Origin of the sequence: Streptomyces buecherae, from assembly GCF_014295035.1 — a bacterium.
Lineage (GTDB): Bacteria > Actinomycetota > Actinomycetes > Streptomycetales > Streptomycetaceae > Streptomyces > Streptomyces youssoufiensis.
On sequence record NZ_CP060404.1, the window covers coordinates 7,465,132 to 7,926,504 of the forward strand.

Here is a 461,373-nt window from a genome sequence, read left to right on the forward strand (position 1 = left end):
GTACCGCAGTCGTGCGGGGATGGCCCGGGTGCCGGGCGCGGAGGCGATCAGCCGGGCCCGGATGGCTTGGTCTATGACGATGGACAACGCCTGCTCCCTTGCTCTTGGTGCGGGTCCTTGTCTCTTCGACCCCTAAGAGGGGCCGTGCATTACGCGCGTGCACTCGATCCGTGCGTGAGGTACGTCACCACGGGGGCGGCTGCGGTGATCGAAGTCGGGCTTGCGAAAATCCTGGCAAGCCCGCGAGTCCCCGCGATACCACGCGCCACACCCCGAGGTGTCCCCCCACATGACCGAAGCCTCCGCTGCCCCGGATACGGACGCCTACGCGCGGCTGTACGAACGCGAGCACCCCCGCCTCGTCGCCTACGCGCGCACGCTGACCGGCAACCCCTGGGTCGCCGAGGACTTGGTGGCCGAGGCGCACTTCCGCGTCTGGCGCCGGCTGCGCACCGGGCACCAGATCGACAACGTGTCCGCGTACCTGACGACGACGGTGCGCCACCTGTCCTCCGACACCGCCGGCCGCGGCGCCCGCGAGGTGCCGCGCGACCCCGCCGTGGCCGAGGCGGACGACCTGGCCAGGTACGGCGAGCAGGGGAGCGGCCAGGACCCGGCGCAGCGGGTCGCGTACGTCGATCTGCTGGCCCGGGTCATGGGCCAGTTGCCGGAGCGCTGGGTGAAGGCGCTGTGGCTGGCCGAGGCCGAGGACCAGCCGCTGGAGTCCGTCGGCCGCCAGATAGGCGCGAACACCGGCGCCACCGCGGTGCTGCTGCACCGGGCCCGCGAGGGCATGCGACAGGCGTTCCTGCGCGAGCAGCCCGGCGCCCCGGCCAACCCGGCCTGCGCCGGGCACTGGGAGCGGATGCCCGCCCACATCCGGGGCACCGACTCACCCCGGCAGGCGGAGAGCATCGCCCTGCACGTGGAGGACTGCGCGGACTGCCGGGACCGGCTCGCGGTGCTGGCCCAGGCCAACACCCGACTGCCGGCGCTCGTCGGCCCCGCGCTGCTGGTGCTGCTCGCGGGCGGTGGGGCCAAGTTCCTGGCCCCGCTGCTCGGCGCCGGCGCCGCGGGCGCCGGAACGGCCGCCACGGCGGGCGGCAAGGGCTCGGCCGGTGGCGCGCTGCGCTCGGTGCGCCACCTGCTGCGCGGCCAGGTCGGCCAGGCGGGCCCGGTGGGTGTCGCGGTGGCCGGCGCCGGCGTGGTGGCCATCGCCGCGGTCGCGGTCGCGGCCGGCCAGGTCTTCGGCGGTAGCGAGTCCGCCGCGCGACGGGCCCAGGCCCCCGTCGCGGCGTCCTCGGGCGCGCCCGAGCGGGCGCCGGCCGACCCGTCGTCGAACGCCGGCGCCACCCCGCGTGGCGAGCCCGGGGCCACCACGGCGCCCGGCGCCCCCCGACCGACCTCGGCCACCCCCGCGTCGCCGACCTTCTCGGCGCCTCCCACCCTCGCGGCACCCCCGCCCGCGCTCGCGGCCCCGACGCGGCCCGACCGCGCGGTGCCGCCCAGGGACGCCGACCCCACGCCGCCGCCCAGCTCCGCCCCCGGCACCCCGCCCCAGCCGACCTCGGCCCCCACCACCTCGGCGCCCACCACCGCGCCCCCGACGCCGAAGCCCACCCCGACCACCACGCCCCCCACCCCAACGGGCAGGCCAACGCCCACGGACAAGCCCACCCCGACGGGCAAGCCCACGCCCACGGGCAAGCCCACCCCGACGGGCAAGCCGACGCCCACGGGCAAGCCGACGCCCACGGGCAAGCCCACGCCCACGGACAGGCCCACCCCCACGGGGAAACCCACGCCTACGGACAGGCCGACCCCCACCGGCCGGCCCACGCCCACGGACCGGCCCACCCCCACGGGCAAGCCCACGCCCAGGGGGAAGCCCACCCCCAAGGCGACGCTCCCCACGTCCACGGGTCCCACGCCCAGCCCCACCGGCGGCGGCCGGGTCTGCGAGGAACCGTTCCCCGGCTGGACGATCTGCTGGTACCGCTGAGCAGTCGGCCCGCCGCCCCAGGCCCGGCCCTGACGGCTCGTGCCCGCCCGTCACCGCCGCGTGTTCGCGGCGTGCTGACCGTGGACGCCGCCGCGCCCATGGGCTAGCTTCCAGCGCCATGAGGGTCATGGGGACAATGCGACGGATGATGACGGCGGGGCTGTGCGGGGTGGCGCTGGCGGCCGTGCTGACGGCGCCGGCGCAGGCCGGTGCGGCGGGTACGGGCGACCGGACGGATGGGGCCGCGGCGGAGCCGGCCGGGGCCGCGCGGAGCGGTTCGCCGTACGCCACGGGAGCGGGGCTGACCTGGCGGGCCAGCGACAGCGGCAGCGACGCCAGGTTCCGCGGGCTGGCCGCCGTCGACCGGCGCACCGCCTGGGTGGCCGGTACGAAGGGCACCGTGCTGCGCACCGTGGACGGCGGCCGGAGCTGGCGCGACGTGTCGCCACCCGGCGCGGGCGCGCTGGAGTTCCGGGACGTGGAGGCGTTCGACTCGCGGCACGCGGTGGTGCTCGCCATCGGCGAGGGCGAGGCGTCGCGGGTCTTTCGCACCGCCGACGGCGGCGCGACCTGGACGGAGAGCTTCCGCAACACCGACCCGGCGGCCTTCTACGACTGCATGACCTTCTTCGACGCCCGGCACGGCATCGCGCTCAGCGACCCGGTGGACGGCAAGTACCGCATCCTGTCCACCGGCGACGGCGGCCGGAGCTGGCGGGTGCTGCCCTCGGCGGGGATGCCGGCCGCCCAGCCGGGCGAGGCCGCGTTCGCCGCCAGCGGCCAGTGCCTGGTCAGCTCGGGCAGCCGGGACGCCTGGATCGCCACCGGCGGGGCCGCCACCGCGCGCGTGCTGCACTCCGCCGACCGGGGCCTGACCTGGACGGTCACCCAGGCGCCCATCCCGGCCGGCGACCCGGCCCGCGGCGTCTTCGGCCTCGCGTTCCGCGACGCCCGGCACGGCCTGGCCGTGGGCGGCGACTACCGCGCCGGCGAGCCGTCGCCGCGTACCGCCGCGGTCACCGGCGACGGCGGCGCGACCTGGACGCACGCCCGGCGCCAGCCGCCCGGCTACCGCTCCGGCGTCGCCTGGCTGCCGCACAGCCGCTCCGCCGCGCTCGCCGTCGGCCCCACCGGCAGCGAACTCACCCTCGACGGCGGCCGGCGCTGGCACACCTTCGACACCGGCTCGTACGACACGGTCGACTGCACCCCGGACCTGAGCTGCTGGGCCGCCGGCGAGCAGGGCCGCGTCGGCCACCTCGCGCTCTCCGGCCGCTGACCGCGCCGCCGGGCGCACGGGTGACGGATGGGGCCGGGCCGGGGCGAGAGCGTTCCGCCCCGGCCCGGCCGGCGTCCGGCGGGGCCGGGCGGGCTCAGGCCGGCAGCTCCTGCCGGTACGCGGCCAGCTCGGGTGACGTCTTGGTCGCCAGGAACTCCGTGATCCGGTACGCGCACACCTCCGCCGTGACGAACGGGTCGCTCGCCACCACCTCCTCGATGGCGGCCCGGTCCGCCCCTACCGCGAGGATCACGCCGCCGTCGCGCGGCTCCTTGCGCCCGGAGGCGATGAAGGTTCCCGACGCGTAGTGCGTGTTCAACCAGTCGACGTGGTCACTGAGCAGGGCGTCGACGCGCTCCAGGGGAGCCGTGTAGGACAACTCGAGTACGAACATGATCACCAGGCTACGCCGTACGTCCGACGCCGAGCCCACCGTCGCCGCGCGGGGCAACCGTTCGACCCCGGGTAGCGTGATCACCGGTATGAGCTCTTCCAGCGAACCCACGGGACAGCCGGCCTGGGCGGCCGTGCCCGCCGACTGGCCGCGCACCGAGGCCGAGGCCACCGCCGTCCAGGAGCGGCTGCGCGGCGGCGTCGACGCGTCGGGCGCGGCCACCTTGCCGGGCGCCCCCGGCCTGGTGGTGGGCGTGGACGTGGCGTACGACGACGAACGCGACCTGGTCGCGGCGGCGGCCGTCGCGCTCGACGCGCGCGGCCTGGCCCGCGTCGCGGAGGCGACCGCCGTCGGCCGGGTCTCCTTCCCCTACGTGCCGGGCCTCCTCGCCTTCCGGGAGATCCCCACCGTGCTGGCCGCCCTCGACCGCCTCGGCCGCACGCCCGACCTGGTGGTGTGCGACGGCTACGGGCTGGCCCATCCGCGCCGGTTCGGGCTGGCCAGCCACCTCGGGGTGATCACCGGGCTGCCGACCATCGGCGTCGCCAAGAGCCCCTTCGTCTTCCGCCACGACCCGCCGGGCCCGCGGCGCGGCGACGCCTCGCCGCTGTGGGACGGGACCCAGGAGGTGGGCCGGGCGCTGCGCACCCAACCGGGCGTCAAGCCGGTCTTCGTCTCCGTCGGCCACCGGATGACGCTCGACGCCGCCTGCGCCCACGCCCTGCACCTGAGCCCCCGCTACCGACTGCCGGAGACCACCCGCGCGGCCGACGCCGCCTGCCGCCGGGCGCTGGCCGCCCTCGCCCGCGAGCACGGCTAGCCGCCGCCGGCCGCGGGCGGCGCCCGGCGGCGTTGTCGGTATGTTGGTGACATGGCAGAGCATGACTACCAGTTGATGAACCGGTCCCGCTGGCAGCGCCGGCTGGACCCGATCGTGGCCACCGTGCTCATGATCGGCATCGTGTACGGCGCGTTCTGGCTGTTCTGGCAGCTGTGCACGTCGTACGGCGGTGTGATCGCCAACCTCTTCGACTGACCCCGGACCGCCGGACCGGCCCCGCCGAGGCAGCCCCGCCGCGCTGGGTTCGCGGTGGGGCCGGCTCGGCGGCTTCGCTCATCCCGCGCGGCGGGTCTCCGCGAGGAAGCAGCCGTACTCCACGGCCCTGATGTGCACGGCCGCGACCCGTGGATCGCGGTACCACTCCGCCAGGGCCTCGGCGGGGGAGCCGCCGTGCTCCGGGCTCCCCTGGATCAGCAGCCGCCCGCCGAGGATGCGGCCTTCCGCCGAGTAGGCGCGCAGCACCCGCCGCTCGCCCACGATGCCCCGCGGGTAGCCGTCCGGGGTGGCGTCCCGCCCGCCGCCGGACCAGCCGGCGCACGGCTCGGGGTGGATGAAGACCGGGCCGACCTCGTCGTACGCGCCCGGCGTGGCGCCCGTCTCGGCGGCCCAGCGGCGCAGCGGCGCGTACGAGACCAGCATCAGCCGCTCGCCGGGGGTGCTGCGGCCCAGGCAGCAGCGCAGCGGGTTGCCGCCATCCTCGTCGACGACCACGCGCGGGGCCCGGCCGGCGTCGTCGCGCACCCGCAGTTCGCGCAGCACCTCGGGGGCGATGGGGCGGATCTCGTAGCGCGGCGCGGAGTCCTGGTCGGGGGCGGGGGTCTGGGTGTCCGTGTAGGTGCTCATGCGGCCATGGTGGAGCGCCCGGGGCGCCGCTTCTGGCGGGTATCGGACGTCGCGTTCGGGCCCGTACGGGGATAGGCGCCGGGCCCGCCCCCGCTCGGTGACCCGCTCAGTGCTCCGACACGACCCGGAAGCCGATACCCGCGCGGACCAGCCGGGCCGTGAGCCGCTCGCCCATCGCGGTGGCCGGCGTGACCTGGCCCGCGGTCTCGGGAAGGTCGTCGAGCGCCAGGCACAGCGCCGACTCGGCCAGCATCTTGGCCGTCTCACCGTAGCCCGGGTCGCCGCCGCGGACCTCGGTGACCACCCGGCGCCCGCCACCCTGCCCCACCAGGCGCAGCGCGAACCAGCTCCGCTCCCGCCGCTCCGGGTTCGGCCCGTCGCCCGGGCCGCGCCGGCCCGTGAGCCAGGAGCGCACCGGCGGCACCTGCGCCAGCGCGGCCAGCGCGCCGAACCCGGCCACACCCGCCGCGGCCACCGGCAGCCGGCGCACGGCCGCGAAGTGGCGGTAGCGGAACGCCGGTCCGTAGGCCGTGGACGCGGCGGCCGAGCGGGCGACGACCTGCGCGTCGATCGTCGGCAGCGGAACGCCCCAGGCCCGCACCGCGCGGCTGTGGTGCACGGGGCCGAGCGGGGCGCGCACGGTCCGCCCGGCCGGGCGGGGCTCCGCGCGCCGCCGCTCCCGCGCCGCGCGGACCATCGCCAGCGGCCGGGAGGCGGCCGTCAGCGCCGAGTCCAGCGTTCCGCCGGAGAAGGTGGCGTTGGTGCGCAGGTAGCCGTCGACGCGTAGCGGCACGTCCCGTGGCAGCAGGCCCACGGTGTACAGCGCGCCCAGGTCGGCCGGGAGGGAGTCGAAGCCGCACGTGTGCACGAGCCGGGCGCCGGTGGCGCGGGCCCGCTCGTGGTGGCGCACGTACGTCCGGTCGACGAACTCGGGCTCGCCGGTCAGGTCGACGTAGTCGGTGCCGGCCTCGGCGCACGCGGCGACCAGCGGCTCGCCGTAGCGCAGGTAGGGGCCGACGGTGGTGGCGACCACACGGGTGTTTTCGGCCAGCGCCCGGACCGCGTCGCGGTCGGCGACGTCGACGGTCAGCAGCGGCAGCGCCGCGTGCGCCGGGTCGGTGGCGGCCAGCTCGGCGCGCAGCGCCTCAAGCCGGCCCCGGCTGCGCCCGGCCAGCGCCCAGCGCAGCCCGGGCGGGGCGTGCTCGGCCAGGTAGTGGGCGGTCAGCGCGCCCACGAAGCCGGTGGCGCCGACGAGCACCACGTCGTACGCGCGCTGCGGGTCGAGTCCCTCGCGTGGCATCGCTTCCCCTCGCGGCCCGCGGGCCGGGCCCCGAGCGTGGTGCGTGGCTGCGCTGTGCGTGATCCACAGCCTGGAGGCCGCCACGCTAGGCAGCTATTGACCAGCAGTCAACAAGGGGGCGTCCGGACGTGGGAGAGGTTGACAGGTGTCCGGCGCTCCGTCACATTCACCCCACACATCGGACGTCCAACGTCCGTATTGTCATCTTTACTGCTATGGCTTGGCTCCCTCCCACCCCTGGCTGACGCCTCGTAGAAAGCTGATCCCGATGCGCCCTCCGGTTCCCCTCACCGGCGTCATCCCGCCGATGTGCACCCCGCTCACCCCCACCGGCGACGTGGACACCCGGTCGCTGGCCGCGCTCACCCGACGGCTCCTGGACGCCGGCGTGCACGGGCTGTTCGCCCTCGGCTCCACCGGCGAGGTCGCCTACCTCACCGACGCCCAGCGCCGCACCGCCCTGGAGACGGTGGTGGAGGCCGCCGCCGGACGGGTCCCCGTGCTCGCCGGCGTCATCGACACGACCACCGCGCGGATGCGCGACCACGCCGCCGGGGCCGCCGCCAGCGGCGCCGACGCCCTCGTGGCCACCGCCCCCTTCTACACCCGCACCCACCCCGCCGAGATCGCCGACCACTTCCGGCGGCTGCGCGCCGGCACGGAGCTGCCGCTGTTCGCGTACGACATCCCCGCCGCGGTGCACACCAAGCTCACCGCCGCCATCGTGCTGCCGCTGGCCGCCGACGGCACCCTCGCCGGGCTCAAGGACAGCAGCGGCCAGGTGGAGGAGGCGCGCCGGCTGCTCGTCGCGGCCCGCGACCGCGGCCTGGGCGAGCGGTTTTCCGTGCTGACCGGCTCCGAGATGGCCGTGGACGGCGCCCTGCTGGCCGGCGTGCACGGCGTCGTGCCGGGCCTCGGCAACGTGGACCCCCACGGCTACCTGCGGCTCTACGGGCACGCCCGCGCCGGCCGGTGGGCCGAGGCCGCGGCCGAGCAGGACCGGCTCGCCGCGCTGTTCGCCCTCACCGAGACCGGCGATCCGGCGCGGATGGGCGGCAGCTCGTCGGCGCTCGGCGGCTTCAAGGCCGCGCTGCACCTGCTCGGCGTCATCGACTGCCCCGCCACCGCGGCGCCGCAGGTCCCGCTGGAGGCCGCGGCCGTGGACCGGGTGCGCAAGTTCCTCGACGACGCGGGCCTGACCGCATGAGCGCCACCGGGCGCGAGGCGGGCACGCGCTGGTACCGCGAGGTGTCCCCGGGGCAGTGGAAGGCCATGTTCGCCGCCTGGCTCGGCTACCTCCTCGACGGCTTCGACTTCGTCCTGATCACCCTCGTGCTGACCGAGATCGCCGACGAGTTCGACCTCAGCGGCGTCGAGGCCGCCAGCCTGGTCTCCGCCGCCTTCATCACCCGCTGGCTCGGCGGCGCGCTGCTCGGCGCCTTCGGCGACCGCTACGGGCGCAAGGCCGCCATGATCGTCAGCATCCTGCTCTACTCCTTCGGCACCTTCGCCTGCGGCTTCGCCTGGGGGTACACCAGCCTCTTCGTCGCCCGGCTGCTGATCGGCGTGGGCATGGCGGGGGAGTACAGCGCGAGCGCCACCTACGTCCTGGAGAGCTGGCCGCCACGGCTGCGCAACCGCGCCTCCGGCTTCCTGATCTCCGGCTACGCCGGCGGCACCATCCTCGCCTCCAAGCTCTACGAGTGGGTGGTGCCGAACTGGGGCTGGCGCTGGATGTTCTGGATCGGCGTGCTGCCGGTCCTGGTCGCCCTGTGGGTACGCCGCGCGCTGCCGGAGGCCGAGGACTGGAGCGCGGAGGTCGCCGCCGGTGGCCGGCGCCCGAACCCGTTCGCGCCGCTGTTCGCCGGGCGCCGCAGGACCTGGCTGAACACGCTGCTGACCGTGGTCGCCAGCGCCGCGCTGTTCTGCGTGTTCACCCCGCTCGGCAAGGGCCTGGTGTGGCCGCTGGCGATCCTGGCCGCCGGCTGCCTGATCGCCTTCGCGGTCCAGGTGGGCGGCCGCCGGCAGTGGGTCCTGTACGTGTCCCTCATGGTCACCGTCTTCTGCGCCTTCCTCTACAGCTGGCCGATCCAGGCGCTGCTGCCCACCTACCTGAAGACGGAGATGGGCTACGCGCCGGGCCAGGTGGGCGACGTGATGTTCTACGCCGGGTTCGGCACCATGTGCGGCTGCTGGCTCGCGGGCTTCGTCGGCGACTGGGTGGGCACCCGGCGCGCGTACGCCTGGACCCTGATCGCCTCGCTGGGCTTCGTCTTCCCCGTCTTCGCCGTCGACGAGAGCCTGGTCGCGCTCGGCGTGCTGCTGTTCGGGCTGCTCGCCCTCAGCCAGGGCATCTCCGGCATCCTGCCCAAGTACATCGCCAGCCACTTCCCGACCGGCAACCGGGCCGCCTCGCTCGGCTTCGTCTACAACGTCGGCGCGCTCGGCGGCGCGGTGGCCCCGGTACTCGGCGCCCACCTGGCCGAGGGGATGCCGCTGGGGCGGGCGCTGGCCGTGTTGACGTTCGGGCTGACCCTGGTCGTCATCGTGCTCGTCGGCTGTGACGTCCCGCGCCGGCTGGCCCGGATCACCGACCCCGAAGGGCTGGACGACCACCTGGTGCCGGCCGCCGCCCCGGCGCGGAGCCCGGCCCCGCCCCGGGCGGACGACGTGCGCGGGACGGCGCCCGCCGACTGAGCAGGAGCCGGTCCCGCCGACTGAGCCGGGGCCGGCCTCCGCGCGTCAGCCCCGCTCCCACCGTGCGAGCACCTCGCGGCACGCCCCGAGGTGCTCGTCCGACACGAGCAGGACGAGGTTGCCGGCGTGGTCGCTGTACTGGGTGGCGACGTTCACGCCCGCGTCGCCCAACCGGCGGGCGAGGGTGCCGAGCTGGCCGGGCGTCTCCTGGTCGAGACGGGTCATGACGACGTCGCGGACGACGGCGGGGCCCAGGCCCGCGGCGGCGACGGCCGCCAGCGCGGCGGCCCGTCGTCGACCAGGTAGTGGGCGACGGCCCGCCCCGCACGCGCGAACACGCCACCGCCCTCCAGGCTCACCCCGGCCGCGCCCAGCGCCTGGCCCAGGTCGGCCAGCGCGCCGGGCCGGTCCGGCAGGCACACCTCGAGGTCCCGCGGCCCGGCGGTCACGGGGTCACCACGGTGGTGGCCACCTCGACCGGCACCGACAGGCTGTTGGCGACGTAACAGGAGCGGTGCGCCCGCTCGGCGATCTCCCGGACCCGGGCCGGGTCCGTCCCGGCGGCGACCGTGACGGTGACCCGCAGCCGGATCGCGGCCAGCCGGGCCGGCTCGGCGGTCAGGTCGAGGTGGCTGCTGGCCTCGTCGTCGTACCCGAGCACGGTCACCCCGGCGCGGGCGGCGGCGCCGAGGAAGGACAGCATCTGACAGGAGGAGGCGGCCATGACCACCAGCTGTTCGGGATTGAGCCGGTCGGGGTCGCCGCGGAAGGCCGGGTCCGCGCTCAGGTCGACCCGCGCGGCGGCGGGCGGGGCGACGGCGGTGTGGTCGCGCGAGTAGCCGCGGACCCCGTCCGCGGTGGAGCCGTCCCAGTGCAGGTGGGTGCGGTAGGTGTGGGTGTCCATGCGCGGACCGTAGGCGCCCGACGCTTCGGCGCCGACCGAAGCGTCGACGTCGTATCGTCACCCCCATGAGCCGGGACCGGGACTTCACCAGCGTGGGCAGGGCGCTCGCCGCGCCCGCGCGCTCGGCCTTCCTCAACCTGCTCATGGACGGCACCAGCCGGCCGGCCGGCGAGCTGGCCCGGGCGGCCGGGGTGAGCGCGTCGACCGCGTCCGAGCACCTGGCGGCGCTGGTCGACGCCGGCCTGGTGACCTGTGAGGCGCGCGGTCGCCGCCGCTACTACGCGCTCGCCGGCCCACGGGTGGCCACCGCACTCGAAGCGCTCGGCGCCCTGGCCGACCCCGTGCCCGTCTCCGGGTACCGCCGCAGCCGCGAGATGCGCACCCTGGCCGCGGCGCGGCTGTGCTACGACCACCTCGCCGGACGGCTCGGCGTCGCCCTGACCGACGCCTGGACGCACCGGGGATGGCTGACCGACCGCGAGTCGCTGACCCTCGCCGACGCCGGCGCCACGGGCCTGCGCGCGCTCGGCGTGGACGTGGACGGCGCGCTCCGCGCCCGCCGCCCCACCACCCGGGCCTGCCCGGACTGGACGGAACGCCGAACCCACCTGGCCGGCGCCCTGGGCGCCGCGGTCGGCACGCGCTTCCTCGCCGCCGGCTGGGTCGTACGGCACCCCTCCGGCCGCGGGCTGAACACCACGGACAGTGGCCGGGAGCTGCTGCGCGAGACCTGGGGCATCGAGCTGACCGACCGGAGCCCGGCGGCCTAGCGACCGGTGCGACGGGCGTGAGCGGGGAGCATGCCTCCGGTTCAGCCCAGGACGCCGAGACGGAAAGCCGGGGGAGGCCGATGACGAGCGGCACGCCGTCCTCCGGGCCGGGCCCCGGCGGCGCGCCGGGGCCGCCGGCCGCGCCGGGCCCCCGAGCTCAGCAGTCCGCGCCGCGTCCGAACCTGGCGGCACGTCGGGCCCCTGACGCCACGGCAGCCGCCGCTGTCGACCCCACCACCGGCCCCGCTCCGCGCGGGCGCCGCCGGCCGGTTCCGGGCGAGGAGCCGGACGCCGGGAGTGGCCGCCGACGCCCGCCGTGCTCAACGGGCTTGGAGAGCAGGGAGCTTACGCGACGGTAAGTCGGGCCCCGACCGGCGCGAGCCCGTCGCTCGAAGGGCTTGTGGAAACTGGAACGTGTTCTTAGCATCGGCGGTGTTACAGCAAAATTGTCATAACGACGTGGGGGTCGGATGACGGCAACACCACACGGTCCGCTCACCGGGGTGCGGGTCGTGGAACTGGCAGGCATCGGCCCCGGTCCGTACGCGGCGATGGTGCTCGCCGACCTCGGCGCCGACGTGGTGCGCGTCGACCGCCCGACCGGCGCCGGCCTCGGCATCGACCCGGCCCACGACATCACCAACCGCAACAAGCGCTCGGTGACCGTCGACCTGAAGTCCGAGCGGGGCCCGGGGACCGTGCTCGACCTCGTCGAGCGCGCCGACATCCTCATCGAGGGGCTGCGCCCCGGCGTCGCCGAGCGGCTCGGCGTCGGCCCCGACGCCTGCCTGGCCCGCAACCCGGCGCTGGTCTACGGCCGGATGACCGGCTGGGGCCAGGACGGGCCGCTGGCCCAGCGGGCCGGGCACGACATCGGCTACATCGCCATCACGGGCGTCCTCGGCATGATCGGCGCGCCGGACCAGCCGCCGGCCATCCCCGCCAACCTCGTCGGGGACTACGCGGGCGGCTCGCTCTACCTGGTCATCGGCGTCCTCGCGGCCCTCCAGCACGCCCGCACCCCGGGCGGCGCGGGCCAGGTCGTGGACGCCGCGATCGTGGACGGCACGGTCCACCTGTCCTCGATGATCCACGGCATGCTGGCGGCCGGCGCGTGGCAGGACCGCAGGGGCGCCAACCTGCTCGACGGCGGCTGCCCGTTCTACGGCGTCTACGAGACCGCGGACGGCGGTCACATGGCGGTCGGCGCCCTGGAGCCGCGGTTCTACGCCGAGTTCACCGCCCTGCTCGGCATCGCCGACCAGGCCCCCGAACAGGGCGACATGGCCCGCTGGGGCGAGTTGCGCGAACTGGTGGCGGCCCGCTTCAAGACCCGTACCCGCGAGGAGTGGACCGAGGTCTTCGCGGCGTCGGACGCCTGCACCGCGCCCGTGCTCTCGCTGCGCGAGGCGCCCACCCACCCGCACCTGGCCGCCCGCGGCACCTTCACCGAGCACGCCGGCATCGTCCAGCCCGCGCCCGCGCCGCGCTTCTCGGCGACCCCCGGCAGCGTGCGCAGACCCCCGGCCCTGCCGGGCGCGCACACCGCCGAGGTCGCCGACGACTGGGGCCTGCCACAGCTCGCCGACCCACCCGCCACCGGCCCGTGACCCCGGGACCCGCGCCGCCGCCCGCGCCCCGGCCCGAGCCCCGCACCGGGTGGCCACACCACCCGCACCCGCAGCCCACGCACCCGCAGCCCACGCACCCGCAGCCCCCGCCCCAGCGACTCCCGCCCGTACGGCAGCACCCGAGGAGAGACACGTGAAGCGCCAGATCTTCGCCGCGGAACACGAGGCGTTCCGCGAGACCGTACGGACCTTCCTGGCCAAGGAGGTGCTGCCGCACTACGAGCGGTGGGAGGAGAACGGCATCGTGGACCGGGACGCCTGGCTCGCGGCCGGTCGGCAGGGGCTGCTCGGCTTCGCGGTGCCCGAGGAGTTCGGGGGCGGCGGCAACGAGGACTTCCGCTACAGCGCCGTGCTCGCCGAGGAGTTCACCCGCGCCGCGGCCCCCGGGCTCGCGCTCGGCCTGCACAACGACATCATCGGCCCGTACCTCACCTCGCTCGGCACCGACGAGCAGAAGCGCCGCTGGCTGCCCGGCTTCTGCAGCGGCGAGATCATCACCGCCATCGCCATGACCGAGCCCGGCGCCGGCTCCGACCTGCAGGGCATTCGCACCAACGCCGAGGACCGGGGCGACCACTGGGTCCTGAACGGCTCCAAGACGTTCATCTCCAACGGCATCCTGGCCGACCTGGTCATCGTCGTCGCCAAGACCACCCCCGAGGGCGGGGCGCACGGGCTGAGCCTGCTGGTGGTCGAGCGCGGCATGGCCGGCTTCGAGCGGGGCCGTAATCTCGCCAAGATCGGCCAGAAGTCCCAGGACACCGCCGAACTGTTCTTCAACGACGTGGTCGTGCCGAAGGAGAACCTGCTCGGCGAGTTGAACGGCGCCTTCGTCCACCTCATGACCAACCTCGCCCAGGAGCGGCTGAACATCGCCATCGCCTCCATCGCCGGGGCCGAGCACGTCCTGGAGATGACGACGGCCTACGTCAAGGAGCGGGAGGCGTTCGGCCGACCGCTCGCGCGGCTCCAGCACGTGCGCTTCGAGATCGCCGAGATGGCCACCGAGTGCGCCGTCACCCGCAGCTTCGTGGACCGCTGCATCGTGGACCACGACGCGGGGGAGCTTGACGCCACGCACGCCTCGATGGCCAAGTGGTGGGCGAGCGAGCTCCAGAAGCGGGTCACCGACCGCTGCCTCCAGCTCCACGGCGGCTACGGCTACATGGCCGAATACCCCATCGCCCGGGCGTTCACCGACGGCCGCATCCAGACGATCTACGGCGGCACCACCGAGATCATGAAGGAGATCATCGGCCGGTCCCTGCTCTCCTGAACCACCCGCCCCCGGGCGCGCGCGGACGCGCCGAATCCGGTGGCAGACCCCGTACCGCTCCCCGAAAGGCTTCCGACGTGAGCACCGAAGCGTACGTGTACGACGCGATCCGCACCCCGCGCGGGCGCGGGAAGGCCGCCGGCTCCCTGCACGGCACCAAGCCCATCGACCTGGTGGTCGGCCTCATCCACGAACTCCGCCACCGGCTGCCCGACCTGGACCCGGCGGCCATCGACGACATCGTCCTCGGCGTCGTCGCCCCCCTCGGCGACCAGGGCTCGGACATCGCCAAGGTGGCGGCGCTCGCCGCCGGCCTGCCCGACACCGTCGCCGGCGTGCAGGAGAACCGCTTCTGTGCCTCCGGCCTCGAAGCGGTCAACATGGCGGCGGCCAAGGTCCGCTCCGGCTGGGAGGACCTGGTCCTGGCCGGCGGCGTCGAGTCCATGTCCCGGGTGCCGATGGGCTCCGACGGCGGCGCCTGGTTCGGCGACCCGATGACCAACCTGGAGACCGGCTTCGTCCCGCAGGGCATCAGCGCCGACCTCATCGCCACCGTCGAGGGGTTCAGCCGCCACGACGTGGACTCCTACGCCGCGCTCTCCCAGGAGCGGGCCGCCGAGGCGTGGAAGGACGGCCGCTTCGAGCGCTCGGTGATCCCCGTCCGCGACCGCAACGGCCTGGTCGTCCTCGACCACGACGAGCACATGCGGCCCGGCACCACACCCGAGTCGCTCGCCGGACTCAAGCCCTCCTTCGCCACCATCGGCGAGATGGGCGGCTTCGACGCGGTGGCGCTGCAGAAGTACCACTGGGTCGAGGCGATCGACCACGTCCACCACGCCGGCAACTCCTCCGGCATCGTGGACGGCTCGGCGCTGGTGGCCATCGGCAGCCGCGAGGTGGGCGAGCGGTACGGGCTGACGCCGCGCGCCCGCATCGTCTCCGCCGCCGTCTCCGGCTCCGACCCGACCATCATGCTCACCGGGCCCGCCCCCGCCTCCCGCAAGGCGCTGGCCAAGGCCGGGTTGACCATCGACGACATCGACCTGGTCGAGATCAACGAGGCGTTCGCCGCGGTCGTGCTGCGCTACGTCAAGGACATGGGCCTCAGCCTCGACAAGGTCAACGTCAACGGCGGCGCCATCGCCATGGGCCACCCGCTCGGCGCCACCGGCGCCATCCTGCTCGGCACCGTCATCGACGAACTGGAACGGCGCGACCAGCGGTACGGCCTGATCACGCTGTGCGTGGGCGGCGGCATGGGCATCGCCACCGTCGTCGAGCGCGTCTGACCGCCCGCCGCCAACCCTCACACGGAGACAGACAGATGAGCACCGAGCCCACCACCATCCGCTGGGAGCAGGACGACACGGGCGTGGTCACCCTCGTCCTGGACGACCCGGACCAGTCGGCCAACACCATGAACGCCGCCTTCAAGGCGTCGCTGGCCGCCGTCGCCGACCGCCTGGAGGCCGAGCGGGACTCCGTCCGCGGCATCATCGTCACCTCGGCCAAGAAGACCTTCTTCGCCGGCGGCGACCTGCGCGACCTGATCGCCGTCACCCCCGAGCACGCGCGGCAGGTCTTCGACGCCAGCCGCGAACTCAAGCGCGACCTGCGCCGCATCGAGACCCTCGGCAAGCCGATCGTCGCGGCCATCAACGGCGCCGCGCTCGGCGGCGGTTACGAGATCGCCCTGGCCTGCCACCACCGCGTCGCCCTGGAGGCGTCCGGCGGCAAGATCGGACTGCCCGAGGTCACCCTCGGCCTGCTGCCCGGCGGCGGTGGCGTGGTCCGCACCGTACGCCTGCTCGGCATCACCGACGCGCTGCTCAAGGTGTTGCTCCAGGGCACCCAGTACAGCCCGGTCCGGGCCCTGGAGGCCGGCCTGATCCACGAGCTGGCCGCCGACCGGGACGAGTTGATCGCCAAGGCGCGCGCGTTCATCGACGCCCACCCCGAGTCGCGCCAGCCCTGGGACACCGACGGCTACAAGATCCCCGGCGGCACCCCGGCCCACCCGAAGTTCGCGGCCAACCTGCCGGCGTACCCGGCCAACCTGCGCAAGCAGTTGAACGGCGCCCACTACCCGGCCCCGCGCAACATCATGGCCGCCGCGGTCGAGGGCTCCCAGGTGGACTTCGAGACCGCGCAGACCATCGAGGCCCGGTACTTCACCGAGCTGGTCACCGGCCAGATCGCCAAGAACATGACGCAGGCGTTCTTCTTCGACCTCCAGGCGGTCAACTCCGGCGCCAACCGGCCATCGGGCGTCGAGCCGCACACCGTACGCAAGGTCGCGGTGCTCGGCGCCGGCATGATGGGCGCCGGCATCGCGTACTCCTGCGCCAAGGCCGGCATCGAGGTCGTGCTCAAGGACGTCAGCCAGGAGGCGGCCGACAAGGGCAAGGGCTACTCCGAGAAGCTGTGCGCCAAGGCCGTCTCGCGCGGCCGTACGACCCAGGACAAGGCGGACGCGCTGCTCGCCCGCATCACCCCGACCGCCGACCCGCGGGACCTGGTCGGCTGCGACGCGGTGATCGAGGCCGTCTTCGAGGACACCGCGCTCAAGCACAAGGTCTTCCAGGAGATCCAGGGCATCGTGGAGCCGGACGCGCTGCTGTGCTCCAACACCTCCACGCTGCCCATCACCCTGCTCGCCGAGGGCGTGGAGCGCCCGGTCGACTTCGTCGGCCTGCACTTCTTCTCGCCGGTGGACAAGATGCCGCTGGTGGAGATCATCAAGGGCGGTAAGACCGGCGAGGCCGCGCTGGCCCGCGCGTTCGACCTGGTCCGGCAGATCCAGAAGACCCCGATCGTGGTCAACGACTCGCGCGGCTTCTTCACCTCGCGCGTCATCGGCCACTTCATCAACGAGGGCGTCTCGATGCTCGCCGAGGGCGTCCCGGCGGCCACCATCGAGCAGGCCGCGGGCCAGGCCGGCTACCCGGCCAAGGTGCTCTCGCTCATGGACGAGCTGACCCTGACGCTGCCGCGCAGGATCCGCGAGGAGACCAAGCGGGCCGTCGAGGAGGCGGGCGGCGTGTGGGAGACGCACCCCGCGGAGGCGGTCATCGACCGCATGGTGCTGGAGTTCGAGCGCCCGGGCCGCAGCGGCGGCGCCGGCTTCTACGACTACGTGGACGGCAAGCGGGCCGGGCTGTGGCCCGGACTGCGCGAGCACTTCGGCCCCGCCGGCGACGCCCCCGAGGTGCCCTTCGAGGACCTGAAGGAGCGCATGCTGTTCGCCGAGGCGCTGGACACCGTGCGCTGCGTCGAGGAGGGCGTGCTCACCTCGGTCGCCGACGCCAACATCGGCTCCATCTTCGGCATCGGCTTCCCGGCCTGGACCGGCGGCGTCCTCCAGTACATCAACGGTTACGCGGGCGGCCTGCCCGGCTTCGTCGCCCGTGCCCGCGAACTCCAGGCGGCCTACGGCGACCGCTTCGCCCCGCCGGCCCTGCTGGTGGAGAAGGCCGAGCGGGGGGAGCGGTTCGCCGACGCGTAGCACCCGGCCGGCGCGGGCTTCGGGGAGCGACGGCCCGGCGCTGTCCGGCGGTGGGTCCGCCGGGGAGCGCCGGGCGGCGCCCGGCCCGGCCCTCGTCGGGTTCGGCCGTGCGCGGCCGGCGACGAGGCGTACCGCCACCGGGTCGCCGGGCCGGGGCGTTGGCGTCGGCCCGCTCAGCGGAGCCCGCGCCTGACGCGTTCGGCCTGGATCAGCTCCTCCATCAGGCTCTCCGGGTCCACCGTGTACGCGGTGTCGTCGAGGGCGTCGTAGTCCTGGGTGCCGAGCGGGAGGCCGAGTGCGGCGAGTTCGGCGGCCAGCCGTGCGAAGGCCACGCGCTCGTCCGGCTCGTCCTGGTAGCTCGCCTGCTCGGCGGCGGCCCCCTCGGCCAGGGTGCTGCCGGCCAGGCCCCAGAAGGTGAACTCGGTGTCCAGCGCTATGAGGTGCCAGGGCCGGTCCGCGGGTTCGTCGGGGTGCAGCCAGTAGCCGACCCACCCCTTGCCGCCCCTGGCCACGAGCTTGACGTGCCTGGCCATCTCCGCGGCTCCGGCGTTGACGGCCCGCAGCTCCGGGTCCGCGCGCTCCGCCTCGCTCAGGTAGCTGGTGTCCAGCAGCGGGTGGACCTCGCCCGGCTCGAAGAAGTCGAGGTCGAGCAGGCGGGCGAGATCGGTTCGGCCCTCCCACTGCGCGACCAGCAGCACGCGCAGGTCCGCGGGCAGGGGACGGCCGTCCAGTCGCTCGCGGGAGAACCCGGCGAGCCGTTCGTCGTGCATGCGCCCTCTCAGAGGTCGAAGCGTCATCCTCGTCGGCAACGTAACAGCGGGCACTGACAACGAGCCCGGCACGACGACGACCGCCACCCGCTTCCTCGGACCGCCGTGGCTAGCCGGCCCTCTCCCGGTCGGGCACGCCTTCGTCGCCGCTGGCCCGGGTGTCGGCCCCGCCCGCGCCGCCGGCGGTGTCGGCTTCCCCGGGGCCCTGGGGTTCCTCGGCCGTCGCCGCCCCACCGTCCTCCGCCGGGGCCCCCTGCGTCCCGTACGCCGCCCGCAACTCCTCCCGCAGGGAGCGTTGGAACGCCGTCACCAGGGCCTGGACCACCATGGGCTGCATGTGCGCCGACAGCGACTTCATCGCGGACACCTGGGCCGGGTCCGACTCGCGTTCGCGGTAGGGGCCCCACACCTCGTCCCGGAAGAGGCGGCTCAGCTCGCGGGCCGAGGCGCGGGCGTGGTCGAGGACCACCGTGCGGGCCGCGCGCAGGGTCTCCAGCGGGATGGGCACGTCGAGCAGCCGCACCCCCAGGTGCAGGATGGCCGGGTCCACGCGGAAGACGTCGGGGTCGGCGGTGCGCTCCAGCACGTCCATGGCGGCCAGCCGGTCGAGGTCGCCCTCGGTCAGGGGCCGTCCGGCCCGCCGCTCCAGCAGGTCGCGGCCGGCCTCCTCGGCCACGTCCGGGGTCCAGGAGGCGACCAGGGCGCGGTGTATCGCCAGGTCGTGCGCGCTGATGTCGGTGGGCAACTGCTGGAGGTAGCGCTCGATGGCCGCCAGCGTCATGCCGTGGTGCTGCAACTCCTCGATCAGGGCCAGCCGCGACAGGTGCTCGGGCCCGTACCGGCCGACCCGGCGCGGGCCGATGTGCGGCGGAGGCAGCAGGCCACGGGTGCCGTAGAAGCGCACCGTGCGCACCGTGACCCCGGCCCGGGCCGCCAACTCGTCCACGGTCAGCCCGAGCCGCGCGGAGCCGCCGGCACCGGTCGGCTCCGGCGCGCGGGCGGGGGCCTGGTCGGCGGGGGGCGCGCCGTTGGCGCCGGGCGCCGGGCGCGCCGCGGGTCCGGCCGCTGCGCGGCGCCCCTCGGGCTCGCTGGCGTCCGCGGTCAGGGCCTCGCTCATCGGCTGCGCCTCGCTCTCTGGGCCACTCGGGTGCCGTGAGGTGGCCGGTTCCTGGCCTTGCGCGCACGCGGCACGGGGTACATCTGAGTTCAACAGTATTGCTGTCGCACCGCTCCTGTGAAACCTTCCCCGCGCGCAGTCCGTCCGGCACCCACTCCATCAGGAGGCGGCCTTGACCCTGACCTCGCGACTCTCCGATCCGCCCGGCGACCCGACGCTGCCCGCCCTGATGCGGCGCAACGCGGAGGAGTTCGGCGACCTGCCCGCCCTGTCCTGGCGCGCTCCGGACGGCGGTTGGGCCTCGATGAACTGGGCCGAGACCCGCCGGCGGGTCGGGGAGTTGGCGGCGGGCCTGGCCGGGCTCGGCGTACGGCGCGGCGAGCGGGTGCTGATGATGATGGCCAACCGGCCCGAGCACTGGCTGAGCGACATGGCCCTGGTGCACCTGGGCGCGGTGCCGATCTCGGTGTACGGCACGGCGTCGCCCGAGCAGATCGCGCACATCGCCCGGCACAGCGGCGCCCGGCGTGCGATCGTGGACGGCGAACGGGAACTCGCCCGCTGGGGCCCGCTGTTGGACCGGCGTACGGGACTCCTTGAGCGCCTGGTCGTCGTGGACCCGCCCCCGGCGGCCGACGCCGCGCCGGTCGCCGCGGCCCCCCAGGCCACTCCGGACGCGCCCGCCACCCCCGTCACCGCGGAGGCCCCTGTCACCGCGCAGGACCCCGTCGCCGCGTACGGCCGCGTCACCGCGTACGCCGACGTGCTGGCCGACGGCGCGCGCCGCTTCGATCCCGACGCCTTCGAGGCGTGTTGGCGGCGGGGGAGCCCGGGCGATCCGGCGACCGTCGTCTACACCTCGGGCACCAGCGGCGAGCCCAAGGGCGTCGTGGCCACCCAGCGGCAGGTGGTGGTCAGCGGCGCGTCCCTGGACCGCAAGCTCGGCGTGGACCCGCACGGGGCGCACATCTGCTACCTGCCCTTCGCGCACATCGCCGAGCGCATGTTGGGCCTGTACATGCCGCTGCTGCGGGTCTCGCACGTGTACTTCTGCGCGGACCCGGGCGAGGTGGCCCAGGCCGTGCGCGAGGTGCGGCCCGAGGAGTTCTTCGGGGTGCCGCGCGTGTGGGAGAAGCTGACCGTGGCGGCGCGCGGCGCGCTCGCCCGGCTGCCCGCGGAGCGCCAGGCGGCGGTCCGGGCGGCGGGCGAGACCGCGCGCGCCTGGGTGGCCGCCCGCGAGCACGGCGAGGAGCCCACGGGCGCGCTGGCCGACGCGTACGCCCGGGCCAGGCGGGAGGTGCTCGATCCGCTGCTCGCGGTGATGGGCTTCGACCGGCTGACGTGGGCGATCAGCGCGGCGGCCCCGATGCCGCAGGACGTGGTGCGGTTCTGGACCGGGCTCGGGGTCGTCATCCTCGACGTCTGGGGCATGTCGGAGGCCACCGGCGTGTGCACGCTCAACCACCACGGCGGGTTCCGGCTCGGCTCGGTCGGCAGCCCGATCGACCGCGTGGAGGTGCGGATCGCGGCCGACGGCGAGATCGAGGTGCGCGGCGAGGTCGTGTGCGGCTACCTCCAGGAGGACGGCTCGGTGGCGCGACTGGGCGACGCGGACGGCTGGTTCGCCACCGGCGACGTGGGCCGCCTCGACGCGGACGGCTACCTGTACGTCACCGACCGGAAGAAGGAGTTGATCATCACCTCCACGGGCAAGAACGTCTCGCCCGCGCTGGTGGAGAACACGCTCAAGGCGCACCCGCTGATCGGCCAGGCCCTGGTGCACGGCGACCGCCGCTCGTACCTGGTGGCCCTCCTGGTGCTCGACCCGGACGCCACCGCGGCCTGGGCCGCCGACCAGGGCATCGCGGCCGGGGCCGGCCCGCTGACACACCACCCGGCCGTGCGCGCCGAGGTCGAGCGCGCGGTCGCCGCGGCCAACAGCCGGCTCAACCGCACCGAGCAGGTCAAGCGTTACCGCCTGCTCGACCGCGAGTGGGGACCGGAGACCGGCGAGCTGACCCCCTCGCTCAAGCTCCGCCGGCACGTGATCCACGCCACGTATGCGCAGGTCATCGAGGAGATGTACGAGATGTGAGATGACCCACGGTATGACGTGAGCACGGCGCTCGGGATGTGAGACTGCCGCGGGCCGATCGATCAGCGGCCTGGAACAGAACATTCCGATGCGAAGGCGAGAGACGTAGCTCGTGGGCAATGAAGCCGTTCAGGACGGGACCCCACCGCCGCCCAGCGGGGCGCTACAGGACGCGGGTGACGCGGGGTACAGCAAGGACCTCAAGGCGCGCCACATCCAGATGATCGCGATCGGCGGCGCCATCGGCACCGGCCTCTTCCTCGGGGCGGGTGGACGCCTGGAGTCCGCCGGGCCCGCGCTGGCCATCGCGTACGCGGTGTGCGGACTCTTCGCGTTCTTCGTCGTGCGTGCCCTGGGCGAGATGGTCGTCTACCGACCGTCCTCCGGTTCCTTCGTCTCCTACGCCCGGGAGTTCCTGGGCGAGAAGGGCGCTTACGCCGTCGGCTGGATGTACGTGGTGAACTGGTCCACAACCGGCATCGCGGACATCACGGCCATCGCGCTGTACACGCACTACTGGAGCATGTTCAGCGACATCCCACAGTGGATCATGGCGTTGATCGCGCTGGCCGTGGTGCTCTCCATCAACCTCGTCTCGGTCAAGATCTTCGGTGAGCTGGAGTTCTGGTTCGCGATCATCAAGGTCGCGGCGCTGGTCCTGTTCATGGCCATCGGCATCTTCCTGCTCGTCACCCAGCACGAGGTGGGCGGCGAGACCCCCGGGTTCAGCCTCATCAGCGACAACGGGGGCATCTTCCCGACCGGGTTGCTGCCGGTCGTCGTGGTCCTGCAGGGCGTGGTGTTCGCGTACTCCGCCGTCGAGATGGTCGGCGTCACGGCGGGCGAGACCGCCGAGCCGGAGAAGGTCGTGCCGCGCGCGGTGAACTCCATCATGTGGCGGGTCGGGGTCTTCTACGTCGGCTCGGTCGTGCTGTTGACGCTGCTGCTGCCCTGGGACGGCTACAGCGCGGGCGAGAGCCCGTTCGTCACCGTCCTGTCCAAGATCGGCGTGCCGGCGGCCGGCCACGTGATGAACCTGGTGGTGCTCACGGCCGCCATGTCCAGCCTCAACTCCGGCCTCTACTCCACCGGCCGCATCCTGCGCTCGATGGCCAAGGCCGGCTCCGCGCCCCAGTTCACCGGCCGGATGAACCGCAACCAGGTGCCCTACGGCGGCATCATGCTCACCTCGGCGGTGTGCGTGGTCGGCGTGGGCCTGAACTACGTCGTGCCCGACAAGGCGTTCGAGATCGTGATCAACATAGCCGCGCTCGGCATCATCTCCGCCTGGGCCTCGATCATGCTCTGTCACATCGTCTTCGTCCGCCGCGCCGAGGCCGGCCAGCTCACCCGCCCCTCCTTCCAACTGCCCTTCTCGCCCTTCACCGAGATCGTCACCATCGCCTTCCTGGCCGGCGTCATCGTGCTGATGTGGTACGACGGCGGCGTCGGGCGGGACACCATCATGCTGGCCCCGATCATCGTCGCCGCGCTGATCGCCGGCTGGTTCGTGGTCCGCGGCCGGGTCCGGGAGGCCAGCGCCGAGCGGGAGGGGCTGCCGGGGGAGCGAACGGAGTAGCCGGCCGCCGGCGGTCCCGGCCTTGGCCCTCGGTCTTGCTCCCGGCCCCGGTCCCGCCCCTGGTCTGTGGTCTCTGGTTTCGATCCTGGCCCCGGTCCCGCTCTCGGGGCCGGGGCCAGGGCCTTTGGGGCGGCCGGGGGAGTGGGCCGGGGCCGGTGCCGTGTGCGGTCGGGCGGCCGGGCGTGAGGCGCTCCGGCGGACTCCGCCGACCCCGCCCGACCACGCCCGCGTTGCCCCACAGCCGCCCGCCATTCGCCCGCGCGCCACCCGCGACATCGTCAAGCTCCTTGTGCCACACCGCTTTTCCCGCTTTCTTATGGGGACGTGCGCGCGGATCACCGCGCGCGGGCAGGGCGCTGGGCGAGGGCGACGGGGGTGGCATGGTGCGGGAGTGGGCGGGGGGCCGGCCGCCGCCCGGGACCGGTCCCTGTGCGGTCCTGTGACACTGCGCGGGCGTCACGACATCTGGTCCGAGGGAGTCGCCCGCCATGAACGCACGTCCGCCGTCCGCCATGCCCGCGACCGTCAGGGGCTGCCTGGCGATGATCTGGATCCAGGCGCTGGCCAGCGCGTACATCGGGTGGTCGGTGTGCGCGGAGATCGACACGCGCCACGACCACGGGCAGGAGGTGGAGTCCGAGGGGGTGCTGCGGTTCGTGGCCTACCTCGGCTACGGGATGGCCGCGGCACTGCTGGTGGCCAGCGTGTTCTTCTTCCGGCGCGCGCTGGTGGCCAGCAAGGTGGTGTACGGGTACGAGGTCCTGGTCCTGTGCTTCGGTGGGTTGGGCATCGCGCTGGCGGTGGCCACCTCCACCTTCCACCCGCTGCAACTCGTGGGGTTCGCCCTGCCCGGCGCGGTGTGCTGGGCGCTGAGCAGCGACAGCGCCGACCAGTGGTTCGCGCAGCCGTCCACGCGGGACAGGCGGCGGGCCGCCGCCGAGCGGCACCTCGGCACGCCGCGAACCCCTGAGTGACCATCCCGAAAGGGGTGTCGCGCGACGGGGCCGGGGGGCGCCGTGCGGCCGGGCGGCGCCCGGCGCGCCGGCGCGACGGAGGGGGCCTCGTCGCGCCGGCGCGCTCATGACCGGGCGCCCGGCCGCGGCGGCAGCCGCCGGGAGGCCGCCGCGCGCGGAGCGTCCGGGTCAGGGACGGTGTCAGCGGTGGTCGTGCTCGTGCTCGTGGCCCCGGTCATGGCCGTGCCCGCCGTGGTCGTGCACGGAGTTGGTGGCCTGGATCTGCTTCCAGGACTTGGGCTGCTTGAGGCCGGAGGGCGCGACCGACGAGGCCGACGACGGCTTCGCCGCGCGGGCGATGCCCGCCTCGTGCGCGATGGGCGCGGCCGGCTTGCTGTCGGTGTAGAGCCAGGTGTCGAAGAGCTGCGCCAGCGGCTTGCCCGAGGACTTCTCGGCGAAGTGGACGAAGTCCTTCACCGAGGCGGTGCCGTACTTGTTGACGGTCGGCCAGTCCTTGAGGATGGCGAAGAACGCGTCGTCGCCGATCTCGTTGCGCAGCGCCTGCAGGGCGATGGCGCCCCGGTCGTAGACGGCGCCGTGGAACTGGTTCTCCGGGCCCGGGTCGCCCGGCTTGACCTTCCAGAACGGGTCGTCGGCCGGGTGCTGGTCGTACGCGTACTGGGCCAGCTCCTGCGCGGTGCCCTCGCCCTCCTTCTCGGACCACAGCCACTGGCTGTAGCGCGCGAAGCCCTCGTTGACCCAGATGTCCTTCCAGTCCTTGAGGGAGACGCTGTCGCCGTACCACTGGTGCGCCAGCTCGTGGACGACGACCGAGACGTTGCTGCCCCGGTCGAACGCCTTCTTGCCGTAGAACGGGCGGGTCTGGGTCTCCAGCGCGTAACTGGCCGGCACGTTGGGCACGTAGCCGCCGACCGAGTTGAACGGGTAGGGACCGAACACGGTCTCCAGCCACTCGGTGATCTCGGTGCTGCGCTCGATGCTGGCGCGGGCCGCGCCGTCGTTGGCGCCGAGGTCCTTGCTGAACGCGTTGATGACCGGCAGGCCGGAGGCGGTGGTGTCCTTGGTGATGTCGAACTTGCCGATGGCGAGCGTGGCCAGGTAGGTGGCCTGCGGCTTGTCCGAGCGCCAGTTGTAGCGGGTCCAGCCGAGCTTCGAGGACTCCGAGAGCAGCACGCCGTTGGAGATGGCCTGGGTGCCGTCCGGGACCGAGATGGAGACGTCGTACGTCGCCTTGTCGGTGGGGTGGTCGTTGCCCGGGAACCACCACGCGGAGCCCTCGGGCTCCTGCGCGATGACGCCGCCGTCGGGCGTACGGGCCCAGGCGGTGAAGCCGTCGATCGCCAGCTCGGAGGGCTTGCCGGCGTACCGCACGACGACGGAGGTCTGCTGACCCCTGGCCAGCGGCGTGGCCGGGGTGACCACCAGCTCGTGCTTGCCCGAGGTGGTGAAGGCGGCCTTCTTGCCGCCCACGCGCACCTCGCTGACGGGCAGTCCGAAGTCCAGGTTGAAGCGCGACAGGTCCTGCTTGGCGGTGGTGACCAGCGTCGCCGTGCCCTCCAGGAGGTCGGTCTTCGGCTGGTACTTCAGGCGCAGGTCGTAGTGCGAGACGTCGTAACCGCCGTTGCCGCTCTCCGGGTAGTAGCTGTCGCCGACGCCCGGGGCACCCGGAGTGGGCTGCGCGGCCGATGCCGGGATCGCCAGCAGCAGGCAGGCGGCAGCCGCGCTCGGGGCGAGGAATCTATAGCGCACGAGTCCTCCAACTCGATCAGGCAGAAACGATCCGTCCTGGTCAGGACGAGCGATCGATGGGTCGGCTTGACCATATGGTTTTCTGATCCCGGAGGACATGTCCATGGCGCTCACTGTCACGCGATCGACATGCGCCATACGGAGGACACACCTGTCACACGTTGGCGGAACACTCCCGTCACACCGGCCGGAGCCGGCCCGTCGCCCTCTTCTGTCCGCCCGGCCACTCGCGCTACCGTCCGCCCGTGCGAAAACGAGCGCGGGGCACCCGCATCCAGTGGACGACGCTCATATTGGCGGTCGTGACCGCCCTGATGGCCTCCCTCGCGGTCCCGGCCGCCGCACACGGCGGCCGGGGCCGGGACGGCACGGTCCGTGACGGGCTGAGCCGGCCGGTCTACTCCTACGCCGACGCGATACGCGAGTCCGTGTGGGTGGACACCGGTCTCGACCTGGACCGTGACGGCAGACCCGACCGGGTGGCGGCCGACATCGTGCGCCCGAGCGAACCCGCCCGCAGGGGCGGCAAGGTGCCCGTCGTCATGGACGCGAGCCCCTACTACTCCTGCTGCGGGCGCGGCAACGAGCCGCAGAAGAAGACCTACGACAGCGCGGGCAGGCCCGTGCAGTTCCCGCTGCACTACGACAACTACTTCGTGCCGCGCGGCTACGCGGCCGTCCTGGTGGACCTCGCCGGCACCAACCGCTCCGACGGCTGCGTCGACGTCGGCGGCCGGTCCGACATCATCTCGGCCAAGGCCGTCGTGCAGTGGCTGAACGGCCAGGGCACCGCGTACACCACCCGTACCGGCAACACCAGGGCCACCGCGAGTTGGAGCACCGGGGCCACCGGCATGATCGGCAAGAGCTACGACGGCACGGTCGCCAACGGCGTCGCCGCCACCGGCGTGCCGGGCCTGAAGACCATCGTGCCGATCGGCGCCATCTCCTCCTGGTACGACTACTACTTCGCCAAGGGCGCCCCGTACCACAGCGGTGGCCCCGACGGCCTGGCCCGCGGCATCGAGAGCCCGGAGGCCGCGGCCCGCTGCGGCGCCGTCAAGAACGAGCTGGTCCGCGGCGCCCCGCGCACCGGTGACTGGACGCCGATGTGGGCCGAGCGCGACTACGTGCCCGACGCGGGCAAGGTCAAGGCCAGCGTCTTCGCCGTGCACGGCGGGCAGGACCTCAACGTCCGCATGAACCACCTCGGTCAGTGGTGGGACAAGCTCGCCGCGGCCGGTGTCGAGCGCAAGATCTGGCTGACCCAGGCCGGCCACGTGGACCCGTTCGACATCCGCCGCGCGCAGTGGGTGGACGTCGTGCACCGCTGGTTCGACCACTACCTGTTGGGCGTCGACAACGGCGTCGAGCGCGAGCCGATGGCCGACATCGAGCGCGAGGTGGACCGGTGGACGACGGACGCGACCTGGCCCGCGCCCGGCACCCAGGCGACCACGCTGCGCCCGCGCAACGGCACCACCCCCGGCGTGGGCACCCTCGGCACCGAGCCCGCGGCGGCGGGCAGCACCGAGACGTTCACCGACGACCCGCGCCAGAGCGAGGCCGACTGGGCCGCGCGCGCCGACCAGGCGACCGCCGCCAAGGTCGCGTTCACCACCCGGCCGCTCGCCAGGGACCTGCGCGTCTCCGGCTCGGCGAAGGTCCGGGTCACCGCGACGCCCAGCACCCGCACCGCGCACCTGTCGGCCATCCTGGTGGACCTGGGCCCGGACACCATCCGCAACTACACCGGCTCCGGCGAGGGCATCTCCAACCTCACCACCCGTAGTTGCTGGGGCGAGAGCCGGCCGGGCGACAGCGCCTGCTTCCTGGACACCAGGGCCGACACCCGCGCCGTGGACTACACCATCTTCAGCCGGGGGTGGGCGGACCTCGGCAACTACGCCGACGACCACGTGGGCCGGCCGCTCACCCCGGGCCGGGCGCACACCATCACCCTCGACCTGGCCGCCAGCGACCACGTGGTCAAGGCCGGGCACCGGCTCGCGCTGATCGTGGCCGGCACCGACCGCGGCCTGATCAGCGCCCCGAACAGCCAGCCGCGCCTCACCCTCGACCTGACCCGCACCAGCGCCGAGATTCCGCTGGTCGGCGGCGCGCCGGCGCTCGTGCAACGCCCGGCGCACGAGCCGGCGCCCGGCGCGAGCGCCCCGCTCACCTCGGTTCCCGAGCCCGGCCCCATCGACCGGCGGCCGGCGGGCCCCGCCATCCGGTCGATCGGCTGGTAACGGGCCCTTACCCGGCGTAACCCCAGGCCGCCGGTGGCGAGTCGACCCGCCACCGGCGGCCTGGGCCATCGAAAATCGGCAGGAGTGCGTTCGCCGGTTGGGGGTAGCGGGCAGAGGAATCACTTGTTAGTTGCTCCATGAAAGAAGGTCGACGCGTGGCGGAGAACACTCACGAGAAGGGCGGCGGAGGCGACCCGGCAGTGCCGGCCAGCATGCCCGGCAGCCCTCACCAGACGACGCCGCCACGGACCGACCGCGTGGTCTTCGGCGTGACGGCCGCCCTCACGCTCGCGTTCGTGACCTGGGGCGCGATCGCCACCGACGGGCTCAAGGACGTCTCGTCCGACCTCCTCACCGACCTGATCCACCACGGTGGTTGGGCGTTCATGCTCGCCGCGTCCGGTTTCGTGGTCTTCGCGCTGTGGCTGGCGATGAGCCGCTACGGCAAGATCACGCTCGGTAAGGAGGGCGAGGAGCCCGAGTTCCGCACGGTCTCCTGGGTCGCGATGATGTTCAGCGCCGGCATGGGCATCGGCCTGATGTTCTACGGCGTCAGCGAGCCGATGTCGCACTTCATCGACGCGCCGCCGGGCACCGACCCCAAGAACGACGCCGAGGGCATGCAGACCTCGATGGCCACCACCCTCTTCCACTGGACGCTGCACCCGTGGGCCATCTACGCGGTGGTGGGCCTGGCCATCGCGTACAGCACCTTCCGGCGCGGGCGGCGGCAGACCATAAGCGCCGTGTTCACGCCACTGATCGGCAAGCACCACGCCAACGGCACGGCCGGCCGGATCATCGACATCCTGGCCATCTTCGCCACGCTCTTCGGCTCCGCCGCCTCGCTGGGCCTGGGCGCGGTGCAGATCGGCAGCGGCATGGAGAAGCTGGGCTGGAAGAGCAGCGTGGGCACGGGGCTGCTCGTCACCATCATCGCGGTGCTCACCGTCGCGTTCATCGCCTCGGCGGTCTCCGGCATCGCCAAGGGCATCCAGTGGCTGTCGAACATCAACATGGTGCTGGCGCTGTCGCTGGCCGTCTTCGTCTTCGTGGCCGGCCCCACCATCGTCATCCTCGACATGCTGCCCACCTCCATGGGCGCCTACCTGGGTGACCTGCCGCAGTTGGTCGGCCGCACCGAGGCCACCGGCGGCCAGTCCGTCGCCGACTGGCTGGGCTCCTGGACGGTCTTCTACTGGGCGTGGTGGATCTCCTGGACGCCGTTCGTCGGCATGTTCATCGCCCGCATCAGCCGGGGGCGCACCATCCGGCAGTTCGTCGGCGGCGTGATCCTGGTGCCCAGCACCGTGTCGCTGCTCTGGTTCGCCGTCTTCGGCAGCTCCGCGATGAAGCTCCAGGCCGCCGACAAGCTGGGCGCCGACTCCTCGCCCGAGGGCCGGCTGTTCGAGGTGCTTGAGCAGTACCCGATCGCGACCGTCACCAGCATCCTGGTGATGATCCTGGTCGGCATCTTCTTCGTCTCCGGCGCCGACGCCGCCTCCATCGTGATGGGCACGCTCTCGCAGAAGGGCTCCTTCGAACCCACCCGACTCGTCGTCATCTTCTGGGGCGTGGTGACCGGCGCCGTGGCGGCCATCATGCTGATGGTCGGCGAGGGCGACTCGGACGTACTGACCGGCCTGCAGAACCTCACCATCCTGGTGGCCGCGCCCTTCGTGCTGGTCATGGTCGGCATGTGCGTGGCGCTCCTGCGCGACCTGCGGCGCGACCCGCTGATCGTGCGGGGCGAGAAGGGTGAGGAGGCCGTGGAGATGGCCGTCATCGCCGGACACGAGCGGTACGCGGGCGACTTCGAGCTCCAGATCGTGCCCGGGTCCGGAGCCACGGCCGTGGAGGAAGAGGACATCACGCCCGTGGGCAAGGCGTAACACCCGCCGGCCGGTCGGCCGCCCCGCCCGCCCGTACGGGCACGCACGACCGAGGGGCCTCGCGCGGTGCGCGAGGCCCCTCGCCTGCTGTCCTCGCCTGTTGTTCGCCTTGCCTGTCGTCCGCGCGGCCGATCAGCCGCTCAGCGCGCGCACCGGGCCGCGGCTCGTGGCGGCGGCTCGCGCCGCGCTCGGCAGCGGGCGCCGGGAGGCCGTACGCCGCCGTGCCGGCGGGCCATCGGAGGTGACCGACCGGAAGGCCACCGCGAGCGCCTCGCGCCAGTGTCGGGGCGGCGTCAACCCGGCCTCCTCCCACCGGTCGTGGCCCAGCACGCTCCACGCCGGGCGCGGCGCCACCGTGCCCAGGCTGGCCCCGTCCACCGGAAGCACTCGGTCCGGATCGGCACCGCTGAGCCGGAACACCTCCCGGGCCAGGTCGTACCAGGTGGTGCGGCCCCCACAGGTGGCGTGGAAGATGCCCGCCGCCTGGGACGCGGGCAACCGGCCGAGCGCGAGCAGCCGGCCGGCGACGTCCCGGGTCCAGGTGGGCTGCCCGTGCTGGTCGTGCGCGACGGCCAGGGTGGCATCGCCCGTCGCGGCCCGGGCGGCCATGGAGCGGATGAAGTTGGGGCCGTACGCCCCGTACAGCCACGCCGTGCGCACCACGGTGCCGGTGCGCGGCAGCTCCTCCAGCACGGCGCGCTCGCCGGCCAGCCGGGTGCGCCCGTAGGCGGTGCGCGGGGCGGGGCGCGAGGTCTCGTCGTACGGGTTGGTGGCCCGGCCGGGGAAGACGGCGTCGGACGAGACGTGCAGCAGCCGGGCGCCGCTCGCGGCGCAGGCCCGGGCCAGGCCGCGCACCGCGTCGCCGTTGACCCGCAACGCCTCGGCCTCGCGCGTCTCGGCGGCGTCCGCGTCGGTCCACGCCGCGCAGTTGACGACGATCGCGGGCCTGGTGCGCCGCACGGCCCTGGCCACCGCGTCGGTGTCGGTCAGGTCCAGGTCGGCGTGGGTGAGCGGGAGGGCGGGGACGGACGCTGCGGCAAGCCGGGCGCGCAGCTCGCGACCGAGCATGCCGCCGGCTCCGGTGATCAACCAGCCGTTCATCGGACTGCCTCCAGGTGTGCGCGCGTCTCCCGCCGCCGCCACGAGCGGTGGGAGCGGTGCCCGTCGATGGTCGCGGCGAGCCCGTCGGCGCGGGAGTGCCGGGGCGCGAGGCCGAGTTCGGTGCGGATCTCCGTCTCGTCCAGCGCGTAGCGCGGTCCGGAGGCCCGGAGGCCGGCGGCGTCCTTCGACCGGTCCGAGCCGGCGTCGAGCAGGTCCGCCCGGCCGGACGCGGGGCTGCGGGAGTCGAGAACGGTGGCGGCCGACGCGTCGCCACGGCCTCGCGGGCCGAGCGGTGAGCGGACGAAGGGGAAGCCGGCGAAGAGGGAGCCGACGGCGCCGGCTTCCTGGGTGACGAGGATGCTCATGGGAGTTCCGGGGGTCGGGGGCGTGGGGACGGGGTGGAGGGGCGACGGGGCGGCGCGCGGAGGTGGAGGGGCGGGCCGTGCGCGGATCGCCTGTCGGTGGTGCGGCGTTGGCGGGCCCGTGGCTCCTGGGGCTCAGGGGTGGTGGCTGGTCCCGCTCACCGCGAGGTCGGGCGGCGGGGGCAGTGGCGCGCGGCAGGGTGGGACGTGGGCGCGAGGCCGGTAGAGGGGCCCGGTGGCGCCGAGTTGGGGTGTACGACCTGAGGGTGTTGTTGAGCGGTGAGGCACGTGGTTAGCTTAGGCTTACCTAAGTAGGTGCTCGCCCTGTTGGGTGTGTGACCTCACCCACAACCGTCCTTCTATGTGCCCCTCTCGCGTACGACGTGCCGTTCGCCCCGCGCCACCGCCGGGGCGAGGGCAGGTGATGAGGGGCGCGGAAACGCAGGTTGCCGATGTGTGTCCGGTTCGTCGGTCGCTCCCACCGTGGTTCGCCGCTCCCAACGGCCGCGCCGTTTCGGGCCTGTCGCGTCGTGCGCGAACCGACGGCCGGCGGCGGGAGCGGCCGATGAGCGCGCGCCCGACCCCGATGACGGCGACCCCCAGGGGCGTGCTCGCCGCCCGCCGCGCCACCCACCGCTCCGCAACGGGCGCCCCGCCGCCGCACGCTGACACCCCCTCGCACGCCTTCGCCGTCGGCCCGCGCTCCGCGCCGCCGCCCCGTACGGACAGTCGGCGCCTGCTCGCGCTCGCCGCGCGCCTGGCCGCCGCCGTCGACGCGACGGCGCGGGAGGCGGCGGTGGCGAGGTTCTGGGCCGAGGTGGAGGCGGTGGGCGCCCCGCTGGTCGAGCCCGTCGACCGCGACCCCCACCACCGGAACGTCACCTTCGTATGGCGCGACGCCGACGCCCGCGCGGTGCTGCTGTGCGCCGACTGGTCGCCCGGCCCGGCCGGGGCGACCGGGCGGATGCGCCGCCTGCCGGGCACCGACGTCTGGTACCTGTCCCGCCACCTGCGCGCCGACCACCGCGGCACCTACCGCATCGCCCGGTACGGCGCCACGGACCCCGATCCCGGGCCCGCCGGGCTGGCCGCGCGCGCCGTACCCGACCCGCTCAACCTCCGCCCCATACCCGGGCGTCGGTACGCGCGGCCCGGCTCGGTCGTCGAGCTGCCGCACGCCCCCGCCCCGCCCTGGGCCGACGCCCCGGACGACGTACCCTCCGGCAGCTTGCGGCGGCACCGGCTCGGCAGCCGCGCCCTCGCCGTCGAGCGCGACGTGTGGGTGTACGAGCCGCCGGGGCCGCTGCCCGAGGAGACCGACGTGGTGGTGCTGCTCGACGGCGACATGTGGTTCGGCCAACTCGGCTTCGGGTCCGTGCTCGACCGACTCATCGCCGTCGGCCTGCTGCCTCCGCTGGTCGTACTCGCGCCACACTCCCGGGACCGAGCGGACGAGGCCAGCCGGCCCCGGGAGTGCGGCGGCCAGGACGCCCACGTCACCTTCCTGGCAACGGAGTTGCTGCCGTGGGCCGCCGCCCGCTGGCCGATCACCTACGACCCGGCCCGCACCGTCGTCGCCGGCCAGGGGCTCGGCGGTGTGAGCGCGCTGTACGCCGGCTACGCCGCGCCCATGCGGTTCGGCAACGTGCTGGCCCAGTCCGCCGCGCTGCCCTGGCACCCGGCGGGCGAGCCCGAGGCGGACGCGGACCCGGTGCCCTGGATCACGCGCCGGTACGCCGACGGCGCCCCACGCGAGCTGCGACTCCACCTCGACGTCGGGCTGTACGAGGGGCGGCTGCTGGAACTCACCCGTGGCCTACGGGCGGCGCTGCGAGCCCGGGACTACCCGGTGACGGGCACCGAGTTCAGCGGCGGCCACGACTACGCCTGCTGGCGGGGCGCCCTCGCCGACGGGCTGATCACCCTGCTCGGCGCCCGCCCCCGCTGACCCATCGGGCCCGCGCCGCCGCGACCGGCGGGCGCCCGCGCCTCGGGCGCCGCGCCTCGACGGCGCGGCCCGGCCCGCCCCGTGCGGCGGGCCCCGCCGGCCCCGCGCCGGCCCCACGATCGTGCTCCCCGCGAGCCCGGCGGTCCCAAGGCCCTGCCGTCGGACTCGCGGGGGGCACCCCCGCACCCGCGTCGGCGGACACGGGGCGCCCGGCCCGGCGCCCCGGCGCGCGGCTACGCCGTCGCCAGCGCCGCCGCCTCGCGGGCGCAGCCCCAGGCCACGGTGACGCCCGCGCCGCCGTGCCCGTAGTTGTGCACGCACCGCGCGCCGCCGGGCAACTCCTCCACCGCGAGTCGCACGCGCGGGCGCGCGGGCCGCAGCCCCACCCGGTGGTCGACCACGCGCGCCCCGGCCAACTCCGGCCGGGCCCGGGTGCAGCGCGCCACGATCGCCTCGGCCGTCGCGGGGTCGGGCCGCAGCTCCCAGGCGTGCGCCCGGGCCGTGCCCCCGAGCACCACCCCGTACGGCTGCGGCAGCACGTACAGCGTCTCCGCCGCCACCGGGTCGGCCGCCACCAGCCACTCGTCGAGCCCCGGGTTCTCCACCACCACGACCTGCCCCTGCACCGGGTGCACCTCGGGGTCGGGCACCAACTCCCGGGCGCCGAGCCCCGAGCAGTTCACCACCACCGGCGCCCGTCGCCCCGCCTCCGTGAGCGAGGCCAGCGCCCGGCGCTCCACCGTGCCGCCGGCCGCGACCAGCCGCCGCTCCAGGTACCGCAGGTGGGTGGGCATGTCGATCAGCGGCACGCGGGCCCGCAGGCCGGTGGCGTACCCCGCCGGCAACTCGGCCGGCGCGGCCGGGCGCAGCCCCGGTACCTCGTCCGCCCACGCCCCGAGGCCGGCACGGCCCAGGCCGGCGTGGGTGCCGTCGGCGAACCGCACACCCGTCTCGCCCGGGTCGGCGGCCAGGGCGGTCAGCTCGGCCAGGGAGGCCACCGACCAGCGGCCCGCGGCCTCCGCCGGCTCGATGCGGTACGGCCACCACAGCCCGCCCGCCACCGCCGACGTCGTCTCAGCCGCCGGGTCCCGACTCCACACGGACACCCCGAACCCACCCTCCGCCAACGTAACGGCGCAGGTCAGGCCGATGACCCCGGAGCCCACCACGATCACGTCGCGCACCATGCTCACCATGCGCGGACGCTATCCGCTCGCCGCGCCCCACGCGAGCCCCCACCCGTGACTCGGCTCCCCGCGCGGCCGGCCCGTCGCGCGGCGTGGCGGCGTGGCGGATATCGGCGAGCGTCCCGCCGCACCCCGCCGTTAGGATCTCCGCCTGATGACTGCCACCCTCGTTGCCAAGAACCTCGCTGCCGGGCACGGCGACCGCACCCTGTTCTCCGGGCTCGACCTCGTCGTGGGCCCCGGCGACACCATCGGCCTGGTCGGCGCCAACGGAGCGGGGAAGTCCACCCTGCTGCGCCTCCTCGCGGGGCTGGCCGAGCCCGCGGAGGGAAGCGTCACGCTCAGCCCGCCGCACGGCACCATCGGCTACCTGCCGCAGGAGCACGAGCGGCGGCGTACCGGCGGCTCCGATCCGGCCACCGGCGCCGAGACCGTACGCGACTTCCTCGCCCGCCGCACCGGGGTCGCCGCCGCGCAGGCCGCGCTGGACGCCGCCACCGAGGCGCTGGCGGCCGAGCGCCCGGGCGCCGACGACGCGTACGCCACCGCGTGGGAGCGCTGGCTCGCGCTCGGCTGCGCCGACCTGGACGAGCGGGCCGAGAGCGTCACCGCCGGGCTCGGCCTCGCGGTCGGCCTCGACCGGCCGATGACCGCACTCTCCGGCGGCCAGGCGGCCCGCGCCGGACTCGCCTCGTTGCTGCTCAGCCGGTACGACGTGTTCCTGCTCGACGAGCCCACCAACGACCTGGACCTCGACGGCCTGGGCCGCCTGGAGGACTTCGTCCGCGGGCTGCGCGCCGGCACCGTCCTGGTCAGTCACGACCGCGAGTTCCTGGCCCGCACGGTCGACAAGGTCCTCGAACTCGACGTCGTCCAGCAGCGGTTCACCCTCTTCGGCGGCGGCTACACCGCCTACCTGGAGGAGCGCGAGACCGCGCGCCGGCACGCCAGGGAGCGGTACGAGCAGTACGCGCAGACCCGCGCCGGCCTGGAGGAGCGGGCCCGCACGCAGCGCGCCTGGATGGACAAGGGCGTGCGCAACGCGCGCCGCAAGGCCACCGACGGCGACAAGCTGCTGCGCAACGCGCGCATCGAGAGCACCGAGAAGCAGGCGGCCAAGGCCCGGCAGACCGAACGACTCCTTGAGCGGCTCGACGAGGTGGAGGAGCCGCGCAAGGAGTGGGAGCTGCGCATGGAGATCGCCGCCGCGCCCCGCTCGGGCTCGGTGGTGGCCACCCTGCGCGGGGCCCGCGTGCGGCGCGGAGGCTTCACCTTCGGCCCGGTGGACCTCCAGATCGACTGGGCGGACCGGGTGGCCATCGTCGGGGCCAACGGCTCCGGCAAGAGCACCCTGCTCGCCACCCTCCTCGGCCGGCTGCCGCTGGACGAGGGACACGCCTCCCTGGGCTCCGGCGTGATCGTCGGCGAGGTGGACCAGGCCCGCGCCCAACTCTTCGACGACGGTCCCGACCCGGCCGACGCCCATGACCGACCGGACCAGACCGCCGGCGCGGACCGGACCGCCGGTACGGGGCAGGCCGCAGCCGTGGGGCATGCCGAGGCCGTGGGCGACGGGGCGCGGCCGGGGCGCTCGCGCGCCGCGGACACCCGTACCGGATCGCTCCTGGACACCTTCGGCGCCGTCGCCACCGAACTGGAGCCGGCCGAGGTGCGCACGCTGCTGGCCAAGTTCGGGCTCAAGGCCGACCACGTGCTGCGCCCGGCGCACACCCTCTCGCCGGGCGAGCGCACCCGCGCCGCCCTGGCCCTGCTCCAGGCCAGGGGCGTGAACCTGCTCGTGCTCGACGAGCCGACCAACCATCTGGACCTGCCCGCCATCGAGCAACTGGAGTCGGCGCTCGCCTCCTACAACGGCACCCTGCTGCTGGTCACCCACGACCGCCGGATGCTGGACGCCGTGCACACCACGCGCCGCGTCGAGGTGGCCGACGGGCAGGTCAGCGAGGTCTGACGGCGGGCCGCGCCATAGCCCGGGCCGAAGCGTCAGCCCCGGGCCCGGGTGTCGCTCCGGGCCGGGGCGGCGACGCGGCCCGGGCACCCGGCTCGGCGCGCCCGGATCGGCGGCAGGGGGCTCATTCCGGCCAGGGTGAGTTCTCGATGACGGTGACGAAGTCGCCGCGCTGGAAGCCGGGCACGAAGTGCGCGAGCACGTCGGCCTTCACGTTGCCGAACGTGGTCTCCGGCTTGGGCGCGATGCCCTCGGTGAACGCCGCCAGGATGCGCCGCTTGAAGTCCGGGCGCGGGTGCAGCGCGGTGATCTCGGCACGGTCGTCCGTGCTGACGCGCTCGTAGTCGAGGCCCAGCACGTCGTACTCCACCCCCGCGGTGACCAGCGCGACCTCGGGTTCCATGAACTCCGGCACGCCGGGCGTGGTGTGCAGGGCGATGGCCGTCCACACCCGGCGTACGGCGTCCTCGGGCACCGCGCGGGAGCGCAGGAACCTCGCGGCTTCCTCCGCCCCGTCCACCTCGAAGCGCCGCCCGCTGGTACGGAACTCCTCGTTCAGGCCCAGGTCGTGGAACATGGCGCCGACGTAGAGCAGCTCGGGGTCGCACTCCAGGCCCCGTTCGCGGCCCAACAGGCTGCCGAACAGGAACACCCGGCGGGAGTGGTGGTAGATCAGGTCGGAGGTCACCGTGCGCACCAGGTCGGTGGCCTCCCTGGCGAGCGCGCTGTCGGGCACGGCGATCCCCGCGACGTGCGATGCGTCGGGCATGGCTGGTCTCCTCGTCCTCGGTTCTGTGGTCATCCCGCCGACCGGTCGCCGGCTCGGTCCTCAACCCTGCCCGGCACGGACGCCCGTCGCAGGCGGCCGGTCGGTCAGCCCCGGGCCACGGCCCGGCGCCGACCGGCGGCCCGCGTCGCCTGGCGGCCGGCGAACGGCCAGCGGCGGCGGGCGGAACGCGCCGGCACCAGTGAACCAGCGCGCCCCGCCCGCGTCACCGCACGACCCCGCCCCCGCGCGCCCGCGCCACCCGGGCGTACGACGGCCGGCGCCCCCGCCTACGGCGCCTCGGCCGCCGCAGACGCCGCAGACGCCTCGGACGTGTCGGGCTCCTCGGGTGTGTCGGACGCCTCCAGCAGGTCGTACACCTCGTCGGCCGCCGTCTCGCGCAGCGCGGTGTCCACGAACAGCCAGCGCGTGACGCCGATCGACTGGAGGAAGGCCAGGTCGTGGCTGGCGATCAGCAGGGCGCCCTGGAAGGAGTCAAGGGCGCCGCTCAGATGGCGCACGCTGGCCAGGTCGAGGTTGTTGGTCGGCTCGTCCAGCATCAGCAACTGCGGGGCCGGCGCGGCGAGCATCGTCGCGGCCAGCGCGGCCCGGAAGCGCTCCCCGCCGGACAGGGTCCCGGCCGGCTGCGCGGCACGCGCGCCCCTGAACAGGAACCGCGCGAGCTGCGAGCGGATCTCCTGGTCGCTGACGCCCAGGGCCATCCGGGCCACGTTCTGCGCGATGCTCAACTCCTCGTCCAGCACGTCGAGCCGCTGGGGCAGGAAGCGCAGCGGCACGTGCGCCGTGGCCTCGCCCGACAGCGCCGGCAGCGTCCCGGCGATGGTACGGAGCAGGGTCGTCTTGCCGGCGCCGTTGCGCCCGACGAGCGCGATCCGCTCGGGTCCGTGCACGTGCAGGTCACCCTCGCGCAGCCGGCCGTACCGGGGCCGCAGCGCGCGCAGGCTCAGGACCGTGCGGCCGGCCGGCACGGCGGTGTGCGGCAGGCTGACCCGGATCTCGGCGTCGTTACGGAGCGCGTCCGCCGCCTCCTCGCGCCGCTCGCGCGCCTCGCTGAGCCGCTCCTCGTGCACGCCCCGGAGCTTGTCCGCCGACTCCTGCGCGGAGCGCTTGCGCTCTCCCGCGACGATCCGGGGCGCGCGCCGCTGGGCGTCCATCTTCTTGCTGTGCCGCTCGCGGCGGGCCACCTTGATCTGCGTCTCCTCCAACTCGCGCTTCTGCTTGCGCACCTGCGCCTCGGCCGCCCGCAGGGTGCGCTCGGCGGCCTCCTGCTGGGTGGCGAGCGCCTGCTCGTACTGGGCCCAGTTGCCCCCGTACCAGGTCACCGACCCGGAGCGCAGCTCGGCGATGCGGTCCACGCGCGCCAACAGGTCGCGGTCGTGGCTGACGATCACCAGCACACCGGAGCGCCAGGAGTCGACCGCGTCGTAGAGCCGGCGCCGGGCGAACAGGTCCAGGTTGTTGGTCGGCTCGTCGAGGAGCAGGATGTCGGGGCGCTCGATGAGCAGCGCGGCCAACCGGAGCAGCACGGTCTCCCCGCCGGACAACTGGCCCACCGTACGGTCGAGTTCGATGTCGCCGAGGCCGAGCGGGCCCAGCGTCGCCTGGGTCCGCTCCTCGATGTCCCAGTCGTCGCCGATCGTGTCGAAGTGCTCCTCGCGCGCGTCACCCGACTCGATGGCGCGCAGCGCGGCGCGCCGCTCGGCGATGCCCAGCGCCTGGTCGACGCGCAGCTCCGTGTCGAGGGTGATGTTCTGCGGCAGGTAGGCGAGGCTGCCACGCAGGGCCACCGAGCCGCTGGCCGGGCTCAGTTGGCCGGCCAGCAGCCGCAGCAGCGTGGACTTGCCGGTGCCGTTGCCGCCGACCAGCCCGGTGCGGCCCCGGCCGACGGTGAAGGAGAGCCCGTCGAAGACCGGCGTCCCGTCCGGCCACCGGAACGTCAGGGCCGAGCAGGTCACGGCGGCGGGGGAGGAGTGGGAGGAAGCGGAGGAAGCGGGGTAAGGAGAATGAGCCATGGTGATCTCGCAGTCACAAGTGCAGGAACGGGGGCTTCGTATGCGAGCACCACGCGGCGACCGGGCCGGAACCGGAAGGGGGGAGCGCGGCCGTCCGACGGGTCGGGACGGCTCGGGCACCGAGGTCGCATCCGCGCGGACCACGGGCGGCGAGAGAGCCAGCTCAACGTGGTAGGCGTACGGCCGGGGCCGTACCGCGCGATGGTCGCGAACCTCAGATGCGCAACGTCCACCTCAATCGGAGACAACAGGACTCGACCACTGTACCTCGCGGCGGCACACGCCGCCCCGGGCGACCGTGCGGGCCGTCGACTCGTCGCACGACGCGACCAACGAACCGGCTAGGGCCCCGCAGGACCGGAAGGCGCTGGCGACGCACCGCCGCCACCTGCGAAGGGCCCCGGTGGGCGACCCGGAGCTGGCCGACCAGCTCGCCGGGCTCATGGCGCGCGCCACACGCGCGAGCGTCCGACGCGCGGGCGGTGACCGTCGGTGGCTGCCACGCGGGGATCGCGGCCACCGGTGACGGGGTGACCACCACCGTGCTCCGATGACCGCCCCGCCAGGTCCGTGGGAGGGCTCGCCAGACCAGCCGCGGCCCGCCGCTGAACCCGCCCCGCCACCCGGCGAGAGCCGTTTGCCGATTCGGCAAAGCCGCTCGCGGTGCCGTCGCCGGGGCCTTGATGATCGAACCCGTGCGCACGGCAGCGGCTCAACGCGTCGCGGCCCCGCACCGTGCCCGGCGGCGTCGCGCCGTCGTGCCGGTGCGCGCACCCCGCGGCAGCGGGTTCACGTTCCACCCTCTTCGCACCGGAGGCCCCCATGGTCCAGTCCCACCCGTCGCGGCCGGTCACGCATCGGCTCGTACCTTCGCCCGCCGGCCGCACCCACGTCGCGGAGTGCGGCAGCGGACCGCTGGTGCTGCTGGTCCACGGGTTCCCCGAGTCCTGGTACTCCTGGCGCCACCAACTGCCCGCCCTCGCCGCCGCCGGCTACCGCGCCGTGGCCGTCGACGTACGCGGCTACGGCCGTTCCAGCAAGCCGTCGACCGTCGAGGAGTACCGCATGGTGGAACTCGTCGCCGACGCCGCCGCCGTCGTGGAGGGGTTGGGCGAGCGGACCGCGGTGATCGTGGGGCACGACTGGGGCGCGAACATCGCGGCCTACGCGGCGCTGCTGCGCCCCGACGTCTTCACCGCCGTCGGCATGCTCAGCGTGCCCTACGCGCCACGCGGCCCGGTCAAGCCCACCGACGCGTTCGCGGGGATTGGCGGCGACGAGGAGTTCTACGTCAGCTACTTCCAGCGCCCCGGCCGGGCCGAGGCCGAGATCGAGCCCGACGTATGGGGCTGGCTCGCCGGGTTCTACGCGGCGCTCTCGGCCGACACCATGCCCCCGGCCGACGCCCCCAGCCCGTACTTCGTCCCGCGGGGAGGGCGGATGCGGGACCGCTTCCCCGGCGACCGCGCGCCCGCCTGGCTGAGCAGCGCGGACCTGGACACGTACGCCGGCGAGTTCGAGCGCACCGGGCTGACCGGGGCGCTCTCCCGCTACCGTGCCATCGACCGCGACTGGGCCGACCTCGCCGACTGGGAGGGCGCCCCGATCACCCAGTCCGCCCTGTTCATCGGCGGCACGCGCGACGCCTCCACCACCTGGATGGCCGACGCCATCGCGGCGTTCGACCGCACGCTGCCCGCCCTGACCGCCTGCCACCTCATCGACGGCTGCGGCCACTGGGTCCAGCAGGAGCGCCCCGACGAGGTCACCCGCATGCTGCTCGACTGGCTGGGCGCGCTGCCCCCGGTGGACTGAGGCGACGGCGGGCGCGGCGGACGTCCGGCCGGCGGGCCTGCCGCTGGGCATCCGCCGCCCGACCCTCCGGGCGCGTTCGCGGGAGCGCGAGGGCGCCCGCGAACGCGCCACCGCTCAGCCGCGCCCCGGGTCCACCAGGCCCGCGCGGCGCAGCGCGTCGGCCATGGCGCCGCTGGCCGGCGCGGCGTCACGACGGGCCCCGGCGCGCTGGCCGCCACCGGAGCGGGCCCCCTGGCCGCCGCCCGTGCGGGTGCCCTGGCCCCCGCCGCCGCCCGAGCCGCGCTGCCGCTGCTGCGGGGCGCCCCGACGGGCGCCGCGCTCGGCCCGCTCGCCGTCGCGCTCACCGCCCCGGGCGGGCTCGTCGTCGAGCCGCAGCGTCAGCGAGATCCGCTTGCGCGGAACGTCCACGTCGAGCACCTTGACCCGCACGATGTCGCCCGACTTGACCACGTCATGCGGGTCCTTCACGAACGTCTTCGACATCGCCGAGACGTGCACCAGGCCGTCCTGGTGCACGCCGACGTCCACGAACGCGCCGAACGCGGCCACGTTGGTCACCACGCCCTCGAGCAACATCCCCGGCGTCAGGTCGCCGATCTTCTCGACGCCCTCCTTGAAGGTGGCCGTCTTGAACGCGGGCCGTGGGTCACGCCCCGGCTTCTCCAACTCCCTGAGGATGTCGGTCACCGTCGGCAGTCCGAAGGAGTCGTTCACGAACTCCGCCGGGTCCAGTCGGTGCAGCACCGCCGTGTTGCCGATGAGCGAGCCCACGTCGCCGCCGGCCGAGGCCACCATGCGGCGCACCACCGGATACGCCTCGGGGTGCACGCTGGAGCCGTCCAGCGGATCGTCCCCGCCACGGATGCGCAGGAAGCCCGCGCACTGCTCGTACGCCTTCGGGCCGAGCCTGGCCACGTCCTTGAGCGCCTTGCGGTTGCGGAACGGGCCGTTGGAGTCGCGGTGCGCCACGATGTTCTCGGCGAGCGAGGTGCTGATCCCGGAGACCCTGCCGAGCAGCGGGGCCGAGGCCGTGTTGACGTCCACGCCCACGCCGTTCACACAGTCCTCCACCACCGCGTCCAGCGAGCGGGAGAGCTTCACCTCGGACAGGTCGTGCTGGTACTGGCCGACGCCGATCGACTTGGGGTCGATCTTGACCAGTTCGGCGAGCGGGTCCTGGAGCCGGCGCGCGATGGACACCGCGCCGCGCAGCGACACGTCCATGCCAGGCAACTCCTGGGAGGCGAACGCCGAGGCCGAGTACACCGAAGCGCCGGCCTCGGAGACCATCACCTTGGTGAGCCGCAGCTCCGGGTGGCTGTCGCACAGCTCGCCCGCCAGCTTGTCGGTCTCGCGCGACGCCGTGCCGTTGCCGATGGCGATCAGCTCGACTTGGTGCTCCTTGGCGAGGCGGGCCAGCGTGGCGAGCGCGGCGTCCCACTTCTGCTGCGGCACGTGCGGGTAGATGGTCTCGGTGGCGGCCACCTTGCCCGTGGCGTCCACGACGGCCACCTTCACGCCCGTACGGAAGCCGGGGTCGAGGCCCATGGTCGCCCGCGTGCCCGCGGGGGCGGCCAGCAGCAGGTCGCGCAGGTTGGCCGCGAACACCCGCACCGCCTCGTCCTCCGCCGCCTGCCGCAGCCGCAGCCGCAGGTCGATGCCGAGGTGCACCAGCACCCGCGTGCGCCAGGCCCAGCGCACCGTGTCGGCCAGCCAGCCGTCGGCGGGCCGGCCGCGCTGGGCGATACCGAAGCGGCGCGCGATGATCTGCTCGTACGAACTGGGGCCCGGCTCCTCGGACGGCTCCTCCGGCTCCAGGGTGAGGTCGAGGACCTCCTCCTTCTCGCCGCGGAACATGGCCAGCACCCGGTGCGAGGGCAGCTCCGTGAACGGCTCGGCGAAGTCGAAGTAGTCGGCGAACTTCGCGCCCGCCTCCTCCTTGCCCTCGCGCACCTTCGCCGCCACCCGGCCGCGCTGCCACATGCGCTCACGCAACTCGCCGATCAGGTCCGCGTCCTCGCCGAACCGCTCGGTGAGGATGGCCCGCGCGCCGTCGAGGGCGGCAGCCGCGTCGGCGACGCCCCGGTCGGCGGCCACGAACGCCTCGGCGGCGACGCGCGGCTCCACCGACGGGTCGGCGAGCAGCCCGTCGGCCAGCGGTTCGAGCCCGGCCTCCCGGGCGATCTGCGCCTTGGTGCGCCGCTTGGGCTTGAACGGGAGATAGACGTCCTCAAGCCGCGCCTTGGAGTCGGCGGCCAGGATGCGCGCCTCCACCTCCGCGTCGAGCTTGCCCTGCGAGCGGACCGACTCCAGGATCGCCGCCCGCCGCTCCTCGAGCTCCCGCAGATAGCGCAACCGTTCCTCAAGGGCGCGCAACTGCGCGTCGTCGAGCATCTCGGTCGCTTCCTTGCGGTAGCGCGCGATGAACGGCACGGTCGAACCGCCGTCCAGCAGCTCGACGGCGGCCTTCACCTGCCGCTCCCGCACCCCAAGCTCTTCGGCGATCCGGCCTTCGATGGACGTCGTCACTTCACGCTCCGCTTTCGTCTCTGCACCGCGACCTGCATTGTGGCAGGTGGGTACGACAACGCGGCGACGGCGGACCGCTCGGCCGCCGGACGAGAGGCGGGCCGCACCCGCCGCGCGCCCGCCCCGACGCCACACCCGCCGACCCCACGGGCCGCCGCACCCCGGGCGCGGCGCGCCCCGAGCCCCGCGCCCCCGCGCTCCACACCCGCCAAGCCCCCGACCCGCCCGCGCCCGCCTATCACCCCACACCCAGCCGCATCGCCCCCCGCACCCAGCGCACCGCAGCCGCCCGGCGCGAGGGCCGGGCGGCTGCGGTCAGGCGCGTGGAGTGCGGTACTTCGCGGGCGGGGTCAGGTCGTCACCCACCGACGTGTGCTCACACCCCGCGTCGGCGTGGGCCACCACGCGACGCTCCGCCGAAGAGCCGAGCGAGCACGCGGAAGGGGAGCGTCACCACGGTGGCGATGGCGCCACCGATGGTACGCAGGACATCTGCGATGGCACGGAACACGGAATCCTCCTTGTCTGCGCCCACGATGCGCCCGCCGGGACGCCCCGTGGCTCGTGACCCCGAGTAACCCCAACCGCGGTCGGTAAACCGAATCCAGCCCGTACTCCGGCGCGCCGTACCGACTTTCGGCTCAGCCCTTGCCCAGGAAGTCGGCCGGGAACGCGCCCGCGGCCATGGCCGTCGAGGCGAAGGCCGTGGCCAGCTCCGTCAGCCGCGCCACGCCGGCCGCGCCCAGGTGCTCGTACGGCGCCCGGTCCAGCCGGTCGGTCTCGACCTCAAGCTCCTTGCGCAGCGCGGTCCCCGCCGGCGTCAACTCGCCGTCGGCCGCCAGCAACCCACGCCCGCGCAGCCGCTCCTGGGCCGCCACCCACTCCTCCTCGGACCAGCCGCGCATCGTACGGGCCCACGTGGGCGCCACGCCGAACCCGCTGGCGGTGTGCGAGACCACGGCCTCCAGGCCGTCGAGTTCCGCGGCGACGAGCACGGCCAGGTGGCCGTCGCCGCGGTGCTCGCGCAGCAGCGTCGCGGCGTGCCAGAACGCCAGGTGTGGCGCGTCGGGAAGGGCCAGGTCGGCGTGGGCCGCGTACAGCGGGCGGGCGGCCCGGCCGCACGCCTCGGTGGCGCGCAGCGCGAGTTCGGCGGCCTCGGCCATCTCCGGCGAGGCGATCACCTCAGCGCCCAGGAGCCGGCGCAGCGTGCCGTCGGCGGCGGCGAAGCGGGCCTCGATGACCGCCTCGGGCGTCGTCACGTCCCAGACGGCGGGGACGTGCTGGGCGACCCAGTCGTACTTGAAGTTGTAGAAGGTCGCGGTCACCGTGCCGGCGCCCACCCGGCCCAGCGGGGCGGACCGGGCGGCGAAGTACGCGGCGCGCTCCTTGACGCCTATCCGCCCGAGCTCGTCGGTGAACTCGGGGGCGAAGTACGTACAGGAGTGGAGGGGGTTGAGCACCTGGTGGCAGTGGCGGCCGGCGCGCTCGGGGAGTGAGGTCATGCCCGGCACGTTACCCGCAGGTAGCCGGTCGCGGGAGAGCCACGGGGCACGTCCTCAGCCCCCCGTCGCCCGCTCGCCCCGGCCCTGCCGTCGGGCGGCCGGCTCCGGCGGGTGGCCTCGACGGGGCCCCCGGCGGGTGGCCTCGCCGTCCCGCGCCCGGCCGGTGGGTCAACTGGCGGGCAGTGTCCAACTGAAGCGCGGCGCCCGGTGCTCCAGGAAGGCGGTGACGCCCTCGACGGTGTCATCGCTGGTCCGGGCCTGCTCGGTCCAGTAGGCGGTGCGCTCGGGGTCGACGGGGCCCGCGACGAACTCCTTGGCGGCGGCCTGGGTGAGCTGCGACCGGGAGGCCAGCACGCGGGCGAAGCGGGCGACCTCGTGGTCGAAGTCCTCCGGTGCGAACACCTCGTCCACCAGACCGCGCAGATGGGCCCGCTGGGCGTTGATCAACTCGGCCGAGAACAGCAACTGCTTGGCCGTGGCCGGCCCGACCAGGCTCACCAGGCGGGCCGTGGAGGAGGCGGGGTAGACGATGCCGAGCTTGGCCGGCGTGATGCCGAAGGCGCTGTCGTCGGTGGCGAAGCGCAGGTCACAGGCGGTGGCGAGCTGACAGCCGCCGCCCACGCAGTAGCCGCGCACCGCGGCGAGGGTGGGCTTGGGGAACGTCGCCAACGCCTCCTCGGCCGAGACCGCGAGGCCCTGGGCCTCCTCGCCCCGCTCGATCAGGGAGCCGATGTCCGCGCCCGCGCAGAACGTGTCCCCGTCGCCGGTCAACACCAGGGCCCGTACGTGCGGGTCCACCGTGAGCTTGTCGAGGAGTGGGGGTAGTTCGCGCCACATGTCGTAGGTCATCGCGTTGCGCTTGGCGGGATTGTGGATCATGACGGTCGCGATGCCGTCGGTGACCGAATACAGCAGGCAAGGCTCCATGCGCGGATCGTATCCGGGTGGCCGGAAGGCTACGGCGAAGATCGCATCGTCGGCTGAGTGGAAGAGATCACTTCCCCTGTCCGCGAGCCCGGGGCAAAGTCCCCAACGGCGCCTAGAGGGGGCAATTTGCCTGGTCGCGGCGGCGGAGGCGACGCGCGCGGCGGCGCACCGCGCAGGGGCCGCGCGGCGCCCCGGGCGCGGAGCGCCGTGACCGGCGGGCGCCAAGACCACCCGGATGAGTGGGGCCGGCGCCACCGGGTGACGGTGGCCTCCGCGGCGTTCGAGAGGAGCCCGCCCGGGCCGCACCACGCCCCCGTGGGGCTCATGGGGGCCGGCGCGGCGGGCCGGCCACGCCTCTACGGGGGTGTGGTTTCCGCCAGTGCGCGTGCGCCGGTGTGACGGGCAGCCGGGCGGCCGGGCAGCCGGCCGGCCGGGCGACGGTGGTGCGCGCCGTGCCGCGATCCCTCGCGCGCGCCCCGCGCCGTGCGAACCTCACCGAGGCGCGCGGGCGGCGGCCCGGCGCGCGGGGCGCCGCCGAGGCCACGGGACCCGCCCCCGGCGCCGCCGCGTCCGAACCGGCCAGCGGGCCGTCGCGGTCGCGCTGGCGACGCGGCGGTCGGGCCCCGGAAGGTGATCAACGTGTCTCGCAGGGAGCGGACAAGATGTGTCGCATGAGTGCGCGAGGGGCCCTCAACCGGTCAAAAGGTATCGATAGGCGCTGACTTGTGTTCAGTTGGCCGGTATGGCCCCGCGCATTCCCAACACTCGTCCCCAGTGTCGAGCTGCGGCGATGGGTGGGTATCGGACATGGAGATCCTCGGGAGCGTCCCGCCTGACCCAGGGCAGGCCCCGCCCCGGAGAGCCATCGCGTACGAGGGGGTCTGGCGCTTCACGGCCAAGACCGAGGAGGCGGCCGTGCCCCAGGCGCGGCACGCGGTGCGCGACCTCCTCAGGAACCAGCGCGTCCCCGTCGGTGACGACGTCCTGCAGTCCCTGCTGCTGATCGTCTCCGAGCTGGTCACCAACGCCGTCAAGCACGCGGCGCTGCTCTCACCCGAGATCGCCGTGGAGGTCTCCATCGGCCGCGCGTGGGTGCGCGTCGCGGTCGAGGACAACCACCCCTACCGACCGAAGGCCCTGGTCGCGGACCAGGGCCAGACCGGCGGTCGGGGGCTGCTGCTGGTGAAGGCGGTCGCCGACGAGGTCGGCGGCAGCTACGACGTCGAGCACACCGCCAGCGGCGGCAAGGTCGTGTGGGCCGCGCTGCCGCTCTCCTCTACCAGCCCGCCGCGGCGCCCGTGATCTCCCGGATCGTGGGCCGCGCGGTGTCCAGCACGTCCATGAACCACGCCGAGAACGTCCGCTCCGCGCGCAGCTTGTCCAACTCGTCGGGCGTGACGAACGCCGTGTCGGCGATCTCCTCCGGGTCGGGCCGCAGGTCGGTCCCGATCAGCCCCGCGAACAGGTGGTTGTACTCCTGCTCGACCAGGCCCGACGCGGGGTCCGGGTGGTTGTAGCGCACCCGGCCGGCCTCGCGCAGCAGCAGCGGGGCCGCGCCCAACTCCTCGCCGGTCCGCCGGGCGGCGGCCACGAAGGGGGGTTCGTCCGGGTACGGGTGGCCGCAGCAGGTGTTCGACCAGACGCCGGGGGAGTGGTACTTGCTCAGCGCGCGCTGCTGGAGCAGCAGCCGGCCGCGGTCGTCGAAGAGGAACACGGAGAAGGCGCGGTGCAGTTGGCCCGGCGCCTGGTGGGCGGAGAGCTTCTCCGCGGTCCCGATCGTGTTGCCGTCCTCATCGACCAGTTCGAGCATGATCGGTTGCGCAGCGGAGGCGGGCACGGATGCCGCCGCGCTGTCGGTGGAGCGGCCGTTGGCTGGTGTGGTCGGCATGTCCATCCTCGTCGTCGGGCTTCGACCACCCAGTTTGCCGTATGACAGGGGCACACGTCAGTGGCACAACTTGGCCTCGTGCGCGGCATGTCCGCTCGGCTCCAACTGGAACGTGCAGTGCTCCACGTCGAAGTGCTCGCCCAGGCAGCCCTGCAACTCGTGCAGCAACTTCTCATGGCCCACCGAATCCAGCACATCGTGACGTACGACGACATGTGCCGACAGGACGGGCATCCCCGAGGTGATCGTCCACACATGGAGGTCGTGCAGATCCTCCACGTCGGGCAGCGCCAGGATGTGCGCGCGCACCTCGGCCATGTCCACGTCCTTGGGGGCGGCCTCGAGCAGCACGTTCAGCGTCTCCTGGAACAGCTTCCAGGTGCGCGGCACGATCATCACCGCGATGACCAGCGAGGCGATGGGGTCGGCGGCCTGCCAGCCGGTCGCCATGATCACCCCGGCCGAGACCAGCACCGCCACCGAGCCCAGCGCGTCGGCGAGCACCTCGAGGAAGGCGCCGCGCACGTTGAGGCTGTCGCGCTGGCCGCGTAGCAGCAGGGACAGCGAGATCATGTTCGCGACCAGGCCGATCGCGCCGAACACCAGGGTCAGTCCGCCCTCGGTGGCGGCCGGCGTGCGGAACCTGCTGATCGCCTCGTACAGGATGTAGCCGCCGACGCCGAGCAGCAGCAGACAGTTGGCGAGCGCGGCCAGGATCTCGGCGCGCGCGTAGCCGAAGGTGCGGCGCGGGCTCGGCGGTCGGTTGGCGAAGTGGATCGCGAGCAGCGCCATGGCCAGGCCCACCGCGTCCGTGGCCATGTGCCCGGCGTCCGCGAGCAGCGCCAGCGAGCCGGCCATCAGGCCGCCCAGGATCTCCAGCACCATCACCGAGAGGGTGATGCCGAGCGCGATGCGCAGCCGCCCCCGGTAGGCGGCGGCAGCGGTGCCCGTCGCCCCGGCCGGCGGGCTCCCGTGGGAGTGCCCGTGCTGATGCCCAGCGCCCATGAAGTGCCTCCACATCGGACTCGCTCCGGCCGCCGCGGACCGGCGCCGATCTCAGTGAACGGTGCGACGGGGGGTGATTGCAACGCGGCGCTGAATACCGTTGTCATGTGCTGTGACCTGCACAGATGCGATGTGGTGAGGGCGGCGACGCGCGGCATGCGCGGCCGGCGGCGCGCCGGGCGGTCCGGCGCGGGTCGTGCCACCCGCCCAGCCGCTGGTCACCGGCGGCGCGCGGGCGCGGCCGGTGCGCTCGTCGCGCTCCGACGAGCGGTGCCACTCCGCTGTCGTCCGGCGCGCCGCGGCGCCGTGGGTGCGCCGGCGCGTCCACGGCACCGTGAGCGGTGTCTCAGCCGGTCTGACCCCGGTGGTGCTGCCAGCCCCGCCAGGCGGAGGTGACCATCTCGCGCACGTCGTGCCGGGCGGACCAGCCGAGCTCCTTGGCGATCAGCTCCGCCGAGGCCACCACCCGCGCCGGGTCGCCCGGCCGCCGGGGCGCCACCTCGGCGACCGGGCCGCCGTGCCCCGTGACCTCCGCCACCAGCTCGGCCATCTCGCGCACGGAGACGCCGTGGCCGGTGCCGACGTTCACGGTCAGGTCGCCCGGCGCGGGCCGGTCGGCCAGCCAGCGGGCGGCGGCCAGGTGCGCGTCGGCGAGGTCGGAGACGTGGATGTAGTCCCGTACGCAGGTGCCGTCCGGGGTCGGGTAGTCGTCGCCGAAGACCAGCGGGGTCCGGCCCGTGGTGACCCGGTCGAAGAACATCGGGACGATGTTGGACACCCCGGTGTCGGCGAGTTCGGGGCGGGCCGCGCCGGCCACGTTGAAGTACCGCAGGCAGGCCGTGGCGATGCCGTGCGTGCGGCCGGCGGCCCGTACCAGCCACTCGCCGGCCAGCTTGGTCTCGCCGTACGGGTTCATCGGCTGGCACGGGGTGTCCTCGGTGACCAGGTCCACATCGGGCATGCCGTAGACGGCGGCGGACGAGGAGAAGACGAGGGCGCGTACGCCGGCGGCGGCCACCGCGTCCAGCAGCATGGCCAGGCCGTGCACGTTCTCCTCGTAGTAGCGGATGGGCTGCTCGACGGACTCCGCCACCTGCTTGCGCGCCGCCAGGTGCACCACACCGGCCACCTCGTGCTCGGCCAGCACCCGGCCAAGCAGCTCCCGGTCCAGGACCGAGCCGCGGACCACGGGCACGTCCGCCGGCAGCCGGTCGGACCGGCCGGCCGTCAGGTCGTCGAGCACCACCACGCGCTCGCCCGCCGCGCGCATGGCCGCGACGACGTGCGCCCCGATGTATCCGGCACCGCCGGTGATCAGCCACATCATGTCCGCACCCTACCGACCGGAAATCGGCGGCCGGAGCGAACGGGCGTTTGGCGCGGGTAGCGGCCATCGACCATGATGATCGCGCAGACCAAGCCGTCGTTCACTCGATCCTTGAGTGAATGCGCGGTGAACGGTCGCCTTCGGTGATCCGATAGCCTCTGCCGACGCCCTGTCCGCCGCAGCCGGGTCGGAGCAGGTCACGACCGCTGCCCGGACACCGCGTGAACCGGCCATGAACCGGCGCGGCCATGCCAGTTGCCAAGGAGTGAGTTCGTCTGTCGACCGCCATTGTGACCGGTCCTCCGGTCGTCGGCCCGTCCGTCGTGGACGACCTGCGGACCCTCGGCTTCGACGTCCGCCAGGCGGCCGACGCCGCCGAGGTCGCCCGCGAACTGGCCGCCATCCCGGCGCACCAGCGCGTCGCGCTGGTCGACGCCCGCTTCGCCGGCCACCTGCACGCGCTGCGCCTGGCGCTGACCGACCCGCGCTTTCCGGCCGCCGCCGTGACCGGCGCGCTGACCGCCCAGCCGGAGGCCCGCGCCGCACTCGTGCGCGCCGCGCACGCCCGCGCCATACCCACGCGCACCGCGCCGACCGACGCGCCCCCCGCGCGGCACCCCGCCGACGCCGCCCCGACCCAGGCCGACGGCTCCGCCGCGAGCGGCCCCGACGCGGCGACCGCGGCCAACCTGCCCGACCTCATCGCCGCCGACCTGGCCGCGGCCGACGTGCCCGTGCACCGGCCCGAGCTCGGCGTCCTGGTCGCCGCCGTGCCCGCCGACGAGACGGCGCGCACCCGCGCCAGGGCGGCCGTCGCCGCCGTCGACGACGAGAAGGTGCGGCTGCGCGGCGCGGTCAAGGCCCGCGACGGCTTCGTCACCACCTTCCTCGTCAGCCCCTACTCGCGCTACATCGCCCGCTGGTGCGCCCGCCGCGGCCTGACCCCGAACCAGGTCACCACCGCGTCGCTGCTCACCGCGCTCATCGCCGCCGGTTGCGCCGCCACCGGCACCCGGCCCGGCTTCGTCGCCGCGGGCGTGCTGCTGATCGCCTCCTTCGTCCTGGACTGCACCGACGGCCAGCTCGCCCGCTACTCGCTCCAGTACTCCACGCTCGGCGCGTGGCTGGACGCCACCTTCGACCGGGCCAAGGAGTACGCGTACTACGCCGGCCTGGCCATCGGCGCCGCGCGCGGCGGCGGCAGCGACGACGTGTGGACGCTGGCGCTGGCCGCCATGGTCCTCCAGACCTGCCGACACGTCGTGGACTTCTCCTTCAACGAGGCCAACCACGACGCGACCGGCAACAACAGCCCCACCGCCGCCCTCTCCGACCGGCTCAACACCGTCGGCTGGACGGTGTGGGCCCGACGCATGGTCGTGCTGCCGATCGGCGAGCGCTGGGCCATGATCGCCGTCCTGACCGCGCTCACCACGCCCCGTATCACCTTCTACGCGCTGCTCGTCGGCTGCGCCCTGGCCGCCTGCTACACCACGGCAGGCCGGGTGCTGCGCTCGCTGAGCCGGACGGCCGTGCGCACCGACCGGGCCGCCGCCGCGCTCGCCCAGCTCGCCGATTCGGGCCCGCTGGCCGAGGCGGTCGGCCGCGGCCCCTGGCGCCGCGCGGCGCTGCTCCCGTTCGCCGCCCCGCTGCTCGCGGCCGTGGGCACAGCGGTGCTCGTCGGCTCGCTGTGGGTGGGGGAGCCGGGCACCTGGTGGCCGGTGCTCGGCGGCGCGGTGTACGCGCTCTGCGCCGGCCTGGCCGTGGCGCAGCCGCTCAAGGGCGCCCTTGACTGGCTGGTCCCGCCGCTGTTCCGGGCGGCGGAGTATGTGACGATCCTCGTGCTCGCCGCTCGCTCCGAGGTGAACGGAGCGTTGCCCGCTGCTTTCGGACTGGTGTCCGCTGTCGCCTACCATCACTACGACACGGTGTACCGCATCCGCGGCGGTACCGGCGCGCCGCCCGCCTGGCTGGTGCGGATGACGGGTGGGCACGAGGGACGCGTCCTGGTGGTCACGGTCATCGCGGCCCTGCTGCACGGCACTGGCTTCACCATCGCGCTGACGGCACTCGCAGTCGCCCTGGCGCTGGCGGTGCTCATCGAGAGCATCCGCTTCTGGGTCTCCTCCGGAGCACCCGCTGTACACGACGAATCAGGAGAACCCGCATGATCGGCCTCGTGCTGGCGGCAGGCGCCGGGCGGCGTCTGCGCCCCTACACCGACACCCTGCCCAAGGCCCTGGTGCCCGTGGACCCGGCGGGGGAGGGCACCACGACCGTGCTCGACCTCACGCTGGGCAACTTCGCCGAGGTGGGTCTCACCGACGTCGCCATCGTCGTGGGCTACCGCAAGGAAGCGGTGTACGAGCGCAAGGAGGCGCTGGAGCGCAAGTACGGCGTCCGCCTCACCCTCATCGACAACGACAAGGCCGAGGAGTGGAACAACGCCTACTCCCTGTGGTGCGCCCGTGAGGTGCTGAAGCAGGGCGCCATCCTCGCCAACGGCGACACGGTGCACCCGGTCTCCGTCGAGAAGTCGCTGCTCGCCGCGCGCGGCAAGGGCCAGAAGATCATTCTCGCGCTCGACACGGTCAAGCAGTTGGCCGACGAGGAGATGAAGGTCGTCACCGACCCGGCCAAGGGCGTCCAGAAGATCACCAAGCTGATGGACCCGGCCACGGCCAGCGGTGAGTACATCGGCGTCACGCTCATCGAGCCGGAGGCGGCCGAGGAACTGGCCGACGCGCTGAAGACCACCTTCGAGCGCGACCCCGACCTCTACTACGAGGACGGCTACCAGGAGCTGGTGAACCGCGGCTTCACCATCGACACCGCCCCCATCGGCGACGTCAAGTGGGTCGAGATCGACAACCACGACGACCTCGCCAAGGGACGTGAGATCGCGTGCCAGTACTGACCCGGCTCATCCCCTCGCCGGTCGTCGTCGACATCAGGTCGGGCGCCCTGGAGGACCTGGCCGGGCTCCTGGTCGACCAGCGGATCTCCGCCTCGGGCAAGCTCGCCATCGCCATCAGCGGCGGCTCCGGCGCGGCGCTGCGCGAGCGGTTCGCGCCGGCGCTGCCCGGCGCCTCCTGGTACGAGGTCGGCGGGGGCACGCTCGACGACGCGATCAAGCTCGCCGACGCCATGAAGTCGGGGCGCTACGACGCGGTCGTCGGCATGGGCGGCGGCAAGATCATCGACTGCGCGAAGTTCGCCGCGGCGCGGATCGGCCTGCCCCTGGTCGCCGTCGCCACGAACCTCTCGCACGACGGCCTGTGCTCGCCGGTCGCCACGCTCGACAACGACGCGGGGCGCGGCTCGTACGGCGTGCCCAACCCGATCGCCATCGTCATCGACCTGGACGTGATCCGGGAGGCCCCGATCCGCTTCGTCCGCTCGGGCGTCGGCGACGTGATCTCCAACATCTCCGCGGTCGCGGACTGGGAGCTGTCGCACCGCGAGACCGGCGAGCAGATCGACGGCCTGGCCGCGGCCATGGCCCGGCAGGCGGGCGAGGCGGTGCTGCGGCACCCCGGCGGCTGCGGCGACGACGAGTTCCTGACGGTGCTGGCCGAGGGCCTGGTGCTGACCGGGATCTCGATGTCGGTGGCCGGCGACAGCCGCCCCGCGTCGGGCGCCTGTCACGAGATCAACCACGCGTTCGACCTGCTCTACCCCAAGCGCGCCGCCTCGCATGGCGAGCAGTGCGGCCTCGGCGCCGCCTTCGCCATGTACCTGCGGGGCGCGCACGAGATGTCGGCCGTGATGGTCGACGTCCTCAAGCGGCACGGACTGCCCGTGCTGCCCAGCGAGATCGGCTTCACCACCGACGAGTTCGTCACGGCAGTGGAGTACGCGCCGCAGACCCGCCCAGGGCGCTACACGATCTTGGAGCACCTGGGGCTCTCCACCGACGAGATCAGGGACGCATACGCCGACTATGCCAAAACCGTCAGTAGCTGAACTCCGTCCGGTCGTCCACCCCGAGGGTGTCAAGGACCGGCGCAGCGGTGAGCACTGGGCCGGACGCCTGTACATGCGAGAGATCTCGCTGCGGTGCGACCCGTACCTGGTGAACACCAGGATCACGCCCAACCAGCTCACCTACCTGATGGTGGTGGCCGGCATCCTGGCCGGCGCGGCGCTGCTGGTGCCGGGGCTGACCGGGGCACTGCTCGGTGCCGTGCTCATCCAGCTCTACCTGCTGCTCGACTGCGTGGACGGCGAGGTCGCCCGCTGGCGGGGACAGACCTCGATCACCGGGGTCTACCTGGACCGGGTCGGCCACTACCTCTGCGAGGCGGCGCTGCTGGTCGGCTTCGGCGTCCGGGCGGCCGACGTCTTCCACCAGGAGGGCGACTCGACCAACTGGATGTGGGCCTTCCTCGGCACGCTGGCCGCCCTCGGCGCGATCCTGATCAAGGCCGAGACCGACCTGGTCGACGTGGCCCGGGCGCGCAGCGGACTGCCCGCGGTCAAGGACGAGGCCGCCACGCCGCGCTCCTCGGGGATCGCGCTGGCCCGCAAGGCCGCCGCCGCGCTGAAGTTCCACCGGCTGGTCGGCGGCGTCGAGGCGTCGCTGGTCATCCTGCTGGTCGCGCTCCTGGACCTGACGCGGGGCGACCTGTTCTTCACGCGCCTCGGGGTCGCGGTGCTCGCGGCCATCGCCATCGTGCAGACCCTGCTGCACCTGGTGTCCATCCTCGCCTCCAGCAGGCTCAAGTGAGCGCCGGTTCCGGGCTCTCCGTCGGCGCGGTCGTCCTGACCATGGGCAACCGCCCCGACGAGCTGCGGGCCCTGCTCGACTCGGTCGCCCGGCAGCACGGCGACCCGGTCCAGGTGGTCGTGGTGGGCAACGGTTCGCCGCTGCCACCGCTGCCGGCCGGCGTGCGCACCGTGGAGCTGCCGGAGAACGTCGGCATCCCCGCCGGCCGCAACGTGGGCATCGAGGCGTTCGGGCCCGGCGGCCGGGACGTGGACGTCCTGCTCTTCCTCGACGACGACGGGCTGCTGGCCGGCGACGACACGGCCGAGCTGTGCCGTACGGCCTTCGCCGCCGACCCCGCGCTCGGCATCATCAGCTTCCGCATCGCCGACCCGGACACCGGCGTGACCCAGCGCCGCCACGTGCCCCGGCTGCGCGCCTCCGACCCGATGCGCTCCTCGCGGGTGACCACCTTCCTCGGTGGCGCCAACGCGGTGCGCACCCGCGTCTTCGCCGAGGTCGGGGGGTTGCCCGACGAGTTCTTCTACGCGCACGAGGAGACCGACCTCGCCTGGCGGGCGCTGGACGCGGGTTGGATGATCGATTACCGGTCAGACCTGGTGCTCTTCCATCCGACGACCGCCCCGAGCCGGCACGCGGTCTACCACCGGATGGTGGCCCGGAACCGGGTGTGGCTGGCCCGCCGGAACCTGCCGCTCCCGCTGGTGCCCGCTTATCTGGCGGTATGGATGCTGCTCACGTTGGCCAGGAGGCCGTCGGGGCCGGCGTTGCGCGCGTGGTTCGGCGGTTTCAAGGAAGGCTGGACGACGCCGTGCGGTCCGCGACGGCCGATGAAGTGGCGTACGGTATGGCGCCTGACCCGGCTGGGCCGACCTCCTGTGATCTGAGAAGCTCTGGTCTGAGAGCATCGGGCGCGATCCTGGGCACGGCCCCGGCAGCGCACCTTGAGGATGAAAGTGTCAACTGTGAGCGAGACTACGCACGACAGTGTGGTCGCCATGACTTCCCCACCATCCCCCGACGACGGGCTCACCCCCGCCGAGCTCGCCCAGAAGTACGGGCTGTCGGTCAGCGGTGCCCGGGTGGGGCTTGGCGAGTATGTCAGGGAGTTGTGGGGGAGGCGCCACTTCATCTTGGCCTTCTCCCAGGCCAAGCTCACCGCGCAGTACAGCCAGGCGAAGCTCGGTCAGCTCTGGCAGGTGGCGACTCCGCTGCTGAACGCGCTGGTGTACTTCCTCATCTTCGGCCTGATCATGGGCGGCCGCGGCAACATGGACAACCACGACTACATCCCGTTCCTGGTCACGGGCGTCTTCGTGTTCACCTTCACCCAGACGTCGGCGCTCGCCGGTGTCCGGGCGATCTCGGGCAACCTCGGGCTGGTGCGGGCGCTGCACTTCCCCCGGGCCGCGCTGCCCATCTCCTTCTCGCTCCAGCAGCTCCAGCAGCTCCTGTTCTCGATGATCGTCCTGGCCATGGTGCTGGTCGGGTTCGGGCACTACCCCAGCCCGTCCTGGGTGCTGATCGTCCCGGTGCTGGCCCTGCAGTTCGTCTTCAACACCGGGCTCGCCATGGTCATGGCCCGGCTCGGCAGCAAGACCCCCGACCTGGCGCAGTTGCTGCCGTTCATCACCCGGACCTGGCTGTACGCCTCCGGCGTGATGTACAGCATCCCGGACATGCTCGCGAAGAAGGACGTCCCCGAGTGGCTGGACGACCTGCTGCTGTCCAACCCGGCGTCGGTCTACATCGACCTGATGCGCTACGCCCTCATGGACGACTACTCCGCCTCCAACCTGCCGCCGCACGTGTGGCTGCTGGCCCTCGGCTGGGCCCTGCTGGTCGGCATCGGTGGATTCCTGTTTTTCTGGAAGGCAGAGGAGCAGTACGGCCGTGGCTGAGCGAACCCCCGAGCAGACCCCCAAGGACCCGCGTCCCACCGTCATCGCGGACGACGTGCACATCGTCTACCGCGTCAACGGCGGCGCCCGTGGCAAGGGCAGCGCCACCGCCGCGCTCAGCCGCATACTCCGCCGCACCGCCTCGCCCGGCATGCGCGAGGTGCACGCCGTGCGCGGCGTCACCTTCGTCGCCCGCCGGGGCGAGTCGATCGGCCTGATCGGCTCGAACGGCTCGGGAAAGTCCACGCTCCTCAAGGCCGTGGCGGGCCTGCTGCCCACCGAGCGCGGCCACGTCTACACCGACGGCCAGCCCTCCCTGCTCGGCGTGAACGCGGCCATGATGAACGACCTCACCGGCGAGCGGAACGTCATTCTCGGCGGTCTGGCGATGGGTATGACGCGCGAGCAGGTCCGTGAGCGGTACGACGAGATCGTGGACTTCTCCGGCATCAACGAGAAGGGCGATTTCGTCACGCTGCCGATGCGCACCTACTCCTCCGGCATGGCGGCCCGACTGCGCTTCTCCATCGCCGCCGCCAAGGACCACGACGTGCTGATGATCGACGAGGCGCTGGCGACCGGCGACCGCACGTTCCAGAAGCGCTCCGAGGCCCGCATCCGCGAACTACGCAAGGACGCCGGCACGGTCTTCCTGGTCAGCCACAACAACCGGTCGATCCGCGACACCTGCGACCGCGTCCTGTGGCTGGAGAAGGGCGAGCTGCTCATGGACGGTCCGACCGACGAGGTCATCAAGGCGTACGAGAAGGAGACGGGCCGGTAGCCCCGCCGTCCCCGCACACCGCCCGCCCCGCGTCCACACGCCGGGCGGGCGTTTTCTTGTGGTGTTTCCCGGGTCCGCCGAGGTCGCCACCCGTACAATTCATTGCCGCTTTATGAATTGGCCTGTACCACATTTCGCGAAACCGGTGTCGAGTATTCAGCGAGCCGAAGTGGAGGGCGCGCGGCGAGGCGCGTGCGCTATCACTTTTCGTACGCTGTGTTGTGTGTGCGATCGTGTGCCCGTAGGGTGCTGCCGCGCTGATCCTCGCGATCTTTCCCGGATTTCCGGGGCGAGCATTTTCGGTGCGATGTGTTCCATAGTGCGGCCGGGTGGGAGCGGTCGGGGCGGTGAATTGGGGGCCGTCGACCCGCGCGTGGCGCGCGGGGTGGCGCCGCGCGGCGGGCTTTGCGTGACCGGCCGGTTGCCGTGGGTGCTGACGAGTTCGGACGTGGGGCGTGCTCGCACGCGTGTGGATCGCACGCGAAAACGCCGGGCATAGGGAGGGCGTGTGTCGCAAGAGGTAGTACCTGTCGCACCATATTCGCGTCGTGAACGACTGCGGATCGCGACCATTCAGGAGATCAAGGATGTGGCGCGGGAGTTTCTCGTGCAGGACGGTCCGGGCAATGTAACGATCCGCGCCATTGCCCGCGAAATGGGCATGACGGCGCCCGCCGTGTATCGCTACTTCACCAGTCGGGACGAGCTGATCCAGGCGATACGTCGCGACATCTTCGGCGAGATGGGGGGCCATCTGCGCGCGGTGATCGAGGCCATTCCGGAGCGCGAGCCCGCCGTCGAACTGCTGGCGTCCGGGCGCGCGCTGCGCCGCTGGGCCATCGAGCACCCGCACGAGTTCGGCCTCATCCTCGGCCCGTGGGGGCCTAGCGAGGGCAGGCAGGCGGGCCAGGCCGAGCGCGAGGCGAGCTGGGCGTTCGGGTCGCTGTTCGCCGGCCTGATATCGGAGTTGTGGCGCACCCGCGGCTTCCCCGCCCCCGACCCGGACTCCCTCGACCCCGAACTGGTGGCACAGCTCACGGCGCTGCGTCAGGAGTACCAGGTCGAGCTGCCGGTGGAGGCCCTGGCCATCATGGTCCGCTGCTGGGTGCGGCTGTACGGCGTGATCTCGATGGACGCGCTGGGCCACCTGGCGTTCGCCCTCCCCAACGGCGACGCCTTCTTCGAGCGCGAACTCCAGGACCTGGCCGCCGTCCTGGGCATCGAGGAGTTCTACGCGGCCGACCAGCCGGTGGCCCGCTGACCCCGCCGTGCGCGCCGGCCCGTCGCGTCGGGCCGGCCAGCGGCCGGGAGGCCGCGCCGCGCCGCTCCACCCGCGCCCGACAGGGCCCGGCCGTCGCGGGACCCCCGAGCTGACGGGGCACCGCTCGGCTCCGCGTACGCTGTACTGATGACCATCCGGACTATGGCGGACACGTGTCCGGCCCCCCGTTCGGGGGTCCGGAGCCCATCCCCCGCGACCTGGGGCGCGGCGTGTCCGCGTCGTGCCGTGACTGACATGCGGTGTAGAACGGGGGATGTGACGGCATTGGCCACGCGGCCCCTACCCAGTGCCCCCGCAGGCCCCGGCGCCCCTGCCCCCTGTGGTGGCGCTGTACGCGCCCGTACGCCTGGCTGTCTCCGGTGACCCTGGAAGACGAGCGCAGCCGGTCCCACCCCACCCCGCGAGCCTGGCCGGAGCAGCAGGCGCGCGCGGTGCTCGACAAGGCAGCGCACGAGAACTTTCCCGTCGCCCCCTTCTTCCTCCCGCGCGCCTGGCGCGACGACCTCATGGCCGTGTACGGGTACGCCCGACTCGTCGACGACATCGGCGACGGCGACCTCGCGCCGGGCGGTGGGGACGCCGTGCTGCTCGGCCTCGACCGGTCCCAGGCCCACGACACCACCGCGCTGCTCGACGCGTTCGAGGCCGACCTGCGCCGGGTCTTCGACGACCGGGCGGAGCCGCCCCGACACCCGTTGCTGCGCGCGCTGCGCCCCACCGTGCGCCGGTGCGGACTCGGCCCGGGCCCCTTCCTCGGCCTCATCGAGGCCAACCGGCAGGACCAGCGGGTGCGTCGGTACGCCAGCTACCAGGAACTGCTCGACTACTGCGAGCTGTCCGCCAACCCGGTGGGCCGTCTGGTCCTGGCCATCACCGGGACGGCGACGCCCGAGCGCGTGCGGCGCTCGGACGCGATCTGCACCGCGTTGCAGATCATCGAGCACCTTCAGGACGTCGTCGAGGACCTCGGCCGGGACCGGATCTACCTGCCCGCCGAGGACATGCGGCGCTTCGGCGTGACGGAGGCGGACCTGCGGGCCCGGACGGCCAGCGCACCGGTGCGCGCGCTGATCGCGTTCGAGGCCCGTCGCGCCCATGACCTGCTGAACGAGGGCTCTCCGCTGGTGAGCAGCGTCCACGGCCGGCTCAGGCTGCTGCTCGCCGGCTTCGTGGGCGGCGGGCGGGCCGCCCTGAAAGCGGTCGTGCGCGCCGACCACGACGTGTTCCCCGCACCCCCCAAGCCCACCAAGCTCAGCCAACTGCGCGAGGTCGCGGCGACACTGCGAGGAGAGGGGTGACCCAGGAAGTGGAAGGACCTTCGCCTACCCCCGCACCGGTGACGGCGGCGTACCGCTACTGCGAGGCCGTGACCGGCCAGCAGGCCCGTAACTTCGCGTACGGCATCCGACTGCTGCCCCCGGACAAGCGGCGGGCGATGTCCGCGCTGTACGCCTTCTCGCGCCGGGTGGACGACATCGGCGACGGCGCCCTGAGCGCGTCGGCCAAGGCAGACCGGCTGGAGAGCACCCGCGAACTGCTGCGCCGGATCGCGGACGGCGCGGTGGAGCAGGACGACACCGACCCGGTGGCCGTCGCCCTCACCGACGCCGCGCGCCGCTTCCCGATCCCGCTCGGCGGACTCGACGAGCTGATCGACGGCGTGCTGATGGACGTCCGCGGCGAGAGCTACGAGACGTGGGACGAGCTGCGGGTCTACTGCCGGTGCGTGGCCGGTGCCATCGGCCGCCTCTCGCTCGGCGTCTTCGGCACGGTGCCCGGGGCCCCCGGCGCCGAGCGCGCCGCCGAGTACGCCGACACGCTGGGGCTGGCCCTCCAACTCACCAACATCCTGCGGGACGTTCGGGAGGACGCGGCCAACGGGCGCACCTACCTGCCGTCCGACGACCTGGCCAAGTTCGGCTGCTCGGCGGGGTTCCGCGGCGCCACGCCGCCGGCCGGCGCCGACTTCACGGGCCTGGTGCACTTCGAGGCCCGGCGCGCGCGGGCGCTGTTCGCCGAGGGCTACCGGCTCCTGCCGCTGCTCGACCGGCGCAGCGGCGCGTGCGTGGCCGCCATGGCCGGCATCTACCGCAGACTCCTTGAGCGCATCGCCAGGGACCCCGCGGCCGTGTTGCACGGCCGCGTCTCGCTGCCCGGGAGGGAGAAGGCGTACGTCGCCGTGCGCGGCCTGGCCGGTGTCGACGCGCGCACCGTGAACCGGCGGGTCGGCGGGGGGCGCAGGTGATGGTCCCCGCGCCCGTGCCGCACGCCGGTCGGCCCCCGCGCACGCTGGGAGATCAGTACGTTCGCGCGACCCGGCGTGAGAGCCCCGCCGGCCGGGCAACCCTACGGGGCGTCGCGGCGTCCCCCGTCGCAGCCGGGGAACGGTCGCGGCGCCGGCCGCCCGCGGCCTGGAGCGGCGAGAACCGGCCGCCAGCGGCCCGAGCGGTCGCGAGGCGGAACCCGTACACAGCCGAGCAGCAGCAGCCGAGCACAGCCGAGAAAGGGGCGCACGATGGCAGCGAGCACGCACCCTGAGCACCCGACCCGCGCGGGCCGGACCGCCATCGTCGTCGGGGGAGGGCTCGCGGGCATCACCTCCGCCCTCGCCCTGGCCGACGCCGGGCTGCGGGTGACCCTGCTCGAAGGCCGGCCCCGGCTGGGCGGCGCCGCGTTCTCCTTCCGCCGCCCCTCGCCCGCCGGCGAACTCACCATCGACAACGGCCAACACGTCTACCTGCGGTGCTGCACCGCCTACGGCTGGTTCCTGGACCGCGTCGGCGCCCGCCACCTGGCCCCGCTGCAGGACCGGCTCGACGTGCCCGTGCTCGACGTCGGCCGCGCCGAGCCGCGGCTCGGGCGGCTGCGCCGCACCGCGCTCCCGGTGCCGCTGCACCTGGCCGCCACCCTGGCCACCTACCCGCACCTGTCACCCCTGGAGCGGGCGGCCGTCGGCCGGGCCGCGCTCGCCCTGAAGTCACTGGACCCGCACGACCCGGCCCTGGACGGCATCAACTTCGGGGACTGGCTGCGCAGCAAGGGCCAGTCCGCGCGCGCCATCCAGGCGGTGTGGGATGTCGTCGCCGTGGCGACCCTCAACGCCCGCTCCGCGCAGTGCTCCCTCGGCCTGGCCACCATGGTCTTCAAGACCGGGCTGCTCACCAAGCCCGGCCACGCCGACATCGGCATCCCCCGGGTGCCGCTCGGCGAGCTGCACGACACCAGGGCCCGCGCCACGCTGGAGGCGGCGGGCGTGCGCGTCGAGTTGCGCAGCCGAGTCACCGGCATCGGTCGCGAGGCGGACGGCGGTTGGGGCGTCGAGGTGGAGACCGCGCCGCACGCGGGCACCCGGCTCACCGCCGACACGGTCGTCCTGGCCCTGCCCCAGCAGGAGGCGCACGGACTGCTGCCGGCCGGAGCGCTGGACGACCCCGGCCGGCTGCTGAAGATCGGCACCGCGCCCATCCTGAACCTGCACGTCGTCTACGACCGCACGGTGCTGCGCCGCCCCTTCTTCGTGGCCATCGGCACCCCCGTGCAGTGGGTCTTCGACCGCACCGACACCTCGGGCCTGACCGAGGGCCAGTACCTGGCGGTCTCCCAGTCCGCCGCCCACGACGACATCGACCAGCCCGTGGCCCGGCTGCGCGAGCGCTACCTGCCCGAGTTGGCCCGCCTGCTGCCCGCCGCCCGCGGCGCGACCGTGCGGGACTTCTTCGTCACCCGGGAGCGCACGGCGACCTTCGCTCCCGCGCCGGGCGTCGGCCGACTGCGCCCGCCCGCCACCACGAACGCGCCCGGCCTGTACCTGGCCGGCGCGTGGACCGCCACCGGCTGGCCAGCGACCATGGAGAGCGCGGTGCGCAGCGGGCTGACCGCGGCCGGCGCGGCGCTCTCCGAGCTCGGCCGCCCGCACCGCAGCCCGCTGCGGGAGGCGGTATGAGCACTGTGACCGGAAACAGAGGAGAGACCGTGACTCCGGCCATCCCCGTCGAGACCGCGAACGTCAGCGCCATGCTGGCCCGCGGGCGCACCCTGGTGACGCCCGTGCTGCGCGAGGTCGTCGACAGGCTCGCCCCGCCCATGAACTCCGTCGCCGCCTACCACTTCGGTTGGATCGACGCCGACGGCAACCCCTCGGCCGCCGACGGTGGCAAGGCGGTGCGCCCCGCGCTCGCCCTGCTCTCCGCCGAGGCCGCGGGCGCGGCCCCCGAGGTCGGCCTGCCCGGCGCGGTCGCGGTCGAGCTCGTGCACAACTTCTCGCTGCTGCACGACGACCTGATGGACGGCGACGAGCAGCGCCGCCACCGCGACACCGTGTGGAAGGTGCACGGCCCCGACCAGGCCGTCCTGGTGGGCGACGCGCTGTTCGCGCTGGCCAACGAGGTCCTGCTGGAGCTGGGCACGGTGGACGCCGGCCGCGCGACCAGGCGGCTGACCATCGCCACCCGCCGCCTCATCGACGGGCAGGCCCAGGACATCTCGTACGAGCAGCGCGGGCGGGTCAACGTCCAGGAGTGCCTGGACATGGAGGGCAACAAGACCGGGGCTCTGCTGGCCTGTTCGGTCTCCATCGGCGCGGTGCTCGGTGGCGCCGACGACCGGATGGCCGACACGTTGGAGACGTACGGCTACCACCTCGGGCTCGCCTTCCAGGCCGTCGACGACCTGCTCGGCATCTGGGGCGACCCGGTGGCCACCGGCAAGCGGCCCTGGAGCGACCTGCGTCAGCGCAAGAAGTCCCTGCCCGTCGTCGCCGCGCTGGCCGCCGGCGGGCCCGCCTCCGAGCGGCTGGCCCGCATTCTGGCGGCCGACGCGAGTCATGACGGGAAAACGGATGACATCGCTGACTTCGATGAGGAAGAGTTCGCTAGCCGAGCGGCGTTGATCGAGGAGGCTGGCGGTCGCGAGTGGACCTCCCAGGAAGCTCGTCGGCAGCACGCCACCGCCGTCGCGGCGCTGCACGAGGTGGACATGCCCGCTGCGGTACGAGCGCAACTGGTGGCGCTCGCCGACTTCGTCGTCGTACGAGAGGGATGACCTGCCCATGAGACACGGGGGCTGGCAGGAGTATCCGGCCAGGCTCAGCCACCACACCTAGCTCGCGGTCGCCGGAGGGCGCCGGCCACGGCGCCCTCCGACGCAACCCCAGCACGGCAGTGAACGGACTGTGAAAGGGGAAGCCATGACAGCGACAGTCGTCGAAACAACCACCGTTTTAACGGCGGCCCGGCAGGCGACGGCCCGGGCCGTCGACCACCTGCTGGCCCGCCAGGACAAGGAGGGATGGTGGAAAGGTGACCTGGAGACCAACGTCACCATGGACGCCGAAGACCTCCTGCTCCGTCAGTTCCTCGCCATCCAGGACCCCGGCACCACCGCGGCGGCGGCCCGCCACATCCGCTCCCAGCAGCGCCCGGACGGCACCTGGGCCACCTTCCACGGCGGCCCGCCCGACCTCTCCGCGACCATCGAGGCGTACGTGGCGCTGCGCCTGGCGGGCGACGAGCCGGACGCGCCCTACCTGGCCGCGGCCGCCGCGTGGGTGCGCGAGGCGGGCGGCATCGCCGCGAGCCGCGTCTTCACCCGCATCTGGCTCGCCCTCTTCGGCTGGTGGAGCTGGGACGACCTGCCCGAGCTGCCGCCCGAGCTGATCTACCTGCCCAAGTGGGCGCCGCTCAACATCTACGACTTCGGCTGCTGGGCGCGGCAGACCATCGTGCCGCTGACCATCGTCTCGGCCAAGCGCCCGGTGCGCCCCGCGCCGTTCGCGCTGGACGAGCTGCACACCGACCCGCGCCGGCCCAACCCGCCGCGCCCGCTGGCCCCCGCCACCACCTGGGACGGCGCCTTCCAGCGCCTCGACCGGGCGCTGCACAGCTACCGCAAGGTCGCCGTCCGCCCGCTGCGTCGGGCCGCCATCCGCTCCTGCGCGCGCTGGATCATCGAACGGCAGGAGAACGACGGCTGCTGGGGCGGCATCCAGCCACCGGCCGTCTACTCGGTGATCGCCCTGCACCTCCTCGGCTACGACCTGGAGCACCCGGTGCTCCGGGCCGGCCTCGCCTCCCTCGACCGGTTCGCCGTCTGGCGCGAGGACGAGAACGGGGAGCGGGTCCGGATGGTCGAGGCGTGTCAGTCGCCGGTGTGGGACACCTGCCTGGCCACCATCGCGCTGGCGGACGCGGGCCTGCCGGACGACCACCCGGCCCTGGTGCGCGCCGCGGACTGGATGCTTGACGAGCAGGTGTACAAGCCGGGCGACTGGTCGGTGCGCCGGCCCGAACTGCGCCCCGGCGGCTGGGCGTTCGAGTTCCACAACGACAACTACCCCGACATCGACGACACCGCCGAGGTGGTGCTCGCGCTGCGCCGGGTCAGCCACCCGGACCCGCAGCGCGTCGAGCGGGCCATCCAGCGCGGCGCCGAGTGGAACCTGGGCATGCAGTCGAGCAACGGGGCCTGGGGCGCCTTCGACGCGGACAACGTGAGCCCGTTCCCCAACAAGCTGCCGTTCTGCGACTTCGGTGAGGTCATCGACCCGCCGTCGGCCGACGTCACCGCGCACGTGGTGGAGATGCTGGTGGCGCTCGGCGAGCGGGGCGACCCGCGCACCCAGCGCGGCATCGACTGGCTGCTGGCCGAACAGGAGCCGAACGGCGCCTGGTTCGGCCGCTGGGGCACCAACTACCTCTACGGCACCGGCTCCGTGGTGCCCGCCCTCGTGCTCGCCGGCATCCCCACCACGCACGCGAGCATCCGGCGGGCCGTGAGCTGGTTGGAGAGCGTGCAGAACGAGGACGGCGGCTGGGGCGAGGACCAGCGCTCGTACCGGGAGCGCGCGTGGGTGGGCCGAGGCGAGTCCACCGCCTCGCAGACCGCGTGGGCGCTGCTGGCGCTGCTCGCGGCCGGCGAGCGGGAGAGCGAGTGCGTGCGGCGCGGGATCGCCTGGCTGGCGGAGACCCAGCGCCCGGACGGCAGTTGGGACGAGCCGTACTTCACCGGCACCGGCTTCCCGTGGGACTTCTCCATCAACTACCACCTGTACCGGGTGGTCTTCCCGATCACCGCGCTCGGCCGCTACATCCACGCGCAGCCGTTCGGGGCGGAACGGCAGGGGACCTGATGGCGGACGCCTCCGCCGCGGACCCGGGCGCGGCCTCGCCGCTCCTGGTGGTCTGCGCGCTCGGCATCGAGCGGCTCGCGCTGCGCGGCGGCGACCGCGGCGCCGCCGCGGGCCCCGTGGTGCTGCTGCGCACCGGGATGGGCCCGCGGGCGGCCGAGCGCTCGATGGAGCGCATCCTGGCCACGGCGGCCGGGCCGGGGCCAGGGTGGTCGGGAGCGGGTGATGCCGAGCCCCCGGGGCGTGCGCCGGGTCCGGGCTCGGCGGCCGGTCACCGGCCGGTACGGGGCCCGGGCCCGGCGGCCGTCATCGCCACCGGCTTCTGCGCCGGGCTCGCCCCGGGGATGCACCCCGGCGACCTCGTCGTCGCCGACCAGACCCGCGACCACGCGGGCAGCACCGAGTGCACCGGCACCGAGGTGCTCGCCAGCGCCCTGGCCGAACTCTGCCGGCGCTCCGGACGCGGCCCCGCGCCCGCCGTGCACACGGGCCCGGTGGCCGGCTCCGACCACGTGGTGCGCGGCGCCGAGCGCGCCCGGCTGCGGGCGACCGGGGCCGTCGCCGTGGACATGGAGTCCGCGGCGACCCTGCGTACCGCCGTGCGGGCGGGCCCGCGTCCGGTTGCGGCCGTTCGGGTGGTCGTGGACGCTCCAGAGCATGAGCTGGTCCGCATCGGCACCCTGCGCGGTGGAATATCCGCCTTCCGGGTGCTCCGCTCGATCCTTCCTGCTTTCTGCCAATGGCACCGTTCGTTACCGCTCTCCAGGAGGTGAGCTAGATGGCCATGCCGCTTCGTCAGACCATCCGGGTCGGGACGTATCTCTTTGAACAGAAAGTGATCCGGCGGCGGGAGAAGTTCCCGCTGATCGTGGAGTTGGAACCGCTGTACGCGTGCAACCTCTCCTGCGAGGGGTGCGGCAAGATCCAGCACCCGGCCGGGGTGCTCAAGCAGCGGATGCCGGTGGCGCAGGCGGTCGGCGCGGTGCTGGAGTCCGGCGCCCCGATGGTCTCCCTCGCCGGCGGCGAGCCGCTCATGCACCCGCAGATCGACGAGATCGTCCGCCAGTTGGTCAAGCGCAAGAAGTACGTCTTCCTCTGCACGAACGCGGTGTTGCTCCGCAAGAAGCTGCACAAGTTCACCCCCTCGCCCTACTTCGCCTTCACCGTGCACATCGACGGCCTGCGCGAGCGGCACGACGAGTCGGTCGCCAAGGAGGGGGTGTTCGACGAGGCGGTGGAGGCGATCAAGGAGGCCAAGCGGCGCGGCTTCCGGGTCACCACCAACTCGACCTTCTTCAACACCGACACCCCGCAGAACATCATCGAGGTGCTCAACTACCTCAACGACGACCTCGAGGTGGACGAGATGATGATCTCGCCCGCCTACGCCTACGAGAAGGCGCCGGACCAGGAGCACTTCCTGGGCGTCGGCCAGACCAGGGAACTGTTCCGCAAGGCGTTCGCCGGCGGCAACCGCCGCCGCTGGCGGCTCAACCACAGCCCGCTCTTCCTGGACTTCCTGGAGGGCAAGACCGACTTCCCGTGCACGGCCTGGGGCATCCCCAACTACTCGCTGTTCGGCTGGCAGCGCCCGTGCTACCTGATGAGCGACGGGTACGTGACCACGTACCAGAAGCTGATCGAGGAGACCGACTGGGACAAGTACGGCCGCGGCAAGGACCCGCGCTGCGACAACTGCATGGCGCACTGCGGGTACGAGCCCACGGCGGTGCTCGCCACCATGGGCTCCCTCAAGGAGTCGCTGCGCGCGGCCAGGGAAACGGTGTCGGCCAACAAGTGAGGCCGCCGGCGCGGGCGCCGGGCACCCACCCCGAGCGGGGGCCGGCGCCCGTCCCCGGGGGGGGGCCGGCCCCCCGGCCCGCACCGGCCGGCGGGGCAGGACGAGCGACGCACACACGAAGGGGCAGGGGCATGACGGTGGCCGAATCGACGGGCTTCGACCTCGGCAGACTCCTCACGGAGCGCGGGGCCGAACGCTACGAACTGCACGCCCGGTACCTGAACCACCAGCTGCCGCGCATGCTGCACACCATCGGCTTCGACAAGGTCTACGAGCGGGCCGAGGGCGCGTACTTCTGGGACGCCGACGGCCAGGACTACCTGGACATGCTCGCCGGCTTCGGGGTGATGGGCCTCGGCCGCCACCACCCCGTGGTCCGCAAGGCGCTGCACGACGTCCTGGACGCGGGCCTGGCCGACCTCACCCGCTTCGACTGCCAGCCGCTGCCCGGACTCCTCGCCGAGCGGCTGTTGGCGCACGCGCCGCACCTGGACCGGGTGTTCTTCGGCAACAGCGGCACCGAGGCGGTCGAGACGGCGCTCAAGTTCGCCCGGTACGCCACCCGCAAGCCCCGGGTGCTGTACTGCCCGCACGCCTTCCACGGGCTGACCACCGGCGCGCTCTCGGTCAACGGCGAGGACGGCTTCCGCGACGGCTTCGCGCCGCTGCTGCCCGACACGGCGGTGCCGCTCGGCGATCTGGCCGCCCTGGAGCGGGAGTTGCGGCGGGGCGACGTGGCCGCTCTGGTGGTCGAGCCGATCCAGGGCAAGGGCGTGCTCGCGGCCCCGCCCGGCTACCTGCGCTCCGCCCAGGACCTGCTGCACCGGCACAAGGCGCTGCTCATCGCCGACGAGGTGCAGACCGGCATCGGGCGCACCGGGGACTTCTTCGGCTACCAGCACGAGGACGGCGTCGAGCCCGACCTGGTGTGCGTGGCCAAGGCGCTGTCCGGCGGTTACGTGCCGGTGGGGGCGACCCTCGGCAAGGACTGGATCTTCAAGCGGGTCTACTCCTCGATGGACCGGGTGCTGGTGCACTCCGCGAGCTTCGGTTCCAACGCCCAGGCCATGGCGGCCGGCCTGGCGACCCTCGCGGTCATGGAGCAGGAGGACGTGGTGGCCCGCGCCCGGCGCACCGGAGACCTGCTCCGCGAACGGCTCGCCGCGCTCGTGCCGCGCTACGAACTGCTGCACGAGGTGCGCGGCCGGGGGTTGATGATCGGCATCGAGTTCGGCCGGCCCACCTCGCTGAAGCTGCGCAGCCGTTGGACGATGCTTCAGGCCGCGCGGAAGGGGCTGTTCGCGCAGTTGGTGGTGGCGCCGCTGCTGCACCGGCACCGCATCCTGACCCAGGTCTCCGGCGACCACCTGGAAGTGATCAAGCTGATCCCACCGTTGATCATCGGCGAGCCGGAGGTGGACCGCTTCGTGGCGGCGTTCACGGACGTCATGGACGACGCGCACGACGGAGGCGGCCTGCTGTGGGAGTTCGGCAAGACCCTCGTGAAACAAGCCGTCGCCAGTCGGTGAGCGCGGGTGGCCGTGCCGGGCGCGCGCCCCGGCACGGGCCCCGCGCGCGCCGGCGGTCAGTCGGTCAGCAGCCGCTCGCGCAGCCGCCCACGCAGCGCGGGGGTGAGGCCGAGTCCCTCGGTGAGATAGCGCTCGGTGTCGCCCCAGGTCGTCTCGATCGCCTCGAACGCCGCCGCCAGATAGCTGGCCCGCGCGTCGAAGAGGGGGCCGATGAGTTCGAGCACCTCCGGCGACATGGCCTCGGCGGAGTCGCTGTGCCGCCGCACCTTGTAGCGGCGGTGCGCCGCCGCCGACGCCAGGTAGTCGGCCTCGATCGCCTCGGGGGTGACGCCGACGGCGAGCAGGGTGATGGCGATCGACAGGCCCGCGCGGTCCTTGCCGGCCGCGCAGTGCATGAGCGCCGGCACGCTGTCATCGGCCAGCGCGGCCAGCACGCGGGCGTGTTCGGCGGTGCGCGTGGTGACCATCGTGCGGTACGAGGCGGTCATCCGGCCGGCGGCCTGGCCGTCGGAGAGTTCGGCCCGGAGCTGCTCGATGTCGCCGTGGAAGACCATGGACCAGAACTCGGCGCCCTCGGCCGGGTCGGTGAGCGGGATGTTGACGTTGCGGACGCCGGGGAGCGCGACGTCGGGTCCCTCGACCCTGATGTCGGCGGCGTTGCGGAAGTCGAAGATGGTGTGCAGGCCCAGCGTGGCCAGGAACGCCGCGTCCTCCTCGGTCGCGTGGGCGAGGTGACCACTGCGGAAGAGCACACCCGACCGCACCCGCCGGCCGTCGATCGTCGGCAGGCCGCCCACGTCCCGGAAGTTCCTGACCCCCGACAGGCGCGGTTCCGTCTCGTCCGGGGTGTGGGGGGAGGCGTGCGGGATCTGCTGTGTCACGGCTGCTCCTCGGTGCGGGTGTGCCTGCTGTGGTCAACGAGAGGCTGGGGGCCGACCCTACGGTACGGGCCCGGCACCCCATCATTTCGGCCGCGCCCGCACCTTGTCATCGCCGGCGCAGATGCTTATTCCGGCTTTATGTGAGAGATCCAGTGGGATAGATCACCCCACGTCAACCCATGGTTACGGTGGCGTAGGTCACTTCACACGGAGGAGGATGTGCGGACGTGGCAGCCGATTCGAAGACCAATACCAGTGACGCGTTCGAGTCGTACGCGGCCGTCGGAGACAGCTTCACCGAAGGTGTCGGCGACCCGGGGCCCGACGGGGCCTTCATAGGCTGGGCCGACCGGCTCGCCGTGCTGCTGTCGGACCAACGCGCCGAGCACGACTTCCGCTACGCCAACCTCGCCGTGCGCGGCCGACTCCTCGACCAGATCGTCGAGGAGCAGGTGCCGCGCGTCCTTGAGCTGGGGCCCGAACTCGTGTCGTTCTGCGCGGGCGGCAACGACATCCTGCGACCGGGCAGCGACCCGGACGACGTCGCCAGCCGGTACGAGGCGGCGGTGGCCAAGCTCGCGTCGTCCGTGGGCACCGTGCTGGTGTGCACCGGCTTCGACACGCGCGACGTGCCGGTGCTGCGGCATCTACGCGGGAAGATCGCGACGTACACGGCGCACGTGCGCGCCATCGCCGACCGCTACGACTGCCCGGTGCTCGACCTGTGGTCGCTGCGCTCCGTGCAGGACCGGCGCGCCTGGAGCGCTGACCGCCTGCACCTGTCGCCCGACGGTCACACCCGGGTCGCCCTGCGCGCCGCGCAGGTCCTCGGCCTCGAGGTGTGCGCCGACCCCGACCAGCCCTGGCCGCCGCTGGCCCAGCGCCCCGCCGCGGCCGTGCGCCGGGACAACATCCACTGGGCGCGCGAGCACCTGGTCCCCTGGATCGGCCGCCGGCTGCGTGGCGAGTCCTCCGGCGACCACGTCGAGCCCAAGCGGCCCGACCTGCTGCCGCTCTAGTCCGCGACCGGCGCTCCGGGGCAGCGCGGGGCGCCGTCCGGGCGCGGGCTCGCGCTGTCGTTGGCGCCGGGCGTGGGCCCTGTCGGGCGGGCTCCGGCGCCGTTGCGCCGCAGTCCCGCGTCGTGCGGGAGCGGGCCCGTCAGGCCCGGAAGGGGCAGGCCCGTCAGGCGGGACCAGACAGGGGCAGGCCCGTCAGGCCCACATCGGGGAGGAACCGGCGGGCCGGTCCGGGAGGCCCGCGGACTGCGCCGGCAGACCGGCGGTCGGCAGATAGGCCCAGACGGCCCGGCCCTGGCCGCCCTCGCGCGGGCGCACGCCCCAGGAGTCGGACAGCGCCTCCACGAGCATCAGCCCGCGTCCGCCCTCCTGCTCCCAGCCGCTCTCGCGGGGGCACAGCGTGGCGTGCTCGCGCCCCTGGTCCGCCACCTCGACCCGGAGTCGGTCGGCGAAGACGCGTAGTTCGCAGCGGACCCGGTCGCTGTTGGTGTGCCGCACCGCGTTGGTGAACAGCTCCGATACGACGAGTTGGGCGTCGTCCCGCAGTTCGTCGCAGGCACCCCACTCGGCCAGCCGGGCCAGAACCCGCTTGCGTGCCTCAGCGACGGAGGTGCTGAGCGCCGGCAGATGGAACGCGTCCTGAAGGCGTTGGGCGACCGCGCCGCCCGGGCGTCCTAACCAGAGACCGTCGTATGAAGTGGCCACGCCGCAACTATGCGGCCCGTCAGTGACGAATGGCAAGCTTCAATCTGTAAATTGCAGAATCGTAAGAGCAGTCTGTTCGGTGAGCTGAGCACATGACAGACTGCTTACCTGTGACGGCGCTTGGAAGGGGAACGGCAGTGGCAGACGCACGGTCGGGAGGCGGTGCCCCGACCGTCTTGCGCGTGGTGCTCGGCAGGCGCCTGCAGGACCTGCGGGAGAAGGCCGGGCTCAGCTACGAGCAGGCCGGTCGTGCGCTCGACGTCACCCACGCCACGATCCGCCGGATGGAGAAGGCCGAGGTCGGCCTGAAGATCCCGTACGTCGAGAAGCTGCTGACCACCTACGGCGTGAGCGACCAGGAAGAGGTCGAAGGCTTCCTCGCGCTGGCCCGCGAGGCCAACCAGCCCGGTTGGTGGCACCGGTTCCGCGACGTGCTGCCGGACTGGTTCAGCGCCTTCGTCAGCCTGGAGGTCGAGGCCAACCTCATCCGCGCCTACGAGCCGCACTACATCCCCGGCCTGCTGCAGACCGAGGACTACACGCGCGCCGTGCTGCGCGCCGGCATGCCCCACGCCTCCGAGGCGGACATCGACCGCGGTGTCGCGTTGCGCAAGGAGCGCCAGGCGCTGCTCACCCGCGAGAACCCGCCGCTGCTGTGGGCCGTGCTCGACGAGACGGTGCTGCGGCGGCCGATCGGCGGACCCGGCGTGATGCGCGACCAACTCGCGCGCCTCATCGAGGCCACCGCCATGCCCAACGTCCGGCTCCAGGTCATGCCGTTCGACGCCGGGCCACACCCGGCCATGTACGGCCCCTTCCACATCTTCCGGTTCCCGATCCCGGAACTTCCCGACATCGCGTACTCGGAGAGCCTCGTCGGCGCCGTCTACTTCGACCAGCGCGATGACGTGTCGATGTTCCTGGAGGCCCTGGACCGGATGTGCGCGCAAGCCGCGCCAGCACAGACCACCGAGTCGATCCTCGGTGGCATTCGCAAGGAGATCTGAACCATGGATCGCATCTACAACGGCATGCCCGCCACCGACCTCGGCACCGAAGGCTGGCACAAGCCCTGGAGCGGGGGCAACGGGGGGAGTTGCGTGGAGGCCATGCGCCTCGGCGACGGCCGGATCGCGCTGCGCCAGTCCACCGATCCCGACGGCCCCGCCCTGATCTACACCCACCACGAGATCGCGCGGTTCATCCAGGGCGCGAAGGCCGGTGACGCCGACTTCCTCCTCGCCTGACCGCACCGCCTCGCCGGCCGCCAGCGCCGGCGAGGCGGTGCACGGGCGAGCGACCGCGGCGACACCACAGGCATCGGCACCGAGCGGAGCACGGCATGGTTGAGCAGGGCCCCTCGATCCCCGGGATCGACACCAGCAGGCCACACCCGGCCCGCATGTACGACTACTACCTCGGTGGAAAAGACAACTACGAGATCGACCGCGAGGCGGCCGAGCGTGTCATAGCCATGGCCCCCGAGGCCCGCCCCAGCGCCCGCGCCAACCGACAGTTCCTGCTCCGCGCCGTGCAGCACGTGGTGCGACAGGGCGTGCGGCAGATCATCGACATCGGCACCGGCATCCCCACCTCGCCCAACACGCACGAGGTGGCCCGGCAGATCGCCCCCGACGTCCGCGTGGCCTACGTCGACAACGACCCGATCGTGGCCACCCACGCCGAGGCCCGGCTGACCAACACGCCGGGCGTCGGCTTCCTGTTGGCCGACGCCCGGCAGCCGCGCCACATCCTGGGCCACCCCACCGTCCGCAAGCTGATCGACTTCGATCAGCCGGTGGCCGTACTGCTCCTCGCCGTCCTGCACTTCGTCAAGGACGAGGAGGACCCGGCCGGCATCGTCGCCGCGCTGCGGGACGCGCTGCCCGCCGGAAGCTACCTCGTCCTCAGCCACGGCACGGGCGACTTCCACCGCGCGGGCGGCGACGCCAGCGAGGTCTACCGGGCCGCCACCGCCTCCCTCCACCTGCGCGACCGGCCGGCCGTCGAGGCCCTGTTCGCGGGGCTCGACCTGCTGGAGCCCGGGGTCGTGCAGGCGTCGCGATGGCAACCGGAGGACCCCGCCGCCGCGGCGGAGGACAGCCGGGTCGCCTTCTACGGGGGCGTGGGCGTCAAGCGGTGAGCCTGGTCGGGCCGAGCGGCACCGGCACCGCGCCCGGCGCCGGTGTCCGCGCCGGTATCCGCTCCAACACGCCGCCGGCGAACACGTCGTACAGCGGCAGCGTCTCCAGGTGCACGTAGCCGATGTGGCAGTCGCACACCGCCCGCGTGCACGGGCGCGGGTGCAGGGCCGCCCGGTAGGACCCGTCGTAGAGGTTGCCCAACGCGTCGCGGACGAAGTGGCAGCGGCGTACCGTGCCGTCGCCGTCCACCGAGATGACCGAGGAGCCCGTCCGACAGGGCAGGCCGGCGCTCTCGTGCGGGTGCCGGCTGTAGCCGAACAGCGGGTCGATCGCGGTCCACTGCTCGGCCTCCGCGTCGGTGTACGCGCGCCCCTCGGCCGCGTTCACCCACAGGTAGACGTGCGCGGGCAGCGCGGCCCGCAGTCGGTGCGCCGCCGCCAGGTGCTCGGGCAGCCCCACGATGCCGACGCTGAACCGCACCCCGCGCTCGACCAACTCGCCGCACTTGGCCACGAACCGCTCGTACGGCGTCTGCCCCGGGTGGTAGGTGCACCACAGCGCCAGCGCGTCCAGGTCCGCCGCGCCCAGCCAGTCGGTGCGGCAGCTCAGATTGGTCTGGATCGCCACCCGGCGCACGTGCGACAGGTGGCTCAGCTCGGTGAGCGCGCGCCGGTACCAGGAGCGGACCAGCCCCTCGCCCCACGGCGTGAACAGCAGCGACAACCGGTCATCGGTGTGTTCGGCGACCCAGTCGGTGAAGCGCTCCAAGGCCGCCCGGTCGGCGCGCAACTGCTCGCGGGAGTCGCGGCGCTTGGCGAACGGGCAGTACGGACAGTCGTAGTCGCAGGAGGCCAGCGGCCCCCGGTAGAGCACGGTCAGCTCCGTGCCCGCGCCCTCGCACGGCCCGGGTCCGGCGCCGGTCGCCGACTCCTCTCGCATGTGCGCGCTCCTCACTTGGGCTCGTAGGCGGCCATGGCTTTCCGCACGGCGGGCGAGAACAGCAGCGGCCCGAGCGCGTCGGAGTGCGCCAACCCCTCGGCGGACAGCCGCAACACCTCGGGCCCGGCGCTCTCGTCGAGCCAGCCGCGCTCGGCGCACCGGGCCAACTCGTCCGCGAAGTCCGCGACAGGATCGGTGCCGAACCGCTGCCGGTACTCGGCCACCACCATCCCCGCGGCCTGGAGCACCGACTGCAACACGTGCCGGCGCCGGCGCTCGTCCTCGTCCATCCAACGGCCGTGCGTCGCCCGCGCGAACGCGTCGGCGGGCCGCGCCACGTAGTCGTCGACGATGGTCCGAATCTCGCGCATGTCCACGGCGTAGTCGAAGGAGTAGTGCAGCCGCGAGGTGTACGAGCGGGCGCCACATCCCAGGCCCACCATGCCGTCGCGCTGGCAGGCGTACTCGTCGTCGCCGACGACCGGCGCACCGCGACGCCGGAACATCCGCATCGACGTCTGCTCGTAACCGCTGGCCAGCAGCGTGTCGCGGCCGTGCCGGTAGAGCCGCAGCCGCTGCTCGTCCCAGGCCGGGTCCGCCCCGGTGCCGCCCCGGCCGAGGCCGGTCAGCGGCCGGACGTAGAGCGGGTACAGGTACAGCTCCTCGGGCCGCCAGGCGAGCGCCGCATCGAGGGAGCGCTGCCAGGACTGCTCGGTCTGGCCCGTGATGCCGTAGATCAGGTCGATGTTGAGCACGGGTATGCCGGCGTCGCGTACCCGGCCGAGGGCCGCCTCCACGTCCGCGCGGCGCTGCGGCCGGACGGCGGCCCGGGCCTCGGCCTCGACGAAGGTCTGCACGCCGAGGCTCAGCCGGGTGGTCCCGCGCTCGGCGAGCACCGCGAGCCGGTCCGCGGTCACCGTCGCCGGCGACGCCTCGACCGACAGCGGAACGGCCCGCAGGTCGGCGCCCATCCGCCGCTCGGCGATGTCGCACAGCCGGCTGAGTTCGGCGGCGGTCAGGAACGTCGGCGTGCCGCCGCCGAACGCGGCGTTCGCGAACCGTGGCGCGTCACCTCCCTCGTCCAGCGCCTCGCGCACGGCGCGCGCCTGCCGCTCCAGGGCGTCGAGGTAGGCGCCGGTGAGACCGTCGGGCGCGCCGATGCGGGTGAACAGGTTGCAGAAGCCGCAGCGGACCTCGCAGAACGGTATGTGCGCGTACAGCGACAACGCCCCGCGGTCCTCGCCCGCCCACAGCTCGCGCAGCGCGGGGCGGGGGTCCAACTTCTCGTACGCGGTCTTGTGCGGGTAGCCGTAGACGTACGACCGGTACGGCGAGCCGGTCGGGTCGGCGTCGTTGCCGGGCGTGCTGAGCGGGATGGTGACGGTCATGGGCCCTCAAGGAAGAAGTGGGTGTACGGCACGGTCCAGACGACGTCGTGGGCGAGCCGGTGGCCGGTGTAGCCGCCGTCGCCGTACGCCGTGCCGTGGTCGGAGCAGATGATGGCGAAGCAGCGGCGGCGGCTGCTCGCGGCGGCCAGCAGGCGGCCGATGTGCCGGTCGACGTACTCCAGCGCGGCGGCGTGCGTCTCCCACGAGTCGCCCGCCTCGCGCGTGGCGCCCGGCAGGTGGAACCAGTTGGGTTGGTGCAACGCGGAGACGTTGACGAAGAGGAACAGCGGCTGCTCGGCGGGGGTGCGGGCCACGACCTGCTCGGCGCGGGCCACCTGCGCCTCGAACGACGTGGGCGAGGCCACGGAGAACTCGGGCTCCCAGTGGCTCTCCCGGAAGAGGCCGGGCAGCACCGAGCCGAGCGCGCCGCCCTTGTTGAAGAAGCCCACGCCGCCGACGCAGGCCGTGTGGTATCCGGCCGCGGCCAGGCCCGACACCAGGTCGGGGGCGTCGAAGACGTACGTGCCGCTCGCGGTGGTCTCGCTGCCCGCGAAGCGCGCCGCGAACAGCCGTGGGTGCGGCCCCGGGGTGGCCGGCGTGGGCAGGAAGCCCGCGAACATCGCCTGGTGGGAGGCGTAGGTGAAGCTGCCGGGGGCGTGTCGGCGCTCCCAGCGACCGCCGGGCAGATGGCGCGCCAGGTGCGGCAGCCGGCCACGGGCCAGCAGGTCGACGGCCACGTCGTAGCGCAGCGTGTCCAGGGTGACCAGGAGGATGTCGTGGCTGCCCACGACGGCGTTCATGTCCGGCTCGACGAGGTGCGGCGCCTCGTCGCGCGGCTCGGGCGGTCCCCAACTCGGGCCCGGACAGCCGGGGTTCGCGCGCTCCGGTGCGGCCGAGGCCGCGCGGAGGTTCTGACCTGCGGGGTCAGCGGGTGGCATGGTGGTGGTGCTCCTTCGTCGTGACGGCGGCGATCTGCGCCCCGTAGGTGTCAAGCCCCTCGGCGCCGCTGCCGGGCAGACCGGTCAGCCGGGGCAACAGGTCGCCGAAGGCGTTGACCTCGCCGACGGCGAAGCGCCGCCAGCCCGTGCCGGGCAGCACGTCGACGCCGACGCACAGGGTGCCCGGGAAGCAGGCGGCGGCGCGCTCGGCCAGGCCCAGCACCTCGCCCCAAGCCACGCCGGCGGCCTCGGTCGCGGCGCGGGCGGCGGCCAACTCGCCGCGCGCCCCGCCCAGGTGCAGATTGGTCATCGGGGACCGGCTGGTACGCACCACGGCGTGCGTGGCCCGCCCGCCGACCACCACGATCCGCAGGTCGGCGGCGCGCCCGCGCTGCGACGCCTTCGGCAGCCAGCGCTCGACGTGCAGCCCGTCCGGCGCGAGCGCGTCCACCAGCGCGGCGACCTCCGCCTCGGTGGTGTAGCGGCGCACGCGCAGCGAGTTGAACAGCCGCCCGTCGGGGGAGCGCTCCACCGAGGTCCTGGCGGACACCCGACCGGACCCGGCCCACTCGACGGCCAGCACGCCGGAGGCCGACGAGCCGTGCGCGAGCTTGACGAAGGCGCGCCGCAACCCGCCCGTCCCCGCGAGCAGCGCGCGCACGTCGTCCCAGCCGCGCACGGGCGCGCAGGACCCCGCGGACTCGACCGCGCCGGCCCCGCCGGCCGAGGTCGACCGCACCCGCGGGGGAGTCGCCGGCGCGCGTGAGGTCGGCGACGGCGGCACCGGCACGCCGGCCGCCCGCAGCACACCATGGCAGCGCCGCTTGTCGAACAGCACGGACAACTCGCCCGGATCGTCAAGGAGTCGAGCCCCCGCCGCCCGCGCCGCGTCGGCCACCTCCACCGTGGCCGAGGTGAACCGCGCGTACCAGCGGGCCGTGCCCTCCACCCGGGTCGGATCGTCGACGCCGCGCAGCGCGCCCTCTACGGCCACGTCCTCACCCGGCGAGTCGATCCGCACGGTCTCACCCGGCGCGAAGACGGCCCCCGCGCGCAGCACCCGGGACCAGTCCACCACGCGCGGGGCGTCGAGCCCTGCGGCGCGGGCCGCGGCGGTGAACAGCGCAACCCGCCGACCGTCCCGCACTCCGACGACCGCGAAGCGCGGACCCCGTTCATCCGGCGCGTACGACGCGACGATGGCGGCTCACCTCCCCTTTCTCCGGCCCGTACCCGGGCTGTGCTGTTCCGGGCCCGGCGGACCTCGCGGGTCCACCGGGCCGCGCGGGCTCGCGGCGCGGCGAGCCCGTGCCCCCGCGCGTGACGCGCCCCTCGCGCGTCACGCGCCTGCCGTACGTGACGCGCCGGCCGGCCGACGCCCGGGACGCGGCGGCGCCTGACGGCGGGTGGGCGCGTACGTCACTCGGCGACCGCCGTGTAGCGGTGGATCTCGTCGCCGTCCTCCCACGAGTCGCCGGTCTCCGAGAGGTCGACCTCGACCCCGGCCGGCTCCCAGGCCGCGCGCAGCCGGTTGGCCACGTCCTCGGTGACGAAGTTGTGGTGCAGGTCGATCCACTTGAGGTGGGTGAGCGGCTGCCCGTCGAGCAGTGCCAGGGCGCCCGCGTCGCTGAGCACGCCCAACGAGAGGTCGAGCGAGGCGAGCTGGGCCACCACGGGCGCGGCGGCCACGGCCGTGGCGATCTCGTCCTGGATCTCGCTGTTCCGCAGCCCGAGGTGGCGCAGGCGCGGGAAGCGGCCACCGTCGAGCAGCGGCGCCAGGTCGGCGACCGTGGCGTCGCCGCCGTACTCCTCCACGCCCCACCACATCTCCAGGTACTCCAGGGCCGGCAGGTCGCTGGCGACCACGCCGCGCACCACCTCACCGGGCAGCCCGCCGGCCTCGAAGGTCAGCGTGCGCAACGCCTCGTGCCTGACCGCGGGGAACCGCAGCCCCGTGCCGCCGCGCACGCCCAGCTCACGCAGTCGCGGATAGGCGGCCAACACGGGCGTCACGTCGCCCTGCTCGATCCAGGAGATCTCCGCCTCCTCGGCCTCCAGGTCCCCAATGAACAGGGCCTCCAGGGAGGTCAGCCGGTCCTTCGCGGCCACCAGCAGCTCGACCACGTGGTCGGAGCTGTTGTCGTACGGCTCGCCCCACTGGCCGATGATCAGCGCACGCACCTTGGCGACGTCCACGGTCGACAGGAACCGCTCGAAGACCTCGGTGAACTCCTCCGTCTCGTCGCTGTACGGCGACGCGGCGATCGACCAGGCGACGACCTCCGCGGCCGGCAGCTCCGTCGACTCGCCCTTGGACGGGAAGACGAAGGTCGGCAGGCCGTGCAGTTCTTGCAGGTGCTCAACGGTCATGGGGTGGATCTCCTGGGTTCGGTACGGCTCGCGCGACGTGCGAGGGACGTTGCGAAGAGTTCTACCAAGCGGCACTGACAGTCGGGCCAGCGGGCGGCCAGCGGCAGGTGACGGCCGGCAGATGGCGGGCGTCGACCCCGTGGCGCCGCCTCCGTGGCGTCGGGCACGCGGCCGGTGGGCCGGGCCGTGGGTGGCGGGTGCGGTCGACTGTCAGACCCCCCACCTAACGTCGTGAGCGTCGCCGGAACACCTCGGCCAACTGCCCGACGGAGGAAGCACATGTACCGACAGGGAGACGTCCTGATCGTGCCGGTGGCCCGCGAGGCCCTGCCACCGAGCGTGGCCGCCCTACCCCCACGGCCACGGGACGGGCGTGGCCGGCTGGTCCTGGCCCTCGGCGAGGTCACCGGGCACGCGCACGCGGTCGTCGGACCGGGCTCGCTGGTCCGCGAGCCGGGGTTGGGCGGCGCCGGCTACCTCCACCTCCCGGAAGGCGGCCGGGTGGTGCACGAGGAGCACGCGCCGATACCGCTGCCGAAGGGCTGGTACCGCGTGGTGCGCCAGCGGGAGTACGCCCCGGGCGCGGTGCGCGTCGTCGCGGACTGAGCCGCCGACGCGGCCGTGGCCCGCGCGGCACCGCCCGCCGCGGGCCTGGCATCGCCACACACACCGAACGACAGAGGGGGAGCGGGAGATGACGAACACCGTCGGGGAACAGCAGCGCGTTGGGGAGCGGCAGGCCGGGGGAGGGGAACTGGCCGTGGACGAGCAGCGGACGCCGGCGCCGTCCGGGAACGCGGGCGGGACGGACTGGCGCGCGGTCGCCGCGGCCACCGCTGGCGCGGACCGCGCGGGCGCCGAGGCGGGCGTGCGACTGGCCTACCGGCAGGCCGGCCTGGCCGAGCCCGAGCGGGTGGTGTGGGCCGACTCGCCCCTGGTGGGCGCCGCGGCCGTGCTGTTGCTGACGGGGCAGCGCGCGACGCTGCCGGGCGTCGTCGCGGCGCGCGCCGCGCGGGCGCTGCGCGCGGCGGGTGTCGACCCGGACGCGCCCCGGCCGGGCCGTTCGGTGCGGGAGGCGGTGCGCAGCGGGCCATGGGAGGCCGAGCGGCGGCGCGTGCTCACCGAACTCGGCCCGCAGGGGTGGGCCGCGCGGTGGGCGCTGGCCTCGGCGCCCCTGTGGGAACTGACACGGGGCCTGACCGACCGCGTCCGCGCCGGCATCACCACCGGCCTCGCCGGCCCCGATCAGGGGCGCGCCGCCGGCGTCGTGATTGGCGGAAACATCGACGCGCCAGCGCCCGGACCCGACGAGCAACAGATCGGACAGCGGGACGGGCAGCGGAGCGAGCCACAGGGCGAACAGCGGGGCGCGGCCCAGGAGACGGCGGTGCGGCTGGCCCTCGCGTCGGCCGTGTTGGGTCAGCACGACGCGGCCTGGCTGGCCGCCTTCGACGGGGCCGAAGCGCTGGCCGGGGTGAGCGCGGTGGCCCGCGCGGCCGGCTGGTGGTGGCCGTACGAGACCGTGGCGGTTATCAGCGAACGCCCCCGCGAACTGCACCGGGACGAGGCGGGCCGGCTCGACCGAGGCGACGGCCCGGCCCTCGCCTACCCCGACGGCTTCGCCCTGTACGCCTGGCGGGGCATGCCGGTGCCGGCCGACTTCCTGGAGGGCCTCGGCGCGCTGGACGCCCGGCGCATCCGCACCGAGGAGAACGCCGAACTGCGCCGCGTGATGCTGGAGCACTACGGGTACGACCGCTATCTCAGCGAGTCCGGCGCCCAGCCGGTGCACCGGGACGAGACGGGGGTGCTGTGGCGCATCGAGTTGGAGGGCGACGAGCCGGTGGTGATGGTCGAGGTGGTCAACTCCACACCGGAGCCCGACGGTTCGTCCCGCACGTACTGGCTGCGGGTGCCGCCGCGCACGCGCACCGCACGCGAGGGCGTGGCCTGGACGTTCGGACTCAGCGCCGAGGCGTACGAGCCGCGGCGGCAGACCTGAGCCGACGCGACGGCCCCGCCCCCGGGGACTGGTCGCTCGCGCGGCGTCGCATAGGTTGAGGACAACCGCCCCGCGCGCCACCACCGGCTTCGCCCACGCCCCTTCCTAGGAGGTGCCTTGACCGGCCCCCACGCTCGACGCAAGCCCATCGCCGCGCTGCGGCCGGCGGCCTTCGGGGCCGACCCGACGGGAGAGCGGTTGGCCCGCATGCGGCGGTCACCGCAGTTCGCCGCCGGTCAGTTCCGCAACCCGTTGCCGACCCGCACCCTGCTTCCCGGCTCCACCGGTCGGCTGCTGCTCACCCAGCTCAGCAAGGTCGACCGGGCCCGCAGGGCACCGCGTGGCCACGTGCCGGTGCACCGCCCGATCGCGGCCGACTGGGCCGCGGAGCCGGCCTCGGGGTTGCGCCTCACCTGGATGGGACACTCCAGCGTGCTGGCCGAGATCGACGGGCAGCGGGTGCTCTTCGACCCGGTGTGGGGCCAGCGGTGCTCCCCCTTCCCCTTCGCCGGGCCGCGGCGCCTGCACCCGGTGCCGCTGCCGCTGGCGGAGCTGCCACCGGTGGACGTCGTGGTCATCTCCCACGACCACTACGACCACCTCGACATGCCGACGATCCGCGGCCTGGCCCGCACCGACACGGCCTTCGTCGTGCCGCTGGGCGTCGGGGCCGACCTGGAGCACTGGGGGGTGCCGGCCACCCGGATCACCGAGCTGGACTGGCACGAGTCCGGCAAGGTCGCCCACCTCACGCTGACCGCGACGCCGGCCCGCCACTTCTGCGGGCGCGGACTGCGCGGCGGACAGCACACGCTGTGGGCCTCCTGGGTCGTGGCCGGCCCGCGCCACCGGGTCTTCCACAGCGGGGACACCGGGTACTTCGCGGAGTTCACGGACATCGGCCGGCAGTACGGGCCGTTCGACGCGACGATGATCCAGATCGGCGCGTACAGCGAGTTCTGGCCCGAGATCCACATGACGCCCGCCGAGGGGGTGCGTACGCACCTCGACCTCCAGGGCGGGGCCAGCGGCGTGCTCCTCCCCATCCACTGGGCCACCTTCAACCTGGCCCCGCACCCGTGGGCCGAGCCGGCCGAGTGGACCAGGGACGCGGCAGCGGACGCCGGCGTCCCGGTGGCGTTCCCCCGCCCCGGCGAGCCCTTCGAGCCCGCGGGGGAGGTGCCGGTGGCTCCCTGGTGGCGGGTGGCGTGCGAGCCCGTCGACCGCCCGTGGCGCCGCCCCGACGCCGTGGGCCCGCAGCCGCCGACCCGCGCGGACGGTGAGCCGGGCGACGAGCGATGACGCCGGAGGCGGAACCCGAGCGGCGGCTCGCGCACGCGCCGGCCCGCCGCCAGTCGACCTCCGCGCGTGACCGCCGGGGTGCGGCGGGTCGGTCTCCGGGTGATCCCCGCTGTCCGGGGGCCACGCGTGGCCCCCGCACAGCACACGCTCGGTCGATCGAACCAGCCTGCCCGTGCCCGGGGCCACCCGCTCTCACCTGCGGTGCCGGATGGCGGGCCTCCTTCCTGGTCTGGTCCCGGTCGCCCGTGACAGGGGCTCGCCCGTGGGCTGCGCGGTTGCGCCGGCGGATGGACGCCACCTCTTGAGAGCTGGCAGGTATATCGAAGACTGATGTACGGTAGCGGGGTATCAACTGCCCGATAGGAGCGGTCACTTGAGGTTGTACGTCGAAGGCTCCAACTCTCCGTAATCAGGCGCTAAGTGCCTGTTTCCGCCGAGATCCGTGGGTGATGTCCGGGGGGACGTCTGCCCGGATTCAGCGGAATATGTGAGAGCTGCATGGAGGTGCCTGGATGGCAACCAACTCGACTCAGGACGTGTGCGACCACCGCACTCTGGAGGTCTGCCTGCTCCTGTCGACCTCGATGGTCGTCGGCCTTGTGTCTGGTCTCGTGCTCGCCCTGCTCGGGATAGCACCCGGCGTTGCTGTTGCTGGGGGTGCCGGAGCTTTGGCGGGAGCCTTTGGCCTCGGCATGAGTGCGCTCACCTACATCAAGAGGCAGGGCAACTAGCTGTACCCGCGGGGCGGCCACGGCCGCCCCGCTCAGTGCTGTGAGCTATGCCTTGGCGATAGCGGCCTTCGACTTCACGGCGAACACGACGACCTGTGCCGGAACGCCTTGGTCTCGACGTCGGGCCTGAGCGGCGAGACGGCCTTGGCCGCGACCAGGATCATGCCCATGCCCATGCCTGAGGCATCCGTGCGCGTCCGTGTGCCCATCGCGGACGGGCTGCCCGGTCAGAGCCGTCGCGACAGTGCCAGCCATCCCATCCCCTGACCTCGGGAAGCGGACGTGCACGGACAGTCGTCCGCCCGCGGATCGATCACCCGACTGGCCGAGTCGGTCGGTCGGACGCGTGATCCCAGATGGGCATGTCGGAGATGTGCGTGTGGCGGGTGAACGGGGAAGACGGCCAGGCGGGAAACGCCGACAGGAGCGTTGACGGGAGTGTGAAGGAGGAGGCGTGATGCGGCGCGACCCGGCGTGGTGGGCCTGTCGGCCCTCGGTGCGCGGTTGGCCCGCCTACCGCCAGGCAGGTGGCAGAGCGGGCATTTCGGTGTCGGAGGTGGCCGGGGGCGGGACAGGCAGGACGTGCCCGACGTGAAGGAGCCCGTAGCCGAACTGACCAAACGCAGCCGCCACCCCACCGTCGTGCAGGCGATACGGTCCACGGCGGCGGCGACCATCTCGTATGCCGTGGCCCTCCAGCTCAGCAGCGAGCCGGTGCCGCTGACGGCGCCGCTGACCGCCCTGCTCGTCGTGCAGGTCACCCTGTACGCCACGTTGACCACCGGCATTCGGCGGGTCAACGCGGTGGTGTCCGGGGTGCTCATCGCCATCGCGTTCAGCTCGCTCGTCGGGCTGTCCTGGTGGAGCCTCGGCCTGATCATCCTGGCTTCGCTGGCCGCGGGGCACCTGGTCAAGGTGCGTGAGTTCACCGCCGAGGTGGCGATCAGCGCCATGCTCGTCCTCGGGGTGACCCGGGTGGCCAACACAGCCTGGGACCGGGTGCTGGAGACGCTGATCGGGGCCATCGTCGGGCTGCTGTTCAACTTCCTCTTCGCGCCACCGGTCTGGGTGCGGACCGCCAGCGAGCACATCGAGGACCTGGCCTGCCGGCTGCGCGAGCTGTTGCTGCACATCAGCGGCGGGCTCGGCGAGCACACCCCCGTCGACCGGGCCGCGGCCCGCCTGCACGAGGCCCGTCGGCTGGACAACGACGTCACTCGGGTGGATGCCGCGCTGCGGCAGGCGGAGGACAGCCTGCGCCTCAACCCGCGGGTCAAGGAGGGCCTGTTGCACCGGGTGGTGCTGCGTACGGGCCTGGACACGTTGGAGATCTGCACCGTGGTGGTGCGCGTGCTCACCCGTACGCTCACCGACCTGGCCAAGCACCGCAGGGGCGAGCCACTGTTCGAACCCGAGGTGGCCGACGCGCTGGCGGAACTGATCGAGCACGTCGCCGACGCCGTCGAGAGCTTCGCCGTCCTGGTCACCACGCAGGTCAGCGCCGACGCGCAGCAGGCCGAGACACGGCTGACGGAGGTGTTGGACGCGGCGGCGGACAGCCGGGAACGGGCCGCGCGCCTGCTCGGCGAGGCCGTCCAAGCCGACCCCCGCCAGTGGCACCTGCGCGGCGCGCTGCTCTCGGAGATCGACCGGATGCTGGACGAGATGGACATGGAGCACCGCACCACGCGGCTCATGGAGGAACTCGACCGCAACGCCCGCGAGGACCGCGGGCGCTTTCCCCGGCTGCGCAAGCTCGTCAGGTTGTGACGCCGCGCGGCCGGCCGCCGGGTTGCTGGACCGCTGGGCTGTGGGGGGCGTTCGGCCGCTCGCGCGGGCCGGCCGTGCGCGAGCGCCGTCGGGCGCCGGTTGTTCGGCGCGCCGTCAGCCGTCAGCCGTCGGCCGGGGCGTCGGCGCTCGTCCTACGCGACCCAGTGCGGGCGTCGCGACGCGGGATGGGCGGGGAGGCCGTCGGCGAGGGCGGCGGCCATCCGGTGTACCGCCTCGCGCAGCGTGTCCGCCGGCATGGTGAAGGGGATGCGCAGCCGCTGTTCGAAGATGCCGGGGTCGGCGGCGAAGACGGCGCCGCTCTCGATGCGTACGCCGTGGTCCAGCGCCCGGTCGGCCAGTGCCGAGGCGATCGGCTCGGCCAGGTCGACCCAGAGCGAGAGCCCGCCGGGCGGCAGCCGCCAGGTCCACCCCGGAAGATGCTCGGCCAGGGCCGTGGTGAGCGCCGCGCGCTGCTCGCGCATCCGCTCCAGCCGGGGCGGCAGCAACTCGCCGGCCCGTGCCAGCAGGGCGACGGCCAGGAGTTGGTCCAGCACCGATCCGCCCATGTCGGCGGCGACGCGCTGTCCCGCCAACTCGGTGACCAGGCGCGCGGGCGCGCGCAGCCAGCCGATCCGCAGCCCGCCCCAGTGGGTCTTGCTCATCGAGCCGATGGTGACGACCTGTCCGGTGCCGCCCGGCGCGGCGTGTGAGGCGAACGGCGGCGGGGCCGGGACGTCGAGTGCGAGGTCGGTCAGGGTCTCGTCGATGACCAACCACGAGCCGGAGCGCCCGGCGGCGCGCAGCACCCGGCCGCGGTCGGCCTCGGGCATGAGGAGGCCGGTGGGGTTGTGGAAGTCGGGGATGAGGTAGGCCAGTTGGGGCACCACCTGGCGCAGGGTCGACTCGATGATCTCGATGTCCCAGCCGGCGTCGGTGACCGGAACCGACACGGTGCGCAGCCGCGCGCGGCGCATGGCCTCCAGGGCGTTGGGATAGGACGGGTTCTCGACCACGACCCGGTCGCCAGGACCGCACAGCAGGCCCAGGACGAGGGTGAGCGCGTGTTGGGCCCCCGAGGTCACCAGGATCTGCTCGGGCACGGTCGGCAGGCCGCGCGCGGTGAACCGCTCGGCGACGGCGGCGCGCAGCTCCGGTAGGCCGTACGGGTGGTAGCCGGGCGTGTGGACGTGCTCGACCAGGTGCGGGGTGATCTCGGCGAGGGCGTCGAGCAACGCCTGCTCGGGCAGTCCGGAGGCCGCCCTGGCCAGGTCGATCGCGGTGTCCTGGGCCCCGAGCAGCCGGCCCACGCCGGTGGGGGCGTGCCCGTCGGGCAGGGATGTCCAGGTGCCCGAGCCCTGGCGGCTGCGCGCGTAGCCGCTCTCGCGCAGCAGGTCGTACACGGCGGTGACGGTGGTGCGGCTGGTGCGCAGCGCGGTGGCCAACTCCCGCTCGGCGGGCAGCTTCACGTGCAGGGCGATCCGCCCGTCCAGGATCAGCGCGCTGATGGCCTGGGCCAGGTGGCGGTAGGCGGGCCGGGTCCCCGCGGGGTCGGGCAGCATCGCGGCGAGTTGACGGCTCCCCACGCGCCGCTCCGTACGGCCCGATCGACCTCCGGATGTGAACCCGCGCGCGTCAGCCATACCACCCTCCCGATATTGGCCCTGTTTTCCAGGCCAATCACTCTACAGAGTGGCCCACCGGCGGCCCTTGGTGGTCCACGGCCTACGGCCCACGGTCCACGACCCAGGTCACGGCCACGGCTACGGCCCGGGCAGGCCCCCGGTGGCTCGCGCGGGCGAGGTGGCGTGATGGCATACGGAACGGCGGAGGCGACGAGGCATGCAGCAGGACACGACGGGGCCCTCCGCGTACGAGCCCCGACCTGGCCGGCCCACACCCGCGCCCGCGTCCGCGCGTGAACCCGCGCCCACACCCGAACCCGCGCCCGGATCGGCACCCGCGCCCGGGCCAGGCACCGCGCCCGTGCGACCGGCCCGCTCCTGTGAGTCCCACGCCAGCGGTGGCCCGCCGCTGACCTACGTCCGGCTCGGTGAGCGCCCGCTGCGGCGGCTGCCGCAACTGTTCGCCGGGCTCGCGCTGTACGGCCTCAGCCTGGCGGTCATGGTGCGGGCCGCGCTCGGCATCAACCCGTGGAGCGTGCTGTACGAGGGGTTGGAGCGGCACACCTCGCTGAGCTTCGGCACCCTCAGCGGCCTCGTGGGGGCGCTCGTGCTGCTGCTGTGGATTCCCCTGCGGCAGCGGCCGACGTTCGGCACCGTGGCCAACATCGTCGTCCTGGCGTTCTCCGCCGACCTCGGCCTGTGGCTGCTGCCCGCGGACCTGGGGCTGCCCGGCCGGATCGCCCTCCTCGTCGGCGGCATCCCGCTGAACGGGCTGGCCGTCGCGGTCTACGTCGGCGCGCGCTGCGGGCCCGGACCACGGGACGGGTTGATGACCGGCGCGTCCGCCCTGACCGGGCGCTCCCTTCGGCTCGTCCGCACCCTGATCGAACTCACCGTGCTGGCGGTGGGCTGGCTGCTGGGCGGCGGCGTGGGGGTGGGCACCGTGGTCTACGCGCTCACGGTCGGCACGGTCACCCAGTTCTGCCTGCCGCTGTGCGCCTACCGCACCCCGGCCGAGCGCACGACGGCCCCGACCGGCTGAGGGGGCGCGGTGGTCGGCGCCGTGCCGTACGTCCGCGTCGTCGGCGCGGGTCAGCGCCGTGCGCGGGCGTGCTCGGCGGCCCGGGCCCGCGCCCCTGGCCGCCCGCGTACGCGCCCCGGCGGCGGCCGGCCTGACTGCGCCGTCCGCCGCCGGGGCCGCGTTGCCCCGCGCTACGACGCGGCGGCCGGGACCTCGGTCGCCGGGCTCGCGCCGGGGCCGCCGGCCGAGAAGGTGAGGGAGAAGGTCGCCGGGCCCGCGTCGAGGCGGTGCGCGGGCAGGACGCCCGGGCCGCAGGACTGGGTGCCGATGCCGTGTTGCCGGTGGTCGAGGTTGAGCCAGATCCGGTCGCCGGGCACCAGGTCGGGGGTGTGCGTCGCGGCGTCCAGTTGCTCGCTCGTCCAGCGGCGCGCGGTGAACCAGAACGGTGGTTCCCCGTCCACCCGCAGCCACCCGCCGTCCGCCCCGCGCAGCCGGGCCCAGCGCACGTCCGCGCGCGCCCCGTTCTCCTGCGGACGCACGTACGGGGTCTGCATCTGGTCCACCGACATGGCGTACCGGCCGAGGCGCGAGGCCGCCGCGGTGTCCGGGTACGCCTCGCCCGGGCCGCCGCCGTACCACTCGGCCTCGCCCAGGTCGGCGCTCACCCCGAGCCGTACCCCGAGTCGGGGGAGCGGGAAGTCCCAGTCGCCCTCGGGGATCACACTGACCGTCAGGCGTAGCCGGGACGCGGTGGCGGACCAGTGGTAGACGACGGACAGCGCGCGGTCGGTGGCGGCGGGCGAGACCCTGGCCTCGACCGTCAGCGCCCCGTCCTCGGCGCGCACCCGCGTGGTGCGGTGCCGCATGCGGTGCAGCCCGGCGCGCCGCCACACGGTGCCGTAGCGGACGTCGGGTTGCCAGGGGGCGCCCTCGTCGTTGTCGGTCGGCGCCCGCCAGACGTCGAGCCGCGGGCCCGCCACCGGCCTGCCGCCCAGCGAGCGCAGCGCGCCGGTGCTCGCGTCGAAGGTGCCGGGGCCGAGGAGGATGGTCCGCCCGTCGTCGGCGGTCCGGGGCGCGACGCGCGCGGCGGCGCTCGCCGGCGCGGCGTCGTCGGCCTCGGCCGAGACGGGCGTCGCCGCCCCGCTCGCCGGCGCGGCCAGCGGGTCGCTCGCGGCGGCGTCCGGCTCCGCGAGCCACTGGCCCCAGGCCACCTCGTGGCCGGCCGACGCCCAGGGCGTGTCGGTGGCCAGTTCGGCGCGTACCGTCCACACCGCCTCGCCCACCGGCCGCGCCCTGTCCTCGACGAGCGGCAGCTTCACGTCCGCCGACTCGCCGGGGGCCAGTGGCGGGACGGCCAGCTCGCCCCGCGCCACGGCCTCGCCGGCCACCTCGTACGACCAGCGGAAGGTCAGGTGCGCCAGGTCCACGAAGTCGTGCAGGTTGCTCACGCGTACGCCGGAGACCGGGCCCGTCGCCGTGCCGTCGGCGTCGTGCGGGCCGCCGACGGGCGCGATGCGGACGGGCTCGATCACCTTCTTGTACTCGACGAGGCCGGGCGACGGGGTGCGGTCGGGGAAGAGGAGGCCGTCGCAGACGAAGTTGCCGTCGTGCAACTCCTCGCCGAAGTCCCCGCCGTACGCGAAGTACGGCGTGCCGTCGGCGGTTCGGCGGGCGATGCCGTGGTCGATCCACTCCCAGACGAAGCCGCCCTGGCAGCGCTCGTACCGTTCGAACAGCCGCTGGTACTCGCTGAGCCCGCCGGGCCCGTTGCCCATGGCGTGCGCGTACTCGCACAGGATGAACGGCAGCGAGCGGCGGCGCGCGTCGAGCGCGGGGTCCGGCAGCGGTGGCTCGGCGCGGCGGCCGATGGCCTCGACCTCCGCGTGCGGGGCGTACATCCGCGAGTACACGTCCACGTCGGCGCAGGTCGGGTCGCCCTCGTAGTGCAGCGGGCGGTCCGGGTCGCGGTCGCGGATCGCGGCGGCCATCGCGGACAGGCCGGCGCCGGTGCCGCACTCGTTGCCCAGCGACCACATGATGACCGCCGGGTGGTTCTTGTCCCGCTCGACGGTGCGGGCCGCGCGGTCGAGCAGCGCGGGCGTCCACCGGTCGTCGGCCACGGGGTTGCGCCGCCAGCCGACGGCGTGGAAGCCGTGCGTCTCCAGGTCGCACTCGTCGATGACCCACAGGCCCAGTTCGTCGCACAGGTCGAGGAAGGCGGGGTGTGGCGGGTAGTGGCTGGTGCGCACGGCGTTGATGTTGTGCCGCTTCATCAGGAGCACGTCGCGCCGCATCGTCTCCAGGTCGAGGGTGCGGCCGGTCTCCGGGTGGAACTCGTGCCGGTTCACGCCCCGGAACAGCACCCGTTGCCCGTTGACCCGCAACAGCCCGTCCTCGACGGCCACGGTGCGGAAGCCGATGCGCAGCGGCACCCGCTCGCCCTCGGTGACCAGTTCGCCCGCGTACAGCCGCGGCGCCTCGGCCGTCCACGGCTCGACGGGAAGGCTCGCGCTCTCACCAGTGGCCAGGTCCAGGCCGAGTTCCGGCACCGTCACCCGGCCGGCGGGCTCGCTGTCCACGCGCAGCGTCCCGCGCCCGTCGCGGTGGTCGTAGCCGGCGTGTACGAAGTAGTCGGCGACGGCGCCGGCGGGTCGGTGTACCAGCGTCACCTCGCGGAAGATGCCGGGCAGCCACCACTGGTCCTGGTCCTCCAGGTAGCTGCCGGCCGACCACTGGTGGACCCGCACGGCCAGCACGTTGCCCCGCTCGCGCAGCGCGTGCTCGGCGCCCTCGTCCGGGGCGCGGAGTGGGCCCACGGCGAACTCGTGCGGCAGCCGGCTGCTCTGGAAGGTGCCCAGCTCCCGGCCGTTGAGCCAGACGCGGGCGAAGGACTCCACGCCCTCGAAGCGCAGTACGGCCTCGCCCGTGGTGGGCCAGTCAGCCGGCAGGTCGAAGACGAGTCGGTGGTCCCCGGTGGGGTTGTGCTCGGCGGGCACGCGTGGCGGGTCCACCGGGAAGGGGTAGCCGGTGTTGGTGTAGATCGGCGGGGTGGTGGGGTGGGTCTTCGGGCCGGCGTGCAACCCCCAGTGCGCGGGCACGGGCACCTCGTCCCAGGCGGTGGCGTCGAACTCCGGCCGGGCGAAGTCGGTGCTCGCGGTGGTCGCGCCGGGCGACAGGCGGAAGCGCCAGGTGCCGCTGAGGTCCAGCCGCCGGGCGTCGGACGCGGGGGAGTGGGACCGGGGCGGCAGGGTGCCACTGCCAGGCGAGACGTCCTCGTAGTAGGGGTGGGGAGTCGCTGCGGAGTGACTCATCCTTGCTCCTCACGGGCTGCCGGGCTCGGTCCTGGCTCCCTACCACCCTGTGGTTGCGACCAGGTGGCGAGCCAGTGGACTGTCGGTGCGGTGCGGTGCGGTGCGGTGCGGTGCGGCGGCGGGTGGGCCGGAGCGGGTGAGCCCGGGGCGCCCCGGACCCACCCACACCTCGGGTCAGCCCTCGCCCTCGCAGCAGGAGTCCCGCCGCAACAGCCGCCCCACCTCCAGCCAGCTTGCCTCACGGGCACCGGCAGCCCCGGCAGCCCCGTCGGCGTGCCGGTGGTCGGGCGTGTCGGCGTGCCGGTGGCCCGGCGCGGGGCCCGCCGGCAGCGTGTCGCCCGCCGGGAACGCCTCGACCAACGCGCGCGTCTCGTAGCGCACCCCGCCCCGCAGCACGGAGACCACCCGCACCAGCGAGTCGAAGTCCGTGAACGGGTCGCCGTCCACCACGGCCAGGTCCGCGAGCTTGCCCGGCTCCAGCGTGCCCAACTCGCGCTCGGCGCCGAACACCCTGGCCGAGACCGAGGTGGCCGTGCGCAGCGCCTGCGCCGGCGTCAGCCCGCCCCGGTGCAGCGCGCGCAGCCCCATGTGCAGCCCGAGCCCCACGGGCACCAGCGGCGCGTCCGTGCCGAGCGCGACGAGACCGCCGTCGGCGAGGACCCGCCGGTACACGTCGATCTCCGTGCCCAACGCCGCGAGCTGCGCCTCCGTCGGCGGCTGCGCCGCGAGCTGGCGCACCAACGCGGTGTCCCACGGCGGCATCAACCGGGTCACCCGCTCGTCGTCCGCCACCGACGGGTCGGCGCCCACCAGCGGCGACGAGGTGAACGGCGTGGCGACCAGGTGGAAGTCGCCGCCGGCCGTGTAGATCTCGCGCAGGTCCTGGTACGCGCGCCCGGTGGCGGACGTGGCGTGGCCGTACTCAAGGCGCTGGGTGGCCTGGAGATGGGTCGTCAGGTCCTGCCCGAGCTGCACGCCGGGCGTGCACAGGTGGCTGCCGGAGCGCACCCCGAGCCGCTCGTGCGCGAAGCGGGCGGCCTCTTCCATGATCCAGCCCGGCGCCCTGACGTACGTCTTGACGAAGTCCCAGTCCAGGGCCTCGGCCCGGGCCAGCGAGCGGCGCAGCCCGGCCCGCGTGCGGTGCGCGCGCCCCATGCTGTACGCCACCCGGCCGCCGTCCAGCAGCTCTCCCGTGGTCAGCAGGCGCGGCCCGGCCAGGGCACCGGCCGCGATCGCCTCGCGGATGCGGAGCTGCTCGTAGGCGAAGCCACCGAAGGAGACGGCCGTGGTGATGCCGTACGCGAGCTGGGAGGCGGGCTGCCGTCCGCCGTAGGTCACCTGCCAGGGGTGGGTGTGCGCGTCCCACAGGCCCGGGATGACGGTGTGCGCGGAGGCGTCCACGCGGCGGGTGGCGGCCCGGCCCGCGCGGTGCGGCTCGATGCCGGCGATCCGCCCGCCGCGCACCAGCAGGTCCACGTCCTCGCGCACCGCCTCGCCGGTGCCGTCCCACACCTGCCCCGCGTGCACCACCAGGTCCTCGGGCCGCCGACGCCGGTAGTCGAGCGCGACGCGGACCGTACGGGGCGTGCCGCCCTTGGCCGAGACCAGGCGCAGCCTGCCCGACGAGAGGTAGAGCAGCGTGCGCGAGTCCCCGGACCAGGAGGGGTGGTCCGCGTTCTCCTCGGTGAGCTGGCGCGGCGCGCCGTCGGGCGTGCCGTCCGGGCGCACCGGCAGCAGCCACAGCGCGGACTCGGTGACGACGGCCATGTGGCGGCCGTCGGGCGACCAGACCGGGCCCGAGTCGTAGCGGTCGGAGATCGACACGTGCGGGGCGACGGCGTGCAGCCTGGCCTGGCCGCTGTCGGCGTCGACCACGCGGATGAGGTTGTACCCCTCGCGGAAGCGCTGGTTGAGCCGGTTGCGGTCGCACAGCGCCAGCCACCGCCCGTCCGGCGACCAGCTCGGCCGCCCGGGCAGGCCGCCCGCGCCGAGCGGCGCCGCCAGCACCCGCTCCGTGCCGGCCGCCAGGTCCCGCACGACGAGGTTGCCCGACATGTCGATGCTGGCCAGCCGCTTGCCGTCGGGCGAGAGCGCCGGCTGCACCCGGCCGCCGGAGGCCAGCACCGTCTCCGTCCCCGAGCGCAGGTCGCGGCGGCGCACCGCGAACAGGCCGTCCCGGTCGTCGGCGTAGACCAGCGCGCTGCCGTCCCGCGTCCAGGTCGGGGCCAGCAGGTAGCGGGTGGGGTCGGTGCGCACGACGCGGCGCGGGGGCCGGCCGCCGCCGATGTCGGCCACCCACAGCGAGTCGAGCGCGGCGAAGGCCACCCGCCGGCCGTCCGGCGACAGCGCGGGCAGATGCACTCCGCGCACCGGGCGCACGCCGGCGCCGTCGAAGTCGTAGCGCTTGACCCGGTAGCGGGGCCGCCGCACCGGCAGGGTGGCGGAGAACGCGATAACCTCGGCGCCCGTGAGCGCCGCGGAGCCGCCCGGCGCACCCGCGGCGTCCTCCCGCGCGCCGGCCCGCTCCGGCCGTACGAGCTGGAACTGGCCATCCACCGTGAGCAACAACTCATCGCGCGAGACCCAGCGCGGCGGCACCGGCAGCACGTCGCCGCCGACCTTCACCGGGGCGCCGTCCACGACCAGCGTGCAGGAGGAGGCGGGCGCCGGGGTGGTGCGCAGGTAGGCGAGCCTGCCGTCGGGTGCCAGGGCGGGCGTCATGAGCTGCCCCGGGTTGGTGTCGGCGTGCTCGACGGTGACCGGGCCGGCGCCGTCGGCGGGCACGGAGGCGATGGTGCGGGCGTCGAGCGCGGCGTTCACCAGTCTGCCGCGCACGAAGAACACCCGCGCGCCGTCCGGCGACCACACCGGGTCGAAGTCCTCCCAGGCGCCGTCCTGGTGCGGACCGTCCTGGCCGGGCAGGCCGGTGAGTTGGGTGAGCCGGCGGCTGCGCACGTCGAGCACCCACACCCGGTACGGACTGCCCTGGACGGGGTCGCCCCCGCGCTCGGAGGCGAACGCGATCCGCGTGCCGTCCGGGGACCACGCCGGGCCGCGGTCGTCCCACGGCCCGTCGGTGAGCTGCCGCAGCCCGGTGCCGTCCGGGCGCAGCGTCCACAGGTGGAACCCGCCGCCCCGGTAGGCGCAGACGACCAGCGTCTTGCCGTCGGGCGCGTACACCGGGCGGGTGGGTTCGAGGTCGGGCGTGGTCAGCGCGGTGGCCTCGCCGCCCGCGCGCGGGATGGACCACAGGATGTTCTGCACCTCGGCGACGAGCCGGTCGCCGGCCGGGGCCAGCGTCGCCGCTCCGTTGGTGGCGGCCGTGAACGACAGGGTGGCCCGGTGCGGCGCCGCGACGGCCGGCTCGGGGACGAGCCCCACGGCCCCGCCCGCGAGGGCGGCGGTGCCGGCCGCGGCCTGCAGGAAGGTGCGCCGCGACAGCGGGGAGCGGGTGGGTGGGTCGACCGGCATCGCGTCGGTGGCTTCGAGGCCGGCGGCGGTTTCGCTGGAGGCGTCGGCGGCGGGCGCCGATGGGGGCGTGGCGTCGGGGGCGCCGGTGGGGTCGTGCGGAGCGGCGGGTGGGGCGGTGGTGTCCAACGATCCTCCTGAAACGCGAGGGTGGCGCGGGGTGGGAGCGGAGAACAAAGCGCCTGATCGTGACACGGACGAGGGTCGGAAGGTCAACACCGCATCGCCGACTCGTATTTCCCCGGTCGTCACCACGGCGAGCCCGACGCTCGGTCACATCCCCGCTGTACGGGGGCCGTTGGCCTCATTCGACGCGATCACCCGTCACCCGCGAGCCGTCACGCGCCCGTCACGAGGCCGTCACGCGGGCGGGCGCGACCCGAGCACGCCTCGGGCTGCCTCGCCTGAGCCACCCACCACGCCCCGCCCACCCGTCGCCCGCCCCGCCCCGATCCGCCCCGCCCCGGCTCACGCGCCGAGGAAGTCCGCGATGCGGGCGCGCAGTCCGGCCGGGTGCAGGCCCTGGCCCGCCAGGTGCTCCTCGATGGTGCCGTACCGGCGCAACTCGCGGCGGGCCACGCCGAGCCCGAGCACCCGGTGCGGGAGGTCGACGAGGGCCTCGCCGGCGGCGGCCGAGGACGTACCCGCCAGATAGGGCTCGACCAGGACCACGTCGGCCGCGTCGGTGGCACCGGCGGCCGACCGCAGCGTCGCGGTGTCCAGGGGCCGCACCGTCGTCGCGTACAGCACCGTCACGTCCAGGCCGTCGACGGCGGCGAGCACGTTGTCCATCATCGGCCCGACGGCCACCACGACCCCACGCCGCCCCTGGCGCACGGTGTGCAGGCCGACGCCGTCCACGGGGCGCGGCGCCGCGTTGGACTGCTCGGAAAGGCGCAGGTATACCCGGTCGTCACCGGCGGCTGCCGCGTGTCGCAGCAGGGCCTCCGCCTCGTCCGGGTGGCCCGGCACGTGGATCGTCCAGCCGTCCAGCGTGTCGAGCAGGGCCACGTCGCCCGGCGCCATGTGGGTGAAGCCGCCGGCGGGCCAGTCGTACGAGCCGCCGGCGCTGACCAGCACGCCGCCCGTCCCCTGGTGCCCGAAGTCCAGCTTCACCTGCTCGAAGGGGCGCTCCACGAGGAAGCTGGCGAAGGTGTGCACGATCGGGCGCATGCCGGTCAGGGCGAGCCCGCCGCCGGTGCTGACGAGCAACTGCTCGCGGATGCCCACGTTGATCACCCGATCCGGATGGGCCCGGGCGGCGTCGGCGAACCGGTCCGCGCTGATGTCGGCCAGGACGACCGCGAGGCGGGGGTCCTTGTCCAGGAGCCTGGAGGTGATGGCGGTGAAGCGCTCGCGCATGGTGTCCATGGGTGGGTCTCTCCAAACGGTGGGTGGGTGGTGACGGGGCGGCGTGGCGGGGCGCGTCGGGGCCACGGCGTGCGGGGCCCGGGCGCGCGGGGTCCGGGCGCGGGGTGGGGCGGGTTACCTGGGGGGCGGGCTACTTGGGCTCGACGCGGGCGACCACCGCGTGCGGCCGGTCCGGATGCGGCTGCGTGTAGGCCGCGTACAGCGCCTCGTGGTCCCGGCCGTCCACGGTCGTCGCGGACCAGCCCGCGGCCTCGAAGCGGGAGGCGATACCGCCCGGCCAGCCGTGCGTGGCCGAGGCGTTGTCGATGACCAGGGTGTGCAGCCGTGCCAGACCGGCGGCGCCCGCGTACGCGATGGCCTCGTGGTTGCTGCCCTCGTCCAGTTCGGCGTCCCCGATCAGGACCCAGACGGCGGAATCGGCCAGCCCCTGCGCCCGCAGCCCGAGCGCCGCCCCCACGGCGAGCGGCAGCCCGTGCCCGAGTGACCCGCTGCCGATCTCGACGCCGGGGACGAGCATGCGGTCCGGGTGGTGGCCGAGCGGCGAGTCGTACGCCCCGAAGGTCGGCAGCGTCGAGACGGGCAGGAAACCCTTGGCGGCGAGGACCGCGTAGTACGCCATCGGGCCGTGCCCCTTGGAGAGCAGGAACCGGTCGCGGCCGGGGGAGTCGACCTCGCTCGGCGAGACGCGCAGCACGCGGTCGTAGAGCACCCACAGCGCGTCCAGCGTGGAGGTGGCCGCGGCGTCGTGCTTCTCGTCGCCGGTCATCAGGCTCATCAGCCCGGGCAGCGCGGCGTAGCCGGAGGGGGTGGTCGGCGGGGTTCCGAGCGTCGTGGTGTTCATGGCAGGTAGCCTGCAACTTCAAGTCGACTTGAAGTCAAGTCGCCCTCAGACGGCCGTGGCGCGCCCCGTGTCGTCGATCGTGAGGGGCCCGCGCGGGCCGCCGTGCCCGTCCGGGGCGTCCTCCGCGACCACCGCGCGCAGGGCCGCCGCGACGGCCGCGACGGCCGGGTGCCGGCCGGCGCCGCTACGGAAGGCGATCCTGGTCCGGCGGCTCATCGCCATCGGCGCCAGCGTCACCTGCGGCGGCGGGTGCACCAGGCCGAGCTGCGGTACGAGCGCCACTCCCTGGCCCGCCGCGACCAGGGCGAGCACCGTGGCGAACTCGTCCACCTGGTGCCGCACCCGGGGCGCGAAGCCGGCCGCCTGACAGGCCCGGATCGTCATGGCGTGACACAGCGTCCCCGGCGTGGCCGTGATCCACGTCGCGTCCCGCCAGCGCGCGAGCCCGGGCCCACCGTCGCCCTCGCACGCCGGCGCGCCCCCGGGTCCCGTAGCGCCGGCGCACGCGCCAGTCGGCCCCCGCGCCCCGACCGGGGTCGCGGCGGGCGCGTCGGGCGGGGTGAGCGAGGCCAGGTACATCGCCTCGGCGCACAGCGGCTCCGTGGCGAGGCCCGGCTCCGCCAGAGAGGGGACGAAGTCGTAGTCGTGTACCAGCGCCACGTCTAGTTCGCCGGCCCGCAGCGCGTCCGCCACCGCCGCCGGGTCCACCTCGGAGAGCATCGGCTCAAGCCGAGGGTGCCGGTCGGCCAGCGCGACCAGCGCGGCCGGCAGGATGGCCCGGGCCGCGGTGGGGAAGGTACCGATCCGCAGCGGCCCGGCCAGCCCCTGCCGGGCGTCGACCAATTCGGCGGCGGCCAGCTCCAACCGCTCCAACACCGCCTCCGCGTGCGGCACCAGGCGCTGGCCGGCGGGGGTGAGCGTCACCCGACGCCCGGTGCGCTCCAGCAGCGGCACCCCCGCCTCGCGTTCCAGGGCGCTGAGTTGCTGGGAGACGGCGGAGGGGGTGAAGGCCAGGGCCTCGGCGACGGCGGCGATGGTCCCGCGCAGGGCGAGTTCGCGCAGCAGGCGCAGACGGCGGACGTCCAGCATCAGCCCAGCTTACGCTCGATGCCAGAAAAGCGAACTGGACCTGCATCTTCCGGCTGCGGCAGGCTCAGCCGCATGACGCCGCACCTGCCCTTGCACGGGCTCTACACGCCACTGATCACGCCCTTCGACGCCGACGGAACCATCGCCGTCGACGCGCTCGAAGGGCTCGCCCACGCCGTCCTCGACGGCGGCGCGACCGGCATCGTCGCGCTCGGCACGACGGGGGAGCCCGCCACGCTGGACGCGGCGGAGCGGCGCACCGTCATCGACGTGTGTGCCCGCGTCTGCGCCCGGCGCTCCGCCCCGCTCGTGGTGGGCGCGGGGTCCCACGACACCCGGGGCAGCGCAGCGGAGTTGGCCGCGCTCGCCGCCTGGCCCGAGATCACCGCGGCCCTCGTCCCGGTGCCCTACTTCTCGCGACCCTCGGACGCGGGCGTGCTCGCGCACTTCACGGAGCTGGCGGCAGCCAGCCCCGTTCCGCTGGTCATCTACCACATCCCGTACCGCACCGGTCAGCCGCTCACCGCCGCGACGCTGCGCGCGCTGGTCCGGCTGCCGGGCGTCGCCGGCGTCAAGTACGCGACGGGCGGCGTGGACGCCGAGGCCCTCGCGCTGCTCGAAGACCTCCCCGAGGGGCGCGCGGTACTGGCGGGCGACGACCTGTTCGTGGCCCCGCTGATGGCCGTCGGCGCCACGGGCGGCATCCTCGCGACGGCCCAACTGGCCCCGGAGCGGTTCGCCGAACTCGTCGCCGCCTGGCGCACCGGGCGGGTGGAGCGGGCCCGCGCGCTGGGGCACGCGCTGGCCGGCCTCGCCGCCGCCGTGTTCACCGAGCCCAACCCCACCGTGGTCAAGGGCGTGTTGGCCGCCCAGGGCCGCATCCCCACGCCCGACGTCCGTCTTCCGCTGCTGCCCGCGGGGCCGGGCGCCGTCCGGGCGGCGATGCGCCGGCTCGCGGAGGTGGCGGCCCTGGACGCGCCCTGCCCCGACGCGCCGGCCGACCCCGTCCCGACCGCTCCGGCCGCCGCGCCGGCCCCGGCACCCCTGGCCGGAACGGCGGCACCGGACGTGGCCGCGCCGCGGGGCGCGGCGGGCGTGGCCGGGAAGGAGAGGGTGCGGGTGTGAGGGCCTGCGGGGGTGCGGGCGGTCGGGTGCGGCAGGCGGCATAGGCGCGTTGCCGTGGCCGACCTGTCGGCCGCCGGCCGGACGGCCGCCCCGGCCGCCTCCCGTCCGGTGCGCGACCGCCCCGCGCGACCCGAGCGAGACGCGCCGGCGTACGAGCCCGCCGGGGTGTGGAGCCCGCCGGTGCACGGGCGCGCAGGGGGCGCGGCGCGCCGGAGCGCCGACCGCTGGCGCGCAACGACCGGCCACGACGGCCGCCTCGTGCCCCAACCACCGCGCTGAACTGGCGGTTTGGGAAGGAAAACAGGCACGAGCGGCGACGCGGCGCGGGCTGCGGGTGGGCGAACTCCAGCCAACAGGAAACTTTCCTAACGTTTCTATTGTCTGGACCATGACACGCGGATAGCGTGCGCCACGCCACATCCCCTCCACGTGATTGGAGCGTGCCGTGCACCCCCACCTCGCACCGCGCCGCCGCCTCGCACTCGGGTTCGCCGTGGCGCTCACCGCCGCCGGAGTCATGACGGCCACCGCGCAGGCAACACCCCAGGAGTCGGCAGAGCAGCAGCCCGCCAGAGGGGCGGACAAGGCCGCGGTCAGCGGCCTCAACGGGCCTTACCTCTACCTCGGTTGGGGCAATCCGCCGAACGCGACGGAGTTCCTCAAGGCCACCGGGAACACCCAGCTCACCATGGCCTTCATCCTCGCCAAGGGCGGCTGCGAGCCCGCCTGGGACGGCCAGCGCCCGCTGGCCGGCGGGCGGGACGCGCAGACCATCAAGGCCGTGCAGGCGGCGGGCGGTTCCATCACCCCGTCCATCGGCGGCTGGAGCGGCAACAAGCTCGGCGAGGCATGCAAGTCCGCCGCCGACCTCGCCGGCGCCTACCAGAAGGTGATCGACGCGTACAAGCTCGACTCGATCGACATCGACATCGAGTCCACCGAGGTCGAGAGCGAGCCGGTACGGAAGCGGGTCATCGACGCGCTGAAGATCCTCAAGGACAGGAACCGGGGCCTGAAGGTCTACGTCACCTTCGGCACCGCCCCGAGCGGCCCCATTGCGCCAGGCAAGGACCTGGTGCGCAAGGGCGCCAAGGCCGGCCTGGACGTGGACGGTTGGACCGTCATGCCGTTCGACTTCGGTGACGGCACGACCGACATGGTGGCCGCCACCAAGTCGGCCGTGGACGGCCTGAAGAACATCGTGAAGGCCGAGTATGGGCTGAGCGACGACGCCGCGTACCGCAAGGTCGGCTTCTCCTCGATGAACGGCAAGACCGACGTGCGGGGCGAGGTCGTCACCCCGGCCGGCTTCCAGGAGATGGTCAACTACGCCAAGCAGCACCACCTGGCGCGGGTCAGCTTCTGGGCCGTGAACCGGGACCGGCCGTGCGCGGGCGGCGGCGACGGCGGTTCGTGCAGCGGGATCGACCAGAAGCAGTGGGAGTTCTCCAAGATCCTCGCCGGTTACCAGGGCTGATCCGAGCCCGTCCGCGAGCCGCCCGGGCCCCGCGCCCGGTGGCACGCGGGCGCATGGGCCCGGGTCGCACCAGGGGCGTGGCCCGGGCCCTCACCGCGAGCGCGCGACGTCGGGCGCGCTCCCGGGCGCGGCCGACGCGTGCGGCACCACGACGATCTGCACCGCGTCCTCGTAGAGCACGCGCCCCGGATTGGTCGAGCTGAGCCGCACCCACTGGACGCCGTGCGCCGTCAGGATCTCCAGATAGCCGTCAACCCGCTCGATGAGGTGCCGGGCCGAGCTCTTGAACCAGGCCACGGCCGTCGGATGCCGCTCGCGGTCGTACACCGACGGGTCGACGTGGGAGGGGTTGATGTACGCGGCGTCGTACCAGGCGTTCGAGGTCCGCCGAAAGCGCTCCTGCTCGGCGGTCAGCCTGCCCTCCCGCGCCAGCCCGTTGACGAGCACGAAGATGCCGGGGTAGGCGCCGCGCTCGTTGCGGGTCGTGCCCTGGAACCGTACGTACCGACCGTCCCACACCGCCCTGCTCCCCCCGTGGCCGTCGCCGCAACCGCCCTGGCTGCCGGTGGCCGCCTCGGATGATGCCACCCCGCCGCCCGGACCCGCCACGTCCGGAACGGCCCCACCCCGATCCCGTCACGCGCCGGGTGGCGTCGACGGCGGCGTGCCACACCGAGTCGCCGCCGCTGCCCGAAGGTGCAACCAGGGCTGCCCGGCTCCGCCGGGAGCTGGCCTGGACGCGAGGCCGGGCCGGCGCCCAGGCTGGAGGGCGACAGAACGCCGGGTGGGGGACGCCCCAAGGGAGCCGACGATGCGCCGACACGAGCACGACCACGAGCAGCACGAACACCACGAGCACCACGAGACCGGCGCGCGCGACGCGGCGGCCGAGGCCCACGAGCGGGCCCGTACCCCGCACGTCCTGCGGGCCGCCGTCGCCGGCCGTACCGACGTCCTCGGCCGCGCCGGCATGGCGACCCTGCAACGCGCCGTCGGCAACAGCGCCGCGCGCACCCTCGTCCAGCGCGGGGCAGCCGGGGAGACCGAGGCGACCGAAGAGCCCGTGGAGCAGCCGCGTTCGTCGGTGCACGACGTGGTGTCCTCGGGCGGCGGGCAGGCCCTGGACCCCGAGACGCGCACCGACATGGAGACCCGGCTCGGCGCCGACTTCTCCGACGTGCGGGTGCACACCGACGCCGCGGCGCACGACTCGGCGAAGGAGGTCGGCGCCCACGCGTACACCGTCGGCAACAACGTCGTCTTCCAGCGCGACGCCTACGACACGTCCTCCCGGCAGGGCCGCACGATGCTCGCCCACGAGCTGACGCACGTCGTCCAGCAGCGCTCCGGCCCCGTCGACGGCGCCGAGGCGCCCGGCGGTATCCGGGTGAGCGACCCGGGGGACCGCTTCGAGCAGGAGGCCGCCAGCACCGCCGAGCGGGTCATGGCGGAGCCGCCGGCGCCCACACCCCAGCCGACCGAGTCCGCCGCCCCGCAGCCGGCCGCGGCCCCCGCGGCCGTCCAGCTCTCGGCCGCGCCCGCCGTGCAGCGCGCCGCCGAGGAGGGCGAGGACGAGGAACCGGCGGACGTACAGGGCGCGTTCGTGCAACGGGCGGAGAGGAAGCCGGAGGAAGAGGAGGAGGAGACCCCGCCCGAGTAGGCCCCCGACGAGAGCCCTCATCTCCGACCCCCGGCCCTCGCCCCCCCTCGGCCTCTGAACCCTCCGTACGGTCAGTCCCGAAGCGGCGGGTAGTCGATGTAGCCCCGGTCGCCGCCCTGGTAGTACGTCTCGACGTCGGCCTCGCGCAGCGGCGCCCCGCGCCGGAACCGCTCCACCAGGTCCGGGTTGCCGATAAAGGCCCGGCCGTAGCCGATGAGGTCCATGCCCTGGGCGAGCCAGTGCTCGCCCCGTTCCCGGTCGGCCTGCGGGCCCACGATGCCGGCGGACGGGTTCATGATGTACGTGTGCGGCCACGCCTTCCGCAGCGCGGCGGTGAGTTCCGCGTCGGCGGAGTTCAGGGTGTGCACGTAGCTGACGCCGAGCCGGGCGAGTTCCCGGTACAGCGCCGTGTACAACTCGGCCACCTCGCTCTCCTCGACGTCCCAGATCGTGCCCGCGGGGGAGAGCCGGATGCCGACCCGGTCCGCGCCGATGGCGTCCACGACCGCCTCGGCCACCTCGACGGCGAACCGGACGCGACCGGTGACCGAGCCCCCGTACGCGTCCGTGCGCTGGTTGACGTTCGAGGACAGGAACTGCTGGATCAGATAGCCGTTGGCGCCGTGCAGTTCGATGCCGTCGAAGCCGGCGTCCACCGCGCGCCGCGCCGCGTCGGCGAACGCCGCGACCTCGCCCGCCACCTCACTGGTCGCCAGGGCGCGCGGGACGGGCGCGGGCAGCCTCCCCCGAGGCCCGGTGAACAGCTCGGCCTCCAGCCGCACGGCGGACGGCGCCACCGGGTGGAACCCCGCGACCGCCTCGTGCCCCACCCGCCCGGCGTGCATGAGCTGGGCGAAGATCCGTCCGCCGGCCGCGTGCACGGCATCGGTCACCGGCCGCCAGGCGGCGACCTGTTCGTCGCTGTGCAGCCCCGGCGTGTACGGGTTCGACTGCCCCTGGAGGCTCGGCTGCACGCCCTCGCTGACGATCAGCCCGGCACTGGCGCGCTGGGCGTAGTACGTCACCGTGGACGGCGTCGGCAGCCCGTCGACGGTCGCCCGCGCCCGGGACATCGGGGCCATCACGATGCGGTTGGGCAGCGTGCGTCCGCCGAGCTGATAGGTGTCGAACAAGCTGGTCATGAGGGTCTCCGCGCTGGTCGATGATGCGTGGTCCGGTCGTGGGTTACGCTAAAACCTGACACTGACGTCAGAGGCAACTCTTGTGAGCAGGACCACAGGCCAGGGCCCCAGGGAGGCGCGGACCCGATGCGTATCGGCGAGCTGGCACGGCGGACCGGCGTGAGCGTGCGATCGCTGCGCTACTACGAGGAGCAGCACCTGCTGCCGGCGGTGCGCTCGGCCAGCGGGCAGCGGCAGTACCCGGAATCCGCGGTCGGCCGCGTCGAGTTGATCCAGCAGCTCTACGCCGCCGGCCTGTCCAGCAAGACGATCCTGGGCATCATGCCGTGCATGGTCACGGGCGAGGTGACGCCCTTGCTGCTCGACCGCCTCACGGACGAACGGGACCGCATCGACCAGCAGATCGCCGGCCTGACGAGCACTCGCGACCGACTGGACACCATCATCTCCGCCTCAAGTGACCTCATGAGCCGGGGCGAGCGCTGCACCACCCACCGCCTCCTGCCCGGCGAACACCTGCACGACCTGTGCGCGCCCGTGGAGGCCGCCAAGTAGGGGGTTACGTAAGGGAGTTGCGATCAAGTCGCAGGCGGGAGGGCCGCACGCCTCCTCGGCTCGGCCGACCCGCGCGCCATCGTTCCACCCACCCCCCGCTCCTCGCCCCTCAGTCCTCGGCCGGCGCGTCGGCGACGAGGGAGCCGCCCAGGAACAGCGATTCCGAACACTGCGTCGGCCGGGGCGCCTTGACCGGCTTGCCCACCTCGCGGCAGCTCACGGAGATGCTGATCCGGCTCTTGGCGGGCACCTGGATCGGCGTGACGAAGTGGTAGTCCGAGTCGCGGAAGTTCTCCAGCGCCAGGTTGAGGATCTGCCCGTCCTGGCTGTAGACGGTCAGCGTCCCGGCGTCGCCCTGTGGGTTCTGCACCACGATGTCGGTGAGCGCGAACGTCTTGCCGTCCGGCACCGTGTAGGCGTCCCGCGTGGTGGAGGAGCCGCCCACCGCGTCGCGCACCTGCACGCGGGCGCTCTTCGGCGCGGCCGGGCCGCCCGGTTCGCCGGGCTTGCCGCTCCCGTTTCCACCGCCGTTGCCCGCCGTGCTGCCCTGACTGCCGCCACCGTTCCGGCCGCCGTTCTGTCCCCCGCCGCCGGTGTTGCCGGCGGTGTTCCCGCCGTTGGCGCCGCCGCCGTTCGCCTCGCCCCCGTTGGCCCCGCCGCCGGTCGCGCCGGCCGTGTCGCCGCCCTGGCCCGGGGGCCTGCCGCCCTGCTCGCCGTTCTTGTCCTCGTCGATCGCCGACTCGATTGCCTCCGGCGTGATGGCCTCCCGGGCCGCTGACCGCACGGTGGGTCGCAGCAGCGAGTACCAGAGCCCGGCCAACACGCCCACCAGCAACACCGCGACGATCAGCGCGCGGGGTAACCAGTGCGGCAGGATGGCCTGCTGCTCGTACGAGCCGTCCACCACCACCGGCGCGTGCGGCGCGGGAGCATCGACGCCCTCCGCGCCCCGCGCCGCGGCCACGACCTGGAACGGGTGGGTGACCGGGGCGCCGCGCCACAGCCGGTTCGTCGGGCGCACCGCGATCTGTGCGAACTTCGCCTGGCCGGGCGGGATGGTCAGCTCGGCCGGCTCGAAGGTCACCTTGGCCCGCTCCGTACCCTCCTGGATGGCCAGGCCCAGCGTCAGCGGCGTGTTGCCCAGGTTGTCGACGGCCAGCTTGTGCCGCCCGCGCCAGGGGCTGTGCGAGGAACGCGGCACGAGCTCGGCGGTGACGTCGGTGAACGGCAGGATCGTGATGGTCCGTTCGGGCACCTGGGTGTGCGCGGTGTCATTGGTCGGAATCACCCGCAGACCGAGCGGCATCGGGCCGGCGGAGATCCGCGAACTCCGCGGCGGGCGCAGCAGCAACGTGGCGGTGCCCGATGCGCCGGGGTAGAGAGACAGCGCCGCTGGTTCTACTGTGACCCAGGCGGCACAAGGCCCGACCACCTCGAATCGGAACTCCTCAACGGTGGTTCCCGAGTTGAGTACCTGTACGGGGAGATCGGCCTCGCCGCCGGGCTGAACGGAGACGGGCGAGTCGTCCAAGCTGGCCGAAACACTCATGCCCGGACGGTACGGCGTGCTGCACAGGACAGGAGTGGCCGAGCAGGAACACTTTCGGGCAGAACCAGGTTCGCTCTGAGCCATCGGTTCCTTCCCGGGTGAGGAACAGCGCGGGTAAGGGAAAGAACGCCACATCTGGGGGTGGCACAGCGACGCACCTGAGGGGTGGCACAGGTTCCGTTCGTGTCAGGTCCATGGCAGATATGGGGGCGGGAAAGCATATGCATCCGACGAGCGCGGAGCGCATCCTGGTGGACCTTCGAGCACAAGACCCGGTATCCCAGGCGGGCGTGGCCAGCCAACTCCGTACCAGACCAGAGGTGCGGATCGTCGACCCGGCGGGCACCGAGGACGCGCAGGTGGTCCTCGTGGTGGTGGACCTCATCGACGACGAGGTGCTGAGCCTGCTGCGGCAACTCCAACGCACCGGCACGGCCCGCGGTGTGCTGGTCACCACGCACATCGACGAACAGCAGTTGGTCAGCGCCGCCGAGTGCGGCTTCGTGGGCGTCATCCGGCGCACCGAGGCGACGCCCGAGCGTCTGGTGCAGGTCATCGCGGCGGTGGCCAAGGGCGAGGGACACGTGCCGGCCGACCTGCTCGGCACCCTGCTCGCCCAGGTCGGCCGCCTCCAGGGGGAGGTGCTCGGCCCGCGCGGGCTCAACTTCACCGGGCTCTCCGTACGCGAGATCGAGGTCCTGCGGCTGGTCGCCGAGGGGTACGACACCGCCGACATCGCGCTCAAGCTCGCCTACTCCGAGCGCACCATCAAGAACGTCCTGCACGCGGTCATGACCCGGCTCAACCTGCGCAACCGTTCGCACGCGGTGGCGTACGCGCTCCGCCAGGGCCTGATCTGACGGGCCCCCGCCGGGGCGCGCGCCCGTAGCCCACACCCCCGCACGCCCGCGCCGGCGCACCTCGCGGGCGTGCGGGGTGGGTGGCACGCAACCAGCAACCCTGTTCGCTGTGGCTGTCACCCTTCGGTGCCACCTGTGTTGCTGGGATGGCCGTGCTGGCTGTTGTGTTTGTACTGGCTGTGATGGCTGTGTCAACTGTGGTGGCTGTGCTGGGTAGGTGTGTTGGGTGGCTGTTGTGGGTGTGGCTGTGACTGTGACTGGGGTTGTGGCTGTGCTCATGGCTGTGGGGTGTGTCTGGCTGTGCGGGTGACGGTGGCTGGGACCGTGGTGAACGGTGCGGTGCGGTGGCGGTGGCTCGGTGGTGCCGCGTGGGTGGGGTTCTGCCCGTGGCGTGGCCCGCCGCGCTGCCCCTTCGGGCAGGCGCCGTACCCGAAGGGCTGGCTCGGGCCCCGCTGCCCGGGGTGGGCGCGCGGGTGAGGCTGGAGCCCGGCGCGCAGGCTGCGCAGGCCAGAGCGCGGGCAAGGCTGGCTGAGCGATCCGATGCGGCATGGGCGTCACGGACCGAGTGGGGGGTTCTGTGCGGGGGCGTGAGCGCTTTCCAACGCGGACCGGAACCGACACCGCGGGCCGCGCCCGCTGGTGGCCGGCTCGGTGGCGGCCGGGCAGTTGGCGGCTGAGTGGGTGGCGACCCGCGGCGCGCTGCGCCCACCGATCACGGGCCGACGGCGAACCGGCCGAGCGCTCCGACGCGTTCCGCGTCGCCGCCCTGACCCTCGCCCTGCTGCTCGCCGTGACCGTCGTCCCGGGCGTCGCCGTCGATCGCCGATCACCCGTCCAGGAGGGCATCACGCCGGCCGTCGTGGAGCGCTCTCTCGATCCGGGGGAGTCGACCGAGGTGGTCAAGGAGGTCCGGACGCCCGTCGTGCCGCCCCGGCCGGACGTGGTGCTGCTCGTAGACGCCACGCTCAGCATGGAAGACACCCTCATCGACCTGCGCGACGACCTCGAAAAGATCACGACCGGGGTACGCGCGTCACAGCCCGACTCGCAGTTCGCGGTGGCCAGGTACGGCGACCAGACAGACGGGGATCGGGTCTTCGAGGTCAAGCAGGGCCTCACGCACGACCTGAAGGCCGTGACCACGGCGGTCAACGCCCTCAAGGCCGACCTGGGCCAGGGCAGCCCCGGCCCGGCCGAGGACTGGATCAACGCGCTGTGGCAGATCGCCAACGGAGCCGACGGCAAGACGCGGTTCCGGGAGGACGCGAGCCCGGTCGTGGTCCTGGTCGGCGACGCGTCAAGCCACGACCCCAGCAAGGGACACACGCTGGCCGACGCGACCAACGCCCTGGTCGGCGCGGGCGTACGGGTGATCGCGGTCGACGTGGAGACGTACCTCGGCGACGGGCTGAACGGCAACGGCGACAACGGTAACGGCCCCGGCCAGAACGGCGAGCCGACCCACGAACCGAACCAGGCCACGAAGGTCACCCAGGCCACGAACGGAACCCTCTTCCAGGGCATCGACGCGGGCCAGGTGGCCGAGAAGATCACCGAGGGCCTGACCAACCTGCCCACCACCGTCAGCCATCAGCCCGTCAACTGCGACCCCGCGCTCCAGGTACGCCTGGAGCCCGCGTCCCAGCAGGTCACGAGCGGCGAGGTGGCCACCTTCCGGGAGACCATCGAACTCGCCGAGGACGCCCCGCAGGGTGCGGCCGTGGAGTGCGGCGTCCAGTTCCTGCTGGACGGCAAGGTGCCGGACCCGGGCAGCACGGTGCACGCGCACCTCTTCGACGACGCGTCGCAGGAGCTCGGCGACGGCGACCCGGGCACGGGCCGTACGGGCGGCCGTGGCGAGCGCGACACCGCCACGACCGTCACCGGCGGCACCATCGCCGGCACGCACGGCGGCCAGCACGGCACGCAGACAGGCGGCATACCCGGCGGGGTACTCGGCGGCACCACCGCGACGTCATGGGGCGGGCATCACGGCGGCCATGAGGGTGGCCAACAGGGGGGTCAGCAGGGAGGCCCTGGCGGTGACCCGGGTGGGCCCGGTGGCCCGGGTGGGCCCGGTGGTGACCCAGGCGGTCCCGGCGGACCTGGTGGCGATCCGGGTGGTCCCGGCGGTGACCCGGGCGGTCCTGGGGGCGATCCAGGTGGTCCCGGTGGGCCTGGTGGTGACCCGGGTGGTCCCGGTGGGCCCGGGGGAGATCCGGGTGGTCCCGGCGGTCCTGGGGGCGACCCAGGCGGTCCCGGCGGTCCTGGCGGTGACCCGGGTGGGCCGGGTGGTCCCGGTGGCCCCGGTGGCGACCCGGGTGGTCCCGGTGGGCCTGGCGGTGACCCGGGCGGTCCCGGCGGCGATCCTGGTGGCCCGGGCGGCCCTGGTGGCGACCCAGGTGGTCCCGGCGGCCCTGGTGGTGACCCAGGTGGCCCTGGTGGTGACCCGGGTGGGCCCGGCGGCGACCCAGGCGGCCCCGGCGGCGACGATGACGACCCGCCCCCCACCCCCAACTACCGGCAGCGCATCACCATCCTTGTCAACGACGTCACGGCGCCGGTGATCGTGGTGGACGACCGTACGGTGGACGCCACCGACGACCGCGGCGCGCGGATCACCTTCCCGGCCACCGCCGTGGACGAGGTGGACGGCCCGCTGCCCGTCACCTGTGACCCGCGGTCCGGTGCGCTGTTCCCCGTCGGCCGGACCACGGTGACCTGCACCGCGACCGACTCGGCGGCCAACGAGGGCACCGACACGGCCACCTTCACCGTGCTGCCCGCACCCGAGCCGCCCGACCCACCGGACCCGCCGGACCGACCCGACCCGCCGGACCCGTCCGACCCACCGCGTCCGCCCGACCCGCCCCGGCCGCCCAGTGCCGACGTGGCGGTCAGCGCGACCCTCGCGCCCGCCCGGGCCTACCCCGGCCAGCGGATCTCGGCCGGCTTCGTGATCACCAACGCCGGCCCCGACACCGCGCGCGACGTCGTCCTCGACACCACCTGGCCGCGCACCAAGGACGCGAACCGGCGCACCCTGGCGCCCCCGACGGCCTGCACCCGCCGCGCGCCCTGCTCCGTCGCACCCGGCGGGCGGCTCGTGGTGACCCAGAGGGCCGAGTACCGCGCGGCGGTCAGCGGCGACGTACGGGCGTCCGTACGCGGCTCGCTCGCCGACCCCGACCAGCGCGACAACACGGCCACGGCCCGCCTCCGCGTCCTCCAGCCGAAGCTGACCGTCACCCCGAAGGTCGGCACGCCCGGCGAGGTGGCGCTGGTGCGCGGCACGGACTTCCCGCCCGGCGCCGTCGTCTCGCTGTCCTGGAAGCCGGGCATCACGCCCGCGCGCTCGTCCGTACGCGTCAGCCCGGACGGCACCTTCACCGTGCAGATGCTCGTACTCCGCAAGGACCGCCTCGGCCCGCGCGAGCTGCGCGCCGACGTACGCGGGCTCGATCGGCTGACGAAACCGTTCCTGGTGGTCCAACGCAACCTGCAACCACCGGACTTCGCGGGCCGCAGTTGACGCGGCCAAAGCCGCCGAGCGCGGTCGGCCCGGCGGCCGACGTAGGGGAACGAGGCTGGGAACGACGGAGGCGGAGGGAGACGGGCCGGTGATCCACGAGGTCGACGAGGTGCTGCGGGCGCTGTTCCGTACGGACGTCCTGGAGGGCGCCCAGATCGCCGTCGTCTTCGACGCGCCCACCCGCGAGTGGGCGGCCAAGGTCAACGCCCCCACGATCAACCTGTACCTGTACGACATCAGGGAGGACATGCGGCTGCGGGAGCGCGGGCTGCACAACGAGTACGACGCGCGCGGCGTGGTCGTGGCCCGCCGCCGCCCGCCGCGCTTCTTCAAGCTCTCGTACCTGATCACCGCCTGGACCAAGCGCCCCGAGGACGAACACCGGCTGCTCTCCTCGCTCCTGGCCTGCCTGCTACGCCACGAGTCCCTGCCGAGCGAACGGCTGACCGGAGCGCTCGCCGACATCGGTGTCGCCGTCCCGATGACGGTCGCCCTGCCGCCACCCGAGGACCGGTCGTTCGCCGACGTGTGGAGCGCCCTCGGCGGCGAGCTGAAACCCTCGCTCGACCTGGTCGTCAGCGTCCCCGTCACCGAGTCCCCGGTCTACCCGGTGGGCCCGCCCGTCACGGACGAGGGGCTGCGGCTCGGCTTCACGGACCACGACCCGCAGGACCCGTCGGCCGGCTCCCCGGCGCGCGAACGCATCCCGGGCGGCGCCGAGTTGCCGATCTACGGCCGCCAGCCGGGCCGCCCAGAGCCGGCCGCGCAGGAACCCGACACGGGCGCGGGTACGGGGCGCGGCGCCGGGCGCCGCCGTCAGGCCGGGATCGGCCGCCGGATCTCGGAAGAACGGCGCGGATGAGCGAGGAGACCACGCACCCTCCCCACGACCTGAGCCTGCGCCACCTGCTGGCCCGGGCCGCCCTCGTCGAGGAGCGCGTACGCCGCGCCGTGGACGCCCGCCAGGCCACCGACCCGAACCCGGACGACGCGTTCCGCGGCCTCTACCTGGACGACCAGACCGTACGCCGCCTCCTGGACGAGGGCCGCACGACCGCCGGGCCCGACGCGACGGACGCGGACCAATTCGCGGCGGCGGAGGCATGGGCGGACCAGGCGGACGCCCTCCGGGCGGGACCGGGGGAGCGGGAGGAGTCGGGCCGCCTCCAGAAGAGGGTGGATGTCACCACGGGCCCCACCCGCCTCCGCGCCCTTACCCGCGAGTTCGGCCTCACCTCACTCGACGTGGAGATCCTCCTCATCGCGCTCGTACCCGATCTGGACGACCGCTTCGAGCAGTTCTACGCCTATCTGAACGACGACGTGACCCGCCAACGCCCCTCGGCCGGCCTCGCGCTCGGCCTGTGCGGCGTGTCGGCGGCCGACGCGCAGGCACGGGGCCGACTGCACCCCGCCGCACCACTCCGCGCCGGCGGACTGCTGCTCGTCGACGAGCCCGAACGCCCCTTCCTAGCCCGTGCGTTGCGCGTCCCCGACCGCGTGACGGCGCACCTGCTGGGCCACGACACCCCCGACCCCCGGGTGGCCGACGTCCTCGCGCCGTGGCACGGCGACCCGGGTACGAGCTGGCGGCGGACGCCCGGCACGGGCGACCCGGCACCGTTGGCGCGGGCCATCGCCAACGGCGTCGGCCTGACCTACGTACGCGAGGAACAGGGCGGCGCCGGCACGGCCCTCGCCGCGGCGGCGCTCACCCACGCGGGCCGGTCGGTCATCGGCGTGGACCTGGAGCGCTTGGCCGCCGACCCGCACCCGACGGACGCCGTACGCACCCTCGTCCGCGAGGCCCGCCTCACCGGCGCCGGCCTGGTCGGCGCCCCCATCGACCCGCTGACCAGGGAGAAGCCGGAGGTGATCCGCCTCGTCGCGGAGGCGGACCTCCCCGTGATCCTGGTCGGCCGCGCCCCCTGGGACGCCACCTGGTCCGCCCGCCCACCCCTGCTGCTGCCCGCCCCCCGCGTGGGCCCCGAGGCCCGCGCGGCCCTGTGGCAACAGGCCCACCCAGCGCCGCTGGCCGCCGACCTGGACCTCACCCGCGTCCTGTCCCCCTTCCTCCTTACCCCGGCCCAGGTGGCACAGGCGGCCCGCAGCGCGGCGCAGGTGGCCACCCTCAACGGCGGCGAGGTCCAGGCCGAGGACGTACGCGCCGGCGCCCGCGCCCAGAACGCCGCCGGCCTCGACCGCCTGGCCCGCCGCATCGAACCCGCCGTCACCTGGGACGACCTGGTCCTCCCCGCCGACCCCCTGGCCCAACTCCGCGAACTCACCGCCCGCGCCCGCCACCGCGACCGCGTCCTGGGCGAGTGGGGCATGCGCCCCGGCGGCGGCCGTGGCCGCGGCGTAGCGGCCCTGTTCGCGGGCGACTCGGGTACGGGCAAGACGATGTCCGCCGAGGTCATCGCGGCGGACCTGGGCCTCGACCTCTACACGGTCGACCTGGCCACGGTCATCGACAAATACGTCGGCGAGACCGAGAAGAACCTGGAAAAAATCTTTTCCGAGGCCGCCGGCATCAACGGCGTCCTCCTCTTCGACGAGGCCGACGCGATCTTCGGCAAGCGCTCGGAGGTCAAGGACGCCCACGACCGCTACGCCAACGTCGAGAGCGCCTACCTCCTCCAACGCATGGAGTCCTTCGACGGCCTGGCCATCCTGTCCACCAACCTCCGGGCCAACCTGGACGACGCGTTCACGCGCCGCCTGGACCTGGTGGTCGACTTCCCCATGCCGGACGCGGAGCAGCGGCGGGTGCTGTGGGAACGGTGCCTCGGGCCGCTGTTGCCGCGGGCGGAGGGCCTGGACCTGGACTTCTGCGCGGAGTCCTTCGAGCTGGCGGGCGGCAACATCCGCTCGGTCGCGGTGACCGCGGCGTACCTGGCGGCGGAGTCCGACGGGCCGGTGCGCATGGCGGACCTGATCCACGCAGTGCAGCGCGAGTACCAGAAGCTGGGTCGGCTGACATTGGCTTCGGAGTTCGGGGAGTATGTGGGGTTGTTGGTGTGAGGAGTGGCTTGAGAGTGCTGGGTTAGACCTTGGTGATGTTGACGGTTGGGCCGGGCGGTGTACGGCTCAGGCTTGTGTATACGCGTCGCCGAACATCTTGGCTTCGGCTGCTCGAATCTCCTCGGCGGTCAGCGGCCCGTGCAGGTCTTCGTTGGCCGCGATGAGCTCGCGCAGGCCGTGGCGCTCGCTCTGGCGCTGTGTGCCCGCTGGGGAGGTCTGGCGCACTCCGATGAGGGATCGTGCAGCCTCCCTGGTCCTCTCGTGAGTGAACACGGGCGCGGTGGGCCGCTCATCGGGGGCGCCGGGGAAAATGGCCATGCCTCAGTCTGACAGCTCATCGTCCGTTTCTGGGCAAAGAAAAAAGGTTATATCGGCGTCCTCTGGGACGTCTACCTCTAGACCTGTCTCCCGTAGCACTCTCGCAATCAAGTCGCCATCGCCTGACCATTGAATAGGCAGGTCGTCGACGAGGTCGCCCTCCCCGTCAAAGCAGTCATCGTGGGCCTGAGAGACCCAGAAAACTGCCTTAGGAGTCTCATTGCTCTGTTGGTGAATATCTTCCCATCCACTTGTGCTCGTGAGCGAGAAGTTCGGCTCCGCTATGTATCCCAGGTCCTCTAGTCGCCGAAATGAACGAGAGATTCTGCATAAATCTGAACTGTCATTCCTGCCGGCTAGACATACAGCCTCCCCGTCTTCCTCTTCTAAGGATAGGCGAACGACTAAGCTCTCGCGGGCGAAGGCCGTTTGGATTTTTGATGCTAGGCCCTGATGCCAACGGAAAGCTAGGTCGAGTTGCAACCGCCCGTCTGAAGAGAATGAACCTTCGACCTCATCGGGGAGCAGGATGGCGGGCGCTTTCAGCTGCGATGGTTCTTGTGGAAACTTCCAGCCAGCGCTGCGTAGGCGATTCAGCGCATTGTCGAACCTTTGCCTATCCGTCATTGGGGGCATCAGCTCCACACATCCTCTTCAGTCTCGAATTCGGGACCCGGTTTCTTAGCTACGTACTCGTACCGTTCACCCTCGTAGGTGGCTTGAGCGGCTTTGTTTGCATCTCCCGCGATGAGTTGCAAGTTCGACTTGTCCGGCGTTGTCTCGAATCTTTCCTTGTCCTTCGAGTTGTAGCCAGAGGCATGCCAGTGCGCAGCTAGAGGTGTGATGTGGTCTACGTTCCAGAGCGAGGACTTGCGCATATTGGATCCAGAGATGTCTCCCTTTCTTTTGAATTCCCGCCATATCGCAACCGGAACTTTGGCGTTATCTTTGTCGGCGCCAAATTTGGTGAGTGCTCTCAGGTCGTCTGCTGTTGTCCGCTTCTTCTCACGCAACATGCTCGCCGGTTCGCGGGCTTCACGGGCGCTTTTATAGGGGGCGATAGTAGTCTCGATCAACTCCACGATTTCTGGAAGATCGCGGGCGATTATCGCGATCTTTGCTCGCTTGAACTGATTGCCTGCGGTGCCGCCCTCGTATAACATTTCACGATGTTTCTTGAAGCCTTCGGGCAGCTTTTCTATTTCTGACTCATCTACTACCTCAGGTTTTCCAGCGTCAATCCACTGGTCTACTATCTTCTTTACTCTGTTCGCTGCTGACGGGCTTGCGCCGCTGCGGGCAAGTTCCCGTTGCTTCCAGGCTAGGAAGGATTCCTGCATCCTGGCCTTTGAGGCCAAGGACGTTTGCAGGCGGGCGACCATGTCTCCCGGGGGAACTCCCCTCACCTTCCGCGGTTTCGGATACTCCTTGAGCTTCTCTTGTGCTCGGACGACCTTCTTATTAAAATCTTCCTCCTCGCTTGCCAGCGTGACCTTGAGTGCACCCGAAGGCGTCCCCTTCGCTTTCACGGTGTGCATGTGACCGAAGGTTTCGAACTGGCGGCTTTCGTTGATAGCGGCAATTATTTCGTGTATTCGCTTCTCGTTTGCCTTCGTGTTTTTGTGTCGAGCTTCTCCCTTTGTGGGGTCGGCCTTTCGTTTCTCTGTGCCCCGTGTGGGGCGCTGTCTCTTCAACCGCCCCCAAATCGCCTTCCCCTTCCGCGCAATGACCCCCACCAACTTGTCGAGTGCCCGCTTCACCGGCCGCCCCGCAGCCCGCAGTACGCTCTTCACCTTGTTGGCCAGCCCGCCAACCCCCACCAACGCGGCCAGGAACCCAATCAGCAGCGGAATGCTCGCCGCCAGCGCGGCCTCAACCATCTTCGGAACCCCGGCGCTACCCCCACCCGCGATAGCGATCACCGCGTCCAGGACCGCATTGACGAACTCGACAATCTGCGCGCCCTGATTAACGATGAACGTAATAATGTCGATGATGCCCTTGACGGCCCGCACGAACGCCGAAGCCGGCGTCAGCAGCGAAACGATCCACGAAATGCCCGCGATAATGACCGTCGGCACCAGATAAGCCTTCAGGTCATCCAGGATCTTGGTCTTCAGGTCACCCGTATCGGCCTGGATCTCATCCATCGCCCCCGCGGGGCCCTCGCGCGACAGCGCGCCCGCCACCGGCACGGACTGTTCGACCTTCTCCATCGCCGGCTCAGGCACACCCTTGCCGACGATGCGGGCGCGGAGGTTGTCCCAGGTGAGGCCGAGCATGGAGCCGACGAGCTGGATGATGCCCTTCATGTCGAACTTGGCCGGGATCTCGATGCCCTCCTTGGTGGCGGTGCCAAGGAGCCAGGCGACCAGGCCCTTCTTCAGGTGGTCGAGGATGTTGGAGGTGAAGAGGTTGAGGCCGGCGCCCACGGCCTTGACGAGGTTGCCCAGGAAGCCGATCGGGTCCTTGATGATCTTGCCGATGGCGGAGGCGGCCTTGGCGAGGATGCCCATCAGGAGGTTTTTCAGCTCCATGATGGTTTTGATCGCCCCGACGATCGCGTCCTTGGCCTTGGCGATCAGGCCCTTGTTCGCGTCCTGGAGCTTCTTGATCTCGTCGTCGACCTTGTTCAGGGCCTCTGTGTACTTCTGCGCCAGGGTCTGGACCAGCTCGTCCGACTTGTCATTGACCTTGGTCTCCAGGTCCTCGAACTTGCCCTCGAAGTCCTTCGCCGCCTCCTGGCCGTACTTCTTCAAATCCTCCGGTAGCTTGTCGACCTCGGCCTTCAACTCCGAACGGCCTTGCTTGATACGGGCCTTGGCCTTGCCGAGTTCGGTGCCGATCGTGTCGGCGATGGAGGAGATGACGCCCTGCATCGTGGAGACGTAGAGCTTGCGCGACTCCTTGAAGATGTTCAGGCCCTCCTCCGGAAGGCCCTTGAACTTGTCCTTGACCCAGCGGAGCTTGCCGCGGAAGCCCGAGTAGCGCTTGTCCTTGTACTTCTTCATGCGGCGCTTGTGGTCTTCGGTGAAGGCGTCCTTCGCCGCCTTCTCACCCTTGGTGAACTGGTCGTCCACCTTCTTGTCCAAGCCCTCAAGCGTGGACTCGACGTCCTTCTTCGTCGCGTCGAAGACCTTCTGCAGCTTGGCGGTGACCTCTTCGCGCTTCTTCTCGTCCTTCGACTTCGTCTCGCCCTTGCCGCCGTCGACCTTCTGGCCCGCCTCGCTCCGCGTCGCGGTCAGTGAGGCCATCGCGCTCGCGCCGGCCGCCGCGGCGCCCGCCTTCGCGTCCGCCAGCTCCGCGTCCTCGGCCTGCCGGCCCTGCGGCCCGGCTTTCTTCGCGTGCTCCTCGGCCTTCTTCTTCTCGCTCAGCGCCTCGTCGAACTGCGGCTCGTTGCCCTTGGCCAACTGCTCCTCGGTGACCTCGGCATCGGCCATCGCCTTGTCGTTCTGCCTCGGCCCGTCGGAGAAGTCCGTGACCTCGGGTGGCTGCTTGTCCGGCACCGCGTCGTCCGCGCTGGGGGCGCCCGGGTTCCCCGGTGGCTTGTCCGCCGTCATCGGGGTGACCTTCTTGGTCTTGGCCTTCGAGGTGTCGGGGGCGGCCTTGGTGGTGGTCTCGATGTCCTTGGCGGAGGTCTTCTTGCCGTCGGTGACCTTGCCGTCCACCTGTTCCCTGACCTGGTCGGCCTTGCCGGAGTCGGCGAACTTGTCGGCCTCGTTGAGGTTCTTCGGCGCCTGGTCGGCGATCGCCTTGTTCACCGCGTCGATGAACGCCTGCTTGTTGAACTCGCCCGGCTTGGCCGCGTTCATCTTCTCGGCCTGCGCCGCCTTGCCCTGGGCTTCCTTGTCGTCGGGCGGAGCCACCGCCGCGTCCTGTGCGGACCTCGACTCCGTCGTCGCGGGCTGGTGCTGCTTGATCGTTTGCTTTTTCGTGCCGACGTCCGCCTTCACGCGCCGGAACCCCGGCGCCTGCGCCGGGGACGGCTTCACCGGCGCCGCGTACCGCTGCGCGACCAGCCGCGAGACCGCCGCGTTCCCCGCCGCGCGTTGCAGCCGTTGCAGGCCACGCCGGTCCAGGCCGGGGCCGCCGGAGACCGGGGCGGGTGGCGTACGGACGGCGCGTGACACCCCGGGCGACTCACCGACCGTGGGCGTCAGCTCCGTGTCCGCGCCCGTATGCTGCCCCGCGGCGGGCGCATCCGCGTGCGGGCGCTGCCGGGCGGGGGACGGCGCGTCGGGTGTGCTCTTCACGGCAACACCCGGCTACCGACCGGGGGTTGTGCTCGCCGTGCGTCGCCCCCGGTGTTCCCAACTCCCAGCGCGCGCAGTGGACATGGGCGCCAGGATGCGCCCGGGCGGCGGTCCACGGCACAAGAAAGCGGGGAACGATCCGGTGCACCCCGCGATGACCGCTCAGCGATCTGCCCGCTGCCCGTTGGGGCAACCCGGAAGGCACGCCGGGTAGCCCGAAGTCCTTTTCCGTTGATCCTTTACATGACGAGAATCGCTGTCGTTTCCCCCGGCCAAGGAGAGTGGTATGCCGTCGTCGTACCTGTCCCCGGGCGTCTACGTCGAAGAGGTGGAGTCTGGGTCACGGCCCATCGAGGGAGTGGGGACCTCGGTTGCCGCCTTCGTGGGGTTCGCGCAGAAAGGCCCCTTCAACGAGCCGACGCTGGTGACGAACTGGACCCAGTTCGTCACGGTCTTCGGCGACTTCGTCGAGGGGACGTACCTGGCCACCTCGGTCTACGGGTACTTCGCCAACGGCGGAGGCGTCTGCTACGTCATTCGGATTGGCGGCCCGCGCGCCGAGCGGGAAGCGGACGGGGCGGGTGGTACGACCCACGAGGAGATCGACATCGCGCCGCACGCGCAGCTCGGCCCGTACGTCGTGCGGACGCTGCCCGGCGTGACCGGCGAGATCACCGTCGAGGTCGCGGACTCGGAGGCCGAGGACCCGCCGCAGGACGTGTTCAAGCTGATCGTCCGGCACGACGGGCAGGTCGCCGAGACGTACCCCGTGGTGACCACCAAGCGCAGCAAGGAGAACGTCGCGACGCAGGTCAAGGCGCGCTCCCAACTGATCGCCCTGGAGGAGCCCGGCAAGGGTGCCGCGCCGCCGCGGCCCGAGCCGCAGTCGGTCCGGCTGGCCGTGCCGCCGGGCGGGGCCGCGGGCGTGGCGCCGCAGGCGGTGTCGGCCGAGACGTACGTGGGTGACCCGGACCAGCGGACCGGCTTCGGCGGCCTGGAGGCCGTCGAGGACGTCACGATGGTCGCCGCGCCCGACCTGATGAGCGCCTACCAGCGGCGCGTGCTCGACCTGGAGACGGTGATCGCGGTCCAGCAGGGGCTGATCGCGCACTGCGAGGGGATGGGCGACCGGATCGCCATCCTCGACCCGCCGCCCGGCCTCAGCCCGCAGCAGGTCAGGACCTGGCGCACGGAGACGACGGGCTTCGACTCGAAGTACGCCACGCTGTACTACCCGTGGCTCAAGGTGTTCGACCCGGCCGTGGGACGCAACGCCTTCGTGCCGCCCAGCGGCCACGTCGCGGGCATCTGGGCCCGGAACGACGTCTCGCGCGGCGTGCACAAGGCACCCGCCAACGAGGTGGTGCGCGGCGCGGTGGCGCTCCAGACGCAGATCACCAAGGGCGAGCACGACCTGCTCAACCCGATCGGGCTCAACTGCATCCGGGCCTTCCCCGGGCGGGGCATCCGGGTGTGGGGCGCGCGGACCCTGGCCAGCGATCCCGCCTGGCGCTACCTCAACGTACGCCGACTCTTCAACTACCTGGAGGAGTCGATCCTGGCGGGCACCCAGTGGGTGGTCTTCGAGCCCAACGACGACGCGCTGTGGGCCCGTGTGCGGCGGACGATCTCGGCCTTCCTGGTCAACGAGTGGCGCAAGGGCGCGCTCTTCGGGCTCACCCCGGAGGAGGCGTTCTACGTCAAGTGCGACCGGGAGACCAACCCACCGGAGAGCATCGACGCCGGCCAGGTCATCTGCGAGGTCGGGGTGGCGCCGGTCAAGCCGGCGGAGTTCGTGGTGTTCCGACTCGCCCAACTCTCCGGCGGCTCCGGCGCGGTCGACGAGTGACGAACCGGCCCGCGCCCGCGACCGACTGACTCAAGGAGGCTGTTATGCCGCTGCCCGATCTCGACAGCTCCGTCGGGCATTCCTTCGGCCTGGAATTCGACAGCGTGCTGATCCGGCAGATCACCGAGGTCAGCGGCCTGAAGATGGAACAGGACGTCATCGAGCTGAAGCAGAACACCGCCGACGGCAAGTACGCGATAAAGAAGCTCCCGGGCCGCCCCAAGGCCGGTGAGGTCACCGTGACCCGCGGCCTGACCGAGGACAACAGCTTCGAGCGGTGGATCACCGACTCGCGCTTCGGCCGCATGAACAACGCCCGCCGCAACGGCTCCATCATCGTCTACGACTACGAGGGCATCCCGATCAAGCGGTACAAGCTGATCAACGCGTGGCCCAAGACGCTGGAGATCAGCGCGCTCAAGGCCGGCGACACCTCCGTACTCACCGAGAAGCTGGCCATCACCTTCGAGAGCATTGAAGTCGAGTGATGCGCAGGCGCACCATCGCGATCCCCGCCCCACCCGCGGACGCCTCCGCGCCGGCCGCGCGGCGCGACGAGGGGGCCGGCGGGCAGCCCGAGAAGCTGCGGACCGAGTTCGCCTTCGAGCTGCCGCGCGGGTACGTCGACGAGTCGGGCACCGTGCACAGGTCGGGGGTGATGCGGCTGGCGACCGCGCGGGACGAACTGGTTCCGCTGCGGGACGACCGGGTCCGCGACAACAGCGCCTACCTGTCGGTGGTGCTGATCTCCCGGGTGCTGGTCAGGCTGGGCACGATCGAGGACATCCACCCGGGCGTCGTGGAGGACCTGTTCGCCTCCGACCTGGCGTTCCTCCAGGACTTCTACCGCAGGATCAACTCCGAGGGACACACCCGCGCCTCGGTGACGTGCCCGTCGTGCCGGGACACCTTCGCCGTGGACCTGGCCGGCGGTGGTCGCCTGGGGGAATCGTGACGTACGCGACCGACCGGATACACGAGGAGGTCGCGTACCTCGCCTACCACTTCCACTGGTCGCTCGACCAGATCCTCGACCTGGAACACGCCGACCGGCTCCGCTACGTCCACCAGATCGCCCGGCTGAACGGGCAGTGAAACGCGCCGTACGAGGGGGAGGGACGACCGCCTGATGGGATTGCTGTCCCGGCTGTCTCGACTGACCGGCCTGGGCCGCGCCGCCTCGGCCGGGAGCGCGTCGCCCGAGCCCCCGGCTGCCCCGACCTCCGGCGCCACTCCGGGCGCCGGCGCCGCCGGGCGCGGGTCCGGCGGTCAGGCGTGGCGCGACCTGCCGCCGCTGCAACGGACCGTGGGCGCCGCGCCCCTGGTCGCCGACCCGGAACCGTTCCACGCCTCGCTCGGCACCTGGCAGGACGCCTCGTTGAGCACCCCGCTCGGCCACCTCGTCAGCCCCGACGCGCCCGCCGGACTCGGCCACGACCTCGCCACCACGACCGGGCCTGGGACCACGGAGCCCGACCTCCCGGACACCTCGACCACCCCGGACACCTCGACCACCCCGGCCACCTCGGCCTCCTCGGGCGCGGGCCACGACACCGCCTCCGTACGCCACTTCGCGCCCGACCCGACGGGCCACGCCCTCCCGACCGGCCCGACCGAGTCGCGGGCGGCGGTCCAGCGCGCGGTGGCCCAGCCGACCCAGCCGCTGACCTCCGCGCGCCCGCTGGAGACCGCGCTGCTGCGGGAGGTGCCGAGCCTGCCACGGGCCACGCCACGGCCCGCCACGGAACCCAGCGGCTCACCGCCCGCCTCCGGCGGCGCGCCGCCCTTCGCCGTGCAACGCTCAGCGACCCCGGGGCCGCCGGGCGCCGGCACCCCGTCCGTGGGCACGCGCGGCACCGGCCTGGGCGCGCCGCTGTCCGGCCTGCCACCCACCGCCCAGCGCACCCCCGTGGCGAGCACCAGCGGCCAGCCCCCGGTGCCTGACCTGGCTGGCGCCGTGCCCACCGCCGGCGCCGACACCCCGCCGCCTTCGGACACGGCGACCCCAACGCCCGTCGACCCGCCGCCCGCCCCCGACGAGCCCGCGCTCACTGACGCACCCGGGCCCCCTCCGACCCCCGCCCCCGAGCCGCCGAGCCGGCCGCTGCTCGGCGCCGACCCGCTGGTCTCCCGCGTGGCGGAGCACGACCAGCCGGCCGCGCCGGCGGTCGCCGCGCCGGCCGACATGCCGCTGGGGGAGACCCGGCCGGGGCAGTCGAGTACGCAGGCGCCCCCGTACGCCACGGGTCCGACGGAGCGGAGCGCCGGCCCCGGACGAGGGGCCGAGGTGGTGCAGCGGGCGGCGGTCCCGGTGCGGCCGGCGGCGGCCGATGGCAGCCCGCTGCCCGCACCCACCGGGCCGGCGTCGGCACCCGAGGTCGTGGCGCCGTTGGTGGCCCAGCGCGCGGTGCAGCGGTTCTCCGGTCCGGTACGGGAGGCCGTACGCGGGCCGCTGTCCGAGCCGTCGGAGGCCGCCGTTCCGGTGCGGTGGGACGGTCCCGAGACGGAGCCGGCCGCGTCAGCCACGACGCACGAGTCGGCCGCGCCGGGTACGGGGGGCGACTCCTCAGCGTCGAGCTCCGGCGGAGCGCGCGGGCCGGCCGTCGAGGTGCAGCGGTGGGCCGGGCCACGATCCGGCGGACCGAGCACGCCCGGCGGCGAGCGGGGCCCGACCCGTGCCGGCCCGAACGCGCCGTCGCCGGCCCTGCAACGCGCCACGGAGCCGCACCGGTTGACGTCCCAACGCGGCGGTGACGTACGGCAGTCGGGCCCATCCGGGCCGCTGCCCGACGCCGGTGCGGTGGCCGTCGCGGCCGGTGTGGCGCAACGCATGGCCGATGGTTCGGTGGTCTTCCGGCAGCCGGCGGCCACGCCGCCCACCGCCGGGCCGCCGTCCGTGCAGCGGGACGTCGAGACAGCCGAGCCGCCGCCCCCGGACCCGCCGGCCGACCCCGGGCCGGAGCCCGAGCCGGGGCCCGGCCCCGTACCGGACGCCGAGCCGTCGGGTGGTGACGAGCCGCCGGACGGGGACGGGGAGGCCGCGCCGGGGGGTGGGCAGTCGGCCTCCGACGGTCGGGGGCGGGGGGCGCCGGCCGTCACCGACGAGCTGGTGCGGGCCCTGTTCGCGCCGCTCAGCCGGCTGCTCAAGGCCGAACTGCGGCTCGAACGCGAACGCGCCGGCTTCCTGATCGAGACGCGACACCGATGAGCGGACCCCGACGCCAGGCACCGATGACCAGACACCGATGACCACGCACCGATGACCAGGGCCCCCGACGAGCGGGCGGCGATGAGCAGGCAGGGAAGGGAGGTACGGCGTGAGCGTGACCGATGACCCGGCGGTGACCGTGTGCTTCGTCGTCACCATCGACGGCATCGAGCTGGGCTCCTTCAACACGTGCGAGGGCCTGGGGTGCGAGGTGGTGCTCGAACAGCGCGAGGAGGGCGGCAACAACGGTCACCTGTGGCAGCTCCCCACCCGGCTCAAGTACTCCAACGTCAAGCTGTCGCGGCCACTGACCCGGGAGACGGAGAAGGTGGCCAGGTGGTTCGCGAGCATGACGGGTGGGTTCAAGCGCAAGACCGCCCACATCGAGGCCCGTACCGGCGACGGGCAGAAGGTCGCCCAGTGGGGCCTGCTTGAGGTGGTGCCGGTGCGCTGGACGGGGCCCTCGTTCAACCCCGAGTCGCCCAAGGTGGCCATCGAGACCATCGAGATCGCCCACCACGGTTACGTCATGGAGGGCTGAGCGGTGTCCGGGGTGGACGGCGTGCCGCGCGGGGTCGGCGTGCGCGAGCGGAGGGGGCGGAGGGGTACGACATGAGCGGCTCCGTGGCGTTCAGCGCGGCGGGCACCGGGGGTGGGCCCGGGGGCGGCGGGGCGCGGCCCAAGCTGGAACACGCGTACCTGGAGATGCGCACCCCGCCGCCGGGCGGCAGTCTCACGCCGGGTGGGCCGGCCGGGCGCATCGACTTCCAGTTCAACCCGAAGGAGCTGACGCTCACCAAGGCGGCGGCCTGGAAGCGCAGCCCGGCCAAGGGCGCGAAGAGCGCGGGGCCGCCCGAGTACCAGGGGCCCAAGCCCAGCAAGCTGACCGTGGAGATGTTCTTCGACGCCAGCGACACCCAGGACACCAGCGTGGTGACCTCGGTGGAGAAGCTGCTCGCCTGCTGCGTGCCGACCAGCGAGACCCGGCAGCAACAGCGCTCGTCGCCGCCGTGGGTGGTCTTCCACTGGGGCGGTCTGACCGGCTTCCCCGGTTACCTCAGTCAGGTCCAGGTGAAGTACACCCTGTTCACCACCTCCGGGGTGCCGATCCGGGCCGTGTGCCAGGTGACGATGGAGGAGATCAGCGGCGAGACACCGGGGCAGAACCCGACGTCCGGCGCGCTGCACGCGCGCCGGGTGCACCAGGTGCGCACCGGTGACACCCTGCCCGACCTGGCGTGGCGCGAGTACGGCGACCCGACGGCCTGGCGGGTGATCGCCGAGGCGAACGGCATCGACGACCCGATGCGGCTGGCCAACGGCCGGGAGTTGCTGCTGCCCGCGCCGGACGAGCTGACCCGGCTGCGCGCGCCCAGCGCCGCGGCCCCGGCGCTGCCCGGCCGCGGGTCGACGGCCCGAGACCTGGCCGCCCACGGGCAACAGGGCCGCCTCGCGCCCTCCGCCCGCGCCGGGGAGCTGGAGCGTGGGTCGGCCCCGGTGGTGGCGCCGAACCCGTTGCCCAGCGCCCCGTCGGCGCGGGGGCGTCGATGGTGAGCCAGAGCGTCGCGAAGACGCTGGTGGTGGAGGTGGCGGGCCGGCCGCTGCCCGCGGCGTGGGCCAACACGCTGGTCGAGGCGTACGTGGACGACAGCCGTACCCTGCCCGACCTGTTCCTGCTGCGCTTCCGCGACCCGAGCCGCGTCTTCCTGGAGCAGGCCGGCATCGAGATCGGGGCGCCGGTGCGGTTGCTGGCCCAGGCCGGCGAGGGGGCCTCGGGCCCCCTGCTGAGCGGGCACGTCACCGCGCTTGAGGTGGACATCGACGACACCGGCACGTTCACGGTGGTGCGCGGCCTGGACGAGTCGCACCGGCTGCTGCGGGGCCGCCGGGTGGCCAGCTACCAGAACATGACGCTCGCCGACGTCGTCTCCCGCGTCGCCCAGCGCGCCGGCCTGCGCCCCGGCACGGTGGACGTGGCCGGGCCCGTACTGGAACACGTGGCCCAACCCAACGTCACGGACTGGGAGTTCATCCGCGCGCTGGCCGAGGGCGCGGGGGCGCAGGCGTGGGTGATGGACGGCCAACTGCACGTCACCAAGCCGACCGAGGCCGGCGGCGCCCCCGACACCGCGGCCCGCGCGGACAGTAACCCGCTGGTCCTGGAGATGGGTGACAACCTGCTGCGCTGCCGGGCCGCGGTCTCGGCGGCCGAACAGGTGTCGGCCGTTGAGGTGCGCGGCTGGGACGTGCGGGCCAAGCAACCCCTGGTCGGCCGGGCCGACGCCGGCACGGCGACCACCCTGGAACTCGGGCTCACGGCGGCGGACGCGGCCAAGCCGTTCGGCGAGGCCACCTACGTCGCCACCGACGCCGTCTACGGCAGCCAGGCCGAGGTGGACCAGGCGGCCAAGGCGCTGGCCCAGCGGATCGCCGGCTCGTTCGCCGAGCTGGAGGCCGTGATCCGGGGCAACCCCGCGGTGCGGGCCGGCGGCGCGGTCACCCTGACCGGCGTCGGCAAGCCCTTCGAGGGCCGCTACACCGTCACCTCGTCCCGACACGTCTTCGACGCCGTACGCGGCTACGAGACCTGGCTGACGGTCTCCGGGCAGCAGGAGCGCTCGCTGTACGGGCTGACCGGCGGCGCGGGCGGCGGCGGTGGCCAGGCGAGTGGCGCGCACCGGGCCGGGCTCGTCAACGCGACGGTGACCGACACCAAGGACCCGGAGGGCCTGGGCCGGGTCAAGGTGCGCTTCCCGTGGCTGTCGGACGAGTACGCGAGCGACTGGGCGCGCACGGCGCAGGCCAGCGGCATCGGCGGGGGAGAGGCGTTCATCCCCGAGGTGGGTGACGAGGTGCTGGTCGGCTTCGAACAGGCCCGGATGGACCGGCCGTACGTGCTGGCCGCGCTCTACAACGGGCAGGACAAGCCCGGCGGGGGCGGTGGCCCGGGAGCCGCCGGGGCCGGCGGTGCGGGTGGCGAGGGCGGGGCCGTGGACCCGACCAGCGGGGCGGTCACCAGGCGGGCGTTCGGCTCCAGGGGCGGCAACAAGCTGGAACTCCTCGACACGGCGAACGGCCCGCAGGGCCTGCGCCTGGTCACCGGCGACGGGAAGCTCAGCATCAACCTCGACCGGAAGGGCACCACCATCGTGCTGCACAGCGACGGGACCGTGGAGATCGAGGCCACCCAGCAGGTGTCCATCAAGGCGGGCAGCGGCGTCTCGCTGGACGCCGGCAAGGGGACGCTCGAACTCGCCGGCGACGCGGTGCGGCTCACCGCCCGCAGCGGGGTCCAGGTCAACGGCGGCGACGGCGAGGTCAAGCTCGCCACCGGCGGCTCCGTCGAGGTGCGGGGCAGCCAGGTCGCGGTGCACGGCACCAACCGCACCGAGGTGAAGGGCGGCTCGACCGTGGCCATCAATTCCCCGCTGGTACGCATCAATTGACCAGACCACTACGAAAGGCAGGGGGAGAGCGCGCATGCCAGCAGCCGCCCGCGTGGGCGACCCGACCGGCCACCCCGGGGTGGTGGGCGGACCTGGCGTGCCGACGGTGCTGATCGGCGGGCGTCCGGCGGCCACCGTCGGCACCCCGCACACGTGTACGTCGCCCGCCGTGCACCCACCGTCCCCGCTGCGCCCGCCCGGCAGCGCCAGCGTGTTCATCGGGGGGCAACCGGCCGCCCGGGTGGGCGACGCGGCCGGGTGCGGCTCGCCGATCGTCGCCGGGTGCCCCACCGTCCTGATCGGAGGCTGACCATGGTCCAGCAGTTCATCGGCGCCGGCTGGGCCTTCCCGCCCCGCACCGACGCCACCGGCAGCATCGCCCTGGTCCGCGGTGGGCAGGAGATCGCGGAGTCCATCCGGCTCATCCTGTCCACGTCGCCGGGCGAGCGCCCGATGCGCCCCGAGTTCGGCTGCGCGCTCGGCGACTACGTCTTCGCTCCGGCCGACGCGGGCACCGCCGGCCAACTCGCCTACGAGGTGCGGTTGGCCCTGGAACGCTGGGAGCCGCGCATCGACGTGGCCGACGTGGCGGTGCGCTTCGACGAGGCGGACGAGGGCGTGCTCTACATCGACATCAGCTACGCGATACGGGGCGCCAACGACCCGCGCAACCTGGTCTTCCCGTTCTACGTCATCCCCCGGCACGAGGAGGGCACATGACGCTCCCCAGCCCCAACCTGGACGACCGGCACTTCCAGGGGCTGGTGGACGAGGCCAAGCGACTGGTGCAGCAGCGCTGCCCGGAATGGACCGACCACAACGTCTCGGACCCCGGTGTCACCCTCATCGAGGCGTTCGCCAGCATGGTCGACCAGCTCGTCTACCGGTTGAACCGGGTGCCGGACAAGAACTACCTGGCCTTCCTCGACCTGATCGGCGTCCGCCTCTACCCACCCACCGCGGCCCGCACCGACGTCACCTTCTGGCTCTCGGCCCCGCAGCCGGAGCCGGTGCGGGTCCCCGCCGGCACCGAGGTCGCCACCGTGCGCACCGAGGCCGAGGAGGCGGTGGTCTTCACCACCAGCGCCGACCTGTCCGTCGTGCCGTGTTCGCTGGCCCACCTGGCGACCTGGCCGCTGGACGGGGACGCCACCGACGGCACCGAGGAGTTGGCGCTCGGCCGCGACGTCCACTGCTTCGGCACCACCCCGCGCCCCGGGGACTGCCTGTACGTCGGCCTGTCCAACCCGGCGCCGGCCTGCGTCGTCGTGCTGCGCCTGGACTGCGAGGTCGAGGGCGTGGGCGTGGACCCCCGCCGTCCGCCGCTGCTGTGGGAGGCGTGGGACGGCTCCGCCTGGGTCGCCTGCGAGGTGGACAAGGACGACACGGGTGGCTTCAACAAGGCCGGCGAGGTCATCATCCACCTGCCCGCCCAGCACGCCGCGTCGGTGGTGGCCCGGCACACCGCCGGCTGGATACGGTGCCGGCTGCTCAAGGCCGCGCCCGACCAACCCACCTACGTGGCCTCGCCCACGGTGCGCGAGATCACCGCGTTCACCATCGGCGGCACCGTGGAGGCCAGCCACGCCGAAACCGTCACCGACGAGGTCATCGGCGTCTGCGAGGGGGTGCCGGGGCAGAGCTTCCAGGTGGCCAGGCCGCCGGTGGTGCCGAGCGAGGAGCCGTTCGTGGTCGAGGTCGCCGAGGGCGCGGGCTGGGTGGAGTGGACCCGCGTCGACAACTTCGCCCACTCCACCGCGTACGAACGACACATCACCCTGGACCCGAACTCCGGACAGGTGGACTTCGGCCCGGCGGTACGCGAACGCGACGGGTCGCTGCGGCTGTTCGGGGCCGTCCCACCCAAGGGCAGCACCGTGCGGGTGCGCCGCTACCGCACCGGCGGCGGGCGGCGCGGCAACGTCTCCCGGCACGCGCTGCGCATCCTGCGCAGCTCGATGCCGTACGTGGCGCGGGTCGACAACCGGCGCCCGGCGCTCGGCGGCGTGGACGGCGAGAGCGTGGACGACGCGCGCGTGCGCGGACCGCTGACGCTGGCCACCCTGCACCGGGCCGTCGTGCCGCACGACTACGAGCAACTGGCCCGCGAGGCCGCGCCCGACGTGGCCCGGGTGCACTGCGTGCCGGTGGGCGAACTGGCCGACGACGGGGCGGACACCGCCGAGGACCGGGCGCGGCGGGCCGCGGACGCGGGCGGGGTGCGGCTGCTCGTCGTGCCGGCCGGGCGCGGCGACGAACAGGGCCGGATCAGGTTCGAGGACCTGACCCCCTCGACCGAGACGCTCTCGATGATCGGCACGCATCTCGACGAGCGCCGCCCGCTGGGCACCCGGCTGCACGTCGAGCCGCCCTACTACCAGGGCGTGACCGTCGTCGCCAGGGTGCAGGCGCAGCGCGGCGCGGCGGCCGACCGGCTGCGTGAGGCCGGGCTCGCCGCGCTGTACGGCTACTTCAACCCGCTCTCGGGCGGCCCCGACGGCGACGGCTGGCCCTTCGGGCGGCCCGTCCACGCCGGCGAGGTGTACGCGGTGTTGCAGCGGCTGCCCGGCGTCGAACTGGTCGAGGACGTGCTGCTGTTCCCGGCCGACCCGGTCACCGGGGACCGCGCCGAGCCCGCCAACAAGATCCTCCTCGATCAGCACGCGTTGGTGTTCAGCTTCGAGCACCAGTTGCGGGTCCGTGAGGTGTGAGATGCGTGCCGTGATCCCGGGGCTTCCCACCCCCCACCCGCTGGCCGACCAGCTCCCGGCCGTCTACCTGGACCAGGACTTCCTCGTACGCTTCCTCGGCGCGCTGGACGAGGTGCTCGCCCCCGTGCTGCTGACCCTCGACAACCTGCCCGCCTACCTGCATCCGCGCACCGCCCCCGATGACTTCGTGGCCTGGATGGCGAGTTGGGTCGCCACCCGCACGGACGAGGAGCGGCCGGTCAACCAGCGCCGGGCGGTGGTGGCCAGCGCGGTCGTACGCCACCGCGAGCGCGGCACCCGCGCGGGGCTGGCGGCGGCGATCCGGGTGGAGACCGGCGTCGAGCCCGAGATCACCGAGAGCGGGGCCACCACCTGGGCGGACGAGCACGGTGGCGCGCTGCCCGGCTCGGCGCCGCCCTGGGTGCGGGTGCGGCTGCGGGTGGCCGACCCGGAGCGCTTCGACCGAGCCCGCCTGGAGCGGCTGGTGGCCGCCGAGGTCCCCGCGCACGTCGGGTACCGCCTGGAGATCCTGGCCGCCGAGGCGACCGGCGAGGACCCGGGGGGCCCGGCATGACCTGCCCCGACTGCGGACACCGCAACGCGCCCGGCGCCCAGTTCTGCGCCTCCTGCCGGGCCTTCCTGGACTGGGAAGACGCGGCGGACCAGGCCGACCGCGCGGGCCGCGGCGCCGCCGGCGCACCCCCGAACGCGAGCGGCGCGACCGGCCGACCACCCGCCGGGCGCGCCCCGAACCCTGCCCCGAACCCCGCCCCCAGCCCGCCGCCCGCCGAACCACGCCCGAACACACCCACTCCCGAGGCCGCCGCCCCCACCGCCGACCCGCCCCAGACCACCGCCCCCGAGCCCACCCCCGCCGCCACCGGCCGCGCGCCCGAGCCCCCGGCGCCACCCCCCACTCCACCGCCGTCCCGCGCGCCCGATCGGAGCGCGCCGCCCCCGCGCCCGCTCCAGTCACCGGCTGTGCCACCGCCGGGGCCACGGCCGGGCCCAGGGCCAAGTTCCCGGCCCGCTGCCCGGCCGGCTTCGGGGCCGGCGCCCCAACCCGGGCCGGACGGGGTGGCCCTGCGGCGCCCCGGCGACCGGCGCGACGACGCGCACGACCCCGGGCCCGACCACCGGGTGGCGCCGGCACCGGCCGACCCCGCGCCCGCGCCCGGCCCCACCACCCGTACCGGCAGCCGTCCGTGCCCGCGCTGCCGGGCGGACAACCCGCACGAGCGGCGGCTCTGCCAGCGCTGCGGTGCGCAGCTCGGCGACCCGGCCCGGGCCCCGGGCCAGAACCGACCGCCGTGGTGGCGGCGGCTGTTCGGGCGCGACCGGGACCGGGTCCTGGAGGCCGGCAGCCGACCCCGGCACCGCACGTGGCCCAGGCCACGGCTCGCGCTGCCGCTGACGCTGCTGATCCTCCTGGCAGCCGCGTACTTCGCCCGCTCCCAGCTCTCGGACGCGCTCACCTTCACACAGGACCAGACCGGCAAGCCGGAGGCGCTGCGACCCGCCGACGCGCGGGCCTCCAGCGAGGCGGGCGGGCACCGCGCGGGCGCCGCCTTCGACGGCTTCACCAACCGCTACTGGTCCCCCGCCGACACCGGCCCCGCGACCGGCCAGTACCTGGAGGCCACGTTCGAGGAGCCCGTACGGCTGCGGAAGTTGCTGGTCATCTCGGGGCGGTCGGCCAACCAGGACGAGTTCCTGACCCAGGCCCGCCCCGCCGAGCTGACCGTCACGCTCTTCACCGCCGACGGCGAGCGTTCCACGAAGGCGGTCAACCTCAAGGACCAGCCCGGCCAACAGACCTTCGACGTGCGCGGCTCCGACGTCGTACGCGTGCGGCTGATCGTCGACGCGGCCTACGGCGAGAGCGCCAAGCGCCGCGTCGCCGTCGCGGAGGTGGAGTTCTTCGGCCGCCGGTGAGTCGGCGTCTTAGCCTGGTGCCGTCGCCCGGTGCCACCGCCGGCGCGCTGGCCGGTGCGCCGGGCGTACGCGGGGGAGGGGCGGACGCCGCGCCCGAGGTGGTGCGGTCGGTGGCTCGGGCGCCTCAGGTGGCGCGGTGGGACCCGGTGCGCGCGCCCCGGTCGGCGGTGTCGGTGTCGGTGTCGGTGTCGATCTCGGCTCGGGTCGCGGGGGGCCGCGGGGGCTGCTGCGACTGGCTCGGGTAGCGCAGCGCCGCCTCGTGTTCCTGGGCCATCCGGCGCAGGGTGGCCAGGACCGGCTCCAACAGGACGGTCATGACCAGCGCGCGTTCGGCGACGTCGATACGGTCCTCGATGCCGGCCAGGTGGTCGAGGTCCACCCGGGCGGTGGCCGCGGCGAGTTCGGCGTACGGCAGCAACTCGTCCGTCCCGACGTCCGCGCCCACCCTGCGCAGCGCCCGCAGCCCGGCGGCCAGCGCGGCGCGCCCCGGCGACTCCTCGCCGACCGACCAGCCCATCCGGTCGACCAACGCCGCGGCCTCGGCCGCGCAGTCGTCGTCCTCGCCCGGGGCGTCCGCGCTGCCCGTGCCGGCGCTCGCGCCGGTGTCGGCGACCGGGGCGCCCAGCGCGTAGTGGGTGACGCCGAGCGTGTGGTAGAGGTCGAGCGGCTCGCTGATCGCGCGCAGCACCTCGCGGCTGGCCGTGACCGAGAGGCCACCGAAGCTGATCAGCGCGCGGACCAGCCGGAGCCGCCGCAGGTGGTCCGCGTCGTAGTCCGCCTGGTTGCTGGCCGTCGCGTGCCCGGCCGGCAGCAGCCCCTCACGCAGGTAGTACTTGATCGTGGGGATGGCCACCCCACTGCGGCGGCTCAGCTCGGACATCTTCACGTCGTTCTCCTCGGATCCCGTCCCGGTCGACTGGCATGAGCGGGCCCGGCGGCGGCACCGTCCGAAGCGGATAGTTCCGCTGCCCAGTATGCGCGGGCACCCCGCCCCGTACGCAGGGAGGGGCGTCCCGCCTACTCCGCCCGGGATCGCTGTCGGCACCCCGGGCCGCCCCCGCGTGGTCGGCCCGCCGCCGCGCGACGAGGTGGGACGGCTCCCGTCGGCCGCCTGCCCGCCGACTGGCAGGCGGCGCGGTCGAGCGCCGCCGCACCGCCGAGACCACGCGGCCGATGGGAGGCGGAGCTCACGCCACCGGGACCAGCGTGAGGTAGGCGATGCCCAGCACCCCGCGGTAGCCCCGCAGCCAACGTGAGCGCTGCTGGTCCACGCGGGCGCGGGTCTCCTCGGCGGCGGGGTGCGTGGGATGGTGCGCCAGCCACTCCTCCACGTCGGCCCGGTAGCCGGACTCGAACTCCTCCCACTCGTCGACGCCGGCAGACTCCACCCACTCCGGGCGGAACCCGGCCGCCACCGCCAGGTCGACCAACCCGGCGAGGCTGGGGTGCTCGTCGGGGCTGGCGTCCGGCCACATGGCGGCGAGTTCGGCGGGCGTGGGGGTGCGCTCCCAGAAACCCTCGCCGAGCACGACCCGGCCGCCGGGGTTGACCAGCCCGCGCAGCGCCTCCAGCGCGGCGGCCGTGTGCCCGGGCGGTTGGGTGTCGCTCAGGGCGTGGCTGGCGCCGAAGCAGAGCACGAGGTCGGCGGGGCCGCGGGTGGTGGCGACGCCGGACTCGGCGTGGAAGGTGACCCGTTCGTCCAACCCGCGCTCGGCGGCGAGCGCGCGGCCCCGGGCGATGTCCTCTTCGTTCAGGTCGACGCCGACGCCCGTGGCGCCGGGTGTCGCCGCGAGCGTGCGGAGCAGGAACTCCCCCCAGCCGCAGCCGATGTCGAGGATGGTGCGGGGTTCGGCCCCGGCGAGTCGGTCGATCATGCGTGCGGCCCGCTCCTCCGAGAACGGGCCGTGGAAGGTGAGGCGGGTCAGACGCGGGGGTGCCGTGCCGGCATTGCTGTCCATGTGTCGGAAACTACGTGCTGGTTGGCGGCGGGCACAGCGATTTTCGCGGCCGTGCACGAGCGAGCCAGGAGGCTTTCGGGGGGATCGGATGACAGCAAGGAGAAGCGGCACCCGGAGGGGGAAAACTTTCGGCCATCCTGTGGGGCTCATGAGGGCGCGTGGGACCGCCCTCGCCGCCCACCGCCGCCTCCACGGGCCGCACGCCGCCGATCCCGGCGCGCCCCCCGATACCGGGCGCGCGGGGGCCCGGCCCGCTCCCTCCACCGAGCCCGAGCGCCCGCGCCCGCGCGGGGGCCGCTCGCGCCGCTCGACCTCCGCCGCCCCGCCCGCACACCCTCCCGACAGCCGCCAGCCCCCGGCTCGTACGCCGCTCCGCGCCCCTCGCCGGCGCCCCCGTACGGCGGTTGGGCGTGCTCTCGCCGGGCCTCGCCATGCCGGACGTCTGCCGCGGCGAACAGGCCGGAACCAGCCAGATGACCGGCCCATCCACCCCCGCGCACCCCGGTGGCGGCGCTTTCTACCCGCCGGTCCCGCGCCGGCCGGGCACGCCGCGCGGGTGGCCCGGCCGCGCCGTGCGACGCGGCCCACCACGGGGGCGTCTCGGGTGCTGGCGCGCCGCGCTCACCGGGCCCGCCGTGGTCACGGGGGCGGCGGCGGCCCCCAGTGGGCGCCGGCCCGGCGGCGCGGGCGATCTTCGGGGCAGGCGGCGCAAGCGCTGTCAAAGAACGTCAACCACGGCGCCGCTGTGCAAAGCTCGCCGTTCTGCCGCACGTTTCGGAGTTGGCCGGTAAGTGTCGGTGTAGTCGCACGTGACAGCGGCAATAGTGTGAAGACCGGTGTCGCCCTGCCCCTGGCGACTACCGTCCCCCACCGCACGTATGCCGCGTGTCGAGGAGTCAGAATCTCGGCACGCACCGACGGTTCACCGTCTGACCGAGGACGCACCGACAGCGATGAGGGCATCTCATGCGCCAGTGGCATTCCGAGTTCCAAGCGAGATGCTGGTACGACGACGCGAACACCGTCGTCGAGCTTCACGGAGAGATAGACATCGTGGCAGCCGAGGCACTCGCGCCCCGGCTGCGCCGGCTGATCGCCGCGGCGGGTGGTGAGGTGATCGTCGACCTGCGGCCGGTGAGCTTCATCGACTGCAGCGGGCTCGGCCTGCTGTGCTCGCTGCACGAGCGGCTGATGGCGCGCGGGCGCCGCCTGCGCGTCCTGGCCACCCGCCCGGTCACCCTCAAGATGCTGCGGCTGACCGGCCTGCACCACGCCTTCGTGGTGCACGGCTCGCTGCGCGAGGCCCGTAGCGCGACCGGCCTGCCGCTGAGTTCCCCTCCACCGGCCGGCCACGGGCCCGGCGGTGCGGGCCGAGCGGCGCTCGGCGCGGCCATCGCCAGCGTCATCCCCTCGTACCACCGGACCAGACCCCGGCCCGACGCACCGGCGGCGCCCTCACCCCACGATGGGTGACGCCCACTGGCGTGGGCGCCGATGATGGGGTCTGCTGGAGCGGAACTCCCGGACGAAGAGGGCTGCGGTGGACATCAGGAAACGCCGGGCGGCAGCGTGGTGGGCCGCACTGACCACCGTGTTCACGCTGGCCGCCGTCGGGTGTGAGGACAGCTCGGGACCCGAGGACGGCACGTCGCCCTTCACCGGCCTCGCGGCACGCGAGGCCCCCGTGCTCGCCGTGAAGATCGACAACGTCGGCCCGGCCCGGCCCCAGAGCGGCCTCGGCTCGGCCGACATCGTCTACGTCGAGCGCGTGGAGGCCGGCCTCTCCCGCCTGATGGCCGTCTACTCCTCCCACCTGCCACCCACCGTCGGCCCGGTGCGCAGCGCCCGGGAGACCGACCTGGAACTACTGCGCCAGTTCGGCGAGCCGGCCTTCGCCTACTCGGGCGCGCAGTCCAAGCTGCTGCCGCTGGTGAAGGACGCCCCGTTGCACCCGGTGCCGCCCGAGCGGGTCGGCGACGGCTACACGCGCAGCGAGAGCCGCGCCGCCCCGCACAACCTCTACCTGCGGCCCGAGCGCGCGCTGTCCGCCGCGCCCGACGCCGACGACGCGGCGGACATCGGCTTCCGCTTCGGCGCCGCGCCCGCCGGTGGTCGCGGCACCCCCTCGTACACCGTCCGCTACCCGGCGGCGGCGATCTCCTTCGCCTGGGCGGGCGAGCGCGAGCGCTACCGGGTCTCGATGGACGGCACGTCGGTGCCGGTGGCCGACGCGAAGGGGCGCGGGCCGGCGACCGTCGTCGTGCAGGGCGTCACCATCCGCGACTCGCGCTTCCACGACCGCTCCGGCAGCGCGTCGCCGTTCACCGACACCACCGGCTCCGGGCCGGCCCTTGTGTTGCGCGACGGCAAGGCGCACCAGGCCCGCTGGGAGCGGCCGGCCGCCACCCGCGGCACGGAGTTCACCACGCCCGACGGCGAGCGCCTCGCCTTCGCCCGTGGCCCGGTGTGGGTGGCCTACGTCCCCCGGGAGGCCGTGCCGACCGGGGCCGCGGGGAACTCCCGCTAGCGGCGCACCCGCCCCGCACCCCGGGGCCCGCGCCCGGGCACGTCACCGGAGCAGGTCGATCAGCTCGGCGCCACGGTCGGCGAGCCGCAGCCGCACCGTGCGGCCCTGGCGCACCCGCTGGACGAGCCCGGCGCGCTCCAGTTGCGCGCAGTGGTACGTCACGGTCGCCGGGGAGCAGCCGAGGTGGTGGGCGATCTCGGTCATGGTGGCACCACGGCTGCCGTGCCGCAGGATCGTCGCCCGCTGCTCGCCCAGCACCAGCACCAGCGCGTCCGCCGGGTGCGACGCGTCCGCGCCCTCGAGGGCCCGGGCCAGCCCCGCGGGCGGGTAGCCGACGCGGACGCTGCCCGCGCCCACGGTGCAGCCCGCCAGTGCCCTGGTGCCCGAGGAGAGCGGCGCGAGCACCAGCAGGTTGCCGTCCGGCCCCTGCCGGGGGTGGGTGACCGAACCGCCGTGCAGCCGCCGGGCCTCAGTGAAGTGCAGCGTGGAGCCGTCGAACCGGGAGCCCGGGCCGAGGTCGGCCAGGACGAGCGGGAGCTGGTGGGTGACCAGGGCGGTGCCGATGCGCTCGACCTCCCGGGCCCGAACGGCGGCCGTGCGCCGCCACAGCGGCTCGTACGCCCGCCAGATGGCCTCCTGGACGCTGGCCGACGCGGCGGCGAAGACCCGGGGGTGTTGGAACAGCCGGTGCCACACGGCGGTCGGCTGGCCGGTGAAGTGCTCGGCCACCTGGTGCTGGACGGCGTCCGACGACAGGTCCCGGATGCGTTCGAGCTGGGCCTCCACGCCGCCTTCGGCGAACGGGTCCATCGCCGAGGTGAGGAAGCAGGGGATGGGGGAGTGGGACGCGGCGAACAGCGACCGCAGCAGCCGCGCGGCGCCGGGCGGCAGCGCGGCCCGGATCATCTGGCGGACGCGCGGCGGCACGCCCTGCGGCGGGCCGCCGAGCACGTCCGAGAAGAGGGAGCGCACCGTGAGGCCCGGGTGTGTGGAGACCCGTACGTTGATCTGGCGTAACTCACCCAGTGCGAGCTGAGCCGGCGAGGACACGGCGGCACCACCGTTCATGACGCCCCATCATCAACTGTGTGAGGCCCGGTACTTGACCGCACCAGGATGACCAACGCCGTCGGGCGGGGCGAGGACATCGCGCCGTGTCGGCGGCAAGGATTCGGCCAACCTTTCGAATGCCTCCACCGGCCGCGCGGGCGGGCGGGCCGCCGACGCCACCGCGCGGGCGGGGGGTGCGGCTATCCGCCGAAGTACGCCTGGGCCGCGCGTACTCCCTCGGCCAGCGCGTCGACCTCCTCCAGCGTGTTGTAGACGTAGAACGTCGCCCGGGTGGTGGCCGGGACGCCGTAGCGGCGGACGATGGGGCGCGCGCAGTGGTGACCGACGCGCACGGCGATGCCGCGTTCGTCTAACACCTGCCCGACGTCGTGCGGGTGCAGGTCCGCGACCGTGAACGAGACGGCCGAGCCGCGCTCGGTCATCTCCCGCGGGCCGATGATGCGCACGCCGGGAATCTCGCTCAGCCGCTCGATCGCCCGGGCGGTCAGCGCGTCCTCGTGCGCCGCCACCTCGTCCATGCCCAGTGCCCGCAGGTAGTCCACGGCCGCGGCGAGCCCCACCGCCTGCGCCGCCATCGGCACGCCCGCCTCGAAGCGCTGGGGCGGCGGCAGGAACGTGGCGTGGTCCATCTCCACGATCTCGATCATCGAGCCGCCGGTGAGGAGCGGCGGCAGCGCGGCGAGGAGTTCGGCGCGGCCCCACAGCACGCCCACGCCGCTGGGGCCCAGCATCTTGTGCCCGGAGAAGGCCAGGAAGTCGGCGCCGAGCGCGGTCACGTCCACCGGCCGGTGCGGCACCGACTGGGCGGCGTCGACCACGACGTACGCGCCTACCGCGTGCGCCCGCTCGGCGATGGCACGCACGGGGTTGATGGTGCCCAGCACGTTGGACTGGTGGCTGAGGGCCACCACCCTGGTGTCCGCGTCGACCAGCCGGTCCAGGTCGTCGAGGTCGAGCCGGCCGTCGTCGGTCAGCCGGAACCAGTCGAGCCGGGCACCGGTCCTGGCCGCGAGCTGCTGCCAGGGCACGAGGTTGGCGTGGTGCTCCATCTCCGTGACCACGATCCTGTCGCCCGGCCCGATGGGGCCCCGGCCGTCCCTGCCGCGCGTGGCCTGGCCCAGGCCGTAGGCGACGAGGTTGATCCCCTCGGTGGCGTTCTTGGTGAACACGACCTCGTCCCGGGCCGCGCCGACGAAGTCCGCCACGGTCTGCCGGGCCGCCTCGTACGCCTCCGTCGCCTCCTCGGCGAGTTGGTGCGCGCCCCGGTGCACGGCCGCGTTGCGGTTCAGGTAGAAGTCGCGCTCGGCGTCCAGGACCTGGAGTGGTTTGTGCGTGGTGGCACCCGAGTCGAGATAGACCAGTCGCGCGCCGCTCTCCATCGTCCGTCGCAGGATCGGAAAGTCGCCGCGGAGCTTGTCGACGTCGATGGCCACGGGGGCACCTCCAGGATTCTCACGCCTTTTGATGATGTTCAGCGTGAGGGACGCTAGACCTCCTCACGGAGAAGCGCAACCGTTACCATGAGGCCGTGGACCATGACGCGCCGTACTACCTCCATCAGCTCCCGGTGCCGGGCGAGGAGCGCTTCGCCTCGCTCGCCCTGGTGAACACGCGCTTCACGGTCAGCCACGGCCCCGTCGACCTGCTGGAGGACACCGACGCAGCGCACCTGTGGCTGGTCCGGCACGAGATGCTGCCGGACCCGGTCGCCCTCACCGGCCGCCAGCTCGGGCGGCTCCGCGCGCTCCGCGAGGCGCTGCGCGAACTCTTCGCGGCCCGCGCGAGTGGCGCCGCGCCCGGGCCGGCCAGCCTGGAGACGCTGAACGCGGCGCTCGCCGCCGCCCCGCCCACCCCCCGGCTGACGTGGACCGCCGACGGCCCGCGCCGCGCGGACGAACCGGACTCGGGCAATCCGGCCGGCGCCGCGCTCTCGCTCCTCGCCGACGACGGCACCGAGCTGCTGACGGGCCCGGACGCGGCCCAACTCGCCGAGTGCGGCGCGCGCGGCTGCGCCCGCTGGTTCCTGCGCTCGCACGCCGCCCGCCGCTGGTGCACCACGAAGTGCGGAAACAGAGTGCGGGCCGCGCGACATTACGCGGCCCGCAAGGGGTAGTGGCGACGAACCCGGTTCGGCGAATGCCACGGCGAAGCCGCGGAACGGCAAACCCGAAGTGGCCTCTCAGGCGGGCCGCTGGCCCATCAACTCGGCGAATCCCGCGGGGTTGGTGTCAAATCCGCGAATGGTCTCCCGCAGTTCCCATTCTCCCGCCTCGTCCCGGGTGAACTCGGCGATGGTGGCCGCCGTCGCCGCCGCCACGGTGGAGAAGTCGTACTCCACGAGCTTGGTGTACCGCTCCTGTATCTGGACGGCGGTGCTCGGCACGTCCCCGAACGCCTTGTGTCCGCCCCCCTGTTGGATCACCACACCCACCACCACCCGCCCGTACGTCTCGGCGAGCCGGTCGAGCTCCAGGGTCATGACCTCGTCCATACCGAAGCCCTGCCCCGTCTGGCTGTCCCGGTTCAGGATGATGGTGCCGTCCGGGGAACGGCTGCCGAAGTGGACGAGATAGACGGGTTTCCCGTACGGCGCATCGGTGGAATAGGTCGCGGCGATGATATCGAGATCATTGACCGGCTCGCCCGCGGGACTCGGGTCCCACTTGAGGGCCACCTCTACTTTCTTCAGCCCTTTGTTGAGACTGCTCACGGAATTCCCTTTCACGGAGCTGAGTTGACACAAGAACGCACTCGCTGCCAAGGGTATCGCCAGCGCCCGGAGTTGACGGGGCGTGGACCGGGCCGGAGAGGGCGCCCGACCGCGCGCCCGACCGGGGCGCGGTCGGCCACACCGTACGACGCGGGGCCCGGGACGGCTCCCTGTCGAGGCGGGGCTCCGTCGGGGTGGGCCCGGCGCGCGGTGGCCGGAACGCGCGCGGGCGGGCGCCTGCGCGGTGGCGGCGTGCGCCGGGGTGTTACAGACTCGTCAGCCATGTCGATGGCGCAGCCGACCGGCCCCCTGTGCACGCGCGACTCCCTGGCCACGGAGTTGCGGGACCTGGGCGTGCGGCCCGGCGAGACCCTGCTCGCGCACTCCTCGCTCAGCTCGCTGGGCTGGGTCTGCGGCGGCGCCCCGGTCGTCGTCGCGGCCCTGCTCGACGTCCTGGGGCCCGCGGGCACGCTGGTGGTACCCACCCACACCAGCGACAACTCGGACCCCGCGGGTTGGAGTCAACCACCGGTGCCGGCCCAGTGGTGGCCGACCATCCGCGCAGCGCTGCCGGCCTACGACCCGGCCACCTCGCGCAGCTACCGGGTGGGAGCGATACCGGAGGCCGCTCGCACCTGGCCGGGCGCCGCGCGCAGCGCCCACCCGCAGACCTCGTTCGCCGCCGTCGGAGCGCGCGCCCACGCGATCGTGGACGACCACGCGCTCGACTGCCGGCTCGGCGAGCGCAGCCCGCTGGCCCGCCTGGAGGAGGCCGCGGCGCGGGTGTTGCTGCTGGGCGTGGGGTACGACTCGTGCACCGCCTTCCACCTGGCCGAGTACCGCGTCCCGGGGCAGCAGGTGGACAACTCCTTCGCCGTGACGACCCCGACGGGCCGCCGCTGGAGCACCGTACGGGACAGGTCGATCAGTGACGACCGCTTCGACGAGTTGGGCGCCGCCTTCGAGAAGGAGCGCCCGGTGCTGTGCGGCCCGGTCGGCGGGGCGGAGGCACGCCTGTTCCCGGTGGCCGACGCCGTCGCGTACGCCGCGGGCTGGCTGGCCGAGCACCGGCCGCGCGCCGCGCCCTGACCGGCGCCGGACGCACCGCCGCGCCGGCGGGTGTGCGCACCGGCGCGGCGGCCCACCTCGGTACGAGGCGGTGGGGAGTGGTCCCTGGCGTGCGTTCCTGCGGCGTCACGCCGTCTCCATTGTGCGCCTGTCTGGCTCATATCGATACACGTCGGTGAATATCGGTCGAGACGCCGTTGCGAGCCGCCCGTCGCCCGCCTGCCCCCCCACCACCGGGCAGGTGGCGTTTGCGCGGGCGTCGAGGTGAAACCCGGGGAGCGAGTCACCCCTGCCGGGCGGGCCGGTCCGGCAGCACCCCGACCGACGAGGAGCCCGTCATGACGACGACGGTCAAGGACATGCTGCACACCTACCCCGCCGACCTCGGCGGCGTGGACCCCGCGGCCCTGGAACGCTGCATCGAGGAGTGCGCCGCCTGTGCCCAGGCGTGTACGGCCTGTGCCGACGCGTGCCTGGCCGAGGGCGCCGTCGGCGACCTGACCCGGTGCATTCGCACCGACATGGACTGCGCCGACATCTGCGCGGCCACCGCCTCGGTGCTCTCCCGCCACACCGGCTACGACGTCCACGTCACCCGCGCCCAGCTCGAAGCCTGCGCCACCGTCTGCGCCGCCTGCGCCGAGGAGTGCGAACGGCACGCCGACGCGCACGAGCATTGCCGCGTCTGTGCCCAGGCGTGCCGCCGCTGCGCGGACGCCTGCCGCGCACTGCTGCGCACGCTGGCGTGACCGCCCCCCTCGCCCCACCGGTCCCGGGCCCGGCGCGGACACTGCCGGCGGGGCTCAGGTGGGGCCAGGGGGGCGGTGGGCGGTGTCAGGCGGGGGCGGTGAAGCTCTCCAGGAGGCGCGGCGGGGCCGCCTGCTTCCAGGAGTCGACGACGATGTCGCGCAACTCGTCCTCGTCGTCGAGGGCCGCGATGCGTACCCGTACCCAGTGGGAGCTGGCCTCGTGCGGCGGGACCCAGAACTTGGCCGGCTCCGCCGCGATCAGCTCCTGGCGCTCGACCATGGGGCAACGCACCGCGAACGACGTCTCGTCGTCGGGAATGGTGACGAACATCTTCCCGGCAACCCGGAACGTGGGCATGCCCCAGGCGATCTTCTCCACTGTCTCCGGCAGGGAGAGCGCAGTGCGACGCACATCCTCGGAATCGGTCATGGCCCATACGGTAATCGCGCCGGTCAGCGGGTGCCCACGCGACCCACACCGCCCCACGCGGCCCACACCGCCCCGCCCGAGCCGCGCCGCCCCGTTCGCCCGGGCCCGGCCCCTACCCCACCGGGCCCGGGACCCGTCCCCGCGCGGGCCCGTTAGAAAGGGGACGTGCTCTCCCGCACACACCTCGGCCGCCGCGGGGCGGGTGACTACGCCCGTGGAGGGGGAAGTTCGTCGGCGGCCGAGGTGGCGAGATCGGTCGCCATGGTGCACAGCTCGTTCACCGGCTGCGGCCCCGTGACCACGAGGTGCACCTGTTCCGTCGCCCGGCGGCCGTTGTGGTCGGTGTACGGACGGTGCACCACCCGGACGCGGCAGGTGTCCGACCCGTCGGCCTCCGGCTCGACGATGGCCTCGCGCCCACCGAGTTGGGTGTTGCGGCTGGTCGACGACGGTGAGGTCAGCCCGCGATCGAACCTCAGGTCGGCGACGATCTTGCTGGTGGTGCTGCGCCAACTGCACTCCCAGTTGCCGTACCCGACGTCCGGGTCGCCCGCGTCGATGCCCGGCACCACGGACAGCGCCTCGGCGTCGAGCAGGGTGCACGCGTCCTGCCGCGACAGCGAGTCGGCCGCCGGCTGGGTCGTGCGGCGCGGCGGGCCGCCCCTGTCGAGTCGCTGCGCCGCGTACGTGGCCGCCGTCTCGGCCATCTCGCACAGCGGCGCCGGCCCGTCGCCGATCTGGTGGGCGGTGACGTAGACGCTGTACCGGGCCCCGCCGCTCGGCAGCAGTCTGCGGGTGCACTCGTCGCTCTCGGCGGGCAACTCGGTCACGCCGACCCCACCCACCCTGCGGGCGGCCGGCGCGGCGTCGGACGGAGGGTCGTTGCTGAGGTCGACCTTGATGTCGACCTCGCTGTCCTCGCCGTCCGTCACGAGCACGTCGCAGCGGTCGAAGTTGCCGTAGGCCGGATCAAGGTGGGCCTCGCCGAAGCGGCTGAGCTTCTCGGTGCTGACCAGCCCGCAGGGGTCGACGCCACGGGCCGCGGGCGCGGGACGCGGTGCCGGCGGGGCGGTCTGGCTCGACGCGCCCCTGGCCGTGTTCCGCTCGCCGTCCTTGTCGCCGTCGCCATCGCCGGAGGGCAGGCGCAGCAGGACGACGGTGGCCAGCACGGCGACGGCCACCGCCACCGAACCCACCACCCACGGCCGGCGCCCCGTCAGCCTCCGCTGCCCCTTCCCCGCCTGCCGCTCGTCGGCGTCCGGCGCCGGTGGCTGGTCGGCCCCCGCCGCGATCCGCCGCAGGCGCCGGCACGCCTCGGCCGCCGTGGGCCGGTCGTGCGGCTGTGCCGACAGCATCGCGTCCAAAGTCTCGCGCAGCGGCCCCACATCGCCGCTCGGCCTCGCCAGACCGGCCCGGGCCCGAAGCCGCGACACCACCCCGTCGCCCGCCGCGCCACCGTCGCCCGCCGCGCTGTCCTCGCCGTCGACGTACGTCTCGTCGTCGGGCCGTACGGGCGCGGCGTCGGTGGCCGAGCGCCGCGCGGGGCCGTCGCCGTCGCTGCCCGGGGGGTGCTCGGCCGAGGGGTGGCCGAGGACCAGTTCGTAGAGGGTGGCGCCGAGCGAGAAGACGTCCGACGCGGGGACCGGCATGCCCCGCACTACCTCCGGCGCGGCGTAGTCCGGGGTGTACGCGATGCCGCGGTTGGGCGTGCGGGTCGCGAAGCCGGGCAGTCGGTAGGCCGCGTCGAGGTCGGTGAGCTTGGCCGTCCCGTCGTCACCGAGCACGATGTTGCCGGGCTTGACGTCGCAGTGGACGACGCCCTCCGCGTGCAACACCTGCAGGGCGCCGGCGATCTGGGCCCCGATCGACGCGGCCTCGCGCGGGCTGGTCGGGGGCCGGCCGGCCAGGCTGCCGCCCGACGCGTACTCCATGACCAGCCAGAACTCGGCCGCCGGCGGCTCGCCGATCTTGACGGCGTCGTAGAGGGTCACCACGTTCGCGTGCCGGCGGAACTTGGCCAACGCCCGCGCCTCGTCCTGGAGTCGGGCGAAGCCACGGGCGCTGTTGTCGTCGACCCGGGCCCGCTTGAGCGCCACGTCCTGGCCCAACACGGTGTCGTGGGCGAGCCAGACCTCGGATCTGCCCCCGGCGATCGGCCCTTCCCTGAGTAGGTACCGGTCACCGACGAGATCGCCCTTGCGCACTGTGCTTCCCCTCAAGTCGAAGCCGGCCACGGCCGGTTGTGCGCACCGAAGGTACTGCGTACGGGCCCGGGGTCAAGGCGTGTGCCGAGCGCGCGGGGAGTGCGGAAACGGTCCTGCTCGCGGGGTGGGTGGGCGGCGGTTCCGAGGGTGGGGGCGTTACGTACCCGTTGACCCCGGGCGTCCGGTTGCCCGGCGCCGCCGGGCGGGTCCGGGGCGGCCCGCTCGTCCGGTGCTGGCCGCCGGGACGGGTGGCGGGTGAGACGAGGCACGGGGGCGCACACGGGGGGCGCGCTCGGGCGCGCGGGCTGGCCGGCTCACGCGGACCGGGGCGCGGGGGAGGGCGGCACGGGGGCGAGCCGGAAGGTGTCGCCGGCGGAACGGACCAGGCCCCCGGTGGGCGCGGGGAAGTGCGTGCCGAGCAGCAGGGTGTCGGTGTCCGCGAGCGCGGCGAGCAACCGCCGCCGGGTGGCCCGGGCCTGTCGCGGGTCGGCGTCCACGCAGCTCGTGATCGCGGGGTCGAGAAGCTGTACGGGGTGGTGCACGCAGTCGCCGGTGATCAGCGCGGTCCCGGTGCCGCTGCGCAGCTCCACGGCGAGGTGGCCCGGGGTGTGCCCCGGGGTGGGCAGCAGGCGTACGCCGGGGGCGACGGTGGTGCCGTGGGCGGTGACGTCGACCAGGTCGAGCAGCCCGGCGTCCGCGACGGGGTACACCGAGTCCCGGAACATCTGCCGCCTGGCGTCCTCCAGCTCCACCCCGGCCCAGTGGTCCCACTCGGCGCGGGCGGTCAGGTAGCGGGCGTGGGGGAAGGTGGGGTGCCACGCGCCGTCCCGCTCGCGGGTGTTCCAGCCGACGTGGTCGGTGTGCAGGTGGGTGAGGATGACGAGATCGACGTCGGCGGGCGCGAAGCCGGCCGCCGTCAGGCGGGCGAGGTAGTCGCTGTCGAGGTGGTCCCAGGCGGGGTTGGCGCGCGTCTTGCCGTTGCCGATGCCGGTGTCCACCACGATCCGCAGGCCGTCCACCACGACGGCGAAGCTGTGACTGGCCAGCCGCAGCACGCCGGCCTCGTCGGCGAAGTCGGGCCGGAGCCAGGGCGCCTGGTCCACCACCTGGGCGGTGGCCGACGGCAGCAGCCAGGGGCCGGTCGCGGGCGGCAGCGTCACCTCGTCGACGCGGTGAACGCGCAGATCGCCGACGGTCCAGGCGGGCGGGGTGGCAAGCGGGCGGGGCGAGTTGGGCATCGGGTGAGTCCTTCTCGGGTGGGTTCGGTGGGTGGCGGGTGCGCCGCGCGGTCCGTACGGGGGTGGCGTCGGGCGGCCGGGCGGTACGGGCCCTCGGGCGGTGGTGTGGGCCGGCCCGCGGCGGGGGTCGGACGGTGACGGAGGAGCGATAAAAGCGAACCGTTTGCATTAGCGGACGCTAGTCCCTAGGCTCCAGCTAACGCAAATTTTCTGCTTTAAATGGGGAGCGCAGGCGCCCCACGGCCGTCACGCACCGGCCGCCACCCCGACGAAGGGCACCCATGAGCACTCCGGACCTGACCGCGCGGGAGGCCGCCCACTGGGCGCGCCGCGCGGGCCTCCCGCTGGACGGCGAGCGGCACGCCGTCGTCGCCACCACCGCGCAACACATCCACGCCGTCGTCAGCACGCTGCGCGAACTGGACTTCGGCGAGACCCACCCCGCCGCCGTCTACTCCGCCCTGCCGGAGGTCCCCGATGCGACCCTTTGAGCTGACCCTCACCGAGGCGAGCGCCGCCCTGCGGCGCCGCGAGCTGTCCGCGGCCGAGCTGACCCGCTCCGTGCTGGAGCGGATCGAGGCCGTCGACGCGCGCGTCGGGGCGTACGTCACCGTCACCGACGAGGCGGCGCGCGCGGCGGCCGAACGCGCCGACGCCGAGCGGGCGGCCGGCCGCGACCGCGGCCCGCTGCACGGCGTCCCCGGCGGCCTCAAGGACCTCATCGACGTCGCCGGACTGCCGACGACGGCCAGTTCCCAGGCGCGCTCCGGGCACGTGGCGCACTCCGACAGCGCCGTCGCGGCCCGGCTCCGCGAGGCTGGCGCGGTGCTCGTGGGCAAGACGCACACGCACGAGTTCGCCTACGGCCTGACGACCCCCCAGTCGCGCAACGCCGTCGACCAGGACCGGGTCGCCGGCGGGTCGAGCGGCGGCTCGGCGGTCGCGGTCGCCGCCGGGGCGGCCACCTTCGCCCTCGGCACCGACACCGGCGGATCGATCCGGGTGCCCGCGGCGCTCAACGGCCTCGTCGGGCTCAAGCCGACCTACGGGCTGCTGCCGCGCTCCGGCGTCACCTCCCTGTCCTGGTCCCTGGACCACGTCGGCCCCATCACCCGCACCGTGCGCGACGCGGCCCTGCTGTTCGCGGCGCTGGCCGGGCCCGACGCCGGCGACCCGGCCAGCCTGTCCGCCGGGTCCGCCGGCGACGTGCTGCGCGGCGCGGACGAGGACGGGCTGCGCGGCCTGCGCGTCGGCGTCCCGAGCACGTACTACTTCGAACGGGTCGACCCCGAGGTCGAGGCCGCGGTGCGCGCGGCCATCGCGCGGCTGGGTGACCTCGGCGCCGAACTCGTCGAGGTCACCACCCCGATGGACCGCTACATCCACGCCATCCACTGGGGCCTGATGGTCCCGGAGGCGACCGCGTACCACGAGCAGACGCTGCGCAGCACCCCGCAGTCGTACGGCCCGGACGTGCGGGTGCTCCTGGAGGCGGGGGAGTTGGTCTCGGCCGGCGACTACCTGCGCGCCCAACGCGCCCGCACCCTGCTGCGCCGGGCCTGGGCGGAGGTGTACGAGCAGGTGGACGTGGTGGCCGCGCCGACCGTGCCGATGACCGCGGTCCCGGTGGACCAGCACACCGTGCACTGGCCCGACGGCACGGTCGAGAGCGTCTCCGACGCCTACGTGCGACTGAGCGCCCCGGCCAACATCACCGGCATGCCGTCGCTGACGCTGCCGGTCGGCCGGGACGCGGCGGGCCTGCCCATCGGCATGCAGCTCATGGCCGCCCCGCTCGCCGACGCCACCGTGCTGCGCGCCGGCCGCGCCTACGAGGCGGCCCACGGCGTACGCGCGACCCCCGGCGCGTTGGTGTCCTGACCCGCACGCCCCGCCACCGCCCCGTGGGCGCGGACCCGCGCGCCCACGGGGCTGGCCCGCGCTGGCTCCCCACCGCGGTGCGCCGGGGTGCGCCGGGCGCGCGACGCATGGCCGGCGGCCGGCTAGACGCAACGATGTGGCATTAAGGTGGAGACATGAGCCCCAAGCCCATGGCACGGCCCGGTGGGCGCAGCGCCCGCGTTCAGGCGTCGGTGCACGCCGCCGTGCACGCGTTGGAAGCCGAACGGGGACGGGCCGCGCTCAGCGTCCCGGCGATCGCGGCCCGCGCGGGCGTCACCCCGTCCACCATCTACCGGCGCTGGGGCGACCTGCAGGAACTCCTGTCGGACGTGGCGGTGGAGCGGCTGCGCCCCGAGGAGCCCCCGCTCGACCTCGGCGACGTGCGCGCCGACCTGACGGCCTGGGCCCGGCAGTTCCTTGAGGAGATGGCCTCGCCCACGGGCCGGGCGTACATCAGGGACGCGCTGCTCGGCGACCCGGACGGCGGCAACGCGGGGCAGTGCTCGACCTACGCCGCCGCGCAGATCGAGGTCATCCTCGGGCGCGCGCGGGAGCGCGGCGAGGCCGTGCCCGACTGCGAGGCCGTCCTCGACAGCCTGGTCGCCCCGATGATGTACCGCATCCTGTTCCGGCCGGGTCGGCTGACCGACGCGTACGCCGACCACCTCGTGCACGCCGCGCTCAGCCGGCCCGAACGGCTCGTCTAGCCCCGCCCCCGGGGCGCGCCTCCTCGCGGGCCGTCCCGTGAGGGCCTACGTCGCCGGGTCGAGCTTGCGGCGGAGGGTGGCGGCGAAGTCCTCGGCCGCCAGCAGCCTGGCCCGCAGCGTCTCGCAGCGCGCGTCGGCCACCTCGCGGTACGCGTCGAGCCGCTCGCGCAGGCGCTCCCGCTCCTCGCCGGTGGGCCCGTCGTCGGTGACGGCCAGCCGGTCGGTGATCTCCAGCAGGTCCCGCATCTCCTCCAGGGAGAAGTCCAGCGGCTTCATCCGACGGATCACCATCAGGCGCTCGACGTCGACCTCGGTGTAGAGCCGGAAGCCACCCTTGCTGCGGGCGGACGGTGTGACCAGGCCGACCTCTTCGTAGTGCCGGATGGTGCGCAGCGACAAACCGGTCCGCTCGGCGACCTCGCCGATCTGCATCCGCCGTTCCGTCATCGCAGCGTCGTCTCCTTGGGTGCTCTCCGTCGCCCACCAGGCGGGAAGTAGCCCAGCATACGGATCAGCCGTGCCGCGCCGGCCCGCCGTGGGACCCTGGGCGGACCGCCGGCACACGTACTCTGCCCTCACGTTAAGGTAGGGTTCGAGCGCTGCCGAGCGGGGCGTCGCCCTTCGTCGGCGACGGCCTCACCGCCCCAGCTCGCTCCCTCAGGTGGCACTCTGGAACGTCCGGGTGACGCTGCCCGAACTGCGGCCGACGAAGCCCGCGCCGCGTGCCCCGCGTACGGCCCGCGACGACGCCCCGGCGCCACCCGCCGAGGCCCTTCCGCTGTCCCACTCGCTCCGTCCGCTCCGTCCGCTGGGCCGGGGCCGCACACGACGCGCACGCCCCCGCCGCCCGGGCGCGGGCGCCCGAACAGAAACGGTCGCATGTCCTCACCGCTGCCCCCCGCCGCCGCGCTGCGTGCCCGCTTGCCCAGGGGCGTCGGCCGGCCGGACTGGCTCGCCTCGCCCAAGGTCTTCCGTACCGAGGTGCTGGCCGGCCTGGTGGTGGCCCTGGCGCTGATCCCCGAGGCCATCTCGTTCTCGATCATCGCCGGCGTCGATCCCAGCGTCGGCCTCTTCGCGTCCTTCACGATGGCCGTGGTGATCTCCTTCGTCGGTGGGCGCAAGGCCATGATCTCCGCGGCCACCGGTGCGATCGCCCTGGTCATAGCCCCGCTCAACCGCGAGCACGGCTTCGGCTACCTGGTCGCCACCGTCATTCTCGGCGGGATCTTCCAGGTCGTGCTGGGCGCCCTGGGAGTAGCGAGGCTGATGCGCTTCGTCCCACGGAGCGTGATGGTGGGCTTCGTGAACGCCCTGGCCATCCTGGTCTTCATGGCGCAGGTACCGGAGATGCACGACGTGCCCTGGCCGGTCTACCCGTTGATCGCCGCGGGGCTGGCGTTGATGGTGTTCTTCCCGAGGGTCACCAAGGTGGTCCCGGCGCCGCTGGTGGCCATCGTCACCCTGACCGTGATCACCGTGGCCGCCGGCATCGCGGTGCCCACCGTCGGCGACAAGGGCGAGTTGCCCTCCTCGCTGCCGGTGCCGGGCCTGCCGGACGTGCCCTTCACGCTGGACACGCTGACCACCGTCGCCCCCTACGCCTTCGCCTTCGCGCTGGTGGGCCTCATGGAGTCGCTGATGACGGCCAAGCTCGTGGACGACATCACCGACACCCACTCCGGCAAGACCCGTGAATCCGTCGGGCAGGGCATCGCCAACATCGTCACCGGCTTCTTCGGCGGCATGGGTGGCTGCGCCATGATCGGCCAGACCATGATCAACGTGAGGAACTCGGGGGCCAGGACGCGGCTGTCGACCTTTCTGGCCGGGGCCTTCCTGATGGTGCTGTGCATCGTCTTCGGGCCGGTGGTCTCCGACATCCCGATGGCGGTGCTGGTGGCCGTCATGGTGCTGGTCGCCGTGGGCACCTTCGACTGGCACTCGGTCCACCCCGCGACGCTGCGGCGGATGCCGGTGGGGGAGACGCTGGTGATGGTCGTCACCGTGGGCTGTGTGGTGGCCTCCCACAATTTGGCCGTCGGCGTCATCGTCGGCACGCTCACCGCCATGGTGATCTTCGCCCGGCGGGTGGCGCACCTGGCACAGGTCTCCGGCGTCCTCGACCCGGACGGCGAACAGGTCGTCTACGCCGTCACCGGGGAACTGTTCTTCGCCTCGTCCAACGACCTGGTCTCCCAGTTCGACTACGCCAACGACCCCGACGACGTGGTCATCGACCTCTCCGACGCGCACGTCTGGGACGCCTCGTCGGTGGCCGCGCTCGACGCCATCGAGCACAAGTACCGCCAGCGCGGCAAGAAGGTCACCATCGTCGGCCTCAACCAACCCAGCGCCGCCATCCACGACAAGCTCGCCGGCCAACTCACCGGGGGGCACTGAGCCGACCACCGCACCCCGGGCCCACGGGCGCCCGGCTCACGCCCGACCGTCCGTGGGCCCGGGGGAGCGGAGGACCACCCGGCAGCCGAGGGTCAGCCGGAGGCGGAGGGTTGGAAGTCCATCCGGTAGAAGACCGCCAGGTTCCGCATGCCGGTGAAGACCTTGGAGACCTTGGCCGTCATGCGAAAGCCCGTCGGCAGCCGGTCGTTGTCGAGGTCGAAGGCGCTCATCGAGGACACGCAGCGCAGCCGGGAGTCGATGGCCTCCAACTCCTCGCAACTGTCGAAGCCCCAGTGCACGGTGGCCTTCGCGGCCTGCACCGCCTTGTTGAGCTTCTGCAGCTTCGTGCCGCGCCTGCTGAGGCCGTCGAAGACGAACTGACCGCTCGGGAAGTGGTCGAGGACGCGTCGTACCAGGTCCTTGCCCTCGTCCTCCCTGAGGTACATGAACAGGCCCTCGGCCACCACGAGCACCGGCAGGTCGCCCTTGATCTCGGCGAGCCACATCGGGTCGGTCACCGACGCGCCGATGGCCGTGTAGCCCTCGCGGTCCGGGAAGAGTTGCCCGCGCAACTCGATGACCTCGGGGTAGTCCACGTCGAACCACCGCACCCCCGGGCCCGGGTCGATGCGGTACACCCGGGTATCGAGACCACAACCCAGGTGCAGGACGACGCACTCGGGGTGGGCCGCCAGGAACTCACGCGCCCAGTCGTCCAGGCACCGGGCCCGCAGGGCGATCGCGGTGTCGTCGCCGCGCCGCAGGCCCACGGTGGAGAAGTCCATGTCGATCTGTTGGACGGCGTCGTACGCCATGGTGTCGTGCAGGATGGAATCGGGGGACTGGGAGTCCAGCGCCCTGCCGTAGAGGGTGGGAAGCAACGTGGCCTTCTCACCCGCGAGATTCACTTTCGTCATGTATCTGACGCTACGCCCGATAGGCTGATCCTCGCGTACTTCACGCCGACCGTACCCGTGCGAGTGAGGCCCGGTCGTGGTGCTGACCGGGTCCCGGGTCGGCGGCGCGGGCCGCCCCGCCGGGTGGGCGGGGCGGCGGGCGTCAGCGGAGGAACGTCGGGCGCGGGGGCCGGGGCGCGGTGCTCGGCCCGCGCCACGGTGCGGCGTCCCGGGTGGGCGTGGCGAAGTCGGCGCTGGTGAGCGCGGCACCGGCGACCGGAATGGTGATCTTGCTGGCGGGCAGGTCCACCGTCGCCCGCGCGCCGGTGGCCGTCTCGAAGTACAGGTACTCGGCGGGCGTTCCGGCGAGCACGAGCCCGATCCGGTGGCCGGGCTTGAGGACGTAGTCGTTCGGCAGGGTCTGCCAGCGGATCTGGTAGCCCTGGCCCGGCGTCAGCGGCTGCGGGTCGCTCGCCGAGGCGTGGTTCTGCGCGTCCAGCGAGCCGCGGGCGATGACGTGCACCGGGTGCTTGGCGGTCACGTTGACGGCCTTCTTGTAGCAGGCGTCATCGACCGTGGTGCTCTCGCCGTGGCAACTCTCCTCGTCGATGAGTTGGACGCCGTCGTGCAGGTTGTTCTGCGGCTCGTTGCGCAGCACGTCGACGCGCTCGTCGGTGCCGTAGTCGACCAGCAGCGCGGTGAGGTTACTGGTGGGCTTGTCCAGCGCCAGCCTGATGTCCACGGACGGCGTGCCGGAGATCCGGGCCTGGCCGGTCAGCGGCTGGCTGACGTAGGCGAGCCGGCCGGGCTTGGCGGTCGTCGGGTCGGTGATCAGATCGGCCTCGCTGGCCTTGACGTCGGTGAACGACTGGGAGCCGGTGCGCGCGGGACGCAGCCCGAGCGAGCCGTCCGCGCCCGGGTGGAGCGAGACCGACGAGGTCCGCGCCGGCCAGTCGGACTGTGTCGTCCAGGTGGTGGGCCCGGTCTGGAGGTCGACCCGCGGCTCGTTCATGATCCCGTTCTGGATGCCGTACAGCCAGTGGTCGAACCACCGGTGCAGGGTGTCCACCCACACGTCCCGGCGGCCGGGGAAGTCGAAGCCGTCGGTGTGCCCGTACTGCCCGAGCCACAGCTTGCGCGGCACGCCCTGCTGCTTCAACCCCTCCCACCAGTGGGTGAACTGGTTGGGCCGCACGTTCTGGTCGTTGAGGGTGTGCACCACCAGCACGCTCGCCTTGACCCTGCCCACCTCGGGCGCCGGCTGGGCGACGTGGTTGCGCTCGTGCCAGTACGCGTTGTAGTTGCCGGTCGCGTCGTCCTCGCCGGCCCTCAGGTCGTCCCGTACGGCCTGGCACTTCGCGTCCGGGTCGGTGTCCAGCTCGGTGGACAGGTAGTGGCTGAACCCCTCCCAGTGCTTGGCGCCGCGCGAGCGGGTGATGTCGTACCAGGAGCTGACCGCCGAGATCGGCACGATCGTCTCCAACCCGTCGACGCCGGTGCCGGCCACGGCGTTGGCCAGCATGCCGTCGAAGGACTTGCCCACCATCCCGGCCTTGCCCGTCGACCAGTGGGCCCGCGCCTCGCTGCCGTCGGCGCGAAAGGCCCGGGCCCGGCCGTTCAGCCAGTCCACGGCCGCCTTGCTCGCCGCGACGTCACTGTCGCCCCCCACCGTGAGGCAACCGTCGGACTTCGCCGTGCCCGTCGTGTCCACCTGCACGACGGCGTAACCACGCGGCACGAAGTAGTTGTCGTAGTGCATCGGGAACGTGGTGGGTCGGCCTCGCTCGTCCCACGCCTTCTTCTCCGACTCGAAGCCGCGGCCGACCGTGTCGTTGTACGGACTCGACTCGATGATCGCGGGCACCCTGAGGCCCTGGTCGGTCTCCCTGGGACGAGTGACGTCCACGCCCGCGCGGTCCAGCTTGCCGTCGCGGTCGCTGTCGACGTCGAGCTGGACCATGAGGTGCTCGCGGACCGCGTCCCGGTACGAGAACGCCGCCTGCGTCCGCCCGTCCGCCACCGTGATCGTGGGCCGTTCGGGTGTGTCGGCGTCGGCGAGGGCCGAGCCGACGGCGAGGGTGGCCAGGGACGTCGTCGCCGCAATCGCGGTGATCGCGCCCCGGCGCCATCGTGAGCTGAACACGCGGACCTCCTTGCTGCGGCAGTACGTGCGCGCGTGGGAGAGGGATCATCCAGTCTGGGTAGGTGATCCTCCCGCCGCATCCTGGCGTCCGGCTAAAACCCCAGGTGCCGCCGAGCCACCGCGCACGGGGCCGGGCCGCGCGGACGGGGCGCGGGTCAGGGCGTACGAAGCCGAAGCCGACGGGGTCGGCGAAGCCGAGGGGGTCGACGGGGCCGGCCGGGCTGACCAGTCCGACCGGGCATGGGACGGACCAGGGTGGGACGGCCGCCCCACCCTTCGCCCACTCTTCGGGCCCTACCCGCCGTCCGTGTCCTACCCACCCTCCGGGCCCTGCCCGCCGTCCGTGCCCTGCCCGGCCGCCGGGGCGAACTCCCGCAGCGCCGCCTCCACGATGGCCTCCAGACGCGCGTGGTGCGCCCCTCGCCAGTACACCCGGCGGCAGGAGACGCACTGGGCGAAGACGTCGTAGGTGCGGCGCGTGCCGTGTTCGATGTGCTCTCCGACCGACTCCTTGTCCGCCTCGGCCAGCAGCCCGTTGCACGCGCTGCACCGGGTCCACGGCGCGAGGTGGGGCGCGAACCGGCCCAGCACGTCCCGCAGTTGCTCGTCGGGCCGGTCGCTGTACACGTACGCGCCGGCCCACAGCTCGCGCCGCCGCAACAGGCCCCGGTCGCGCGAGAGCAGCACCCGGCGCTCGCTCGCCGACCGGGTGGCCAGCGCCGCGTCGCCGATGTCCTCGTTCTCGTACGCGGTGTCGATGCCCAGCAGCCGCATCCGGCGCGCGAGGGTGCCCAGGTGGACGTCGAGGAGGAAGCGCAGCGGCGCTCCCGGCACCCGCTGGGGCCGACGCACGGGGCGCACCTCCACCGTGCGGCCGTCGGTCGGCACGTGCGCGGTGGCCACCGGGTCCCCGTCGACCAGCAACTCGCCGACCTCGGTGAGCGGGACGCCGAGGGATTCCACGACGTGCCCGAGCGAGGAGGTCCCGTCGGTGGCGAGGGGGAAGGACGCACCCCTGCGGTCCGGGGTGACGAAGCGGTGGAGTGCGGGGTCGAGCTTGACCTGGAGGTGAGGAGGCGCGTTCACGGGCGCCAGCATGCCACCGCGCCCGGCGCGTTGGCGCGCGCATTCCTTCCGTCCCCTCGCTCCCTTCCTCCCGTTCCTTCGTCCCACCTGGGCGCGAGCCCCGTCGCGGCCCAGCCGGAGAACCGTGCGAGGACGGCGAAGGGTTGGGGAGCGAGGGTGGGTCTTTGGGCGGTTTACTTGAATGATCGGTCAAGTTCCCCTAGGGTGAGCGCATGAGCAGGGTGAAGGAGTTCGACCCGGACGCCGCGCTGCGGGCGGCCATGGAGCTGTTCTGGCGCAAGGGGTACGAGGCCACCTCGATGCAGGACCTGGTGGACCACCTCGGGCTCGGTCGCGGCAGCATCTACGGCACCTTCGGCAGCAAGCGCGAGCTGTACCTCAAGGCCGTGGACCGCTACGGCGAGGACACCAGGGAGGCGTTCGTCAGCCGCCTCTCCGGGCCGGGCTCCGGGCTCGACGCGGTGCGCGGCCTGGTCCGCTTCTACGTGGAGGGCGCGCTGGCGGACGAGGACCACAAGGGCTGCCTGATGACCAACACCGCGGTCGAACTGCCCGCGGACGAGGGGGCGCGCCGGCGGGTGGCCACCGGCCTGGAATCCCTGGAGACGGCCATCATGGGGGCGCTCGTCCGGGCCCGTGCCGAGGGCGAGTTGGCGCCGGACAAGGACCCCGCGTCGCTGGCCAGGTTCCTGGTCACGCTGCTCCAAGGGGTCCGCGTCGTGGGCAAGACCCCGGTGCGCGAGCGCTTCCTGAAGGACACCGTGGAGCGGGCGCTGGCCGTCCTGGACTGAGCCGCCGCCACGGGGCCCGCCACCCCCCGTCCCCCGCTCCCCCCCACCTCCGGCCCGGGGGCGCGCCCCGCGTCGCGCCGTACCGCGCCGTCCGGCGCTGCGGCGCCCTCGCGCGGCCGTCGTCGCCTGTCTGACCGAACCCCATGCGCCGGGGATGGTCCGAGCCTGTCTCGCGCCAGGCGCGCCCCTGCCCGCTTATTTGACTGCTCATTCAAGAAAACCGGAAGCCTTCACGCCCGATGCTCGACACGGCGAGAAGGCGCGACCGGCCAGAAGACAGAAGACGAGAAGAAGAGCGAGAAGGAGACACACCCCATGACCGACCACCGCCCCGTCCCCACCGACGCCGAGTTGGCCGCCTCGCTCGCCGGCGACTTCACCAGCGCGTACGCCACCGTCAACGGCGTCCGACTGCACCACGTCACCGGCGGCAGCGGCGCCCCGCTGATCCTGCTGGGTGGCTGGCCGCAGACCTGGTGGCAGTTCCGCAAGGTGCTGCCCGAGCTGGCCCGCACCTTCCAGGTGACCGCCGTGGACCTGCGCGGCATGGGTGGCTCGGACAAGCCGGCGGACGGCTACGACAAGCGCACCATGGCGCGGGACATCCACGAGCTGATCCGACACCTGGGCCACGACTCCGCGTTCGTCGCCGGACACGACATCGGCGCGTCGCTCGGCTACCACCTCGCCGCCAACCACCCGGCGTCCGTGCGCCGCCTGGCCACCATCGACCTGGGCGTACCCGACGACTCCTGGCTACGGATCGGCATGCTGCCCGGCTCGGACGAACAGGCAGCGGCCATCGCCGAGGGGCGCGGCGGCTACCCCTGGTGGTTCGCGTTCAACCAGGTACGCGGCCTCCCCGAGGAGCTGCTCGCCGGCCGCTTCCGCCCGCTGATCGACTGGCTGTACGGGCACATGCTGCTGGACCAGGCGTCCGTCGAGGAGGACGCGCGGCGGATCTACGCCCACGCCTACGACACGCGCGAGGCCATCCGGGCGGGCAACGGCTGGTACCAGACGATGCGCCAGGACATCGCCGACCTGGCCACCCACGCCCCCGTGACGCTCCCCATCCTGACGCTGGCCGGCGAGACCAGCTACGCCGCGCTGCGCGAACAGATGGGCCCCGACAAGGGCACCGACATCCGTGTGGTGGAGGTGGCGGGCAGCGGCCACTACGTACCGGAGGAACAGCCGGAGGCCGTGGTGCGGGAGCTGCTCGCCTTCTTCGGGGAGGACGCCGCGCCGACCGGGGGCGCGCGCTAGGCACGCCCGCCGGCTACGGCCCCGCCGACGCACGGGGCCCGCCGGCCATCCGGCGCCCCGCACGGAGCGCTTCCCTGTCCTCCCCGTCACCGCCCGGCGGTCGCTCGGGGCAGGGAAGCGGGCTCAAGGAGCACGCTTCCCTGCCCCGTTCAGGGCTCCTCGCACGACTTCGGGTCCAGATCCGGGGGGCTCGGTGGGCCCTGCGGGGCGAGCAGGGCGGCGAGGTTCTTCTCGTACATGGACTCCCAGCCCTTCCTGTCCGCCAGGATCTTCCGCACCGCCGAGCACACCTCGCGCTTGAGGACCGGCTGCCCGGGGAGCATCGCCACGCCGTACGCCTCCGTACCCTCGATGGTCTCCAGCCGCCGGACCTTGCCGTGGTTCTTGCTCTCGTAGCCCGCGAGAATGACGTCGTCCGATGCCACGGCGTAGACCTGCGAGTCCTCGTCCAACAGTTTCTCCAGGCAGCGTTGGTAGCTGGCGGGCGGGGACTTCATCATGGTGAAGCCGAGCTTGGGCAGTTCCTTCCAGTACGTCGACTTCTGCGGCGTGCACACCTCCACGCCGAGCTCTTTCAGGTCGTTGGGGCCCTGGATGTCGGGGTACTTGCGCGACTTCTCGTGCACCAGGAAGCCGCGGCCCGCCTTGTAGTACGGCCCGACGAAGTCGATGTCGCCGTCCTTCCGCATGGTGTACGAGGCGACGACGAGGTCCACCGTCTTCTTCGCCAGCTCGCTGCTCCGGTTCTCGGTGGTCACCGGGACGAACTTCACGTCCGCCTTGTCCGTGTACCCCAGGTGCTCGGCGACCTTGTAGGCCATGTCGATGTCATAGCCCTTGTACGTGTCCTTCGTGCCGGGTACCCGCTCGCTCAGGCCCGGCTGGTCGTCCTTCACGCCGATCCGCAGGATGGGATGCGCCTTCCGCCATGTCGGCGTCCCGGGGCCGCCGCCCTGACGGTCCGGGCCGGCGGTACCGCTGCCCTCGGCCTTCTCGCCGAAGCCGAAGCCGTCCGTCGCGAACCAGCCGGCGGTGATCAGCAGTGCGGCGCACGTGACAGCCGCCACCACCACCTTTCCCCTCTTACGGAGGCCGCTTCGCGGACGCTCCCCCGCGAGGGCGGGGTCGGGGGAGGCTGGTTCGGGCGAAGCCGGGGCCGGGGCAGCGGCGGGAGTGGCGACCCTCGGCGCGGGGCCCGGTTCGGGCGCGGGCGCTGGTGAGGGTGTCTCGGTCTTGGCCGGGCCCGCGTGCGACGGACCGCCCAGCACCTCGCGCAGCATGACGTCGGCCGTGGCCGCGTCCAGGCGCTCGTCGGGGTCGCTGCGCAGCAGCCCCTGGATCACCGGGGCGAGCGGGCCGGCGTAGCGGGGGACCGGGTTCGGCGTGCGCAGGATGCTCTCCTGGACCTCCCAGACCTCGCTGCCGCCGAACGGGAGGCGGCCCTCGACCATCTCGTACAGCGTGACGCCGAGCGCCCACAGGTCGGACGCGGGCGTGGGGCCGCGGGAGCCGGGTGCGAAGAGTTCGGGTGCCAGGTACGGGGGTGTGCCGATGATGCTGCCGGGTCGGGTGAGGGAGGCGGCGCCCACGAACGTGGCGATGCCGAAGTCCACCAGGATGACCAGCCCGTCGTCCCGGACCAGCACGTTGCCCGGCTTCACGTCGCGGTGGACGACCGACGCCGCGTGCACCGCCCGCAGGCCGCGCAGGATCTGGTGGCCGATGTCCGCCGCCCTGGGCACGGCGAGCACCTGCTGGCTGCGGAGCAGGTCCGCCAGCGACCCGGCGTCGAGCAGCTTCATCACGATCCAGACCTGGTTGTCGGTCTCGACCTGGTCGTGGACCGTCACCACGTTCGGGTGCTCGATCTTGGCGATCGCCTCCGCCTCCCGGCGCGCCCGCTGCATCGCCGCGTCCTGGGTGCCGGCGGTCATCGCGTTCCGGTCGAGCAGGCCCTTCACGGCGACGTACCGGCGCAGCCGTCGGTCATGGGCCTTCCAGACCTCGCCCATGCCGCCGCTGCCGATCGGCTCCAGCAGTTCGTACCGGCCCTCGATCACCACGTGCGGACGGCCGGGCGCGGGGGAGTCCTTGTGCGTCGGCGTCCGGGGCCATCTCTGTGCCGCTTCGGAGTCCGCCCGCGCCGGTGTGCTGCCCGCCCAGGGGTCGTGGGGCCCTCCGCCGGCCCCGGCCCTGTCTTCGTCTCGCATGTGCCCCCCTCGCAACCTGAACCAGGCCACAGTAAACGCTCAGTCAAAAGTACGCGGAGAGAGGCGAGATGAGGCGATACGAGGGCTGAATACCGTGCCCTGAGTGGGGGGACGGAGGTGCTGCCGGTGGTGGAACAAGATAGCGCCGAGACCCGGAAACGTCAGCGGGTCACGCGGGCGAGTGTTCGCGGTGGGGGAGGCGAACCCGTCGGTGGCCGCGGCGTCAGGAGGAGGCCCGCTCGACGACTCGGCGCCGACGTGGGTGTGTGCCCGACGCGATGCCTTCGGGGGCGATGCGTGGGCTCGGCCTCTCCGAGAGGCAGGCCGTCGTCGCCGCCCGCTGCCCGGCGGAGTCCGCCAACCGCCTTCGCCCCTCCCCGGCCGGACCTGTCGGCTTCGGTGACACGAGGCATACGAGGTATACGAGGTATACGAGGTATACGGAGCAGGTGGGGCACGCGAGACCGCGTGGCGGGGGCGGGGCGGGCGGCGTGGGGGCGGGCGCGGGATTTCTCGTGGAGTGAGGCAACCCGGACGGGGCATGGAGCGTGTTCCTCAGGGGAAGGCGTGCGAGACACCCCGCCGACGTGCCGGTTTTCTGTGGCACGGGGCACATGTGGGACCGACTGGTTGGGTGCGCCGACGCCACGAGAGCGTCCGACAAGATCACTTGAAAACGGACCGTTCGGGCTTATCGGGCTCTGTGGTGCAGCTCACGGGTGTCGCTGGTTGATCTGTCACGCCGCGTGTCCATGCGATGTCGGCCGCCTGGCCGGACCCCGCCCCCGTCGGGGGTGTGGCCGCTGTGGGTGTCCGGAGGATGTCGCCCCGGGAGACGGATCACGTACGCAGTGTTATCTCGCATTGCGAGCTAATGCCTTAATTGATCTTTATCGGGCGGTTCATGGCTTGTCGCCGGCGAAATGAATGTGTTTTGTTGGCGCTCCCGCTGAAACGAAGGCGGGTATCCGACGCCGGGATGCCGAATCTTGCCGCTGGCCGAGGAGAAACTTCAAAGACATGACGGCAAGAGCGGGGGAACCAGGTAAGTGCCGTACCGCGCCGAGCGCGGTCGGCTTGGGGTGAAGACGTGTCGTGGCGCCAGGCGCCGCACAGGGCACGTCCGGGCAACTCCAGCCCGAATCCGACAGCTCACCTCGCAGGCATAGGAGAGGGATACCCCTATGTCTCATCGCACGCGTCACCGCCGCATCAGCCCGCGTCGCCTCGGTATTTCCGTCGCGCTGACCGCTGGCGGCGCCAGCCTCGCCATTCCCTTCCTCGGTGCCACCCAGGCCAACGCCGCCTCGGTGGACGTGTGGGAGAAGGTCGCCCAGTGCGAGGCGACCGGCAACTGGAGCATCAACACCGGTAACGGCTTCTACGGCGGCCTGCAGTTCACCGACAGCACCTGGCGTGCCTTCGGCGGCGCGCAGTACGCCCCGCGCGCCGACCTGGCCACCAAGGACCAGCAGATCGCCGTGGCCGAGAAGGTCCTCAAGGTCCAGGGCCCCGGCGCCTGGCCCGTGTGCTCCGTCAAGGCGGGCCTGACCGCCGGCGGCCCGGCCCCGCAGGTCTCCCCCGACGGTGCCCGCGAGCAGGCGAACACCACCCGCGACGCCCGCACCGCGCCGCAGGCTGCCCCCAAGGCCGCCCCGAAGGCCGCCGCCCCCAAGGTCGCGCCGAAGGCCGCCCCGAAGGCCGAGAGCAAGCCCGCTCCGCGCACCCAGAACTCGACCGCTGGTAAGGCGTACACCGTGCGCTCCGGCGACACGCTGTTCAAGATCTCCCAGGCGCACGACGTCAACGGTGGCTGGCGCGCGGTCTACGACCGCAACCAGGACGTCATCGGGGACAACCCGAACCTGATCTTCCCGAACCAGCACCTGACCCTGCCCGGTGCCGGCTCCGCCGCCAAGGCCCCGCAGCAGAAGGCGGCCCCGCAGGCCGCCCCGAAGGCCGCGCAGCCGCAGGCGCCGAAGCAGCAGACCGCCCCCAAGGCCGCGCAGCCGCAGGCCGCCCAGGCCGCGCCGAAGCCGCAGGCCGAGGCCCCCTCGGCGACCGGCTTCACCGCTCCGGTGGCCAACAGCACCATGGGCACCCCCTACCACCAGTCCGGTGGTAGCTGGTCCAGCGGCTACCACACCGGCGTGGACTTCCCGGTCGCCACCGGCACCTCCGTGAAGTCGATCGGCGCCGGCCAGGTCGTCTCGGCCGGCTGGGCGGGCTCGTACGGCAACCAGGTCGTCATCCGCCACGCGGACGGCCACTACAGCCAGTACGCCCACCTGTCGCAGCTCTCCGTCTCGGCCGGCCAGTCGGTCACCGGCGGTCAGCAGATCGGCCTGTCCGGCAGCACCGGCAACAGCAGCGGCCCGCACCTGCACTTCGAGGTGCGCACCGGTGCCGGCTACGGCTCGGACGTCGACCCGGTCAGCTACCTGCGCGGCAAGGGCGTCAGCCTCTGACCAGCGGCTCGACCGTTGAGCGGGCGCCCCTGACCGATCGCTGATCGAGGGCTCCCCGTACCACCGCACCACCCGATGTGCCCCCGCGCCGACCCGGCGCGGGGGCACATCGGCGTTCCGCGAGGGCAGAATCGCCTTCCGAGGGGGCATTCGGTGGCCGGCCACCCGGGTGCTACGAGGCGGGTGCTGGGTAGAGTTCCCGCTCATGGGGTTGTGGAACGGGGAGGAACCCGCGAAACAGGGTGGCACCGAGCCCGAGCGCACCGCCGACGGTCCCGTGCGGAGCGTCGGCGGCCCGGCGCGCGGCGTCGGCGAGCGCGAGACACTGGCAGCCCGCGACGCCTCGGCGGCCGAGGCCGACCCACCCACCGACACCGGCGGCACCCCGCCGCGCCACGCGCCGGCCCCCCGCCCCGCCGCCGACCCCCCGCCACCCACCGACCCGCACCCGGCCGGCGACCCCGCCCCGCCGGGCGCCCCCCGGCTCCCCGACGGCCGACAGCCGTCCGACGCGCCCACGGCGGCCGACGGCCCGAGCCTGCCACGGGACGACGCGCGGCAGGCTCAGCCACAGGCACACGAACAGCCACAGGCACAGTCACCCGCACAGTCACAGCCACAGGTGACGGCAGAGTCACAGCCACGGGCGGAGTGGCGGTCCTCCGCGTGGCAGCCGCCGAGCGCCGTCGAGCAGGAGCTGTACGACGCGAAGACCCGCGGTGACTGGGCCCGCTACGTCACCGCGCTGGCCCACACCCCGCTCTTCGTCGCGGACTCGCGGGAGCGCGTGGACACCCACCCCGACACCGTGGTCTTCACGCCCTACCGCGACCCGCGCACCCGCACCGACTGCCTCGCCGTGTACACCGAGGGCATGCTGCCGGCGCCGGCCGAGGACCCGGTCTTCCACTCCGGCTCGCTGGGTTGGTACGCGCGGGTGTGGGGGCCCAAGGACCCGCCGTGGCTCGCGGTCAACCCGGGCAGCCCGTGCGAGGCGTACTTCCCCACCACCCCGAGCCACCGCGCGGTCTGGCAGCAGCACGCGGACCGCGCCGCCGCCACCGACGCCCCACCACATCCCCAGCTCCGCGCCCTGATCGTCGGCGGACCGCTGCGCGGCCCGGTGGCCCACGGCCTGGCCTGCGGGGCGCTGCTCAGCGTCAACAACGCCGAACTGTGGAACGCCATGGCCTACCACGGCGGCGGCTACACCGCCGAGCGGGACCGGCTGAGCGAGTGGTGGGGCATCACCTCCCGCGCCGACTGGCAGCGCACCCTGGAACTCCTGCTGCGCGCCGAGATGACCAGCCCGGTATGGGAGTTCACGCTCGGCATCCGCCGCTCGCTGGCGCTCGACTTCGCCGGCGCCGTCGACGTGGACCACTGGCGACAGGTGGCGGAGCGGGCGCTGTGGCACAACGCCGCCGAGGCGGCCGAACCGCGCATCACCCCGGACGGCGTCACGGTGGCACAGCCGCGCAGCGACGCCGAGGTGCGTTCCCAGGTCGCCGGCGTGCGCCGGCTGATCGGCCGCATCACCCGCTACGAGGCCAGGTTCCGCGCGGACGGGCTGCTCGCCGACGGCAGGTTCGTCCGCTCGGTGGAGGCGTGGGACTACGGGCGCGCCTCCTGCATGGCCCGCTGGGGACTCGGCGCCCGCTACTGCACGCTGTCGGAGGCCGAACAGGCGGTGCTGCGCGCGGGCCGGCTCAGCCAGGCCAACTACCGCTCCTGGGCGGACTTCTCCGCCGCCTACATCCTCGGGCGCTGTCTGCACTTCGACGAGGAGGAGTTCGGGGACTGGTACGAGGAGATGGTCGCCGCCCACCGGCTGCTGATGTCCGACCCGGGCAGCCCCTGGCGGAACCTGCCCTGGAAGTAGCGGGTCGCCGACGGGACGGGATGGGGCCAGGTCGGGGAGAAACGGCCGCCCCGTCAGCGTCCCGTCAGGAACGGACCTGGATAGAGCCCGCGTACACGGCCCGGGAGCCCTTCTTGAGACGGGCCACGATGACGATGCGGCGGCCCTCGGGGAAGGCGAAGTCACACACCCGTGAGCGGCCCCGGCCGTTGACCGCACAGGTCCTGACGGCCTTGGGCCGCCTGGTGTCGTAGAGGCGCACACCGAACGCGTAACCGTCGGCACGGGTGTCCGTCACCCTGACGCGCTCGCCCGTCGCGTACCAGGTGACCCTGCCACCCCGCAGCCCCGCCGCCTCGGCCGGTGTGGTGCCCAGGGTGCCCGCGGCGAAGCCGGCCGTGAGGAGCGCGACCACCGACGTGCGGAGCGTGCGCGTGCTCATCCGACCCCCTCGCTTTCCTGAGTGCTGCTGCCCACGGGGCCATCGCGCCCCAGGTCGCGGATAGTAGCAAGGCGGCCGGAGCGCGCCGGCACCGCACGGGCGCGGTGGCTTTCTTAGCGGAACGTTAGATCTCGTCGCCGCGCCTTGTGAGGCGACCGCGCACCACCCGATGCTCTGGGCACCTCGCACCACCCCGACCAGGAGCTTCGTGGAGCCGCCATGTCATCGTCCGCCGCCATCCCGACGCCCCCCACCGGCTCACCCTCCCCACCCCCGCACGCCACACCACCTGCCGAGGGCGCGGCGGACGGCCCCCACCCGCCGCCCGCGACCCACGCACCGCCCGCGACTCACGCGACCCGCGCGGCCGAGCCAACCAACCCGGCCGACACAGCCAACCCAGCCGACCGAGCCAACCCAGTCAGTCCGGTCAGTCCGGTCAGTCCGGTCAAGCTGGCCACGACGGCCAAGCCGGTCGACGCGGCCGAGGAGCGTCGGCAGCGTCGCTTCGCGTTGATCGGTGGGTCGCTGGGCAACCTCGTCGAGTGGTACGACTGGTTCATCTACGCCAGCTTCGCCATCTACTTCGCCGACTCCTTCTTCCCCGGTGACAACCCGACGACCAAGCTGATGAACACGGCGGGCATCTTCGCGGTCGGCTTCCTGATGCGCCCGGTGGGCGGTTGGGTGCTGGGGCGGGCCGCCGACCGGCACGGCCGCAAGAGCGCGCTCACGCTCACCGTCACCATGATGTCGGTGGCCGCGCTGCTGATCGCCATCGCGCCGACCTACGACCAGGCGGGCTACGGCGGCGCCCTCGTGCTGCTGCTCGCGCGGCTGTTGCAGGGCATGAGCATCGGCGGCGAGTACGCGGCCAGCGCGACCTACCTCACGGAGGCGTCCGCACGGCACCGCCGCGGGCTCGGCTCGTCCTTCCAGTACGTGTCGATGACCTGTGGCCAACTCCTCGGTCTCGGCATTCTCATCACCGTGCAACACACCCTGACCGAGGACCAGTTGGAGAGTTGGGGGTGGCGGATTCCGTTCCTGCTCGGCACGGTGTTCGCGGTGGTGGTCTACTGGCTGCGGCGGCGGCTCACCGAGACCCAGGCGTTCCAGGAGAAGTCGGTGGACGGCCTGGACGACGGCGCGGGAACGCTGAGGGTGCTGTGGCAGCACCGCCGCCAGGCCGGTCTCGTGATGGCCCTGACGCTGGGCGGCACGGTGGCCTACTACACGTACACCACCTATCTGACCAAGTACCTGATCGGCAGCGCCGGGATGCCGAAGAACACCGCCACCCTGGTCAGCTTCACCGCGCTCGCGGTCTTCGCGGTGCTCCAGCCGTTCGCCGGCGCGCTGTCCGACCGGATCGGCCGCCGGCCCCTGCTGATCACCTTCGCCGTCGGCTGCACGGTCGGGACGTACCCGATCATGACGGCCCTCGGCTCCGCCTCCTCGTACTGGCCCGCGCTCGGCCTCTCGCTGATCGCCCTGGTGGTCGTCACCGGCTACACGTCGATCAACGCGGCCGTGAAGGCGGAACTCTTCCCCACCCGGGTGCGCGCGCTCGGAGTGGCCCTGCCGTACGCGATCGCCAACGCGCTGTTCGGCGGCACCGCGGAGTACGTGGCGCTGTGGTTCAAAAACAGCGGGCACGAGTCGATGTTCTTCTGGTACGTCTCCGGCTGCGCGTTCGTCTCGTTGGTGACCTACCTGCTGATGCCGGACACCAGGAACGTCGCCCTCAGCCGCGCCGAGGAAGCGGCCGACGACCCCGCCCCGACCGAGACCTCCCCTCCGGCCGGCGCTCTCGCACCGGGTGGCGCCCCGACCACGGCTGCTCCGACCGCCGAGGCGGGGACCACCGAGGCCGCGACCACTGAGTCCGAGGCGAAGGCCAAGGCCGAGGTCGGCGGGCTCAGGTCGGCCGGCGCACCATGAACACGTCCACCGGGTCCTCGCTCTCGACCGTGAACCCGTGCCGCTCGTACAGGCGGCAGGCCGGGCTGCCGCGCAGCACGTTCAGCCGGACCAGGGTGCCGTCGCGGTCGCACCGTGCCAGCAGCTCGGCCAACACGGCCGAACCGATGCCGCCGCCCTGGCGTTCCGGGGCGAGGTAGAAGTGTTCGAGCCAGCGGACGCCGGCGGCCGGTCGCAGGGCCACGCAGCCGGCGAACGCCCCACCAACCTCGATCACCCAGGTGTGCGCCGGGTCGAACCCGTCGCGCAGCCGCTGCCGCACCCGTCGCGGGTCGTACCGCCCGAGTCGCTCCAGGTCCGCCCGCAGGACCACGGCACGCAGCGCGGCCACCGCCTCGACGTCCGCCGCCGCAGCCGGCCGCAAGCTCCAGTCCGCCATGATCGTCAAACTACTGTGCCGGCTCCCTCGGCACGCGCGCGGCTCCCGGCTCGCGTTGACCGGCCGCCGGCCCGCGGCCCGCGGGCGACAGTCAGCGTGCGGCGCGGCCCGGCCCGGCACGGGGCCGGTCGGCCCGGCCGTCGCATCCGGCGCCGGGCCGTGGTAATCCGTAGCCGTCGTCCCCGGTCACCAGGAGAGTCCTCATGCACACCCTTTTCGTCGAGGACAACGACCGCATGGCGCACGCCCTCGGCACGGCGCTGGCCGTGCGCGGGCACACCGTGCGCCGGGTCAGCCGTGCCCAGGACGCCCTGCGGCACGCCGGGGAGGCCGAGTTCGTCCTCCTCGACCTCGGCCTCCCGGACCTGGACGGGCTTGAGCTGCTGCGCCGGCTGCGTCCCCTGTGCGCCGCGCCGTTGATCGTGGTCACCGCGCGCTGCGAGGAGCACGACATCGTGGGCGGGCTGCGGGCCGGCGCCGACGACTACGTGGTCAAGCCGTTCCGGATGGCCGAGCTGATGGCCCGGATCGACTCCGTACGCCGCCGCACCAGCCTCGCCCCCGGCGCTCCCGGCGCTCCCGGCACTGCGCCGTCCGCGCCGGGGGAGTCGGCGGCCGGCCGGCCGGGGCCGGTGCGCGCCGGGGACACCGTGATCGACCTCGCGGCCCGCACCGTGACCGTGGCCGGCGCGCCGGTCCGGCTCACCCGGCGCGAGTTCGACGTGCTCGCCTACCTCGCGGCCCGGCCGGGCGAGGCCCACTCGCGCGCGGAGATCCTCTACCGCCTCTGGGGCGACGCGCTCCGGGCCGCGTCCCGCTCCCTCGACGTGCACGTCGCGGGCATCCGCACCAAGACCGGCCGGCCCCACCTGGTGCGCACCGTGCACCGGTTCGGCTACCAGCTCGGCCCCGGGACGGGCGGCGAACCGGCCGCCGGCGACGCGCAGGAGCCGCCCGCGGCGCTGGGGCCGGCGCACCGGTGAGGCGCAGGCTGCTGGCCGTGCTCATGGCGCTGATGGGGGCCGCGACCGTACTGCTGTCCGTACCGCTGGCCGACGCGTACGCGCGCGGGCGCACCGAACACCTGCTGCTCCAGCGGCGCGCCGACGCGGTGCGGTTCGCCGACCTCGCGGATCGCGGGCTCACCGAGGCCGACCAGTCGGAGCTGGCCGCCGAGATCCACCGCTACGCCCAGTTGTACGGCGCCGGCGTGCTCATCACCGACACCAACGGCCGCGCCGTACTGCGCGCCGGACCGCCCTCCTGGTGGTCCGGGCCACGGGTGGCCGAGGCCAAGGACCGGGCGCTGGCCGGGCGTTCCACGGAGCGGCTGCCGACCGTGCGCCCCTGGGGCCCGGACATGGTGGTGCTGGCCGAGCCGGTCGGGCGGGACGAGCGGGTCAGCGGGGCCGCGGTCCTTGCCGTGCCCACCGACGCGGCCCGCCGTGACGTGACGACGCGCTGGTCGCTGATCGCGGCCGGCGCGCTCGTCGCCTTCGCCGCCGCGGCCCTGGCCGCCGGCGGGATCACCCGCTGGCTGATGCGCCCCGTACGCGACCTGGACCGGGCCGTCGGCGGCCTCGCGGCCGGCAGCCTGCACACCCGCGCCGTCTCCGACTCGGGACCGCCGGAACTGCGCCGGCTCAGGCGGCACTTCAACGCCATGGCTGAGGGCATGTCCGAGTCGATACGCCGCCAGCGCGACTTCGTCGCCGACGCCTCCCACCAACTGCGCAACCCGCTGGCCACGCTGGTGCTGCAACTGGAGAACGTGGAACCCCACCTGGCACCGGCCGGCCGCGACGAGCACACCCGCGCGCTGGACGAGGCCGAGCGGCTGGAGGAACTCCTCGACGGACTGCTGGCGCTGGCCCGCGTGGAGTCCGGCACCGCGGAGCGCACCCTCCAGGACGCCTCGGCGGCGGCCCGGGAGCGCGCTGTGGCCTGGGCGCCGGTCTACCGGGAGCTGGGCGTGGGGCTGGCCGCCGACATCGCGGACGGGCTGCGGGTGCGCGCGCTGCCGGGCGCGGTGGGCCGCGTGCTCGACGCGCTGCTCGACAACGCCGCCAAGTTCGTGCCGCCCGGCGGCCGGGTGCGGATCGACGCCGTCGCCCGCGACGGCCAGGTCACGGTGCGCGTGAGGGACGACGGGCCCGGCGTGCCGGACGACCAGCACGCCGCCCTGGTACGGCGCTTCGCGCGCGGCGCCGCGCACCAGAACCTGCCGGGCAGCGGCCTCGGCCTGGCCATCGCCGACGAACTGGCCCGCGCCAGCGGCGGCACCCTCACCATCGCGCCCGCGACGCCGCACGGCCTCGCGGTGGAACTGCGACTGCCCGCCGCCGCGACGCCGTAGCCCGTACGACCCGTCACCGGACCGCGACCCCGCTCGCCCGCCCACCCGGTCGCGCGGCGGCGTGCCCAGGCCAGGCCGCCGAGCCGCGAGCCACGGGCCGCGTCAGCCGTACACCGACCGGTAGTAGTCGACGGCCCCCGGGTGGAGGGGCACGGCGCCGGTGGCGATGGCGAACCGGGGTTCGAGGCGGGCGCCGGCGGTCACCTCGCGCAGCAACTCGCGCCAGCGCCCGAAGACGACCCGCAGCAACGCCCGCACGACCCGCGCGGGCACGTCGCCGCGCGCCGCCAGGTAGTTGCTGACCCCGACCGTACGCACCGGTGCGCGCAGCCCGTACGCGCCGGAGGGCAAGGTCACCGGCGCGTACACGGCCCCGTACGTGGTGCGCAGCTCCCGCCCCAGGGCGTCCAGCGGCAACAACCGCAGCGGCATCGCCCGCGCGAGCGCCTCCAGCGTCGGGGTGGGGACGCCTCCGGACCACATCAGGGCGTGTACGTCGCCGGCGCGCAGGGCCCGCGCCGACTCGCCGAGCCCGAGGCGTGCCTCGCGTACGGCGCGGTCGCCGGCCAGCCCCGCCGCGTACAACAGCCGCTCGGCGACCGTCCGCAGCCCCGAGCCGGTGGCCCCGGTGGCCACCCGGCGCCCCGCCAGGTCGTCGACGGAGCGCACCGAGCCGTGCGCGGGGACCGCCAAGTGCGTGTAGTTGACGTACACCCGGGCCAGCGCGGTCAGCGGCACCGGCCTGGCGAAGGGCGCTCTGCCGCGCGCCGCGTCCTGCGCCGCGTCCGCCATGGTCAACGCCAACTCCACCTCGCCGGCCGCGAGTTTGCGCAGGTTGTCCACGCTCGCCGCGGTCGCCACCGGCACCACCTCCAGCCGCTGTCCGCTCGCCGCGACGGCCGCCGCCAGGGCCCGCCCGAAGGCGTTGTACGGGCCGCCCTCGGGCCCCGTCGCCAGCCGCAGCCGCCGCACCGGCCCCGGCTCGGACGGGCGCCCGGCCAGCGCCCACGCGGCCAGCGCCGCCGCCCCACCCGCCCCGCCACGCACTAACCGACGCCGACCCGCGCCCGAACGCGACGGCCCCGTGCGGCCCTCGGCCCCGGAGGGGTTTCCGAGGACCGGCTTCGGCCCGCCCGCCGCCGACGGGTCGACGCAGGCGTCGAGGCGGGCGGGGAGGTCCGGGTGGCGGTCGGCGCCGCGAGCGTCCGGGTTGGTCACGCCCCGCAGCGTAACGAGGGGGGCGTCGGCGACGCCGCGCGGAGCGGACCCCGGCGACAGGCGGCGCCCGAAGCGGCGTGCTCGTACGCCGTGCCGGTGCGCGTCCGGCGCGGGGTGACCAACGGGAGCACGAGCGGCAGCGGGGCGCCTTCGCCGGTCGCCGCTTGTCCCGGGGCCGTCCGGTCCGGCGTCGGCGTGGGCTGTCGCAGGTGGCGGTAGTCGCTGCCGTGAGTGTCGATGCCGCCGACTGCTACCTTCCGGAGCCATGACCGACAGCGTGTACGTGGGGAACGCGGGCAGGGACGCCGCACTGGACCGGGGATGGCTGCTGGGCCATTTCAAGGACGCCTCCGATCCTCGGCACAGCGAGGACGTGGAGATCAAGTGGGGCGTCCACCCACGGGGCGATGAACGGGCTCGGTGGGTGACCGGTGAGGAGCGCACCACCCTGCAGGTCCTCATCAGCGGGCGCTTCCGAGTAGAGCTGCCCGGACGCAGTGTTCTGCTGGCCGAACAAGGTGACTACGTCGTGTGGGGCCGGGGCGTCGACCACTCGTGGTACGCGGAGGAGGAGTCCGTGCTCCTGACGGTCCGCTGGCCCTCTGTCCCCGGCTACCAGGTTCCCTGAGGGCGTTTCCGTGGTCGGCTGGCGCGACGGGGGCCTTGGCGGGTGGCTCGAGTCGGGGTCACTGGTGGGGCGTCGGGTCACCGTGTGGCGTTACGACAGGCGAGGGCGCCCGCCGACGTGGCCGCGCACGCGCTGCTGACCCGCAGCGCGGGGACTCGTCCGTAGGCACTCACCCGGGGATGACGGTTCAGGCATAGCGGCTGAGGAGGGCTTCGACGTATGCCTCCAGCCGGTGCGTCAGGACCGTGGCCGTCAGGTCGACGCGGCCCAGCTCACGCCAGGGAACAGCGACCTTCTCGGCGTCCGGGGCGAAAGCCAGCGCGTCCAGCAGCCGCCAGTAGAGGTGTGCGGTGCCGTCTTCGGTCAGGGTTCCTCCCGCGGCGACGTAGCGATCGGCGAAGCGCATGCCCGAGGGGACCCCGTGCAGCAGGGCGAGAGCCGTCGAGCAGTGGGCCACGTCCAGGTCGGCCGGCCCCCAGGAGGTCTCCACCCAGTCGACGACCCCACTGATCCGAGGATCGTCGGTGGTGCCCGTGAAGAGGACGTTGCCGGGGTGGAAGTCCCGGTGCAGGAAGCACCCCTGGTAGTGCGGTGGCTCGCGGCGGATGACGTCAACGGCCCGCCGCCACAGCTCGGGCCGCGCGGTGGCCGTGGGCGCGGTCACCCGCTCGGGAGAGGCCCAGGGTTGGTAGGCGCGGGGCCGTTGTCGCGCGGTCACCGGCAGTTGGTGGATGCGCACCAGTTGCCGAGCCAGCAACTCGGCGCGGTCGTCGGCACCCTGGTCGGCCAGGCGCACGGTTCCGGGCAGGTGGGACATCAACAAGGAGGGGTGGTCGCAGTACCGCGCCGTCGCGTCCACCGCCACGAGCGTGGCCACGGGCACGTCCGTGTCGCCGAGCAGGCGCAGGATCGTCGCCTCACGGGTCAACAGGCCCTCCGCGTGCCGGACGAAGAAGGGCTTGACGAAGGACCGCAGGACGAGCGAGCGCCGACCGTCCGGACCGTGGAGATCCAGGCGGCGCATCTCCGAGGTCCAGCCGCCGCGCAGCCGCTCGACCTCCTCGACGCGCTCCGCCGCGCACAGCTCCTTCTCCACCCAGGAACGGGTGGCACTCCAGCCCTGACTGTCGAGACCCACGCCGATGCCCTCGGCCCCCTCACCCATGGATGGGCACACTATCCGGCCCCCGCGCGGGCGCGTCCCGCGCGGCGATGGGCCCCTCCTCGCGTACGACCGGCCAGGGGCACTGTCCCAACTGCCCCAACTGCCCCACTCAACCGCTGCCCCACGTCGCGTGCGAGGCCCTCAGCCCCCGCCCCCCGGGCGCGGGGCCACCGCTACCCGCCAGCCCCGGTAGTGGGCGTCCGGCACCCGGTGGCGGGGCCACGCGCGGGCCCACGGCGGCGGGCGGCGGTCGCCCCGCAGGACGAAGGCGTCGGGCACCCCGCCGCCGGACTCACGGCCGTCGGGGGTGTCACGCTGCGAACGGCAACCCGCGGCGTGGGCGATGGGCACGACCGCGTGGGTTCCGCCCACCAGGCACGGTGGGCGCACGCCCTGCTCGCGCAGGACGACGGCGATGTGCTGCCAGTCGGCGCGCGCCCGCTCCTGCACGCGGACGTGGCGGCGCACCATGTCCCACTGCACGGTGCCGTGCGCGACGCACACGCCCACCAGCGCCACGATCACGACGGTGGCCCGGACGCGCCGGCGCGCGGTGTCACGCGCGGCGAGGCGTGCGCCCGCAGCCCCGGCCCGCCCGGCGCTGTCCGTGTCGTTCGTAGCGTCCGTGCCGTCCGTGCTGTCCGTGCCGGTCGACGGCCAGGCGCGGCGGACCGCGGCGATGCCGCCCAGCGCTGCCGGGATGGCCAGCAAGGCGTAGGCGGGGAGCAGGAAGCGCGGTGCGGCGTACGGGAGGAACGCGAGGTAGGTGGCCGCCGTCGCCGTCGCGACCAGGACCGCCAGCCAGGCGGCGCCGGCCCGGCCGGCGCGGTGGGCCGCGTACAGCCCGAGGGCGACCAGCGGCGGCAGCACCACCCACCAGCCGACCGCCGGCCAGTCCACCGCGTCGCCCGTGCACGGCCGGCACAGCAGCGGGCCGTCCAGCGTCGTGACGTACTCCGGCAGCGAGAACGTGGGGCGCATGCCGCCCTGGATGTCGCTGGCCTCGCGCAACCGTTGGCGGACGCCACCGAAACGGGTGTGGGCCTCGACGGCCCACGGCACCAGGCCCGCCGCGAGTCCGGCGGCCACGGCCGCCGCCGGCGCGAGCTTGCGCCAGGCCGGTACGGCCAGGGGCGCGAGGAACAGCGGGGCGGCGAGCCAGACGGCGTCGCTCGGTCGCATCAGCGCGGCGACGCACAGCGCGAGGGCCAGCCCGACCAGCGGGCCGCGCGCCGGGCGCGCGGACGCGGGGCTGGGCACGCTCGCCGAGGTGGCGCGCGGAGCGACGGCGAGCAGGAAGCAGCCGACCGCGCCGACCGCCGCCATCGCCAGGTAGTGGTTGGGCATCGCGGCGCCCGCGTAGAACAGGGCGATCCACAGGCTGCCGTACCCCGCCGCCGCGACGGCCGGGACCAGCGCGCTGCCGAGCACCCGCGTCCACGGGCGAAAGCCCAGATAGAGGGCGAGCGTCGCGGTGGCCGTGAGGTAGCAGCGGAGCACGACGACCGAGTCGGTCACCGAGGCGACCGGGGCGACCAGCAGGGGCACCCCGCGCGAGCGGGGCGCGCTGAACGGGGTGGCCGGGTCGTACGGGGCGTAGCGGCTGAGGTAGACGAGCTCGTCCCAGCCGGGTGCGAGCGACAGGGGGAGCGCCGCGAGCGTGGTGACGGCGACGGCCAGGCAGGCCCCGATCAGTAACCCGTCGGGGCGAACGCCGTGTTTCTCGAACATGAACCGCAGCATGCAGGGCGGTGATGTGGAGGGCAAAGCCGGGGGGTGGGCGGCGGCGCTTCGGTCCGCCGCCCACGCGCGCGGGCCCGCGCCGGGCCGGCTCTGTACGGGGCAGGCGGGCTGCCCCAGCTCCGCCAGTCAGGTGTCGACCGCCCTCGCGGTGGCCTCCGCGTGCTCCTCGATCAGCGTGAAGTGATCTCCGGGCGCGCTCACTTCCAATAACGGAAGATCACCCTGGTCGCGAGACGGGCGCCGCTGTCAACGCGCAAGACAGCCGCCGCGCAGTGGAGGTGACCACAAGGATCGCCCAACGCCTGTGCAGTGCATGGGGGTTGGGTGTGACCGGCACCCCCTCACGTCGGGGGAGCGAGCGCCCGGTCGGCCCTCGCGCCTCCCGTGCACGCCGCGTGCGCCCTACGGCTTCCGGGCCGGCCCGCCGCGGGCCAACGTCCGCCACAGCGCCGGCTCCTCGAAGTCCAGTGCCCACAGGGCCGTGCGGGTCACGCCGTGTCGGTGCAGCACCGGGAGGTGGGCGGCGATGCCACGGGCGTCCTGGTACCACACCTCGCGCCGCCGCCCGTCCTCGACGTACCGGAAGTGCGGCGTCCGCGAGTCGGCGTCCCGCTCCAGGGCGGCCCCCACCCGGCGCCGCAGGACCTGCGCCTCCCGGGTGGTGCGGTGTGTGGCGCGGGCTCGGTCGCCGGTGCGGTAGTCCCAGCCGTACGCCGGGACGCCCATCTCGATCTTGGCCGCGGGGACGTGCGCGGTGGCGTAGCGCAGGATCGCGTCGTACCAGCGCGGCGAACTCAACGGTCCTGGCGGGCCGAGGGCGTTGTGCAGGTTGTAACCCATGATGCGCAACCCGTCCACGGCGCGCCCGAGCCGCGCGTAGTCGTAGACCGGCGCCGTGTCGCGCGCCCGGGTGCGCGGGTAGACGGCCACGGTGCACCGCTGGCCGCGCGCGTGCAGCCGCGCGCACACCTCGCGGACCAGGGCGGTGAATCCCCCGCGCACCCGGCGCAACACGCCGGCGTCGGCGGAGTGGTTCATCCGCTCGTAGTCCAGGTCGAGGCCGTCGTAGGGCCGGCTGGCGGCGAGCCGCAGCAGCGCCGCCACGTGGGCCGCGCGCCGCGCGGGGTCGGTGAGCATCGCGGCCATGGCGGCGGCGTCCGGGGCCTCGGTCACGGTCGGCACGACCTTGACGCCGGCCCGGCGCAGGCCGTCGATGACGCGCCGGTCGCCCGCGCCCGGGTGCGCGGTGAACCGCCGGTCGGACGTCGCCTCGTACCAGAACGGGCTGACCGTGTGCAGTTGGTCGGCGTGGGCGAGCGCGTCCCGGTAGGCGCCCTCCTGCTGCCAGTACGGCAGCCAGGCCGACACGGTTCGCCCGGCCGCCGCCGGCGCGGCGGCGGGGCTCGGGGGTGCGGGCGCGGCCGGCGCGGTGACGGGCGCCGACAGCGCGAGCGCGGCGAGGAGCGGGAGGGCGGCCAGCGCGCGGAGGACGGTCACCCGCCCAGTCTCGGCCGGCCCGCGCGGCCCCGCACCCGTGGTGGGCCGAGCGGGCGGCGCGGGCCACGGCGGCGCGGGGTGACGGGGCGTCCGGCGGGGGAGCGCACCCCGGCGGCGCCGGGCGGCACGCGGCCCACGGGAGCGGCGACGGGCCCGCGCGGCGTACCGCGCGGGCCCGCGACCAGCGCGCGCCGTCAGGCGTTCCGGTGCATCAGGCGCTCCGGGGCGTCACCTCGGCCATCTGGCCCCAGCCGTCCATGTCGGGGATCTCGGTCGAGACGATCTGCGGCGTGGTGGCCACCGCGTACGACATGGCGTCCATGCCCGCGGCGAAGTGCGCGGACTCCACGTGCTGGCGGCCGGCCTCGCCGTCGCGGAACGCCTCCACCAGTACGTACTCGTGGGGGTTGGACACGCTGCGGGACCACTCGAAGAACAGGTTGCCCGGCTCGTTCCGGGTGGCCTCGGTGAAGTCGTGGACGACGTCCATCCAGTCGTCGGCCCGCTCCGGGCGGACGGTGAATTTCACGGTGATGAAGATCATGCGGCTTCCTCGGGGTGGGGGTGGGAGGCAGCGGTCGGAGCCCGTCGAGCGCCGCTGACGCTGCCCGGTGGCGCGCCTGGTCCGGGGCGCCCGACCTAGCACCCTAACCCCCTCCCACCAGGCATGTCGCACGCCCCGGCGGCATCCGGCCCGGCTCGCGGGCCGGGCCGCCGCGCCAGGTGGACCCGACCCCGGCCGGCCCGCCCGCCGCCTTCCGCACGCCGGCCGGCGGGTCGCGGCGCCGCAACGCGGGCAACACGCCCCTTGTGCAGACGACGACGCCAGCCCCCACTCACCGGGCGCCCCGCCGCGCCGGCCCGCCGCCGGCCCGGGCACGACCGCCCCGCACGCCCCCGGCCACCGACCCGCCCCATGCACCCGGCGGGACACCCCAGCCACCAACCCGAGGAAGGGAGGCCCGGATGGTGCCGCAGGCCGAACCAGACGCCCCGCACGTGCTGCGCGTGGCGGGCATCCGCAAGACGTTCCCCGGCGTGGTCGCGCTCGACGGCGTCGACTTCGACCTCCGCGCCGGCGAGGTCCACGTGCTGCTCGGCGAGAACGGAGCGGGCAAGAGCACGCTGATCAAGATCCTGTCCGGCGCGCACCGCCCCGACGCCGGGCGGATCGTGCTGGACGGCACGCCGGTGCGGCTCAGCGGACCGAGGGACGCGGAGCGCCTCGGCATCGCCACCATCTACCAGGAACTGGCCCAGGTGCCCGAACTGAGCGTGGCCGAGAACCTCTTCCTCGGCCGCCCACCGCGCCGCCTCGGCCTCGTCGACCGCCGGCGCATGGTGGCGGACGCCGCCCGGCTCCTGGACCGCGCCGGGGTGCCCGTCGACTCCCGGGCCCGGATACGCGACCTGGGCATCGCCCACCGCCAGTTGGTGGAGATCGCGCGGGCGCTCGGACGCGACGCCCGCGTCCTGATCATGGACGAGCCCACCGCCGCGCTCACCGGGGCCGAGGTCGACCGGCTCTTCCACCGGGTGCGCGCGCTGCGCGCGAACGGCGTCGCCGTCGTCTTCATCACCCACCACCTGGAGGAGATCGCCGCCATCGGCGACCGCGTCACCGTGCTGCGCGACGGACGCAGCGTCGCCCAGGTCCCGGCCCAGACCGACCGGGACACCCTGGTCCGCCTGATGGTGGGGCGCGCCATCGAACAGCAGTACCCGCGCGCGAGCAGCGCCCCCGACCGGCCCGGCCGGCCGCTGCTCAGCGTCGCCGGCCTCACCCGGGCCGGCAGCTTCCACGACGTGAGCTTCGAGGTGCGGGCCGGGGAGGTGGTGGCGCTGGCCGGGCTCGTCGGCGCGGGGCGCACCGAGGTCGTACGGGCCGTCTTCGGCGCCGACCCGTACGACGCGGGCAGCGTCGCGGTGCTCGGCCGGCGCCTGCCACCGCGCGACGTCGGCGCCGCGCTGCGCGCCGGCATCGGCCTGGTGCCCGAGGACCGCAAGGGGCAGGGGCTGCTGCTCGACGCCTCGGTGGCGGACAACCTGGGCCTGGTCACGCTGCGCGGTGCCACCCGCGCCGGCCTCGTGGACCGGGCGGCCCAGCGCGCTGCGGCGACCCGCGTCGCCGACCGGCTCGCGATCCGCACGGTCGGGCTCGACCACCCCGTGCACACGCTCTCCGGCGGCAACCAGCAGAAGGTCGTCATCGGCAAGTGGCTGCTCGCCGAGAGCGGGGTGCTCATCCTGGACGAGCCGACCCGCGGCATCGACGTGGCCGCCAAGGTCGAGATCTACCGCCTCGTCAACGAACTCACCGCGGCGGGCCGGGCCGTCCTCATGGTCTCCAGCGACCTGCCCGAGGTGCTGGGCATGAGCGACCGGGTGCTGGTCATGGCCCAGGGCCGGATAGCCGGCGAACTCGACGCGCGGGAGGCGACCCAGGACGCCGTCATGGCCCTGGCCGTGGGCGCCACCACCGCGCACAGCCCCACCGACCCGGCGGACCCAGCTATTCCGTCCGACCCAGCCGACCGGGCTCATCCAGCCGATACCGAGCGGGCCAACCCGGCCGAGCCCGCCAGGCCCGGCAAGGCAACCAGGACCAGCGAGGCAACCAAAGCCACCAGGACCAAAGCCACCAGGACCAAGGCCACCGACAAGACCAACAAGACCGACAAGAAGGGGGACTCCGATGGCCGCTGACACGGGGTACGAGGCCGACGCGGCGGGGGCGCGCGCCGGGGCTGAGCGCGCGGTCCGCCTGCTGCTCGACAACGGCGCGCTGACGGCCCTGGTCGTGCTGGTCGCCGCGCTGTCGCTGCTGTCCGGCGACTTCCTCACCGCCGAGAACCTGCGCAACGTGGGCGTCCAGGCGGCCGTCACGGCCGTCCTCGCCTTCGGCGTCACCTTCGTCATCGTCACCGCCGGCATCGACCTGTCGGTCGGCTCGGTGGCCGCGCTCTCGGCGATCGTGCTGGCCTGGGCCGCGACCACGCACGGGTTGCCCGTGTGGCTGGCCGTGCCGCTCGCCCTCGCCACCGGCGTCGGCTGCGGGCTGGTCAGCGGGGCGCTGATCGCCTTCGGCAAGCTGCCGCCGTTCATCGCCACGCTCGCGATGCTCTCCATCGCCCGCGGTCTGTCGCTGGTCGTCTCGCAGGGTAGCCCCGTCGAACTGCCCGACCCGCTCAGCACGCTCGGCGACACCCTCGGAGGCTGGCTGCCGGTGCCCGTACTCGTCATGCTCGTCGCGGGCCTGCTCACCGCCGGCGTGCTCGGCCGCGCGTACACCGGGCGGGCCATGTACGCCATCGGCGGCAACGAGGAGGCGGCCCACCTCTCGGGTGTCCGGGTGCGGCGTCACAAGATCGTCGCGTACGTCCTGAGCGGCGCCCTCGCCGCCGTCGCCGGCGTGCTGCTGGCCGCGCGGCTCTCGTCGGCCCAGCCGCAGGCCGGCGACGGGTACGAACTCGACGCGATCGCCGCCGTCGTCATCGGCGGCGCCAGCCTCGCCGGCGGCGTCGGCAGGGCGTCCGGCACCCTGATCGGCGCGCTGATCCTCGCCGTGCTCCGCAACGGGCTCAACCTCCTTGAGGTCTCCACGTTCTGGCAGCACGTCGTCATCGGCGCGGTCATCGCGCTGGCCGTCCTCCTCGACACCGCGCGCCGGCGTGCCGGGGCCCGCCCCGCCGCGCCCGGTGCCACGGGCGGCGGCCAGGGGCCGCGCCACCGCTGGCTGACCGGCGCGCCGCTCCGGCTCGGGGTGGCCGCCGTGGTGGTCGCGGCCGTGGTCGTCGGCGCCGCGCTGCGCGACCCCGACCCGGGCGGCGGCACCAGGGTCGGCCTCTCGCTCTCCACCCTCAACAACCCGTTCTTCGTCCAGCTCAAGGCGGGCGCGCGGGAGGAGGCCGAGGCCGCCGGGGTGCGGCTCCAGGTCACCGACGCGCAGAACGACGCCTCCCAACAGGCCAACCACGTCCAGAACTTCCTCAGCAAGCAGATGGACGCGATCGTCGTCAACCCGGTGGACTCGCAGGCCGCGGGCCCCGCGGTCAAGGGGGCCGTGGCGCGCGGCGTCCCCGTGGTGGCCGCCGACCGGGGTGTGACCGGGGCGCCCACCCTGACCCTCGTCGCCTCCGACAACGTGGGCGGCGGCCGGCTCGCCGCGCGCGAGCTGGCCCGCCGACTCGGCGGCCGGGGCACCGTCGTCGTCCTCCAGGGCACCCCGGGCACCTCCGCCGCCCGCGAGCGCGGCAAGGGCTTCACCGACGGCATCGCCGCCTACCCCGGCATCAAGGTCGTCGGCCGGCAGTCCGCCGACTTCGACCGCGCCAAGGGGCTGGACGTGACCACCAACCTGCTCCAGTCACACCCCGGCGTCGACGGCGTCTTCGCGGAGAACGACGAGATGGCGCTCGGCGCCGTCAAGGCCCTGGGCGCCAGGGCCGGCACGTCCGTCGAGGTCGTGGGCTTCGACGGCACGCCCGAGGCGCTGCGGGCGGTGCGCGGCGGCACGCTGGCCGCCACCGTCGCCCAGCAACCGCGCGAACTGGGTCGCCTCGCGGTACGCAACGCCATCCGGCTCGCCCGGGGCGAGAGCCCACGTCGTACGGTCAAGGTGCCGGTGAAGGTGGTCGCCGCGCGCCCGCGCTGAACCGGGCGCGGCGGCCTCCGGTGAACCCAGCGACGAGGCCCGCGAGGGCGGACAAGGACGTGACGTGCTGACGGAAGGCCATGACCTGGTGGTCGTCGGGTCGGCCAACGCCGACCTGGTGATCGGCGTACGGCGACGACCCGCGGCGGGGGAGACCGTGCTCGGTTCCGACCTGGCGACCTATCCGGGCGGCAAGGGAGGCAACCAGGCCGTGGCCGCCGCCCGCCTGGGCGCGCGCACCGCGCTGCTCGCGCGGGTCGGCGACGACGCGCACGGCCGCCTGCTGCTCGACACCCAGCGCGCGGCAGGCGTGGACACGCGCCCGGTGCTGGTGGGCGGCGCCCCCACCGGCGTCGCGCTGATCACCGTGGACCCCTCGGGCGACAACAGCATCGTCGTCTCGCCCGGCGCCAACGCCCGCCTGACGCCGGCCGACATCGAGGCGGCGGCGCCCCTGCTGGCCGCGGCCCGGGTGGTCTCGCTCCAGTTGGAGATCCCGCTGGAGACGGTCGCGGCGGCGGTACGGGCCGTCGGCCCGGACACCCGGGTGGTGCTCAACCCGTCGCCGCCCGCGCCGCTGCCGTCCGACGTGCTGGCCGCCTGCGACCCGCTGGTGGTCAACGAGCACGAGGCGCGCTCGCTGCTCGACGGGGACCCGGCGGGGGCGGGAGACGACCCGGCGGCCTGGGCGACGGCCCTCCTGGGGCGCGGCTCGCGCTCCGTGGTCATCACGCTGGGCCCGGCCGGCGCCCTCGCCGTCGACCGGCGAGGCCGGACCAGGGTGCCCGGCGTCCCGGTCGAGGCGGTGGACACCACGGGCGCGGGCGACGCCTTCACCGGCGCTCTGGCCTGGCGCCTCGGCACGGGCGACGACCTGGCGACGGCGGTGCGGTACGCCGTGCGGGTGGGCGCGGCGGCCGTCACCAGGCCGGGCGCCCAGCGGTCCTACCCCACCGCGGCCGAGGTCGCCGCACTGCCCGACTAGCCTCGGCCCGCCCGCGCCCGGCCCCACTCGCGGCCCGCCCCGCCCGTGGCCCGGCCCGCTCCGTGCGGGGCGCGCGTGGGGCGGTGCGAAGCCACTGCCAGGCGGCTGTCCGTGCCTCGGTGCCCACGCCCCGTGTCCCGGTGTCCGAGCCGGCCGTCATGGCGCGGGGCACCGACACGCGGTGACGACCGGTCGACGGCCCCGGCGCGTGCGCGGCTTCCGCGAGGAGGCCGGCCCCACCACTGCCGGGGCCGTACTCAGGAGCGGTACGTGACGGCAGCGCGGGCGGACTCGTCGACGCGCAGGGCGAAGACGTCGGGGCGGGCGTAGTGGCCGGTGGCGTCGAAGTCGAAGCGGGCCCGCGCGAGGTCGTCCAGGTCCAGCGTGGCCGTCAGGATGCCCTCGCCGTCGCGCAGCGGCCCCGCCAGCACCTCGCCGAGCGGGGAGACGATGACGGAGCCGCCGTTGATCAGGACCGTGTCCGGCGCGTCACCCTGCACCGGGCGGAGGTCGGCCGGCAGGGCGTCGCGGCGCAGGTACGGGTTGGCGCTCAGCACGAAGCAGCGTCCCTCCACGGCGACGTGCCGCATCGTGGCCTGCCAGGCGTCGCGGTCATCGACGGTCGGCGCGCACCACAGGTCCACCCCCTTCGCGTACATCGCGGTACGGAACAACGGCATGTAGTTCTCCCAGCAGATGGCCGCGCCCAGGCGTCCGGCGCCGGTGTCGATGACGGGGAGGGTGGAGCCGTCGCCCTGGCCCCACAGACAGCGCTCGGCGGCGGTCGGCATCAGCTTGCGGTGCAGGCCGAGATAGCCGTCGGGACCGAAGAAGAGCGCGACGCAGTAGAGCGTGCCCCCCTGCCGCTCGATCGCGCCGACCACGGCGTGGCAGGCGAGTTCACGGGTGACGGCGGCCAGCGTCGCCACCTCGGGGCCCGGGACCTCGATGGCCGCGGCGTGGTAGCGGCGGAAGAGGTCGCGCCCCTCCGGGGTGCGACTGCCGACCGGGACGCCGAAGTCCAGACCCTTGGGATAGCCCCCGACGAACGCCTCGGGGAAGACGACGACCTCCGCGCCCCGCCGGCTGACGGCCTCGCGCAGGAGTTCGTCGGCCCGGGCCAGCGCGGCGGGGGTGTCGAAGAGGGGGGCCGCCGCCTGGACGACGGCGGCGGTCACGGTGCGAGCAGGTGTCATGCCGCGACGGTAGGAACCGCTCGCCCATCCGGCAACACCGCGCCGCCGCCCCGGCGTCGTACGCCCCGCCAAGCCCCGACCACCATGCGCCCGCCCCGCCGCGCACCCCTCACCGACCCCGGCGACCCCCCCCGTCCGAGACCGCGCCGGGGCTCCACGCCCTAGGCTCGGGGGGCGTGACCCCTCCCAGCACGCTGGCCACCGCCCAGCGCTCACTCGGTGACCCGGACATCCGCTATCCGCTGTGGCCCGCGCTGACCCGCGGCTGCCCCCGGACCAGTACCGACACGCTCTCCTATCCGGTCGACGTCGACTACGCGTACGAGCGCGTGGACACCGCCCTGTTCGAGCCGGGGTACGCCGCGCGGCACGGCATCCCGCGGGGCGCGGGCATCGAGCGGTGGGCGCCCCTGCTGCCGCCGCTGGACGCGCCGAGCCTCGGCGAAGGCGGCACCCCGCTCATCGAGGTCGCACCCGGCGTCCACGTCAAGGACGAGGCGCGCAACCCCACCTGGAGCCACAAGGACCGGCTCAACCGCTGCACGACCAGCGCGGCGGTGCGGGCCGGCGCCCCGGGCGTCGTGGTCGCCTCGTCCGGCAACCACGGCGCGGCGGCAGCGGCCTACGCGGCCCGGGCCGGGCTGCGCTGCGTGGTCTTCACCTCCACGGACACGCCCCCGGCCGTGGACGCGTTCCTGCACGCGTACGGGGCGGTGGTGCTGCCGGTGCCCATCGACCACCGGTGGCCGCTGGTCCGCGAGGTCGTCGAGCACTGCGGGCTGCACCCGGTCAGCAACCTGACGGCCACCCACACCGGACACGGCTACGGCGCCGAGGGCTACAAGACCATCGCGTACGAGATCCACGCCGAACTCGGGGCCCCCGCCGCCGTCTTCGTGCCCACGGGCTACGGCGAACTGCTCTACGGCGTCTGGAAGGGCTTCGCCGAACTCCAGCGCCTGGGCGTCACCGACTCCGTCCCCCGGATCTTCGCCTGCGAGCCGGCCGCCGGCGGCCCGCTGGCCGCGGCGGTGCGCGCCGGGGTGCCCGCGACCACGGTGGAGGTGGGTGACACCGACGCGTATGGCATCGACTGCTCCGTCGGCGGCTACCGAGGCGTCGTCGCGCTGCGCGCGAGCGAGGGCCGGCCACTGCTGCTGACCGACGACGAGATGCGGGCGGCGCAAGGCGAGTTGGCCGCCGCGGGGCTGTGGGTCGAGCTGTCGGCGGCGGCCGGCCTGGCGGGGTTGCGGCAGGTGGGTGACGTCGAGGGGCCGGTGGTGTGCGTCTCCACCTCAAGCGGCTTCAAGGACGTCTCCGTCGGCACGCGGACCAGCGAGCCGGTCGACCCGGCCTGGGACGAGGTCCGCCGCCGACTGCGCGCCGCCGGCATCGACGCCTGAGCCGGGCGCCGCCCGGCCCGGGAGCGCCCGCCCGCCCGCGCACCAGCGCGGACGGACGGGCGCCGACGCGCGGGGTTCAGCAGTTCTTGTAGTCGTAGCGGGTGGAGTTGTACGAGCAGGTGTCCACGCGGCTGCCGGAGGACTTCCGCAGCGTCGCCGTGTCCCGGTCGTTGTTCCACACGTACGCCCGACGGTTCTGGTACTTCGTGGACGCGCTGTCCTTGCCGCGCCCGGTGCGGACCGTCACCGTCTTGCCGGCGCCCAGCGTGAAGGTGCCGAAGGTGTACTTGTGCCGCGAGGCGTCGGTGAGCGTCCAGCCCCGGAGGTTCACGCCACGGCTGGTCGAGTTCTTGATCTGCACGTACTCGGCGTTCAGGCTCCTGGTGGACCGGTCGTCCTTGCCGGGGCTGTCGTAGTAGATCTTGTGCAGGTGCACGGAGCCCGCCGCGTGGGCCTGCGCGGGCAGCAGCGGAACCAGCACGGCCCCGGCGACGGCGGCGGCGCAGGCGGCGGTGCGTATGGAGAGCGTTGACATCAGGACATCCTTCAATCACGGCCGGGCACCCCCCTAGGTCCCCGGTGTGGAGATCACACTAAAGGCAGTTTCGGGAGAACCGGGCCATATCCGGGAAGTGCGCTGCGGGCCGCCATCTCCTGATAAAGCGAAGGATGCGGCCGACACCCCGCCCGCCACCCGTCACGGCGTGCCGCGCCCGTTCGTGCGGACACCCGCGCTCGGTTCGTGATCGGCCCTCTCCAGCCCCCCTTCGAACCGGCGGGCCGGAGCGCCGCCCGCGCCAGCGGCGGCGAAACGCGGCGACCCGCCCGTGGCGTACTCCCGTGGCGGCCCGCGCCACGGGATGCTGCCGTGGCATGAGGAGACCCGCGCACCGCCCCCGCACCCCTCGCCCGCACCGCGCCGACCCCACGTGCCGCACGCGCGCACACCGCCCCCACGCGCACCGCCCACACCCCGCGCGCCGGCTGGGAGCCGCGGCCCTCGTCGCCGGGCTGCTGGCCACGCTGAGTTGGAGTTCTCCGGTCGGCGCCGACCCCGCCGCGCCCCCGGGCCTGCCCGAGGCCATCGACGCCATCCTCGCCGACCCGCGCCTGGACGGGGCGACGGCCGGCGTGGTGGTCGCCGACGCGGACAGCGGCGCCGTCCGCTACGCCCACCGGCCCGAGGAACGCCTGCTGCCGGCGTCGAACGCCAAGCTGACGACGTCGGCCGCCGCGCTGGAACTCCTGGGCCCGGACCACCGCTTCCGCACCGAGGTGCTGGCGCACGGGCCCCGGCGCGGCGCCGTGTTCGCGGGCGACCTGTACCTGCGCGGCACGGGCGATCCCACCCTGCTCGCCGCTGACTACCGGGCCCTGGCCGCGCGCGTCGCGCGCGCCGGCATCACCCGCGTCACCGGCCATCTGGTCGCCGACGACACCCGCTTCGACCGGGCCCGGATCGGCCGTGGCTGGGCCGCCGACGACGAGTCCGCGTACTACGCGGCCCCGATCTCCGCGCTCACCGTGGCCCCCGACACCGACTACGACGCGGGCAGCGTCATCACGCACACCACACCGGGCGCCCGCGAGGGCGACCGGCCGCGCGTGCGCACCGTCCCGCACAGCCGCTACCCGCGCGTGGTCAACCTGGCCAGCACCGTGGCGGCCGGCCAGCCACGGACGCTGGCCGTCGAGCGCGCGCACGGCGGCGACACCCTCACCGTCAGCGGCGCCATCCCGCTCGACGGGCGACCCGGCAAGGAGTGGGTGAGCGTCTGGGATCCCACCGTGCACGCCGCCACGGTCTTCGCCGAGGCCCTGGCGGCCGAGGGCGTACGCGTCGACGGCGCCACCCGCGCCGGCCGGCCGACCCCCGCCGACGCCGAGCCCGTCGCCACGCACCACTCCATGCCGCTGTCGAAGCTGCTGCGGCCGTTCCTGAAACTGTCCAACAACACGCACGCCGAGGTGCTCACCAAGGCCATCGGCTACGAGCGCGCCGGCAGCGGGAGTTGGGGCGCCGGGCTCGCGGCCATCGAGGGTTATCTCCGCGCGGAGGGGTTGGAGACCACGCGGCTGCGCCAGGTCGACGGCTCGGGCCTGTCGCGGATGAACGCCCTCACCGCCGGCCAGCTCGCCCGATTGCTGACCGCGGTGCGGGACGCCCGGTGGTACCCGCTGTGGCGGGCCGCGCTCCCGGTGGCCTGCGACCCGGACCGGCTCACCGGCGGCACCCTGCGCTCGCGCATGTGCGATACCCCGGCGGCCCGCAACGCCCGCGCCAAGACGGGCTCGCTCACCGGCGCCTCCGCCCTCACCGGCTACGTCACCGACCGCGCGGGCCGCGAACTGGCGTACAGCGTCGTGCTCAACCACCACCTGGCCCCGTCCGTGAAGGACATCGAGGACGCGATCGTGGTCACCCTGGCCGCGTCGGACGACCGCGAGACCACCCGCGCGCCGCGCGGGGCCCCCGCCACCGACCGGGCCCGAGACCAGTCCGGCGCCCTCGAATGCGCCTGGCGCAAGCCCCTGACCTGCTAGCGACCGGCGACCCCGGGGACGGGTGCGGCCCACCCCCCGCGTCGGAGGGTGGGCCTTCCCGTGGCCCGGGGAGCACCGGCCACGCGGGGCCGATGGGCCGCCCCGCGCGGCGGGTCGGGTGTTACAGGCCGGCCTTGAACAGCAGCCGGTTCGGGGTACCGGTGACGTTGCCGGTGATCACGTCGGGCGTGGCGTTGCTGGTCACCCAACTGTTGATCGTGGCGGACGAGGCGTCACCGTTGTTGGCCTTGTACAGCGCGGCGACGCCCGCCGCGTGCGGCGAGGCCATCGAGGTGCCGTTCATCGGGGTGCTGCCGCCGCCCATGCGGGCCGAGGTGATGGACACGCCGGGCGCGTACGTCTCCACGCAGCGGCCGTAGTTGCTGAAGGACGCCTTGCGGTCGGAGCTGTCCGACGCGGCGACGGTCAGCACGCTCGACGCGCTGGCGGGGGAGTAGTTGCACGCGTCCCGGTTGTCGTTGCCGGCGGCCACCGACAGGTGCACGCCCGAGTTGGCGAGGTTGGCGGCGGCCGTGTTCACCGCGGCCGAGTAGCCGCCGCCCAGCGAGGCGTTGGCGACCGCGGGCTTGGCGGCGTTGGCACGCACCCAGTCGAACCCGGCGATGATGCCGGCGAAGGAGCCGCTGCCGTCACAGCCGAGCACCTTCACGCCGCGCAGCGCCACGCCCTTGGCGACGCCGTACGTGGTGCCACCCACCGTGCCGCCGACGTGCGTGCCGTGGCCGTGACAGTCCTCACCGCTGCCGCCGACCGAGTTGTACACGTTCTGGGCCCGGCCACCGAAGTCCGCGTGCCGGCTGTCGAGGCCGGTGTCGATGATGTACGCGGTGACGCCGGCGCCGTCACGGTTCCAGGTGTACGTGCTGTCCAGCGGGCGGTTGCGCTGGTCGATGCGGTCCAGACCCCAGGTGGCGCCGTTCTGCGTGCCGCTCACGGTGGCCTTCTGGTTCTCCTCGATGGCCTGCACGGCCGGGTTGGCGCGCAACGCGCTCAACTGGCCGGCGGTGAGCTTGGCCGCGAAGCCGTTGAAGACCTTCGAGTAGACGTACTGGGTGTTCAACCCCTTCGCTCTGGTGAGGCTCTTGGCCGTCACCCCGGACTTGAGGGTGACGATGTAGCTGCCCTGCACGGCCTGGCCGGGGGCCGCCTTCTGCACCGCGACCATCGGGGCGGACGGCTCGCTCGGGGCGGCGTTCGCCGCGCCCGTGGCCGCCGGGAGTACGACCAGGGGAGTGGCGAGGAGCACCGCAGCAAGACGGGAACGCTTCATCGGGGAAAACCTTTCGTCTGCCGCCGGCGGCCCGTACAGGCACCGGCGGTGAGTCTGGCCGCGTCTTCGGGCCGCCGGTGGGCGGCAGCGCGCGGGCAGCCCGAGCACGCGCCGGGCCAGCGGCGCGGGCGGAGCGGTGGGCGCGGGAAGACGCGGAGGGGCGGGGAGACCCCATCGACGGGGCGGGGTACCTCGTCGATCCGTCCACGCCCGGTGCGGTGGGGGGTGCGCGGACGGCAGCGGTGCGTGGACTTCGCGACGTCCACGTACCGGACGGTGCTGCGACGACGGTAGATGCCGTGGGCCGCGGGCGACCATGGTCTGTGCTGGCCGCAACCGGCGTGGCCGCTGCCGGCCAGCGCGGACGCGCGCCGTCCGCGAGCACGCCGCCTCACCCTGGTCCGGCGCCCCGGTACGACCTATTGTCAGGCGCATGTCCATCGACTCTCGTACGCCGCGTGCCGTGGACCGCCCGACCTGCGCCTGCCCCCACCCGGACGGCGCCGACCGCCCGACCGCGGCCGAGGCCAGGAACGCCTACGGAACGCTCGTCCGGCAGGCCATGGGCACGCCCCCGGGGGACGCCGCCGGCGCTGGCCCGCTGCCGGACGGGGTGGCGCGCTGGCTGATCGAGCGCCGACTGCTCAGCGAGGACCGGGCCGCGGTCCGCTCCGTGGAGCGCGCGCTGCGCGAACTCGTCGCCGCCCAGCAGCAGCGGCTGCGCTCGGCCGCGTCCTCGCTGGAGGCCGGCATGCGGGCCATCGACGACGTGGTGGGCCTGCTCCCGTCCACCCGGGTGGCCGGGGTGCACACCGCGGAGGTCGAGTTCTTCCGGGACCGGGAACTCTTCCGCAAGCGGCTGCACGAGTTCGACGCGTTGGGCCGCGAAGAAGTGATCGTCATGCGGATGTCGCTGCCGGACGCCAAGGTCCTCGACGCCAGCCTCGTCAACGACCTGCACATGCTCGACCAGGGCGTGCGCTGGCGGATGGTGGTCTCCCCGGCGGCGACCCGCGCCCCGTACGCCCGCCGCTACCTCGACACCCTGGTCGCCCGGGGCGCCCGGCTTCGGGTGGCGACGGCGGTGCCCGCCCACTTCGCCTCCTTCGACCACGCGGTGACCGTGCTCTCGCTCGGCGCCGCGCCGCGCTTCGAGGACGGCGACGCCATCGTGCACAGCCCACTGCTGGCGCTCTGTTTCCAACAGGTCTTCGAGTACGGCTGGGCCGCGGGCCGCCCCTACGCCACCGACCAGGCGGGTGACCGCTCCGACGAGGAGTTCACCGCGCAGGAGCGGGAGATCGTGAACCTGATGGCGCTGGGCGCCAAGGACGAGAGCATCGCCCGGCGCCTCGGCTGCTCGGACCGCACCCTCAGACGCCTGATGACCCACCTCATGCAGAAGCTGGGCGCCGCCAGCCGGTTCGAGGCCGGAGCGCGCGCCGCCCGCCTGGGCCTGCTCACCCACGACGGCTGACCCCCGACGCCTCCCCGGGGCCCGGCCGCACCGGGCCCCGGCCCCATCACCCGCCCGTCGCCGCCCACCGCGCGCGCCACCCACTTTCCGCGCCGCGCCGCGCCCTCGCCCCCGTGCGCCGCCGCGCCCTCGCGCCCTCGCGTCCCCGCACCCATCCGCCCCCGTGGCGCGCCCACCACGCGCCCCCGCGCGGCCCTGCCGTACGCCGGCTCACCCACCGGCCCATACCGGCCCATCCACCGGCCCATCCGCCGGGGCGCCCGCGCGGCGTACGGAAGGCGTCGTACGAGCCGATCCGGAAGCGGCCGTCCCACCCGCCGGGCGGCCCCTATTCCAACGGGTTGCCCAATGCCAAGTGAACTCAGGTTTGAGGAACAATTAACTCCCGGCGCATTTGTTTGGTGCGGCTTTTTTGTTCGAGCGAGTGGGCAACCCTCCCCGTATTTCGCTCGTCAAACCCGCTGACGAACTCGAACGCGCTGGTCCGAGAGGGGAACGAATTGGCATCGGCCCGTGGTTCCGCACGCTCGCGCAGCGTCGTCCCTGCCGATCTGTGACCGGAGTCACGGAAACGCGCCGGCCCGGCCGGACAGGGAAATAGCAGCGCGCAATTCCCGCGCTCAGTCACTGCCCTTTCACATCCCCGAAAGAAAAAATGCCTTCTCTCACCATGCCCAGAGCGGATGCCATTCCGCGTCAAGACGAGGCGAAGTCCGAGTCGTCTTTTCGGGGCGTCCGTGCACGGGCCGCGGGTCTCGCGGCACTGCTCACCATGATTTCCCTGGTTTTCGGTGACGCCCTGGCCCGCAGCTTTCCCTTCGGGTCACGCACGCGGAACGTCAATGACCTGGGAAATCAGTTCGTGCCGTACCACGCGCACCTGTGGGACATGCTGCACGGTGAGGCCGACGGCGACGTGCTCGTCAACTGGCAGTCCGGGTACGGCTCCAGCTTCCTGCCGGATCTGGGCACCTATCTGACGAGCCCCTTCGCGGTGCTCGTCGGACTCTTCCCACGGGACGAGATCGACCTGGCCGTCTACGTCATCTCCGTGCTCAAGATCGCCACGGCCGGCGCCGTCATGGCCTGGCTGCTGCGCACGGTGCGCACCGGCCCCTGGTGGGTCGCCGGAGCGCTCGGCGCCTCGTACGCGCTGTGCGGCTGGACGCTGGCCACCGCGGTGTACAACCCCATGTGGCTGGACGGTCTGATCGCCCTGCCCCTGCTGTGCCTGGTCGGCGAGTGGGCGCTGGCCCGCCGGCGGACGATCACGGGCGCGCTGCTCGTCGCCGTCGCGTGGATGGCCAACTTCTACACGGCGTACATGGCCACCATCGGGGCCGCGCTGTTCGTCATCGCCCGGCTGGTCATCGACCGCCCCGCGCACGTCGTCACCGCCGTGGCCGGGCCCCCGCGCGGGAGCACACGGACTACGGCGAACGCGGAGCGCGAAACCGCCGCCGAGCACCCGGCGACCGAGCCCGCCACCGCCGCGGACGACGCCGGCCCGGACGGCGTCGGCTCAGACCGTGGAACCCCGGCCGCCGGTCTCGCGGGCTCGCCGGCCTCCGCCCCGCGCCCCTCGGTCCTGCGACTCCTCGGCGAGCTGTGGCGGCCCCTGGTCACCCTGCTGCTCGGGGTCGGTCTGGCCGCGCCGCTGGTCAGCGTCATCTACGCCGGCACCGGCGAGGCGTACCCGGGCCGCGACACCGAGTTCGTCGCCGAGCCGTGGCAGGACGTGTTCGCCCGGCTGCTGCCCGGCGGCTACGGCTACAACTCGCCCTCGCTCTACGTCGACACCGTCGCCCTGCTCCTCGCCCTCACGCTGCCGTTCAACACCGCCGTGCCGCGCCGCGTGCGGTACGGCTGGTCCGCGCTGGTCGTCACCGTGCTGCTGTCCTTCCAGTGGAAGCCCACCCACCTGGCCTGGCACGCCTTCACCACCCCCAACGGCAGCCAGTTCCGGCAGACGTTCGTGCTGTGCGCCCTGCTCGTGATCGCGGCCTGGCTCTCGCTCGCCCACGCCAGGCCCACCTGGCGGGCCCTGCTCGGCGGCGGCGGCGTCCTCGCGGCCCTCACGCTCACCGCGCGCGACAGCCAACTCCTGTACGCGTGGTCCGTCCCGATCATGCTGGCCGGCGCGGCCACGCTCGCCCTCGCCCTCGCGCTCTGGCGGTTCGCGGACGCCCGCCGGCGCCCCGTGCTCGTGGTGCTCGCCGCCGTGCTCCTGGTGGGCATGCAGGTCGGGCAGTCCGCCGCGACGCTGGCCGTCAGCGACCGCAAGCGGCTGGCCCACATGGACGACTACGCGCCCTGGGGCGAGCGCCAGCGCGAGCAGCGCGCGGCCATCCAGGCCGTGGACGGCTGGCCCGCCTACCGCACCGAACCCGGCCGCCAACAGACCGTCGGCAACGACCCGATGATGGTCGGCGGCCAGGGCGCGCAGTACTACAGCAGCCTCACCTCCGACGTGCTCAGCCGCACCATGACGGCGCTCGGCGGCGGCTGGACCTCGGGCGGCCGGTCGGTGCAGAGCCTGGACAACCCGGTCACCGACGTCATCTTCTCCGTCGGCGCCCGGCTGTACTCCCCGCCGGACCCGCACCAGCGGTGGAACCCGCGCCACCCCGGGCCGGTGGTCACCGTGCGCCAGAAGGTCCCCCCGCTGGTGACCGTGCGCCCGCCCGGGCCGAGGCCCGCGTACGGCAGCTCGGCCTACCGCAACCAGGAACTGCTCCTCGGCGCCCGCGTGTACGACGTCCCCAGCTACACGCTGCACCTGACCGACCGCCCGCAACTGCCCCGCACGCGCGACGGCGGCTACCGGGTACCGGCCCGGCACCGCGCGGCCGACCCGACGGCACAGGTCAAGGCCGTCTGCCGGCCCGGCAGCTCCGTCTTCCTGTGGGCGCCGCGCTACTGGGGCAAGGCCGACCTGCGCGACGGGCGCGGCCCGCAGGCCGACTTCCGGGGCGACTACCCGCCCAAGCGGAGCGCGGCCATGCAGGAACTCGGCCGCACCCCGGCCAACGGCCAGGTGCGCATCACGCTTACCGCCCTGCGCGGCGGCTCCGTGCCCAAGGGCGCGATCGGCTGCCTGGACCGAGGCAAGCTCAAGGCCGCCGCCGACCGGCTGACCGGCCGCGGGGCCACCGACGTCAGCGTCGACGGCGCCACCGTGCGCGCCACCGTGCCCGCCGGCAGCCGCGGCACCGCCGTGGTCGCCATGCCCAACATCAAGGGCTGGGAGTGCGCGGCCGGCGGCTCCGCCCGCCCCGCCACCTCCTACCTCGGCCTCGTCTCGGTGCCGCTCGACGGCAAGGCCACCACCGTGAGTTGCACCTTCCAGCCGCCCGGCCTGCGCGGCGGGGCCGCCGCCGCCGGCCTGGCGCTGCTCGGGCTCGTCTCGATCGGCGCCTGGCGCGCCTGGCGGGCGCGGCAGACCGGCCGTGCGCCGGCCGGCCGCCCCGCGACCAGCGCGGCCAGCCATGACTGACCGGCCCGCTCCCACCCTTCCGCGCTCCGCTCACACCCCGAGCGGACCCGACCACCGTGAACCCGTACGGGGAGAATCATGCTGATCTCGATAGTCGTCCCGTGTTTCAACGAGGAAGCCGTGATCGACCGCTTCCACGAACACCTCGTCGTTGAACTCCTCACCATTCAGCACGAGTTCGAGTTCGTTTACGTGGACGACGGGAGCAAGGACGACACGCTCTCCATGCTCAAGCGGCTCGCCGGGACCGACGCGCGGGTGCGCTACGTCTCGTTCAGCCGGAACTTCGGCAAGGAGGCGGCGATGTTCGCCGGCCTGCGCCACGCGTCCGGCGACGCGGTCATCATCATGGACGCCGACCTCCAGCACCCGCCCGAGCTGGTGGGGCGCATGGTCGAGCTGCGGGAGGCCGGCCACGACCAGGTGATCGCCAAGCGCACCCGGGACGGCGACCGCGTCACCCGCACCTGGATGGCCCGCGGCTACTACCGGCTGGTGAACCGACTGGTCGACGTGGAACTCGTGGACGGGGTCGGCGACTTCCGACTGCTCTCCCGGCGCGCGGTGAACGCCGTTCTCCAGCTCACCGAGTACAACCGCTTTTCCAAGGGCCTGTTCGCCTGGGTGGGTTTCCCCAGCGTCACCTTCGAATACCGTAACGCGGTACGGGAGGAGGGCAGGAGCAAATGGACGTTCAGCCAATTGCTCAACTACGGTGCCGATGGTGTGATCTCGTTCAACAACAAGCCGCTGCGTGCCGCGGTGTATCTGGGGTTGTTGTTGCTCTCCGTCGCTGTGCTCTACGCGGCGTGGATTGTCGGCGGGGTATTGGTGGACGGGGTGGACACGCCGGGCTATGCCACGCTGCTCGTGGTCATGACCGCGCTGGCCGGCATGCAGATGGTCATGGTGGGCGTGATCGGCGAATACATCGGGCGGATCTACTACGAGGTCAAGCGCCGCCCGCACTACCTCGTCCAGAGCACGAACGTGGACCAGACGGCAGACATCAAGGACCTGGTGCGGTGATCGCCGGACAATTCCTGCGGTTCGGCCTGGTGGGAGTCGTCAACACCGGCACGTACTACCTCAGCTACCTCGTCCTGCTGCGGTGGATGCCCTATCTGGCGGCGCACGTCGTGGCGTTCGCGCTGAGCACCGTCGGCTCGTACTTCCTGAACGTGTACATCACCTACCGCACGCGCCCGGCCTGGCGCACCTTCCTGCTCTTCCCCCTGACCACCGTCGCCAACTTCACCATCACCACGGGCGGCGTCTACGTACTGGTCGACCTCGCGGGAATGAACGACAAGGCGTCACCGCTGATCGCCGCGGCAGCCGCCGTGCCGATCACCTTCCTCGTCTCCCGGACGATCATGCTCGGCCCGACGATCAACGGCACCCCGGAGCCGGGGAAGGAGGAGCCGCCCTCCCTGCTGCGCCGGTGAGCGTGGTGCCGGGCGGGAGGCGGCCGAGGCCGCGCGGGCGACCCCGCACGGCCCGGCCCACGCCACCTCACCGGTCGCCGGGCCGCGCGGTCTTCCGGAGGGCGGGCGCGGCGCGCTGGGCAGGCGTCGCCGTGCTCGGCTCGGTCGGTCAGGCGTAGACGCTCTCCACGAACTGTGCGAGTTGGTCGTCGCTCAGGTGATGGGCCAGATCGGCTTCGCTGATGATGCCGACGAGGCGCTTGTTCTCGTCGATGACCGGCAGGCGGCGGATCTGGTTGCTCTCCATCTCTCTGAGTACCTGGTCCACGTCGGCGTCGGCGCTGACCCAGCGCGGTGTGCCCTTGCACAGGTCTCCCGCGGTGACCCGCGCCGGATCGTGCCCCGCGGCGACACAGCCGATCACGATGTCACGGTCGGTGACGATGCCGCACATCCGCTCGTTCGGGTCGGTGGGATCGCTGACCGGTAGGGCGCCCACGTCGAGCTCCCGCATGAGCTGGGCGACCCGGTCCAGGGTCTCGGTTGCCGGTACCCACTGGGCCCCGGGGTGCATGATGTCCGCGGCGGTGGTCATGGGCGCTCCTCTTGTCGGCTTCGGTGGTTCCAGTCTCCGAGCGTGACCGCCACCCGCTGCCCGGGGTACGCCATCCGAGTGACGCCGAGGCCCGCGCGGAGGCGGACCTGTGCCGGTAGGGCACGCATCGCGCGAATCCCCGTCACGCACGCGATGCGGCGACAGGAGGAGGTCATCACCATGACCGGTACTCAGGCGGCGACGGACACGAGGACGACCCCGGCCCTGCCGTCGGTCACCGACCCCCTAAGCCTCCCACTGGCACCCGGACTTCCTTCTGACCGATCAACGTCGGCCAGATCGCCGTCCACGACGGAGCCTTCGGGACGCCCGGCGCGCCGGCCAATGCCCGGGTCGGAGCCCGGTGCGTGCGAGTGCTGCGGCGCCTCGCGGCTGGCGGGGACAGGGTCGCCGCCATGTAGGCCGGGCGCGCTGGCCCGCCGACTCCCCGCGCTGCCGGGGCAGTGCTGGGTGTGTCAGGCGGACCCGCGCGCCCGGCCACTGGACGGCCCGCGGTGGGAGGCGACGCGTCCGGACCCCTGCGGGCCCGTCCCAGTCCCGGGGCGCGACCGAGCGCCTCGCCCACCTCACGCGCGAGTTGGTTGCGGCATGGCCACACATAGTGGACCGCCGCCTCGATTCAGGTCCGCCGGCGCAACCACATGGGGGTGAGGGCGGAGATCAGGACGGCCGCGATGCCGATCTGGAAGAAGTGGCGAATCCAGTCGATGCCACCGGTGTCACGCACGCCGAAAGCGGAGGCGAGTCCGTTGCCGGCGAGGCCGCCGATGATGCCCAGAATGATCGTGAGCCACAAGGGAATGGGCTGGCGGCCAGGTATGACGAGCTTCGCCAGCAGACCGATGATGAGCCCCGCGATGATGGCCCAGAGAAACGACACGGTAATTCCTTTCGCCCACTTCATCCTGATGTAAAGGCTGTCACCCTGCGCGTGCCCGCGCCGGAGACTTGTAAGCCTCCGCTTCCCGGACGCGTGGGGGACGGGCCTGCCACGTTCCAGTGCCTTCTCCGCGCCGGGTTCGGCTGCTCCCCGCGGTGAGCGTGTGCGGTTCGGTAGCGCGATCGGGGCTGTCGGCGCGCGTCGGGAGGTCGTTGGCCGGCCGCGCGGCCGTGACATCGGTGCGCGGTGGGCCTTGGCGGTGGGCTGCCGAGCGCGGGCCTGCTCCCGCTCGCGCCCGCGAGACCACGCACCATGGGGGAGGCCGGTCGGGAAGGTCGCGCCCGAGCGGTTCCGTCCGGTTGCCGCGACCCGACCAGGTGTCACTCGGCCCTCTCGCCCGAGTCCCCGGCTGAGGCACGCCAACGGCGTCGCCATGCTCCGGGCGCGACGCTCTCGTGCCGGCGGAACGCTCGACTGAAGGCGGCGTCGGTGTCGTAGCCGATCGCGAGGGCGATTTGTTGCAGGCTCGATTCGGTGTCACGCAGCAGTGCTTTCGCCCGGTGCATGCGCCAGTAGGTGAGGTAGTTGATGGGCGAGTCACCTGTCTTCTGCCTGAACGCCACGGCGAACGCCGCCCGCGACATCCCGGCTCGGCGCGCGAGTTCCTCAACCGTCCACGGGTGTGCGAGATCGGTGTGAAGGTCGCGCAGTGCCGGCGCGAGCCGTGGGTCGCTGAGAGCGGACAGCCACCCGTGTGAGCTCTCGGTGGATGAGACGTGGGTACGAAGCGCGTACACGAAGAGAGCGTCGGCCAGGCGGCTCGTGATGAACCCGGACCCGAAACCGGAAGACGTTCGCTCCAGTTCCAGCAGCCTGAAGGTGGAACGCAACGCGTCGCCGATCGAGTCGTCGAGATCGAGCCGCAGCACGGGAGGCAGCACTCTCAACAGCGGCTCGGCGGCACCGGTGTCGAAGGCCAACCGCGCCGAGACGATCTCGGTCACCGGCCCCTCCGTACCGTGGCGCACACGAGAACCAGGTTGAGACGCCAGGAGGCTCTCGCAACTGACCAGGGACCGCCCCGGTTCGTCCGCGAGGGCGAACTCGGCGCCGGCCCGTACCAGGAAGCAGTTGCCAGGGGCGAGCAGTTCCGGTTCAGCCTGCGAGCCGGGTTGCCACCAGCAGCGCCCGCTCCTGATCATCATCACGTAGGTCGTATGGGGCGACCTGAAGGAGATACCCCAGGCTCCGCGGGCTTCTACGCTGACGTACCGCGAGTCCTCGACAGACCTTGCCGCCAGGACGTCATCGATGGGGTCCATCGCGTCACCGTAGACGATCGGTCATAAAAGCCAGACGTTCAGCGTCCTCGCGTCTTGAGTAGTCGTCGTAGCGTCAACAGTGCAGGGGGAGCACGCCGGCGCCAGGGACACGGTCCGAAGCAATCGGCGACGTACACCCCGGCCGAGCACATCCGTCTTCCCCCATCGCGGTATCCGACCCCGTGAATCGCTGGAGTTCGCATGTCTGAGTCCGTCACCCCGCCTCCTTCAGTCGTCGTCGCCTTCCACTCCGGCTACGGCCACACCACGGTCCTCGCCGAGGCGGTCCGGCGCGGAGCGGCGGACGCCGGCGCCGAGGTGGCCCTCGTTCCGGTGGACACCATCACCGACGCACAGTGGCAGCAGTTGGACGACGCCGACGCGATCGTCTTCGGCTCGCCCACCTACATGGGCAGCGCGTCCGCCGCGTTCCACGCCTTCGCCGAGGCCACCAGCCGTCGCTTCGCGGAAGGCCGCTGGGCCGACAAGCTCGCGGCCGGCTTCACCAACTCCGCGTCCAAGGCCGGTGACAAGTCCAGCACCCTCGCCTTCTTCGCCACCTTCGCCGCCCAGCACCGCATGCTGTGGGTCAGCCTCGGCCTCGCCGCCGGCTGGAACTCCACCACCGCCTCCGAGAACGACCTCAACCGCCTCGGCTTCTGGGGCGGCGCCGGGGCCCAGACCCCGCTCGACGGTGGCGCCGACACTGTCCACGCCGCCGACATCGGCACCGCCGAGTACCTCGGTGCCCGTATCGCCCGCCAGGCCGCCCTGGTGGCGGCCGGACGCCACGCCGCCCCTCCGCAGCAGCGGGCCAACGTGTGAGTTCCATGTGAGGACCATGCTCCGAAGGCGACCGGCGACACGATGGGCGCAGGTCACCGGGCCAGCGGTGCCATGCGGCGTTCATGTTCTCCCATGCGCTCCCATGCCCGCGGGTGACGCTGGTGCGGTGCTCGTGGTCGTCGCGGGCACCTCTGCCACCGCTGGCCTGTGGAGACTCGATGATCGAAGTACGTGGACTGACCAAGCGCTACGGTGACGTCCTCGCCGTGGACGACCTGACCTTCGGCGTCCGCGCGGGAGAGGTCACCGGCTTCCTGGGACCCAATGGCGCGGGCAAGTCGACGACCCTCCGGATGGTTCTGGGCCTGGACGCCGCCAGTTCAGGCACCGCGACCGTGCGGGGTCGGCCGTACAGCGCCCAGCCCGCCCCGCTCAAGGCGGTCGGGGCACTGTTGGACCCCGGCGCGGTGCTGCCCAGCCGCACCGCCTTCCATCACCTGCTGGCCCTCGCGGCCGGCAACGGGATCCCGCGCGGTCGCGTGAGCCAGGTACTGGCCGAGGTGGGACTGGAGAAGGTCGCGCGGCGCAGGGCCGGGACGTTCTCCCTCGGGATGCGCCAGCGCCTGGGGATCGCCGCCGCGCTGCTGGGCGATCCGCCGGTCCTGGTCTTCGACGAGCCCCTCAACGGTCTCGACCCCGAGGGCATCGTGTGGATCCGCTCGCTCATGCGCGGGATGGCCGCCGAGGGACGTGTGGTGCTGATGTCCAGTCATCTGATGAGTGAGATGGAACTGACCGCGGACCATCTCATCGTCGTCGGGCGCGGCAAGCTCATCGCGGACACCACGATGAAGGACTTCATCGAAGCGCACTCCGAGCGTGAGGTCCTGGTGCGTACCCCGCAGGCCGAGACGCTCCGGCCGCTGCTGGCCGGCGCCGCCGGCGTGCGGGCCGAGGGCAACGACACGCTCGTGGTCACCGGCCTGGAAGCCGCCGCGATAGGAGCCCTGGCCGCAGCGGTCGAGGTGGAGTTGCACGAGTTGTCCCCGCGTCAGGTGTCCCTGGAGAGGGCGTTCATGGACCTGACCCGCGACGCGGTGGAGTACCAGGCCGAGAAGGAGACGAACCGATGAGCCACCCTCGCACGCACCCCGAGCCCGCACCGGTTCCGGCGAAGCCGCCCTCTCGTACGCGCCGCGGGCGGTCCGCATCGGACAGCGCGGGGTCGGGCCGGGCGACCTTCTGGCACAGCCTGCACGCCGAGTGGGTCAAGATCCGCACGATGCGGTCAACGCTGTGGGTGATCCTGGGCGCGCTGGCCTTCGCCGTGGGCCTGGCCGCGCTGAACGGTTCGTCAGCAGGCGACGAGTACGCGGACCTGTCGCCCGCCGACCAGGCCGCGTTCGATCCGCTGGAGACCAGCCTGATGGGTTACCTGGTGGCGCAGATCGCGTTCGGCTTGTTGGGCGGCCTCGTGATGACCTCCGAATACGGGGCGCGCACGATCGTGCCCACCCTCACCTCCGTGCCACAGAGGGCCCGGGTCCTGGGATCGAAGGCCCTGGTGCTGGTGGCAGTGGCACTGCCGGTCGGGATCGTGGTGTCGCTCGGTGGGTTTCTCGTCGGACAGGCTTCGCTGTCCGGGGCGGGCGCTCCACACCTGGCGCTGTCGGATGGCGTGGCACTGCGCGGCGTCTTCGGAGGTGGCGTGTATCTGGCATTGGCCGCCCTCTTCGGACTGGCTCTGGGCGCGGTGATCCGCTCCACGACCGCTACGGTGACGACGCTGTTCGGCGCGATGCTCATCGTCCAGGCATTCGCGCCCGCGCTGCCCGGCGCGCTCGGGGACTGGGTCTCGAAGTTCTGGCCGCCCATCGCCGGTGGACAGATCATCACCGCTGTCCGGGACCCGGACGTACTGGGCCCCTGGGCCGGGCTCGGCGTCATGGCCGGGTGCGTGGCCGCACTCCTCGCGGTGGCGTTCGTCGTGTTCCGCAAGCGCGATGCCTGACACGGCGGGGACACTGGGCGTGCAGTAGACCACCGGTCGGGGACAGATGCCATGACAACGAGACAACGCCTGCTCCTCGTGGAGGACGAGCCCACCCTGCGCGAGCTGCTGTCGGCCAGCCTGCAACTGGCCGGCTTCCACGTGGACTCGGCCGAGAACGGCGCACAGGCGCTGGAAGCGGTGCGCGAGCACGCGGTGGACCTGATCGTGCTGGACGTGATGCTGCCCGACATCGACGGCTTCGAGGTCGCCCGCCGCCTGCGGGCGCGCCCGGACGTGCGGACAGGACACACACCGATCCTCTTCCTCACCGCACGGGACGCGGCCGAGGACCGGATCAGCGGGCTACGGGTGGGCGGGGACGACTACGTCACCAAGCCGTTCAACCTGGAGGAGCTGGTCCTGCGCATCCAGGCCGTGCTGCGCCGCACCAGCGGCCACCAACCCGAGAGCCGCCTCGCGGTGGGCGACCTGGAACTGGACGTCGACAGCCATCAGGTGACCCGGGGCGGCGTGCCGGTCGCTCTGTCTCCGACCGAGTTCGATCTGCTGCGCGTGCTGATGGAGAACGCCGGGCAGGTCCTGTCCCGGGAACAACTGCTGGACCAGGTCTGGCACTACGACTTCGGCGGCGACGACTCCATCGTGGCCTCCTACGTGAGCTACCTCCGCCGGAAGATCGACACCGGAGAGACCAAGCTGATCCACACCGTGCGCGGCACTGGCTACGTCCTGCGCAGGCCCAGGCGATGACCACGACGTCCACGCGCTGCGGCGCCGCGCGTCTGTCGCTGCGGACCCGTCTGGTGATCATCTGCCTGCTGCTGGTGGTGGCCGCCCTGCTCGCCAGCAACGCCCTGCTGATCACGCTTCTCCAGCGGCAGCTCGTGGACCAGCTTGACGAGCGGTTGCGTACGGCCGCCACAGCGGCAGCGCGGCTCCCCGACCTCGGCGAGGATTCCGACGTCACCGCGCCGCCGGTGCGCGATGCGGTGGAGCGTCAGCTGATCGGTGACGTCTACGTGGCCCGTCTGAACGCCGACGGTCGTGTGTCGCGGAGCCTGCGCCCCGCGGTGGGCGACGTACCCGAGCTGCCGCGTCTGGACACAGCGGCGGTCGCGACCCGTGGCGGTGCCCCTTTTGAGGCGTCGGGCGGCGGCAGCGACTGGCGGGTGATCGCCCAGCCGGTGCGCTCCTCGCCGGGACAGGATACGGACAGGGGCACGCCTTCCACGGGCAGCATCGTCGTGGCCGGCTCACTGGACGAAGTGAACGGCACGATCCGTGGCCTGGGACTGCGGATGCTGGTGATCGATTCCCTGGTCCTCGTCCTGCTGGGCGTCATCGGCTGGTTCGCCGTGCGGGCCGGGCTGCGTCCCCTGCGGCGCGTCGAGACGACCGCGGCGGCCATCGCCGGCGGTGACCTCTCCCGGCGGGTCCCCGACCTGGCCTCCACCCGTACGGAACTGGGGCGCCTGGCCGCCGCCCTCAACGGCATGCTCGACCGGATCGAAGCCGGTGACGCGGCACGGGCGGCCACCAACGACCGGATGCGCGCCTTCATCGCGGACGCCAGCCACGAACTGCGTACGCCCCTGTTCGGGATCAAGGGCTTCACCGAGCTGTACCGCATGGGAGGCATGCGCGAGCGGGCGGACGTCGACACCGCGATGAACCGCATCGAGCGCGAATCAGCCCGCCTGGCGCACATCGTCGAGGACCTCCTGCTGCTGGCGCGCCTGGACGAGGACCCCACCGCGCGCACCCAGTTGCCGCTGAAGCCGACCCCCATGGACCTGCGCACCCTGGCGGCTGACGCCCTGCACGACCTGAGAGCCCTCGCCTCCGACCGGGCGGTCACCCTGACCGGGCCCGGCGGCGGCCCTCCCGGAGCCGCCCCCGTGCTGGGCGACGAGGCGAGGCTACGCCAGGTCATGTCCAACCTGATCGGGAACGCCATCGCCCACACCCCGGCCGGCAGCCCGGTCCGGATCGGTGTGGGCACACACGACACACTGGCGATCCTCGAACTGAGCGACCAGGGGCCCGGTCTGACAGCCGAACAGGCCGCCCGCGTCTTCGACCGCTTCTACCGCGCCGACACCGCCCGAGGCCGCACGCGGACCGGCGGCGCCGGCCTGGGCCTGTCCATCGCCCGCTCCCTGGTCGCCGCCCATCACGGCCGGATGGAAGTCCACACCTCTCCCGGTCAGGGCGCCACGTTCCGCATCCTGCTCCCCGTACACACCGATCCAGTCGGCGACTGAACAGATCCGCAGATCGCGCCCCGACTCCCGGCGCGTCAGCGCGGAGCCAGGGACCTTGGTCGTTTCCGCCCCAGGAGGCGGGTGCCGTCCGCACCCGGCAGCGGCGCCGGAGTCCTCAGGAGTGCTGCGGGTCGCCGGCGCCGTGGCCGTAGCGGGCGAGCATCGTCGTGACCGCCTCGTCGACGGCGTGGCAGACGTCGGCAGGTGCGGGGTTCCAGTCGGCGAGCAGCATCCGTGGCCACAGGACGTAGTTGGCGATCATGCCGAGGAACTGGTGGGTGGCGCTCTCCGCGTCGGGCACCACCGCGGTGCCCGCGGCGTGCTCGGCTTCCAGATAGCGCTGGACGGAGATGAAGTAGGGCAGCTTGCCCAGCTCGAACTGAGCCCGTCCCAGTTCCGGGAAGCGCGGCAGTTCGGAGATGACGATGCGGAAGAGGGCCGCCATCGTGGGCCGGCCGATCAGGTCGGCGTACTGGCGGCCGATCGCGATCAGGCCGGCGCGCAGGTCACCGGGGTGTGTCGTGGGCGTCGCCGGATCCGGCCCACCCTTCCAGTACTCGGTGACGATGGCCTCGAAGAGCGCCGCCTTGGTGGGGAACTGCTTGAACAGCGTGGACTTCGAGACGGCCGCTTCCTGCGCGATCTTCGCCAGCGAGGTCCCGTCATAGCCCCGCTCCAGGAACAGCCTCGTGGCCGCCGCGGTGATCGCCTCGCGCTTGCGCTGAGCGAGACGTTGATGGTGCGCGGAGAGTGCTGCGGTCATGGGCCCAGTATGACCCATCCCGAGGCGAGTCACTTGACTCGCCATCGTGCGGATGGTTACGTGGACAGGGCTGCGAGTCGAGTGACTCGCCTCGGTCGGCGGGAGCACTGCCAGCCGGCGTCATTCCGTTTCCGGAGGGGAAGCACTCATGGGGTCAGGCAAGATCGCACTGATAACCGGCGGTAATCGCGGGCTGGGCCGAGCCACGGCCCAGGCGCTGGCCCGGCACGGGCTGCGCGTCATCGTCACGTACCGCGGCGACGCGCAGGCAGCCGAGGAGGTGGTCGAGAGCGTTCGGGAAGCGGGCGCCACGGTTGCCGCGCTGCGGCTGGACATCAGCGACGTGGCCTCCTTTCCGGCCTTCGTCTCCCACCTGACCGCACAGTTGGAGCGCTGGGACGCGACCCGGCTGGACGTCCTGGTCAACAACGCCGGGATCGGGCTGTTCGGACCGCTGGAAGCGGTCACGGTCGACGACTACGACGCGGTGATGGACACCAACGTGCGCGGCACGTTCTTCCTCACCCAGGCGCTCGCGCCTGTGCTGGCCGACGAGGGACGGATCATCAACGTCTCCTCCTCCCTCAGCCGCCACACCAGTGCCGGCACCTCGGTGTACTCGGCCTCCAAGGCGGCGGTCGAGGTCCTCAGCCGGACACTGGCCGTGGAGCTGGGGCCGCGCAGGATCCGCGTCAACGCCATCGCGCCGGGGCCGACCGCCACCGACTTCAACGGCGGCGCCATGCGGGACGACGCGCGGCTGCGCGAGAACCTGGGCGCGCAGACCGCGCTCGGCCGCGTCGGCGAACCACGGGAGATCGGCGACGCCATCGCCGCTCTCGCCTCCGAGGACCTGCGATGGGTCACCGCTCAGCGCCTCGAAGTGTCCGGCGGCGCCCTGCTGTAGCGCCCCTACCGACACCCTGTACTCCGCCCCTCGCCTGGCAGAACGGGGTGCTGCGTCAGTGGACCGTGCGGGTGGGGTGGCGGGCAGTGCGGAAGGCGACTCGTCCCCAACTGGTCCCCGGGAATGAGGAAGGGCCGGTTTCGGATGATTCCGAAACCGGCCCTTGACCTGCGACTCTCACGAGTCGGGACGACAGGATTTGAACCTGCGACCCCTTGACCCCCAGTCAAGTGCGCTACCAAGCTGCGCCACGTCCCGATGCTCTCTCGTCTGGGGCTGGGCCCCGGCCGAGCGCGTACGAGAACAATACCGCACCGCACCGGGTGGTCGTGCCCCCGTTCCCGCCCGTTGATCTTCCCGTGGGGCGACTCCGACGGGCCCCCGGGCGGCACTCAGGGCGGGCTGAGTAGGGGTACTCATGTGCGCGGGTCACCGCGCGGCGACGCTACGTGCATGACGACACCTTCCATCCAGCGGCCCACGACCACCGCGTTCTTCGTGCAGGCCGCGCTCTCGTTCGCCCTGTCGCTCGGCGCCGTCGCCTTCGGGATCACCAAGCTGTCCGTCGGGGCGTGGGAGCGCGGGTTCCTCGGGCTCGGTCTGGTCTTCGTGGTCACTTCGACGTTCACGCTGGCCAAGTGCATTCGGGACCGCCAGGAGGTCGAGGAGGTGACCAACCGGGTCGACAAGGCACGGATCGACAAGCTCCTCATCGAGCAGGACGTCTTCAAGCCCGGCCAGGTGTGAGGGCCCGAGCACGTTCCGTACAGGGCGTGTGACGCGGCCCACGGCGCGGCGGCCAGGGTACGGACCAGCCGCCCGCCGCCCCGGAGACGGGGCGCGTCGGCCGGCCGACCTCGGCGGCTACAGGTCGGCCCGGGCGTCGCCCGGGGCCCGCGACGCCGTCGCGCCCTCCGGCTGCGTGGGCTCGTCGCCGAGCAGGTACCGGGCGCCGGCGCCCTGATCGGCCGCGGCGTCGTGCGGGTTGTAGAGGGAGCACTTGCGCAGGGACAGGCAGCCGCAGCCGATGCACCCCAACAGGCGCAGCTTGAGCCGCTCCAGGTCAGCGATCTGCGCGTCGATGCGCCGACTCCAGACCCGCGCCACCGCGTTCCACTGGGTGGCGCTGGGGGCGCGGCCCTCGGGCAGCCGGGCCAGCGCGGCGCCCGCTTCGTCCAGCGAGAGGCCAACCTGCTGGGCGGCGCGGATGAAGGCGACGCGGCGGAGCGTGGCGCGGGCGAAGCGGCGCTGGCCGCCGGCGGTGCGCTCGGAGTGGATCAGCCCGAGCTCCTCGTAGTAACGCAGCGCGGAGGTGGCCAGCCCGCTGCGGGCCGCGAGTTCGCCGATCGTCAGTCGGTCGTGCTTCGACGTCATGGCGTGCGAGCGTAGTCGCCGTCTGCCACTGGCAGCAGTGCCCTCCGCTACGCCAACAGTCCCGCCCCCGCCGGCCGCCGGGGCGGCGGCCCCGACCCCGACTGCATCGACGGCGACGATGCTGTACGCTCTTGACCTGCAACGACGACGGCAATGCGAGGGCGCGGCCGACGTGGGACGCATCGGGACGTGGCGCAGCTTGGTAGCGCACTTGACTGGGGGTCAAGGGGTCGCAGGTTCAAATCCTGTCGTCCCGACTCGTGAGAGTCGCAGATAAGGGCTGGTTTTGGAGAGATCCGAAACCGGCCCTTGATCTTTCCGGGGGCCAGTTAGAGACCAGCGTCCTTGACCAGGGTCGGCGAGCCCTGATGATCGGGCTTGGCGGCGGGCGTGGTGTGCGGAGCGCGCTGCCCCCGGGGGTCGGAGCCGGGCCGGGGCCGGTGTCGGCTCGCTCGTGGAGCTTCTTGGTTCTCACCCTCGCACGGCCAGCGCCCGCACCTCGAAGGTGCGCCCATCGGCCAGCCAGAGATCCTGCGGGCCTGGCAGCATCTCGCTGAACGTGACGACGGGGCGGTCCGCGCCGTTCGGGGCGTGTCGCAGGAGGCCCGCGAACGCGCCGACGGACAGCGGGTTGCGGAAGTCGAGCAGGGTGGGCTTCGGCTCCCATGGCAGGCGTACGAAGACCAGCTCAGGCATGCCGTGCTCGAACCGGAACGCCCGTGCGGCCAGGAACTGTTCGGCGTCCCGCAGTCCGCCGATGGCGGGGGCGGGCGCCCGCCAGGTGGCCCGCTGCGCCACGGTGCGCCCGACGACGACCCGGGGCCGCAGCGGCCCCAGGCCGAACGGCACGCTCTGCACAGCGGGAAAGGAGAGCGCGGCCAGCGGGTCGAAGGTGTCGGTGGCGGGGCGGACGGCGGGCAGCAGCCACAGTGGCCCGTGCGAGTCCCAGAGTGCGACGCTGTCCCCCTCGTCACCCTCATCCGATTCGCTCGGTTTTCTCCGTACGGTGAGCTGCGAAGCGGGCAGGGCCGCGTGGTCCGGCAGATGGGGGCGCAGCTGCACCGCGACGGCGGGCTGTCGGTACTGGAAGATCTTGGTGTCGCGGCCGGTGACCAGCCAGGCCGCCCTGCGCCCGGTGCGCTGGAGCGCGCCGAACAGCCAGCCGTCCCGCCGCGTGTGGGCCCCGGGGTCCCGCAGGCGCGCGAAGTGGTCCGTCGGGAAGACGGACAGCAGATGCCCGGCGTGCGCCTCGCCGAGGACCCAGCGCTGGTCGCCCCGGAAGGCGGCTGCCGCGTCAGGGGCGGCGAGCAGGAGGTCGACGGAGGTGAAGACCGGTCCTGTCACGGCATCCGCGAGCGGCATTAACTGCCGTGGATCCAGGCGTACTTCACCGGTGGACTCACCGACGAGCGCGGCCATCCTCGTCTCGGTCGGGGTCGGGGCCGACACGGGAGGCAGGGCCGCGGCGGCGCGGAGGAAGGCGGGTAGCGGAACCTCGGGCCTGCCGGGCCATTCCCGGTCGTACAGCGCGGCGGCGGCCCGCTGGTGCTGCCGGTGCCGCTGGCAGGCGACCGCGGCCCAGTAGGTGAGGACAGGGGCGAGGTCGTCGGGCAGTTCCGCGGCGGCCGGGCCGCCGACGGTCAGGGAGAGACGGTTCTCGCGCTCCTCGAACAGCACGCTGCGGTCGGCGTACATCCGACCGCCGCCCTGCCGGGGAGCCCCGCCGGTCAGCGCGGCGACGCGGTTCTCCGCCCGGCCGAGCGCCGCGCGCCGGGCGTCGCTGCCCGAGGCCGCCCCGAACGCCCGCATGTCCGCGCGCAGGTCGCCCAGCCGTGCCAGCCACTCCTGGGCCGCGGGCCGTGGCCCAAGGTTCCGCAGCCAGGTCTCGAGCGAGGCGAGCGGGTCGGCGGTCCACAGGTCGAGCGGCACCTGGCGGACGAGCGCCCCGATCCTGAGGAGCCGGTCCGGCGACGGGTCCGGGACGGGCGGGGGCGGGGCGTCCGCGCCGGGGCGGAGAGCCGACCAGTAAGCCGCCTCGCTCGGGCTCACCCGCGTCGAGCGCCCGCTCGGCAGATGCGTCAGCCGCCCCTCCGCCAGCGTGAACATCGGCGACCTGCGCAGCACCAGGTGGTGGGCGAACTCCGGCTCCGCCGACATCAGTTCGGCCAGCTCCCGGACCGTGCGGGGGCTGCTGAACACCACCGGGGGCCCGTGCCCGGGCGTGCCGTCGACGCGCAGCGGCACCGGCGCGTCCGGGCAGAAGGTGGCGGCACCGATCGGCCCGAAGTAGCTGTTGGTCTCGTTCTTGGCGACCAGGCGCTGCAGATACAGCAGGAACCGGTGCTCCAGGCCGCGGACGCGGCTGGTGCGCGTCGGGGGCAGCGGGGCGTGCGCGAAGCGGTGGAGCGCCTCACCGAAGGACGGGCTGAGCAGGCTGACGGCCTCCAACAGCGGCTCTTCGCGGGCGAGTTCGTGCAGCCGCCGCCGTAGCGCCGGGACGTCTTCGGTCCAGCTCCCGGCCAGGCCGGACACGGCTTCCCGTACCGCCTCAAGCCGTCCGTTCCACTCCCGCAGCGCGTCTCGTACGCAGACCGGTGCCGCATCCGGTGCCGCCACCGGGCGGTTCTTGCCCACCGCCGTACGGCACTTGCTGAGCACGCGGCGCGTCGCGGGGTCACCGGCCGCGGCGACGGCGGCGGGGAACGCGACGGTCAGCAGCTCGGCCCGGTGCTGACGGGCCGCCGCCCAGCGCGCGTCCAGCTCGGCCTGCGCGGCGAGCAGCGGGGGAGGGGGCAGCCGCTCCCACCAGGAGAAGGGGAAACCCGCCATCCGCAGCGCCGCGTGGGGGTGCACCGACCAGCCGCCCGTCGTGTCCGTCACCCGACGCTCCCCTCGGAGAGGAGCACGGCGGGGGCGGCCAGGCCGCGGAAGACCGCCGAGTGGTGCAGCGTCGGGCCGCACGCCGCCACCGTACGGAGCCAGCCGAAGAGCCCCACCTCCAGCGTGACCGGGCCGACGGGACGGTCGCGCTCGCCGGCGCGCACGTGCCAGCCGAACAGCTCCAGCCGGATCTTCCGGCCGCCGTTGGTCCGCACGGCGGGGCGGCACACGGCGACCGCTTCGAACCCGGTACCGAGGAGGGCGCGCAGCTCGTCCACGCCGTCGGAGCCACCGCTCGCACCGGCCCCGCCACCGCCCCCCGGCAGCAGCGCGAAGCCGCGGACGGCGGGCCCTATGGGGCCGTCCGGCTGGCTGCGCACCGCACAGCCGTTGGGCGGGCACCCGAAGGCGGCGGCCGTCGCCCGCGAGTGCAGGAACCCGCGCAGGACGCCGGACTCCAGAAGGACGTTGCGCGCCGTGGGCACGCCTTCGTCGTCGACGAGGGAGCCGTACGGCCCGTCCAGGCGCCCGTCGTCCACCACCGTGACGGCCGGGGCGGCGATCCGGCGGCCGACCCGCCCCCGCAGGGCCCGCATGCCGCCCAGCACGTTGGTGCCGTTGACCATGCTGGCGAGGAGGTTGACCAGGTGCAGGGCGACGGCCGGGCGCAACAGGACCGGCATCGTGCCCCGTGGCCCCGGCCCGGCGTCCCGCACCGCGAGCAGTCCGAGGCGCTCCTCGCGCGGGACCAGCGGGTCGGGCAGCCGGTCCCCCCAGGTGACGGCGCCCTCCAGGTGCTGTCCTCCGGCGCCGCCGACCCAGTGCCGCAGCCGCCGGTGCGTGTGGTCCCACCGAGTGAGTCCGCCCGCGTCCAGGACGGTGACCTCGCTGGACGTCTCGGCGTACTCGGCGTCGACGACCTCGGGGCAGGGCTGCCCGGTGGCGGGGTCGAGGAGGCACGCGGACACCCGCCCCGCCGCGTCCGTCGGCGGTGGGTGCGGTAGCGGCGGCGCGGCGCCGTCGGAGAGTTCGGTGGACCAGTGGGAGCCGGTCCGCACCGACACCACGACGGTGCGGTGGGTGCCGCCGCGCCGGGAGACCGCCCCGTCGTAGCCGGTGCGGTACGCGGAGGTGACGGAGTCCGTGACGCGGACGCGTACCTCGTCCGCGTCGTGTGCGGACCGATGCGCGGTGATCCGCCGGGCGAGCCGGTCGGCGGGCAGGATGTCGGTCATGCGCCGGTGACCCCCAGGGCACGGATGCGGAGGGTGGGCTGCCCGACCGAGACCTTGAGCGGGAACTGCCCCTGCTTGTTGCAGTGGTAGCCGTACGCCAGAAAGTCCAGGTCGTCGCAGACGACGTCGACCTGCCGCAGGACGTCCGTGCCGGAGCCGTGCAGGGTCGCCGACCGTACGGGAGCGGTGATGCGGCCGTTCTCGACCAGGAAGCTCTCGGTGACGTCGGCGGTGAACTCGCCGCCGCTCATGTCGGTCTCACCGGTCACGACGGACCGCACGTACAGCCCGCGGCGGATGCCCGCGAGCGCCTCCTCCGGCGGGGCCTGGCCCGCCGCGAGATACGTACAGCTCATCCGGGACAGCGCGGGGTGGGCGTGATCGAGGCGTCGGCCGTTGCCGGTCGCGGGGTGGCCGGTACGCCGGGACACCTCGGCGTCGGCGAGATAACTCGCGAGCACGCCCCGGTCGATGAGGGTGGTCGGCCCGGCGGTCCGGCCCTCGTCGTCGACCCGGTACAGCGGCGCCCAGCTCGGCATGCCGGGGTCGTCGACGACGGTCACCAGGGGTGAGGCCACGCGTCGGCCGAGCAGGTCCTGGTAGGCGCCCCTGGGCGCGCACGCCACGTCGGCCTCCAGGCCGTGCCCGCACACCTCGTGTAGCAGCGCGGCGGGTCCGGCGGGCCCGAGGACCACCGGCAGTTCGCCCTCGGGCGGGTCGACCGCGTCGGTCCGCGCCAGGGCGCCGCGTACCACCTCGTCGGCGGCGGCCAGGTGCCGGTCGCCCTTGAGCAGCAGTTCCAGGGACGCGGCGGAGACGATGCGCAGGCTGCGCGCGGTCGCCGGGGCACCGGCGATCCGCGCCCCGACGCGCAGCTCCAGATACAGCCGGTCGTCGGTGGCCAGGGTCCCGTCGGCGCGCAGAACGGCGATACGGGTACGGGTGGCGTCGGCGTTGATCAGCGGAAGGAGCCCCGGGGGGCCGCCGCTGAGCATGCGGTCGGCGAGCTGTCCGGCGAGGCGGGGCAGCGCCGTCGCTACCTCGGCGGGCAGTTCGTCCCCGGCGTCCAGCGCTTCCCGCCCGGCGGCCTCGGGGGCGGTGGCCGCGCCGGACCCCTGGGCGGCCTCGGCGAGGCGGCGCAGTGCGGCGGCCGAGCAGGCGCCGGTGAACGTGTGGCGGCGCGCGCCGGGGCCGACGGTCTCCAGGGCGGAGCCCGTGGTGCTGTGCCGGGTCGAGGTGACGGCGTCACCGCGCAGGGCGGTCTGCTGCATGGCGCCGCGGCGCAGCAACGCGAGGGTGTCTGGGCCCAGTTGTCGCAGCACCGGAGCCAGTGCGGCGTGTTCGCCGTCGCGGAACAGCTCGGCGGGGCTCACTCCGCGTCCCCTCGTCCGGATTCTCCCAGGTGCCCCGACGGTCCCGGTGATCCCGGTCGTGCCGGGCCGTTCGTCCGGTCGAGCACCATCGTCGTGCGCAGTTCGGCGCAGTGCCTGCCCCGCTCTCCGCGCAACCACAGCCCGTCCGGCCCCGGCAGCAGCTCCGTGAGGACCACGTGGTCCCGCGCCGCCCGGGCCGAGAGGTGGCGGCCCAGGTCGAGCAGCGCGGGCGCCCGCAGGTCGAGGAGTACGGGCTTGCGCTCGCCCGGCACCTTGAGGAAGCCACGGCGCGGCAGCCCGTGGGCGACGGCCGCCGCGCGGGCGGTACGAAGAAGCCGCAGTTCGTCGACCGCCCCGCCCTGCCGCGGGAACAGCTCGGCGCGGTCCACCTCCCAGCGGGCCCGCGCCAGGACGACGTCGCCAAGCACCACACGCGGTGTGCGAGGGGACCGCCCGAAGCGGACGGGACGGACCCGGGGCGGGGCGAGGACGTTGTGCACGTCGGAGTCCAACTCGCCGTGGTGGAGCAGGAAGTGCGGTACGCCGGGCGCGGTGCACACCAGCCTGTCGCCGCGCAGCACGACCCCCACGTCGGCCAGCGGCAGGCGCGGCCGGTCGCCGTGCGGCGGCGTACTGCCGAGGTCGACCACCGGTCCGGGGAAGTCGAACGGCACGATCTTCGCCCGGCGGGAGCCGAGCACGACCGCCATCGTGGTGTCCGCGCAGGCGCGGCGCAGGAGTTCGGCGCCCGCCTCCTGGACCTGCTGCCGCCGGGGGTGGAACTGCAGCGCCCACCCCCAGATCAGCAGGGTGTCGTGGCATTCGGCGAGCACCAGGTCGCCGTCGCCCGCGAGGACGTCGGCGAGGCTCTCGGCACGGAACATCACGTCAGGCGAGGCGATCAGCGGGTCGGTGCCGAGGTCCACCGGGGGGAGGTCGGCCGGGTCGACGCGCAGGGGGCGGCCGGGATCGGTGCGTGCCGCCCGCTCCACGAGTTCCGCCAGGTGCAGGCCCGCGGACGTGAGCGGCCCGTCGTACGGTGCTGCCGGCTCCATCGCGTCTGTCGCGTCTGTCGCGGGCGTACGCAGCAGGGTGAGCAGCGGGACCGTCGCGCCCGAGGCGAGTTCGGGGTGGCGCTCCAGGAACTGCCGGGTGAGCCGGGCATGGTGGGCCACGGCCTCGGCGGCGAGCAGGTCGAGCGCGGGTGCGAGCCGCTCGCGCAGCCGGTCCCGCAGCGCGCGCCCGAGCGCCAGCGGGCTGACACTGCCCAGCGCCTCCTCGTGCACCACCAGGCGGTCCGCGTACCACTCGCCGCCGCCACGGCGCACCGCACCGCCCCCCTGGCGGGCGATCTCCCGCTCCAGCTCGGCGAGCAGCTCCCGTCGCCGCTCAAGGTCTGCCGTGCCGAAGGCCGCCAACAGGCCCTGAATACGGTCCAGCAGGCGGAGCCAGTCCGCCCCGGAGGGGAACGACGCGACCTCCGCGCGCAGCCACCCGAGCGCGTCGGTGACGGCCACCGGCGGGCGGCAGTCGAGGAGGAGCAGGCCGCGGTCCGCCGCGTGCCGCGCCGTCGCGAGGACCGTGTCGGGGGAGGCGCCGAGGGACCGGGCCAGTTCCGTCACCGTGTGCCGGCCGTCGGCGGCGCGCAGCAGTGCCAGGGTGGCGGGCGGCAGGCTCGCCCGCTTGCCCGCGACGGTGAGCGGCTCCGCGCGGGAGACGAGGCCGCTGGTGCGCGGGCGCAGGTGCGGCCGGACGGCGGGGTCGGCCGCGACCGCGTCGGCGAGGACCACCACCGCCCAGTACGCGAGCGAGGCCGAACGCAGCGCCGGGGCCGAGACGAGGGGCTCGGCCCCGGTCGGCTCCTGGCCGAACTCGGCGTAGTTGACGGGGCCGAAGAACGACGTGGTCTCGTTCTTGGCGGACAGCCGCTGCAGGTACGCGGCGAACTGGCGGCGCAGTCTGCGGGCGGGTCCCCGCGAGGGGCGTGCCGCCAGTGCGGACAGTTCGCCGATGCCACGGTCGTGCATCGAGGGGCTGGACAGCCACACGGCCTCGCGCACGGCGGGGTCCGTGACGGCGTCGACGAGCGCCCGGTGGCTCTCCCCGGTCTCCTCGTCCGCGCACCACTCGGCGGTGTGCCGCGCGTCCCGCACGGCCGCGAGGCGCTTCGCGTACTCCCGGAGGGCCGAGCGCACCGGCTGGCTTTCGACGGCGGTGAACAGCTCATCGGGCGCGTCGTCGTGGTGGTTCAGCGCCTTGCGCAGCTTGCGGGAGAGGCGCGGCTCCACCGCCGACGGGTCGGCCCGTACGGCGGTGACCACCCCGGTGACCGCGTCCGCGAGGTCCGACTCGGCCCGGTCGAGGTCGGCGAGGGCGGCGTCGGTGCGCGGCCAGTCGAGGGCTTCGACGAGCTGCCAGGGGAAGCCCGTGCTGCGGAGGATCGCGTGGTCGTGGAGCAGCCATCGACCGCTCATGAAGCGGTCCTCGCCGGGTCGAAGTGCACCAGTTCCCCGGGCTGTTCACCGGCGACCAGCGCGGCCACCAGCTCGCCGGTGTGGCTTCCGGTGAGGATGCCCTGGCCGCCGTGGCCCGTGGCGACGACGACGCGGGGGTGGCCGGGCAGTCCGCCGATCAGTGGACGGCCGTCCTCGGTCGTGGCGCGGAAGCCGTACCAGGTGTCGACCACCCGGGCCGTGCGGAGCGCGGGCCAGTTCCGGGCGACGTGGGCGAGCAGCATCAGGGTGCCTTCGACCGTGGGTCCCGGCGTGAAACCGGTGTCCTCCTCCGTGGCCCCGACCAGCACGGTGCGTCCGTCGGGTGCCGGGGCGAGGTAGAGCGGGCCGGAGACGATGTGGCGGGGCCGCTGGTCCGCCGACTCGGGGGCGAGGCGGAGCATTTGGCCCCTGACGGGTCGTACGGGAAGCGCGGGCAGGCCGGGCAGCGCACCGGACCAGGCGCCCGCCGCCAGGACCAGGGTGTCGGCGCGGACCGGACCGTCGGGCAGCTCGGCGGTCACGCCCCGGTCGTCGGAGCGCAGGCTGAGGAGCGGGCAGTCGGTGCGCACGGTGACACCGGCCCGGCGTGCCTCGGCGACGAGGGCCTCCACGTAGGCGGGGGCGTCGACGACGGTGGCGCCGGGATCGACGTAGGCGCCGTGCGCGGCCTTCCGCATCGTGGGCTCCAGAGCGGCGACCTCGTCCGGGGAGACCCAGGAGCCGAGGAATCCGGGGTGCTCGGCCGCGAGCGCGGCGAGGCGGTCCGCGGCCGCCTGGTCGGCGACGGGCCGCAGCACTCCGCAGGCCCCCGACAGCGGGCGTTCCGGCGTCGCGAGCCGGTGGAGGTCCTTGGCCAGGGTCTGCTGACCGCGGAGTGCGAACGCGAGCATGGGCGGGTCCTGGAGGAGCCGCACGGAGGGTACGCCCACCCCGGCGGCGGCGCGGGAACCGGCTCCCGGTGCCTGGTCACGGTCGATCAGCAGGACGCGGGCGCCCGCGTGGGCCAGTTCGCGCGCCGTGGAGGTGCCGACCACACCGGCGCCCACGACGATCACGTCCGGCTGCCGGGCAGCGCTCTTGTCAGACATGGTGCTCCACATCGGGGACGGCCGAGTCAGGGACAGTCGGATCAGAGGCGGGCGAAGAGGGTTCCCAGCCGACGGTCAACCGCCATTCGCAGCTGACGAGTCGTCCCGCGGGGCGCAGCCACCACTGCCCGGGCTCGGGCAGCATCTCGGTCAGGTCGACGGTCGGGGACTTGCGCAGGTAGTGCGAGAGGTGCAGCAGGCTGGTGGGGCAGTGCAGGTCGGCGAAGACGGGTTTGCGGGCGGCCGGGGACTTCGCGAACACCCGCCGGGGCAGGCCCAGTCGGTCCCTCATCCCGGCCGCCGCCCGCACGAGCGGCGCCGGGTCGCGGACCGCCGCCAACTCGCGCGTCCGGTCGGCGTCGAGACGCCACCGGCGACGCCAGGCCACCACGTCGCCGACCAGGACGCGGGGCGCGTACGCGGCGTCGCGCAGCGGCAGCGGGGCGATTACGGGCGGCGGCCCGAACAGCCAGTTGGCGGGGGCGCGCGGATGTCTGGCGCGCAGTCGTACGGGAGTGCCGTCCGGGGCGGCGAGGCGCAGGACACCGCCGCTCTCGTGGACGGTGAGCTGCGCCGCGTCCCACACGCGGGAGTGCGGCTGGGCGAGGGCGGCGCGGAACCGCACCGCGGGCCCCGGCAGTTCCCGCTCGAAGGCCTTGCCCTGGGTGCGGCGGCAGACGAGGGAGGCGATCTCGGGGCCCGCCCCGGTCGACGAGGTCGACGAGGTTCCCGAGGTCACCACGGCCACCGAGGTCTCCGTGGCCGACGGTTCGGGGTCGAGCACGGAGAGCTGGGACCACACCTGGGCGCCGTGGTGGACCTCGCCGATGACGAGGGGGTTGTCCGCCATGGACGTACGGGCGGGATCGGCGCACAGGAAGATGTCGGGGGAGACGACGAGGCCGGGCGGCGGCTCGGTCAACAGGGGCGCGAGCGCGGCCGGGTCGAGGTGGGCGGTGCCGTCGGTGGTGTGGGAGTCGATCAGCGCGTCGAGCCGGTCGAGCCAGGCGGTGGGGCCGGGGGCGGCCTGGGCGTCGGCGATCGGCAGCGCGGCGTCCAGCTCCGCCACGAGCCGCAGGTAGCTCACCGGGCCGCCGCGGGCCAGCTCGGCGTGGAGCGCTAACGCCCTTTCATGAACGGCGCGTTGGACGACGGTGCTGTAGGAGGCGCACAGCAGCAGCGCGGGGGAGAGCCTGCGGATGAGGGTCTCGGTCTCCCCGGCCGGCACGGCGCACTCGGTCACCCCACCCCGGTAGTCCTCGGTGACGAGCAGCCGATCGGCGAAGTGGTCCCCGGCCCCACGCCGGGCGGGCTCACCGGTGGCCTGGGTGAAGGCGGTTTCCAGGGCGTCGAGGTGGGGGACGTGGCCGGGCTCGGCCTCGCCCCCTCCGGTCGACTCCGTCGCCCCGTGGACCAGCGCGGCCACCGTGTCGCGCCACGGCTCGGCCACGGTGGCGCCCGAGCGCACGAGGTCGTTCAGTTGGTCGAGGAGCCAGGCGCCCGGGTCGTCCAGTGCGGTGGGGACCAGCGGGTGGCAGGTGAGCAGGCCGCGGGTGAGTAACTCCTCCACCAGCGAGGGGTCGTGGCTCCAGGACCGAAGCTCCGCACAGCTGTACCGTCCCGACGCGGCGCGGCGCAGCACAGCCGCGCGGTCCGCGCCGAGGCGCACGCGGCGGTCGGTGGCGGCGATCAGGAGGTCTCCGTCGGGGGTCAGTGCGCAGCCGTCGCGCAGCCGCACCGGAAGGTGCTCCGCGAGGGCGGGCTCCCGGGCGACGCGGTCGGCGAGCGCCTGGACCGCCCAGTGGGCGAGCCGGACGCTGCGGGCCTGTACCGGCTGATGGGCGTAGCGAAGCCGCGTTGTCGCCGCTTCGCCGCTTTCGCCGTTGTCGGCCTTCGCGGCCTTCGCGCCGGTGTCGCCCGTGTCGAAGGCGCCGTAATCGACGGGGCCGAAGAAGCTGACCGTCTCGTTCTTGGTGGCGAAGCGCTGCGCGTACGCGTACACCGTCCGTTCGGCCTGCCGGGTGGCCGAGCGGCGCCCCTGAGGGTCGGCCCGCATGGTGCGGGCCATGATGGCCGCGGCTCCCGGGTTGGACACCGTGAGCGCGGCGGCGAAGCGGGGGTCGGCGAGGAGCGCGCGGAGCGCGTCGCGGCCGTGTTGCGCGGCGCGACGGACCGCGTCGTCCAACTCCTGTTCGGTGCTGTCGAGCAGAGTGAGGCAGGCGTGCCAGTCGCGGACCCAGGCGGCGTCGAAGCGCCCGGCGACGGCCTCGGGGACCGGGCGCAGGGACGTGACCTCCCGCCGCGCCCTGTACACGGCCTTGAACAAGGGGCGGTCGGCCGGCGCGGCGCCTTCCGGTCGATGCTCGAGCCGGTCCACGGCGGCGTCGAACCGCTCCGGCCACTGCCTCAGCAACTGGGCCGCCCGCGCGCGTGGTTTCGCTACGCGATCCAGGGCCTCAACGACCTCGGCCGCACCGCATTCCGTCAGCTCAATCGGGAATCCAGCGCTCCGAATAAGAAAACGGAAGACGGGGCGCCACTTTCCTGTAATCCCGGGCGTAATGATCTCGGGCATTGCCCTCCCTCGGGAGCCACGAGGTCGGCATGGAACCACTTCATGATCGGAAAGATTTCATTTGGGGGCCTTGCGTGTCAATAGTGACGGCCCCTACAGTTTCTTCGGATACGCCTTGCTCGTCTTCTTCGAGTGCGCCCCGACTGGTCTGAGCGGTTCCGTTTAGCGTCGGGGCGTCGGGGCGGAAATCGATAAAACACCGGATGCAACGAGGGGATCGTCATGTCCGACAGCGAGAAGGTCCTGGACGCGAGCACCGTCGAAGGAGTCGAGGGGGCGGGCGAAACAGACAATACCGAAGAATTACCCCCTGCGGTGGCCGCCGAGCCCGCTGAAGCGGCACAGCACGACGACGATCTCGACGACGATCTCGACGACATGGAATTCGTGCTCGACGAGATCGAGAACCGCATCGCACCGCTGGCTTGAGAACATTTCCCCTATGCTGCGAAGGCAGAACGGCGTGAGAACACCGCCGACGCTTCTGTTGATGGGCGCACCGCCAGCATCCTTATACGAAGGTGAAGTGGCGGAAATCGATATCGGCCCCGGCCTCCCTGCCGGGTTGGACGGTATGCGTCACATCCTGCTGAAACTGACCGCCTCGGACGCGAACCGCGCGGCTGCGATCCGGAAAGCCGCCGAACAGCGCGCCGCTGAATGGAACATTCTCTTCCCCGGAGAGTTTCCCGACGCCGCCCCGCTTCCCGTCATCGCCGCGACCTGTTCCGAGCGGCGCCTGCACGCCGAAAGCGAGCAGATATTCCGGGTCATCACGGCGGTCGGACAGGCGGTGACAGCCGCCGCCCAGGCCGAGCCGCTCACGCTGGTGCTCCGCCGGACCGCGGCCCTCGACCTGCCGACCCTGCGGGCCGTCCCGCACCTGGTGGAGAGAGCCGCGCTCTGCGGAGCACCGCTGCGCCTCGTCCTCGCCGAACTCGACCCCGACGGGCCCGACGCGAACGCCGACGGGGCCGAACTGAGCGCCGCCGGTCCCGCCGGCGGGCCTGACGCGGCCCTCGACGGCTTCGGCGACGCCGCGCAGGAACGCTCCGCGATCCGCCGCCTCTACCTCACCGCACTCATCGACCGCCTCGGCGCCCCGGTGGAACCCGGTGAGCCCGCCCCGGCAGCCAGCACACCGGCCGCACCAGCGGTCCGGCCACCGAGCCGCGAACGCGAAGCCCTCGACGCCCTGCGGGCCGCCGCCTCACCCGAGGCCGCCGTCGCGGCGGCCATCGCCCTGATGCGCGCCGCGTTCTTCACCACCCACCACGACATCGGCGTCCTCGCCGCCCACCGGCTCCTCGCCGAGGCCGACCGGCACCCCGTGCTGAACACCCGCGCCGTCCAACTCCTGCTGGAGGAGTGGGACCTCGGCGACGACCCCGGGTCCGTCGGCGTCGACGCGAGCGCCGTCACCAGCGCCGACGCCCTGCGCAGCCTCGCCCACCGCTATCTGGGCATGGTGCACGTCTTCGTACTCGACTACCGCACCGGCGCCACACACCTGCGCCGCGCCGCCGGCCTCGGCCCGGCCGTCGTGCGCGCCCGGGCCCAGCTGCTGCTCGCGCTGCTGCTCATCAAGCGCGTGCGGCGGGTCCAGGAAGGCTTCGCCGCGGCCGACGCCGGGCTCACCGCCCTGGCGGGCGACACCACCCCGGCCGCCGTAGTGGAAGCGGCCTGGCTGCACAACGTCAAGGCGCTCGGCCACGTCCAACTCCGCGACGGGAGCGCGGCGATGACCGAGGAGAGGATCGCGGTCCGCCTGATCGGGAAGCTGACCAGCACCGACGCCACCCACCTCAAGGTCAACCTCATCTCCAACATCAGCGTCCTCAAGGAGTACGCGCGCCAGCCCGAGGCCGCCGTGCGGGCGTGGCGCCGCTTCTCCCGGCGCAGCACCGAATGGGGCGACACCTTCTTCAAGCACCATGCCTACCGCGAGGCGGGACTCCTGGTCGCCGCCGGAGACGTCGAGCAGGCGCGGCCCCTCCTCGCCGAATCCCGCCGACTCGCCGAACTCGCCCACGACGACTTCTACGGCGCCCACATGGCCCTGGAGCGCGGCACGTTGCTGCTCACGGCCGAACCCGACCACGCCGCACGGGCCTTCGCCGATGCCGAGGACCATGCCATCGCGCTCGGTGACCCCTACCTGCGCGCGCTCGCGGTCGTGGGCAGCGCGGCGGCGGCCGGGGAGATCGGCGACGCGCCCCGCCAGGAAGCGGCGGCCCTCCTGGAAGCCTCCACGTCCTACCCCGAGCAGAGCGCCCGGCTCGCCGCGGCGCTGGCCGAGGGCACCGACGACGAACTCCGCGCCTTCCTGCCCGCTCCCAGAACCAAACTCAACCGGCCCTTCGCCACCGTGCGGCTGGCCTTCCCGGAGCGGGCATGAGCTGGAAGCTCAGCGACACCTTCCTGCTGCGGCGGGCCGGTTTCCCCTTCGACCTGCTCGACGGGTTCGCCGCCACCGACCTCGCCCGCCTCGCCCTGCGCTGGGCCGACGTTACGGAGGAGGCCGAGCGGCGGCGCCGGACACTGCTCGGTGAGCTGTTCCCCGCCGCCGTGGAACGGGCCCGCAAGCGGGAGGACCGAGCGGCGCTGCGCGGCCTGTCCGCGCTGCGCCGCTCGGTCGGCCGCCGCCGGGTGCGCCCCGTACCGCCGGGCCTCGAGGACGACGAGCTGACCCAGGCCCACCGCGCCTGGGCGGAACAGGCCGACCAAGCCGCTGAGCTTGCCGCGGAGGCGCGACGCGCCGTGGCGCCCGCCTGGGAGAGCGCCGCCCGCGGCCTGCGCGAGCTCGCCGAGCGCGAGGACATCTCCGACGCCCTCCTCCAACTCTCGCCCGACTTCCACGAAGCCACTACGCGCCACCTCGCCGACGACCGGCGCGCCGACGCGGCGTCCCGGGCGCACGACCGGCGCCTCTGGTCCTACCTGCAGCGCCTCGCCGCCAAGAACGAAACCACCAGCGCCTTCGGTCCGGTGACCTTCGGCTCCTTCGGCGCGGTCGACGCACCGGAGGCGGGCGCGGAACTCCCCGACGGCGTACGCGAACGCGTCACCTTCGTCTCGTTCTGGGCCGCCGTGGCCATCGGCCGCGCCGCGACCCGCAGCGTCGCCGTGCGCGACCTCGTCCCGGCGCGCCGCCTGCCCGCCGTCCACCTCACCGGCGACCTGGCGACCCTGCCGGGCCGCCCGCCCGTCCCGCTCTCCGAGACCGAGCTGAGCGTGCTGCACGCCTGCGACGGCACCCGCGACGCCCAGGGCATCGCCGACGCCACCCGGCTCGACACCGCCGCCACCCGCACGGCCCTCGCCGCCCTGGAGCGCTCCGCGCTCATCCAGCGACGCTGCGAACCGTGCTCCACCAGCCTCGACCCGCTGCACGACGTACTCGACCAACTCCCCGACACCCCCGGACTGCACGCGTTCACCGCCGCGGCGAAGGAGTTCGCCGATCTCGTCGCCGCCTTCGCCACCAGCCCGCCCGACGCGCGCCGCGCCGCGCTCCGCCGCGCCGAGCAGGCATTCGAAGCCCTCACCGGCACCCCGGCCCGGCGCAACGCGGGCGGCACCTACGCCGACCGGCTCGTCCTCTTCGAGGACTGCCACGGAGACGGCCAGCCCCTCACCCTTCCGGAGCGCCTGCGGCAGCGCATCCAGCACGAACTGCGCCCCGTGCTCGACTTCGGCCTCACCGTCGGACAGCGGGTGCGCACCGCCCACCGAGAGCTGGCCGCCGAACTCCTCGCCGAAACCGGCGAGGTGCCCTTCCTCGAGTTCGCCGCGCGGCTCACCCGCGCCGTCGAAGAGGGCCGCCTACGCCCGGCGCTCGCCCCGGTGGAACGGCTCCACGACGCCTACCGGGCCCTGGTCACCGACGTGAGCGACGGCCGCACCGCCCGCCTCGACCCCGACCGGCTGACCGCGCTCGGGCGGCCGGACGACACACCCGCCTTCGTCAGCCCGGACCTGCTGCTCACCGGCGCCCGGCACGGCGAAGGTCCCCTCGTACTCGGCGAGATCCACCCGTACGTCTTCGGCTGGGGCCTCCAGGGCGGCTTCGCCCCCGACCCGGAGGCGCTGCGACAGGAACTGGCCGGGCTCCTGCCCGCCTGGGGCGGCCCCGACCGGCTCGCCACCGTGCTGCACCGCAGGCGCCACAAGGGCCTGATCACCAACCGCTTCCCGGGCACGTTCATCGAAGTCACCGGCACCGCGCGCAGCGCACCCCGCCGCGTTCCCATCAACGCCCTGCGGGCCACCCTGCGCGACGGCGAACCCACGCTGCTCGGCCCGGACGGCCCGCTGGAGCTGTACGTCGGCGAAGCGGACCACCCGCACCTGCGCGTCTTCGCCCCCGCCCAGGTCGAAGTGGTCCGGCTCGCCCTCGGCGAACGCACCCCGCGGATCGTCGTCGGCGATGTCGTGGTGCAGCGCGCGGCCTGGCGGCCCGGCGACACCCACCGCGACGCCCTCGTGGCGGCCAGCACCGACCAACTGGCTCTGGCCGTCGCCTCGTTGCGCCGCGCCCTCGACCTGCCCAGACACCTCTTCTCCCTCGGCACGGGCGAGATCAAGCCCCTCTACCTGGACCTCGACTGCGTCCACAGCCAGTACGCGCTGCGACAGCAAGCCGAACACGGGCCCCTGTCCCTGGTGGAGATGCTCCCCGCGCCCGACCAGCTCTGGCTGCGCCGCTCCACCGGCGCCTTCACCAGCGAGCTGCGCCTGTCCATGTCCCGGGTGCCGGGAGGCCGCACATGATCACGGTCGTGCCCCCGTACGGAGACCCCAGCCTCCGCCTCGCCCACCGCCCCGAGGACGGTGAACTCATCGACGTGACCGCCCAGTTCGTGGCCGAGCTGGTGGCGGCGGCAGTGGCCGGAAAGCCCTTCGGCGGCGCCGAACCCGCCGACCGGGGCGCCGCGCTGCTGCGGACGGCGGGGGCCGCCGCACTGGGCGACAGCCACGCCGACACCGTGCACCGGCTGCGCGGCCTCGGCCCCGTCCTCACCAGCCTCGCCGCCCCGGCACACGGCGTACACCTGCGCCTCGACGACCTCGAGCTGGCCGAAGGAACCACCCAGAGCAGCGCCGACGTGCTCCGCGCCGCCGCCGCGCCCGCCCCCTACCAGGCCGCCCTGGCCCGTGCCGCCGACCACGCCCGCACCCATCGCGAGGTCACCGTCGTCATCGAGCGCGACCAACAACTGCCCGCCGCGCTGTGGCTCCTCGGCGAACTGCGCGCGGCACCACCCCGCACCGTGCGGGTGACCGGCCGCTACGCCACCGCCTGCTGGCCCGTCCTGCGCACCCTGCCGCCCTGCGCGGACGCGACGCTCGCCCCCACCCCCCGCGGACTGCCCTGGCTCGTCGTCGACCCCTTCCGGCCCGATGCTCCGCCCGCCCTGCGCTGGCGGGAACGGGCCGCCGACCCACGGCCGCACGGCTCCTGGGCGGGCCGGGTCGCCCTGCGCCACGTCCTCGCGGGGGACGCCGCGGGCGCCCGCACGGCCGTCCTCGGACTGTGCGCCAGCGGCGAACGCGTCCTCGGCCGCGGCGGCTCCACCGCCACCTGGCCGGAGCTGGCCAGGGCCGTGGAGGCACTGCGCACCCAGGGCACCCGCGTTCTCGCCGAAGTGTGGATCGGCGCCCCGGGCTGCGCACCCGACGAAGCCGCGCGGGGCCTGCGGGCCGTGGCGGACACCGTGGACCGCGTCGCCGGACTCCGCGTCTTCGACTGGCCGGTCGGCTGGACCACGCCCCACTGGGGCCCGCACCCGGTGACGTACGAGAGGACCGGCCTCGACCTGGCCCGCCACCACACCCTGCGCGGACAGCCGCCGCCCGACGAACTCACCGCACTCGTCACCGCCCTGGCCGGACCGCTGGCACGCGCCGGAGAGCTGGTCCCCGGCAGGGTCGCGGCCGCCTACCTCGCCACCCCGCCCGCCCGTACCGGCCCGGACCTCGGACTCGACCCCGACGTGGTGCTCGGCGCCCACAGCACCCGGACCGGCAAGGGCATCGCCGTCAACCTGCGCACCGGCGCCTGCACCAGGATCGGCAGCGAGATGACCGAACTCCTCACCCGGCCCCCCGAGCGGCGAGCGGACGCCGTCCGCGCCGTCCTCGCGGCGCTGCCCGGGCCGCAGCTGTCCGCGCTGCGCGACGGCGACGTCCTGGTGGGGGCCGCGTGACCGGGGCGTGGCGCATGTCGCCGGTCTTCGTGCTGCGCCACGCGGGGATGCCCTGGGAGTGGCTGGCCGACATCGCCTTCCCCGCCGAACTGGTGCGGCTCGCCGACCGCGCGGAGGACGACGGCGCCGACGCCACCGCCCGCTTCGACGACGCGTACGCGGCCGAACGCGCCCGCCTGCGCGGCGAGTTGCACCGACGGGCCCGCCACGAGGAGTTCCGCGCCGCCGTGTTCCTCTCCAACCCGGGCATGTACGAGGGCATGCTGCGCGGATACCTGGACCGGGACGAGATACCGGACAACGCGCGCTTCCGGCGCGTCGAGCGACAGATCTACCTCTACCTCCAGCGGTTCTGCGGCAAGAACGAGACCACCAGTACCTTCGGACCGATGGGATACGGCGAACGGGACGACGGCGAGGGCCTGCGCATCGAGCGTCGCGCGCAGCGCCGCAAGGTCCTGCCCGCGCGCTGGGCCCTGGAGGAGCTGGCCCGCGCCCTGGCACGGGACCCCGCACTGCGCCGGCACATCCCGGTGCGCCGCCCCCTCCTGACCGCGTCGGCGGACTCGGGCCGGGCGCCGCGCACGTCACGAGAGCGGGCCCTGTGGGACGCGCTGGCCGACGGCCCGCTGTCGCTCGCCGCGCTCGCCGACCGCCTCGGCACCTCCGTCGCCGAGACCGGACGGCAACTGCGCCCGCTGCTCGCGGACGGACGGCTCCACCGGGGGCTGCTCTTCCCCGCCGACGTCGTCGACGGCCTCGCCGGGCTGCGCGGCGCGGTCGCGGCACTGCCCGAAGTCCCGCGCCGCGACGCCTGGTTGGCGGAGCTGGACGCCTTCGCCGACGGCCTGCGGGCGTTCGCCGCAGCCGGTGTGGACGAACGCGCACGCCTCCTGACCGCGCTGGAGGCCAGGTTCACGGAACTGACCGGAGTCCCCGCCCGCCGTGGCGCCGGAGACATCTACGCGGACCGCCTCATCCTCTTCGAGGAGGCGTCCTCCCTCTTCCACCTCAGGATCGGAGACGACCTCGCGCGGAGTGTCGAACGCCAGGTGGCCGACGGACTCGACCTCTCCGCCGCCACGGGCGCCGCCGTCCAGCGCGACTACAAGCAGCAGATGGCCGCCGTGCTGCGGGAGCTGGGGGGCTCGGCGCGGTTCACCGAGTACGCGGCCGCCGCCAAGCCCCGGGAGGAGATGAGCTCAAGCTTCGGCGGCCACCGGCACACCATCACCGTCGACGTGCCGCCGGGGGACGACGTCACCCTGCCCGCCCCGGCCGAGCTGGCGGCGCCCCAGCGCTACGCACTCCCCGATATCTGCCTGACCTCCCCGTTCGGCCCCCGCCCCGGTGTCCTGCTCGCCCGCGTGCACCACCACCTGCTCCTGGAGGGCTGGCTCACCACCTTCTGGGACGACACCGACCGCATCACCCGGCAGGTACGGACCTGGCTCACCGGCGCCGTCCCCGGACGGCAGCTCGCCGCGCTCGCCACCACCCGGCGCAACAAGGGCTTCTACCGCTTCCCGGGGCGACGCGTCCTCATCGCGCACGTCGACCACGAGGGCGGCACCGACGCCGTGGCGGGTGACCAGCTGACCGTACGGCTGTGTGACGGCGCGCCGCAGCTCATCGACCGTGACGGGCACCGCGTGCTCCTGTACCCGATGCTCGCCGACCTCACCACGTACCCGCCGATCGCGGCCCTGACGGACGCCCCCGTCCTGCACCTGCCGGTTCGGCAGGCCGATCCGGGGCGGGCCCTCGGGCGAGTGCGGGTCGGCGGCGCCGTCTACCAACGGGCCCGCTGGGAACTGGAGTTGGCGGAACTGCGCGGCCTGCGCGGCAGCGCGGCCTTCCGGTGGCTGCGCCGCACCGCGCGCCGCACCGGGCTGCCCCGGTTCTTCTTCGTCCGCGCCGAGAGCGAACGCAAACCCGTCCTCATCGACTCCTGGTCGCCGTTCGCCGTGGACGTACTCTGCCACCTGGCACGGGACGTCGACCGCTGCCGGGCCGAGGAGATGTATCCGGCACCCGAGGACCTCTGGCTCCAGGACGAGCGCGGGCACTACACGTGCGAGCTGCGAGTACAGTTCTTGCGCGCGGTGGACGGCCACGTCGACGAAGCGGGTGACCACGACGGCGAAACGGATGGCCACATCGACTCGGCAGGCGAGAGGACGGCACCGTGATCGGCCACTACCGGACCTTCTTCGCCCGTCCCGGCGTGCCGTGGCTGGCCTCCTTCGGCCTGGTGGGACGGCTGCCGAACGGCATGCTGAGCCTGGTGTTCGTCCTGGCCACCGCCGAGAGCACCGGGTCCTACGCCATCGCCGGAGCCGCCGCCGCCTGCTACACGGTGGGCACCGCCCTCGGCAACCCCCTGTGGAGCCGAGGCGTCGACCGCCTCGGCGCGCGCGCCGTGCTGGCCGGCACCGGCATCGCGCAGAGCGCGCTGCTCCTCGTCGCCGCCGCCGTACTGACCGGCGAGGACCGCAGCGCCGTACTCCTGGTGCTGCTCGCCGCCCTGTGCGGGGTGCTGCTGCCGCCGCTCAACGCCGTGATGCGGTCCCTGTGGTCACGGATGTTCAGCGGCTCCGAGCTCAAGACGACGGCCTTCGCGTACGAGTCCGTCGTCACCGACCTGGTTTTCATCGTCGGCCCCTTCCTGGTGGCCGCCGTGATGGCGGTCGCCGACCCCGGCCTCGCGCTGGTGGCGGCCGCGGTGGCGACGGCCGTCGGCTGCGTCCTGGTGGCCGTCAGCCCGCAGGCCAAGGCCGTCCCACCCGCCGAGCAGGGCGACCGGCACTGGCTCGGCCCCTTGCGGTTCCGCGCCGTACTCGGCCTGCTGCCCGTCGGGTTCCTGCTGATCGGCAGCATCGTCGCCATCGAGGTGACGCTCGTGTCCTTCGCCGACATCAGGGGCACGCCCAGCCTGTCCGGCGTGCTGATCGCGGTGCTCTCGGTGGGCGGCGTGGCAGGCGGACTCTACTGGGGGGCGCGGCGCCAGCCCGGCACGCACGTCCAGCAGCTCGTCGTCCTCCTCGGCGCCCTGGGCGCGGGCTGGGGGCTGCTCGCCGTGACGCGGAACCCCTGGGTCCTCGGCGGTCTGCTGCTGCTCGCCGGTCTGGTGCTCAACCCCGCGATCACCGCGCAGTTCTCCGCCATGGACGACGTGGCGCCACCGGAGATGATCACCGAGTCGTTCGGCTGGCTCAACGCGATGACCTCGGCGGGCTCGGCGGCGGGTGCGACGCTCGCCGGTCTCCTCGTCTCGGAGCGCGCGGAGCCCGGCTTCCTGCTCGCGGCGGGCATGTGCCTCCTCGGCTGCCTCGTCGCGGCGGCGTTCCAGGGCCCGTGGCGAAGCGCCGGTGCGGCGCCGGAGGAGCCGGTGGAGCAGGCGAGTTGAGGGGCGCGGAAGGTGCAGGCAGACATGCGCGGAAGGGAAACAGAACACCATGGCCATGACCAGCCCCCGCCCCAAGGTGGTGTGCGTCAGCGGTTCGCTGCCGCCGGACTCCAAGACCGAACGCCTGGCGCTGTGGTGCGCCACGGCCCTCGGTGACCTGGGCGCGGAGGTGGTCCTCTACCGAGGCGCCGACATCGAGTTCCCGCACTACCGCATGCCGCCCGCCGAGCGGGACAAGCCCGTACAGCGCTACCTGGAGGACCTCAAGAAGGCCGACGGCGTCGTCCTGATCTCGCCCACGTACCACGGCACCGTGTCCGGCGTACTGAAGAACGCCCTCGACTACGTGAACGACCTCATCGGCGAACCCCGCCCGTTCCTCGACGGCCGCCCCGTCGGCTGCGTCGCGGTGGCCGCAGGCGACCAGGGCGCGACCGCCACGCTGACCACGCTGCGCACCATCGCCCACGCGCTGCGGGCCTGGCCGACACCGCTGGGCGTGGCGGCCACGGGCCCGTCCGCCGCGCTCGATGCCGAGGGTGGCCCAGCCGACGACCGCCTCGCGGCGCAGCTCCAGATCATGTTCGGCCAGGTACTCACCCTGGCGGTGCCCCATGCGCGCCGGCGCAGCCGCGGGGTCAGCTCCTCGACCACGTGATACGCCAGCGCGCGAGCACCCTCGCCATCACCTCCCGCGCGCACCACCCGCAATGGCCTGCTTCGGTGAACGTTACGTATCCGCGCAGGGGCGTCGGTGGCGGGTCGCCCCGACCGCACGCGGTGCGATGAAGATTCGGCCTGTTGACGTCGCAGACGGCGTCGAACGCCCGTGGACCGAACTTCGCGTACGCGTCCCCCGTCCATCGCGTTGGCCGTCACGGAACGGGCTCATGGTGAGGGCGGACCTGTCAGGTAGTCCGTGGTGAGAACGGCGATGCCGGTTCGCCTCGGGGTTGCTCAAGGAGGTGCCTCCGGGTGCAGGACGCCGTGACCTTCGACAGTTCGCGCGGGCGCCACCATGGGGCCGTCCGGTGCCGGCGTCAGCCGCGTTTCCTGTAGACGGGTGCCCGGCTCCCGCGTTCGAGAAGGTGGCGCCGTCGGCGCTCGACAATCGCCGCGTACGGGGGCTGCGTTGGTCAGGTCCTCGGCTTGACGAGGCTCTCTTGCTGGTCATGCCTCCTTCCCTGTCCGCTGATGCCCCAGGAAGAGACGGCCAGCGCACCTCCCATCCGCTTCCCCCCGTCCCCGGTCGGCATTGACAACCGTCCTCGCGCCCCGTCACCATCATTCAACTAATCAAGTAGTGGAATGATGGTGGTGATCCTGGAGTACCGCATCGACAGGCGGAGCGGGGTTCCCGCCTTCCAGCAGATCGTGCAGCAGACCAAGCAGGCCCTCCGGCTGGGCGTACTCGTGCCAGGTGACCGGCTGCCCACCGCCAAGGAGGTCGCCGAAACCAGCACGGTCAACCCGAACACCACCCTCAAGGCGTATCGCGAGCTGGAGCGGGAGGGCTTGGTCGAACCGCGACCGGGCCGGGGCACCTTCGTACGTCGCACGCTGGGTCGCCCCGAGACGGGCACCGAATCGCCGCTGTACGCAGAGCTGGTGGCGTGGATGTCGCGGGCGGCCGGGGCCGGCCTGGAGCGGGAGGACGTGGCCGCGCTGGTCACGTCGGCGATGGAGAAGCAGTACGCCGCCGGGAACGCGGCGGCGACAGGGTCCACGACAACGGGGCCCACGGGGGCCACGACAACCTGGAGGACAGGTGAGTGAAGGTATGTACGCGGGACAAGCCGCGATCGAGGCGTACGGGCTGGGGATGCGCTACCGGCGGGGCTGGGCGTTGCGGGACTGCTCCTTCCGGCTCCCGGCGGGACGGATCTGCGGCCTGATGGGGCCCAACGGGGCGGGCAAGACCACGCTGCTGAGCATCGCGGCCCACGTGCTGCGACCAACGAACGGCTCGATCAGCCTGTTCGGTGAGGCCGCGGGCTCGGTGGAGTCCGGTCGGCGCACGGCGTTCCTCGCCCAGGAGAAGCCCCTGTTCCGCCGCTTCACCGTGGCGGAGACCCTGCGGCTGGGCCGGGAGCTGAACCCCGGCTGGGACCAGCGCGCAGCCGAGGGCATCATCCGGGCGGGAAACGTGCCCTTCGACGCGAAGATCAGCACCCTCTCCGGAGGCCAGCGCACCCGCGTCGCCATCGCCCTCGCCTTCGGAAAGAGCCCCGACCTGCTGCTGCTCGACGAGCCGATGTCGGACCTCGACCCGGTCGTGCGCCACGAGGTCATGGGCACCCTCCTCGCCGAGGCCGCCGAGCGCGGAACCACCGTGCTGATGTCCACCCACGTCCTCGCCGAACTGGAGAACGTGTGCGACTACCTCGTTGTCGTTTCCGGTGGCGGAGTGCGCCTCGCCGGTGACGTGGACGAGCTGATGTCCGTCCACACCTTGGTCACGGGCGCCAAGGAGGGGGACGGCGTGCCTTCCGCCCTCGGGCGCCACACCCTCGTCGAGTCACGGACCAGCGGACGGCAGTTCACCGCGCTCATCCGCCCCGAGGGCCCGGTCACCGGACCCTGGGACATGGGCACCCCGACCATGGAGGAACTCTTGCTCGCCTATCTCCGCTCACCCGACGCACCACCGCTGATCACCCCCACCGCCCAGGTCCACGGCCAGGGCTTAGGCACCGGGGCGGTGGCGGCATGAGCACCTTCACCCGCGACTCGACCAGCACCTCGACCGGCTCCACGAGCGACGGCACGAACGGGCCCACCGACGGGACCTCGGACGCGACCACCACGGAGGCCAACCGGCGCCCCCGACTCAGCGGTATGACCTGGCTGGTCTGGCGCCAGCACCGGGCCGCGTTCTGGACTACCCTCGTCGCCACCGCGCTCCTCGTGGGCTGGATCGTCTACCAGCGCGGCCAGTTGGTCGACTTCCTCGATGGTTACGGCTATCCCGGCGAGAACCTCCACGAGGCGGGCGGCAGGTTCCAGCAGTACAACGACGCGTTCTCCTTCGTCTCCACGGGTCTCCAGGCGTTACCCATCCTGCTCGGTGTCTCCCTCGGCGCCCCGCTCATCGCGGGCGACCTGGAGAACGGCACCGCCAAGCTGGTCGCCGCCCAGTCCATGAGCCGGACCCGCTGGCTCGCCACGAAGCTGGCGTTGGTCGGACTGGTGGTCGTGGTGAGCACGGGCGTGTTGTCGGCGGTGTTCGGCTGGTGGTGGAACCCCGTCAAGTCCGAGGCCACGGTCATGGAATGGACCTCGGGCGCCGCGTTCAACACGACGGGCCCGGTGCCTGTCGCCCTCACCCTCTTCTCCGTCTTCGGCGGGGTGGCGATCGGCATGGTGCTGCGGCGCACGCTGATGGCCATGGTGGTCACCTTCGGTTTCACCGTCGTCCTCCAGCTTGTCTGGAGTGACTTCCTGCTGTCGCTCGGCAACGTCGTCACGGTTACGACGAACAAGGGTGTCACAGGCGAGAACACGTTCCCGTCGCTGCCCCACAGCGCCCACGAAATCGATCAGTCGTATGTCACTGGCAGCGGGGATCTGCTGGGCTGGAGCACCTGTAGGCATGCGGAGACCGACGCGGCACAGCAGGCGTGCCTGGACAAGGCCGATGTCGTGGGCTGGTCGGTGCAGTACCTCCCGATGTCGCAGATGAACGCCATGCAATGGTTCGGGGCGTCGATCCTGTTCGCCCTCACCGCCGGTGTCGTGGCGTTCATCTTCTTCTGGGGTCGTAAGCGGCTCTTCTGAGTTCGTACGCCCCGCACCCCTTAGCGAAGGGGCGCCTCCTTCCCCCTCTGTTTCCTCGTCCCGTCCGCCGGGCTGCTTCGCCATGCCCGAAGGTCCAGAGAGAAAGGCATGCCTTGCATCACCGTAAGAGGCGAGCGAGTACGGCTTCCGCTCTCGCCGTCGCCGCCGCCCTTGCCTCGGCCCTGCTCGCTACCCCGGAATCCGGGGCCGCACAGATCGACAGCGGTACGGCAGGTACGGCCCGCGCCCTCGACAAGGCCAGGACAGTCACCCTCGTCACCGGTGACCGGGTCACGCTGGACGCCACCGGACAGGTCACCCGTGTGCGGCCCGGCAAGGGTCGGGAGGGCACCGCCTTCCGCATCGCGCGGAGCGCCGACCGGACCTACGTCGTCCCGCGTGACGCCGAGCGGCTCCTCGCGAACGGCACCGCCGACCGGCGGCTGTTCGACGTGACGCAGTTGGTCAAGTGGAGATACGACGACGCGGCCCGCCCCGACCTCCCACTGATCGTGACGTACGCCAAGGGCCGCACCCTGGCGCCGAGCACGCTGTCCACCGCCGGAGCCCGGGTCAGCCGGGGCCTGCCCAGCGTCAACGGGGACGCGCTGAAGGCCCGTAAGTCCAAGGGCGCCGACCTGTGGGAGACGCTCACCGGCAGCGGGGGGACGGCGCGGGAGAGGTCAGCCGCCGCCGACCGGGTCGAGAGGATCTGGCTCGATGGGAAGGTCGAGGCGGCCCTCGACCGGAGCACCGCGCGGATCGGTGCCCCCGAAGCCTGGGCGGCGGGGTACGACGGCACAGGCGTCAAGGTCGCCGTGCTGGACACCGGAGTCGACGGCACGCACCCGGACCTGAAAGGCCGTATCGACGCGGCGAAGAACTTCTCCGGGGCGACGGACACGGTCGACCGGGTGGGTCACGGCACGCATGTGGCGTCCACGGTCGCGGGGTCCGGTGCGCACTCCGGGGGCACGTACAAGGGGGTAGCGCCGGGCGCCCGGCTGATCAGCGGCAAGGTGCTCGACGACGAGGGTTACGGCGAGGAGTCCGCGATCATCGCCGGCGCGCAGTGGGCCATCGCCCAGGGCGCCAAGGTGATCAACCTCAGCCTGGGCGGCCCCGACACCCCCGGTGACGACCTCCTCGGACAGGCCGTGAACGACCTGTCCGCCACCTCCGGCGCCCTGTTCGTGGTCGCCGCGGGCAACGAGGGCCCCGCCGCCGGCACCGTCGGTTCGCCGGGCAGCGCCGCCGCCGCGCTCACCGTCGGCGCGGTCGACCGCGCCGACGCGATGGCCGACTTCTCCAGCCGCGGCCCTACAGCGGACGGTTCCCTCAAGCCCGACCTCACCGCCCCCGGCGTCGACATCGTCGCCGCGAAGACCGCCGAGGGCACGGAGGGCGCTCCAGCCGCCGACGGCTACGTCTCGATGAGCGGAACGTCGATGGCCACCCCGCATGTCGCGGGTGCCGCCGCGATCCTCGCCCAGCGTCACCCCGACTGGACCGGCGAGCGCCTCAAGGCCGCGCTCACCGCGTCCGCCAGACCCACCCCCGGCGTCTCGGCGTTCGCGCAGGGCACGGGCCGTACGGACATCGCCCACGCCCTCGTCCAGCAACTCACCACCAGGCCGACCACCCTCGGCTTCCCCACCCAGCAGTGGCCGCACACCGACGACAGACCGGTCACCAAGACCGTCACCTACCACAACGACGGCGACCGCCCCCTCACCCTCGACCTCACCACCGAGGTGTACGGCGAGGACGGAAAGCCCGCCGCCGAGGGCATGGTCGAGGTCTCGCCGAAGCGGCTCACCGTCCCGGCGGGCGGCACCGCGACCGCCCAGGTCACCGCTGACAGCGGCGCGGGCACGGCCGACGGCGGCTTCGGCGGCTCGGTCACCGCGACGAACGGCGCCGGCGTCACCGCACGGACCGGTGTCGGCCTACAGCGCGAAGTCGAGTCGTACGACCTGACCGTCAGACATCTCGACCTCAGGGGGAAGCCCGCCGGGCGGTCCCAGACCGGGGTGCAGGGGTTGGACAACGAGATCTGGAACGACTACTCGGACGACACGGACGGCGAGTTCACCGTGCGGCTACCCAGGGGCCGCTACAGCCTCGAAGGCCGCATCGACACGGGCGCGACCCCAGGCACCGGAAACCTGGCCCTCCTCCTCAACCCCAAGTTCTCGCTCACCCGTGACACCACCCTCGTCATGGACGCCCGCCAGGCCGAACCGGTCCGGATCACCGTGCCGGACGCCAGGGCCAAGCACACCGATGCCACCTTCAACTACGGGTTCGACATCGACCGGATCCAGAGCGTCACCACGTACGAAGTGGGCAGCTTCGGCAAGCTGCGCGTCGGGCAGTTCGGCGCCCGGCTGCCCGCCCGCGAGGCGTTCGCGCAGTACAACGGCGTCTGGGCGCACGGGAGTACGAGCTACCGGCCGGCGATGAACCGTACCGGCGATCTGGCCGGCTTCACCGTGAACCTGAAGCGCTCGCAGTTCGCCAAGGTCACCCTCCCCGTAGGTGAGCCCGCCAAGGACAAGAAGGGGTCGCTCGTCGCCGCGCCCCTCGCGCCGGGGACCGGATTCTGGGCCGACCTCACCCCGACCGAGTTCTCCCTGCCCGCCACCCTCACCGACTACGTTCTCCCGGGCGTGCGGTGGCGGTACTCCGTGGGGCAGACGAGCGGCACGGACGCGGGCGGCGAAACCGTGCACGACGCCGGCCAGTGGACCGCGAACCCTCGGGCATACAGCGCGGGCAAGCAGTACACCGAGCGCTTCAACACCGGCGTCTTCGGACCGCATCTCACGGGCCCGCTGACCGGTAACGAGGACCGTCCGGGCGCGGTCCGCGTCGGCGACACCTTCATGGCGTACCTTCCGCTCTTCTCCGACGGCGCCGGGCACGTGGGCGACTCCCGCTACAGCAAGGCCAGGAGCACCCTCTACGCGGGCGACACGAAGATCTTCGCCGCGAACACGGACCTGACCAGCGTCTCGTACGAACTCCCCACCGCCCAGCGCACGTACCGCCTGACGACGGACGTCTCCCGCCCCACCGCCCTCTCATCGGTCTCCACCCGGGTGGCCGCCGAGTGGACCTTCACCTCCGCGCACGTCACCGGTGCCGGGCAGCGGCTGCCACTGTCGGTGGTCCGCTTCACACCCCGGCTGTCCACGCAGAGCACGGCCAAGGCGGGTACGCGCTTCTCTGTCCCGTTCACGGTCGAGGGCGCGGCCACCGCGCGCACCGCCCGCAAGCTGGCCTTCTCCGTCTCCTACGACGACGGCCGGACCTGGCAGCCGGCGAAGGCGGTCAACGGCAAGCGCCTCGACCTGCGCCACCCGGCGAAGGCGGGCACGGTCTCTCTGCGCGTGACGCTCACGGACGCGGCCGGCAACACCCTGAAGCAGACGATCCACCGGGCCTACCGGGTCGTCAAGTAGACCTCTGAGCACGTGGGTTGGTGGGACGCCCGGGCCGGCTTCGGCCGGCGCGGGCGCTCTTGCTGGGAACGGGGCCCGCTGACCGTCGGAAGGTCCCCGACTCCGAAGTCGACCAGTTGCACATCCTCCTGAGTTTTGCCACGTGGTCCTCCAAAGTCGGGCGTCACGCCCTGCACTCCCTGGTCAAGATCGTGTCCGCCAAGAGCGGCACCTTTGGCGGACATCACCGTCGGCGACGCCGTGGAGTATCTCGCCGCACTCAAAGCAGCGAACAAAGCCGCGAACGTCAAAGCCCGCGGCAACACCCTTTTCTACGCCTGGCTGCGAGAGTTGGGCACCCTGCCCGCAGAAGCACCCAGTTCCTTGCGCTACCTGGCCAACACCAGTGGCCAGGTGTCGATGGAGCAGCTCGTCGACCGGTTCGGCGTCCGCTGCCGCCCTGTCCGAGATCTCTTGGTGGACTATCTCAAAGAGCGGCAGCCGGGTCTCGACTACACGTCCCTGAACAACTTGTCCCGGCACCTGGCCAGCAACTTCTGGGGTGACCTGGAACAACATCATCCAGGGATCGACTCTCTCCACCTAGCGCCCGAGGTGAGCGCGGCTTGGAAACAGAGATGCCGGACCCGCATCGAACGGCGCCGCCAACCAGACGGCAAAGTGCGTGAAGTAGTGACCGAACGCGCCAACGTCGCCAGCATCATGCTCTCCGTCCGGGCGTTCTATCTCGACATCGCCCAGTGGGCCATCGACGAGCCGGCACGCTGGGGGCCTTGGGCGGTGCCGAGCCCGATCAAGGACGCGGATGTCGCTGTCGTGAAAGACAACAAGCGGCGCAAAGCTCGGATGGACCACCGGACGAGGGAACGCCTTCCGGCTCTGCCTGCTGTCGCCCGAGCAGCTTCATCATGCCTCCACGCAGCCAAAGCCCGACTACAGGCACTGATGGACACCCGACCAGGCGGTCGGTTCGCTTTTGCGGGCGACACCTTCATGCGGGCAGCGAAGGACGGAACGACCTGGGCGGTGCACATTGCCACCGCCGGCGCGTCGACCTGGCCCTCGCGGAGAGCCGAGCGTTCTGGGCCTGGGCGATGGTCGAGTTCCTTCAGCACACTGGTGTCCGCATCGAGGAGATGCTGGAGGACAGCCATCACAGCCTGATCCAGTACAGACTGCCCACGACCGGCGAGATTGTTCCCCTCCTGCACATCGCGCCCTCCAAAACCGATGAGGAACGAGTCATCCTGGCCAGCCCGGAGCTCGCCGATGTGCTCAGCGCGATCATCGCCCGCATCCGCGACCCTCGCACCGGTGCCGTCCCCTACGTCTCCAGCTATGACATGGCAGAGAAGTCCTGGAATCCGCAGATGCCACTGCTTTTCCAGTGGTGCCGCAGCGGCGAGAGCTCCCGCCTCTCCCCGAAGCTCCTGCGCGAAGCACTGCAGGAAGTGCTGGCCTCCACGAATCTGACCGATTCAGCCGGACAGCCTTTGGACTTCTCGCCCCATGACTTTCGGCGAATCTTCATCACCGACGCCATCCGCAGCGGCCTTCCCCCGCACATCGCGCAGGTCATCGCCGGGCACACCAGCATCAACACGACCATGGGATACAACGCCATCTACCCCGGCGAGGCCATCGAAGCCCATCGCGCATTCATCGCCCGGCGCCGAACGCTCCGGCCCAGCGAGGAGTACCGAACCCCCACCAACGAAGAATGGGATGCCCTCCTCGGGCACTTCGAGCGACGCGAACTGTCCATCGGAATCTGCGCTCGCGCATTCGGAACGCCCTGCATCCACGAACACGCGTGTATTCGATGCTCCATGCTCCGACCGGACCCGGATCAGAGACACCGCCTCGTCGAGATCCGCGACAACCTGATCGCCCGAATCACCGAAGCAGAACAGGAGGGATGGCTCGGTGAGATCGAAGGACTCCAAGTCAGCCTCGCCAGCGCAGAGGAGAAGCTCATCCAGCTCGATACAGAGCAAGTCCGTCAACGCCAAGTGATCAATCTCGGCATGCCCAGCTTCAGCCAGATCGCGACAGGAATCAGTACGGCAAGAGGACCTTCAAGTGAGACGAGCTTCATCCACGCGGATGATCTACACCACCCTGACCCAGGCCACGGGCCACGCTCTACGGGCGGCGGGCCAGCAAGTGAGTGTCGAGGAAACCACGCTCGGACGCTGGGTCATGGAGCAACCGAGCAACTGTGACGAGTCCGGCCCCGGTCAGCATCGCGGCAAACTGCTCCGCCGGCCAGCTATAGGCGGGCGCCACCTTGTGGTCGAAGCGGACCGGCTTCGGTCCCTCGGTCCCGAAGAAGGACACCAGGAGCAGGCCCCCTGGTGCCAGGACACGCACCTGCTCGGCGAGCAGCACGGGCAATTCCTCAGGTGGGGTATGGATCATCGAGTAGTGGGCCAGCACTCCGCCGAGCGCGCCGTCCTCGACCGGCAGGGCCTCCATTCGCGCTTCGTCGAACCGCAGCGCCGGATGGGCCCGCCGAGCGTGGTCGACCATGGCCGGGGAGAGGTCGAGCCCGAAGGCGTCCAGCCCCAAGTCGTGCAGCATGGCCGTCAGATGACCGGGCCCGCACCCGACGTCGGCTGCCCGCAGGTTCCCCGTGGCACGCACGAGCTCGGCGAAGGTACCGATCATGTTCCGCGCGAACGGCTGCGTCTCCAGCCGATTAGCGAACATCGACGCGTACAGGTCGACGACCCCGTCATAGGCCGCTCTAGTCTCGTCCTGGTGGCTTAACACGGGAAGGAAACTAACACCTTCGCCGGTCGCAGCCGTTCTCCGGCCCTTCCCCTCAGGACTGATCGTCCCCTCACCTGATCACGGGGACACCCTCGGTAGTTCAGAGAAGAAGTCGATCCGGTCCCGCTCGTCGGCATCGGCGGCCCAGGTGAGCTGGCTGATGTCGGCGCCCGGGTTGTCGCTCGGCCATGTGAAGCCCGGCGTGCGGACGGGGTCCGGGTGGATCTTGCGGTAGCTGTCGCGGAACCCGGCGTCCTCGATCGCCTTGGTCGTCGACCAGGTGACCTCGGTGCCGTGGTGGTCGAAGAGGTGCCCGGTCCGGTGGTCCCAGTCCTGGTGAGAGGGCTCGTTAGAGTCACCGGCCAGCAGCGTCAGCCGCTCGCTGAGCGTGACTACGTCCGGCCCGCGACGGTGTCGGCGATGCCCTCCCGGCCCCCCTCGACCTGGCTGCCGCCGAGCCAGATGTTGAACTGCATCACCTTGAGGTCGCGGTGCGAGAGTCCGTCGCGCTGCCCCGCGTCCCGCCGGGCGGCCTCGGTCGTACCCCTGGTCGGCACCTCCGCTCCGTCGGCCGCGCCGGATGTCCCGAGTGACTCGTGCTGCTCGACCAGCAACGACCTCCGGTGACTGTCCTGTATCCATGGCATGGCCACGGTCGCCTCGGGCCGGGGAACGTCGCGGCTTCCGGCGCACGACACGTGACCTGGGACGACACACCCACGTCGACGCGCCCTTCTCACCCTGGGTAACCCTCGCCGGTGACACCTCTGGGGTGGGACCGAACGGGTGGCCCTCCCACGTGCGGGGCGACGCGGCGGGTGCTTCGCCGTGCGCGGTCACGCGTACACCCGGCGACACGCGACCGGAACCCGCGCCACGCGCGCCGCCGGCCCCCGCTCGGCGCCGGGGACGCTCCCCGCCGCCTGTGACAGCCACCTGACCGTCACGCGCCCGTACCGCCCGCTTGTCTGTGACAGGCTTGTTACCGCTCGTGTGACCCCTGTCACCACCTTGTGTGGTCCTGTCCTGCTCGACTGTGCGGATGCCTGCCGCCTCGCTCACCCGCCCCGTCGCCGTCGCCGGCCTTCTGCTGCTCACCGCCTGTGGAACGCAGGAGGCGAACTCGCGCGGCGACAGCTCGTCGCAGCCGCGTGGACCGGGTCCCACGGAGATCGCCAGCGCGCGCCCCTGCCCCGTCGAGTCCACCGGGGCGTCCACCACGCCCCGGCCGTCGGCCTCGCTGCGGGACAAGAGTGATGGGCTGGTGGACGGTGTCACGATCATCACCGTGGGCGACGGGCCGCGTGCCTGTGCCCAGTTCCAGGTGACCAACCACGAGGCCGAACCCTTCACGTACACGATCGGTTTCACCGCCCAGTCGGCCTCTGGGGAGGCGCTGGCGAACACGGAGCAGACGGTGGCGTCCGTGCCGCCGGGGCGGACCGTACGGCGCACCGTCGTCCTGGACGACCTGCCCGGGGCCCCGGCCGATGGCGGTGGCGTGAAGATCACGAAGGTGAGAGGCGTTCCCGCCGACGAGGCGCCCGCCAGCGCCGGGTCCTGTCCCGCGTCGGGCGTGCGCGTCCACGCGGACGAGGGCTCCGCCGCGATGGGGCTGCGTGCCGTGAGCCTGCGGCTGGAGAACTGCGGTACGCGCGTCACGCGGCTCGACGGCTATCCGCGGCTCCAACTCCTCGACGACGACCACAAGCCGCTGGGGGGCGTGCGGATTCTGCACGGCGGCAGCGCCATCGCCACCGGCACCGGGGCGGACGGCGCACCCCAGCCGCTGGCCGTGCGGCCGGGGGAGAGGGCCTACGCCGTCCTGGCCTGGCGCAACACCGTCGCCAACGGCACGGCTGAGCCCGCGCACGCCCCGTACGTACGCGTGCGGGCGAAGCCCGGCGCCGACCCGGTGATGGTGACCCCGGAGCTGGACATCGGTACGACGGGGCGGGTGGGCATCGGCCCGTGGAAGAAGGACGAGACTCCGGGCGGCGGCGCGAGGAGGCCGTCCGCCAGCGGGGCGCCCGGCGTGCCCGGGTCCTGAGCGCCCGCGCTACCGCGCGCCCCCGGCGGGCCCGCCGCGCGCCGTCGCCGGAGTCAGGCGGCGGTTCGTCGGCGGCGGTGCGTAAGGCATGATCGGAGGATGTCTGATCGCATCATTGCTGCCTGTGACGGGGCGGCCAAGGGGAACCCGGGCCCGGCCGGGTGGGCGTGGGTCATCGCGGACGCGGATGGCCGCCCCGAGCGCTGGGAGTCCGGGCCGCTCGGCCGTGCCACCAACAACGTGGGCGAACTCACCGCCCTACAGCGCCTGTTGGAGGCGGTCGACCCCGGGGTGCCGCTGGAGGTGCGGATGGACTCCCAGTACGCCATGAAGGCCGTCACCCAGTGGTTGCCCAGTTGGAAGCGCAACGGTTGGAAGACGGCGGCCGGCAAGCCCGTCGCCAACCAGGAACTCGTGCAGGCCATCGACGCGCTGCTGGCGGACCGGGACGTGGAGTTCCAGTACGTGCCGGCGCACCAGGTGGACGGCGACCCGCTGAACGCGATCGCCGACCAGGCCGCCAGCGACGCGGCCGTGCGCCAGGAGGCCGCCGGCACCGCGCTCGGCGTCACGGAACCGCCGGTGCCCGCGCCCCAGCGCGCCACGCCGGCCCGCGCGCGCTCCGGCGGCGCGGGGAAGCGGCCGGCCCGGACGTCGTCGGGCGGCGGCTCGCGCACCATCAAGGCCAAGTTCCCCGGCACCTGCCCGTGCGGGAAGTCGTACGCCGTAGGCGAGCCGATCACCAAGCTCGGGACCCGCTGGGGCCACCCCGAGTGCCGCGCCACGGTCGCGGAGGGCGCACAGGTCTGAGCCCCGGTCGCTGCCGGGCAGCAAGGCCCGCGCCGCCGCGCCCGCCCGCGCCCCCGACGTACCGGAACGCTGTTGCCCCGCGTCTCCCGGTGTCGGGGGCGCGGTCGGGTACGGGCCCGCTCGCCGTCGCGGTGCGGCGGCGTCGCGCCGGGCACCCCTCGCCGCCCCAGCCCCCCGACGGGGGCGACCAGTGGGGCCCGGCCGCGACTCCGGTCCGACTCTGCACCCCGCCGCTCACGCTCCACTAACGCATCGCTGCCTCGCCCGCTCGGCGCGCGTGCGGAATGGCCGAGCCGGCGCCTCCCCGGCGGCCGGGCGACACAGCGGCCCGTGGGTGGGAGGGGGCCCGGAAGCGCGGCCCGATGACGGCGCGCGCGGCTGACGCGGCTGACGCGGCTGACGGTGGTCCAGGTCCGGGCTGGCGGGTACGCGTGTCGCTGCCGGAGGCCAGGGTCGTGACGCGCGACAACGGGTCCGGGGGCGCCGCGGGCGGAGATCGGGAGGGGCGTCGGAGAAAGTGGCGCGCTTGGTGACGCGGCCAGCGCAGACCTCACCGGTCGGGCCGTCGCGCTCGGCGACAACGGCGCGGTGCCGGGGGCAGTCCCAAGTGACCTGCGACGAAGGCGACTTGAGGGGCTGGCGTGAGGGCCCGTCAGGCCCCTCGCGGAGGTGGCAAGAACCGGCCACGGTCGTGGCCAGGAGTGGCCACCGGGGCTGCTTCGGGGGATGATCGCCTGCAACGATGTGTGATGCGCATATCACCATGCGCAACGGGCCTTGGACGCGCGATGGTGCTGTTCCTAGCGTGTGAAGGTTGGTGCCCCGTCGCCCGTCCGGCGGCGGGGTGACGTGAACTCACCCAAGGGGTCTTCTCACGTGCGCGTATTCGTCACCGGAGCGACCGGATACATCGGGTCCGCGGTCGTCCGCGAACTCATCGCCACCGGGCACGAGGTCGTCGGGCTCGCCCGCTCGGACACGGCCGCCGCGGCGCTCACGACGGCCGGGGCGGCGGTGCACCGCGGCTGCCTGGGCGACCCCGACAGCCTGCGCACCGGCGCCGCCGCCGCGGACGGCGTCATCCACCTCGCCTTCAGTCGGGACGTCTCCGACTACGTGGACGCGGCAAAGCTGGACGTGGGTGCTGTCGAGGCGCTGGGGGCGGCGCTCGCGGGCACCGGCAAGCCGCTCGTGGTCACCTCGGCGACGCTGCTCCTCGCCATGGTGGCCCCGGGCTGTCGTGGGACCGAGGAGGTCCCGCCCGTTCCGGGATCGACGGCGCCTCGCATCGCGGCGGAGAACGCGGTCATGGCCCTGGCCGAACAGGGTGTGCGCGCCTCCGTCGTGCGGCTCGCGCCGGCCGTGCACGGCGAGGGCGGCCGGGGGCTCGTCTCGCGCCTGGTGGACCTCGCCTGCGAGCGGGGGGTGTCGGCCTACGTCGGTGACGGGACGAACCGCTGGCCCGCGGTGCACCGGTGGGACGCGGCGCGCCTGTTCCGGCTGGCGGTGGAGAACGCCCCGGCGCGTTCGATCCTGCACGGCGTCGCCGAGGAGGGGGTGCCGTTACGCGCCATCGCCGAGGTCATCGGCCGCCGGTTACGGGTGCCGGTCGTCAGCCTGACTCCCGACGAGGCAGGCTGTCACTTCGAGTTCCTCGCCGACCTCGTCTCGCTGGACAACCTGGCGTCGAGCGACCTGACCCGGCAGCGGTTGGGCTGGTCTCCCAGTCGCCCGGCGCTCCTCCCCGACCTGGAAGCCGACCCCCGCTTCGCGACCTGCGCCAGCGCGCCGGAGACGCCGGACGACCCGGCGCCGCGCGGAGACCAGCCTGCCCCGGGTTGCTGCCAGGCGATGGCCGAGCAACCCACCCTGGGGTGAGGGCGGCGCCCGTACCCGGAGACACCCACACCGGCAACGTTGTCAGCTCCGGGCGCCGAGCCCGCCCCGAGGGTGTGTCGTGGACTCAGCTCGCGGGCGTGCGGCGCGCGACCGACCGGCAGGTTCGGAAGAACCGCTCCACCTGGTCGTTGTCGTCGTCGGCGAGCAGGGTCAGCCACGTACCGTCGGGGAAGGACAGCCGGAAGCGCGGGAGGTGTCGGTCGGCGTCGCGCGGGATGTCGGGCCTGGCCGTCCGGTACGGAACGCGGGCCACGATCCGCAGCCGCCGGGCCCGGCCCGTGAACCACACCCGCGAGGGGGCCGCGAGGAGCACCAACTCCTCGTCCGTCGGCACGATCAGCCGCTCCCCGTCGGGTGCCCGCGCGTACCAGGACAGCAGCGTCCGCCCCGCCGCGCCGTCCCAGTCCCCGTCGAACGTCTGGTACAGCCCCTGTTGGCGCGCCGCCGCCACGCGGCGCCCGGCGGCCTCCCGCGCCTCCTTCCTGGCGCGCCGCGCCTTGGCGCTGAGCGCCGGGCCGTCCCACCCCTCGATGGCCGCCACGAGGAGCAGCGGCGAGGCGACCACGAACCCGAGGGTGGCCAGTACGCGGGGGAGCGGGCGGCGCCGGGGGCGGACCCGCCCCGCGCCGGCCGGGGGTGGTCCGGGCAGCGCGGTGACCAGGGAGCACCAGGTTGCAGACTCGGCCGACGTACGGGCCGACGCCGATCCTGACCGGCCCTCCAGCGACACCAGTTCGGCCGCTCGTATCCGCATGCGCTTGGTTCCCACCCGGCCCAGGGTAACCGGGCCGGACGGGCCGGCTGTTGGCTGTGCCGGCTGTTGGCTGTGCCGGGTGCCGGGTGCCGGGTGCCGGGTGCCGGGTGTTGGGTACGGGTGGGTGGGCGCCGGGTACGGGTGGGTGGATGCGCCGGCTCACCCAGCGTGTGGCCCGCGTCCGGCCGGTGGGCCGGTGCGGCTGAGCACGTCCGGGCACGCCGAGTGGGTCGGTGGTCTCGTCGGGCGTCGTGCCCGGCACCATGACCGGCCTGGTTCGCGGCCACCCTCACGCGTACGGCCCGCCCCAGCGCCGACGTGCCGTCAGGCGTTGGAGCGGGGCGTGTGCCGGCGGGCTCGCGGGCGTCAAGCGGCTGCCCCGAAGACGACGCTGGTGTTGATCCCGCCGAAGCCGAAGGCGTTGCTCAGCGCGTGGCGCGGCTGGGCCGCGACCGGGTGGGCCGGGGCCAGGCGCAGCGGCGCCGCCGCGGGGATGGGCTCGCGCAGGTTGGCGTTGGGGTGCACGAAGCCGAGCCGGAGCTGCTGCACGCAGGCCACCGCCTCGATGGCCGCGGCTGCCCCCAGGCAGTGGCCGGTCAGCGACTTGGTGGCGTTCACCCAGGGTTGCCCGGCGTGCTCGCCGAGCACCTCGCGCAGCGCCTCGGCCTCGGCCTCGTCACCCTGCGGGGTGGAGGTGGCGTGCGCGTTCACGTAGTCCACCCGGGCGGCGTCCACGCCGGCGTCGGCGAGCGCGCGTCGCATGACGCGGACCTCGTCGGCGCGTGACGGCGAGGACAGCCGGCTGCCGTGCAGGGCGACGGCGCCGCCCAGCATGTGGGCCAGCGGCCGGGCGCCGCGCGCGGCGGCGTGCTCGACGGACTCCAGCACCAGCGCGGCGGCCCCCTCGCCGTAGACGAACCCGTCGTGCCCGGTGTCGAAGGGGCGGCTGCGCTCGTGCGCCGGCTCCTGCACCGTCTTGGCCCCGAGCGCGCCGAGGTTGAAGAACGCCATCTGCTCGACGGGTGACAACTCCGTCATCGGGGCGATGACCAGACACACGTCGGCGTAACCGGCCCGGACCAGGCGAAACCCGGTGACCAGGCCCACGTTGCCGGCGGCCGATGCGCCGCCGGTGGTCACACCCTCGCCCAGGACGCCGAACAACTCGCTGGCCGTGCCCAGCAGATCGCTGTCCCACAGGTCGATGGCGTAACTCGGGCGCACGAAGGAGGGTGCCTTGCGGAACTTGTCACCCATCTCCTGGTAGAGCCGGTGTGCCTGGTTGCCGCCGGCGATGACGAGGCCCGCGCGGGTGGCGTCCAGGTCCGTACGGGCGGGGTCGTCCCCGGTCGGCAGGCCCGCCTGGGTCCAGGCTTCCGCCGCGGCGAGCAGGGAGTGCTGCTTGGTGCGGGTGGCCCGGCTCAGCAGGGGACGCAGCCGCTCGCGCAACCCCGGCTCCACCGTGGGTGACTGCGCCGCGAGGGTCTCGGCGGGCGTGCGGCGCTGGCGTGCCACCACGCCCAGGCTGGCGGGCAGGTCCGGACCCGGCTGCTCGTACGTCACCCCGGACGTGCCCGCCCGCAGGGCCGCGGTGAACTCCTCGACGTCGCCGCCCAGGGCGCACCGCACGCCGAGCCCGGTGATCGCGACGCCGCTGCCGCGGTCGGTCACAGCGCTTCCGCCCGCAGCGTCCGCAGCCGCGCCGGCTCGGTCCCGAAGGGGGTGATGACGGGGTAGGTCCGCAGGTCAGGGTGGCTGGTCTTCATGATGGCGGCCAGCGTCGAGGACGGCGTCAGGTCGACGTAGTGGGCTTCGGCCGCCCCCGGTACGGCGGACAGGGCGCGGGTGAAGGCGATCGGCCGGCGCAGGGTGGTCCAGCAGTCCTCGGCGTGCCAGCCCTTGACCACGTCGGTGCTGGTGGACGAGATCAGCAGCGGTCGCGCGGACGCGGGGTCCGGGGTGGCGTCGAAGGTCAGGGACGCGGCCAGTTCGGTGATCGGGTCGCGCAGTCCGTCCAGCGCGGAGGAGTGGAAGGCGAAGTGCACCGGCAGCGACACGGTGATCAGCCCCCGCTCCTTGAGGGCCTCGGTGGCGATCCGCAGCCCGGCGGCCTCGCCGCTCAGCACGAAGTGGCCGTCGTGGTTGATGGAGGCGACCTCGGTGTGCTGGTGCAGGACGGGCAACTCCTCGTAGAGCCGGGGGTCGCCGAGCACGGCGACCATGCCGCCCGGTCGCAGCCTGCCCTCCAGCAGGTGCGCCATCTCGATCACGAAGCCGAGGGCGGCCTCGACCGGCACGTACCCGGCGATCGCCATGGCGCTGAACTCGCCGAGGCTGGAGCCGACGAGGACGTCGGGGCGCAGGCCCTCGGCGCGCAACACCTCGCTGAGCGAGTACTCGACCATGAGGATCGCGGCGTTGGAGAGCGCGAGGTCGTCGCAGGGGTCGGACAGGCCGCGGCCGGAGCCGTAGAGGTAGTCGACGACGGACCGCTCACCCCGGCCGGTGCACACCGCATCCAGGCGGTCCATGCTGCGCCGGAACTCGGCGTTGTCCTGGTAGAGGGACGATGCCATGCCGAAGTACTGGGACCCCTGCCCACCGAGCAGGTACACCATGTTGCGCACGTATTATCCCCCGGTTACTTCTGCTTTTTCTTTTCATGAAATATCGCATGGCTGGACCGGCGAGTCCACTTTTCCATGCGCATAAACGCAAGCGGACAGTATATGGGGCGGGCTTTACGGGTCAACGCTTCGGACACTTCTGAATTATTCTGGACATTTACGGCGGCGGTGATGTGCGGTGAGGTGTCCAAAGTGAAGCGGAGTGTTAAGTTCCTCTTCTTGTGCCGGCCTGGTCGGATGTAGGGGCGATATGGTCGACGAGGAACCAGAAACCGTTACGGTTCGATCTCCTCCGGTAACCGCTCGCAGTGGAGTTGCGCCCGGCCCATTAATGGGGTGAAATGGCGCGCAGCCGTTCGGGGATGTGTCGGGGTGTCGCCGTCGATGTCCGCTTGTGCGTGCGTCGGGCTGTACCTCACCTGTGATGACGCGGGGTCCGTGTTGCTCGCTCTTGCGTAGACAGGCGCGCCCGTGTATTTCCGCACGCGCTCATGTGCGTTTTTCTATGAAAGTCCATCGGGGGATTGATCATGGGTCTGGCTGGCATGCGCCCAAAATGCGCTGTTCCACGAGCTCTCGTGCGGTTGGCGCCGCGTCCGCGCCTCGGGGTTGGCTCCCGCGTTACACCTCCCTGTTTCCCCGGCGGCTTTCCGGGTCGAGACCGAGTGGGAGTTTTCCGTCCCGCCAAGCAAGCCGTCACGGTCGGCGACGGGTCGCTTACCTACGCGCCCTGACGGCCCTACGTCCGGCCGATATCAACGAGCACCGCGCCGTGCGCGCGGCGAATGACCACGGCTGTCAAGCGGCGTGGTCGGCCTGTGATTGGCAATGAGTTGTGCGCCCGTAATCGGATGGCGGTGAACGCCGTTCGATTGCGGCGGCATTCCGGCTTCCTATGGGCGTGTGAAAGGACAGGCAACCCATCATGGTGGCTTATCTCTTCCCGGGGCAGGGGTCCCAGAAAATCGGCATGGGCGCCGAGCTGTTTGACGATTTCAAAGAGCTGACGGACACCGCCGACGAGATACTGGGCTATTCGATCCGCGCACTGTGTCTCGAGGGCCCGGACGAGCGTCTGAACAACACCCGGTTCACCCAGCCCGCCCTGTACGTCGTCAACGCGCTCAGCTACCTGCGGCTGCTGGCCGAGGGCAAGGCGCGCCCCGACTACGTCGCCGGACACAGCCTCGGCGAGTACAACGCGCTCCTGGCCGCCGAGTCCTTCGACTTCGCCACCGGCCTCAGGATGGTCAAGAAGCGCGGGGAGCTGATGGGCCAGGCGTACGGCGGCGGCATGGCCGCGGTGGGCGGCCTGGAGGAGAAGGAGGTCCACGACGTCCTGCGGGAGCACGGCTTCGACTCCATCTCCGTGGCCAACCTCAACTCGCCCTCGCAGATCGTCGTCTCCGGCCCGCGCGAGGACGTCGAGCGCGCCAAGGACGCCTTCCAGGCGGCGAACGTCCGCATGTACACCGTCCTCCAGGTCAGCGGCGCCTTCCACTCCCCGTACATGGAGTCCGCGCAGCGCGAGTTCGCCGCGTTCGCCGACGGGTTCGCCATCAAGGCCCCGACCATCCCCGTCATCGCCAACGTCACCGCGCGCCCCTACCGCGCCGACCGGGTCGCCGACACGCTCATCACCCAGATCTCCTCGACCGTCCGGTGGAGCGAGACCATTCGCTACCTGATGGGCAAGGGCGAGGAGGAGTTCCTCCAGGTCGGCCCGGGACACGTGCTGACCAGCCTGACCCGCAGCATCCGCCGCAACGCCGAGCCGCTGATCGTCACCGAGGAGCAGGAGGAGCAGGAGGAGCGGGAGGAGCGGGAGGCCCGACGGTGGGTCGCCGCCACTGCCGTCCCGGCCCGCACCCCGGCCCCCGCGCCGGCCGGGAGCACCGCCCCCACGCCGGCGCCCACCCAGCCCCCGGCCCGCATACCGGTGCCCGCCGCCGAGCGCATACCCGCGCCCCAGCCCGCCGCCGCCCGCGCGATCCTCGCCACCGACCTCGGCAGCGCCAGCTTCAAGCGCGAGTACGGCCTGCGCTACGCCTGCCTGACCGGCGGCATGTACCGCGGCATAGCCTCGCCCGAACTCGTCGTCGCCGTGGGCAAGGCCGGCATGCTCGGCTTCCTCGGCACCGCGGGCCAGCGGCCCGAGCGGGTCGACGACGACATCCGCTTCCTCAAGCGCCACCTGAGCGGCGGCGAGGCGTACGGCCTCAACCTCGTCCACGACCCGGGCCACCCCGAGCGCGAGGACGCCCTGGTCGACCTGTACCTGCGGCACGAGATCCGCACGGTCGAGGCGTCCGCCTTCATCGCTATGACCCCGGCCCTGATCCGCTACCGGCTGACCGGTCTGCGCCGGGACGCCGCCGGCCACGTCGTACCCCGCGGGCGCGTCATCGCCAAGGTCTCCCGTCCCGAGGTCGCCCGCGCCTTCCTCAGCCCCGCCCCGACCCGCATCGTCGAGCAACTCCTCGCCCAGGGCCGTATCACGGCGAACGAGGCCGAACTCGCCCGCGAGTTGCCCGTCGCCGACGACCTGTGCCTGGAGGCCGACTCCGGCGGCCACACCGACCAGGGCGTCGCCCTGGCCCTGATGCCCGCCATGCGCCGGCTGCGCGACGACATGACGGCCCAGCGCGGCTACCGGCAGCGGGTACGCCTCGGCGCCGCAGGCGGCATCGGCACCCCGGACGCCGCCGCGGCCTGCTTCCTGATGGGTGCCGACTTCCTGACCACCGGGTCGATCAACCAGTGCACCGTCGAGGCCGGCACCAGCGAGCAGGTCAAGGACCTCCTCCAGGACATCAACATCCAGGACACCGGCTACGCCCCCGCGGGCGACATGTTCGAGTACGGCGCTCGCGTGCAGGTGCTCAAGCGTGGCGTGCTCTTCCCGGCCCGGGCCAACAAGCTCTACGAGCTGTACAAGCGCCACGACGCGCTGGAGCAGCTCGACGCGACCACCGCCGAGCAACTCCAGAGCCGGTACTTCAAGAAGAGCTTCGCCGAGGTCTACGCCGAGGTGCGCGCCCACCACCCGCAGCGGGAGATCGACAAGGCCGAGAAGGACCCCAAGCACAAGATGGCCCTGGTCTTCAAGTGGTACTTCGCCCACGCCACGCGGCAGGCCCTCAGCGGCTCCGACGAGGGTCGGGTCGACTTCCAGGTGCAGTGCGGCCCCGCGCTCGGCGCGTTCAACCAGTGGGTCAAGGGCACCGCCCTCGAAGACTGGCGCCGCCGGCACGTCGCGGACATCAACCAGCGCATCCTGGACGAGGCAGCCGCGCTCATGGGCCGAAGACTGGCCGCGGTGGGAACAGAGTAAATGGACCACGAAACACTCCGCGTAGAGCGCCAGGGCCAGGTCCGCCGCGTGCGGTTCCACCGCCCCGAGCGCGACAACGCCATCAACGACGCGATGATCCGCGAACTCCACCAGGTGCTGGACGCCTGCGAACGGGACGGTTGCGGCCTCGTCGTCTTCGAGGGATCGGCCGAGGCGTTCTGCGTCGGCGCCGACTTCGGCGACTTCGCCCCCCGAACCGCGCCGGACGCCACCGAGGAGCCGGCCGAGTACGACCCGGCGCCGCTGTACGACCTGTGGCTGCGCATGGCGACCGGCCCGTACATCACCCTCGCCCACGTCCGGGGCAAGACCAACGCCGGGGGAGTGGGCTTCGTCGCCGCCAGCGACGTCGTCATCGCCGACACCAGCGCCACCTTCAGCCTCTCGGAGCTGCTGTTCGGGCTCTACCCCGCGATGGTCATGCCGTTCCTGACCCGGCGCGTCGGCTTCCAGCGGGCCAACTACCTGACGCTGACGACCCGCGCCATCGACGCCGCCCAGGCGACCGAATGGGGATTGGTCGACCGCTGCGCCGAACGCAGCGGGCCGCTCATCGCCCAGCACCTCGGCCGGATGAGCAAGCTCTCCCCGGACGGTATCGCCCGCTACAAGCGCTACATGAGCACCGAGATCGCCCCGCTGCACCAACACCGCGAGGGCGCGATCGCCGCGAACCTGGAGATCTTCTCCGACCCGCGAAACCTCCAGCGCATCACGCGCTTCGTCGAAGACGGCATCTATCCCTGGGAACAGCGCGGCCCGCACGGCACCTCGCGCGCGGATGAGGGAGCAGCATGAGGATCACCTCCGACGGGACCGCCGCGCCGGCACAGCCGGTGGCGCGCGAAAACGACCTGCCCGCGGCGCGGGCAGGCGACCCGAGAGCGCCGCACGGCCCGCGCCCCGGGCCGGGCGAGACCGGCGCGGGCGGTGGCGTACGGCTGCTGCGAACCACCGTCGAACAGCTCGGCCCGCGACCGCTCACCGTCGAGAGGGCAGCCGCGTGACCCAGACCGCACCCGCCCGGACCACCGCCCCCGGCACGGCCGTCGCCGTCACCGGCATCGGCGCCCGGCTGCCCGACGCCCGCGACCACCGCGAGTACATCGCCAACCTGCTGGCCGGCCACAGCTCTCCGACCGAGATCTCGCCGGAGCGCTGGGACGCCGCCGCGTTCTACTCCACCGACGTCGCCGAGCCCGGAAAGACGGCCAGCAAGTGGTGCGCCCAGGTCGCCCACCCGTACGACTTCGACCACACCTTCTTCCGCGTCTCCCCGCGCGAGGCCGCCCTGATGGACCCCCAGCAGCGGCTGCTCCTGGAGGAGACCTGGCACTGCGTGGAGGACGCGGGCACGCCGCTGGCCGCGCTGCGCGCCGCACGGACGGCCGTCTACGTCGGCGCGATGGCCCGCGACCACCTCCAGGAGGCGGCCAAGGACAGCGGGTCCGTACAGAGCCACTCCGCGCTCGGCGGGTACGACAGCCTCCTCGCCAACCGGCTCTCGCACACCCTGGGCCTGCGCGGGCCCAGCGTCTCCGTGGACGCCGCCTGCGCCGCCTCGCTGGTCACCGTGCACCTGGCGATCAACGCGCTGCTCGGCGACGAGGTCGACTTCGCCCTGGCCGGCGGCGTCAGCCTCAACCTCCACCCGTGGAAGTACATCTCCTTCTCCAAGGCCCGCATGCTCAGCCCCGGCGGGCTGTGCCGCACCTTCTCGCAGGACGCCGACGGGTACGTACCCGGCGACGGCGTGGGCATGGTGCTGCTGCGCCGGCTCGACGACGCGGTGCGCGACGGGGACCACATCTACGGCGTGCTGACCGGCAGCGCCGTCAACCACGGCGGCAGCCGGGCCACCATCACCGCCCCCACCGTCGAGTCCCAGCGCGAGGTCATCTCCGCCGCCCTGGCCCGCGCCGGCGCCGACCCGCGCACCATCACCTACGTCGAGGCGCACGGCACCGGCACCTCGCTGGGCGACCCGATCGAGGTGGAGGCGCTGCGCCAGGTGTACGCGGCGGCCTCGGCCGACGAGCACTGGTGCCGCGTCGGCTCCGTCAAACCCAACATCGGGCACCTGGAGGCAGCCGCCGGCGTCGCCGGGCTCATCAAGGTGCTCATGATGATGGCCGAACGCCGGGTGCCGCCCAGCATCCACATCAGCGCCCTGAACCCGCTGATCAAACTGGCCGGCAGCCCCTTCGAGATCACCCGGGAACCGGCCGACTGGCTGCCCCACGAGCCCGGCGCCGCCCTGCGCGCCGGCGTCAGCTCCTTCGGCATGGGCGGCGTCAACTCCCACCTGATCGTCGAGGAGTACACCGAGGGCACGGGCCCGGGCGCCGCGGGCTCACGGCCCGCCGGCAAGCGCCGCGCCCGCCCCTCCACCCGCTACCCCTTCCTGCTGTCCGCCCGCTCCTCGCACTCGCTCGACCTGCTGCTCGACCGCTGGCGCGCGCTGACCGCCACCCCGGGCGCCGGGCCCGGCCCCGTCGCGGACGTCTGCCACACCCTCGCCGTCGGCCGGGAGCACGCCGCGGCCCGGATCGGCGGCCTGGTCAGCGGAGAGCGGGACATCGCGGCGCTGGTCGCCAAGGCCGGCGAGCCCGCCGTACCGCCCGCCGACCGCACCTGGCGCCTGGCCGTGGGCGAACTGCGCCCGCCCGCCCGGCAGCGGCTGCGCGAGCTGCTGGCCACGCCGCCGTACGCGCAGGCCGCCGAGGAGTTCCGCGCCGGCTCCGACGACGCGCAGGCCGCGCTGCGCGCGCTGCGCCAGGGCGACCGTGGCGCGCGGTCGGCGGCCGTGTTCGGGCTGCTGACGCTGCGGGTGCTGCTGGACCTCGGCCTCGCCCCCGAGAGCGTCACGGCGCACGGCGCCGGGGTGTGGCCGGCGCTGGCCGCCACGGGCGCGCTCGACTGGCCGGTCGCCGCGGAGTTCGTCCGCGGCAGGACGCCCGAGAGCGCCCCGCTGCGCGCCCCGCGCCTTCCCTTCACGGAGCCGCTGACCGGCCACACCTTCCCCACCCACCCGCTGGACGAGAGCTACCTCGCCGACCTCCTCGACGGCCTCGCCCTCAGCGGCGAGGAGACCGCCGCGGTGTGGGCCAAGGCCGGCCAACTGGTCGACGGACAGCACACCTTCCGCGGCCACCTGCGCGCCTGGAACCAGGAGTTGGAGTGGCGCGGCCGGCAGGACTGGCGGCTGCCGCTGGACAGCGCGGAGTGGACCACGCCACCGGCCGCCGCCACGACGCCCGCCGAGGTCTTCCGCGTGCTGGCCACCCAGCACGCCTTCGACCTCGTGGACCGCAAGTGGAGCCTGCCGCGCGACCCCATGGTGCGCGACCCGCGGGCCCGCGAGGTCCTCGACCTCCTCGCGGACGGCGTGCTCACCCGCGAGCACCTGCCGGCGCTGCTCGCCGACGACGCCGACGGCCGGACCCAGGTCGCCGCCGACCTGCGGTCCCGCGCGGTACGGCCGGCGCCGGACGGGGAGTACCCGATGCTGCGGGCCCGCGCCGGAATGTCGGCCACACCGGACCAGTTGCGCGAGTGGGCCGGCACCGGGGCGCACGACAGCGCCGCCACGGCCGGGCCGCGGACCGCGACCCTGTGGATCGGCGAACCCGGTACCACCGGGCCGGCGGACGTGGTGATCGACGGCGATCTCGCCCTCGCCGACATGCTGGCTGAGCCGCTGCTGCAGTTGTGGCGCGCGGGCGTCGACGTCGACTGGGGCCGGTACTTCGCCGGCACCCCGCGCCGCTCGCTGCCCCTGCCCACCACCGAGTTCGTCCGCACCACGCACCGAGCCCCGCAGCCCGCGCCCGCCCCGCGCCCCACCACCCAGACCCAGACCCAGCCCGAGCCCGCGCCCCAGTCCGCCCCCGCACCCTCGGAGGCGGCCCCGGCGGCCGACGCGTCAGCCCCGGCCCCGGCATCCGTCCCGGCCCTGGCCGACGGGGACGTACGGGGCTTCGTGGAGGGCCTGTTGGCGGCCGGTCAGCACGCCAGGACGCTGCTCGACCGGTGGGCCGACGGAGCCCCCGCGCTGCTCCCCGGCCTCGACCCACCACCGGCCCCGGCGGCGGCGTGGTCCCGGCCCGGCGCCGCCGGCGTGCACCAGGCCGCCGGCGTGGTCGGGGCGGACGGCGCGGTCGCGCCGGTCGACGGGCCGGCGGGCACGGTCCGCCGCCTCCACCCGCTGGTGCACGAGAACGTCTCGGACTTCCAGGAGGAGCGCTTCCGCACCTCCTGGACGGGCCACGAACCCCTCCTGCGCGAGCACCTGTCCCACGACCGTGCCGCCCTGCCGGACGCCGCGTGGATCGAGGCGGCCCGGGCGGCGGTCGCCCTCGCGCACGGCCGCGACGCCCAGCATCTCGGCGTCCGCCTGACGGACCTGACCTGGCACGAGAGCTACCGCCACGAGCCGGACACCGCGCGGCCGATCGACATCGCCCTCGTGCAGGGCCCGGACGGCCTGGTGGACTTCGACTGCTACCAGCGGCGAGCCGACGACGGCGAAGGCGCCGACGACGTCCGCCTGTTCTGCCAGGGGCAGGCGGCGCTCACCGCGCTGGCGGCCGAGCCCGACCGCGTGGACCTGCGCCGGTACACCGACGGCACGCGGCCGCACCGCTCGTCGGCCGACCTCGACGCCGCCCTGCGCCGCGCCGGGCTCCGACAGGGCGCCGCGTACCAGGCGCTCAAGGCGGTCTGCCGCGGCGACGGCCACCTGGTGGCCGAGCTGAGCCTGCCCGCGGCACCGCACCCGGCCGCCGGAGGCTTCGTCGCCCACCCGGTGCTGCTGACCGTGGCGCTCCAGGTGGCGGCGCTGTGGCCGGAGCCCGCGTGGCCCGCCGCCGTGGCGCCGGCCGCGATCGACGCGGTCACCTTCCACGGCGGCCACGCGGACGAGGTCTACGCGATCCTCACCGCCTCCGCCGCTCCCCAGGCCCTTGACCTCGACATGCGCGACAGGAACGGCCGGCTACTGGTCCGCCTGTCCGGTATCCGTTTCGCCCACAGAAATGAGGGGCCATGCTGACCAACCCGGACGTGACCATCCCGGACGACCTGCACCTGTTCACCGAGGACTGGCAGGAGGCACCCGCGACGGCTGCCGCGCCGGCGCCCCGGCACCGGTGCGCCCTCGTGCTGCTGTCCGACGAGCGGGAGCAGGAGCGGGTCAGGCGCGCTCTCGTCGCCGACCAGCCCGACCTCACCGTCGTCTGCGCCGCCCGAGGCGCCGGCTTCCGGCGGCTCGCCGCCGACCGGTACGAGGTCGGCGGCGACCTGGAGGCGGCGTACCGCGCGCTGCTGCGGAGCACCGCCGACGACCACGGCCCGATCGACGTCGTCGCGCACCTGTGGGCCACCGAGCCCGCCGGCCGGGACCTGCTGTGGCAGCCCGACCCGCTGCGCGCCCTGCTCCGGGTCGTCGCCGAGGAGGCCGGCCGGGACGGCCGCGCCCCGCGCCGCGTCGTCCTCGGCGGCGCCTTCGCCGACGGCGAGGAGCGCGGCGCCCTGGAGGCGTGGTGGGGCTTCGAGCGGTCGATCGGCCTCGTCGTGCCGGGCACCTCGCTCACCGTCCTGGGCCTGGACGAGGCCGCCGGCGACAGCGCGGAGATGCCGAGCGCCCTGGCCGCCGAACTGGCCGCCGCCGAGCCGACCGGCGCCCTGCGTACCGGGGGCCGCCGCCTCGTCCAGCGGGTGCGCCCCGCCGCCCTGCGGCCGGGCCCCGACACGCTGCGCACCGGCGGCACGTACCTGATCACCGGCGGCGCCGGCGGCCTCGGCGCGATCTTCGGCACCTGGCTCGCCCGCACCTACCAGGCGCGGCTCGTGCTCGTCGGCCGCCGCCCCGCCGACGACCCCGCGGTACGCGCGCGGCTGGCGGAGCTGACCGCGGCCGGCGCGGGGGCGACCTGGTACGGCCAGGCCGACGTGGCCGACGAGGCGGCCCTGACCACGGCGCTGCGCGCCGCGACGGAGCGCTTCGGCCGCGTCGACGGCGTGCTGCACGCCGCGGGCATCGAGGCGCACGGCAGCATCGCCGACCGGGACGCGGCGACCTTCGCCCGCGTCCTGGAGCCCAAGATCGCCGGCACCCGCGCGCTGGAGCGGGTCCTCGCCGGCCTGCCCCAGGCGCCCGACTTCGTGTGCTACTTCTCGTCCACCGCCGCCGTCCTCGGCGACTTCGGGAGCTGCGACTACGCGGTGGCAAACCGTTTCCAGGTCGGCTACGCCCGCCACCTGGCGCACCGAGACCCCGCCGGGCCCAGGCGGCTGGCCGTCAGTTGGCCGCTGTGGCGCAGCGACGGCATGAACCTGGCCGACGCCGACGCGGGCGACTTCTACCTGCGCTCCAGCGGGCAGCGCTACCTGGAGCCGGCCGAGGGCACCGCCCTCTTCCGCCACCTCCTCGCGCAGCCCGAGGCGGCGTACCTGGCCATGGTGGGCCAGCGCGACCGCATCCACGCCACGCTGCGCGTCACCGCCGACCACGCCGCAGCCGCCGGCCACGCCGGCGCGTCGGCCACGGCCCGGACCCAGGAGGCCGCGCCGGGGCGGGCCGGCGACGAGGGCGCCGACCTGGCCGACGCGTTGCGGCGGGACCTGAAGAGCGTGGTCAGCCAGATCATGATGCTGCCGGTCGAGAAGCTGGCCGGGGACGAGAACTTCCGGGACTTCGGCTTCGACTCCATCACGCTGGTGGAGTTCGCCGGCGTGCTCTCCGAGCGGCTGGGCCTCGACCTGACCCCCGACGTCTTCTTCAGCTACTCCACCCTGCACACGCTGCACGAGTTCCTGCTCACCCGGCACCACGCCCAACTGGCCGACCACTACGACCTCGCGCCCACGGCCGAGCCCGTCACCGAAGCCGCCGCGACACCCGCGCCGCCCGCCCGCCCGGCCGCCGAGCCGCCCCGGGAGCCGGCCCCGGCCCCGGCGTTCGCCGACGCGCTCCCGACGCCCACCCCCGAGGCGGCGCCGGTACGCCCCGGCGCCAAGCTGCGCACCCGGCGCGGTGACGGAAGCCGCTTCGCCCCCGCCACGCCCACGGCCGAGCCACACCCCACGCGATCCGAGGCGGTCTCCCGGCCGGAGGTGGCCCCGCCGTCGCCCGGCCAGCAGGCCCGGCCGTACGAGCCCGTGGCCCAGCCCGCGCACCAGGCGGCCCCGCCGCGTCCCGCCCGCCACGGCGCCCAGGACCAGCCGGACCAGCGGGCCGGGCGGGACGGCGTCACGCGCCCGTCGGACGGGCGGGACGCCGCGCGGGACGCGGTCTCGCCCGACGAGCAGTTCGCCATCATCGGCATGAGCGGGCGGTTCCCCGCCGCCCGTACGGTCGAGGAGTTCTGGGACCTGCTGGTCGAGGGCCGCAGCGTGACCGGCCCGATGCCGCGCGAGCGGCGCGAGTGGTGGGCCGACGACAAGCGGCGCTCCGTCGGAGCGATCCCCGGCATCGCCGAGTTCGACCCGCTGTTCTTCGAGATCGCGCCCAGCGAGGCGGCGGCCATGGACCCCCGGCAGCGGCTGCTGCTCGAGGAGATGTGGAAGGCCCTGGAGGACGCCGGCTGCGGGCGCGAGCAGTTGGCCGCCGAGCGCGTGGGCGTGTTCGTCGGCGCCGAGGAGGGCGACTACCGCTCCCTGGCCTTCGCCGAGGAGCGCATCACCTCCAACCACAACGCGGTGATGGCCGCGCGCCTGTCGTACTTCCTCAACCTGACCGGCCCCGGCATCGCGATCAACACCGCCTGCTCCTCCAGCCTGGTGGCCCTGCACGAGGCGTGCCTGAGCCTGCGGCACGGGGACTGCGACACCGCGATCGTGGCCGGCGCCAACCTGCTGACCACCCCCCGCGAGTACGACGCCATGGACGGCGCCGGCATGCTCTCCGCGCAGGGGATCTGCCGCGCCTTCGACAAGCGCGCGGACGGCATGGTGCCCTCCGAGGCCATCACCGTGGTCGTCCTCAAGCGACGCCCGCACGCCGAGCGCGACGGCCACCGCGTCTACGCCAACATCCTGGCCAGCGGCGTCAACAACGACGGTCGGACCAACGGCATCACCGCCCCCAGCGGCAACGCCCAGGCCCGCCTGCTTCAGGAGGTCTACCAGCGCGCGGGCATCTCGCCGGACTCGCTGAGCCACCTGGTCAGCCACGGCACCGGCACCCGGCTCGGCGACCCCGTCGAGGTCAACGCGCTGGCCGAGGCGTTCCGGCCGCACACCGCGCGCACCGGCTTCTGCGCCCTGACCTCGACCAAGCCCAACGTCGGCCACGCCCTGGCCGCGTCCGGGTTGGTCAGCCTCATCGGCCTGGTCGTCGGCATGCGTGAGGAGATCATCCCGCCGAGCATCAACTGCGAGGAGATCAGCGACTTCGTCAACTGGTCCGAGAGCCCCTTCTACATCAGCCGCGAGGCGCACGCCTGGCCCGAGCGGGCGGGGCAGCCGCGCCGCGCCGCGGTCAGCTCGTTCGGTTTCAGCGGCACCAACGCGCACGTCGTCATCGAGAGCCACGGCACCGCCCGCGACGAGGTGGCCCGCCTCGGCGACCAGCCCGCCGCGCCCTGGCACCTGCTGGTGTGCTCCGCCAAGACCGAGGCGGCGCTCTCCCGCCAGCTCGCCAACCTGGCCGACCACCTGGCCGCGCTGCCGGCCGACGTCGGCCCCGGCGTCATGGCCTCGGTCAGCCACACCCTGCTCGCCGGCCGGCACCACTTCGCGCGCCGCTGTGCCCTCGTCGTACGGGACCGCGCAGAGGCGGTCGCCGCGCTGCGCCGGGCGGCCGACGGACACGACGGGCCCGAGGTGGTCCGCGGCACCGCGCCGCGCGACTTCACCCCGAGCGCCGCCGAGACCCGCGCGCTGCGCGAGCTGGCCGCCGAGGCCGCCGGCGACCGGGGGCCCGGCCCGCTGACCGAGCTGGCCCGGTCCTACTGCCAGGGCCACGAGCCGGCCGCGTTCGCCGGCCTGTGGGGTACGACCCCGCCGCGCCGCATGGGCCTGCCCAGCTACGCGTTCGAGCACGCCGAGTACTGGGTCTCCGCCCCGCCCGCCACCGCGACGGGCACGCCCGCCACCCACCTGCACCCGCTGGTGCACCGCAACGTCTCCGACGTCACCTGCCAGCGCTTCGCCTCGACCTTCAACGGTCCGCGGGACGCGTACGGGCTGCTCGCCGACGGCACCGCGCAGACCGGAGCCCTCCTCGAACTGGCCCGCGCCGCAGTGGTGTTGGGCCTGGGCGGGGGAGCGCGGGCCGTCGCGCTGCACGAGGTGGCCTGGCACGCGCCGGTCACCGTCGCTGACGGGGACGACGGCGCGGCACCCCTCGCACTGCGCGTGGACCTGCGGGACGCGGGCGAGGGCCGGGTCGACTGGGCGGTCTACGCCGGCGAGGGCGAGGACGCCTACCTGGTCTGTGACGGCGGCGCCGCCCCCGCCGCCACCCCGGCCGGCGACGACCGCCCCGCCGTGCTCGACCTGCCCGCGCTGCGCGCGCAGCCGGGCCGGGACCGGGTACTGGTCGAGCTGGACCCGGCGCCCCACGAGTCGGGCGACGCTGAATTCGTGCTGGACTCGGCGCAGTTGGAAGCTTGTCTCGTCGCGGCCCGGCAGCGCCTCGGCTGGGGCACCGAACAGGGCACGGTCACCGCCGCGGCCGAGGTCGGCTTCGCGGCCACGGCCCAGCCGCTGCGCTGGGCGCTGGTCACCCCGCGCGCGGACGGGCCGGCGGACGCCTGCTCGCTGACCGTGGAGCTGGCCACGGCCGACGGCACGGTGGCCGTCCGGCTGAGCGAGCTGACCCTGCGCCAGGAGCAGCCGCGCCCGCGCGCGGCGACCACCGTGGCCCAGGCGCCCGGCGAAGGCCGCCGGCCGCGGATGCGTGGCTGGACCGTGCCGCAGTGCGTGGCCTGGGAGCTGGCCGACGCCGCCGGACAGGTGCTCGCCATCCCGGCGCAGGAGCTGGACGCCGACGAGAACCTGGCCAACTACGGCATCGACTCCCTCAACATCGCCACGTTCGCCACCACGCTCAGCGGCCGGCTCGGCTTCACCCTCACCCCCGACCTGTTCTTCAGCCACCCCACCCTGGGGCGCCTGGCGAACTTCCTCCTCACCTCGCACGCCGAGCAGATGGCCGCCCGCTACCGCGAGGGCTCGTCGGCCGCCACGGCACCGGCCGCGCCGGCCAGCGACGTCAAGCGCCGCTCGGACCGCTTCGCCGCCGCCGCGCCCGCGCGGGCCACGGCCGCCGGCGCCGCGGAGGAGCCCATCGCCATCGTCGGCATGAGCGGACGCTTCCCCGACGCGCGCACCATCGACGAGCTGTGGTCGATCCTGACCGAGGGCCGCAGCGTCATCGGCGAGGCTCCTCAGGAGCGCGCCTCGTGGCACTCCACCGAGGAGTCGCCCGAGGGTCAGCAGCCGCCGAAGTTCGGCTCGGTGCCGGGCATCGCGGAGTTCGACCCGCTGTTCTTCGAGATCTCGCCGCGCGAGGCGGAGCTGATGGACCCGCGCCAGCGGCTGCTGCTCCAGGAGATGTGGCGGGCCCTGGAGGACGCCGGCTACGGCGAGCGGTCGGTGGCCGCGGGCAACGTCGGGGTCTTCGTCGGCGTCGAGGAGGGCGACTACCGCTACCTCGTCGACGACCAGGCCACCGTCACCTCCAACAGCAACGCCATCCTGGCCTCGCGCCTGGCCTACTTCCTCAACCTCTCCGGCCCCAGCATGGCCATCAACACCGCCTGCTCCTCGGGTCTGGTGGCGCTGCGCGAGGCGTGCCTGAGCCTGGCGTACGGGGACTGCGACACCGCCATCGTCGCCGGCGCCAGCCTCATGGCCTCCGACCACGACTTCGTCGCCATGGACAAGGCCAACATGCTCTCGCCCGACCGGACGTGTTACGCGTTCGATCAGCGGGCCAACGGCATGGTGCCCGGCGAGGCCGTCGCGGTGCTCGTACTGAAGAAGCAGCGCGCGGCTGAGCGCGACGGCAACCTCATCCACGCGACGATCCTCGGCAGCGGCATCAACTACGACGGCCGCACCAACGGCATCACCGCCCCCAGCGGCGAGGCCCAGACCCGCCTGCTGACGTCCCTCTACGACCGGCACCACATCTCGCCGGACACGCTGGAGTACGTGGTCAGCCACGGCACCGGCACCCGGCTCGGCGACCCCATCGAGACCAACGCGCTGGCCGAGGCGTTCCGCTCGCGCACCGATCGCACCGGCTTCTGCGCGCTGACCTCGATCAAGCCCAACATCGGGCACAGCATGGCCGCCTCCGGCCTGGTCAACCTCATTACCTTGGTGACGGCCATGCGCAAGGAGACCATCCCGCCGAGCATCAACTGCGAGGAGCTCAGCGACTACATCGACTGGGACAACAGCCCCTTCTTCGTCAACCGCGAACCCCGCCCCTGGCCGGCGACGCCGGGCCAGCCCCGGCGCGGCGCCGTCAGCTCGTTCGGCATGAGCGGCACCAACGCCCACGTCGTCCTCCAGGCGTACGGCACCGAGCGCGAGGACGCCGCCGGTCGCACCTTCCCGCAACACCACCTCCTCCTGGTCTCCGCCAAGACCGAGGAGGCGCTCAAGGAACGGCTGACCGACCTGGCCGACCACCTGGCGGCCCAACAGGCCGACGACGCGGGCTACCTCGCCTCGGTCAGCCGCACCCTGATGACCGGCCGGCACCACTTCGCGCTGCGCTGCGCCGTGGTCGTCCAGGACCGCGAGGACGCGGTCCGGCTGCTCCGCGAGGCGGCGGCCGGCGTGAAGATCCCCAACCTGGTACGCGGCACGGTCAGCCGCGACTTCGCCCCCAACGCGACGATCGGCAAGCTGATCGAGGGCCTGGTGCGAGCCAGCCGCACGGTGTGGGGCGACAGCGAGCGGTACTCCGACCACCTCACCGCCCTGGCCGAGTTCTACTCCCAGGGTTACCCGCCGCACTTCGAGGGCCTGTGGGAGAGCCAGCCCCGGCTGACCAGCCTCCCCGGCTACCCCTTCGGCACGGAGCACTACTGGGCGTCCGCCGCCCCGGGCAGCGCCCTGGCCGTCGCCTCCCAGGACTCCCGCCTCCATCCGCTGGTGCATGAGCACACGTCGGACGGCAACGTCATCCACCGGTTCAGCTCGAAGTTCTCCGGCCGCGAAGCCTTTCTGAACGACCTGCTGATTCCCATCGAGAACACCACTCGCTGAGCAGCGGCACTTTTAGCAGGAGGAATCGATCCCCATGTTTGACGGTATGGACGCCTCGCGTGTCAAGGTGCTGCCCGAGGCCGCTCAGCTTGAGATGGTGCGGGCCGCCGCCACCCTCGCTGCCGAGGAGCGCGGGGACGCGGGGGCGGTCGTCCGCCTGACCCAGGTGGCCTGGCACGGGCCGGTCGTCGTCGGCCCCGGTCAGCAGGTGCACGTGGACCTGCACCCGGGGGCCAGTGGCGGCGCCGACGACTGGGCGGTGTTCGCCGACGCCGGTGAGTCCACCGGCAGCACCGGGACCGTGACCGTCCTGCCCGACGCCGCCCCCGAGCACGTCGACGTGGACGCGTACGGGGCCGGCCGGCCCGGCTCGCTGCGCGTGGATCTCGGCGAGCCCGGCGCCGCCTCCGGCGGGCGTGGCAACGCCGTGGTCGTGCCCGGGCAACTCGCCGCCTGCCTCGCCGCCGTCGCCCGCGAGGCGGGCTGGGGCGAGGGCGAGGTCTGGCTGCTCGGCGCCGACGAGGTGACCTACGCGGACGCGTCCCGCCAGGCCGTGTGGGGCGCCGTGGACATCGCCACGGGCCCGACGGAGCGGGAGGCCACCCTCTCCGTCGACCTGGTGGACCGGCGCGGAACCAGCCTGGTCCGCTTCCGCGGGCTGCGCGTCTCGGCCGACGAGCAGCAGGTCGAGGCCGCGCTCACCGAGACCGCCCCGACCGGAGCCGAGCAGCGGACCACGGAGACCGTGCGGGAGGTGGCCGCGGGGCCCGGACGGCGGGCCGAGATGGCCGGTTGGTCGGTGGCCCAGTGCCTGGAGTGGGAACTGGGGGACGTCGTCTACCACCTGCTCAAGCTGCCGCTGGACAAGCTGGACGGCTCGGCCAACCTGCAGGACTACGGGTTCGACTCGATCAGCCTGGTCGAGTTCGCCGGCGTGCTCGCCGAGCGGCTCGGCATCGAGCTGACCCCCGACGTGTTCTTCAGCCACCCCACCCTCGACGGCCTCGCCGGCCACCTCCTCGAAGCGCACGCCGAACTCCTCGCGGCGCACTACCAGGAGGCCCGCACCGTCACCCGCACCGTGCCGAGCGCCGCCACCGCCACCGCGGCACCGCGGTCCGCCCCGAGCGCCACCCCGCGCGCCGACCGCGCACGGCCCGAGCCACGCCGCCGACGGCTGCGGATGAGCGCCCCGGCCACCCCCACCCACCCGGCCGCCGAGTCCGCCGAGCCGGTGGCGATCGTCGGGATGAGCGGCCGGTTCCCCGGCGCGCGTTCGGTCGAGGAGTTGTGGGAGATCCTGGCCGATGGGCGGTCGGTGGTGGGTGAGGTGCCCGCCGATCGTCGCCCGTCCTGGGGTACGGAGCGGCGCCTTGGGGCGATCCCGGGGGTGGCGGAGTTCGACCCGTTGTTCTTCGAGATCTCGCCGCGCGAGGCGGAGCTGATGGACCCGCGCCAGCGGCTGTTGCTCCAGGAGATGTGGCGGGCCCTGGAGGACGCCGGGTACGGGGCCGAGCAGCTCGGCCGCGAGAAGGTGGGTGTGTTCGTCGGCGTCGAGGAGGGTGACTACCGCGACCTGCTCGCCGGCGGCATCGGCGTCACCTCCAACAGCAACGCCATCCTGACCTCGCGTCTGGCCTACTTCCTCAACCTCTCCGGCCCCAGCATGGCCATCAACACCGCCTGCTCCTCGGGTCTGGTGGCGTTGCACGAGGCGTGCCTGAGCCTGCGGTACGGCGACTGCGACACCGCCATCGTCGCCGGCGTGAACGTACTGGCCGACCCCGCGAGCTACGACGCGATGGCACAGGCCGGCATGCTGTCCCCCGAGGGTGTGTGCCGGGCGTTCGACCGGCGGGCCGACGGCATGGTGCCCGGTGAGGCCGTGGCGGTGCTCGTACTGCGCAAGCGGCCGGCGGCCGAGGCGGACGGTCAGCGGATCTACGCCACGGTGTTGGGCAGTGGCGTCAACTACGACGGCAAGACGAACGGGATCACGGCGCCGAGTGGTGCGGCGCAGGTGCGGTTGTTGCGGGATGTGCACGAGCGGGCTGGGGTGGCCGCCGATTCGGTGGAGTACCTGGTCACGCACGGTACGGGTACGCGTCTTGGCGATCCGATCGAGATCAACGCGTTGGCGGAGGCGTTCCGTGGTGGTGCGGAGCGCACCGGTTTCTGCGCGCTGACGTCGACCAAGCCCAACATCGGCCATACGCAGGCCGCTTCGGGTCTGGTCAGCGTGATGGCTCTGGCGTGGTCGATGAGGCAGGAGGCGATTCCGCCGAGCATCCACTGCGAGGAGTTGAGCGACTACATCCGGTGGGAGGACAGCCCGTTCTTCGTCAACCGCGCCCCGCGCCCCTGGCCGCAGGAGGGCGACCGGCCCCGCCGTGGTGGCGTGAGCGCCTTCGGCATGAGCGGCACCAACGCCCACGTCGTCCTGGAGTCCCACGGCTCCGCCCGCGCCGAGCAGGCCACCATCGACGGCCAACCCGCCGCCACCGCCTTCCTGCTGCCCCTGTCGGCCAAGACCGCCGAGGCCCTGTCCCGGGCACTCGGTGAGTTGGCCGACCACCTAGAGGCGCGCCCGGAGGTGGGCGCGGGTTACCTGGCGTCGGTCAGTCACACCCTGATGGCGGGTCGGCACCACTTCGCGCACCGGTGTGCCGTGGTGGTCCAGGACCGTGAGGACGCGGTGCGCCTGTTGCGGCAGGCCGCGCAGGGTGAGAAGCCGCGCAAGGTCTACCGGGGCACCGTCACCCGGGACTTCACCCCGAACAGCCTGGTGGGCGACCTGGTCGCCGAGGCACCCCGCAGCCGCCAGGACCACGGCCGCTACCAGGAACTCCTGCTCGCCATGGCCGACCTGTACTGCCAGGGTTACGACCCGCGCCTGCAGGACCTGTTCGACCAGCCGCCCGCCCGCGTCAGCCTGCCCACCTACCCCTTCGCGCGGCAGGAGTGCTGGGTCCCGGACGACCCGGCCGCCGGGGCGACGGCCAAGCGGCTGCACCCGCTGGTCCACGAGAACACCTCCAGCCTGACCGAACAGCGCTACACCTCCCTGTTCACCGGCGCCGAGCCGTTCCTCACCGACCACGTCGTCCAGGACCGCAAGATCCTGCCCGCGGCGGCGTACCTGGAGATGGCCCGCGAGGCCGTCCAGCAGGCGACCCGCGGGGCCGACGCCGACGCCGTGCGGATGCGCCTGGTCAACCTGCGCTGGCTGCGCCCGCTGGCCGTCGACGCGGCGCCGGTGACCGGTGAACTCGCCCTCATCCCGGAGCCGAACGGCGACATCGGCTTCGAGATCTTCTCCGGCGACGACGACGGCGACATCCACTGCCAGGGCGACGCCGTCCTCGTACCGCCCGCCCAGGCCGAGCCCGCCCCCGTCATCGACGTGCCGGCCCTCCGCGCCGCCTGCGCGCGCACCCTGAGCGGCGAGGAGTGCTACGACCTCTTCGCCACCGCCCAGCTCCGCTACGGGCCCACTCACCGCACCATCACCGAACTCGGCCTCGGCACCGACCTGGTGGTCGCCCGCCTCGCCCTGCCCGAGGCGGACGACGCCTACGTCCTGCACCCCGGCCTCCTCGACGGCGCCTTCCAGGCAACGGCGGGATTCATGGCCGTCGAGGGCACGACGGCCCACCTGCCGGTCGCCCTCGACGAGGCCGAAATCTACGCCCCGGCCGGCACCCCGGCCTGGGCCGTGGTGCGCCGCCTGCCGTCGGCCGGCTCCTGGGTGACCCGCTACGACATCGACCTGTGCGACGAGGCCGGGCAGGTCCGCGCCCGCCTCCGTGGCTTCACCACCAGCCTGAGCAGCCGCGACATGCCCGACCAGGCGTCGGACGCGCCGGCGACCGGCGTCTGGGAGGCCACCTGGACCACCCGCCCCAAGGCCGCCACGGACACCGGCACGCCCCTCACCTGGGCCCAGCGCCACCTGCTGCTGTGCGACCCGGACCCGGCCCCCGCCCCGAACGCCTTCGGCACCGGCGTCAGCGTCCGTACCCTCACCGCCACCGGCGACGACGCCGCCCAGCGCTTCACCGCGCTCGCCGAGCGACTCTTCACCGAGGTACGGGAAATCCTGATCGGCCGGCCGGCCCAGGACGTGCTGCTCCAGGTCGTCGTGCCGCAGGGCGCCGACGCCCACGTGTACGGCGGGCTTTCCGGGCTGCTGAAGACCGCGCACCTGGAGAACCCCAGGCTGAGCACCCAACTCATCGCCCTGCCCGGCCCGTACGACGCGCCCGCGAACCTCGCTCGCCTCGACGCCGAGGCCGCCGGGCCGCGACTCGACCCCGAGGTCCGGTACACCGACGACCGCCGCCTCGTGCCCGAGTGGCGCCCGCTGCCCGAGGCCACGGACGCCACGGCGGAGCGGCCCTGGCGCGCGGACGGCAGCTACCTGATCACCGGCGGCGCGGGCGGACTCGGCCTGCTCTTCGCCGAGGAGATCGCCCGCAGCGCCCCCGGCGCGACCATCACCCTCACCGGCCGCTCCGCGCCCGGCGCCCGTGTCGACGCGGCCCTCGCGCGCCTGACCGAGCAGGGTGCGACGGCCTCGTACCGCAGGCTCGACGTCACCGACCCCGCCGCCGTCGCCGCGACCATCGCGGACCTGACCTCGGGCGGGCGCGGACTGCACGGCGTCCTGCACTGCGCCGGCGTGCTGCGCGACGACTACCTCATCCGCAAGGAACTCGCCGACGTCCGCGAGGTGCTGGCCCCGAAGGTCACCGGCCTGGTCGCGCTCGACGCCGCCACCGCCGGGCTCGACCTGGACTTCCTGGTCTGCTTCGGCTCCACGTCCGGCAGCGTCGGCAACCCCGGCCAGGCGGACTACGCCCTCGGCAACGCCTTCATGGACCACTTCGCGACCCACCGCGCCGAGCAGGTGCGGGCCGGGCTGCGCAGTGGCCGGACGCTCACCATCGACTGGGCGCTGTGGCAGGACGGCGGCATGGGGGTGGACGACCAGGTCGTCGCCCAACTCGAAGCCCGCAGCGGCCTGGTGCCCATGCCCCGCGAGGCCGGCATCGCCGCGTTCTACCGGGCGCTGCGCGGCGAGGCCGCGCAGGCCCTCGCCCTGACCGCCCGCGACCAGCGGCGACTGGCGACCGTCATCGACCGGCTCACCGCCCGCTCGACCCCCGCCGGCGGGGAGCGGCGGGAGCGGGCGACCGGGCCCGCGCCCGACGGCTCGCGCGTCGTCGCGTACCTGACGGACGTCGTCACCCGGGAGCTGAAGCTCGACGCCGGGACCATCGAACCCGAGGCCCCGCTGAGCGAGTACGGCATCGACTCGATCAGCGTCATGGCCCTCACCGACGTCCTGGAGGGTGACTTCGGCAAGCTGCCGAAGACGCTGTTCTTCGAGTACCAGACGCTGGCGGAGCTGGGTCAGTACCTGCTGGACGCGCACCCCGCCACGGTGGCGCGGCTGGCCGGCGCCACCGCCCCGGCCGCCACCGCCCCGGCCGCCACCGCCCGCGCCGTAGCACCGGCCGCCGAACCGGCCGCGGGCGACCGGCCACGGGCCGTCGCGCGCCGCCGGGGCCGCTCCCGCTTCCTGCCCGCCGGCGCCGGCGCGGCAGCGGACGCGGCGGCCACGACGCCGCCCGGCTCACCCGACATCGCCATCATCGGCCTGGCCGGCCGGTACCCGCAGGCCCCCGACCTCGACACGTTCTGGGACAACCTGCGTGACGGCCGGGACAGCGTCACCGAGGTCCCCGCCGACCGCTGGGACCACCAGGCCCACGAGCAGCAGGGCATCTACTGCCGGTGGGGCGGCTTCCTGGACGGCGTCGACCAGTTCGACCCGCTGTTCTTCGGCATCGCGCCCCGCGAGGCCGAGCTGATGGACCCGCAGGAGCGGCTGTTCCTCCAGGCCACGTACGCCGCGATCCAGGACGCCGGGTACACCCCGCCCGACCTCGACGGCACCGAGGGCCCCGACGGCGCGGACGGCGTGCGCCGGGCCGGCGTGTTCGTCGGCGTCATGACCTCCGACTACCAGTTCTTCGGCCTGGAGCGGCAGCTCGCCGGCGCCCCGATCGCCACCGGCGGCAACTTCGCCTCGATGGCCAACCGGGTCTCGTACCACCTGAACTTCCACGGCCCCTCGCTGGCCGTGGACACCATGTGCTCCTCCTCGCTGACCGCCATCAGCCTGGCCTGCGAGAGCATCCGGCGCGGCGAGAGCGACGTGGCCCTCGCGGGCGGCGTCAACCTCTCCCTGCACCCGAACAAGTTCCTGCTCCTGTCGCAGGGCAAGTTCGCCTCCAGCAACGGCCGTTGCGAGTCCTTCGGCGACGAGGGCGACGGCTACGTGCCGGCCGAGGGCGTCGGCGCCGTCCTGCTCAAGCCGCTGGAGCGGGCGGTGCGCGACGGCGACCACGTCTACGGCGTGATCAGGGGCACGGCCCTCAACCACGGCGGCCGGACCAACGGCTACACCGTCCCCAACCCCGGCGCCCAGGGCAACGTCATCGGCGCCGCCCTGCGGCAGGCCGGGATCGACCCGCGCGCCGTCAGCTACGTCGAGGCGCACGGCACCGGCACGAAGCTGGGCGACCCGATCGAGATCCGCGGCCTGAGCCAGGCGTTCGACGGCGTGGTGGAGCGCGGCGCGTGCGCCATCGGCTCGGTGAAGTCCAACATCGGCCACGCCGAGGCCGCCGCCGGCATCGCCGGACTCACCAAGGTCCTGCTCCAGATGCGACACGGCACGCTCGTGCCCTCGCTCCACTCCGACGTGCTCAACCCGTTCATCGACTTCGACGACACACCGTTCACCGTGCAGCGGACCCTGGCCGAGTGGCGCCCGCCGGTCGTGGAGATCGACGGGGTGGCGCGCGAGTTCCCCCGCATCGCCGGACTGTCGTCCTTCGGCGCGGGCGGCTCCAACGCCCACCTGGTCATCGAGGAGTACCGGCCGTCCGCCGGCGCGCCGACGCGCGGCGAGCCCACCGAGCCGGTGGCCCTCGTCCTGTCGGCCAAGACCGAGGAGCGGCTGCGCGTCAGCGCCGAGCGGCTGCGCACGGCCCTGCGGAGCGGGCGGTACGCGGACGCCGACCTGCCCGCCATCGCGCACACCCTTCAGGTGGGCCGCGAGGCGATGCCCCACCGGCTGGGCTTCCTGGCCCAGGACCTGACGACGGCGGACCGCAAGCTGGCCGCCTACCTGGACGGCACCGGCGCGGCCGAGGACGTCGTCACCGGCCAGGCCCGGCCGGGTGGCACCGAGAGCGGCACCGCGGTGGGCGGCGACGGCCAGACCCCGCTGGAGTCCCTGGTCGCCTCCTGGGTCACCGGCCTGGACGTCGACTGGCGCGGGCTGCACGGAGCTGCCGGGCACACCCCGGGCCGCATCAGCCTGCCCACCTACCCGTTCGCCGAGGAGACCTACTGGCTGCCGGGCGGCGACCGGCAGCCGACCCGGGCCGGCGGTGGCGTCGCCCGCCTGCACCCGCTCGTCCACGAGAACACCTCGGACCTGACCCGCCAACGCTTCACCTCGCAGTTGCCGACGGCGCCGACACCGGCCGCCCAGTTGGAGATGGCCCGCGCGGCGCTGCTGCTGGCCAGCCCGGGCGTCGAGCGGGACACGCACGCGGTGCGGCTGACCGACGTCACCTGGCACGGCGCCCTCGCGCCGGCCGGCGACGCGCTCACCGTCCACCTCTCGCTGCTGCCCACCTCGGGCGGCTCCATCGAGTGGACGGTCTACGCCGACCAGGGCGAGGCCCCCGACGAGGAGCTGGTGGCCGGCGAGGGCCGCGCGCGGATCGTCGCGGCCGGCACGGCGAGCGAGACGGACGCCGTCGAGCGCCTCGACCGGGACGCCCTGGACCGGCCGGTGATCGAACTGGCCGCCCCCGCCGGGGCGGACGGCGCGGCCCTGGCGCTCGTGCACGCGCTGGAGGCGTGCCTGCCGGCCGGCGCGGAGGCCCACGCGGCCCGCGAGGTGGTCTTCGCGCCCACCACCGCCCCGACCCCCGCCTGGGCGCTGGTCGACCACGGCACGGACGAGCTGGACGCCACCGTGTGCGCCGCCGACGGCACCGTGCTGCTGCGCGTGCGCGGCCTCGCGTACGGCACCGACACCGCCGAGGAGCAGGTGCCCGAGACGGTCGAGCGGAGCGTCTCGGTGGCCGAGGCCGTCGAGGTGGCCGCGGGGCCCGGGCGGCGGGCCGAGATGGCCGGTTGGTCGGTGGCCCAGTGCCTGGAGTGGGAACTCAGGGACGTCATCGGCCTCGTCCTCAAGGTGCCGGCCGACCGCCTGGAGGACGGCGTCAACCTGCAGGACTACGGGTTCGACTCGATCAGCCTGGTGGAGTTCGCCGGCGTGCTCGGCGAGCGGCTCGGCGTCGACCTCACCCCCGACGTGTTCTTCAGCTACCCCACCCTGGAGGCCCTGAGCGGCCACCTCCTCGCCGCGTACGCCGACGCGATGGAGGCGCTGTACCGCGAGGGCGGCAGCACCGCCGGCACGGCGGTCGCCAACCGCCCGGAGAGCACGGCGACCAAGCCCGTCAGGGCGGCGCGCGGCGCCCGCCGCCGCGCGAAGACCGGCCGCGTGCTGCGCCGGGGCGCCGGCTCCACCGCCGAGTCCGCCGAGCCGGTGGCGATCGTCGGGATGAGCGGCCGGTTCCCCGGCGCGCGTTCGGTCGAGGAGTTGTGGGAGATCCTGGCCGATGGGCGGTCGGTGGTGGGTGAGGTGCCCGCCGATCGTCGCCCGGATTGGGGTACGGAGCGGCGCCTTGGGGCGATCCCGGGGGTCGCGGAGTTCGACCCGTTGTTCTTCGAGATCTCGCCGCGCGAGGCGGAGAACATGGACCCGCGGCAACGGCTGCTGCTCCAGGAGATGTGGAAGGCCCTGGAAGACGCGGGGTACGGCCCCGAGCAACTCGGCCGCGAGAAGGTGGGGGTCTTCGTCGGCGTCGAGGAGGGTGACTACGTCTTCCTCACCGGTGAGGACGGCAGCGTCACGGCTCACGCCACCTCGATCCTGGCCGCGCGCCTGGCGTACTTCCTGAACCTGTCGGGCCCGAGCCTGGCGATCAACACCTCGTGCTCGTCGGGTCTGGTGGCGCTGCACGAGGCGTGCCTGAGCCTGCGGTACGGCGACTGCGACACCGCCATCGTCGCCGGCGCCAACATCCTGTCCTACCCCGGCACGTACGACGTCATGGCGCGGGCCGGGATGCTCTCCGAGGAGGGTGTGTGCCGGGCGTTCGACCGGCGGGCCGACGGGATGGTGCCCGGCGAGGCCGTCGCGGTGCTGGTGCTGCGGAAGCAGCCGGCGGCCGAGGCGGACGGCCAGCGGATCTACGCCACGGTGTTGGGCAGCGGCGTCAACTACGACGGCAAGACGAACGGGATCACCGCGCCCAGTGGTGCGGCTCAGGTGCGGTTGTTGCGGGATGTGCATGAGCGGGCTGGGGTGGCCGCCGATTCGGTGGAGTACCTGGTCACGCACGGCACGGGTACGCGGCTTGGCGATCCGATCGAGATCAACGCGTTGGCGGAGGCGTTCCGTGGTGGTGCGGAGCGCACCGGTTTCTGCGCGCTGACGTCGACCAAGCCCAACATCGGTCACACCCAGGCCGCTTCGGGTCTGGTCAGCGTGATGGCCCTGGCGTGGTCGATGAAGCAGGAGGTGATTCCGCCGAGCATCCACTGCGAGGAGCTGAGCGACTACATCCGGTGGGAGGACAGCCCGTTCTTCGTCAACCGCTCCCCGCGCCCCTGGCCCGAGCAGCCTGACGGCACGCCCCGTCGCGGTGGGGTGAGCGCCTTCGGGTTCAGCGGCACCAACGCCCACGTCGTCCTCGAAGCCCACGGCACGGCCCGCACCGACCAGGCAGCCCTGGACGGCCAGCCCGCCGGGTCCTCGTACCTGCTGCCGGTCTCGGCCAAGAGCTCCGAGGCGCTGACGGAGTTGCTCGGTGAGTTGGCCGACCACCTGGAGGCGCGTCCGGAGGTGGGCGCGGGGTACCTGGCGTCGGTCAGTCACACCCTGATGGCGGGTCGGCACCACTTCGCGCACCGGTGCGCGGTGGTGGTCCAGGACCGTGAGGACGCGGTGCGCCTGTTGCGGCAGGCCGCGCAGGGTGAGAAGCCGCGCAAGGTCTACCGGGGCACCGTCACCCGGGACTTCACCCCGAACAGCCTGGTGGGCGACCTGGTCGCCGAGGCACCCCGCAGCCGCCAGGACCACGGCCGCTATCAGGAACTCCTGCTCGCCATGGCCGACTTCTACTGCCAGGGTTACGACCTCAGCTTCGACGGCCTCTTCGACCAGGCGCCCATGCGTATCAGCCTGCCCCACCACCCCTTCGCCAGGGAGCTGTACTGGCCGTCCGACGAGAGCCTGGCCCGCCGCGCGCTCGCCCAGGCCGTGGCGGCGACCGACGGGGGCGGCGCGCCCGAAGAGGTCGACGAGTACGAGGAGGTCGTGGAGGAGGTCGAGGAGCCCGCGACGGCCGACGCCGACGCGGTGCCCGCGGGTCCGGGGCGGCGGGCCGAGATGATCGGCTGGTCGGTGGCCCAGTGCCTGGAGTGGGAACTGGGCGACGCCGTGTCGCAGTTGCTCAAGCTGCCGCTGGACAAGCTGGACGGCTCGGCCAACCTGCAGGACTACGGGTTCGACTCGATCAGCCTGGTGGAGTTCGCCGGCGTACTCGCCGAGCGGCTCGGCATCGAGCTGACCCCCGACGTGTTCTTCAGCTACCCCACCCTCGACGGCCTCGCCGGCCATCTCATGGAGACCCACACCGAGACGCTGGAGGCGTTCTACCGCGAGGGCCGCAGCGGCGGCGGAGCGGTCGTCAAGCGCGCGGTGACCAAGAAGGTCAAGCGCCGCCGCGCGGTCTCCGGCCGCGTCGTACGCCAGGGCGCCGGCGCCGGGCTCCCCGGCGACACGGGCCCGGAGCCGGTGGCGATCGTCGGCATGAGCGGCCGGTTCCCCGGCGCGCGGACAGTGGACGAGCTGTGGGAGATCCTGACCGAGGGCCGCTCGGTCGTCGGCCCGGTGCCCGCCGACCGCCCGGGCTGGGGCACGGAGCGACGCCTCGGCGCCATCCCCGGTGTCGCGGAGTTCGACCCGTTGTTCTTCGAGATCTCGCCGCGCGAGGCGGAGAACATGGACCCGCGCCAGCGGTTGCTGCTCCAGGAGATGTGGAAGGCTCTGGAGGACGCCGGCTACGGCCCCGAGCGGCTGAACCGCGAGAAGGTGGGTGTGTTCGTCGGCGTCGAGGAGGCCGACTACGTCTTCCTCACCGGCGAGGACGGCAGCGTCACCTCCAACGCCACCTCCATCCTGGCCTCGCGCCTGGCGTACTTCCTCAACCTGTCGGGCCCGAGCCTGGCCATCAACACCTCGTGCTCCTCCGGATTGGTGGCGCTGCACGAGGCGTGCCTGAGCCTGCGGTACGGCGATTGCGACACCGCCATCGTCGCCGGCGCCAACATCCTCGCCTTCCCGGGCACCTACGACGCGATGGCGCGGGCCGGGATGCTCTCCGAGGAGGGTGTGTGCCGGGCGTTCGACCGGCGGGCCGACGGCATGGTGCCCGGCGAGGCCGTCGCGGTGCTGGTGCTGCGCAAGCAGCCGGCGGCCGAGGCGGACGGCCAGCGTATCTACGCCACGGTGCTCGGCAGCGGCGTGAACTACGACGGCAAGACGAACGGGATCACCGCGCCCAGTGGCGCGGCACAGGCCCGCCTGCTCCGTGAGGCGTACGAGCGCACCCAGGTCTCGCCGGACTCGGTCGAGTACCTGGTCACCCACGGCACCGGCACCCGACTCGGCGACCCGATCGAGATCAACGCGCTGGCGGAGGCGTTCCGTGGCGAGACGGAGCGCACCGGCTTCTGCGCGCTGACGTCGACCAAGCCCAACATCGGTCACACCCAGGCCGCTTCGGGCCTGGTCAGCGTCATGGCCCTGGCCTGGTCGATGAAGCGGGAGGTGATCCCGCCGAGCATCCACTGCGAGGAGCTGAGCGACTACATCCGGTGGGAGGACAGCCCCTTCTTCGTCAACCGCGCCCCGCGCCCCTGGCCCGAGCGCCCCGACGGCACGCCCCGCCGTGGTGGGGTGAGCGCCTTCGGGTTCAGCGGCACCAACGCCCACGTCATCCTGGAGGCGCACGGCACGGCCCGCGAGGACGAGGCGGCCGTGGAGGCCCAGCCGACCGCCCCCGCGTACCTGCTGCCGCTCTCGGCCAAGACCGCCGAGGCGCTGTCCCAGGCGCTCACGGACCTGGCCGACCACCTGGCGGCCCGGCCCGAGGCCGGTCTCGGCTACCTGGCGTCGGTCAGCCACACCCTGACGACGGGCCGGCACCACTTCGCGCACCGGTGCGCCGTGGTGGTCCACGACCGCGACGACGCGGTGCGCCTGCTGCGGCAGGCCGCGCAGGGTGACAAGCCGCGCAAGGTCTACCGGGGCGTCGTGCCGCGCGAGTTCGCGCCGAACGCGGCCGTCACCACGGTCGTGCAGGACATGACGGACGAGGCGGCGAACAGCCACCACGACCCGGCCCGCTACCAGGAACTCCTGCTGGCGCTCGCCGACTTCTACTGCCAGGGTTACGACCCGCGCCTACAGGACCTGTTCGACCAGCGGCCCGCCCACATCAGCCTGCCCACCCACCCCTTCGCCGCCCGGCACCTGTGGGTCGGCGGCCACCGGGCACGGATGGCGGCGGAGTCCGCGGCGACGCCGACGGCGTCCGTGGAGTCCGCGACACCGGCCACACCGGCGGCGCCCGCCGCCCGGCCGACCCAGCGTCCGACCCCCGAGCCCACCCCGGCTCCCGAGCCCACTCCGGAAGCCAGCCCGCGGCCGGTGGCCAGCACTCCCCGCCCGGCCTCCGCGTCCCAGCCGGCGGTCAGCCCGCGGCCGGTCGTCCCGGGCGTGCTGCCGGTGCCGGCCCAGGGGGTCGCGGACGCGGGCCAGGGGGCCGCGGTGCGGCTGCGCCCGGTGGCCGAGATGGCCGCCGACATGGCGCGTACGGCCCAGCCCGCTCCCGTGGCGCCGCAGCGCGTCACCCTCCGACCGCTGACCCAGGCGGCACCGGCCACGGCACCAGCCACGGCACCCGCGCCGGCGGCCCCGCCGAGGGTCGAGCCGGCGCCCGTACCGGTCGCTTCGCCGGCCCCCGAGCCGGCCGCCGCCACCCGGCCCGCGCCCGCCGCCGACGCGGCGGAGGGCCTGGTGGACGCGCTCCGGGCGAGCCTGGCCCGCGAGCTGTTCGTCGAGGTGGACGAGATCGACGCCGACCGCAGCTTCACGGAGCTGGGGTTGGACTCGGTGGTGGGTGTGGAGTGGGTGCGTGCGGTGAACCAGGAGTTCGGCACCTCGGTGAGCACCACGAAGATCTACCAGTACCCGAACGTGGCGGCGTTCGCCGGCTTCCTGGCAGGCGAACTCGCGCCGGCGGCGCCCACCGCGACGGCGCAGCCGCCGCGCGCGGAGCGGTCACAGCCGCAGCCGGTTTCGGCCCCCGCCGCCGTGCCACCACCGACCCCCGTGCCCGCCTCCGCGACCACGTACGAGCCGGTCACGCGGCCGGTGGCGGCAGCCGTCCCCTCGGGGCGTACGGCCGACGGCCTGGTGGACGCGTTGCGGGTGAGTCTGGCCCGGGAGTTGTTCGTCGAGGTGGACGAGATTGACGCGGGTCGTAACTTCACGGAGTTGGGGTTGGACTCGGTGGTGGGTGTGGAGTGGGTGCGTGCGGTGAACCAGGAGTTCGGCACCTCGGTGAGCACCACGAAGATCTACCAGTACCCCACGCTCAAGGAGTTCGCCGACTTCCTGGCCGGCGAGCTGTCGGTGGCCGCCCCCGCCGTGGGGCAGCGGCCGGCGAGCGCGTCGGCGCCGGCCGAGCGTCCTGACGCGGTGGTGCGGCCGGCGGCGGTCTCCGTCCCCGCCGGCCCCACGATCGACGGCCTGGTGGACGCGTTGCGGGTGAGTCTGGCCCGGGAGTTGTTCGTCGAGGTGGAGGAGATTGACGCGGGTCGTAACTTCACGGAGTTGGGGTTGGACTCGGTGGTGGGTGTGGAGTGGGTGCGTGCGGTGAACCAGGAGTTCGGCACCTCGGTCAGCACCACGAAGATCTACCAGTACCCGAACCTCCGGGAGTTCGCGGAGTTCCTCGCCGGCGAGCTTCCCGCGCCGGCCGATGACGACCTCGATGAAGTGCTCGCCAAGGTGTACGAGGGCGAGATCGACATCTGGCAGGCCGAGGCCCGCCTGTCCGCCCAGGCGAAGGAGAGCTGACCGATGAATCGCCAGGAGATTCTGGCCGCGCTGCGCGAGAAGCGGCTGACCCCGGACGAGGCCCGCAAGCTGCTGCAAGCCGGGGCCGGGGCCACCGCCGCGACCACCGCCGCGTCCACCCCGGTGCGGCCGGCCGGCCACCCCACGCCCGAGCCCGCCACCCCGCCGGCGACCAAGCCCACGGGCGCGCCCGCCGGCGGGTCGGCGACCGCCTCCGCCAGCGCGCCCGCCTCCGCCCCGGCGGCGGGCTCCGACGGGCGGCCGTCCCCGATCGCCGTCGTCGGCATGTCGGGCCGGTACGCCACGGCCGAGAACCTGGACCAGTACTGGCAGTTGCTGGACCAGGGTCAGGACGCGGTGCGGGAGATCCCGCCCCACCGCTGGGACATGGAGCGGTACTACGACCCGACCGTCGGCAAGGAAGGCTCCATCTACTGCCGGTGGATGGGCCTGCTCGACGACATCGACGCCTTCGACTCCTTCTTCTTCGAGATCTCCCCCTCCGAGGCGGAGATGATGGACCCGCAGCACCGCATCTTCCTGGAGGAGGCGTACCGCGCCTTCGAGGACGCGGGGTACTCGCGGCAGCGCCTCGACGGCAGCAACTGCGGCGTCTACCTGGGGCTGGCCAGCAGCGACTACTACACCCTCGCCCACGAGGCGCTCCAGGAGGGCGACGAGCTGCCGAGCGTCACCAGCGTCAGCAACGCCATCGCCGCCGGCCGCCTCGCCTACTTCCTGAACCTCAAGGGCCCGGCCCTCACGGTCGACACGGCCTGCTCCTCCTCGCTGGTGAGCGTGCACCTCGGCGTACAGGCCCTCCAGCGCGGCGAGATCGACATGGCCCTGGCCGGTGGCGCCTCGCTGTACCTGAGCCCCGACTCGTACATGCACATGTGCTCGGCCGGCATGCTCTCGCCGGACGGCCGGTGCAAGACGTTCGACAACGGCGCCGACGGGTTCGTGCCGGGCGAGGGCGCCGGAGCCGTGGTCCTCAAGCGGCTGGCGGACGCCGAGCGTGACGGCGACCAGATCTACGGCGTGATCACCGCGAGCGGCATCAACCAGGACGGCCGCACCAACGGCATCACCGCGCCGAACCTCGGCAGCCAGATCGAGCTGGTCAAGGCGGCGTACGAGCGGCACGGCATCGACCCGGCGACCATCAGCTACGCGGAGCTGCACGGCACCGGCACCAAGCTCGGCGACCCGATCGAGCTGGAGGCACTGGCCGCCGCCTTCCGGACCTGGACCGACCAGCGGAACTTCTGCGCCATCGGCTCGGTGAAGTCCAACGTCGGCCACATGTCGGCGGCGGCGGGCGTCGCCGGGCTGCACAAGATCCTGCTCTCCCTGCGGCACGCCAAGCTCGCGCCGACGCTGCACGTCAACTCGCCCAACGAGCACTTCGACTTCGAGCGCTCGCCCTTCGTGCTGACCACCGAGGGCCGACCGTGGCAGCCCGCGCCGGGCGCGCCGCGCCGCGCCTGCCTGAGCGCGTTCGGCTTCAGCGGCACCAACGCCCACGTGGTGGTGGACGAGTACGTCCCCACCGCCGCCCGCCCCGCGCCCCGGCGCGCCGGCGACCGGGAGCACACCTTCGTCCTGTCGGCCAAGGCCGAGCCCCAACTGCGGGACGTAGCACGCCGGTTGGCCGACCATCTCACCGCGCACCCCGAGACGCACCTGGACGACGTCGCGTACACCCTGCAGACCGGCCGGGAGCCGATGCGCGAGCGGCTGGCCATCACCGCGCGCGACCGGGAGACCCTGCTGGCGGCCCTGGACGCGTTCGCGCGGCACGGCGAGAGCCTGCCGGGCGTCCGGCGCGGGCGCGTCGCCAAGCGGCCGACCGGCCGCGACTGGGTCGAGGGCGGGCCCGCGGACTGGTCGGGGGAGTGGGCGGGCCTGTCCCCGCGCCGCGTGCCGCTGCCGACCTACCCCTTCGAGAAGTCGCGCCACTGGTACCCGCAGTCGGCCGCCGAGCCCGGCGAGCGGGCGGCGGGCGACGCGGAGGGCCCCGGCCGGGCGTCCGCTCCGCACCCGCTGGTGCACGAGAACGTCTCCGACTTCACCCGGCAGCGCTTCCGCTCCCACTTCACCGGCCAGGAGTTCTTCCTCGCCGACCACCGGGTCGACGGCACGCCCGTGCTGCCCGGCGCCGCCGTGGTGGAGATGGCGCGCGCGGCCGGCGAGCTGTCCGCCGGCCAGCCCGTCACCGAGGTCAGCGAGGTCGTCTGGGCCCGGCCGGTGATCGACCAGCGCGTGGAGGTCGCGCTGTTCCCCACCGCCGGCACCGAGGCCGGCTTCGAGGTGCACGACGGGCACGGCACGGTGTGCGCCAGCGGCCAGCTCGGCTTCGAGCCCGTGACCCCGCCGCCCCCGCTGGACCTCGCCGCGCTGCGCGCGCGCTGCGCCACCCGGCTCGGTCACGCGGACCTGTACCCCGAGCAGGGCACGAGCGCCGACGAGCCGGGCTCCGGGGTGTTCTACGGCCCCGCCTTCCGCACCCTGCGCGAGCTGGCGTACGGGCCCACCGACGCGCTGGCCACCCTCGAACTGGACACCGACCGGCCCGGGTTCGCCCTGCACCCGGCGCTGCTCGACGGCGCCTGGCAGGCCATCCGCCCGTTCCTGGCCACCGACGGCGCCGTCTACCTGCCCTTCGCGGTGGACCGCCTCCGCTGCTTCGCCCCGCTGCCCTCGCCGGCCCACGCGCACGTGCGCCCCGCCGGGGCCGACGCGCCCGGCAGCCGGGCCTTCGACGTCACGATCACCGACGCGCACGGCGCCGTGGCGGCCGAGGTCACCGGTTTCACCGTGCGGGCCGTCGGCCGCCCCGAGGCGCCCGAGCCGGTCTTCCTCACCCAGCGCTGGCAGGAGGCGCCGGCCCGCCAGCACGGCACCGCCGACCGGGCCCGCACCCTGGTCCTCTTCACCGGCGCCGACGCCACCACGACCGGCCCGCTCGCCGGCATCGCCACCCTCGCCGACCTGGCCGACGTGGTGGCCGTCGCGGGCACCGGCTTCGCCGCCGACGACGCCGGGACGCGCTTCACGCTGCCCCCGACCGAGCGGGACGACCACGCGCTGCTGCTCGACGCGCTGCGCCGGCACGACCGGCTCCCCGACCGGATCGTGCTGGTGGCCGCCGAACCGGCCGAAGGCCCGTACGCCGTGCACGCCCTGGCCGGCGCCCTGGCGACCGCCGGGCCCCGCTGGCAGGTCGACCTGGTGTACGCGTACCCGGTCCCGGGCGACCGACCGCACCCCGAGCACCGGGCCGTCGGCGGCTACCTGCGCAGCCTGCTGAAGGAGGACCGGTTCGTCACGGCCCGCGCCGTGGGCCTCGCGCCCGACGGCGATCCGGTCGACCGGCTGCGCCGGGAACTGGCCGCGGACCCGGCCGACGCGGTGGACCTGTGGTGGGACGGCGCGACCCGGCGCGCGCTGCGCACGGCGGAGGTCGCGACCGGCGCCGAGGGCGCGCCGGCCTTCCGTACGGGCGGCGTCTACCTGATCACCGGCGGGCTCGGCGGCGTCGGCCTGGCCGTCGCCCGCCACCTCAGCCGGGCCTACGACGCCCGCCTCGTCCTGACCGGGCGCCGGGAGCTGGAGCCGGACGCCGAACTGCCCGGCGCGCACACCCTCTACGTGCCGGCCGACGTCTCCCGCCGCGCGGACGTCGAGGCGCTCGTCGCCCGCGCCAAGGAGCGCTTCGGCCGGATCGACGGCGTGCTGCACTCCGCCGGGACCCTGCGCGACGCGCTGATCCGCAACAAGTCGGCGGCCGACGTGGCCGCCGTGCTCGCCCCCAAGGTCGCCGGCACCCGGCACCTGGACGAGGTGCTGCGGGACGAGCCGCTCGACCTGTTCGCGCTGTTCTCCTCGATGTCCGCCGTCCTCGGCAACCTGGGCCAGAGCGACTACTGCTTCGCCAGCGCCTACCAGGACGCGTTCGCCGCCGAGCGAGAGGAACTGCGCCGCCAGGGGTTGCGCTCGGGCCGCACGGTCTCGATCGGCTGGCCGTTCTGGGCCGACGGCGGCATGGCCATCCAGCCGGAGGCCGCCCGCGCGCTGCGCGACCAACTCGGCATCGCCCCCCTCGCGTCGGACGAGGGCTGCCGGGCCCTGGAACGCGCGCTGCGCCTGCCCGAGCCGCACGTCGTGTACGCCAGCGGCGACGCGGCGGCCATCCGCCGCACCTTCGGCATCGAGCCCCCGGCCGAGCCCCAGGCCGATGACCCGGCCGCCACCGAGGCCCCCGCGTCCGCGTCGTCCGCGTCCGCGCCCGCCGCGTCGAGCGCGCCGACGGCTGAGCTGAGGAGGCAGGCGGTCGGCTACCTCACGCGCATCATCAGCGAGCGGATCAAGAGCGACCCGGACAAGATCGACGCCGCCGACGACTTCGAGGTCTTCGGTATCGACTCGATCGTCATGATCAGCCTGACCCGGCGGATGGAGGAGGACTTCGGGGAGCTGCCGAAGACCCTGTTCTTCGAGTACGGCAGCATCGAGGAGCTGGCCGACCACTTCGTGGCCGACCGCGCGGCCGACCTCCAGCGCCTGTTCGGCGCCCCCGAGCCCGCGCCGGAGGCCGAGCCCGGGGCCGCGGTCGCCGAGACGGAACGGCGGCCCGCCACACCGGAGCCCGTGGCCGCCCAGCACGCGGCCCCCCGCTTCCGGGCGACGGCCGCCACGGCCACCTCCCCGCGCGTGGAGCCCGCGCCCGCCGGCGCCCAGGACATCGCGGTCATCGGCGTCGACGGCCGCTACCCGGGCGCCGACGACCTGCGGGAACTGTGGGCCAACCTCGCCTCGGGGACGGACTCCGTCACCGAGGTGCCGGCCGACCGCTGGGACCACACCCAGTACTTCGCGCCCGAGGGCCGCACCCCCGGCAAGGCGTACGCCAAGTGGGGCGGCTTCCTGGACGGCGTCGACCAGTTCGACCCGCTGTTCTTCAACATCTCCCCGGGCGAGGCCGACTTCCTGGACCCGCAGGCCCGCCTCTTCCTGCAGACCGCGTGGCGCGCCGTCGAGGACGCCGGCTACACCCGTACCGCGCTGGCCGACCAGACCGTCGGGGTCTACGTCGGCGTCATGTACGGGATGTACGAGCTGTTCCAGGGCGAGATCAAGGGCGAGCCGGTGCCGGTGCCGTCCTCGTTCGCGGCGATCGCCAACCGCGTGTCGTACTTCATGAACCTCCACGGCCCGAGCATGGCCGTGGACACCATGTGCTCCTCGTCGCTGACCACCATCCACCTGGGCTGTGAGAGCATCCGCCGCGGCGAGAGCGACGTGGTCATCGCGGGTGGCGTCAACCTGACCATCCACCCGAACAAGCTGATCCTGCTCAGCCAGGGCAACTTCGCCGCCACCGACGGCCGCTGCCGCAGCTTCGGCGAGGGCGGCGACGGGTACGTGCCCGGCGAGGGCGTGGGCGCGGTGGTGCTCAAGTCCCTGGAGCGCGCCGTCGCCGACGGCGACCACGTCTACGGCGTCATCAAGGGCAGCGCGATCAACGCCGGCGGCAAGACCTCCGGCTTCACGGTGCCCAACCCCAACGCCCAGGCCGACCTGATCCGTACGGGCCTCGCGGACGCCGGCGTGGACGCGCGCACCGTCTCGTACATCGAGGCGCACGGCACCGGCACCTCGCTCGGCGACCCGATCGAGATCACCGCGCTCACCAACGCCTTCCGCCAGCACACCGACGACACCGGGTTCTGCGCCATCGGCTCCCTCAAGTCGAACATCGGGCACCTGGAGTCCGCGGCCGGCATCGGGGCCCTGACCAAGGTCCTGCTCCAGCTCAAGCACCGGCAGTTGGCGCCGTCGCTGCACTCGACCACGCTCAACCCGTACATCGACTTCGCCCGCAGCCCCTTCGTGGTCCAGCAGGAACTCGCCCCCTGGCAGGCGCCGGCGGGCCAGCCGCTGCGGGCCGGGATCAGCTCGTTCGGCGCCGGCGGGGCCAACGCCCACCTGATCGTCGAGGAGTACGTCGAGCGGCGCCCCCGGCCGGCTAAGGCCGCCGGACCGCACCTGTTCGTCTACTCCGCACGCGACGAGGAGCGGCTGCGGGAACTGGTCGCCCACCACCTCGCCGCGGCCCGGGACGGCTTCGACGGCGCGGACCTCGCCTCCGTCGCCCACACCCTCCAGGTCGGCCGCGAGGCCATGGAGCAGCGGCTCGCGGTCGTCGCCGACGACCTCGCCGAGCTGACGTCCGCGCTCGCGGCCTACCTGGCCGGCGACGCGGGCGCCGCACGCGTCCACACCGGCAACAGCCGTGGCGCGGGGCGGCAGTCCAAGCTGCTGGTCGGCCTCTTCGAGGACTCCGACATGATGTCCGGCCTGCTGCGCGACCGGCGCCTGGACAAGGTCGCCGAGCTGTGGGTCGAGGGCATCGCCATGGACTGGTGGCTGCTGTACGACCGGCCGCCGCGCCGGGTACCCCTGCCCGGCTACGCCTTCGCCAGGGAGCGCTGCTGGGTCACCGGTCCCGCCACGCCCCGCCCCGCCACGGGCGCCGAGCAACTCCACCCGCTGCTGCACCGCAACAGCTCCAACCTCGAAGGGCTCCGCTTCAGCTCCACCTTCACCGGCCGGGAGTTCTTCCTCACCGACCACCGCGTCGGCGGCCAGAAGCTGCTGCCCGCCGTGGCCTACCTGGAGATGGCGCTCACCGCGGTGCGCGCCGCCCTCCCCGAGCAGGCGCGGGACGCGGAGCTGCGGGTGCGCGACGTGGTGTGGCTGCGGCCGTGCGCCGTCGCCGACGAGCCGCGCACCGTGCACGTCTCGCTGACACCGGGGCAGGGCGCGGATGCCATCGCGTTCCGCGTCCACGGCGACGACACGCACTGCCAGGGCGAGGTCGAACTCGCCACGCCGGCCGCGACGCCCGCCGAGACGCTCGACCTGGCCGCCCTCCGAGCCCGCTGCACCCGCCCGAGCGTCGAGGGCGCCTGGGCGTACGAGACGTTCACCCGGATGGGCATCGCCTACGGGCCCGCCCACCAGGCCATCCAGACCGTCTACCGGGGAACCGACGAGGCGCTGGTCGCGCTGCGCCTGCCGGCGGGCGTCACCGCCGACGCCGGCCGCTACACGCTGCACCCCGCACTCCTGGACGCGGCGCTCCAGGCCACCCTCGCGCTGTCGCTGCCCGACGCCCCCGAGGACCCGGCCGCGCTGCCACGGGCCGAGGGGAAGTCGGCGGAGCTGCCCTTCGCCGTCCGGTCGGTCGCCGTCGCGGGCGCCACGTCGCCCGTGATGTGGGCGCACCTGCGCCCGGCGCGCGGCGCGGGCGGCGGGGACCGGCTCAAGAAGATCGACATCACCTTGTGCGACGACGCCGGCCGGGTGGCGGTCCGCCTGGACCAGGTGGCGTTCAAGAGCTACGCGTTCGACGCGGGCGCGGGCGCCGCCGCGCCGACGGAGCGCCTGCTGTTCGCCCCCCGGTGGCAGGCCGCGCCGCGGCCGGCCCCCACGGCGGCGGCCCACCTCGACCGGTGGACCGTGCTGGTCTGCGAGCCCGCCGCCGGCCTGCTCGACGAGCTGGCCGCGCTGCTGCCCGAGGCCGACGTACGGGCCCTCGCGTCGGCCGCGACCCGGCCCGCGGACCGCTACCAGGACCACGTCGTCGACCTGCTGGGGCACACCGCGCGGCTCCTCCACGACACCCGTAAGCAGAGCCTGTTGGTGCAGGTCGTGGCCGCCGACGACGCCTCGTACGGGTTGGCCGGCTTCCTCCAGTCGCTGCGCGGCGAGCACCCGGCCGCCAGCGCCCAACTCGTGCGCTGCCAGGACGCGCCGCGCCCGGCCGAGCTGGCCGAGCGGCTGCGCGCCGAGCGCGCCTGGCCCGCCGACCAGGTGGTGCGCTACGTGGACGGCCGGCGCGAGACCCGGCAGTGGGCGGAGTTGCCTGCGCCGGCGGGTGAGCGCGCGCCGCTGTGGCGCGACGGCGGGGTCTACCTCGTCACGGGCGGCGCCGGCGGCCTCGGGCTGCTGATGGCCGACGAGATCGCCCGCAGCGTCCGCGCCCCGCACCTGATCCTCACCGGCCGCTCCGCGCCGAGCGCCCGGACCGAGGCGGCCCTGGAGCAACTGCGGGCCCACGGCGCGGTGGCCGCCTACGCGCAGGCCGACGTCACGGACCCGGCGGCCTGCCGCGCGCTGGTCGCCCGCGTCGCCGTCGAGCACGGCGGCCCGCACGGCGTCCTGCACTGCGCGGGCGTCACCCGGGACCGCCTGATCACCGGCAAGACGGCCGAGGACGCCCGGGCGGTGCTCGCCCCCAAGACGGCCGGGCTCATCGCCCTGGACGAGGCCACCGCGCACCTGCCGCTGGACTTCTGCTGGCTCTTCTCCTCCGCGGCCGGCGCCCTCGGCAACGCGGGCCAGGCCGACTACGCGGCCGGGAACGCGTTCATGGACCACTACGCCGCCCACCGCAACGCGTTGGTGGCCCGTGGCGAGCGCGCCGGGCGGACGCTGTCCGTCAACTGGCAGCTCTGGCAGGACGGCGGCATGGGGCTGAGCGCCGAGCAGGCGCGGGCCGCGACCGAGGCCGCCGGCCTGGCCGTCCTCGACCGGGCCACCGGCCTGGAGGTCCTCGCCGCCTGCGTGGCCACCGGCGAGGACCAGGTCCTGCCGCTCGTCGGCGACGCCACCAAGCTCCGCGCCTACCTGCGCGCCCAGACCGGCAACGCCCCCCAGGCGCCCGCCACGGCGGCCACCCCCGCGACGGCCGCCCCCGCGACGGCCACCCCTGCGACGGCCGTCGCCCCGGGCCGGCCGTCGGCGGACGCCGAGGAGCTGACCGACCTGCTGGCCGTCGCCCTGAAGGGCATCGTCGCCGAGGAGATCAAGCTCGACGCCGCGCGCGTGGACGTGCACGTACCGCTGGAGAACTACGGCATCGACTCGGTGCTCATCATCAACCTCACCCAGCAGTTGGAGGAGCACTTCGGGCCCCTGCCGAAGACGATCTTCTTCGAGAACCAGACCGTCATGGAGCTGGCCGAGGCGCTGTGCCAGAGCCACCCACGGCAGGCCGCCGAACTGGCCGGGCCGCGCACGCCGGCCCCGGCGCCGGCCGCCCAGGCTGCGCAGGCCGCCGAACCGACCGCCGAGCGCGCCCCCGTCGCGCTGCCCGCCAACTGGTCGCGCGCCTTCACCGGCCCGGCCACGGCCAGCGCCCCGCCCGCGCCCGAGGCGGGCGGCGGTCTGGACATCGCCATCGTCGGCCTGGCCGGGCGGTACGCGCAGGCTGACGACATGGCGCAGTTCTGGACGAACCTGCGCTCCGGCCGCGACTCCGTCACCGAGATCCCCGCCGACCGCTGGGACCACACCCCGTACCTGACCGCCGGCACCAGCCGACAGGAGCGGACCTACGCCCGCTGGGGCGGGTTCGTCGACGAGGCCGCCAGCTTCGACTCGCTGTTCTTCAACATCTCGCCCGGCGAGGCCGAGGTGATGGACCCGCAGGAGCGGATCTTCCTGGAGTGCGTCCACCACGCCCTGGAGGACGCCGGCTACAGCCGCCGCTCGCTCACCGGGCAGGCCGTCGGCGTCTACGTCGGCGTGATGTACGAGGAGTACCAGCTCTACGCGGCCCAGCAGCAGGTGCGCGGCGAGATGGTCACCCTCACCGGCAGCGCCGCCTCCATCGCCAACCGGGTCTCGTACCAGTACGGCTTCCACGGGCCGAGCCTGGCCGTGGACACCATGTGTTCCTCGTCCCTGGTCGCCATCCACCTGGCCGCGCAGAGCCTGCTCTCCGGCGAGTGCGAGGCGGCGGTGGCCGGCGGCGTCAACCTGTCCCTGCACCCCAACAAGTTCCTGATGCTCGGCAAGAACCACTTCGCCTCCACCCGTGGCCGGTGCGAGTCGTTCGGCAGCGGCGGCGACGGCTACGTGCCCGGCGAGGGCGTGGGCGCCGTCCTGCTCAAGCCGCTGGCCAGGGCGGAGGCCGACGGCGACCACGTCTACGGCGTCATCAAGGGCACCGCCGTCAGCCACGACGGCAAGACCAACGGCTACACCGTGCCCAACCCGCACGCGCAGACGGCCGTCATCCGGCGCGCCCTGGACCGGGCCGGCGTCGAACCCCGGCGGGTCTCCTACGTGGAGGCACACGGCACCGGCACCCGCCTCGGCGACCCGATCGAGGTCTCCGCGCTCACCAAGGCGTTCGGCAGCGAGGCCACCGAGGCCCGCCGCTGCTACCTCGGCTCCGTCAAGTCGAACATCGGCCACTGCGAGAGCGCCGCCGGCATCGCCGGGATCAGCAAGGTGCTGCTCCAGATGCGCCACGGGGAGATCGCCCCGTCGCTGCACTCCACCGCGCTGAACCCGGAGATCGACTTCGCGGCCACCCCGTTCACGGTGCCGCAGGAGGTGACCGCCTGGGAGGCGCTCGACGGGCCGCGCATAGCCGGCATCTCCAGCTTCGGCGCGGGCGGCACCAACGCGCACGTGGTGATCGCCGAGTACCAGCCGCCCGCCGCGCCCACCGCCTCCGACGACGCGGCCGGGCCGGTCCTGGTGCGCCTGACGGCGCGACGCGCCGACCAACTGCGCTCCCTCGCCCAGCGCCTGCTGGACTGGCTGCGCGAACGCCGGTTGAGCGCGGCCGAGTTGGCCGACGTCGCCTACACCCTCCAGGTGGGCCGCGACGCGTACGAGGAGCGCGTCGGCTTCGTCGTCAGCCAGCAGGCCGACCTCGAAGCGGGCCTGGCCGACTTCGTCGCCGGTCGCCCCGCCCCGTACCAGGGCACCGTCACCACCCCCGTGCCGCCGCCGCGCGGGCCCGCCGCCGACGAGCTGCGCGCCCGGTACGCGGCCGGCGACCACGGCGCGCTGCTCGACCTGTGGGTGGGCGGCCAGGACCTGGACTGGGAGGCGTTCACCGCGCCCGGCACCCGCCGCCGCGTCAGCCTGCCCACCTACCCCTTCGCCCGGTTGCGGCACTGGCTGCCGCCCCGGGACACCGCCGCGCCCCTGGCCGCGCCGGCGCCCGCGCCGGCCGCGCCGCCGAGCGGGCGGGTGGCGCCGCTGCTGCACCACAACCGCTCCTCCCTCTTCGAGCAGCGCTTCACCACCACCTTCACCGGCCGCGAACCCTTCCTGGACGGCCACCGGGTCAGCGGCCGGAAGGTGCTGCCCGGCGCCGTGACGCTGGAGATGGCCCGCCTGGCCGGGGCGCTCAGCCTGGAACAGGAGGTGCGCTCCGTACGGGACGTGATGTGGCGGCACCCGATCGAGGTGGGGGAGGAGCCCGTCGAGGTGACGGTGCGGCTCGTCCCCGAGGAGGAGTCCGTCCTGGTCCGCGTCGGCCTCGACGAGGGGCCGCCGGCGGCCCGCGTCTGCATGGAGGCCAGGATCGACCTGGGCACCGAGCCGGCCGCGCCGCCAGGCGGCGCGCCGCCCCTGGACCTGTCCGGCGTCATCGCCCGCTGCGAGAGCAAGCTCGACGGTTCGGCCGGGTACGCGGCCATGGCCGCCGCCGGCCTCGACAACGGGCCCGGCTTCCAGGTCATCGAAGAGGTGTTGTACGGCGACGGCCACGCGGTGGCCCAACTCGCGCTGCCACCGGCGGCCGACCGGGACCCGGCGGACGTCCTGCACCCCGCGCTCGTCAACGGCGCCTTCCAGGCCGTCATCGCGCTCATGGCGGAGCCGGCCGGGCAGCCCCGGGCCAACCGGCTGCTGCTGCCGTTCTCGGTGGCCGCCATCGACATCCGCGGGCCGCTGCCCGAGGAGTGCGTCGCGCACCTGCGTCGCGCCGGCGACGCCACGCCCGGCGGCAGCGTCGACCGCTTCGACATCACGCTGACCGACCTGACCGGCAAGGCCCTCGTGGTCGTGAAGGACTACGCCCTGAAGTCGTTTCCGACCGGGGCCGAGACAGGTGAATGAGGAAATGACCGAGCACGTCCGGTACTGGACCCCCCAGTGGCAGCCCACCCGCGCCGCGCACCCCGCGCGGGCCGACGCCCCCCGCGCGAGCGGCCACATCCTGGCCCTCACCGCGCGAGAGGACGCCGAGCAGGCCCTGCGCCGAGCGGTGGCCCGCCACGACGCCGGCGCCACGCTGCACGTGGTGCGCACGGCCGACCAACTGGTGCCGGCGCTGCGCACGCACCCGCTGCCGGGCCGCATCCTGATCTGGCACGGGCCCGCCCCGGCCGAGGACGCCGGTGAGGTCGAGGTCGCGCACGCCGCCGAGCGGGAGTACTTCCTGCTGCACGAGCTGACCCAGGCCCTGCTGCGCGCGCGGCCCGACCACGACGTGCGGCTCGTGCACGCCTTCACCGAGGGCACCGACGGCGCCGACGGCGCGAGCCCCCGGCACGTCGCCGTCGGCGCCTTCGCCCGCGTCGTCGCCCTGGAGAAGCCCACCTTCGACTACCGCAGCGTCGCCCTCACCCCGCGCTCGGCGGACGACGCCGCCGCCACGCTGCTCGCGGAGTTCGACCGGCCGCGCGAGGCGGCGCAGGTCCGCTACGAAGGCGAACACCGCACCGTACGCGGCCTCGCCGCGCTTCCCGCGCCGCCGCTCGCGACCGCGGGGCCCGGACCGGTGCGCCCCGGCGCCACGTACCTGATCACCGGCGGGCTCGGCGGGCTCGGCCTCATCTTCGCCCGCGAACTCGCCCGGCGCGCGCCGGTGCGCCTGGTGCTCAGCGGGCGCCGCCCGCTGGACGAGCGGGGCCGCGCCGCCCTGGCCCAGTTGGCCAGCGGCGGCACGCAGGCGCAGTACGTCCAGGCCGACGTCAGCTCGGCCGACGGCGTGGCGACGCTGGTGAGCCAGGCCCGCAGCGCGTTCGGGCCGCTGTCCGGCGTCGTGCACTCGGCGGGCGTCATCCAGGACTCGTTCCTGCTGAAGAAGACCCACGAGGAGGCGGCGGCCGTGCTCGCCGCCAAGGTCCGCGGCACGGCCCTGCTCGACGCCGCGCTGCGCGACGAGCCGCTCGACTTCTTCGTACTCTTCTCCTCGCTGGCCGGCACGCTCGGCAACCTCGGTCAGGCCGACTACGGCTTCGCCAACGCCTATCTCGACCAGTACGCGCACCGGCGCGAGGCGCTGCGCCGGCGCGGGCTGCGCTCCGGCCGGAGCCTGGCCATCGGCTGGCCACTGTGGCAGGGCGTGGGCGCCATGCACGCGGCGGACGGCGCCGAGGAGCGGGCCAGGGACGAACTGGGCCTGCACCCGCTGACCGCAGGCGAGGGCGTCGACGCCTTCTTCACCGCGCTGACCAGCGACGCCCCGCAGGTCGTGGTCGTCAAGGGCGAGCCACGCACCTGGGAGGCGCTGGAGCGCGGCCCGCAGGCCCCGCAGGTCAGCGCCCGGCAAGCGGCCCCGGCGCCCGTCGCAGCCGCCGAGGAGGCCGACCCGGTGCTGCGCGGCCGGACCCGCGACCACCTGGTGCGCCTGGTCTCCCGCTACACCAAGCTGCCCACCTCCGAGATCAGGCCGGACACCTCGTTCGGCCGCTACGGCGTCGAGTCCATCCTCATCATCGGGATGACCCAGGAACTGGAGGAGGACCTGGGCCCGCTCGCCAAGACGCTGTTCTTCGAGTACGACAGCGTCAACGAGCTCACCGACCACCTCGTACGCACCAGGGCACCCCAGCTCCGCGCCCACTTCGGGCTGACCGCGGCGGCCCCCGCCGAGCCCGCGCCGCACCCGGCCTCGGCCGCCGCCCCCGAGCCCGCCGCACCCGTGGCGCCGGCCAAGGCGCTGTCCGGCAAGTGGGCCCTGCTCCAGGCGCGCGGCCGGGCCGAACAGCCCGTGGCCGAACCGCCGGTGGCCGGTCACCCGGCGGCCGAACACCCCGTGGCCGAGCGGCCTCACCCCGTCGCGTCGCGGCCCGCCGCCCAGCGGGAGACCACCCAGCGGGGGGCCGTCCAGCAGGACACCGCCCAGCAGGACATCGCCATCATCGGCCTGGCCGGCCGCTACCCGGGCGCCGAAGACCTCGACGCCTTCTGGGAGAACCTGCGCACCGGCACCGACAGCGTCACCGAGGTCCCGCGCCGCCGCTGGGACCACAGCGCCCTCTACGCCCCGGAGCGCGGCAGGCCCGGCACCACCTACAGCCGGTGGGGCGGCTTCCTGGACGGCGTGGAACTCTTCGACCCGCTGTTCTTCAACATCCCGCCGGTCGAGGCCGAGTTCCTCGACCCGCAGGAGCGCCTGTTCCTGGAGACCTCCTACCAGACCATCGAGGACGCCGGGTACGCGCCCGACGCGCTCGCCGGCAAGAAGGTCGGCGTCTACGCCGGCGTCATGTTCGGCCTCTACCAACTCCTGGCCACCGACAAGCACGGCGGCTGGCTCAACGGCAACTCCTCGTACGCCTCGGTCGCCAACCGCGTCTCGTACTTCTTCGACTTCCACGGCCCGAGCATGACGGTCGACACCATGTGCTCGTCCTCGCTGGTCGCCATCCACCAGGCGTGCACCGCCATCCGTAGCGGCGAGTGCGAACTGGCCCTGGCCGGCGGCGTCAACGTGATGTCCCACCCGGCCAAGTACATCCAGTTGGGCCAGGGCGGTTTCCTCTCCAGCGACGGCCGCTGCCGCGCCTTCGGCGAGGGCGGCGACGGATACGTACCCGGCGAGGGCGTCGGCGCCGTGCTGCTCAAGCCGCTGCGCCAGGCCCTCGCCGACGGCGACCACGTGCACGCCGTCATCAAGGGCTCGGCCGTCAACGCCGGCGGCCGGACCAGCGGCTACTCCGTGCCCAACCCGCAGGCGCAGGCCGAGGTGATCGGCGAGGCGCTCGCCCGGGCGGACGTGGACCCGCGGTCCGTCTCCTACGTCGAGGCACACGGCACCGGCACGTCGCTCGGCGACCCCATCGAGATCACCGGGCTGACCAAGGCGTACCGACGGGCCACCCAGGACCAGCAGTTCTGCGCGATCGGCTCGGTCAAGTCGAACATCGGCCACCTGGAGTCGGCGGCCGGCATCGCGGCGCTGACCAAGGTCATCCTCCAGATGCGGCACCGACAACTCGTCCCCTCGTTGCACACCACGCCCCTGAACCCGCTCATCGACTTCCCCGAGACGCCCTTCACCGTCCAACGCGCACTTGAGGACTGGCAGGCGCCGGTGGGCCCGGACGGCCGCGCCCTGCCGCGCCGGGCCGGCATCAGCGCCTTCGGCGCGGGCGGCACCAACGCCCACCTCGTCGTCGAGGAGCCCCCGGCCCAGTCGGCGGACACGGACGACGCGCCCCGCGAGCACCTCTTCGTGCTCTCAGCGCAGCAGCGGGACGGGCTGCGGGCCGCCGCCCAGCGACTCCTGAGCCATCTCGACCGGCAGGCCGACCCGGCCCCGGCCGCCAGGCCGGCGACCGAGACCCCCACGGCCCTGACGCCCGACGCGGTGCGCGAGGAGACCCGGGCCGCGGTGGCCCACGCCCTTGGCCTGCGCCCCGCCGACGTCGCCGACGACGAGCCGTACGCCGACCAGGGCCTGGGCACCTACGAGTTGGTCGCCTGCCACGAGCGCCTGCAGGAGCGACTGGGGCTCAGCTTCCCGACCGAGGTGCTGCACGAGCAACCCACCGTCGCCCGCACCGCGGCCCACCTGGCCGACCTGTACGGCGCGCGGCAGACGCCCGAGCCCGCCGCGCGGCCGGCCGTCGCGCCGGCGCTCTCCCTGGCCGACCTGGCGTACACGCTGCAGACCGGGCGCGCGGCGATGGCCGAGCGGCTGGCCGTGCGCGCCGGCGACCTGGCCGAGCTGCGCCAGGGGCTGCGCGCCTACCTGGAGGGCCGCGCGGACGCGCCCGGCGTGTGGAGCGGCTCGACCGAGGACCACGACCGCCGGCTGCACTCGCTCCTTAGGCACGACGTCACCCAGAAGTACACCCGCCAACTCCTCGCCGAGGGACGGCTCGACGAGACCGCCGAGATGTGGGTCATGGGCGCCGACGCCGACTGGGCGCCGCTGTGGCAGGCCCAGCGGCGCCGCCGGCTGCCGCTGCCGACCTACCCGTTCGCCCGCGAGACGCACTGGGTGATCCCGGTCGGTCCGGACGACCCGCTGGTGCCCGCCACGGCGCTGGCCGCCGCGTCCGGCGGGCCGGTCGCGGTCCCGGCCACGGCGCCGGCGCTGCCCGCGGCCCCGCGCCCCGCGCCGGCCGCCGCGCCTGTGGCCGCGCCGCTGAGCGGCGACGAACTGCACGCCGTCGTCCTGGCGGACGTCAAGCGCCGCTTCTCCGAGGTGCTCAAGATCCCCGTCGGCCGGCTGAAGGCGCACGCGACGTTCGAGGACTACGGCGTCGACTCCGTGCGCATCACCCAGCTCAACCGGGCGCTTGAGGCGCACTACGGCCCGCTGCCCACGTCGTTGCTGTTCACGTACAAGGACCTGGAGTCCCTGGCCCGCCACCTGGCGACCACCAGCGCCGCGCGGGAGCTGGGCGCGCCGGCCGCCGTGGCCACCACACCGGCCCCGCTCTCGCCGGCGCCCGCCGCACCGCCCGTGCCGGCCGGCGTCGCGGCGGCCGGCTCCGGGGACATCGCCGTCATCGGCCTCAGCGGGCGCTATCCGCAGGCGCCGACGCTCGCGGAGTTCGCGGCCAACCTGGCCGCCGGCCGGGACGCCATCACCGAGATCCCGGCCGAGCGCTGGGACCACCGCGACTTCCCGGACGTGGACTGCCGCTGGGGCGGCTTCCTCGACGACGCGCTCGCCTTCGACCCGGGCTTCTTCAACCTCTCGCCCGGCGCCGCCGCCTACATGGACCCGCAGGAGCGGCTGTTCCTCCAGGCCGTCTGGCACTGCCTGGAGGACGCGGGCCACACCCCCGAGTCCCTGGCCGACCCGGAGGCCGGCGACCGGCGCGGCAACGTGGCCGTCTTCGCCGGCGTCACGTTCAACGAGTACGGGCTGTACGGCGCGGCGGACCTGGCCGCCGGCAAGGACGTGCCCATCGACTCGCAGTTGTACTCGGTGGCCAACCGCGTCTCCTACCTGCTGAACCTGCGCGGCCCCAGCCTGGTCGTGGACACCGCCTGCTCCTCCTCGCTGTACGCCATCCACCTGGCCTGCGAGGCGCTGCGGCACGGGGAGGCCGAGGTCGCCATCGCCGGCGGCGTCAACCTGAGCCTGCACCCCAGCAAGTACCTGACCCTTGGCATGTTCAACTTCCTCTCCGCCGACGGCCACTGCAAGAGCTTCGGCGAGGGCGGCAACGGCTACGTGCCCGGCGAGGGCGTGGGCGCCGTACTCCTCAAGCCGCTCGCCCAGGCCGAGGCCGACGGCGACCACGTCTACGGCGTCATCAAGGGCACCGCCGTCAACCACGGCGGCAAGACCAACGGCTACACCGTGCCCAACCCGGTCGCCCAAGCCGAGGTGGTCCGCGCCGCCCTGGCCAGGGCCGGCGTGGAGCCGGGCGGCGTCAGCTACCTGGAGGCGCACGGCACCGGCACCTCACTCGGCGACAGCATCGAGATCGAGGCGCTGGCCACCGCGTTCGACGGCTTCCCCGACGACGGTCGGCACTGCGCCATCGGCTCGGTCAAGTCCAACATCGGGCACCTGGAGGCCGCCGCCGGCATCTCCCAGGTCACCAAGGTCCTGCTGCAGATGCGCGAGGGGCGGCTGTTCCCCAGCCGGCTCAACTCCGAGCGCCTCAACCCGGAGATCGACTTCGACCGCACGCCGTTCCGGGTCCAGTTGGAGGCCGAGCCCTGGCAGCCCCCGCAGGGCCAGCCGCGACGCGCAGGCGTCAGCTCCTTCGGGGTGGGCGGCGTCAACGTCCACCTGGTCCTGGAGGAGTACACCGGCCGGCCGCACCCCGCGCCGGCGACCAGCGGCCCGCACCTGGTGCCGCTGTCCGCCCGCACCCCCGAGGCGCTGGTGCGCTACGCCGCCGCGCTCCACGCCCACCTGGACGGGGCGGCGCCGGACGCGCGGCCCGACCTGGCCGACGTGGCGTACACGCTCCAGACCGGCCGCCGACCCCAGCGACACCGCGTCGCCTTCTCGGCCACCGACCACGCCGACCTCGCCGCCCAGTTGAAGGGCTTCGTGGCCGACGGGCGGGCCGACGCGGCGCGCGAGCGGCTCGACGAGGCGGGCCGGCAGTGGCTCGACGGCGCCGACGTGGACTTCGAGGCCGCCTGGCGCGGACGCCCGGGCCGCCGCGTGCCGCTGCCCGGCTACCCCTTCGAGCGGGACACCCACTGGCTGTACGAGGGCGCGGTACGGGTCACCGCGACCGAGCCGGCCGCCGCGCCGCCGGCCACGGCCGACGCGGAGCCCGGCGGCGTGGACCACGCGTTCCTGGGCCAACTGGCCGAGGCGTTCCGGGGCGAGCGCCTGGAGCTGATGGCGGGCTACCTCCAGCGCCGGGTCGCCGGCCTGCTCGGCTTCGCCGACGGCCGGCTCCCCGAGACCGACCGAGGCTTCTTCGAGCTGGGCATGGACTCCATCACGTCCACGCAGATGCACAACCTGCTGGAGCGCCTCTTCGGGCAGAGCCTGGACCTGCAACTCATCTTCAACTACCCGACGATCAACGACGTGGCCGCCTACCTCCTGGACCTGCTTGACCAGGCCGGCGGACAGGTGGCCGGCGAGCCGTCCCCCGCGCCCCAGGCCGCCGAGGACACGGACGCGCCCGTGTGGCTGTTCACCCGGGACTGGGCCGAGACCCACGCCAGCGCGGCGCGCCAGGCCGGGGGCACGGTCGTGCTCCTGGACACCGGCGAGAAGCTGCGCACCGCCCTGCTGGGCCTGCCGGCCGACGAGCGCCCCGAGCACGTGGTCCTCGTCCGCCCGGGCGAGCGCGGGTTCCGCGCCGTCGGCCCGGACGAGTTCGAACTCGACCCGCTGGAGCGGGACGGCTACGAGCGCCTGCTCGCGGCGCTGGCCGAGCGCGACCTGACCGTGGACCGGATCATCCACCACTGGTCGGCCGCCGGCTCCGACGCCGACCCGGACCGCATCGAGGCCGGCCTGCACCAGGGCGTCTACGCCCTGACCGCCCTCAGCCAGGCCGTGCTGGCCAAGCTGCCGGGGCAGCGGGTGCGCCTGGTGTACGCGTACGCCTCGCGCGGCGGGGCGGCGGCGCCGGAGAGCCAGGGCATCGGCGGCTTCGCGCGCGCCGCCCGCATGGAGAGCCCGCTGCTGGTCTACAAGACGGTCGAGTTCACCCGCGCCAACCTCAGCCGGGCCCGGATGGCCGCCGCGCTGATGGCCGAGTTCGGCCACGACGACGCGGACGTGGAGCTGCGGCACAGCGGCACCCGCCGCTGGACCCGCTGCTTCCACCCGGTGCCCGCCGGCGAGATCGAAGCCGCCAAGCCCCGGTTCACCGCCGGCGGCGTCTACCTGATCACCGGTGGCCCCGGCGGCCTGGCCGGCCTCTTCGCCCGCTACCTCAGCGAGGAGCACCGGGCCAGGGTCGTCCTGGTCGGCCGCCGCGCGGCGGACGCCGAGAAGCTGGCCGAACTCGCCTCCTGGGGCCGGGACGGCGGCGAGGCCGTCTACCTGCGGGCCGACATCGGCGACCGGCGGGCGGTCGCGGACCTGGTCGCCGAGGTGCGCGGACGGTTCGGGCCGATCACCGGCCTGATCCACTCGGCCGGCGCGCTGCGGGACGGTTCGCTCCAGAACAAGCGCCCCGAGGAGATGGCGGAGGTCTTCAGGGCCAAGGTGTTCGGCACCCGGTACCTGGACGAGGCGCTGCGGGACGAGCCCCTGGAACTCTTCGTGATGTTCTCCTCGCTGGCGGCGGTCCTGGGCAACTTCGGGCAGAGCGACTACTGCTTCGCCAACAGCTACCTGGACGCCTTCGCCGAGTACCGCGCGAAGCAGTGCGAGCGCGGTGAGCGCCCGGGGCACACGCTCTCGCTGAACTGGTCGTTCTGGCGCACCGGCGGCATGGAGACCAGCGAGACGATCCTGACCTGGATGCGCAACACGCTGGGCACCGTCGTCCTGGAGGGCCCCGAGGGCTGGCAGGCGCTGCGTACCGGGGTCGGCCTGGACCACCCGCAGGTCGTCACGGTCAAGGGCGACATCGCGAAGATCACCCGCATGCTGGGCGTCCCGACGCGGGAGATCGAGGCCACGCTGCCGGTCGGAGCGCCGACCGAGGAGGGCGCCGAGCCGGCGGCCGGCGCGGCCTGCGCCGACCAGGCACCGGCCTCCACCGGCCTGGACGGCCTGGACGGCCTGGCGGGCGTGGACGACCCGGAGGGCCTGGACGCCGCGTCGTCCGACCTGGACGGCATGGGCGAGGACGACCTCGTCGCCCTGCTGCGGAAGGAAATCGAGCTGAGTGAGAACGAGGGGCTGGATGTTTCATGAGTGAGCAGGCGAAGAGCAGCACCACCGAGGTACTGAAACAGTCAGTCCTGACGATCCAGAACCTGCGCCGCCAGTTGGCCAGGAGCCGCGAGGCGGGTCGGGAACCCGTCGCCGTGGTCGGCCTGGCCTGCCGCTTCCCCGGTGGGTGTGACACACCCGAACGGTTCTGGGACTTCGTACGGGAGGCCGGCGTCGGCGTCCGCGACGTTCCCGACGACCGCTGGCCCGTCCAGGACCACTACGACCCGACGCCGGGCAAGCCCGGCAAGATGTACATCCGGCAGAGCAACTTCCTGGCGCGGGACGTGGCGGCCTTCGACGCCCGGTTCTTCAAGATCTCCCCGCTGGAAGCCAACGCGATGGACCCCCAGCAGCGGCAGTTGCTGGAGGTGTCCTGGGAGGCGCTGGAGAACGCCGGCCAACACCCGGAGGAGATGCGCGGCAGCTCCACGGGCGTGTTCATCGGCATCTCCAGCAACTCCGAGTACGCCCAGCTCGTACGCGACTCCGCCGACGTCAACGAGTACATCGGCACCGGCACCACCTCCAGCATCGCCTCCGGTCGCGTCTCGTACGCGTTCGGCTGGAACGGCCCCGCGCTCTCCGTCGACACCGCCTGCTCCTCGTCGCTGGTCGGCCCCCAGTTGGCCGTCGACGCGCTGCGCCGCGGGGAGTGCGACACGGCGCTGGCCGGCGGCGTGAACATGATGCTCTCGCCGGGCGTCATGTCCTCGCTGTGCATGATGAACGCCCTGGCGGCCGACGGCAGGTCCAAGCCCTTCGACGCCTCGGCGGACGGCTACGGGCGAGGCGAGGGCATCGGCATGGTCGTGCTCAAGCGGCTCTCGGACGCCCAGCGCGACGGCGACACCGTCTACGCCGTGATCCGTGGCGGCGCCATCAACAACGACGGCGAGAGCAGCGGCCTGACCATGCCCAACGGCCAGGCCCAGAAGGCCGTGCTCGCCCGGGCGCTGCACAACGCCGGCGTCGCCCCCGAGGCCGTCGACTACCTGGAGACGCACGGAACCGGCACCCTGCTCGGCGACCCGATCGAGATCGACGCCATCCACCACGTGTACGGCCACCCCTCCCGCCGCCTGACGCTGGGCGCGGTCAAGGCGAACATCGGCCACCTGGAGGCCGGCGCCGGCATCGCCAGCCTCATCAAGACCGTGCTGTGCCTGCACCACGGCCAGATCCCGCCCATCGCCGGGCTGACCGAGCTGAACCCGCGCCTGGAACCGCTCAGGGAGTCCTTCGACTTCCCGCGCTCCGTCCGCGACTGGCCGGCCGACCCCGACCGGCCGCGGCACGCCGCTATCAGCTCCTTCGGCTTCAGCGGCACCAACGCCCACCTGATCCTCTCCGAGGCGCCCCAGGCGCCGGCGTCCGGTGCGGCCGGCCAGCCGGCCCGCCCCCGGCTCGCCTCCTCGCTGCTGACGCTGAGCGCCACCGACGAGGAGAAGCTGGTCCGCCAGATCCGCGGCTTCGACGCGTACCTCGCCAGCCACCCCGACGTCCCGGTCGAGGACCTGTGCTACACGGCCAACGCCTGCCGCACCGCGTTCACCCACCGCGCCGTCTTCCTCGGCACCACCGTGGCGGAGCTGCGCGAAAGCTTCGGCGCCGTGCTCGCCGCGTACGAGGTGCAGGGGACGCTGTACTCCGACACCTCGGTCATCCTCGGCAGCAGCCACGGCCGGGACCGTTGGAACGCCAAGCGCACCCTGTTCACCCCGCACGCGGGCGGCCGGGCCTTCGCCGCGCAGACCGACGAGAAGATCCAGCCCAAACTGGCCTTCCTCTTCCACGGCGACGCGGGACACACCTTCGAGGTGGCCCGCGCGCTCGCGGCCGACTTCCCCGTCTTCCGCTCCGCGCTCGCCGAGTGCCTGGCGCACTTCGACGCCGCCTGCGGCCCACAGCTCGCGGCCCTCACCACCGAGGGGGCCGAGCCCGCCACCGAACAGGCCCGGCAGGCGTGGCTGTTCGCGGCCGAGTACGCCCTGTGCGAGCTGCTCGCCTCCTACGGCGTGCTGCCCGAGATCACCTTCGGCGAGCGCACCGGGTCCCTGGTCGCGGCCGTCGTCTCCGGCGTGCTCGACCTGGAGGCCGCGGTCGGCCACCACCTGGCGCTGGAGCGGGCGCGCGCATCGGCCGAGCCGGTGGCCTTCGCCCGGGTGCGCCTGGAGCGCGAGGCGTTCGAGGGCGTGCTGCGCGACTGGCAGGGCCAGGCCCACCTGTCGGCCGTGTACGGGCCGAACGAGCGGGTGCTCTCCGGCGCCCCCGCGGCGCTCGCCCAGGTCACCGACGCGCTGGCCGCCGCCGGCGCCGAGATCACCCAGGAGCGGGAGGGCACCTGGCCCTCCGCCGCCTACCAGGGCCGGGCGGAGAGCTGGCAGCGCACCGTACGCGACGCCGCGTACCAGCAGCCCGACAGCCGCTACCAGTCGCCGCACACCCTGACCACCAGCCACAACCCCGAGGCGCTGCGCGCCGACTTCCGCGACCACGCCCTGACCGCGCCGATCCGCTACGACGAGGGCCTGCGGGAGCTGTACGACCAGGGCTACCGCTTCTTCGTCGAGCTGGGCGCGCCCCGCGACGCCGAGGTCCTCCAGCGCGATGACGTCGTCGTGCTGCGGCTGACCGACGCGGGCCCCGCGCTGGAGACGCTGCTGCGCGCGCTGGCCCGGCTCTCCTGCCTGGGCTCGTCGCTGCACTGGCGGGACCACTACGCGGGCCAGGGCCGGCGCAAGCTGATGCTGCCCAACTACCCCTTCGAACCGACCCGCCACTGGCTGGCCCACTCCGGCGCCGACCGGGAGTCGGCCGAGCTGACCGGCCGGCTGGGCGGGCGGCTCAGCCGCGAGGGGCTGCGCGGCGAGGAGCTGGGGCTGCCGGTTCGGCAGAAGCAGTACCTGTACACCTTCGCCCACCAGAACTTCCCCGAGCTGGTGGACAACTCCGGTGTCGTCCACGTGGGTTACTACCTGGAGATGCTGCGGGCCGTGCTGGCCGAGCGACACCCGGGCCGGCTGTGCCGGGTGCGTGACATGCGGTTCACGGCCCCCATCATGGTCTTCGCCGAGGAGACCAAGGAGGTCCTGCTCGTCCTCGACCCGCGCGACGACGGCGACGGCTCGTTCGACTTCCAGTTCCACAGCAAGGAGGCCGGCGCCGCGCAGTGGAGCCTGAACGTGCACGGCGTCGTGGGCCCCGCGGACGAGGTGGCCGACGCCGCGCCGCTGGACATCGCCGCCGCCCAGCGCGCCAGCGACCGCCACGTGCCCCGCGAGGAGTTCTACGAGCCGCTGGAGCAGGACCGCGGCTTCTACTTCGGCCCGGCCGTGCGCTACGTCGACGGGGCCTGGTGGCGCGGTCAGAGCGAGGTGCTCGTCGGTTTCGCGGCGCCCGAGGGAGCGACCGCGCGCCGCGCGTACGCCCTCGGCTTCCACCCCGGCGTCCTCGACAGTTGCGCCCAGACCTGCAACTACGTGGCCGTCGACCGCACCCCGAGCGGGCGCAAGTACATGGTCGCCGAGATGGACGAGGTGCTCCTGCGGCCCAGCTCCTCGGCCGAGGGGCTGTTCGCCAGCGTGGCCGTCCCCGACTACGACGCGGAGCGAGGGGAGATCACCGGCAGCATCCGGCTCGTGGACGGCTCGGGCACGACCGTGGCCTCGGTCGGGCACATCCGGCTCAAGGAGTTCGACGAGAAGAAGCTCGGCGAACTCAAGGCGATGATGGACGCCGCGACGCTGGACAAGGAGGGCGAGGACCGGGACTTCCTCCAGCGCTACGGCTACGCGAACGCCGAGCGCAAGCAGGAGATGGTCCTGGAGTACCTGAGCCGGCTGCTCGCGCACATCCTGGAGATGGAGCCGGACGAGGTCGACCCGGACCAGCCGATGAGCGACTTCGGCCTGGACTCCATGACCGGCCTGCGCTTCTTCCACAAGACCGGCACCCTGCTGTCCGTCGACATCTCCTTCGCCGACATGGTCCAGAGCGACACCCTGCGCGGCCTCGCGCAGGGCCTGACGGACCTGCTCCCCGGCGGCAGCGGACTGCGCGCCACCCAGACCAAGCCGTACGAGGACGACCTCTCCCCGGCGCACTGGGTGCACCGCTACGAGCCGAACCCCGACGCCAGGGTGCGCCTGTTCTGCTTCCCCAACGGCTACCGCGACGCCGACCTGTTCGACGACTGGCGCGACCACCTCGGCCCGGAGATCGACGTGTGCGCGATCAAGCTGCCGGGGATGGACACCAAGCGGCTGGACGAGCGGGCCCCGTCCGACCTCGACGCCTTCATGCGGACCATGGAGCGCGTCATCGACCCGAAGCTGCTCGACCTCCCCTGCGCCACCTTCGGGCACAGCTGGGGCGCGCTGTTCTCCTTCCGACTGGCCCACCGACTCGGCCTGAACCCGGACGCCCGCCTGGTCAAGACGTTCGTCTCGGGCTTCGCCGCGCCGAGCGGGCCCAACCCCAGCATCCAGGACATCCTGGACGAGTTGGCGAAGAACGGCATGAAGCGTATCCCCACCTACGACGAGATCCGGCACGACCCCGAGGCCGTCGAGGTCGTGGTCCGCGCGTACGGGGACGCCTGGAGCTACGGCGAGGTGGAGACGCGGGCGACGCTGCCGCAGTTGCTGGCGGCGTGCAGCCTCATCGACCGCTACACCTACGACCCCGAGGAGACCTTCTCCGCCCCCATCACGGCCTTCCACGGCGTGGACGACTGGGTGGCCTCGGAGGAGACCAAGCTGTGGGAGGGGCTGACCACCGGCCCCTTCCTGCTGCACACCATGGCCGGCGACCACCAGTTCATCGACGCGCACCAGTCCCAGGACCGCCTGCTGGCCATCATCCGGCAGGAACTGCTGAGCGCGGTGGGCCGGTCGTGAGCGGCGGGTTGTACGGGGACGGGACCATGAACACGAGGAGAGACACTATGCAACCCCGCGCGGCCGGCATCGAGGCCATCAACTTCTACGGCGGCTCGGCCTACCTCGACGTACAGACCCTGGCCGAGTACCGGGGGTTGGACAACGAGCGGTTCGCCAACCTGCTCATGCACGAGAAGTCGGTGGCCCTGCCCTTCGAGGACCCGGTCTCCTTCGCGGTCAACGCCGCCAAGCCGATCGTGGACGCGCTCAGCCAGGAGGAGCGGGACCGCATCGAGGTCCTGATCACCTGCACCGAGTCCGGCATCGACTTCGGCAAGTCGCTCAGCACCTACGTGCACGACTACCTGGGCCTGAACCGCGGCTGCCGGCTGTTCGAGGTGAAGAACGCCTGCTACGCGGGGACCGCCGGCTTCCAGAACGCCGTCAACTTCGTCCTCTCCCAGGTCTCCCCGGGGGCCAAGGGCCTGGTGGTGACCACCGACATCTCCCGCTTCAAGGCCACCGAGGGCGGCGAGGCGCTCCAGGAGGACTGGTCGTTCGCCGAGCCCAGCGGCGGCGCCGGGGCGATGGCCATCCTGGTCAGCGACACCCCGCACGTCTTCAGCGTGGACGTCGGCGCCAACGGCTACTACGGGTACGAGGTGATGGACACCTGCCGGCCCGTGCCGGACAGCGAGGCCGGCAACGCCGACCTGTCGCTCATGTCCTACCTGGACTGCTGCGAGGCGGCCTACCGCGCGTACGCCGACAAGGTCGAGGACGTCGACTACGCCGCCACCTTCGACTACCTCTCCTTCCACACCCCCTTCGGCGGCATGGTCAAGGGCGCGCACCGCACGATGATGCGCCGCATGTGCAAGGCGAAGAACCCCGCCATCGAGGCCGACTTCGAACGCCGCGTACTGCCCGGCCTCTCTTACTGCCAGCGGGTGGGCAACGTCTTCGGCGGCACCGTCTTCCTCAACCTGCTCGGCACCATCGCCCACGGCGACTTCAGCACACCCAAGCGGGTGGGCATCTTCTCCTACGGCTCCGGCTGCTGCTCCGAGTTCTACAGCGGTGTCGTCACCCAGGACAGTCAGGAGCGGGTGCGGGCGATGGGCACCGGAAAGGTGCTCGACGACCGGTACGAGCTGAGCATCGAGCAGTACCTGCGGCTGACCAAGGAGAACGAGGTCATCGAGTTCGGCACCCGCAACGTGGAGCTGCGACTCGACCTGATCCCCGAGGTCCTTGACACCGTCTCGGGCACGGGCCGCCTGTTCCTCAAGCGCGTCAACGAGTTCCACCGGGAGTACGAGTGGGTGTGACCGATGTCGTCACCGTGACCGAACCCCGCCCCGGGGTCGCCCAGATCACGATGGCCGACCAGGAGAACAAGAACACCTTCACCGGCGACCTGCTCGCCGGCCTCGGGCGGGCGTTCACGCGGGTACAGGCCGACGAACGGTACAAGGCGGTCATCCTCACCGGCTACGGCAGCTTCTTCTGCTCGGGCGGCACCCGCGAGGTCCTCCTCGACATCCACGCGGGGGAGTCCACCTTCCAGGCCAAGGACGAGGGGACGCCCAACGCGTACTCGCTGCCGCTGGAATGCCCGATCCCGGTCATCTCCGCCATGCAGGGCCACGCCATCGGCGGCGGCCTGTCCATGGGCCTGTTCGCGGACTTCGTGATCTTGTCGAGGGAGAGCATCTACACCGCGAACTTCATGAAGTACGGTTTCACTCCCGGCTTCGGGTCGACCCGCGTCTTCCCCGCGAAGCTGGGCCTGGCCCTGGCCCAGGAGTTCCTGCTCACCGGCCGCACCTTCCGGGGCGCGGAGTTGGCCGAGCGGGGCGTGCCCTACCCGGTGCGGCCCCGCAAGGACGTCCTCGCGGCGGCTCTGGAACTGGCCGAGAGCCTGGCCGAGAAGCCGCGGCGCTCCCTGGTCCTGCTCAAGGAGCACCTCGTACGGGAGTTGCGCGAGCAGCTCCCCGCGGTGATCGAGCAGGAACTGGCGATGCACGAGGTCACCTTCCACCAGCCCGAGGTCAAGGAACTCCTCCTGAGCCGCTACGGCGCCTAGCCACACCCGGTGGCACGCCAACCCGCCGCGCCAGCGGCACGTCAGCCCAGCCGCGCCAGCGGCACGCGATACGAACAGTGCGAGAGAGAGAAGAGAGCATGTCCCAGGAAGAGATCTTCAAGGCCCTGATGTCCGTCTTCTCGGAGATCGTCCCGGAGGTTGACGTGAGCGCGGCCACCCCGCAGGACAGCCTGCGCGACCTGGGCGCCAACTCGATCGACCGGGCCGACATCATCACCGAGACCATGGAGGCGGCCGGGGTCTCGCTGCCGATGGTGAGGTTCGCCGACGCGCAGAGCATCGGCGACATCGTCCGCATCATCGACGAGGCCCGCTCGTGACCACCACCCCGGACACCCACCCGAGCGGCCCACTCGGCGGGAAGGTGGCCGTCGTCACCGGCGGCTCCCGTGGCCTCGGGCGCGCCACGGTCCTGCGGCTGGCCAGGGGCGGCGCGACGGTCGCCATCGTCTACGCCAACGACGAGACGAGCGCGAAGCAGACCCTGCGGGACGCCGAGGCCCTGGGCGCCACCGCCCGGATCTACCGCTGCGACGTGGCCGACTCCGAACAGGTCACCCAGACCGTGAAGGCCATCACGGGCGACCTGGGCCCGGTCGACATCCTGGTCAACAACGCCGGCATCATCCGGGACGGCCTCGCCGTGTCCATCAAGGACGAGGACTTCGACGCGGTCATCAACACCAGCCTCAAGGGCGCGTTCTACTTCATCAAGAGCTGCTACTTCGGCTTCATCCGCCGGCGCAGCGGCTCGATCATCAACATATCCTCGGTCGCCGGCGTCTTCGGCAGCGCGGGCCAGGCCAACTACGCCTCGGCCAAGGCGGGTCTGATCGGCCTGACGAAGACGATCGCCAAGGAGCTCGGCGAGCGCAACGTGCGCTGCAACGCCGTCGCGCCCGGCCTGATCAGCACCGACATGACCGAGCACCTCCAGGACGACAACCAGCGCCTTGGACCCGTGCCCATGGGCCGCTTCGGCCGCCCGGAGGAGGTCGCCAACCTGGTCGCCTTCCTCGCCAGCGACGAGAGTTCCTACATCACCGGCCAGGTCGTGTGCGTCGACGGCGGCATGGCGATGTGACCGCGCCCCCGTGACGGGCGAACCAGCCCGTCACGGGGCCACGCGTGTCACCCGCCCGCTCAGTCGTGCGGGACGACCGCGACCGGGCAGCGGGCGTGGTGCAGCGCCGCATGCGCCACCGACCCGATGCGCGAACCGATGGGGGAGCGCCGCACCCGCCGCCCGACCACCAGCAACTGGGCGCGCGCGGTCTGCGCGAGCAGCACCTGCCCGCCGCTGCCGATCTCCACGTGCTCGGCCACCGGCACCTCGGGGAACTCCTTACGCCAGGGCGCCAGCGCCTCGGCGAGCTGCTCCCTCTCGTACGGCTCAAGGCCGCCGGCCTCGTCCGCGAGCCGCATGGAGCCGGGGGTGTACGCGTAGATGGGCGGCAGGCTCCAGGCCCGTACGGCGCGCACCGGCACCCCGCGCGCGGCGGCTGCCTCGAACGCGAAGCGCAGCACCGCGTCACTGTCCTCGGCCGAGCCCTGCTGGCCCACGACGACCTCGCCGGCCGCGGCTTCCCGGGCCGCCGTCGTCTGCGCCGGCGCGTCCGCCGACCCCTCCTTCGCGTCCTCGGGGGCGCGGACCGAGACGACCGGCCGGCTGGCGCGGGCGAGCACCTGTTGGGCGTGCGAGCCGAGCAGGAAGCCGAGCAGCGCGCCGTGCCCGCGCGAGCCGAGCACCAGCATCCGCGCCTCCTCGTTCGCCCGCACCAGGGCCGGCACGGGCTCGGCGTCCAGCACCTCGGCGACGATCGACAGGTCACGGTGGCGGGCGGCCAACCGCTGCTCGGTCTCGCGCACCAGCTCCCGCGCCCACTTGGCCTGCGCGTCGCCGCTGTTGGGCACGGGCGTCGACAGCGGCTCCCAGTGCCAGGCGTGCACCACGCGCAGCGGCAGCCCACGGCGCACCGCCTCGCCGGCCGCCCAGTCGACGGCTGCCTGGCTCTCGGGCGAGCCGTCCACTCCCACGGTGATCGGACGAGTCATGGTCGGCCTCCATAGCGTTCGGTGAACGAGGGCGGGGAAGAGCCCTCTCGATCATCAGCATCGCAAACGCCGGTGCCCGCAGGTCAGGGCCGTTAGTCCCGCTGGCCGCAGGGGGTGTGATAAGGCCCCTGCCACCGCCAGCACCACCGCCACCGTTCTCAGTCCAGCAGGGCGAGGGCCGCCGCCAGCAGGTCCTGGTTGTGCTCGGTGACGTCACGCCGGGTCAGGTCGTGCAGCGCGTCCGCCTGCACGCCCAGGTCCTCAAGCGGCACGTCCACGTTGCCCCGGGCCCGCGTGGCGCGGCGCAGCGCGACGCGGAACCCGGCGCCGCGCGGCAGGTCGCCGAGGAGTTCGGGCAGCCAGACCCGCAGCAACTCGTGCGTCCACACGTTGGCTCCGCCGGCCCCGGTGCGGCGCGCCGTCCCCAGGACCGGCCCGAGGGCGTTGTCCTGGAAGCCGGCGGCGAAGATGTCGGCGGCCGAGTACGACAGCGCGTCGGTGATGAGCACCTTCGGGCCGGCGTAGCGCGGCAACCCGGTGGTGAGCGCCTGCGGGTCGGTCAGCGGAAACCCCTGCGAGTACATCTCGCCCGTCTCCACGGCCGCCCGGATCGAACTGGTCCAGGTACGGAAGTCGGCGTGGGCCCGGGCGAGCGTGAGCGCGCCGCGCGTGGTCGACAGCGAGAAGCTCACCGGCGCGACCGGCCGCTCGCTCAGCACCTGCAACGCGGACTCCGCGGCCGGGACGTGCCCGCCGGGGTTGCCGCGCACGTCCACGATCAGCCCCGCCGCCGGCGCGCGCGCCGCGATCTGCGCCACCTGCTCGGCGAACGAGCGCGCGCCCGGCACGTTGAACGAGAACAGCCGCAGGTACCCGTACGAGCGACCGCCCAGCCGCAGCGTGCGGTGGGCCAACACGCCGCGTGGCGAGCGCGGCGGTGAGCGCCGCGCCTGGGCCGGGGCGAACAGGCCGCGCTTGACCTGGCGCGCGGTCTCGCTCCCCACGTCGATGCCCAGGCTCGTGCCGAGCGTGGGCACCGGGTCCTGGGCCCGCCCGGCGTAACGCTCGGCGGCGCACACGCGCCACGGGACGCGCGTCTCGCGGCGGCGCCCGCCGCGCGTGCGGTAGGCGAGCAGCACCTCCAGCTCGTCCGGCGGGGGAGCGGTACGCAGCGGGCGCAGCGTCAGCGACTCGAGACCACGGGCCAGCCGCGCGTCGAGGTGGGAGCCGGCCTGGGCGGCGGCGTTGCGCTCGACGGCCCGCTCGATCGGGACGCCGTTCCAGGACTCCAGCTCGGCGCCGACGTCGAAACCCGCGTGCACCAGCGAACGGTCGATCTTGGAGACGATGTGGTGCGCCGCCCCCTCCGCGTCCGTGTAGCGCTCGACGAGGAAGCCCAGCGTCGCCACGTGGCCGCGGTAGGGCGCCGGGAGCTGGTAGACGGTGTGCAGGTCGCGCAGCGCCCGGAAGACGTCGGCCAACTCGGCGTGGAACTGCAACTCGCTGAGCGGCGCGAGGCGCCGCTCCAGCAGGCGCAGCCGCTGCACCGGATCGGTGGCGTGCATGGCCCGCTTGAGCGGCAGGTGTACGTACAGCTCGTCGAGCAACACGCGCGCCGCGGAGACCAGTTGGTAGCGTCCCGCGAGCGGCAGCGGGTCGGCCTCCACCCGCCGCAGGAACTCCGCGAGGCCCACCGAGTCCGGCAGCGCCCGGGTCGGTTGGCCGACCGCCCGGCTCACGGGTAGCGCTCCGCGAGGTGTCGCAGCTCGGGCACGCCGGCGCGGGCCACGGCGGCGAGGAAGGCGGCGTCGTGGGTCAGCGTGTCCAGCGGCGGGATGACGAGGCCCGAGGGCACCTCGCCGGCGGCGGCGAACGCCCCCACGTCGCCCTCGGGCATGTCGCCGAAGAGGACCAGCGGCGCGTCCGGGTCGTCCAGCGGCCCACCCCAGGAGGCCAGCGCGTCCTGTGCGGCGCGCCAGGCCGCCACCGGGTCGGCGCGCACCCGTTCCAGGGCGCGCCGCACGCCGGGCCAGTCCAACTGGGCGTCGGCTCTGTCCGGCTGCCGCACCGCGACCCGGCGCCGCAGGCCGGCGACCGTGATCGGGTCGGTGTGCGTGGCCCCGGCGGCGGTCATCAGCGCCGGCGTGCCGTAGAACGGCCGGCCGCGCACCAGCACCAGCCGCACGTGGCGCTCGGTCGCGTCGATCAGGTTGCGGTACGGGTCCGCGTCCGGGGCGTGGCGCGCGAGGACGAGCAGGTCGGCGGCGCTGCCCCGGGCCAGCCGCCCCACCTGCGGCCCCCAGGCCGTGGCCAGCGCGTCGCCGGGGTTGGCGGTGACCATGTCGCACAGCTCCCGGTCGCTGAACCGCCCGCCGAGCCGGTGCTGGTTGACGGCGTCGGCGACCTTGAGCTCACCCAGTACGTGCTTGGTCCCCGACGGCGCCCAGTCGGAGCCGAGCGCGATGCGCAACCCCTTCCGGTCGGCCGCGACCACATCCGTGCTCTCGTGGTAGAGCCAGTAGTTGGAGAACGGCGACCACACGAGGGTCGCCCGCTCGGCCGGGTTGATCGCCCGCACCGCGTCCTGCCACCGCGCGAAGTCCGCGCCGGTGAGCGCGGTGCCGTGGACGCCGATCAGCCCGGGCCGCCAGCACGGCTCCAACTCCTCGAACTCCCGCCGCACGATCGAGCCGGCCCGGCCCTCCGCGACGTGGTAGATGAGCAGCCGCGTCCCGTCCAGCTTCGGCGCCCGCACCTCGCGCAACTCCTCCGCGTCGAGTTGCAGCGCCGCCGTCATCACCATGTCGCGGCCCGCCGGCAGCCGCTCGTTGTCGATGATCCGCAGCAGCCAGCCGTCCACGGGCCGCGTCGCCACCGGCGCACCCTGGATCGAGGTGGTCCCGCCGATCAGCGCCTTGACCTCGACGTACTTGATCAACGCCTCGGGCGCGGCCTGCGCGAGCACCTTCGCGGGCCAGGTGACCGTCGTGGAGTAGTCCGGCGGCCTGTCCTCGTCGACCCAGCGGTCGTGGTGCGGGTAGGGCACGCCGGCCGCCTCCCACAGCGGCAGCGTGTTGTACGTCAGGTGGTTGTGCAGGTCGATGAGGCCGGGCAGGATCAGCGCGCCGGTGTCGACGCGCGGCGCCGAGGCGAACCCCGCGGGCGCGTCCTGTGCGGCGGAGCGCACCGCGGCCAGGCGGCCGTCGTCGCCGACGTACACGACGCCGGGGTCCAGGACCCGGTGGTCCTCGTCGAAGGTGACGACCGTGCCGGTGAGGACGAGCGCCATCAGCGTGGCGCCTTCCAGACCAGGGTGTGCTCGTCGTCCGGCCGCGGGCGGCTGACGGCGTTGTGCGCGTCACCCGGCAGGGCGCGGACCCAGGCGTCGTCGCCGAGGAAGGCGGGCGCGCCGAACGGCAGGTCGCGGCGGGGGATGGCCGCGTAGTCGGACTCGGCGAACACCGTGCCGTAGGTGGGTCCCGTGTTGTCCCCGTCGTCGTCCGGCGTGACGATCGCGCGCAGCCGCGCGACGGCCGCGCGCCAGGACTCCAGCACCTCGTCCGCCTCGGGGTTGGACGGGTGCAGCGCGTCCACGAGCGGGACGTCGGGCCGCGGCGTCCACAGGCGCACCGCCTCCCGGGCCATGAACCCCAACACCAGGATGGCCTGGAGCGCGTCGCCCGTCGCCTGGTCGTAGACCGCGTTGCGCCACTCCCGCTGCTCCGCGTCGTCCAGCCGGTCCCGCATCGCGAGCGCCCGGCTGGGGTGGACGGCGTACGCCCACGCGTTGAGGCAGACGTAGGAACGGGTCAGGCCGAGCTTGCCGAGGAAGCCCTGCACGCGCTGGCCGGCGTCGCCGACCAGGCTGCGGCCGGCGATCCGCTCGGTGGGCCCCGGGTCCGAGGCCACGACGAGCACCCGGGCCGAGCCGTCCAGCCGGCCGCGGTAGAAGACCGGCCCCCAGTCGGCCCAGAACGCCGACGCGTCCGGCGGCCCGGGCACCTGGGCGAACAACCCGGCGAGCCGGGCCGTGGGCCCGCGGTCGAACTCCACCATCGCTCAGCGCCGCCGCGCTACTCGGGCCGTGCGCGCTTGCCACTCCACGGAAGACCTCCACGCTCTCGTGCCGGCCAGCCACGGCTGCCCGCCCCGGGCCCGTCTCCCACGTGGCGGGGCTACCCGACCAGGGGGGGGCCGGCGATGCGTCGGCCGCTCCGGCGTCCGAGTCCATGGATCACTCCGCGGCCCGCCGCCTAAACCGCCCCACCGCCAACTGGACCAGGCACGCGTACCACCCCCGGCCCGCCCGGCGCCCACCGGTACCACCGGGCCGGCAGCACGCGGGCGGGGCCCGGGACGAACTATCCGTCCCGGGCCCCGCCCTGGCACGACCCCGCGTCAGCGCTCACCCACCACGGCCCGCGCCGGGCCCGGTGAGCGGGGTCAACGTCAGCGGTTCTCCGGCAGGTCCGCCTCGGCCCCGAGCGGCGCCGCGGGACCGCGCTTCGCCGCCGACGCGGGCTGCTTGCCGCAGAACGCCGCCTCCAGGCTGCCGCCGAGCGCCGTGTTGGCCGAGCCCCGGTTGGAGGTGTTCGCCATCGCCGAGAGCGTGCGCTTGCCGTCCCGGGTGGTGAACGCGTGCGTGTAGAAGCCCTGCACGGTGCCGGTGTGGCCGTAGACCGAGGTGCCGCACGACAGGTCGTAGCGGCGCAGCCCGAGCCCGTAGAAGCGGGTCCCCGACGCGTCGGCCGGCACCACGGTGAGCATGGCGTTCAGCGTCTCGCTCGGCAGCAGCTTGCCGCGCAGCAGGGCGGACATGAACGTGTTCAGGTCGGCCTCGCTGGAGATCATCGCCCCCGCGGCCTGGGCCCAGGACACGGTCTGCTCGGTCGAGTCGACCAGCGGCGCGCCGTCCTCGTCCGGGTGCAGGTAGCCGCGCACGTGCTGGCCCTTGATGGCCGTGGCGGGGTGCACGTACGAGGTGTCCCTGAGCTTCAGCGGCTTGATGACGCGCCGCTCGTACTCCTTGGCCACCGGGTTCTTCGTCACCTTCTCGATGACCATCCCGACCAGCACGAAGTTGGTGTTCGAGTAGCGGTACGCGCCGCCCGGCTCGGTCGTCCTGGGCTCGCGCAGCGAGCGGTCGACCAGCTCCTTGTTGGTGAAGACCCGGTTGCGCACGGCCTCGAAGCCGGGGACGGTCTTGGCGAACATCGCGTTCGTGTAGTCCGACAGACCGCTGCGGTGGGTGAGGAGGTGACGGATCGTGATGCGGTCGTCGGGCAGCACGCCGGGCAGGTAGCTGGTCACCGGGGCGTCCAGCTTGACCTTGCCCTCGGCCACCAGTTGCAGCAGCACGACGGAGGAGAACGTCTTGGTGACGCTGCCGATGCGGAAGCGGGCGCGCGGGTCCATGGGCGCGCCCGTCTTGCGGTCCCGCACCCCCTCGGTGAGCGTCTGGGTCCCGTTCGGGCCGGTGTAGCGGGTCATGGCGCCGGGGGCTCCGGCCTTGAGGGTGTTGCGCAGGGCCTGGGTGATGGCCTTGCTGTTAGCGTCCGCCAGCGGGGGCGCGGCGGCCTTGTTCGCCGGGGCGGGCGGGGCTGACGGGGCGTAGGCGACGGCGGTCGCCGGTACGGCGCTCACCATGACGGCGAGTACGGCGGCACCGAGCGTGAGGCGTCGGTCGATGGTCAGGCGCACGATTCTCCTCAACAGGATCAGGACGGGAGACAGTTCGCGAACCCTGTGCTCCCGGGCGCTGAGCCTACTCAAGATCGACGAGCGGCGCGGTGTCTGACGCCGGCCAACGCCCGACCGGAGGCCGCCGCCAGGGCGCCGGTCGGGCGCGGGTTCGGGCACCGGTGGGCAGGCGTACGCCGTGGTACGTCGCGGCGGGCCGGCCACGGGGGCCACCCGACCAACCCCGCCCGGCGAGAGGGCCGCACGGGTGGTCGGGCCGGGCCCCGCGCTGCCCCGACCGAGCCGCCGAGCCGCCGGGCCGTCAGGCCCCGACGTACGCCGCCAGGTGCTCGCCGGTGAGGGTGGACCGGCTGGCCACCAGGTCGGCGGGTGTGCCGGCGAACACGATCCGGCCGCCGTCGTGGCCGGCCCCCGGGCCGAGGTCGATGATCCAGTCGGCGTGCGCCATCACCGCCTGGTGGTGCTCGACGACGATGACCGACTTGCCGGCGTCCACGAGCCGGTCGAGCAGCCCGAGGAGCTGCTGGACGTCGGCGAGGTGCAGACCGGTGGTCGGCTCGTCGAGGACGTACACGCCGCCCTTCTCGCCCATGTGGGTGGCCAGCTTGAGCCGCTGCTGCTCACCCCCGGACAGGGTGGTCAGCGGCTGGCCCAGGGTGAGGTAACCGAGCCCGATGTCGACCAGCCGACCGAGGACGCGCTGCGCGGCGGTGAGGTTCGCCCTGCCCGCGGCGTCCGCCGAGACACGTGACCCGTCGCCCAGGAACTCCTGCGCCTCGGCCACCGACATCGCCAGCACCTCGCTGATGTCGCGACCGCCGAGCTGGTGGTCGAGCACCGACCTCTCGAACCGCCTGCCCTCGCACTCCTCGCAGACGGTGGCGACACCAGCCATCATCGCCAGGTCGGTGTAGACGACGCCGGCCCCGTTGCAGCCGGGGCAGGCGCCGGCGGAGTTGGCGCTGAAGAGGGCCGGTTGTACGCCGTTGGCCTTCGCGAACGCCTTGCGGATCGGGTCGAGCAGACCGGTGTACGTCGCCGGGTTGCTCCGCCGCGAGCCACGGATCGGGGCCTGGTCGATCGCCACCACACCCGCGTGGGCCGGGATCGACCCGTGCACGAGCGAACTCTTGCCGGACCCGGCCACGCCGGTGACCACGGTGAGCACACCCAGCGGGATGTCGACGTCGACATCGCGCAGGTTGTGCGTGCGCGCGCCGCGGACCGGAAGCGTGCCGGTGGGCTCGCGCACCGTCTCCTTGAGGCGGGCCCGGTCGTCGAGGTGGCGACCGGTGCGGGTGTCGCTCGCCCGCAACTCATCGAAGGTGCCCTCGAAACAGACGGTGCCGCCCGCCGCGCCCGCGCCCGGCCCGAGGTCCACGACGCGGTCGGCGACCTGGATCACCTCCGGCTTGTGCTCCACGACGAGCACCGTGTTGCCCTTGTCCCGCAGCCGCAGCAGCAACGCGTTCATCCGCTGGATGTCGTGCGGGTGGAGGCCGATGGTGGGCTCGTCGAAGACGTAGGTCACGTCCGTGAGCGAGGAGCCGAGGTGGCGGACCATCTTGACGCGCTGCGCCTCGCCGCCCGACAGCGTGCCCGCCGACCGGTCGAGCGAGAGGTAGCCGAGGCCGATCTCCACGAACGAGTCGAGGGTGTGGCGCAGCGAGGCCAGCAGCGGCGCCACCGACGGCTCGTCCAGGCCACGCACCCAGTCGGCCAGGTCGTCGATCTGCAGGGCGCACGCGTCGGCGATGCTGGTGCCGTCGATCCGGGACGACCTGGCCGCCTCGCTGAGCCGGGTGCCGTCGCACTCGGGGCAGGTGGCGAAGGTGACGGCCCGGTCCACGAACGCCCGGATGTGCGGCTGCATCGCTTCCCGGTCCTTGGCGAGGAGCGACTTCCGCAGCCGGGGGACCAGCCCCTCGTACGTCATGTTGATGCCCTCGATCTTCATCCTGACCGGCTCGTGGTGGAGAAGGTCGTGCCGTTCCTTCTTCGTGTACCGGCGGATCGGCTTGTCCGGGTCGAAGAAGCCCGACGAGAGGTAGAGCCGGTAGCCCCAGCCGCCCGCCTTGTAGCCGGGGATGGTGAGCGCCCCATCGGCGAGCGACCTGGAGTCGTCGTAGAGCTGGCTGACGTCGATGTCGGAGACCGCGCCGCGCCCCTCGCAGCGCGTGCACATGCCCCCGGTACGGGTGAAGGTCCGCTTGACGGTGGTGCTCTTCTCGGCGCCACGGTCCACCGTGAACGCGCCGCTGGCCCGTACCGACGCGACGTTGAAGGAGAACGCCTGCGGCGAGCCGACGTGCGGCGTGCCGAGCCGGCTGAAGAGGATGCGCAACATGGCGTGGGCGTCGGTGACGGTGCCGACGGTGGAGCGCGGATCGGCGCCCATCGGCCGCTGGTCGACGATGATCGCGGTGGTCAGCCCGTCGAGGACGTCCACGTCGGGCCGGCCCATCGCGGGCATGAACCCCTGCACGAAACTGCTGTACGTCTCGTTGATCATCCGCTGCGACTCCGCCGCGATGGTGGCGAACACCAACGAACTCTTCCCCGAGCCGGAGACGCCGGTGAACACCGTCAGCCGGCGCTTCGGGATCTCCACGCTGACGTTCTTGAGGTTGTTCTCGCGGGCGCCCCGCACGCGGATCAGGCCGTGGCCGTCGGCAACGTGCGGCGCCGGCGACTGCGCGGGCCTCCGTCGGGTCGTGCTCATCGTCTCTCGTCTCTCCACGTGTCGTTCGGGCCCGCCCGCGCGGCGCCCGCCACCCATCGGCGTACGCCCCCCCCGTCACGCCCCCGGTCGCCGTGCGGCCCACCCGCCCGGCCCCGGTCCGCCCGGCCCGTCCGGCCCCCGGCGGGAGTCGGCCGGGCGGGCGGGCCGGGCTCGGGCTGTCGTGGTGGCTCAGGCGGCCAGTTGCTGGATGCGGATCAGGTTGCCCGCGGGGTCGCGGAAGGCGCAGTCCCGTACCCCGTACGGCTGGTCGGTCGGCTCCTGGACCACCTCGGCGTCGCTGGCCTGGAGCCGCTCGAAGGTGGCGTCGAGGTCGGCGGTGGCGAGGTGGACGGCGGCGAAGGTGCCCTTGGCCATCATCTCCACGATGGTGTCGCGCTCACTGTCCGTGATGCCGCAGCCGGGCGGCGCCGGCGGCTGGAGCACGATGGAGGTGTCGGGCTGGCCCGCCGGGCCGACCGTGATCCAGCGCATGTCGTTGTACCCGACGTCGTTGCGCACCTCGAAGCCGAGGATGTCGCGGTAGAAGGTCAGGGACGCCTCCGCGTCGTGGTGCGGGAGGAAGCTGTGGTGAATGGTGAGGTTGTCCATGTCGATCACGCTAGCCCTGGCACTAGGCCGACGCTTCTCGATTCCTGACCGGTCTGGTCACCTGTTTCGCCACGCACGGCGACATGCCCACCGTCGCGTCGGCCGCCGCTCGCCGGTAGGCGCTGGGGGGCATGCCCACCAACTCGGTGAAGCGCGTGCTGAAGGTGCCCAGCGAGGCGCAGCCCACCGCGAAACAGACCTCGGTGACGCTGAGGTCGCCGCGTCGCAGCAGCGTCATCGCCCGCTCGATGCGCCGCGTCATCAGATAGGCGTACGGTGACTCACCGTAGGCGAGGCGGAACTGGCGGCTGAGGTGCCCGGCCGACATGTTCGCCCCGCGAGCGAGCGCGTCCACGTCCAGCGGCTGCGCGTACTCCCGGTCGATCCGGTCGCGTACGCGACGCAGCCGGGCGAGGTCGCGCAGGTGTTGCGCGGTGGCGGGCTTACTGGTCACGGCTTCGATCGTGCCACACGGGCGGGGCGGGCGACCGGGGCGAACGCGCGCGGCCCCCGCACGCGACACCGAGCACCCCGGGTGGTCCTACGGGCGGGGAACGGGCCCGTGCCGCTGGCCGGCGGGCGCCTTTTCGCGCCGTCCTCATGACGATCTTGCGCCACTCTTTTCGGCCGGCCCTCATGCCGCCTTCGGCCCGCCGGACCCTTTGCGGAAGCGGGACGCGGCGGCCTCGCGCGGGCCGCGCCCCGCGCCTGTCCTGTCCGAAAACGGCTCGCTCCCGCGCGCCGCGTGTCCTGATTGCCACCAGGGGTTTTTGCCATTGCTTGACACTGACTTGGCGGCGACTTTACCATCTGACGACGCGACATTCCGCGTGATCACCACCCCATATGTCACCCCTCGGAGGTTCATGATGGAGAAGTTGATCAAGGCGATGACCCAGGACGACGTCTGGCAGAGCTGGGTCGCCGCGAACTCGGCCGGTGCCGCCGCGAAGGACGGGTGCATCAGCGCGGCCCCGAAGGCGGGTTGTATCAGCGCGGCGCCCAAGACCGGCTGCATATCCTGACTGGCCGCTGACTGACTCATCGGAGTGGGCCGGGGCCGCGGACGCGCGGGCGCCCGGCCCCCTTCCGGCTCCGCTCCGGCCCGGGGCCGCCCCGGAAATCTCCGTTTCGCCTAGCGCACAGAGGGTGCACATGCGTGGTCAGCCGACGGCCGAAGTCGTCGACCAGATCAAGGACATACCGATCTACCGCACGTCGATCGAGCGGGGGTACTTCCCCGTCCTCGAAAAGCCCGAGATCGCGCGGGGCTTCCCGGACAACTGGATGACGCCGCGCCTCGCCGCCGCGCTGAAGACGGGCGAGGCCGAGTACGTGCTGTCCACGGGCACCAACCACGCCCGCATGCAGATCATCCGCCCCCCGTACTTCCTGCTCAACTCCTACTACCAACTGTGGAGCGAGCACCCGGACATCGCCTCCACCTGGGAAGACGGCTGCCAACGGGTCTCGCTCACCACGGTGTTGGCGACCGAGCACGTCGCGCGCGTCAACGCGAGGAAGCGCGGCACGCGGCCGGAGGCGGTTCCCGAGCTGGAGCAGCGGCGCCTCGACGCCCGCACCGTCTACCTCAACCTGCGGCTCGACCCGGCGTTGTGGGAGCGCGACGAGGTCGAGCGCATGCTGAACGAGATCCGCTCGGCCCGAGCGACCCACCCGCGCGGCTGGTACCACCTCGACTGCTCCAGCTACCACCTGGCCCACCTCGTCCTCAAGGCCAGGCAGTGGGGCCTGTGGGAGGACTTCCCGCAGCCCGCGAGCATCATCCACGCGTACGAGTACACCCCGGCGAACGTCCGGCGCTTCCTGCACGAGAACTTCGACTGCCCGGTCATCGACCTGTTCGGCAGCACCGAGCTGGGCTACCTCTACTACAGCGACCGCCACGGCCGGTACCACCCCCACCTCGACCAGATGAGTGTCGAACTCCTCCCGGTGGTGCCGGGCAGCGAGCTCTACAGCCTCATCGTGTCGAGCGTCCGCAACCCCCACATGCCGCTGATCCGGTACCGCTCGGGGGACTGCGTCCGCACGCTCGACGGGACCCCCGACCCGCACCGGATCGCGCGCTTCTGCGGACGGGAGAAGGAACTCCTCACCCCAGGCGCGGCAGCCGCCGCCGCGTCCGGTCCCATCGCCCAGGGCGACCTGAGCGACCGCGTGAGCGCCGCCGCCAGCGTCTTCGTCCACCAACTGCTGGTCACGGACGACAAGGAGGCCCACCTGCGGTACACGACCTTCGACGGCGAGGCCCTGCCGCCCGCCGAGGCCGACACCCTGGCGGAGTCCGTCAGCGACCTGACCGGGCGCCGGTGCCAGGTCGAGCACCGCGCGCACCTGCCCATCGGGAAGTCCGGCAAGTACGCCTGGCTCGCCACCCACCACTGACCGCCGACCCGGCCCCGACCCTGCGCAGGGGAGAACCATGACCACACCGTCGTACGTCACCACCGGCGACCTCAGGGCCCTGCTCGGCGAGGAACTGCACGCCGAGGTGGTGGCACACTTCACCGACAAGACCGACGCCGCGCCGGACTTCGTCGAACGCCAGGTCACCGAGTGCCTGCGGTACCTGTACCTCGTCTCGCGCCATCGCGAGCAGCTCAGCGGGCTGTTCCTCCCCGTCGAGCAGGACATCGACGAGATCTGGCACTACCTGATCCTCCAAACCCGCGAGTACCGCGCGCTGTGCGAGGAGCGGCTGCCGGGGCGCTTCTTCATCGAGCACCGCAGCATCGCCTACGAGAGCTACCAGCAGGCTCCCGGCCGCGAGCAGGCGATGGAAGAGGCTCTGCGCTGGATACCGCTGTACTGCCGGGAGTTCGGCCCGTTCGACGAGGGCGCGCTGCCACACTGGACCATCGTCCGCTTCCTCCACCAGCGGATGGGCATGTCACTGGCGGACATAGCGGCCCTCGAACCCCTGGCACCGGCGTAACGCCGCTCTCGCGTCGGCGGCGCGCGCCTCGGGCGGCCGGGGCGCGGGCGCGAGCCTGGGCGGGCTGTCGGGCAGGTGGGTTCTCACAGCGGGGGAGCGACGAAGCACCCGCGGTCGGGTTCGTTGAGCGACTCCTTCGCCACCTGCTCGTCCCAGGGGTTCGAGGTGCCCCACTGGTCGGTCACCTCCGCCCGCGAGGCGTCGTAGACGTGAGGGTGCCAGGTGTCCTCGTCCACCTCCTCCATGGCGGTGGTGTACTCCAGGGTGTTGCCGTGCGGGTCGAGGAAGTACGTGAAGGCGTTGTCGCCGGCCAGGTGCCGGCCGGGCCCCCAGAGCTTGGGGGCGCCCGCCCGGATGGCACGGCCGGAGGCTCGCAAGTACTCGTCCACCCCCCGGAGTTCGAAGGAGACGTGGTGCAACGAGGTGTGCGGGCCCCCGGAGAACGCCACGGAGTGGTGCTGGGGGTTGATCCGCAGGAAGTGCATGAGGTCACCGTCGCGCGGTGAGCGCACGGTGTCGGTGAGCCGGAAGCCGAGGTACCGCTCGTACCACGCACGGGTACGAGCGATGTCGGGAGCGTTGAACACCACATGGGACAGGCGCACCGGCACGGGCTCCCGGGCCTCGATCCGCCGGTGCCGGCGCGGCGCGACCTCCGCGGAGACCTCCACGGTGCGACCGTCCACGTCGAAGAAGCGGAACCCGTAGCCGCCGCCCGGGGTGGACAGCGCGCCGGGCTCGCTGATGAGCACCACGCCGTCACCCGCCAGCCGCCCGGCCAGGGCGTCGACGTCCACCCGCGTGGCGACCCCGAAGGCCACCAGGTCCAGCCGCTTCTCCTCGGCCCTGCGCAGCCTGACCACGTACTGCTCCGGCGACCCCTCGGCCGCCAGGAAGGCCACGCCGCTGTCGTCGGCGGTACGGGTCAGTCCCCACACGTCGGTGTAGAACGCGAGTTGCCTGTCGTGGTCGGGCACGGCCAGGTCGACGTGGCGGAGATGGGTGAGTTGGGCCGAGACCAATCTGTCCCCCCGATGACGGACGCGGCCAGCCTCGCCGACGTGTGTCAAGGCGGGCGGCGGAGCACCGCCCGCACTACGAGTACCACCGCCGGCCGCGATGCGGTGAGGACACAACGGGCCAATCTGGCTCTGGGCCGCTGGGCCGCTGGGCCGCTGGGCCGCTGGGCCGTCCGGTCGGTGTGCGGGTTCGTGCCACGGTGTCAGTTCAGGAACCAGCCAGTCAGCCTCCCACCGTTGCGCGCCGCCGCCGGCCCGACGGCCTAGGCTGCCACCCGGCACCGCCACCGGCACCCACACCGGTACCGGCCTCGATCCAGGAGCACGCACCCATGTTCGACCCCGCTCACCAGAACCCGTACCCCGACGCCCTGCGACCGGACGCCGCCCCCGCACCGCACGCGCAACTCACCCCGCTGCTCGGCTTCCTGGGCACCTGGGTCGGCCGGGGGCACGGTAGCTACCCGACGATCGCCGAGGAGTTCGCGTACGCGCAGGAAGTCACCTTCAGCCATGACGGACGGCCCTTCCTCCGGTACGAGGCGCGCGCCTGGCTGCTCGACGCGGAGGGTGCCCCGCTGCGACCGTCGGCGCGCGAGAGCGGTTGGTGGCGGCTCCAGCCCGACGGGCGCGTCGAGGCGCTGATCACCCAGCCCACCGGCATCGCGGAGATCCTGGTCGGCCACGCCGGCGCCGGCACGGCCGACCTCAGCACCCACGAGGTGGCCATCACTCCCACCGCCAAGGAGGTCACCGCCACCCGCCGCCGCTACACGCTGAGCGACGAGGGGACCCTCGACTTCGCCCACGACCTCGCGGCGGTCGGCCAGCTGCTCCAGTACCACCTGTCGGCGCGACTGCGACGCGAGGGTGGGAGCTAGGCCAGGGCCGCCGGCTGCCTGCCGCGCGGGGCGCGGCTTCGCCGTGAGCGACGGAGCCGTACGAGGTGTCAGGACATCTCCAGAACGGGTGTGGGCAGATGGACACACGCAGGAGGGCCAGGGCCCTCGAACTCGCCTCGCCGGAGGCGGTAGTGCACGGCAGATACGCCGACGCCGCCGTCTGGTGCCACCTTCCCGGCCCCATACGGCTGGCAGGGGCTTCCCCGAGCGCCTACCGGCCCCGCGTACGGTCCGCGAGCTTGCCCACCCTCACGCGCTGACGGGTGAACTACCCTGCCGATCACGATGTCGCTGGGCCTCGCCGAGGGCGGCGACCCACACAACCCGCGGCGCGTGGCCAAGCCTGTCACCTGGCGGGCCGACGACGACGTGGTGCTGGAGGCCCGCGTCTCGGATGGCGAGTGGACGTACACGCCCAGGGCCCCATGGCTCGACCACCGACTGGGCTACGTGATGGCGCTGCCACGACGCCGGAAGGCGTGACCTCGCCCGGTGGTGGGCCCCCGGCCCTGGCCAGTCAGCCCGGGTGGCCAGGCCCGAGGTACGGGTTGAGCTGACGCCGCACCGCCTGGCCCCCCGGCCGCGCCGCACCGCCTGAACCGGCCGCGCCGCGTCAGCCTCCCTCCTCGCCCTCCGCGCGATGCGTCTCGCTCAACTCCTCGTACAGCGCGGTCCCCGGCCTCGCCACCCGTACCTCGGAGTCCGACCAGGTGGTGTCGTGGAACTCGCGGAAGAAGAGGTTGGCGATGCTGTCGTTGATCTCCACGATGGCGACCTGCAAGGCCGGTACCCGGAAGGGTTTCTCGCGCGGCCACGGCTCCGCGTCCGCGCGGTCCACGTGCAGGTCGATGCCGAGCAACGGAAGCCGCTCGGAGGCGAGGGTTTCGGCGTCGGCGAGGTAGAGGTGGTCGTACCGGAGGTCGTGGCCGGTGTCCGGGGCCGCGGCGAGCACGGTCGCGGGCAGCAGGTCGCGGTACTGCTCCTGGTCGACCGGGACGACGTACGAGACGGCCCAGTCGTAGTCGGCGGCGTCCTGCGACTCCTCGCCGTAGGTGACCGGCGTCTCCAGGGCTCGTAGCAGGCGGGCCCAGCCGGCGGGATTCGAGAAGTCGGTGCGCAGGACCGGGACCGCGTCCACGCGGGGCAGGTGTATCGGCTGTTGGCTGTGATCCATGCCGCGGACCCTACGGCCGGCGGGCGGCGCCACCGGCACGTCCTGGCCAGTTCGTCGGCGTCAGGCGGGGCAGGGTGGGATGTCGCGCGCGGGCAGCAGGCTGTGCACGGTGCCGAGCCGGGGGCGCGCCGCGTCGGCGAGTTCGTCGACGATGACGCCGCACCCCACCCAGGTGGCGCCGCACTCCTCGACCAACTCCCGGACGGCGCGTGCCTGGCTGCCGGTCTCCAGCCAGTCGTCCACCAGCAGGACGCGGTCGGCCGCGCCCAGCGAGGACCGTTGGAGCCGCAGCCGGTGGCGCAATCCCCGATAGTCGGGCTCGCTCTCGCGGACGACCTTGTCCCCGGGGAAGAGACCACCGTCCTTCCGGATGGCGACGAAGCCGACCCCGAGTTCCACGGCCACGGCCCCACCCAGCAGGAACCCGCGGGACTCGACCCCGCACACCGCCGTGAGCCGCTCGCCCCGGAAGGGGTCGGCCAGCTCGGTCACGACGGCCGCCAGCGTCCGCGCGTCGCGGAAGATGGGCCAGACATCCGCGTGGCCGTCGATCCACCGCAAGGACGTAAGGGTGAGATCACGCGCAGTGAGGGACATGCCCGGGAGTCTGCTCGCGCCCGAGCCGACGAGCAAGCCAATTTCCCGCGTCGCGGACGCCGAGAGGCGGTGCCGCCCGCCGCCCGGCCCGGCCGGACTGTCCGTGGCGTGTGGCCCCTGAGCCGCGCGTTCGCGCCGGCTCCCGGACGTACGGACCGCCCGCTGCCCCGTGGTGACACCCGACCGCACACGCGGTGGCATCCGGCGCCGCTGAGCAAGCCCCGGTCACCCTGGCGGCGGGTACGGCCGGCGGGTGGGGGACCATGTGCACCGGGCACGTGCCGCGCGGCGCGCCCGCGCCCGGCGCCGCGAGCGGGTCGTCCGTTCCGGCGCAGTGACGACCGTCACGTTGTTCGTTCGTACTTGGTGTCAACCAGACGCCCCACGGCGGGCGTATGCCCGGTGAAGCGAGAGACCCGGGAGTGGCTGTTGACCGTCGAGGAGTTCGAGGAGTTCTACGCCCAGACGGTCGCGCGTCTCACGGGGCAGTTGTACGTGATGCTGGGCGATCTGCACGAGGCGGAGGACGTGGTGCAGGAAGCATTCGTCAAGGGGTGGGGCCGGCGGCGGCAGCTCGACTGCGCGGGGCAGCCCGAGGCGTGGATACGTACCGTCGCCTGGCGGCTGGCGGTGAGCCGCTGGCGCGTCCGGCGGCGTTCGGCCGCTGCCTGGCGGCACCGTAGCGCGCCACCGCCCCACGCCGAGGGGCCGAGCCCCGAGCAGATCGTGCTGGTCGACGCCCTGCGCGAGCTGCCGGCCCAGCAGCGGCGGAGCATGACGCTGCACTACCTGTGCGACCTCACCGTCGAGCAGGTCGCCCGGGAGACGGGCGTGTCCGCCAGCACCGTAAAGACCCACCTGGCCCGCGGTCGGGCCGCTCTCGCGCACCACCTACAGGACCCGCGTATCAAGGAGGCCCCCGGTGCCTGAGCCAGACGACTCGTTGCGGACCCTCTTCCAGCAGGCAGCCGCCGCCGGGCAGGCCCGAGCGCGCACGGCGCCGGTCGCCCAGGTGCGCGCGCGAGGCCGGCGCGCGCACCGGCTGCGCGTCGCCGCCCTGGCGGTCGGCGCATGCCTGGTCCTCGGCTGCGGGACCGCCGCCACGGCGGCGTGGCTGCCGGGCGAGTCCGCGCCGGCCGCGCCGGCCACCCGACCACCCTCACCCGCCACGACGCCGTCACCCACGACCACGTCACCGCCGACCCACCCGCCGGCGACCCGTGAGGCGACACACCCCCCGGGCGGCTCGGCGAACCCCCACACGCGAGGCGGCGCGCGCACCACCGCGCCACCCCCGGGGGCACCGTCGGGCGAGAGCACGGCGGACAGCTCCGACGGCCCGCCCCCACCCGACGGAACCGGACGCACCGCCGCCTCCGCGACCCTTCCGCCAAGCCACCCGCCGACGCACGATGCGGGCGACACGGCGCACTGAGCCACCCCGCCCGCCCCGTAACCCAGCCCCCGCTTCCGTGGCCGCGCGCCACCGGGAGTCGCCCGCACGCCCTCCCCACCCCAGAGAGCCCCGCATGCCGCCTTCGCCGACCCGGTCGCCCGACGCCGAACCCGCGCCCGAGCCCTCCGACACGTCTGTCACGCCCGCCACGGACCCGCCTTCCGAGCCCGCCGAACAGTCCGCCTCCCGACCCGCCTCGGGGCGCGCGAGCGGCCCGCACCGCTGGCCGATGGTCTGGTGGCAGCGGCTGGGCGCCGCCGACCGCGAGGTGTTGTGGCTGTACCTGCTGACGCGAATAGGCGTGTGGACCACCGCCTACTGCGCCCGGTGGGCGTTCCCGTCCGACGCCCGCTCCCATGACGCCGGCCCCGTACTCGCCCCGTTCCAGCGGTGGGACTGGGGTTTCTTCCTCAAGGTGGCCCGCGACGGCTACTTCCCCGCGGAGCCGGCCGGCGAGGCGGGTGCCGGAGACAACCGGGAGGCGTTCTTCCCCGGCCTGCCGCTCCTGCTGCGCGCCGTGCACTCGGTGGTGCCGAGTTGGGGCGCGTCCGGGTTGCTGATCTCCTTCGGCGCCGGCGCCGTCGCCGTCGTGGCGCTGGCCCGCATAGCCCGGACACACCTGTCGCACGCGGACGCGGGACGTCGTACGGCCTTGTTCCTGCTGCTCTCGCCCTGCGCGATCTTCCTGGCCGTCGGCTACAGCGAAGCCCTCTTCCTCGCCTTCGCGCTGCCCGCGTGGCTCGCCGCCCAACGGAACCGCTGGGCCCTGGCCGCCGTCCTGACCGCCCTGGCCACCACCGTGCGGATCACGGGACTCTTCCTCGCCGCCGCCATCGTCGTGCAGTTCTTCCTGACGGCCCGCGCCCGCGCGAGCTGGCGCTCACTGCCGTGGCTGGCGCTGCCCGTGCTGCCCGTCGCCCTCTACACCTGGTACCTGCACGCGCGGACCGGCGACTGGATGGCATGGCAGCACGCCCAGGAACGCGGCTGGCGCCGCGACTTCCACACCCCCTGGGACGCCTGGGCCCACACCTGGCAGGCCGCCTTCACCCCCGCCCACTCCACCACCGGCTACAGCCTGATGTTCCAGGCCGAGCTGGTCGCCATGGTGGTCGGGGTGCTCCTCCTCGGGTTGCTGGTGCTGCGCCGGCACTGGGCCGAGGCCACGTACGTGGCGCTCAACCTGTGGGCCCTCGGTACGTCCTACTGGTACATGTCCATCCCGCGCGCCACCCTCCTGTGGTGGCCGCTGTGGGTGGCCCTGGCGGCGTGGAGCATACGCGTGCCCCGGTTCAAGACCGCGTACGTCTGCCTCGTCGCCCCCGTGACGACCATCGTCGCCCTCACCTTCCTCACCGGCCGATGGGCCGGCTGAACAGCCCGGGCCACCGGGCTGAACACCCCGGGCCGCCTAAGCCGGCGGTCGACACCCGCGCACCGGAGCGCCCGGGACGGGGGCCGGGCCGCGGCGGCGTACGATCACTCGGTCCCGGCCTGGCAAGGAGCGACCCTCAAGGTGACCGCCGTCATTCCACCGTCCCGTACCGCCCCCGAGCTGCTGCGGGTGCGGCGACTCGCCCGTGACGAGGACGGCGAGCGGCTGACCAGCCTGCTGTGGCGGGCCGGCCCGGGCTGGCGGATGATCAGCAGTTCCGTGCTCGGCGGCGGCATCGGGGAACGGGCCTGGGTCCTCAACGCCCAGGTCTCCCACGGCTACCGCCGCACCGACCCCGAGCGGCACCTCGCCGACCTGGCCCGCGCCGCCGGCGCCGACGGCCCCGGGGTCGGGCTCATGACGGCCGCCGACGTCCGGGCGTACGGCCGCGCCCACGACGGCGGCGTGGCGGCGATCGCCACCACGGGCCTGGGCGTGCGCGGGTGGGCGGCATCGCCGGCACCTGGCACACCCACGCCCGCGCGCCCCGGCACGATCAACATCGTGGTGGCCGTGCCGGCGGCGCTGACCGACGCGGCCCTGGTCAACGCGGTGGCGACCGCGACCGAGGCCAAGGTGCAGGCGCTCATCGACGCCGGCTACGACTGCTCCGGCACCCCCACCGACGCCGTGTGCGTCGCCGCGCGCTCCCCACGCCCCGACATGGAGTGCCACGCCTTCGCCGGCCCGCGCTCCCTGTGGGGCGCGCGTCTGGCGCGCGCGGTCCACCACGCCGTCCGCTCCGCCGCCCGACCCGCGACCTGAGCACACCCCCGGGACCGGCACCCGGCTCGGGCGTCGGGGATCACCGCGCCGCGATCGACGTGGTCCACTCGTCGACGGTGACGACGTCCGCCCACTGCGGGAACAGCCGCTCGACCAGCGCCCGGTGCAACTCCGGATCGAGGTCGAGGCAGCCGTCGGACAGGACCGTGAGGCCGAAGTCCAGGTCGTTGGCCTGGCACAGGGTGGACAGCACCACGGCGCTGGTGGCGATGCCGGTGAGCACGAGCCGGTCGATGCCGCGGGCTCTGAGTACGACATCGAGATCGCTGCCCGATAACGCGCTCGCCCGCCTCTTGGTGATGACCACCTCGCCCGGCCGGGGCGCGACCGCCGGATGGATCTCGGTGCCCGGGGCGCCTTCGACGTAGAGGCCGGCCTCGGCGATGGCGGTCAACGCCCTGTTGCGCGTGCCGACTTCGGGGAAGCCCGGGCGGAACGCGATGACCACGTAGATCACGGGTATCTCCGCCGCCCGCGCCGCGTCGATCGCCCTGCGCACCCGTGGCAGGTACCCGGAGCCGTCGTCGGCGATGTTCACGATGGCCTGTTGGACGTCCATCACGAGAAGGGCGCTGCTCATGTCGTCTCCAGGAACGAAGTCGGTTCGGCGTCGCGACGGGCGGCCCCCGACACCCCCGAATCGCGCGCGACCCCTGGTGCCCGGCGAGCGCCGCCCCCGTCGGGCAGGCCGCGACCGGCGGGCACCTGGCCGGCAGTCCGTGCGACGCGGGGTGACCGACGCTGCCCGACACAACCTGGCGGTGAGCCTAGCCAACCGGGTCCGCGGCCCCACGACCCCCGGTGTCGGCAACGGGGCCTCGCCCCTACGCTGCTGGCAATGGTGCGCGAACCCGTGGAACTGGTGATCTTCGACTGTGACGGCGTGTTGGTGGACAGCGAGCGCATATGCGTCAAGGTAGACGCGGTGATCATGGCTGATCTGGGGTGCGCGTTCACCGAGGCCGAGATCATCGAGCGCTTCGTGGGCTCGTCCACCGAGGTCTACACCGCCGCCGTGGAGGAACGCCTCGGACGACGCCTGGAAAAGGACTGGCAGCAGCGGTACGAGCACCTGTACCAGGCCGCCTTCGAGGCCGAACTGACCGCCGTCGACGGCATCGCCGAGGCACTGCACCGGCTCACCCACGCCACCTGCGTGGCGTCCAACGGTGACCACGCCGGCATCAGGCGGAGCCTGGAACTCGCCGACCTGGCCGGCCACTTCGAGGAACGCGTCTTCAGCGCCGCCGACGTCCCCCGGGGCAAGCCCGCCCCCGACCTCTTCCTGCACGCCGCCCACACCATGGGCGTCAACCCCCGACATTGCGTGGTGGTCGAGGACAGCGCGTACGGCGTCCAGGCCGCTCGCGCCGCCGGCATGCGGGCCTTCGGCTACTGCGGCGGCCTGACGCCGGCCGCGCGGTTGGAGGGGCCGGCCACCGTCGTCTTCGACGACATGCGCGAACTGCCCCAACTGCTGGCGGCGGCTGCCCCGCCGCCCGCCTGAGCCCGTACGAAGCGGTCGGCGACGGACAGGAACCCGGCCGGCCACCTCCGGGAACGGCGTCGCGACCGGCCAGGGGAGCGGGAGTCGGCCAGACGCGGCGCCGCCGGATGTCACCCCGGCGGGGCCGCGCGCGCGGTGCGCACACCCCACGCACGTTGTCACCGGCGTGGCGGGGCGTCAGGCGTAGATCTCGGCGTACAGGCCCTGGATCTCCTCGGCGGTGGGCACGGCGGGGTTGTTGCCTGGGGAACCGGAGGCGAGGGCCTGCTCGGCCATGAGCGGGGTCAGGCCGGTCCAGGTCTCCCGGTCGATGCCGTAGCCCTGGGGGGTGGGCACGTCCAGGTCGTGGCAGAGCGTACGCAGGGCGTCGACGAGCTTGTCGGCGGCCCGCACGTCGCCGTCGGCGTCGCTCGCGACGCCGAGCGCGCGGGCGCAGTCGGCGTACCGGCCCGGCGCCGAGGGCACCGAGAAGGCGGTCACCGCGGGGAAGAGCATGGCGTTCGACAGGCCGTGGGCGACGTGGAAGTGCGCGCCGATCGGGCGGCTCATGCCGTGGACGAGCGCCACGCTGGAGTTGGAGAAGGCGATGCCGGCCTGGGTGGCGGCGAGCATCATGGCCTCGCGGGCCTCGGCGTCGGTGCCGTCCGCGTAGACGCGCCGCAGATGGCGGCCGATGGTCGTGATGGCGGTGAGCGCGAGGCCGTCCGAGAAGGGGTTGGCCTTGCGGCTCACGTACGCCTCGACCGCGTGGGTGAGCGCGTCGATGCCGGTGTCCGCGGTCAGCCGGGGCGGCATCGACATGGTCAGCTCCACGTCGACGATGGCGGCCAGCGGCAGGAACGCCGGGCCCATGCAGAGCATCTTCTCGTCGTTGGCGCTGTCGGTGATGATGGTGAACTGGGTCGCCTCCGACCCGCTGCCGGCCGTGGTGGGCACGGCGATCACGGGCAGGGCGGGGCCGTGGTTGACGCGCGGGGCCTTGTAGTCGCGCATCGAACCACCCTGGACGCCGAGCAGGGCCAGCGCCTTGGCGGTGTCCATCGGGCTGCCACCGCCGAACCCGACCACCACGTCCGCCTCGTGCTCGTGCAGCGCCTTCAACCCCGGGGCCAGGGAGTCGGTCGTCGGATCGGGCACCGTGCCGGAGAAGACGCACGGGTGCAGGCCAGCGGCTCGCAGCGGTGCCGCCAGCCGCTCGGCCGCGCCCGTCCCGGTCAGGAACCCGTCCGTCACGACGAGCGGGCGACTCAGTCCGAGTCCGGTGATGACGTCGCCCAACTCACCGGCGGCACCGCGGCCGACGCGCAGGACCCGCGGCAGGGACAGGCTTGCGATCATGAAGAACCTCTCGACGGATGAGGCGGGAGAGCTCAGCGCTCCGTGGCTGTTCGACTCTGCCGCCCGCACCCCGCGAGTTCAACAGTGCGGGCGACGGGCGCGACGTGGAGGGTCACGGGGACGGCGGCGATCTCCCGTACGCGGCCCCCCGACCGACGCCCGACCTCACCCGCGTGGGGCTCATGCGGTCGCGGGCCGCGGGGAGTTCGCGGGAGGGGCTTCGGGGGTGTTCGGTCGCGGGGTGGGCTCGCGGGTGACGGCGAACGCGCGCGGCCGGGGTGGACGAGGAAGACCGCTCTCAGCAGGGGGATCACCGCGGGCCACGGCACGAGGACCCCCGCGCTCGGCACGGCGAGGGGCCGCCTAAGCTCAGTGGCACGCCGAGGAGGAATCTCATGAAGATAGTGATACCTGGGGGAACCGGACAGGTAGGCACGATCCTGGATCGGGCGCTGACCGCCGCCGGACACGAGGTCGTGGTGCTCACCAGACGGCCGGTGCGCGAGCGGCAGGTCCGGTGGGACGGCAGGACGCTCGGGCCGTGGGCCGAGGCGATCGACGGCAGTGACGTCGTGGTCAACCTGGCCGGACGCAGCGTGAGTTGCCGCTACACCGCGGCGAACCTGCGGGCCATGATGGACTCACGGGTGGACTCCGCGCGCGTGGTGGGTGAGGCCATCGCGTCCGCCTCCCGGCCCCCTCGGGTGTGGTTGCAGATGAGCACCGCCACCATCTACGCCCACCGCTTCGACGCACCCAACGACGAGGCCACCGGCGCGCTCGGGGGCACGGAACCCCGCGTCCCGGGTTACTGGGCGTACAGCGTCGACATCGCCCGGAACTGGGAGCAGGCCCAGGAGGAGGCCGACACCCCGCACACCCGCAAGGTCGCCCTGCGCGCCACCATGGTGATGAGCCCCGACCGCGGTGGCGTCTTCGACGTCCTGTCGTGGCTGGCGCGGCTCGGGCTCGGCGGCCCGGTCGCGGGCGGCGCCCAGTACGTGTCCTGGATCCACGACCACGACTTCGTCCGCGCGGTCGAGTTCCTGGTCGACCGGGACGACTTCAGCGGTCCGGTGAACCTCGCCGCCCCCGCCCCGTTGCCGCAGCGCGCGTTCATGCGTGCGCTGCGCACCGCCTGGGGCGTCCCGGTGGGGCTGCCGGCGACCAGGTGGATGGCCGAACTCGGCGCGTTCGCGCTGCGCTCGGACACCGAGCTGCTGTTGAAGAGTCGCCGCGTCGTCCCGGGCCGGCTCCTCGAAGCGGGCTTCACCTTCGACCACGCCCGGTGGCCACAGGCCGCCGACGACCTCGTACGGCGCGCACGCGGCGGACGACGCTCCCGGTGAGCGCTCCGGCCCCCGCCACGCCCGCGCCGGCCGCACGGCTGCCACCGCCCATACGGGGCTCGCGACCCCGTGACCCTCGCCTACGCTTTCTCGCATGAGCCGTTGGGAAGAACTCACTGGTGGGACGTCCGGAGAAGGCTATGCCGCCCGGTTCGCGGCCCTGGCCGAGAGCGGGAAGGACATGCACGGGGAGGCGCGGTTCTGCGCCACGCTGGTCCCTCCCGGGGCGCGGGTGCTGGATGCCGGGTGTGGCACCGGGCGCGTCATGATCCGACTGGCGGAGCTGGGATACGACTGTGTCGGCGTCGACCTCGACGCGTCCATGCTGGCGGTGGCCCGCCGCCAGGCGCCGGAACTGCCGTGGTTCCAGGCCGACCTGGCGAGTCTCGACCTTGCCGAGCTGGGCGTGGCCGCGGGCTTTGACCTGGTGGTCGCCGCCGGCAACATCTTCCCGCTGCTCGCCTCGGGCACCGAGGCCACGGTGGTCAGCCGACTGGCCGCGATGCTGCGCCCGGGCGGATTCCTGGTCGCGGGGTTCGGCCTGGACGAGGCCCACCTGCCGGTGCCGCCCAGCATCACCCTGGCCGAGTACGACGCCTACTGCGCCACGGCGGGCCTCACCCTCGTCGACCGCTTCGCGACGTGGGACGCCCACCCGTACGACGACGGCGGCTACGCCGTGAGCGTCCACCGAGGCTGATACGCCGGAGCGCCCCGCGAGGCGGTGGTGCCCGTCTCGACGCTCCGCAGCGGACAGCCCCCGGCACGCGGGCCCAGACCCACGGAGATCATGGCCAGCCAGGAGACCCGCTGCGGGGGAGGGGGCCGTGCGGGCGCGTCACCCTCGGGTGGCTCACCCGGTGCGGCCCCACAGGCCGTACATGCACGCCTCGCTCGCGTCGGCCTCGACCGCCCCGTCGGGGCGCCACTGGTTGGTGGCCACGATGCCCGGGGGCAGCACGGTGACGCCCGCGTGGTCCATCAGGGCGCGGAGCTCGTGCTCGCCGCGCATGTGGGAGGGGATGCCGAAGCTTTCGTAGACCTCCTGCATCCGTCGCACCTTGGGACGGTCGAAGTCGTACGTGCCGTGGGAGAGGACGAGGATGCTGCCGGGGGCGAGCGCGCCCGTGTACCTCTTCAGCATGTTGGGGACGTCGACGCTGGTGATGTAGGGGATGACCGCGCCCAGGAGCACGGCCGCGGGGCGGGTGAGGTCGATGGTCTCGCGCACGGCGAGGGAGCGCAGGACGGTGTCGGGGTCGCCGATGTCGGCCACGAGGTAGGACACCGTGCCCTCGCTGCCGGTGGGGCCTTGCTCCGCCAGGGTTCATTCGGCGGGATGGTCGCACTTAATATCATATCCTTTTACCTTTTTCTATTTTCATATTTAATTCTTTAATTTTTTCTTTCTTTACTTCAATTAATTCTATGAATTTTTCTTAATATTTTCTTCTCTTAATATTATATTAATTTTCTTATTTCATAATTAAAATAAAAAAACAACTAACACTTTAATTCAAGAACAAAAAACAACCAAAAACCCCACCACCAATAAAAAACCAAACTAACCCAAACAAAACCCCATACCCAATAATAATACAAAAAAATTAAAATATTTATTTATATTAATTTTCTCTATATTTCCCACCCCTTCCCTTTCTCACTTTCCATCTTACATCCTCCCCCCGCCCCCTTATTATTTCTCCTTCTATTCCCTCCCCCTTCATTATCCCTCACCTCCCTCACCCTTCACCCCCCCGCCCCCCCCGCCCCCCCCAACCCCACCTTTTTACCGATCGACCGTATCATCTCTACACTACCCCGCTCCATTTTACTACGCTCCGCCGTCCCCCCCCCCCCCCCCCCCCCCCCGAGTGCCCTACCCGCTCCCCAGTGCGCCCTCTGGCCCCTGCCCGCCCCCCCCGACCGCGCACTCAGTGCGCTGCGCTGTCGCCGACGGGCCGGTGCCGATCCCCCCCACGGCTGGATGTGGGTGACGGGCAGTCACCGGCCCGTGGCATGTCGGCCGAGGTCAGGCGGCACACGGGCCCTTGCTTTCACTCCGCGTAGCTAGTTAGGTTAGCCTTGCCTACGCAAAGAGGGGGTTGTGTCGGTCCGAGCCACGGGGTTGGTGGGTTGGGTCGTCCGATCGATCGGGTGGATGGAGGGGCGTGGTGGCGCGGTCGTTGACGGCGTTGACCGGGCCACGGCCGGCACCCGGCCAGGCATGCGAGCGTGGCGCTCCGCGTCGTGGCCTCGCCGCCCCCACCGCCCCTCCTCCACCGGCGCGCTGACCGCGCGGTCGGCGCCGTACTCCCGCAGGAGCCATCCGATGAACCAGACTCAGTCGCCCGGCCGACCGCGCGCCGATGTCGCGCACCAACTCCCCGGGGCGACACACCCAACGACCCACCGCACCCCGCCCCGGGCGGCGCTCCCGACGGGTGGGAAGGCATGACGACGCCGGATCACCGGGACCGGCACCTGGCGCGGATCGCGGAGGTCCGGGCGGGTCGCCACGCCGAGAAGGTCGGTTACCCGATCCGCATCCGCCGGGTCGAGGTCGTGCGCACCGCCATGGTGGGCTCCGGGTTGCTGCGGATGACCCTGGGCGGGGCTGGCACCGAGGGGTTCGAGGCGCACGCGCCGGACGAGCACGTGAAGTTGCTCTTCCCGGAGCCGGACGGTTCGCTGCGGCTGCCCGAGCAGGACGGGGCGGTGCTGCGCTGGCCGCGGCCGTCGCCCACCTCGCGCGAGTACACCGTACGCCGCTACGACCCCGAGGCGGCCGAGATCGACATCGACATCGTCCCGCACGCCGGCGGCCTCGCGGCGGACTGGGCGGGCACCGTCCAGCCGGGCGCCGTCGTGCACGTCGCGGGCCCGCCCGGCGGGCTGATCGTCCCCGCCACCTACGACCGCTACCTGCTGGCGGGCGACATCACCGCGCTGCCCGCGATCGCCCGCTGGCTGGAGGAACTGCCCAGCGCCGCCAAGGGTTGGGCGTTCGTCGAGGTCGCCGACGCCAGCCAGGAGATCGACCTCTCGGCGCCGGAGGGTGTCGAGGTGCGCTGGCTGCACCGCGGTGAGCGCCCGCCGGGCACCGGCGACGCCCTGGCGCGGGCCGTGACCTCGGTGACCGTGCCCGAGGACGAGCGGGTGTTCGTCTGGGCCGCGGGCGAGGCCGGGCAGCTCAAACCGCTGCGCCGGTGGGTCCGCGACGAGCTGCGGCTGGACCGGGCCGACCACGACATCACCGGCTACTGGAAGCGCGGCGTCGCCGACTTCGACGACGACCACTGACCCGTCGGCCAGACAGGCGACCAACCAGCCATCCGGTCAGCCATCCGGCCAGCGAGTCAACCAGCCAGCCAGCCAGCCAACCAATCAATCAACCTGCCGACCGGTCGGGGCACAGGCGGCGACGCCGCCCGCCGGCCTGCCGGAAAGGCCGCTGACCGACGTGGTCAAGGCGAGTCCGACCCGATCCACCCCGAGAACAAGGAGCGACACGATGTCCCTACGCAGAACCCCGGGCCTGGTCGGTGCCGTGGCACTGGCCCTGGCCCTGACCGGGTGTGGATCGTCGGACGGCGCGTCGGACGACGCCGGCAAGGGCCGGACCCGGGTGTTCACCGCCGACAACGGCAAGATCACCATTCCGGAGAAGCCGAAGCGCGTGGTGGCCACCGGCTACGCCGTGCCCGCCCTGATCGAGGCCGAGGCACCGCTGGTGGGTATCTCGTCCTGGAAGCGCGGCGAGCCGATGATGAGCCAGCGGGACCTGGCCACGTACAAGAAGCTGCCCAAGGTGGCCGGTGAGTTGGCGACGGAGACCAACTACGAGGCCATCGCCGAGGCCGAGCCCGATCTGATCGTCATCGGCGTGCCGGCCCCCGTCCTCGGCGACATCGACGTCAAGCGGCTGGAGTCCATCGCCCCGGTGCTGGCGATCGGCCCGACCGTGCCCAACATGTGGCGCAAGCAGTCCCACCAGCAGGCCGACGCCGCCGGCGCGCTCACCAAGTTCGACGCGGTCAAGAAGGCGTACGAGGACAAGGCCGCCGCGCTCACCGCGAAGTACAAGGCGGTGCTGCCCCAGCTCAAGGCGGGCCACGTCGGCTCGTACGGCGAGGCCGCGAAGGGCACCTTCCAGCGCGAGTTCGGCGGCTCCTGGGGCACCAACATCGCCGAGGACGTCGGCGTCTCGTACTACGGACAGGTCAAGAAGAAGGGCCCCGGCTCGCAGGCGGTCAGCGAGTACCCGTCCCTCGAAGAACTGCCGACCTCGCTCCGCGACGCCGACATCATCACCTACTCGGTCAAGGCCGACGGAAGCGTGCCCGAGTCGGTGAAGTACGTCATGGACTCCAAGCTGTGGAAGAACCTGCCCGCCGTCAAGGCGGGAAAGACCTTCCCCCTCCGCTACACCGAGGCCGCCACCTACGGGCAGGCCGTGCGGACGCTGGACGCGATCGACACGTCGCTCGCGCCGTTGCTGAACCGGTGACCGTCGCCGGCCCGACGTCCGATGAGGCGGTGGGGGGCAAGCGGGTGCGCGCCGCGCCGCAGGTCGGCCTGTTCGTCGGCGGGCTGGTGCTGCTGGCGGTCGTCGCCGTCGTCAGCGTCGGTGTCGGCGCCCGCTCCGTCCCACCCGCCGAGGCCGTGCGCGCCCTGTTCGACTACCAGGGCACGGACGACCACGTGATCGTGCGGGACGTCCGAGCCCCGCGCGCACTGCTCGCCATCGCCGTGGGCGCCGCCCTGGCGGTGGCGGGCGCGCTGATCCAGACGACCGTCCGCAACCCGCTGGCCGAGCCCGGCATCCTCGGCGTCACCGCCGGCGCGGGTTTCGCCATCACCCTCGGCTCCGGCCTCGGCCTCGCGGCCGGTCAGGCGGGCCAGTTGGGCTGGGCGGTCACGGGCTCGGTGGTCGCCGCCCTCCTGGTCGCCGCGGTCGGGCGGGGCTCGCCACTGCGCCTGGTGCTCACCGGTGTGGCGCTGACCGCCGTGCTCAACGGCGTCGGCCTCGGCCTGCGGCTGACCCTCCCGGACGTCTTCGACACGTACCGCTTCTGGTCGGTCGGCTCCCTCGCCGCCCGCGAACAGGCCCCGCTGGCCGTGCCGTTGACCGCGATCGGCCTGTGCCTGCTGGGCGCGCTGCTGCTGAGCCGATCGCTCAACGCCCTGGCCCTCGGCGAGAACGTCGCGCGGGCCCTGGGCGCGAGCGTGGCCCGGGTGCGCGGCCTGGCGCTATTGCTGATCACCGTGCTCAGCGGGGCCGCGACGGCGATCGCCGGCCCGATCCTCTTCGTCGGGCTCATCGTGCCGCACCTGGTGCGCAAGCCCGCCGCGGGCTCGGTGCCCTGGCTCGTCCTGCACGCGATGGTCCTGGGCCCGATCCTGCTGCTCGTGGCCGACATCGGGTCGCGCGTGCTGCTGCCCACCGGCGAGGTGCCGGTGGCCGTCGTGACCGCCTTCCTCGGCGGCCCGATGCTCATCTGGGCCGTCCGACGGTACGGAGCGGAGTCGCTGTGAGCACGCTGAACGTACGAGGACTGACCGTGCGCGGCCGAACCGTACGAGGGCCGCGGGTCCAGCGCCGCACCGTGGTGCTCACCGCGGCGATGACCGCGCTGATGCTGGGCCTGGGCCTGCTCGGGCTGTGTTACGGCGCGTCCTGGTCCACCCCCGGCGAGGTGCTCGCCGTGTTGAGCGGGGCGGAGCGCTCCGTGGTGATCTCCGAGTGGCGGCTGCCGCGCGTGCTGGCCGGGTTGGTCTTCGGCGCCGCGCTCGGCGTGGCCGGGGCGATCTTCCAGAACCTCACCCGCAACCCCATGGGCAGCCCCGACGTGATCGGCCTCGACGCGGGCGCCTACACCGGCGCCCTGGTCGCCATCACCGCGCTGTCCGGCACCTCCGCGCAACTGGCCGTCGGCTCGGTGATCGGCGGGCTCGTCGTCGCGGCCGTGATCTACGCGCTCTCCTTCGACCAGGGCTTCTCCGGACTGCGCCTGGTGGTGATCGGCATCGCCCTGAACGCGATGATGACCGCGGTCAACTCCTGGATCGTGCTCCGCGCCGACCTTGAGGTGGCGATCGCCGCCGTGGGCTGGAGCGCGGGCTCCCTCAACGCCGTCGGCTGGGAGGACCTGAACATCCCCTTCACCGCCATCGCCCTCCTGCTGGCCCTGATGGCCACCCAGGCACACGCCATGCACCAGGCGGCGCTCGGCGACGCGGTCGCGACGACCACCGGCGTCGGCCTTGGCCGACTGCGCCTGCTGATGGTCCTCGTCGGCGTCGGCTGCACCGCCACGGTCACCGCCGTGGCCGGCCCGATCGCCTTCATCGCGCTGGCCGCTCCGCAGATCGGCCGACGCCTCGCGGGCGCGGCCGGGGTGCCGCTGCTCCCGGCCGCGCTGACCGGGGCCGTCCTGCTGCTGGGCGCCGACCTGGTCGCCCAGATGCTGCTGGCGCCCGTCGCGCTGCCCGTCGGCGTGGTGAGCACCGCGATCGGCGGCTGTTACCTGATCTGGCTGCTGACCAAGGAGGTGAGGCGCGCGTGAGCGCACGCCTGACCGCGCGGGAGATCACCCTGCGCTACGGAGACCGCGTGGTGTCCACGCGGCTGAGCCTCGACGTCCCCGACGGTGCCTTCACCGCCATCGTGGGCCCCAACGGCTGTGGGAAGTCCACCCTGTTGCGGGCGTTCGCGCGGCTGCTGCGCCCCGACGCCGGGCGCGTGGAACTCGACGGCCGTGAGGTCGGCGACTACCCGGCCAAGGCCCTGGCCCAGCGACTCGGCTTCCTGCCGCAGGACCCGCAGGCCCCCGAGGACATCAGGGTCAGACAACTGGTGGGCCGGGGCCGGTTCCCGTACCAGTCGTTCCTCGCCCTGTGGTCGGCGCGGGACGAGCGGGCCGTCACCGACGCGATGGCCGCGGCGGGCGTCGCCGACCTGGGGGACCGGCCGGTGCGGGAGCTTTCGGGCGGCCAGCGGCAGCGGGTGTGGATGGCCATGGTGCTCGCCCAGGACACGCCCTACCTGCTGCTCGACGAACCGACGTCCTTCCTGGACATCACCCACCAGTACCAACTGCTCGGCCTGCTGGCCACGCTGCGCGACCAGGGCCGCACGGTCGTCGCCGTCCTGCACGACATCAACCAGGCGTGCCGGTTCGCCGACCACCTGGTCGCCATGAAGGACGGCCGGGTGGCCGCCGAGGGCGACCCCACCGACATCGTGGACGCCGCGCTGATCGAGGACGTCTTCGAGCTGCCGAGCGTCATCGTCCCGGACCCGGTGACGAACACGCCGATGGTCGTCCCCACCCTGCGAGCGGACGCCTCCGCCCTGCGAGCAGACGTTCCCACCCAGCGAGGAGACTGAGTTGAGCACCGTACGCGCACCCCGGGGCCGGTCGGCCGCGGGGCGGGGCCGAGCGCCGTGGCGCGCCGTACGCCGGGCGGGCGCCCCCTCGGCGCCGCGCTCGGCCACCGCGGGACGCCGGTGCGTGAGGTGAGCGGCGTGAGCGGGAAGGACGAGGAAGCACGGGTCGACGCGCCGCTGCTGCGGACCGCGTTCATCCTGGTGCTCGGCACCTTCATGGCCACCGTGGACGCCACGATCGTCAGCGTCGGCATCGACACTCTGACCGACGAGTTCGACGCCTCGGTCACCGAGATCCAGTGGGTGTCCACCGCCTACCTGTTGGCCGTGGTGGCCGCCGTGCCAGCGTCCGGGTGGCTGGCCGACCGGTTCGGCGGTCGACGGACATGGCTGGCCGCCGTGGGGGTCTTCCTGCTGGGCTCGGCGCTGTGCGCGCTGGCCTGGTCGGCGACCAGCCTCATCGCGTTCCGGGTGGTCCAGGGGCTCGGTGGCGGACTGCTACCCGCCACCGGCCAGGCGTTGTTGGCCCGCGTGGCCGGGCCCCGCCGCACCGGACGGGTGATCAGCGTCGTCGCGGTCGTCCCGCTGCTGTCGCCGGTGCTCGGGCCGCTGGTCGGCGGCGGCATCCTCGCGGCGGCCTCCTGGCCGTGGCTGTTCCTGGTCAACCTGCCCATCGGCGCGGTGGCGATGGCGCTCGCCCGCCGCCACGTGCCCGTCGTCCCGCCGGGGCCCCGGCGCGCGCCGTTCGACCTGCGAGGGGCGGCGCTGCTCTCACCCGGCCTGGCCGTGCTGGTCTTCGGGCTGACCGAGACCGCCCACGGGCGCGCCCTCCCGGCCACCATCGGCGTCCTGGCGGGTCTGCTCATGCTGGGCGGGTTCGTCACACACGGGCTACGGACCCGCGGCACGCCGCTGGTCGACCCCCGCCTGTTCACCCGGCCGCCCTTCGGCGCCGCCGCCCTCGCGCTGCTCGTCCTCGGCGCGTCCGTCTTCGGCACGATGTTCCTGCTCCCGCTCTACCTCCAGACCGGGCGCGGCCTCTCGGCCTGGGAGGCGGGACTGCTGCTCGCGCCCCAGGGGCTCGGCGCGGCGGCCGGGTCGGTGCTGGTCAACCGCACCATCGACAAGGTCGCGCCACGGACCCTGGTGGTCACCGGCATCGTGCTGATCCTCGCGGGCACGGCCCCCTTCACCCAGCTCGGCCACCAACCCCCGGACGCCGTGCTCGCCTCGGCGCTCGCGGTCCGAGGCATCGGAATGGCCATGATCGGCGCGCCCGTGATGAACATCGTCTACAGCCGCGTCGAGCCCTCCCACATCCCCCGCGCGGCCGGGGCGCTCAACCTGTTGAACACGGTGGGTGGTTCGGTGGGCACCGCGCTGCTCGCCGTGGTGCTGGACCACCGGTTGGCCGCCCGGGGCCAGGCGATCTCCTGGGCGTTCGCCGACACCTTCTGGTGGGTGCTCGGCTTCTGCCTGCTCGCGGCCCTCGGAGCGACGAGGCTTCCCCGCACACCCGCCGGACGGACCTGACCCCAAAGCCGGCCAGGGGCCCGTGACTTCGGCGTCCTGTGCGCCACGTGCGCGGAGAACGGGGCGACCGACGCGTGAAGGTCCGAAGGGCGCGGGACAAGCCCGGACCCGGGAGCCAGGGTGTGTCGGACCGTGGCGCTCGCGGCGCGGTGGGACGCGAGGGCGCGGGGCCCGCGCCGCGACCGCGCCGGGAGGCGACGCGGTGGCCGTGTAAGGTGCGGGCCGACGCGCGGGCGCCTGGTGGCGACGACGCGGATGGTGGGCGGGTGCGAGAGGCCGACGGAATGCGGGTAGCGGTGCTCGGGCCGGTGCGGGCGGTCACCGAGGACGGGAAGCCGATCCCGATCCCCGGCACCCGGCCGCGCATGTTGCTGGGCAGGCTCGCGCTGGCCGCGGGCGAGCGGGTGTCGTCCGACGCGCTCATCGACGGCCTGTGGGGTCCCACCCCGGCGGACAACGCGGTGAACGCGCTGCACGCGCTGGTGTACCGGCTCCGCAAGTTCCTGGGCGGCGCCGCGACACTGGCGTCGGAGGGGGCGGGCTACCGCCTCGTGGTGTCCGCGCGGGACGTGGACGCCCACCGCTTCGAGGAGCTGGCCGCGCGGGGCAGGCGGCTACTCACCGCGGGCGCCCCGCGCGAGGCGGTACCCCTGCTCGGCGAGGCGCTCGCGCTGTGGCACGGGCCCGCGTTCGCCGACGTGGTGGAGGCTCCCTACGTCGGGAGCGCCGGCGCGCGGCTGGAGGAGTTACGCGCCGTGGCCCTTGAGGACCGCTTCGAGGCGGAGTTACGGCTCGGGCGACACGCGGAGGTACTGGCCGACCTGCAGGCGACGGCGGCCGAACACCCGCTGCGGGAGCGGCTGGCCGCTCTGCGCATGCGAGCGCTGCACGCGGTCGGCCGCCGCTCCGAGGCACTGGCCGTGTACGAGCGGGTACGCGACACGCTCGCCGAGCAACTAGGTGTCGACCCCTCGGCCGATGTGCGGGAGGCCCACCTGGCCGTCCTGCGCGGCCACGTGACGCGACCCGCTCACCCACGCGAGCCGGCCCCGGGGCGGCTGCCGGCCCGGCTGACCACCTTCGTCGGCCGCGACGAGGAGTTGGCACAGCTCGCCGGGTTGTTGGCCACCTCCCGGCTGGTCACCGTCGTCGGCCCCGGGGGAGTGGGCAAGACGCGGCTGGCCCTGGAGGCGGCGGAGCTCCACCGCACGTCCCGGCAAGGCAGGCTGTGGCACGTGCCCCTGGCCCAGGTGACGGGCCCGGACGCCGTCGCCGACGCGGTGCTCGGCGCGCTCGGTGCCTCCTGCGGCCGGCCGCTGGGTGGCGGTGGCGGCCCGGCCCAACCGGTGGACCAGGTGGACGAGTTGCTCGGTGCGGGCGAGGCCGTGCTCGTCCTCGACAACTGCGAACACCTCGTCGGGCCGGTCGCGGAGTTCGCCCACGCGCTCCTGGAACTCCGACCGCACCTGATCATCCTGGCCACCAGCCGCGAACCCCTGGAGGTCATGGGCGAGACGCTGTGCCGCCTCGAACCACTCGACCTGCCTCCGGACGGCGCCGATCCGGGCACCGTCGCCCGGTCGGGGGCGGTGCGGCTGTTCGCGGACCGGGCGGCGGCCGTACGCCCCGATTTCGACGTCAACGAGTCCACCGCGGAATCGGTGAGCGAGGTGGTGCGCCGGCTGGACGGGCTGCCGCTGGCCCTGGAACTGGCCGCCGCCCGACTGCGCTCGATGAGCCTCGACCAGGTGGCGGAACGACTGGACGACCGGTTCCGGCTCCTGTCGGCGGGCAACAGGGCGGCCCAGCCACGTCAGCGCACCCTGCACGCGGTGATCGAGTGGAGCTGGGACCTGCTGACCGAGCCGGAGCGGGCGCTCGCACGGCGCATGTCGGTCTTCCCCGCCCGGTACGGTGCCGCCACGGTGGAGGCCGTGTGCGCGGACGAGCGGACGCTGCCGGCCCGCGAGGTGGTCTACGTACTGGCCTCGCTGGTCGACAAGTCCATCGTGCGACAGGACGAGGACGGCTACCGGATGCTGGAGACCGTGCGCGCCTACGCGGCCGAGGCGTTGCTGCGGGCCGGTGAACGGGAGGTCGTACGGGACCGGTTCACGCGCCACTTCGCCGCGTTGGCCGACGAACACGAGCCCCTGTTGCGGTCGGAGCGCCAGCCGGCCGCCCTGCGGATGTTCGCGGCCGAGTACGACAACCTGCTGGGCGCGCTGCGTACGGCCACGGACAACGCGGACGCGACCACCGCCGTACGCCTGCTCACCCCGTTGTACTGGTACTGGAACACGCTGTCCTACGAGCCACGGGCGGGAACCCTCGTGGCGCGGGTGCTCGCGTTGGGTGACGCGTTGCCCGCGGACGCCCGGGCCGCCCTCACCGCCCTCCACCTGCTGACCGGCGCCGAAGGCCAGTCAGCGGACGCCGAGCGGGTGCGCGCCGCCATCGAGGACTGCGCGCGCACCGGCGCCCTGGCCCGCTACCCGATGGTGCTGCTGGTGACGCTGCCGGTCGGCCACCTGCTCGGCATGGGCGAGCTGATCGAACCCCTGATGCGCGAGGTACGCGAAGGGCCCGACCAGTGGGCCATCGGCTGCACCTTCATGGCGGAGGCGTTCATCCGCCTCGATCGCGGCGACTGGCACGGCAGCGCCATCGCGCGGACGCGGGCGGCACACGCGTTCGAGCGGACGGGTGACGGCCTGTGGACGGCGATGGCACTGGCGGGCGTGGCCCAGGCGCACTCGCTCCGAGGCGAACACGACCAGGCCATCGCCGCCTACCGTCGTGGCATCGCGCTCGCCCCCCAGAGCGAGGTCACCTACCGGCTCGCGCTCGCCACCGAGCACATGCGCGGCGGTGACCTGGTGGGCGCCCGAGAGGAGATCGCCGTGGCCGAGCGGATGGTCGAGACCACCGGCCGACTGCTGTGGCGCGTCGAGACCATGGCCACCAGGGCCATCTTTCTACGTCGGAGCGGTCACCCGCTGCGGTCCGGGCGGGAGTTGGAGCGCATGGCGGCCCTCACCCGGGGGACATCGCTGTTCGGCCCGGAGATCGAGGTCTGGACCGCGACCATGAGGATGGCCAACCACCTGGCGGTCGGGGACGCCCAGCGGGCCCGCGCGATGCTGCCCGACCTGGTCCAGGCGGCATTCGCCTGCCGCGACACCGCACCCGCCGCCCAACACCTGGCCGCGCTGCTGCTCCTGGAAGGCGACCCGGCCGGCGCGGCCACCGCGCTCGGCATGAGCCAGTCCATCCGGGGCGCCTACGACGAGGGCGACCCCGAGCTGCGCGAACTGGCCACCGAGCTGGCGCGGCGACTGGGCCCGAAGGAGTACGCCGCGGCCTTCGGCCGGGGGGCCGACATGCCGCGCCCGGACGCGCTGGACCACCTGACCCGCCACCTTCCCGGCTGATGCCCGCTGACCCTGTCTGACAGCAGGACGCCCGGCCTGTCAGAGCGCTGTCAGCGGCGTGTCACCGACGAGCGGCACCGTCGTAGCCGTACCAAACAAGCGGCCGGACGGCGCTGCCACGAGCAGCCCCGTCGTCCGCGCGTCGGGAAGGAAGCACGATGACGAACGTCGTAAGCCTCGGGCACGAGAAGATCCAGCGGGTGCTCGACCGAGCGGTGGCGGAGATGCACATCCCCGGCATCGTCGCCGAGGTCAAGGGGCCCGATGGCGTGTGGCTCGGCACGGCGGGTCTGGCGGACATCACGACCGGCCGGCGGCGCCGGACGGGCGAGTACGTGCACATCGGGAGCGCCGGCAAGGCGTTCACGTCGGCCACGATGCTGCAACTGGAGGCCGAGGGGAAGCTGGACATCGACGACCCGGTGGAGAAGTGGCTGCCCGGGCTGCTGGGCGACAAGGGGTACGACGGAGAGAGGATCACCATCAGGCACCTGCTCAACAACACCAGCGGGCTGTTCATCACGGGCCTCGCGCCGGAGATTTCGCGCCGCTACAGCACCCGTTCCGGGTTCCTCGCGAACCGGTTCGACACCTGGACCACCGACGAGCTCCTGCGACTCGCCCTCTCCCAGCCTCCGGTGCACGAGCCGGGCGCGGGCTTCAGCTACTCCAACGGCGGCTACTACCTCGCCGGCGCGATCATCGAGAAGGCCACCGGCAACAGCTACGCCCAGGAAGTCGACCGCACCGTCATCCGCCCGCTCGGCCTGAGTCACACCTACGTACGCCCCGCCGACGACACCGGCTACCCGAACCCGCACCCGCGGGCCTATTCGGAGGTGTTCCTGCGGGAGGGCGTCGACCCGGCGGACGTCACCGCGGAGAACTGGCGGTCGATGTTCGAAAGCCCCGGCCTCGGCCCCCTCGACACGACGGACTTCAACTCCTCGTGGGCGTGGGCCGCCGGCAACGTCGTCTCCACCACGAGCGAGATGGTGCGCGCGCTGGAAGCCCTCGCCTCCGGCACCCTGTTGCCGCCGGAGCAGCACCGGAAGATGTGGACCACGGTCTCCACCGAGGGCGGCAACTGGATGCCGCACGCCCGGTACGGCCTCGGCGTGTTCGAACTGGACGAGGCGGTGACCGACGGTCTGAGGCTCCGCGGCGTCGGCGGCAGTCTCCAGGGCTCCCACATCGCCGTCGTCGGAACCCCGGACGGCGAGCACACCATCGCCTTCCACACCAACACCGAGTACCGGACCTGGGCCCTCATCTTCGAGCTCGTCGCGGCGGAGTTCGGCATCCCGGCCATCGAGATCCCGTAGTACCCGACCGGGGGACCGGGCACGCGGCCGGCCCCACGGCCGGCCGCGTGTGCCCGTACGCGCCGTGCGGGAGCCGGACGAGCCGGCCCGGTCTCAGCCGCTGGCTGGCTTCCTGCCCCAGTCGAGGCGGAGTACGGCGACGTCGTCGGAGTGCCGCCCGGCGTTCAGCTCGTGGGTTTCCTTGATGAGCAGGTCGACGTGGGCGGCCGGGGGCGTCGGCGGCAGGTTCTCGATGAGGGCCAGCAAGCCCTCGACGCCGAGCCGTTCGCGCCCGGGCCCGTTGTGCCCCTCCGTGAGGCCGTCGGTGTACAGGGTGAGGGCTCCGGCGGCGGGCAGCGGGACGACCGTGGCGGGCCAACTGTCCACCCCCGGGACGATGCCCAGGGCGATGCCGTGCGCGGCGGTCAGTTCCAGGGTCCCCTCGGTCGTGGTGAGGAGGGGCTCATGGTGGCCGGCGAGGTGGAGGGTGGCGGTGGCCGCCGCCTGGTCCAGGGTGAGGAGGGTGCACGTGGCGAAGAGCTGTTGGTTGCCGCGCTCGGCGATCAGGATGCGTTCCATGAGGTGCAACAGGTCGTCCCCCCGGTGCCCGCCCAGCACCAGGGAGCGCCAGGCGATGCGCAGGCAGACGCCCAGCGCGGCGGCGTCCGGGCCGTGCCCGCTGACGTCGCCCACCACCGCGTGCAACAGGCCGTCGTCACCCTCCACCACGTCCAGGAAGTCCCCGCCGAGCAGGGTCATCTCGGCACCGGGCAGATAGCGGGAGGTGACGCGCACCGTGGAGGTGTCGAGGAGGGGCTGGGGCAGCAGGCCCCGCTCCAGCCGGGCGTTCTCCTCCGCCCGCAGGCGGGCCGCCTGGGCCTCGGCGTTCGCGCGTTCGGTCTGGCTCCGGTAGACGGCGTAACGCACCGTCCGGTGCATCAGGTCCGCTTCGACCTTGCCCTTGACGAGGTAGTCCTGGGCGCCGGCGGCCATGGCCTCGGTGCCCGCCTGGGCCTCGGACAGCCCGGTGAGGACGATCACCGCGGTGTGCGGGGCCAGGGCCCGGATCGCGGTGACCGCGTCGGTGCCCGACGCGTCGGGCAGGTGCAGGTCGAGAAGGATGCAGTTGATCCGCCTGTCGGCCAGGGCGGCACGGGCCTCGGCCAACGTGGTGCGCGTGGTCAGCTCGAACCGCAACCCCGTGTCGTGGAGGAGTTCCTCCACCAACAGGGTGTCGCCCTCGTCGTCCTCGATCAGCAGGATGTGATACGTCGGCTCGTCGGCGGACGCTCGGTCTGTGGTGGTCACCGGCGCGGTCATCGTGCCTGCTCCTCCTCGGAGCGGTCGGTGTCCGTGGCGATGGGCGCGTCGGCGGCCTCCGGCGGCTCGGGAGCGAGGGTGAAGCTGATGCGCGCGCCGTCGTGGTACGAGGTGTCCACGGCGATGGTGCCGCCGTGGAACTCGACGATCTTCTTGCACATGGCCAGACCGATGCCGCTTCCGGAGTAGGCGTCCTTGGTGTGCAGCCGTTGGAAGATCACGAAGACCTTGTCCGCGTACTCGGGGTCGATGCCGATGCCGTTGTCGGTGACGGTGAACCGCCACAGTTCGCCCTCCTGGCACGCCGCGACATGCACTTCCGGCGCCTTGCCGGGGCGGCGGAACTTGACGGCGTTGCCGATCAGGTTCTGCCAGAGCATGCCCATCTGGGTGGGATCGGCGGTCAGGGTGGGCAGGGGGTCGTGGGTGACGGTGGCGCCGGCCTCCTCGATGCCGACGCTCAGCGTGGACAGGGTGCGCTCGAGTACCTGCTCCAGGTCGACGCTCTCGTGGGTGTTGTGCAGCCGCCCGACCCGGGAGAAGTCGAGCAGGTCGTTGATGAGGACCTGCATGCGGTTGGCACCGTCGACCGCGAAGTCGATGTACTGATCGGCCCGGGAGTCGAGCTGCCCCCCGTACCGCCGCTGCAGGAGCTGGGTGAAGCTGGAGACCTTGCGCAACGGCTCCTGGAGGTCGTGCGAGGCCACGTACGCGAACTGCTCCAGCTCCGCGTTGGAGCGCTGGAGGTCCGCGGCCTGCGCGTCCAGCCGCGACCGCGCCTCCTCCTTGAAGGCCAGTTCCCGCACGAGACGCCGGCGCATGGAGTCGATCTCGCCGCTGAGCCGCCGCAGGTCGGCCGGTCCTGAGGGGTCGATGGGGTGATCGAAGTCACCCCCGGCGATGGTGCGGGCGTCCGCGCCGAGCTGGTCCAGCGGCCCGGTGATGCCGCGGCGCAGCCCCTCGAAGATGAGGGCCGCGAGCGCCAGGATGAGCACGCCGATGGTGCTGAACACCCAGTTCCGTACGGTCAGCATGGACATCAGGTCGTCCCTGGCCTGCGCCTGGTCCGCGCGCAGGCGCTGCTGTTGGTCGCTCAGCGCGGCGCGGACCTCGTCGAAGGTGGTCCTGCCCTCCTCCGCCCGCTCGGCCGCCAGCGCCGAGACCGCGTCCGGCGGCGCCTCGGCGATGGGTCGCGCGACCCGCTCCTGCCACCGCTCCACGGCCTTCCGCACGGCCTCCAGCCCGGCCCGGCTGTCGGGGTCGTCCGCGAGCAGGTCGGCGAGCCGTTCCAGGTCCGCCCGCTGTTCGGTGAGCCCCTGCCGGTACGGCGCGGTGAACTCCGGCGCGCCGGTGATCCCGTAGCCGCGGATGCCCGTCTCCTGGTTGAGGACGGCCGACTCCAGGCGGATCGCGGTGATCAGCGCGGGGGAGCGCACGTCCACGAGGTCCTCGCTGATCGTCTCGGTCCGCGACAGGACCCAGGCTCCCGTCGCGCCGAGCAAGGCCAGTACCGCCAGGGAGACGGACACCCCCACGCGAAGCCACCGGCGGGTCGTCCACGCGGACAGTCCGCGCAGACGCGGCGGTCTCTCGTCGCCGGTCATCTCGTGCACTCCTCGTTTCACTAGGACAGTCGTCCCGGGCGTCGGGTAAGTATGGCGAGCACACTGTATGGGGCGACAACTGTTGTTGTCGCGGGCCGCCTCGGGGGCCTAGGGTGCTGGACATGCCAGGCAAGAACTTCGACCTGCGGACCTCTTCGCACGAGACGGCCGCCATCGCTGACGCGGCGGTGGACGACCTTGCACGGCGCCTCACCCAACGGTTGCTGGAAAAGCCCTCCTCACGCTGGGCCTCGGGCGAGCTACCGGAGGCTTTGGCCCTACTCCACGTACTCGACCACCTCCAGCAAGCCACCGAACGGCTCCAGCGTGAGGCGGCCACGGCCGCCGCCCGCGCGGGCGCCAGCTACCCACAGCTCGGCTCCGCGTGCGGCATGACCCGCCAGGGCGCCCGGCGTCGCTGGCCGGGCCTTTTCCACCACTCAGACGAGAAACCCACGGAGCACCCGATGATGGCCACCCCCGCCCGCCCCCTCGACGTCCTGCTCGTCGAGGACGACGTCGCTGACGCCATGCTCATCGAGGAAGCCCTCTCCGAGCGCGGAGCCCGCAACCTGGTCCGGGTCACCGACGGGGTCGCCGCGCTGGAACACCTGCGCACCCCGGACGCCCCCCGGCCCGATCTCATCGTTCTCGATCTGAACATGCCCCGGATGAACGGCCGCGAGCTGCTGAGGATCCTCAAGGGCGACGAGGACCTGCAGTCCATCCCCGTGGTGGTCCTCACCACATCCACCGCGCCTGACGACGTCACCAGCGCGTACAGCAGCCACGCCAACGCCTACGTGACCAAGCCCGTGAACCTCGAGGAGTTCGAGCAGGCCGTCCAGAGCATCGACGCCTTCTACCTCGACACGGCCACCCGACCCCGCCCCTGATCACCCTCCCGGGTGACCGCGCGAAACGGGGCGTGCCGCCCCCCTCGCGCTGAGCGCATGCCTCGCGTCGACGGGCCGAGAGCGCGGGGCGCGCACCACCGGGCGCACGGCCGTGCGGGGGTGCGGTCCGCCGTGGCGGCCGTACCCCCGCACGAGCCCGTGCTCCGCGCGGTACGCGGGTCAGCGCAGGCCCCGCTCCGAGGTCGCGCCGAGGAGGCGGGCGAGCACCTTCGGTAGTTCGGTGGCCACCTCACTGGTCTGGGCGCGCCAGGCCACGTGGCCGTCGGGCCGCACCAGGACGCAGCCGTCCGGGTCGACCTCGCGCAGCCGCTCCCAGGTGCCGTACGGGTCGCGCAGGCCCTCGGCCGCGCCGATGGTGCGGACCGTGACGGTGACCCCGGTCGACCGCGTGGCCTCGCTGGCCGCATCATGCCACGCCTCGCCGCCGCGGCCGGTGAGCAGGACGAACCGGCCCCGGCCGACCACGTCGAGGGTGGAGACCCGGCGCCGACCGTCCTCCAGCCAGGCGTGCGGGAGCCGGGCGCCCGGCCAGGTGGTGGGCTGGTAGTACAGCTCCGGGTCGGTCTCCTGCGAGGGTTCGGGTGTGCCGTCGTCCACGCGGGCCCCGGAACGGTAGCGGTAGCCGATCTCCACGCCGTGCGCGTTGACCTGGTAGTTGATCTGGTCGGTCGCGGCGGCCAGGGCCGCCCTGCGCTCGGCCGCCTCCGGTGTGTCGTCGGCGAGACCGCGCAGCAGCGCGGACTGCTCCGCGGCGCTCTGCTCGGCCGTGAAGCCCAGGGCCGCCGGGATGGCGAGGAAGTCCAGCATACTGCGGACCGCCCGGTCGACGATCTGGCCGCCCACCGGCAGCCGCTCGCTCTGGTAGGTGTCGAGCAGTTCGGGGCCGGCGGTCCCCTCCAGTACCAGCCGCAGCTTCCAGCACAGGTTGAATGCGTCGGCGACCGCCGAGTTCAGGCCGAGCCCGTTGGTGGGCGGCATCTGGTGCACGGCGTCCCCGACGCAGAACACCCGCCCCGACGCGTACCGGGGCGCGACGACCGCGTTGACCTCCCACGGTGAGACGTGCTTGATCGTGACGTTGACCGAGGGGTCGCCGACGCTCTCCCGGATGTGGTCGAGCACCTCCTCGTGGTCGTCCGGGTCGAACTCCTCGTCGGGGCCGAAGAAGCGCAGGTAGACCCACTCGTTCCAGGGCCTGATGCTGACGAAGACCCGGCCGTCCTCGGGCGGGTTGCCCGGCACGGCGCCCATGTACAGGATCGCGGGGCGGTCCTCGCAGTAGCGGGACAGGTCCGCCTCGAACCAGATCGACGCCACCCTGGCCAGGCCGGTCTGCCCCGCGAGGGTGAGTCCCGCCTGTTCCATCACCCGGCTGTTGGCGCCGTCCGCGCCGATCAGGTAGTCGCAGCGCACCTCGTACTCCTGGCCCGTCCGACGGTCGGCGATCACCGCGGTGACCCCGTCCGCGTCCTGCGTCATGCGCAGGAACTCCTGGCCGAAGCGCAACTCGCCCACATGGGCCCGCTCCGCCTCCCGGACCAGGATCGGCTCCAGCAGGTGCTGCGGCAGGTTGCACATCTGGCTCGGGCTGGCGGCGCGGTAGTCGCCGATCCGGTCCGGGCCGTTGCCGTACGCGTCGAGCCGGCTGACCTCGGGACCCGCGAAGGTGGACATGAACACGTGGTTGGCCAGCAGCGGGCTGGGCGTCGCCGCCTCCAGCACCGCCTCCTCGACACCCAGGTCGCGCAGGATCTCGCCGGTGCGCTGGTTGAGCAGGTGGGCGCGGGGGGTGTTCGCGCTCGTCTCGTACTTGCCGACCACCAGATGCCGTATGCCGTAGCGCGACAGTGCCAGCGAGGCCGTCAGCCCCGCCGGACCGTTGCCCACGATCAGTACCGGTACGTGCACGTGCGGAGCCTCCTGGGACGCGTCGCGGGTGGGGTGGGTGGCGCTCGCGCCGGTGCTCACGGGGCGGTCTTCCTGGCGTAGCCGCCGTAGATGACCGAGGTGTCCTTGGCCACCCTGAGCTGGAACCTGCGGCCCAACTCGCCGTAGGTGATCTCGCCGCGTGCCCGGCTGCGCATCGCGCGCAGCAGCTCCAGCGGCGGCCGGCTGGAGGCGAAGCCGACCAGGTCCTCGTTGTGCAGGCCGTGGGTGCGGAAGAGGGCGTGCAGCTCGGCGGGCTTGATGAAGCCGTTCCAGTCGTGCAGGTCCTTGGGCGCGAAGCGGACGGACTTCCAGTCCTGCGCCATCTTGATCATGCCGAGCTTGGAGCGGAAGGTGCGGTTGATCGTGTCGTACAGGTAGTAACCGCCGGGCTTGAGCACCCGGACCGCCTCGCTGATCGCCCGGCTGGTGTCCGTGACGTGTTCCAGGGTGTCGCAGCAGTACACCAGGTCGAAGGAGGCGTCGGGGAAGTCGAGCTGCTCCGCGAACCCCTCCTGGTAGCGGATGCTCAAGCCCTCGGCGCGGGCGTGCTCGGCGGCGGCCTTCAGCGAGGGCCCTGACGGGTCTACGCCGGTGACCTGGGCGCCCGCCCGTGCGAACCGCTCGGCGAGCAACCCGCCACCGCAGCCGATGTCCAGCATCCGCTGGCCCGTCAGGTCCAGGCCGAGCCGGCTGGTCAGCACCTCGTGGAAGTAGTCGAACCGGGGCGGGGTGAACGCCTCCAGGGTCGCGAACGGCTGGTTGTCGTCCCACCACGAGAGGTGGTTGTACACGTCGTTGTCGACTGGCATGGTCGGTGGCTCCTCAGGAGAGCTTGATGGTCGGACGGCGGACATCGAGCCAGACGGCCAGGTCGAGCACCCGCTCGAACGCCTCCCGCTCGTCGGGCTCGACGGCCTCGGGCAGGCCACGGGCGGCCTTGGTCAGGGCGTCCCGGTCGAAGAACTCCACCGCGCGGTGGTCGTCGGACAGCAACTCGGCCACCTGGCGCTGGAGTTCCCGCACGTACCGCGACTCCTGCGTGTGCGGGTAGAGGGCCTTCACCCGCTCCACCACCGAACGCGGCAGGACGTCCTGGACGGCCGCGCGCAGCAGGCTCTTCTCGCGACCGTCGAACGTCTTCATCGACCAGGGCGTGTTGTACACGTACTCCACCAGGCGGTGGTCGCAGATCGGCACCCGTACCTCCAGGCCGACCGCCATGCTCATCCGGTCCTTGCGGTCCAGGAGCATCCCCAGCAGGCTCGTCAGGTGCACGTAGCAGAACTCGCGCATCCGCCGCTCGTGCTCGTCCTCGCCCGGCACCGCCGGGATCTCGGCTACCGACTGCGCGTAGCGCTGCTGCCAGTAGCCGGGCACGTCCAGCGTGCCGACCAGCAGCTCCGGGCTGATCAGCTTGGTGGGGTGGGACTTGGGGCTCAGCCCGGAGGCCGTCACCCACGGGAACATCGGGGCCTGCTGCACCGTCGGGTGGTGGAACCACGGGTAGCCGCCGAAGATCTCGTCCGCCGACTCACCCGAAAGGGCCACCGTCGAGTGCTCGCGCACCGCCTTGAACAACAGGTACAGCGAGTTGTCCGCCTCGCCGAAGCCGAACGGCAGATCGCGGGCGGTGACCGTGGCCCGCCGCACCTCGGGGTTGGCCAACTCCTGGTGGTCGAGCCGGATGTCGTGGTGCACGGTCCCGACGTGCTCGACCACCTCGCGGGCGAACGGGGCGTCCTGCGAGCCGCGCAGCTCGTCGGGGCGGAACGCCTCGGGCTGCTCGAAGTCGACGGTGAAGGTACGGGTCCGCTCACCCCGCTCGGCCAGGTGGCGCCCGGCCAGGGCGGTCAGGGCGCTGGAGTCGAGCCCGCCGGAGAGCAGGACGCACTGCGGCACGTCGGCCACCACCTGGTGCCGGACGCTGTCCTCAAGCAGCTCGCGCACGCGGCGTACGGTGGTCTCGGTGTCGTCGCGGTGCTCGGCGACCTCCAGTCGCCAGTACGCGCGCTCGCGCAGGCCCGAGCGGTCCAGCACGACCAGGTTGCCGGGTTTCACCTCGCGCATGCCCGCCCACACCGAGCGCCCCGGCTCCTTGACGAATGCGAACAGCTCGCGCATGCCGTCGGTGTCCACCACCGGCTCGACCTCGGGGTGGGCGAGGATGGCCTTGGCCTCCGAGCCGAAGATCACTCCGTCCTCGGTCTCGTAGTAGTACAGCGGCTTGATGCCGAGCCGGTCACGCAGCAGGACCAGCCTGTCCGCCCGCCCGTCCCAGATGCCCAGCGCGTACATGCCGGTGAGCTGGTCCGCGACGCCCTCGCCCCACTCCAGGTAGCCGCGCAGCACCACCTCGGTGTCGCTCGCGGTGCGGAACGCGTGCCCACGGCGGCGCAGTTCGTCGCGCAGTTCGACGAAGTTGTACGCCTCGCCGCTGTACGTCAGGACCACCGGGCCGTCCGGGGTCTGCGCGACCATGGGTTGGACGCCGCCCGTCAGGTCGATGACGGACAGCCGCCGGTGCCCGAGCGCGGCGGACGGTGACAGCCAGGTGCCCTCGGCGTCCGGGCCCCGGCACAGCATGGTGGCCGTCATCGCGTCCAACGCGGCCTGTTCAGCGCTCAGGTCCCGCCGGAAGGCGATCCACCCGGTGATCCCGCACATACGTCCTCTTTCCTGTGGTGTTTCCTGTGGCGGTTCTGTGATGGCTGGGCCGGGGCCGGGCAGCCCGGTGAGCTGGCGGCCGGCCCGTCAGCGGTCGGCCGCGGCCCGTTGGGTGGCCATGTAGCCGGGCAGGCCGTCGATGTGGGAGCGCCCCACCGGGGCGAAGGAGAGCTTGTCCAGGGCCGGGCCGAAGAACGACCAGGGCCGGTTGAGCTCGGCCGCCCAGCGCCAACTGAACCGGGCGCCGTACGGGGTCGGTTCCACGACGTAGTCCTCCACCAGGTGCCGGAAGATCGACCGGGTGCCGGCCACCCCGGTGAACGTCTTGCGGTGCCCCTCCTCCCAGCGGAAGAAGCGCTCGCGCAGGGTGAAGTCACCACCCATCTCGATCTCCCGCGTGGTCCCGACACCGAACGGCCGCGGCGAGGTCCAGGTCAGTCGCTTCATGCCCTTGGTCCAGCTCGACACCCCGTCCCCGGTCAGCGCCTCCCAGGTCTCCTGTGCCGAGTACGGCACCTCCACCGAGCGGGCGTGGTAGAGCGGGGCCGTGGCGAACAGGGTGTCGTCGGCCTCCTCGATCGGATACCAGCGTGCGGTCATGGGTGTGGTTCCTCTTCCGTGCGGTGGGCCCGCGGCGTCGACGCGGCGGGGCGGGCAGGACAGGTGTGTCGGATCGGGTCGGTGGTGGGGAGCGGTCCCGGGCGGCGGGGTGAGGCCACGCGGGATGTTGGCCCGGTGCGCGTCCGGGCTCACGCGGGCTTACGGGCCCGGAAGAGCGCGACGCTGCCGCGGGTCACCAGGTCGAAGTCGTCGAAGTTCTGCTTCAACTGGTCGCGCAGGTCCTCCAGGTTGTCCTCGGAGTTGTGGAAGACGCCCTTGTCGTTGAGGTTGTTCATCAGCCACCGCCCGGACCGGGTCACCGGGACCCCCGCGTACAGGATGGTGCTGCCGAACACCGTGCCGCCGGGCCTGACCGCCGCCGCGGCGTGCCGGATGGCCACGCCCTTCTCCCGCAGGCTGCCCGGCACGCAGTGCAGCAGGAAGCTGAGGGCGGCCGAGTCGTGGCTCTCCGCCGGCACCGGGAGCGGCTCCAGCGCGTTGGCGACGACCTTGGTGGTCTCGTAGAACGCCAGCCGCCGCGCGGTGAAGTCCAGGGTGCTGGGGTTGAGGTCGGCCAGCGTGATCTTCGGGTTGGAGACCGGGAACCGGGTGCGGGTCAGCAGGTAGCCGGTGCCGACGCCGAGTTCCAGGTGGCTGGCCCCGACGCTGGTGGCGTACATCTGGAGGAAGTTCCGCGGCGAGCAGCGCCAGAAGAGCGGGGCGCTGCCACGGAACACCACCAGGTCGTAGAAGGCGAGGGCGCGCGGGTGGTAGGCGGCCTGGCCGTCCAGGACCTCCTGGTCCACCGGGTCGGGCTGGTGGTCGTGTGTGCTGGTCATCGCTGGTCACCCTTGGTCGCGGTCGGTGCTGGACGTGGTGCGGAGTCGTGGTCGTACGGGAGGTGTGGGGGCGCTGCCGGGCCGGGGCGCGGTCAGTACGGCTCCCCGAGGTGGTCGCCGACGGCCCGCAGGGTGGCCGCGGCGTGTTCGCCGAGTACGGAGAAGTGGTCGCCCGGCACCTGGAGTTCGGTGTGCTCGCCCGGCCAGGCCGGCTGCCAGTCGGCCGTGGGGAACCCGGGGAGCGGCGCGGTGGCCCGGACCTGCAGTACCGGGGTGGCGAGCGGACGCGGCTGCCAGTCGGCGAACAGGCCGCCGTAGCCGCCCATCGCCGTGAGGCAGACGTCGTCGAGCGCCGCGCCGGCCGGCGCGAGCCCGCCCCCACCCGTGGCGAGGCCCGCGCCGAGCGCCGCCTGGATACGGGGGAGCACCGGGCTGCCGGGCGGGTAGCTGTCCAGCAGGACCAGGCACACCGGCGGGGTGCCGAGTTCCTCCAGACGCTCGGTCACCGCGTGCGCGATCCAGCCGCCGGCGGAGTGACCGACGAGGGCGAACGGGGCGTCCTCGCGGATGTGTCCGACGTCGGACGCGTGTAGGTCCACGAGCGCGCCCAGGTCGGCGGGGAGCGCCTCACCGTCGACGAAACCGGGCGCCGGCACCGCCCACAGGTCCCGCTCGCCCCGGGCGGCCGAGGCCAGCCGGGCGTACTGGTGGGCCCCCGACCTGCCGGCGAAGGACGGGAAGCAGACCAGCCGGGGGAGGGCCGGCCCGTGCGCGAGCCGGACCGGGGCCGCGCGCCGGGTCAGGTCGGACACCGCCGCGAAGGTCTCCCGGAAGCGGGACGTGTCCCGCAGCAGGACATCGAACTCCGCGAAGTGGCCCGCCCGGGCGGCCCGTACGGCCAGCGAACCCAGCATGCCCACCGGCTCGGCCACCGCCGGCTCGTCGGTCGTCCCCTCGTCGGTCGTCCGCTCGTCGGTCGTCCGCTCGTCAAGCGTCGGCTCGTCGGTCGTCGGCGCGCCGGCTTCCGGCCCGGTGGACGCCGGCGCGGGGGCGGTCCGGGCCTCGGGGCCGAGCGCCTCCCATCCGGCCAGGAGGTGTGCCGCCAGGTCGTCCAGGGTGGGGTGTTCGAAGACGGCGGTACTCGACAGGGACACGCCCGTCGCGCGGTGCAGGCTGTCGCGTAGTTCGGTGGCGGCCAGCGAGTCGATGCCCAGCTCCGGCAGGCCGAGCGCGGCTTCGACCTCGTCGGTTGCGGGGTGCCCGAGCACGGCCGCCACCTGGGCGACCACCAACGCCCGCAACTCCGCACGGCGCCCCGCCCCGTCCAACTCCGCCAACCGGGCCCCGAGGACGGCCGCGCCGCCGTCCTCCGTCGCCCCGACCGGCTCGTCGGCCGCGTCCTGGCGCGGGCCCTGTGGGCCAACCGGCCAGAACCGCCGCCGCTGGAACGCGTACGTCGGCAGCTCGACCCGACGGCCCCCCGCACCGCCGAACACCGCGTCCCACGCCACCGGCGCCCCGTGGGCGTACGCGTGGGCCAGCGCCGCCAGGGCGCTCTCGGGCTCCGGCCTGCCGCGCCGCAGCAGGGGCACCGCCGCCATCGAGCCGCCCCGCTCCACCGGAACCTCGCGGACCAGCGCCGACAGCACACCGGCAGGCCCCAGTTCGAGCACACTGATGATCCCGTCGGTGGCCAACTGGCGGGCCCCGTCGTAGAACCGGACCGCCTCGCGCACATGGCGCACCCAGTACGCCGGCGTGCCGAACTCCTCGGCGGTGGCCAGCGCGCCACTCACGTTGGACAGCACCGGGACGCGCGGCGCCCGGTACGTCAGCGAGGCGGCGACCTCGCCGAACTCCGCCAACACGCCATCCGTCAGCGGCGAGTGGAAGGCCCGGCCCACCCGCAGCTCCCTGGTCCTGCGCCCCTGGCCGGCGAAGACGGCGGCGATCTCGGCGACCGCCTCGGCGACCCCGGAGACCACGGTGCCGCGAGGCCCGTTGACGGCCGCGACGGAGACCTGGTCGGCGCGCCCGGCCAGCAGCGGGAGCACCTCGTCCTCGCTCGCCTCGAGCGCGGTCATCGCGCCGCCCTCCGGCGTCGCCTGGAGCAGCCGGGCCCGGGCCGCCACCAGCCGGCAGGCGTCGTCGGCCGACCACACCCCGGCCACGTGCGCGGCGGCCAACTCCCCGATGGAGTGCCCGCCGACACAGTCCGGCACGACACCGAAGGACTCAAGGAGCCGGTACGCGGCGACCCCCACCGCGAACAACCCGGGCTGGGTGTACACCGTCTCGTCCAACAACCGCGCCCGCGCGGTGCCCTCCGCCGCGAACAACACCGACAGCAGACCCGGCCGTCCCGGATCGTCGGCATGCTCGTCCAGCAGCCCACACATCTCGTCAAGCGCCCGCGCGAAGACCGGAAAGGCGTCGTAGAGGCCGCGCCCCATCCCCGGCCGCTGACTGCCCTGGCCGGGGAAGAGGAACGCCGTCCGGCCGCCGGTGACCGTGCCCCGCACCACACCCGGCGCGTTCTCGCCCGCCGCCAGCGTGGCGAGCCCCGCGAGCAGGCCAGCGCGCCCGGCGTCGGCGCCCTGCCCGTCGGCGAGGACCACCGCGCGGTGCGACAGCCCGGCCCGGGAGGCCGCCAGCGCGCGGGCGACGTCCACCGGGTCCAGCTCGGGCCGCTGGGCCAGGTGCTCCCGCAACCGCTCGGCCTGAGCCCGCAGGCCCCGCTCGCCACGGGCGGACAGCGGCCACAGGACCACCGGTGACACGTGCCCGGCCGGAGCGGCTTCCGCGCCCTCCGGACCCGCCGCGCGGGCCGGGTCCCGGACCGGCTCCGCCGCACGGGCCGGGTCCGGGACCGGCTTCGCCGCGTCCGCCGCCCGCTCGGGCTCGGGTGGCGCCTGCTCGATGAGCACGTGCGCGTTGGTGCCGCTGATGCCGAAGGCGGACACCCCGGCCCGGCGCGGCCGGCCGGTATCCGGCCAGGCCACCGGCTCGGTGAGGAGCGCGACCCGCCCGGTGCCCCACTCCACGTGCGGGGTGGGCTCGCCCAGGTGCAGCGTCGGTGGCAGCACCCCGTGCTCCATCGCCTTCACCATCTTGATCAGCCCGGCGACCCCCGCCGCGGCGGCCGTGTGGCCGATGTTGGACTTCACCGAGCCCAGCCACAGGGGGCGGTCGGCCGGCCGGTCCTGGCCGTACGTGGCGAGCAGGGCCTGCGCCTCGATGGGGTCGCCCAGCGGCGTGCCCGTGCCGTGCGCCTCCACCGTGTCCACCTCGGCCGGAGTCAGCCGGGCGTTGGCGAGCGCCTGCCGGATGACCCGCTGTTGCGAGGGGCCGTGGGGCGCGGAGAGGCCGTTGCTCGCCCCGTCCTGGTTGGTGGCGCTGCCGCGCACCGTGGCGAGGACCGGATGGCCGTTGCGCCGGGCGTCGGACAGCCGTTCCAGGAGGAGCAGCCCGACCCCCTCGCCCCATGTGGTGCCGTCGGCGGCCGAGGAGAACGGCTTGCAGCGACCGTCGGGCGCCAGCCCGCGCTGCCGGCTGAAGCTGATGAACGCCTGCGGTGTGGACAGCACCGTCACCCCACCGGCCAGCGCCAGATCACTTTCGCCCGAGCGCAGCGACTGGCCGGCCAGATGCAGCGCGACCAGCGACGACGAGCAGGCGGTGTCCACGGTGACGGCCGGGCCTTCGAGCCCGAACGCGTACGCCAGCCTGCCGGACAACACGCTGGCGGCGTTGCCGGTCATCAGGTACCCCTCGATGTCAGCCGAGGCCCCGAGGACGAGCTGCGGGTAGTCCTGGCCACTGGAGCCAGCGAAGACGCCCGTACGGCTGCCGCGCGTGCTCGTCGGGTCGATGCCCGCGCGCTCGAACACCTCCCACGCGGTCTCCAGGAGCAACCGTTGCTGCGGGTCCATGGCCAGCGCCTCGCGCGGCCCGATCCCGAAGAACGCGGCGTCGAACGCGTGCGCGTCGGCGATGAACCCGCCTTCCCGCGTGTACGTACGGCCACTGCGGCCCGGATCGGGATGGTAGATCCCCGCCACGTCCCACCCACGGTCCTCGGGGAAGGCCGAGATGGCGTCGGTACCCTCGACAACCAGCCGCCACAGGTCCTCCGGACTGCCCACACCACCCGGGAACCGGCAGGCCATCGCGACGATCGCGATCGGATCGTCATCACCCTCGGGTGCCGTCCGCGCCGCCGCCACCGGGCGTGGCGCCCGCTGGCTCCTGGGGCCCGCCAACTCGGCGCGCAGCCGTCGACTCAGCTCCCGTGGCGTCGGGTGGTCGAAGACCACGGTCGCGGGCAGCCGCACACCGGTCGCCGCGATCAGTCGGTTGCGTAGTTCCACGGCGGTGAGCGAGACGAAGCCCAACTCGTTGAAGGACCGCCCGTCATTCAGCGGCCCTTCCAGGCCCAGGACCACGGCGGCGTGCGTCCGTACCAGTTCGAGCAGCACCCGTTCCTGCTCCACCTCGGACCGGCCGGCCAACTCCCGCCGCAGCTCCGCCCCCGCCGAGTCACCCTCCACCGCGTCATCACCCGACGCGGCCAGCGGCGAGACGTCCAACGCCCTGGCGTCCACCCAGTAGCGCCGCCGCTGGAAGGGGTAGGTGGGGAGGTCGAGTTGGGGTGTGGTGGTGGGGAGGGTGGTGGTCCAGTTGATGGGTGTGTTGTGGGTGTGGAGGTGGGCGGCGTGGGTGAGGAGTTGGGTCCAGGTGCCGTGGTCGCGGCGGAGGGTTGCGGTGATGGTGGCGTTGACGGGTTGGTTGGCTTCGTCGGTGATGTCGTGGAGTGCGGTGGTGAGGATGGGGTGGGGGCTGATCTCGATGAAGGTGGTGTGGCCGTTTTCCAGGGCGGTGGTGGTGGCATCGGTGAGGAGTACGGGTTGGCGGAGGTTGGTGTACCAGTAGTCGGCGGTGAGGTGGGTGGTGTCGAGAGCCTGGCCGGTGGTGGTGGAGTAGAACGGGATGTCGCTCGTCGCGGGCTTCAGGTCTGTTAGCTGGTGGAGTAGTTGCTCGCGCACGGATTCCACGGAGGGGCTGTGGGAGGCGTAGTCGACGTTGATGTGTCGGGCGCGAATGTTGTGCTCTTCGCAGTGCTTGAGGAGGTCTTCGACTGCCGCGCTGTCTCCGGCGATGACGGTGGTGTGGGGTCCGTTGTGGGCGGCGATGTGAAGCTCTCGGCCCCAGGCTCCGGGGAGTTGTTGGGTTGCTTCGGGCGTGAGGGGGAGGGAGGCCATGGTGCCGTGGCCGGTGAGGGTGGTGTGGATGGCTTGGCTGCGGAGGGCGGTGATGCGTGCGCCGTCTAGGAGGGTGAGGGCGCCTGCGATAACGGCTGCGGGGATCTCGCCTTGGGAGTGGCCGATGACGGCGGTGGGTTGGACGCCCAGCGATTCCCAGACTCTGGCCAGCGAGACCATGACGGCGAACAGCGCGGGTTGGACGACGTCGACGCGTTCGATGGGTTGGCCGTTGGTGAGTACGTCGGTGAGTGACCAGTCGACGTACGGGGCGAGGGCGTTCTCGCAGTCGGCTATGGATTGCCGGAAGACCTCGGCGGTGCCCAGGAGGTCGGTGGCCATGCCGGTCCACTGTGAGCCCTGGCCGGGGAAGACGAAGACGGGCTTGGTGTGGTCCGCGTTCCCCAACACCACGCTGGGGTGTTCCTCACCCTTGGCTAGGGCGTGGAGAGCGTTCAGGAGGTGGTCGCGGTCGCGGGTGAGGAGGACGGCGCGGTGTTCGAGGGTGGCTCGCGTGCTGAGCAGGGTGTGGGCGATGGCGTACGGGTCGGTCTCGGGGTGGTCTTCGACGTACGCGGCGAGTTGTGCGGCCTGGGCGCGGAGTGCCCGGTGGCCTCGTGCGGAGAGGACGATCGGGATGATGCCCGTGTCGACCGTGGTCTCGGCCTCCTCCGGGGCGGCCTGCGGCTCCGGGGCCTGCTCCACGATGACGTGGGCGTTGGTGCCGCTGGCTCCGAAGGAGGAGACGGCGGCTCGGCGTGGCCGGCCCGTCTCGGGCCACTGGCGTTGCTCGGTGAGCAGGCGTACGGCGCCGGACTCCCAGTCGACGTGGGGTGTGGGCTCGTCCACGTGCAGGGTCTTGGGCAGCGCCCCGTGGTGGAGCGCGAGGATCGCCTTGATGACGCCGGCGACGCCGGCGGCGGCCTGGGTGTGACCGATGTTGGACTTGAGTGAGCCCAGCCACAGGGGACGGTCGGCGGAGCGGTCCTGGCCGTAGGTGGCGAGCAGGGCCTGGGCCTCGATCGGGTCACCGAGCGTGGTGCCGGTGCCGTGTGCCTCCACCGCGTCGATGTCGTCGGTGGTCAGCCTGGCGTTGCTCAACGCCTGCCAGATGACGCGCTGTTGGGCTGGGCCGTTGGGTGCGGTGAGGCCGTTGGAGGCGCCGTCCTGGTTGACGGCCGAGCCGCGCACGACGGCGAGTACCCGGTGTCCGTTGCGTTGCGCGTCGGTGAGACGTTCGAGGAGGAGGACGCCGACGCCCTCGCCCCATCCGGTGCCGTTGGCCGAGGCGGCGAACGCCTTGCAGCGGCCGTCGGGGGAGAGGCCGCGTTGTCGGCTGAACTCGATGAACATGCCGGGCGCGGCCATGACGGTGGCTCCGCCGGCCAGGGCCATGGTCGTCTCGCCGCGGCGTAGTGACTGGGTAGCCAGGTGTAGGGCGACCAGTGAGGAGGAGCAGGCGGTGTCCACCGTGATCGCCGGGCCCTCAAGGCCGAAGACGTACGACAGCCGCCCGGAGATGACGCTGGCCGCGCCGCCCGACAGCAGGTATCCCTCCAGGTTCTCCGTCGCCCGCTGGACCAGGGAGGCGTAGTCCTGCTGGCCGGTGCCCATGAAGACGCCGGTGCTGCTGCCACGGAGTGTGGTCGGATCGATGCCGGCCCGCTCGAACGTCTCCCAGGTGGTCTCCAGGAGCAGTCGCTGTTGCGGGTCCATGGCCAGCGCCTCGCGCGGTCCGATGCCGAAGAAGCCCGCGTCGAAGTGGCCCGCGTCGTCGATGAAGCAGCCCTCGCGCCCGTACGTCGTGCCGGGGTGGTCCGGGTCGGGGTCGTACAGCGCCTCCACGTCCCAGCCCCGGTCGGTGGGGAACGGTGTGGCCGTGTCCCGGCCCTCCGTGAGGAGGCGCCACAGCTTCTCCGGAGAGTCGGCACCGCCGGGGTAGCGGCAGGCCATGCCCACGACGGCGATCGGCTCGCCCTCGACGGACTCCAGGTCGTGCAGGCGGCGGCGCGTCTCCTGGAGGTCGGTCGACACCCGCTTGAGGAAGTAACGCAGCTTTTCCTCGGTCTCGCTCGCCACGGTGGTGCCACCCTTTCGGCAGGTCGGGAGGGACGGAGAAGGCGTGAGGCTCGGTTGAGTGATGGCCCCGGGGCCGGTCAGGAGATCCCGAGTTCGTTGGTGATGAAGTCGAAGACCTCGTCGTCCGCGGCGTCGTCCGCCAGCCCGCTGTCCGGGTCGGGAACGGCGGCGGCCGACCGGTCCTCCCAGCGGGCCAGGACGGCGCGGAGCCGGGTGGCGATCCGTGGTTGGTCGGGGTGGTCGGGGGCGAGGGTGGCCAGGGTGGCTTCGAAGCGATCGAGTTCGGCGAGTACCGGCACGCCGGTGGGCGCACCGTCCTGGGGGAGCGCACCGTCCAGGTAGCGGGCCAGGGCCCGGGAGGTCGGATGGTCGAAGATCAAGGTGGCCGGAAGTCGCAGCCCGGTGGAGGTGGCGAGCCGGTTCCGTAGCTCCACGGCGGTCAGGGAGTCGAACCCGAGGTCGTTGAAGGCCCGTTCGCCGTGCACGGCCGTCGCGTCCGAGTGGCCGAGCACGGTGGCCACCGCGTCGCGCACCAGGTCGAGCAGGGCGCCCTCGCGCTCGTCGGCCGCCAGCCCGGCCAGCCGCCCGCGCCACTGGGCCGCGGCAGGCGCCGCCCCGGGTGTCGTGGGTGTGCCGGTCAGGGTGTGCAGCAGCGGTGGCACGGCGCCGGCCGTGCCGCGCAGGGCGGCCAGGTTCAGTCGGACCGCCAGGAGGGTGTGGTCGTCCCCGGCCAGCGCGGCGTCGAAGAGCGCGAGCCCGTCGTGCGGGGCCAGTGGGAGGACGCCGGCGCGCCGCATCCGACGCTGGGCCGCCTCGTCCAACTCTCCGGCCATTCCCGCCTGCTGCTCCCACGGCCCCCAGGCCACGGAGCGGGCGGGCAGGCCGTGGGCGGCGCGGTGTTGGGCCAAGGCGTCGAGGAAGCTGTTCGCGGCGGTGTAGTTTCCCTGCCCGGCGCCGCCGAGGGTGGCCGCCGCCGAGGAGAACAGGACGAACGCGTCGAGCGCCATGCCCCGGGTCAGCTCGTGCAGGTGCCAGGCCGCGTCGGCCTTCGGCCGCAGCACGGTGTCGAAGCGCTCCGCCGTCAGCGCCTCCAGCGCCCCGTCGTCCACCACACCCGCCGCGTGCACGACCGCGGTCAGCGGATGCTCCGCCGGAATCGCGGCCAACACGTCGGCCAGGGCCTGCCGTCGCGACACGTCACAGCTCGCGACCGTCACCCGCGCTCCGGCCGCGGTGAGGTCGGCCGTCAGCCGCTCGGCCTCGGAAGCTTGTGGGCCGCGCCGGGTGAGCAGCAACAGGTGTCGTACGCCGTGCTCCGCGACCAGGTGCCGGGCGAGCAGCGAGCCCAGCGCGCCGGTGCCGCCGGTGATGAGGACCGTTCCGGCGCGGTCGCCCAGGCGCGCAGCCGCTGGCGTGGGGTCCACGGTGGCGGGCCTGGCCCGGACCAGCCGGGGTGTGCGGAGGCCGGCGGGCCGCGCGGCGAGCTGTGGCTCGTTCGAACCGGCGGCCCGCCGCAGCGCTGAGCGGACGTCGGCGCCGGCGGCGAGGTCGAGCAGGACGAATCGGCCCGGGTGTTCGGCCTGGGCCGCCCGCCCCAGCCCCCACAGCGGCGCCTGGGCGAGGTTCGGCACGTCCTCGTCCCGCCCGGCGGCGACCGCGCCGTGCGTCAGCACGACCAGCCGGGAGGTGGCGAAGCGCGGGTCGCCGGCCCACGCGGTGAGCGCGGAGCTGGCCCACTCCACCGTTTCCCTGGCCGCCTCCGGCACGGCCGCGCCGGGCGCGGCGTGTGGGCAGGTCAGGAAGACGGTCGTCGGCAGCGGCCGGCCCCCCGCCGCCACGGCCTGCGCGAGAGCCGCCAGGTCCGGGTAGTGGTCGAGCGGGCCGCCGGCTGCCTCGGGTGTCGGGTCCGCCAGCGGATCGTACGGCCCGACCAGCGCCCACTCCGCCTCGTCCGCCCCGGCGGCGTCCGCCGTGCCCGGGCCGGCGGCGGCCCACTCCACGCGGAACAGCGCGTCCCCGGCCGGCGTTCCGGCGGCGGCTCGCAACTGGGCCAGCGAGACCGGCCGCGCCCGCAGCGCGGCCACCGTCACGACGGGCGCGCCGAACTCGTCGGTCACCAGCAGCGACATGGCGTCCTGTCCGGCCGGGGAGAGGCGGACGCGCAGCCGGGCCGCGCCGGTACGCGCGCGCCGTACGCCGTTCCAGGCGAAGGGCAGCAGCACCTGTTCCCCGGTGCTGCCCACCAGGCCCGCGTGGAGCGCGGCGTCGAGCAGGGCGGGATGCACGCCGTACTGAAGGGCCTCCGCCCGGTAGGGCTCCGGCAGCTCCACCTCGCCGTAGACGTCGTCTCCCGCGTGCCACACGGCCCGCAGGCCCTGGAAGGACGGCCCGTAGGCGAAGCCGTCCAGGGCCACCGCGCGGTAGAAGTCGGCGATGTCGACGGGCACGGCGCCCGGCGGCGGCCAGGCCCCGTCCAGCCCGGGGGAGTCGGCGGCGGGGCTGGCCTCGGCCGCGGCGGTCAGCATTCCGCTCGCGTGCCGGGTCCAGGGCTCGGTGTCGTCGCCGTCGCCGTCGGGTCGGGAGTACACGGCCAGGGGCCGGCGGCCGTCCTCCTCGGGCGTTCCCACCCTGAGCTGCACCCGGACCGCGCCGTCGGCGGGCAGGATCAGCGGGCTCTCCTGGTCGAGCTCGTCGACGCCCGGGCACCGCGTCAACCGCCCCGTGTGCAGGGCCAGTTCGAGGAAGGCCGTGCCGGGAACGACCACCGTGTCCAGGATGACGTGGTCGGCGAGCCACGGGTGGGAGCGGACCGACAGCCTGCCGGTCAGCAGCAGCCCGTCACCGTCGGCCGGGGCGAGCGCGGCGGCGAGCAGCGGATGCCCGGCGGCCTCCAGGCCCAGGTCGGCGGGTTCGGCGACGGCCGGCCGCGGCGGCAGCCAGTAGCGCTCGCCCTGGAAAGGGTAGGTGGGCAGGTCCACCCGCGCCGTCGGGTCCGGACGGCCGGCGACATCGCCCAGGCAGGCTGCCCAGTCCACCCCACACCCTCGTACGTGCAGCGTGGCCAGTGCGGTGAGCGCGGTCGTCGGCTCGGGCTGGCCGGCGCGGAGCAGCGGCACGGCCGCCACCTCGTCGGCGCTCGCGTCCAACGCGTCCAGGGCGCCGTCACGGGCCGTCGCGCACAGCACGCTGTCGGGGCCCAGCTCCAGGAAGGTGCGGACACCCTGCGCCGCCAGGTGCCGGACTCCGGCGTGGAAACGCACGGTCGCTCGGGCGTGGCGCACCCAGTACTCGGCCGAGCGGATCTGCTCGCCGGTGGCCGGCAGTCCGGTGACGTTGGAGATCAGCGGCAGCGTCGGCTCGTGGGTCGCCAACCGGGACATGACCGTACGGAACGCGCTCACCATGCCGTCCATGAGCGGCGAGTGGAAGGCGTGGCTGACGCTCAGCTCCCTGGTGCGCCGGCCCCGGTCGCGTAGCGCGGTGGCGACCCGCCGTACCTCGTCCTCGTCACCCGACACCACCACCGAGGTCGGGCCGTTGACCGCGGCGATCTCCGCCGTCCCGTCGCCCCCGGCCAGCAGGTCCGCGACCTCCTCCTCGGTCGCCTCCACGGCCACCATCGCCCCGCCCGCCGGCAGGTCCTGCATCAGGCGGCCCCGGGCGGCCACCGCGGTCACCGCGTCCTCCAGCGAGAACACCCCGGCCACGTGTGCGGCGGCCAACTCGCCGACGGAGTGGCCGAGCAGGAAGTCCGGGCGTACTCCCCAGGACTCCACCAGCCGGAACAAGGCCACCTCAAGGGCGAACAAGGCGCACTGGGCCCAGGCCGTCCGCCGCAGCAGCCGCACGTGCTCCGGGTAGCCGGCCGAACCCTCCTCGGCGAGCAGCGCCTCGCGCAGCGGCAGGCCGGTCCGCTCGGTCAGCAACGCGCAGTTGCGGTCCAGCGCCTCGGCGAAGACGGGGAAGAGACGGTACAACTCCCGCCCGGCGCCAGGGCGTTGCGAGCCCTGCCCGGTGAAGAGGAACGCGAGCCCGCCGCCCCGCGCCGCCTCGCCCACGACGGTGTGCGCCGCGGCGGCGCCCCCGGCGAGCGCGTCGAGCCCGGCGAGCAGTTCGGTACGCCCGGCGCCGACGACCACGGCCCGCTGGGCGAGGTCGGCCCGGGTGGTGGCCAGCGCCCAGGCCACGGCGGACGGTTCCCAGCCGGGGTGCGCGGCGACGGCCTCCCGTACCCGCAGGGCCTGCGCGCGCAGCGCCTCGGGGTCGGCGGCGGACAGCGACCAGGGGGTGGGGGCGGCCACGGGCCGCTCGCCCGTCACGCCACCGCCCACGGCCGCGCCACCGTCCGGGGCTGCGCCGCTGTCCGGGGCCGCGTCCGTGTCGCTGCCCGAAGCCGGGACCGATCCCGCGCCCGTGTCACGGTCTGGGTCCGCCGCCGTGTCGGCGACGAGCGCCCCGGAGGTGGGGGCGCCGCCCGTGCCGGCGTCGGTGGGGTCGGCCGCCTCGAGGATGACGTGGGCGTTGGTGCCGCTGATCCCGAAGGAGGACACCGCGGCTCGGCGGGGCCGGTCGGCCGCCGGCCACGGGCGCGCCTCGGTGAGGAGTTCCACCGCGCCCCGGGACCAGTCGACCCGCTCGGCCGGGGTGTCCACGTGCAGCGTGGGCGGCAGGACGCCGTGCCGCATCGCGAGCACGGTCTTGATGACCCCGGCGACGCCCGCGGCCAACTGGGTGTGGCCGATGTTGGACTTCACCGAGCCCAGCCACAGGGGTCGGTCGGCCGGCCGGTCCTTCCCGTAGGTGGCGAGCAGGGCCTGGGCCTCGATCGGGTCGCCGAGGCGGGTGCCAGTGCCGTGCGCCTCGACCGCGTCCACCTCGTCCGGGGCCAGCCGCGCGTCGGCCAGCGCCTGCCGGATCACCCGCTGTTGTGCCGGCCCGCTCGGCGCGGTGAGCCCGTTGGAGGCGCCGTCCTGGTTGACGGCGCTGCCCCGCAGCACGGCCAGCACCCGGTGCCCCGCGCGGCGCGCCTCCGACAGCCGCATGACAAGGAGCAGGCCCACGCCCTCGCCCCAGGAGGTGCCGTCGGCGGCGCTGGCGAACGCCTTGCAACGGCCGTCCGGGGCGAGCCCACGCTGGCGGCTGAACTCCACGAACATGTGCGGTGCCGCCATCACGGCGGCCCCGCCCACCAACGCCGCGGTGCACTCACCCGCCCGCAGCGCCCGCGCCGCCAGGTGCAGGGCCACCAACGACGAGGAGCACGCGGTGTCCACGGTCAGCGCGGGCCCCTCAAGGCCGAAGGCGTAGGCCAGCCGCCCGGAGGCGACACTGACCGTCGTCCCGGTCAACAGATAGCCCTCGGTGCCCTCCGACGCCGCCTGCGAGCCCGCCCCGTACCCCAGCGGAGACACCCCGACGAACACGCCGATCCGGCTGCCCCGCACCGACGTGGGGTCGATGCCGGCCCGCTCGAAGACCTCCCACGCCGTCTCCAGGAGCAGCCGCTGCTGCGGGTCCATCGCCAGCGCCTCACGCGGGCTGATCCCGAAGAACGCGGCGTCGAAGCGTTCCGCGTCCCGCAGGAAGGCCCCGTGCCGCACATAGCTGTGGCCCGGCCGGTCCGGGTCGGGGTCGTAGAGCGCCTCGGTGTCCCAGCCGCGTTCGGCGGGGAACTCGGTGACGGCGTCCCGGCCCTCGCTCAGCAACTGCCAGAAGTCCTCGGGCGACGTGACGCCGCCGGGGAACCGGCAGGCCATGTCCACGATCGCGACCGGCTCGTGCCGTTCCTCGGTGAGCTGGTGGTTGCGCTGCTCAAGGCGCTTGTTCTCCTTCACCGAGTGCCGCAGGGCCGCCAGGACGCGGTCGTGTGACGCGGGTGTCTGTGCTGCGGTCATCGTCTTCTCCACCGTCCGAACGCGATCAGAGGTCGGTACTGCCGAAGGCCAGGCCGATCAGGTCGTCCGCGTCCATCGCGTCGATCGACTCCAGATCACCCGGGTCCGCGCCGGCCGCCGATCCGTCGACCCGTGGCGCGGGCTCGGCCAGTTCCAACAGGGCGCCGAGCAACCCGGCCGCGCGGAGCCGGTCCGGGGCGACCGTGGCCAACAGCCGACGGATCTCCGCGTCGTCCACCTCGCCGGCCTCGGCCCCCTCGCCCACCGTGGCCGGCTCACCCAGCGCCTCGGCCAGCTCCGTACGCAACTGCCCGGCCAGCGCGGCCGGCGTGGGATGGTCGAAGACCAACGTGGCGGGCAGCCGCAGACCGGTGGCCGCGCTCAGCCGGTTGCGCAGCTCGACCGCGGTCAACGAGTCCACGCCCAACTGCTTGAACGCCTGGTCGGCGCCGACGTCCCCGCTCGACGCGTAACTCAGCACCAGCGCCGTCTGCTCCCGCACCAACCCGAGCAGCAACCGGCCGCGCTCGGCCTCGGGCACCGCGGTCAACCGCTCCACCAGCGCCCGCGCGCCACCGGCCGACGGGCCAGCGCCGGCGGCGGCCACCCGCCGCGCCGGAGCCGCCACCAACCGCCGCAGCAGCGGCGGCACCCGCTGCGCCCCGAGCGCCACGCGCGCCGCGCCGGGATCGAACCCCATCGCCACCACCGCGGCCCGGTCGGCGTCGAGCGCCGCGTCGAAGTGGGCGAGGCCCACGGCGTCGGAGAGCGGAGTCGTCCCGGCCCGGCGCAGCCGGGACAGGTCGGCCGCGTCCAGATGCCCCGTCATCCCGCTCTCCCGCTCCCACAGCCCCCAGGCCACCGAGACACCCGGCAGGCCCCGGTCACGCCGATGCTGCGCGAGCGCGTCCAGGAAGGCGTTGGCCGCCGCGTAGTTGCCCTGCCCGGGACCACCCAGCACAGCGGCCGACGAGGAGAACAGGATGAAGAAGTCGAGGTGGGTGTGTTGGGTGAGTTGGTGGAGGTGCCAGGCGGTGTGTGTTTTGGGTTGGAGGGTGGTGTGGGTGTGGTGGGGGGTGAGGTTGGTGAGGAGGGCGTCGTGGAGGGTGCCGGCGGTGTGGATGATGCCGGTGAGGGGGTGTTGGGGTGGGATGGTGGCGAGGGCGGTGGTGAGTTGTTGTGGGTTGCTGGTGTCGCAGGTGGTGATGGTGGGGGTGGCGCCGAGTTGGGTGAGTTGGTGGTGGAGTTGGGTGGCGCCGGGTGCATCAGGTCCGCGGCGGGAGAGGAGGAGGAGGTGGCGTATGCCGTGGTGGGTGACGAGGTGGCGGGCGACGAGGCTGCCGAGGACTCCGGTACCGCCCGTGATCACCACCGTCCCGTCCCGCGTCGCGGCGGGCGCGGGAGGCATGGTCAGCACCACCTTGCCGATGTGCCGGGCCTGACTCATGAAGCGGAACGCCTCCACCCCGCGCCGCACGTCCCAGGTGGCGGTGGGGAGCGGACGGAGGGTGCCCGCCGCGAACAGCGGCATCAGCGCCGCCATCATCCGGCCGATCCGCTCGTAACCGGCGTCGATCAGGTCGAACCACAGATACGACCTACCGGGATGGTCCGCCGCCACCCGCGCGGCGTCGCGGATGTCGGTCTTACCCATCTCCACGAACCGGCCACCCTCGTTCAGCAGCCGCAGCGAGGCGTCCACGTACGCGTTGGCCAGCGAGTTCAGCACCACGTCCACCCCGTTGGACGCGGCGCGCGTGTGCTCCTCGAAGTCCAGCGACCGCGAGGACGCGATCCGCTCGGCCGGCACACCCAACGCCCGCAACGTCGGCCACTTGGCCGGGCTCGCCGTCGTGAACACCTCGGCGCCGAGATGGCGCGCGAGCTGCAGGGCGGCCAGCCCCACGCCGCCGGTCGCCGCGTGGATCAGGACGGACTCGCCCTCCCGCAGCCCGGCCAACTCCACCAGGCCGTAGTAGGCGGTGAGGAACGCGATGGGCACCGAGGCGCCATCGGTGTACGTCCAGCCCGGGGGCAACGGTACGAGCAGCCGCCGGTCGACGACCGCTACCGGCCCGAAGGAGCCGGGCACCATGCCCATCACCCGGTCACCGGGCGCCAGGTCCGTGACGTCGGACCCCACCTCCAGGACGACGCCCGCCGCCTCCCCGCCCATCACGTCCTGATCGACCATGCCCAGGCCAAGGAGCACGTCCCGGAAGTTCACCCCCGCCGCCCGCACCGCCATCCGCACCTGCCCGGGCGCCAGTGGCGCGGCGGCCTCCGGGTACGGCACCAGCGCCAGGTTCTCCAGCGTGCCCTTGCCCCGCGTGTCCAGCCGCCAGGGCCCCCCGTCCGCCGGCGGCTCCAACGCCTGCCCGGGGTCATCCCGCACCAGCCGGGGCACCAACAGCCGCCCGGCCCGCAACGCGAACTGCGGCTCACCCGAGGCGAGCGCACCGGCGAACGCGTCCCGCGACGCCTCGTGCTCATCGAGGTCGGCCAGGACGAACCGGTCCGGGTTCTCCGTCTGCGCCGACCGCAGCAACCCCCACACCGGTGCGTGCACCAGGTCCCGTACGGCCTCGCCGTCCCCGGCCGCCACCGCGCCCCGCGTCACCACCACCAACCTGCCCGTGAACCGCGCGTCGGCCAGCCACGCCTGGGCAAGCCCGAGCACCCGATCGACCGCCTCCCGCACGGCGTCGGGTAGCCCCTCCTCGGCGGGCCCCGCGCCAGCGCAGGTCACCACCACCGTATCCGGCACCGCGCCGGAATCCGCCAGCGCGGCCAGGTCCGCGTACGCAGCGAGCGGCGAACCCACGGCCGGCCCACCCAGCGCGAGGTCGTCCGGTCCGACCAGGGCCCAGGGCGCGCCGGACTCCGACGCGTCTCCCGGCGGGGGTACCTCCAGCCAGTCCACCCACAGTGCGGCGTCCCGGTCGCCGGTGCCCGCCGCCCGCACCTGCTCCTCGGTCACCGCCCGACCCACCAGCGAGGCGACCTCGGCCACCGGAACCCCGTCGCCGTCGGCCAGCGCGAGCGCGAGGCCGCCCTGCCCGTCGTCCGCCAGCCTGACCCGCAGCGCGGTCGCCCCGGACGCGTACAACCGCACACCCGTCCACGAGAAGGGCAGCCGCATCGGAGCGGCGGGGTCGACGGCCCCGTGCAGCGCGGCGTCCAGCAACGCCGGGTGCAGGCCGAACCCGTCCGCCGACTGGTCATCGGGCAGCCTGACCTCGGCGAACCACGCGTCACCGTGCCGCCACAGGGCACGCAAGCCCTGGAACGCCGGCCCGTACCCGAGCCCGTTCGCCACCAGTCGCGGGTAGAACCCGTCCAGGTCCACCGGCTTCGCGCCCACTGGCGGCCACACCGCCAGATCCCAGTCCGGCTGCCTGGCACCGGTACCGACGAAACCGGTCGCGTGACAGCTCCAGGCGGAGTCGGCCCCGGCCGCGTCGGGCCGGGAGTGGATCGCCACCGGCCGCCGCCCGGAACCCTCCTCCGGAGCCCCGACGGTGAGCTGCAACCGGACGGCCTCCCCGTCCGGGATGACCAACGGCGCCGCGAGCGTCAACTCCTCCAGCACGTCGCACCCGACCTGGTCACCCGCCCGGACGGCCAACTCCACCAGCGCCGCACCGGGCACCAACACCGTTCCCCACACCGCGTGGTCGGCCAGCCACGGCTGCGACCGCACCGACACCCTGCCGACGAGCACCGCGTCACTGCTCCCACCCGCCAGCGACAACACGCCCCCCAGCAGCGGATGCTCAGCCGCGTCCAACCCAGCCGACCGCACGTCCCCGACCGCCTCCGGGGTGGTGAGCCAGTAGTGCTGGCGTTGGAAGGGGTAGGTGGGCAGGTCGAGGTGGTGGTGGGTGTGGCCTGAGGTGTGGATGGTCCAGTTGATGGGTGTGTTGTGGGTGTGGAGGTGGGCGGCGTGGGTGAGGAGTTGGGTCCAGGTGCCGTGGTCGCGGCGGAGGGTTCCGGTGATGGTGACGCTGGTGGGTTGGTCGGCTTCGTCGGCGATGTCGTGGAGTGCGGTGGTGAGGATGGGGTGGGGGCTGATTTCGATGAAGGTGGTGTGTCCGTTGTTTAGGGCGGTGGTGGTGGCGTGGGTGAGGAGTACGGGTTGGCGGAGGTTGGTGTACCAGTAGTCGGCGGTGAGGTGGGTGGTGTCGAGGGCTTCGCCTGTGGTGGTGGAGTAGAAGGGGATGTGGCTCGTGGTGGGCTTTATGTTGGCGAGTTGTGTGAGGAGGTGGTCGCGGATGGTTTCGACGTGGGGGCTGTGGGAGGCGTAGTCGACGTTGATGCGTCGGGCGTGGATGTCCCGTTCCTCGCAGTGTGTGAGGAGGTCTTCGATGGCGGTGGTGTTGCCGGCGATGACGGTGGTGTGGGGCCCGTTGTGCGCGGCGATGTGGAGCTCTCGGCCCCAGGCTCCGGGGAGTTGTTGGGTTGCTTCGGGTGTGAGGGTGAGGGAGGCCATGGTGCCGTGGCCGGTGAGGGTGGTGTGGATGGCTTGGCTGCGGAGGGCGGTGATGCGGGCGCCGTCTTGGAGGGTGAGGGCGCCTGCGATGACCGCTGCGGGGATCTCGCCTTGGGAGTGGCCGATGACGGCGGTGGGTTGGACGCCCAACGATTCCCATACTCGGGCCAGCGAGACCATGACGGCGAACAGCGCGGGTTGGACGACGTCGACACGTTCGATGGGTTGCCCGTTGGTCAGCACCTCCGTCAACGACCAGTCGACGTACGGGGCGAGGGCGTTCTCGCAGTCGGCTATGGACTGTCGGAAGACCTCGGAGGTGCGCAGGAGGTCGGTGGCCATGCCGGTCCACTGCGAGCCCTGACCGGGGAAGACAAAGACGGGTCGGCTGTGGTTTCCCTGCCCCGTCACCACGCCCGGGTGCTCCTGGCCGTCGGCCAGCGCGTCGAGGCCGGTGAGGAGTTCCGCGCGGTGGGTGCCGATGACGACGGCACGGTGCTCGAACATCGAGCGTTCCGTCGTCAGGGACCGCGCGACGTCGGCCGTCGTCCACTCCGGGTGGGCGTCCACGGCGGCCCGAAGCCGACTCGCGGCGGCGCGCAGTGCCTTGGCGGATCGGGCGGACAGCGGCCAGGCCACGGCCTGAGCCGCTGCGGGAACCCCCTCGCGTGGTGCCGGCCCCGGCTCCGGTGTCGCGGCGAACGCGGGTGCTTGTTCCAGGATGACGTGGGCGTTGGTGCCGCTGATGCCGAAGGAGGATACGGCGGTTCGGCGTGGGCGGCCCGTCTCGGGCCACTGCTGCTCCTCGGTGAGCAGGCGTACGGCACCGGACTCCCAGTCGACGTGAGGCGTGGGCTGGTCGACGTGGAGGGTGGGGGGCAGTACGCCGTGGTGCATGGCTTGGACCATCTTGATGACGCCGCCGACGCCGGCGGCGGCCTGGGTGTGGCCGATGTTGGACTTGAGCGAGCCCAGCCACAGGGGTCGGTCGGCGGGGCGGTCCTGGCCGTAGGTGGCGAGCAGGGCCTGGGCCTCGATCGGGTCACCGAGCGTGGTGCCGGTGCCATGCGCCTCCACCGCGTCGACCAGGTCGGGTGAGAGGCCGGCCGCGTCCAGCGCCTGCTGGATGACGCGCTGTTGCGCGGGGCCGTTGGGCGCGGAGAGACCACTGCTCGCGCCGTCCTGGTTGACCGACGACCCGCGCAGCACGGCGAGCACCGGGTGCCCCGCGCTGCGGGCCTCGGAGAGTCGTTCGATCAACAGCATGCCCGCGCCCTCGCCCCAGGCCGTGCCGTCGGCCGAGGCCGCGAACGACTTGCAGCGGCCGTCCCTGGCCAGACCGCCCTGCCGGCTGAACTCCACGAAGGTGGTCGGCGTGGCCATCACGGTGACCCCGCCCGCCAGCGCCATGGCGCAGTCGCCGCGCCGTACGGCCTGGGCCGCCAGGTGCAGTGCGACCAGCGATGACGAGCACGCCGTGTCCAGCGTCACCGCCGGCCCTTCCAGGCCGAGCACGTAGGCGATCCGGCCCGAGGCGACGCTGCCCGCGTTGCCGCTGCCGAGGAACCCGGCGACGGGCTCCTCCACCTCGTCACCCAGGCGCGCGGCGTAGTCGTGGTACATCAGCCCGGCGAAGACGCCCACCCGGGAGCCGCGCAGCGTCGCCGGGACGATACCCGCCCGCTCGAACGCCTCCCACGCCGTCTCCAGGAGCAGCCGTTGCTGTGGGTCCATCGCCAGCGCCTCGCGCGGGCTGATGTCGAAGAACGCCGGGTCGAAGCCGCTCGCGCCTTCCAGAAAGCCGCCCTCGCACACGTACGAGGTGCCGGGGCGCGTCCCGTCCGGATCGTAGAAGTCCTCCAGGTGCCAGCCACGCTCCGCGGGCGGTACGCCGATGGCGTCCTGCCCCGTGGACACCAGTCGCCACAGTTCTTCCGGGGTGTCGACGCCGCCGGGGAACCGGCAGCTCATCCCGATGATGGCGAGTGGTTCGCGGTCGGCTTCCTCCAACTCGGCCACCCGACGCCGTGACTCGGTGAGTTCGGCCGTGGCCCAGCGCAGATGCTCGCGAAACTTGTCTTCCTGTGACACTTTGCGCCTGCTCCTAAAGCCGGTTCGGGTTCGGGTTCGGGGGAGTGCCGCGTTCCGTGCTGCGCAACTCGTCAAGGGCGGCGAAGAGTTCGTCGTCGCTCGCCGCCGCGAGATCGGGCTTGTCCGGGGCGGCCTGTGGCTCGTCCGCCCAGCGGGACAGCAGGTCGCGCAGCCGGTGAGTGATCGAACCCCGCGCCTGGTCGTCGGCGGCGAAGGGAGTGAGGAACGCCTCCAGGCGGTCCAACTCGGCCAGTGCCGGAGCCACCTCGGTGCTCTGTCGCCCGCTCAGCTCGGCGCAGAGGTAGCCGGCCAGCGCGGTGGCGTTGGGGTAGTCGAAGATCAGCGTGCTGGGCAGCTCGACCCCGATCTCCTCGTGCAGCGCGGCCTGGAGATCGAGGCTGGCCAGGGAGTCGAAGCCCAGGTCCACGAAGCCGAGGTCCGGGTCGATACCGTCCTCCGGTGCCTCGCCGAGCGCCACCGCGGCCTGGGTCAGCACCAGTTCGGTGAGTGCCCGCAGCCGCTCCGGCTCCGGCATGGCCCGTAGCCGTTCCTCGGCGGGGTGCGTACCGCCGCCGGTCGGGGTCGCTGGCGCGGCTGCCGTAGCGGGTGCGGGTGCTGGTGTCGGGGGAGGCGCGGCGGCCGTCTCGGGGGCGTCCGGTTCGGTGGTCGGGGGAGGGGCGATGGAGGTGACCAGTTCGGCCAGGAGCGGAGCGAGGTGGCCGCGCTGAGCGCGGTCCCGTAGCCGGTCGGGGTCGAGCCGCAGCGGGGTCAGCACCGGCTCTCCGGTCATCCCGCGAGCCGCGTCGAAGAGGTCGAGTGCGTCCGGTGTCGCCAGGGGCCGCACCCCGTCCCGGCCCATGCGCTCCAGCTCGCGTTCGGACAACGCGCCGGTCAGCGCGCTGCGTTCGGCCCACAGGCCCCAGGCGAGCGACAGGGCGGGCAGGCCCTGGGTGTGTCGGTGGCGGGCCAGGGCGTCCAGGCAGGCGTTGGCCGCGGCGTAACCCGCCTGGCCCGCGGGGCCGAAGGCGCCGGACGCGGAGGAGAAGACGATGAACTCCCGTAGGTCCAGATCGACTGTCAGCTCGTGCAGGTGCCAGGCGGCGTCCACCTTGGGCCGGAGCACCGCCGCGATCCGCTCCGGCGTCAGCGTCGCCACCAGGCCGTCGTCGACGACTCCGGCCGTGTGCACCACGCCCGTCAGCGGCTGCCCGGCGGGTACCGAGCGCACCACGGCGGCCAGCGCTCGCCGGTCGGCCACGTCACATGCGGCGAACACGACCTCCGTGGCCAACTCACCGAGTTCAGCGGCCAGTTCGAGCGCACCCGGTGCTCGCTCGCCGCTCCGGCTGACCAACAGCAGCCGCCGCGCACCCTGCTCAGCCAGCCGTCGGGCGACCAATCCGCCAAGGGTGCCGGTGCCCCCCGTGACCAGGACCGTGCCGTGCCCGGAGTCGGACGGTTGGTCCGCCCCGGTACCCGGCGCCGGAGCCACCGGTGTCAGCCGGGCCACCAGCGGCCGGCCGTCGCGCAGGGTCACCTCCGGCTCGGTGTCCAGCAGCGCGAGCGCGGGTGCCAGCGCGGTGGTGGTCGCGTCGGCCAGGTTCAGCAGGCCGAACCGGCGCGGGTGTTCCGAACGGGCGCTGCGCAGCAGCCCCTGCACGGCCGCGCCCACCAGCCGGCGGCCCGGCTCCCCGACCCCGGTGGGCTCCGCGAGGACAGCGACCAGCCGTGCGTCGGCGAGCCGGGGCTCGGCCAGCCAGGCCCGCACCAGGACCAGCAGCTCACCGGTCGCGGCGCGCACCGCTTCCGGTGGCGTCGCGGACGTACCTCCCGGCACGGGCACCGGCCACAGGACGGCCCCGGGCGGTGGCGCGCCCGCGGCCACCGCCGCGACCAGCGCCGCGAGGTCCGGATAGGACGCGTCGACGGCCAGCGGCAGCGCGTCCGTACCGCCGAGCACCGCCAGCGGGCCGGGCCCGCGATCAGTGCGGGGGGCCGGAACCCACTCCGTACGCGAGAGCGAACCCGATGCGGCGGACACCGGCACTCGCAACGGCCGGGACTCCAGCCGCGTGACGGACAGGACCGGGGCCCCGGCGGCGTCGGTGGCCGTCACCCGCACGGCGTGCGGGCCCTCGGGCGTGATCGACACGCGCAGGGTCTCCGCCCCGGCGGCGGTGACCGTCACGCCGTGCCACGCGTACGGGACGAGCAGCTCCGGGGCACCGTCCGGCGACGCGGCGATCACGGCCCGCAGCGCGGCGTCCAGCAGCGCCGGGTGCACCCCGAACCGCCCGGCCTGGGCCTGGAGGGCGGCCGGCGAGGACGCCTCGGCGAACACCTCGTCACCCCGCCGCCACACGGCCCGCAAACCGTCGAAGGCCGGGCCGGCACCGATGCCCAGCCGCGCCGAACGCTCCGCGAAGTCGTCAAGTGCCACCGGCTCGGCCCCGTGTGGCGGCCAGTGGGCCGGATCGGCCACCGCGGCGACGCCATCGGAGCCGGAGCCGGAGCCGGGGCCGGAGCCGGGGCCGGGATCGGGGACGGGAGCCAACGTTCCCCTGGCGTGCTGGGTCCACCGGCCGTGTGGCTCGGTCGCCGAGCGGGCGGACAGCTCGACCCCGCGCCGCCCGGTGGCGTCCGGGGCGCTCACCCACAGGCGCAGGGCGCTGCCCGCGTCGGGGCCGGCGTCCGGGCCGGGCAGCTCCAGCGGAGCGATCAGCGTCAGCTCCGCGAGGTGCCCGCACCCGGCCCGCGCCCCCGCCCAGCACGCCAGCTCGACCACGGCCGTACCGGGCAACAACACCCGGCCGAGGACGCGGTGGTCGGCGAGCCACGGGTGGGAGCGCGCGGACAGCCGCCCGGTATACAACGACCCGCCCTCGTCGGGCAGCTCCACCGTGGCGTCGAGCAGCGGATGGTCGGCCGGGGTCAGCCCGGCCGCCGTCACGTCGGCCACCCTCGGACCGTCGTCCAGCCAGTAGCGACGGCGGCGGAAGGCGTAGGTGGGCAGCTCCACCGTGGGCGCCCCACTCGGGAACGCCGCCGACCAGTCCACCGTCAGGTGGTGGGCGTGCAGTGCGGCCAGCGCGGCGGGCAGCCCGTCGGCGCCACTGACGCCACCGGCCGGCGAGGCGATCACGTGGACCTCGTGGCCGGTCACGGCGGCGACCGACGCGATGGCCGGGGCGACCGTGGCGCCCTCGCCCACCTCCACGAACAGCGTGTGGCCGCGCCCGAGCACCTCCCGCACGGCGGCGGCCGGGTCGTCAGGCGCCACGTGGAACGGCACGCGCGCCCCGGCCGGATCGACCGGCGCCACGACCGTGGAGGTCACCGCGCGGGCCCCCTCCTTCAACGACAGTGCACCCGCCACACACGCCCCGGCGACCGCGGCGGCGCCCACCCCGATCACTGCGGCGGGCCGTACGCCGTACTCCTCCCACAGCCCGGCCAGCGCGACCACGACCGCCCACCGCGCCGCCCGGTCGGCGGCCACGCCATCCGCCGTGGGCGCGGACCGGCCAGGGTCCGCGTCGGGCGTGGGTTGGGCGCCGCGCAGCACGTCCCGTACCGACCAGTCAGCGAAGCCACTCAGCGCCTCGTCACACTCGGCGAGGCGACGGGCGAACGCGGGCGAGGCGTCAGCCAGCCGGTCCGCCCAGTCCAGCCGCTCCGGCGGGGCCAGCACGAACACGGCGCGCGCGGCGGTACGTACACACCCGTGCGTCACGCCCGGCGCGTCCCGGTCCGCCGCGAGCGCCCGCACCCCCGCCAGCAGCGCGTCGCGGTCAGCGCCCCACACCACGGCCCGGTGGTCGAAGACCGAGCGGGCACGGGCCAACGCCGCGCCCACCTCGACGGCGGACAACTCGGGGCGCTCCGCCAGGTACGCGGCCAGCCGATCGGCCTGGGCCCGCAGCGCCCCGGCGCCACGCCCGGAGACCACCCACGGCACGCCACCCGCCAGCGGCGCGAGCGGGGCCCGCACATCGGCACCGGTGTCCGCCCGGTGCGACTCCGGGGAGTGCTCCAGGACGACGTGCGCGTTGGTGCCGCTGACCCCGAACGAGGAGACCCCCGCGCGGCGCGGGCGCCCCGTGTCCGGCCACGGCCGCTGCTCGGTCAGCAGCCGCACGGCACCGGCGGACCAGTCCACATGCGGGTTCGGCGCGTCGACGTGCAGCGTGCGGGGCAGGACGCCGTGCCGCAGCGCGAGCACCATCTTGATCAGCCCGGCCACCCCGGCGGCGGCCTGCGCGTGGCCGATGTTGGACTTCACCGAGCCCAGCCACAGCGGCCGGTCGGCGGGCCGGTCCTGGCCGTAGGTGGCGAGCAGGGCCTGGGCCTCGATCGGGTCGCCGAGCGTGGTGCCCGTGCCGTGCGCCTCGACGGCGTCCACATCCGACGCGGCCAGGCCGGCCCCCGCCAGCGCCTGCCGGATCACCCGCTGCTGCGCCGGCCCACTCGGCGCGGTGAGCCCGCTGCTCGCGCCGTCCTGGTTGACGGCGCTGCTCCGGACCACCGCCAGGACGCGACGCCCGGCCCGCCGCGCGTCCGACAGCCGCTCAAGCAGGAGCATCCCCACCCCCTCGCCCAGGGCGGTGCCGTCGGCCTCGGCCGCGAACGCCTTGCAGCGCGCGTCGCCCGCCAGCCCCCGCTGCCGGCTGAACTCGACCAGCGCCATCGGCGAGGCCATCACCGTCACCCCACCCGCCAGGGCCAGCGCGCAGTCACCCGCACGCAGCGCCCGCGCCGCCTGGTGCACGGCGACCAGCGACGACGAACAGGCCGTGTCGAGACTGATCGCCGGTCCCCGCAGACCGAGCGCGTACGCCACCCGACCGGAGGCCACGCTGCCCGTACTGCCGTTGCCGAGATAGCCCTCGAACTCGCCCGGCGGATGCCGGAGCCGGGCCGCGTAGTCCTGGTAGATGACACCGGCGAACACCCCGGTACGGGAGCCGCGCAGGGCCGCCAGGTCGATGCCGGCCCGCTCGACCGCCTCCCAGCACGTCTCCAGGAGCAGCCGCTGCTGCGGATCGGTGGCCAGCGCCTCACGGGCGCTCATCCCGAAGAACCCCGGGTCGAAGGAGGCGGCGTCGTGGAGGAACCCGCCCTCGCGTACGGAGACGCTGCCGCGCCGGGCCGGGTCCGGGTCGTACAGGTCCGGGTCCCAGCCGCGATCGGTCGGGAACGGGGAGATGACGTCCTGCCCCTCCGTGACCACCCGCCACAGCTCCTCGGGCGACGTCACGCCGCCGGGAAAGCGGCAGGCCATGCCCACAATCGCGATCGGCTCACCGCTGGCCTCCTCGACCTCCCGCAGTCGCTGCCGGGTCCGGCGCAGGTCCGAGGTCAGCCGTTTGAGGGTGTCGAGAACCTTCTCGTCGCTCGTCATGCTGGTGTACGTCTCCCCCCGGGAGTGGTCCAGGTCGTTCACGTCAGCCGCGCAGTTCGTCGTCGACGATGTCCAGGAACTCGTCCAGGGACACGTCACCGAACTCGTCACCCTCCCCAGCGAGCCGCTCCCCTCCGGCCCCGCTCCCGCCCCCGCCGTCGGCCGCGCCCACCACGCCCGCCAGCAACGCGCGCAGTCGCGTCGCCACCCGCTCACGCGCCGGGTCGTCCGCCGCCACCGCCGACAGATCCGCCGCCACGCCGTCGAGCCGGGCCAGCAGCGCCTCGGCGTCCGGACGTTCACGCTCCCGGAGCAACTCGTCGAGGCGGCCCGCCACCTCCGCCGGTGTGGGGTGGTCGAAGACCAGGGTGGAAGGCAGCCGCAGACCGGTGGCCGCGCTCAACCGGTTCCGCAGCTCCACCGCCCGCAGCGAGTCATAGCCCGCGTCGAGGAAGCCGCGCTCGTCGTCGATGGCGTCGGCCGCCGCGTACCCCAGGACCAACGCGGCCTGCGTCGTGACCAACTCCCGCAACGCGTGCGCTCGTTCGGCCGCCGGCAGTCCGGAGAGAGACAGCGTGTCGCCGGGTTCCCCGGCGTCTCCCGTGCCGCCCGTCGCGACCGCCGCGCTGCCCGCGACCGCACGGGGCGGCGCGGCGCCGAGCAGGCCCCGCAGCAGCGCGGGACGCGCACCGGGCCTGGCGCGCATCGCGGCCAGGTCGAGCCGGACCGGGAGCACCAGGGGCCGGTCCTGCTCGAGCGCGAGGTCGAACAGCGCCAACCCGTCCGCCGAGGACAACGGCAGCACACCCGCTCGCCGCAGCCGCGCCAGGTCTTCCTCACCCAGTCCGCCGGTCATCTCACTGACCTCCTCCCACAACCCCCACGCCATCGACACCGCCGGCAGCCCCGCCCCCCTGCGGTAGTCCGCCAGCGCGTCCAGATAACCGTTGGCCGCCGCGTAGTTGGCCTGACCCGCGCTACCGAGCACGCCTCCGGCCGCCGAGAACAGGATGAAGAAGTCGAGGTGGGTGTGTTGGGTGAGTTGGTGGAGGTGCCAGGCGGTGTGTGTTTTGGGTTGGAGGGTGGTGTGGGTGTGGTGGGGGGTGAGGTTGGTGAGGAGGGCGTCGTGGAGGGTGCCGGCGGTGTGGATGATGCCGGTGAGGGGGTGTTGGGGTGGGATGGTGGCGAGGGCGGTGGTGAGTTGTTGTGGGTTGCTGGTGTCGCAGGTGGTGATGGTGGGGGTGGCGCCGAGTTGGGTGAGTTGGTGGTGGAGTTGGGTGGCGCCGGGTGCATCAGGTCCGCGGCGGGAGAGGAGGAGGAGGTGGCGTATGCCGTGGTGGGTGACGAGGTGGCGGGCGACGAGGCTGCCGAGAACTCCGGTACCACCCGTGATCACCACCGTCCCCTCCGACCGCAACGCCGGGACACCGGTCGTGGCCGGCGGACGACTCCGCTCCAACCGTGGCACCCACACCCGCCCCGCCCGCACGGCGCACTGCGGCTCGGCCCCGGCGAGCGCATCCGCCAGCACCCGCCCAGAGCCGGCGTCCGCGTCCAAGTCCACCAGCGCGAACCTGTCCGGGTGTTCGGCCTGCGCGGACCGCACCATCCCCCACACGGAGGCCGCCGCCAGGTCCGACACGGACTCCGCCGGCCCACCGCCCGCCGCGGACGACACCGCCACGGCCCCCCGCGTCACCAGGACAAGCCGCGCGTCCCCGAACCTCTCCTCCCGCACCCACTCCTGGAACAGGCCGAGCATGCGCACCACCGCGCCGCTGGCCGCGTCGGCTGAGTGGCGGTCCGCGTCACGCGACAGCGGCCACGGGACCACCACGACCGGCGGCACACCAGCCTCGCCCTCGTCCACGGCCCGGGCGAGATCCGCCAGCGACGCGTGGGACTCCACGTCGCTCCCGGCCGCCAGCAGCGCCGGGCCGACACCCAGCCCGTCCACACCCACCACCGCACAGCGCGCCACCCGACCCGCCCCCGGCGCGTCGGCAGACACCGCGTGCCACGCCACCTGGAACAGCGAGTCCGCCACCGCCCGGCCCGACACGACCAACTGCCGCTGGTCCACCGGCCGTACCGCCAGCGCGGCGACCGTGGCCACCGGCGCTCCCCGCCCATCGGCCACCGCGAGCGACATCGTGTCGGGCCCGGTCGGCGTCAGCCGTACGCGCAGGTCGGTGGCGCCGGTGGCGTGCAGGGTCACCCCCCGGAAGGAGAACGGCAGTACGACCCGCTCCACACCGTCGAGCATCGTCGCGTGCAGGGCCGCGTCCAGCAGTGCGGGGTGCAGGTCGAAGCGATCGGCGTCGGCGTGTTGCGGCTCGGGCAACCGCACCTCCGCGAAGACCTCCGCGCCACGCCGCCAGGCGGCCCGCAGCCCCTGGAACGCCGGCCCGTAGACCAGTCCGCCCTCCGCCAGTCGCGGATAGATCCCCTCGACCGCCACCGACACGGCTCCCTGGGGAGGCCAACTCTCCGCTTCTTCCCAGCCCGACGCCGCATCCGCCCCCGCTCCCGCATCCGCGTTCGCCGACAACGACCCTGTCGCGTGACACGTCCACGCCGCCTCGTCCCCCTGCGGAGCGTGTGGGCGGGTGTGGATGGTGAGGGGGTGTTGTCCGGTGGTGTTGGGGGTGCCGATGTGTATTTGGAGGTGGTGGGGTTGGTGGTGGGTGAGGGTGAGTGGGGTGTGGAGGGTGAGTTCTTCGATGTGGTGGAGTCCGGTGTGGTGTGCGGTGTGGAGGGCGAGTTCGAGGAGTGCGGTGCCGGGGAGGAGTGGGGTGTTCCAGAGTGCGTGGTCGGTGAGCCAGGGGTGGGTGTGGGTGGAGATGTGTCCGGTGTAGAGGGTTTCTTGGCTGGTGGCGAGGGTGGTGCGGGTGAGCAGGAACGGGTGGTCGGCAGTGTGGGCGTTGGGGTGTGTGGTGGAGGGGGTGGTGAGCCAGTAGTGCTGGCGCTGGAAGGGGTAGGTGGGGAGGTCGAGTTGGGGTGTGGTGGTGGGGAGGGTGGTGGTCCAATTGATGGGTGTGTTGTGGGTGTGGAGGTGAGCGGCGTGGGTGAGGAGTTGGGTCCAGGTGCCGTGGTCGCGGCGGAGGGTTCCCGTGGTGGTGACGCTGGTGGGTTGGTCGGCTTCGTCGGCGATGTCGTGGAGTGCGGTGGTGAGGATGGGGTGGGGGCTGATTTCGATGTAGGTGGTGTGGCCGTTGTTTAGGGCCGTAGTGGTGGCATCGGTGAGGAGTACGGGTTGGCGGAGGTTGGTGTACCAGTAGCCAGCCGTGAGGTGGGTGGTGTCGAGGGCCTGACCGGTGGTGGTGGAGTAGAAGGGGATGTCGCTCGTTGCCGGCTTCAGGTCTGTTAGCTGGTTGAGTAGTTGCTCGCGTACGGATTCCACGGAGGGGCTGTGGGAGGCGTAGTCGACGTTGATGCGTCGGGCGTGGATGTCCCGTTCCTCGCAGTGTGCGAGGAGGTTGTCCACCGCGGTGGTGTTGCCGGCGATGACGGTGGTGTGGGGTCCGTTGTGGGCGGCGATGTGGAGTTCTCGGCCCCAGGCTCCGGGGAGTTGTTGGGTTGCTTGGGGTGTGAGGGGGAGGGAGGCCATGGTGCCGTGGCCGGTGAGGGTGGTGTGGATGGCTTGGCTGCGGAGGGCGGTGACGCGGGCGCCGTCTTGGAGGGTGAGGGCGCCTGCGATGACGGCTGCGGGGATCTCGCCTTGGGAGTGGCCGATGACGGCGGTGGGTTGGACACCTAGGGACTGCCAGACGCGGGCCAGCGAGACCATGACGGCGAACAACGCGGGTTGGACGACGTCGACGCGTTCGATGGGTTGCCCGTTGGTGAGTACGTCGGTGAGTGACCAGTCGACGTACGGGGCGAGGGCGTTTTCGCACTCGGCTATGGACTGTCGGAAGACCTCGGAGGTGCGCAGGAGGTCGGTGGCCATGCCGGTCCACTGCGAGCCTTGGCCGGGGAAGACGAAGACGGGCTTGGTGTGGTTGGTGTTGCCCGTTACCACGTTGGGGTGTTCGTCACCGTTGGCGAGGGCGTGGAGTGCCTCTCGTAGGTGGGCGCGGTCGTGGGTGAGGAGGACGGCGCGGTGTTCGAGGGTGGCTCGGCCGGTGAGGAGGGTGTGGGCGATGGCGTACGGGTCGGTCTCGGGGTGGTCTTCGACGTACGTGGCGAGTTGCGTGGCTTGGGCGCGGAGGGCTTGGGGAGTGCGGGCGGAGAGGACGATCGGTACGACGCCTGTCTCCACCGGCGCACTCGCGTCCTCCGGAACAGGTTCGCTTTCCGGGGCCTCCTCCAGGATGACGTGGGCGTTGGTGCCGCTGATGCCGAAGGCCGACACGGCGGCCCGACGGGACCCGGTCTCACCGCGTACCCAGGCACGTTCCTGGGTCAGCAGCTCGACCGCGCCGGCCGTCCAGTCCACGTGAGTGGTGGGCTTGGACACGTGAAGGGTGCGGGGGAGGACCCCGTGGCGCATGGCTTGCACGATCTTGATGACTCCGGCGACCCCGGCGGCGGCCTGGGTGTGGCCGATGTTGGACTTGATCGAGCCCAGCCACAGGGGTCGGTTGGCCGGTCGGTCCTGGCCGTAGGTGGCGAGCAGGGCCTGGGCCTCGATCGGGTCGCCGAGGCGGGTGCCGGTGCCGTGCGCCTCCACCGCGTCCACCTCGTCCGGGGCCAGCCGTGCCGCGGCCAGTGCGGCGCGGATGACCCGTTGTTGTGAGGGGCCGTTGGGGGCGGCGAGACCGTTGGACGCGCCGTCCTGGTTGGTTGCCGAGCCCCGGATGACGGCGAGCACCTGGTGCCCGTTGCGCCGGGCGTCCGAGAGCCGTTCGAGCAACACCATGCCGGCGCCCTCGGACAGCCCGAAGCCGTCCGCCTCGTCGGAGAACGCCATGCAGCGCCCGCTCGCCGACAGCGCCCCCATCCGGCCGAACCCGATGAAGACGTCCGGCGTGGGCATCACCACCGCGCCGCCCGCGAGCGCCATCGTGCACTCGCCCGTACGCAGCGCCTGGGCGGCCAGATGCAGGGAGACCAGCGACGACGAGCACGCCGTGTCCACCGTGACCGCCGGGCCCTCAAGCCCGAACGTGTAAGCCAGACGGCCCGAGATGACGCTGGTGACGCCGCCGGTGATGACGTAGTCCTGGACGGCGGGCGGCGCGTCGGCCGACCGAGGGCCGTACCCGTGGGACATCGCGCCGATGTACGTCCCGGTACGGCTGCCGCGTAGCGTCGCCGGGTCGATGCCCGCGCGCTCGAACGCCTCCCAGGACGTTTCCAGCACCAACCGCTGTTGCGGGTCCATGGCCAGCGCCTCGCGCGGTCCGATGCCGAAGAACGCCGCGTCGAACCCGGCGACATCTCGCAGGAAGCCGCCTTCCCTGGTACGCCGACGGCCCGCGTCGTCGCTTTCGGCGCCGCCGATGCCGAAGGACTCGGCCAGGTCCCAGCCACGGTCGGTCGGCGGCGCCGAGACGGCGTCCCCACCGCTCCTGACCAGCCGCCACAGGTCGTCGGGGCTGGCGACGCCACCGGGGAAGCGGCAGGCCATGGCGATGATGGCGATCGGGTCATCGTCCGTGGCCGCATTGTCCGTGGCCGCCACCGTGGCCGCCGGCGCCGCCTCCTGGTCGGCCGCGGGCTCGTGCGAAGCGGCCACCAGCAACTCGCGCAGGTGGGTCGCCAACACGCGAGGCGTCGGATAGTCGAAGACCAGGGTTGCCGGTAGCCGTAGCCCCGTCGCCTCGGCGAGCCGGTTGCGCAGGGCGAGCGAGGTCAGCGAGTCGAACCCGGCGTCCTTGAAGGCCCGGTCCACCCGAGTGGACTCGGCCGTGCCGAGCCCGAGCACCACCACGGCATGCCGGGTGATCAGCTCGGTCAGCGCCGTCTCCTGGTCCGCGGTGGTCAGCGCGGCCAACCGGTCACGTAGTTCCGCGGCGGCGCCGGTGCCGGCCGTGGCCTCCTCGGTACGGGGAGCGTCAGGCCGCTCCAGCAGCCGCCGGGCCGCCGGCAACGCGTCCAGCAGTCGACTCGGCCGCATCGAGGTGAACAGGGGAACGAAGCGCTCCCAGTCGATGTCGGCCACGGCCACGAACGTGTCGTCCTGGTCGAGCGCCTGCTGGAGCGCGGCGACGGCCAACTCGGCGGGCATCAGCGGCAGCCCCTGACGACGCACCCGCGCCCGGGTCTCCTGGACGTCCACACCGTCGAGGTTCTGCCAGGTGTGCACGGCGTCTTCCCACACACCCCAGGCCACCGACGTCATCGGCACCCCACGGGCCCGATTCTGTTCCGCCAGTGCGTCAAGGGCCGCGTTCGCCGCCGCGTACGCCGCGTGGTCGCCACTGCCCCAGAACCCCGCGATGGACGAGAAGAGGACGAACGCGTCCAACTCGCCCGGGTCGAGCGACTCCGCCAGGTGCGCCGCACCGGCGACCTTGGCCGCCAGCACCGCGTCCATGCTGGTCAGCGACGTCTCACCGACCGGCGCCAGCTCGATGAAGGCGGCGGCGTGCAGCACCGTCCGTACGGTGTGTCCTTCGGCCCGCAGCGTGTCGAGCAGGGCCGCCACCGCGTCACGGTCGGCCACGTCGCAGGCCGCGACGGTCACACCCACACCCCGCCGTTCGAGGTCGCTCACCCACTCCGAGGCACCGGGCGCGGCCGGCCCCGACCGGCTGACCAGCACCAGATGCTCGGCCCCCTGGGTAGCCAGCCAGTCCGCCAGCCGGGGCGCGAGACTTCCGGTCCCACCCGTGATCAGCACCGTGCCCCGAGGACGCCACCGGCGCGCCGACTGCGCGCCACCCGCCGCGCTCACCATCCGCCGCGCGAGCAACCCGGCGGAACGCACCGCCACCTGGTCCTCGCCCGTCGCGCCGGACAGCACCTGCCGCAGCAACGCGCCCGACCGCGCGTCCAGGCTCTCCGGCAGGTCCACCAACCCGCCCCACAACGCCGGATGCTCCAGAGCCACCACCCGGCCGAGCCCCCAGACCTGCGCCTGCGCCGGATCGGCCGGAGCGTCCGAGTCCCCCGTGGACACCGCGCCCCGGGTGACGCTCCACAGCGGCGCTCGCACCCCGAGCTGGCTCAGGGCCTGCACAAGGGGCAGCGTCAGCGCCGCCCCCGTCGCCAGCGCGCCGAACCGGGGGTGCGGACGCGAGTCCGCCCCCACGAACGACAGCACACCCGCCGCCTCGGTTCCCCCTTCCGCGCTCCGCGCACCAGCGAGCACGTCCCGCAGCCGGGCGGCGAGCGCGTCGCGGTCGGCGTCCGCCTCGGTCAGCTCCACGGGTACGATCCGGGCGCCGTGGCCACCGAGTACGCGCAGCGCCTCCGTAACCCACGGGTCCGTATCGTGCCCGGCAGAGAGGGCCACAAGCCAGGTGCCGGTCAGCGGTGCGGGTGACACCCGCGCCACCGGCTTCCAGGCGATCCGGTAGCGCCACCCGTCGACCGCGTCGCGGTCACGGTGTTGCCTGCGCCATGCCGACAGCGTCGGCAACAGCGCGGACAGCGACGAGCGCCCGGACTCGTCCTCGATCTGGAGCGCCTCCGTCAGCGCGCCGACGTCCCCACCCTCCACCGCCGCCCAGAACCTCGCGTCCGCCTCGTTCCCCGACGCCTGGTCACCCGGCGCCTGGTCACCCACCCCGCCGCCGGCTGCCTCGTCATAGATCCACAGGTGCTGGCGTTGGAAGGGGTAGGTGGGGAGGTCGAGTTGGGGTGCGGTGGTGGGGAGGGTGGTGGCCCAGTTGATGGGTGTGTTGTGGGTGTGGAGGTGAGCGGCGTGGGTGAGGAGTTGGGTCCAGGTGCCGTGGTCGCGGCGGAGGGTTCCGGTGATGGTGACGTTGACGGGTTGGTCGGCTTCGTCGGCGATGTCGTGGAGTGCGGCGGTGAGGATGGGGTGGGGGCTGATCTCGATGAAGGTGGTGTGTCCGTTGCCTAGGGCGGTGGTGGTGGCATCGGTGAGGAGTACGGGTTGGCGGAGGTTGGTGTACCAGTAGTCGGCCGTGAGCTGGGTGGTGTCGAGAGCCTGGCCGGTGGTGGTCGAGTAGAACGGGATGCTGCCCTTGCGGGGCTTCACCTCGGCCAGTACGTCGGTGAGCTGGGCGCTGATGGCCTCGACATGGGGCGTGTGGGACGCGTAGTCGACGTTGACGCGTCGGGCGTGGATGTCCCGTTCCGCGCAGTGTGCGAGGAGGTTGTCCACCGCGACGGCGTCGCCGGCGACGACGGTGGTGTGGGGCCCGTTGTGGGCGGCGACGTGAAGCTCTCGACCCCAGGCACCGGGCAGCAGTTGGGTTGCTTCGGGCGTGAGGCTGAGGGAGGCCATGGCGCCGTGGCCGGTGAGGGTGGTGTGGATGGCCTGGCTGCGAAGAGCGGTGACGCGGGCGCCGTCTTCGAGGGTCAGGGCGCCTGCGATAACGGCCGCGGGGATCTCCCCCTGGGAGTGGCCGATGACGGCGGTGGGTCGGACGCCCAGCGATTCCCACACCCGGGCCAGCGAGACCATGATGGCGAACAGCGCGGGTTGGACGACATCGACGCGTTCGATGGGCTGCCCGTTGGTGAGCACGTCGGTCAGGGACCAGTCGACGTACGGCGCCAGGGCGTTCTCGCAGTCGGCTATGGACTGCCGGAAGACCTCGGAGGTGCGCAGGAGGCCGGTGGCCATGCCGGTCCACTGCGAACCCTGGCCGGGGAAGACGAAGACGGGCCTGGCATGGTCGGTGTTCCCGGTGATCACGCTGGGGTGTTCGTCGCCCTTGGCGAGGGCGTGCAGTGCCTCCAGCAGGTGGCCCCGGTCGTGAGCCAGGAGCACGGCGCGGTGTTCAAGGCCGGCGCGCGCCGTGAGCAGCGTGTGCGCGATGGCGTACGGGTCGGCGTCGGGGTGGTCCTCGACGTACGCGGCGAGCCGCGCGGCCTGGGCGCGCAGCGCCTGGGGGTCGCGCGCCGAGACGACGACCGGCACGACACCCGCGTCGACGGCCGGTCCCTGACCCTCGGGGACAGCCTCCTGCTCGGGGGCCTGTTCCAGGATGACGTGGGCGTTGGTGCCGCTGATGCCGAACGAGGAGACCGCGGCCCGGCGCGGACGACCCGCCTCGGGCCACTCGCGCTGCTCGGTGAGCAGCCGTACGGTGCCGGCCTCCCAGTCGACGTGGGGTGTGGGCTCGTCCACGTGCAGCGTGCGGGGCAGTAGGCCGTGGCGCATGGCCTGCACCATCTTGATGACGCCGCCGACGCCGGCGGCGGCCTGGGTGTGACCGACGTTGGACTTGAGCGAGCCCAGCCACAGCGGCTGGTCGGCGGGCCGGCCCTTCCCGTAGGTGGCGAGCAGGGCCTGGGCCTCTATCGGGTCACCGAGGCGGGTGCCGGTGCCGTGCGCCTCGACCGCGTCCACCTCGTGCGGGGCCAGCCGCGCATCGGCCAACGCCTGCATGATGGCGCGCTCCTGCGCCGGGCCGTTGGGGGCCGAGAAGCCGCTGCTGCTGCCGTCCTGGTTGATGGCCGAGCCGCGCAGTACGGCGAGCACCCGGTGGTTGTTGCGCCGCGCCTCGGAGAGGCGTTCCAGCACCAGGACGCCGACGCCCTCGCCCCAGCCGGTGCCGTCGGCCGAGGCGGCGAACGCCTTGCAGCGGCCGTCGGGGGAGAGCCCGCGCTGCCGGCTGAACTCGACGAACCCGATCGGCGTGGTCATCACCGTCACACCACCGACGAGGGCCATCGAGCACTCGCCCGCCCGCAGCGACTGGCCCGCCACGTGCAGCGCGACCAGCGACGACGAGCACGCCGTGTCCACCGTGACGGCGGGACCCTCAAGCCCCAGGGTGTACGCGACGCGGCCCGAGACCACACTGCCCAGGCTGCCCGTCATCAGGTAGCCCTCAAGGTCGTCCGGCGTCTTGTGCAGCCTGGCGGCGTAGTCCTGGTGCATCACACCGGCGAACACCCCCGTACGGCTGCCCCGCACCGCTGTGGGGTCGACGCCCGCGCGTTCCAGCGCCTCCCACGCCACCTCCAGCAGGACGCGTTGCTGCGGGTGCATGGCGGTCGCCTCGCGCGGGCTGATCCCGAAGAACTCCGGATCGAACGCGGCGGCGCCGTTCAGGAAGCCTCCGGAGCGCGTGTAGCTCTTGCCGACGGCGTCCGGGTCCGGGTCGTAGAGTTCGGCGACGTCCCAGCCACGGTCCTCGGGGAAGCCGGTGACGGCGTCGCCCCCGCCGGCCACCAACTGCCACAGCTCCTCGGGCGAGCTGACGTCTCCGGGGTAGCGGCAGGCCATGCCGACGATGGCGATCGGCTCGGAGGCCGCCGTGGTCAGCGCGTGGTTGCGCCGTCGCAGGGACTCGACCTCCTTGAGGGAGGCCCGCAGTGCCTTGACGACTTCTTCGCTCGATGCGGTCATCGATAACTCCGAACCTCATGGACTGAACGATTAGTTGTCACCGAGGGCCACCCGAACCAGGTCGTCCAGGTCCATCGCGTCGAGCGCGGCGCCCTGCTGCTCCGCCACGGGCTCCGCGGCGTGTCCGCCGTGCTCGCCCCCGGCCTCCGCGAGACCCAGGAGGGTCCGTACGAGACCGGCCTCCTGGAACCGGGCCAGCGGTATCGCCGCCAACGCCCGGCGGAACTCCGCCTCGTCCGGCTGGCCATCGGCCGTGGCCGGCGCGGGCCCGTCGGCACCGGACTCGGCGGCGTCATCGCCGGGGAAGAGTTCGGCCGCCAGGTAGCGCCCCATCGCGTTGGGGGTGGGGTGGTTGAAGATGAGGGTGGCGGGCAACCGCCGCCCCACCTCGGCACCGAGCCGGTTACGGAGGTCAAGCGCGGTGAGCGAGTCGACACCGAGATCCAGGAAGCCGCGCTCGGGATCGATCGACTCCACCGTGGGGTGCCCCAGGACCGTCGCCACCTGGCGCCGTACCAGGTCAACCAGTGCCTGGCGGCGCTCATCCGGCGCCAGCTCCGCGAACCGGCGCTCGACCGTCGCCTCCTGCGACCTGCCGGCCGCCGCCCGCAGCGGAGCCGGGGACGCGGCACGGACCAACCGCCGCAGCAAGGCCGGCACTTCCGGCTGGGAGCGTAGGGCGGCGAAGTCCAGGACGGCGGGGACCAGCGCGGCCCGCCCGGCGCCCGACCCGCCGGCGACCGTCGGGCCGGTCGCGGCCCGCGCGTCCGCATCGGCCCGCACCGCCATGTCGAACAGCGCGAGCCCCTGCTCGGACGGCATGGGAGCCAGGCCCGTGCGACGCAACCGCCGCAGGTCCGCCTCGCCGAGATGACCGGTCATCCCGCCCGCCTCGGCCCACAACCCCCAGGCCAGTGCGAGGCCGGGCAGCCCGGTCGCGCGGCGGTGCCAGGCCAGGGCGTCCAGGAACGCGTTCCCCGCCGCGTAACTCGCCTGCCCCGCCTGACCGAGCGTGCCGGCCGCCGACGAGTAGAGCACGAAGGCCCGCAGGTCGTACGGGCGCGTCAGCTCGTGCAGATTCCACGCCGCGTCGACCTTCGGCCGCAGAACCGCCGCGAGACGCTCGGGTGACAACGAGGCGATCACCCCGTCATCGAGCACCCCGGCCGTGTGCACCACACCGGTCAGCGGGTACTCGGCAGGCACGGCCTCCAGGGCCGCCGCGAGCGCCGAACGGTCCGCCGCGTCGCACGCGACCACCGCCACCCGAGCACCCCGCTCCACCAACTCCGCGCGCAACCCCTCCGCCCCCTCCGCAGCGAGGCCACGACGGCTGAGCAACAACAGACTGCGAACGCCGTACTCGGCGACCAGATGGCGGGCCAGCATGCCGCCGAGCAGGCCGGTGCCCCCGGTGACCAACACCGTGCCCGAGCCGTCGAACGGACTCACGCCTTCCCCGGCGGAGGGCGCCACCCTTGCCAGCCGTGGGGCGTACAACCGGCCCGCACGCGCCGCGAGCTGTGGCTCATCGACAGCCCCCGTCGCGAGCGCGCGCAGCAGGACCCGATACGAGTCGGGGTCGTCATCCAGGTCGGCCAGCGCCAGCCGGCCGGGGTGCTCCGAGCCGGCCGCCCTGATCAGGCCCCACAGCGGCGCCCGCGCCAGGTCCGTCACGTCGTCCTCGTCGCGTACGGCCACCGCCGCACGCGTGAGAAACACCAGCCGCGAGTCCGCGAGCCGCTCCTCAGCCAGCCAGGCCCGCACCAGTTCGCCCACATCACGGGCGGCCACGTGCGCGGCCTCCGCCACGTCGTCCGAGTCGAGCCCTCCGGCCCCAAACAGGCAGGGCACCAAGACCGTGTCCGGCACTGGACCGCCGGCGGTGACGGTGGCGATCAGCGCCCCGAGATCGCTCGCGGCGCACGCCGGGGCCGCGTCCGCGAGGTCGGGGAGCAGCGCCGCGGCCCCCACGAGAACGGGCCGCCGCGCACCGTCCATCGGTGCCGGCTCAGCCAGCTCAGTCGTCTCCGCCGGGACCCACTCCACCTGGTACAGCGGGTTGTTCAGCCCGCTGGCCGTGGCCCGGAACCGCTCCGCGGACACCTCCCGCAACGTCAGCGCGTCGATGGAGACGACCTGCTGCCCACCGGCGTCTGTCGCCAGCACCGAGACCGTGTCGGGCCCGGTCGGTGTCAGCCGTACGCGCAGGTCGGTGGCGCCGGTGGCATGCAGGGTCACTCCGCTGAAGCTGAACGGCAACCGCACCCGGTCCGCGCCTTCCAACAGCGTCGCGTGCAGCGCCGCGTCCAGCAGCGCGGGATGCAGGTCAAAGCGGTCAGCATCGGCCCGTTGCGCCTCGGGCAGCTCGACCTCCGCGACCACGTCATCGCCCGCCCGGCCCTGCCGCCGCAACCCCTGGAACGCGGGCCCGTAGTCGAAGCCGACCTCGGCCAGCCGCCCGTAGGCCCCCTCAGCCTCGGCGAGCGCAACCCCCTGCCCCGGCCATGCCCCGTCCTGCGGCGCTCGCCCCTTCGCCGACACGACACCCACCGCGTGCTGCACCCACGCACCGTCATCCGCGCCCTCCGGTCGGGTGTGGATGGTGAGGGGGTGTTGTCCGGTGGTGTTGGGGGTGCCGATGTGTATTTGGAGGTGGTGGGGTTGGTGGTGGGTGAGGGTGAGTGGGGTGTGGAGGGTGAGTTCTTCGATGTGGTGGAGTCCGGTGTGGTGTGCGGTGTGGAGGGCGAGTTCGAGGAGTGCGGTGCCGGGGAGGAGTGGGGTGTTCCAGAGTGCGTGGTCGGTGAGCCAGGGGTGGGTGTGGGTGGAGATGTGTCCGGTGTAGAGGGTTTCTTGGCTGGTGGCGAGGGTGGTACGGGTGAGCAGGAAAGGGTGACCAGTTGAGTCATTGCCGCGACGGTGACTGGGTGAGGAAGCAGGGAGCCAGTAGCGCTGGCGTTGGAAGGGGTAGGTGGGGAGGTTCGGGTGGTGGTGGGTTGGGTGGGGGAGAAGGGTGGTCCAGTTGATGGGTGTGTTGTGGGTGTGGAGGTGGGCGGCGTGGGTGAGGAGTTGGGTCCAGGTGCCGTGGTCGCGGCGGAGGGTTGCGGTGATGGTGGCGGGGCGGTTGGTGTGGTCGGTGATGTCGTGGAGTGGTGCGGTGAGGATGGGGTGGGGGCTGATCTCGATGAAGGTGGTGTGTCCGTTGTCTAGGGCGGTGGTGGTGGCATCGGTGAGGAGTACGGGTTGGCGGAGGTTGGTGTACCAGTAGTCGGCCGTGAGGTGGGTGGTGTCGAGGGCTTCGCCTGTGGTGGTGGAGTAGAAGGGGATGTGGCTCGTGGTGGGCTTCAGGTCTGTTAGCTGGTTGAGTAGTTGCTCGCGTACGGCTTCCACGGAGGGGCTGTGGGAGGCGTAGTCGACGTTGATGCGTCGGGCGTGGATGTTGTGTTGTTCGCAGTGTTGGAGTAGGTCTTCGATGGCGTTGGTGTTGCCGGCGATGACGGTGGTGTGGGGTCCGTTGTGGGCGGCGATGTGGAGGTGGGTGCCCCAGGCTCCGGGGAGTTGTTGGGTTGCTTCGGGTGTGAGGGTGAGGGAGGCCATGGTGCCGTGGCCGGTGAGGGTGGTGTGGATGGCTTGGCTGCGAAGAGCGGTGACGCGGGCGCCGTCTTCGAGCGTCAGGGCGCCTGCGATGACGGCCGCGGGGATCTCGCCTTGGGAGTGGCCGATGACGGCGGTGGGTTGGACGCCAAGCGACTGCCAGACGCGGGCCAGCGAGACCATGACAGCGAACAACGCGGGTTGGACCACATCCACGCGTTCGATGGGCTGCCCGTTGGTGAGCACTTCGGTCAACGACCAGTCGACGTAAGGCGCCAGGGCGTTCTCGCAGTCGGCTATGGACTGTCGGAAGACCTCGGAGGTGCGCAGGAGGTCGGTGGCCATGCCGGTCCACTGCGATCCCTGACCGGGGAAGACGAAGACGGGCTTGGTGTGGTTGGTGTTGCCCGTTACCACGTTGGGGTGTTCGTCACCGTTGGCGAGGGTGTGGAGTGCCTCTCGTAGGTGGTCGCGGTCATGGGTGAGGAGGACGGCGCGGTGTTCGAGGGTGGCTCGGCCGGTGAGGAGGGTGTGGGCGATGGCGTACGGGTCGGTCTCCGGGTGGTCTTCGACGTACGTGGCGAGTTGCGTGGCCTGGGCGCGGAGGGCTTGGGGAGTGCGGGCGGAGAGGACGATCGGTACGACGCCCGTCTCCACCGGCGCACCCGCGTTCTCCGGAACAGGTTCGCTTTCCGGGGCCTCCTCCAGGACGACGTGGGCGTTGGTGCCGCTGATGCCGAACGAGGAGACCGCGGCCCGGCGTGGCCGGCCCGTCTCGGGCCACTGCTGCTGCTCGGTGAGCAGGCGTACGGCGCCGGACTCCCAGTCGACGTGGGGCGTGGGCTCATCCACGTGCAGCGTGCGGGGCAGTACGCCGTGGCGCATGGCTTGCACCATCTTGATGACGCCGGCGATGCCGGCGGCGGCCTGGGTGTGGCCGATGTTGGATTTGAGCGAGCCCAGCCACAGCGGCCGGTCGGCCGGCCGGTCCTGGCCGTAGGTGGCGAGCAGGGCCTGAGCCTCTATGGGGTCACCGAGGGTGGTGCCCGTACCGTGCGCCTCCACCGCGTCGACCTCGTGTGCGGACAGTCGCGCATCGGCCAGTGCCTGTCGAATGACCCGCTGTTGGGCTGGGCCGTTGGGTGCGGTGAGGCCGTTGGAGGCGCCGTCCTGGTTGGTGGCCGAGCCACGCAGTACGGCGAGCACAGGGTGGTTGTTGCGGCGCGCCTCGGAGAGGCGTTCCAGTAGCAGGAGGCCGACGCCCTCGCTCCATCCGGTGCCGTTGGCCGAGGCGGCGAAGGCTTTGCAGCGGCCGTCGGGGGAGAGGCCGCGTTGTCGGCTGAACTCGATGAACATGCCGGGCGCGGCCATGACGGTGGCTCCGCCGGCCAGGGCCATGGTGGTCTCGCCGCGACGCAGCGACTGGGTGGCCAGGTGCAGGGCGACCAGTGAGGAGGAGCAGGCGGTGTCCACGGTGATCGCCGGGCCCTCAAGGCCGAGCACGTACGACAGCCGCCCGGACAGCACGCTGACGGTACTGCCGGTCAGCACATGGCCCTTGACCTCCTCGGATGCCAGGTGCATCCGCTCGCCGTAATCCTGCGTCATCGCGCCGATGAACACCCCGCTCGGGCTGCCGCGCAGGGTCGCCGGATCGATGCCGGCGCGTTCGAGCGCCTCCCAGGCTGTCTCCAGGAGGAGCCGCTGTTGCGGGTCCATCGCCAGCGCCTCGCGTGGGCCGATGCCGAAGAAGCCCGCGTCGAACTGGTCGGCGTCGTGCAGGAAGCCGCCTTCGCTGACGTACGTCGTGCCGGGTTGGTCCGGGTCGGGGTCGTACAAGGCCGCCACGTCCCACCCCCGGTTCACGGGGAACGGGGAGATGGCGTCCGCACCCTCGGTGACCAGCCGCCACAGGTTGTCCGGTGTGCTGACGCCACCGGGGAACCGGCAGCTCATCGCGACGATGGCGATCGGCTCGTCGGCGTCAGCCGCGACCGGGGCGGTGTGCACGTCAACGGCCTCGGACCCCGGACGCAGCAGCGCGCCGTGCAGGTACTCGACGACGGCCTCGATCGTCGCGTGGTCGAAGAGCAGGGTCATCGGCAACGGCAGCCCCGTCGCCGTCACCAGTCGGTTGCGTACCTCGACGGCGGCGACCGAGTCGAGCCCGAGTTCCCTGAACGACCGTCGGGCATCGTTGGCGTCCAAGACAGAGACCCCGCGCACCGCGCTGACCTGGGAGTACACCAGCTCGGTCAGCCATGCGCGCTGTCCGTCGGCCGGTCGTGCGGCCAGCTTCCGCCGGAGCCGGTCGGCGGGGCCGCCATCACCGACCGTGGCCGACCCGGCCGCCGTATCGGCCGCGTCCGCTCCGAACGGGTACGTGGGTAGCCGCATCCGCCGGGCACCCGAGCCCTGGAACACGGCGCTCCAGTCCACCGTGACCCCGCGCACATGCAGCTCCGCCAGGGACCGCAGAAAGGTGGGCACGCCGGGTTGGTGTCGGCGCAGGGAACCCACCACGGTGGCGTGCGCGCTCAGCCCCTCGCCCTCCAGCGTCTCCTGGACCCCGGCGAGCAGCACGGGGTGCGGGCTGACCTCCACGAACGTCCGGTGGCCGGCGGCCAGCAGGGCCCGGGTGGCCTGCTCGAACCGGATCTCCCGGGTGATGTTGCGCTGCCAGTACGGGCCGTCAAGGCCGACGGTGTCCTGGCGGCCCCCGGTCAGGGAGGAGTAGAAGGGCACCGTCGACGTGCGCGGAGTGAGCCCGGCCAGGCCGCCGAGCAGGAGTTCGCCGTCGAGGCGCAGCGTGGGCGAGTGCGCCGGGAGGTCGTTGCTGAGCCGCTTGGCGCGTACGCCGTCGGTGACCAGCTCGGCCAGCAGTTCGGTCACGGCCTCCCGGTCGCCACTGAACAGGACCGAGCGCGGGCCGTTGGAACCCGCGAGGTGCAGCCGGTCGCCGCCCCACCGACCCAGCCGTCGCTCGATCTCCGCGCGGGACGCCAGGGCGGAGGCCAGATCGCCGTCACCGGTCGCGCCGGCCTGTGCCTGGCTCCACAACGCGACCACCTGGGCGGCTTCCTCCAGCGTGAGCGCGCCGGCGACATGGGCCGCGGCGATCTCGCCCAGGCTGGCGCCCACCACCGCGGCCGGCTCCAGGCCGCAGGCGCGCCACAGCTCGGCGAGCGAGACCATGACGGCGAACAGGACGGGCTGGACGACGTCGACGGCCCGCATCGCGGGGGCGCCGGGCGCCTCCCGCAGCACCTCGTGCAGGTCCCAGGGGACGTGTGGCTCCAGCGCGTCCGCGCAAGCGCGCATGTGCCGGCGGAAGACCTCGGAGGATTCCAGCAGGTCCAGGGCCATCCCCTGCCACTGGGGGCCCTGCCCGGGGAAGACGAAGACCGGGCGCCGGTCCGCCCCGCCCTCGGGCTCCACGCCGCTGTCGCGGTCGGTGGCGCTGACGACCATGGCGTCGAAGGCGCCGTCGGCCACCGCGCGCAGTCCGCGCAGAGCTTCGGCGCGGCTGGCGGCCAGCACGACGGCGCGGCGCGCGAGGGTGGTCCGGGTGCTGACCAACGACAGGCCGAGGTCGGCGAGATCGAGTGCCGGGGAGCTCTCGACCAGCCGGTGCAGGGCTGTGGCGCCGGCTCGTAGGGCCGCGTCGCTGTGCCCGGAGAGCACGAGCGGGACCAGCGGCGCGGTCCGAAGCGTGACGCCGTCCGGGACCGCCGGGGCGGCGGCCGGCCGGGGCCAGTCGGGCGCCGGGAGCGCGCCGACCAGGGCGAGCGCCTCGTCCACGGTGCCCCGTGCACCGAACTCGGCGGCAGGGTGGGCTGCCGTGGTGCCTGGCGCCCCGGTCGCGGTGCGGCCCCGGGTCGCCGCAGCGCCCTGTGTCCCGCCCTGCGTGGGGGCGTCCTCGGCCGTGTCGTCAGCGGGCAGGACGCCGTACGCCCGGTCCCCGTCCCGGATCGCCTGTGAGCGCTGCTTGAGCACCAGGACGAGGCCGCCCGCCCCGTCGGCGTCAGACGGGATCGCACCGACGAGGGCCCGGTCGATGTCGCCCCGCCGCAGCCGGTCGGTCGCGTGCGTCAGGGCCGCACGGATGGCACGACAGTCCAGGGGCCCCGAGCCGGCCGAGCCCACCGTGGCCTGGAAACCGTCCAGGTGGAGCCCGTGGGCGACGAACTCCGCGAGCCCGTCCCCGGCCGCGACGAGGAACACCCCGGTCCGGCCGCCGGGGAGCGTACCGGGCACGATCCCGCCGTCCTCCAGAGCGGCCCACGCGAGCCGCAGGGCCAGTGACCGGTCAGCGGTCAGCTCGGCCGTCGCCGGGAGGCCGAAGAACGCGCGGTCGTCGTCCCAGGTGAGCGGACCGCCGACACCCTGGTGGGTGGCGAGTCCGATGATGACGACGGGATCGGCTTGACGGCTTGTCTGGGGCACGGGCTTCCTCATCGACTCGTCTCACCCATCCGGTGCACCGGGCAAGGTGCTGGCTCCTGAGCAATGGATTCCGTGGCGGGGCCCGGTGACGGGCCGGCCTGTCACCTGGCAGGTCATACGGCGCCAGCCGCGACCGCTGGGAGAAGTTCTGAGTCCTGGTCAGAAGCCCGATCCACGGGCCGTGCCCCGTCGCACGTCCACCCCCGTCGCCTGCGGCGATCACTCGCCTCGCGCGTGGGTGCCGACGGTGAGCTCATGGCTCCCCGGGCCGCTCCCAAGCGCTGAACCACACCCTGCCACGGCGCTCTTGGAGTGACCTTGGAACGAACTTGGAGCGATCTTGGGCCCGTCAAGCGCGAACGACACTGGCCCGCCCCGAGGGCCAGCCGTGAGGGGCGGGGCCGTGACGGGGCGGGCCAGCGTCGTTCGCGGCCCGCGTGGGGAGCGGAGGGGTTACCGAGTCGGGAACACGGAGACGTCCGAGGCCCGGGAGCCGAGGCCGGAGCTTCGGCGCTCGGACGTCGGCTCGCCGCACAGAACCCGTCGGAACAGCCGCTGCAACTCCTCACCGGGGTCGATGCCGTACTCGTCCGCCAACACCCGGCGCGCGCGGTGGTAGGTGTCGATCGCCTCGGCACGGCGACCCGCGCTGCACAGCGCGCTCATCAGCAACAGGTGAAAGCGCTCGCGGGTCGGGAACCGGGTGCTCAGGGCCGACAGCTCGGCCGCTATCACCGAGATGTCACCGGGCTCCGCCAACCGTGCCTCCCAATAACTCTCCAGGGCGAGCAACCACAACTCCTCGAACCGGGCCGCCACCTGCGCCCCGAGCGAGTAGTCGCTGACCTCCGGATGAGCGCACCCGCGCCGTAGGGCCAGGGCCCGTTCCAGCGTGCGGCACGCCTGCTGCGGCGTACCCGCCGTCAGCAGGCGCCGGCCCTCCCGCATCAACTGCTCGAAGCGCACCGCGTCGATGCTCTGTGGATCCGCCGCGAGGACATAGCCCGTCGCCTCGCGCCGTAGGACGTTGTCCCGGCTGCGGGGTGGTCGGTGCGGCTCCAACGTCCGCCGCAGGTTGGATACGTAACTGTGCAGGTTCGCCATGGCCGCGCTGGGTGCCCTGTGCGGCCAGACGGCCTCGGTGAGCTGTTCCGCCGTCATCGGATGGCCCGGAGTGAGGAGTAGGGCGGAGAGGACGGCTCGCTGCCGGGCCGAGCCGAGGTTTACCGGACTGTCGTGAACACTTACTCCGACCGGACCAAGGACGTGGAAATGCACTGGATAATCCACGGTCGAAAAGACCCCCGAATGTAGTCCATAGGAACCTGATAACGCGACGCGCAGACAGCGACGCCGTGACGTCTGGCCATGTGTTCTTCCCCAATGGCTGCCAGCGTACTGACGGGGACGTGAAAGTGAAGGTCTGGAGTTGTCACTCATCTGCTGATATGGCGCGGCGCGCGGACTGTCGGTGGTCGCCCGAGCCGTATGCTCTCCCACCTTTCTGACCTGCTGCTTCGCTGATCCGCTCGGGCGTCGGGGAGCGAGGCCGGAGCCGCCGCCGGGCTCGGTGAACGGCGTTTGCGCGATCAAACATCGATGTGCAGAAGAATTGTTTATTTGTTGGATCTGAGGCTCCCTGGCACCTCGCCGAACCGCGTTCGGGGAACTGTTCCGCTACGGCATCGGGCATACCGCTGGTAACGCCGGACGTGTTTACTCGGGAGTAACGCGTTGGCGGGGTGGGCCGCCCCCAGCTTGGCGCAAAAACGCCTTCTCTTCGTGCCCTCGCGGGCCCGCGTCCTGAGGGTCGGCGCGCGCCGCTCGGGCTGGGGCGCGCCGGGCTCGCCCATGCTCGGACGCCCGTGAGCGCCTGGTCTGGACCGCGGGTAAGGGCTGGTGAGTCGCGCCCGCCACCCGCCGCCTGTGGTCGTGCCCGGGGGTGGGGCGGCGGGTGCCCGGAGGATGGATGCCCGAAAGGGGTCGGGTGACAGCGGTAAGGCCCGCGTGGTGCGGTGCGCTTTCGGGACACTTGGGAAGTGCTGCTGGCATAGTGCATGGTTTCGCTTTTCCTTGCCCGATGTGGGCTCTGATTGCGCGGTGAAGAGACGAGCTTCCTTTCCGGCGGAAGGCGGAGTAAACGAGTTCGCTGCTTTTCTCTCGTTGCGTACGAGATGCTGCTAGTGTCGAATGTTGCACTGTCCCGCTCCGGAAAAGCGGAGAAGAGGGAACCGTGTGAGTCGCGGGGAGAATTCTGGCGTGCGGATGAGGGCGGGGTGAAGGGAGGCTCTTCGGCGAGCGAGTCGATCGTATGGAGGAATCCGCATCCCGCCCTCGCTCATTTTCCTCGTGCGGGTTCGCCAGGGGGAGACGTGGCCTTCTCCTCCGCCGCGACGGCGCCGCCTCTCTTCCGCTGATCGCGACGAGGCTTCCACTTCGCGGCGGATCGGGATGCCGTGCCGGCCCTCCGTCGCGTGTGCTAGCGGCGGGGAGTCAGGCGCGCGACGCCGGCCGGTGCTGCTCGGCGGCCGTCGCGTCGGCTGGTGAGCGAGCTGCCTGGCGGCCTCGCGCGTGACGCGATGTTCACGGCTCGGCGTCCCAGCGGGTCGCGGGTTGGCCGGCGAACCCGAATGGAGACAATGCGACCATCTTGCCGCGCGGTTACCCAATTCGCGCGGATAGGGAGGCAGTTGCTCCTCGCCCGCACTTTATGTCTCCGACGTCAGCGGCAACGTCATCGGCCGCGCCCCCCGCCAGCGCAATGCCCGTTTCGGCCCCGTACGGCGCCCGAAATAACGCGGACTGTGCCCGAGCGTCACCTCGCGGGAAAAGGGTGTTCGGTCGCCAAGTCTGCGCAGTCACGGCACTTTCCGGGGCCGAAGCGACAGGATGGGCGGATGTGACCAACGTGACGGTTGTTACCAGTAGCGATATGCCGTGCCCCGTAACGCAGTCCCCATCGCCCGAACCCGTCGCCGCACAGAGCCACGTCCCGGCACCCGGCATTTACTCCAAGCCTGACCACGTGCGCTGTACGAGAACAGCCGGGACCGCGCACCGAGTTCGCGGGGCGGTCAGGCACGGCTGCCCTCCCGCGCACCGCCCCGCCCGAGGGGTGACTCCGTACGGTCGCCGGGCCGAGGGCGGTCGAAGGTGGTCGAAGGAGCGCGATCGGCGCGCCACGGGAGTGGCGATCCGGCCAAGCCGCCAACCGTCACGCGGCTTCGGCGCGGCCCCGAAGGACGTCACGTACGCCCACGAACTCGCCTCGCCGGGCGGCGTCGTGACTGCTGTCCACACCTGCGCTTATGAGCTGTGCCACTACGCGCCCTCCGGGGTAGGCGACCTGCCGACCAGGCCGAGTGGCGGTCGGTCCGGGCGGCAGGGCGACCAGGTTGATGTCAGTCCCACGGGTGATCGCCGGTTGCTCCGTCGATGAGCTCGCGCACGATGTCCATGTGGCCGGCGTGGCGCACGGTGTCCTCGATCATGTGGATCAGCACCCAGCGCATGGACACGGTGGTGCCGTTCCAGGAGGTGCCCAGGGCGTCGAGTCGGAGTTCCTCGATCGCCGTGTCGGCGGCGGCCCGAGCACGGCCGTAGAACTCCACGATGTCCGCCGTGGCCTCATTCGGTCCCACACTCATGTCATCCGTGGAGGGGTCGAACCAGAAGGGTTTGGTCTCGCATCCGAACGCCGTGCAGAACCATCCGTACTCGACGGTCGCCAGGTGCTTCACCAGGCCCAACAAGGTGGTTCCCGACGGAGTCATCGGTCGCCGCAGGGCCTCGTCGTCGAGGCCGTCGAGCTTCCACAGGACCGCGTCGCGGTGGCGGTCGAGGCTGGCGCGCAGGCTTTCCTTCTCGCCACCGGTGTAGGGCACGATCTTCGTCATCCGTGGAACGTAGCAGCGAGCACTGACAGTCCCGGTTGGGGCGTGGCCGGCGTCGATTCCGGCGGCAACGCGACGGGGAGGGGGCGCTGACGATCCGATGCCGGGTGTGCCCGGAGCTGTCTCGGCGCGGGGTCGCCCGCGAGCTGAACGGTGCCGAGCTGCCCGTACACGGCGAGATCAGGAACAGGGAACGCACCGGCGTGCTGCGCGACCGCGCCCGGCACGCCGGTCGGTTCCGCTACCAGGTCACCCTGCCGCAGGACACCGACGTGGAGCACGTCACCGCCGACCTCACCGACGGTGTGCTCACCGCCAAGGTCTCCAAGGCGGGGCAGGCCAAGCCCCAATGCGTCGAGATCACCGGCTGACCCGGCCCCGCACGGGCCAACCGTCGAGCGCGCCCGCCCGGGCGCGCTCGACGGTTGGTGGCGGTGAGCCTGCGAGCCCACCAAAGCGGTAGCCAAGTGCCGTAGATACCGCCGGATGTTCCCGCCGCCACGCACGGTGGGCCGGTCTCACCGGTTCCTGGCCGTGGAACGTTATGCGACCCCGCGGAGGGCCGTTTCGTGCCTGCCGTTACAGACCGGAACCAGACCCCCGGGCACCGCCGGCCGCAAGGCCCGAACCCGTACCGGGAATCAGGCCGCGACGAGCTCCCGTTCGCGGACCGGTGCCTTGAGCGTGGGCTTCCTGTTGGGCAGCGAGAGTCGGAAGACCTTGTGCCACGCGGAGAGCACCTGCTTGGGCAGCGGCCCGGTGACGTAGTCCAGCTCGTACTTCTCGAACAGCGCGCGCACCTTCACCGCGACCTCGGCGTACCGGTTGCTCGGCAGGTCCGGGAACAGGTGATGCTCGATCTGGTGCGACAGGTTGCCGGTCATGAAGTGCATGGCCTTGCTGCCGCTGATGTTCGCCGAGCCCATCATCTGGCGCAGGTACCACTGGCCGCGCGTCTCGCCCTTGATCGACCGGCGCTCGAAGACCTGCACGCCCTCGGGGAAGTGCCCGCACATGATCACCGAGTGGGACCAGATGTTGCGGACCAGGTTCGCGGTGAACGTGGCGGCGAGCGTGGGGAGGAACGACGGGCCCGACAGCAGCGGGTGGATCACGTAGTCCTTCAGCACCTGCTTGCGGATCTTGCGGCCCACGGCCCTGGCCCGCGCGCGGAACTCCGGGTTCTTGCGGCGGCGCTTGCTCAGGTTCTTGCCGAGTTCCAGGTCGTACGCCGCGATGCCGTACTCGAAGAAGCAGGCGTTGACGAAGTTCCACAGCGGCTGGCCGAGGTACAACGGGTGCCACTTCTGGTCCTCGTCGACGCGCATGATGCCGTAGCCGAGGTCGTTGTCCTTGCCGATCACGTTGGTGTACGTGTGGTGCAGTTCGTTGTGCGAGTGCTTCCACTGGTCGGACGGCGAGACGTGGTCCCACTCCCAGGTGGTGGAGTGGATCTTCGGGTCGCGCATCCAGTCCCACTGACCGTGCAGGACGTTGTGGCCGATCTCCATGTTGTCCATGATCTTGGCGACGGACAGACCAGCGGTACCGAGCAGCCACGCGGGCCGGTAGCGCGAGAACAGCAGCACGCCCCTGCTGGCCAGCTCGAGCTTGCGTTGCGCCGAGATGACCTTGCGGATGTAGGCGGCGTCTTTCTCGCCGCGGCTGGCGATCACCTCGTCGCGGATCGCGTCCAGCTCGCGCCCGAGCTCCTCGATCTGCTCCGCGGTCAGGTGGGCGGTGGGGTCGATGGCGGTCAAGGTGTTCCTACCGTTCGATGTCGCAGGAGCCCGCCGCGGCGGACACGCAGGTCTGGATGAGGACGCCCGGCTCGGCCTCGGTGATCTCGCCGGTACGCAGGTCGCGGACGGCGCCCGACCTGAGCGGCGTGACGCACCCGAAGCAGATGCCCATGCGGCACCCGGAGGGCATGAGCACACCGGCCTCCTCGCCGACGTCCAGCAACGGCGTGGCGCCGTCCGCGTTGACGGCCTTGCCGGTGGTGCTGAACGTGACCTCGCCGCCGTCGCCGGCGGCGACGATGCTGGGGCGGAAGCGTTCGGTGTGCAGGCGCTCCGGGACGCCGTGCTCGGCCCAGTGCTTCTCGGCCGCGTCGAGCAGGCCGGCGGGCCCACACGCCCAGGTCTCGCGCTCGGCCCAGTCGGGGACGAGTGCGTCGAGACGGGCGATGTCGAGCATGCCGTCCGTGTCGGTGTGCACCTCGGTGAGCGCCAGCTTCCTGTCCGTGACCAGGTGGTGCAGTTCGTCGCGGAAGATCACGTCTCGCGGCTGAGGCGCGCAGTGGACCATGACGACGTCGTCGAACTCGATGTCGCGCAGCATCCCCATCACGGGCGTGATGCCGCTGCCGGCCGTCAGGTAGAGCACCTTGGCGGGCTTGGCCCGCGGCAGCACGAAGTCACCGGTCGGCTGGTCGAGGTGGATCAGCGTGCCCGGCTTGGCCCTGCGGACCAGGTGGTTGCTGACCTTGCCGTCCGGGATCGCCTTCACGGTGATCGTGACGCGGCCGTCCTGGCGGTTCGTCGGCGAGGTGATGGAGTAGGCACGCCACAGGCGTACCCCCTCGACATCGACCCCGAGCCGCACGTACTGACCGGCCACGTGGCCGCGCCAGCCCCGCCCCGGCCTGATCTCGATGGTCGCGGCGTCACGCGTCTCGGGGCGCACGGCCTCGATGCGCCCCCGCAGGTCGGCACCCGCGCGCAGCGGGCTGACCAGGTCGAGGTAGTCCGATGGCACCAGTGGCGTCGTGACCATCTCCAGCAGTTTCCACGCCCTGCTGCGGAGGGCTGCACTCGTCATCCCTCTAGCTTGCTGCGCCTCAGGGCGTAAAGTCCTGACCGTAGGACGTAAATCTGGTCGGCTGAATTGTTCGCAGGGAACAAAAACATGAGCCATGCACTCCGGAGGGCCAGCGAACTGGCCCTGGATGAGACGACGGTCACCGTACTTCGGGCCGCGCTGACGACCACCGCCGACGAGGTCGTCCAGGCAATCATCGACGAGGTCCCTTCCTACGCCAACGCCCTTTCGGGGCACATGGGCAGCACCATCCGGGGAGCCGTCCGCACCGCCCTGGGACACTACCTGGACCTCGCGAGCGGGAACGCCACCGGCGGCGACGCCGGTGACGCGGCCTACGAGCTGGGCCGTGGCGAGGTGCGCGACGGCCGTTCGATGGACGCCCTCCTCAGCGCCTACCGCGTCGGCGCCCGGGTGGCCTGGCGATGCCTGGCGGCGGGTGCCGTACCCGCGGGCCTGCCCGCCGCCGAGGTCGCCAAGTTCGCCGAGCTGACCTTCGCCTACATCGACGAGCTCTCCGCCGCGAGCGCGGCCGGCCACGCCGACGAACTGGCCGCCCAGGGCAGGGCCCACGAGCGCCACCTGGAACACCTGGCCCGCGGCCTCCTCGCCGGCGCGAGTCCGGACGCGCTGCTGGCCTCCGCGCAACGGGCCGGGTGGCAGCCTCCGGTCTCGCTGACCGCGGTCCTGCTGCCCGCCGCCCAGACCCGGCCCGCCTACCGCTCGCTCGACCCGAGCACCCTCGTCCTCGACGACCTGCCGGACGCCACCGGCGTGCTGCTCGTCCCCGACGCCGACCGCTCACGCCTCCTGCGGCAGCTCACCGAGCGCACCGCCGTGGTCGGCCCGACCCGGCCCTGGACCCGCGCGTCCGCCTCGTACGCGCGAGCCGCACACGCGCGCTCCCTCTCCCCTGACATTCGCGACACCGAGGACCACCTGCCCGAGCTGGTGCTGAGCGCCGACGCGGACGCGTTCGCGGATCTGCGTGCCCGGGCCCTCGCACCGCTGCGGACCGTGCCCGTCGCGACCGCGCGGCGGCTGGAGGAGACGTTGCGGGAGTGGCTGCTGCACCAGGGCAGGCGGGACGAGGTGGCGGCGGCGTTGTTCGTCCATCCCCAGACAGTCCGGTACCGGATGGCGCAGCTGCGGGAGCTGTTTCCGGATCTCGCGTCGCCGCAGCGGGTCCTCGAACTGACGCTGGCGGTCGGTCTCCGGGTCGACTGACGCGTACTCCTCGACTGACGCGTACTCCGATGGCTCACGGCCGCGTCCGGGAGCGGCCCGGGAACCGGGCTTCCCTGCCGGCAGGTCGACCGGACGACCGGCCGGGCCGGCCCGGCACGCCGGGCGAGGGATGATGGGGAGGGAATGCCGGAACGCGAGGTCAGGAGCTTCCATGGCGAAGCGGGTCCACCGCCCCCGCGAGGACGCGGAGTTCGCTTTCATTCTCGGGATGAGCAGGGTCCCGGTCCTCGCGTACTTCACCGGGACATGGCCCAAGGCCATCGAGCCCTGTCGGGAGATGGACCTGGTCGTGGGCGACATCGCCGACGCCCACACGGGTCGCCTGACGGTCGTCCGTGCCGACATCGCGCGCTGTCCGGCCGCGACCCAGCGATACGGGATCACCGGCGCCCCGTCCTACGTCCTGCTGAAGGAGGGAGAGGCGGTGGCGCACGGCACGGGGCTGATGACCCACGCCGAGGTGCGGGAGTTCCTGAACGGCCACCTCTGAGCGGGGCCGCTGCGGCACGCTGGCCGCGACGCCCGTCACGTCTCGCCCGTGGGAGCCGCGCCGCCTGAGACACCTTGGGGCTGCGACATCCCACAGGTCACATAGCCGCGTCGAGTGTCACCGTGACAGCTCGGGTCGTACTCGGACGTGGCGCGATGACCGACGCGTCGCACAGCTCCAGCGCTGGCACGTCAGCGCGCCGCACGGGGGAGAAGGGCGCTGACGGTCTTGCCGCCGGACGCGGTGGGGGAGAGCGAGATGGCGCGGGCGAGGCGGTTGACCATGGGCCAGCCGAAGCCTCCGGTGCCGCCGTTCAGGTCGGGGACGCGCATGCGTGGCGCCCGCAGGCTGGGGTCGCGAACGGCCACCTCGATGCTGTCCGGGTGGGCGGTCAGCTCCAGGACGCAGGTGCCGCCGCCGTGGCGCAGGGCGTTGGTGACGAGTTCCGAGACGACCAGGACCACGGCGTCGGCGTTCTCGGTCGCGACCGGGACCGTGAGCCCTGCGAGGAAGGCCCGGGCGCTCCGGCGTGCGCCGGCTATGAATGTCGCCGAGCGGACGGGTACGACGGTGACGCTCATCGTGTCCATCAGGCCACCCCTGGTCTCTGCGTCGTCATGCCTGGTCGTTCCGCCTGAGCAGTTCTTGTGCCCGACCTGAGGCCCGGCAACCCTGCCGCGTCACTACTCAAGACCGACACTTCCTCGCCACACTCAAGACCGACTTCCTCACCACCGAGCGCGCGAAAATCTATGCTGGCTGGAGTAGACATTGGCTTGTGGTGTGGTTATGGTTTTTCTCGTAGCCAAGGAAGTCAGCAGGGCCTGGCAGAGAAGAACTGCCAGGCGGTAGTTGGTAAGACGGTGCGGTGGCGGAGTTCCGAAGCCAGGGTTTCGCGGAACGGCGACGGGACTGGCGACCGCACCGGGTGGCCCGCGGTGATCAGGGGCCGCCATGAGCAGTACCGCGGTATCCGAACAGTGCGGTTGGCAGTTCCCAGCAGTGAGTTCAGAGCAGCACCTCGGTGAAGGCGTCGGCTGCGGGCGCGCGCACCGGGAGGTTCGGCAGTGGGGTTCCAAGCCAGAGCAGACGCAGGACGGGCGACGGGGCTGGCTGTCGAAGGGTGGTGCTTTCACCGGCCACCGAGCAGTTGGCAGGAGCAGACACGCAGTTGATCACCGAGGGAAGAACGGAGGAGCCAGACGCCATCAGGATCGCCCGGGCGGAAGTCCTGGAGCCCGGGTACCGCAGGACATCGATAGTGAGGTGGTCTCCGGTCAAGCAACTGCGATCCCCGCGCCCCCGACAGGTTTCCCGTCGGGTCAGCGGAAACAGAAGGCCGGTGCGGTATACGAGCCGGCAGATGGTGTAGCAGTTCCTTCGGGGCCCTGGTGTCACAGGCACCAGGGCCCCTCCACGCGTTCCACGGAGAGATGCGATGACGGCGGACGACACCGTCAGCCGTCTCGACGACGATCTCCACCCCCGCCTACGCCATGGGTCGGACCGTGGGGACGCTCGGCGCGCTCGGCGGCCGATGTGTCGTGGGTGGGCACGAGGGCTCTCCGCCGACCACACCTTTCCCCGTAGGTCCGGGTGCCCGGTCCAGCGTGCCGCGAGAGGCAAGGCTCGAAGCCCCGTGGTGGCAGCCGAGCCCGTGGCCAGTCGTGACGCGTGCCGGTGATGCGTCCTGGGGCGCACGGGTTGATCACCCGGCAGGGGGACAGGGGTCGTTCCGCGGGGTGACGCCGTGCCGCCATGGTCGCTGCGAGAGTCAACGCATGGTCAGTGCGACAGTGACGACGAAGGCCCCTGGGCGCGGGTGGCGGCAGCGGTGGCCGCGCTGGGTGGGTCCGGCCGCCGCGCTCTGGGCAGCCGGATATACCGGCTTCGGCCTGGTCTGTGCGCTGAGGGGCACGCCACTGCTGTACCTGGGGCCGACTCCGGGGCCCTCCGCGCTGGGCTGGGTGGTCGCGGTGGTCGGGTCGGTCGCGGCGGCGACGTGCCACGCGGTGGGGCGGCTGGGAATGCGACCAGCGCTGCGGGTGGTGCTGTGGGCGACCTGCCTGCTAACCGGGGTCGCCGCGTTCGGCCTGCTGATGGACGTCATCACGCTGACGTTCGGCCAGGGGGTGGACAGCGCTGTGGCCGCGACGCACCACGCGCTGGCGGCGGTGGGGGTCCCACTGCTCGCGGCCACGGCCCGATCCGCGCGCCGCCCGTCCGAAGTGACCGTCGCGCCCCCTCCTTCCGCCGCCTCCCGCCCGGTCCAACTCGTCTCCTGGGCCGGATCGCTCGCCTTCCTTCCGTACGCGGCGATGAAGCTGACCTGGACCACCGGCGGCACGTTCGCCGGGATGTCCGGCGAGGAGATGCTCGCCGTCTCCGAGCACAACGGTGCGTCGGGCATCTGGCTCACGCTGGAGTCCTGGGGCCTGGACGGCACCGTGCTGCTGGCCGCGCTCGGCGTCTTCCTGTTGTGGGGCCTGGTGCGTCCGTGGGGCCAGGTCTTCCCGCGCTGGACGTGGCGGCTGAGCGGTCGGCGCGTCCCGCGCTGGCTCCCCCTCGCCCCAGCCCTGGTCGGCGCCGCCACCCTGGCCCCGTACGGGGTACTCGGGGTCGGCTACGCGACCCTGGCCACGGCCGACGTGGTGACGATGCCGCAAGGCGACTTCCACTCCCCGGGCGACGCGCTGCTGGTCGCCTGGATCGGCCTGGCCGCGTTCGCGGTGTACGGGGTGGCGCTGGCCATCGCCGCCCGCTCGTACTGGACGCGAACCCGCCCCCTGCCACGAGAGCACCCGGAAGCTTCACCTGTGCCGTCATCCGGATAGTGGGGCGGCGCGGCGACCCACCAGGCGACACGTCGGCGAACAACGCCTGACTCCCACCCGATGTCAGAGGTGGGGCACCAGCGGGAGATACCGGGAGCAGGACTCGCCGCCCAACGGCGCGCCCCGGAGGCGTCTGACGCGTGACCCCCCTGGTCAGACGTCCTTCTCCCGCCCCCAGAAGACCCCAGCGCCAGGTGCCCGGCCGTCCCGACGCGTCCGGCCGCCCTCGACCGGCCGGATCGCGACGCGGGGTCGGTTCCCCGACAGAGAGGGACCGGCCGTTCACCGTCCCCCTGGTCGCTGGCCGCCGCGGACGCTACGGCCTGCGGCGGGGCTTGCCGCCCTTCGCGCCGCCGGAGCCGCGGCGCGCGTTCTTGGCGGACGGCTTGCCCGCCGTCCTGCCGGCGCCCCTGCCCCCGGGGGGCTGCTGCCGTCGCGTGGCGCCCTTCTCTGGGCGCTTGGCCTTCGGCTCGGGCTCGGTTCGGCGGCCCCGGGTGCTGTTGACGGTACGGCCGCGGACGATGCCGATGAGGTCCTCCACCAGGTCCGTCGTGGCCTCCTGGGGCCAGGACAGCGCCACGCGGGAGGTGGGCACGTCCGTGATCGTGCGGTATGTGAGATCCCTGCGGTGGTGCAGCCGGGCCAGGGACTGCGGGACGATCAGTACGCCGATGCCCGCCGCCACCAGTTCGACGGCGTCGGCGGTCGTGGCGGGGCGCCCGACAGCAGGGCGGCCCGGCGGCTGCTCCCAGGCCAGGGTGTCGTCCAGCGGGTGGAGCACCACTTCCTCGGCGAGGTCGGTCACGGCCACCTCGTCGGCCGCCGCGAAGAGGTGGTCCTTGGGGATGACGACCACCGTCGTCTCCTCGTAGAGGGGGATCGCGCTGAGGTCGTCCCCGTCCACCGGAAGTCGAACGAACCCCGCGTCGGCCTCGCCCCTCCGCAGGGCCTCGCAGACCTCGGCGGCCGGCACCTGGTTGAGGGTGAGGGGGATGTGCGGCAGCCGCTCGTTCCAGATGCGCACCCACTTCGAGGGCGTCACCCCGGGTACGTAGGCGAGCCGGAACGCGGGAGAGTCTTCCGAGCCTGTCACCTCGCCAGACTACCGGCCGTAGTCACCGACCGACCCACCGGAGGGCAGGGCCGGCGCCGAGACCTCGTGGTCAACGCTGGCTCATTGGCTCGTTACCCTTAATCCATGAGCCAGACCATGAAACCCGCCACCGCGGCGAAGAAGCTGGGTGTGTACCTCGAGGCCACCCCCGCCGAATTCCAGGAGGGCATGGTCTCGCGCACCGAGCTGAACGCCCTCCAGGCCGACCCGCCCCCGTGGCTGAGCGACCTGCGCCAGAACGGCCCGCACCCGCGCCCCGTCGTCGCGGCCAAGCTGGGCGTCTCCGTGTCGGGCCTCGCCCGCGGCGGCGTCACCGAGCCCCTCACCACGCAGCAGATCGACGCGCTGAAGGAAGAGCGGCCCGAGTGGCTGGAGCGCGAGCGCGCCACGCAGGCCGAGGTCCGCAACGAGGCCGTCCGCCTGAAGGCGAAGAAGGCGGAGCAGGCCGAGAAGGCGGCCCAGGCCGCACACGGCTGAACACGGGGAGGGCGCGCACGCCCTCCCTCGCCTGCCGCCTGCCGCCCGCCATCCGCCGCCTGTCGCTCGTCTTCTGAGGTCGGACGGGCCCCGGGCTGGCGCGCGCCGTGAGCTGATGCCCACCGAGCTCGGGCCAGGAGAAGCCCGCCAGGGCTCTCGTACCGCCTACCGCTGTGGTTCGCGTAACGGGGCCCGGCTCGCCTACGGGCGCAGCCGAGGTCGCGCGCACAGTCCGCGTGCGGGCGGCGGACCGCATCGACCGGGTGGGGTGAGTGTTGGCGAGCCCCGGCCGATGTACTACTCCAGCACTGGCTGACGAGATGCCGCGGGTTCTCCGCGCACCACGTTGGGGTGCTATTCGACTTCCCCGCGACGCTGTTGATGCTTCGTGTCGCCCGTGGTTGAGGGGTGGGCTTCATTACGGACCCACCTGTCGTCGGCGCGGGCCCTCTCGCCGCCCTCGGGGGCAGTCGCCGGGTCGGCTCACGCCGGAGAGTGGGCCCTCCGCGAGGTGGTCTCCGTCCCGACGGCACCCGGCACCCGTTGTGCTCCAGGCAGTCGTGACCAGTGGTGATGCCCTGATCACGAGCCACGCACCCAGCGCCCCCCGTGGCCGGCACTCCACAGGGGGAATCCGTGGAATTCGCCCCTGATTCACCCGGTCGTTTCGTGACGCAGAAATCCTCCTCTTCACGCGAAATGTTCCTAGGCGATGGAGATCCGCACGTCATGACCCACCCTGTGCCCGAATGGGCCGACCCCCAGGTGCCCTCGGAATCGCTCGACCCGCAGGGGCTCAGCCGTCGAGGGTTGATGCGTCGCGCCGGCCTGTTCGGAGCGGGGTTCGCCGCCGCCTCACTTCCCCTTCCCGCGCTGGCCGATGGGCACGGGCGCGGGCAGGGCGGGGGACACGATCATCACGGGCCCGGCCACGGTCACGGCGGGCACGGCCACGCCCCCGACCTGGTCTACCTGGTCGGGGACCACCACAACCACACCGTCTACAGTCACGACGCCAAGTACACGTTCTCCCAAATAGCCTCGGCGGGGCGGAAGTTCGGCCTTGACTGGATGGTCTTCACCGAGCACAGCAACATCGGCCACGCCGCGTTCGGTGCCGCGCGCGAGCACCGCGAGATCCTGCGGGCCCGCGCCGAGAACAGGCGCATGCTGATCTTCCAGGGCCTTGAGTGGTACATCCCCGGTGCCGAACACTGCACTGTCTTCTCGCCGCCCGGCCGACACGAGGTCGACCTGCTCACCCGCTTCGAGGAAGCCTTCGACGGCAAGCTCCTCGGCTACACGGCCGGTGGCCCGAACCACCCCGACACCCAACGCAACGAGGCGCACGCGATCAAGGCCCTCAAGTGGCTGGCCGAGCAGCGTCGCACCCGGTACGTGGACGACGTCCTGGTCCTCGCCAACCACCCCATGCGGCTCGGCATCGACTCCCCGCACGAGCTGCGCGGCTGGCGCGACGCCGCCCCTGACATCATGATCGGCATGGAGGGCGCTCCCGGCGCCCAGGCAGGCGCGATCCCCGGCTGGCACGCGGACACCAACGTCCGCGGCGAGTACACCAACTCGCCCTCCGCGGACTCCTGGCCCGGCTATCCGCGCGAGGCGTACGTCACGTACGGCGGCTTCGACTGGGCGACCGCGACCGTGGGCGGCATGTGGGACGCGATGCTGGCGGAGGGCAAGCTCTTCACCATCACCTCCAACTCCGACGTCCACCGCGTCGCCCAGGACACCTGGGTCAACGGTGAATGGCAGCCCGGGCAGAACTTCGACAACACCGGCCGCCTCCCCGACCCGTACAACACCACCGAACCGCAGCCCGGCGGCGACTTCTGGCCCGGCCAGTTCAGCCGCACGCACGTGGGGGTCACCCGGTACGGCTACCGCCACGTGATGGAGGGGCTGCGTGCCGGGCGGGTCTGGGTCGACCACGGCCACCTCATCGACGGCATCGACGTCAAGGTACGCGGCGAGCGCGGCAACAGTGCCACCCTCGGCGGCCGGCTGCGAGCCCGGCGAGGCGAGCGGCTCACCCTCACCGTGACCGTGACCGCGGCATCCCGCCGCAACCCGTACGGTCTGCTGCCCCGTCTGCAACACGTCGACGTCATTCGCGGCGCGGTCCGCGGACCGGCCGCCGACCGCGACGACTGGCGAGCCCCGGACACCCGGGTCGTCCACACCTCCGACGTACTGGGCCGCCGCGGCACGTACACCCTGCGCATCCCGGTCGGGCGCGCTGACCACCCGTTCTACCTGCGGCTGCGCGGCAGCGACGGCAAGCGCCACGGCGCGGGCTTCCTCGGCGCGAGGATCGACCCCCACGGCCCGCTTCCCCACGAGCCCGGCAAGGGTGACCCGTGGCTCGACACGTGGTTCTACACCAACCCGATCTTCGTGGACGTCACACGCTGACGGCCGTGATCCCCGGGGGCGGCAGGCGAGCGGAAGCCGGTCCGCCGCCCCCGGGCGCGTCGGTCGGGGTGGTGATGTGCGTCGCCATTGATCTCTGGCGTGCCTGGTGGCCTGCTGGTTTCTGCGTCATTCGGCAAGGACGAGGCTGTGCGGGCGGGCACGCACTTCGCGGTGGGGAGGCGGCTCGCGCCGGATAGTTCCCCTGCCTCGCAGTCGTTGCGGTCGCCCGCCACTGGTTGGCCGACCGCGACGACGAGCCGGGTGTCGGTGTCGGTGTCGGTGTCGACCTGGTGGTTGGTGGAGTACGGGTGGTTCCTGGACTGCTCGGCGATGGTGTGGCTGCGGGTGGGAACGAGGGTGCCGTCCACGATGAGCACGGTGTCCTTGCGGAACCGCTTGCGCTGCTGGTGCGCGAGCCCGAGTCCGTGGTGTTCGACGCCTCCCCGGTGGGCGGCGGCCCGCACGCGACACGAGCGCCCCTGACGCGAACCAGCGCCGTCGCGTTGCCTCGCTCGCGCACGTTTCACGTACCTGCCAACTCGCGCGATGGACAAGGTGAGTTGGCACATACTTCCCCTGCATGCACGGCATGCGAGGGACCTCTAGGGCCCTTCCCGTGAGCTGTCCTCATTGGGGGAAAGTTGCGTACAGGCAGACAGGCACTACGGGTCGCCGGTGTGGCCGTCACCGCGGCCACCGCGCTCGTGGCGGGGCTGACCACCCCGTCCGCCGCCAACCAGGAAACACGCACCGTCACGGCCGACACCCAACGCGTGGAGAACACCCACCGCACCGGAACCGCCCGCACCTGGGTCACCCTCGTCACCGGTGACCGGGTCGCGGTCGACGCCAAGGGCCGCCCGGCGACCTTCCAACCGGCCAAGGGGCGCGAGCACATCCCCGTACAGGTGGAGCGGCGCGGCGGGCACGCGTACGTGATCCCGCTCGACGCGCGTCGCCTGATCGTCCGGGGCACGGTGGATCGGCGGTTGTTCGACGTGACGACGCTGAGCCGGCCGGAGTACGTGGCCAGCCAGCGCGCCGGGGTGCGGCTCATCGTGGCCTACCAGGGCGAGCGGCCCGCCGCTAAGGCGAAGCTTCGGGCCGCCGAGGGTACGAAGGTGCGGCGTTCGCTTCCGGTGCTGGGCGCCGACGCGGTGACGGCCTCGCCCGAGCACGCCACGGCCGCCTGGGAGGCGCTGACCGATGCGTCGCGGGGCGCCTCGCACCGCACCGCTGCCCCCGGGGTGGCGAAGGTGTGGCTGGACGGTATCCGCAAGGCCACGCTCGACAAGAGCGTGCCGCAGATCGGCGCGCCCGCGGCGTGGAAGGCCGGCTTCGACGGCAAGGGCACCAAGATCGCCGTCTTGGACACCGGGGTCGACCAGACGCATCCGGACCTGGCTGGCCAGCAGGTCGCGGAGAAGAACTTCACGGACGCCGTCGACGCCAAGGACCGCATCGGTCACGGCACGCACGTGGCCTCCATCGCGGCGGGCACCGGCGCCAAGTCCGGCGGCAAGTATCGAGGCGTCGCCTCCGGTGCGAAGATCCTCGATGGCAAGGTCCTGAACGACGAGGGGTTCGGCGAGGACTCCGGGATCGTCGCGGGCCTGGAGTGGGCGGCGGCCCAGAAGGCCGACGTGGTCAACCTCAGCCTCGGCGGGACCGACGCGCCCGGCCTCGACCCGCTGGAGACCGCGGTCAACAAGCTCTCGGCCGACCACGGCGTCCTCTTCGCCATCGCCGCGGGCAACGGGGGCGAGCTGGGTTCCAGCACCGTCAGCTCCCCGGGCAGCGCGGACGCTGCGTTGACCGTGGGCGCCGTGGACAAGGCGGACAAACTGGCCAACTTTTCCAGCAGGGGTCCCCGGGTGGGGGACGGCGCCGTCAAGCCCGACGTGACGGCGCCCGGTGTGGACATCGGCGCCGCGGCGGCGCCCGGCAGCGACATCGCGGGCGAAGGCGCCCCGGTCGCCGACGGTTACGTGGCCATCTCAGGCACCTCCATGTCCACCCCGCACGCCGCCGGCGCCGCGGCGATCCTGGCCCAGCAGCACCCGGACTGGAGCGGTGAGCGGATCAAGGCCACGCTGGTCGCTTCCACGACTCCCGGCGCGTACGGCGCCTTCGAGCAGGGCACCGGCCGCATCGACCTGCGCCAGGCCATCACCCAGACGGTGATCGCCGAACCCCTCTCGCTCTCCCTCGGCCAGCAGCAGTGGCCGCACCACGACGACAAGCCGCGGAGCGGAAAGCTGACCTACCGTAACCTGGGCAGCACGCCGGTCACCGTGGACGTGGCGCTGACCGGTACGGGCCCTGACGGGAAGCCCGCCCCCGCCGGCTTCTTCACCGTGGCGGACCAGCGGCTCACCGTGCCGGCCCAGGGCACGGCGAGCACGTCCGTCATCGCCGACACCCGGCTGGGCGGCACCGTTGACGGCGCGTACAGCGCGCGGGTGACCGCGACCGCCGGCCGGCAGACGGTGCACACCGTCGCCACCGTGGATCGCGAGGTCGAGTCCTACGACGTCAACCTCCGGCACCTGGGCCGGGACGGCAAGCCCGCGCAGACCTTCCGTAGCGGCCTGGTCGGGACCAGCGGTCTCGCCGAGGGCTGGCGCGGCGAGACCCTCCAGGACGCCAAGCTGCGCCTTCCCAAGGGTCACTACGTGCTCAATGGCTCGATCGAGGGAGCCGACGGGAGCACCGACTGGATCGTCCAACCCAAGCTGGTCGTCGACAAGCAGGCCACGGTGACGCTCGACGCGCGCACCACGAAGTCGGTCGACCTGACGGTCCCGGACCGCAAGGCCGCCTCGCTGGACGCCCACGCGGACCTCACCGTCGTCGCCGAGGGCTGGGACATCGGCGTCGGCTGGGTAGGGGACTCCTTCAAGCGCCTCAGGACCGCACACCGGGGCCCCGCCGTCCCTGCTGGTGCACTGCTTCAACAGTTCACCAGCGCCTTCCGCCGAGGTGGCGGCGACAACCCCTCGTACTACCTGAGCTACGGCGTTTCCCACACCAAGGTGACGACCGGGTTCGTCCGACACGCCAAGCCCGCCGACCTCGCCAGGATCAAGGTCACGCTGGGTGCCTCGGCCCCGAAGAAGACCGGCATCCTGTCCGTGAGCCCCCTCTTCAACGACCTGAACCAAGGCGAGGTCGCTCCCATCGGCGGCAAGCTGCCGCACACCTCGACGCTGTACGTCAACGCCAAGGGCCCCCGCTGGCAGCTGTTTCTGCAACAGTTCGACGCCCAGGGCGAGGACGGCGCCTACTACGTGACCGACGAACTGCGCCTGTCCCCGGGCAAGTCCTACGCCCAGCGCCTCAACATCGGCGTGTTCGGCCCGGGGTTGAGTGATACGGACGGCATCTTCCGCCAGGGTGACGACCTCTACGGCTCGCTCCCGCTCGTGGCGGACGGTGCGAACCACTACGGCACCTCGACGTTCGAGACCGTGCGGACCACCCTCTACCGCAACGGCAAGAAGGTCGGCAGCAACACCGACCCGCTGACCGGTGGTGAGGCGTTCACGGTGCCGGCCGGGGCAGCCAACTACAAGCTCAGCACCTCGGTCAGCCGCAGCAAGGTCGCCAACGTCTCCACCAAGGTCACCGGTAGTTGGACCTTCTCCTCGAAGAAGACCACCGGCGAGGTGAAGCTGCCGACCTCGGTGGTGCGCTTCACTCCCACCCTGGCGCTGGACAGCACCGCCAAGGCGGGGGCGACGCTCAAGGTCCCGGTCACGGTGCAGGGATCGGCCGCCGGTAAGAACCTCAAGTCGCTTGCCGTGTACGTCAGTTACGACAAGGGCGCGCACTGGAAGAAGCTGGCCGTCAGCGGTGGCAAGGTGACTGTGAAGAACCCGGGCGCTGGCAAGAGCGTCTCGTTCAAGGCGAACGCCAGCGACAAGCAGGGCAACACGGTGAGCCAGACCATCCACGAGGCGTACCGCACGCGGTAACCCCCTCCGCACACGAGACGGCCCGCCGGTCAGCGTCACCCCGGCGGGCCGTCGCCGTACGCCCGCTCACGCCGCCGACACGGGCGAGGGCGCAGCACCCCGCGAGTGCGCGGATGGGCCCGCGCTCGATGCGCGAGGGGTGCGCCGCCACTGGGGCTGCGCTTACCGTGCGTCACGGCTCGGTGACGCACGACGCCTCCGGGTGGGCGCGGCGAGCGGCGTGTGAGGCGGGCGAAGGGCCGACGGCACACCCGGCCGCTCGCCCCGCCCCGTCGCGGCCGGCGGGCGGCGAGACCGGCCGGCTCCCGGGCCGCGGGAGGGAGTCGTCGCGCACGCGCGGTCGTACGTCGCCGTCGGGGGCGCCGGTGCCGCCAGGCTGTCGCTGGCGGATCCCTCTCGCGCCCGCGGAAATGGGGGCCTCGGGCATGACGGGGCATCGGCACCGGCCGGGCGGGGCCGGACGCGGAAGGAGCAACCGTCGGTGTCGTCCCGCCCCTGACGCCCATCGGTGCCTGCCAAGGAGCGAGGGTGGAGACATGGAACAGGAGACACTGGGCGGGATCTTCACCCGGAGGTTCGGACCGCCGCCGCGCGCGGGCGCCCCCGCCACGCTGCTGGTGCACGGGTTGGGGCTCTCGGGGCGCTACTTCGTGCCGCTCGCGGAGCGGCTGGCCGCGCACGGGAGGACGGTGCTCGTACCGGACCTGCCGGGCAACGCGCGGTCGCGGGCCGCCGCGCGCGGTGCCTCCAGTCCGGGTCGGGCCGCCGCTGACCTGGCGCGCTGGCACCGGCGCCTGGCCCTGGGCCCGAGCCTGGTGGTGGCCAACTCGGTCGGCTGTCAGGTGGCCGCGGCCCTCGCCGCCCGCGCGCCCGGCCTGGTGCGCCGCCTGGTACTGACCGGCCCCGCGCTCGAACCGGGGACGTCCGGCTGGCGGCTGTGCGGCCGACTGCTCGCCGACGCGCCACGGGAGCCCCTCTCGCTCCTCGCCGTGGCCACGAGCGACTACCTGGTCACCGGCCCGCTGCGGATCGCCGGCTCCTTCCGGTACGCGCTGCGGGACGCCGCCGCCTCCTTCGAGGCCAATCTGTGCCGCGTCAGCGCGCCGACCCTCGTCCTGCGGGGCACGGGAGACACCATCGCCTCGGGCCCCTGGGTGCGGCACGTGGCCCGCACCGTGGTGGACGGTCGCGCGGTGGAGGTCCCGGGAGCCGCGCACGCGGCCCACTACAGCGCTCCGGACGCCGTCGCCGAGCGGATCGAATCCTTCACCACGGAGGTACACGCGTGAAACCGTCGCGGGCGCCCGGCCCGTCGCCCTGGCTGCGGCTGCTGCCCGGCATCTCCTCCGAGCGTCGCGGGTTCGTCCTGGCCTGGTGGGGCTTCGCCCTCACGTTCGGCGGAATGCGCCTGCTGACCTGGCTCATCCACATCGAGGTGGCCGGGCTCGGTGACGTACAGACCGGCGGGGTGCACATCCACCACTACGTGTGGGGCATCCTGCTGCTCGCGGTGGTGGGGGCCGCCGGCCTCGTCGCACGCTCGGCGCGGGCGCGCGCCTGGATGGGGCTCGCCTACGGGGTCGGGCTGGCCCTCGTCGTGGACGAGGCGGCGCTGCTGCTCAGCCTGGAGGACGTGTACTGGGACACCACGGGCGGGATCAGCATCGCCCTGGCCATCGCCGTGATCGCCGTCGCGGGCAGCGTCCTCGCGGCGACGCGCGAGGACTCCGACGCGGACGAGCCGGACGGCGGGTGAGCGAGCCGCGCGGGGGCCGCCCGCGGCAACCCTCAGGCGCGGCGGTGGTAGCGGGCGAACACCTTCTCGGGCTTCGCGAGGTAGTGGTGCCAGGGCCAACCGGTGTACGCGCCGTCGAGCGTGCGGAAGACGCGGCGCACCGTGTGGTTCTCCTCGGCCATGGCCAGGGCCATGGCGAAGAGGTTGAAGTCGTACTGCCAGCCCGGGGCGAACGCGTACGCGGGGTCGAGGATGCTGTGGTCGGCCGCCGCGCGCAACTCGGCGCGGATCTCGGGTGTTTCGAGACAGTCCGCACGGTCCGCGTCGGCCCAGACGTTGACGTACGCCATGGCGATCACGCAACCGAGACGGTGCCCTCGCGGAGCGCGGGCCAACGCGGCGCGGGCGAAGGGCAGGGCTTCGCCGGGGGCACCGCCCCACCGAGGCAGCAGGTGCGAGAGCCACTCGAGATGGGCCTCCAGGTCCAACGGGTCGCGGCTCAGGGCGCCTTCCAGCCACGCCTCGTTGACGTCGGTGCCCAACGACATGCCCCGCCCCAGGGTGAGCAGGCGGACCCACGGCGTGACCCATTCCAGCCGTAACTCGATGGCCTCCAGCAACTGCTCCTCGGCGATGCGGAGCCGGTCGTGGAAGACCCGCCACTGCTCCGGCGAGACGTCCACGGCGAGCTTGGTGGTGCGTGCCTGCCAACCCCAGACGATATGGCGCGCTCCGGAAATCAGCAGGGCCGTCGCCCGGTCCTCCTCGTCCTCGTCGACGGCCCGGCCGATCCAGTCCTGCACGCCGTCCACGTTGGCCAGTTCCCGCAGGACGTGGTGGTCACGGCCGATGTCGAAGGGCGCCAGCGCGGCCTTGACCGCCGGCCAGTCACCCGCCCCGGCCGCCTCCAACAGGGCCAGCACCCGGGTGTCTCCGAGCGCGTGCAGCGGGTACGTGCCGTTCCTCCGCCTGCGCGGGGCGGGAAGGGCGTGCGGGGCGACCTCCGGTCTCTCCGTACTCCCACCGAACAGCTTGCCGAACATGACGCGCCCTCCCCTGGCCTCGCGTGATCACCCGACGCAGCATAAGCGGCTCCGGGCACGAGGTTTCCACGAGGTTCTCACCGGAGCTTCACGGGGCTCCGGCCCACCCCGATGGGACCTGGGAACCGTGCGGCGGAGGCCGGGAGGCAGGCGGCCCTTTCGCGCGCGGGGGCGACCTTGGACGCGGGCGGCGTGTGCGCCCGGGACAAGAGGAAGAGCGTCCCGGCCTTAATGCGTGTGATGAGTATCCGTTTGCTCCGACACGCGAAGGTTGTGCTCAGCCGCAGTACGAGACGAAAGCCGTTGAGGAAAGCTAATCCGCCATGCCGCTGTCTGAGAGTGACAGCAGTGCGGCGAGGTCGATTCTCGGTCAGTTCCTGACCGAAAATCGAACCGTGGACGGCAGGCATGAAGACGGGGGAGCGACAGGCGTCTTCCTCGTGAAGATCAACTGAAGCTTGAGAGGGCTGGGTCGTTTTGCAACCCAGCCCTCTCAGCCCACCGGCCAGAAATGGGCGAGGTATCGCTCGTCCCCTTGAGGAACTCCCACATCAGTCAACCGCGCTACCTCTTCGCGGCCCACGCTGTACATCCGAAGCCTCCACGTCGCCTGAGTACGCCCCAGCGCGATGCTCTCCTCCTGAGGGCCGGCGACCACCCAGATCGAGAGTCGCCCAGTAGGAGACGTGATCGTCGCCTCACCTCGCTCCTCCCAGTCTTCAGACTCATCGATCGGTGGCTCGCCACTCCAAATCTCCACCGCCAACAGAGCATCATGCGTATGACCGGCGCTTTCCACATCCACCCGCATGGAATGCGAGGAAAGAAAAGAAGTGCCCAACTCGACCCGTCCTTCGGGGTACACAACGGGAACCTGCGTATCATCCTCTTCTTGCAGCGCGAACCCGCTGTAATCCACCAGAATCTCAATGCTCTGCCGGCATACGACGCTAACCACCAGCGCTCCAATTCCCGACTCCTGGGCTTGCGCAGAGCATATCTACCGCGACGACATCGCCCCGCTCGAACCAACGACGCGACCACTGCCGAGCAGGCCGCCGGGCCGGGATGAAAGTCGCCGGTGTCGCTGCGCTGTCCAACTGGTGGAGCCAGGCGAGGTGCACTCGGCCACCCGGCGCGGGACAGGCCGTTTCCGGTGCTCACCGCGGGCTCCGTCAAACGAATCGAGGAACTGATCGCCCACACCTTTTTGGCGCCCGTCCGATGCTCAGCAGCCAGCAGCCAGCAGCCAGCAGCCAGCAGCCAGCAGCCAGCAGCCAGCAGCCAGCAGCCAGCAGCCAGCAGCCAGCAGCCAGCAGCCCGAGGGCGTAGCGTCCGGAGAAGCGGGAGGCGTGCGGGGGTGGGGGCACGGCGCCACACTGCCTGGGCAGCGTTCCCGCTGGCCGCCCTGCCTACCCACCGGGTGCTCCACGCCGCACGACCACCAGCGAGAGCGTTGTCCCCGCTCGTCTTGAGGGGCGCGCCTGTCCGGGGGCGGTGCGCCGGCGTGGGCGCCGGGCGTAAACGGGTTCCGTCGATTCTGGTCGTGTCCGGCGCCTGCGACCGTGAGCAACGGCAGGACAAGGGGGCAGCCGTGAGCGACGGCCCCGGGCAGCAGCCCCAGCCAGCACCGATGACCAGGCCACGTACCGAGTGCCCTTCGATGCCTGGGACGCCCCGAAGCTCGCGCCGAAACCGACGGTCTCGTACCCGATCCGCCGTCAGATCCGATGGCCCGCAGCGGCGCCCGGCGCGTTACCAGTCATGCCCTCTTGTCGGGACCGGGCAGGACTTTCACACTGCGGATCACGGCGTAGGAGGGTGGGGGAGCTGTGGCAGCACGACGACGGCGCGGACGGATGAGGAAGCGCACGCGCAGGCAGGTGCAAGGATGGGGCGCTGCGGCGGCGCTTATCGCTGTGGTCTGGGTTGCTGGGAACTGGGCGGCGGTGTGGCCCGTCCTGGTGATCGTGCTCGCTGTCTGTGGTGTGAGTGGCGCCGGTTGGGGGCTCCTGCGTGCGCACCGGCGCACGGTCGGCCAAGACCGGCAGTGGCGGACGCAGGAGGAAGCGAGGGCACGGGAGCTGTCCATGATGGAGGTCGACGCGCTCACCTGGCAGGAGTTCGAGCACTACGTCGCCGACCTGTGCCGTCGGGACGGATGCACGAAGGTCGTCGTCAGCGGCAAGCGTGGCGACCTGGGCGCCGACGTGATCGGCTATCTCGCCGACGGTCGCAAACTGGTCATTCAGTGCAAGAAGTACGCCCCCGAGCGCAGCGTGTCCTCGCAGGACATGCAGAAGTTCGTCGGCACGGCCCGTCTTGAGCACGGCGCGGACGTGGCCCTGTTCGTCACCACGTGCCGCTCGTTCACCAAGGCGGCCCTCGGGCTGGCGATGCGCCAGGACATCGTGGCCCTGCACCGCGATCTGCTGGGCTCTTGGGTCAAGGGTGCCCACCTGGAAACGCTGATCCCCCTGAACGGAAGCGGCGGAGGCACACGTCGCCAACCCGCATAGCGGGGCCGCAGCCTCTGTCCGGTGAAGCCCATGGCCCTGATACATCCGTAGCGTCAACGGGTCGCTGGTGTGGAGGAGTTGATGCGTACCGGACTACGCATCGCCCCGACTCCACGCAGGGCAGGCCCGCGAGGCGTTGGACCGTGCCCCGCGGCTCCTGGAGGATGAACCGCCCGTACGCACTCGATCGCGCACGCGACGCCCCCCAGCCTGCCGCGCGCCGTGCCCCTACCCGTGGCGGGCGTCGAACCGCCTCGCATGCCGGCGCGACATGGAGGCACAGACCTGCGGGCAGCCGACCTGCACCCCGGTCCGCGCCGGTCACATCGATGTGAGGGTCAACCGTGTGGATGCGGATCGCAGAGCTGGCGGGGCGGACCGGCGTCAACCTGCTGAGGCCGTGCTGTCCCGTCCGGCGGATGCCGAGTACCCGAACCCGCGGGTCTGGCCGGCTGCCGATGTGTTGGCGACCTTCCGTTTTCATGCCGACGATGAAGTCGACGTCAACCCGCGAGAGTTGCGGGGCCAGGATCGACGTGATGTGTTCTGCGGTTTCCTTTGTGAGATCGGGCGGCGGTTGGGCAGGTCGAACGCAGACCGCGATCGCCGGTTAGCCAAACCGGCGATCGTGGCGACCAACGAGGTGTCCTCCGCTTCGCGGCGGTCGTGATCCGGTTCCTGAGAGCGCGGCTCGATGTCGGTGCCCTTGACCGCCCTGGCGAACTCGGCGTCGGATCGCTCCCGGCCGGCCTCAGGCCGGGTGGATGAGGCGGCTTTCGTAAGCGAAGATCACGGCCTGTATCCGGTCGCGGAGTTCGAGCTTTTGCAGGATTCGCCCCAGATGGGACTTCACGGTCGCCTCCGCCAGGTACAGGGTGGCTGCGATCTCGGTGTTGGACAGGCCGCAGCCCACCTTGATGAGCACCTCGCGCTCGCGGGCGCTGAGCCGGCTCAGCCGTTCGTCGCGGTCGGCACTGCCGCCGTCGGGAATGTGTGGGCGGAGGTTTTCCAGCAGGCGGCGGGTGATCCGGGGGGAGACCACCGCGTCGCCCGCTGCCACGCTGCGTATCGCGGTGAGCAGTTCCTCGGGCCTGGTGTTCTTCAGCAGGAAGCCCGAGGCTCCGGCTTTGAGTGCGGCGAAGGCGTATTCGTCGAGGTCGAAGGTGGTGAGAATCAGTACTCTGCTCTGCGGGGAGGTTCGGATGACCTGTCGGGTCGCCTCGATCCCGTCGGTCCCGGGCATCCGGACGTCCATGAGGACGACGTCGGGGCGCAGGTCCCGGGCGAGGCGTATGGCCTGGATGCCGTCTGCGGCTTCGCCGACCGGTGCCATGTCGGGCTGGGTCTCCAGGACCGTGCTGAAGGCCATACGGAGCAGCGCTTCGTCGTCGGCGACCAGAATGCGGATCGTCATGCGGACGCCGCTCCGCTGCTACCGAGGTCGAGGCGGGTGCGGACTCGCCAGCCGCCACCCGGGAGCGGTTCGGCCTGCAAGGTTCCCCCGTAGGAGGCTGCGCGCTCGCGCATGCCAGGGATGCCGTGGCCGGACGGTGTGGCGCCGGGCAGTGGCGGGTGCGGGCCGCTGTCGGTGACTTCCACTGTGACGGTCTCGGCTGAGCACAGCACCCGGACCCGCGCGTGTGTGCCAATGGGTGTGTGTTTGAGGGTGTTGGTCAAGGCTTCCTGTACCAGGCGGTAGACGGTCAGTTGTGCGGTGGCGGGTATGTGGGTGTGGCCGCCCTGAACCTCGACGCGGGTCGACAGCCCGGCGGCGCACATCTGGTCGGCCAGGGCCGCCAGTTGCGCAATGCCGGGAAGTGGGTGGCGCTCCGCGTCGGGCTCGTCGGTCCGCAGGATGCCCAAGGAGCGTCGCATGTCGGTCAGGGCCTGTCGGCCCGTCTCGGAGATCTGGAGCATCGCGGTGGTGGCCTTGGCGGGGGACCGGTGCTGTGCGTAGACGGCGGCGTCGGTGAGGGCGACCATGACGGACAGGTTGTGGGTGACGATGTCGTGCATCTCCCGGGTGATACGTGTCCTTTCCTCGGCGACGGCCAGCCGCGCCTGCTGGTCCTGTTGTTGCTCCAGGCGTGCGGCGCGTTCCTCCAAGGCCGCGAGGTAGGCCCGTGTGGTCCGCACGTTCGCCCCGAGGACGGCGGCGGCGACGACCATCGCGGTCACCGCGACGAAGGGGGTCAGGAACGCGCCTTCCGTCGCCCAGCGCAGACAGGCCAGCAGGGCCCCGCTCTCCACGATGGCACCGGCGACAAGCGTGCCGCGCCGGCCCGAGTGCGCGGCCACCGTGTAGAGGGCCACCAACAAGGCGATGTCCGCCGGCAGTTGGACGTCCATCAGCCACTGGACGAAGGCCGCGGCGGCCACGGCGCCGAACGTCGTGAGCGGGGCTCGGCGCCGCCACACCAAGGGCAGCGCGATGGCGGCGGTGAGGGTCAGGGCCACCGGGAGCTCCTGCGGGGCGTGCGTGGTCATGATGTGGAGCAGGAGCAGCGCCGGCAACAGCGAGTCCCACACCACGGGCGGCAACCGGTGGCCCCAGCGCCGGGCGGCCCTCATCGGCCGCGCTGCTCGTGCGGAGACCAGGTCGGCGTACCTCGTCAGCCATACGGCTGTCCCAGCCCGTGGCATCCGGTCCCGGTAGCGCGACGGGTGGGCACTGCCGGTTTCCGTAGCCGCCTCGGTCATCACACGTCCCTGTCGATTCAGCGTCATGGTGGCCTCTGCCGGGGCGACTCTCGCGTACAACCGGAGCCGGGTCGGGCATGGGGGCGTAGAACCCGCGCTGCCCGCACGTGCCGCGACGGCCCTGTCACGGTAGGCCGCGATCCAGCGGCACGCATGAGTCCACCGTCGGAGGAAATCGCGCGCAAGTACGACCACAGGAGGAGCCCGGCCACCCCCCTCGGTCGCAAGGCCGCTCACATGGGCATGCCTTGGGTTGCGACCCCCGGCTGTACGCGATGGCGACCCGAGGGCGATGTGGCAGCGCGTGTCCCGCGCCGAGCATGGCCTGGTGACCGAGAACCTCATGGGGCTGCACATGTCCCTTCTGGAAGTCCCTGTCCTGCTGGGTGCCGTCGCGCTGGTGGTGGTGCGCTGGCTTCCGCCTGCCGTCCGCCCGCGCGTCACGATCGCGGCGGTGGCAGTGTTCGTGCTGTCCGCGATCGTGCTGAGCGTGGTGGGGACCCGTTGGCAGATGCTGCCGGTACTGGCCGGCGCCGCCCTCGCGCTGCCGTTCGCTCTCTCTCCTCTGCTACGACGCCGCACTGGCCGGCCGGCGTGGCGTGCCCAGTGGTGGCTGGCCTTGCCCGGATCGGTGGCCTGCGCCGGCCTGATCGCCACGGGTCCGGTGGCCGCCTGGGCCTTTCCCGTACCTGCGTTCCCCGAGCCGTCGGGCCGTTTCGCGGTCGGCACCCGTGTGATGCAGTGGACCGACCCACGCCGCCCCGAGATCTTCACCGTCGTTCCGCACGACCGGCGCACGGTCGTGGTCCAGCTCTGGTACCCCGCGCAGAAGGCCCCCGCAGGCGCGCGGCGGGCCCAGTACCTCGGACGCACGGAGCACGAGGCTCGCACCGTCGCCGACGCCCTCGCCCGCCAGGTCGGGCTGCCCGGCTTCCTGATCGACGGCACCCCACGCGCCCGCACCCGTTCGGTCTTCAACGCTCCGGTGGCCGGTGGGGGCGGACGCTTCCCGGTCGTGTTGTTCTCTCCCGGATCCGGCGGAGTGCGCACCCAGAACACCGCCTGGGCGGAGGAACTGGCCAGCCACGGCTATCTGGTCGCCGCCCTCGACCACCCGTACGACTCCGCCGCCGTCGTCCTCACCGACGGCCGAACGCTTCACACCAAGACCACCTCTACCGGCGACCGGGACAAGGACGACAAGCTGGCGGCCGACTGGACGGCTGTTCGGAGTGCCGACCTCAGCTTCGTCCTCACGCAACTGGACCGTCTGGGCCGAGGCGAGATCGCCGGTCCGCTGACCGGACGCCTGGATACCAGCCGGGCCGCGGTCACCGGCCATTCCATGGGTGGTGCCGCCGCCCTGCAGGCAGCCCGGCAGGACCACCGGTTCGACGCCGTCATCGATCTGGACGGCTACCCCCACGGCCCCGTCTCGCCCTCCCTCCGCCAGCCGACGCTCGCGCTCACCCAGGCCATCACCCCCGCAACCGACCCGCGGTACATGCCCCGCCTCACCAGGGCTCTCAAGCGCAACACCGCGACGAGCTACCGGCTCACCATCCCCGGCGCCGCCCACCTCACCTTCATGGACGGCCCCCTGTACCTGCCGCCCGTGCCCTCGATAGTCGGCTCCCTGGGCCGCACCGAGAGCCCCCGCGTCGTCGCCGCGACCGCTCTCGCCTTCCTGGACACCACCCTGCGGCACAAACCCGGCGACCTGCCCGGCGTTCTCTCGGCCTACGGCGACCTCAGCGTCTACCACCCGAGCAACAGCCGCTGATCAGCTGTGTGATGACAGCCGGCGGCATGACCGTTCCCCTTTCCAGCCGGAGTGCAACCCGCGGTGCCGGCCCTGTCGATCTGCTGCCTGATCGAGGGCTGTGCTCGGCGAGGTTGGTCCGGCTATGACGACCGGAGGGGGCGGGGTGCGGCAGGAGTGGGAGCCGGAGGACCTGATCGAGGTCTGGACGCTGCTGGAGGAGCACCAGGAGCGGCTGCGGAACAAGTCGGGGGCCGACCGGTCGGGTTCGCGTTGTTGCTGAAGTTCTTTAGCGGTCGTGCGGTCCTGTTCGCCTTCGGCCCGCCGGCGGCGAACCCACTCGTGTGCCGTGACGCGCGGGATGCCCCGCGATTGGACGGCCTGCGCGGACACGCTCGGTGAGAAGTCGCCTGCCATGAACGGTCAGCCGGGAATTGCGGTGGGACGTGAAGACCTCCGTGCGGTGCAGTCCTAGACAGCTCCACCACGCCGGAGGTCTACGCCACGATCAACCCTGCCCAGCGTTGCCAACGCTCGTGATCGATACAACTAGCCGCAGCGGTGAGGCTGTCGGCGACGGCAGACACGCCGACCGCGACAAGGCCACTGCCGTGCGGCGACCGCGCACGTCGTCACCGGCGTGTCCGACTGAGCTAACCGGGATCGGGTTCGTCGTGGATGGTCAACGCTCCGGCGAGGTCGAGGTCGGCGTTGGTGCCGTGTGCCCCGGCGCGGACGAGCAGCACTGCGCCGAGCGCGGTGCTCCAGAACGTCCTGGCCTCCACGCTGAGTGGTCGACGGGCCCTCCAGCCGCGACTGTCTAGGAGCTGACTCGCGAAGCGCTCGGATTGCCGGAACAGCAACCGGAGGTGCTGGTCGACCACGGGGGTGAGTTCGGGCTTGGAGATCCCGGAAGCCAGTGCTCGCGCGACCGACGGGAGCGAGGGCATGGCCAGTACGGCGCGGGCGATGTTGCGCCGAAAAGTCGCCGCATCGGGGGCTTGGCGGCCGATGCGCTCAACCCGTCGAGCGTCGTGCAGCAAGCCGAGAAAGGCGGCGTGCACGAGCAGCGAGTCCTTGGAGCCGAAGTAGTAGGTGACCTGATTGGGGAAGACGCCTGCCGCGTTGGCGATCTCCGCGACGCTCACCTCGGCGCCGGGCCGCTCCTTGCAGAGCCGGGCAGTTGCCTCAATCAGCCGGTGCCTCGTCGCGCGACCGCGGTCACGCGGTCGAGTCGACGTCGACTGAGCTTCGGTTCGCTTCTTCTCCACATCCGAATTGTATGTGATACAACAAGGGCGTTCACTTGTATCGCATACAAGAAAGGTTGAGGGGCATGCACCGAACTGAGGTCGTCGTGACCGGACTCGGCGCGATCACACCACTCGGGGCAGACGTGGCGTCCACCTGGAAAGCGCTGCTTGCCGGCGAGTCCGGCATCCGCGGCGGCGTCCTACCCGGCCATGAGGACGCTGGCCTTCCCGTGACCGTCGCGGGGACGATGGCGATCGACCCCGCCGAGTTGCTGCCGCCGGTGCGGGCCAGACGGCTCGACCGCTCGCAGCAGGCGGCCTTCGCCGCGGCGGCCGAAGCCTGGGCCGATGCCGGTGCCCCGGAGGTGGACCCGGGCCGGCTCGCATCTGCGATCGGCACGGGCATCGGGGGCGTACGGACGCTGCTGAAGGAAGACGACGCGCTGGAGGCGGCCGGGACGCGGCGCGTCTCGCCACGTACGGTGCCGATGCTCATGCCCAATGCGGCGGCGGCGCTGATCAGTATCGAATACGGTGCACGAGCCGGGGTCTACACGCCCGTCTCGGCGTGCTCTTCCGGCGCCGAGGCGATCGCCCTGGGAGCCAGGCTCATCCGTGCCGGCGAGGCGGACGCGGTGATCGCGGGCGGGACCGAGGCCGCGATCACCCCGATCACCATTGCCGGCTTCGCTCAGGCACAAGCACTGTCGCGCCATACCGCCGAACCCGCTTCAGCTTCCCGGCCGTTCGCAGCGGACCGCAGCGGATTCGTCCTCAGTGAAGGCGCTGCTGTCGTGGTGCTCGAAAGCGCCGAGCATGCCGGCGCCCGAGGCGCGCGCGTCCACGCGGTGCTCGCGGGTGCCGGCATCGCCGCCGACGCTCACCACATCACGGCGCCCGCTCCCGACGGCTCCGGTCAGATCTCAGCCATGTGGAAGGCCCTCGCGCAAGCCGGTTTGGCTCCCGAGCAGATCAGCCACATCAACGCCCATGCCACCGGAACTCCGGTCGGCGATGTTGCCGAGGCACGCGCGATCGGGGAGGTTTTCGGCCGCGCCACCGTGACGGCCCCCAAGGCGGCGCTCGGTCATCCCTTTGGCGCCGCCGGCGCGATCGAAGCGCTCATCGCCGTCCTCAGTGTGAAGCACGGCGTCATCCCGCCGACCCGCAACATCACCGCGGCCGGCGTCGGTCCCGACATCACTCTCGATGTCGTCGCAGAGCGACGAGACATCCCCCAGGAAGCCGTGCTCAGCAATTCCTTCGGCTTCGGTGGGCAGAACGTCTCGCTCATCGTCACCAGTGCACGACACCACGCGTCCCGTACGACCTCGACGACACCATGACCCGCGCGAACGCACCGTTGTCCGTGGAGGGGCGCCGCCGTCTGATCGAGCGTCGCAAGACTCACCCGATCGCGCGTGTCGTCGCAGAGATGGGGATTTCCCGAGCAACGGCGTCGAATTGGGCTGAACCGACACCGGCGACACGGCGAACTCGGGTTATGACGGCCCTCAGCAGCCCTCCCCGGCCGACTGGTCGGACGCGAACGACGTCGAACAGCACGCCTGTCCCAGGTTGGAGGAACCCGACGCGCTGCGCCGGGGGGCTCGACGCGCTGTGCCGCAAGCTCGATGGAACGGCCGCTGCCGCGAAGACGGTGAAGCGCAAGAGGGCCGCCGTCAACGAAGTCTTTGGGATGGCGGTCGAACGCGGGTGCTTCAACCAGAACCCGCTGAACGGGTTTCGTTGGTCCGCGCCTGAGGTCGCCGACGAAGTCGATCCCGACCGCGTGCCGAACCCGGCTCAGGTCGCACGGCTACTGACCGCCGCGAAGACCCTCCCCGGCCGTGGTCCGCACCTGTACGCCTTTCTCGGCTGTATGTACTACGCCGCCATGCGCCCGGCTGAGGTCATACATCCGCAGAAGTCCCAATGCCGCCTACCGGCGAGCGGTTGGGGGCTGCTCAACCTGAAGGGGGGCGTCGTGATGGCTAGCAAGGAGTGGACCGATCACGGCGCTGTCCATGAGATCCACTCGCTCAAGCGACGAGCGGCGAAGGCCACGCGACCGGTACCCATCCCGCCCGTGCTCGTCCGTATGCCGCGCGAACACATAGAACGCTTCGGAGTCGCCCCCGATGGACGCCTCTTCCGTAACGTGGCGGGGAACTATGTCGACGCCGCGGCGTACGGCTTCACGTGGAGACGGGTGCGTGAGGCCGCCCTCACCCTCGACGAACATGCCCTCGAACTGGCCAAGCGCCCCTACGGCCTGCGTCACGCAGGCATCTCGTTCTGGCTTGCCTCCGGCGCCGACCCGGCGGAGTGCGCCCGCCGAGCCGGCCAGAGCATCCACGTCCTCTTCCGCTACTACGCCAAGTTCCTGGCCGAGGCACGGAACCACGCCAACGATTTGATCGAGGAGTCGATGCGCCGATGGGAGGCGCCGGCGGACGACACGGATGGAGCCCAACCATGCCTTGGCCCGGAAATGCCCCGGAACAGCTGGTCAGAGGTGGGATACCAGTGGGATATATCGGGAGTAGGAGAGCATTTCGACTCGCCGCCTAGCTGTCCGCCCCGAAGGGCGCCTCACGGGTAAAGGCCCAGTCCAGGCGCCCTTCCCCCGCTCTAGAAGAACCCCAGCGCCTTCGGCGAGTACGACACCAACAAGTTCTTGGTCTGCTGGTAGTGGTTGAGCATCATCTTGTGGTTCTCGCGGCCGATGCCGGACTGCTTGTAGCCGCCGAACGCGGCGTGCGCCGGATACGCGTGGTAGCAGTTGGTCCAGACGCGGCCCGCCTGGATGGCGCGGCCCGCGCGGTAGGCGGTGTTGCCGTCGCGGGTCCAGACGCCCGCGCCGAGGCCGTACAGCGTGTCGTTCGCGATCTCGATCGCGTCGTCGAAGTCGTTGAACGGCGCCACCGCCACCACCGGGCCGAAGATCTCCTCCTGGAAGACACGCATGCGGTTGGCGCCCTCGAAGACCGTCGGCTGGACGTAGTAGCCGCCCGCCAACTCGCCGCCCAGCTCCGCCCTGGCCCCGCCGGTGAGGATCTTGGCGCCCTCCTGGCGGCCGATGTCGAGGTAGGAGAGGATCTTTTCCAACTGGTCGTTGGACGCTTGGGCGCCGATCGCCGTCGTGGTGTCCAGTGGGTGGCCCTGGACGATCTGTTCGGTGCGTGCCAGGCCGGCGGCGAGGAAGTCCGCGTAGTGCCCCCGCTGGATCAGCGCCCGGGACGGGCAGGTGCAGACCTCGCCCTGGTTGAGGGCGAACATGGTGAAGCCTTCGATCGCCTTGTCCAGGAAGTCGTCCGTGGCGGAGGAGACGTCGTCGAAGAAGATGTTCGGGCTCTTGCCGCCCAACTCCAGCGTCACCGGCTTCACGTGCTCGGCCGCGTACTGCATGATCAGCCGGCCCGTGGTGGTCTCGCCCGTGAAGGCGATCTTGGCGACGCGGGCGCTGCTCGCCAGGGGTTTGCCGGCCTCCACGCCGAAGCCGTTGACGACGTTGACCACGCCTGGCGGCAGCAGGTCGGCGACCAGGTCCAGCCACACGTGCACCGACGCCGGGGTCTGCTCGGCGGGCTTGAGGACGACCGTGTTGCCCGCCGCCAGCGCGGGGGCCAGCTTCCAGGCCGCCATCAGGAGGGGGAAGTTCCACGGAATGATCTGCGCCACCACGCCGAGGGGCTCGTGAAAGTGGTACGCCACGGTGTCCGCGTCGAGTTCGGACAGGCCGCCCTCCTGCGCGCGGATGGCGCCCGCGAAGTACCGGAAGTGGTCGATGGCCAGCGGGATGTCGGCCGCCAGGGTTTCCCGGATCGGCTTGCCGTTGTCCCAGCTGTCCGCCACCGCGAGGGCTTCGAGACTGGCCTCCATGCGGTCCGCGATCCGGTTCAGCAGCACCGCCCGTTCGGTCGGTGACGTCCTGCCCCAGGCCGGCGCCGCGGCGTGGGCGGCGTCCAGCGCCCGCTCCACGTCCTCGGCCGTGCCCCGGGCGATCTCGGTGAAGGGCTGGCCGTTGACCGGGGTGGGGTTCTCGAAGTACTGGCCCCGGGTCGGCGGCACGTACGCGCCGCCTATCCAGTGGTCGTAGCGCGACTGGAAGCTCACCACGGAGTCATCGGAGCCCGGATTCGCGTAGCGGGGCATGGCGCGACCTCCCGATCACATGCGGCCCGCTCCCGTCGCGGGCAGCGCTGGGCGGAGGCTAGGCACCGACACGTTGCGCGGACGTTGCCGGCCACGGCGCGGTCACCCCTGTCGCCTCTCGCCCCCCACACCATCCCGCCGCCCGCTCATCCCGCCAGGTCGCCGTCCGGCAGGCCGTACGCCAGGCGCAGCCGCTGCGCGCCACGGGCCACCGACGCGCGGTCGGGGCTGTGTGCGGGCAGCGCCGCGAGCAGGGCCTCGCGCACCTCCAGGTCGCCCTCGCCCCACGGTGCCTCCGCCCAGCGGCGCAGGAGTTCGGCGTCCCGGCTGGCGAGCACGGCGCGTCGTAATCGGTCGTCCAGGACCGCCCGCAGCCGACGGATGCCCGGCGCCTCCGACAGCGGGAGCAGTGGGCCCTGGTAGGTGCGGAGCGCGGTGTGGGGACAGCCGGCGGTCAACTGGTCGGCCGCCGTCAGCACGTCGCACCGCACCGGGGCGCACAGCCGGTACGGGCGCGAGCCGAGCAGCGGGCCCACGCGCCGGCGCAGCCGGGACAGCTCGGCCCGCAGCGTCACCGGGTCCACCGTCCGCTCCCCGTACAGCAGCGTCGCCAGGCGGTCGCCGGTCAGGCCGTCGGGGTGGCAGGCCAGGAGCACCACGATCTCGCTGTGCCGGCGGCTCAGGCGCAGCCGTCGCCCGTGCGTGACCAGCAGCGCCTCGTCCCGCCCCAGCGCGCTCACGGACACGTCGGGACCCGCGTCGGCACTGGCCGTGGAGCGATCGAGGGTGGCGAGTTGCGCCTCGGCGGCCCGCGCCGTGGCCTGCACCAGGGCCAGGCTGTGCGGGGCGGCCAGATGGTCGCCGCCGGTGATGTCGATGGCGCCGAGCAGCCGGCCGGTGTACGGATCGCGCACCGGCGCCGCCGCGCAGGTCCACGGTTGCACCAGGCGGCTGAAGTGCTCGGTCGAGAAGATCTGCACCGGGTGGCCGACGGTCAGCGCCGTGCCCGGCGCGTTGGTGCCCGCGTGCCGCTCGTCCCAGCGGGCGCCCGCCACGAAGTTCATGCGCTCGGCCCGCCGCAGCTCGCCGCGGTGGCCCTCGACCCAGAGCATGCGGCCCAACTCGTCGCACACCGCGAACAGGTGGGCGCCGTCGTGCGCGACGGCGCCCAGCAGCTCACGGAACAGCGGCAGCACCCGGGCCAGCGGGTGTTCGCCGCGGTACGCCTCCAGGTCGCCCGCCTCCAGGGCGATCGGCGCGACCCCGTCCCTGGCCACCCGCGCGTCGGCGGACCGCCGCCACGACTCCGCCACCACCGGCCGCACCGACGGGGTGACGGCGCCGTGGGCGAGGAACTGCTCCCAGCCGGCGTGCACCGCCCGGGATCTGTCGGCGGGGTCGGTTCCGGGCGTCATCGCCAGCCATGGGTTGACGGACGCGTTGAGCGACGGGTTGACCACGGGGCCTGCCTCCTGCACTCGCACCGGACGATCTACGGTGGAGAGGCGTATCCGCACGTGTGGCAGATCTTCCAGCCGTCCTGGTTGACGGCCAGCTGACCCCCGCAGTTCGGGCACTGCTCGGCTCGCGGGGCCGTGGGGGACGGCCGTCGGCCGTCCGTCGTGTCGGGCACTACGCCACTCTTCGTTCTCATGTTCCTCGTCCGTTCTGCGGTACCCAATGCCCCCTGCCAGGTGAATGCCCCGGATGCGGAGGAACACGCCCGCGAACGGCGTCCGCCGCCCCCCGCGTTCACACGGGGTGTGCGCGGCGCACCCATCATCGCGGCGCGCACACGCTGCCACCAGTCGCCCGAAGGCAGTTGACTGGCGGAAGGCGAGTCGGGGCGACCCGGCGCGTGGCGGCCACCACGGCGCGGCGACGCGCGCGGCCAGTGCGCGAGAACCGCCGCCGGTACGCGCCAGTATGGGGCGTTATGAACGGCCGAAAACGCGGTCACGGCGCCCTCAGGGGCGTGCGCCGACCGTGCGTGCGCTATGGCTCCCGCGGCGCGTGGCGCCCCCGGGGGTCGAGCGGAACCAGGACAGCGACAGCGCGACGGACCAGGCCGCGGCTCCTCCCCCCGAGCCGGCGGCCCTCCACCGCCCCGTACCCACGGGCCGAGGTGCGGGGCGGCGCTTCGCGCCCTCCTCGATGATTCACGCCCCCGCACATCACCGCTCTGACCGCGGGTGCAACGATGTGTGCGTCATGGAAGCGGGGCACGTTCTACGGGGGCTGCGAGCAGCGGTGTTCGCGGCGGTCTGCGTGCTGCTCGCCGCCGCCGGGCACGTCGTCATGTCCGCCACCCCCATTCCGCTCTGGGCCGTCGGCGTCGCTCTGCTCGGCACGGGCGGCGCGGCCTGGTGCGCGGCCGGCCGGGAGCGCGGGCCGCTGCTGATCATGTCGCTCACGGCCGGGGCCCAGATGGCGCTGCACACGCTGTTCAGCGTCGCGCAGACCGGCGTCGGCGGGCACGGCGCGGGGCACGGGCAGCACGCCCACGCCGCACCGTCCGGGGCCGGGGCCGGGGCCTCCGACGCTCTCCGCGAGCGCATCGCGGCCGGCGAGGCCGTGTTGCCGCCCAGTTGCGGCCTGCCCAACCCGCTGGTCAGCGGCGAGGGCTCGGCGGCCGGCGGCGACGGCCTCGGGCAGCACGTCGCCGGGCTTGGCCAGGACGTGCTCTCCTCCGCGCACACCATGGCCCTGCACGACGGGCACGGCGGACTCGGCATGTGGTCCGCCCACCTGCTGGTCGCGCTGGTCTGCGGGGTCTGGTTGTGCGGCGGCGAGCAGGCGGCCTTCCGCGTCGGGCGGGCGCTGGCCGTGCGGCTGTTCGCGCCGCTGTACGTGCTCTTCGGCGACACCGCGCCCGGCCCGCAGCCCGAACACGGCCGCTCCCGCGGATCCCACGAGGCCCGCCGTCCGCGGCTCCTGCTGCTCGTTCACGTCATCGCCACCCGTGGTCCGCCACCGGGGATCGCCGTCGCCTGACGGCACCTCCCGTTGGCAGATCACCTCCCGGCCCGCCCCTCGGCGGCCGGGGCCGGCGCGCCCCCGCGACGCGCCGGAACCCAGGAAGGACATATGGCGATGAATCCTGCCCTCTTCCGGGCAGCAACGGCCCGGCGCGTGGCGCCGCGCCCCGCCCCCGAGGCCGGCGGCAGCCGGCCCTACCACCCCACCCGCCCCCGGCCGACGGCCCACGCCACGGCCCAGCCACCCGCCACCGCACTCTCCCGTATCTGGACGCCGCCCGTCGCGGCCGGTCACGCGGCACCCGGCGTCCAGGCCGTGCGGTACGCGCGTGCGGTCGAGGCCCTGCCCCGTACGGCCGCCCGCCGATCGGCTGGTTCGGCCGCCGGCCGTGCCGCGACGGCCCCGGTGCCCCCGTACGTCCGCGCCGCCGCGTCCGTGACGTCGCGGTGCTCGACGCGCGCGTGCGCCGCGACCCGCACCGCGACCCACGGCACGGCCCGTACGAGCCCGCCGCGTCGAGCGCGCCGAACGCCGCCGGTCAGCGCGTGGCGGTGGGGTGGCGGCGCGCCCGCCGTCGCGGCCGGCCGCGCGCGGCTAGGGCGCCGAGCCGCCGATGCGGGTGGTCCACTCGCGCAGGGCCAGCACGCGACGCTCCCAGAGCCTGCAGTCGGCGCAGCCGTGCAGATGGGCGTCGAGTACCGGCCCGGTGACACCGGGCGGCAGCGCCTCACCGTCGACCCTGGCGGAGAGCGCGGTACGGGAATCGGAACAGTGCACCCGGCCATGGTCCCCGCTGCCGCGCCCGGGCCGCGCAGCGCCCCCCGCGCCCGCGGCTCGCGGGCCGGTGCCGTGCGTGCCCTGGGGCAGTGCGACGCGGAGCACGGTGGTGCCCGTGTATGAGCGCGACGACGAGGCGGTGACCGCGTGGGCGCTGGCGGCACGCGGCGGCGACGCCGAGGCGGTGGACCAGTTCATCCGGGCCACCCAACGCGACGTGTGGCGGTACGTCTCGCGGCTGAGCAACGACCCGCAGTCGGCCGACGACCTCGTCCAGGAGACGTACCTGCGGGCGCTGCGCAGCCTGCCCCGCTTCGAGGGCAGGTCGTCGGCCCGTACCTGGCTGCTGTCGATCGCCCGTTACACGGTCGTGGACCGGCTGCGCTGGAACGCGGCCCGGCCACGCCTGTCCGACACCGACGACTGGCAGACCGCGGCCGAGTTGGCGCAGTCCCGCGAGTTGCCGGGGTTCGACGAGGGGGTGGCCCTGTCCCAACTCCTGGGGCAGCTTCCCTACGAGCGGCGCGAGGCGTTCGTGCTCACCCAGCTCCTCGGGCTGCCGTACGCGCAGGCCGCGCTCGTGGCCAACTGCCCGGTGGGTACCGTGCGCTCGCGCGTCGCACGGGCCCGCGAGGCGCTGATCGAGCAACTGGCGAGCGCGGAGCGGGCCGGCCACGGGTCGGCGCCGGACGTGGCGCGGGCCGGCGCCGAAGCGGCGGCGGCCCCGGCGGCGCCGGCCCGCAGGGCGGCGGCGGACCGGGGCGCGCGGGCAGCCGCCCGCCCGGGCGGCCTGCCGGCGCGGGCTGCCGCGCCCAGGGCCACGCGCTCCGGCCCCGGCGTGGGTTCCGGCCCCGGCGTCGGCTCCGGGCGCCCGGTGGTGGGTGCCGGGCCGGGCGTCGGCGGGACGCGGGCGCGCGTTCCGGAACTGGCCGGAGCCCGCTGAGGTAGGCCGACTGGGCGGGGGCTCGCGGGGCGACTCGCGGACCCCCGCCCGACGCGTGCGGTCGCCCGACGCCTACGGCAAGTCCGTACGGTCGCCGGATGCGTACGGCACGCCCGTACGGTCGCCTGCCGCTTCCGACGCCCGTATGGTCACCTGCCGCCTACGACCCCCGTACGATCGCCTGCCGCTCACGACACGGCCGGCCCGCCAGTCCCCGAGGCCCGGCCGTGGACGCCAGTGGGCCCCGCCACGAGTCGTGGCGGGGCCCTTGGGGCGCGCGCGGCGGAGGGGGAGTCGCCCGGAGCCGCTGCCCCCGTTCGCCGAGGGGCAGCGGATGCGCGCCGTGCTCTAGCTGCCCGGACGCACCACCAGGGCGTTGACCCGCATCGGCTCGCTGTCGCGGAAGTGCAGGACGAACGGCACGCGTTCGCCCAGCCGCATCGGCGGCGGGTTCTCGACCATGACGTCGAGCCCGGTCGCCGACATCTCCAGCTTGCCCCCGGCGGGCAGCGAGGCCGCGGAGACCATCTGCATGGTGCCCACGCCGTTCTCGTGCACGTTGCGGCTGAGCATCACCCGGCCGGCCTTCGTCGGCGTCGAGACGCGCACCAGCGCGTCGTCGGCGCCACCCTCGTTGGTCAGGTTGAACAGCGCGGCCGTCGCCTCCGGGTTGGACGGGAGCATGATGCGCGCGTCGACCAGGGTGGGTTCGGCCGGGCTGCCCGCCGCGCCGGACGCCGTCCACGCGGTGAGCGCGCCGAGCGTCACGGCGCAGGCGATGACCGGCGCGAGGACGGCGGTCAGCGCGCCCTTGTTGAGCGCGAGGCGCGACTTCCGGGGGGCGGGGCTCCTCGCGCCGGCGCCGGTCGCGCCCGTGGTCGGGTCAGCCGCGCTGGGCGCGCTGGGCTCGGGTACGGCGTCGGTCGCCTGGGACACGGACTTTTCGCTCATGACTGCTCCGATGCGGCCGTGGCACGCGCGCGCGACCTGCTGGGACGGTTGCCCGCCGGCCGACCCCCGCCCGGCCTGGGATTGCTGGGCCGGGGGCGCCCCGGCGCTCCGGTGGACGAGGTGGGTTGCCAGCCGCGCAGCCGCAGGCTGTTGCCGACCACGATCACCGAGCTGGCGGACATCGCCGCGGCGGCCACCATCGGGTTGAGCCAGCCGACGGCCGCCAGCGGCAGGGTGACCGCGTTGTAGCCGAACGCCCAGGCCAGGTTGGAGCGCACCATGCCGAGCGTGCGCCGGGCCAGCCGTACGGCGTCCGGCAGCGCGCCCATGTCCTCGCGTACCAGCGTCACGTCGGCCGCGCCGATCGCGGCGTCCGTGCCGCCGCCCATGGCGATGCCCAGGTCGGCGTTGGCCAGCGCCGCCGCGTCGTTGACGCCGTCGCCGATGACCGCGACCCGGTGGCCGTGCTCGCGCAGCGAGCGCACCAGCTCGGCCTTGCCCTCGGGGGTGGCCCGGGCGTGCACCTCGGTGATGCCGAGCCGTTCGGCGACGGCCCGCGCGGTCGCCTCGCTGTCGCCGGTCGCCAGCACCGTGCGCAGGCCGAGGCGGCGGAGGTGGTCCACCGCGCGGAAGGCGCCCGGGCGCAGGCTGTCGCCCAGCGCGAGGACGGCCTCCGGCGCGCCGTTCACGCGTACCAGCACCGCCGTGTGCCCGGTGCTCTCCGCCGCGCGCACGGCGTCGGCCAACTCCGCGGGCAGCGCGGCCTGGTCGCCCTGGGTGGCGTCGTCGGCGGGCTCGGCGTCCGGACGGGAGACCGTCACCTGGTGTCCGTCCACGCGTCCGCTGACGCCGTGCCCCGCGGTCGCGGCGAAGCCGATGACCGCCGGCAGCCCGTCGCCCTCCGCGGCACCGCGCCGCGCGTGGCTCACCACGGCGCGCCCGACCGGGTGCTCCGAGCCCTGTTCGACCGCGCCCGCCAGGCGTACGACGGTCGCCTCGTCCAACCCCTCCGTACGGCAGGTGACCTGCGTGACGCCCATCTCGCCGATGGTCAGCGTGCCGGTCTTGTCCAGCACGACGGTGTCCACCCGGCGCAGCCCCTCCAGGGCCTGCGGGCCCTTGACGAGGATGCCGAGTTGGGCGCCGCGCCCGGTGGCGGCGAGCAGGGCGGTGGGGGTGGCGAGGCCGAGGGCGCACGGGCAGGCGACGACCAGGACCGCCACGGCGACGGTCACCGCCGCCTGCGGGTCGGCGCCGGCGCCTAGCCAGAAACCCAGGACCGTGACGGCGATGGCCAGCACGACCGGCACGAAGATGCCGGCCACCGCGTCGGCCAGGCGCTGCGCCTTGGCCTTGCCGGCCTGCGCGTCCTCCACCAGGCGGGTGATGCGCGCCAGTTGGGTGTCGGCGCCCACGGCCTCGGCCCGTACCTCGAGCAGCCCGCCCGAGTTGACGGCGCCGCCCACGACCGCGGAGCCGGGACTGACCTCGACCGGCGCGCTCTCGCCCGTCACCAGCGACATGTCCAGGGCGGAGCCGCCCTCGGTGACCACGCCGTCGGTGGCGACGCGCTCGCCCGGCCGTACGACGAACAGGTCGCCGACCCGCAACTGCTCGATGGGGATGCGCCGTTCGGCGCCGTCCACCCTTATGACCACGTCCTTGGCGGCCAGGTTGGCGAGCGCGCGCAGCGCGGAGCCGGTGCCATGCCGGGCCCGCGCCTCCAGCCACCGCCCGGTCAGTACGAACAGCGGTACGGCGACCGCCGCCTCCAGGTACACGTGCGGCGTGTCGCCCGAGGCGGAGGGCAGCAGCGTGAACGGCATCTCCATGCCCGGCTCGCCCGCGCCGCCGAAGAAGAGCGCGTACGTGGACCAGGAGAAGGCGGCGATGACGCCGAGCGAGACCAGCGTGTCCATGGTGGCCGCGCCGTGGCGCAGCCCGCGGGCCGCCCGTGCGTGGAAGGGCCACGAGCCCCAGGCGGCGACTGGCGTGGAGAGCACGAAGCACACCCACTGCCAGTTGCGGAACTGGAGGGCCGGGACCATCGAGATGACCAGCACCGGGATCGACAGCAGGGCCGTGATCAGCAGCCGGTCCCGCTCCTCGCGGGCGATGGCGGCCTTCTTCTTCTCCCGCTGGTCCTGCTGGTCCTGCGCGCCGTCGGCGTCCGGCTCCGCGCCGTCGTCGCCCGTGGCGCCGCGCCCGGCCGAGGTCGGCACCGGCTCGGCGGTGTAGCCGGCCTTCTCGACGGTGGCCGTCAGCTCGGCCACGGAGACGCTCGCCGGGTGGGTGATGTGGGCACGTTCGGTGGCGAGGTTGACGGTGGCGGTGACGCCTTCGAGGCGGCCGAGGCGCTTTTCGACGCGGCCGACGCAGGCGGCGCAGGTCATGCCGCCGATGGTCAGCTCGGTGGTGTGGGTGGCGACGGGCCGCGGCGGGGGCGGCGGCTCGGCGGTGTAGCCGGCTCGTTCGACGGTGGCCGTCAGCTCGGCCACGGAGACGCTCGCCGGGTGGGTGATGTGGGCGCGTTCGGTGGCGAGGTTGACGGTGGCGGTGACGCCTTCGAGGCGGCCGAGGCGCTTTTCGACGCGGCCGACGCAGGCGGCGCAGGTCATGCCGCCGATGGTCAGCTCGGTGGTGTGGGTGGCGACGGGCCGCGGCGGGGGCGGCGGCTCGGCGGTGTAGCCGGCTCGTTCGACGGTGGCGATCAGCTCGGCGGTGGACAGGGTCGCGGGGTGGGTGATGTGGGCGCGTTCGGTGGCGAGGTTGACGGTGGCGGTGACGCCTTCGAGGCGGCCGAGGCGCTTTTCGACGCGGCCGACGCAGGCGGCGCAGGTCATGCCGCCGATCGTGAGCTCGGTGGTGACCGGGGCTGGCGTGGTCACTGGGCGCCTCCGACCACGGCCGGCACCCCGCCGACGGGCGCCGGCGAGACGACGCCCATCCCGTGGTTGTTCATCCCGCCCATGTCGCCCATGTCGCCGCCGGAACCTCCGTCGTCGGACCGGTGCAGGCCGGGGGCGACCGGGCCGGCCGCCGAGCCGACGGCGTACGCGATGCCGAACATGGCACCGAGCAACAGGACGAAGCCGGTGAGCATGAGCGCTGGACTGTACTGACGTGAGGTCATCGCCGCTCCAAGACGGACGAAGGCGGACAGGTGGGAAGTGGCACGCGCGCACCAGCGCGGAGCGGGCCGGGCGGCGTGCGGAGCCGGGTTGGCGGGGTGGCACGGGCGCGAGGCGAGTCGGACGGGGGCGGACGGACGACGGGCGCCGGAGGCCGGGTACGGGACCCGGGGCGGCCGGCGGTGGTGCTGGACGGACGGATGCGGCGGAGGGCACGGGTGGGTGGTAGGGGACGTCGGATGCGGTACGACAGTGGTGACGTCATCGTGACGCGGCATCATCGTGACACGGGTCCAGCCCATCTCGGCCCTGTTGATCCGGCCGCACGGCACGTGAGGTTTCTCCCGGCACGCGCCGGGAACTGGCGCCCGCGCGGAGCCGACTTCATAGGGATGACGGGGTCGGTACACGCCGCCGACGCGCTGTCGGCGTGCGGCGCGCGCCGGGCCGTGGTCGCCGCCCTGACCTGGTCTGAACCAATGCCGGCGGGGCGCGGGCCGCGCGGCCGGCCGTCAGTCGCGGGCCGCCTCCAGCGCCCGCTGATCGGGCATCGCCAGCCGCTCCATGATCAACGCGGCGGCGTCGTCCTGCAGTTGGCCACCGGTGTGCGCGTCCAAATCCGCACGCAACCGACTCAGCAACTCGGAGGTCGGCAGCGCCGCCCACCGGTGCAGCCGGGCCGCCAGCGGATAGAACGAGCCATCCGCGCCGCGCGCCTCGGTCACCCCGTCGGTGCAGGCGAGCAGCCGGCACCCGGGCGGCAGCACGACCCGCTGGACGGCCCGCGGGTGGTCGGCCAGCTCGCCGAGGCCCAGCGGCAACCCCGGCTCGGCCAGCTCGACCTCCCGTACGGCGTTGTCGGGCCCGATCACGTACGGCGCGACGTGGCCGCAGTCCACGACGAGCAGTGACATCGGCTCCTCCCGCGCCGCCGCCTCCGCAGGGGCTCCGGCGCCGCCGTCCGTGCCGAGGACCAGGGCCGTCACGAACCGCTCCTGCGCCTCCAGCGGCTCCCGCCCCTCACGGGAGGCGTTGTAGCGGGCCAGGCCCTGCTCCATGGCGAGCACGCCGCTGGTGAGGTTGCGGCGGTGGTAGGCGGCCTCGCGGAAGGCGGTCAGCACGGCCGCGCCCGCGCCCAGCGTGCTCAGCCCCTTGCCGCGCACGTCGCCGATGAGCACGCGGGTGCCGTACGGGGTCTGCACCGCCTCGTACAGGTCGCCGCCCACCAGGGCGTCCCGCTGCGAGGAGACGTAGAAGCCGTCGACGACGACGTCCTGGGTCCGCAGGGGGAGCTGGCGCAGGAGGGCCCGTTGCGCGGCCTCGCCGGTGGCGCGCTCGCGCTCCAGGAGTTCCTCGCGGTCGCGCAGCAGCCTGGCCACCGCGATGCTCGCGCCGACCATCAGCGCGTTGCTGAGGATCGCGCCGGCCCGGGCGACCGTCGGCACGCTGGAGGGCAGCACGCCGTAGATGACGGTCATGGCGACGAAGTCCAGGGCCCCGATGACGACCGCGTGGCGGTAGGCACACAGCGCGGCGGCGACCATCGGGGCCACCGCCGCGTACACGTCCAGGCGCAGGTAGCGCGAGGTCAGCTCGTCGATGACGACGATCGCCACCAGGTACCCGAGCAGCAGGACGAAGAGGCCGTTGGTGAACCTCGGGGTTCGCAGTCGCCACGGCACTGTGGTGAGACCTCCCGGTGGGGCTGCGGATGGTCTCAGGCTGGCACGGACCCGTGCCACCGGCCACCGCACCGGGGCACCGGGGTGCGCCGCCGTGCCGCCCGGGTCGGGCGTGCCCCGCCGGGCGCGTCTCAGGCGTGTGGGGTCAGGGTCAGCCCGTCGGTGGTGATCGAGTCGGCGGTCACGAGCGCCTGGTCGGCCTCGACATCGGTGAGGAAGATCAGCGGCGGCACGAGCGGCGGCACCGGCAGCCGGTCCGGGGTGAAGGTCAGGCACAGCAGGCCCTCGACGCAGCCCTTGAACCGACTGAGGTAGAGCGTCACGTGGCCGGACAGCTCCAGCGAGTCGGCCCCCAGGTCCAGCTCGGGCGAGCCGTCGCGGGTCCGCATCCGGTAGTCGGTGAGCGAGGCGGCCCGCATCTTAAGCACCATCACCTTCAGCGGCCCGCGAGCGGTGGGCAGCTCGGTCACGCCGGCCACGAGGAAGCCGTGCGGGGTGAACCGGGTGGTGGTGATGGTCGCGGGGGTGGCCGCCACCGGGAAGCCGGGCCCGTCGGCCGCCGGCGCGCGCTCCCCGGGGCCGGCCGCCGGCGCGACCGGCGCGGCCTCCGTGACCGGCGCGGCGGCGCCCTGCCGCGGCGCCGGCGCCAGCGTGGCGGACAGCTCGCGCGGCGCCCGGGCCCCCGCGGCCCCGGGCGGGTCGGCCCCGTCCTCGGCCGTGTCCGCGCCCGTCGCGGCGAGCGGGGCCGGGACAGCGCCGCCGGGCAGCGGCGCGCCGCGCGCGGGTACCCCCACGGCGGCCAGCAGCGCGACGGCCGGCACCAGCGGCGCGAGCGCCCGCAGCGCCCCGCCACCGCGCCGGCGCCGGGCGGACCTCGGTGCGCCGGCCGGGCCCGGGTCGGGCCCCTCCGCCCCGCCCGCGTCCGCCACCGCCCTGCCGCCGGCCCCCTCCGGTGGCGTCGGCGACCTCGGGCCTCCCGCCGCGCCACGGGAGCCGACGCCGTCGGCCGGGGCGTCGTCGCCCGGGGCATCGCGTCCAGCGCCCGGGCCACCGTACGGAGGGCCGGGGGCCGCCGCGTCGCCCGACGGGCCGCCCGGACCCGGTTCGTCGGGCTGCCCGGAGGGTGGCCCGGGTGACGGGCCGGCCGGTGCCTGGGGCGCCTCGCGCGGCGTCCAGCCGAAGCCCATGACGCTGCCGACGATGCCCAGCACCATGCCGATCAGGAAGCCGCCGAGGTTGGTGGCGGCGAAGGAGAGTACGGAGAGCAGCAGCGCGTTGATGCTCACGTAGTGCCGGGCGCGGGGCGCGAACCACAGGAACAGGCCCGCGACGATCAGCGCGATGCCGATGCCGATCGCCGCGATCCCGCCGAGGCCGAGGCTGACGAGTACGGTCAGCGGCGACAGCGGGATGGCCATGAGTTCGAGCCCGCCGAGCACCAGCAGCAGGCCCGCCCAGAACGGCCGGGTGCGCCGCCAGCCACGGAAGGCCGCGCGCTGGCGGGGCAGCGGCAGCCCCTGGAGCGCGGCCCGGCACCGCGCGCGCGGGCCCGACGGGGCGGGCCGGGCCCCGACGGCGGCGCCGGTCGGCGCCCCGCGTCGCGCCTCGCGCGTCCGGCCCCGGCTCAGAAGCACTTGTCGCCGCCCAGGCTGACGCCGAGCTTCAACCCCTTGAGCCGGAAGTTGCCGCCGGTGGCGGACCAGGCGTGCGACTTCACGTCGGCCACCTCGATGTTCCCGGCCTGGAGCCCGAACTTTCCCTTCTCCCCTCGGATGCCGGGCGTCTCGTCGAGGGTGGAGGCGTCGCGGCCGAGCTCGACCGTGCCGAAGCGGGCGTCGCCGGCCAGGTCCTCCGCGTCGATGATCAGGTTGCTGGCGGTGACCTTGCCGGCGTCGCCGCCCGCCGTCAGCTTGAAGGTCACCGTGCCGAGCGGCGTCTTGACCTCGGCGGCCTGGCAGATGTCGTTGAGGGTGGCCTGGTCGAGCCCCAGCAGCGAGACCGGGTGCCCCTTGCCGTCCAGGGAGCGGTCGGTCTCCACGTACGAGGCGAGCCCGTCGCTGGTCAGCTTGGACGAGGCGACCTGGAAGCTCGTGCCGGAGACGGCGAAGGACGCGGCCAGCACGCCCTGCGCCATCATGGCCGCCATCGCGCCGACCGCGAGCACCGCGGGCAACCCCACCACGGCCGTCCGCTTCCACGCTGTCCTGCCTTCCGGCAGCCGTTCCTGAGATGCCTTCACGGCGCCCTCCACAAGGAATGAGCCTCCCCGCGGGCAGCGGGGGAGGGGCGGCACGCGGTCGCGGGAGCGGTCGCGCGTCGGTACGGAGGCACTGCACTGCGGTCGGCGGCGAGCGGGTGCCCATGGCGGGGGCGTCTCCGAACGCGGCACGACGCAGCCGTGGTGAGAGCGATCCGCCATCCGGCGTCCCTCTGCCATACTGCGGAAGTCTCACGGCAGTTGGAGAGTAGGCGCGATTTTGAATAATAGTCAACGGGTCGGACGTGGGGCTTCCGAGACCGAGGGCGGCTCCGAACGCTCCCAGGCGCGGCGGGCCGAACTCATCGCGACCGGGCGCAGGTTGTTCGCCGACACCTCGTACGACGCCCTGTCGATGGACGACATCGCGCGCCACGCGGGGGTCGCCAAGGGGCTCATCTACTACTACTTCAAGAGCAAGCGCGGCTACTACCTCGCGATCATCGAGGAGTCCGTCGCCGAACTCGTCGCCCGCGCCGAGCGCACCCGGGACCTGCCGCCCGGCGAGCGGGTGCGCCAGACCATCGACGGCTACCTGCGCTACGCCCAGCACCACCAGGCCGCCTACCGGGCGATCGTCACCGGCGGCGTCGGCTTCGACTCCCAGGTGCTCGCCATCCGCGACGCGGTGCGGGAGCGACTCATCGCGACCATCGGCGAGCTGGCGTGGGGCCTGAGCGAGCCGCCGGCGGTGGCCAGGCTCGCGCTGATCGGGTGGATGGCCGGCGTCGAGGGCGTCACCCTCGACTGGCTGCAGCGCCCGGAGTTGGCCCGGGAGGAGGTGCGGGCGCTGTTGGAGCGCGGGCTGCGGGACACCCTGTGCGCCATCGAGGCGTTCGCGCCCCAGTGCCCGGCCCCGACGGCGCCACCGCGGTAGGGGCGCGCCCGGGGCGCGCGAGCACGACGAGAGGGCGGGAAGCCGGTGATCCGGCTTCCCGCCCTGTGTCGTGGAGGCCGCGGCGCGCCGCGGTCACCCGACGGTGGTTACCTGATGGCCTTGACCAGTTCGCCGCCCGAGGTGTCCCCGCTCAGCTCCCAGAAGAAGGTTCCACCCAGGCCCTGCTGGTTCTTGTAGTTCATCTTGCCGCCGATGGTGGCCGGGGTGTCGTAGCTCCACCACTGGGTGCCGCAGTGGGCGTACGCGGTGCCACCCACGGTGCCGTTGGCGGGGCAGCGGGTCTTGAGGTCCTTGTAGTCCTCGATGCCCTGCTCGTACTTGCCGGGCGCCGGGCCGGTGGCGGTGCCGCCCGGCTCCTTCTGGGTGACGCCGGTCCAGCCGCGGCCGTAGAAGCCGATGCCGAGCAGCAACTTGTCGGCCGGGATGCCGAAGCCCTTGAGCTTCTGGATCGCGGCGTCCGAGTTGAAGCCCTCCTTCGGGATGCCCGGGTAGGAGGTGAGCGGGGAGTGCGGGGCCGTCGGGCCCTTCGCGTCCCAGGCGCCGAAGAAGTCGTACGTCATCGGCATGATGTAGTCCGTGACGGCCGCCGCGGACTTGTAGTCGGCCGCCTCCAGCTTGCCGCCCTTGGAGGCGTCGGCCGAGATGGCGGCCGTGATCAGGTTGTTCTGACCGAACTTCGACCGCAGCGCCGACAGCACCTTGGTCAGCGAGTCCTTGCCGCTGGTGTCGCAGGTCAGGCCGCAGGCGTTCGGGTACTCCCAGTCGATGTCGATGCCGTCGAAGACGTCGGCCCAGCGCGGGTCCTCGACCAGCTTGTAGCAGGAGTCGGCGAAGGCGGCCGGGTTCTGCGCGGCCTGCCCGAACCCGCCGGACCAGGTCCAACCGCCGAAGGACCAGATCACCTTGAGGTTGGGGTGCTTGGCCTTGAGCTTGCGGAGCTGGTTGAAGTTACCGCGCAGCGGCTGGTCCCAGGTGTCGGCCTTGCCGTCGACGCTCTGGTCGGCGGTGTACGCCTTGTCGTAGTCGGCGTAGCTGTCACCGATGGTGCACTTGCCACCCTGGACGTTGCCGAACGCGTAGTTGATGTGGGTCAGCTTGTTCGCGGCACCGGACGTCTCGATGTTCTTGACGTGGTAATTGCGCTGGTAGACGCCCCAGTTGGTGAAGTAGCCGACGACCTTGTTGCCGGCGGCGGCCTTGGTGGGGGTGGTGGCGGGGGCGGACTGCGGCGCCTGGTCGCGCTGCGCGGTGACCGCGGACCCTGCCTGCTTCCCGCCCTGCGGGTCGCCCGAGGCGTCCGCGGTGGCCGGTCCCGCGCCGGTGAACAGCGTGCCGACCAGAACCGCGGCCGACGCGGCGAAGGCCGTGACCATCGCGGGGAGCCGGGTACGGGTGCGCTGTGATCTGACCATGGAGTCTCCTCGGTGGGGGAGAGGTGGGGGGATCAGTGCGAAGGACTACGAAGAACGCAGATTTGACATGAACGCGTTCTCTTCTGCGGGGAAACCGTAGAAGGACTAGACCACTGTGGTCAATGGTTCGGACCATTTCCCGCGTGACGGAACCTGATCGTCGACCGGTGACGTGGAGCCGCTGATCGGGCATACTCCAACCCGCTACAGCCGCAGGTCATCCCGGTTCGTAACCCGGCGAGGGAAGATCGGTTGAGCCGCAGATCGTGGTGGAGCCGCCGTACCCGAGCGTCCTCGCCGCCGCGCCGATGAGCACCCCAACAGGGAGGAGAGCGCCGCCATGACCCATCCCGGCCCGCAGCCGGTGGAGCGACAGTTGCCCACCGAGGAGGCCCGTGACCTGCTTGCGCTGGTACGCGATCTGGCCGACCGCGAAATCCGGCCACAGGCGGCGGAAGACGAGGACGCCGGGCACTTCCCGCGCGAGGTCTTCGCCCTGCTCTCCACCTCCGGCCTGCTCGGCCTCCCCTACCCGGAGGAGTACGGCGGCGGCAGCCAGCCCTACGAGGTCTACCTCCAGGTCCTGGAGGAGCTCGCGGCGGCCCGGCTCACCGTCGGCCTCGGGGTCAGCGTGCACACCCTGGCCTGCCACGCGCTCGCCGAGTTCGGCAGCAAGCAGCAGCGCACCGAGCACCTGCCCGTGATGCTCGGCGGCGGCGTGCTCGGCGCGTACTGCCTCTCCGAGCCGGCCTCCGGCTCCGACGCGGCCTCGCTGGTCACCCGCGCCGCGCGGACGGGCGACGACTGGACCATCGAGGGCACCAAGGCGTGGATCACGCACGGCGGCGTCGCCGACTTCTACTCCGTCCTCGCCCGCACCGGCGACCAGGGCCCGCGCGGCATCACCGCCTTCCTGGTCCCCGGCGACACCGAGGGACTCTCGGCCGCGGCGCCCGAGCGCAAGATGGGCATGAAGGGCTCGCCCACCGCCCAGGTCCACTTCGACGGCGTGCGGGTGGGCGACGAGCGGCGCATCGGCGACGAGGGGCAGGGCTTCTCGATCGCCCTCGCCGCGCTGGACGCCGGCCGCCTCGGCATCGCCGCCTGCGCCATCGGCGTCGCCCAGGCCGCCCTCGACGAGGGCCTGCGCTACACCGCCGAGCGCCAGCAGTTCGGCCGCCCGATCGCCGACTTCCAGGGCCTGCGCTTCATGCTGGCCGACATGGCCACCCAGATCGAGGCGGGCCGCTCGCTGTACCTGACGGCCGCCCGGCTGCGCGACGCGGGCCGGCCGTTCTCCAAGGAGGCGGCGATGGCCAAGCTGTTCTGCACGGACACCGCGATGCGCGTGACCACCGACGCGGTGCAACTCCTCGGCGGTTACGGCTACACGCTCGACTTCCCCGTCGAGCGCTACATGCGCGAGTCCAAGGTGCTCCAGATCGTCGAGGGCACCAACCAGATCCAACGCATGGTCATCGCCCGCCAGATCGCGGGCCGCGAGTCCCGCTGACCCGCCCGCGTCAGCGCTCGCGGCCACCAGCGGCGGCGACCGCCCGCGGCGCACCGTCTCGGCGCGGCACCCCGGACGCGGGGTGTCGCGCCGTTCGCCGTTCAGCGGGCCGTGGGGCGCCCGTGCGCCCCCTCCCGGACCCGCGCCGCGCCAACGCGGTCGTGGCCGTCCGCGCGGGGCGTGCGGGGGCGCGTGGCGGCGTACCCCGGGGGAGTCACCGGCCGTTCGCGCCCTCGGTGTCCACATGCCACGCGCGGCACACCGGTCGCCCGCACACTTCGCTGTGCCCAGGCCGCGCCTGGCCAGGTGTGCGTAGCAATCGACCACTGGAGCAACCATGACCGATTCCCCCGCCGTCGCCCCCACCGCACCGACCACCCCCGCCGCACCGACCACCCCCGCCGAGACGACCGGATTCAGCCGCCGCGACGGAATGCGCGCGGCGGCAGCCGCCGCCCTGGCCCTCCCCCTGACCGCCGGCGTCGCCCACGCCGCCGCCCCGTCGGCCTCCGCCGCCCCGGCGACGGCCGCGGCCCCGGCAGCCCCCGGCGGCAGCGCCAGCCAGCTGCGCGCCATGACGTTCAACCTGCGCTACGCCTCGGACGCCCGCCCCAACTCCTGGGCCGAACGCCGCCCCGTCATGCGCACGCTGCTACGCCGCGAGCGCCCGCACCTGCTCGGCACCCAGGAGGGTGTGTACTCCCAAATCCGTGACATCGCACAGGACTTGGGGCCGCACTACGACTGGATCGGCACCGGCCGTGAGGGTGGCAGCCGGGGCGAGTTCATGGCCGTCTTCTACGACACCCAGCGGCTGGCCCCGCTGGAGTACGACCACTTCTGGCTGTCCGGCACGCCGTACGTGATCGGCTCCAACACCTGGGGCAACGCGGTCGTGCGCATGGCCACCTGGGTGCGCTTTCGCGATCTGCGCGGCGGCGGCCAGTTCTACGCCCTCAACACCCACTTCGACCACCGCAACCAGAGCGCGCGCGAGCGCTCCGCCGACCTGATCGCCGAGCGGCTGCGCGGCCTCGACCCGGCCGTGCCGCGCATCGTCACCGGCGACTTCAACGTGCCGGCGCACCAGAACCCGGTCTACGACACGCTGCTGGGCTCGGGCGGCCTCGTGGACACCTGGGACCGCGCCGAGGAGCGCGGGAAGCTGTACGCGACCTTCCACGGCTACCGGCCGCTGGTCCCGGACGGCGAGCGCATCGACTGGATCCTCACCTCGCCGGGCATCCACACCAGCTACGCCTCGATCAACACCTTCTCGCTCGGCGGACAGTTCCCGAGCGACCACCTGCCGGTGCAGGCCCAGCTCGAGCTGTGACGGCCCGTCAGGCGCGGTCGCCGGACGGCGGCTGACCGATCGTGACCGGGGCTGAGGGGGCCGGCCGGGGCGATGGGCCGCGGGCGGCCCACCGCCGTTCGTCGCGGGCCCCGGGCCAGGGGTGAGGTCGGGCGCTGACGGGGCGGACCCCCGGGGCGCCCGACCGAGGCGCTAGTGTCCGGGCGTCGGCTGGCGCGGCACCTGCACCGGACGGGAGACGTGGCCGCCGATGTGCGAGAACGGCTGCGTCCGCCAGTCCAGGCTCTCCGGAAGGGTCAGGAGCAGCGCCGCGTCCTGCTCCTGGGAACCCGAGGCGTCGTCGGCGGGGACCGCGTCGGCGACGCCCCGCCCGGTGCCCGGGCAGACCGTGAGCCCGAACGGGTTCCACGGGGACGGGCACAGCGCGTGCTCGGGCAGCACGTCCTCGTCGGCGAGCAGGGCAATGGGGCGTGCGCAGTCCGGGCACGTCACCCGGAACATCTCGTACGTCTCGTAGACGTCGCTCTCGCCACTGTCCAGGCGTTCAAGACCGGGCATGGTGTTTCTCCCCCTCGGGTCAGGTCGAAAAGGCGACAAGGCAGCCTCGACCACAGCAAGCATTTCCCGTCCGGCGGTGGCGGTAATCGCCGGCGCGCCCATGCCCCCGCCCCTTGGCTGTGGCATTCGTCACATGCCCCGTGCAGGTGCGGCGCGCGCCCGGGGGCTCGTCGGCTGTGCCGCGACGCCCGCTACCCCATAGGGTGACGGGGTGGAGGAGTTGGACAGACAGATCGTGGAACTGCTCGTCAATGACGGGCGCATGAGCTACACCGACCTGGGCAAGGCCACCGGCCTGTCCACCTCGGCGGTGCACCAGCGGGTCCGACGCCTGGAACAGCGCGGTGTCATCCGTGGCTACGCCGCCGTCGTGGACCCCGAGGCCGTCGGGCTGCCGCTGACGGCCTTCATCTCGGTCAAACCCTTCGACCCCAGCGCGCCCGACGACATCGCCGACCGGCTCGCCGAGGTGCCGCAGATCGAGGCGTGTCACAGCGTGGCGGGCGACGAGAACTACATCCTCAAGGTGCGCGTCGAGACCCCGCTCGAACTGGAGCACCTCCTGACCCGCATCCGCTCGCTGGCCGGCGTCTCCACCCGCACCACGGTCGTGCTGTCCACGCCGTACGAGGCCCGCCCGCCCCGCATCTGACCCGCCGGCCGCGCGAGCGCCCGGCGGCTCCCCGGGCCCGGCCGGGCCGAGCGCCCCACCAGCCGACCCGGCGTGCGCGCCGCGGGCGCCGGATGCGCGTCCGCGCGCCGCGGCGCACCCCGGTGCCCCGGCGCGCGGCCCACCCCCGGCGCGGGAGCCGAACCGGGTCCGGCGACACTGACACCCTGGCGCCGGCTCGCGGGGGAGTGACCTCCCCGGCGTGCCACCGCCGTCCACCCGACGAACGACACCGCGAGGCGAACCCCGTGAGCGACCTCATCCCCGCCGCAGGCCCCAGCGCCGGCATCCCGCCGACCGAGGGCGGCACCGTGCTGTTGCGCGGCGGCACCGTGCACAGCCCCGCCGATCCCTTCGCGACGGCGATGGTGATCGAGCGCGGCAGCGTCGCCTGGGTCGGCTCCGAGGGCGCGGCCGACTCCTTCGCCGACGGCGTGGACGAGGTCATCGACCTCGCCGGCGCGCTCGTCACGCCCGCGTTCACGGACGCACACGTGCACACCACCGCCACCGGGCTCGCCCGCACCGGCCTCGACCTCACCGCGGCCTCGACCCTGATCGAGGCGCTCGATCTGGTGCGCGCCCACGCCGCGGCGCACCCCGGCGACGCGGTACTGCTCGGCCACGGCTGGGACTCCTCCCGTTGGCCCGAAGGACGCGCCCCCTCCCGTACGGAGCTGGACCAGGCCACCGACGGCCGGCCGCTCTACCTCACCCGCGTGGACGTGCACTCCGCCGTCGCGACCACCGCCCTGCTCGACCGCGTCGGCGACCTGACCGGGCGCGCCGGCTACCAGGGCGACGCGCCGCTGACCGCCGACGCCCACCACGCGGTCCGCGCGGCGGCGTTCGCGAACGTGACCGACTCCCAGCGGGCCGACGCACAGCGCGCCGCGCTCCGGCGGGCCGCCGCGCTCGGCATCGGCACCCTCCACGAGTGCGCGGGCCCCGACATCTCCAGCGAGGCCGACCTGACCGGCCTGTTGGGCATCGCCGCCCAGACGGCGGGCCCCCGCGTCATCGGCTACTGGGCCGAGGCCGCGAGCAGCGCCCGCGACCTGGAGAAGGTGCGCGAGCTGGGCGCCGTCGGCGCCGCCGGCGACCTCTTCGTGGACGGCGCGCTCGGCTCCCACACGGCCTGCCTGCACGCGCCGTACGCCGACGCCCCGCCCAGCACCGGGACCCAGTACCTGGACCCGACCGCCATCGCCACGCACGTCGCGCTGTGCACCGAGGCCGGGTTGCAGGCCGGCTTCCACGCCATCGGCGACGCCGCGCTCTCGGCCGTCGTCGCCGGGGTGCGCACCGCCGCGGAGAAGGTCGGGCTCGCCCGTGTCCGCGCCGCCAGGCACCGGGTCGAGCACGCCGAGATGCTCACGCCCGAGACCATCGCCGCGTTCGCCGAACTCGGCCTGACCGCCTCCGTCCAGCCCGCCTTCGACGCCGCCTGGGGCGGCGAGGACGGCATGTACGCCCAGCGGCTCGGCGTCGAGCGGGCCCGCACGCTCAACCCGTACGCGGCCCTGCTGCGCGCCGGAGTGCCGCTGGCCCTCGGCTCGGACAGCCCCGTCACGCCGCTCGACCCGTGGGGCACCGTGCGCGCCGCGGCCTTCCACCGGACGCCCGAGCACCGGGTCTCGGTACGGGCCGCGTTCACCGCCCACACCCGGGGCGGCTGGCGGGCCGCCCGCCGCGACGACGCGGGCGTCCTGGTCCCCGGCGCACCGGCCGACCTGGCCGTCTGGCAGCACGGCGAACTCGTCGTGCAGGTCCCCGACGAGCGGGTCGCCAACTGGTCCACCGACCCCCGCTCCGGTACCCCGGGTCTGCCCGACCTCACGCCGGGGCTGCCGCTGCCGGTGTGCGTGCGCACGATGGTCGGCGGGCGCACCGTCTACGAGCGGCCGAACGAGTGACGCGGTCGCGCCGCGTACCGCCGAACGATGTGCCATCGGCCTGTCGACCAACTCCGGCACCCTCCGTACTGACCTGCTGATTTGGCGCAACGCCGCAGGTGGCACGGCTGTTGACAGAAAGCGGGAGCCGGCGGGTAGTTTCGGCCGGGTCCACCACAGGACGTCCGGCCGGGGATGGGTTCTCCACGCAGTCGTCGAGCGCCGCTGGGCCATGGGGTGGCGAGCCGCACCGGTTCGTCGCCCATGGGAGCCAGGTCCAGCGCACGGGGGCGGGGGAGGCACTCATCGGGCCGGCAGGTGCGACCCGGGTGGGGCCCGGACGCTCAGTAGACAACGGCTCTCGGTCGACCCGCAGCCAGCGGGCCCCAGGTCGGCCCGAAGGGCGACGGGCCCCTATCCGCACCCCGCGCACCACTCCCTGGCCCCTGACGCCCGCCTCGGGCCGCCCCGGCATCTCAGTCCCGCGCAGCACTCCCTGGCGCCCGCCTCGGGCCACCCCAGCGCCCCAGCCCCGCTCGCCGGCCCGCGCGCCCGTGCCCGCACCCCGGTCGCCTCCTCGCCGGCCGCCAGGCCCGCGCGCGGCCCGTACCGCCCCGCCAGCGCCCCGCACCGCCGCCCGCCTCCCGCCACCGCTCCGCCGGGCCGTGGTGGGGTCCGGGCACGCCGGACGTCGCACACCCGTTACGCACCCAGCGGGCCGCTCGTGGTGGCTCGCGGTATACCGTCACTTCACCACAGCTCGACCTGCAGGAAGGCCGCGACGTTGCACCCCGGTTCCGACACCTCCGCTGGTGCCACCGCCAGCGGCGAGGCAGCCGACGCGCCGGTCAGTAGACCAGCCGAGCCGCCGACAGCCGCCCCCGAGCCCGCCGCGGCGCCGAGCGCCGAGCCCGTCGTCCGGGCCACCCGCCGCCAACGCGTGGCGCGATGGTGCCGCCGTGAGGCGCGGCGCACCGCGCTGGCCGCGGTCAGCGGGCTCGCCCTCGGCTTCGCCTTCCCGCCGTACGACCTGTGGCCCCTCTCGCTCATCGCCGTCGCGGCCCTCGCGCTGCTCACCCGGGGCAGGACGGCCCGCCAGGGGGCGTGGACCGGGTTCGCCTTCGGGCTCCCGTTCTTCGTGCTGCTGCTGAAGTGGCTGGACGTCGTCGGCTGGGACGCGGTCATCGGCCTCTCGCTGGCCGAGTCGCTGTTCTTCGTCGCGCTCGGCGCTGGCCTGGCCCTGACCTCCAGGCTGCCCGGCTGGCCGCTGTGGGCGGCCTGCCTGTGGGTGGCCGAGGAGTGGGCCAGGGACCGGCTGCCGTTCGGCGGCTTCCCCTGGGGGCGGCTGGCGTTCGCGAACACCGGATCGCCGTTCACGCCGCTGGCCGCGCTCGGTGGCGCGCCGCTGGTGACCTTCGGCGTCGCCCTGGCCAGCACGCTGCTCGCGGCCGCCGTCGTCGCCCTGTGGCGGGTGTACGCGCTCGCCGGCGGCCGTGCCGCGACCGCCCCCGGGACCACGCCGAGCGCCGCGGCCGACGCCCCGCTGGGCGCCGCTCCCGCCGCGCCGGCGGACGCCGCCGGGAGCGAGGCGGACGAGGACGCCGGGGCGGGCCCCGAGCCCGCGCCGGCCGCGCGGCCCAGCGGCCCCCGGCTGCTACGCGGCGCGCTGCCGGCCGTCGAGGCCATCGCCCTGGCCGGCGCGGTGACGCTGGCCGGGTTCCTGGTGCCGGTGCCCACCGACGCCGACGACACCGTGAACATCGCGGTCGTGCAGGGCAACGTGCAACAGCCGGGGATGGACTTCCTCGGCCGCCCGATGAAGATCCTCAACAACCACGTCGAGGCGACCCTGCGGCTGGCCGAGGACGTCAAGGCGGGCCGCAAGCCCCAGCCGGACCTCGTGATCTGGCCGGAGAACGCCTCCGACCTCGACCCGTACAAGTACCGCGAGGCGTACGCGCGCATCGACCTGGCGGTGAAGTCGATCGGCGTCCCCGTCCTGGTCGGGGCCCTGGTGGACCACCCGACCAAGAAGGGTTACGTCGAGAACCAGGGCATCGTCTGGGACCCGAGGACCGGCCCCGGCGCCTCGTACACCAAGCAGCACCCGGTGCCGTTCGGTGAGTACGTGCCCTTCCGCGACCAGCTCAGCAAGGTCATCTCGCGACTCGACCGCGTTCCCCGGGACTTCTACCCGGGCGACCACTCCGGGGTCATGCAGGTCGGCCCGGCCAAGCTGGGCGACGTGATCTGCTTCGAGGTCGCCTACGACGAGATCGTGCGCGACACGGTCAACGCCGGGGCCCGGGCGCTGGTGATCCAGACGAACAACGCCACGTACGGCCGCAGCGGCCAGCCCGAGCAGCAACTCGTGATGTCCCGGCTGCGCGCCATCGAGCACGGTCGGGCCGTGGTCACCGCGGCGCCGAGCGGAATTAGCGCCGTGGTCGCCCCCGATGGGACTATTGAGCAGCGCACCAAGGAATTCACCCAGGACGTGCTCAGCGCTCGGATTCCCCTGCGCGACGACATCACCGTCGCCGATCGGATCGGCGCGGTGCCCGAGTGGGTGCTCGCTATGGTGGGCGTTCTGTCCTGCGCCGCCGCGATCATGGTGAGCCGGCGAGGACGTACGGACGAGAAGGGGATGCAGTGAACGACGGCGTTGAGGTTGTGCGTGGCGAGACTCAGGAGAGGAAGTACGGTCCGCTCGGCACGACCTTGGTGATCATTCCGACCTACAACGAGGCGGAGAACATCAAGCCGATCGTGGAACGGGTGCGCAAGGCCGTCCCCGACGCACACGTGCTCGTCGCCGACGACAACAGCCCCGACGGCACCGGCAAGATCGCCGACGAGATCGCCGGCCAGGACGAGCAGGTCCACGTCCTGCACCGCAAGGGCAAGGAAGGTCTCGGCGCCGCCTACCTGGCGGGCTTCCGCTGGGGGATCGAGCACGACTACGGCGTCCTGGTCGAGATGGACGCGGACGGCTCACACCAGCCCGAGGAGCTGCCCCGGCTGCTGACCGCCCTCGGCGGGGCCGACCTGGTCCTCGGCTCGCGCTGGGTGCCGGGCGGGCGCGTGGTGAACTGGCCGAAGTTCCGCGAGCTGATCTCCCGGGGCGGCAGCACCTACTCGCGGCTGCTGCTCGACGTCCCGATCCGCGACGTCACCGGCGGTTTCCGGGCCTTCCGCCGGGAGACCCTGGAGGGCCTGGGCATGGACGCCGTCGCCTCGCAGGGCTACTGCTTCCAGGTCGACCTGGCCTGGCGTGCCGTCAAGGCCGGCTTCCACGTCGTGGAGGTGCCCATCACCTTCGTGGACCGGGAGCACGGCGACAGCAAGATGAGCCGCGACATCCTGGTCGAGGCCCTGTGGCGGGTGACCGCCTGGGGCGTGGGTTCCCGGGTGAACCGGGTGACCGGCCGCAAGCAGCAGCCCTAGCGTCGGCGTACGACGACACCGCACCGGCACACTCTCGACACGGCGCAGGCACACTGAAGACATGACGTTCGGCGCACCTCAATCACCGCACCCCCGACCGCAGGGACAGCGCTCGCGGGCCCGGCGGATCGTTCCCCTCGCCCTCGCGGCCTGGCTGGTCCTGGAAATCTGGCTGCTCGTCCTGGTCGCGGACGCTTCGAGCGCCCTGACCGTGCTGGCGCTCCTGGTGGCCGGGGCCGTGCTGGGTGGCTACGTCATCAAGCGGGCCGGGCGCCGGGCGTGGCAGACGCTGACCGCCGGGCTGCGGCCCGGCGCCTCCGACGACGACCCGACCGCCGGCCTGGGCAACGGGCTGCTCATGCTCGGCGGGCTGCTGCTGATGCTGCCTGGCCTGGTCTCGGACGTGCTCGGGCTGGTGCTCCTCCTGCCGCCGGTGCGCGCCCTGCTCGGCCGCCGCGCCGAGCGCGCGCTGTCCCGCCGCATCGGGTACGCCACGAGTTCGCTCGGCGACGCCTTCCAGCAGGCGGGGCGGGGCCAGACCTACCGGCCCGGTGGCGGCAAGGTGGTGCCGGGCGAGGTCGTCCGCGACGACGAGCCGCCGAGGGCCGACGGTCCCGGCGACGAGCGCGGCCCGGGCCGCCAGGACCCGCCGCTGCCGCGCTGACGGGCGACGCCGCCGCACGGGCCATCAGGGCCGTGCGGCGGCGTGCTCCGTAGCGGCCGGCGCGGGTCGTGAACCGGCTGTCTTCCCCGCCGGCCCCGCCCGTCCCGGCCGTCGGCCGACCGGCCGCCTCGCGGCGGAGTGCGCCGAGAGCCGGGTTGGCCGGGAGGGCGAGACGACAAACGGAGGCCGGGGTCGCTGCTGAGCAGTGACCCCGGCCTCCGTCGTGTGCTGCCTTGCGCGCCGGGCGGGCCCGGCGCCTCGTCCGTCAGGCGGACTTGCGGTTGTCCCGCGGGTGCACGGCAATGTTCATGGCGCCGGAGCGCAGGACGGCCAGCCGTTCGGCCAGCACTTCCTCCAACTCCTCGCGAGTGCGTCGCTCCATGAGCATGTCCCAGTGCGTACGCGCGGGCTTGCCCTTCTTCTCCTCAGGCCCTTCGCCATCCACCAGGAGCGCCTGGGCGCCGCACGCCTTGCACTCCCACTCCGGCGGAATCTCCGCCTCTACCGAGAAGGGCATCTCGAATCGATGTCCGTTCTGGCATGCGTACTCCACCGCCTGGCGCGGGGCCAGATCGATGCCGCGGTCGGTCTCGTAGCTGGTCACCACGAGTCGCGTGCCGCGGAGAGCTCGCTCACTCATGAATCGTGCCTCCCGGGCTTTGTCGCCCACAGGACAGGTGTCGCTGTCGTCGTCATCCGTTCAACGTCCGGTCGGCGGTGAAGATTCCCGTAGTGGGACATGCGTCGCCCGTCGTGCCGCCCCGTTGTTGTACCCACCGGCGCCCGGTTTGTCACATCTGACAGTAGATGTCACCCAGCGTTTGCCGTCCTTTAGCGCGCAGTAACGGTCCGCCTGGTAGGTCGAGGGCGTACACTACTCGCCCTCATGCGTCAGCTCTAAATCCGGTCCACTGTGCGGTCAGAAATTGACGTTCACTGATCGAGGGTCTACCTCTCTCGTACCCTAGTGCGCCCTCTCCTACCCTGGACGCGTCAAGACGTCCGATGGTTGCCAGCGGGACCGGCGCTGGTCTGCGCCGCGTCACCTGCCGGGCCTCCGGCACCCTCCGCCAACTCACTCCGCCGCGCCGGCCCGCCGCGCTCCGCGCGCTCCGGCGCGGGGGTGTCCGCGGCCGCGTCCGGCTGCCTCGCGGGAGCGGCGTTCGACGCGGCCTCGGTGTTCGACGCGGCATCGGCGGCCCCGGCCTCCGCCGCTGCCTCGGTCGCCTTCGGCCGCCCCGAACCGCTGGCGACCACGCCCCGCCGCCCCTGGTCCAGGCCCGGAACGGCGAAGACCCGCAGGAAGAACTGCGACAGCGGCCCGATCGCCACCGCGTACAGCACGGTGCCCACGCCGACCGAGCCGCCCAGGGCGAAGCCGGTGGCCAGGACCGCCACCTCGATGCCGGTCCGCACCAGGCGGATGGAGCGCCCGGTGCGCCGGTGCAGGCCGGTCATCAGCCCGTCGCGCGGGCCGGGGCCGAAGCGCGCCGAGATGTACAGGCCGGTGGCCGCCCCGTTGAGCACGATGGCGAACAGCAGTAGCGGAACGCGCGCGGCGAGTGACGCGAGGTCGGAGGTGAGCGCCAGCGTCGCGTCCATCACGAGGCCGATCACCACGACGTTGGAGATCGTGCCGAGCCCCGGGCGCTGGCGCAGGGGGATCCACAGGGCGAGCACCGCCGCGCCCGCCAGGATCACCACCGTGCCGATGGAGAGGCCGGTGTGCTCCGAGACGCCCTGGTGAAACACGTCCCAGGGGTCGAGGCCGAGGCCCGCGCGGAGTTGGAGCCCCATGCTCACCCCGTACAGCGTCAGGCCGACGTACAACTGCGTGACGCGGCGGGTGAGGTGCGACCCCCTCGGTATCGGCACGGTGTGCTCCTTCGGGTGTTGACGGCGTTCGGGGCGCCCGGCGTGGGCGCTCGCGAGGGTCGGGTGGCGCGGCCGTCGCCGGTGGCGGGGGTCGCGCCGCCCGCGTGGTGGGTGCGCGGATGGGCGTTGAGGTGGTGGCAGTGGCCTGTCTCGTGACACCCTGTGGCCCGGGAGTAGGCCACTTCCAGAGCCAATCTCGGAAAGGTGGACTGGTGATCATGGGTGAGTGGACCTCTGCGGTGGGGGCCCCGCAGTTGGCGCGGCTCCTGGCGTCGCAACGTCCGGCGGGAGCCACCGAGGTGCCCGGGCGCCGGGTACCCGCCTACCGGGCGCTGGCCGACGGTGTGCGGCTGCTCGTCCTGGAGGGCCGGCTGCCGGTGGCCGCGCGGGTTCCGGCCGAGCGGGAACTCGCCGCCGCCCTCGCCGTCAGCCGCACCACCGTCGCCGCCGCGTACGAGGCGCTGCGAGGCGAGGGCTTCCTCGCCTCGCGCCGCGGGTCGGGCAGTTGGACGGCCGTGCCGGCGGGCAACCCGCTGCCCACCCGGGCCCTGGAGCCGCTGCCGCCGGAGGCCGCCGGTTCGGTGATCGACCTCGGCTGCGCGGCGCTGCCCGCGCCCGAGCCGTGGCTGACGCGCGCGGTGGGCGGCGCGATGGAGGCGCTGCCGCCGTACGCCCACACGCACGGTGACTACCCCGCCGGCCTGCCCGCCCTGCGGCAGGCGCTCGCGGACCGCTACACCGAGCGCGGCATCCCGACCATGCCGGAGCAGATCATGGTCACCACCGGGGCGATGGGCGCGGTGGCCGCCATCTGCCGCCTCATGGTCAGACCCGGGGAACGCGTGGCCGTCGAGTCCCCCTCGTACGCCAACGTCCTCCAGCTCATGCGCGAGATGGGCACCCGGCTGGTGCCCGTCGCCATGGCCGACGGGTTGCGGGGCTGGGACGTCGCGGGTTGGCGGCAGGTGCTGCGGGACGCCGCGCCGCGGATGGCCTACGTCGTCGCCGACTTCCACAACCCGACCGGCGCGCTCGCCACCGACGAGCAGCGGCGCGACCTGGTCGAGGCCGCGCGCTCGGCCGGCACCGTACTCGTGGTGGACGAGACGATGGCCGACCTGCCGTTGGAGCCGGACGTGCGGATGCCCAAGCCGGTCTCCGCGTTCGACCCCGCGGGCAATGCCGTGATCACCCTGGGCAGCGCGAGCAAGGCGTTCTGGGGCGGGCTGCGGATCGGCTGGGTGCGGGCCGCGCCCGAGGTGATCCGCACGCTGGTCGCGGCCCGCGCGTACGCCGATCTCGGCACGCCCGTCATCGACCAGCTCGCCGTGAACTGGCTGCTGGGCAACGGCGGTTGGGAGGAGGCGGTGGCCGTGCGACGGGCCGGCGCGCGGGAGAACCGGGACGCCCTGGTGGCCGCGCTCGAACGGCACCTGCCGGACTGGGAGTTCACGATCCCCCGGGGCGGGCTCACGCTGTGGGTGCGCACCGGCGGCCTGTCCGGATCGCGTATCGCCGAGGCCGGCGAACGGCTCGGGGTGCGCGTCCCGTCCGGGCCGCGCTTCGGCATCGACGGGGCGTTCGAGGGGTATGTGCGGCTGCCGTTCACGGTCAGCGGCGCGGTCGCCGACGAGGCCGCCGTCCGCCTGGCGTCCGCGGCGCGCCTGGTGGCGACGGGGGTCGGCGCGGAGGGCGAATCGACGCGGCTGTTCGTGGCGTAGTCGTACGGTGCCGCGCGCCCGCCGTGGCCGGGCGTCAGCGCGGGGTCGGTGGCGGCGCGGTCGACGGCACGGCCTCCGTCGCCGACGGGACCGTGGCGTACCCCGGCAGCAGGGCGAGGACCGCCCCGCGCTGGGCCTCGCTGGTGGCGTCGTCGTACGGGTCGGGCGTGGCGGGGACCTGGAGGCGGTAGACCGGGCCGTCGCCGAGCCGGGCGAAGCCGCGACCCGGCGGCGTGTCGGGCACCGGCGAGGTGGGCGGCGGCGCGCCGAGCGTGCGGTGGAGCTGTTCGTACGAGGCGGGCCCGAGCACCACGCGGGCGCGGGTGGCGGCGGCGACGTACGGGCCGAGGGACTCGGCCCCGTCGGGCTGCTCGGCGATGACGACGCTGATGTGCGCGGGCCGGCCGTGCCGGAGCGGGCCGCGTAGCAGTTCCTGGGGGCCGGGGCGGCCTTTGGTCGACGTCAGGTGGGTGAGGGCGGCGGGTCGGTCCACCACGAGCCACAGCGGCCGGCGGATGTCGTCGGGGGCGGGCTGGCCGAGGCGCCGGGCCTCGTGGGCGCGGACGAGTCGCCGCTCGGTCTCGTGCGCGGCCCACTCCAGGGCGGCCAGCGCGCCGGCCGGGTCGCTCTCCACGGCCAGGACGCCGGACCGGCCGTGCAGGAAGCCGTAGCCGCCGCTGCCCGCGCCGTCGACGACCAGGACGTCGGCGTGCGGCAGGGCCTGGAGCAGCAGCGAGCGCAGCAGGGTGGTGGTACCGCTGCCCGGCCGGCCGAGGGCGAGCAGGTGCGGTTCGGTGGACCGGGCGCCGGTGCGCCACAGCACCGGCGCCGCGTGCTGGTCGGCCCGCCCGTCGAGGTCGGTCACCGGTACGGTGCGCCGCACCGCGTCCGGGTCGGTGAAGCCCAGGACCGCCTCGCCGGGCGCCGTCACGAAGCGCTGGGCGCACAGGGTGGCGGGCAGGGCGGGCAACACGCTGAGGGTGAGCCGGCCCGCCTCCTGGTCCCAGTCGAAGCGGTACTCGCGGCCCCGCCCGCACTTCGCGGCCAGCAACCGTTCGACGCGCCACCGCGCCACGGGGTCGCCGTCCGCGAAGTAGGCGGGGTAGCGCAGCGCCAGGTGTGTGGGCCGCCCGTCGTCCGCGAAGGCGTACTCCTCGAAGGTCGTCTCCCAGGTGCGGGCGTACGCGTACAGCGGGTCGGGGTCGTCGGGCGCGCCGAAGTGCGGCACGAGCGCCTCGTACAGCGTGCGCAGCCGCGCGGCCTCGGCCTCGGTGGGCGTGTTGCGCAGCGCCGACCGCTCGCGGCCGGCCCAGCCCGCCGCGGCCAGCAGGCCGACCAGCGCCAGCAGCGGCCCGTACGGCGCGAGGCCGACGGCCAGGGCGCCGGCCGCGCCGAAGAACAGCGTGGGGCCGCGCCGCTCCCGTGGGGTCCGCTGCCACCCGCGGCGGCCGGCGGCGGCGAGCGCCCGTAGGCCGCGCGCCACGACCAGCAGCGGGTGCAGGACGTCGGCGACGCCGCCGGCGGCGGTGCGCGCGAGGGCGCGCCCACGGGCGAGTGGGGCCTGGGCGATCGGGGGGCGGGGGAGCGCGGGGCGGGCCACGGGCGGCCTCCAGGGCTGGCGGTGGGCGGTCAGATCCTGATGTCGCCCAGCAGGTCGGCGAGGCTGGCGCTGCCGGCCTGGATGCTGGGCGCGATCGCCGTGCCGGCCAGGTAGAAGCCGAACAGGGCGCAGACGATGGCGTGTGATGCCTTGAGGCCGTCCTTACGGAAGAACAGGAAGACGATGACGCCGAGCAGCACGACGCCGGAGATGGAGAAGATCATGACGGGTCTCCTGATGAATGTGGACGATCACCGCGAGTGACACAAGACTCACAGAAAGGACGAAAGTGAGAAAGTTGCGAATGGGTGATTTATCAGTCAATTCACTCGCGCGTGAGTGATGATCGATCCGTAGGGTGGGAGTGCGGCGCGGACCGGAACCGCGGCGCCTCGATGCGGCGATCGGGGCTCTCCCGCACCTGGGGGTGGGCCCTCCTCGACAGAGCGAAGGGCGGATTTCATGACCGAACACGGCGGTGCCAGCGCACAGGGCGGGGTGGACCCGAACGTCGAGCCGGCGCACGATCCGGAGGTGCTGCAACTGGCGGCCAAGGTCTTCGACCTGGCCCGGCACGGCGACACGGACACGCTGGCCGCGTACGTGGACGCCGGGGTCCCCGCCAACCTCACCAACGACCGCGGCGACTCGCTGGTCATGCTCGCCGCCTACCACGGCCACGCGCCGGCCGTGGAGGCGTTGCTCCAGCGCGGCGCCGACCCGGACCGCGCCAACGACCGGGGCCAGACGCCGCTGGCGGGCGCGGTGTTCAAGGGCGAGGACGAGGTCGTCCGGCTGCTCGTGCGGCACGGCGCCGACCCGTCGGCCGGCGCGCCCTCGGCCATTGAGGCGGCCCAGGTCTTCGGCCGCCCGGACCTGGTGGGGCTGTTCACCGAGGACTGAGGGCGGCCGGTGGCGGGCCGCGCCGGGCCCGGGCCAGCCCGGCGCGGCCCCGCCCTGGCCGGTAACGGCCCTCCCCGAGGGGCGCGTTCGGGCGCCGCGGCGACCGCCGCGTGCGGGCCGGCCGGTGGCGGGCGCCGCCGTACGCTGTCCGCCATGGCAGACAGAGATGAGCTGATCAGGCGCCGTCCGTTGGTGGCCGAGGTCGCGGCGCTCCGCTCGGGGGAGCGGGACCCGCTCGCGCACGTCGAGCGGACCTGCGATCGGATAGCCGCGATCGATGGCCGGATACGTGCGTTCGTCGCCGAGCCGGACCGGCGTGGGCGGCTGCGGGCCGAGGCCGCCGCGGTCCGGGCCCGCTGGCCCGAGCCGGCCGGGCGGCCCGCGCTGTTCGGCGTACCCGTCGGCGTGAAGGACATCATGCACGCCGACGGGCTGGCCACGGGCGCCGGCTCGGCCGTGCCCGCCGGCGAACTGACGGGAGAGCAGTCGACGGTGGTGGCGCGGCTGCGCGCGGCCGGGGCCGTCGTGGCGGGCAAGACGGTGACCGCCGAGTTCGCGGTCACGGCCCCGGGCCCCACCCGTAACCCGCACCATCTCGACCACTCGCCGGGCGGTTCCAGCAGTGGCTCCGCGGCGGCCGTCGCGGCGGGCATGGTGCCGCTGGCGGTCGGCACCCAGACCGTGGGCTCGATGATCCGGCCGGCGGCCTACTGCGGCGTCGTCGGCTTCAAACCCAGCTACGACCGCGTTCCCGTGGCCGGTGTCATCGCCAACGCGCCCAGCCTGGACACGCTCGGCCTTTTCGCCGCCGACGTGGCCGGTGTGGCCCACGCGGCGGCGGTGGTGTGTGACGACTGGCGCGCCGACGCGGCGCGGGAGGCGACCGGCGCCGGGCGCGCGCTGCCCGTGCTCGGCGTGGCCACGGGCCCCTACCTCGACCGCGCGGACGCGGACGCCGTGGCGGCCTTCGACAGGCAGGTCGAACGCCTGCGGGCGGCCGGGTTCACGGTGCGCCGGGTGCCGTTCATGCCGGACTTCGACGCCGTCTACGCCCAGCAGTTCGTCGTCAACCGGTACGAGGTGGCCCGCACGCACGCCCAGTGGTTCCCCCGCTTCGGCCACCTCTACCGCCCCGAGACCGTCGCCGCCATCCGGCAGGGCCAGCAGGTGGCGGAGGCCGACTACGCGGCGGCCCGGGAGCACCAGCGGGCGTTCCGCGACCGGGTGCACGCCACGCTGGCCGCCGAGGGCATCGACCTGTGGATCACCCCGGCCGCCACCGGCACGGCGCCCAGGGGGCTGGCCACCACCGGCAACTCGGTGATGTGCCTGCCGTGGTCGTACGCCGGGGTGCCGGCGCTCACCGTACCCGCCGGCAGCCTGGCCCCCGGGCTGCCGCTCGGCGTGCAGTGCGTGGCCCGCGCCGGCGCCGACGAGGAGTTGCTGGGTTGGGCGCCGGCGATCGAGGCGGTCACGACCACCGACGCCACGGCCATCGACAACGCCATCGACAACGCCACCGACGCGGCGGCCGGCACCGGCTGACCGCCGGCGACGGCGCGCTGCCTGTCCGCCGCGCCGCCCGCCCGCCCGCCGCCCGTCCGCCGCGCCGTGCGCCCGTGGCGGGTGGGGCGCGGCCGGTCAGCGGGGGCTCGGCGGGGCGGTGGGCGACGCGTCGGCCGACAGGAGGACGACGTCCAGGGCGCGCGGGCCGTGCACCCCCTCCACCCGGCTCAGCTCGATGTCGCTGGTGGCCGACGGGCCGGAGATCCAGGTCAACGGGCGGTGCGGAACCAGGCGCTCCAACGCCTGCGGCAACGAGTCCACCACCTGCTCCGGCACGTGCACGACGCACACGTGGTGGTCGGGTACGAGCGTGAGCTGACGCCGGCCCTGCCCGGGGCCCGCGTCGAGGACGAGCGTGCCGGTCTCGGCGATCGCCACCGCGCACCCGGTCACGACGCTGTCCACCGCGTCGAGGTCGCGGGCCGTCAGGGCGGGCGTGTCGGGGACCGGGGTGGCGGCGGACGCGGACAGCCAGTCGGCGGGCAGCCCCTCGGGCACCGCCACGCGGCGCGCGCCCCGTGCGGCGAGCAACGCCGCGAGGGTGCCGGGCAGCCCGGCCGCGTCGGTGCGGTGCACGTGGGCCCGGTAGTCCGCCAGGTGCGTCGCGAGCAGTCCGACCCGCTCGGCCGCCGTGCGCTCGCCGTGCACCCGCAGATAGTCCCGGGCCACGCCGTCCCGGGGCGCGCCACCCGGGGCCGTGCCGTCCCGCCCGGGCTCGCCGCCGGCGTGCGCCGCGCCGCCTCGCGCCGCGGCGCCGGGGTGCTCCTCGCCCACGTCGGCCAGCGCCCGGCGTACCCGGCCAAGGATCCGTTCCCTGCCGCTCATGCCGTCCCCCGATCGCCACGGGTGCGCTGCCACCAGTCGCGGAAGGACTCCGCCGGCACCTCGGGCAGATCGCGGCTGCGCGTCCAGGCGCGGCCGGGGCCCGGCAGGCGTCTGGGGTGCAGCGCGCGGGTACGCGAGGCCAGCCGCTGGCCGGCGCGGAGCGCGCGCGGGTGCTCGAAGGCCCAGCGGGCGGCGCGCATGGCGGCCCGCTCGGCCGCGTGGCCCCGGGCCGGTCGGATCACCGCCCGCGTGCCGCGCACCGTCACCGGGCCGCCCTCGACCACCCGCTCCCGGAGCCGCACCAGGACCTCGGGGATGTCGATGGCGACCGGGCAGACCTCGTAGCAGGCGCCGCAGAGCGAGGAGGCG

Annotated in this window: 307 protein-coding genes, 2 tRNA genes, 8 pseudogenes and 1 riboswitch (2 of these 318 cut by a window edge); of the genes and pseudogenes, 180 read left to right on the forward strand and 137 right to left on the reverse strand. The window is 73.3% G+C overall.

The window, feature by feature from the left end; all coding sequences use genetic code 11:
- A protein-coding gene (ssgD, locus tag H7H31_RS29845; protein ID WP_176160686.1) for a spore wall synthesis regulator SsgD crosses the window boundary here: on the reverse strand, positions 1 to 87 show its 5' portion. It extends 327 nt beyond the left edge of the window; only the first 87 of its 414 coding nucleotides appear in the window; its start codon is at positions 85 to 87; its stop codon lies off the left edge, out of view.
- Between the two features lie 202 nt (positions 88 to 289).
- Here ssgD and H7H31_RS29850 point away from each other — a divergent pair, with 202 nt between their 5' ends.
- Together H7H31_RS29850 and H7H31_RS29855 are read left to right on the forward strand one after the other, a co-directional pair.
- Positions 290 to 2,002 (forward strand): sigma factor, encoded by a 1,713-nt coding sequence (locus tag H7H31_RS29850; protein ID WP_187118163.1) that lies wholly within the window; start codon positions 290 to 292, stop codon positions 2,000 to 2,002.
- 127 nt (positions 2,003 to 2,129) lie between these two features.
- Positions 2,130 to 3,281: a WD40/YVTN/BNR-like repeat-containing protein gene (locus tag H7H31_RS29855; protein WP_372455965.1), complete on the forward strand. Its 1,152-nt coding sequence runs from the start codon at positions 2,130 to 2,132 to the stop codon at positions 3,279 to 3,281.
- Positions 3,282 to 3,375: 94 nt separating this feature from the next.
- On the opposite strand, the gene H7H31_RS29860 is transcribed toward H7H31_RS29855, so the two are convergent.
- Positions 3,376 to 3,675, reverse strand: coding sequence for a YciI family protein (locus H7H31_RS29860; RefSeq protein ID WP_187061579.1), 300 nt, complete (start codon positions 3,673 to 3,675; stop codon positions 3,376 to 3,378).
- Positions 3,676 to 3,763: 88 nt separating this feature from the next.
- On the opposite strand from H7H31_RS29860, the gene H7H31_RS29865 reads away from it, so the two are divergent.
- A complete protein-coding gene (locus H7H31_RS29865; RefSeq protein ID WP_187061580.1) occupies positions 3,764 to 4,495 on the forward strand; it encodes an endonuclease V in 732 nt (243 codons plus the stop codon).
- 51 nt (positions 4,496 to 4,546) lie between these two features.
- Entirely contained in the window at positions 4,547 to 4,711 is a 165-nt protein-coding gene (locus H7H31_RS29870) for a hypothetical protein (RefSeq protein WP_187061581.1), read from the forward strand.
- A 78-nt stretch (positions 4,712 to 4,789) separates the two neighbouring features.
- On the opposite strand, the gene H7H31_RS29875 is transcribed toward H7H31_RS29870, so the two are convergent.
- Both H7H31_RS29875 and H7H31_RS29880 read right to left on the reverse strand, forming a co-directional pair.
- Positions 4,790 to 5,359, reverse strand: a complete 570-nt coding sequence (locus tag H7H31_RS29875; RefSeq protein ID WP_187061582.1) for a DUF1203 domain-containing protein — start codon at positions 5,357 to 5,359, stop codon at positions 4,790 to 4,792.
- Between the two features lie 106 nt (positions 5,360 to 5,465).
- Positions 5,466 to 6,659, reverse strand: a complete 1,194-nt coding sequence (locus tag H7H31_RS29880) for a saccharopine dehydrogenase family protein (protein ID WP_187061583.1) — start codon at positions 6,657 to 6,659, stop codon at positions 5,466 to 5,468.
- A gap of 268 nt (positions 6,660 to 6,927) precedes the next feature.
- Here H7H31_RS29880 and H7H31_RS29885 point away from each other — a divergent pair, with 268 nt between their 5' ends.
- Positions 6,928 to 7,866, forward strand: coding sequence for a dihydrodipicolinate synthase family protein (locus H7H31_RS29885; RefSeq protein ID WP_187061584.1), 939 nt, complete (start codon positions 6,928 to 6,930; stop codon positions 7,864 to 7,866).
- Complete coding sequence (locus H7H31_RS29890; protein WP_187061585.1) at positions 7,863 to 9,356, forward strand: sialate:H+ symport family MFS transporter; 1,494 nt, start codon at positions 7,863 to 7,865, stop codon at positions 9,354 to 9,356. The genes H7H31_RS29885 and H7H31_RS29890 overlap by 4 nt, the downstream gene beginning before the upstream one ends.
- A 45-nt stretch (positions 9,357 to 9,401) precedes the next feature.
- Here the strand turns inward: H7H31_RS29890 and H7H31_RS33515 are convergent, their stop codons facing one another.
- Genes H7H31_RS33515 through H7H31_RS29900 form a run of 3 tightly spaced genes read right to left on the reverse strand, consistent with a single transcriptional unit; the run spans position 9,402 to position 10,260 of the window.
- Complete coding sequence (locus H7H31_RS33515; protein WP_197995975.1) at positions 9,402 to 9,581, reverse strand: ACT domain-containing protein; 180 nt, start codon at positions 9,579 to 9,581, stop codon at positions 9,402 to 9,404.
- Entirely contained in the window at positions 9,578 to 9,805 is a 228-nt protein-coding gene (locus tag H7H31_RS33520) for an ACT domain-containing protein (protein WP_197995976.1), read from the reverse strand. Before H7H31_RS33520 ends, H7H31_RS33515 begins: the two co-directional genes overlap by 4 nt.
- Entirely contained in the window at positions 9,802 to 10,260 is a 459-nt protein-coding gene (locus H7H31_RS29900; RefSeq protein ID WP_187061586.1) for an OsmC family protein, read from the reverse strand. The genes H7H31_RS33520 and H7H31_RS29900 overlap by 4 nt, the downstream gene beginning before the upstream one ends.
- 65 nt (positions 10,261 to 10,325) lie before the next feature.
- Here H7H31_RS29900 and H7H31_RS29905 point away from each other — a divergent pair, with 65 nt between their 5' ends.
- The 5 genes from H7H31_RS29905 to H7H31_RS29925 all read left to right on the forward strand — a co-directional run bounded on the left by H7H31_RS29905 (position 10,326) and on the right by H7H31_RS29925 (position 17,445).
- Positions 10,326 to 11,030 (forward strand): ArsR/SmtB family transcription factor, encoded by a 705-nt coding sequence (locus tag H7H31_RS29905; RefSeq protein WP_187061587.1) that lies wholly within the window; start codon positions 10,326 to 10,328, stop codon positions 11,028 to 11,030.
- A 470-nt stretch (positions 11,031 to 11,500) separates the two neighbouring features.
- Positions 11,501 to 12,640 carry a CaiB/BaiF CoA transferase family protein gene (locus tag H7H31_RS29910; protein ID WP_187118164.1) on the forward strand — a complete coding sequence of 380 codons (1,140 nt, stop codon included), beginning with the start codon at positions 11,501 to 11,503 and terminating at the stop codon, positions 12,638 to 12,640.
- A 154-nt stretch (positions 12,641 to 12,794) separates the two neighbouring features.
- Positions 12,795 to 13,937 (forward strand): acyl-CoA dehydrogenase family protein, encoded by a 1,143-nt coding sequence (locus H7H31_RS29915; protein WP_187061549.1) that lies wholly within the window; start codon positions 12,795 to 12,797, stop codon positions 13,935 to 13,937.
- 77 nt (positions 13,938 to 14,014) lie between these two features.
- On the forward strand, positions 14,015 to 15,229 hold the full coding sequence (locus tag H7H31_RS29920; RefSeq protein ID WP_187061550.1) for an acetyl-CoA C-acetyltransferase: 1,215 nt from the start codon (positions 14,015 to 14,017) through the stop codon (positions 15,227 to 15,229).
- A 35-nt stretch (positions 15,230 to 15,264) separates the two neighbouring features.
- On the forward strand, positions 15,265 to 17,445 hold the full coding sequence (locus tag H7H31_RS29925; protein WP_187061551.1) for a 3-hydroxyacyl-CoA dehydrogenase NAD-binding domain-containing protein: 2,181 nt from the start codon (positions 15,265 to 15,267) through the stop codon (positions 17,443 to 17,445).
- Positions 17,446 to 17,618: 173 nt separating this feature from the next.
- Here H7H31_RS29925 and H7H31_RS29930 read toward each other — a convergent pair whose 3' ends face one another.
- Entirely contained in the window at positions 17,619 to 18,215 is a 597-nt protein-coding gene (locus tag H7H31_RS29930; protein ID WP_187061552.1) for a hypothetical protein, read from the reverse strand.
- A 109-nt stretch (positions 18,216 to 18,324) separates the two neighbouring features.
- Positions 18,325 to 19,332 carry a MerR family transcriptional regulator gene (locus H7H31_RS29935; RefSeq protein ID WP_187061553.1) on the reverse strand — a complete coding sequence of 336 codons (1,008 nt, stop codon included), beginning with the start codon at positions 19,330 to 19,332 and terminating at the stop codon, positions 18,325 to 18,327.
- A 172-nt stretch (positions 19,333 to 19,504) separates the two neighbouring features.
- Here H7H31_RS29935 and H7H31_RS29940 point away from each other — a divergent pair, with 172 nt between their 5' ends.
- The 3 genes from H7H31_RS29940 to H7H31_RS29950 all read left to right on the forward strand — a co-directional run bounded on the left by H7H31_RS29940 (position 19,505) and on the right by H7H31_RS29950 (position 23,980).
- Complete coding sequence (locus H7H31_RS29940; protein ID WP_372455966.1) at positions 19,505 to 21,427, forward strand: AMP-dependent synthetase/ligase; 1,923 nt, start codon at positions 19,505 to 19,507, stop codon at positions 21,425 to 21,427.
- Between the two features lie 112 nt (positions 21,428 to 21,539).
- Positions 21,540 to 23,006, forward strand: coding sequence for an amino acid permease (locus tag H7H31_RS29945; protein ID WP_232110143.1), 1,467 nt, complete (start codon positions 21,540 to 21,542; stop codon positions 23,004 to 23,006).
- 488 nt (positions 23,007 to 23,494) lie between these two features.
- Positions 23,495 to 23,980: a hypothetical protein gene (locus H7H31_RS29950; protein WP_187061040.1), complete on the forward strand. Its 486-nt coding sequence runs from the start codon at positions 23,495 to 23,497 to the stop codon at positions 23,978 to 23,980.
- Between the two features lie 180 nt (positions 23,981 to 24,160).
- Here H7H31_RS29950 and H7H31_RS29955 read toward each other — a convergent pair whose 3' ends face one another.
- A complete protein-coding gene (locus H7H31_RS29955; RefSeq protein WP_187061041.1) occupies positions 24,161 to 25,729 on the reverse strand; it encodes a M1 family metallopeptidase in 1,569 nt (522 codons plus the stop codon).
- 314 nt (positions 25,730 to 26,043) lie between these two features.
- Between H7H31_RS29955 and H7H31_RS29960 the strand changes: the two genes are divergently transcribed.
- A complete protein-coding gene (locus H7H31_RS29960; RefSeq protein WP_187061044.1) occupies positions 26,044 to 27,981 on the forward strand; it encodes a Xaa-Pro dipeptidyl-peptidase in 1,938 nt (645 codons plus the stop codon).
- Between the two features lie 212 nt (positions 27,982 to 28,193).
- On the forward strand, positions 28,194 to 29,873 hold the full coding sequence (locus H7H31_RS29965; RefSeq protein ID WP_232110390.1) for a BCCT family transporter: 1,680 nt from the start codon (positions 28,194 to 28,196) through the stop codon (positions 29,871 to 29,873).
- Positions 29,874 to 30,005: 132 nt separating this feature from the next.
- Here H7H31_RS29965 and rfbD read toward each other — a convergent pair whose 3' ends face one another.
- Both rfbD and H7H31_RS29975 read right to left on the reverse strand, forming a co-directional pair.
- Positions 30,006 to 30,974 carry a dTDP-4-dehydrorhamnose reductase gene (rfbD, locus tag H7H31_RS29970; RefSeq protein WP_187061043.1) on the reverse strand — a complete coding sequence of 323 codons (969 nt, stop codon included), beginning with the start codon at positions 30,972 to 30,974 and terminating at the stop codon, positions 30,006 to 30,008.
- Positions 30,971 to 31,339 (reverse strand): hypothetical protein, encoded by a 369-nt coding sequence (locus tag H7H31_RS29975; protein WP_187118165.1) that lies wholly within the window; start codon positions 31,337 to 31,339, stop codon positions 30,971 to 30,973. The genes rfbD and H7H31_RS29975 overlap by 4 nt, the downstream gene beginning before the upstream one ends.
- 562 nt (positions 31,340 to 31,901) lie before the next feature.
- On the opposite strand from H7H31_RS29975, the gene H7H31_RS29980 reads away from it, so the two are divergent.
- Complete coding sequence (locus tag H7H31_RS29980) at positions 31,902 to 33,284, forward strand: alpha/beta hydrolase-fold protein (RefSeq protein WP_187061920.1); 1,383 nt, start codon at positions 31,902 to 31,904, stop codon at positions 33,282 to 33,284.
- 233 nt (positions 33,285 to 33,517) lie between these two features.
- Here the strand turns inward: H7H31_RS29980 and H7H31_RS29985 are convergent, their stop codons facing one another.
- Complete coding sequence (locus H7H31_RS29985) at positions 33,518 to 34,471, reverse strand: NAD(P)/FAD-dependent oxidoreductase (RefSeq protein WP_187061926.1); 954 nt, start codon at positions 34,469 to 34,471, stop codon at positions 33,518 to 33,520.
- Between the two features lie 154 nt (positions 34,472 to 34,625).
- On the opposite strand from H7H31_RS29985, the gene H7H31_RS29990 reads away from it, so the two are divergent.
- Positions 34,626 to 36,443 (forward strand): ABC-F family ATP-binding cassette domain-containing protein, encoded by a 1,818-nt coding sequence (locus H7H31_RS29990; RefSeq protein WP_187061921.1) that lies wholly within the window; start codon positions 34,626 to 34,628, stop codon positions 36,441 to 36,443.
- Between the two features lie 121 nt (positions 36,444 to 36,564).
- On the opposite strand, the gene H7H31_RS29995 is transcribed toward H7H31_RS29990, so the two are convergent.
- Together H7H31_RS29995 and H7H31_RS30000 are read right to left on the reverse strand one after the other, a co-directional pair.
- Entirely contained in the window at positions 36,565 to 37,209 is a 645-nt protein-coding gene (locus tag H7H31_RS29995; protein WP_187061922.1) for an HD domain-containing protein, read from the reverse strand.
- A 287-nt stretch (positions 37,210 to 37,496) separates the two neighbouring features.
- Positions 37,497 to 39,239, reverse strand: a complete 1,743-nt coding sequence (locus tag H7H31_RS30000) for an ABC-F family ATP-binding cassette domain-containing protein (RefSeq protein WP_187061923.1) — start codon at positions 39,237 to 39,239, stop codon at positions 37,497 to 37,499.
- Positions 39,240 to 40,061: 822 nt separating this feature from the next.
- Between H7H31_RS30000 and H7H31_RS30005 the strand changes: the two genes are divergently transcribed.
- The gene (locus H7H31_RS30005) at positions 40,062 to 41,054 is read left to right on the forward strand and encodes an alpha/beta fold hydrolase (RefSeq protein ID WP_187061924.1); all 993 of its coding nucleotides are present in this window, start codon (positions 40,062 to 40,064) and stop codon (positions 41,052 to 41,054) included.
- A 114-nt stretch (positions 41,055 to 41,168) separates the two neighbouring features.
- On the opposite strand, the gene H7H31_RS30010 is transcribed toward H7H31_RS30005, so the two are convergent.
- The 4 genes from H7H31_RS30010 to H7H31_RS30020 all read right to left on the reverse strand — a co-directional run bounded on the left by H7H31_RS30010 (position 41,169) and on the right by H7H31_RS30020 (position 46,012).
- The gene (locus H7H31_RS30010) at positions 41,169 to 43,583 is read right to left on the reverse strand and encodes a Tex family protein (protein WP_187061925.1); all 2,415 of its coding nucleotides are present in this window, start codon (positions 43,581 to 43,583) and stop codon (positions 41,169 to 41,171) included.
- A gap of 376 nt (positions 43,584 to 43,959) precedes the next feature.
- The gene (locus tag H7H31_RS34690; protein ID WP_269475463.1) at positions 43,960 to 44,094 is read right to left on the reverse strand and encodes an LPFR motif small protein; all 135 of its coding nucleotides are present in this window, start codon (positions 44,092 to 44,094) and stop codon (positions 43,960 to 43,962) included.
- 130 nt (positions 44,095 to 44,224) lie between these two features.
- Positions 44,225 to 45,085 (reverse strand): SCO6745 family protein, encoded by an 861-nt coding sequence (locus H7H31_RS30015; protein ID WP_187064916.1) that lies wholly within the window; start codon positions 45,083 to 45,085, stop codon positions 44,225 to 44,227.
- Between the two features lie 168 nt (positions 45,086 to 45,253).
- A complete protein-coding gene (locus H7H31_RS30020; RefSeq protein WP_187064917.1) occupies positions 45,254 to 46,012 on the reverse strand; it encodes an enoyl-CoA hydratase/isomerase family protein in 759 nt (252 codons plus the stop codon).
- 807 nt (positions 46,013 to 46,819) lie between these two features.
- Here H7H31_RS30020 and H7H31_RS30025 point away from each other — a divergent pair.
- The gene (locus H7H31_RS30025) at positions 46,820 to 47,314 is read left to right on the forward strand and encodes an ATP-binding protein (RefSeq protein ID WP_187064918.1); all 495 of its coding nucleotides are present in this window, start codon (positions 46,820 to 46,822) and stop codon (positions 47,312 to 47,314) included.
- On the opposite strand, the gene idi is transcribed toward H7H31_RS30025, so the two are convergent.
- From idi to galE, 3 genes are all read right to left on the reverse strand, one after another.
- Entirely contained in the window at positions 47,289 to 47,900 is a 612-nt protein-coding gene (idi, locus tag H7H31_RS30030; RefSeq protein WP_187064919.1) for an isopentenyl-diphosphate Delta-isomerase, read from the reverse strand. The genes H7H31_RS30025 and idi overlap by 26 nt on opposite strands.
- Before the next feature lie 57 nt (positions 47,901 to 47,957).
- The gene (locus H7H31_RS30035) at positions 47,958 to 48,905 is read right to left on the reverse strand and encodes a cation diffusion facilitator family transporter (protein ID WP_187064920.1); all 948 of its coding nucleotides are present in this window, start codon (positions 48,903 to 48,905) and stop codon (positions 47,958 to 47,960) included.
- Between the two features lie 346 nt (positions 48,906 to 49,251).
- Positions 49,252 to 50,232: a UDP-glucose 4-epimerase GalE gene (galE, locus tag H7H31_RS30040; protein WP_187064921.1), complete on the reverse strand. Its 981-nt coding sequence runs from the start codon at positions 50,230 to 50,232 to the stop codon at positions 49,252 to 49,254.
- Between the two features lie 275 nt (positions 50,233 to 50,507).
- On the opposite strand from galE, the gene H7H31_RS30045 reads away from it, so the two are divergent.
- The 16 genes from H7H31_RS30045 (at position 50,508) to H7H31_RS30120 (ending at position 69,381) form a co-directional block, all read left to right on the forward strand.
- Positions 50,508 to 52,403 carry a DUF5941 domain-containing protein gene (locus H7H31_RS30045; RefSeq protein WP_187064950.1) on the forward strand — a complete coding sequence of 632 codons (1,896 nt, stop codon included), beginning with the start codon at positions 50,508 to 50,510 and terminating at the stop codon, positions 52,401 to 52,403.
- Complete coding sequence (locus H7H31_RS30050) at positions 52,400 to 53,149, forward strand: phosphocholine cytidylyltransferase family protein (RefSeq protein ID WP_187064922.1); 750 nt, start codon at positions 52,400 to 52,402, stop codon at positions 53,147 to 53,149. Before H7H31_RS30045 ends, H7H31_RS30050 begins: the two co-directional genes overlap by 4 nt.
- Entirely contained in the window at positions 53,137 to 54,198 is a 1,062-nt protein-coding gene (locus H7H31_RS30055) for an iron-containing alcohol dehydrogenase family protein (protein ID WP_187064923.1), read from the forward strand. The genes H7H31_RS30050 and H7H31_RS30055 overlap by 13 nt, the downstream gene beginning before the upstream one ends.
- Complete coding sequence (locus tag H7H31_RS30060) at positions 54,176 to 54,961, forward strand: CDP-alcohol phosphatidyltransferase family protein (RefSeq protein ID WP_187064924.1); 786 nt, start codon at positions 54,176 to 54,178, stop codon at positions 54,959 to 54,961. Before H7H31_RS30055 ends, H7H31_RS30060 begins: the two co-directional genes overlap by 23 nt.
- Positions 54,962 to 55,002: 41 nt before the next feature.
- Positions 55,003 to 55,848 carry a glycosyltransferase family 2 protein gene (locus H7H31_RS30065; RefSeq protein WP_187064951.1) on the forward strand — a complete coding sequence of 282 codons (846 nt, stop codon included), beginning with the start codon at positions 55,003 to 55,005 and terminating at the stop codon, positions 55,846 to 55,848.
- 78 nt (positions 55,849 to 55,926) lie between these two features.
- Positions 55,927 to 56,862 carry an ABC transporter permease gene (locus tag H7H31_RS30070; protein WP_187064925.1) on the forward strand — a complete coding sequence of 312 codons (936 nt, stop codon included), beginning with the start codon at positions 55,927 to 55,929 and terminating at the stop codon, positions 56,860 to 56,862.
- Positions 56,855 to 57,646, forward strand: a complete 792-nt coding sequence (locus H7H31_RS30075; RefSeq protein WP_187064926.1) for an ABC transporter ATP-binding protein — start codon at positions 56,855 to 56,857, stop codon at positions 57,644 to 57,646. Before H7H31_RS30070 ends, H7H31_RS30075 begins: the two co-directional genes overlap by 8 nt.
- 589 nt (positions 57,647 to 58,235) lie before the next feature.
- On the forward strand, positions 58,236 to 58,907 hold the full coding sequence (locus tag H7H31_RS30080; RefSeq protein ID WP_372455967.1) for a TetR/AcrR family transcriptional regulator: 672 nt from the start codon (positions 58,236 to 58,238) through the stop codon (positions 58,905 to 58,907).
- Between the two features lie 452 nt (positions 58,908 to 59,359).
- The gene (hpnC, locus tag H7H31_RS30085) at positions 59,360 to 60,226 is read left to right on the forward strand and encodes a squalene synthase HpnC (protein ID WP_187064952.1); all 867 of its coding nucleotides are present in this window, start codon (positions 59,360 to 59,362) and stop codon (positions 60,224 to 60,226) included.
- Positions 60,223 to 61,173 (forward strand): presqualene diphosphate synthase HpnD, encoded by a 951-nt coding sequence (gene hpnD / locus H7H31_RS30090; RefSeq protein WP_187064928.1) that lies wholly within the window; start codon positions 60,223 to 60,225, stop codon positions 61,171 to 61,173. The genes hpnC and hpnD overlap by 4 nt, the downstream gene beginning before the upstream one ends.
- Before the next feature lie 270 nt (positions 61,174 to 61,443).
- A complete protein-coding gene (gene hpnE, locus H7H31_RS30095) occupies positions 61,444 to 62,871 on the forward strand; it encodes a hydroxysqualene dehydroxylase HpnE (RefSeq protein ID WP_187064929.1) in 1,428 nt (475 codons plus the stop codon).
- Positions 62,868 to 63,968: a polyprenyl synthetase family protein gene (locus H7H31_RS30100; protein WP_187064930.1), complete on the forward strand. Its 1,101-nt coding sequence runs from the start codon at positions 62,868 to 62,870 to the stop codon at positions 63,966 to 63,968. Before hpnE ends, H7H31_RS30100 begins: the two co-directional genes overlap by 4 nt.
- A gap of 145 nt (positions 63,969 to 64,113) precedes the next feature.
- Positions 64,114 to 66,054 carry a squalene--hopene cyclase gene (gene shc / locus H7H31_RS30105; RefSeq protein WP_187064931.1) on the forward strand — a complete coding sequence of 647 codons (1,941 nt, stop codon included), beginning with the start codon at positions 64,114 to 64,116 and terminating at the stop codon, positions 66,052 to 66,054.
- Positions 66,054 to 66,824 carry a 5'-methylthioadenosine/S-adenosylhomocysteine nucleosidase family protein gene (locus H7H31_RS30110; protein ID WP_187064932.1) on the forward strand — a complete coding sequence of 257 codons (771 nt, stop codon included), beginning with the start codon at positions 66,054 to 66,056 and terminating at the stop codon, positions 66,822 to 66,824. Before shc ends, H7H31_RS30110 begins: the two co-directional genes overlap by 1 nt.
- Before the next feature lie 5 nt (positions 66,825 to 66,829).
- Positions 66,830 to 67,852: an adenosyl-hopene transferase HpnH gene (gene hpnH / locus H7H31_RS30115; protein ID WP_187064933.1), complete on the forward strand. Its 1,023-nt coding sequence runs from the start codon at positions 66,830 to 66,832 to the stop codon at positions 67,850 to 67,852.
- Positions 67,853 to 67,983: 131 nt separating this feature from the next.
- Positions 67,984 to 69,381 carry an aspartate aminotransferase family protein gene (locus H7H31_RS30120; RefSeq protein ID WP_187064934.1) on the forward strand — a complete coding sequence of 466 codons (1,398 nt, stop codon included), beginning with the start codon at positions 67,984 to 67,986 and terminating at the stop codon, positions 69,379 to 69,381.
- Positions 69,382 to 69,437: 56 nt separating this feature from the next.
- On the opposite strand, the gene H7H31_RS30125 is transcribed toward H7H31_RS30120, so the two are convergent.
- Entirely contained in the window at positions 69,438 to 70,262 is an 825-nt protein-coding gene (locus tag H7H31_RS30125; RefSeq protein ID WP_187064935.1) for a tyrosine-protein phosphatase, read from the reverse strand.
- Between the two features lie 227 nt (positions 70,263 to 70,489).
- Between H7H31_RS30125 and H7H31_RS30130 the strand changes: the two genes are divergently transcribed.
- Complete coding sequence (locus H7H31_RS30130) at positions 70,490 to 71,281, forward strand: SGNH/GDSL hydrolase family protein (RefSeq protein WP_187064936.1); 792 nt, start codon at positions 70,490 to 70,492, stop codon at positions 71,279 to 71,281.
- Positions 71,282 to 71,473: 192 nt separating this feature from the next.
- On the opposite strand, the gene H7H31_RS30135 is transcribed toward H7H31_RS30130, so the two are convergent.
- Positions 71,474 to 71,983 carry an ATP-binding protein gene (locus H7H31_RS30135; protein WP_187064937.1) on the reverse strand — a complete coding sequence of 170 codons (510 nt, stop codon included), beginning with the start codon at positions 71,981 to 71,983 and terminating at the stop codon, positions 71,474 to 71,476.
- A 137-nt stretch (positions 71,984 to 72,120) separates the two neighbouring features.
- On the opposite strand from H7H31_RS30135, the gene H7H31_RS30140 reads away from it, so the two are divergent.
- The 3 genes from H7H31_RS30140 to H7H31_RS30150 all read left to right on the forward strand — a co-directional run bounded on the left by H7H31_RS30140 (position 72,121) and on the right by H7H31_RS30150 (position 74,126).
- Entirely contained in the window at positions 72,121 to 72,990 is an 870-nt protein-coding gene (locus H7H31_RS30140; protein WP_187064938.1) for a helix-turn-helix domain-containing protein, read from the forward strand.
- 3 nt (positions 72,991 to 72,993) lie between these two features.
- Positions 72,994 to 73,230, forward strand: a complete 237-nt coding sequence (locus tag H7H31_RS30145) for a DUF397 domain-containing protein (RefSeq protein WP_187064939.1) — start codon at positions 72,994 to 72,996, stop codon at positions 73,228 to 73,230.
- Positions 73,231 to 73,325: 95 nt separating this feature from the next.
- Entirely contained in the window at positions 73,326 to 74,126 is an 801-nt protein-coding gene (locus tag H7H31_RS30150) for an SAM-dependent methyltransferase (protein WP_187064940.1), read from the forward strand.
- Here the strand turns inward: H7H31_RS30150 and H7H31_RS30155 are convergent.
- From H7H31_RS30155 to H7H31_RS30175, 5 genes are all read right to left on the reverse strand, one after another.
- Positions 74,116 to 75,066: an STM4011 family radical SAM protein gene (locus H7H31_RS30155; protein WP_187064941.1), complete on the reverse strand. Its 951-nt coding sequence runs from the start codon at positions 75,064 to 75,066 to the stop codon at positions 74,116 to 74,118. The genes H7H31_RS30150 and H7H31_RS30155 overlap by 11 nt on opposite strands.
- An 11-nt stretch (positions 75,067 to 75,077) precedes the next feature.
- Positions 75,078 to 76,454 (reverse strand): STM4012 family radical SAM protein, encoded by a 1,377-nt coding sequence (locus H7H31_RS30160; RefSeq protein ID WP_187064942.1) that lies wholly within the window; start codon positions 76,452 to 76,454, stop codon positions 75,078 to 75,080.
- Positions 76,451 to 77,254: an STM4013/SEN3800 family hydrolase gene (locus H7H31_RS30165; RefSeq protein WP_187064953.1), complete on the reverse strand. Its 804-nt coding sequence runs from the start codon at positions 77,252 to 77,254 to the stop codon at positions 76,451 to 76,453. Before H7H31_RS30165 ends, H7H31_RS30160 begins: the two co-directional genes overlap by 4 nt.
- 124 nt (positions 77,255 to 77,378) lie before the next feature.
- Positions 77,379 to 78,539, reverse strand: a complete 1,161-nt coding sequence (locus H7H31_RS30170) for an STM4014 family protein (RefSeq protein WP_232110144.1) — start codon at positions 78,537 to 78,539, stop codon at positions 77,379 to 77,381.
- 272 nt (positions 78,540 to 78,811) lie between these two features.
- On the reverse strand, positions 78,812 to 79,762 hold the full coding sequence (locus H7H31_RS30175) for an STM4015 family protein (protein WP_187064943.1): 951 nt from the start codon (positions 79,760 to 79,762) through the stop codon (positions 78,812 to 78,814).
- 279 nt (positions 79,763 to 80,041) lie between these two features.
- Between H7H31_RS30175 and H7H31_RS30180 the strand changes: the two genes are divergently transcribed.
- The 5 genes from H7H31_RS30180 (at position 80,042) to H7H31_RS30200 (ending at position 85,567) form a co-directional block, all read left to right on the forward strand.
- Positions 80,042 to 80,368, forward strand: coding sequence for a hypothetical protein (locus H7H31_RS30180; protein WP_187064944.1), 327 nt, complete (start codon positions 80,042 to 80,044; stop codon positions 80,366 to 80,368).
- An 88-nt stretch (positions 80,369 to 80,456) separates the two neighbouring features.
- The gene (locus tag H7H31_RS30185; protein WP_232110145.1) at positions 80,457 to 81,764 is read left to right on the forward strand and encodes a DUF6745 domain-containing protein; all 1,308 of its coding nucleotides are present in this window, start codon (positions 80,457 to 80,459) and stop codon (positions 81,762 to 81,764) included.
- Between the two features lie 117 nt (positions 81,765 to 81,881).
- Positions 81,882 to 83,066 carry an MBL fold metallo-hydrolase gene (locus tag H7H31_RS30190; protein WP_232110146.1) on the forward strand — a complete coding sequence of 395 codons (1,185 nt, stop codon included), beginning with the start codon at positions 81,882 to 81,884 and terminating at the stop codon, positions 83,064 to 83,066.
- Positions 83,067 to 83,578: 512 nt separating this feature from the next.
- A complete protein-coding gene (locus H7H31_RS30195) occupies positions 83,579 to 83,797 on the forward strand; it encodes a hypothetical protein (RefSeq protein ID WP_187064945.1) in 219 nt (72 codons plus the stop codon).
- A gap of 582 nt (positions 83,798 to 84,379) precedes the next feature.
- Complete coding sequence (locus tag H7H31_RS30200) at positions 84,380 to 85,567, forward strand: FUSC family protein (RefSeq protein ID WP_187064946.1); 1,188 nt, start codon at positions 84,380 to 84,382, stop codon at positions 85,565 to 85,567.
- 152 nt (positions 85,568 to 85,719) lie between these two features.
- On the opposite strand, the gene yczR is transcribed toward H7H31_RS30200, so the two are convergent.
- Positions 85,720 to 87,150 carry a MocR-like transcription factor YczR gene (gene yczR, locus H7H31_RS30205; protein WP_308284260.1) on the reverse strand — a complete coding sequence of 477 codons (1,431 nt, stop codon included), beginning with the start codon at positions 87,148 to 87,150 and terminating at the stop codon, positions 85,720 to 85,722.
- 400 nt (positions 87,151 to 87,550) lie between these two features.
- Here yczR and yczE (H7H31_RS30210) point away from each other — a divergent pair, with 400 nt between their 5' ends.
- Positions 87,551 to 88,231 carry a membrane protein YczE gene (gene yczE, locus H7H31_RS30210; RefSeq protein ID WP_197995977.1) on the forward strand — a complete coding sequence of 227 codons (681 nt, stop codon included), beginning with the start codon at positions 87,551 to 87,553 and terminating at the stop codon, positions 88,229 to 88,231.
- 170 nt (positions 88,232 to 88,401) lie between these two features.
- Here yczE (H7H31_RS30210) and H7H31_RS30215 read toward each other — a convergent pair whose 3' ends face one another.
- The 5 genes from H7H31_RS30215 to H7H31_RS30235 all read right to left on the reverse strand — a co-directional run bounded on the left by H7H31_RS30215 (position 88,402) and on the right by H7H31_RS30235 (position 98,290).
- A complete protein-coding gene (locus tag H7H31_RS30215; RefSeq protein WP_187064948.1) occupies positions 88,402 to 91,521 on the reverse strand; it encodes a glycoside hydrolase family 2 TIM barrel-domain containing protein in 3,120 nt (1,039 codons plus the stop codon).
- Positions 91,522 to 91,695: 174 nt separating this feature from the next.
- The gene (locus tag H7H31_RS30220) at positions 91,696 to 94,992 is read right to left on the reverse strand and encodes an amidohydrolase family protein (RefSeq protein ID WP_187118302.1); all 3,297 of its coding nucleotides are present in this window, start codon (positions 94,990 to 94,992) and stop codon (positions 91,696 to 91,698) included.
- A 465-nt stretch (positions 94,993 to 95,457) separates the two neighbouring features.
- Positions 95,458 to 96,360: a transketolase family protein gene (locus H7H31_RS30225; protein ID WP_187059594.1), complete on the reverse strand. Its 903-nt coding sequence runs from the start codon at positions 96,358 to 96,360 to the stop codon at positions 95,458 to 95,460.
- 130 nt (positions 96,361 to 96,490) lie between these two features.
- Positions 96,491 to 97,201: a thiamine pyrophosphate-dependent enzyme gene (locus tag H7H31_RS30230; RefSeq protein WP_187060552.1), complete on the reverse strand. Its 711-nt coding sequence runs from the start codon at positions 97,199 to 97,201 to the stop codon at positions 96,491 to 96,493.
- 45 nt (positions 97,202 to 97,246) lie between these two features.
- Entirely contained in the window at positions 97,247 to 98,290 is a 1,044-nt protein-coding gene (locus tag H7H31_RS30235; protein ID WP_187060553.1) for a LysR substrate-binding domain-containing protein, read from the reverse strand.
- A 72-nt stretch (positions 98,291 to 98,362) separates the two neighbouring features.
- Between H7H31_RS30235 and H7H31_RS30240 the strand changes: the two genes are divergently transcribed.
- Both H7H31_RS30240 and H7H31_RS30245 read left to right on the forward strand, forming a co-directional pair.
- On the forward strand, positions 98,363 to 99,415 hold the full coding sequence (locus tag H7H31_RS30240) for a dihydrodipicolinate synthase family protein (RefSeq protein ID WP_187060554.1): 1,053 nt from the start codon (positions 98,363 to 98,365) through the stop codon (positions 99,413 to 99,415).
- A gap of 445 nt (positions 99,416 to 99,860) precedes the next feature.
- Positions 99,861 to 100,892 (forward strand): chitinase, encoded by a 1,032-nt coding sequence (locus tag H7H31_RS30245; protein WP_308284280.1) that lies wholly within the window; start codon positions 99,861 to 99,863, stop codon positions 100,890 to 100,892.
- Between the two features lie 90 nt (positions 100,893 to 100,982).
- Here the strand turns inward: H7H31_RS30245 and H7H31_RS30250 are convergent, their stop codons facing one another.
- A complete protein-coding gene (locus H7H31_RS30250; RefSeq protein ID WP_187060555.1) occupies positions 100,983 to 101,411 on the reverse strand; it encodes a hypothetical protein in 429 nt (142 codons plus the stop codon).
- 292 nt (positions 101,412 to 101,703) lie between these two features.
- On the opposite strand from H7H31_RS30250, the gene H7H31_RS30255 reads away from it, so the two are divergent.
- Positions 101,704 to 102,552, forward strand: a complete 849-nt coding sequence (locus tag H7H31_RS30255; protein ID WP_187060556.1) for an eCIS core domain-containing protein — start codon at positions 101,704 to 101,706, stop codon at positions 102,550 to 102,552.
- A gap of 71 nt (positions 102,553 to 102,623) precedes the next feature.
- Here the strand turns inward: H7H31_RS30255 and H7H31_RS30260 are convergent, their stop codons facing one another.
- The gene (locus H7H31_RS30260) at positions 102,624 to 103,694 is read right to left on the reverse strand and encodes an alkene reductase (protein WP_187061368.1); all 1,071 of its coding nucleotides are present in this window, start codon (positions 103,692 to 103,694) and stop codon (positions 102,624 to 102,626) included.
- A gap of 126 nt (positions 103,695 to 103,820) precedes the next feature.
- Here H7H31_RS30260 and H7H31_RS30265 point away from each other — a divergent pair, with 126 nt between their 5' ends.
- The gene (locus H7H31_RS30265) at positions 103,821 to 104,249 is read left to right on the forward strand and encodes a MerR family transcriptional regulator (protein WP_187061369.1); all 429 of its coding nucleotides are present in this window, start codon (positions 103,821 to 103,823) and stop codon (positions 104,247 to 104,249) included.
- Between the two features lie 109 nt (positions 104,250 to 104,358).
- Here H7H31_RS30265 and H7H31_RS30270 read toward each other — a convergent pair whose 3' ends face one another.
- Positions 104,359 to 105,798, reverse strand: coding sequence for a COG1470 family protein (locus H7H31_RS30270; RefSeq protein WP_187061370.1), 1,440 nt, complete (start codon positions 105,796 to 105,798; stop codon positions 104,359 to 104,361).
- A gap of 221 nt (positions 105,799 to 106,019) precedes the next feature.
- On the opposite strand from H7H31_RS30270, the gene H7H31_RS30275 reads away from it, so the two are divergent.
- The 4 genes from H7H31_RS30275 (at position 106,020) to H7H31_RS30290 (ending at position 113,214) form a co-directional block, all read left to right on the forward strand.
- The gene (locus tag H7H31_RS30275) at positions 106,020 to 106,658 is read left to right on the forward strand and encodes a helix-turn-helix transcriptional regulator (RefSeq protein ID WP_176160563.1); all 639 of its coding nucleotides are present in this window, start codon (positions 106,020 to 106,022) and stop codon (positions 106,656 to 106,658) included.
- 790 nt (positions 106,659 to 107,448) lie between these two features.
- Positions 107,449 to 110,190 (forward strand): HYR domain-containing protein, encoded by a 2,742-nt coding sequence (locus H7H31_RS30280; RefSeq protein ID WP_232110147.1) that lies wholly within the window; start codon positions 107,449 to 107,451, stop codon positions 110,188 to 110,190.
- Between the two features lie 88 nt (positions 110,191 to 110,278).
- Complete coding sequence (locus tag H7H31_RS30285) at positions 110,279 to 111,052, forward strand: DUF4255 domain-containing protein (RefSeq protein ID WP_187061372.1); 774 nt, start codon at positions 110,279 to 110,281, stop codon at positions 111,050 to 111,052.
- On the forward strand, positions 111,049 to 113,214 hold the full coding sequence (locus H7H31_RS30290) for an ATP-binding protein (protein WP_187118166.1): 2,166 nt from the start codon (positions 111,049 to 111,051) through the stop codon (positions 113,212 to 113,214). The genes H7H31_RS30285 and H7H31_RS30290 overlap by 4 nt, the downstream gene beginning before the upstream one ends.
- A gap of 66 nt (positions 113,215 to 113,280) precedes the next feature.
- Here H7H31_RS30290 and H7H31_RS34415 read toward each other — a convergent pair whose 3' ends face one another.
- Entirely contained in the window at positions 113,281 to 113,439 is a 159-nt protein-coding gene (locus H7H31_RS34415; RefSeq protein ID WP_232110148.1) for a hypothetical protein, read from the reverse strand.
- A 728-nt stretch (positions 113,440 to 114,167) separates the two neighbouring features.
- Positions 114,168 to 117,785, reverse strand: coding sequence for a hypothetical protein (locus tag H7H31_RS34420; protein WP_232110149.1), 3,618 nt, complete (start codon positions 117,783 to 117,785; stop codon positions 114,168 to 114,170).
- A 286-nt stretch (positions 117,786 to 118,071) separates the two neighbouring features.
- On the opposite strand from H7H31_RS34420, the gene H7H31_RS30305 reads away from it, so the two are divergent.
- From H7H31_RS30305 to H7H31_RS34425, 13 genes are all read left to right on the forward strand, one after another.
- On the forward strand, positions 118,072 to 119,634 hold the full coding sequence (locus H7H31_RS30305; RefSeq protein WP_187061353.1) for a phage tail sheath family protein: 1,563 nt from the start codon (positions 118,072 to 118,074) through the stop codon (positions 119,632 to 119,634).
- Between the two features lie 44 nt (positions 119,635 to 119,678).
- Positions 119,679 to 120,122 (forward strand): phage tail protein, encoded by a 444-nt coding sequence (locus H7H31_RS30310; protein WP_187061354.1) that lies wholly within the window; start codon positions 119,679 to 119,681, stop codon positions 120,120 to 120,122.
- Complete coding sequence (locus H7H31_RS30315) at positions 120,122 to 120,589, forward strand: hypothetical protein (RefSeq protein ID WP_222624434.1); 468 nt, start codon at positions 120,122 to 120,124, stop codon at positions 120,587 to 120,589. Before H7H31_RS30310 ends, H7H31_RS30315 begins: the two co-directional genes overlap by 1 nt.
- Positions 120,586 to 120,729 carry a DUF6760 family protein gene (locus H7H31_RS30320; protein ID WP_176160554.1) on the forward strand — a complete coding sequence of 48 codons (144 nt, stop codon included), beginning with the start codon at positions 120,586 to 120,588 and terminating at the stop codon, positions 120,727 to 120,729. Before H7H31_RS30315 ends, H7H31_RS30320 begins: the two co-directional genes overlap by 4 nt.
- 34 nt (positions 120,730 to 120,763) lie before the next feature.
- Positions 120,764 to 122,842 carry a hypothetical protein gene (locus H7H31_RS30325; protein ID WP_187118167.1) on the forward strand — a complete coding sequence of 693 codons (2,079 nt, stop codon included), beginning with the start codon at positions 120,764 to 120,766 and terminating at the stop codon, positions 122,840 to 122,842.
- 109 nt (positions 122,843 to 122,951) lie between these two features.
- Entirely contained in the window at positions 122,952 to 123,383 is a 432-nt protein-coding gene (locus H7H31_RS30330; protein WP_176160552.1) for a phage tail protein, read from the forward strand.
- A 71-nt stretch (positions 123,384 to 123,454) separates the two neighbouring features.
- On the forward strand, positions 123,455 to 124,396 hold the full coding sequence (locus H7H31_RS30335) for a CIS tube protein (protein ID WP_232110150.1): 942 nt from the start codon (positions 123,455 to 123,457) through the stop codon (positions 124,394 to 124,396).
- Positions 124,390 to 126,288, forward strand: a complete 1,899-nt coding sequence (locus tag H7H31_RS30340; protein WP_187118168.1) for a VgrG-related protein — start codon at positions 124,390 to 124,392, stop codon at positions 126,286 to 126,288. The genes H7H31_RS30335 and H7H31_RS30340 overlap by 7 nt, the downstream gene beginning before the upstream one ends.
- 34 nt (positions 126,289 to 126,322) lie before the next feature.
- Complete coding sequence (locus tag H7H31_RS30345; protein WP_187060585.1) at positions 126,323 to 126,598, forward strand: PAAR domain-containing protein; 276 nt, start codon at positions 126,323 to 126,325, stop codon at positions 126,596 to 126,598.
- 2 nt (positions 126,599 to 126,600) lie between these two features.
- A complete protein-coding gene (locus H7H31_RS30350; protein ID WP_176160548.1) occupies positions 126,601 to 127,008 on the forward strand; it encodes a GPW/gp25 family protein in 408 nt (135 codons plus the stop codon).
- Positions 127,005 to 128,999 (forward strand): putative baseplate assembly protein, encoded by a 1,995-nt coding sequence (locus H7H31_RS30355; RefSeq protein WP_187060586.1) that lies wholly within the window; start codon positions 127,005 to 127,007, stop codon positions 128,997 to 128,999. Before H7H31_RS30350 ends, H7H31_RS30355 begins: the two co-directional genes overlap by 4 nt.
- Position 129,000: 1 nt before the next feature.
- Entirely contained in the window at positions 129,001 to 129,573 is a 573-nt protein-coding gene (locus tag H7H31_RS30360) for a phage tail protein (RefSeq protein ID WP_187060587.1), read from the forward strand.
- Positions 129,574 to 130,076: 503 nt separating this feature from the next.
- Positions 130,077 to 130,934, forward strand: a complete 858-nt coding sequence (locus tag H7H31_RS34425; protein ID WP_232110151.1) for an NADase-type glycan-binding domain-containing protein — start codon at positions 130,077 to 130,079, stop codon at positions 130,932 to 130,934.
- A 124-nt stretch (positions 130,935 to 131,058) separates the two neighbouring features.
- On the opposite strand, the gene H7H31_RS30370 is transcribed toward H7H31_RS34425, so the two are convergent.
- Both H7H31_RS30370 and H7H31_RS30375 read right to left on the reverse strand, forming a co-directional pair.
- Positions 131,059 to 131,814, reverse strand: a complete 756-nt coding sequence (locus H7H31_RS30370; RefSeq protein WP_222625068.1) for a MerR family transcriptional regulator — start codon at positions 131,812 to 131,814, stop codon at positions 131,059 to 131,061.
- A gap of 307 nt (positions 131,815 to 132,121) precedes the next feature.
- The gene (locus H7H31_RS30375) at positions 132,122 to 132,892 is read right to left on the reverse strand and encodes an SAM-dependent methyltransferase (RefSeq protein WP_187061669.1); all 771 of its coding nucleotides are present in this window, start codon (positions 132,890 to 132,892) and stop codon (positions 132,122 to 132,124) included.
- 966 nt (positions 132,893 to 133,858) lie between these two features.
- Between H7H31_RS30375 and H7H31_RS30380 the strand changes: the two genes are divergently transcribed.
- Entirely contained in the window at positions 133,859 to 134,365 is a 507-nt protein-coding gene (locus H7H31_RS30380; RefSeq protein WP_187061670.1) for an STAS domain-containing protein, read from the forward strand.
- A 73-nt stretch (positions 134,366 to 134,438) separates the two neighbouring features.
- Positions 134,439 to 135,419 (forward strand): DUF3048 domain-containing protein, encoded by a 981-nt coding sequence (locus H7H31_RS30385; protein WP_187061678.1) that lies wholly within the window; start codon positions 134,439 to 134,441, stop codon positions 135,417 to 135,419.
- A 42-nt stretch (positions 135,420 to 135,461) separates the two neighbouring features.
- Here H7H31_RS30385 and H7H31_RS30390 read toward each other — a convergent pair whose 3' ends face one another.
- Complete coding sequence (locus H7H31_RS30390) at positions 135,462 to 136,487, reverse strand: ArsR/SmtB family transcription factor (protein WP_187061671.1); 1,026 nt, start codon at positions 136,485 to 136,487, stop codon at positions 135,462 to 135,464.
- Positions 136,488 to 136,669: 182 nt separating this feature from the next.
- Positions 136,670 to 137,923, reverse strand: coding sequence for a SufS family cysteine desulfurase (locus H7H31_RS30395; RefSeq protein WP_187061672.1), 1,254 nt, complete (start codon positions 137,921 to 137,923; stop codon positions 136,670 to 136,672).
- A gap of 95 nt (positions 137,924 to 138,018) precedes the next feature.
- Here H7H31_RS30395 and H7H31_RS30400 point away from each other — a divergent pair, with 95 nt between their 5' ends.
- On the forward strand, positions 138,019 to 138,603 hold the full coding sequence (locus H7H31_RS30400) for a CGNR zinc finger domain-containing protein (protein WP_187061673.1): 585 nt from the start codon (positions 138,019 to 138,021) through the stop codon (positions 138,601 to 138,603).
- A 66-nt stretch (positions 138,604 to 138,669) separates the two neighbouring features.
- Here the strand turns inward: H7H31_RS30400 and H7H31_RS30405 are convergent, their stop codons facing one another.
- Entirely contained in the window at positions 138,670 to 139,200 is a 531-nt protein-coding gene (locus tag H7H31_RS30405; RefSeq protein ID WP_187061674.1) for a TerD family protein, read from the reverse strand.
- 282 nt (positions 139,201 to 139,482) lie between these two features.
- Between H7H31_RS30405 and H7H31_RS30410 the strand changes: the two genes are divergently transcribed.
- The gene (locus tag H7H31_RS30410; protein ID WP_187061675.1) at positions 139,483 to 140,289 is read left to right on the forward strand and encodes an aminoglycoside N(3)-acetyltransferase; all 807 of its coding nucleotides are present in this window, start codon (positions 139,483 to 139,485) and stop codon (positions 140,287 to 140,289) included.
- A gap of 317 nt (positions 140,290 to 140,606) precedes the next feature.
- On the forward strand, positions 140,607 to 141,017 hold the full coding sequence (locus H7H31_RS30415; protein WP_187061676.1) for a four-helix bundle copper-binding protein: 411 nt from the start codon (positions 140,607 to 140,609) through the stop codon (positions 141,015 to 141,017).
- A gap of 85 nt (positions 141,018 to 141,102) precedes the next feature.
- Here the strand turns inward: H7H31_RS30415 and H7H31_RS30420 are convergent, their stop codons facing one another.
- The 3 genes from H7H31_RS30420 to H7H31_RS30430 form a co-directional block, all read right to left on the reverse strand.
- Positions 141,103 to 141,447, reverse strand: coding sequence for an MmcQ/YjbR family DNA-binding protein (locus H7H31_RS30420; protein ID WP_187059823.1), 345 nt, complete (start codon positions 141,445 to 141,447; stop codon positions 141,103 to 141,105).
- Positions 141,448 to 141,653: 206 nt separating this feature from the next.
- Positions 141,654 to 143,651, reverse strand: coding sequence for a serine/threonine-protein kinase (locus tag H7H31_RS34435; RefSeq protein ID WP_232110152.1), 1,998 nt, complete (start codon positions 143,649 to 143,651; stop codon positions 141,654 to 141,656).
- 314 nt (positions 143,652 to 143,965) lie between these two features.
- Positions 143,966 to 144,889, reverse strand: coding sequence for an MBL fold metallo-hydrolase (locus tag H7H31_RS30430; protein ID WP_187118169.1), 924 nt, complete (start codon positions 144,887 to 144,889; stop codon positions 143,966 to 143,968).
- A 281-nt stretch (positions 144,890 to 145,170) separates the two neighbouring features.
- Here H7H31_RS30430 and H7H31_RS30435 point away from each other — a divergent pair, with 281 nt between their 5' ends.
- The 3 genes from H7H31_RS30435 to H7H31_RS30445 all read left to right on the forward strand — a co-directional run bounded on the left by H7H31_RS30435 (position 145,171) and on the right by H7H31_RS30445 (position 147,498).
- Positions 145,171 to 145,380: a hypothetical protein gene (locus H7H31_RS30435; RefSeq protein WP_187061630.1), complete on the forward strand. Its 210-nt coding sequence runs from the start codon at positions 145,171 to 145,173 to the stop codon at positions 145,378 to 145,380.
- A complete protein-coding gene (locus tag H7H31_RS30440; protein ID WP_187061631.1) occupies positions 145,367 to 146,770 on the forward strand; it encodes an amidase in 1,404 nt (467 codons plus the stop codon). The genes H7H31_RS30435 and H7H31_RS30440 overlap by 14 nt, the downstream gene beginning before the upstream one ends.
- A 155-nt stretch (positions 146,771 to 146,925) precedes the next feature.
- On the forward strand, positions 146,926 to 147,498 hold the full coding sequence (locus H7H31_RS30445; RefSeq protein ID WP_187061632.1) for a TetR/AcrR family transcriptional regulator: 573 nt from the start codon (positions 146,926 to 146,928) through the stop codon (positions 147,496 to 147,498).
- A 45-nt stretch (positions 147,499 to 147,543) separates the two neighbouring features.
- Here H7H31_RS30445 and H7H31_RS30450 read toward each other — a convergent pair whose 3' ends face one another.
- Positions 147,544 to 147,945 (reverse strand): MerR family transcriptional regulator, encoded by a 402-nt coding sequence (locus H7H31_RS30450; protein ID WP_187061633.1) that lies wholly within the window; start codon positions 147,943 to 147,945, stop codon positions 147,544 to 147,546.
- A gap of 432 nt (positions 147,946 to 148,377) precedes the next feature.
- Here H7H31_RS30450 and H7H31_RS30455 point away from each other — a divergent pair, with 432 nt between their 5' ends.
- A complete protein-coding gene (locus H7H31_RS30455) occupies positions 148,378 to 149,898 on the forward strand; it encodes a SulP family inorganic anion transporter (RefSeq protein WP_187061634.1) in 1,521 nt (506 codons plus the stop codon).
- 92 nt (positions 149,899 to 149,990) lie between these two features.
- Here H7H31_RS30455 and H7H31_RS30460 read toward each other — a convergent pair whose 3' ends face one another.
- The 3 genes from H7H31_RS30460 to H7H31_RS30470 all read right to left on the reverse strand — a co-directional run bounded on the left by H7H31_RS30460 (position 149,991) and on the right by H7H31_RS30470 (position 154,035).
- Positions 149,991 to 150,815 (reverse strand): class I SAM-dependent methyltransferase, encoded by an 825-nt coding sequence (locus tag H7H31_RS30460; protein WP_187061635.1) that lies wholly within the window; start codon positions 150,813 to 150,815, stop codon positions 149,991 to 149,993.
- A 142-nt stretch (positions 150,816 to 150,957) separates the two neighbouring features.
- Positions 150,958 to 152,937 (reverse strand): CocE/NonD family hydrolase, encoded by a 1,980-nt coding sequence (locus H7H31_RS30465; RefSeq protein ID WP_187061636.1) that lies wholly within the window; start codon positions 152,935 to 152,937, stop codon positions 150,958 to 150,960.
- A 312-nt stretch (positions 152,938 to 153,249) separates the two neighbouring features.
- A complete protein-coding gene (locus tag H7H31_RS30470; protein WP_222625063.1) occupies positions 153,250 to 154,035 on the reverse strand; it encodes a Mut7-C ubiquitin/RNAse domain-containing protein in 786 nt (261 codons plus the stop codon).
- 200 nt (positions 154,036 to 154,235) lie between these two features.
- Here H7H31_RS30470 and H7H31_RS30475 point away from each other — a divergent pair, with 200 nt between their 5' ends.
- Positions 154,236 to 154,814: a TetR/AcrR family transcriptional regulator gene (locus H7H31_RS30475; protein ID WP_187061638.1), complete on the forward strand. Its 579-nt coding sequence runs from the start codon at positions 154,236 to 154,238 to the stop codon at positions 154,812 to 154,814.
- Positions 154,815 to 155,129: 315 nt separating this feature from the next.
- Positions 155,130 to 156,083: an alpha/beta fold hydrolase gene (locus H7H31_RS30480; RefSeq protein ID WP_187060065.1), complete on the forward strand. Its 954-nt coding sequence runs from the start codon at positions 155,130 to 155,132 to the stop codon at positions 156,081 to 156,083.
- A gap of 149 nt (positions 156,084 to 156,232) precedes the next feature.
- On the opposite strand, the gene H7H31_RS30485 is transcribed toward H7H31_RS30480, so the two are convergent.
- The gene (locus H7H31_RS30485) at positions 156,233 to 158,293 is read right to left on the reverse strand and encodes a serine/threonine-protein kinase (protein WP_187060066.1); all 2,061 of its coding nucleotides are present in this window, start codon (positions 158,291 to 158,293) and stop codon (positions 156,233 to 156,235) included.
- A gap of 987 nt (positions 158,294 to 159,280) precedes the next feature.
- A riboswitch (cyclic di-AMP (ydaO/yuaA leader) is annotated at positions 159,281 to 159,474 on the forward strand.
- Between the two features lie 3 nt (positions 159,475 to 159,477).
- Between H7H31_RS30485 and H7H31_RS30490 the strand changes: the two genes are divergently transcribed.
- Positions 159,478 to 160,761 (forward strand): transglycosylase family protein, encoded by a 1,284-nt coding sequence (locus H7H31_RS30490; RefSeq protein WP_187059740.1) that lies wholly within the window; start codon positions 159,478 to 159,480, stop codon positions 160,759 to 160,761.
- 205 nt (positions 160,762 to 160,966) lie between these two features.
- A complete protein-coding gene (locus H7H31_RS30495) occupies positions 160,967 to 162,643 on the forward strand; it encodes a DUF1266 domain-containing protein (protein WP_187118170.1) in 1,677 nt (558 codons plus the stop codon).
- 64 nt (positions 162,644 to 162,707) lie between these two features.
- Here H7H31_RS30495 and H7H31_RS30500 read toward each other — a convergent pair whose 3' ends face one another.
- Positions 162,708 to 163,064 carry a hypothetical protein gene (locus tag H7H31_RS30500; protein WP_187059695.1) on the reverse strand — a complete coding sequence of 119 codons (357 nt, stop codon included), beginning with the start codon at positions 163,062 to 163,064 and terminating at the stop codon, positions 162,708 to 162,710.
- Positions 163,065 to 163,283: 219 nt separating this feature from the next.
- Here H7H31_RS30500 and H7H31_RS30505 point away from each other — a divergent pair, with 219 nt between their 5' ends.
- Complete coding sequence (locus tag H7H31_RS30505) at positions 163,284 to 165,008, forward strand: MFS transporter (protein WP_232110153.1); 1,725 nt, start codon at positions 163,284 to 163,286, stop codon at positions 165,006 to 165,008.
- On the opposite strand, the gene H7H31_RS30510 is transcribed toward H7H31_RS30505, so the two are convergent.
- Complete coding sequence (locus H7H31_RS30510) at positions 164,986 to 165,426, reverse strand: GNAT family N-acetyltransferase (RefSeq protein ID WP_187061761.1); 441 nt, start codon at positions 165,424 to 165,426, stop codon at positions 164,986 to 164,988. The two genes, H7H31_RS30505 and H7H31_RS30510, sit on opposite strands and share 23 nt — an antisense overlap.
- 203 nt (positions 165,427 to 165,629) lie before the next feature.
- Between H7H31_RS30510 and H7H31_RS30515 the strand changes: the two genes are divergently transcribed.
- Both H7H31_RS30515 and H7H31_RS30520 read left to right on the forward strand, forming a co-directional pair.
- On the forward strand, positions 165,630 to 166,409 hold the full coding sequence (locus H7H31_RS30515; protein ID WP_187061762.1) for a response regulator transcription factor: 780 nt from the start codon (positions 165,630 to 165,632) through the stop codon (positions 166,407 to 166,409).
- The gene (locus tag H7H31_RS30520; RefSeq protein ID WP_232110154.1) at positions 166,406 to 167,782 is read left to right on the forward strand and encodes a sensor histidine kinase; all 1,377 of its coding nucleotides are present in this window, start codon (positions 166,406 to 166,408) and stop codon (positions 167,780 to 167,782) included. Before H7H31_RS30515 ends, H7H31_RS30520 begins: the two co-directional genes overlap by 4 nt.
- Positions 167,783 to 167,884: 102 nt before the next feature.
- Here H7H31_RS30520 and H7H31_RS30525 read toward each other — a convergent pair whose 3' ends face one another.
- Positions 167,885 to 169,000: a TAXI family TRAP transporter solute-binding subunit gene (locus H7H31_RS30525; RefSeq protein ID WP_232110155.1), complete on the reverse strand. Its 1,116-nt coding sequence runs from the start codon at positions 168,998 to 169,000 to the stop codon at positions 167,885 to 167,887.
- 265 nt (positions 169,001 to 169,265) lie between these two features.
- Between H7H31_RS30525 and H7H31_RS30530 the strand changes: the two genes are divergently transcribed.
- Entirely contained in the window at positions 169,266 to 169,628 is a 363-nt protein-coding gene (locus H7H31_RS30530) for a cupin domain-containing protein (RefSeq protein ID WP_176160517.1), read from the forward strand.
- A 187-nt stretch (positions 169,629 to 169,815) separates the two neighbouring features.
- On the opposite strand, the gene H7H31_RS30535 is transcribed toward H7H31_RS30530, so the two are convergent.
- The 4 genes from H7H31_RS30535 to H7H31_RS30550 all read right to left on the reverse strand — a co-directional run bounded on the left by H7H31_RS30535 (position 169,816) and on the right by H7H31_RS30550 (position 174,577).
- A complete protein-coding gene (locus H7H31_RS30535) occupies positions 169,816 to 170,793 on the reverse strand; it encodes a phosphotransferase family protein (protein ID WP_187061764.1) in 978 nt (325 codons plus the stop codon).
- Between the two features lie 141 nt (positions 170,794 to 170,934).
- Positions 170,935 to 172,524 (reverse strand): hypothetical protein, encoded by a 1,590-nt coding sequence (locus H7H31_RS30540; protein ID WP_187061765.1) that lies wholly within the window; start codon positions 172,522 to 172,524, stop codon positions 170,935 to 170,937.
- A 414-nt stretch (positions 172,525 to 172,938) separates the two neighbouring features.
- Positions 172,939 to 174,033, reverse strand: a complete 1,095-nt coding sequence (locus tag H7H31_RS30545) for a glycosyl hydrolase family 18 protein (RefSeq protein WP_187061766.1) — start codon at positions 174,031 to 174,033, stop codon at positions 172,939 to 172,941.
- Between the two features lie 211 nt (positions 174,034 to 174,244).
- The gene (locus H7H31_RS30550) at positions 174,245 to 174,577 is read right to left on the reverse strand and encodes a putative quinol monooxygenase (RefSeq protein WP_187061767.1); all 333 of its coding nucleotides are present in this window, start codon (positions 174,575 to 174,577) and stop codon (positions 174,245 to 174,247) included.
- Positions 174,578 to 174,999: 422 nt separating this feature from the next.
- Between H7H31_RS30550 and H7H31_RS30555 the strand changes: the two genes are divergently transcribed.
- The 3 genes from H7H31_RS30555 (at position 175,000) to H7H31_RS30565 (ending at position 179,672) form a co-directional block, all read left to right on the forward strand.
- Complete coding sequence (locus tag H7H31_RS30555) at positions 175,000 to 176,739, forward strand: sugar ABC transporter ATP-binding protein (RefSeq protein ID WP_187060542.1); 1,740 nt, start codon at positions 175,000 to 175,002, stop codon at positions 176,737 to 176,739.
- Positions 176,729 to 178,687, forward strand: coding sequence for an ABC transporter permease/substrate-binding protein (locus H7H31_RS30560; RefSeq protein WP_187060543.1), 1,959 nt, complete (start codon positions 176,729 to 176,731; stop codon positions 178,685 to 178,687). The genes H7H31_RS30555 and H7H31_RS30560 overlap by 11 nt, the downstream gene beginning before the upstream one ends.
- Positions 178,688 to 178,751: 64 nt before the next feature.
- The gene (locus H7H31_RS30565; RefSeq protein ID WP_187060544.1) at positions 178,752 to 179,672 is read left to right on the forward strand and encodes a ribokinase; all 921 of its coding nucleotides are present in this window, start codon (positions 178,752 to 178,754) and stop codon (positions 179,670 to 179,672) included.
- Positions 179,673 to 179,929: 257 nt separating this feature from the next.
- On the opposite strand, the gene H7H31_RS30570 is transcribed toward H7H31_RS30565, so the two are convergent.
- Positions 179,930 to 180,868, reverse strand: coding sequence for a nitrilase-related carbon-nitrogen hydrolase (locus H7H31_RS30570; protein ID WP_187060545.1), 939 nt, complete (start codon positions 180,866 to 180,868; stop codon positions 179,930 to 179,932).
- Between the two features lie 176 nt (positions 180,869 to 181,044).
- On the opposite strand from H7H31_RS30570, the gene H7H31_RS30575 reads away from it, so the two are divergent.
- Positions 181,045 to 182,271 (forward strand): threonine synthase, encoded by a 1,227-nt coding sequence (locus H7H31_RS30575; protein ID WP_187060655.1) that lies wholly within the window; start codon positions 181,045 to 181,047, stop codon positions 182,269 to 182,271.
- A gap of 76 nt (positions 182,272 to 182,347) precedes the next feature.
- Here H7H31_RS30575 and H7H31_RS30580 read toward each other — a convergent pair whose 3' ends face one another.
- Positions 182,348 to 182,806 carry a lamin tail domain-containing protein gene (locus H7H31_RS30580; protein ID WP_176160509.1) on the reverse strand — a complete coding sequence of 153 codons (459 nt, stop codon included), beginning with the start codon at positions 182,804 to 182,806 and terminating at the stop codon, positions 182,348 to 182,350.
- Positions 182,807 to 183,144: 338 nt separating this feature from the next.
- On the opposite strand from H7H31_RS30580, the gene dacB reads away from it, so the two are divergent.
- Positions 183,145 to 184,815: a D-alanyl-D-alanine carboxypeptidase/D-alanyl-D-alanine endopeptidase gene (dacB, locus tag H7H31_RS30585; protein ID WP_187060656.1), complete on the forward strand. Its 1,671-nt coding sequence runs from the start codon at positions 183,145 to 183,147 to the stop codon at positions 184,813 to 184,815.
- Positions 184,816 to 184,936: 121 nt separating this feature from the next.
- On the opposite strand, the gene H7H31_RS30590 is transcribed toward dacB, so the two are convergent.
- Entirely contained in the window at positions 184,937 to 186,106 is a 1,170-nt protein-coding gene (locus H7H31_RS30590; protein ID WP_187060657.1) for a S8 family peptidase, read from the reverse strand.
- Between the two features lie 433 nt (positions 186,107 to 186,539).
- On the opposite strand from H7H31_RS30590, the gene H7H31_RS30595 reads away from it, so the two are divergent.
- The 4 genes from H7H31_RS30595 (at position 186,540) to H7H31_RS30610 (ending at position 192,527) form a co-directional block, all read left to right on the forward strand.
- Positions 186,540 to 187,583: a helix-turn-helix transcriptional regulator gene (locus H7H31_RS30595; protein ID WP_187060658.1), complete on the forward strand. Its 1,044-nt coding sequence runs from the start codon at positions 186,540 to 186,542 to the stop codon at positions 187,581 to 187,583.
- Between the two features lie 772 nt (positions 187,584 to 188,355).
- Positions 188,356 to 191,079: a YfhO family protein gene (locus tag H7H31_RS30600; RefSeq protein WP_232110156.1), complete on the forward strand. Its 2,724-nt coding sequence runs from the start codon at positions 188,356 to 188,358 to the stop codon at positions 191,077 to 191,079.
- Positions 191,080 to 191,157: 78 nt separating this feature from the next.
- A complete protein-coding gene (locus H7H31_RS30605; RefSeq protein ID WP_187065077.1) occupies positions 191,158 to 192,108 on the forward strand; it encodes a glycosyltransferase family 2 protein in 951 nt (316 codons plus the stop codon).
- On the forward strand, positions 192,108 to 192,527 hold the full coding sequence (locus tag H7H31_RS30610) for a GtrA family protein (RefSeq protein WP_187065114.1): 420 nt from the start codon (positions 192,108 to 192,110) through the stop codon (positions 192,525 to 192,527). The genes H7H31_RS30605 and H7H31_RS30610 overlap by 1 nt, the downstream gene beginning before the upstream one ends.
- A gap of 148 nt (positions 192,528 to 192,675) precedes the next feature.
- Here H7H31_RS30610 and H7H31_RS30615 read toward each other — a convergent pair whose 3' ends face one another.
- The 3 genes from H7H31_RS30615 to H7H31_RS30625 all read right to left on the reverse strand — a co-directional run bounded on the left by H7H31_RS30615 (position 192,676) and on the right by H7H31_RS30625 (position 195,324).
- On the reverse strand, positions 192,676 to 193,101 hold the full coding sequence (locus tag H7H31_RS30615; RefSeq protein ID WP_187065078.1) for a CBS domain-containing protein: 426 nt from the start codon (positions 193,099 to 193,101) through the stop codon (positions 192,676 to 192,678).
- A gap of 640 nt (positions 193,102 to 193,741) precedes the next feature.
- Positions 193,742 to 194,002, reverse strand: a complete 261-nt coding sequence (locus H7H31_RS30620) for a GlsB/YeaQ/YmgE family stress response membrane protein (RefSeq protein WP_187065079.1) — start codon at positions 194,000 to 194,002, stop codon at positions 193,742 to 193,744.
- 380 nt (positions 194,003 to 194,382) lie between these two features.
- Positions 194,383 to 195,324 carry an AraC family transcriptional regulator gene (locus H7H31_RS30625; protein WP_187065080.1) on the reverse strand — a complete coding sequence of 314 codons (942 nt, stop codon included), beginning with the start codon at positions 195,322 to 195,324 and terminating at the stop codon, positions 194,383 to 194,385.
- Positions 195,325 to 195,525: 201 nt separating this feature from the next.
- Here H7H31_RS30625 and H7H31_RS30630 point away from each other — a divergent pair, with 201 nt between their 5' ends.
- From H7H31_RS30630 to H7H31_RS30650, 5 genes are all read left to right on the forward strand, one after another.
- Entirely contained in the window at positions 195,526 to 196,149 is a 624-nt protein-coding gene (locus tag H7H31_RS30630; protein ID WP_187065081.1) for a flavodoxin family protein, read from the forward strand.
- Between the two features lie 179 nt (positions 196,150 to 196,328).
- Positions 196,329 to 197,243 carry an ABC transporter ATP-binding protein gene (locus H7H31_RS30635; RefSeq protein ID WP_187065082.1) on the forward strand — a complete coding sequence of 305 codons (915 nt, stop codon included), beginning with the start codon at positions 196,329 to 196,331 and terminating at the stop codon, positions 197,241 to 197,243.
- 149 nt (positions 197,244 to 197,392) lie between these two features.
- Positions 197,393 to 198,121, forward strand: a complete 729-nt coding sequence (locus H7H31_RS30640; RefSeq protein WP_232110157.1) for an ABC transporter permease — start codon at positions 197,393 to 197,395, stop codon at positions 198,119 to 198,121.
- Positions 198,122 to 198,172: 51 nt separating this feature from the next.
- A complete protein-coding gene (locus H7H31_RS30645) occupies positions 198,173 to 198,874 on the forward strand; it encodes a response regulator transcription factor (RefSeq protein WP_187065083.1) in 702 nt (233 codons plus the stop codon).
- Positions 198,871 to 200,388 carry a sensor histidine kinase gene (locus tag H7H31_RS30650; RefSeq protein WP_187065084.1) on the forward strand — a complete coding sequence of 506 codons (1,518 nt, stop codon included), beginning with the start codon at positions 198,871 to 198,873 and terminating at the stop codon, positions 200,386 to 200,388. Before H7H31_RS30645 ends, H7H31_RS30650 begins: the two co-directional genes overlap by 4 nt.
- A 115-nt stretch (positions 200,389 to 200,503) precedes the next feature.
- Here H7H31_RS30650 and H7H31_RS30655 read toward each other — a convergent pair whose 3' ends face one another.
- A complete protein-coding gene (locus tag H7H31_RS30655) occupies positions 200,504 to 201,151 on the reverse strand; it encodes a TetR/AcrR family transcriptional regulator (RefSeq protein WP_187065085.1) in 648 nt (215 codons plus the stop codon).
- A 148-nt stretch (positions 201,152 to 201,299) separates the two neighbouring features.
- Between H7H31_RS30655 and H7H31_RS30660 the strand changes: the two genes are divergently transcribed.
- Positions 201,300 to 202,058, forward strand: coding sequence for an SDR family NAD(P)-dependent oxidoreductase (locus tag H7H31_RS30660; protein ID WP_187065086.1), 759 nt, complete (start codon positions 201,300 to 201,302; stop codon positions 202,056 to 202,058).
- 184 nt (positions 202,059 to 202,242) lie between these two features.
- Here the strand turns inward: H7H31_RS30660 and H7H31_RS30665 are convergent.
- Positions 202,243 to 202,316: transfer RNA gene (locus H7H31_RS30665), tRNA-Pro, on the reverse strand.
- 195 nt (positions 202,317 to 202,511) lie between these two features.
- On the opposite strand from H7H31_RS30665, the gene H7H31_RS30670 reads away from it, so the two are divergent.
- Complete coding sequence (locus H7H31_RS30670; protein ID WP_176160494.1) at positions 202,512 to 202,805, forward strand: YiaA/YiaB family inner membrane protein; 294 nt, start codon at positions 202,512 to 202,514, stop codon at positions 202,803 to 202,805.
- Positions 202,806 to 202,922: 117 nt separating this feature from the next.
- On the opposite strand, the gene soxR is transcribed toward H7H31_RS30670, so the two are convergent.
- A complete protein-coding gene (soxR, locus tag H7H31_RS30675; protein ID WP_187065087.1) occupies positions 202,923 to 203,432 on the reverse strand; it encodes a redox-sensitive transcriptional activator SoxR in 510 nt (169 codons plus the stop codon).
- A 183-nt stretch (positions 203,433 to 203,615) separates the two neighbouring features.
- Between soxR and H7H31_RS30680 the strand changes: the two genes are divergently transcribed.
- Positions 203,616 to 203,689: transfer RNA gene (locus H7H31_RS30680), tRNA-Pro, on the forward strand.
- A gap of 214 nt (positions 203,690 to 203,903) precedes the next feature.
- Here H7H31_RS30680 and H7H31_RS30685 read toward each other — a convergent pair.
- From H7H31_RS30685 to H7H31_RS30710, 6 genes are read right to left on the reverse strand one after another with little or no spacing between them, the layout of a single operon-like run.
- Positions 203,904 to 206,312: a hypothetical protein gene (locus tag H7H31_RS30685; protein ID WP_187065088.1), complete on the reverse strand. Its 2,409-nt coding sequence runs from the start codon at positions 206,310 to 206,312 to the stop codon at positions 203,904 to 203,906.
- Positions 206,309 to 207,547, reverse strand: coding sequence for a metallopeptidase TldD-related protein (locus H7H31_RS30690; RefSeq protein ID WP_187065089.1), 1,239 nt, complete (start codon positions 207,545 to 207,547; stop codon positions 206,309 to 206,311). Before H7H31_RS30690 ends, H7H31_RS30685 begins: the two co-directional genes overlap by 4 nt.
- Positions 207,544 to 208,920: a TldD/PmbA family protein gene (locus H7H31_RS30695; RefSeq protein ID WP_187065090.1), complete on the reverse strand. Its 1,377-nt coding sequence runs from the start codon at positions 208,918 to 208,920 to the stop codon at positions 207,544 to 207,546. The genes H7H31_RS30690 and H7H31_RS30695 overlap by 4 nt, the downstream gene beginning before the upstream one ends.
- Positions 208,917 to 211,394, reverse strand: coding sequence for a lantibiotic dehydratase (locus H7H31_RS30700; protein ID WP_187065091.1), 2,478 nt, complete (start codon positions 211,392 to 211,394; stop codon positions 208,917 to 208,919). Before H7H31_RS30700 ends, H7H31_RS30695 begins: the two co-directional genes overlap by 4 nt.
- Positions 211,391 to 212,503, reverse strand: coding sequence for an NAD(P)/FAD-dependent oxidoreductase (locus H7H31_RS30705; RefSeq protein ID WP_187065092.1), 1,113 nt, complete (start codon positions 212,501 to 212,503; stop codon positions 211,391 to 211,393). Before H7H31_RS30705 ends, H7H31_RS30700 begins: the two co-directional genes overlap by 4 nt.
- Entirely contained in the window at positions 212,496 to 214,916 is a 2,421-nt protein-coding gene (locus tag H7H31_RS30710) for a lantibiotic dehydratase (RefSeq protein ID WP_187065093.1), read from the reverse strand. The genes H7H31_RS30705 and H7H31_RS30710 overlap by 8 nt, the downstream gene beginning before the upstream one ends.
- 384 nt (positions 214,917 to 215,300) lie before the next feature.
- On the opposite strand from H7H31_RS30710, the gene H7H31_RS30715 reads away from it, so the two are divergent.
- The 13 genes from H7H31_RS30715 (at position 215,301) to H7H31_RS30775 (ending at position 234,165) form a co-directional block, all read left to right on the forward strand.
- On the forward strand, positions 215,301 to 215,507 hold the full coding sequence (locus H7H31_RS30715) for an ammosamide/lymphostin RiPP family protein (protein WP_187065094.1): 207 nt from the start codon (positions 215,301 to 215,303) through the stop codon (positions 215,505 to 215,507).
- Between the two features lie 97 nt (positions 215,508 to 215,604).
- Entirely contained in the window at positions 215,605 to 217,476 is a 1,872-nt protein-coding gene (locus tag H7H31_RS30720) for a hypothetical protein (protein WP_187065095.1), read from the forward strand.
- Complete coding sequence (locus tag H7H31_RS30725; RefSeq protein WP_187065096.1) at positions 217,473 to 219,851, forward strand: lantibiotic dehydratase; 2,379 nt, start codon at positions 217,473 to 217,475, stop codon at positions 219,849 to 219,851. Before H7H31_RS30720 ends, H7H31_RS30725 begins: the two co-directional genes overlap by 4 nt.
- Positions 219,848 to 221,287, forward strand: coding sequence for a hypothetical protein (locus tag H7H31_RS30730; RefSeq protein ID WP_187065097.1), 1,440 nt, complete (start codon positions 219,848 to 219,850; stop codon positions 221,285 to 221,287). The genes H7H31_RS30725 and H7H31_RS30730 overlap by 4 nt, the downstream gene beginning before the upstream one ends.
- Positions 221,284 to 223,479: a lantibiotic dehydratase gene (locus H7H31_RS30735; RefSeq protein ID WP_187065098.1), complete on the forward strand. Its 2,196-nt coding sequence runs from the start codon at positions 221,284 to 221,286 to the stop codon at positions 223,477 to 223,479. The genes H7H31_RS30730 and H7H31_RS30735 overlap by 4 nt, the downstream gene beginning before the upstream one ends.
- Positions 223,476 to 224,696, forward strand: a complete 1,221-nt coding sequence (locus H7H31_RS30740) for an MFS transporter (protein ID WP_187065099.1) — start codon at positions 223,476 to 223,478, stop codon at positions 224,694 to 224,696. Before H7H31_RS30735 ends, H7H31_RS30740 begins: the two co-directional genes overlap by 4 nt.
- 49 nt (positions 224,697 to 224,745) lie before the next feature.
- Positions 224,746 to 225,354, forward strand: a complete 609-nt coding sequence (locus H7H31_RS30745; protein ID WP_232110158.1) for an NADPH-dependent FMN reductase — start codon at positions 224,746 to 224,748, stop codon at positions 225,352 to 225,354.
- Between the two features lie 650 nt (positions 225,355 to 226,004).
- A complete protein-coding gene (locus H7H31_RS30750) occupies positions 226,005 to 226,472 on the forward strand; it encodes a GntR family transcriptional regulator (RefSeq protein WP_187065100.1) in 468 nt (155 codons plus the stop codon).
- A gap of 4 nt (positions 226,473 to 226,476) precedes the next feature.
- The gene (locus H7H31_RS30755; RefSeq protein ID WP_187065116.1) at positions 226,477 to 227,409 is read left to right on the forward strand and encodes an ABC transporter ATP-binding protein; all 933 of its coding nucleotides are present in this window, start codon (positions 226,477 to 226,479) and stop codon (positions 227,407 to 227,409) included.
- Positions 227,406 to 228,473, forward strand: coding sequence for an ABC transporter permease subunit (locus tag H7H31_RS30760; protein WP_187065101.1), 1,068 nt, complete (start codon positions 227,406 to 227,408; stop codon positions 228,471 to 228,473). The genes H7H31_RS30755 and H7H31_RS30760 overlap by 4 nt, the downstream gene beginning before the upstream one ends.
- Positions 228,474 to 228,586: 113 nt before the next feature.
- Positions 228,587 to 231,940: a S8 family peptidase gene (locus H7H31_RS30765; RefSeq protein ID WP_187065102.1), complete on the forward strand. Its 3,354-nt coding sequence runs from the start codon at positions 228,587 to 228,589 to the stop codon at positions 231,938 to 231,940.
- A 213-nt stretch (positions 231,941 to 232,153) separates the two neighbouring features.
- On the forward strand, positions 232,154 to 233,104 hold the full coding sequence (locus H7H31_RS34440; RefSeq protein WP_187065103.1) for a hypothetical protein: 951 nt from the start codon (positions 232,154 to 232,156) through the stop codon (positions 233,102 to 233,104).
- Positions 233,035 to 234,165 carry a tyrosine-type recombinase/integrase gene (locus H7H31_RS30775; protein WP_187065104.1) on the forward strand — a complete coding sequence of 377 codons (1,131 nt, stop codon included), beginning with the start codon at positions 233,035 to 233,037 and terminating at the stop codon, positions 234,163 to 234,165. Before H7H31_RS34440 ends, H7H31_RS30775 begins: the two co-directional genes overlap by 70 nt.
- Here H7H31_RS30775 and H7H31_RS30780 read toward each other — a convergent pair.
- Both H7H31_RS30780 and H7H31_RS34445 read right to left on the reverse strand, forming a co-directional pair.
- Positions 234,086 to 234,715, reverse strand: a complete 630-nt coding sequence (locus H7H31_RS30780) for a class I SAM-dependent methyltransferase (protein WP_187065105.1) — start codon at positions 234,713 to 234,715, stop codon at positions 234,086 to 234,088. The two genes, H7H31_RS30775 and H7H31_RS30780, sit on opposite strands and share 80 nt — an antisense overlap.
- A gap of 392 nt (positions 234,716 to 235,107) precedes the next feature.
- Complete coding sequence (locus tag H7H31_RS34445) at positions 235,108 to 235,362, reverse strand: hypothetical protein (protein ID WP_232110159.1); 255 nt, start codon at positions 235,360 to 235,362, stop codon at positions 235,108 to 235,110.
- 395 nt (positions 235,363 to 235,757) lie between these two features.
- Between H7H31_RS34445 and H7H31_RS30790 the strand changes: the two genes are divergently transcribed.
- The 3 genes from H7H31_RS30790 (at position 235,758) to H7H31_RS30800 (ending at position 239,453) form a co-directional block, all read left to right on the forward strand.
- Positions 235,758 to 236,765: a DUF4232 domain-containing protein gene (locus H7H31_RS30790; protein ID WP_187065106.1), complete on the forward strand. Its 1,008-nt coding sequence runs from the start codon at positions 235,758 to 235,760 to the stop codon at positions 236,763 to 236,765.
- A 99-nt stretch (positions 236,766 to 236,864) separates the two neighbouring features.
- The gene (locus tag H7H31_RS30795; RefSeq protein WP_187065107.1) at positions 236,865 to 237,575 is read left to right on the forward strand and encodes a ribonuclease H family protein; all 711 of its coding nucleotides are present in this window, start codon (positions 236,865 to 236,867) and stop codon (positions 237,573 to 237,575) included.
- 876 nt (positions 237,576 to 238,451) lie between these two features.
- Positions 238,452 to 239,453 carry an SDR family oxidoreductase gene (locus H7H31_RS30800; RefSeq protein ID WP_187065108.1) on the forward strand — a complete coding sequence of 334 codons (1,002 nt, stop codon included), beginning with the start codon at positions 238,452 to 238,454 and terminating at the stop codon, positions 239,451 to 239,453.
- An 85-nt stretch (positions 239,454 to 239,538) separates the two neighbouring features.
- Here the strand turns inward: H7H31_RS30800 and H7H31_RS30805 are convergent, their stop codons facing one another.
- The 3 genes from H7H31_RS30805 to H7H31_RS30815 form a co-directional block, all read right to left on the reverse strand.
- A complete protein-coding gene (locus H7H31_RS30805; RefSeq protein WP_187065109.1) occupies positions 239,539 to 240,243 on the reverse strand; it encodes a hypothetical protein in 705 nt (234 codons plus the stop codon).
- A gap of 351 nt (positions 240,244 to 240,594) precedes the next feature.
- Positions 240,595 to 241,899, reverse strand: coding sequence for a beta-ketoacyl synthase N-terminal-like domain-containing protein (locus H7H31_RS30810; RefSeq protein ID WP_187065110.1), 1,305 nt, complete (start codon positions 241,897 to 241,899; stop codon positions 240,595 to 240,597).
- Entirely contained in the window at positions 241,896 to 242,846 is a 951-nt protein-coding gene (locus H7H31_RS30815) for an acyltransferase domain-containing protein (RefSeq protein WP_232110392.1), read from the reverse strand. Before H7H31_RS30815 ends, H7H31_RS30810 begins: the two co-directional genes overlap by 4 nt.
- Before the next feature lie 934 nt (positions 242,847 to 243,780).
- Between H7H31_RS30815 and fabD the strand changes: the two genes are divergently transcribed.
- The 13 genes from fabD (at position 243,781) to fabG (ending at position 301,203) form a co-directional block, all read left to right on the forward strand.
- Positions 243,781 to 246,189: an ACP S-malonyltransferase gene (gene fabD, locus H7H31_RS30820; RefSeq protein ID WP_187118171.1), complete on the forward strand. Its 2,409-nt coding sequence runs from the start codon at positions 243,781 to 243,783 to the stop codon at positions 246,187 to 246,189.
- Positions 246,190 to 247,008 carry an enoyl-CoA hydratase/isomerase gene (locus H7H31_RS30825; RefSeq protein ID WP_187060386.1) on the forward strand — a complete coding sequence of 273 codons (819 nt, stop codon included), beginning with the start codon at positions 246,190 to 246,192 and terminating at the stop codon, positions 247,006 to 247,008.
- Entirely contained in the window at positions 247,005 to 247,217 is a 213-nt protein-coding gene (locus H7H31_RS30830) for a hypothetical protein (RefSeq protein WP_187060387.1), read from the forward strand. Before H7H31_RS30825 ends, H7H31_RS30830 begins: the two co-directional genes overlap by 4 nt.
- On the forward strand, positions 247,214 to 251,263 hold the full coding sequence (locus H7H31_RS30835; protein WP_187118172.1) for a beta-ketoacyl synthase N-terminal-like domain-containing protein: 4,050 nt from the start codon (positions 247,214 to 247,216) through the stop codon (positions 251,261 to 251,263). Before H7H31_RS30830 ends, H7H31_RS30835 begins: the two co-directional genes overlap by 4 nt.
- On the forward strand, positions 251,257 to 258,441 hold the full coding sequence (locus tag H7H31_RS30840) for an SDR family NAD(P)-dependent oxidoreductase (RefSeq protein WP_187063326.1): 7,185 nt from the start codon (positions 251,257 to 251,259) through the stop codon (positions 258,439 to 258,441). Before H7H31_RS30835 ends, H7H31_RS30840 begins: the two co-directional genes overlap by 7 nt.
- 46 nt (positions 258,442 to 258,487) lie before the next feature.
- Positions 258,488 to 272,749: an SDR family NAD(P)-dependent oxidoreductase gene (locus tag H7H31_RS30845; protein WP_187118173.1), complete on the forward strand. Its 14,262-nt coding sequence runs from the start codon at positions 258,488 to 258,490 to the stop codon at positions 272,747 to 272,749.
- Positions 272,750 to 272,752: 3 nt separating this feature from the next.
- Positions 272,753 to 284,683 (forward strand): SDR family NAD(P)-dependent oxidoreductase, encoded by an 11,931-nt coding sequence (locus H7H31_RS30850; protein ID WP_187118174.1) that lies wholly within the window; start codon positions 272,753 to 272,755, stop codon positions 284,681 to 284,683.
- A gap of 4 nt (positions 284,684 to 284,687) precedes the next feature.
- A complete protein-coding gene (locus H7H31_RS30855; protein WP_187064535.1) occupies positions 284,688 to 293,108 on the forward strand; it encodes an SDR family NAD(P)-dependent oxidoreductase in 8,421 nt (2,806 codons plus the stop codon).
- Complete coding sequence (locus H7H31_RS30860) at positions 293,105 to 298,027, forward strand: type I polyketide synthase (RefSeq protein WP_187064536.1); 4,923 nt, start codon at positions 293,105 to 293,107, stop codon at positions 298,025 to 298,027. The genes H7H31_RS30855 and H7H31_RS30860 overlap by 4 nt, the downstream gene beginning before the upstream one ends.
- Before the next feature lie 47 nt (positions 298,028 to 298,074).
- Positions 298,075 to 299,340 carry a hydroxymethylglutaryl-CoA synthase family protein gene (locus tag H7H31_RS30865; protein WP_187064537.1) on the forward strand — a complete coding sequence of 422 codons (1,266 nt, stop codon included), beginning with the start codon at positions 298,075 to 298,077 and terminating at the stop codon, positions 299,338 to 299,340.
- On the forward strand, positions 299,337 to 300,098 hold the full coding sequence (locus H7H31_RS30870) for a polyketide synthase (protein WP_176165846.1): 762 nt from the start codon (positions 299,337 to 299,339) through the stop codon (positions 300,096 to 300,098). The genes H7H31_RS30865 and H7H31_RS30870 overlap by 4 nt, the downstream gene beginning before the upstream one ends.
- Positions 300,099 to 300,196: 98 nt before the next feature.
- The gene (locus H7H31_RS30875) at positions 300,197 to 300,439 is read left to right on the forward strand and encodes a phosphopantetheine-binding protein (RefSeq protein WP_187064538.1); all 243 of its coding nucleotides are present in this window, start codon (positions 300,197 to 300,199) and stop codon (positions 300,437 to 300,439) included.
- Positions 300,436 to 301,203: a 3-oxoacyl-[acyl-carrier-protein] reductase gene (gene fabG, locus H7H31_RS30880; RefSeq protein WP_187064539.1), complete on the forward strand. Its 768-nt coding sequence runs from the start codon at positions 300,436 to 300,438 to the stop codon at positions 301,201 to 301,203. Before H7H31_RS30875 ends, fabG begins: the two co-directional genes overlap by 4 nt.
- A gap of 59 nt (positions 301,204 to 301,262) precedes the next feature.
- Here fabG and H7H31_RS30885 read toward each other — a convergent pair whose 3' ends face one another.
- The 8 genes from H7H31_RS30885 to H7H31_RS30920 all read right to left on the reverse strand — a co-directional run bounded on the left by H7H31_RS30885 (position 301,263) and on the right by H7H31_RS30920 (position 311,659).
- The gene (locus tag H7H31_RS30885; RefSeq protein WP_187064540.1) at positions 301,263 to 302,174 is read right to left on the reverse strand and encodes a universal stress protein; all 912 of its coding nucleotides are present in this window, start codon (positions 302,172 to 302,174) and stop codon (positions 301,263 to 301,265) included.
- Positions 302,175 to 302,332: 158 nt separating this feature from the next.
- Positions 302,333 to 303,913, reverse strand: coding sequence for a S41 family peptidase (locus tag H7H31_RS30890; protein WP_187064541.1), 1,581 nt, complete (start codon positions 303,911 to 303,913; stop codon positions 302,333 to 302,335).
- The gene (locus H7H31_RS30895) at positions 303,910 to 305,463 is read right to left on the reverse strand and encodes an amidohydrolase family protein (protein WP_187064542.1); all 1,554 of its coding nucleotides are present in this window, start codon (positions 305,461 to 305,463) and stop codon (positions 303,910 to 303,912) included. The genes H7H31_RS30890 and H7H31_RS30895 overlap by 4 nt, the downstream gene beginning before the upstream one ends.
- Positions 305,463 to 306,230, reverse strand: coding sequence for a uracil-DNA glycosylase family protein (locus tag H7H31_RS30900; protein ID WP_187064543.1), 768 nt, complete (start codon positions 306,228 to 306,230; stop codon positions 305,463 to 305,465). The genes H7H31_RS30895 and H7H31_RS30900 overlap by 1 nt, the downstream gene beginning before the upstream one ends.
- Before the next feature lie 393 nt (positions 306,231 to 306,623).
- The gene (locus tag H7H31_RS30905; RefSeq protein WP_187064545.1) at positions 306,624 to 307,820 is read right to left on the reverse strand and encodes a serine hydrolase domain-containing protein; all 1,197 of its coding nucleotides are present in this window, start codon (positions 307,818 to 307,820) and stop codon (positions 306,624 to 306,626) included.
- A 355-nt stretch (positions 307,821 to 308,175) separates the two neighbouring features.
- Positions 308,176 to 310,596, reverse strand: coding sequence for an ATP-binding cassette domain-containing protein (locus H7H31_RS30910; RefSeq protein WP_187064544.1), 2,421 nt, complete (start codon positions 310,594 to 310,596; stop codon positions 308,176 to 308,178).
- 189 nt (positions 310,597 to 310,785) lie between these two features.
- Positions 310,786 to 311,205 (reverse strand): VOC family protein, encoded by a 420-nt coding sequence (locus tag H7H31_RS30915; protein WP_187061157.1) that lies wholly within the window; start codon positions 311,203 to 311,205, stop codon positions 310,786 to 310,788.
- Positions 311,206 to 311,227: 22 nt separating this feature from the next.
- Positions 311,228 to 311,659 carry a helix-turn-helix transcriptional regulator gene (locus H7H31_RS30920; RefSeq protein ID WP_187061158.1) on the reverse strand — a complete coding sequence of 144 codons (432 nt, stop codon included), beginning with the start codon at positions 311,657 to 311,659 and terminating at the stop codon, positions 311,228 to 311,230.
- Positions 311,660 to 312,071: 412 nt separating this feature from the next.
- Here H7H31_RS30920 and H7H31_RS30925 point away from each other — a divergent pair, with 412 nt between their 5' ends.
- From H7H31_RS30925 to H7H31_RS30935, 3 genes are all read left to right on the forward strand, one after another.
- On the forward strand, positions 312,072 to 312,230 hold the full coding sequence (locus H7H31_RS30925; protein WP_187061168.1) for a hypothetical protein: 159 nt from the start codon (positions 312,072 to 312,074) through the stop codon (positions 312,228 to 312,230).
- Positions 312,231 to 312,360: 130 nt separating this feature from the next.
- Positions 312,361 to 313,614 carry a phenylacetate--CoA ligase family protein gene (locus tag H7H31_RS30930; protein ID WP_187061159.1) on the forward strand — a complete coding sequence of 418 codons (1,254 nt, stop codon included), beginning with the start codon at positions 312,361 to 312,363 and terminating at the stop codon, positions 313,612 to 313,614.
- A gap of 37 nt (positions 313,615 to 313,651) precedes the next feature.
- On the forward strand, positions 313,652 to 314,164 hold the full coding sequence (locus H7H31_RS30935; RefSeq protein ID WP_187061160.1) for a glycine-rich domain-containing protein: 513 nt from the start codon (positions 313,652 to 313,654) through the stop codon (positions 314,162 to 314,164).
- A gap of 83 nt (positions 314,165 to 314,247) precedes the next feature.
- Here the strand turns inward: H7H31_RS30935 and H7H31_RS30940 are convergent, their stop codons facing one another.
- On the reverse strand, positions 314,248 to 315,186 hold the full coding sequence (locus H7H31_RS30940) for a VOC family protein (RefSeq protein WP_187061161.1): 939 nt from the start codon (positions 315,184 to 315,186) through the stop codon (positions 314,248 to 314,250).
- A gap of 329 nt (positions 315,187 to 315,515) precedes the next feature.
- On the opposite strand from H7H31_RS30940, the gene H7H31_RS30945 reads away from it, so the two are divergent.
- Together H7H31_RS30945 and H7H31_RS30950 are read left to right on the forward strand one after the other, a co-directional pair.
- Positions 315,516 to 316,064, forward strand: coding sequence for a nitrobindin family protein (locus H7H31_RS30945; protein ID WP_187061162.1), 549 nt, complete (start codon positions 315,516 to 315,518; stop codon positions 316,062 to 316,064).
- 306 nt (positions 316,065 to 316,370) lie between these two features.
- The gene (locus tag H7H31_RS30950) at positions 316,371 to 316,568 is read left to right on the forward strand and encodes a hypothetical protein (protein ID WP_187061163.1); all 198 of its coding nucleotides are present in this window, start codon (positions 316,371 to 316,373) and stop codon (positions 316,566 to 316,568) included.
- 130 nt (positions 316,569 to 316,698) lie between these two features.
- On the opposite strand, the gene H7H31_RS30955 is transcribed toward H7H31_RS30950, so the two are convergent.
- Complete coding sequence (locus H7H31_RS30955; RefSeq protein WP_187061164.1) at positions 316,699 to 317,259, reverse strand: DUF6924 domain-containing protein; 561 nt, start codon at positions 317,257 to 317,259, stop codon at positions 316,699 to 316,701.
- A gap of 60 nt (positions 317,260 to 317,319) precedes the next feature.
- Positions 317,320 to 317,856: a phosphoribosyltransferase family protein gene (locus H7H31_RS30960; RefSeq protein ID WP_187061165.1), complete on the reverse strand. Its 537-nt coding sequence runs from the start codon at positions 317,854 to 317,856 to the stop codon at positions 317,320 to 317,322.
- 402 nt (positions 317,857 to 318,258) lie between these two features.
- Between H7H31_RS30960 and H7H31_RS30965 the strand changes: the two genes are divergently transcribed.
- The 4 genes from H7H31_RS30965 (at position 318,259) to H7H31_RS30980 (ending at position 321,512) form a co-directional block, all read left to right on the forward strand.
- Positions 318,259 to 318,786, forward strand: coding sequence for a SigE family RNA polymerase sigma factor (locus tag H7H31_RS30965; protein ID WP_187061166.1), 528 nt, complete (start codon positions 318,259 to 318,261; stop codon positions 318,784 to 318,786).
- Positions 318,779 to 319,291 carry a hypothetical protein gene (locus H7H31_RS30970; RefSeq protein WP_187118175.1) on the forward strand — a complete coding sequence of 171 codons (513 nt, stop codon included), beginning with the start codon at positions 318,779 to 318,781 and terminating at the stop codon, positions 319,289 to 319,291. The genes H7H31_RS30965 and H7H31_RS30970 overlap by 8 nt, the downstream gene beginning before the upstream one ends.
- 94 nt (positions 319,292 to 319,385) lie before the next feature.
- Positions 319,386 to 320,687 (forward strand): mannosyltransferase family protein, encoded by a 1,302-nt coding sequence (locus tag H7H31_RS30975; RefSeq protein ID WP_187118176.1) that lies wholly within the window; start codon positions 319,386 to 319,388, stop codon positions 320,685 to 320,687.
- Positions 320,688 to 320,828: 141 nt separating this feature from the next.
- Positions 320,829 to 321,512 (forward strand): adenosylcobinamide amidohydrolase, encoded by a 684-nt coding sequence (locus H7H31_RS30980; protein WP_187060931.1) that lies wholly within the window; start codon positions 320,829 to 320,831, stop codon positions 321,510 to 321,512.
- 40 nt (positions 321,513 to 321,552) lie between these two features.
- On the opposite strand, the gene H7H31_RS30985 is transcribed toward H7H31_RS30980, so the two are convergent.
- Entirely contained in the window at positions 321,553 to 322,113 is a 561-nt protein-coding gene (locus tag H7H31_RS30985) for a cysteine hydrolase family protein (RefSeq protein WP_187060932.1), read from the reverse strand.
- A gap of 258 nt (positions 322,114 to 322,371) precedes the next feature.
- Here H7H31_RS30985 and H7H31_RS30990 point away from each other — a divergent pair, with 258 nt between their 5' ends.
- The gene (locus H7H31_RS30990; RefSeq protein ID WP_187060933.1) at positions 322,372 to 323,040 is read left to right on the forward strand and encodes an HAD family hydrolase; all 669 of its coding nucleotides are present in this window, start codon (positions 322,372 to 322,374) and stop codon (positions 323,038 to 323,040) included.
- A gap of 177 nt (positions 323,041 to 323,217) precedes the next feature.
- Here the strand turns inward: H7H31_RS30990 and H7H31_RS30995 are convergent, their stop codons facing one another.
- A complete protein-coding gene (locus H7H31_RS30995) occupies positions 323,218 to 324,378 on the reverse strand; it encodes an iron-containing alcohol dehydrogenase (RefSeq protein ID WP_187060934.1) in 1,161 nt (386 codons plus the stop codon).
- A 395-nt stretch (positions 324,379 to 324,773) separates the two neighbouring features.
- Between H7H31_RS30995 and H7H31_RS31000 the strand changes: the two genes are divergently transcribed.
- Positions 324,774 to 325,727: a TIGR01777 family oxidoreductase gene (locus H7H31_RS31000; RefSeq protein ID WP_187060935.1), complete on the forward strand. Its 954-nt coding sequence runs from the start codon at positions 324,774 to 324,776 to the stop codon at positions 325,725 to 325,727.
- A gap of 94 nt (positions 325,728 to 325,821) precedes the next feature.
- On the forward strand, positions 325,822 to 326,427 hold the full coding sequence (locus tag H7H31_RS31005) for a class I SAM-dependent methyltransferase (RefSeq protein ID WP_187060936.1): 606 nt from the start codon (positions 325,822 to 325,824) through the stop codon (positions 326,425 to 326,427).
- A 153-nt stretch (positions 326,428 to 326,580) separates the two neighbouring features.
- Here H7H31_RS31005 and H7H31_RS31010 read toward each other — a convergent pair whose 3' ends face one another.
- A complete protein-coding gene (locus H7H31_RS31010) occupies positions 326,581 to 327,015 on the reverse strand; it encodes an SAM-dependent methyltransferase (RefSeq protein ID WP_187118177.1) in 435 nt (144 codons plus the stop codon).
- Between the two features lie 1,166 nt (positions 327,016 to 328,181).
- Here H7H31_RS31010 and H7H31_RS31015 point away from each other — a divergent pair.
- From H7H31_RS31015 to H7H31_RS31050, 8 genes are all read left to right on the forward strand, one after another.
- On the forward strand, positions 328,182 to 329,030 hold the full coding sequence (locus H7H31_RS31015; RefSeq protein ID WP_187064780.1) for a siderophore-interacting protein: 849 nt from the start codon (positions 328,182 to 328,184) through the stop codon (positions 329,028 to 329,030).
- A gap of 211 nt (positions 329,031 to 329,241) precedes the next feature.
- Positions 329,242 to 330,237, forward strand: coding sequence for an ABC transporter substrate-binding protein (locus H7H31_RS31020; RefSeq protein WP_187064782.1), 996 nt, complete (start codon positions 329,242 to 329,244; stop codon positions 330,235 to 330,237).
- Entirely contained in the window at positions 330,234 to 331,265 is a 1,032-nt protein-coding gene (locus H7H31_RS31025; RefSeq protein ID WP_187064784.1) for a FecCD family ABC transporter permease, read from the forward strand. Before H7H31_RS31020 ends, H7H31_RS31025 begins: the two co-directional genes overlap by 4 nt.
- Before the next feature lie 89 nt (positions 331,266 to 331,354).
- Positions 331,355 to 332,296 (forward strand): FecCD family ABC transporter permease, encoded by a 942-nt coding sequence (locus H7H31_RS31030; protein ID WP_187064806.1) that lies wholly within the window; start codon positions 331,355 to 331,357, stop codon positions 332,294 to 332,296.
- Positions 332,293 to 333,120 carry an ABC transporter ATP-binding protein gene (locus H7H31_RS31035; RefSeq protein ID WP_187064786.1) on the forward strand — a complete coding sequence of 276 codons (828 nt, stop codon included), beginning with the start codon at positions 332,293 to 332,295 and terminating at the stop codon, positions 333,118 to 333,120. Before H7H31_RS31030 ends, H7H31_RS31035 begins: the two co-directional genes overlap by 4 nt.
- Positions 333,121 to 333,249: 129 nt before the next feature.
- Positions 333,250 to 334,653, forward strand: a complete 1,404-nt coding sequence (locus tag H7H31_RS31040; RefSeq protein WP_372456070.1) for an MDR family MFS transporter — start codon at positions 333,250 to 333,252, stop codon at positions 334,651 to 334,653.
- A 266-nt stretch (positions 334,654 to 334,919) separates the two neighbouring features.
- A complete protein-coding gene (locus H7H31_RS31045; RefSeq protein ID WP_232110162.1) occupies positions 334,920 to 338,087 on the forward strand; it encodes a BTAD domain-containing putative transcriptional regulator in 3,168 nt (1,055 codons plus the stop codon).
- Positions 338,088 to 338,245: 158 nt separating this feature from the next.
- Positions 338,246 to 339,412, forward strand: a complete 1,167-nt coding sequence (locus H7H31_RS31050) for a serine hydrolase domain-containing protein (protein WP_187064787.1) — start codon at positions 338,246 to 338,248, stop codon at positions 339,410 to 339,412.
- Between the two features lie 93 nt (positions 339,413 to 339,505).
- Here H7H31_RS31050 and H7H31_RS31055 read toward each other — a convergent pair whose 3' ends face one another.
- Entirely contained in the window at positions 339,506 to 340,711 is a 1,206-nt protein-coding gene (locus H7H31_RS31055) for a PP2C family protein-serine/threonine phosphatase (RefSeq protein ID WP_187064788.1), read from the reverse strand.
- Positions 340,708 to 342,315 (reverse strand): sensor histidine kinase, encoded by a 1,608-nt coding sequence (locus H7H31_RS31060; RefSeq protein ID WP_187064789.1) that lies wholly within the window; start codon positions 342,313 to 342,315, stop codon positions 340,708 to 340,710. Before H7H31_RS31060 ends, H7H31_RS31055 begins: the two co-directional genes overlap by 4 nt.
- Positions 342,316 to 342,437: 122 nt before the next feature.
- Between H7H31_RS31060 and H7H31_RS31065 the strand changes: the two genes are divergently transcribed.
- Positions 342,438 to 343,211 (forward strand): response regulator, encoded by a 774-nt coding sequence (locus H7H31_RS31065; protein WP_187064792.1) that lies wholly within the window; start codon positions 342,438 to 342,440, stop codon positions 343,209 to 343,211.
- A gap of 180 nt (positions 343,212 to 343,391) precedes the next feature.
- Here the strand turns inward: H7H31_RS31065 and H7H31_RS31070 are convergent, their stop codons facing one another.
- From H7H31_RS31070 to H7H31_RS31140, 13 genes and pseudogenes are all read right to left on the reverse strand, one after another.
- Positions 343,392 to 345,200: an FAD-dependent monooxygenase gene (locus H7H31_RS31070; RefSeq protein WP_232110163.1), complete on the reverse strand. Its 1,809-nt coding sequence runs from the start codon at positions 345,198 to 345,200 to the stop codon at positions 343,392 to 343,394.
- Positions 345,197 to 345,970: a bifunctional 2-polyprenyl-6-hydroxyphenol methylase/3-demethylubiquinol 3-O-methyltransferase UbiG gene (gene ubiG / locus H7H31_RS31075; protein WP_187064794.1), complete on the reverse strand. Its 774-nt coding sequence runs from the start codon at positions 345,968 to 345,970 to the stop codon at positions 345,197 to 345,199. The genes H7H31_RS31070 and ubiG overlap by 4 nt, the downstream gene beginning before the upstream one ends.
- 13 nt (positions 345,971 to 345,983) lie before the next feature.
- A complete protein-coding gene (asnB, locus tag H7H31_RS31080; RefSeq protein WP_187064796.1) occupies positions 345,984 to 347,825 on the reverse strand; it encodes an asparagine synthase (glutamine-hydrolyzing) in 1,842 nt (613 codons plus the stop codon).
- Positions 347,826 to 347,912: 87 nt separating this feature from the next.
- A complete protein-coding gene (locus tag H7H31_RS31085; protein ID WP_187064798.1) occupies positions 347,913 to 348,425 on the reverse strand; it encodes an SRPBCC family protein in 513 nt (170 codons plus the stop codon).
- A 149-nt stretch (positions 348,426 to 348,574) separates the two neighbouring features.
- Entirely contained in the window at positions 348,575 to 349,264 is a 690-nt protein-coding gene (locus tag H7H31_RS31090) for a class I SAM-dependent methyltransferase (RefSeq protein WP_176160444.1), read from the reverse strand.
- Between the two features lie 92 nt (positions 349,265 to 349,356).
- A pseudogene (locus tag H7H31_RS33530) lies at positions 349,357 to 356,589 on the reverse strand (type I polyketide synthase); the annotation flags it as partial.
- 353 nt (positions 356,590 to 356,942) lie between these two features.
- Positions 356,943 to 362,498, reverse strand: a pseudogene (locus tag H7H31_RS35105) (type I polyketide synthase); the annotation flags it as partial.
- A gap of 25 nt (positions 362,499 to 362,523) precedes the next feature.
- Positions 362,524 to 369,036 (reverse strand): annotated as a pseudogene (locus H7H31_RS31115) (type I polyketide synthase); the annotation flags it as partial.
- A 58-nt stretch (positions 369,037 to 369,094) separates the two neighbouring features.
- A complete protein-coding gene (locus tag H7H31_RS31120) occupies positions 369,095 to 374,524 on the reverse strand; it encodes a type I polyketide synthase (RefSeq protein WP_187064803.1) in 5,430 nt (1,809 codons plus the stop codon).
- A gap of 1 nt (position 374,525) precedes the next feature.
- Positions 374,526 to 384,920: a type I polyketide synthase gene (locus H7H31_RS31125; RefSeq protein WP_187118178.1), complete on the reverse strand. Its 10,395-nt coding sequence runs from the start codon at positions 384,918 to 384,920 to the stop codon at positions 374,526 to 374,528.
- Positions 384,921 to 384,950: 30 nt separating this feature from the next.
- Complete coding sequence (locus H7H31_RS31130) at positions 384,951 to 392,960, reverse strand: type I polyketide synthase (RefSeq protein WP_187118179.1); 8,010 nt, start codon at positions 392,958 to 392,960, stop codon at positions 384,951 to 384,953.
- A 453-nt stretch (positions 392,961 to 393,413) separates the two neighbouring features.
- Complete coding sequence (locus H7H31_RS31135; RefSeq protein WP_261905867.1) at positions 393,414 to 394,400, reverse strand: AfsR/SARP family transcriptional regulator; 987 nt, start codon at positions 394,398 to 394,400, stop codon at positions 393,414 to 393,416.
- Positions 394,401 to 396,361: 1,961 nt separating this feature from the next.
- The gene (locus tag H7H31_RS31140; RefSeq protein ID WP_187064610.1) at positions 396,362 to 396,856 is read right to left on the reverse strand and encodes a DinB family protein; all 495 of its coding nucleotides are present in this window, start codon (positions 396,854 to 396,856) and stop codon (positions 396,362 to 396,364) included.
- Between the two features lie 104 nt (positions 396,857 to 396,960).
- Here H7H31_RS31140 and H7H31_RS31145 point away from each other — a divergent pair, with 104 nt between their 5' ends.
- Entirely contained in the window at positions 396,961 to 397,224 is a 264-nt protein-coding gene (locus tag H7H31_RS31145; RefSeq protein ID WP_232110165.1) for an Hsp20/alpha crystallin family protein, read from the forward strand.
- A 270-nt stretch (positions 397,225 to 397,494) separates the two neighbouring features.
- Here the strand turns inward: H7H31_RS31145 and H7H31_RS31150 are convergent, their stop codons facing one another.
- Together H7H31_RS31150 and H7H31_RS31155 are read right to left on the reverse strand one after the other, a co-directional pair.
- Positions 397,495 to 398,613: a fatty acid desaturase family protein gene (locus H7H31_RS31150; RefSeq protein ID WP_187064612.1), complete on the reverse strand. Its 1,119-nt coding sequence runs from the start codon at positions 398,611 to 398,613 to the stop codon at positions 397,495 to 397,497.
- A gap of 7 nt (positions 398,614 to 398,620) precedes the next feature.
- A complete protein-coding gene (locus tag H7H31_RS31155) occupies positions 398,621 to 399,676 on the reverse strand; it encodes a ferredoxin reductase (RefSeq protein WP_187064613.1) in 1,056 nt (351 codons plus the stop codon).
- Between the two features lie 87 nt (positions 399,677 to 399,763).
- Here H7H31_RS31155 and H7H31_RS31160 point away from each other — a divergent pair, with 87 nt between their 5' ends.
- On the forward strand, positions 399,764 to 400,903 hold the full coding sequence (locus tag H7H31_RS31160) for a helix-turn-helix domain-containing protein (protein WP_187064614.1): 1,140 nt from the start codon (positions 399,764 to 399,766) through the stop codon (positions 400,901 to 400,903).
- Between the two features lie 172 nt (positions 400,904 to 401,075).
- Positions 401,076 to 401,414 (forward strand): thioredoxin family protein, encoded by a 339-nt coding sequence (locus tag H7H31_RS31165; RefSeq protein ID WP_187064615.1) that lies wholly within the window; start codon positions 401,076 to 401,078, stop codon positions 401,412 to 401,414.
- A 191-nt stretch (positions 401,415 to 401,605) separates the two neighbouring features.
- Here H7H31_RS31165 and H7H31_RS31170 read toward each other — a convergent pair whose 3' ends face one another.
- Entirely contained in the window at positions 401,606 to 402,004 is a 399-nt protein-coding gene (locus H7H31_RS31170) for an ATP-binding protein (protein ID WP_187064616.1), read from the reverse strand.
- Positions 402,005 to 403,441: 1,437 nt separating this feature from the next.
- Between H7H31_RS31170 and H7H31_RS31175 the strand changes: the two genes are divergently transcribed.
- Positions 403,442 to 404,248, forward strand: a complete 807-nt coding sequence (locus tag H7H31_RS31175) for a hypothetical protein (RefSeq protein WP_232110166.1) — start codon at positions 403,442 to 403,444, stop codon at positions 404,246 to 404,248.
- A gap of 316 nt (positions 404,249 to 404,564) precedes the next feature.
- Here the strand turns inward: H7H31_RS31175 and H7H31_RS31180 are convergent, their stop codons facing one another.
- Positions 404,565 to 405,341 (reverse strand): LysR family substrate-binding domain-containing protein, encoded by a 777-nt coding sequence (locus H7H31_RS31180; protein WP_187064617.1) that lies wholly within the window; start codon positions 405,339 to 405,341, stop codon positions 404,565 to 404,567.
- Positions 405,342 to 405,446: 105 nt separating this feature from the next.
- On the opposite strand from H7H31_RS31180, the gene H7H31_RS31185 reads away from it, so the two are divergent.
- Together H7H31_RS31185 and H7H31_RS31190 are read left to right on the forward strand one after the other, a co-directional pair.
- The gene (locus tag H7H31_RS31185) at positions 405,447 to 405,839 is read left to right on the forward strand and encodes a DUF5997 family protein (RefSeq protein WP_187064618.1); all 393 of its coding nucleotides are present in this window, start codon (positions 405,447 to 405,449) and stop codon (positions 405,837 to 405,839) included.
- 729 nt (positions 405,840 to 406,568) lie between these two features.
- Positions 406,569 to 408,275 (forward strand): PHP domain-containing protein, encoded by a 1,707-nt coding sequence (locus H7H31_RS31190; RefSeq protein WP_187064619.1) that lies wholly within the window; start codon positions 406,569 to 406,571, stop codon positions 408,273 to 408,275.
- 185 nt (positions 408,276 to 408,460) lie between these two features.
- Here H7H31_RS31190 and H7H31_RS31195 read toward each other — a convergent pair.
- Positions 408,461 to 408,700, reverse strand: a pseudogene (locus H7H31_RS31195) (IS5/IS1182 family transposase); the annotation flags it as partial.
- Positions 408,701 to 408,916: 216 nt separating this feature from the next.
- On the opposite strand from H7H31_RS31195, the gene H7H31_RS31200 reads away from it, so the two are divergent.
- From H7H31_RS31200 to H7H31_RS31210, 3 genes are all read left to right on the forward strand, one after another.
- Complete coding sequence (locus H7H31_RS31200; protein WP_187064620.1) at positions 408,917 to 412,252, forward strand: S8 family serine peptidase; 3,336 nt, start codon at positions 408,917 to 408,919, stop codon at positions 412,250 to 412,252.
- Between the two features lie 536 nt (positions 412,253 to 412,788).
- Positions 412,789 to 413,541 carry an alpha/beta fold hydrolase gene (locus H7H31_RS31205; protein WP_187064621.1) on the forward strand — a complete coding sequence of 251 codons (753 nt, stop codon included), beginning with the start codon at positions 412,789 to 412,791 and terminating at the stop codon, positions 413,539 to 413,541.
- Positions 413,538 to 414,008: a hypothetical protein gene (locus H7H31_RS31210; RefSeq protein ID WP_232110167.1), complete on the forward strand. Its 471-nt coding sequence runs from the start codon at positions 413,538 to 413,540 to the stop codon at positions 414,006 to 414,008. The genes H7H31_RS31205 and H7H31_RS31210 overlap by 4 nt, the downstream gene beginning before the upstream one ends.
- 32 nt (positions 414,009 to 414,040) lie before the next feature.
- Here the strand turns inward: H7H31_RS31210 and H7H31_RS31215 are convergent, their stop codons facing one another.
- Together H7H31_RS31215 and H7H31_RS31220 are read right to left on the reverse strand one after the other, a co-directional pair.
- Positions 414,041 to 415,030 (reverse strand): hypothetical protein, encoded by a 990-nt coding sequence (locus tag H7H31_RS31215; protein ID WP_187064622.1) that lies wholly within the window; start codon positions 415,028 to 415,030, stop codon positions 414,041 to 414,043.
- A gap of 493 nt (positions 415,031 to 415,523) precedes the next feature.
- Complete coding sequence (locus H7H31_RS31220) at positions 415,524 to 415,988, reverse strand: hypothetical protein (protein WP_187064623.1); 465 nt, start codon at positions 415,986 to 415,988, stop codon at positions 415,524 to 415,526.
- Between the two features lie 901 nt (positions 415,989 to 416,889).
- Between H7H31_RS31220 and H7H31_RS31225 the strand changes: the two genes are divergently transcribed.
- Positions 416,890 to 417,549 carry a restriction endonuclease gene (locus H7H31_RS31225; RefSeq protein ID WP_187064624.1) on the forward strand — a complete coding sequence of 220 codons (660 nt, stop codon included), beginning with the start codon at positions 416,890 to 416,892 and terminating at the stop codon, positions 417,547 to 417,549.
- A 271-nt stretch (positions 417,550 to 417,820) separates the two neighbouring features.
- Positions 417,821 to 418,219 (forward strand): hypothetical protein, encoded by a 399-nt coding sequence (locus tag H7H31_RS31230; RefSeq protein ID WP_232110168.1) that lies wholly within the window; start codon positions 417,821 to 417,823, stop codon positions 418,217 to 418,219.
- 81 nt (positions 418,220 to 418,300) lie between these two features.
- On the opposite strand, the gene H7H31_RS31235 is transcribed toward H7H31_RS31230, so the two are convergent.
- Both H7H31_RS31235 and H7H31_RS31240 read right to left on the reverse strand, forming a co-directional pair.
- A complete protein-coding gene (locus H7H31_RS31235; protein ID WP_187064625.1) occupies positions 418,301 to 418,963 on the reverse strand; it encodes a response regulator in 663 nt (220 codons plus the stop codon).
- Positions 418,960 to 420,120: a sensor histidine kinase gene (locus H7H31_RS31240; protein ID WP_187064626.1), complete on the reverse strand. Its 1,161-nt coding sequence runs from the start codon at positions 420,118 to 420,120 to the stop codon at positions 418,960 to 418,962. The genes H7H31_RS31235 and H7H31_RS31240 overlap by 4 nt, the downstream gene beginning before the upstream one ends.
- Positions 420,121 to 420,541: 421 nt before the next feature.
- Here H7H31_RS31240 and H7H31_RS31245 point away from each other — a divergent pair, with 421 nt between their 5' ends.
- Entirely contained in the window at positions 420,542 to 422,032 is a 1,491-nt protein-coding gene (locus H7H31_RS31245) for an alpha/beta hydrolase family protein (RefSeq protein WP_187064627.1), read from the forward strand.
- Positions 422,033 to 422,156: 124 nt separating this feature from the next.
- Positions 422,157 to 422,294, forward strand: a complete 138-nt coding sequence (locus tag H7H31_RS31250; RefSeq protein WP_187064628.1) for a hypothetical protein — start codon at positions 422,157 to 422,159, stop codon at positions 422,292 to 422,294.
- Here H7H31_RS31250 and H7H31_RS34700 read toward each other — a convergent pair.
- A pseudogene (locus tag H7H31_RS34700) lies at positions 422,276 to 422,480 on the reverse strand (hypothetical protein); the annotation flags it as partial. The gene H7H31_RS31250 and the pseudogene H7H31_RS34700 sit on opposite strands and share 19 nt — an antisense overlap.
- Positions 422,481 to 422,664: 184 nt before the next feature.
- The gene (locus tag H7H31_RS31255) at positions 422,665 to 423,282 is read right to left on the reverse strand and encodes a TetR/AcrR family transcriptional regulator C-terminal domain-containing protein (protein ID WP_187064629.1); all 618 of its coding nucleotides are present in this window, start codon (positions 423,280 to 423,282) and stop codon (positions 422,665 to 422,667) included.
- Positions 423,283 to 423,347: 65 nt separating this feature from the next.
- Between H7H31_RS31255 and H7H31_RS31260 the strand changes: the two genes are divergently transcribed.
- From H7H31_RS31260 to H7H31_RS31265, 3 genes and pseudogenes are all read left to right on the forward strand, one after another.
- Entirely contained in the window at positions 423,348 to 424,610 is a 1,263-nt protein-coding gene (locus H7H31_RS31260) for a beta-ketoacyl-[acyl-carrier-protein] synthase family protein (protein ID WP_187064630.1), read from the forward strand.
- Positions 424,607 to 424,769: pseudogene (locus H7H31_RS34470) on the forward strand (helix-turn-helix domain-containing protein); the annotation flags it as partial. The gene H7H31_RS31260 and the pseudogene H7H31_RS34470, both read left to right, overlap by 4 nt.
- A gap of 155 nt (positions 424,770 to 424,924) precedes the next feature.
- Positions 424,925 to 425,869 (forward strand): tyrosine-type recombinase/integrase, encoded by a 945-nt coding sequence (locus tag H7H31_RS31265; protein WP_232110169.1) that lies wholly within the window; start codon positions 424,925 to 424,927, stop codon positions 425,867 to 425,869.
- A 29-nt stretch (positions 425,870 to 425,898) separates the two neighbouring features.
- On the opposite strand, the gene exaC is transcribed toward H7H31_RS31265, so the two are convergent.
- A complete protein-coding gene (exaC, locus tag H7H31_RS31270; protein ID WP_187064631.1) occupies positions 425,899 to 427,422 on the reverse strand; it encodes an acetaldehyde dehydrogenase ExaC in 1,524 nt (507 codons plus the stop codon).
- A gap of 146 nt (positions 427,423 to 427,568) precedes the next feature.
- Positions 427,569 to 428,837: a GAF domain-containing protein gene (locus H7H31_RS31275; protein ID WP_187064636.1), complete on the reverse strand. Its 1,269-nt coding sequence runs from the start codon at positions 428,835 to 428,837 to the stop codon at positions 427,569 to 427,571.
- 796 nt (positions 428,838 to 429,633) lie between these two features.
- Between H7H31_RS31275 and H7H31_RS31280 the strand changes: the two genes are divergently transcribed.
- Positions 429,634 to 430,416 carry a PE-PGRS family protein gene (locus H7H31_RS31280; protein WP_187064632.1) on the forward strand — a complete coding sequence of 261 codons (783 nt, stop codon included), beginning with the start codon at positions 429,634 to 429,636 and terminating at the stop codon, positions 430,414 to 430,416.
- A 579-nt stretch (positions 430,417 to 430,995) separates the two neighbouring features.
- Here H7H31_RS31280 and H7H31_RS31285 read toward each other — a convergent pair.
- Entirely contained in the window at positions 430,996 to 431,178 is a 183-nt protein-coding gene (locus H7H31_RS31285) for a zf-HC2 domain-containing protein (RefSeq protein WP_187061036.1), read from the reverse strand.
- Between the two features lie 76 nt (positions 431,179 to 431,254).
- On the opposite strand from H7H31_RS31285, the pseudogene H7H31_RS31290 reads away from it, so the two are divergent.
- A pseudogene (locus H7H31_RS31290) lies at positions 431,255 to 431,887 on the forward strand (sigma-70 family RNA polymerase sigma factor); the annotation flags it as partial.
- A 582-nt stretch (positions 431,888 to 432,469) separates the two neighbouring features.
- Here the strand turns inward: H7H31_RS31290 and H7H31_RS31295 are convergent.
- The 6 genes from H7H31_RS31295 to H7H31_RS31335 all read right to left on the reverse strand — a co-directional run bounded on the left by H7H31_RS31295 (position 432,470) and on the right by H7H31_RS31335 (position 440,124).
- Complete coding sequence (locus tag H7H31_RS31295; protein WP_187061037.1) at positions 432,470 to 433,072, reverse strand: copper chaperone PCu(A)C; 603 nt, start codon at positions 433,070 to 433,072, stop codon at positions 432,470 to 432,472.
- Positions 433,069 to 435,960 (reverse strand): heavy metal translocating P-type ATPase, encoded by a 2,892-nt coding sequence (locus H7H31_RS31300; protein ID WP_269475465.1) that lies wholly within the window; start codon positions 435,958 to 435,960, stop codon positions 433,069 to 433,071. Before H7H31_RS31300 ends, H7H31_RS31295 begins: the two co-directional genes overlap by 4 nt.
- On the reverse strand, positions 435,957 to 436,205 hold the full coding sequence (locus H7H31_RS31315) for a hypothetical protein (protein ID WP_176160407.1): 249 nt from the start codon (positions 436,203 to 436,205) through the stop codon (positions 435,957 to 435,959). The genes H7H31_RS31300 and H7H31_RS31315 overlap by 4 nt, the downstream gene beginning before the upstream one ends.
- 510 nt (positions 436,206 to 436,715) lie before the next feature.
- Positions 436,716 to 437,885: a PP2C family protein-serine/threonine phosphatase gene (locus H7H31_RS31320; RefSeq protein WP_187061038.1), complete on the reverse strand. Its 1,170-nt coding sequence runs from the start codon at positions 437,883 to 437,885 to the stop codon at positions 436,716 to 436,718.
- A gap of 131 nt (positions 437,886 to 438,016) precedes the next feature.
- Positions 438,017 to 439,519: a DUF6114 domain-containing protein gene (locus tag H7H31_RS34475; protein WP_232110170.1), complete on the reverse strand. Its 1,503-nt coding sequence runs from the start codon at positions 439,517 to 439,519 to the stop codon at positions 438,017 to 438,019.
- Positions 439,510 to 440,124 (reverse strand): DUF6230 family protein, encoded by a 615-nt coding sequence (locus H7H31_RS31335; protein ID WP_232110171.1) that lies wholly within the window; start codon positions 440,122 to 440,124, stop codon positions 439,510 to 439,512. The genes H7H31_RS34475 and H7H31_RS31335 overlap by 10 nt, the downstream gene beginning before the upstream one ends.
- Positions 440,125 to 440,362: 238 nt before the next feature.
- Here H7H31_RS31335 and H7H31_RS31340 point away from each other — a divergent pair, with 238 nt between their 5' ends.
- Positions 440,363 to 441,019, forward strand: a complete 657-nt coding sequence (locus H7H31_RS31340; RefSeq protein ID WP_187060416.1) for a TetR/AcrR family transcriptional regulator — start codon at positions 440,363 to 440,365, stop codon at positions 441,017 to 441,019.
- Between the two features lie 107 nt (positions 441,020 to 441,126).
- Here H7H31_RS31340 and H7H31_RS31345 read toward each other — a convergent pair whose 3' ends face one another.
- Positions 441,127 to 442,452 (reverse strand): glycoside hydrolase family 18 protein, encoded by a 1,326-nt coding sequence (locus H7H31_RS31345; protein ID WP_187060417.1) that lies wholly within the window; start codon positions 442,450 to 442,452, stop codon positions 441,127 to 441,129.
- A gap of 340 nt (positions 442,453 to 442,792) precedes the next feature.
- On the opposite strand from H7H31_RS31345, the gene H7H31_RS31350 reads away from it, so the two are divergent.
- Both H7H31_RS31350 and H7H31_RS31355 read left to right on the forward strand, forming a co-directional pair.
- Positions 442,793 to 443,965 (forward strand): acyl-CoA dehydrogenase family protein, encoded by a 1,173-nt coding sequence (locus tag H7H31_RS31350; RefSeq protein ID WP_187060418.1) that lies wholly within the window; start codon positions 442,793 to 442,795, stop codon positions 443,963 to 443,965.
- A 433-nt stretch (positions 443,966 to 444,398) separates the two neighbouring features.
- Positions 444,399 to 445,301, forward strand: a complete 903-nt coding sequence (locus tag H7H31_RS31355) for an endonuclease/exonuclease/phosphatase family protein (RefSeq protein ID WP_232110396.1) — start codon at positions 444,399 to 444,401, stop codon at positions 445,299 to 445,301.
- Between the two features lie 171 nt (positions 445,302 to 445,472).
- Here H7H31_RS31355 and H7H31_RS31360 read toward each other — a convergent pair whose 3' ends face one another.
- Positions 445,473 to 445,940 carry a hypothetical protein gene (locus H7H31_RS31360; protein WP_372456078.1) on the reverse strand — a complete coding sequence of 156 codons (468 nt, stop codon included), beginning with the start codon at positions 445,938 to 445,940 and terminating at the stop codon, positions 445,473 to 445,475.
- 109 nt (positions 445,941 to 446,049) lie between these two features.
- Here H7H31_RS31360 and H7H31_RS31365 point away from each other — a divergent pair, with 109 nt between their 5' ends.
- From H7H31_RS31365 to fxsA, 5 genes are all read left to right on the forward strand, one after another.
- Positions 446,050 to 446,490 (forward strand): Lrp/AsnC family transcriptional regulator, encoded by a 441-nt coding sequence (locus H7H31_RS31365; RefSeq protein WP_176160400.1) that lies wholly within the window; start codon positions 446,050 to 446,052, stop codon positions 446,488 to 446,490.
- Positions 446,491 to 446,756: 266 nt separating this feature from the next.
- Positions 446,757 to 448,424, forward strand: a complete 1,668-nt coding sequence (locus H7H31_RS31370; RefSeq protein WP_372456077.1) for an amidohydrolase — start codon at positions 446,757 to 446,759, stop codon at positions 448,422 to 448,424.
- Between the two features lie 763 nt (positions 448,425 to 449,187).
- The gene (gene lnt, locus H7H31_RS31375) at positions 449,188 to 451,059 is read left to right on the forward strand and encodes an apolipoprotein N-acyltransferase (protein WP_187061201.1); all 1,872 of its coding nucleotides are present in this window, start codon (positions 449,188 to 449,190) and stop codon (positions 451,057 to 451,059) included.
- Positions 451,056 to 451,850 carry a polyprenol monophosphomannose synthase gene (locus tag H7H31_RS31380; RefSeq protein ID WP_187061202.1) on the forward strand — a complete coding sequence of 265 codons (795 nt, stop codon included), beginning with the start codon at positions 451,056 to 451,058 and terminating at the stop codon, positions 451,848 to 451,850. Before lnt ends, H7H31_RS31380 begins: the two co-directional genes overlap by 4 nt.
- Before the next feature lie 61 nt (positions 451,851 to 451,911).
- The gene (fxsA, locus tag H7H31_RS31385) at positions 451,912 to 452,514 is read left to right on the forward strand and encodes an FxsA family membrane protein (protein ID WP_187061203.1); all 603 of its coding nucleotides are present in this window, start codon (positions 451,912 to 451,914) and stop codon (positions 452,512 to 452,514) included.
- A 265-nt stretch (positions 452,515 to 452,779) separates the two neighbouring features.
- Here fxsA and H7H31_RS31390 read toward each other — a convergent pair whose 3' ends face one another.
- Entirely contained in the window at positions 452,780 to 453,154 is a 375-nt protein-coding gene (locus tag H7H31_RS31390; protein WP_176160397.1) for an RNA polymerase-binding protein RbpA, read from the reverse strand.
- A gap of 572 nt (positions 453,155 to 453,726) precedes the next feature.
- Positions 453,727 to 454,311: pseudogene (yczE, locus tag H7H31_RS31395) on the reverse strand (membrane protein YczE); the annotation flags it as partial.
- 296 nt (positions 454,312 to 454,607) lie between these two features.
- Here yczE (H7H31_RS31395) and H7H31_RS31400 point away from each other — a divergent pair.
- Entirely contained in the window at positions 454,608 to 456,110 is a 1,503-nt protein-coding gene (locus tag H7H31_RS31400; protein WP_187061204.1) for an SCO1417 family PLP biosynthesis transcription factor, read from the forward strand.
- A gap of 34 nt (positions 456,111 to 456,144) precedes the next feature.
- On the opposite strand, the gene H7H31_RS31405 is transcribed toward H7H31_RS31400, so the two are convergent.
- Together H7H31_RS31405 and H7H31_RS31410 are read right to left on the reverse strand one after the other, a co-directional pair.
- On the reverse strand, positions 456,145 to 457,710 hold the full coding sequence (locus H7H31_RS31405) for a hypothetical protein (RefSeq protein WP_187118181.1): 1,566 nt from the start codon (positions 457,708 to 457,710) through the stop codon (positions 456,145 to 456,147).
- A gap of 29 nt (positions 457,711 to 457,739) precedes the next feature.
- On the reverse strand, positions 457,740 to 457,934 hold the full coding sequence (locus tag H7H31_RS31410; RefSeq protein WP_176160394.1) for a hypothetical protein: 195 nt from the start codon (positions 457,932 to 457,934) through the stop codon (positions 457,740 to 457,742).
- Positions 457,935 to 458,172: 238 nt separating this feature from the next.
- On the opposite strand from H7H31_RS31410, the gene H7H31_RS31415 reads away from it, so the two are divergent.
- Both H7H31_RS31415 and H7H31_RS31420 read left to right on the forward strand, forming a co-directional pair.
- The gene (locus H7H31_RS31415) at positions 458,173 to 458,613 is read left to right on the forward strand and encodes an ankyrin repeat domain-containing protein (protein WP_187059763.1); all 441 of its coding nucleotides are present in this window, start codon (positions 458,173 to 458,175) and stop codon (positions 458,611 to 458,613) included.
- Positions 458,614 to 458,766: 153 nt separating this feature from the next.
- Positions 458,767 to 460,158 (forward strand): amidase, encoded by a 1,392-nt coding sequence (locus tag H7H31_RS31420; RefSeq protein WP_187059764.1) that lies wholly within the window; start codon positions 458,767 to 458,769, stop codon positions 460,156 to 460,158.
- Between the two features lie 96 nt (positions 460,159 to 460,254).
- Here H7H31_RS31420 and H7H31_RS31425 read toward each other — a convergent pair whose 3' ends face one another.
- Both H7H31_RS31425 and H7H31_RS31430 read right to left on the reverse strand, forming a co-directional pair.
- Positions 460,255 to 461,004, reverse strand: coding sequence for a LutC/YkgG family protein (locus H7H31_RS31425; protein ID WP_187065034.1), 750 nt, complete (start codon positions 461,002 to 461,004; stop codon positions 460,255 to 460,257).
- Positions 461,001 to 461,373: the final stretch of a lactate utilization protein B gene (locus H7H31_RS31430; protein ID WP_187065071.1), read on the reverse strand. It continues 1,103 nt past the right edge of the window; 373 of the gene's 1,476 nt are visible here — the last part of the coding sequence; its start codon lies beyond the right edge, outside the window — the gene reads right to left on this strand; the stop codon is at positions 461,001 to 461,003. Before H7H31_RS31430 ends, H7H31_RS31425 begins: the two co-directional genes overlap by 4 nt.

Excerpts from the sequence above, each read along its gene's own strand:
- H7H31_RS30650 (WP_187065084.1), top strand. The coding sequence starts at position 198,871 with ATGACCACGACGTCCACGCGCTGCGGCGCCGCGCGTCTGTCGCTGCGG.
- H7H31_RS31345 (WP_187060417.1), bottom strand. The coding sequence starts at position 442,452 with ATGGTCAGATCACAGCGCACCCGTACCCGGCTCCCCGCGATGGTCACG.
- H7H31_RS29985 (WP_187061926.1), bottom strand. The coding sequence starts at position 34,471 with ATGGTGCGCGACGTGATCGTGGTGGGCTCCGGGGTCATCGGCCTGACC.
- H7H31_RS30445 (WP_187061632.1), top strand. The coding sequence starts at position 146,926 with ATGAGCCCCAAGCCCATGGCACGGCCCGGTGGGCGCAGCGCCCGCGTT.
- H7H31_RS30240 (WP_187060554.1), top strand. The coding sequence starts at position 98,363 with ATGACGCCGCACCTGCCCTTGCACGGGCTCTACACGCCACTGATCACG.
- H7H31_RS30745 (WP_232110158.1), top strand. The coding sequence starts at position 224,746 with ATGGCCATGACCAGCCCCCGCCCCAAGGTGGTGTGCGTCAGCGGTTCG.
- H7H31_RS30255 (WP_187060556.1), top strand. The coding sequence starts at position 101,704 with ATGCGCCGACACGAGCACGACCACGAGCAGCACGAACACCACGAGCAC.
- H7H31_RS30655 (WP_187065085.1), bottom strand. The coding sequence starts at position 201,151 with ATGACCGCAGCACTCTCCGCGCACCATCAACGTCTCGCTCAGCGCAAG.
- H7H31_RS30195 (WP_187064945.1), top strand. The coding sequence starts at position 83,579 with ATGGCAACCAACTCGACTCAGGACGTGTGCGACCACCGCACTCTGGAG.
- H7H31_RS30860 (WP_187064536.1), top strand. The coding sequence starts at position 293,105 with ATGAGTGAGCAGGCGAAGAGCAGCACCACCGAGGTACTGAAACAGTCA.
- H7H31_RS31190 (WP_187064619.1), top strand. The coding sequence starts at position 406,569 with ATGACCCACCCTGTGCCCGAATGGGCCGACCCCCAGGTGCCCTCGGAA.
- galE (WP_187064921.1), bottom strand. The coding sequence starts at position 50,232 with ATGATGTGGCTGATCACCGGCGGTGCCGGATACATCGGGGCGCACGTC.
- H7H31_RS30490 (WP_187059740.1), top strand. The coding sequence starts at position 159,478 with ATGTCTCATCGCACGCGTCACCGCCGCATCAGCCCGCGTCGCCTCGGT.
- H7H31_RS31020 (WP_187064782.1), top strand. The coding sequence starts at position 329,242 with ATGTCCCTACGCAGAACCCCGGGCCTGGTCGGTGCCGTGGCACTGGCC.
- H7H31_RS30930 (WP_187061159.1), top strand. The coding sequence starts at position 312,361 with ATGCGTGGTCAGCCGACGGCCGAAGTCGTCGACCAGATCAAGGACATA.
- H7H31_RS30260 (WP_187061368.1), bottom strand. The coding sequence starts at position 103,694 with ATGACCAGCTTGTTCGACACCTATCAGCTCGGCGGACGCACGCTGCCC.
- H7H31_RS30640 (WP_232110157.1), top strand. The coding sequence starts at position 197,393 with ATGCGGTCAACGCTGTGGGTGATCCTGGGCGCGCTGGCCTTCGCCGTG.
- H7H31_RS30175 (WP_187064943.1), bottom strand. The coding sequence starts at position 79,762 with ATGACCGTTGAGCACCTGCAAGAACTGCACGGCCTGCCGACCTTCGTC.
- H7H31_RS30985 (WP_187060932.1), bottom strand. The coding sequence starts at position 322,113 with ATGAGCAGCGCCCTTCTCGTGATGGACGTCCAACAGGCCATCGTGAAC.
- H7H31_RS29990 (WP_187061921.1), top strand. The coding sequence starts at position 34,626 with ATGACTGCCACCCTCGTTGCCAAGAACCTCGCTGCCGGGCACGGCGAC.
- H7H31_RS29965 (WP_232110390.1), top strand. The coding sequence starts at position 28,194 with ATGCCCGGCAGCCCTCACCAGACGACGCCGCCACGGACCGACCGCGTG.
- H7H31_RS29905 (WP_187061587.1), top strand. The coding sequence starts at position 10,326 with ATGAGCCGGGACCGGGACTTCACCAGCGTGGGCAGGGCGCTCGCCGCG.
- H7H31_RS30415 (WP_187061676.1), top strand. The coding sequence starts at position 140,607 with ATGACGACGACGGTCAAGGACATGCTGCACACCTACCCCGCCGACCTC.
- H7H31_RS30345 (WP_187060585.1), top strand. The coding sequence starts at position 126,323 with ATGCCAGCAGCCGCCCGCGTGGGCGACCCGACCGGCCACCCCGGGGTG.
- H7H31_RS30700 (WP_187065091.1), bottom strand. The coding sequence starts at position 211,394 with ATGAGCGGTCGATGGCTGCTCCACGACCACGCGATCCTCCGCAGCACG.
- H7H31_RS30355 (WP_187060586.1), top strand. The coding sequence starts at position 127,005 with ATGACGCTCCCCAGCCCCAACCTGGACGACCGGCACTTCCAGGGGCTG.
- H7H31_RS30510 (WP_187061761.1), bottom strand. The coding sequence starts at position 165,426 with ATGGCGGACTGGAGCTTGCGGCCGGCTGCGGCGGCGGACGTCGAGGCG.
- H7H31_RS30960 (WP_187061165.1), bottom strand. The coding sequence starts at position 317,856 with ATGTCCCTCACTGCGCGTGATCTCACCCTTACGTCCTTGCGGTGGATC.
- H7H31_RS29850 (WP_187118163.1), top strand. The coding sequence starts at position 290 with ATGACCGAAGCCTCCGCTGCCCCGGATACGGACGCCTACGCGCGGCTG.
- H7H31_RS31015 (WP_187064780.1), top strand. The coding sequence starts at position 328,182 with ATGACGACGCCGGATCACCGGGACCGGCACCTGGCGCGGATCGCGGAG.
- H7H31_RS30775 (WP_187065104.1), top strand. The coding sequence starts at position 233,035 with ATGGTCGAGTTCCTTCAGCACACTGGTGTCCGCATCGAGGAGATGCTG.
- H7H31_RS30265 (WP_187061369.1), top strand. The coding sequence starts at position 103,821 with ATGCGTATCGGCGAGCTGGCACGGCGGACCGGCGTGAGCGTGCGATCG.
- H7H31_RS29980 (WP_187061920.1), top strand. The coding sequence starts at position 31,902 with ATGAGCGCGCGCCCGACCCCGATGACGGCGACCCCCAGGGGCGTGCTC.
- H7H31_RS30935 (WP_187061160.1), top strand. The coding sequence starts at position 313,652 with ATGACCACACCGTCGTACGTCACCACCGGCGACCTCAGGGCCCTGCTC.
- H7H31_RS29860 (WP_187061579.1), bottom strand. The coding sequence starts at position 3,675 with ATGTTCGTACTCGAGTTGTCCTACACGGCTCCCCTGGAGCGCGTCGAC.
- hpnH (WP_187064933.1), top strand. The coding sequence starts at position 66,830 with ATGGCCATGCCGCTTCGTCAGACCATCCGGGTCGGGACGTATCTCTTT.
- H7H31_RS31085 (WP_187064798.1), bottom strand. The coding sequence starts at position 348,425 with ATGACCGCACGCTGGTATCCGATCGAGGAGGCCGACGACACCCTGTTC.
- H7H31_RS30145 (WP_187064939.1), top strand. The coding sequence starts at position 72,994 with ATGGATCGCATCTACAACGGCATGCCCGCCACCGACCTCGGCACCGAA.
- H7H31_RS30840 (WP_187063326.1), top strand. The coding sequence starts at position 251,257 with ATGCTGACCAACCCGGACGTGACCATCCCGGACGACCTGCACCTGTTC.
- H7H31_RS29935 (WP_187061553.1), bottom strand. The coding sequence starts at position 19,332 with ATGAGCGAGGCCCTGACCGCGGACGCCAGCGAGCCCGAGGGGCGCCGC.
- H7H31_RS30475 (WP_187061638.1), top strand. The coding sequence starts at position 154,236 with ATGAGCAGGGTGAAGGAGTTCGACCCGGACGCCGCGCTGCGGGCGGCC.
- H7H31_RS30370 (WP_222625068.1), bottom strand. The coding sequence starts at position 131,814 with ATGTCCGAGCTGAGCCGCCGCAGTGGGGTGGCCATCCCCACGATCAAG.
- H7H31_RS30015 (WP_187064916.1), bottom strand. The coding sequence starts at position 45,085 with ATGACCTCACTCCCCGAGCGCGCCGGCCGCCACTGCCACCAGGTGCTC.
- H7H31_RS30290 (WP_187118166.1), top strand. The coding sequence starts at position 111,049 with ATGAGCGAGGAGACCACGCACCCTCCCCACGACCTGAGCCTGCGCCAC.
- H7H31_RS30600 (WP_232110156.1), top strand. The coding sequence starts at position 188,356 with ATGATTTCCCTGGTTTTCGGTGACGCCCTGGCCCGCAGCTTTCCCTTC.
- H7H31_RS30580 (WP_176160509.1), bottom strand. The coding sequence starts at position 182,806 with ATGTCAACGCTCTCCATACGCACCGCCGCCTGCGCCGCCGCCGTCGCC.
- H7H31_RS31050 (WP_187064787.1), top strand. The coding sequence starts at position 338,246 with ATGACGAACGTCGTAAGCCTCGGGCACGAGAAGATCCAGCGGGTGCTC.
- H7H31_RS30335 (WP_232110150.1), top strand. The coding sequence starts at position 123,455 with ATGAGCGGCTCCGTGGCGTTCAGCGCGGCGGGCACCGGGGGTGGGCCC.
- H7H31_RS29855 (WP_372455965.1), top strand. The coding sequence starts at position 2,130 with ATGGGGACAATGCGACGGATGATGACGGCGGGGCTGTGCGGGGTGGCG.
- H7H31_RS31090 (WP_176160444.1), bottom strand. The coding sequence starts at position 349,264 with ATGACCAGCACACACGACCACCAGCCCGACCCGGTGGACCAGGAGGTC.
- H7H31_RS30515 (WP_187061762.1), top strand. The coding sequence starts at position 165,630 with ATGCACACCCTTTTCGTCGAGGACAACGACCGCATGGCGCACGCCCTC.
- dacB (WP_187060656.1), top strand. The coding sequence starts at position 183,145 with ATGAGGAGACCCGCGCACCGCCCCCGCACCCCTCGCCCGCACCGCGCC.
- H7H31_RS31250 (WP_187064628.1), top strand. The coding sequence starts at position 422,157 with ATGACGACCGGAGGGGGCGGGGTGCGGCAGGAGTGGGAGCCGGAGGAC.
- H7H31_RS30925 (WP_187061168.1), top strand. The coding sequence starts at position 312,072 with ATGATGGAGAAGTTGATCAAGGCGATGACCCAGGACGACGTCTGGCAG.
- H7H31_RS30110 (WP_187064932.1), top strand. The coding sequence starts at position 66,054 with ATGGCGGACGCCTCCGCCGCGGACCCGGGCGCGGCCTCGCCGCTCCTG.
- exaC (WP_187064631.1), bottom strand. The coding sequence starts at position 427,422 with ATGCCCCGCTACGCGAATCCGGGCTCCGATGACTCCGTGGTGAGCTTC.
- H7H31_RS30310 (WP_187061354.1), top strand. The coding sequence starts at position 119,679 with ATGCCGCTGCCCGATCTCGACAGCTCCGTCGGGCATTCCTTCGGCCTG.
- H7H31_RS30325 (WP_187118167.1), top strand. The coding sequence starts at position 120,764 with ATGGGATTGCTGTCCCGGCTGTCTCGACTGACCGGCCTGGGCCGCGCC.
- H7H31_RS30460 (WP_187061635.1), bottom strand. The coding sequence starts at position 150,815 with ATGACGAAAGTGAATCTCGCGGGTGAGAAGGCCACGTTGCTTCCCACC.
- H7H31_RS31415 (WP_187059763.1), top strand. The coding sequence starts at position 458,173 with ATGACCGAACACGGCGGTGCCAGCGCACAGGGCGGGGTGGACCCGAAC.
- H7H31_RS30590 (WP_187060657.1), bottom strand. The coding sequence starts at position 186,106 with ATGAAGCGTTCCCGTCTTGCTGCGGTGCTCCTCGCCACTCCCCTGGTC.
- H7H31_RS30660 (WP_187065086.1), top strand. The coding sequence starts at position 201,300 with ATGGGGTCAGGCAAGATCGCACTGATAACCGGCGGTAATCGCGGGCTG.
- H7H31_RS30275 (WP_176160563.1), top strand. The coding sequence starts at position 106,020 with ATGCATCCGACGAGCGCGGAGCGCATCCTGGTGGACCTTCGAGCACAA.
- H7H31_RS29975 (WP_187118165.1), bottom strand. The coding sequence starts at position 31,339 with ATGAGCATCCTCGTCACCCAGGAAGCCGGCGCCGTCGGCTCCCTCTTC.
- H7H31_RS30500 (WP_187059695.1), bottom strand. The coding sequence starts at position 163,064 with ATGAGCACGCGCACGCTCCGCACGTCGGTGGTCGCGCTCCTCACGGCC.
- H7H31_RS31425 (WP_187065034.1), bottom strand. The coding sequence starts at position 461,004 with ATGAGCGGCAGGGAACGGATCCTTGGCCGGGTACGCCGGGCGCTGGCC.
- H7H31_RS31175 (WP_232110166.1), top strand. The coding sequence starts at position 403,442 with ATGCGACCAGCGCTGCGGGTGGTGCTGTGGGCGACCTGCCTGCTAACC.
- soxR (WP_187065087.1), bottom strand. The coding sequence starts at position 203,432 with ATGACGTCGAAGCACGACCGACTGACGATCGGCGAACTCGCGGCCCGC.
- H7H31_RS30495 (WP_187118170.1), top strand. The coding sequence starts at position 160,967 with ATGGGGTTGTGGAACGGGGAGGAACCCGCGAAACAGGGTGGCACCGAG.
- H7H31_RS31355 (WP_232110396.1), top strand. The coding sequence starts at position 444,399 with ATGCGCGCGGCGGCAGCCGCCGCCCTGGCCCTCCCCCTGACCGCCGGC.
- H7H31_RS30050 (WP_187064922.1), top strand. The coding sequence starts at position 52,400 with ATGATCGGCCTCGTGCTGGCGGCAGGCGCCGGGCGGCGTCTGCGCCCC.
- H7H31_RS30120 (WP_187064934.1), top strand. The coding sequence starts at position 67,984 with ATGACGGTGGCCGAATCGACGGGCTTCGACCTCGGCAGACTCCTCACG.
- H7H31_RS29925 (WP_187061551.1), top strand. The coding sequence starts at position 15,265 with ATGAGCACCGAGCCCACCACCATCCGCTGGGAGCAGGACGACACGGGC.
- H7H31_RS29960 (WP_187061044.1), top strand. The coding sequence starts at position 26,044 with ATGGCCTCCCTCGCGGTCCCGGCCGCCGCACACGGCGGCCGGGGCCGG.
- H7H31_RS30505 (WP_232110153.1), top strand. The coding sequence starts at position 163,284 with ATGTCATCGTCCGCCGCCATCCCGACGCCCCCCACCGGCTCACCCTCC.
- H7H31_RS31170 (WP_187064616.1), bottom strand. The coding sequence starts at position 402,004 with ATGGACACGATGAGCGTCACCGTCGTACCCGTCCGCTCGGCGACATTC.
- H7H31_RS29880 (WP_187061583.1), bottom strand. The coding sequence starts at position 6,659 with ATGCCACGCGAGGGACTCGACCCGCAGCGCGCGTACGACGTGGTGCTC.
- H7H31_RS30845 (WP_187118173.1), top strand. The coding sequence starts at position 258,488 with ATGGACGCCTCGCGTGTCAAGGTGCTGCCCGAGGCCGCTCAGCTTGAG.
- H7H31_RS30165 (WP_187064953.1), bottom strand. The coding sequence starts at position 77,254 with ATGAACGCCGTCGTGGGCAGCCACGACATCCTCCTGGTCACCCTGGAC.
- H7H31_RS29950 (WP_187061040.1), top strand. The coding sequence starts at position 23,495 with ATGAACGCACGTCCGCCGTCCGCCATGCCCGCGACCGTCAGGGGCTGC.
- H7H31_RS30905 (WP_187064545.1), bottom strand. The coding sequence starts at position 307,820 with ATGGTGAGCGCCGTACCGGCGACCGCCGTCGCCTACGCCCCGTCAGCC.
- H7H31_RS30950 (WP_187061163.1), top strand. The coding sequence starts at position 316,371 with ATGTCGCTGGGCCTCGCCGAGGGCGGCGACCCACACAACCCGCGGCGC.
- H7H31_RS30440 (WP_187061631.1), top strand. The coding sequence starts at position 145,367 with ATGCGACCCTTTGAGCTGACCCTCACCGAGGCGAGCGCCGCCCTGCGG.
- H7H31_RS31295 (WP_187061037.1), bottom strand. The coding sequence starts at position 433,072 with ATGAGCGAAAAGTCCGTGTCCCAGGCGACCGACGCCGTACCCGAGCCC.
- H7H31_RS30005 (WP_187061924.1), top strand. The coding sequence starts at position 40,062 with ATGGTCCAGTCCCACCCGTCGCGGCCGGTCACGCATCGGCTCGTACCT.
- hpnE (WP_187064929.1), top strand. The coding sequence starts at position 61,444 with ATGGCAGCGAGCACGCACCCTGAGCACCCGACCCGCGCGGGCCGGACC.
- H7H31_RS31005 (WP_187060936.1), top strand. The coding sequence starts at position 325,822 with ATGAGCCGTTGGGAAGAACTCACTGGTGGGACGTCCGGAGAAGGCTAT.
- H7H31_RS31215 (WP_187064622.1), bottom strand. The coding sequence starts at position 415,030 with ATGTTCGGCAAGCTGTTCGGTGGGAGTACGGAGAGACCGGAGGTCGCC.
- H7H31_RS29930 (WP_187061552.1), bottom strand. The coding sequence starts at position 18,215 with ATGCACGACGAACGGCTCGCCGGGTTCTCCCGCGAGCGACTGGACGGC.
- H7H31_RS30995 (WP_187060934.1), bottom strand. The coding sequence starts at position 324,378 with ATGATCGCAAGCCTGTCCCTGCCGCGGGTCCTGCGCGTCGGCCGCGGT.
- H7H31_RS30060 (WP_187064924.1), top strand. The coding sequence starts at position 54,176 with ATGCCAAAACCGTCAGTAGCTGAACTCCGTCCGGTCGTCCACCCCGAG.
- H7H31_RS31000 (WP_187060935.1), top strand. The coding sequence starts at position 324,774 with ATGAAGATAGTGATACCTGGGGGAACCGGACAGGTAGGCACGATCCTG.
- H7H31_RS30625 (WP_187065080.1), bottom strand. The coding sequence starts at position 195,324 with ATGGACCCCATCGATGACGTCCTGGCGGCAAGGTCTGTCGAGGACTCG.
- H7H31_RS30915 (WP_187061157.1), bottom strand. The coding sequence starts at position 311,205 with ATGGACAACCTCACCATTCACCACAGCTTCCTCCCGCACCACGACGCG.
- H7H31_RS30360 (WP_187060587.1), top strand. The coding sequence starts at position 129,001 with ATGCGTGCCGTGATCCCGGGGCTTCCCACCCCCCACCCGCTGGCCGAC.
- H7H31_RS30220 (WP_187118302.1), bottom strand. The coding sequence starts at position 94,992 with ATGCCGGTCGACCCACCCACCCGCTCCCCGCTGTCGCGGCGCACCTTC.
- H7H31_RS31240 (WP_187064626.1), bottom strand. The coding sequence starts at position 420,120 with ATGAGGGCCGCCCGGCGCTGGGGCCACCGGTTGCCGCCCGTGGTGTGG.
- H7H31_RS30755 (WP_187065116.1), top strand. The coding sequence starts at position 226,477 with ATGTACGCGGGACAAGCCGCGATCGAGGCGTACGGGCTGGGGATGCGC.
- H7H31_RS30885 (WP_187064540.1), bottom strand. The coding sequence starts at position 302,174 with ATGACTCGTCCGATCACCGTGGGAGTGGACGGCTCGCCCGAGAGCCAG.
- H7H31_RS31065 (WP_187064792.1), top strand. The coding sequence starts at position 342,438 with ATGCCAGGCAAGAACTTCGACCTGCGGACCTCTTCGCACGAGACGGCC.
- H7H31_RS30420 (WP_187059823.1), bottom strand. The coding sequence starts at position 141,447 with ATGACCGATTCCGAGGATGTGCGTCGCACTGCGCTCTCCCTGCCGGAG.
- H7H31_RS30670 (WP_176160494.1), top strand. The coding sequence starts at position 202,512 with ATGACGACACCTTCCATCCAGCGGCCCACGACCACCGCGTTCTTCGTG.
- H7H31_RS30750 (WP_187065100.1), top strand. The coding sequence starts at position 226,005 with ATGATGGTGGTGATCCTGGAGTACCGCATCGACAGGCGGAGCGGGGTT.
- H7H31_RS30825 (WP_187060386.1), top strand. The coding sequence starts at position 246,190 with ATGGACCACGAAACACTCCGCGTAGAGCGCCAGGGCCAGGTCCGCCGC.
- H7H31_RS30430 (WP_187118169.1), bottom strand. The coding sequence starts at position 144,889 with ATGCCCAACTCGCCCCGCCCGCTTGCCACCCCGCCCGCCTGGACCGTC.
- H7H31_RS29995 (WP_187061922.1), bottom strand. The coding sequence starts at position 37,209 with ATGCCCGACGCATCGCACGTCGCGGGGATCGCCGTGCCCGACAGCGCG.
- H7H31_RS30315 (WP_222624434.1), top strand. The coding sequence starts at position 120,122 with ATGCGCAGGCGCACCATCGCGATCCCCGCCCCACCCGCGGACGCCTCC.
- H7H31_RS31230 (WP_232110168.1), top strand. The coding sequence starts at position 417,821 with ATGGAGGCACAGACCTGCGGGCAGCCGACCTGCACCCCGGTCCGCGCC.
- H7H31_RS31165 (WP_187064615.1), top strand. The coding sequence starts at position 401,076 with ATGGCGAAGCGGGTCCACCGCCCCCGCGAGGACGCGGAGTTCGCTTTC.
- H7H31_RS30450 (WP_187061633.1), bottom strand. The coding sequence starts at position 147,945 with ATGACGGAACGGCGGATGCAGATCGGCGAGGTCGCCGAGCGGACCGGT.
- H7H31_RS29865 (WP_187061580.1), top strand. The coding sequence starts at position 3,764 with ATGAGCTCTTCCAGCGAACCCACGGGACAGCCGGCCTGGGCGGCCGTG.
- H7H31_RS30160 (WP_187064942.1), bottom strand. The coding sequence starts at position 76,454 with ATGACCGTCACCATCCCGCTCAGCACGCCCGGCAACGACGCCGACCCG.
- H7H31_RS31125 (WP_187118178.1), bottom strand. The coding sequence starts at position 384,920 with ATGACCGCATCGAGCGAAGAAGTCGTCAAGGCACTGCGGGCCTCCCTC.
- H7H31_RS31135 (WP_261905867.1), bottom strand. The coding sequence starts at position 394,400 with ATGAGTGACAACTCCAGACCTTCACTTTCACGTCCCCGTCAGTACGCT.
- H7H31_RS30630 (WP_187065081.1), top strand. The coding sequence starts at position 195,526 with ATGTCTGAGTCCGTCACCCCGCCTCCTTCAGTCGTCGTCGCCTTCCAC.
- H7H31_RS31360 (WP_372456078.1), bottom strand. The coding sequence starts at position 445,940 with ATGGGCGCGCCGGCGATTACCGCCACCGCCGGACGGGAAATGCTTGCT.
- H7H31_RS29875 (WP_187061582.1), bottom strand. The coding sequence starts at position 5,359 with ATGAGCACCTACACGGACACCCAGACCCCCGCCCCCGACCAGGACTCC.
- H7H31_RS30730 (WP_187065097.1), top strand. The coding sequence starts at position 219,848 with ATGATCACGGTCGTGCCCCCGTACGGAGACCCCAGCCTCCGCCTCGCC.
- H7H31_RS30235 (WP_187060553.1), bottom strand. The coding sequence starts at position 98,290 with ATGCTGGACGTCCGCCGTCTGCGCCTGCTGCGCGAACTCGCCCTGCGC.
- H7H31_RS31160 (WP_187064614.1), top strand. The coding sequence starts at position 399,764 with ATGAGCCATGCACTCCGGAGGGCCAGCGAACTGGCCCTGGATGAGACG.
- asnB (WP_187064796.1), bottom strand. The coding sequence starts at position 347,825 with ATGTGCGGGATCACCGGGTGGATCGCCTTCCGGCGGGACCTGAGCGCT.
- H7H31_RS30760 (WP_187065101.1), top strand. The coding sequence starts at position 227,406 with ATGAGCACCTTCACCCGCGACTCGACCAGCACCTCGACCGGCTCCACG.
- H7H31_RS30230 (WP_187060552.1), bottom strand. The coding sequence starts at position 97,201 with ATGAACACCACGACGCTCGGAACCCCGCCGACCACCCCCTCCGGCTAC.
- H7H31_RS29885 (WP_187061584.1), top strand. The coding sequence starts at position 6,928 with ATGCGCCCTCCGGTTCCCCTCACCGGCGTCATCCCGCCGATGTGCACC.
- H7H31_RS31420 (WP_187059764.1), top strand. The coding sequence starts at position 458,767 with ATGGCAGACAGAGATGAGCTGATCAGGCGCCGTCCGTTGGTGGCCGAG.
- H7H31_RS30380 (WP_187061670.1), top strand. The coding sequence starts at position 133,859 with ATGCGCCAGTGGCATTCCGAGTTCCAAGCGAGATGCTGGTACGACGAC.
- H7H31_RS29890 (WP_187061585.1), top strand. The coding sequence starts at position 7,863 with ATGAGCGCCACCGGGCGCGAGGCGGGCACGCGCTGGTACCGCGAGGTG.
- H7H31_RS30535 (WP_187061764.1), bottom strand. The coding sequence starts at position 170,793 with ATGGGTGAGGGGGCCGAGGGCATCGGCGTGGGTCTCGACAGTCAGGGC.
- H7H31_RS30725 (WP_187065096.1), top strand. The coding sequence starts at position 217,473 with ATGAGCTGGAAGCTCAGCGACACCTTCCTGCTGCGGCGGGCCGGTTTC.
- H7H31_RS30945 (WP_187061162.1), top strand. The coding sequence starts at position 315,516 with ATGTTCGACCCCGCTCACCAGAACCCGTACCCCGACGCCCTGCGACCG.
- H7H31_RS31410 (WP_176160394.1), bottom strand. The coding sequence starts at position 457,934 with ATGATCTTCTCCATCTCCGGCGTCGTGCTGCTCGGCGTCATCGTCTTC.
- H7H31_RS31185 (WP_187064618.1), top strand. The coding sequence starts at position 405,447 with ATGAGCCAGACCATGAAACCCGCCACCGCGGCGAAGAAGCTGGGTGTG.
- H7H31_RS31275 (WP_187064636.1), bottom strand. The coding sequence starts at position 428,837 with ATGACGCCCGGAACCGACCCCGCCGACAGATCCCGGGCGGTGCACGCC.
- H7H31_RS30705 (WP_187065092.1), bottom strand. The coding sequence starts at position 212,503 with ATGTCTGACAAGAGCGCTGCCCGGCAGCCGGACGTGATCGTCGTGGGC.
- H7H31_RS31280 (WP_187064632.1), top strand. The coding sequence starts at position 429,634 with ATGGAAGCGGGGCACGTTCTACGGGGGCTGCGAGCAGCGGTGTTCGCG.
- fabD (WP_187118171.1), top strand. The coding sequence starts at position 243,781 with ATGGTGGCTTATCTCTTCCCGGGGCAGGGGTCCCAGAAAATCGGCATG.
- H7H31_RS31060 (WP_187064789.1), bottom strand. The coding sequence starts at position 342,315 with ATGACCGGCGACGAGAGACCGCCGCGTCTGCGCGGACTGTCCGCGTGG.
- H7H31_RS30605 (WP_187065077.1), top strand. The coding sequence starts at position 191,158 with ATGCTGATCTCGATAGTCGTCCCGTGTTTCAACGAGGAAGCCGTGATC.
- H7H31_RS30830 (WP_187060387.1), top strand. The coding sequence starts at position 247,005 with ATGAGGATCACCTCCGACGGGACCGCCGCGCCGGCACAGCCGGTGGCG.
- H7H31_RS30305 (WP_187061353.1), top strand. The coding sequence starts at position 118,072 with ATGCCGTCGTCGTACCTGTCCCCGGGCGTCTACGTCGAAGAGGTGGAG.
- H7H31_RS30455 (WP_187061634.1), top strand. The coding sequence starts at position 148,378 with ATGTCCTCACCGCTGCCCCCCGCCGCCGCGCTGCGTGCCCGCTTGCCC.
- H7H31_RS31245 (WP_187064627.1), top strand. The coding sequence starts at position 420,542 with ATGTGGCAGCGCGTGTCCCGCGCCGAGCATGGCCTGGTGACCGAGAAC.
- H7H31_RS30020 (WP_187064917.1), bottom strand. The coding sequence starts at position 46,012 with ATGGAGCCTTGCCTGCTGTATTCGGTCACCGACGGCATCGCGACCGTC.
- H7H31_RS30595 (WP_187060658.1), top strand. The coding sequence starts at position 186,540 with ATGTCCATCGACTCTCGTACGCCGCGTGCCGTGGACCGCCCGACCTGC.
- H7H31_RS30790 (WP_187065106.1), top strand. The coding sequence starts at position 235,758 with ATGCCTGCCGCCTCGCTCACCCGCCCCGTCGCCGTCGCCGGCCTTCTG.
- fxsA (WP_187061203.1), top strand. The coding sequence starts at position 451,912 with ATGACGTTCGGCGCACCTCAATCACCGCACCCCCGACCGCAGGGACAG.
- H7H31_RS31400 (WP_187061204.1), top strand. The coding sequence starts at position 454,608 with ATGGGTGAGTGGACCTCTGCGGTGGGGGCCCCGCAGTTGGCGCGGCTC.
- H7H31_RS31315 (WP_176160407.1), bottom strand. The coding sequence starts at position 436,205 with ATGACCTCACGTCAGTACAGTCCAGCGCTCATGCTCACCGGCTTCGTC.
- H7H31_RS30035 (WP_187064920.1), bottom strand. The coding sequence starts at position 48,905 with ATGGGCGCTGGGCATCAGCACGGGCACTCCCACGGGAGCCCGCCGGCC.
- H7H31_RS30690 (WP_187065089.1), bottom strand. The coding sequence starts at position 207,547 with ATGACCGACATCCTGCCCGCCGACCGGCTCGCCCGGCGGATCACCGCG.
- H7H31_RS30100 (WP_187064930.1), top strand. The coding sequence starts at position 62,868 with ATGAGCACTGTGACCGGAAACAGAGGAGAGACCGTGACTCCGGCCATC.
- H7H31_RS29900 (WP_187061586.1), bottom strand. The coding sequence starts at position 10,260 with ATGGACACCCACACCTACCGCACCCACCTGCACTGGGACGGCTCCACC.
- H7H31_RS30645 (WP_187065083.1), top strand. The coding sequence starts at position 198,173 with ATGACAACGAGACAACGCCTGCTCCTCGTGGAGGACGAGCCCACCCTG.
- H7H31_RS30180 (WP_187064944.1), top strand. The coding sequence starts at position 80,042 with ATGTACCGACAGGGAGACGTCCTGATCGTGCCGGTGGCCCGCGAGGCC.
- H7H31_RS30530 (WP_176160517.1), top strand. The coding sequence starts at position 169,266 with ATGACCGACAGCGTGTACGTGGGGAACGCGGGCAGGGACGCCGCACTG.
- H7H31_RS30540 (WP_187061765.1), bottom strand. The coding sequence starts at position 172,524 with ATGTTCGAGAAACACGGCGTTCGCCCCGACGGGTTACTGATCGGGGCC.
- H7H31_RS30350 (WP_176160548.1), top strand. The coding sequence starts at position 126,601 with ATGGTCCAGCAGTTCATCGGCGCCGGCTGGGCCTTCCCGCCCCGCACC.
- H7H31_RS30150 (WP_187064940.1), top strand. The coding sequence starts at position 73,326 with ATGGTTGAGCAGGGCCCCTCGATCCCCGGGATCGACACCAGCAGGCCA.
- H7H31_RS30990 (WP_187060933.1), top strand. The coding sequence starts at position 322,372 with ATGGTGCGCGAACCCGTGGAACTGGTGATCTTCGACTGTGACGGCGTG.
- H7H31_RS30615 (WP_187065078.1), bottom strand. The coding sequence starts at position 193,101 with ATGACCACCGCCGCGGACATCATGCACCCCGGGGCCCAGTGGGTACCG.
- H7H31_RS30635 (WP_187065082.1), top strand. The coding sequence starts at position 196,329 with ATGATCGAAGTACGTGGACTGACCAAGCGCTACGGTGACGTCCTCGCC.
- H7H31_RS31205 (WP_187064621.1), top strand. The coding sequence starts at position 412,789 with ATGGAACAGGAGACACTGGGCGGGATCTTCACCCGGAGGTTCGGACCG.
- H7H31_RS30560 (WP_187060543.1), top strand. The coding sequence starts at position 176,729 with ATGGCCGCTGACACGGGGTACGAGGCCGACGCGGCGGGGGCGCGCGCC.
- H7H31_RS30875 (WP_187064538.1), top strand. The coding sequence starts at position 300,197 with ATGTCCCAGGAAGAGATCTTCAAGGCCCTGATGTCCGTCTTCTCGGAG.
- H7H31_RS30000 (WP_187061923.1), bottom strand. The coding sequence starts at position 39,239 with ATGGCTCATTCTCCTTACCCCGCTTCCTCCGCTTCCTCCCACTCCTCC.
- H7H31_RS30270 (WP_187061370.1), bottom strand. The coding sequence starts at position 105,798 with ATGAGTGTTTCGGCCAGCTTGGACGACTCGCCCGTCTCCGTTCAGCCC.
- H7H31_RS31055 (WP_187064788.1), bottom strand. The coding sequence starts at position 340,711 with ATGACCGCGCCGGTGACCACCACAGACCGAGCGTCCGCCGACGAGCCG.
- H7H31_RS30185 (WP_232110145.1), top strand. The coding sequence starts at position 80,457 with ATGACGAACACCGTCGGGGAACAGCAGCGCGTTGGGGAGCGGCAGGCC.
- H7H31_RS31390 (WP_176160397.1), bottom strand. The coding sequence starts at position 453,154 with ATGAGTGAGCGAGCTCTCCGCGGCACGCGACTCGTGGTGACCAGCTAC.
- H7H31_RS30555 (WP_187060542.1), top strand. The coding sequence starts at position 175,000 with ATGGTGCCGCAGGCCGAACCAGACGCCCCGCACGTGCTGCGCGTGGCG.
- H7H31_RS30470 (WP_222625063.1), bottom strand. The coding sequence starts at position 154,035 with ATGCTGGCGCCCGTGAACGCGCCTCCTCACCTCCAGGTCAAGCTCGAC.
- H7H31_RS30975 (WP_187118176.1), top strand. The coding sequence starts at position 319,386 with ATGCCGCCTTCGCCGACCCGGTCGCCCGACGCCGAACCCGCGCCCGAG.
- H7H31_RS31350 (WP_187060418.1), top strand. The coding sequence starts at position 442,793 with ATGACCCATCCCGGCCCGCAGCCGGTGGAGCGACAGTTGCCCACCGAG.
- H7H31_RS30715 (WP_187065094.1), top strand. The coding sequence starts at position 215,301 with ATGTCCGACAGCGAGAAGGTCCTGGACGCGAGCACCGTCGAAGGAGTC.
- H7H31_RS30225 (WP_187059594.1), bottom strand. The coding sequence starts at position 96,360 with ATGGACACCATGCGCGAGCGCTTCACCGCCATCACCTCCAGGCTCCTG.
- H7H31_RS31140 (WP_187064610.1), bottom strand. The coding sequence starts at position 396,856 with ATGACGAAGATCGTGCCCTACACCGGTGGCGAGAAGGAAAGCCTGCGC.
- H7H31_RS30900 (WP_187064543.1), bottom strand. The coding sequence starts at position 306,230 with ATGGTGGAGTTCGACCGCGGGCCCACGGCCCGGCTCGCCGGGTTGTTC.
- shc (WP_187064931.1), top strand. The coding sequence starts at position 64,114 with ATGACAGCGACAGTCGTCGAAACAACCACCGTTTTAACGGCGGCCCGG.
- H7H31_RS30570 (WP_187060545.1), bottom strand. The coding sequence starts at position 180,868 with ATGACACCTGCTCGCACCGTGACCGCCGCCGTCGTCCAGGCGGCGGCC.
- H7H31_RS30550 (WP_187061767.1), bottom strand. The coding sequence starts at position 174,577 with ATGATCTTCATCACCGTGAAATTCACCGTCCGCCCGGAGCGGGCCGAC.
- H7H31_RS30815 (WP_232110392.1), bottom strand. The coding sequence starts at position 242,846 with ATGGTGTACCTGCTCGGTGGGCAGGGGTCCCAGTACTTCGGCATGGCA.
- H7H31_RS30215 (WP_187064948.1), bottom strand. The coding sequence starts at position 91,521 with ATGAGTCACTCCGCAGCGACTCCCCACCCCTACTACGAGGACGTCTCG.
- H7H31_RS31155 (WP_187064613.1), bottom strand. The coding sequence starts at position 399,676 with ATGACGAGTGCAGCCCTCCGCAGCAGGGCGTGGAAACTGCTGGAGATG.
- H7H31_RS30390 (WP_187061671.1), bottom strand. The coding sequence starts at position 136,487 with ATGAACGGTGGTGCCGCCGTGTCCTCGCCGGCTCAGCTCGCACTGGGT.
- H7H31_RS31235 (WP_187064625.1), bottom strand. The coding sequence starts at position 418,963 with ATGACGATCCGCATTCTGGTCGCCGACGACGAAGCGCTGCTCCGTATG.
- H7H31_RS31030 (WP_187064806.1), top strand. The coding sequence starts at position 331,355 with ATGACCGCGCTGATGCTGGGCCTGGGCCTGCTCGGGCTGTGTTACGGC.
- rfbD (WP_187061043.1), bottom strand. The coding sequence starts at position 30,974 with ATGAACGGCTGGTTGATCACCGGAGCCGGCGGCATGCTCGGTCGCGAG.
- H7H31_RS30955 (WP_187061164.1), bottom strand. The coding sequence starts at position 317,259 with ATGGATCACAGCCAACAGCCGATACACCTGCCCCGCGTGGACGCGGTC.
- H7H31_RS30485 (WP_187060066.1), bottom strand. The coding sequence starts at position 158,293 with ATGCGAGACGAAGACAGGGCCGGGGCCGGCGGAGGGCCCCACGACCCC.
- H7H31_RS30025 (WP_187064918.1), top strand. The coding sequence starts at position 46,820 with ATGGAGATCCTCGGGAGCGTCCCGCCTGACCCAGGGCAGGCCCCGCCC.
- H7H31_RS29870 (WP_187061581.1), top strand. The coding sequence starts at position 4,547 with ATGGCAGAGCATGACTACCAGTTGATGAACCGGTCCCGCTGGCAGCGC.
- H7H31_RS30480 (WP_187060065.1), top strand. The coding sequence starts at position 155,130 with ATGACCGACCACCGCCCCGTCCCCACCGACGCCGAGTTGGCCGCCTCG.
- H7H31_RS30795 (WP_187065107.1), top strand. The coding sequence starts at position 236,865 with ATGTCTGATCGCATCATTGCTGCCTGTGACGGGGCGGCCAAGGGGAAC.
- H7H31_RS29910 (WP_187118164.1), top strand. The coding sequence starts at position 11,501 with ATGACGGCAACACCACACGGTCCGCTCACCGGGGTGCGGGTCGTGGAA.
- H7H31_RS30910 (WP_187064544.1), bottom strand. The coding sequence starts at position 310,596 with ATGAGCACGACCCGACGGAGGCCCGCGCAGTCGCCGGCGCCGCACGTT.
- H7H31_RS30065 (WP_187064951.1), top strand. The coding sequence starts at position 55,003 with ATGGGCAACCGCCCCGACGAGCTGCGGGCCCTGCTCGACTCGGTCGCC.
- H7H31_RS30435 (WP_187061630.1), top strand. The coding sequence starts at position 145,171 with ATGAGCACTCCGGACCTGACCGCGCGGGAGGCCGCCCACTGGGCGCGC.
- H7H31_RS30410 (WP_187061675.1), top strand. The coding sequence starts at position 139,483 with ATGTCGATGGCGCAGCCGACCGGCCCCCTGTGCACGCGCGACTCCCTG.
- H7H31_RS30895 (WP_187064542.1), bottom strand. The coding sequence starts at position 305,463 with ATGGCGCTCGTCCTCACCGGCACGGTCGTCACCTTCGACGAGGACCAC.
- H7H31_RS30375 (WP_187061669.1), bottom strand. The coding sequence starts at position 132,892 with ATGGACAGCAATGCCGGCACGGCACCCCCGCGTCTGACCCGCCTCACC.
- H7H31_RS33515 (WP_197995975.1), bottom strand. The coding sequence starts at position 9,581 with ATGACCCGTCTCGACCAGGAGACGCCCGGCCAGCTCGGCACCCTCGCC.
- ubiG (WP_187064794.1), bottom strand. The coding sequence starts at position 345,970 with ATGCCAGTCGACAACGACGTGTACAACCACCTCTCGTGGTGGGACGAC.
- H7H31_RS30865 (WP_187064537.1), top strand. The coding sequence starts at position 298,075 with ATGCAACCCCGCGCGGCCGGCATCGAGGCCATCAACTTCTACGGCGGC.
- H7H31_RS31225 (WP_187064624.1), top strand. The coding sequence starts at position 416,890 with ATGAGGAAGCGCACGCGCAGGCAGGTGCAAGGATGGGGCGCTGCGGCG.
- H7H31_RS30340 (WP_187118168.1), top strand. The coding sequence starts at position 124,390 with ATGGTGAGCCAGAGCGTCGCGAAGACGCTGGTGGTGGAGGTGGCGGGC.
- H7H31_RS34445 (WP_232110159.1), bottom strand. The coding sequence starts at position 235,362 with ATGCCATGGATACAGGACAGTCACCGGAGGTCGTTGCTGGTCGAGCAG.
- H7H31_RS31260 (WP_187064630.1), top strand. The coding sequence starts at position 423,348 with ATGCACCGAACTGAGGTCGTCGTGACCGGACTCGGCGCGATCACACCA.
- H7H31_RS30855 (WP_187064535.1), top strand. The coding sequence starts at position 284,688 with ATGACCGAGCACGTCCGGTACTGGACCCCCCAGTGGCAGCCCACCCGC.
- H7H31_RS30850 (WP_187118174.1), top strand. The coding sequence starts at position 272,753 with ATGAATCGCCAGGAGATTCTGGCCGCGCTGCGCGAGAAGCGGCTGACC.
- H7H31_RS30155 (WP_187064941.1), bottom strand. The coding sequence starts at position 75,066 with ATGCGAGAGGAGTCGGCGACCGGCGCCGGACCCGGGCCGTGCGAGGGC.
- idi (WP_187064919.1), bottom strand. The coding sequence starts at position 47,900 with ATGCCGACCACACCAGCCAACGGCCGCTCCACCGACAGCGCGGCGGCA.